Origin of the sequence: Sphingomonas oligophenolica (genome assembly GCF_039522915.1) — a bacterium.
Taxonomy (GTDB): domain Bacteria; phylum Pseudomonadota; class Alphaproteobacteria; order Sphingomonadales; family Sphingomonadaceae; genus Sphingomonas; species Sphingomonas oligophenolica.
The window spans coordinates 112687-468073 of record NZ_BAAAEH010000035.1 but is presented as its reverse complement, the minus strand read 5'-3'; the positions used below and the strand labels follow the sequence as shown (position 1 = coordinate 468073).

Here is a 355387-nt window from a genome sequence, read left to right as displayed (position 1 = left end):
TCTTGAATCAATACCCAGCGCCCTTGGCAACCCTTCGCGAGTCATCCCCTCAGGGACTTGGTATTAGACCTGCCGTTCGTTCATCTGCGGACGAAGCCCGCTAGCGCTTCGGTGCTGTCACCAATCTGAAATGATCAGGCCGTACGGGCACCAACAGGCACGGCGTTAGGCTTGCCGCCACCCCTCATAAGAAAGATGCCGCCGATCACGAGCATTGCCACAGAGAGCCGGATGCTCGCCTATTCGTCCGGCAATTTCGGCAAGGCCCTGGTGTTCGGCGGCGCGGATCTGACGATCCTGTTTTTGCTGACCGACGTGCTGGGGCTGAACGGCGCCCGGGCGGCGGGACTGATGCTGTTCGCGGTGCTGGGTGATCTGGTATTCGATCTGCTCGCGGCCCGGCTCGTCCTCCATTGGCGGGCGGCGGGGCGGGGCTATCGCTGGGCAATTGCCTTGGCCGCGTTGCCTTGTGGGGCGGCCTTCGGGTTGATCTACGCAATGCCGGCGCTGGGCCTGCATCGCGCCTGGATGCTTGCGGCGGCGATCCTCGTTTTCCGCGGCGCCTATGCAGTGGTCGACGTGCCGCACAATGCGCTGATGGCGCAGGTCAGCCGTGACAGCCGGGCGCGCGGGCGCGTTTCGGGCTACAGGCTGTTCTTCAGCACTGCGAGCGCGCTGGCCGTCGCCGCCGTGCTCACACCGCTGGTGCAGCAAGCGGGGCGGGCACGGCATTTCGGCGCGCTGGCCTTCACCGGGATCGGGGCGGGCCTGGTCTTCGCGCTGACCATGCTGCTGTGCGCCTGGGCTTCGGGCGCGCGCGGCGAAAGCGGTGCGGCATCCGCGCTGCGTGGCGATCGCATCGCCGTTCCGCTGCGCGACCCCATGGTGTTGGCAATGGGCGCGCTGGCCCTGCTCACCGGCTTCGCGATGCCGTGTTTCGGCCGGATGCTGATGTATCTGGGAACCTATGTCGTCGATCGGCCGCGTGCGGTCACCCTGCTGCTTGCCGCGCTGACGGCGGGACAATTCGGCGGCGTGCTCGCCTGGACCGCGCTCACTCACCGCTTCAGCAAGAGCCGCCTGCTCGGTGCGGGGCATGCGGTGAGCGCGCTTGGCCTCCTCTTCTTCGCCCTGTGCATCACATGGCCGGCGGGGCAGATGGCGGGCGCAGCGCTGATCGGCTTCGGCTTTGCGAGCGTTTTCATGCTGCCCTGGGGCCTGCTTGCCGACGCGGTCGATGTCGTCGAATGGCGGCACGGCCCGCGGTTCGAGACGGGGCTATTCGCCTTTTACCTGGTCCTGGTGAAGGCGAGCGGCGCCGGGTCGACCGCGATGATCGGCTGGGTGCTGAACGCGCTCGGTTATGTCCCCGGCGCAGTCCAGCCGACCGGGGTGCGTCTCGGCATGCTCGGCCTCGGCCTGGGCGTACCGTTTGCCGGCGCGCTGCTGGCGATGCTGCTGCTCAGGCGCTTCACGCTCGACCATGGCCGCCATGCGCGGCTGCTGCGCGTGCTGGAACGCCGTCAGGCGGGGGCGGAGCCGGTCTCCGGATTGAACCGGGGGTTGGAGAAATTGAGCGGTGAGGGCGTCACCTTGGCAGGCGGCACCGCGCTTTCCGCCCAGGCACGGCAAAGCATGTCGCGCAGCATCGCCGCGCCCGCAGCGGTGCGCTCGTAGACGAGGGCGCGGACGTCCTTGTCGGTCGTGTTGTTGAAGCCGTCGCGCTTCTCGAGCTTATAAACCGTCTCCATCTGATCGCCGGACTGATCGAGAAAGGCGAGCACCGCATCGAACATGTCGCCGTGGAGATGCGCCGGCGCGCCGATCCGGGGCATGATGTCCGCGGCAGTGAGCCCGATGCGGTCGACGACGCGGCTCTCGAACCGCCCATGGATGCTGCGGTCGCGGGTATAGCCGTTCGGGTTGGGCCCCAGCCAGCCGTCCGAGTTCACCGAGTTATGCAGCGGCTGCGAGCCGTCGCCGATATAATGGCCGAGCCGGATCGCCTGGAACGCGCAGTGCTGCTCGGGAACCGATGCGTCGCCGCCGCTCGCCTGCGTCGCGCGGATCGCGCGCATGCAGACGATTAGCCGCTCATAGGCTTCCATCGCAGCATAGGGCAGCGTGCCGGTCCAGCGGACGTTCGTACGTGCGGCGGTGGCCGGATCGCTCTGCTTGATCGTCTCGTAGTGCTTGTAGAGCGCGAGGATGAACTCGTAGCGCGAGCGGGGGATGGGCTTCAGGAAGGCGAACTGCTCGCGGAACCAGCCATGGTTCGGGTCTTCCTCGATCTTCGAGAAGCCTTCCGCGTCGCCGCGCCAGCTGTCCGGCAGTGCGGCCGAGGCGGAGATATAGTCGGCATAGCGGCGCAGGAAGACCGGGCCGCCATCGGGGATCGCCTGGATCGCGGCGCGGTCGATCACCGCATGCCCCGTCCCGCCCCAGGCATGGGCGACGGTGGGAGACAGCATGAGGGCAGCGGCCAGGGCGAAGCGGCGCATGACGGTTCCTTTCAGGGATCGAGGGGATCGCGCGGATCGACGCGCTCCGAGGCGCGCGATGGACGGAACACCAGTTCGGTGAGCGAGACCCGGCGGACGACCTTGCCGGGCTGGTAGCCGAGCTCGGCGGCATTGCGCTCGGTGAACTTCTCGCTTTCGATATAGGCGCTCTGCAGTGGATTGCAGACGATCACCGTTTCCGCCTCCGACGGCGCGCCTATCCGCGCGAGCAGCCGGCTGGCGTTGCGCAGGTTGGTGGTTGTGTGGCGGGCATATGGCTCGATGATGATCGCGTCGGGCGGCACGCCGTAGCGGTCGATCAGCGCCTTGCGCATCTCGTCGGCCTCGGTGAAAGGCGTGGCGCGCGGGTGCGCACGCCCACCCGTGACCAGGATGAAGGCGATGTCGCCCTGCACGAAACGGCGCGCGGCGAGACGCAGATGATATTTGCCGAACGGGCTGAGATGTTCGCCCTCGATCTCGGGCCCGACGCCCGTGACGATCATCGCACTATAGCGGTACCGGTGCCAGTCGAGCGCCTTCGCTCGCGCCATCGGCGCGGTGTTGGCGCCGCCGGTCAGCGATTCATGGCCGATCGCATCGGTGCGGTCGCTCACGTCGAGCAGCGCGAGCGCATAGTCGATGCTGGTATCGAGTCGCTGTGCCGATCCGGCGCGGGGCGTCTCGGCGAGCCAGTCGGCCGCCTGGAGGCGCGCCTGATGATCCTGAGGCGAGATCGTGCCGGGACCATCGATCGCGGTCGTGGGGATCGCCCCCAGCGCATATGTCCGCACGATTGTGTTGATGCCTGCGATCTCGCGATCCACCTGCGCGGCGGAGCCATCGTCTGCGGCGGGAAGGCCCGGCGCTTGAACAACGGCGCGACGCAACGCATCGGTTTCAGGATTGCTCCAAAGCAGCGCCTGCGCGCGGCAGACGAGATCGGTCCCGCACGCGGCGCGGCGCTCCCGCCGTACGCGCAGCACGCTCTCCATGCCGGGCGCCTTGGCGATCCGCTCGAGCGCCGCCGGATCGTGCCCGGCCGCATCGAGCAGCGGGAAGAGCCGAGCGGACAGCGTCGCCATCACCCCGTCGCCCACCGCCTCGGCCGAAGCCGGGGCGGCGAGCACCGTCACCGCGAGCGCGGCCACGGAGAGTATCGCGCGCATCACCAACTGCGGCTGACGATGAAGCGGAAGTTCCGGCCGAACAACGGGCGGCCGTAGATCGCCTGGCTGGTGCCTTGGCCGGCGAACTGGTCGGTACGCGTGTTGCCCTCGGTCAGGCCATGGGCGTTGAACAGATTGTCGCCGACTACCTGGAAGCGCCACGCCCCCCAATCGAGCGATGCGCCCGCGCCGGTCGTCTGGTAGCCCGGCATCGCAGTGCGGTTGAACAGATCGACATAGCGCCGGCCGACCCATTCGAAGCGCCCGAAGATCGAGAGCTTCTGCTCGCCTAGATCGAAGTTGAAGCTCGGCCGCAGATTGCCGAAGAACTTCGCCTCACGGATGATCTGCTTGCCGTTGACCGCGCTCGGATCGGCGCCCGAGGTGTTCTGGAGATTGGCATATTCCGGGTTCTGCCAGGTCACGGAGCCCTCCAGCGAGAACCAGCGGATCGGCGCGACGCGGCCATCCACTTCGACGCCCTTGACCGAGGCCTCGCCGATGAACGGAAGCGTCTGGTCGTTGCGGCCGGTCAGCGGGTTGAACGCAGCGAACGAGGCATTGAATGGGTTGAACTTGGTGTAGAAGCCGGTGGCATAGAGATAGTTGGGGCCGAAGTTGGCCTTGAGGCCGACTTCGTACTGACGCGCCTTGGTCTTGACGATGGTCGCGTTGATGCCGGACACCACGCCCAGCTGCGGTGGCACTTCCAGGTTCGAGATGCGGCCATAGACCCCGAAATGGCCGTTCAGGTCGTAGTTGACGCCGACCGTCCAGTTGGTCGCGTTGGGCTTCAGCCGCTGGTCGAGCACCTGGCCGGTGAAGGCGCGGGTGGTGTCGTCGGCGAGCGTCGTCGTATCGCCCAGATTGACCTGCGTGGTCGGCAGCGCGATGCCCTTGTAGCTGTAACGCTCAGTGCGGATGCCGGCGTCGACGCGCAGGCCGCGGGCGATGTCCCAGGTGTCGTTCGCGTAGAAGGCAATCATCTGCGCATCGCCTTCGCCCTGGTTGAGCGTGGTGGTGTAGCGCAGCACGCCGTTCTGGGTGATCGATCCCAGCACCTGGCCGGTCGCCGAATATGCGACCAGGTCCAGCGTGCGCGGTTGGCTGCGCACTTCGATCAGCATGTCCTGATAGGCCTGGAGCAGCGTGTTGCCGTAGAACGAGCCGTACAGGCCGACGCGCACGTCGTGGGTGCCGACGCCGGTCTCGAACTTGCGGGTGACGCTCAGGTCGCCCTGCACCGAGTAGAAGTCGGATTCCGAGGCGCGATATTGACCGGACATGACCAGGCCCGAGGCGGTCGAGGGATCATAGATCGACGCGCCGTTGGTGCCGGCGAATGCATAGCCGAGCCGGGCTACATTGGGGCCGAACGCGGTGCGCGCGGCGGTCAGGTAGCTGGCCGCGAAGCTGGTCGCGTCGGCCGGGTTGGTGGTCGAATAGAAGGCGTCGAAGCTCGACTTGCCCTTGGTCCCGCCGACCTTGGCGGAGACCTGCCAGCCGCTGAAGTCCGCCTCGTAGTCGACCGCCGCGTTGAAGAAACGCATGTAGCGGCCGTTGGAGAGGTCGCGCTGCATGCTCTGCAGCGTGCCGGCGCCGTCGCGATACTTGATGTTGACGTTGCGCAATGATGGCGAGTTCAACGTGCCGGTGAAATAGTCGATATAGGGGTTGAGCGAGACCGTTGGGTTGCGCGGGTCGTTGGTCGGGATCGGCAGATAGAAGACGTTGTGGTCGTTCACATATTCGGCCGAAACCTTGACGTACCCGTTGGACAGCTGGCGTTTGAGGTTGGCGCGGATCTGGCCACCCTTGTCGCTGGGGAATCCGGCATAGCGATAGCCATCATGCTGGCGCAGGAAGCCGCCGATCGCGAAGTAGGTGTTGTCGCTGATCGGGCCGGACTGCATCGCGTCGAGTCGATAGAGGCCAGTATCGCCCAGTGTGACCTGCGCCTTGCCGTGCGCCTGCGGGCCGCCCGACACGGTGATGTTGTTAGCGATCGCCGCCGCGCTGCTGGCATAGATCGGCGCCGGGCCGCCGCGCACGATCTCGACCCGCTCGGTCATCAAGTCGTAGCGGTTCATGCCTTCGCCGGAGTTGAAGAAGACGCCGTCGATTTCGTGGTAGAGCGGCAGCCCGTCCTGCTGGAAGATCAGGTAGCCGCGGTCGGTCGGGATGCCGCGCACGCGGGTGATGTTCTGCACCTCGCCGCCGGTCGCCTCGACCTGGATGCCGGGGACGGTGCCGAGCAGGTCGGCGAAGCTCTTCGGCGCGATCTTCTGGACGTCCGACTGGCTGAGCGAGTTGATCGCATAGGAGACGTCGAAGCGGCGCTGCGCACGCGCCGAGCCGGTGACGATGATGTCTGCGCCCGCATCGTCGGCGGTCTGCGCAGGGTCGGCGGCTGGCGTGTCGGCGGTCTGCGCGAAGGCCGGCGCGGACAACACGCCGAGCGCGAGCACCGCGCAGCCGGCGGCGAAATTATGCTTCTTCATCGGATCGTTCCCCCGAGATTTTTTTGAACTCGCGGTGCCGATGCGCGGGGCGGATGACAGATTTATTTATTTCTTGGAAATTAAATCGTAGGCTGTGAAGTGGGCTGCTATGAGCTCTGGATGATGAGGCATCCACAGGTCACGCTGCTTGAGGAGGAGAAGCGGCTGCTCTGGCAGCTGCGCACGCGCGGCCCGCAATCGCGATCTGCGCTGGCGGAGACGCTGCAGATCAGCAACGGCGCCATTTCTAAGCTGACCAGGACGCTGATCGGGCAGGCCCTGATCGAGGAATTGCCCGCCGAGGCGCTGTTGGGCCGGGGGCGCCCGACGGTGCCGCTGCGGATTTCACCCGCCGGGGGCTATGCCGTCGGGCTGGCGATCTATGCCGGCCTTCTGGAAATCGCGCTGGTCGATTATGCCGGGGGCGTGGTGTCGCTCACCTCCGAGAAGATTGAGCCCGTCGACCCGCATGGTTTCGCCCGCCATGTCGATCGCCGCATCCACGATCTTGCGATCGAGCACCGCCTGCTGGGGAGCCGTCTGTACGGCGTCGGCTTCAGCGTGCCCGGCCCGGCCCTATCGCGGGATGGCAACCGGTGGCATGTTGTTCGCAACTTGCCCGGCTGGAAGGACGCGCCGCTGCGCACGATCTTCGAGGAAACGCTGCGGCTGCCGATCTGGATCGAGAACGACGCGACGGCGGCGGCGCTCGCCGAATATTATCTGGGCGGGCTGATCCGGCGCTGTACCACGGCGGTGGTGATTCTGCTTGGGCACGGCGTGGGAGCGGGGGTCGTCTATGAAGGCCGGCTGATGCGCGGCGAAACGGGCGGCGCCGGCGAGATCGGCATGTTCTACCCAGGCAACCAGCCGCGCCCGACGACGCTCGATCTGATCGCAACGCTGCAGGCGGCCGGATGCAAGGTCGAATCGCTGGCGGATTTCGCCGACGCGATCCCGGGATATGAGGCGACCATCGATCATTGGCTGGAACGGGCCGCCGATCAGCTCCTCCAGACGATCAACTCGGCGCTTGCCTGGTTCGATCCGGGTGCGATCCGACTGATGAGCCCTCTGCCGTCCGGGATCATGCACGGACTTGCCGACCGGCTGAACCGCCGAGCGATCAAGTGGGGCGACCATATCGCGGAGAGCGAGAAGGAGCGGTACGACATCGAGATCTCCCAGCTCGGCGGCGCTGGTTCCGCGCTGGGTGCAGCGCTACTGCCGATTCATGCATCGATCGCGCAAGCATAACGATATGATTGCTCCATTGCCGCTGGACTGAGGCGACGAGCAATGGAGCTTTCGGCCTCTTGCGCCGCGCTTTGCTCGCCCATCACTCGCACGTCTCCGCCCGTTGGCGGAGGGTGCCCGCCCTTTCGCTTCACGGCGAAGGCGCGTTGCTGGAATTGCGGGATATGGTGTTCGTTCGGGCCGGACCTGCCGCTACCGATCATTCGCCGGCAATCGGGCAATTGGTCCCTTTATCCCTGGATCACCTGTCTCCTCCAGATAGGCGCAGAAAACGGGCGTATGTTGAACGTGCGAGACTCGCTGTCTCCCGAACCGGTCGTTAGTCTTGGCCGGCATGCGGGCACCAAGCGTGCGAATTTGACCATCAGGTGGGAAGAGGGACGGACCAGCGAGCAGGAACGGGTCGGTTCGATTCAATCCTTGGGGAGAGTGTGAAAAGAGCGCGAGCGGGCGGGATGCTGTCCCGGTTCCGCCCCGCTCTTTGACATGACTGGTTTTTTCCAGCCGGCGGCGCTGCCCCTCCGACAGATCCGCTGTTCCCCGCTGTTCCTCGCTGTTCCTCCCGCTGATATCGTCGCTGTTCCCCCGCTGTTATCCCGCTGTTCTTCGATAACAGCGGAATTTGCAGTAAGTTGTTGCTAATGAATGAAAAAATAGAGCACAAAATCCAACATAACAGCGGCGAAAAATAAAAAATCGCGATAACAGCGGAGAACAGCGGAGAACAGCGGGAAACCGGGGTCGCGGCCGCACGTAGCGGGTCCACTCAGGGCCGGGATTGTGGATCGCCTCGCCCGTCAGGCGGACAGCGGCGGCGCCTTGCAGTGGCGGTCGATAAAGGCGGCGTGATCAGGCATTCCCGCCGCGACATCGGCGATCACTTCCTCGATATCCGCCAGGAACGAGGTCCGGACATCGGCCGACACCATCGCCGCGTTGGGGTCGTGTCCCATCGCAAATCCCTGGCCCAGTAGCACCTGCACCCAGCTTTCCACGCGGAACAGCTCGGCCGCCGCGCGCTTGTAGAAGCGGCCCGATGACGCGAACAGGTCGAGCCGTTCCGCCAGGCTGTCCGGGATCGCCATGTGCTTCAGATACGCCCAATAGGGCGTGTCTTCGCGATCGGTCACTTTGTAATGGGCCACGATGAAATCGCGTACGTCGGTGAATTCGAAATCATGCTGGCGGTTATATTCGGCGACATCCGCGGCGGCGAAGCCCCGGTGCGGGAAGAGGCCGAGCAGCTTGATGATACCCGTCTGGATGAGATGGATGCTGGTCGATTCGAGCGGCTCGAGAAACCCCGACGACAGGCCGATCGCGACGACGTTCCTCTCCCACGCCTTGCGCCGCTTGCCCGGACGAAACCGCACCGGGCGCGGATCGGCCAGCGGCTTTCCGTCGAGATGGGCGAGCAGCACCGATGCCGCTTCGTCATCCGAGATATGGTCGCTCGAATAGACATGGCCGTTGCCGGTGCGGTGCTGGAGCGGGATCCGCCACTGCCAGCCATGATCGCGCGCCGTCACCCTTGTATAGGGCGTGAGCGGCGCGACGCGTTCGCACGGCACCGCGAGCGCGCGGTCATTGAGCAGCCAGTGGTTCCAGTCCTCATAGCCGATACCGAGCGCCTGACCGATCAGCAGGGCGCGCATCCCCGAGCAATCGACGAACAGGTCACCGTCGACCGTTCGCCCGTCCTCCATCACGACATGGTCGACATTGCCGGTCTCGCCGTCGAGCTTCACGTCGACGATCCTGCCTTCGATCCGGGTGACGCCATTGGCTTCCGATCGCCCGCGCAGATATTTGGCGAAGAGCGAGGCGTCGAATTGATAGGCATAATCCAGCCCGCCGAGCGGCGATGCCGGGTTCCTGGGATCGGGGTAGGAGAATTTGTTCTGCATGCCTGCCATGCAATTGAGCGCGTAGTGATCGAAGTGCTGCGCCTTCCCCTGCTGGCGCTCCATCAGCCATAGCTGATGGGGGTGCAGCCACATGAAATCCTGTCCGATCCGTCCGAAACCGTGGAAATAGCGATCGCTGCCGTTGCGCCAGTTGACGAAGTCGATGCCGAGCTTGAACGTCGCCTGGGTGGCGCGGATCATCTCGACCTGATCGATACCGGCCAGGTCATTATAGGTGCGGATCGACGGGATCGTCGCCTCGCCCACCCCGATGATCCCGATCTCCTCGGATTCGATCAGCCTGATCGTGTAGCTGCGGAACAGGTGCGACAACATCGCCGCCGTCATCCACCCCGCGGTGCCGCCGCCCACGATGGTCACCGTCCTCAGCGGTGCGTCGGGCTGGCCGTCTGCGTTCATGCGCCCCTCTCCCGGTCTTCTCGTGCGGTTCTAGGGCAGAGCGCAGCGATGGGCTATGCCCCGAGCCAGCCGCCGGTGAATCCGGCCCGCTGCAGACCCCGGCGGATCGGCGCCGAGCGGCGCATCGCGCGCCAGATGAAATCGTCCTTCATATTGGCGATCGCGCCGATGATCGGCCCCTGGTCGATGCCGAGATAGTTCTGCGACACCCAGCCCCGTGCCGGATCGACGGCACCGACCTGGATCGGCTGGGCGCTCCAGCGAAAGCTGGGATTGAAGGCGTCGTAAAAGCCGTATTTGCCGTAGAGCCAATCCCCGTAGCGACTGCGCAACGCCAGCGTCGCGGGCACGACGATCTCCGGTGCGAAGGCGAGCGAGCCGATCGCGGCGGTCGGTGCGATCGTGCCGTCGTCATATCCGTCGGGCTCGTCGATCGGGCCACGGGCTGAATAAGAGCGGAACTCGCGCTTGACGCCCTTGAAAGCTCGTTTCACATCGGCCGGGCCGATGCACGCGGTCAGGCCCCAGAGATCGCGCGAATAGCCTTGCCAGCCCATCGGATTGCGCATCGCATAAGCGCGCTGCGCCCATGTCTCGCGACGGCTGTTCTCGAAATAGTCGAGCCCGGCAGCACGCATCGCGCGATCGCGGATGCCGCGGAAATCGATCCACATCTGGCTGTATTGATGGCCGAACATCGGGCCGAAGGCGAGCCGGCGCGTGTCGCCGCGCCCGCGCCAGAAGCGCGGATAGGGCGCGCACCACGCATCCCAGATATCCGGGGCAACAGCGTGCGTCGGAGACCCGAGCGCAAGCAGATTGACCATCATGCCTTCGTTGTACCCGTCCCAGCTTCGCTCGAGGAAGCCCTGGCCCGGATGCCAGCCCATCGAGATCGCAGCCCCGCCGCGGCGGAACCAGTTCCAGTCGGCGCGGCCGTAGATCGCCCTGGCGAGTCGCCCGATCTCCTGCTCGTCGGGATGGTCCTGGTCATAATATTCTGCAGCGAACAGCATGCCGAGAAACAGCAGGCTGCTGTCGACCGACGAAAGCTCTGTACGACGGTACCGCAACCCGCTGTCCATGTGCAGGAAGTGGTAGAAGAAGCCGCGATGGCCTGAGACTCCCCCGGCCGCCTCGCCCTGCGGCGCGCGATCGAAGAAGCGCAATGTCGCGAGCGTCCGCTGGCGCGCTGCGGCGCGGGTGGTCCAGCCGCGCGCCACGCCGACCGGATAGGCCGTCAGCGCAAAGCCAACGGCGGCGATGCTGCAGAATTCGGGATCGGGCCAGCTGTCCGGCACCAGGCCATTGGTCGGGTTGCCGGTGTCCCAGAACCAGCGGAAAGTACGTTCCTCGATATCGTCGAACAGGGCCGGCAGCGTCGTGCTCTCATGCCGGTCGCCCGCCAGCGCCGGAGACGCAAAACCTGCCGCGACCCCGCCGGCGACCAGGAACGAGGCGCTGAAGGAACGGCGATCGATCAAATGGCTCTCCGACCCGTGCAGATTGGTGCATCGGGTGCGCCGCCCGTAACCGGTTACAGATGCTGGTCAAGTGAAATGAGGCTGGATCGAGAGAGCCGTGCTATCCCGGCCCGGATGGCCGATCCGATGCCCGCACCGCAACTTTCCTGGCCCGCGCGGCTGCGTTTTGCGTCGGGCGATTTCGCCTTCAATCTCTATTGGCAGAGCTCCAGCCTGTTCCTGTTCTTCTATTATACCGACGTGCTGCATCTCGCGCCGCAGATCGCGGGCATGATCTACATGATCGGTTCGGTCTGGGACGGAATCGCCGACCTGCTGACCGGAATCTGGGCCGAACGCGGGCGGCCCGCTTATGCGCGGGTGGTCGGCTATGGCGCGGTGCCGCTGGGGCTGGCTTTCCCGCTGCTCTATTTCGCGCCGCCCTTCCAGGGTGCGGCGTTCGTGGCGGTGCTGCTGATCGCGCAGTTCGCCTTTCGCTCGCTCTACGCGCTGGTCAACATCCCTTATGCCGCCTGGAGCGCGCGGATCAGCACCGACAGCCGCGACCGCGCGGCGATCGCGGGCCTGCGCATGTTGTTCGGCACGATCGCTGCGGTCGTCGTCTCGCTGGCGACTGAGCGCATCTCGCTCGCCGTCTCCGGCAGCCGCACCAGCATCACCGGGTTCCTGTGCGCCGCCGGTTTGTTCGCCCTGGTCGCGACGCCGCTGCTGATCCATGTCGCCGCGCGTTCACCCCAGGGCGCCGGGGGGCGATCGGTTGCCGCACCGGCGACACCCCTGCTCCGCGGTCTCGCGGCGCTCGCCACCAACCGTGCCTTCGTCACCCTTTGCACCGCGATGGCGTGCGTCGCCATCGCGGCAACGATGCTCTCGCGCTCGGTGCTCTATTACTTCACCTACATTGTCAGGGACGAGACTGCAGGGACCACCGCGCTGGCGCTGATGGGCTTGGCCGGCAGCCTGTTCGTGCCGCTCTGGATGCTCGCGCGGCACCGGATCGGCAGTCGCGCCCTGTGGCTTGGCGCGGTCGCGCTGATGATCGTGGGAAGCATAACCTTCGCGTTGACCGACACCGGTGCGGCATGGCGCGCCGACCTCTTCCTGGTGACGATGCAAGCCGCCCTCGCCGCGTTCAACTTCGTCTTCTGGGCGATGCTGCCCGACACGGTGGAATATGGCGAATATCATGGCGGCGTTCGGATCGAAGCCTTGTGCTTCGGCGTCGCCGAACTGCTGCAGAAGGTGTCGATCGGCGCCGCGACGGCCATCACCGGCTTTGCCTATTCAGCGATCGGCTACATGCCTGAAGTGGCGCAATCGACCCATGTGATCACCGGAATCCGCTGGATCATGGTCGCTGCGCCGATCATCGGCTGCCTGCTCTCGGCGCTGGCCATGGCCGCCAACCCGTTGCGCCGCGACACGCACCGGCGGATCGTCGCCGCGCTGGCGGGAAGCACTAGGCCGTCAGCGTGAAGCGGCCCGAGACGCCCTCGGCCTCAGCCGAGGGTGCGACCCAGACCAGGAAATCACCGGGCTCGACCACTGGCTTCATGCCCTCGCCAATGAAGGTCAGGTCCGACCGGCGCAGCGTGAAACTGACCTTCTCGGACTTGCCCGGCGCCAGCGACACGCGGCGATAGGATTTGAGCTGGCGCACCGGCCGCGTGATGCTCGCCGCGACATCGTGAACATAAAGCTGCACAACTTCATCCGCCGCCACCGTGCCGGTGTTGGTGATGGTCGCCGAAACGGTCAGCGCGCCGTCGGGCGCCAGCTTGCCGCTATTACTCACCTCGAGCCCGGCATAGTCGACCCTCCCATAGGTCAGGCCATGCCCGAACGGGAACAAGGCCGAATTGGGAATGCCGCGATAATGCGCCTTGAATGGTTTGAGCGGACCTTGAGGGTTTGGGCGGCCGGTCGACTTGTGCGCATAATAATAGGGCTCCTGCCCCGCCGCGCGCGGGAAGCTGACCGGCAAACGGCCCGAGGGGCTGGCGCGGCCGAACAGGATGTCGGCGATCGCCGGCCCGCCTTCCGAACCAAGGAACCAGGTGACCAGGATCGCGGGCGCCGCGAGCACCGCACCGTCGAGTGCCAGCGCGCGGCCGTTCTTGAGCAGCACCACGATCGGTTTGCCGGTCGCCGCGACTGCCTCGACCAGCGCCCGCTGCGGGGCGGGCACGACGACCTCGGTACGCGCCTGCGCTTCGCCTGACATATCCTGGCCCTCGCCGATCGCGAGCACCACGATGTCGGCCGCACGCGCGGCGGCTACCGCCGCCTCGATCCCGCCGGCCAGCGCCTCCTCGACGCCCGAACCGGCGGTTACGGTAATCTGCGCACGGGCCCCGGCCACGGCGCGCACGCCGGTCGCCAGGTCCACCGCCTCGCCATCGGAACCATAGACGTTCCACGGCCCGATCAGATCGTGCTGGCCTTCGGCGAACGGGCCGATCAGCGCGATCTTCCTGTCCTGCGGCAGCGGCAGCACGCCGCCCTCGTTCTTCAGCATGACGATCGAACGCCGTGCCGCCTCGCGCGCCACCGCGCGATTGGCGGCGGTGCCGACCCGAGCCGCCTCCCGCTTCGGATCGATTCGACGGAACGGATCGTCGAACAGCCCGAGCGCCGCCTTCACACGCAACACGCGGCGCACCGCCTGGTCCAGCCGCGCCACCGGCACCGTACCCGAGGCAACCAGATCGGGCAGGTATTTGATGTAAAGCGCGCTCTGCATGCTCATGTCGACACCAGCCATGAAAGCGAGCCGCGCCGCATCGCGCTCGTCGGCGGCGAGACCATGCGCAATCAGTTCCTCATCGCCGGTGTAATCGGAGACGGTCAGCCCGCCAAAGCCCCATTGATCGCGCAGCACGTAGGTCATCAGCCAATGGTTGGCGGTCGCCGGCACGCCCGAAATCTCGTTGAAGGCCGCCATCACTGACAGAGAGCCGGCGTCGAGCGCAGCCTGAAACGGCGGGAAGTAGACGTCGCGCAAGGTGCGCTCGGAAACGTCAACGCTGTTATAGTCGAGCCCGCCCTCGCCCGCACCATAGGCGGCGAAATGCTTGGCGCAGGCCATCACCGCGTCATTGGCGGTCAATGCGCTGCCCTGGAAACCACGCACCCGCGCACGCGCCATGTCGCAGCCGAGCAGCACGTCCTCGCCCGCCCCTTCCACGCCGCGCCCCCAGCGCGCGTCGCGCGCGATGTCGACCATCGGCGCGAAGGTCCAGTCGATCCCGGCGGCGGCGGCTTCGGTCGCCGCCACCCGCGCGCTGCGCTCGACCAGCGCCGGATCGAAGCTCGACGCCTCCCCCAACGGCACGGGGAATACGGTGCGGAAACCGTGGATCACGTCGGCGGCAAAGATCAGCGGAATCTTCAGCCGGCTGGCCATCGCAGCCTGCTGCATCTCGCGCGCCATCTTCGCGCCGTTACCGTTGAATACGCCGGTCAGCCGGCCCGCCTTCGCGTCTGCGAGCTGCACCTCATAGCCTCCGCTCGGCGCGATCGGATTGAGCTTGTTGGCCGCGCCCCCGGCCCAGGCAGCGGCCAACAACGTAAGCTGTCCAGCCTTCTCCTCGAGTGTCATCCTGCCGATCAGCGCTTCGACCGCTGGCGGCAGAGTGGCCTCACCCAACGCCGCGATCAGTGCATGCGCCGGACTGGCGCGCCACACCAGCGCCGCTGCGCCGCCCAGCATCAGGCTACGTCGCGAGACCTTCATCATGTTCACCCGATCCTCCCCTGCCAAGAGTCTCACTATCCCGATGTAACCGGTTACAGCAAGAGCCTTGATGAATTCCCCCTTTCGTGGTCAAGCGGTGTCGCAAGAACAGCCGGAGATTTCCCGCCCTTATGGCGCATGCCACTATCCGCGATGTCGCCCGGGCGGCGAAGGTTTCGATCGCAACCGTCTCGCGCGCGTTGAACGGCCACAGCAATGTCCGCGCCAATGTGCGCGAGCATGTTCAGGCGGTCGCCACAGCGCTCGGCTATGTGCCACATACCGGCGCGCGTAGCCTCAGTCTTGCGAAGACCAACGCGATCGGCGTGATGCTGCCCGACCTGCACGGCGAGTTCTATTCCGAGGCGCTACGGGGGATCGATGGCGAAGCCTCCGCGCGGGGACTGCAGTTGCTGCTCTCCAACATGCACGGCGACCAGCGTGGCGCCGAGAGTCTGCGTTTCATGCGCGGGCGCGTCGATGCGCTGATCATCATGGCACCGGACATCGATCCCGAGCGGCTGCTTGCCCATCTGCCGGCAAGCCTGCCGACCGTTTTGATCAGCTGTCCCGACATGGCTGCGGACCATCCACAGTTCCGCATCGACAACACCGCCGCGGCGGATGCGATGGTCGAGCACCTCATCGCCGCGGGACGGCGGCGCATCGTCCATCTCTCCGGCCCACGCGGCAATCGCGACGCGGAGGAGCGTATCGCAGGCTACTGCGCCGCGATGACGCGGCACGGTCTCAGCCCGCGTATCCTGACGGGCAATTTCGACGAGGAATCGGGCACCGCGACAGCGCATGCACTGATCGGAGAAGCCGAGCGTGCCGACGCCTTGTTCGCCGCGAACGACATGATGGCGATCGGCGCGCTCGTCGCCTTCCACCGCGCCGGGCTCGCCGTACCCGAAGACATCGCCGTGGCGGGCTTCGACGACATCCCGCTCGCCCGTCTCGTCACCCCGGCCCTCACCACGATGCGTGTCGGAATAGCCGAAATTGGCGCCGAGGCGGTTTCACGCGTTGCTGCGATCCTCGACGGGGGGGACGACACCGAAATCCGCTGGGTCGTCCCTCAGCTCGTTCCCCGGGCGAGCACTCTCGCGGACACGAGGGAGTTTCCGCCGGCCTAGTCCTCACCCTTCAGGCCGCGCGCAAACCCTACGAATTGCGCTACACGCCTGCCCGTCGATACGCCGCTGCGCGGCTACTCAATGGCACCTCAGGACGAACGGTTCGACGGTTCAGATTTCCCCCTCGCGCTTTCCGCCTTGCACACGGGTTGGTCGAACGCGCCAAACGGCTCGATGCCTTCATGCGATACGGTCATGCGCACTCGCCTGCCGACCCTTTTCAACGCTTTCCGACGAACGCAGAAAATAGCGGTCCTCACCTGCATTTCCGATCAGAGCGTTACAGCGCCGATCTGCTGCAGGACGCCCAAACGATCGACTTGCAACCACGCTCGAGTGAGCTTGCCTTCATGTGACTGGTATATGCCGATCCCGTGTTGAACCGCGGTCTTTCCGGTTGGGGCGATGCCGGACAGCGGACCAAAATGCGCCGCCTCGAAGCGCCAGCGCACGCATACCTTGTCGCCATCGGCAAGCAGATCCTCGATTTCGAATCGCAGGTCGGGAAAGGCCGTAAACATTCGTTCGACGGTTTGCCGGAAACCGGACGGTCCCTGTTCGCCATTGGAACCGACGAAGGTCTCCGAGAGGTAGTCCGGCAACCGGTCGAGCAGGCGCGGATTGAGACAATTCTCATAAAGAGCTCTGACGAGTTCAGACGGCGTCATGATAGGGCCTCATATTGACAATATGCTGTCAAAGTTGCATATTGACAGCATATTGTCAATTCCCTCCGACATTCGGGAGACAGCCGTGCCCCCCCACAAAAGTGAGGAGTTGAGCCATCTGGTTTGGGATATTCTGCAAACCGCCAACCGCCTGATCGACGTCGGCAACAGGCTGAGTGCTCCCTTTGGATTGACGGCTGCGCGGTGGCAGGTCATGGGGGTGATCGTTCTAGAACCCGCAACCGTAGCGGATATCGCCCGTCGTCTCTCTCAGACACGCCAGGGCGTTCAGCGTTTGGCCGATGTGATGGTTCGCGACGAACTCGCGACCTATGGCCCCAATCCGAGGCACGCCCGGGCAAAATTGCTCGCCGCCACCGCCCGGGGTGCGGCGTCCTATCGAAAGCTGATGATGGAACAGGCCAAGTGGATGGAATCTCTATCGGCCCAAATCCAGATTCACGACATTGCTGCCGCAAGATCTCTGTTGGCCGCGCTTAATTCGGCTTTGGGAAATAGCTTTCCTTAGATTGTGGCTACTTGTTGCAGAGCGTTCATTTGCCGTGTCGAGTATTTCTAGGTGGAGCGGACAAATTTTAGCAGTATCTGGCGGTGGCACTATGGCCTGGCCGCGACCATCCGGCAAACTCTGTTGTTCCTCTTCGGGTAGCGGAACTCCACTTTAATGAAGCGATAACGCCCTTGCGCTTCCCAAGCCGCGGACAGGCCGAAAACCCACTCGACTAACCGCGTATCCATATCGAATAGTTTATCCACGCCGCCTAGTTCGCAACGAGCGCGCACAGTTCGCGGACGCTGGTGATACCCAATCGCTGGTACCCCCGTTTGCGGTAGGTCATGACGCTCGTCTTCGCGATGTCGAGGTCGAGAGCGGTTGCCTCGACCGACATGCCGACAATCGCCCGCGCGCACACCCCTCCCTCGCGCGGCGTAAGGCAGGGATAGAGGGTGCGCAGGCGATGCTCGACTTCCGCCACGTTCGGCGTTCGCGCTTCCAACCGGCGGCGATTGAGCGGCAGCATCGGCAGAACAAGGCAGGCCAGACCGATCAGGGCATCGACTTCGCAGTCGCTGAATAGTCCGGTCGACCGGTGGCGCGCGACATTGATGACGCGCCACGCATTCGCGCCGCGCTGGATGATCGAGATCCGCTCGACGATCCCGGCTTGATCGTAGAAGTGGCGGCGGAAGCCTTCGGATTCGATGTCGGCGGGCCGGATTCGCTGGATGGCGATATCGCTCACGCAGGGCGCGGCACTATAGGCGTCGCACACCGGGTCGATATTGTGGTAACGCTGGCTGTAGGCGGGGAGCAGGTCGACCAGCCGGGGCTCGCAGAAGTAATATTGCAGGCTGCTGTCTTCGCGACCGGTCGCCTCGAACAGGTAGATGCGCCGCGCGCCGCCCGTAACCGACATGACTGCGTCGTGGAGCGTCGCCCCGAATTGCCCCGTACCGACTGTCTCGAGCAAGCGCTCGTAGATCAGCCCCATCGAGACCGGGGTACGCCAGTCCTCGATTTTGCGGATATAGGACATGTCAGCTCTCCTGCCGTCGCGCAGCGCCGACGGCCTTCGCTGAGTTGAACACGCCGAGTGCCGCCAGCGCAATCGCTGAAAGCAGGGCTGGCAGCGCAAAAGAGGACAGGATCGTCACTTCCGAGACACCCGCCTTCAATCCGATACCGATCAGGACAGGCGCGGCCACGGTGCCGACCCGGCCTACGCTCTTGGCCCAGCCGATCCCGGTCGAGCGCAACCGATAGGGGTAGAAGCCGGCAAGGACGACATTGACGCCGCCATAGGCACCGAGGGCGAAGAAGCCGCAGCCGGCGAGCAGGAGCTGGAGCAGGCGCGCAGAGGCTTCGTCGATCAACCAGCCGGTCACCAGGAAGAGGCTTGCGGCGACCAGCAGGAAGGTGACAAGCACCCGCGTCGGACCGAACCGGTCGATCAGCGCCCCCACGACGAGCGCGGCGGCGATCCCGCCGAAGGAGAAGATCGACAGGGCGACGGCCGCGAAGCTCTGGTCATGGCCGAGGCGGACCAGCAGCAGCGGCAACCAGGAGCTCAGGCAATAGCTGATCGTCAGCATCGTGATGAACAAGAGCCAGAGCAGGAGCGTGCCGAGGCGGTAGCGGGCTGACAGCAATTCGAGGGGATTCGCCGCCGGCTCGATCGCGGTGTCGACGGCATCGGGGTCCGACCCGTCGCGCAGGAACAGCCAGGCGAGGATCGCGCTCGCGAGACACACGGCCCCGACCGCGACCATCGCCGCCCGCCAGCCGCCCAGGTCGATGAACGCCGCGGCGACCATTCCCGCCATCGCTGCACCGAGCCCATAGCCGGTGAACAGCGAGGTGATGGCGAGGCCACGGCGGGCGGGCGGCGCGACCGCGGTCACCAGCGCAAGGCAACTCGGCAAGCAGCCGCCGAGGAAGATGCCAGTCACGAGCCTCCACCAGAACAGAGCGGTGCCGTCGCCGGCGAAGCCACTCGCGGCCTGGGCGGCGCCGAAGCCGGCCAGCGAGAGGGCGATGACCAGCCGATCCCCGTATCGCGCGGCGAGCGGCGGCAGCGCGACCAGCCCGATGCACTGGCCGATCAGATTGGCGGAAAAGATCGGGCCAATCGCGGCGGCATCGAGGTGGAGCGCGCGGCCGAAATCAGGCGCGAGCGGGCCGAGAATGGTGTGGACCAGCCCGTCGAGAAAATAGACCAGTGCGCAGACGCCGATCATCGCAAGCGTCGAGCGGCGATCCGGCGCCTGCGGCATCCTGTCGCCGGCCGGCTCAGCAGAGCGCGGCACGCACTGCTTTCCGACCGGCGACCCTGGGGCAAGGGTGCTTCGTCAAAACTTTCCCGACATGCGCACGCCGAAGGTGCGCGGCGCGCGCAGCGTGGCCGCGACCACGCCATTGGCCGAATAGGAAGGGTTCGGCGTCGCGTTGCTGAGCACGACCTTGTTCTCGATATTGTTGACGAAGGCGCTCACGCTCCACCGCCGCCCGTCGGGCTCGTAGGTGAGGACTGCGTCGCTTCGGGTCGAGCTGCCGGCATGGGTCTCCGGGATATAGGAGATGTCCAGTTCGCGAGAGCTTTCGTAGCGGCTGAACAGGCTGGCGACGATCCGCGCGCCGGAGGCGAGCGGAAAGCTTTGCTCGATATTGCCGGCAACCACCCATTCAGGCGAGCGCAGCGCGCGCAAGCCGCTGCAATCGACGTTCGTGCCGGTGATCCGGCACTGCGACGTCGCGGCCGGCGGCGCGATAGTGTTGTAGACCAGCTGCTTGTTCACCGCGTCGAGCCACTGGGCCTGCAGGCCCACGCGCGTGGTGGGTGTCACGACAAGCTGCGCCTCGACCTCGACGCCTTTGGTATGCACCTGTCCGATATTCTCGGTGACGAGCACCACCGCCGGCGGGACCAGCTTGACATAGCCGAGCTGCTGATCGCGGTAATCGAGGTAGAAGGCTTCGATGTTCAGCTGAAGGCGGTTGTCGAAGAAGCGGTTCTTGGTGCCGATCGTATAGGCAGTCACCTTTTCGGGCTTGTAGCTGTTGGCCCCTGGCGGGCCGAGGAAAAAGCCACCCGCCTTGAAGCCGGTTCCGACATTTGCGTAGATCAGGGAACGCGGGCCGGCATCGAATTCCACGCCGGTACGCCAGGTCACCGCGTTGAAGGTCAGCGCCTGGTTGACCACAAAGGCCGGGGCGCCGACGGGGACGACCGGGATCACCGGGTCAGGCCCTGGCACGTGGCGCACGGTATAGCGCTGGCTGTCGCTGGTCTTGCGCTCCCAGGTATAGCGCAGCCCGCCGGTCAGGCGCAGCGCGGGGGTGACGGCGAAGGTCAGCTGGCCGAAACCGGCGGCTGTCTCACCCCCGGTGTTGATCAGCTGGTCGCTATAAGTCTGGGCGGCGGCACTCTCGGTATTCGAGCGCGCATGGACATTGGTGTGCAGATAATAGCCGCCAAGCAACCATCCGAGCCGCTGCCCCGAAGGCGAGGCGAGCCGTGCCTCCATCGAGATCTGTTCGGGCTTCTGGTGCTCGAGGATCTGAAAGCCGGCCTGCGTGCTGTTATAGTTGATGTCCGACTTCCGATAGGCCGGAATGAGCGTCAGCGTGCCGATGGCGGTCTTGATCTCTGCATCGACCAATATCCCGTAATAATTGCTGTCGATGAACTGCGTGGTGCTCTGGCGCGCGAGCGGCAGATAGGCGGCTGGTTCGTCCGACAGGCTGGTCCAGGGATCTCCGACGAAACAGGCACTCGTTCCGCAGCGTTTGATCACCGTGGCGCCGCCGCCGCGCCCGCCCTGATGGGTGAAGTCGCCCACCACATCGACGGTCACATTGGCGGACGGCTCTATCCGGTAGGAGAGACGGGCTGCTTCGCCGGATTCGTCCTCAGTGCCGTCGGAGAAATAGCCGTTGCGATGGACGATCTGATAGGCGGCCCGTAGCGCGCTGTTGTCGCTGACCGGCAGATTGACCGAGCCCGAGGCGGCGATCCGCCCGTAATTGCCGGCCTCGAGGTTGAGCGTCATCGCGCGCTCGCCGATCCGGGCGCGCTGCGGCAGGATGTTGATGGCGCCGCCGGTGGCGTTGCGGCCGTAGAGCGTGCCTTGCGGCCCTTTCAGGACTTCGACCCGTTCGAGATCGTAGAACAGTCCCTGCACGGCGGTCGGCGACGCGAGATAGACGCCCGAGAAATTGACGGCGATGGCTGGATCGGAAAAGGCGTTGCCGCCGAAATTGCTGACGCTGCGGATCGTGAGCACCGTGTACGGGCCAGCCGCGGGCGAGACCTGCAGGGCGGGGGCGACCTGGGTGAGCTGCTGCGCTGTGGTCACGCCGCGCGTCGTCAGGTCGGCGCCGCTGATCGCAGTGACCGAGATCGCCGCCTTTTGCAGATTCTCCTCGCGGCGCTGCGCCGTGACGATGATGTCCTTCAGCTGCGCGTCGCCGGTGTCCGACGTGGTGGCTTCGGCCGGCGATGCCGTGCCGGTTTGCACGCCCGAAGTTTGCGCATGGGCGCAGAGCGGAAGTGCGCTCAAGGCTGTTCCCGCGAACAGCGTCACAAGACGTCCAGACATACACCCTCCCAATTTGGTTCTATTTTGTCCCGCCTACGGCCTTTGCCGGTGACGGTCTGTCCTTCGTGCGAAGGACAGGCACTCGATCAGGCCTTGAGCCCGAAACGCGCCCGCGCCTCCTCGACCGATGCCGGTTTGGCGCCGTAGAGCGCCGCGATCCCGACTGCCGCCCGCACCATGTCGGTATTGTCGCGCGCGACCGAACCGTCGGGCAGATAGATGCTGTCCTCAAGCCCGACGCGCACCAGATCGCAGCCCATCGCCAGCCCGAGCGTGACGAAGCGGAACATGTCCCGGCCCGTCGCGGTGATACCGACGATCGCCTTGGGGAAGAGGCGAAGCCCTTCATCGATCGAGAAGATGATGTTGCGGGCGATCGGCGGGGTCGCGCCGAAGCCGCCGCCATGCAGCAACCATATATTGTCGCGGTCGCGGTCGAAGATGCCCTCATTGGCATAGCGCAGCAGGCGATGCAGCGCGCTCGCCTCGACCACTTCATATTCGAGCGCCGAGCCGCGCGCATAGACGGCCTTGATCGTGCGCTTGAGCAGCTCTGGCGAATTCACATAGGGCGTCTCGCCGGGATAATTCCCGCCGGGATTGTAGAAATCGGCTGAGCCCGCAGCGATGCCGAACAGGTCCTGCGGCGGATCGATCGCAAGGATGCCCAGCCTTTCCTCGTCCGATGGCCAGTGCAGCTGACCCGTTGCCGGGTCTCGCCGCACGCCGATGCCGTTGGTGGTCTGGACAAGGATCGGCGAGCGTGCGCGGATTTCGCGGATCGCCTCGGCATAGATCGCTGTGTCGCCGCTGTTCAGCCCGTCGGGGCCGCGCGCGTGGAAGTGGACCATTGCCGCGCCCGCCTCGTAGCAGCGCGCCGCTGCCTCACCAATTTCGACCGGCTGCTTCGGGACGACCGCGCCGTCCCGATCCTGCTGCATGCCACCATTGATCGCAACCGTGACGATGACCTTGTTGTCGGCAAGCATGCCCTCTCCCTCCTGCATAATCGCAGGAGTGGCTAGGCTGCCCGACCGACATCGTCTGTCCCCCGAGCGAAGGACAGGCAGTGGATGGAGCCGGCAACAGACAAAGCGGCGCGAGGCTGATCGCCTTCAAACGGCGGCGGCTAACCCAGAAACGGTGATGCCCGAGCCGAAACCCGCCGCGCTCTCTGAACGGCCGGGAGCAGACTTCACGGCCCCCATCGATCCTATTCACCAAAAGCTGGACGACCCGTAATCATTCCCACTCGATCGTCCCCGGTGGCTTCGAGGTATAGTCGTAGGTCACCCGGTTGATGCCCTTTACCTCGTTGACGATCCGGGTCGCGACGCGCGGCAGGAAGTCGCCGGGGAACTGGAAAGCCGCGGCCGTCATGCCGTCGGTCGATGTCACCGCGCGCAGCGCCAGGACATTGTCATAGGTCCGGCCGTCGCCCATCACGCCCACGCTGCGCACCGGGAGCAGCACCGCGAAGGCCTGCCAGATCGCGTCGTAGAGCCCGGCGGCGCGGATCTCCTCGAGATAGATCGCGTCGGCCTTGCGCAGGATGTCGCAGCGCTCCTTGGTGACCTCGCCCGGAATGCGGATCGCGAGGCCGGGGCCGGGGAACGGATGCCGGCCGACGAAGATCTCGGGCAGGCCGAGCTCGCGGCCGAGCGCGCGGACTTCATCCTTGAACAGCTCGCGCAAGGGCTCGACCAGCTTCATGTTCATCCGCTCGGGCAGGCCGCCGACATTGTGGTGGCTCTTGATCGTGACCGAGGGGCCGCCGGTGAAGCTGACGCTCTCGATCACGTCCGGGTAGAGCGTGCCCTGGGCGAGGAAATCGGCGCCGCCGATCTTGCGTGCTTCCTCCTCGAACAGCTCGATGAACGCGCCGCCGATGAACTTGCGCTTCGCCTCGGGATCAGTGAGCCCGGCCAGGCCACCGAGAAAGGCGGCCTCCGCATTCACATGGACGAGCGGGATGTTGTAGCTGTTGCGGAACAGGCTGACGACCTGGTCCGCCTCGCCGCTGCGCATCAGGCCGTGATCGACGAACACGCAGGTGAGCTGCTCGCCGATCGCCTCATGGATCAGCACCGCCGCAACGGCTGAATCGACGCCGCCCGACAGGCCGCAGATCACCCTGCCCTTGCCGACCTGGGCGCGGATCTCGGCGATCTTGGCGGCGCGGAATTCGGCCATCGTCCAGTCGCCGGCGAGGCCGCAGACATGGCGGGCGAAATTGGCGATCAGCTTCGCGCCATCCGGGGTGTGGACGACCTCGGGGTGGAACTGCATCGCGTAATAATGGCGCGCGTCGTCGGCGATCACCGCGAAGGGCGCGCCCTTGCTCGCCGCGACCGGGCGGAAGCCGGGGGCGAGTTCGGTCACCTTGTCGCCATGGCTCATCCACACCTGGTGGTTCTCGCCCTCGCTCCACAGGCCGTCGAACAGGGCGCAGCTGTCAGTCACCTCGATCACAGCGCTGCCGAACTCGCCGCTGTCGCCGAGCGTCACCGTGCCGCCGAGCTGCGCCATCAGCACCTGCTGGCCGTAGCAGATGCCCATGATCGGCAGGCCGCTATCGAGGATCGCCTGCGGGATGCGCGGGCTGCCCTGTTCGAGCACCGAGGCCGGGCTGCCGGAGAGGATGATCCCCTTGGGCGCCATCCGGGCAAAGGCCTCGGCGGCGCTGTTGAACGGGGCGATCTCGCTATAGACCCCCGCTTCACGGACGCGGCGGGCGATGAGCTGAGTCACCTGGCTGCCGAAATCGACGATGAGGATCGAGTCGCTGGGCTGTGTCATGCGGCCAGATAGCAGATGCGCGGCTGGCGGGAAGCCCCGATGGACGCTGCGCGACCAAAGTACTGCCGTGGCACCACGAAGAAGTTCTCGAAGACATCGCCGATTTTTGCGACCCACTCACGGAGAGGCCGAATCTCGGTTGTTCTTGGCGCTTGCAAGCACTCACTCTACTCATACAATATTGTCATGAAATGATCTGAATCAAACTTGCGTATAACTCCCTTACCTATTGGACGCACGACATGTAAAAGTGCAAAAATTTTCACGACCCGTATCGATATTGCCTGGCGCTATACTGTGCAATTTTCCGAGAAACTTTATCAACGAAGCGTCCATGGCGACAACCCTTATCTCCGGATCGGCCGGCCGGCATGGGGGTGGCTGATCGCGGGGGAGCATAGACGGCTTGCGCGAAGGGATGAATCGGTGGCCCGCGATCCGCGGCGCGCTGTTTCGGCGATTTGCATCGCTGCCCTCGCGGCCTAGAAGCAGCCGATGCAAATGCCGATGCTGCGAGAGCCATGGCGGGCGACCAGTTGAAATCAGCGCCGCCGACGCTGACTCTTCCGAACGGAGCGGCGAGATCCGGCGGGCTGGACGGAATCGCGGTCAGGAACCTGCTTGGCGGCGCGGTGCTCAAGGGTCTCGACCCGCGGGAAATCCTGCGCGCCGCCGGCATCGATCCGCTCGTCTATGGCGACCAGCAGGCGACGATCGACGGCAGGGAGCTGTTCCGGCTGGTGCAGCATATCCAGGCGGCGCTCGACGATGCCTATATCGGGTTCCTCGCCGAACGGTGCCGGCTCGCGCTCGAGGTTGAGCGGACGCTCTCCTATCTGCACTGCGAGACGTTCGGCGAATCGCTGCGGGTCAGCATCCGCTTCACCCAGGCGCTGTCGATCGATATCGGCCCGCAGCTGGTCGAGGAAGGCCGGACCGGCCTGAAGCATGTCTGCGTCTATCACACGATCGAGGGCGTCGACCGCGACATCTTCGTCTGGCTGCGGTTCCTGTGGATCTATCACCTGTTCAGCTGGCTGATCGGGCGGCCGATCAAGTTGCGCAGTGTGTCCGTGCGCGGGGCCCGGCCGTTTCAGGCGAACGGGTTCGACCGCTTCGCCGTCTTCAACTGCCCGGTCGAGTTCGACGCGCCGATCGACGCGCTATGCTATGACCGCAGCGACCTGAATGCCCGGCTGGTGCACGGGACGCTCGCCGAATATCAGGCGCATGAAGCGAGCAATCCGGACTGGTTCGCGACGCCGGGCGGACAGCTGAACTGGCGCACGCAGACCGAGCATGTGCTGCTCGAGTTCCAGCGCGCCGAGCTCTGGTCGGCGACGATCGAGATGGTCGCCGAGCGGCTGCGCAGCAATCCGCGCCGGCTGCGGCGCGACCTCGCCCGCGAGGGGGAGAATTTCCAGCATATCAGGACCAGGCTGCGCGGCGAGCTGGCGGCGGCGTTTCTGCTGGTGACCGACATGCCGATCACCTCGGTCGGTTACCGGGTGGGGTTCAGCGAGCCCGGCAGCTTCACGCGCAATTTCGTCGAGTGGACCGGCATGACGCCGTCGCAATATCGCGGCCGATACCGATCCGACAGCACGCGGACGGCCGCGGCGACGATGTTGCTGAGCGAGCGGTATAATCCGTGAGTTGCCGGAGCTGACCTGGCGTCGCTCGTCAGCAAGGCCCGACCAGGTTGGGCGCCGGCAGACTAAGGCGCGGATGTTTGCTAGGGTGCGGTCGCCATGATCAGCTCTTCACGCCACACGCTCGCGATCGCCACCGGCCTGCTCGTTGTGGCGGTTGTCGCCGGCACGGGCGCGGGCGCCGAGACCGGGCCCGCCGCGACGCCGCAGCCAGTCCAATCCTATGACACCTACAAATCCTGGTTCGTGGCCTGCGACAATGAACTCGCCTGCGTTGCCAGGGGCGTGACCGAGGCCGGCGCCGACATCACGATCGAGCGACAGGGCGGCCCCACGGGCACGCTCGTCGCGTTTATCCGGGCAACCCATGCCTTCAGCCTTGCCGATATCAGGATAGACGGGCAGCCGGCGCGCCTTTCCGGGCCGGCATGGCAGATTTCCGTTTCGGACGATGAGACCGCGGCGACCAGCAGCGACCTGGTGGCGATCCGGGCGCTCGTGCAACGCCTGCGTAACGCATCGAAAGTCTCGCTTGGGGACGGCTCTCTTGGGGAAGAGGGGGAGGTGCCGCTCGACGGCTTTGCCGCGGCGATGCTGCGGCTGGACGAACGGCAAGGCCGGCTGGGCGGCGTGACGGCGCTTTTCCGGCCGGGGCCGGCGCCGGCGTCTCAGGTGCCGGCGCGTCCGCCGATCCCGAAGATCCCCAACCACCCGATCAGCGCCAGCCTGCAGAAAGGCGAGGAGGCGCGGCTGATTGCCGGGGTTCGCGCCGACCAGAGGGCGGTGTTCGAAAAGGAGGCGTGCGAAAAGGACCCGACCGCGATGGAGCCGGAGGCGCATGCGCTGGACGACGGGCAAGCGCTTGTGCTGATCCCGTGCATGATGGGCGCGTATCAGGGGACGTCGCTTGCCTTCATCGCGCCGCGCGGCGGCGGCCACGCCCGGCGGCTGATCGCGCCGACGCCGTATCTCGGCAGCGACCCCGACCACCCCGATGGCGGCTATTTCACGGAAGGCGCATTCGACCCCGGGACAGGAACCCTGAGCGTGCATGCCAAGGGGCGCGGCCTTGGCGATTGCGGCATGTCCGCGAGCTGGATCTGGGACGGCAAGGCGTTCCGCCTGGCGGAGATGTCGCTTCAGCAGGCCTGTGGCGGGGTCGCGCCGGGGGACTGGCCGACGTTGTTTCGGTCTTCGCGGTAGGTTTGCGGGAATATTGCGGGTTCTGGGCCGGGAGCGGAATGGCAGGTTTCGGGCGCGATGAAATGATAGCTGATATTTGTTCGCTGGCCGATGGAGTCGAGAAGACCCAATAGGCGACACTTAAGACGCGAGGTCCGCTCTCCGAAACCCGACGTTCGTTCATAACCCGATGTACGCCTTGGATTAGCCGCCGCGAGTCAGGCCGCAGTTGAAGGCCAAATTTGCGAAACGTGCCGCCGCCGCCTCATCCTCCGGGTGACGAGAGTTGCGCCAGCCGCTGCCGAACTGAATCGATTGTCTCGAGCAATTCTATGATGCTCGGCTTCGCTCTGGCGGGACCTCCCTCCGAAGCGAATGCGAGTGCCCCGGTAAAATGGACCGGCGCGACGAAGCGGTAGCCTCTGCCGACAACCGTCGCGATATATCTGGGCCTGGCAGGATCGTCCCCCAGTGCTCGACGCAGACCCGCCACATTCACCTTGAGATTGGTCTCTTCGACATAGGTCTCCGGCCAGACCCGGACCATGAGCGTGCGTTTGTCTACCAGCTCGCCGGGTCGTTCGACCAGCACAGTCAGGATGTCGAGCGCGCGGCCGCCGATCCTAACCGGCGTCTCCTGCCGCACCAGCGACTGCTGCTCCGGCCGGAGGAAGAACTCGCCGAACGCGAACACCCGCCCGGCTGAGCCGTGAAAGCTTGGGGAGGCGTGCTCCGACCCATGCGCTGGTGGAGGCACGGAATTTGAGGGGACGACGACGGGCATTGCGACACTCCTCCTCGCACAGCGCGTTGCCGCCGCGCCGGCATCGGTCGGATCGCCTCTCGGTGTGCGAACGCCAGGATTTGTCCGACCGACGCAGTTTAATGCGTGCAGCGGAGACCGGTCTATGGCCCCAATGCGGGGCAGGCAGAATACCCGGTTCAGTGACCCGGTTCAGTGATAGGGGCCGACCGCCGGCGTGTTATTTGTGGAGGTTCGACCGTCGCACCGATCGTCCGGCCGTTCAAAGTTCGATGATGCCGCGCTTCGCCGCGACGGTGACGGCATGCGTACGATCCGCGACGCCCAATTTGGCGAACGTTCGCTTGAGATGCGCTTTCACCGTATCTTCCGAGATCGCGAGCTTCCATGCGATTTGCTTGTTCGGATTTCCGGTCGCGACGAGCGACAATATCTCGATCTCGCGCTCGGTGAGCGGTTCGCCGATCGCATGCACTGCGATCTGCGTGGCGACTTCGGGCGGGATGTGGTGCCCGCCGCCGTGAACCGCGCGGATCGCGTCGATGAGATCGGTGCGCATCGCGCTTTTGAGCAGATAGCCGTTCGCCCCGGCCTTGAGCGCCCGTAAGGCTTTCGCGTCGCCCACATAGGTGGTCAGCACGAGGATTCGTATCTCCGGGTGCTGTTTACTGATCGTCTGGATTGCCTCGACACCGTCGATACCGGGCATCTGGAGATCCATCAGCACCACGTTCGGCCGTGCCGCCGCGATGGCGGCGATGGCGGCAGCGCCGTCGCCCGCCTCCGCCGCCACGACCATATCCGGCTGCCGCCTGATCGAACCGACGACTCCGTCGCGCAGCATCGGATGATCGTCTACGACCATCACACGGATGGGATTGGCGGTTATTGCGTCATCCATCGCTACGCTCCGTCGAAAACCGACGCCACCAGGCAAGCCATATCGGGCGTGGCCTGTCGCCATAGGCGATCTCGGCAGCGACGGTCACTTCGACTTGCGTGCCACCCACCGGGCCGGGGGTAATCGCCAGTTTTCCGTCAATCTTCTCCGCCCGTTCGCGCATGCCGACAAGGCCGAAATGACCTGCAACGCCACCCTGGGCCGCGGCGGTCGGCGCGATGCCGATGCCGATGCCGTCGTCGATAATCCGCAGCATCAGTGCCTTCGTACCGAACTCAATTGCGATGGTGACGTTGCGCGCTCCGGCATGGCGGGCAACGTTGAACAGCGCTTCATCGGTGATCCGCAGCAATTCGTCGGCGACCGCCGGATAGACTGTCCGCTCCGCACCCTCGACGATCACGCGTGTCTCGATCTCCTCGGGCTGCAGCAGCCGCTCGGCAGTCTGCCCGACGGCGTCGGACAGGCTCCGTGTTCCGCTCCATCGACGCAACGCCTGTACGCGGTCACGCCCTTCCACCACAACGGCGTCTGCGCTGTCCAGCGCGTCGAGCATGTCGTGGTGCGCGGGCGGTATGGTCGCGATGTCCTGGGCGATGTTGCTGAATCGCATGATCAGACCCTGCACGCTCTGCAGCAGGGTATCGTGCAGCTCGCGCGCGATGCGTTCGCGCTCGTCCAACCGCTCGTTCATCCGTGCGCGGATGCGCTCGGAGACCGCGCGCATTCGCAGCGAATAGCCGAGCCACAGAAGCGCCAGCGCCAGCACCGCGCAGAGCAGGTAGAACGGCCAGCTCTGGAAGAACGTCGGCCGGATCTCGAACTCCAGGGTCGCGCCCCGCCGGTTCCATACGCCGTCGTCGTTCGCCGCCATAAGGCGGAACCTGTAGCTCCCCGGTTTGAGCCCCGTGTAGAAGGCCTCGCGGCGGTTGCCCGGATCGACCCAATCATCGTCCACGCCTTCCAACTGGTAGCGGAACCGCACGCGGGACGGCACGGAAAGGCTCGGCGCGGTATAAGCGATCTGGAGATTGGAGGTGCCTTGCGGCAGCCGAATGGGCGCCGCGGCAGCATAGATTCGACCGCCGGAAACCAGAGACTTGATGATCACGGGCGGCGGGAGCGCATTGAACGAAAGCCGCTTGGGATCGATCCAGGCGAGGCCAAGCCGAGTCACGAACCAGAGACGCCCGTCGGAGGCCTCGATCGCCGTCTGCGACCAGGAGTCCTGCTGTGCCACGCCGGGCATCCCGTCGTCGCGGTCGAACACCCGTGCCTTCACCGGGCGTCCGCCATGGGCGAACGCCTCGTCCAGGTCGTCGCGCGCGATATGGACGACGCCCGCGACAGTGTTGAGCCAAAGGTCGCCTTCGGCCGTTTCGACGATCCCGGCCGTCCGGCTCAAAAACGGGTGCACGTCCGATCTGAGGGTGACGAAGCGACGGCCATCGAACCGCGCCAGGCCGAAATCGCCACCCGCGTAAACATGCCGCCCTCGAACGGCTATCACCACGACGGTTCCCAGTGCCAGATCGTTGCGTGCCGAGAACAGCCGGCGTGCGGATTCGTCGACCATCTCGATGCGGTTGCCTTCCGCGATCCATATGCGCCCGGCCGCATCGCGGAGCATCTGCATCGGCAGAATGCCCGGGGTCCCGAGGCGTGGTTCGGGCGTCCAACCACCCCCCTTCCGGCAAAAGGCTCCCTCCACGGACGAGACGCAGATTCGACCCGCAGTCTCCTCGAGAAGCGCAAAGGGCCTGCGATTCCCCCACGGCAGCGGAACGTCCCGAACGGTGACGCCGGACAGAATGCCCAGAGTTCGGTCCGTGCCGATCCAGGTCCGCGACAGGGCGTCGGTGTGGAGGATCAATGGCCGCCGCGGAAGTCGGATCAGCTTGCGGGCGATATGGTCCGGGCCCGCTGTGAAGAGGGCGTCGCTCGAAGTCACATACATGGAGCCCGAAGGGCCCCGCGCTATCCGGAATCCATTGCGCGAGTCCGTCGGCAGCCCGGTGGCCACCACCGCGCTGGTTTCCCGAAACTGGTCGAGACCAAGATTCGTCCCGACCCAGACGTTACCTTCGCGATCCTCCAGGATGGGGTTGGCGAGGTTGGAGGTAAGGCCGCTCTCCAGGCCGAACCTCGCTTTCGCGCCAGCGACGAGCGCGCTGCCTCCGAGGCCGACACCGTCCAGACGAAAGACGCCGCCGCTGCCATAGGTGCCCCAAAGATTGCCGTGTCGATCGAACAGGATGCTCTCCGCTCGCGGATTGACCGTCATCGGCGGCACAATCCATGTCGGCGTGGCTTGGGCAGGCGATGCTGCGACGCGCTGAAGGCCGGGGCGAGCGCCGGTGGTGAGCCAGATCGCACCATCCGGCGACTGCTTCAGCTTTGGTCTGTCCGAGGCCGATGCGGCGACGCGCAGGAAGCGATCGGCGCCTGGTCGCAGCACCTCGAGTTCGCCATCGGCCGCTACCCAGACCGATCCGTCGACCGCGCCGAGGACGCTGGTTGCAGCACCAGCGGCTACCCCGCGAGAACGACCAAAAATCTCCCATCGACCCTGACGAAAGCGCGCGACGCCGCCTCTGTCACCCTCGCCCAGGGCTGCCCAGATCCCGCCTGCGCGGTCCTCGGACAGCTCCAACACGGGGACCGGCGGGAGGCCCAGGTCGAATGTGGTCAGGTGACCCGCGCTGAGCCTCGCCAAGGCACCTGATGCAAAGCCAATCCAAAGGTCACCGGAGCGGGTGGCAAGCAGTGAATTGACGTTGAGCGAGGGAAGGCTCTCGCCTTTGACGGGTCGGAACTTCTCGAAACTCGTTCCGTCGAACCGGTAGAGTCCGCCTCCAGTGCCGAGCCAGAGATACCCGTCGCCCGACTGGGCGAGAGCCCAGACCTCTGGCGGAGCCCCATCTCTCGAAGTCCAGGCGGTGTGCCGCAGTTGCTGCAGGCTGCGGGGCGCATTCGCCGCGCACGCGTCGCCCAGGCTGGCGAGGAGCGCGGCGAGCATCCCCAGCAGAAGGAATTTCCCAACGGGCGACATGCCCCCTATTTTCACCCAAAGCGGACGCGGTGTCACGCCGGAGCATGGGGGGCATGAGTTTCACCGAATGCATGTTCCGCTTGCCACTCAGTTACGCATCGGCGGTCTGCCACATGTCACTGAGCTATTCGGTCCGACAGGAGCTTTCGTCGGCATCGCTCCGGGCGGCGTGGACAAATTCCGCGTGCCACGGTTGCCCCAGGCGCCCGCTGGGGCGGGCAGGGAGCAAGGCGCGAAGCCGACGGTGGAGTGGACCGCCGTCAAGACCTGATGAACGAGAGCAGGTGGGGATTGAGGACATCCGCATATGTGGTCAGCATGCCATGGGGATAGCCGGGATACGTCTTCAGCGACCCTTGCTTGAGCAGGTCGACCGCGCGCGGCACTGAACTTGCGAACGGGACGACTTGATCAGCCTCGCCATGCATCACCAGCACCGGAACGGTGATCTTCTTGAGGTCTTCGGTATAATCTTCGAGCCAGGAGTCGACAGTCGCGTAGTGAGCGAGGGCACCGCCGGCCATGCCCTGGCGCCACCAGTTCGCGATGATCGCCTCCGAGGGCCTGGCCCCATCGAGGTTGTAGCCGTAGAACGGATTTTCAGGGACGAAACGGTAGAACTCCGCTCGATTGCCCAGCACGCCTGCCCGGATCGTTTCGAACCACTCCGGCGGTTGACCGGCCGGGTTTTCCTCGCTCCGGTACATGTTCGGCGTCAGCGAAGCGACCAGCACCGCCTTCGCGACGCGCTCCTGGTGGCGCGCGACATAGCGAGCCACCTCACCGCCACCTGTCGAGTGACCGATATGGATCGCGTCGCGCAGGTCGAGATGTTCAGTCAGTGCCGCGAGGTCGGTAACCCACTGGTCCATATTGTTGCCGGTGCCGGGCTGGTCGGACCGGCCATGGCCGCGCCGGTCATGGGCGATCACGCGGTAGCCGTGGCGAAGGAAGAAGGTCATCTGGGCGTCCCAGTCGTCCGCCGACAGCGGCCAGCCATGGCTGAAAACGATCGGCTGGCCCGATCCCCAATCCTTGTAGAAGATGTTCACGCCGTCTGGAGTAGTGATCACAGGCATTGTTCAGTTCCTTTCGATAATCTTCCCGCCCCTCGTCTCGAATCTCCGTCTCTCCGCCTCAGGCAACCACGACCGCCCGGAGGCTCAAGGCCCGGCGGTCGGCCAGCGCGCCGACATTCGCGCGATAGTGCTGAAAATGCAGGGAGGCCCGATGCGCCGCGGCCGCATCCGCGTCGACATAGAGTTCGTCGAGCACGAAGACGCCGGGCTGGGACGGATCGGCCCAGAGGTCGTAGCGCAAATTGCCCGGTTCCGAGCGGCTGGAGCCGATCAGCCCTTCGAGCAGGCTGCGCAGTTCGGCTTCCTTGCCCGGATGGGCCGTCAAGATGCCCACGGTCTTCACATTGTCGGTCATCTCGGTTCTCCCGCTACAGCCGATCCACGTCGCGCAGCACCGTCTCGGTGGATTGCTGCCCTAGACCAGCGCGCTGCGTCGGCGGGGTTAAATGCGGTAAAACTCGGTCAGGCTCGACCGGCCTCGGCACTCATGATGTCGCCGGACACGATGAGCCTGAGCGCGAAGATGGTCCCGGTTTCGCGCCGCAGCATCAGGAAGTCGATGCCCGCGCCACGCTTCGCTTAACCCAAACTAACCGCAATTCACGACCGGGACCCGAGACGCGAGCGTATCAGACGTGCGGCTGCTGCTTCGGCAGATCACCGCAACGGAGGACGTCATGAGCAAAGGCAAGGTCGTCGTCCTGGGTTCGAATGCGACTCGCATCGAGACCAGGGGCGGATATTGGGGCGCTACCGGCCAATATCTCAACGAAACCGTCGTCCCGGCGATGGCGCTGATCGACGCCGGCTATGAAGTCGTGATGGCGACCCCCGACGGGACGCCGCCGACGATCGACAAGGCCTCGGACGCGCCCGCCCATTTCGGCGGCGATGTCGCGGCCTATCAGCGCGCCAAGGATTTCTACGCCAACGATCCCTCGATGAAGGGCCGAACGCTGGCTTCGATCCTGGAAGGCATCGCCGGCTATGACGGCGTGTTCATCCCGGGCGGCCAGGCGCCCATCGTCGACCTGATGCAGGATCAGCAGGTCGGCGAGATCCTACGCCACTTCCACGCGCACCAGAAGCCGACCGCGATGCTGTGCCACGGCCCGATCTCCGCGATTGCTGCCTTGCCCTATGCACGCGAGTTCCGCGCCGCGCTGATCGCCGGCGATCCCGACAAGGCGGAGGATTGGGCCAAGGGCTGGCAATATGCCGGCTACCGCATGACCGTCTTCGAAAAGGCCGAAGAGCAGGTCATCGAAGACACCATCCTCCATGCGAAGATCTACTTCGACATGCCGTTCGCGCTCGGTCTCGCCGGTGCCGTGGTCGATACCGGCCCCGACTTCGAGCCCTATGTGATCGAGGATCGCGAACTGATCACCGGGCAGAATCCGCGTTCGGACCATCCGATTGCGAAAGCCCTCGTCGCCGCCCTGGATCGCAAGGTTGGGCACGCGTGATCCGCTCGCCCCGCCCGATCCGTCACCTGCGACCGGCAAGGCGCGCCCAAGGGCGCGAGGGCATGCCGGTCAAAACTTCGGAGTGATTTCGATGAAACATTGGTTCCAAGGAGTGCTCATTGCCATGGCCACGATTTCTCCCGCAACGGCGCAGGCCCGCGCGCCCGACAAACCCGTCTCGATCGTCCTGGTGCACGGCGCCTTTGTCGACGCCTCGGGCTGGAAGTCAGTCTACGACATCCTTACGCATGACGGCTATGAGGTGCTGGTCGTCCAGAACCCTACCGTCACGCTCGACGGCGATGTCGAGGCGACCCGCCAGGTGATCGCCAGGGCGAGCAAGCCGGTGCTGCTGGTCGGCCACAGCTATGGCGGCGCGGTCATCACCGAAGCCGGCGCTGATCCCAAGGTGAAGAGCCTCGCCTATATCGCGGCGCTGGCGCCCGATGTCGGGGAATCGGTGTTCGAACTCGCCACCCGCCCGGTGCCGGGCGAGTCCGGTCCACCACTGCTGCCGCCCGCGGATGGATTTATCATTGTCGATCCCGTCAGGTTCCCGAGCGCCTTTGCCCAGGATGTCGATATCTCGGTCACCGGCTTCATGGCGGTGGCGCAGGTTCCATGGGGCCTCGGTGCGGTGCAGACCAAGCTCACCACGGCAGCGTGGAGGGACAAACCGGTCCGCTGGATGCTGACGACGCAGGACCACATGGTCTCGCCGACCACGCAGCGCTTCATGGCGACCCGCGCCAAGGCCAGGTTGACCGAGATCAGCAGCAGTCACGCCGTGATGCTTTCCCACCCCAAGGAAGTCGTCGCCTTCATCGAGGCTGCGGCCGCCGACGCGAAATAGCCGTAAGGTCCCGGGCGGCGACGCGCGCGCCGACCGCCTGGGAACGCCGGGGAATGATCGGATTATCGGTTGAAGGACGCTGTCTGATGGTTGATGCGCCACACACGCCGAACGCCTTGACCCGCCGCCAGGCAATGACCCTGGGCGGTGGTGCGCTGCTTGCCTCGGCCATACTCCCCGCGAGCGGGTCGGCCGGTGCCCCTGCTGAGCGTTCCGGACGAAGTGCGAGCCTGACCCAGGTGCGTAATGCGACCTTGCGCATCGACTATGGCGGAGTCCGCTTCCTTGTTGACCCGGTGCTGGCGGACAAGGACGCCTACCCAGGCTTCGAGGGAACGGCGAACAGCCAGCGCCGCAACCCGCTGGTGCCGCTGCCTCTGGCGCTCGCCTCGATCGTCGATGTGGATGCCGTCATCGTGACGCACCTGCATCCCGACCACTGGGACGAGGCGGCGAAGGCCAGGCTGAACAAGTCGCTGCCGATCTTCGCCCAGAATGCCGAGGACGCCGCCCAGCTCCGGTCGGCCGGCTTCTCGGACGTGCGGTTGCTGGCCGAAGATACCGCGTTTCGGGGCGTGCGTCTGAACCGTACGGGCGGGCAGCACGGCACCGACGCGGCGCTGAAGGCACTCCCACAGATCCTCGGGCCCGTCAGCGGCTTCGTCATGAGCCATCCCGCTCACAAGACGCTTTACGTCGCCGGCGACACAATCTGGCACGCGGAGGTCGAGCGCGCCATTGCCCGCCACTCCCCCGACGTGATCGTACTGAACGCAGGCATGGCGACCGTCATCGGATTCGACCCGATCATCATGGGTCCTGCCGACGTCCTCGCCGTGCATCGTGCCGCGCCGAACGCGATGCTGATCGCGAGCCACATGGAAGCCGTCAACCACTGCATCCTCAGCCGAGCCGATCTGCGTGCTTTCTCGAAACGCGATGGGTACGAGCAGCGCCTTGCCATACCCGCAGATGGTGAAACGCTGGCGCTCTGAAGGGGCCTTTGCCATCGTTTGCGCAAATCCGCGGGTTACGATCGCCATTGCGGTGCCACGTGCGATAACCCCAAAATAGGTTGCAGCCCCGCAATCCAGCCCCGCCGTTGCAACGCACCCAATTCCAGTCGTTCGCACTGGCGCGGATGTTTGCTAGGGCGCGGTCGCCATGCTCAGCTCTTCACGCCACAAGCTCGCGATCGCCATCGGCCTGCTTGTCGTGGCGGGTGCTGCCGGCTGCTTCTGGCTTCTGACCATATTGGGCTGGTTCGAGCCCGAAGCGACACAGTTCGGCTGGCCCGTGAGCATCACGACCGTGGCCGGCGATGGCGTCCACGGTCATGTCGACGGCGCGTCGGCAAAAGCGCGTTTCGGGGAGCCTTTCGCGGTCGCGCTCGGTGCCAAGGGCATACTCTATGTCGCCGATGCCGGTGATACCGGCCGCATCCGCAGGATTGACCGTGATGGAAACGTCACGACCTTGCCGGGATCGTTCGACACGCCCTCCGGCCTCGCCCTCGACAAGGCGGGCAATCTCTTCGTCGCCGAGACCGGCGCGAACAGGGTCCGCAAGATCAGCCCTGACGGCGCCGTGACGACGCTCGCCGGAGATGGCGTGGCGGGCTTTGGCGACGGTCCGGCGAAACGGGCGCGTTTCAACGGCCCGATCGGTGTCGCGGTGGACGACAAGGGTCAGGTCTATGTCGCCGACAGCTATAATGACCGCATCCGCGTGATTGCTGCCGACGGCCAGGTGCGGACCCTGGCGGGGCAGGATGCGCCGGGATTTGCCGATGGGCAGGGTTCGGGCGCTGCGTTCGATACGCCGACCGGGATCGCGATCGATCGGCACGGCGTGCTGGTGGTTGCGGATTCGGGCAATGACGCTGTCCGCAGGATCGATCGGGACGGCCGGGTTTCGACGCTCGCCCATAGCGACCCTAAGGATGGCGCCGGCCTCCTGCGGGGGATTGTCGGGCTGGTGCCGACCTGGGACGGGTTCGCCTATCTCGCTTCCTATGGCCGGGGGCGCATTGTCGAAATGTCTCCCTCGGGCGAATTGCGCGTGCTCGCCGGGCCCGGATCGACGATCCAGGGCAACGCGGCAATGCCGATGATTGGCCCGGCCGGACTGGCGATCGACCGGTCCGGCGCGCTGTATGTCGCGGATGCCTCGGCCTGTGCGATCCGCAAGCTCATGATGCGCAAAGCGGATGCCGCGCCGATTACCGCCGCCATTGCCGGGCCGCCGCTGCCGACGCTGGTGAGAGCGCCTCTCTTCCCATGGCCGGTTCGACCGCAGACCGGCTGGCACGAGGTGGTGGGAGACATGGGAGAAGTGCGCGGCAATTATGACGGGGAGAGCCGCGATCACCTCCATGCCGGGCTCGATATCAGCGCCCCGCCCGGCGAGACAGTGGTCGCCTCGGCTGACGAGCGGGTGCGGGATCCGCTGCCCAACTGGGGCGTCGAGGGCCTGAGCGAAGGCCTGCGCCTCGACCAGATGACCTATATCCATATGCGCGTCGGCCGCACCGCGATGGGCGAGCCGATCGACCCGGAACGCTTCCAGCTGATCCGCGACGCGCAAGGGCGGGTCACCAGGGTGCGGGTGAAGCGCGGTACCCGCTTTCGGGTGGGGGATGCGCTCGGCACGATCAACCGGATGGCGCATGTCCATCTGGAACTCGGGCCCCCGCGCGCCAAGATCAACGCGGCGTGGCTCAGTTTTCCGGGGTTTGGCGATCATGTCGCGCCGCGCATCGATGATGTCTATCTTCTGGATGCCGCCGGGCGGCGGGTTGCGGGCAAGGAGAATGGGCGGATTGTGCTGTCCAGGACTGGGGGTGCCGTCAGCATCGTCGCCGAGGCGTGGGATCAGGTCGACAATAATGAACCGCGCCGACGGCTTGGTTTGTACAAGGCGGGCTATCAGATCCTGAAAGCGGACGGCACGCCGGTGCCCGGGTTCGAACAGCCGCGTATTACCATCGAATTCGATCGCATGCCGACATCGGCCGATGCCGCGAAGATTGCCTATGCTCCGGATAGCGGCGACGCGGTGCATAGCGACCAGCGGACGCGGTTTCTCTATGTCGTCAGCAATATGGTGCGCGACGGCCGGGCGAGCGTGGGCGGCTGGAACCCGGGCACCCTCTCCCCCGGCAATTACACGATCCGCATTCATGCCGGGGACCGGGCGGGGAATGTTGCCCTGGCGGGGCGCGACCTGGCGGTTAGGGTGCGGTGAATCACCTCTTCTTCCCCTCTCCTTTCAGGAGAGGGGCAAGCTGCGCAGCAGCGCGGGGTGAGGTTGAGCACGGGACGTTCACATTGGTCACCCTCACCCTTCCCATCGCTACGCGATGGGCCCAGTGTTGGGTCGGCCATGCCCCCGGCATGGCCTGAACAGCGCGGGGCGCTGTTCACCCAACACTCCTCTCCCGCTGGGAGAGGGAGAAGGGAAGCACATCGCGATGTGTGAATAACTCGGGGCGACGAACCGCTTCTCTAGCCAGGCCAGCGTCAGGCCTGATAAGGGTGGCCCGCAGAATTTACGTCCAATCCGGAGCGCCGATGTCCAGTATTCTCGCTGACAAAGCCCATCGCCAGCGTCTCGTCCTGCTGATATGGATTGCGATCATATCCGTCATACTTTGGCAGACGAGGATCGGCAGCCTCCTGCTCTATCCCTTCACCATATTGGCGACCTGGTTTCACGAAATGGGCCATGGTCTCGCCGCCCTGCTGACCGGCGCGTCGTTCGAACGCCTTCTGATCTTTCCCGATGGCTCCGGAATTGCTCAGTCGATGGTGCCCTCCAATGCTTCCGGACTGACCCATGCGCTGATCGCGGCAAGCGGGCCATTGGGACCCGCGATCGCCGGATCGCTGCTGATCATCGCCTCGCGGACCGACAAGGCGACGCGTGTGGCGCTGGCGGTTGTGGGCCTGGCGTTGATCGTCTCGACGATCATCTGGGTGAGCACGCTTACCGGCTGGGTGGTTCTTCCGGCATTGGGACTCGCCATCCTCGTTCTCGCATGGCGCGGTACAGCGGATCATCGGCAATTCGGTATCCAGCTCCTTGGCGTTCAAGCCTGTATCAGCGTGTGGGAGCAATTCAGCTATCTGTTCAGCGCCGGAGGCAGCATCGGCGGGGAGCTGCATCGATCCGATACGAGCGCCATCGCCGATGCCCTGCTGTTTCCCTATTGGTTCTGGGGTGCGGCGATCAGCGCGGTGATCGTCCTTTTGTTGTGGTGGAGTTTTGCTGCCGCTTTTCGACGGTGATGCAGACACGCGATTGGGCACGCTCGAGCAGCCCCGGCGAAACCTGCCCTGCGTTCAGCGGCAGCGCAAGGCAGCGCAGCGAAGATAGGCTAGACCCGAATTACCCGAACTGACCTGGTCACTTCAGTTAAATCTGCCCGTCACACCCGCCATAGCATGGCGCCCGCCTCTCGGACATTCATCCCGCACGCCCCGGCACCGGAGAACCTCCGGCGCTCGAGGAGCACGAAAATCAGGGAGAGTGGGATGATCAAGGCTCGCAAATTCAGCAAGTGCTTAGCACTGTCCGGCACATCAATGGTCGCCGCCTCGCTGCTCGCAGCGGCGCCGGCGCTGGCGCAGGCCCAGGCCCAGGCCCAGGCTAGCGACCAGACCTTGCCAACGGACAAGCCGGCGGCGCAGGCCGAGGGCGCTCCAGCGACGACCGACGCGCAGAGCACTGACCCCGATATCGTCGTGACCGGATCGAGCATCCGCGGCGTGCCGCCGACGGGGGCGAATTTGATCAGCGTTTCGCGGGCCGATATCAGGACGATCGGCGCCAACACGACGGCCGATTTGCTGGCGACCGTGCCGCAGCTCAACAGCTTCAATACGGCGCCCAGGGCGGAAGTCGGCGGTGTCGGCGCATTTGCCCCGGGGCTGCGCAGCCTGCCGTCGAGCGCGACCCTGCCGCTGATGAACGGGCACCGGGTGGTCGCCGGCGGCACGAACGAGACGAGCCCCGACTATCCGTTCCTGCCCGAGCTCGCGATCGAGCGGGTCGAGGTCGTCGCCGACGGCGCCTCGGCGATCTACGGCTCGGACGCAGTCGCGGGCGTGGTGAACTTCATCACCCGCCAGCATTTTTCGGGCGTCGATACCTCGGTCCGCTACGGGATGGCTGACGATTATCATACGTTCAGCGCGAGCGGCCTTGTCGGCCATGACTGGGGTAGCGGGTCTTTCGTCCTCTCCTATCAATATGCCGAAAACGGCCATATCCTGGGGCGCGACCGCGATTATCGGATCGTCGACTTCAGGCCCTATGGCGGAGTCGACTCCCGCACGACCGTGTGCCCGACGCCCAACGTGCTGGTGAACACGACCGGCTATGCCGTATCCTATGCGGCCCCCAATTTCGCGCCGGGCACGGCGAATTCCTGCGACTCAGGCGCGGTGGCCGACCTCGTCCCGCAATCGCGGCTGCACAGCGCCTATCTGACGGCGCATCAGGACCTGGGCGACCGTTTCACCCTCTGGGGCGAGATCCTCTATTCGGACCGCAAGGACGTGATCAGTGCGCCGCCGCCGGCCGGGGCCGGCGCGTCGGGCGGGGTGATCCTCTACAATCTTCCCGGCTTCGCGAACCCGTTCTTCCGCGCGCCGCCGGGCACCGGTGCGACGATCGAGTTCGTCCAGTTCCGCACCGATAATCTCTACGGCTCGGACCATATCGACAATATCGTGCGGGTTAAGGCCGGGAATTCGTCGGCGGGGATCGATGCGAAGCTGGGGCATCAGCTCAAGCTGAGCGTGTACGGCACCTATGACTGGGCGACGAACAAGACCTATCTGCCGGCGATCAATCCGGCGGCGCTCGATGCGGCTGCATCGGGCACGACGGCGGCAACGGCACTCGACCCGTTCGGCAACGGCACGTCGCCGGCGGTGGCGGCCGCGATCACCAATTATGCGGGCGACCTGACCATCAACCAGCGGACCTATCTGGGCGCCGCCAAGCTCGACGGGCCGCTTGCCAACCTGCCCGGCGGGCAGCTGAAGATCGCGGTGGGCGCCGAATATCGGCGCGAGACCTTCGAGCAGCGGGGAATCTATGGCGGCGCCCAGGTGCCGGAGAATCTGAGCCGCGACATCAAATCGGTCTATGGCGAGCTGTTCGTGCCGATCTTCGGCGCGGACAATGAAACGCCGCTGCTGCGCAGCCTCGTCCTGTCGCTGTCGGGCCGCTTCGACCATTACAGCGATTTCGGATCGACGACCAATCCCAAGGTGGGCGTCACCTGGGTGCCGGTCCGCGGCCTTACGCTGCGCGGCACATACGGCACGTCGTTCCGGGCGCCGGGGCAGCGCGATGTCGGTGCGACCGTCGGCGCCTATTATTTCAACGCGGCGGCCGTCGCCGGCAGCATCTACCGCGACCCGTCGCGCGGCGCAGCCCAGGTCGACACGGTGATCTTGTATGGCGGCAATCGCGGCCTTCAGCCGGAAAAGGCGCGGACCTGGTCGGTCGGTGTCGACCTGCACCCGATCACCCTGCCCAATTTCCACGCAAGCCTGACCTATTACGACATCCACTATACCAATGTGATCGGCACGCCGGGTGGCAGCATCGCCTTTACCGACCCGACCTTCGCCTCGGTGATCTACCGCAACCCGACCGCGGCGCAGCTCTCCGCGCTGCTGGCGATCGCGGTACCGGTGAATTTCGCGGCCGGTTCCCTGCCCGCGATCGGCAATCTGCTCGACTTCAGGCAGGGCAATTTCGGGGTCCGCGACACCAACGGCGTGGATTTCGATATCGGCTATCGGCAGCCGATGAAGTTCGGCGCGATCTATGCGGGCGTGGCTGGCAATTATATCTTCAAGTTCAGCACGCAGCTTTCGCCGACCGCGCCGATTTCGGACAGTCTGCAGCTCGGCGTGCCGACCGTGACTTTGCGCGGGACGCTCGGCGTGCAGGCCGGCGTGGTGGGGGCGCTTGCCTTCGTCAATTATCGCGGCGGAGTCACCGGCCTGTATGCGACGCCGACCGGCACGGCCAGCTACAGCTCGGGCGCCTATACCACCGTCGATCTGCGCTTCTCGGTGAAGCTGCCGAATGTCGGGCTGGCCAAGGGCACCGAGCTTGGCGTGCAGATCAACGACCTGCTCGACCAGACTCCGCCCTTCTTCCCGGCGGGCAGCGGCATCGGCGGCACCTATAATCCGATCGGCCGCTATGTCGCCCTGAACCTGAGGAAGAGCTTCTAGGAAAACCCGTGATCCGGCGGGATGGCGCGGCTCTGTCGCTGAGCCCGCCGAACGCCGGCGGCCGCTCGCTTCCCCTCATATCCCTCCTGTCAGTGGCGAATTCTTCCCCCTCATGCAACACTATCCGCTCACCCTGGACAAGTTCATCGACCATGCCGCCAAATGGCATGGCGCCCGCACGATCGCGACCGCGGTCCGGGGCGGCCCGGCCGAGCTGACCAGCTATGCCGAGGTGCGACGGCGCAGCAATCTGCTGTCGGGCGCGCTGCTCGCGCTCGGCCTCGAGGCCGGGGACCGGGTGGGCACGCTGGCCTGGAACACCCGACATCATCTGGAGATGTACTATGCCACGATGAATGCGGGCCTGGTCTGCCACACGCTGAACCCGCGGCTGACCGCGGCGCATCTGTCGGCGATGATCAACGAGGCGGGGAACCGGCTGCTGGCGATCTCGGCGAACCTCACCCCGATGCTGGCCGAGCTGCTGCCCCTGTGCCCGACGATCGAGCGGATCGTCGTGCTCGACGAACCGGCCGACCCGGCGCTGGCGGGCACCGCGCCGGTGCCGGTCGACGGGCTCGAGGCGCTGGTGGCGGCGCACGGGACCGAGGCCCTATGGGGCGGCTTTGCCGAAGAGACGCCGGCGGGGCTGTGCTTCACCTCGGGCACGACCGGCGCGCCCAAGGGTGTCGTCTTCACCCACCGGTCCAATTACCTGCACACGTTGATGTCGATCCAGCCCGACGCCTATTGCCTGTCGGCGAAGGACACGATCCTCGTCGCGATCCCGATGTTCCACGCCAATGCGTGGGGGCTGCCCTTTTCCGGGCCGGCGGTCGGCGCGCGGCTCGTGCTGCCGGGGCGCGATCTCGACGGGGCGAGCCTCGCGTCGCTGATCAGGGCCGAGGCGGTGACCATCGCCTGCGGGGTGCAGACGGTGTGGATCGGCCTGCTCGATCATCTCGACGCCACCGGCGGGGATCTGCCGAGCCTCGAACGCGTGATCATCGGCGGGTCGAAATGCCCCGACGCGCTGTTGCAGCGGCTTGAATCGCGGCTTGGCGTGCGGGTGCAGACGAGCTGGGGGATGACCGAGATGTCGCCGATCGGCACGGTCGAATCCTCGCGGTTGCCGGCAGCCGAGAACCGTGCTTCGGGCCGCCCGCCGATCGGCGTCGACCTGAAGCTCACCGATGCTTCCGGCGCGACTCTGGCGGAGCAGCGCGGGACGGTTGGCCATCTCAAGGTCAGAGGGGCGGCGATCATCGACCGCTATCTCAACGCGCCGGCGAGCGCGCTCGACGAGGAGGGCTATTTCGACACGGGCGACCTTGCCAGCATCGACGACAGCGGCTCGCTCACCATCTGCGGCCGCTCGAAGGACCTGATCAAGTCGGGCGGGGAATGGATCAACCCGGCCGAGATCGAGGAGATTGTCGGCCGCGATCCGCGGGTCGGCCAAGTCGCGGTGATCGGCAAGGCGCATCCCAAATGGGGCGAGCGCCCGGTGCTGGTGGTCGAGCTGCGCGCGGGCGAGGAGTCGGACGGCCGCACGCTCGTCGACATGTTGCGGGGGCGCGTCGCCGACTGGTGGCTGCCCGACGAAATCGTGAAGCTGCCCCGCATGCCGCTGGCCGCGACCGGCAAGATCGACAAGGTGCGGCTGCGGGCAGGCTATGAGGCCGGGGAATATGCCGATTATGTATCCGCGCGGGCCTGACATGGCGAACCAGCCAATATCCAAACGTCCAGCGCGGGGCGGGCTCATTCTCGGCATGCTGTGCTTCGTCTACGTGCTGAACTTCCTCGACCGCCAGCTGATTTCGATCCTGGCCAAGCCGATCCAGGACGCGCTCCATATTTCGGACAGCCAGCTCGGGCGGATCACCGGCCTCTATTTCGCGCTGTTCTACTGCTTCATCGCCATTCCGGTCGGCTGGCTCGCCGACCGCACCAATCGGGTCAGGGTGCTGTCGGCCGCCTGCGCGCTGTGGAGCGCGGCGACTGCTGCGTGCGGCATGGTCGGCACATACGGGCAGCTGGTGGTCGCGCGCATGCTGGTCGGCGTCGGCGAAGCCGGCGGCGTGCCGCCCTCCTATGCGATCATCTCCGATTATTTCCCGCGCGAGAAGCGCGGTACGGCGATGGCGATCTTCAATCTCGGGCCGCCGCTCGGCTCGGCGCTCGGCGTTGCCCTGGGCGCGTCGCTCGCCGCGGCCTTCAACTGGCGCATTCCCTTCTATGTGATCGGCGCGATCGGCGTGGTCACCGCGATCGCTGTCTATTTCCTGATCGACGAGCCAGCGCGGGGCGGACATGATGCAGTGCCGGCCGGCGAGGAGCAGCTCGCGCCGAACGGCTTTATCGCCACGATCGTGCGGTTCTTTGCTGACCCGATCCTGCTGCTCGCCTCGCTTGCGAGCGGCGCTGCGAATTTCATCACCTATGGCATCAGCAATTTCGCGACCCTGTTCCTGATGCGCGAAAAGGGCATGCAGCTGAACGAGGTCGCGATCTGGTACGCGCTGGTCGTCGGGATCGGGATGAGCGGCGGCATCTATGTATCCGGCCGGCTGATCGACCGGTTCGGCGCGCGGACCAAGGCAGCGCATGCCTTCATTCCGGCGCTGTCGCTCTTTCTCGCCCTGCCCTTCTTCCTGGCGTTCGCCTGGGCGCCGGGCTGGAAGCTGGCGCTGATCTTCCTCACCATCCCGACGTTCCTCAATTCCTTTTTCCTGCCCGCCACGGTCACCTTCATCCAGGGCGAAGTGCGGCCCGACGAACGCGTGATCTCTGGCGCGCTGCTGTTGCTCGTCATGAACTTCATCGGGCTTGGCCTGGGGCCGACCTATGTCGGCATGGCAAGCGACTTCTTCCGCCCGGCGCACGGCGTGCACGCGCTGCAGACTGCCTTTTACGCGCTTGCCCCGATGTACCTGATCGCGGGCGTGCTGTTCCTCGGCCTTGCCCGAATGATCGCCCGATCCTCATCCTCCGCACAAGGAAGTTCGAAATGAGAGCCCTGCCCCGCTTCATCGCCGCCGCGCCCAGCGCCTGCGCCCTGCTTCTCGCGAGCTCGGCGGCCGGCGCGGCGGCCAGCGACACGGCGCCGGTCGTCAAGGCTCCGGCGGGCGCTTTGGCCGGCATCCGCGAAGGCGCTGCCGATGTGTTCCGTGCGATCCCCTATGCGTTGCCGCCGCTCGGCGCCCGGCGCTGGCAGCCGCCAGCGGCGATGCCGCACTGGACCGGGGTGCGTCCGGCGAAAACGGTCGGCTTGCCGTGCATGCAGCCGGCCATGGCGGCCGGACCCTATGATCGCGGCCCGCAGCCGATGAGCGAAGACTGCCTCACGCTCGACGTCACCGTGCCGGCCAATGCGCACAATGCGCCGGTCATGGTGTGGATCCATGGCGGGACCCTGATCTGGGGAACCGGGCATTCGAAGATGTATGATGGAAAGGGTTTCGCGAAGCGCGGCGTCGTGCTCGTCTCGATCAATTATCGGCTCGGCGTGCTCGGCTATCTGGCGCATCCCGAACTCAGCCGGGAATCGAAGGACGGCATATCCGGCAATTACGGGCTGCTCGACCAGATCGCTGCGCTTCGCTGGGTGCGCGAAAATATCGCCTCCTTTGGCGGCGACGCGAAGAATGTCACGATCTTCGGCGAATCCGCCGGCGCGCTGAGCGTTGAATATCTGCTTGCCTCTCCCGCCGCGCGCGGCCTGTTCGACAAGGCGATCGCCGAAAGCGCCTATGCCTTCACCACGCCTGAACTGCGCAGCGCCCGCTTCGAGGAACAGTCGGCCGAGGGGATCGGCGCCGCGCTGAGTGCCAAGCTCGGCGTGCCCGGTATCGCGGCGCTACGCGCGATGGATGCGCGCAAGCTGGTCGATGCGGCCGCCGCCGCAGGATACGCACCATACGGCACGATCGACGGCAAGATCCTGACTCGCCAGATCGTCGATACGTTCGACCGCGGCGAGCAGGCGCCGGTGCCGTTGATCGCCGGGTTCAACAGCGGCGAGATCCGCAGCCTGCGCTTCCTGCTGCCGCCCCTGCCCGCCGACGCGGCAAGCTATGAGCGCGACGTCAGGGCGCGCTATGGCGACCTCACCGATGCGTACCTGCGCCTCTATCCGGCGCGGGATCCGGAGCAGACCCGGTTGGCCAGCACGCGGGACGCCGTTTTCGGCTGGGCCGCCGAACGCCTGGTGCGCAAGCAGGCAGCCGTCGGGCAGCCTTCGTATCTCTATTATTTCGACCATGATTATCCCGCCGCGGCGGCGGCGAACATGACTGCGTTCCACGCCAGCGAAGTGCCCTTCGTCTTCGGCGCGTTCGGGGCTACGCCCCCCAACTGGCCCGCAATCCCGCAGACCGCCGGCGAGCGACGCTTCGCCGACTCAATGCTCGACTATTGGACCAGCTTCGCGCGCAGCGGGAAGCCGACCGCCGCCACCGGCCCGGCCTGGCAGGTCTTCACGCCCGGCGACACCGCGATGACCCTCGGCGCCTCGCCGCATCTGTCGCAGCACTTCATGCCCGGCATGTACGCGCTGCATGAGGAGATCATGTGCCGCCGCCGCCAGGACGGCACACAATCCTGGACGTGGCGGACGGGCAGCACAGCGCCGATCCTGCCAAAGCCGACCCCTTCATGCTCGGCTCGTCCATGAAGGCATGCCGTCGGGCCTGGGGCGCGGTCTGACGGCGAGAGCGGGCTCCCTCAGGAGCCAGCCGGCTCGCAGGCCGAGACGCCGGTGCGGTCGTTCGCCACCAGCGCCAATGCCGCGCCCGCCCTGCCCAAGACTCTCACGCCGGCCCCTTTCGATTCGAGTGCGTATCGATGGGCGCGCGCGACTTTCAGGGGAATGATCCACGGCGGCCTTGAACGCGGTCTCGGCCCTGTGCCACAGGACATGGCTGACGGTCGGAAGGGGCATGAATGGCGGGCGGCGACAAATTCCAGCAGATGGCGCGCGCCGCCTTCGAGCCGATGGTCGCGGCGGCGGCGGGCGACGCGCGCAAGCTGGCCGCGCTGGCGAACATGGCACAGCGCATCGGCCTGTCGTCGCGGATCTATCCGCTTGCCCGCGAGGCCCAGGCGCTGGCGCCCGACGATGCCGACATCCAGCTGCAGACTCGCGCGCTGATCGGCGCCTCGGTGCCCGCCTGGCATTTCTACATGGTCCGCGACGAGACCCGCAACGACGACTATCAGGCGGCGATCGAGCGCGCGGTCGGACCCGAGACCAGGGTGCTCGACATCGGATCGGGCACCGGCCTGCTGGCGATGATGGCGGCACGCGCTGGCGCGAAATCCGTAGTGAGCTGCGAAATGAACCCGGCGATCGCCGGCGCGGCGACCGATATCGTCGCGCTGAACGGCTATGCCGACCGGATCACGGTAGTGGCCAAGAAATCGACCGAGCTCGACCCCGAGGCCGATCTGGGCGGGCGGGTCGACCTGCTCGTCTCCGAGATCATCGCCGGCAATCTCCTGTCCGAGGGCGTGCTGCCGGTGATGGCCGACGCAGTCGAGCGGCTGCTCGCGCCGGGCGGGCGGATGATCCCCGAAGCGGGGCAGGTCGTGGTGTCGCTGGTCGACCTGGCGGACTGGGGCAAGCGCGGCATGGGCGAGGTTTCCGGCTTCGACATGCGGCCGTTCAACCGACTGCAGAACCCGGTGCGCAAGATCGGCACAGGCAACAAGGGCATCACGCTGCGCGGCGCGGCGGCTGACATGTTCAGCTTCGATTTCACCACCGGGGGGCCATGGCGCAGCCGGCAGAACAGCGTGGAGCTGATTGCCGATGGCGGGCCGGTGAATGGGGTGATCCAGTGGATCAGGCTCAAGCTCGATGCCGAGACCGTCCATGAGAACCGGCCGACGCCGGGGGGGATGTCGAGCTGGGCGGCGCTTGCGGTGCAGTTCGACCGCGCCGTGACGCCGCCAGCGGGGACCCGGATCACCGTGAACGGCACGCATGACGATCATAGCGTGCGGATCTGGGTGGATGAGGGGCAGTTCGAGGGGATGTAATTGCGGGTCGGCGCGTTCGGATCACTTTTTCTTCCTCCCCCGACGAAAGCCGGGGCCCAACCGGTAAATAGAAGGAAATGGCCGACTCGTGCGCTGATTGAGGGTCCCCAACTGGGCCCCGGCCTTCGCCGGGGAAGTATAAAGGGAGGTGCCTGGTCCGCGCGGATTATCCCGCCGGCTTCACCGTCATGCCTGTCCACGCCGCAGCGAACGCCCAATTATCCGCCGCCTCGGCAATGATCTTGTCAGTCGGTTTGCCCGAGCCGTGCCCGGCGCGAGTCTCGATGCGGATCAGATGGGGCTTAGGGCCGATATTTGCTGCCTGGAGCGCGGCGGCATATTTGAAGCTGTGGCCGGGCACGACGCGGTCGTCGGTATCGGCGGTGCCGATCATGATCGCCGGGTAATCCCGTCCGCCCCTGATATTGTGGTAGGGCGAATAGGCGTAAAGCACCCGGAAGTCGGCTTCCTTCGAGGGATGACCATAATCGTCCACCCAGTAGCGGCCGGCGGTGAAGCGATCGAAGCGGAGCATGTCCATCACCCCAACCTGGGGCAGTGCGGCGGCGAAGAGATCGGGCCGCTGGTTGACGACGGCGCCGACCAGCAGGCCGCCGTTCGAGCCGCCCTGGATGGCGAGCCTGTCCTTCGTCGTGACGCCCTCGGCGATCAGGTCCTCGGCGGCGGCGATGAAATCGTCGAAGCCGTTCTGCTTGTTGGCGAGCCGGCCGCCGTCATGCCATGCCTTGCCATATTCGCCGCCGCCGCGGATGTTCGCGATGGCGAGCACCCCGCCCTGCTCGAGCCAGGCGATCCGGGCTCCCGAATAAGCCGGCGTCACCGAGATGTTGAACCCGCCATAGGCATAGAGCAGGGTCGGCGCCGGGCCGGGCGGCAGATCCTTGCGGCGCACGATGAACATCGGGACGCGGGTGCCGTCCTTCGAGGCGTAGAAGCGCTGTGAGACCTCGTAGAGGCCAGGATCGAAGGCGACGTCGGGCGCGGCCCAGGCGGTCGCGGCACCGGTCGCCACGTCGTAACGGTAGACCGTGGTCGGGGTGGCGAAGCTGGTGAAGGCGTAGAACAGCTCCGGGTCCGCCGCCGTGCCGCTAACCCCGGCCACGCTGCCGATGCCGGGCAGCGCGACCAGCCCGTCTGGCGTGCCGTCGAGATCATAGCGCCTGAGCTCCGACTTCACATCGACCAGCCACGAGGCGATCAGCTTGCCGCCGAGGATCGCGGCGCCTTCGAGCACTGCCTCTCCCTGCGGGACCAGCTCGCTGATCGCCGGTTCTGCCTCGCGCACGTCCATCGAGACGATCCTCGAGCGCGGTGCATCCTTGTTGGTCGTCCAGTAGAAGAGCGGACCGACACTGCCGGCGAGCGACCATTCATTCTCGAGCCCCTTGACGATCGTGCGGGGCTCTGCGCCGGCCTGGGTCAGATCGAGGATGGTGATCTCGTAGCGGTTGTCGGTTCCTTCATGGGTGGTGATGACCAGCCATTGGCCGTCCTCCGTCACCTGCGCCGAGTGGCCGAGCCTCGGCCTGTCGGGGGTGGCGTAGACAAGGGTATCGGCCGATTGCGTCGTGCCGAGCCTGTGGAAAAAGACCTGCTGATTTTCGTTGAGCGCCTGGAACTCGGCGCCTTCCGCCGGCTGGGCGAAGCGCGAATAATAGAAGCCGGAGCTATCCTTCGCCCAGGCCAGGTTGGAGAATTTGACCCATGCGACATGATCGTCGGCAACGGTGCCGGTCGCCACATCCATGGTCTTCACCGTCCGCCAATCGGTCCCGCCGTCTTGCACCGTATAGAGGATCCGGTTGCCATCCTCGGACGGCACCCATTCGCCGAGCGCGGTCGCGCCGTCAGCCGACCAGCTGTTGGGATCGATCAGGACCCGGCCCGGCGCGTCGAGCGACTCGCGGACGAACAATAGCGCCTGGTTCTGGAGGCCGCTGTTGCGCAGATAGAAATAGCGCCCACCCTTCTTCACCGGCACGCCGAAGCGCTCGTAATCGAGCAGCTTAGTCAGGCGCGCAGCGAAGATGTCGCGGCCGGTGAGAGTCGCGAGATAGGCGTCGGTGACGGCGTTCTCGGCCGCGACCCATTGGGCGACCTCGGGATCGGCACGGACGTCATTCTCGAGCCAACGATACGGATCGGCGACGCGCTCGCCGAATTGCTCGTCAATCGAGTCGTCGCGCTTCGTGTCTGGATAGTTCATCCTGGCCGCATAGCAGGAGATGGGGCTGCGTGAATTGGGAAGTTTCCGCGTCGGCGCATCGCGCGTGGCGCGCGATATTTCGGTGCGGCAACCAAAGAAAAGGCCCCGCTTTCGCAGGGCCTTTCCGCATTTCTCCGCCTGGAACGACGATCAGGCTGCCTGATCGAAATCCTCGTCGTTCATCACCGGACCGGAATCCTGGCCCTTGGCCGAAACGTCGCGGTCGACGAATTCGATGATCGCCATCGGCGAGGCGTCCGAGGCGCGGATGCCGGCCTTGATGATGCGGGTATAGCCGCCGTTGCGATCGGCGTAGCGCGGGGCCAGCACGTCGAACAGCTTGACCAGCTGAGCGTCGTCGAGCAGCCGCGAATGGGCGAGGCGCCGGTTCGAAAGACCGCCCTTCTTGGCCAGCGTGATCAGCTTCTCGACATAGGGGCGAAGCTCCTTCGCCTTGGCGGTCGTGGTGGTGATCTGCTCGTGCTTGATGAGCGCTGCCGACATGTTGCGGAACAGGGCAATGCGGTGGGCCGAGGTCCGCTGAAGCTTACGGCCGCCTACGCGATGGCGCATGGTATTTTCCTTCGTTCGTTAAGGGGCCGTTTGACGGAACCCCAGACCAGGCGGTGTTGAGGGCCACCGCCCATTGCCCATCTCCTCAGCTCAGCGCCGCGGCAAAGCCGCGTCGTCGGGCGGAGCCTTTGAGCCCGCCGGCCGGGCCTCGCGATCATTCCGGGATCAGCATCGCTAATCCCGGACGCGAGGCTCAGCCCATGATTTCCTGCTCGAGCTTCTTGGCCATTTCCTCGATATTCTCAGGCGGCCAGCCCGGAATTTCCATGCCCAGGCGAAGACCCATCGACGACAGCACTTCCTTGATTTCGTTCAGCGACTTGCGGCCGAAATTCGGGGTGCGCAGCATCTCGGCTTCGGTCTTCTGGACCAGATCGCCGATATAGATGATGTTGTCGTTCTTGAGGCAGTTGGCAGAACGGACCGACAGTTCGAGCTCGTCGACCTTCTTGAGAAGGTAACGGTTGATCTGCTGGGTATCGCCCGAAACCTCGCCGCTCTGCGCGGGAGCCGCGTGGCCAATCGGAGCCGAACGGGCGACCGACGAATCGTCGAAGTGGACGAACAAGGCGAGCTGGTCCTGAAGGATGCGACCGGCATAGCCGACTGCGTCTTCCGGGGTGATCGTGCCGTCGGTCTCGATGGTGAGCGTCAGCTTGTCGTAATCGAGCTCCTGCCCGACGCGGGTGTTCTCGACCTTGTACGATACCTGACGCACCGGCGAATAGAGCGCGTCGATCGGAATCAGGCCGATCGGGGCATCCGCCGGGCGGTTGGCGACCGCTGCGACATAGCCCTTACCGACGTCAGCGGTCAGCTCCATGTTGAGCGTGGCGCCTTCGTCAAGGTGGCAGATCACGAGGTTCGGATTCATCACTTCGATGTCGCCCGAAACCGCGATGTCGCCGGCCTTGACTTCGCCGGGGCCGGTTGCGGAGAGCTGGAGGCGCTTCGGCCCCTCGCCCTGCATGCGCAGCGCGATCTGCTTCACGTTGAGGACGATATCAGTGACGTCCTCGCGAACACCCGCCAGCGACGAGAATTCATGGAGAACGTTCTCGATCTTGATCGAGGTGACGGCGGCACCCTGAAGCGATGACAGCAAGACGCGGCGCAGCGCGTTGCCGAGCGTCAGGCCAAAGCCACGCTCGAGCGGTTCGGCAACGAAGGTCGCCTTGCGCTTGGGATCGCCGCCCGGCTTCTTTTCGAGGCCATTGGGCTTCTTCAGTTCCTGCCAGTTCTTAGCATTGACGGACACGGGCTTCCCCTTGGTTTTGGGCCGGAGCGGGGGGGCTCCGACCATGAAGGAATCGATCGCGCAGCGTGATCAATCGCGCGCGATCGAGACGAAAATCAGACGCGGCGGCGCTTCGAAGGCCGGACGCCGTTGTGCGGGATCGAGGTCACGTCGCGGATCGAAGTGATCTGAAAACCGACCGCCTGCAGCGCACGAAGCGCCGACTCGCGGCCCGAACCGGGACCCTTCACTTCCACTTCGAGCGTGCGGACGCCGTGCTCGGCGGCCTTCTTGCCGGCATCCTCGGCCGCGACCTGGGCCGCGTACGGGGTCGACTTGCGTGAGCCCTTGAAGCCCATCATGCCGGCCGACGACCACGAGATCGCGTTGCCCTGGGCATCGGTGATCGTGATCATGGTATTGTTGAAACTGGCGTTCACATGCGCGACGCCAGAGGTGATGTTCTTCCGCTCGCGGCGCTTAATGCGCTGTGGTTCGCGTGCCATGTTCGTATCCTAACCCTGATAGCTGAGGGAGCGAGCCGCCCTTCGACGGCTCGAGCTCACTTCTTCTTGCCGGCGATCGGCTTGGCTTTGCCCTTGCGGGTGCGCGCATTGGTGTGCGTGCGCTGGCCGCGGACGGGGAGCCCCTTGCGATGGCGCAGGCCGCGATAGCAGGCCAGATCCATCAGGCGCTTGATGTTCATCGCGGTCTGGCGACGAAGATCACCCTCCACGGTGTAATCAGCGTCAATCGCTTCACGGATATGCAGCACTTCCTGATCAGTCAGGTCCTGCACGCGGGCCGTGTCGGGAATGCCGAGCTTGGCGGTGATTTCCTTGGCCTTGGTGTTGCCAATGCCGTGAATGTAGGTGAGCGCGATAACGACGCGCTTGTTGGTCGGGATGTTGACACCCGCTATACGAGCCATGAAAATTGGTCTCCTGCTCCACGGGGCGTGCATGGCTGCAGCCACCCCATCTCATCGCGTTGCACACCGAAACGCAAGATAACGGCGAGCGCAAACAAGCGCCGCCGGGACCCGGTGTTTCGGAATAGGTGCCAAATAGGAGTGCGAGTCGCGGCTGTCAAGCGCGATGGGGTGGGATTGGGGCTATCGGCGGTCGCTGTCGCCCCCCGAAGGACTGGCGGACGTTGCGCCTTTCCCTCCTCTCGTCATGCCGGCCTTCTTCCGCAAACGCGGCGACGTTTTGGTTTGCTGCGCGGTGGCCCCCTGGGAACGCCTCCAGGCACGACAGTGGCGTCGCGCTCACGCCAGGATATTCACCGCGCGCGCCGCCACCAGCGCGATCGTCAGCAGCGAGATGGCGGATTCGCTCATCATCAGCAGCTTGGCACGGCCCGACAGCGGCAGCGTGTCGGTCGGCGAGAAGGCGGTCGCGTTGGTGAAGGAGAGATAGAGATAGTCGATAAAGCCCGGCGACCAGGTGCAGGGCTCGCGCGGCTCACCGATCGTCATCTGGGGATAGAGGAAATCGCATTTCTCGGTTTCGACCAGCCCGCGCGTGGCCGGACCGCCATGGTCGATGCTCCAGAACCATAGAGCGAAGACGATGACGTTGGTCGCCCAGATATTGAGCGCATCGAGCAGCAGGGTCTGGCCGATCTTGGTGGCGCTGCCCGCGAGCAGATCATGGACCAGCGCGAGCAAGGCGAGGAAATTGATGACCGTGATCAGCGCGGTCAGGAACAATGCCAGGCGGCGGATCATTCGCCTTTCCCAGGCGATCCGATCCCAATGATGATCAGCGCTCGCTTCCCGCGCATTTGCCTGAGTCCATGCCGTTGCGGCCGACAGGGGCAGGAGCAGAGCGATCTCGACCCCCGGCGCAAGCCAGCGCGGCCCGACCGTCAGGTCATTGAACATCAGCAGCTGGAGACCGGCAATCAATGCCACCGATCCGCGGGCGAGCCAGAAATCCCACGCATGGGTGTGTATTGCCTTCAGCGTCCAGCTCATCGCCCTCCCCCTCCAATCCGATCCTGTTTCGCGCCATCGCGCATCCAGCCCGTTCTCACGCCGGCAGCACGATCGCCGCGACCAGGCCCGGCATGTTGTCGCCGAGTTCGAGCCGCCCGCCATGGAGTCGCGCGACCGCCTCGATCAGCGACAGGCCAAGGCCCGCACCAGGCGTGCTGCGCGCATTGTCGAGCCTGCCGAAGCGGCGGATTGCCTGCTCGCGATCCGCAGCGGCAATGCCGGCGCCACGATCCTCGACCTGGATCCGCACCTCACCCCCCTGCCTCACCAGGCGCAGCGTGACCTCGCCGCCCGACGGTGCGTGGCGCAGCGCATTGTCGACCAGGTTGACGATCGCCTGGGTCATCAGCTCACGGTGGAGGATGAGCCGCTGCGGCGGCGCCTCCACCACCACAGCGAAGTGCATCCCGGCGTCCTCGGCGACGGGCGCGTACAACTCGGCGATCTCCTCGACCAGGTCGGCCGGATCGACGCTGGCGAAGCGATCACGCGATACGGATTCCGATCGGCTGATCTCCATCAGCATCGACAGCATACGCATCACCAGATCAGTCTCGATCAGCAGGCCGCCGAGCGCTGCCTCGCGCTGTGCCGGATCAGCGACCAGGATCGCCGTCTCGGTCTTGGCCCTGAGCCGTGCGATCGGGGAACGCAGATCATGAGCGAGGCTGTCGGTTACGAGCCGGAGCTCGAGCATCAGCCGCTCGACCTTGTCGAGCATTGCGTTGAGGCGGGTCGCCAGCCGGTCGAATGCATCGCCGCCGCCCGGCGCACTGGCGACGCGCAGCGAAAGGTCGCCGCCCGCGACACCCTCGATCACATCCGCGACCCGATCGAGCCGGCGGCCGACATAGCGCGTGACGACCAATCCGCCGCCGATGCCGAGACCGAGCGACAGCAAGGTCGCGAGCAGCAGGGCGCGCTCGATCCCGCGCTGCTCCTGCTCCCAATCGTCGAGCAGGCGGCCGCTGACGAGGCGGTAGGCACCGATCCGCCGCACCGAGTAACCCGCCTCGCGCTCGGACCATGGTCGTGACCTGCCCAGCCGGCTGATCTTGAAGGCAATCGTGTCGGGCTGACCGATCGCCGCGACTTTCGGCCCGACGCCGGCGATGCGCCGGCCATCGGCATTGATGACCGCAATGATCAGCGACAGGTCGCCCGGTGCTCGCGCCTCCTCGATCGCGCGATCGAGCGCAGGGAGGCCGCCGGTGCGCCAGACCGCTACCAGCGCATCGGATTGCTCGATCGTGTCGCGGCGGAGCGCATCGATCGCGTCGTCATGGATCTGCCGCCAGACAAAGGCGACGAGGACGAGATTGGAAACCAGCGCCAGCGCGATCGCGAGCAGGGCGATCCGCGCCGTGACCGAGAGCCGCATCAGGCCTCCGCGCTGAGCCGGTATCCAGCACCGCGCACGGTATGCAGGATCGGTGAGCCGAAACCCTCCTCGATCTTGCGCCGCAGCCGGCCGATATGAACGTCGACCACGTTCGAGCCGGGATCGAAATGATAGTTCCAGATCTTCTCGAGCATCATCGTCCGGGTCACCACCTGGCCGGCATGGCGGGCGAGATATTCGAGCAGGTTGAATTCGCGCGCGCCGAGCGCGATGGCCCGGCCGTCGCGGGTTACGGTGCGGGCGAGCAGGTCGATCTCGAGATCACCGACACTGAGGCGCGTCGGCTGGGCATCGGCCGGGGCCCGATCGGTACGACGCAGCAGCGCCTCGATTCGGGCCGACAGCTCAGCGAAGGAAAAGGGCTTGACCAGATAATCGTCAGCGCCGGCGCGCAGGCCATCGATCCGGTCGTCGACCGTCGCCAGCGCGGACAGGATCAATGCGGGCGTGCGGATGCCGGCGGCACGGATCGCACCGATCATCGCAAGTCCGTTGAGCCCAGGCAGCATGCGGTCAGCGATGATGAGATCGAAAATGCCTTCGCTCGCGAGGAACAGCCCGTCACGGCCGTCGCCGCAGGTCTCGACCGCATATCCGGCCTCGCCAAGGCCTTTGGCCAGATATCCGGCGGTGGCGGCGTCGTCTTCGACGATCAGGATCTTGCGGGTCATGGGTGGCATTCCGGGCGGGTCCCTCCAGCCTAGAAGCAAAATCGGCCGACGGAAAGCGAACCTTCCGCCGGCCGCGGCGCCCCCGGGAGTGCGGACGCCGATCTCGAGAAGCATTCGAGCCCGCGTGCCGAGCTACTGATCGGCAGATAGCGGGCGGGACACGCCGCGCCGATGACGCGGAGGTGAAGAGTTTGTCATGGTGGGGCGGCATTGGTGCAAGGCGATGAGAATCACACCAATGGCTTCACCGGCGAGGCAGAAGAGACGGGCGCTTCGCCTATTTGTCCTTCTCGACCACGTCAGCCAGCGGCGGCACCTCAGCGGCTTTCTTCAGGCCCGCAAGTTGAATGCCCAGCACTTCATCGACCTTCGGCGCGATCTTGTCCGCGCCGATGCGGACATAGCCGCTCACGACATAATCGAGCGTGACCTTGGTGGCATTCGATCCTTCCGGATCCAGCTTGAAGGTCATCGTTCCGACCACTGCCTCGGCTTGGAGCGGCCCGAGCGCTCCGGTCAGGCGGATCATGCGCGGCGCCTCGATATAGATGATGCGGGCATGCTCGACGCTACCCTTGTGATCGGGAAGCCGCTCGCAGAAACAGCCGGTCGCTTGGCTATCGAGGTACAGATTGGCGGCATTGTCCGAATAAGTGTGCTCCTTGCTCCACCAGCGCTGCGGCGCGCGGAGCGTCTCCCACACCTGCTTGATCGGTGCGTCGATCGTCATCGAATCATGAATGTCGATCGTGGTCGGAGAGGACGAGACGACATCGGCATCAGCCGGCGCGGCCATGGCGAGCGCGAACAAGCCAGCCGGCAGAATGATCGATCTCATCGCGATGCTCCCGTTATGCCCGGGCCATCATATGCGCTGCGCCCCGGACGGCAAGCGCGCGGCTACGCTCGCGACTCGCCGTCGAGGATCGCCTCGATCGCGCGCGTCACCACATCGATATCAGCCATGCCGTCGACCCGCGCGACCAGGCCGCGGGCCTCGTAGATCGGCAGGATCGGCGCTGTCTTGGCGCGATATTCGGCCATGCGGTGACGCACCGTCGCTTCGTTATCGTCGTCGCGGCGATTGAAGTGAGTCGATCCGCATACATCGCAGACGCCCGCGACCTTGGGCAGCTTGTAGCGATCGTGATAGCCCTCGCCGCATTTGGCGCATGTGTAACGGCCAGTGATCCGGTCGATCAGCGCCTCTTCGTCAACCTCGAGCTCGATGACATGATCGAGCGTCCGGCCGCGCGCAGCGAGCAGTGTATCGAGCTGCTCGGCCTGACGCGCCGTGCGCGGATAGCCATCGAAGATCACGCCGTTCAGCGTGTCGGGCATGTCGAGCCGCTCGCCGATAATCGCCGAGACGATCTCGTCGGGGACGAGTCCGCCTGATTCCATGATCGGCTTGGCCTTGAGGCCAACGGGCGTGCCGGCATTCTTGGCCGCCCGCAACATGTCCCCGGTGGAGAGCTGCACCATCCCGCGGCCGGCCATCAGCCGACTCGCCTGGGTGCCCTTGCCCGCCCCCGGCGGACCCAGGAGGATGATGTTCAAACCCACTTTCCTCTCGATCCTGCGTCGCCCCTCTTACCGGAGACGGCCGCCCTTCAATTTCGCCTTCTTGATCAGATCGCCATATTGATGCGCGAGCAAGTGGCTTTGGATCTGAGTCACGGTATCCATGGTCACATTGACGACGATCAGCAAGCTGGTGCCGCCAAGCGTGAACGGAATCGCCAGCGCCGACGCGAGATATTCGGGCAGCAGGCAGATGATCGCCAGATAGCCGGCGCCGATCACCGTGATTCGCGTCAGCACATAATCGAAATAGGCCTCGGTATTCTTGCCCGGGCGGATGCCTGGGATGAACCCGCCATAGCGCTTCAGATTCTCCGCCGTCTCCTCCGGATTGAAGACAACCGCAGTGTAGAAGAAGGAGAAGAAGATGATGCCGAGGCCGTAGAGCGTCAGATAGATCGGGCTGCCGCGCGTCAGATACTGATTGAGCGAGATGACCACATCGCCCCAGCGGCTGTCCGCCGTCAGCTTCGAACCCGCCATCTGGATGATGGTCAGCGGCATCACCAGCAGCGATGAAGCGAAGATCGGCGGAATGACGCCCGCGGTGTTGAGCTTGAGCGGCAGATGGCTGCGATCGGCCTGCATGCCGCGCTGGGTTTGTCGCTTCGGATATTGGATCAGGATCCGTCGCTGCGCGCGCTCCATGAAGCAGATGAACAGCACGATCGCGACCACGGCGACGATGATGCCGAGGAAGCGACCCATGTCGAGCGACCCCGACCGGCTACCCTCGACGAGGTTGTAAAGCGTGGTCGGCAGGTTGGCGACGATGCCGGCCATGATGATCAGCGACATGCCGTTGCCGATGCCGCGGCTGGTGATCTGCTCGCCCAGCCACATCAGGAACATGGTGCCGCCGACGATGCTGATAACGGCGCCGATACGGAACAGCATGCCCGGATCGATCACCGCGCCACCAGCCTCGAAGCTGACCGCAGCGACATAGCCCTGAATCGCGGTCAGCCCTACGGTGCCGTAACGGGTATATTGGTTGAGTCGCTTGCGGCCGCTCTCGCCCTCTTTCTTGATTGCGGCGAGCGTCGGCGACAGCGAGGTCGCGAGCTGCACCACGATCGAGGCAGTGATGTAGGGCATCACGCCGAGCGTGATGAGACTGGCCCGCTTCAATGCGCCGCCGGAAAAGGTGTTGAAGAAGTCGAGCACGCCGCCGTTCGTCCGACTGGCGAGCGCGAGCAGCGCAGTCGGGTCGATGCCTGGCAGCGGCACATAGCTCAGCATCCGGAAAACGATCAGCGCGCCGATGGTGAACCACAGGCGCTTCTTGAGATCGGTAGCCTGCGAGAATTTCGACAGGCTGATGCCTGAGGCCATCGAGTCGGCTGCGGATGCCATATTGAGATCGTCCCAAAAAAACCTGGGGGGAAACAAAAGCGGCGGGAAACGTTTGACCGCCCCGCCGCTCATATAGGGGCCCGATCGGGCTTGACTAGCATGTTCCCCGCCACAGGCCGATCAAACCGTCGGTTTGATCGCCGTGAGGCTGGGAAGTCCGGCCATTCAGGCCTTGAAGCTGGCCTTGTGCGCGATCCGCTCGAGGCGCGCGACGCCCTTCTTGGCCTTGGCCTTTTCGGCTGCGGGCACGACGACGATCACGTCGACCTTGCCACCGGCCTTCTCGACCGCCTCGATCGCACCCTTGGACGCGCCGGCGACGGTGAAGGTGAGCGCAGTGGTGAGCTCGCCCTTGCCAAGCAGGCGGACGCCGTCCTTGCCACCACGGGCAAGGCCAGCTTCCTTCAGCGCCGCGTGATCGAGCGTCGCGCCGGCCTTGATCTTGCCGGCATCGACTGCCTTCTGGATCGCGCCGAGATTCACCTCGGCATGGTCCTTGGCGAAGATGTTGTTGAAGCCGCGCTTCGGCAACCGCATGTGGAGCGGCATCTGGCCGCCTTCGAAGCCGGCGATAGACACGCCCTCACGGCTCTTCTGGCCCTTGATGCCGCGGCCGCCGGTCTTGCCCTTGCCCGAGCCGATGCCGCGCCCAACGCGCATCTTGGATTTACGCGCGCCTTGATTGTCGCGGATTTCGTTCAGTTTCATATCGTGCACTCGCTTTCGCTTTTGTCGCGCCAAACCTCTCCCTTCGGGAAGAGGGACGACGAACCGTCAGGTTCGCCGGTTGCCGGCCGCGCCGGCTTCCTCTCCCCGAAGGGAGAGGAGATTCATCAACCCTCGACCGACACCATGTGCGCGACCTTGCGGATCATGCCCCGAACCTCGGGGCTGTCCTGCAGTTCGCGCGTCTTGTGCATCTTGTTGAGGCCGAGACCGATCAGCGTCGCGCGCTGATCCTTCTCGCGGCGGATCGGCGAACCGGTCTGGGTGACCTTGATCGTGCCGCCCGCGGCTTCCTTCTTCTTCGCCATCTGTCTTACTCCGCAATCGCTGCGGCGTCAGCCTCGGCGGCCTGCGAGCCACCACGGCCGAGCAGGTCGGCGATCTTCTTGCCGCGACGCTGCGCGACCGACTTCGGGCTGACCTGTGCGGTCAGCGCCTCGAAGGTCGCACGGATCATGTTGTAGGGGTTCGACGTGCCGACCGACTTGGTCACCACATCGGCGACGCCGAGGCTCTCGAACACGGCGCGCATCGGGCCGCCGGCGATGATGCCGGTACCCTGCGGCGCCGAGCGCACGGTCACGAGGCCGGCGCCGAAATGGCCCTTGCCGTCATGATGGAGCGTGCGACCCTCGCGGAGCGGAACGCGGACCATTGCCTTCTTGGCAGCTGCCGTCGCCTTGGAAATGGCCTCAGGCACTTCGCGCGCCTTGCCATGGCCGAAGCCGACCCGGCCCTTGCCGTCGCCGACGACGACGAGTGCCGCAAAGCCGAAGCGCTTGCCGCCCTTCACCGTCTTCGAGACGCGGTTGATGTGAACCAGCTTCTCGATCAGCTCTTCGCCGCCATCGTCGCTGCCGGGGCCGCCACGGCCGCGATTGTCGCGACCGCCACGATTGTCACGACCGCCACGATTCTGACCGCCGCCACCGGGGCCGCCACGGCCACGGCCGCCACGCGGGCCACGGCCCTGCGGTGCGTCCTGCGGCGCGCCTTCGGGTGCCGAGGCTTCCGTCGGGATGATATCGTCAGCCATTCTTAAAACTCCAAACCGGCTTCACGCGCGGCATCAGCCAGCGCCTTGACCCGACCGTGATAGAGGAAACCACCGCGATCGAAGACGACCTGGGTGACGCCCGCCTGCTTCGCTGCCTCGGCGACTCGCTTGCCGACCGCGACAGCCGCATCGATGTTCGCGCCGGACGTGCCGCGCACGTCCTTTTCCAGCGTGGAGGCGGAAGCGACCGTCCTGCCCTGCGCGTCGTCGATCACCTGGGCATAGATATGCTTGCCCGAACGATGGATCGACAGCCGCGGACGGCCGGCGGCGCGGCTGCGCAGCGTGGTGCGGACGCGAAGGCGACGCTTCGCGAAGAGAGAGAGACCCTTGGTGCTCATTACTTCTTTTTCCCTTCCTTGCGGAAGATGAACTCGCCGTCGTACTTGATGCCCTTGCCCTTGTACGGCTCGGGCTTGCGCCAGCGACGGATCTCCGCGGCCAACTGACCGACCTTCTGCTTGTCCGAACCCGAAATCTCGACCGTCGTGTTGTCGGGGGTCTTCACGTCGAGACCTTCCGGCACGTCGATATTGACGTCGTGGCTGTAGCCCAGCTTCAGGTTGAGCACGCGGCCCTTGGCATCGGCACGATAGCCGACGCCGTTGATCAGCAGCTTCTTGGTGAAGCCGTCCGACACGCCGGTGATCAGGTTCTGCACCATGGTCCGCTGCATGCCCCAAAAGGCGCGCGCCTGCTTGGTGCCGTTGGCGGGCTGCACCGAAATGCCGCCATCCTCGAGCGTGTAGCTGATCTCTTCGCGCAGCTTGAGAGTGAGAACGCCCTTGGGGCCCTTCACGCTCAGTTCGCCGCCGTCGATCGAAGCGGTGACACCGCTCGGGATCGCGACCGGCTTTTTACCGATGCGGCTCATCAGAATACCTCCGCCAGCACTTCGCCGCCGACATTCTGCTCGCGCGCTTCCGCGTCGGACAGAACGCCGCGAGGCGTCGAGACGATCGTGATACCCAGTCCGTTCATCACCCGGGGAAGCTCGGTGGCTCCCGAATAGACGCGGCGGCCAGGCTTCGAGACGCGCGCGACATGCTTGATCGCAGGCTGGCCCTCGAAATATTTCAGCTCGATGCGGATGCCCTTGGCAGGCCCCATCTCTTCTTCGCTGTAACCACGGATATAGCCCTCGCGCTGAAGCACGTCGAGCACGCGGGCCCGCAGCTTGGACGCGGGCGACAGGACTGAGTCCTTGCGCGCGCGCTGGCCGTTGCGGATGCGGGTGAGCATATCACCCAGGGGATCGGTCAATGCCATCTCGTGATCCTTACCAGCTCGACTTCGTAACGCCGGGGATCAGGCCCTTGTTGGCCAGATCGCGCAGCTGAATACGGCAGAGGCGGAACTTGCGATAATAAGCGCGCGGACGACCCGTCACTTCGCACCGGTTGCGGACGCGCGTCGGGTTCCCGTTGCGGGGAATCTGCGCCATCTTCAGGCGCGCGATCAGACGCTCGCCATCGTCGAGCGACGTGTCGGCGGCCATCGCCTTGAGCTTCGCGTAGTGCGGAGCATATTTCTTGACCAGCGCCTTGCGACGCTCGTTCTTGTTCACCGAACTCACTTTAGCCATCTTACGCTGCCTTCTTTTCGGCGCCGGTCTCTTCGGCTTCGATCGGGAACGGGAAACCGAACAGGCGAAGCAGCTCGCGCGCCTCGTCGTCGGTCTTCGCGGTCGTTGCGACGATCACGTCCATGCCGCGGATCTTGTCGACCCGGTCATAGCTGATTTCCGGGAAGATCAGCTGCTCCTTCAGGCCGCAGGCATAGTTGCCGCGTCCGTCGAAGCTCTTCGGGTTCAGACCACGGAAATCGCGAACACGGGGAAGCGCGATCGTGATGAAGCGATCGAGGAACTCGTACATGCGCTCGCGGCGAAGGGTGACCTTCACGCCGATCGGCATTCCCTCGCGCAGCTTGAACTGAGCGATCGACTTCTTGGCCTTGGTGACGACCGGCTTCTGACCTGCGATCAGCTCCATCTCGCCAGCGGCCTGCTCGACCTTCTTCTTGTCCTGGGTCGCTTCGCCGACGCCCATGTTGAGCACGATCTTGTCGAGGCGCGGAACCTCCATGACATTCTTGTACCCGAACTTCTCGGTCATCGCCTTGACGATGCGATCCTCGTAGATCGCCTTCATCCGCGGCTTGCTGGCGGCCGCCTGGTTGGTATCAGCCACTGATCGTCTCCCCGGACTTCACGGCCACGCGGACCTTCTTGCCGTCCCTGGTTTCAAAACGGACGCGCGTCGGCTTGCCGTCGGCGGTCACATGAGCGACCTTCGAGACATGCATCGGCGCTTCGGCGCGCTTCAGGCCACCCTGCGGGTCGCCCTGGCTCGGCTTGGTGTGGCGGATCGCGATGTTCACGCCCGACACGATGACCTTGCCGTCCTTCGGCATGGCCTTGGTGACTTCACCGGTCCGTCCCTTGTCCTTGCCGGACAGGACGATGACGCGGTCACCCTTCTTGATCTTCGCTGCAGCCATTACAGAACCTCCGGCGCCAGGCTGATGATCTTCATGTGCTTCTTGCCGCGGAGCTCACGCACCACCGGGCCAAAGATACGGGTGCCGATCGGCTCCTCGTTCTTGTTGACCAGCACGGCCGCGTTCGAATCGAAGCGGATCACGGTGCCGTCGGCGCGGCGAATGTCCTTCGCCGTACGCACGATGACGGCGCGGTGAACGTCGCCCTTCTTCACGCGAGCACGCGGTGCGGCTTCCTTGACGCTGACGACGATGATGTCGCCAACGCCTGCGGTGCGGCGCTTGGACCCGCCAAGCACCTTGATGCACTGCACCCGCTTCGCGCCGCTGTTGTCAGCGACCTCGAGATTGGACTGCATCTGGATCATCGATCCGGTTCCTTCTCATTTGGGGCCGATTCCGACCGGTCCCCGCCTCAATGCTACGGCCTCAGCCGTCGATGGTTGCCCGCTCGGGGGTCGCGTGGGTGTTGACCCGCTCGATCACCTTCCAGGTCTTCAGCTTGGAGATCGGCGCGGTCTCTTCGATCCGCACCGTTTCGCCCTGCTTGAACTCGTTGCCCTCGTCATGGGCATGGTACTTCTTCGTCCGGCGGATGATCTTGCCGTAGAGCGCGTGCTTCACCTTGCGCTCAACGTTCACCACCACCGTCTTGTCGGTCTTGTCCGAGACGATCACCCCGGTCAGCACGCGCTTCGGCATGTCTCTCTTCCTTACTTGGCGTCGGCCGAGCGCACGCGCTGGCCTTGCAGGGTCTTGATGCGAGCGATGTCGCGACGGACTTCACGAACCCGGCTCGGCTTTTCGAGCTGGTTGGTGGCGGCCTGGAAACGCAGGTTGAATGCCTCGCGCTTCAGATTGCCCAGCTCTTCATCGAGCTGGTCCTCGGTCTTCGTCCTGAGATCGGAGCGACGGGTGTCGACCTTGCTCATCTTATGCAACTCCCAGATGCGAGGTGTCGCCGAGACGGGCAACGACCTTCACCTTGATCGGCAGCTTCATCGCTGCGCGGCTGAACGCCATCGCGGCAACGTCGCCAGGTACACCGTCCAGCTCGAACAGGATGCGGCCGGGCTTGACCCGTGCCGCCCAATATTCGGGCGAACCCTTGCCCTTGCCCATGCGGACTTCGGCAGGCTTGGACGTGACCGGCACGTCCGGGAAGATGCGGATCCACAAACGCCCCTGGCGCTTGATGTGGCGCGTGATCGCGCGGCGAGCCGCCTCGATCTGCCGCGCGGTGATCCGCTCTGGCTCCATCGCCTTCAGCCCGTAGGAGCCGAAGTTGAGCGTCGTTCCACCCTTCGCGTCACCGGAAATCCGGCCCTTGAATTGCTTGCGGAACTTGGTCTTTTTGGGTTGCAGCATTGCTTTGGTTCCTTAGCGGGCCGGACGCACGCCGGAGGTTTGAGCCTCCATCATGATCCGGTCCTGCGCCATCGGGTCGTGACCCAGGATTTCGCCCTTGAAGATCCAGACCTTCACGCCGCACACGCCGTAAGCGGTGTGCGCAGTCGCTTCGGCATAATCGACGTTCGCGCGCAGCGTGTGCAGCGGAACCCGGCCCTCGCGGTACCATTCCGACCGGGCGATCTCGGCGCCACCAAGGCGGCCGCCGCAATTGATCCGGATGCCCTCTGCGCCAAGACGCATCGCCGACTGGACCGCACGCTTCATGGCGCGGCGGAAAGCGATACGACGCTCGAGCTGATCGGCGATGCCTTGCGCGACGAGCTTGGAATCGACCTCGGGCTTGCGGATCTCGACGATGTTCAGCGAGACGTCCGACGAGGTCATCTTGCCGAGCGTGCGCCGCAGCTTCTCGATGTCCGCGCCCTTCTTGCCGATGATCACGCCGGGGCGTGCAGCGAAGATGGAGACGCGGCACAATTTGGCCGGGCGCTCGATCACCACCTTGGAGATCGCCGCCTGGGGCAGCGTCTTCATGATGTAGCTGCGGATCTTGAGATCCTCGAGCAGGAGGCGGCCATAATCGGCACCTTCCGCATACCAGCGGCTATCCCAGGTACGGTTGATCTGAAGACGCAGACCGATCGGATTGCTCTTTTGACCCATTATGCTTCTTCCTGCTCGCGCACGACGATCCGCAGCCGTGAGAACGGCTTGAGAATGCGCGTGGACTTGCCGCGACCGCGGGTCGCAAAACGCTTCATGACGATCGACTTGCCGACCGAGGCCTCGGCGACGACGAGCGCGTCGACATCGAGATTATGGTTGTTCTCCGCATTGGCGATCGCCGAGGCGAGAACCTTGCGGGCTTCGACAGCCATGCCCTTGGTCGAGAACGCCAGGATGTTCATCGCATCGCCGGCCTTCTTGTTACGGATCAGCGCAGCGACGAGGCCGAGCTTCTGAGCCGAACCGCGAATCTGCGTCCCGACCGAGAGAGCTTCCTTCTCACCGACCTTGCGGGGGGATTTTGCCTTCGACATCAGCGCTTGCCCTTCTTGTCGGCGGCATGGCCAGGGAAGTAGCGCGTCGGCGCGAACTCGCCGAGCTTCATCCCGACCATGTCCTCATTGACGGACACGGGCACGAACTTGCGACCGTTATAAACGGTGAAGGTCAGGCCAACGAACTGCGGCAGGATCGTCGAACGGCGCGACCACGTCTTGATCGGCGCACGTGCGTTGGTTTCCTGGGCGGTCTCTGCCTTCTTGAGCAGATGGAGGTCCACAAAAGGACCTTTCCAGACTGAGCGAGCCATGGCGTTAGCCCTTCTTCTTGGCGTGACGCGACCGGATAATCATCTTGTCGGTCGACTTGTTGTGACGGGTGCGGGCACCCTTGGTCGGCTTGCCCCATGGGGTGACCGGATGGCGGCCGCCCGAGGTCCGGCCTTCACCACCGCCATGCGGATGGTCGACCGGGTTCTTGGCGACGCCGCGGGTCAGCGGGCGCTTGCCGAGCCAGCGATTGCGGCCTGCCTTGGCGAGGTTGGTGTTGCCATTGTCGGGGTTGGATACGGCACCGACGGTCGCCATGCAGTTCGCATGGATATAGCGCTGCTCGCCCGAGTTGAGGCGAACCATCACCATGCCCTTGTCGCGGCCGACGACCTGCACATAGGTGCCTGCCGAACGGGCGAGCTGGCCGCCCTTGCCCGGCTTCATCTCGACATTGTGGACGATCGTGCCGACCGGCATCTGGCCCAGTTCCATCGCGTTGCCCGGCTTCACGTCGGTCTTCTTCGCCGCGACCACCTTGTCGCCGACGGCGAGGCGCTGCGGCGCGATGATATAGGCGAGCTCTTCGTCCGGATATTTGATCAGGGCGATGAAGGCGGTGCGGTTGGGATCATATTCGATCCGTTCGACCGTGCCGTCCACGTCCCATTTGCGGCGCTTGAAGTCGATCAGGCGATAGCGCTGCTTGTGGCCGCCGGCGATGCCGCGCGAGGTGACATGGCCCTTGTTGTTGCGGCCACCGGTCTTGCGCTTGCCTTCGGTCAGCGCCTTGATCGGGCCGCCCTTGTGCAGGCCCGAACGGTCGACGAGGATGAGTCCGCGTCGTGCCGGGCTGGTCGGATTGTAATGTTTAAGTGCCATTACTGAATTCCACTCGTCACGTCGATCGACTGACCGTCAGCCAGCGTCACGATCGCCTTCTTCATGTCGGAGCGCGTGTAGGGTGTGCCCTTCCACTTCTTCGTCTTGCCCTTCTGGACGATCGTGTTGACCCCCAGGACCTTGACGTCGAACAGCGCCTCGACGGCCGCCTTGATTTCAGGCTTGGTCGCGTCGTTCGCGACCTTGAACACCACGGCATTCTGCTCGGAAAGCAGGGTCGCCTTTTCGGTGATGTGCGGTGCGACGATCACGTCATAATGACGGATGTCGATACCGGCTTTCTGCTTCTTAGCCATTGAAGCGCGCCTCCAGCTTTTCGACAGCAGCGCGGGTCAGCACCAGCGTGTCATGCTTCAGAATGTCGTAAACATTGGCGCCGGCGGCCGGCATCACGTTGATCTGGCGAAGGTTGCCCGCGGCGAGCGCGAAGCTCGTCTCGACCATGTCGCCGTCGATCACCAGAGCCGTCTTGCCGAAGCCGAGCTTCGCCCAGTCAGCGGTCAGCGTCTTGGTCTTGTTCTCGTTCACCGCGAGGCTGTCCATGATGACCAGCGAGCCAGCCTTGGCATGGCTCGAAAGCGCCATCTTCAGCCCGAGTGCGCGGATCTTCTTGTTGAGCGACGGATTGAAGTCACGGACGCGGGCGCCGTGAGCCTTACCACCGCCGACGAAGGTCGGGGCGCGGCGATCGCCGTGGCGAGCCGTACCGCCGCCCTTCTGGCGACCGAACTTCTTGCCGGTGCGGGCGACATCGGCGCGTTCGCGGGTACCGCGAGCGGTGGCACGACGCTTTTCGAGCTGCCAAGTGACGACGCGGTGCAGGATGTCGGCGCGCGGATCAAGGCCAAAAACCTCGTCGTTGAGCTCGAGCTCCCCGGCTTTCGCCTTTGCGTCGAAGGACTGAATTGTGACCTTCATGTTCAGCCCTCCTGGCCTTCGGTCGCGTCAACGGCCTGGACGTCCTCAGCGGGCGTCTCGGCAGGAGCAGCGGCGTTGCTGTTGGCGGCGGCCTTGAGGCCGGCCGGGTACGGCGCATCGGCGTGCCGTGCGACCTTGATCGAATCCTTGACGAGGAGCCAGCCGCCCTTCGAGCCGGGCACCGAGCCCTTGACGAAGATCAGGCCGCGCTCGGCATCGGTCGAGACGATCTCGAGATTTTGCTGGGTGCGGTTCTTGTCGCCCATGTGACCGGCCATCTTCTTGTTCTTGAAGACCTTGCCCGGATCCTGGCGCTGACCGGTCGAACCGAGCGAACGGTGCGAGACGGAGACGCCGTGGGTGGCGCGCAGACCGCCGAAGCCCCAGCGCTTCATGCCGCCCTGGAAGCCCTTGCCCTGGGTGACGCCCTGAATGTCGACGATCTGGCCGGCGACATAATGGTCAGCCGAAATCTCGGCGCCCACGTCGAGCACGGCATCGTCGGACACGCGGAACTCGGCCAGCTTCGCCTTGGGCTCGACTTCGGCCTTGCCGAAATGGCCGCGCTGCGGCTTGGCGACGTTCTTCGCCTTGGCGGTACCAGCACCAAGCTGGACGGCGGTATAACCATCACGGTCGGCCTCGCGAACGGCCACTACCTGCAGATTTTCCAGTTGCAGGACGGTGACGGGCACATGGCGCCCATCGTCCTGGAACAAGCGGGTCATCCCCATCTTTTTCGCGATCACGCCAGTGCGCATGACCAATGCTCCCATAACAGAGGCCCGCTTCGGACAATCCCGAAGCGGGCGTGCTCAGCCCATAAAATGTAACGTGCCCCGTCCCGGGCTGGTGTTCCCGCGAGCGCAGGAACGTGACGGGGGACGCAGACCCGGGCAAGCCCGGCGGTATCCCTATCTGATCCCGCTTATCGCGGAACCGAATCTCTTTGCGGAGCGCAGCCCTTAGGCCAGCTTGATCTCAACATCAACACCCGCGGCAAGATCGAGCTTCATCAGCGCGTCGACCGTCTGCGGGGTCGGCTGAACGATATCCAGCATCCGCTTGTAGGTGCGAACCTCGAACTGCTCACGCGACTTCTTGTCGATGTGCGGGCCGCGGTTCACCGTGAACTTCTCGATGCGCGTCGGGAGGGGGATAGGACCGCGAATAAGAGCGCCGGTGCGGCGCGCCGTGTCGGCGATATCGCCGGTTGCCTGATCGAGCACACGATGATCGAATGCCTTCAGACGAATCCGAATATTCTGCGTTTCCATAACCCTACCGATGCGAAAGAGCGGGTTGCCCGAGGACAACCGAACTATTGTTCATGTTCTTGTTGGGGATCGGCCTGCGGCCGACTTCCAGCAAATAGCAACCGCCCGACTCCCACAGGGAATCGGGCGGAGGCGCGTCTATATTACTTCGAGATGCCGCTGACAATACCCGAACCAACGGTACGGCCACCCTCACGGATGGTGAAGCGCTGGCCGACGTCCATGGCGATCGGCGCAATGAGCTTGACGCCCAGAGCGATGTTGTCGCCCGGCATGACCATCTCGGTGCCCTCGGGCAGCTCGACAGTGCCGGTCACGTCAGTCGTACGGAAGTAGAACTGCGGACGATAGTTGGCGAAAAACGGCGTGTGACGGCCACCCTCGTCCTTCGACAGCACATACACTTCCGACTGGAAGTCGGTGTGCGGCTTGATCGAGCCGGGCTTGCAGAGAACCTGACCACGCTCGACCTCTTCACGGCCGACGCCGCGGATCAGCGCACCGATATTGTCGCCGGCCTGGCCCTGGTCGAGCAGCTTGCGGAACATTTCGACGCCCGTGACGGTGGTCTTGCGAACCGCCGGGTGGATGCCGACGATCTCGACTTCCTCGCCGACCTTCACAACGCCGGTCTCGACGCGACCGGTGACGACCGTGCCGCGACCCGAGATCGAGAACACGTCCTCGATCGGCATCATGAACGGCTTGTCGAGCGGACGCTCGGGCTGCGGCAGATATTCGTCGACTGCCTGCATCAGCTTGAGAACGGCGTCATGGCCGATCTCGGGCTGCTTGTCGTCGAGCGCGCACACTGCCGAGCCACGGATGACCGGAATGTTGTCGCCGTCGAAATCATACTTCGAGAGCAACTCGCGGATCTCCATCTCGACCAGCTCGAGGATTTCCTCGTCGTCGACCAGATCGACCTTGTTCATGAACACGACCATCGTCGGCACGCCGACCTGACGGGCGAGCAGGATGTGCTCGCGGGTCTGCGGCATCGGGCCGTCGGTCGCCGACACGACCAGGATCGCGCCGTCCATCTGGGCGGCACCGGTGATCATGTTCTTCACATAGTCGGCGTGGCCGGGGCAATCGACGTGCGCATAGTGGCGCGCGGTCGTCTCATACTCGACGTGTGCGGTCGAGATGGTGATGCCGCGCTCGCGCTCTTCGGGCGCCTTGTCGATGTTCGCGTAGCTCGTGAAGGTGGCGCCGCCGGTCTCGGCGAGCACCTTGGTGATCGCGGCCGTCAGCGACGTCTTGCCATGGTCGACGTGACCGATGGTGCCGATGTTGAGATGCGGCTTCGTCCGCTCAAACTTTGCTTTTGCCATTTTCGCCTCTTCTTATTCAAATTCCGGGGTCGCTGCAGAGCCGCGCGGAAGCGGCCCCTTAGCGAGTGATTTCAGATTATGCCAGCTTTGCCTTCACTTCATCGGCAACGTTGGCGGGCACCTCGTCGTAATGCGAGAACTGCATCGAATATTGCGCACGGCCCTGGCTGAACGAGCGGAGCTGATTCACATAGCCGAACATGTTCGCCAGCGGCACGATCGCCTCGACGGCGGTCGCGTTGCCGCGGGTGTCGGTGCCCTGGATCTGGCCACGACGGCTGTTCAGATCGCCGATCACGTCGCCGAGATAATCCTCGGGCGTCACGACCTCGACCTTCATGATCGGCTCGAGCAGCTTGATGCCTGCCTTCTGGGCCGCTTCCCGCATCGCGCCCCGCGCGCAGATTTCGAAGGCAAGCGCTGACGAGTCGACGTCATGATACTTGCCGTCGAGCAGCTCGACCGAGAAATCGATGATCGGGAAGCCGATCAGCGATCCGGTCTCGGCCGTCTCGCGCATGCCCTTCTCGACCGACGGGATATATTCGCGCGGGACGTTGCCGCCCTTGATCGAGTCGACGAACACGAAGCCCGAGCCGCGCTCGCCGGGGACGAGCTTGACCTTCACTTCAGCGAACTGGCCCGAACCACCCGACTGCTTCTTGTGGGTGTAGACCAGCTCGACCGGCTTCGCGAGATACTCGCGATACGCCACCTGCGGCGCACCGACATTCGCCTCGACCTTGAACTCGCGCTTCATGCGATCGACCAGGATCTCGAGATGGAGCTCGCCCATGCCCTTGATGATGGTCTGGCCGCTCTCGACGTCCGAGGTCACGCGGAACGAAGGATCCTCGCGCGCCAGGCGATTGAGCGCGATGCCCATCTTCTCCTGGTCGGCCTTGGTCTTCGGCTCCACGGCGACCTCGATGACGGGATCCGGGAATTCCATCCGCTCGAGAATGATCGGGGCGTTCGCCGCACACAAAGTGTCGCCGGTCGTCGTATCCTTGAGGCCCGCAAGCGCGACGATGTCGCCGGCATAGGCAACCTGGATGTCCTCGCGGTCATTGGCATGCATCAGCAGCATGCGGCCGACCTTTTCCTTCTTGTCCTTGACCGAGTTGACCACCATCGACGCAGTCTCGAGCTTGCCCGAATAGATGCGCGCAAAGGTCAGCGTACCGACGAAGGGATCGTTCATGATCTTGAACGCAAGCGCCGAGAAGGGCGCGTCGTCGGCCGGCGGACGCGAATCCGGGGTCACGCCGTCGAGCTTCAGCCCTTCGACGTCCTTGATGTCCAGCGGCGACGGCAGATAGTCGACGACGGCGTCGAGCAGGGGCTGAACGCCCTTGTTCTTGAACGCCGAGCCGCACAGCACTGGCACGAACGAGAAGTTGAGCGTGCCCTTGCGGATCAGCTTCTTCAGCGTCGCGACATCGGGCTCATTGCCCTCGAGATACTGCTCCATGATGTCGTCGTCCTGCTCGACGGCCATCTCGATCAGCTCGGACCGCGCGGTCGCGGCCTCGTCGGCCATGTTCGCGGGGATATCCTGATATTCGAACTTCGCGCCCAGGCTCTCCTCGAGCCAGATGATCGCGCGGTTCTCGACCAGGTCGACCAGGCCCTTGAAATCGCTCTCGAGGCCGATCGGGAGATACAGCACGGCCGGACGCGCGCCGAGACGATCCTTGATCATCTGGACGCACATGTTGAAGTTCGCGCCGGTACGGTCGAGCTTGTTGACGAAGCACATGCGCGGCACGTGATATTTCTCGGCCTGGCGCCACACGGTCTCGGACTGCGGCTCGACGCCGGCAACGCCGTCAAAGCATGCGACGGCACCGTCGAGCACGCGCAGCGAACGCTCGACTTCAATCGTGAAGTCGACGTGGCCGGGGGTGTCGATGATGTTGATGCGGTGATCGTTCCAGAAGCACGTCGTCGCAGCCGATGTGATCGTGATCCCGCGCTCCTGCTCCTGTTCCATCCAGTCCATCGTCGCGGTGCCCTCATGGACCTCGCCGATCTTGTAGGACTTGCCGGTGTAATAGAGGATACGCTCGGTCGTCGTCGTCTTGCCGGCGTCGATGTGCGCCATGATGCCGATATTGCGGTACATGTCGAGCGGATGGCTGCGGGCCATGATCGTGTTTCCTTAGCGATGCAGGAGACCGGGGGTTGCCCGGCCTCCTACATATAGGTCGTGAGATTTACCAGTGCCAGAGCGCCGAACCGACGCTCGCGGCTTACCAGCGGTAGTGGCTGAAAGCGCGGTTCGCTTCGGCCATACGGTGCGTATCTTCGCGCTTCTTCACCGCGTTGCCGCGATTGTTGGCTGCGTCCATCAGCTCGCCCGAGAGGCGTGCCGACATAGTGTTCTCCGACCGCGCACGCGCGGCGGAGATCAGCCAGCGGATCGCCAGTGCCTGGGCGCGCTCGGGGCGCACTTCGACCGGGACCTGATAGGTCGCACCGCCGACGCGGCGTGAACGGACCTCGATGCCCGGCTTCACATTGGCGAGCGCCTCGTGAAACACGCCGATCGGATCCTTCTTGGCGCGCTGCTCGACGGTTGCGAGTGCACCATAGACGATCAGCTCGGCGACGGACTTCTTGCCGTCGAGCATGACGCTGTTCATGAACTTGGAGAGAACCTCATCCCCATATTGGGGATCAGGCAGGATGATCCGCTTTTCCGGACGACGACGACGTGCCATTTGATTTCTTCCTCTAAACTTCAGCCCTTGGTGATCGGACGAACCAGACGCCGACTTGCGTCGGCTGGCTTGCCGATCGGCTTACTTCGGACGCTTAGCGCCGTACTTGGAGCGCGACTGGCGGCGATCCTTCACACCCTGTGTGTCGAGCACGCCGCGGAGAACATGGTAGCGGACGCCGGGAAGATCGCGAACGCGACCGCCGCGGATCAGCACCACCGAGTGCTCCTGCAGGTTATGCCCTTCGCCCGGGATGTAGCTGATGACTTCGCGCTGGTTGGTCAGGCGGACCTTGGCAACCTTGCGCAGAGCCGAGTTCGGCTTTTTCGGGGTCGTCGTGTAGACGCGGGTGCAGACACCGCGCTTCTGCGGGTTCTGTTCCATCGCAGGGACCTTGGACTTGGCCTTCTGCGGATCGCGGCCCTTGCGGACCAGCTGGTTAATCGTCGGCATTGAAGCCTTCACCTTTCAAGTGGTTACTTTGCTGGAGCCATGACGCTCGGGAATACAAAAAGGACCGCTAGGGGCGAAAACGCCCCCCGGGCCCTGGAATGCATCCAGCAATGTTCAAGCATGCCCGAACAAGACGAAGGTCCGTCCGGGCAGCGGCGCCTATACAGGCCGACTCGGAGACGGTCAACAGCCGGCGACGGAAGTTCACGCGCCGCCGGTAGTTCCGCTCGACGTCATCGACGGCGAAGGCGATCTGCCGAGCAGGATGCGCGCATAACGGACCAGCGGTTTCTCCACCAGCAGGTGCACCGCCACGCCGAACCCGGTTGCGATCAGCACCACGATCGCGACGAGCGCGCCGCGCGGCATCCACGGCGTCAGCCGCGCAAGAATCCCCAGGCTCCCGGACACCGCATGCGGATGGAAGAGATAGATTGCGTAAGAGGCATTGCCGAGCGTCTCGCCGATCCTGCGCGGCCACCCATCGGGGCAGCGGACATGAACGGCGTAGAACAGCAGCGGCACGAACAGCAGCGAACAAAGGGCGACATGCCCCGGGACGGCCAGACGCCCACTTGTCCATGAAATCGCCGCCACCACAGCGACGAATCCGACGACAAGCAAAAACAGCGGGTCGATCGGCGCCACCAGGTCGCGGTGCGCGAACCGCTTCAGCCAGATGATGCCGATCAGCATTCCAGCCCCGAATTCGAGATTGTTCGGGGCCGCGATCATGGCAATCCCGCCCTGCACCATCCCCCGGTCATGCGGCAGCATCCCAAGGGCGATCAGGATGAAGGGCAGCGCGAGCCATAGCGCCACCACTAGCCGCGCCGGCCGCACCGTCAGCATCGCAATCGCAAAGACGAGATAGAAGACGAGCTCCTGGCGCAACGTCCAGATATGCGGCGGCAGGATAGCGCCCGGCAGCAGCAGCATCGCGTGGACATAGGGCAAGAGCGGCGGCACGCCGTGCCTGAAGGCAAGCTGGAGCAGCAGATAGGAGACGATCGCAAGCCACATCAGCGGCACGATCCGGGCGAAGCGCCGTGCGAAGAAATCGCCGAGCCTCATCGCCGGCGCGAGCTCGGCGCCCTGCAGCGCGACGATGGTGATGATGAAGCCGCTGATCATGAAGAACAGGTCGACTCCGCGCGCGCCATTGCTGGTGAAGGCCCATGCCGGGGAGTCGCCGAAATATTTCGAGAAGGCAGCGGTGCCCGAGGCGTGATCGACCACGACAGCCAGCGCCGCGATCCCGCGAAGATACTGGACGCCGACAATTTCAGCTCGACGCATCAGCGCTTCCTCACCGCATTCACGAAGGTCGCTACGCCGGACGAGGCCATGGCTCAATCCTTCACGACGAGTCGCCTACGCCCCGCGCCCGCGATATAGCGCGGGCAGTGACCCATGATCTCCTCATCATCGGCGGCGGCATCAATGGCTGCGCGATCGCGCGTGAAGCCTCACTGCACGGCCTCTCGGTCCTGCTGGTGGAGCGCGATGACCTTGCCGGCCATACCTCCTCGGCCTCGACCAAGCTGATCCATGGCGGCCTGCGCTATCTCGAATATTATGAGTTCAAGCTGGTCGCCGAGGCGCTGCGCGAGCGCGAGCGGCTGATCCACGCCGCCCCCCATATCATCCGCCCGTTGCGCTTCGTCCTGCCGCAGGAAAATGCGGTGCGGCCCTGGTGGATGATCAGGCTCGGGCTCGTCCTCTACGACATGCTCGGCGGCAGGATGACCCTGCCCCGCTCGCGCGGCCTGCGGAAGACCGATACCGCCTATAGCGCCCCGCTCAGGGGCGGCGACCGCGGCTTCGTCTATTCGGACGCCTCGGTCGACGATTCGCGCCTCACCGTGCTCAACGCGATCGATGCCGCCGGCAACGGCGCGGAAATCGCGGTCGGCGTCGCGCTCGAATCGGCACGGCGCGACGGCGAAATGTGGCGCGCGAAGCTTTCCGACGGCCGCGAGGTGACCGCCCGCGCGATCGTCAACGCAGCCGGCCCCTGGGTTCACCGCCTGCTCGACGATCTCGGCATCAGCGCGAAGAGCGGCGTCCGGCTGGTCAAGGGCAGCCATATCCTCGTGCCGAAAATCTACGAGGGCGACCATGCCTATATCCTGCAGCTGCCCGACCGCCGGATCATTTTCGCCATCCCCTATCAGGGCGCGTTCACCGAGATCGGCACCACTGATATTCCCGTCGACAATCCCGAGGATGCGACAATCAGCGACGACGAGATCGCCTATCTCTGCGACGCGGTGAACAGCCATTTCGTGCGCCAGGTCACCCCGGCGGACGTGACGTCGAGCTGGTCCGGCGTCCGTCCCCTCTATGATGACGGCGCCAGCGACGCGAAGGAAGTCACGCGCGATTATGTCCTCGAACTGGACCTGCAGGGCCCTGCCCTGCTGTCGGTGTTCGGCGGCAAGATCACCACCGCCCGTCATCTCGCCGAGGAAGCACTGGGCAAGCTGGCTGAGCCGATGGGTTTCCTGAAGCACAATGTGACCCGCGCGCGCGTCTTTCCGGGCGGCGCGATCCCCGATTTTGGCCACTTCCTCGCCGAGGTTCGCGCAACCTGGCCGTTCCTCGGCGATGCCCGTTCGGAACGGATGGCGCACGCCTATGGCTCGATGCTCGCCGAGATGCTGGCCGGCGTGAAGGACGAGGCGGGCATGGGCGCTGATCTCGGCGGCGGCCTCACCGAGATCGAAGCGCGCTGGATGCGGACCCGCGAATGGGCCCGCACTGCCGAGGACGCGCTGATGCGGCGGAGCAAGCTCGGCCTTCATCTGAACGATGACGAGCGGGCGACCTTCGCCGAGCGCTGGTCGACGCTCGACCCCTAACTCAGGAAATTCGCCAGCGCGTCGGGGTGGATCATCCAGCCGGCAAAGCCGGCAATCCCCATCACCAGCCCGAAGGCGCCGAAGCCCCAGGCGGTGAACAACAGCCACCGCGTCTCCGCCAACGCCGCGACGGCGGCAAGCGAGATCGCGATCGAAATCAGCGCATCCGACATGTCGAACTGGTCGTCATGCGTATTGAGCGCATCATATTGCGCATCGTCAGCCTGCGCCTTGGCCTTCAGCTCGGGCGCCTCGGCGGCATATTTCGCCGCCTCCTTGTCCATCGTCGCAAGCGCAACGACCGCGGCAGGAGACGGCTTCGGGCCAGCGATCAGCGCCATTTCGGTCCTTGCGGTGTCGACGATATGCGCCTTGGTCTTGGTCGCCTGATATTCGGACCAGGTATCGATCGCATTGCTCTTGGCGAGCTGCATCGCCTGGACGAGATTGTCGTCCTTGATGTTCGCCACCGCCATGAAGACCGACAGGATCACGACCGTCATCGCCACCAGCCGGTTCAACGTGCGATCCTTGCCTTCTTCGGGAAGATCCGCTTCGATCTCCATTCCTTGTCCTCATTGATGAAAGGGGCTCCCGGCCGCCAAGAATGGTGCGCCGGCGGTCGCCGCGCAATAGAGAGATTTTGACGAAAGGGCTGCGGCCATAGTAGCGCGCCGCATGGCCGACATGCCTCCCCCCATCCGCGTCACCGCATTGTACCGCTTCGCCCGTTTCGCTGACCCCGCCGCGCTGCGCGAGCCGCTCGCCCGGGCCTGTGAGGCGGACGGCATCAAGGGCACGCTGCTTCTCGCCCGCGAAGGCATCAACGGCACCATCGCCGGCGCGCCCGAGGCGATCGACCGGGTCCTCGCCCATATCCGCGCCCTGCCGGGCTGCGCCGGGCTCGAGGTCAAGGACTCGCGCGCAGCGACGATGCCCTTTCATCGCATGAAGGTGCGCCTGAAGCGCGAGATCGTCACGATGGGCCTGCCCGACATCGATCCGCTCCGGGGCGTCGGCCATTATGTCGCGCCGGCTGAATGGAATGCGCTGATCGAGGAACCGGGCACGATCCTGATCGACACGCGCAATGATTACGAGGTCGGGATCGGCAGCTTTGCCGGCGCGATCGATCCGAAGACGCACAGCTTCCGCGATTTCCCGGACTGGTTCCGCGCCAACCGCCAGGCGTTGCTGGCAGGCGCCGAGCAGCCGAAGATCGCGATGTTCTGCACCGGCGGCATCCGCTGCGAAAAGGCCACCGCCTTCCTGAAATCGGAAGGGCTGGACGAGGTCTATCACCTCGAAGGCGGCATCCTCAAATATCTCGAAGAAGTGCCCCCCGAACAAAGCCGGTGGGAAGGCGAATGCTTCGTCTTCGACGAGCGGGTTGCGGTGAAACAGGGGCTCGAGCCCGGCACCCATTCGCTATGCCGCGGCTGCCGCATGCCCCTCAACGCCGAGGATCGCGCTTCGCCGCTCTACGAGGAAGGCGTCAGTTGCCCGGCCTGCCATGCGCAACGCGACGAGACCCAACGTGCTGGCTATGCCGAGCGCCACCGCCAGGCATTGCTGGCGGAGGCACGGGGCGAAACACATATCGGGGCGAAGCTGGCGCAATAACCGGGCGTGAACTGCCGGGTAGCGCGACACTTCCGGCCACCTGATCAAGGCAGCACGGCATCGTCCGGGACCGACGAGCGTCGGTCGTCAGTAAGAGCGCCCAACCAGCACCCGCTCGACCGCCGGCGCGCCCGTGAACAGGCACGCGCCATCCACCGGCGCCGAGTCCATCGGCGCATTGCGGATCGTCAGCTTCAGCGCCTTCAACCGCTCGCCGACCGCCTCGAGCGCTGCGCCGGTCGGCTTCGACCATTGCACCTCGACCCAGCCGGGGTTCTTCACGCCCTCGGCGAAGGCGCGCTCGATCCCGGCAAAGTCGGTCACGTCACGGACGATATTGGCCTCGAGCCGGGCGCGTGCCTCGGCATGAAGGCTCGACTGGATGCTCGCCAGCATGGCGGCCGCCTGGCCGAGGAAATCGCCCCGCGGAACGATGGCGCTGTCGAGCTTGCCGTCCTCGCGGTAAAGCCGGTCGCGCCTGATGACCGAGACATTGCCGCCGGCGACATCGCGCCCGCCGACCTCGAGGATGATCGGCGCGCCCTTCTTCACCCAGCCCCAGCGCTTGGTCGCTGCCTTGGCCGGCTTGAGATCGAGCAGCGCCCGCACCGGCTCGCCGAGCGCTGACAGCGACGCCAGCTGCGCCTGCAACGCCTTGCAATAATCGATGATCGCCGCATCCTCGGGCGCGTCGCGCAACATCGGCACGATCACGATTTGCCATGGCGCGATCCGCGGCGGCACCCGCAGCCCGTCGTCGTCGCCATGCACCATGATGACCCCGCCGATCATCCGGGTGGAGACGCCCCAGCTCGTCGTATTGGCAAGCTCCAGCTCGCCCGCCGCATTCTGGAAGCGGATATTCTGCGCCTGCGCGAAATTGGTGCCGAGGAAATGCGAGGTGCCTGCCTGGAGCGCCTTGCCGTCCTGCATCATCGCTTCGATCGAATAGGTCGCGACCGCGCCGGGGAAGCGTTCATTCTCCGGCTTTTCGCCCGCCACCACCGGCAGCGCGAGGCAATCCTCGGCAAAGCTGCGATAGACTTCGAGCATCTTGAGCGTTTCTTCGCGCGCCTCCTCGGCGCTGGCATGGGCGGTGTGGCCCTCCTGCCAGAGAAACTCGCTGGTGCGCAGGAACATGCGCGTGCGCATCTCCCAGCGCACGACATTCGCCCATTGGTTGATCAACACGGGCAGGTCGCGCCACGACTGGATCCACCGCGCGAACGCGACGCCGATCACGGTCTCGCTGGTCGGGCGAACGACCAGAGGCTCTTCGAGCTTCGCGGTCGGATCGGGCATCAGGCCGCCCTTGCCGTTGCTCACCAGGCGGTGATGCGTAACGACCGCCATTTCCTTGGCGAAACCTTCGACATGCTCCGCTTCCTTCTCGAAATAGGAAAGCGGAATGAACAGCGGAAAATAGCAATTCTCATGGCCGGTCGCCTTGATCCGGTCATCGAGCAGGCGCTGGATACGCTCCCAGATACCATAGCCCCATGGCCGGATGACCATGCAGCCCCGTACGCCCGATTCCTCGGCGAGGTCGGCTTCCGAAATGACGGACTGGTACCAGGCCGAAAAATCGGCCTCACGAGTGACGGGGAGGGCGTGCTTGATCATGGCGGCGGCGGATAGCCGGAAAGGCGAGCGGATCAAAGGGGGCGTTTGATCACGCTTGCGGCGAAATCGACGATGTCCCTCCCCGAAGGACCGCGACGAACCTCCCCTTCAATCCGCCGGCGACGGCATCCCCAGATGTCAGGACCGATTGAACTTCCACACGCGCGCGCCTTCTGCGGGTGCGTATTTTCAGGAATTCCGGCCACGCCGACATGTCGGCCAGGGAAGATGTGGCGGTGAACGCCCCGGTGATCGGGCGATCATTGTCCATGTGATGGGACTGGATCACGATGTCGCAGGCAAGGCCCTCCAGAAGCCATGACCTCGAACCACCGGTCTACGGCAGGGAAAGTTCGGGACCCCTTGCGTTTCCTGCGCGAGCAGGTTAGACACTGAACCATATGGTTCAGTATGCAAGCCCTCCCCTCGACCTCTCCTTTGCGGCGCTGTCCGATGCGACCCGCCGCGGGATCATCGATCAGCTTGGCCGAGCGGACGCGTCGATCACCAGTCTCGCCGATACATTCCAGATGACGCTGACCGGCATGAAGAAGCACATCCAGGTTCTGGAGCGGGCTGGGCTCGTCGTCACGCAGAAGGTCGGGCGGGTGAGAACCTGCAGGCTCGGGAAACGCGGCCTCGAGGCGGAGGCGGCGTGGATCGAGGCGCACCGCAAGCTTTTCGAGGCCCGCTTCGAAGCATTGGACGACATCATCAGCGAAATGAAACAGGAGGAAAGCGATGGATCAGCAAGCTAGCGCGCAGACCCGCACGTCAGTCGAGCGCAGAGGGGATCGCGAACTCGTCGTCACGCGGACATTCAATGCGCCGCCGGGCATTGTCTACAAGGCGTGGAGCCGGCCCGAGCTGTTCCGGCGCTGGTGGATGCCAAAATCGGTATCCGGCGTTTCGCTCGTAGCATGCGATATGGACGTCCGTACCGGCGGCAAATATCGGCTTGAATTCAGCGCCGGCGGTTCGGACACCATGGCCTTCTACGGCAAGTATCTCGAGGTGGTGCCGAACGAGCGCATCGTCTGGACCAACGACGAGGGCGAAGAGGGCGCGATCACGACCGTGACCTTCGAGGACCAGGGCGGGAAGACGCTGCTGACCTTCCACGAAGTCTATCCGTCCAGCGAGGCGCTCGAGGAAGCACTACAGGGCTCGGCGGCCGGATTGCCGGAGCAGCTGGAGCAGCTCGACGAATTGCTTTCCAGCATGGGCGAGTAACGCCGGTTGGAAGGCGAATGGGCGGCATCGGTAAATGCCGGCCGCCCTTCCACTGAGTCAATCGATGGGCACGAGTTGGGCTGGATGCCGGCTGACCACTTTGAGTAAACCAACCGCCGAAAGCCGACGTCGATCGAAGGCAGGCTCGACGTCAAGTGAGCCTCCTTGGGACATGGTAGCCGCGGCGGATTCTTGGCCGTAGAGTTTGCGTAAAAACGGGGCGGAGTTGGATGCGATTCGTTCAAAACGGCCCGATTTTCCCAAACGAGCTGCTAAGCGCTCGGGACGAGGGACAAGTAATTTTCTTTTGCGGATCAGGTGTATCGCTCGCCCGGGCTCACCTGCCAGATTTCTACGGTCTGGCCGATGACGTGCTCGAACATCTGCATGCGGCCTCGAACAGTCGCGCGCGGGCTGTCATCGCAGCATCGCGCGCAGTAAGTGTTCGCGGCGTCGAAGGCCTCATTCCGGCAGATCGCGCATTTTCAATTCTCGAACAGGAGTTTGATGTCCCGCGCGTTAGGGCTGCGGTGGCTGCCAGCCTCAAGCCGAAGGTTGACGACCTTTCTGCTCACCAAGCGCTGATCGATCTTTCTCGTGGGACGGACGGTGAAGTTCGACTGGTTACCACGAACTTCGACCGACTGTTCGAGGCCTGTGATCCGAACATTGCGTGGCATACAGCCCCCGACCTGCCGAGCCCGAATCGATTGGCAGCGTTCAAGGGAATCATGCACCTTCACGGCGTACTCGACCTCGATGGGCGAGCGCCGCTCGAAGAAGAATTCGTCATCTCGAGCGCCGACTTCGGACGAGCATATCTCTCGGAAGGCTGGGCAACGCGGTTCATCCGGTCGCTAATGGAACGGTATCAGATCGTATTTGTCGGCTACACGGCCAACGACCCTCCGGTTCAGTATCTACTCGAAGCGCTCAATACGCGTTCAGCAACCTTCCAACCCATGTACGCGCTTCAGGCCGGGGATGATGAACTCGCAGAGGCGCTATGGCTTCACAAAGGCGTCACTCCAATCGCCTTCAACGCGGCGAACAATTACGCGGCGCTGTGGGACTCGCTCCTCGCCTGGGCAGAGCGGGCTCACGATCCGCGTGGGTGGGAGGCGGACGTCGGTGACAATCTCACCGCGCTGTTTCGAGATTGGGTCGCCGTGCTCGAGCGAATTCTTCCCGCTGATCCCGAGCTGGTCCGCGCGGCTTTGGCGCATTGGCTGCGCCGGTCGGACGCCGTTGCCAACCGTCTTACCATCTGGACCGTGACCGCAGCGGGGCTGCTATCCGATCATGACGCTGCCCGAAGGCTGATCGCTCTCAACGACGATGGATTTTGGGACCGAGATCATCAGCGAGATTTGCTCCACGCGATCGTAAACCGTTGGACCGGTTTTCAGCCATCCGACCTTAAGGACATCGAAGATCGGATCCTGCGAGGCCCCGACATCTACGACGGCGAGACCGCGGATATGCACAACAAGCGCGCCGCCTATTACGCGCTTGAGCGACTCCATTGGCTTCGTCTGAAAGGCTGCGCATTCACTTTCGATTTCGAAACGGAGGCGCAGCGATTGCGCGAACGCTGTCCGGAATGGAGCCCGCGGGTGGGTGAAGAGGCCGCGAATTCGATCGAGATCAAAGTCTATTCCGTCGGCGAGCGCACCGAATTTGACGCGCTGTTGGACATTCCCATCGCCGATGTCGCAGGGGCAGCGCTGGCGATGGACCATCAGCGTATCGACGTTCAAACCGTGCTGCGCCCGTTTCGCGGATTGTCCCGCAAGATGCCGGTTCGTTCACTTGCAGCGCTGCGGCACGCCGCATCGCCACCGTCGCTTCGGCTCTGGGAAGATTTTCTCCTTCCCGACGAAAGAAACGAGACGACGCCGCGCCTTCCGGTTGCCACGGCATGCGTCCTGTCGGCACTGGCGCCTGCCGACCTGGCGCACATCCTGCGCCCGGTCGCGCTTTGGGTGGAGAAGTGGGAGGCCAAGCTCAGGGCTGATGCTCCGGATATCGAAGCGTCTCTATGGTCCAATCTGCTCGGTGCGCTGGAGCAGCATACCGAGCGAGCGGGCTCCGCTGTCCTGACGACCGGCAGCAAGCATGACTGGCTGATGGAGGCGATAAATTCGCCCACCGGCATCCTCGCCGGGGTAGCGGTGCATCAATCCTCTACCGACGCGCCCGAGGGGCTGCTCCCGGCGTGTTGGATCGATCGGCTGCGGCGAATGGTTGAGCTCGATGGTGATCCCGGGCGTTATGCCGTGGTTACGGCCAATCAGAATTTGAGTTTTCTCAACGCCCGCGCCGGGACATTCGCTCGCGATCAACTGTTACGGTTCAAGGCGGGTGATCCCGATGATCAGGCTGCGTTTTGGACCGGCGTCTTCCGCGCGCAGGGTCTTTCGGCTGATCTTCATCGAATCCTCAATCAGGATATCGTCGAGGCGGCGCGAGCGGCTGGCACTGGCCGAAACGAGACGGCCCCCCTTTCAGCTCTCCTCTTGCGCTGCTGGGCGATCGACGAGCTGCGCGAGAGCGACGACGCCATTTCGGCCAATACGCTTCGAGAGGTTATCCTCGACACCAGCGACGAATTTCGACGGCAATTGCTGCAAATTATCAGGCGCTGGTGGCGCGAGCCAGCGTGGCAGGAGCGTGCACTGGAGCTTCTGCAAAGTGTCTGGCCAAGACAAAGGGTCGCCCGCTCTGCTGGCGTCACCGACGCAGTTGCGACATTGATTATCGATGGCGACGATCGCTTCCCCGAGTTGTTAGCGGCAGCTGGCGATCTCCTCGAACCCTTGCCAGGGATGGCGGCGACGTGGAGCTACGATGAGAAGCGCCTAAAATCGCTGGCGGCTCGCTTTCCTGCAGATATGCTGGATTTCCTGTATCGGGTTCTCGCCGAAGATGCGGCCAACTGGCCATTCCGTATCGAAGGGATCGTCGAAGATCTTGAGGCGAGCGTCGTGGCCAAGGATAGTCGCTTGCAGGAGCTCAGGCGACGCTGGGCAGCGCGCGGCCTTTGGAACTAGACACTTCTGCCTATTATGAAGGGCGCGTCAGCCGGTAAGGAGGCGGCGAGCGCGCAGGCCGGCGCTGCAGACGCCGGTCGGGCAAAGCCAAGGTGTCGTAGAACCGACTATTGATCTCTGCTAGGTTCTCCAGGGCGTCATAGGACTCAAAACACGTTTCGGCAGCGTCGTTGCGTAGCGTGACGGGCGGCGGCTTTTGCGAACGAACTGCGGGTCGTTGAACGACGCCAATCGGGCGCTTAGCAGTCGATCAAGAAACGCCGATTCAAAAGCCGTGCGGATTGTTGCAGCACCGCACCGGCGAGGATTCACGGCCGCCCCTCCCTTGAAAGCCCGGAGCTGACAGGGGATAGGCACGGCCGTGACCGCCCATGCGCCCGATCATATCCTCCCTGCCGTCGCGCTCCGCCTGCTGTCGGTGGTGTGCCTCGCGACGATGGCTGCGCTGATCAAGCTGGCGGAGATCGGCGGCGCGCACCTGTCGGAAATCCTGTTCTTTCGCCAGGCGATAGGCGTCCCGCTCGTCGCGGCGATCATCGCGGCGGGGCCCGGACTGGCAACGATTCGCACCGGACAATTATCGGCGCATATCATGCGCGCGGTGGTCGGCCTGACCAGCATGACCTGCCTGTTTACCGCGGTGACTCTGTTGCCGCTGGCCGAATCGACCACCCTCCAGTTCACCATCCCGATCTTCGCGACGATTCTCGGTGCCCTGGTGCTGAAGGAGCCGACCGGCTGGCATCGCTGGCTTGCGGTGATCACCGGCTTTGTCGGGGTGATCATCGTGGCGCGGCCCGGCACCGGGCATTTCGCCTCCTGGGGCACGATAGCCGGCATCATGGCCGGGTTCCTGACCGCGGTCGTCTCGATCCTGCTGCGACGGATCGGCCGGACCGAGAGCGCCTTCACCACCGTCTTCTGGTTCGCCAGCCTGTCGATGATACCGCTCTCCATCGTCTATGGCTTCGATCATCAGCCACACCCGCTGCATATCTGGCTGCTGCTGATCGGCATCGGTGTCGCGGGCAATCTCGGGCAGATCGCCCTCACCTCGGCCCTGAAGCTCGGCCCGGTCTCGATCGTCGTGCCGATGGATTATTCGACGCTGATCTGGGCGACGCTGTTCGGCTGGCTGCTGTTCGGCGCGCTGCCGGGCGTCACCACCTGGATCGGCGCGCCGGTGATCATCGGCAGCGGCCTCTACATCGTCTGGCGCGAGCATCTCCGGCGCCGGATCGAGACTGATCAGGCAATCGTCTGAGCCTTGATTCAAGCCTGGTGGCGCTTGTGGCAAGGCGCGAGCGGCGAAAGGCTGGACCGATTCCGCCCCCTGCTCTTTGACATGACCGTTTTTCGTTAGCCGACGGGCGCCGCTGTTATTCCGGCAGCCCCGCTGTTCCCGCCGCTGTTCCCCGCTGATATCGCGGCTGTTCTTTCCGCTGTTCCGCCGCTGTTATTCAATAACAGCGGGATCGCCGACAAGCTCTTGATAAAGCTTGGGGAAATTGACGACAAAATCCAAAATAACAGCGGCGAAAATTAAAAATGCCGATAACAGCGGGGAACAGCGGAAGAATGCGGCCCCTCGCGGCAATCAATGGCGCCTGAACACAAGGCTCAGATTGTTGGCGGGCATTTCGACGATCCGCTCGAGCGTGAGGTCTTTGGCCGCGTCGCAAACCGCCTCGACGCTGCGCAATCCCCAGCGCGAATCGCGCGCCCTGAGTGATTGATCGAACGCCGCGTTGCTCGGCGCAAGTGGCACATCCGCCCGCAAAAAGGGTCCGTACAGGATCAGCGGCGCTCCACCCGGCAACAAGCGTGCGGCCCCGGCGAGCAACCCGATCGTCGCTTCCCAGGGGCTGATATGGATCATGTTGATGCACAGGAGCGCGTCGGCCCGGGCGATCGGCCAGTCGGGGGATGCGGCATCCAGATCGAGCGGCGGCAGGACATTGGCCAGCCCCTCGCACCACGCAGCTATCGAAGCCCGGCCGCTCGCATCGGGATCGCTCGGCTGCCAGCCATGGCCCGGCAGCTCGCGGGCGAAATGCGCGACATGTTCCCCGCTGCCGCTCGCGATTTCGAGGACGAGGCCGCTGACCGGGAGCTCCTCGACCAGCACCGCGGCGATCGCCTCGCGGTTACGCAGCGTCGCCGGCGCATGCTTGCGGACATCGCCCCGATCTTCGGCGGCGATCCAGGGCGTGGGATCAGCCATCAGGCGCGCGCTGTCCGGGCCTCGTCGAGCAGCCGCTTCGCACGGAGATACATTTCGAGCCGCGTCGCCGCGAACAGGCCAAGCGCGAGCGCAATGAGGACATCAGTGACCATCATTGCGTTGAAGTGGACGCCATAGCTGCCGCCGGCCTGCATCATGCTTCTCGCGCCGAAGCGGAAAAGGATGAGAACGACGATGAAGGCGAACGCCGCGGGCGATGCTTTCTGGTTCAGCGTGTGCGTTTCCGGATCGACATGGATCTGCATCAGCTTGCCGCGCTGCCAACCGATCCCGGCTCCGACCACAAGCGCCGCCGCGCACATCAGCCAGGCAAGCCCGGTCGGCGGAAATTCGTAGAACATGATGCCGGCGAAGACGAGGTATATGGCGGGGAGTACCCACAAGGTCTCCAGCCGCAGCCGCCGCATCCGGCTCATGCCCCGCAAGCGGAGCGCCAGCACGACAAGCACGATCACCGCGGTGATCGCATATTGAATCATCTGACCCGATTGACCCGCGTGCCCCTGCATTGATTCCTCCCCGACAGACGTGCTGTCATAGCAGACCAATGCACTGAGGCTACAGCCTCATTCGGCAGCCTGGGCGAGTTCAGGATCCTTCCACACCAGCACCGGCTTGCGTGCGGCGAGCGTCTCGTCGAGCCGGCTGCGCGGGGCGAAATGCGGTGCGGATTTGAGCGCGGCATCCCCCGCCTTGGCCCGCTCCGCCACCGAGCGCAGCGCGCCGATGAACTGGTCGAGCGCTGCCTTGCTCTCGGTCTCGGTCGGTTCGACCAGCATCGCGCCGTGCACGACGAGCGGGAAGTACATCGTCATCGGGTGATAGCCCTCGTCGATCAGCCCCTTCGCGACATCGATCGTCGAGAAGCCTTCGGCCAGGTTCGAATCCGAGAACAACGCCTCGTGCATGCACGGCCCCGACGCCCCGAACGGCGCGTCGAGCGTGTCGTCGAGCGAGCGGAGGATGTAGTTGGCGTTGAGCACCGCGTCTTCGGCGACCTGGCGCAGGCCGTCGGCCCCGTGGCTCAGGATATAGGTCAGCGCCCGGGTGAACATGCCCATCTGGCCCTGGAAGGCGACCATGCGCCCGAAGCTGCCGGCATGATGCTCCTCGGCGGTTTCCTCCTCGACGAGGCGGAAGCCGTCGGCCGTCTTCTCGACGAAGGGCAGTGGCGCATAGGGCGCCAGCGCCTCCGAGAAAACCACCGGCCCCGAACCCGGGCCGCCGCCGCCATGCGGGGTGGAGAAGGTCTTGTGCAGGTTGATGTGCATCGCATCGATGCCGAGATCGCCCGGCCGAACCCGCCCGACGATCGCGTTGAAATTGGCACCGTCGCAATAGACGAGGCCACCCGCCGCATGCACTGCGTCCGAGATCGCGCGCATGTCGCGCTCGAACAGGCCGCAGGTATTGGGGTTGGTGATCATCACCCCGGCCACGTCAGGCCCGAGCCGCGCGGTCAGCGCCGCGAGATCGACCCTGCCCTCGCTGGTCGCAGGAATATCCTCGACCGAATAGCCGGCGAAAGCCGCCGTCGCCGGGTTGGTGCCATGAGCGCTCTCGGGCACCAGGATCACCTTGCGGCGCCCCTCCCCGCGCGCCTCCAGCGCGGCGCGGATCGCGAGGATGCCGCACAGCTCGCCATGCGCCCCGGCCTTGGGGCTCATCGCGACTGAATGCATGCCGGTGAGCGTGACCAGCCAGTGCGCGAGCTGATGGATCACCTCGAGCGCGCCCTGCACCGTGTCGACCGGCGCGAGCGGGTGAATGTCGGCGAAGCCGGGCAGCCGCGCCACCTTCTCGTTGAGCCGCGGGTTGTGCTTCATCGTGCACGAGCCGAGCGGGAACAGGCCGAGGTCGATCGCGTAATTCTGGCGCGAGAGACGCGTATAGTGACGGACGGCTTCGGGCTCGGACAGGCCGGGAAGTCCGATCGTCGCCCTGCGATCCAGGCCGGCGAGATAGGATCGCGCCGGCATCTCGCTCGCATGCTCGACCGGCGTACCGGTGAAATCGACGCCGGTCGTCTCGGTATCGCCGATCTCGAAAATCAGGGCCTCTTCGAGCATCAATGCCTTGTTGCCGGTGAAGGTCGGTGCGGTCGCCGCGCCCGTTTCGGGGCGTTCGGGGCGCCAGCCGCTTGCGTTGATCGTCATGCCAGTGCCTCCTCGAGCGCGTCGGCCAGGGCCGCGACATCCTGTGCGGTGGTGGTCTCGGTCACCGCGACCACCAACCCGTTCGCGAGCGACTCCTCGCCCGGATAGAGCCGTCCGAGCGACACGCCGGCAAGAATCCCGGCATCGGCCAGCGACCGGACGATCGGCCGCGCCTCCTCCGACAGGCGCAAGGTGAACTCGTTGAAGAAGCTGGTGTTGATCAGCTCGACGCCCGGCACCATCTCCAGCCGCTCGGCGGCGGCAGCGGCGGCGCCGTGATTGACCATCGCCAGCTCGCGCAGCCCCTTCTCGCCGAGCAGGGTCATATGGATCGAAAAGGCGAGCGCGCACAGGCCGCTATTGGTGCAGATGTTCGACGTGGCCTTCTCGCGGCGGATATGCTGCTCGCGGGTCGAAAGTGTCAGCACGAAACCGCGCCGGCCATCGGCATCGAGCGTTTCGCCGCACAGCCGCCCCGGCATCTGCCGCACATACTTCTCCTTGCAGCCGAACAGCCCGACATAGGGCCCGCCGAACTGCAGGCCGACGCCGATCGACTGGCCCTCGCCGACGACGATATCGGCGTCCATCTCGCCCGGCGACTTGAGCGCGCCCAGCGCGACCGGCTCGGTGACCACCGCGACCAGCAGCGCCTTCTTCGCGTGGCAGGCGGCGGCGAGCGGCGCGAGATCGGCAATGCGGCCGAGGATATCGGGATACTGGACGACGACGCAGGAGGTGTCGCTGTCGATCGCGGCGATCAGGTCATCGATATCGGTCTCGGCGGAGAGCGCCGGCGTACCCGTCACGAGCTGGTCGCCGGTGAACTTGGCCATCGTCTTCGCGACCGACACATAATGCGGATGCAGCCCCGAGGAGAGGATCGCCTTGCCGCGTTTGGTCACCCGCCGCGCCATGCCGATCGCCTCCCAGCAGGCAGTCGACCCGTCATACATTGACGCGTTCGCCACGTCAGTGCCGAGCAGTCGCGCGACCTGGGTCTGGAACTCGAACAGCATCTGCAACGTGCCCTGCGCGATCTCGGGCTGGTACGGCGTATAGGCGGTCAGGAACTCGCCGCGCTGGATGAGATGATCGACCGAGGCCGGCACATGATGCCGGTACGCGCCGCAGCCGAGAAAGAAGGGCCCGTCGCCCGCCGCGAGGTTCTTCCGTGCCAGCGCCGACATGTGGCGCTCGACGGCCAGTTCGCTGGCGTGAAGCGGCAGGCCCTGGATAGGACCATCGAGCCGGGCGATTTCGGGCACGTCGATGAACAGATCATCGATCGAGTCGGCGCCGATGACCGACAGCATCGCTGCGCGGTCGGATTGTGTGAGAGGAAGGTAGCGCATCAAGGCCTTCTCATTTGCTGTTGGCAGGCGCGCCTTCGGACTTTTGCCAGGCGCGGATATCGGTGGGGTTGATGCCATAGGAGCGGTCGGTGCCGCCCTGTCCGTCGCAGCTATCCTTTGCGATGGTCCCGGTGATAACGACATAGCTTTGCTGGAATGGCGCTGCCTTCCGGTCGAACGCCTGATTGCCCCCGACGCCTATGGGCCAGAGGGCCGTCGTACGAGACCAGGCTTCGGCCTGTTTCGCAGGGCTTTGGTGCGCGTGCGTGCTGTTGAATGCACTGACGAAGGCAGCCCAATGGGCCTTGTCGACAGCCAGATGGCACTCATAGCCCGCGCATTCGCCCAGATAGCCCGCCAACTGCACTGGCTTCCCCTTGAACGCGTCGCATTGGGCCAGCAACGTGTCGACGGTCACCAGTGGCACGGCGGCGCTGCATCCGACAGCAGGGAGCGCCAGCATTGCGCTGAGGGCAAGCCCCCGCCTCAAAGCTTCGCGACGAAGGCTGCGTAGGCGACTTCGTCCATCAGCCCCTTGACCTCGTCGGGATCGCTCAGCGTCAGCTTGAAGAACCAGCCATCGCCTTCGGGATCCTCATTGACGAGCCCCGGCGTGTCGGCGAGCTCGGCATTGCCCTCGAGCACCGTGCCCGAAACCGGCGAATAGACGTCCGACGCGGCCTTGACCGACTCGACCACCGCTGCCTCGTCGCCCTTGGTGAGCTCCTTGCCCTCCTCGGGCACGTCGACGAACACGATGTCGCCGAGCTGCTCCTGGGCATATTCGCTGATACCGACGGTGCCGATGTCGCCATCGATATCGACCCATTCATGATCTTCGGTGAAGTAACGGCTCATCTTACTTGCCTCCTGCTCGGACATAGCGGTGTGGAATGAAGGGCATTGCGGTGACGGTCGCGTGATGGACCTTCCCGCGTTGCGCGATCTGGATTTGGGTACCGGGCGCAGCCATCGCGGCGGGCACATAGGCCATGGCGATCGGCGCGCCGACGCTCGGGGCGAAGCCACCTGAGGTGACCTTGCCGACTTCAGAACCATCGGCGTCGAGCACCGCAGCGCCTTCGCGAACCGGCTGGCGGCCTTCGACCAACAGGCCGACCCGCTTGGTCACCGGCCCCTGCTCGCGCTCGATCAGGATGCGCTCGGCGCCGGGGAAATTGCCTTCTTCGCGCCGACGCTTCGACAGGGCGAAGCCGAGATCGGCCATCACCGGCGTCGTCTCGGGATCGAGGTCATGGCCGTAGAGCGGCAGCCCCGCCTCAAGCCGCAGCGAATCGCGCGCGCCAAGGCCGATCGGCTTCACTTCGGGTTCGGCGCACAGCAAATCGGCGATCCGCTCCGCCTCGCTCGCGTCGAACGACAGTTCGAACCCGTCTTCGCCGGTATAGCCCGAGCGGCTGATCCAGCATTCGGCGCCCGCCAGTTCGAACGGGCCGCCCGTCATGAAGGTCAGGGCATCAAGGCCCCATCTGCCGGTGGTGTGCCGCTTGAGCACCTCGAACGCCTTGGGTCCCTGCAGCGCAAGCAGCACGCGCTCGTCGAGCTGGTTGAGGGTGATCTCGTCGGGCAGTTCCATGCGCAGATGCGCGATATCGTCATATTTCACTGCACCGTTGACGACCATGTAGATGCTATGCGGCCAGCGGCTGAGCATGAGATCGTCGAGGATGCCGCCATTTTCGGCCAGCAGCAGCGAATAGCGCATCTTGCCGAGCGCGAGGCCTTTCACATCGGCCGGCAGCAACGCCTCGAGCGCGTCGTCCAGGCCTTCGCCGGAGAGGACGATCTGGCCCATGTGGCTGACATCGAACAGCCCGGCCGATTCGCGCACCCAGAGATGCTCGGCCATGATGCCTTCATACTGGACTGGCATGTGATAGCCGGCGAACTCGACCATGCGGCCGCCGCGCGCCCGATGCCACGCATCGAGCGGCAATGTCTGGATTTCGATTTCAGGGCCGTCCTGGTCGCTCAATGCCGGTCTCCGCCAAAGGTGTCACGGCGATCAGCAGCGCTGATTGCGCCGCCTGTCGCCGCCCCCTCTGTCACGGGAACCTGAGAGCTTTGACCGTCTCGCTGGCGCGAGGCGGCTTACCCCTTCGGTGGGCCGCACGAAACGCCGTGGGGCCGCTTTCCAGAGTGTCGATAGGCCCGCGCGGTCCGGTGTGCCTGAGAGATTCCGGGGCGGTTGCTCCTTCGGCGGCCCGGGTTGCCCCGAGCGCTCTCCCGCGCGTGCCCATGAAGGTTGCCCTCCATCGACACGCCCGGTGTGACGCGCTGCAACATGGGAGTCAATCGCCCGGCGTGCAGTAAATTTTGTAGCCGTATGCGTTACATACGGTTAGCGGGTAGCGTTGTATTTCAGCTGATCGTCAGTCAACTGGAAGCCGACCAGCGCCTCGAACGTCGCACGAAGCACTGCCTGGCGAACCTCGGGACGCGTCAGCGGATCGACGGCGGCATCCTGGCCGCCTGCCTTGCGTTTCTCGGTCAGCTTCCTGCGGACATCATCCGACAAGGTGGCTGCTGCGCGGCTGATCGTGCTGCTCGCCTGCCCGCTCGCACTCGCGCGATCCTGCCCGGCATTGAAATGCACCGTCACATGGCCGACCCGCTTGGCGACGACCGCCGTGCCGCCACGCACCACCGAGATGAAATAGGGGAAGTCGACGTCGCGCGGAGCAGCCGTGTTGGCGCGCCGCGCGCGAATCTCGAAGGTGATGGTGGTGACGATATCGTCAGTCACATCGCTGCAGCTGCCGCGGACATTGGTCATCTCCGCGGACACGTCGATCGCCGATGCGTCGCGGCTGGCCGGCGGATCGAACAGTGTGACGTCGCCGGTCGCGGCCGGGACGCCAACCGTTGGGCAGGCCGAGCGGATCGCGGTGATGCCGCCTGTTTCATCGAATTCGCCCGTGTGGGCGCACCCACCCGCTAGCAACATCAGGAAGGCGGGAACTGCAATTTTCCGGGCTGTCACGGGCACACGCACCTTATCACAAGGGAAGGGGCCGTCGTGCAACACGCACCGGCCCCGGAACGGCGGCCACCATAGGAACCGCCTTTCGCGGGCGCAAGCAATCGCGTAGAGGCTCGTGGCCATGACCGATCTTCGCAAGCCAGTACTCGACCTGTTGATCGCCGCGCCGCGCGGCTTCTGCGCCGGCGTCGATCGCGCGATCCAGATCGTCGAACTGGCGATCGAGAAATATGGTGCGCCGGTCTTCGTGCGGCATGAAATCGTCCACAACAAGTTCGTCGTCGATACGCTTAGGGCAAAAGGCGCCATCTTCGTCGAAGAGCTCGAAGAGGTGCCGGACGGCGTCCCGGTAGTCTTCTCCGCCCACGGCGTCCCGAAGGCGGTCCCCGCCGATGCCGCCGCGCGCGGGCTCGCCTATCTCGACGCCACCTGCCCGCTCGTCTCCAAGGTTCACCGCCAGGCCGAGCGGCTGGTCGCGGCCGGGCGGCACATCGTCTTTATCGGCCATGCCGGCCATCCCGAGGTGATCGGCACGTTCGGCCAGGTGCCCGAAGGATCGATGTCGCTGGTCGAGACGCTGGCCGATGCCGAGGCATTCGAGCCGGCCAACACGGACAACCTCGCCTTCCTGACCCAGACGACGCTGTCGGTCGACGACACCGCCGAGATCGTCGCGGCGCTGCGGCAGCGCTTTCCGGCGATCCAGGCGCCGCGCGGCGAGGACATCTGTTATGCAACCTCCAACCGGCAGGCAGCGGTCAAGGCGATTGCGCATGCATGCGACGCGATGCTGGTGATCGGCGCGACCAATTCGTCCAACTCGCTTCGTCTCGTCGAAGTCTCGAAGCGGGAGGGGACCCCGGCGCGGCTGATCCAGCGCGCCGCCGATCTCGATTTCGGCTTTCTCCAGGGCGTGCGCACCCTGGGGATCACGGCCGGCGCTTCGGCCCCCGAGATACTGGTGCGCGAGCTCGTCGACCGGCTCGCCGAGCGATTCGAAATCACTGAGCGCGAGGTCGAGACAACGCGCGAGGCGATCACCTTCAAGCTGCCCCGCGGCCTCGAAGTCGCCGCTTAACAATCATGGCGGTCTATACCCAGGTTTCGGCCGAAGCGCTGGCCCGCTTCCTGGCGGGCTTCGACCATGGCGAGCTGGTCTCGGCCAAGGGCATCGCCGAGGGCGTGGAGAACAGCAATTATCTCGTCGACACCACTGCCGGCCGCTTCATCCTGACGCTGTACGAAAAGCGGGTGAATGCGGGAGACCTGCCCTTCTTCCTGGCGATGCTCGATCACCTGGCCGCGCGCGGCAACGCGGTCCCGCGCGCCCTGCCCGATCGCAACGGCGTCGCGATCCACGAGCTCGAGGGCCGGCCGGCATGCCTGATCGAGTTTCTACCGGGGGTATCGGTATCCCACCCGACCGAGGCGCAGGCTTTTGCGGCCGGCGCGGCGATGGGCCGGATGCATGAGGCGCTGGCTGATTTCGCGCTCGTTCGTGAAAATTCGATGGGCATCGATACCTGGCGGCCGCTGTTCGAACGCTGTGGCCGCGATCTCGATGGCATCGCGCCGGGTCTCTATGACGGAGTCGGCTTCGCTCTTGACGATGTGCTGGCCGGCTGGCCAGGCCACCTCCCGACCGGCACCATTCATGCCGACCTGTTTCCCGACAATGTGCTGATGCGTGGCGACACCGTGACCGGGCTGATCGACTTCTATTTCGCCTGCACCGACATCCGCGCTTATGATCTGGCGATCATGCACGGCGCCTGGTCCTTCGATTCCACGGGGGCGCAGATCTATCCGGCGATTGGACAAGCGTTGATCGCTGGATATCAGCAGGCCTTTGGCCTTCTTGCCGAAGAGCGCGCTGGCCTTCTTTACCTCTCGAAGGGCGCCTGTGTTCGCTTCCTGCTCTCCAGGGCGTGGGATTGGCTCAACACACCCGCCGGGGCGATGGTGACGCGCAAGGATCCGCTCGCCTATCTGCGGCGATTCAAGGCCTATGATATTCAGGGAACGGCATTGTTCGGATGAGCGACCTGGCGGCGGAACTGACCAAGGTCGAGATCGCGACTGATGGTGCGTGCAAAGGCAATCCAGGGCCCGGCGGTTGGGGCGTCGTGATCCGGTCGGGCACGCGGGAACGCGACCTGTCGGGCGGCGAGAAGCTCACCACCAACAACCGGATGGAGCTGACCGCAGCGATCGAGGGCCTCAACGCGCTCAAGCGTCCGTGTAACGTCACGCTGTCGACTGACAGCCGCTATGTGATGGACGGCCTCACCAAATGGATCAAAGGCTGGCAGAAGAATGGCTGGAAGACGGCCGCCAGGCAGCCAGTGAAGAACGCCGACTTGTGGCAGGCTCTGCTCGAGGCGGCAAAGCCTCACCGGATCAAGTGGCAATGGGTCAAGGGCCATGCCGGTCATCCCGACAATGAGCGCGCCGACAAGCTCGCGAGCAACGCAGCAATGGCGGCAGGCCGGGCTACGTAGCGCCTATTCGGTCGGGGCGTCGGGGCCGTTCTTCTTGATCGAATCGATCGCGTTCTGGGCGCCGGCCTTGCTCGAATAGCCCTCTGTCCAGAAGATGATTTCGCTATTGTATTTGAACTTGGCGACATATTCGCCCGCCTTGTTCTGCTCGATCACGAACTTGTGTGCCATGGCTACTCTCCCGAATTTGTGCGATCTGGATAGTTGTTCCCGCTGCGTCACGCCATCCGAAAGCGATCGGGCGCATAGAGAGCAGGATCAATTGCGGCGACCATCCGCTCCGGGGCGGTGCCGAGCAGCAGAGCCGCAGCCAACGCAGCGCCGGCCGGCGCGGTCTGGATGCCGAAGCCGCCCTGCCCTGCGCACCAGAAAAAGCCGGGCATGGTCGCATCGAAGCCATAAACCGGCAGCCGATCGGGCGCGAAGCTCCTGAGGCCGGCCCAGCGCCGCTCGACAGCCGCGACCTTCCAGTCGACCACCCGTTCGAGCCGGTCGATGGCAATCGCAACATCCAGCTCTTCGGGCTGCGCATCGCCGGGCTCGGCCGGCGTCTCGTCGTGCGGGCTCAGCCATAGCCGTCCGCCCGCCTCCGGCTTGAAATAGAAGGTGCCGGTAATGTCGGAGACATGCGGTAAGGTAGCATCGGGTGCCGGCTCCGTGCGAAGCTGGACTATCGTCCGCCGATAGGGCTGAATGCCGATCGGTGCGACACCCGCTTTGGCGGCGACCATATCGGCCCAGGCGCCGGCCGCGTTGACGAGGACCGACGCCGCATAAAAGCCGACTCCGGTCTCGAGCTCCCAGTCGCCGCCCTTGCGCGTAGCGGCGACGAGGGGCGCGTCGAGGATCATCTCAGCGCCGGCACGCCGCGCCCGAGCCAGGCTGTCCGCGTGGAGCGCGGCCACGTCGATATAGGCGCAACTCGCCTCGAGCACGCCCAATGTCCAGTCATCGCGCAAGCCCGGCACAAGAGCGGCGGGGTCGACGCGGTCGAGCCCGATGCCGCTTGAATCGAACTCGGCGAGAAAGGCTTCGATCGCAGCTGCATCCGCCGCGCGGCCGATATGCAGCGCCCCAAGCGGCTCAAGGAAGCCGCCGGCCCGCAACGCAGTTCCCGAAGCGGTCGTCAGCGGCTGGACTCCGGGGCCGCCATAGGTCTCGGACCAGAAGGCGGCCGATCGGCCGGTCGCATGATAGCCCGGGACGTCCTCCGCCTCGATCAGCAGCACCGATGCGTGGGGCGCTATCGCGGCGGCAAGGCTCGCACCCGCCATTCCCGCCCCGACAATGGCGACATCATAATGTTTCAAAAAACGGCCTCCGTAGCCCTCACCGCAACCGCTACTGCGCGCGCGCGGCGAGGAAGATGTCGATCTCACCGATCGCGCGGTTGCGGACGCCATCCGCCTCGCGGAGCACTTCATGCGCCGATTCCGACCCGAATCGCACCACGCGCGCATCGGGAAGGCGGGACGCTATCTGCAGCGCCGCCTTCGGGTTCACGAGCTTGTCGGCTTCGGCGACGATCATCAGCACCGGCACGGTCATCGTTCTGAGCCGCGGGTCCTCGCGCAGGCGCCGGGTCGATTCGAACGCCTGAATCACCCAGCGCCAGCTCGGCGGCCCTAGGAGAAGCTCGGGCTTGGCCGTCTGCCAATATATCTCATCGTCGTATCGAGCGCGGTCATGGGTGAGCAGCGCCTGGCGCGTGGTGGTGGTCGCGGGCCGCTCATTGGTTTTCCAAGCAGGCCGTGCCGAATTGCCGACACCGCCGAGGAAACGGGCGAGCCGCTCGCCGCCCCGCGCTCCGAGCGGACTGTGGAGACCAAGCATCGGTGCGATCAGCACGGCGGCATCGGGCCGGGCGAGCCCTTCGGTCAGGGCGCGCAGGACCAGGTGCCCCCCCATCGAATGACCCATGATGACACGCGGCCCGGCCGCATCGCGCGACCAATCATTCCAGAAGGCGGCGAAATCGGAAATGAAAATATCGAAATTTTCGACGTGGCCGACATGGGGGTCGGGTGAGAGACGCCCAGATCCACCCTGGCCGCGCCAGTCGAACGCTGTGATCGACCAGCCCTGGCTGTGCCAGTGCGCGAAGGCCTCGAGATATTTCTCGAAAATGTCGCCGCGCCCGCCCTGGAACAGGATGCTGCCGCGTGGATGCCCCTCCGCCGGCCAGTCGAAACGTCGCAGCGGCCAGCCGTCGGGCGCGTTCCAGTGCGAGATGCGGGCGCTGGCCGGAATCGCGCGGCGATAGAGTTGTGGGGAAACCATTGGGTCTGGTTACTTTTTGGAAAGCCATTCCGTCTAGGGAAATTACCGATGGGTGGGGTTTTGAACGCTTTGTTGGTTGGCACCTTGGTGCTTCTTCTCGTTTCGGCGGGAATCCAAGATGCGCGCACGCGCGAGATCGCCAATTGGAAAAACGCCGCGATCGCCCTGCTCGCTCCCTTGTGGTGGTGGTCGCACGGCCTCGCACTCTGGCCCGACATGATACAGCTGTTCGGCATCGCGGCGGCGGTCTTCGCCCTTTTCTGCGTTGCGTTCCATTTCGGCTGGATGGGCGGCGGCGACGTCAAGATGATCGGCGCGCTGAGCTTGTGGTTCTTCTGGATCCAGTCGCTCGCAGAAATGCTGATCGTGATGTCATTGATCGGCGGCGCGATCACGCTGCTTCTGATGATCGAGCGCACGATCCGTAAAAACACAGCGCAAATCGAAATACCTTATGGCGTCGCAATCGCAATCGCTGCGCTCCTAGTAATTCGTGAACCGAATTTTAACCAGTTCCTGTGATTGATTAACGCGGGCTCAATTGATCCGCGCCCGAAAGGCCTGAAACGTCATGGATAGTCGCAAGATCATTCTCCTCGTAGGCGCTCTGATCGTCGCTGCGATCACGGCCTTCATGGCCCGCAGCCTGATCATGGGTGGGGGAAGCCCACAAGCCGGCGCGGCAACCGCGATCGCGGCGCCGATCGATGGCCCCGAAGTGCTGGTCGCGACACGGGCTTTGCCTGTCGGCACCATCCTGGACGCCACCGCGCTGAAGTTTCAGCCATGGCCAAAGGAACTCGTCGACAACGCCTATTTCATCAAGAAGGATACCGACCTGAAGTCGCTTCAGGGCACGGTCGTCCGCAATGCGATCACCGCCGGTCAGCCGGTTACCCAGGGCGCGCTCGTCAAGCCCGGCGATCGTGGCTTCCTCGCCGCGGCACTCGGCCCGGGCATGCGCGCCGTGACGGTGCCGGTTTCGGCCCAGACCGGCGTTGCCGGCTTTGTCTTTCCGGGCGACCGGATCGATCTGGTGCTGACCCAGACTGTGCCTGGCGGCGGCGATGGCCCGCCGCTCAAGGTCGCCGAGACGATCCTGCACAATCTCCGCGTGCTCGCAACCGACCAGCGCACCGACAACACGACCGGCGACGACGGCAAGACAGTGGTGCACACTTTCTCGAACGTCACCCTCGAGGCGACGCCGAAGATTGCCGAGCAGATCGCGGTCGCTCAGACGCTCGGGGCGATCTCGCTCTCGCTGCGCTCGATCGCCGACAATAACAGCGAACTCGAAGAAGCGATCGCCAATGGCGAGGTCAAGGTACCCGAGGGCAACGATCCCAAGGCCGAGAAGGCGATGATGCTGAAAGTTGCGAACCAGCCCAGCGCGGCCGGTTCGACTGTCGCCACCGGCGCCGACGTCTCGCGCTTCCAGCGCCGGACCGTCCCCGGCAAGCCGGTCGAGGCGCTGCCGGGCGGCATGCAGGGTGCCGGTACGACGAGTGCCTTTCCCGGTGGTGCCGTTGCCACTGGCCCCGTGGTGCACGTCGTACGCGGAAATGCAGTCACCGATGTTTCGGTCGGAGGGAAGAAGTAATGCATATCAGGGACTTCCTTCACCGCTCGGTTGCGGCAACGGTAGCGGTGGCACTGGTTGCCTCAACTGCCCTGACCGCCCTGTCCGCGGCTCCGAAAAAGGCGCGTCCGACAGGACATGTCGCCACGAAGGCCCGGGTCGGGACACTCCCTGCCGGCAGCCAGCGCCCGACCCACGAGGTTCTGCTCTCGATCGGCGAAGGTGAACTGATCACCCTGCCCGCCGACGTTACTGACGTGTGGACGTCAAGCCCGGACATCGCTGACGTCTATGTCAACAATCCGCGCCAGATTCACCTGTTCGGCAAGGCATTCGGCGAAGCGACTCTGTTCGCGACCACTGCCCATGGCACCGTGGTGTATTCGGCCAATATCCGTGTCAGCCAGAACCTGACGTCGATCGACCGCATGCTCAAGCTCGCCATGCCGGACGCCGACGTCAAAGTGGTCACCACCGGGCAGCTCGCCGTCCTGACCGGCACTGTCGCCACGCCCGACGACAGTGCCCAGGCGCAGCGGATCGTCACGGCGTTGCTCAACCCGGGGGTCAACGCTTCCGACGCGTCCGCCACGCTGAAGATCGCCGTGTTCAATCGTCTCAAGATGGCGACTCCGCTTCAGGTCAACCTGCAGGTTCGTTTTGCCGAGGTCAGCCGCAGCTTCGTCAAGAATATCGGGGTCAATCTCACCAATCGCCAAGTCGGCAATGGCGCGCTCTTCGGCATCAGCCAGGGACGGCAGGGCACCATCGCCACGGTTCCCGGTACGCCGGGAAGCACGACGGTCGACGCTAACGGGCTCACCCCGGGCGGTACGATATACACCTTTCCGGCGAACACCGGCATGGGCACCGTGCTCGGCCTGGCCGGCCACGCATTCGGCATGGACCTGCTCACGTCGCTCGATCTGGGCGAACGCGATGGTCAGGTCTCGACACTGGCCAACCCGAACCTGACCGCGCTCTCGGGCGAGACCGGCACCTTCCTTGCGGGCGGCGAGTTTCCGATCCCGATCTCCCAGGGGCTGGGGGCGGTCTCGGTCGAGTACAAGCAATATGGTGTCAGCCTGTCCTATACGCCGACAGTGCTCGCAGATGGCCGCATCTCATTGCGCGTCCGCCCCGAAGTGTCGCAGCTTTCCAGCGCCGGTTCCGTGACGCTCAACGGCGTCGTGATCCCCGCGCTCACCACGCGGCGCGCCGAGACGACGGTCGAGCTTGGCTCCGGGCAGAGCTTCATGATCGCGGGCCTGCTGCAGAATGATCACCAGAACTCGATCGACAAGGCGCCGGCGCTCGGCGACATGCCGATCCTTGGCGCGCTATTCCGCTCCAACAGCTTCCAGCGCAACGAAACCGAACTCGTAATCGTCATCACCCCGTATCTGGTGAAGCCGGTCAACGCGAACGACATTGTCCTGCCGACTGACGGCTACAAGGCACCGACCGATCTCGACCGCGTGTTCCTGGGCCAGATCGGCGGCGGCACTACCGGCGGCGACCGGCCCAAGCCGACCATGGCTCCGCCGGTCGGCGGCGCGCCGGCATTCGGCGCCGCCGCCCCGGTGCCGCCGGTGCCCGAGCCGGAGCGCCGTGAGCTTTCAGTGCAGAAGGCGCCGCCACCCGAGCCGAAATCAACCAAGGGCAAGGCCATGGCCGCCGCGCCCGGCTTCAGTTCCAATTGACCGCCGCCGTCGAGGGATATCCCATGTTCAAGCGCACCATCCTCCTCGCTTCCGCCCTCGCCCCGGCCCTGCTGCTGGGCGCCTGCGGAGGCACGCAGAATCGCGGCCTCGAATCGGTACACCAGCCGGTGGTGAGCCGGACTGACTATGCGTTCGACGTCAACACGAGCGGCAATGGCCTCGCGCCGGGCGAGGAACATCGCCTCGCCGGATGGATGGCGTCGCTGCGGCTCGGCTATGGCGACCGCGTTTCGATCGACGATCCCAACCCTTATGGCAGCGGCGTCCGCAACGATGTCGCGGCTGAAGTGGCGCGCTACGGCCTGCTCCTGTCGGAAGACAAACCGGTCACCGGCACCACCGTCGCTCCGGGTACAGTCCGCATCGTGATCACGCGGATGAAGGCAACCGTACCGGGTTGCCCCGATTTCAGCCGTCAGAGCCAGCCGGAATTCAACAGCAACACCTCGTCCAACCAAGGCTGCGCGATCAACGCGAACCTTGCGGCAATGGTCGCCAATCCAGCCGATCTGGTCCGCGGCCAGCCTGGTGCCGGTACAAGCGACGATGCCGCCTCGCTCAAGGCCATCGACACCTTCCGCAAGGCGACCCCCACGGGAGCCGGCCCCCTGAAATCCGACAGCGCGGGAAGCAAGTAAAATGAACGCACCCTTCACTCCGGGACGGGTTGGCCAACGCGAACCCTTCGTCGCCTTTGTCTGCGACGAGACCACTGCCGAGATCGTCCGCCCCGTCGCCGTCGAAATGGGCTGGGTACCCGAAAAGGTGAACAAGGGCGGCCTGCGCAATGCGGTCCAGTCGCTTTCAGTCTCGGCCAGCCCGCAGATCCTGTTCGTCGACCTCTCCGAATCGGGCGATCCGCTGAACGACATCAACGCGCTCGCCGAGGTCTGCGAGCCGGGTACGGTCGTGATCGCGGCCGGCCAGGTCAATGATGTACGGCTCTATCGCGATCTCGTGGTGAGCGGCATCCAGGATTATCTGCTCAAGCCGCTGACGCCCGACATGCTGCGCGAGGCATTCACCCACGCCCAGGCGATCCTCAACGCGCCGAAGAACGCTGAAGGCAGCGTCGAGCGGCCGCATTGCTCGACCGCGATCATCGGCGCCCGCGGCGGCGTCGGCGCATCGACGATCGCCACGTCGGTCGCCTGGATCCTCAGCGAGAAGGGCGGCCGCACGACCGCGTTGCTCGATCTCGACGTGCATTTCGGCACCGGCGCGCTCTCGCTCGATCTCGAGCCAGGCCGCGGCCTGACCGACGCAATCGAGAATCCAAGCCGCATCGACGGCCTGTTCATCGAGCGCGCGATGGTGAAGTCGAGCGAGATGCTCTCGGTGCTCTCGGCCGAAGCCCCGATCAACTCGCCGGTGCTCACCGACGGCAGCGCCTTCTACCAGTTGCAGGAGGAGATGCGCGCAGCATTCGAGTGCACGATCGTCGACCTGCCGCGCAACATGCTGGTGCTCCACCCGCATCTGATCACCGACGTGCAGATCGCTGTGGTGGTGACCGAGCTGACCCTGGCCGCGGCCCGCGATTCGATCCGCATCCTCTCCTGGCTCAAGTCGAACGCACCGCAGACCCAGGTCTTCGTTGTCGCCAACAAGGTTCATTCAAGCGGTCAACTCGAGATCAATCGCAAGGATTTCGAGGGCTCGATCGAGCGCAAGATCGATTATGTCGTCCCCTTCGACCAGAAGCTCGGCGCGCAGGCGGCGAAGCTCGGCAAGCCGCTTGCCGAGGCCGGCAAGGGATCGAAGACGACCCAGCCGATCGTCGAACTCGCCACCGCACTGATGGGAGTCGGCGACTCGGCCGATCCCGCGGCCGCCGGCAAGAAGAAAGCGGGCGACAAGGGCAGCTCGCTGATGGGCAAGTTTTCTGACCTCAAATCGATGATGCAGAAAAAGGCGCCCAAGAAATAATCCTCGAATCCGCAACAGGTCACCGGAAACCGACGGCACATAAACCGTCCGTCAACGAAACGGAGCGCTTGATACCGCAATGCCATTGATGCCGTTCATCGCGCTGGTCGCCGGGGCCCTAACCATCATGGTGATGATGACGTTCGCCTTTGCCGGGCCGTCGCCGGAGCGCGCCAGCGCGCGCCGGATGACGTCCCTGCGCGCCCGGCACAGCGAATCGGCCAATGCGGCGGTCGAGGCGCAGATGCGCCGCATCACCGCGAACCGCGCCACCAGGATGGATCTGGCGGCGATGCGCTTCCTGCCGCGCCCCGCCCTGCTGAAGAAGCGCCTGGCGATGACCGGCAAGACCTGGACGGTCGGCCAATATGGCCTGGCGACGCTGGGCATCATCGTGGTCGTCATGCTGCTGCTCGTGCTCAAGGGCCTGCCCATCCTTCTGTCACTGCTGGTCGGCATCGTGCTTGGCGCCGGCATCCCGCACATGACGGTCGGCTTCTTCATCAAGCGGCGGATCGCCAAGTTCAACGCGAAGTTCCCCGATGCGATCGAGCTCCTCGTGCGCGGCCTGCGCTCGGGCCTGCCGATCAGCGAGACGATTCAGGTCGTCGGCCAGGAGGTCGATGGTCCGGTCGGCGTCGAGTTCCGCTCGATCACCGACAAGATGAAGATCGGCCGGACGATGGACGCAGCGCTCCAGGAAACCGCCGACCGGCTGAACACGCCTGAATTCCAGTTCTTCGTCATCACGATCGCAATCCAGCGCGAGACCGGCGGCAACCTGGCCGAGACGCTCGCCAACCTCGCCAATGTGCTGCGCATGCGCGGCCAGATGAAGCTCAAGATCAAGGCGATGTCGTCCGAATCCAAGGCTTCCGCCTACATCATCGGCTCGCTGCCCTTCATCGTGTTCGGCATGATCTGGATGATCAACGGCAGCTATATGCAGACCTTCTTCATCGACCAGCGGCTGATGGTCGCCGGCGGCGGCGGGCTGATCTGGATGGCGATCGGCGGCTTCATCATGGCCAAGATGATCAACTTCGAAATCTAAGGGAGCGGCAGCGGTTTTCATGGGCGAAGGCGGACCAAAGATCCTCGGGGTCGACGTGATGTGGGTGGCGACGTTGCTTTCGGGCGTCGCCGCCTTCGCCGTGCTGCTCGCGATCTACGCCGCCACCACGGTGCGCGACCCGATGGTCAAGCGCGTCAAGGCGCTCAACGAACGCCGCGAGCAGCTCAAGGCCGGCATCACCGCCTCGACCAAGCGCCGCGCCAAGCTCGTCACCAAGAACGAGACGACCGACCGGATCCGCGCCATCCTCTCCTCGCTGAAGGTGCTGCAGGAGAGCCAGGTCAAGGCAGCGCAGATCAAGCTGATGCAGGCCGGCATCCGCTCCAAGGAATATGCCGTCGCGGTCATCTTCGGCCGGCTGGTGCTGCCGATCATCTTCGGCGGGCTGATCGTGTATCTCGTGTACGGCACCGACGCCTTCGCGACCTACAGCCCGCTGAAGCGTTACGGCATCGTCGCGGTCACCTTCATCCTGAGCTACAAGGCGCCCGACATCTTCCTCAAGAACAAGATCACCAAAAGGTCGAACCTGATCCGCAAGGGCTTGCCCGATGCGCTCGACCTGCTCGTGATCTGTGCCGAAGCGGGACTGACCGTCGATGCCGCCTTCCAGCGCGTCGCCCGCGAACTGGGCAAGGCCTATCCCGAACTCGGCGACGAATTCACCCTCACGGCAATCGAGCTCGGCTTCCTCTCCGAGCGCCGCCAGGCTTTCGAGAACCTCGCCTCGCGGGTGAAGCTGGATGCGCTGAAAGGCGTCGTCACGACGATGGTGCAGACCGAAAAATACGGAACGCCGCTGGCTTCGGCGCTTCGCGTGCTCTCAGCCGAGTTCCGCAACGAGCGCATGATGCGTGCCGAGGAAAAGGCAGCGCGACTGCCGGCGATCATGACCGTGCCGCTGATCCTGTTCATCCTGCCGGTGCTGTTCATCGTCATCCTCGGGCCGGCCGCCTGCTCGATTTCGGACGCTTTCAAGGGCGGCATTTAAGGCCATATCGGATGCTTGCTACGAAGCGTGGTTGACGGCAGTATCGTTAACGCTCCGTAACATCCGATAAGGGCGCGCCAATGCTGTTCAGCAATCCATCGCAGTTTGTCGTCCTTGGCCTCGTTTTCTTCATCGGCCTGATCTTTGCCTTCGTGATCCACCCCGGCGGCCGCAAATGGAAGAACCTCTACCAGGAGGAGGTCGAGGACAACGCGGCCTATCGCAACGACGCCGACCACGAGATCCGCGCCGCCAGAAAGCGCATCGCCGAGCTCGAGAAGGCGCTCGAGCAAAAGCTCTCCGAAGCCGCGCCCATCTCCCTTCCCGAAGCGCCCAGCGCGCCGCAGCCGGTATGGCGCATGGCCGAAACGGCGCCGGTCGACGCTGTTCCAGTCGATACCGCGCCGGTTGAAGCTGTCCCCGCCGAAGCGGCCGCGCCGGTCGTGATCGAGGCGGCACCGATCGCTGAAGCCGCGCCCGTGGCCGAGGTGATGCCGGCCCATGAGACAGTCGAGGCAGTGCCGCTTGCCGTCATCGTCGAGCCCAAGCAGCCCGACGACGCGAAAAAGGCGTGGCTCGGCGCCGCGGGCTATAATGACCTGACTCGGATCCGCGGCATCGACAGCGTCCTCAATAACCGGCTGTTCGGGCTTGGCGTGACCCGGTTCGCCGATATCGAGAAGCTGTCGGCCGAAGACGAGATCGCGCTCGAGCAGCGGCTGAACGTTCCCGCCGGGTTCATCGCGCGCGAGCAATGGCGCGACCAGGCGGCGTTGCTGCGGGCGGGCAACAATGCCGAGCATGAGGCGCGGTTCGGTTCGACGAACGTCACCGCCTAGGGCCATCTTCGACACGGCGCCGGCAGCGCCGCTGTTCCTCGCTGTTTTCCCGCTGTTTTCCGCTGTTATCTCGAATTACTTTTTTCGCCGCTGTTATGTTGGAGTTTGAAGGAGGTTTCTTCCCTCCATTTCAACACCATAGCCCCCTTCCCGCTGTTATCGAAGAACAGCGGGACAACAGCGACCGAACAGCGGATTTTTTCCGACAATGAGAAAGATCAAGCCGGGATCGAGAGCACGGATTGCCCCCGACCTACTGCATTGCGGCGAAGGTTGAATCCGCCATCGCCAGGGCGAGAGGCCGCTATCCGGCGCGGCAGGTGGTCGCGCGGCGTTCAGCGTCGGTCGCAGGAAAGCGCGCACGGACATCGATGAGGATACGGACAAGGGCGATGCCACGCGTCCCGTCGACATGGACGGCCTCATATCCTTTCGGCGCTGTCTGCCCCGGCGCCAGGACGGCGATATGGAAAGGCTGGCCGCGCGCTTTTTCCCCGTTGCGCACAAGGGCGGCATTGGTGTGCGAATCGAAGATCGACAGCGACCAGTAAGGCGCCGGCACCGGCACCGCATCGATCAGCAGCGGGCCGCCGGTGAGGTCGAACGGGCAGGAAGAATAAGCGAGATCAGGACTGGGGCGGACGATCGTGCGCGAAGCCGAGGTGGCGAGCGGGGCATGAGTGAACCGGTTCATCCCGCCCATTTTGGCCACCCGCTCGACGGCGAGCCGCATCAACGCATCGGGCGTGGCGGCCATGACAAGATGCCACGCAGCGACGCCGAGCACGACGCCGAGGAGGAGCGGCCCGATCCAGCGGCGGATCATGCGCAGACCTCGCGGGTGATCTTCGGGAGCTGGGCCCGGGTGAAATTGCCCTTGCCGCCGTCATCCGGGCGATAGGCGCGCAAGGTCAGCTCGAAACGGCCGGCCCTGCCCGTCGGAAGCCAGTTGCCCGGCTGGGGGTCGGGCGCAACGATGATGGTCCAGTGCGCCTGCTCCGACGAAGGCAGCGCGGCGCTCCCCACCGAATAGATGCCGGGCGTGTTGGCGACGAGGTACCCCTTGGGATCGTAGAGAGTCAGGCTCCACCATCTGGCGGGCAGGCCGACCCCGTCGAGACGGTAGCGGCATTTCCCGTCGAGCGGGCGGCCCGCATCGTCGACCGAAGCGTTGTAATAGCGCGCCTCGCTCGCGGGCAGCGCGAGCAGGCCGCGCAACGCGACCACCGCACGGGTATAGGCGCTTGCCTCGGCGGTGCCGAAATCCCTGCCGGTCGTCCAGGCGCCGATCGCGTCGGCCGAGCCGATGGCGCCGGCCCGCACGCTCCACGCCGCACCGCCGGCGCCGAGCAGGATGCCGGCGACTGCGCAGAGGAGGAAACGCATCCAGGGTTTCACGCCGCTCCCCCTTAGGTCCTGCCCGACTTGTTCCGGCGCTCGTGGTGCGCCGCATTCTCGGCGAAGGTTATGCGATCAATCTGCCGCTGCGCCAAGCCCCATGGAGGCCCGCGGAACAAGTCCCATAGACGCTAAGTTAAGCGGCTATATCGCTGTAATAGGTCTATTTTAGATACGAATCCTGTTTCCAAAATCGTCATGCCGGACTTGTTCCGGCATCCACTAAGCCGCGTTCCGAACAATCGGGACGTAGAAAACGCGGCCCGGTGGATCCCGGAACAAATCCGAGATCAGCCTTTCGCCGCCAGCGCCGCCTGCGCCGCGGCCAGCCGTGCGATCGGGACGCGGTAGGGGGAGGCCGAGACGTAATCGAGGCCGATCTTCTCGCAGAACGCGATCGACGCCGGATCGCCGCCATGCTCGCCGCAGATGCCGAGCTTGATGTCGGGGCGGGTCGCCCTGCCCCGCTCGGCGGCCATCTCGATGAGCTGGCCGACGCCCTCGATATCGAGGCTGACGAACGGATCCCGTGCGTAGATGCCGCGCTCGACATAGGTTGTCAGGAAGCGCGCGGCGTCGTCGCGGCTGACGCCCAGCGTCGTCTGGGTCAGGTCGTTGGTGCCGAAGGAGAAGAAGGCCCCGACCTCGGCGATCTCGCCGGCCATCAACGCTGCGCGCGGCAGCTCGATCATCGTGCCGACGAGATACTCGATCGTGGCGCCCTTGTCGGCGAACACCGCCTGGGCGGCCTTGTCGACCACCGCCTTCATCAGCTCGAGCTCGCGCCGTGTGGCGACGAGCGGGATCATCACCTCGGGGATCGGCGCCGAGCCCGATTTCTCGGCGACGGCGATCGCCGCCTCGAAGATGGCGCGGGCCTGCATTTCGTAGATTTCGGGATAAGTGACGCCAAGACGGCAGCCGCGATGGCCGAGCATCGGGTTGAACTCGTGAAGCTCGGCCGCGCGGCGCTTGAGCACGTCGATATCGACACCGGCGGCGCTCGCCACCTCAGCGAATTCGGCCTCCTCGTGCGGCAGGAATTCGTGCAGCGGCGGATCGAGCAGGCGGATCGTCACCGGCAGGCCGGCCATCACCTCAAAAAGCTGGATGAAATCGGCGCGCTGCTCGGGCAGCAGCTTTTCGAGCGCCACGCGCCTGCCCGCCTCGTCCTCGGCCAGGATCATCTGGCGGACGGCAGTGATGCGGGCCGCGTCGAAGAACATATGCTCGGTGCGGCAGAGACCAATGCCCTCGGCGCCGAATTCGCGCGCGACCTTGGCATCGAGCGGCGTCTCGGCATTGGCGCGGACCTTGAGGCGGCGGACCCCGTCTGCCCAGACCATCAGCGTGCCGAAATCGCCAGCCAGCTCGGGCTGGACGGTGGGGACTGCGCCCATCATCACTTCGCCGGTCGAGCCGTCGATCGTGACGATATCGCCCTCGCGCACCTCGCGGCCGGCGACGCGCATGATCCCCGCCTTGGCGTCGATCGAGATCGTGCCCGCACCCGAGACGCAGGGGCGGCCCATGCCGCGCGCGACCACGGCGGCGTGGCTGGTCATGCCGCCGCGCGCGGTGAGGATGCCCCTGGCGGCGTGCATGCCGTGAATGTCCTCAGGCGAGGTCTCGACGCGGATGAGGATGACGCTCTCGCCCGCGGCCGCGCGCTTCTCCGCGGTGTCGCTGTCGAATACCGCAGCGCCCGAGGCTGCGCCCGGGCTGGCGGGCAAGCCCTTGGTCAGCACGTCGCGCCTGGCCGCGGGGTCGAGCGTCGGGTGGAGCAGCTGGTCGAGCGCGGCTGGGTCGACCCGGGCGACTGCTTCCTCGCGGGTGATCAGGCCTTCCTCGGCCATGTCGACGGCGATCTTCAGCGCTGCCTTGGCGGTGCGCTTGCCCGAGCGGGTCTGGAGCATCCAGAGCTTGCCCTGCTGCACCGTGAACTCGATGTCCTGCATGTCGCGATAATGGTTTTCGAGCAGGTCGAACACCTTGGCGAGTTCAGTGAACACCACCGGCATCGCCTCTTCCATCGAGGCGGGCTTGGCGCCGGCTGCCTCGCGCGACGCCTTGGTCAGATATTGCGGGGTGCGGATGCCGGCGACGACATCCTCGCCCTGCGCGTTGATCAGGAACTCGCCATAATAGGCCCGGTCGCCCTTGGCGGGATCGCGGGTGAACGCGACGCCGGTGGCCGAGGTGTCGCCCATATTGCCGAACACCATTGCCTGGACATTGACCGCGGTGCCCCAGCTCGCGGGAATGTCGTTGAGGCGGCGATAGACCTTGGCCCGCTCGGACTGCCAGGAGCCGAACACGGCGCCGACCGCGCCCCAGAGCTGGTCGTGAACGTCCTGCGGAAAGGGCTTGCCCCATTGCGCCTCGACCAGGCCCTTATATTCGGCGACCAAAGCCTGGAGGTCCTCGGCGGTGAGATCGGTATCGAGGAAATAGCCGCGATCTTCCTTGGCGATGTCGAGCGCATCCTCGAAGCCGCGATGATCGAGCTCGAGCACGACATCCGAATACATCTGGATGAAGCGGCGATAGCTGTCCCAGGCGAAGCGGGCGTCTCCCGAGGTGGCGGCGAGGCCCTGCACCGTCTCGTCGTTGAGGCCGAGATTGAGGACTGTATCCATCATCCCGGGCATCGAGGCGCGGGCGCCCGAGCGGACCGAGACGAGGAGCGGATCGGCCGGATCGCCGAATGTCTTGCCGGTCACCCCTTCGATATGAGCGATGCCGGTCGCGACCTCGTCGCGCAACCCTTTCGGGAAAGCGCGGCCTTCGTCATAATAGACGGCGCAGAATTCAGTCGAGATGGTGAAGCCGGGGGGGACCGGCAGGCCGATCGAAGCCATTTCGGCAAGGTTCGCGCCCTTGCCGCCCAGCAGGTTGCGATCGCCCCTGCCGCCATCGGAAACACCCCCGCCGAAGCGGTAAACGTACTGCGTCATTCGTCAGTCCTCTGTGTGCCTGGTTTTCGCTGGGGAGGCGAGGCAATTGGCGGGGCGAACGTGCGTTGCGTCAGCCCTCGATTTTGGAAAAGTCCGCGACGGCGTGCACGGCATCGCGGACGCGGGCGAGCAGCGCGAGGCGCGCCTCGCGTTTCGCGGGGTCGGGGTCGTTGACGGTCACGTCGTCGAAGAAACGGTCGATCGGGGCGCGGAGGGTGGCGAGCGCCGCCATGGCGGCTTCGAAATCCTCGGCTTCCACGGCGGAGGCGGCGCGCGGCGCGGCGCTGTCGAGCGCGGCGATAAGCGCGGCTTCGGCTGGTTCGGGCGTGTAGCTCAACTTCCCCTCTCCCAGCGGGAGAGGGAGGGGCCCGCTCGGCGCAGTCGAGTGGGAGGGTGAGGGTGAGGGTGACGACGACGACTGCGCGTCACCCTCACCCCGCGGCGCATCCGCGCCTGGCCCCTCTCCCGCTGGGAGAGGGGCGAAACCCTCCTTCTTCAGGATATTCGCCGCGCGCTTGTATCCGGCAAGCAGGTTCGCGCCGTCCTCGGTGCGGACGAACGCCTGAAGCGCATGAACGCGGGCGAGCAGGCGGACGAGATCGTCTTCACCCCCGAGCGCGAACACCGCGTCGATCAGGTCGTGGCGAACACCGGCTTCGCGTTGCTGGACCTTGAGGCGGTCGATCAGGAATTGAAGGACGCCGTCCCGCGCGGACTTTGCGTGCACACCAAAAGCCAAGGCGTTAACGAAATCGGCGTTATCGAAATCGTCGCCACGTTCGAACTCGCGCAGCAGATCATCTTGATTGACGCTATATTTTTGTTGCCACGCTCCAACCGTTTGGCCTTTAAATTGGAGGGATTCGAGGTCGGTTAGATACTCAAACAACCAGCCAAACCGCACTCGCAACTTGTTGGCCAGCAACAACGCTACCGTACCCAGCGCCGCACGCCGAAGCGCGAAAGGGTCTTTCGAACCGGTGGGGCGTTCATTTATCAGGTAAAATTGAAACAGGCTGTCGAGCTTGTCGGCCAACGACACCGCCACCGTCACCGGCGCAGTCGGCACATCATCGCCCTGCCCGACCGGCTTGTAATGATCGCGCACCGCATCGGCGACCGCGTCGGGCTCGCCCTGCGCCCGCGCATAATAGCCGCCCATCAAGCCCTGAAGCTCGGGGAATTCGCCGACCATGCCGGTGACGAGATCGGCCTTGGCGAGGCGTGCGGCGCGTTCGGCCATGTCTGCCAAGAGCGCGACATCATCCCCCTCCCGCTTGCGGGAGGGGTTAGGGGAGGGCGTGTCCGAAGGAGCGGCGTCAGCAATGACAGGCCCTCCCCCAGCCCCTCCCGCACGCGGGAGGGGGGAAGAAGAAGTGACGATCCCTTCCTCGACCAGCCAGCGCGCGAGCTTGGCGACGCGGTCGACCTTGTCCGCCACCGTGCCGAGCTTCTCGTGAAACACGATCCGATCGAGCTTCCTGGCCTGCTCCTCGAGCGGAACCTTGAGATCCTGCTCCCAGAAGAATTTCGCGTCCGACAGCCGCGCCGCGAGCACCTTGCGGTTGCCCTCGACGATCTTCTCGCCGCCATCGACCGCGTCGATATTGGCGGTGCAGACGAAGGCGTTGGCGAGCTTGCCGTCGCGATCCTGGCAGACGAAATATTTCTGGTTCACCCGCGCCGTGAGCTGGATCACCTCGGGCGGCACGTCGAGGAACGCTTCGTCGAAGCGGCCGAGCAGCGGCATCGGCCATTCAGTAAGGCCGGCATTCTCGACCAGCAGACCTTCATCACGCACCAGGGTCAGGCCGACCTTGGACGCAGCCATGGTCGCGCCCAGCGCGATGATCGACTGGCGTTCGTCCTGGTCGACAATGACATGGCAGGCACGAAGCTTCTCGGCATAGTCCGAGGCGCTGCCGATCGTGATGACGCCGGGATGGTGGAAGCGATGGCCGACGGTCGCTGAGCCCGAATGGAGGCCGGCGATCTCGAAGGGCACGACGTCGCTGCCGAGCAACGCGACGATGCCCTGCAAGGGACGCACCCAGCGCAAGGACTCGGTCGAGGCCGAGGCCTCGCCCCAGCGCATCGATTTGGGCCAGGGGAAGGCGCGGATGATCGCGGGAATCGCCTCGGCGAGCACGTCGGCGGCGGCGCGGCCGGGCTTCCGGGTGACGGCGAACAGCACCTTGTTGCCCTTGCCGTCCTCGCGTTCCTCGAGCTGGTCGCGCGCGAGGCCGGTCGAGCGGAGGAAACCCTCGAGCGCCTGGGCCGGCGCATCGGCGCGGGGGCCCTTGCGTTCTTCGCTCGTCGCTTCGGTTTCGAGCGGGAGATCGCGGGCAATGAGCGCGAGGCGGCGCGGCGTGGCGAAGGTGACGATCGCGTCGGCGCGGAGGCCCGCCTTGTCGAGCTCGGCGGCGAACAGGCGGGCGAGATCGTCGCGCGCCTTGCCCTGCATGCGTGCAGGGATTTCCTCAGAGCGGAGTTCCAGGAGGAAGTCAGTCAAATTCCCTCTCCCAGCGGGAGAGGGAGGGAGCAGCGCAGCTGCGGAAGGGTGAGGGTGAGTGAAGGAGCGCAATGGTCGCGCTCACCCTTCCCATCGCTAAAGCGATGGGCCCCTTCCCTCTCCCGCCGGGAGAGGGAGATGAGCTCCCGCGCGCTCACGCCGACCACCCGTTCTTGTCCATCCAGGCCTGGCAGCTGCCTTTCGCCAGATCGCGCACACGGCCCATATAGGCCTGGCGCTCGGCGACCGAAATCACGCCCCGCGCCTGGAGCAGATTGAACACATGGCTCGCCTTGATCGCCTGCTCATAGGCTGGGATCGGCAGCTTCGCCTCCAGGCAATTCTCGCACTCTGCGGTCGCCTTGCGGAACAGGTCGAACAAGGCCTCGGTATTGGCGACCTCGAAATTCCAGGTCGACATCTCCCGCTCATTCTCGAGGAACACGTCGCCATAGGTCACGGCCGGGCGATTGCCCTGCGCATCGTTGAAGGCGAGATCGTAGATGCTGTCCTTGTTCTGCAGATACAGCGCCAGCCGCTCGAGCCCATAGGTCAGCTCGCCGGCGACCGGCTTGCAGTCGAAGCCGCCCATCTGCTGGAAATAGGTGAACTGGGTGACTTCCATGCCGTCGCACCAGACTTCCCAGCCGAGCCCCCAGGCGCCGAGCGTCGGCGATTCCCAGTCATCCTCGACGAAGCGGATATCGTGCCGGGTGAAATCGATGCCGATCGCCGCCAGCGACCCCAGATAGAGCTCCTGCAGATCGGGCGGGCTCGGCTTCAGGATGACCTGATACTGGTAATAATGCTGGAGCCGGTTCGGATTCTCGCCGTAGCGACCGTCGGTCGGGCGACGGCACGGCTGGACGAAGGCTGCGTTCCACGACTCGGGACCGAGCGCGCGCAGGGTCGTCGCGGTGTGGAAGGTGCCGGCGCCCATCTCCATGTCATAGGGCTGGAGGATCAGGCAGCCGCGCTCACTCCAGTAATCATGGAGCTTGAGGATCATGCGCTGGAAGCTCAGCGGCTCAGTCACGACGCGGTAAAACCCTTCGCAGATGCGGTAGAACAACGGGCGCCGCTTTGGCGCATGGCCCGAAAGGGGTCAACCGCGCGCGATTGACGGGAAGCAAGCTTTCGGGTGTGTTAACCATATGTCACGGACAGGAGCTGCATGGGCGCCGGCGCGCGGCCCTGGACCGTGGCGCTGCGGAGTCGGGCTGGCGGCCCTGCTGTGCATCGGTGCCGCGCCTGCCCCGCGGATCCGCTATGCAGTGGTTGTCGATGCCCCCATCGTCACGCTGGAGGGCCAGCGCGCCGGACCGCGCATCGCCTATCCCGGGCTGCCGGTTGACGACCGGATCGCCCCCGACGACTTCGCGCTCGATGGCGACGGGAGCGATATCCCGAGCCCCGAAGAGATCCAGGCAGCCCAGGGCCGGATAAAGCTTGCCCAGCTTTCGCAGAATTACCGGCCCCATCCGGCGATCTGGAAGATCGGCCGCGGCAAGGCGACCATCTATCTGTTCGGCACCATCCATATCCTGCCGCCGGGCTTCCAGTGGCGGAATGAAGCGATCGACGGGATCGTTGACCAGGCCGACATGCTGATCGTCGAATCGGTTGACGAGAAAGCCGGCCTCGATTCGCTGGTGAACGGCCCGGCGCCTGCCCTGCCGCCGCTCGCGACGCGGGTTTCGCCGGATCACCGTGCAGCGCTCAAGCGATTCACTGACGGGCTTTCGCCCGGGGCGGCGGCCGCGCTCGATGGCATGCAGACCTGGGTCGCCGCGATTGCGATCGGTTATGTCAATGATTTCCGCGCCGGCGAGATTCCCGGGCCCGGCGCCGACGACTGGCTCGAGGCGCAGTTTCGGGCGGCCGGCAAGCCGGTGGTGCCGATCGAGAATGGCGATGCAGTGATGGCGACGGTGAGCGCCATCCCGGAGGCGGAGCAGCGCCGGATGCTCGACCTCGCGCTCGATGCGCCGGAGCGGCCGCGCGCCGAGGTGCGGGCGCCGATGCATGCCTGGGCGAAGGGCGAGGTCGGCGCCGCGTCAGCGCTGACGATCGATATGGCCGGCTCGAGCGGAACCGAGGCGCTGTCGGCACCGCTGCTCACCAACCGCAACCGCGCCTGGGCCGACAGCCTCGCGCGCCGGCTGAAGACGCCGGGCACTGCCCTGTTCGCGGCGGGGATCGGGCATTTCGTCGGGCCGGCTTCCCTGCTCGATCTGCTCCGCCAGCGCGGAATCACGGTGAAGCGGGTGGAGTGAGGCGGGAATTGCCGATAAGCACGCCCGAACGCTTCCACAGGATATCCCGACAGATGAAGAAATTCGGCAAGCTGATCGCGCCGCTTGCGCTGCTGCTCACGTCCCCGGCCTGCGCCCAGAATGCCCCGGCGCCGGTGGTGCGCGATGCCGACCCGGCGCTGTGGGTGGTCAAGGACGCCGACACGACCATCTATCTGTTCGGCACCATCCATGTGCTTCAGCCGGGGATGAAATGGTTCGACGGCGGAGTGAAGAAGGCATTCGATTCGTCGGACCAGGTCGTGCTCGAGATCCTGACGCCGGATGCCGAGACGATGCAGGCGATCGTCAAGGAAAAGGGCTTCGCGCATGACGGCAAGGCGCTGACCGAACGCCTGCCCGCGGACAAGCGCGCCGCGTACGGCAAGGCGCTGGCGAGCCTCGGCCTGCCGGCGACCGCGTTCGACCCGCTCGAGCCATGGTTCGCGGCGACCAATCTCGAACTGATCCCGCTGCAGAAGCTCGGCTATGATCTGAGCAACGGGCCCGAGCAGATCATCACCAAGGCCTCGAACGCCGCGGGCAAGAAGCTGACCGCGCTCGAAACCGCGCAGCAGCAGCTCGGCTTTTTCGACGGGCTGTCGATGCCGGCGCAGATCGCTTTCCTCTCGAGCACGGTCGATGAAATGCCGACGCTCGAGCATTCAGTGACCGAGATGGTCGACGACTGGGCGAAGGGCGACCCCGATGCGCTCGGCAAGCTGCTGAACGACGACCTCACCTCGTCGCCCGAGATCGAGAAGGTGCTGCTGGTCGATCGCAACAAGAACTGGGCCGAGTGGATCGACCAGCGGATGAAGCAGCCCGGCGTGGTGTTCATGGCGGTGGGCGCCGGGCATCTGGCGGGGAAGAACAGCGTGCTGGTGCAGCTCAAGGCGCATCACCTGACGGCGCGGCGGGTGAAATACTAGGGGCGATCTGTTCCTTTTCGTCACCCCGGATTTGTTGCGGGGTCCATGGCCCCGCATCCATAACGCCTGAAGTTCTTGCGGAACGATGGACCCCGCAACAAGTCCGGGGTGACGGATAGCTTGGTGGAAAAGACGCAAGGTTGCGTTCCGCCCTCCCCTCCCCTATAGCGCGCCGCTTCCGGCCAGGGTCATCCCTGGAGGCCTGGCCGGGATTTTGAACCAAGCATATCGGAGACTGCAATGAGCGAACAGCTGACGCTCGCAGCCGAGACGCGTGGACAGGTTGGCAAGGGAGCCTCCCGTTCGCTTCGTCGTGAAGGCCGCGTACCCGCCGTAATCTACGGCAACAAGCAAGACCCCGCCTCGATCCATATCGAGGAAAAGGCGCTGATGCGCGCCCTGATGACGGGTCATTTCATGAATTCAGTGGTGATGATCGAAGTCGACGGCAAGGCCGTGCGCACCCTGCCCAAGGATGTTGCGTTCGACGCCGTGAGCGATCGCCCGGTCCATGCCGACTTCCTGCGCATTTCCGAGCACGCGACCGTGCATGTGAACGTGCCGGTCGTCTTCACCGACGAGGAGCTCTCCAAGGGCATCAAGCGCGGCGGCGTTCTCAACGTCGTGCGCCATGAGCTGGAGCTGATCTGCGACGCGGCCGAGATCCCCGACGAGATCACCATCTCGCTCAAGGGCACCGATGTCGGCGATTCGATCCACATCTCGCAGGTGAAGCTGCCCAAGGGCGCCAAGTCGGCGATCGACGACCGCGATTTCACCATCGCGACGCTGATCGCGCCGTCGGCGCTCAAGTCCGAGACGCTCGAGCAGGTGGCTGAAGAAGCCGCCGCCGCCGAGGCAGCGCATGAAGAGCATGTCGCCGAGGTCGAAGCCGAGGCTGCTGCCGAGGAAGCCGCCGAGGGCGAAGCCTCGGAAGGCTGAGCCTGACGAACCGCTCCCAGCGACAGAGAATGTCGGGGGGCGACGGATATGGGGCAGGAAAGCATCGCGCTTCCCTGCCCCTTTTCATTGGCGCGACGGTGGACCTCTTCGATCCTCCCCCGCCAGGGGGAGGTGGCAGGCGTAGCCTGACGGAGGGGGGAGGGAAGCGATCCGCTCAATTCGACAGGACGCCGCTTACCGCCCCTTCCGTCGCCTTCGGCGCCACCTTCCCCTGGCGGGGAAGGATTTTGTTTATACCCGACGGCGCCACATCGCTGCTATTCAGCGCGCGCTTGCGATCGACATAAGCGCCTTTTCTTTGGGTAAAGGCCCATTTCTTTCACTAAAGGGATGCCATGCAACTCTGGGTCGGCCTTGGTAATCCCGGCGCGCAGTACGCGCTGCAGCGGCACAATGTCGGCTTCATGGCGGTCGACACGATCGCCGAGGTGCACGGTTTCGGGCCGGTCAAGAAGGCGTTCCAGGGCTGGACCCAGGAAGGCCGGATCGGCGGCGAAAAGATCCTGCTGCTCAAGCCGGCAACCTTCATGAACGAGAGCGGCCGTTCGGTCGGCGAGGCGATGCGCTTCTACAAGCTCGATGTCGGCGACGTGACTGTCTTCCATGACGAGCTCGATCTCGCGCCCTTCAAGGTGAAGGTGAAGACCGGCGGCGGCACGGCGGGGCATAACGGCCTGCGCTCGACCGAGGCGCATATCGGCAATGAATTCCGCCGGGTGCGGATCGGGATCGGGCACCCCGGGCACAAGGACAAGGTCAGCCCCTATGTGCTCGGCAATTATGCCAAGGCGGAGATGGACCGCCTTGCCGACCTGCTCGGCGCGGTCGCTGCCGAGGCGCGCTGGCTGGCCGAGGGCAATGACGCGCGCTTCATGAGCGACGTGGCGCTGAGATTGGGCGAGACGAAATGACGACACGCAGCCTGTTCGCCACCCGCCTCTATGAGGGAACGCTCGACGATCCCGATTTCGTGGCCGAGCTCGATCATGGCTGCCGGTCGCTCGCCGAGGACGATCGCGCCGGGCGCGCCTGGTCGAAGGCGCACGGCTATCGCGGCTATACCTCCTACGCCTCGCTCGACGATCTGCCGCAGCGCGATCCGGTGATCGGCGAGCTGGTGCGGCGGCTCGGCAAGCATGTCGCCGCCTTCGCCGATGACTGCGCCTTCGATCTCGGCGGGCGGAAATTGAAGCTCGACAGCCTGTGGGTGAATATCCTGAAGCCGGGCGGCACCCATTCCGGGCATATCCATCCGCACAGCGTGGTGTCGGGCACCGTCTATGTCGCGGTGCCGCCAGGCTCGGGGGCGCTCAAGTTCGAGGATCCGCGCCTCGCCATGATGATGGCCGCCCCGACCCGGCGCGACGACGCCCCCGAGGATCTGCGCAGCTTCGTCTATGCGGAGCCGGTGGCGGGCAGCGTACTGCTCTGGGAGAGCTGGCTGCGCCACGAAGTCATGCCCAATGCAGCGAAGGAGGAGCGGATCAGCGTCAGCTTCAATTATCGCTGGTGATTTTGGGCCGGGCACGAGACTGACGATCGGGTCGATCGGAGACTCGCCGCGCTGGCAATCGGGCGCGTCGCGTTCTAACGGACGCGCGAGCGCCCTGCGGCGCAGCGTTTCGAAGGGAGTATGATGGGTTTTCGCTGTGGTATCGTGGGCTTGCCCAATGTCGGCAAGTCGACCTTGTTCAACGCGCTGACCGAGACCGCCGCCGCGCAGGCGGCGAACTATCCGTTCTGCACGATCGAGCCCAATGTCGGCAATGTCGCGGTACCCGACAAGCGGCTCGACCAGCTCGCCGCGATCGCCGGCTCGGGCAAGATCATCGAGACCCAGCTCGGCTTTGTCGACATCGCGGGCCTGGTGCGCGGCGCCTCCAAGGGCGAAGGTCTCGGCAACCAGTTCCTCGGCAACATCCGCGAGGTCGATGCGATCGTCCATGTCCTGCGCTGTTTCGAGAATGGCGATGTCACCCATGTCGAGGGCAAGGTCGATCCGATCGCCGACGCCGAGACGGTCGAGACCGAATTGATGCTCTCCGACCTGGAGAGCCTCGAGAAGCGCGTTCCCAATTACGCCAAGAAGGCGGCGCAGGGCGACAAGGAAGCGAAGCTCGCCGCCTCGGTGCTCGGCCAGGCGCTCGAGCTGCTCCGCGAGGGCAAGCCGGCGCGGCTGACCAAACCCAAGGACGAGGAGGAAGCGCGGGTCTTCGCCCAGGCGCAGCTGCTCACCTCGAAGCCCGTCCTCTATGTCTGCAATGTCGACGAGGGCGATGCAGCGCACGGCAATGCGCTGTCGGCGCGGGTGTTCGAAAAGGCGAAGGCCGAAGGCGCCGAGGCAGTGGTCGTGTCGGCCGCGATCGAGGCCGAGATCGCGACCATGGCACCCGAGGAACGTGGCGAGTTCCTCGCCGAGCTCGGGCTCGAGGAAACCGGCCTCGCCCGGGTGATCACCGCCGGCTACAAGCTGCTCCACCTCCTGACCTTCTTCACCGTCGGGCCAAAGGAGGCACGCGCCTGGACAGTCCATGTCGGCGCGAAGGCACCGCAGGCGGCAGGCGAGATCCACACCGATTTCGAACGCGGCTTCATCCGCGCCGAGACGATCGCCTTCGACGATTATGTCGCGCTGAAGGGCGAGGCGGGCGCTCGCGACGCAGGCAAGCTGCGATCGGAAGGCAAGGACTATGTCGTCCAGGACGGCGATGTGATGCTGTTCCGCTTCAACGTATAGGCGTGCGGCTCAGTTGATGTGATGCGCATCGGGGCAGTCCGCCTGGCAGTTATACGCTGTTCGCGAGGCTTTCGCTCGGGCATTAGCCGGTCGCGCGAATCCCTCGGGCAGGTGGCGCCGGGGCGGAGTGACACGATGAGCGAGCGAATGCGGTTGTCGGGCGTCAGGGGCTGGATCGCCCTTCTCGCCGCCTTTGCGCTCCCGGCCGGCACCGCCGCCCGGCAGGCCGCGCCCGCGACTCAGGCCGTGGCGGAGGCGCGGGCACCGGTCACGATCCTCGTTTCCATCGACGCCTTCCGGCCCGATTATCTCCACAAGGGCAACACGCCCAATCTCGACTCGCTCGCGGCCGGCGGCGTGCAGGGCATGATGCGCCCCAGCTTCCCCTCCCTCACCTTCCCCAATCACGAGGCGATGATCACCGGGCTCAGGCCCGATCGCAGCGGCATCGTCGCCGGCGTGATGTACGATCCGCGCCGGCCCGGTCTGAAATTCGGCAACACCGAGGCGACTCAATATGACAGCTTCTGGTGGGACGCGGCCGAGCCCTTGTGGATCACCGCCGAAAAGCAGCACATCCAGACCGGCGTGATGTTCTGGCCTGGCCTCGAAATCGAGCATGACGGAGTCCGGCCGACTGACTGGGCGCATTATGACGGCAATTATCCCGGCGAAAACCGGGTCCGCACAATAATCGACTGGATGCGGCGCCCGGCGGCGATCCGCCCGAAATTTGCCGTCCTCTATCTCGATATCGTCGACAAGACCGGTCACAAAAAGGGCATCGAAGGCCCCGAGATCGTCGACGCGATCCGGCGGACCGACGGGTGGATCGGCGACCTCGTCACCGGCCTGAAGGGTCTCGGCCAGCCGGCCAATCTCGTCATCGTCTCGGATCACGGCATGACCGAGATACGGCCCGAGCGCACCCTGCTGCTGCCCTCGATCCTGCCGGCCGACAGCTACCGCTTCGCCCAATGGGGCCCGTTCGCCGGCATCGATCCGACCCCGGGCCACGAAGCACAGGTCGAGGCCGCCCTGCTCGCCCCGCACCCCTTCGCGACCTGCTGGCGCAAGGCCGACGTGCCGGAGCGCTATCATTATGGGAAGAATGCACGCGTTTCCGCCCTTATCTGCGTCGCACAAGCGGGCGGCGAGATCATGCCCGTCCTGCCGACCAACAAGGGCGACCATGGCTATGATCCGGACGACCCCGACATGGCCGCGATGCTCCTGCTCAACGGCCCGGCCTTTCGTGCCGGCGCCGCGGCGCCGCCGAAGTTCGACAATGTCGACATCTACCCGCTGCTGCGCGACCTGATCGGCCTGCCGCCCGCCACTGATATCGACGGCACCGACGCGCCGTTCCACGACATTCTCGTTCGCCGTTAGGAGGTGCAGTGCGCTATTTCGAAGATATCGAGGTCGGTGCGAAGTCGAGCTTCGGCCATTATGAGGTCACCCGCGAGGAGGTGATCGCCTTCGCCTCGAAATACGACCCGCAGCCCTTCCACCTCTCGGACGAAGCGGCGGCGGCAACTCATTTCGGGCGGCTCTCGGCGAGCGGCTGGCATACCTGCGCGATGACGATGTCGATGGTCGTCGCCAACCTCGAAACCAGCCGCCAGGCCGGGCTCGGCTCGCCGGGCATCGACGAATTGCGCTGGCTGAAACCGGTCTATCCCGGCGATGTGCTGCGCTGCGAGACCGAGGTGATCGACAAGCGCCCCTCGCAGAGCCGGCCCGAAATGGGCAGCTTCCGCAGCCGGATGAAAGTGCTCAACCAGGACGATGTCGTGGTGATGACCTTCACCTCGATCGGCCTGATCGCGACCCGGCCGACGAGCTAGGGCAGCCGAAGCCGCCGGCCGCTACATCCAGCTGCCGCCGTTGACGTTGATCTCCTGCCCGGTGATGTAGCTCGCTCCGTCCGAGCACAGGAACGCACATGCCGCTGCGATGTCCGCGGGCGTGCCCGGCCGTGCGATCGGGATATGCTGCGCGATGACCTCGAGCGGCGGGACCTGCCCGGTCCGCTCGCCTTCGCGCGCCAGCGGCGTATCGACCAGCGAGGGCGGGATGGTGTTGACCGTGATCCCGTGGCGCGCGAGTTCCCGGGCGAGCGACCGCGTCAACCCGATCACCCCGCCCTTCGACGCCGCATAATGCGCACGGTCAGGCGCGCCCGATTGCGCCGCCTGCGACGAGATGGTGACGATCCGTCCCCATTTTTGTTCCACCATATCGGGAAGGGCCGCCTGGATGCTGTGGAAAGTGCCCGTCAGGTTGACGTCGATCATTCGCTGCCAGCTCTCGGGCGTCATTGTCAGGAAGTCATCGGTCGACGAGATACCGGCATTGGCGATGACACAGCCGATCGGGCCCAGCTCGCGGCGAACCGCAGCATAAGCGCTGTCGATCTCGTCGCGCTTCGCGATATCGACCCGCAGCGAAAGGACCGTCGCGCCGGTTGCCCGGAGCGCTTCCCCTTCACGCTCGATCGCTTCTTCCTGCAGATCGAGCATTGCGACCGGGTGACCATTGGCCGCGAAGAGCTTGCTGATGCCGAGCCCGATACCCGATGCACCGCCGGTCACGACGACGACAGGGGCGCCGCTCATTGCGGCGCCAGCCCGGCGAGCTCGACATCAGCCGCGTCGAGCGCCTCGGTCGTGAACATGTCGGGCGCGAATTTCTGCACAGTGCGAAACGTCATGCCCTTCCCCATGCCGATCCGGGGATCGGCGCTTACCCCGGGGAAATGCCTGTCGATCACTGCCTTGGCGGCAGGGTCGGCGAGCAGCACGCCGATCTTCGTTTCAAGCGTCGAATATTGGGTGGGGCTGGCCGGGCCAGCTTCGCGCTTCTTCAGGAAACCGAACAGCCCGCGCTTTTCCTTCGCGTCCGGCTTTGTCGCCGCGCCGACGAAGTCAGGCGCGGGCGTGAGCTTCAGATGCATGGCGGAGAGACCGCGAATGATGAAGCTCGCCTCGTAATCGAGGCTCCGGTCGTCGGGCGGACCATGCTTCTCCTCGACCAGATCGATCGACTCGGTATGTTCGAGGAATTTCTCGATGATGACGCGCACCTCGACCCGGGCGAGCGGCGCGCCGACACAGACATGGGCACCGCGGCCAAAGGCGAGATGCTCCTTGATCTTCGGGCGATCGAGCAGAAACGCCTCGGGGTCGCTCCACCGCCGCGGATCGCGGTTCGCCGCTGCCAGCGCCAGCATCACCCTGGTGCCGGCCGGGACTTCGAGATCGCCGATCCGCGTATCCTTGCGCGCGATGCGAGCAGTCATCTTGGTCGATCCCTCGAGCCGCAACACCTCCTCGAGCATCGCCGGGATCAGCACCGGGTCAGCGCGCAGCCGCTGCTGAAGGCCCGGCTGATCGACGATGAAGCGCATCGCATTGCCGAGCAGCTTGGCGCTCGTGTCCTGCCCGGCGCCGAACAGGAAGGTCGCAAGGCGGACGATCTCGAGCATCTCTGGCGTGGTGCCGTCCGAATAGGTCGCATTCGAGAGTTCGGAGAGAATATCGTCGCGCGGAGTCTCGCGGCGATCAGCGACATAGCCGGCGAAATAGGTGCCCATGATCACCAACGGCTGATTCTGCGCGATGAGATCATTGGCGTCGAGGCTCCCCGGCGGCGGGCCGGCATCGATCGCGTCCATGAACAATTGCCGGTCGTCAGCGGGAACGCCGAGCAGATCGGCGACCACCAGGGTCACGAACGGCGTCGCGATCTCCTTGATGAGCTCGGTACCGCCCTTCGCCACCGCATCCCTGACGAGCTGGTCGGCATAGTCAGTGATGAAGGCCTCGTTCGCCTTTAGCCGCGAAGGCGTGAAGAGGCGATTGAGCAACTGGCGCGACAGGCTGTGCGGCCGGTCGTCAAGCGACACCAACAGGTCGCCACCGATGAACTCGGTCCGGTGCGCCTCGATCTGGGGGGTGATGTCACTGCCTTCGGGCGTGAAGGGCAAAGGCGCGGCGGGGCCCTGCGGTGCAAGCACCGACGAAAAATCCCTTGTGTTGTTGATGACCTCGAGAATCTCCTCATAGCCGGTCACCACCACCAGCCCGCTGCCGGGAATCCGATAGATCGGCCCCTTCGCGCGGATCGCCTCGAAATAGGCATAGGGGTCCTTCAGGATCACATGGTCGCTGAAGTAATCGCGGTCCGCCAGGGCTTCCAACCGTCATCTCCTCAAGGTCGTGAATTGTATCTCGCGCCTTTATCCCGGTAGGAACGCATCATGAGCACTGACCGGGAATCCAGCGCGCCGCCACTAAGCGACACAGTATCGCATAGTGAGGCGCCGTCAAGCCAGCGCGATGCGCGGGCAGTCCGCTCGAGCCATGCGCTCGGAGCGGCCTTGCTCAAGCTGCTCGCGGAAAAGCCGCTCGATCAGATCACGATCCGGGAGATCGCCGCCGAGGCCGGGGTCCATTACGCGACCTTCTTTCGCCATCACCCGACCCGCGAGGCGCTGCTCGACCAGGTGGCGGCCGAGCAGATCGACCGGCTGGTGGCGCTGACCCTGCCCGTGCTCGACAGCGCCGACACGCTGGCGGCGGTAACCGCATTGTGCGTCTATGTTGAAGAGCATCGCCGCCTGTGGACGGCGTTGCTGACCGGCGGCGCCGCCGCGGCGATGCGCAACGAACTTCTGCGCATCTCCAGGGGCCTGGCGATCGACCGCGCACCCGCCGATGCCTGGCTCCCCATCGAGCTGGCGGTCAATTGCTCGGTGAGCCTCATCTTCGAGACGCTCGCCTGGTGGCTCGGGCAAACGACTGACCCGGCCCCGATCGGGGAGGTCGCGCGAATCCTCGATCGATTGCTGTCGTCGGTGCAACAGCCGGATTGAACCCAGGCGAAAGCACATCCGAAAACGGTCTCTTCGCCGCTCGTCGGGCGGCGGCGATTGATCGACCTGCCAGGTAAACCGGCATTGATCATTTCCATATTTCCGCTATTCCAGAATCGTTGGTCCAATTGTCGGACTGATGGTGGGGAGGAAAGAAGATGCGGAACTGGAATTTGATGCTTCTGGTAGCGGCGCTGACGGCCGGGCCGGCCTTGGCCAGCGACACCTCGGCTAACCCGAGCACCGTGTCCGCTACCGGTGAAGGGGGCTGGGAGATCATTTGCCACGTCAATACCGGCGGTGGAGACGATACGGTGCGGATCCTCAATAGCGGCAAGGGCAGCTTCTCGCTGGCAGCTGCGCGCGGCGCCTCCTGCAGCTTCACCAAGCCGGGCAAGACGGCACTGACGATTTTGATTCAATCGACCACGTTGCGCTGCCCCTTCAAATCGACCGAATCCGATGCCTGCAAGCAGACTTTCGAGAAGGGCGCCGCGGGATCGTTCGACCTCAAACCGAAGCCGGCTCATTAACCATCGGCGCGACCAGCGCGGCAGGGTTACGGCTCATTGCGGACTGCTTGTCGGCAACGTCATTTCCGCTAGAGGAGAAACATGGAAATGAAAACAGCCGTGACTGCCCTTTCCGCGCTGGCGCATCAGGGCCGGCTTTCGACCTTTCGAATGCTGGTCCAGGCTGGACATGAGGGAATAGCGGCGGGCGAGATCGCCCGCCGCCTCGATGTGCCCGCGAACACGCTATCGGCCAATCTCAACATTCTCGCCAATGCGGGCCTCATCGAGAACCGGCGCGAGGGCCGCTCGATCATCTACACGGCGCGCTATGGGCACATGACTGAACTGCTTGAATATCTCATGCAGGATTGTTGCGGCGGCTCGCCCGAAATCTGCGCCTCGCTTGCCGAGGTGGTTCTTCGCGGCCACTGTGACGTTACGGGCACGGCATGAGCGCTGAGAAAACCAATGTGCTGATCCTGTGCACCGGCAACAGCGCCCGTTCGATTCTCGGCGAGGCGATCGTCAATCGACTGGGCGGAGGCCGCTTTCGCGGCTTTTCGGCCGGCTCCTTCCCCAAGGGCCAGGTCCATCCCGGCGCACTTCGCTTGCTCGAGCGTCATGGCTATCCGATCGAGGGGTTGCGCTCGAAAAGCTGGGACGAATTCGCAGGCGCCAACGCGCCACGGATCGATGTCGTGATCACGGTGTGTGACAATGCGGCGGGCGAGACCTGCCCGGTCTGGCCGGGGCACCCGGTCAAGGCGCATTGGGGGCTTCCCGATCCGGCGGCGGTGACGGGTGGGGAGGCCGCCGAGGATGCCGCCTTCGAGGCCGCGCATGAGGCATTGTCGCGACGAATCGGCAAGCTCGTCGAGTTGCCGATCCTCGATCGCGACGTGCCCGCCCTGGCGATACGACAACGCCTCCAGGCCATCCATGACGATCTGGCAACGGCCGAAGCACAATCCTCCCAGGCGCAGCCGTGATCGCCATCATGTCGATCGCGCCGGATAGCCGAGACCGACACGCGCGCGAGGCGGCCGGATGAGCTATTTGCGCGCGCTGCCCGATCCCGACACCCTGCCTGCCCTTCAGCCCGAATATGCGCATCGCCGCCCGGCATTGGGCCTGGGTCCCGGCGATCCGCCCCCGCGTATCCTGCTGCTCTACGGGTCGCTCCGGGAACGCTCCTTTTCGCGCCTGTGCGTTGAAGAGGCAGCGCGGCTGCTCCGGTTCTTCGGCGCGGAGACTCGCATCTTCGATCCGTCCTCCCTGCCGCTGCCGGATCAGGTCGCGGGCGACGACCATCCGGCGGTCCATGCCCTGCGCGATCACTCGATGTGGTCGGAGGGGCATGTGTGGTGCAGTCCGGAACGTCACGGCCAGGTGACCGGAATCATGAAGACCCAGATCGATCACCTCCCGTTGAGCATGGGCGGCATGCGTCCGACTCAGGGTCGCACTCTCGCCGTGATGCAGGTGTCGGCCGGCTCGCAATCCTTCAACAGCGTGAACACGCTGCGCATCCTCGGCAGATGGATGCGGATGTTCACCATTCCCAATCAGTCGAGCGTCGCGAAGGCGTTTCAGGAATTCGATGAAGCGGGGCGCATGCAACCGTCCGCTTATTATGACCGGATCGTGGATGTGATGGAGGAGCTGGTCCGCTTCACCATCCTCCTCCGCCCGCACACAGCGCAGCTCGTCGATCGATATTCGGAGCGCAAGCAGGCAGGGCTGACGATCGATCCGAAGTCGGACTTGTCGAGCATTGCCACCACCTCCACTTAGGGGTCAAATTCACACGCTTGGTACCCGCCTGCATGCGCGCCTCCGATTCTCCGATTGAAAAATCACAAGCTTGAGCTGCCTCCTCGGCAAGCTGGTGCCGTTCGACCGGGCCGTCTTCCACGGCCGTAAAAATGATGGTGGTCATGATCATGTGTTTCTTGTGGCGTCGGGCATCCTAAAGCTTTTTGCCGCTGCCCTCCGGAATCACGCCGAGCAGCTGGATGGCCTTGCGCAGATCGTCGTCCGACACATGTTCCAGTACGCCGTGTCGTGTGCGATCGAGCACCGGCTTGACCTTGCGGATAATCTGCCTGCCCTCCGAAGTGAGCGAGATCAGCCGCGAGCGCCGGTCATCGGGGTTGTCGTCGCGCGTGATCAGCCCGTCGGCTTCCAGCTGGTTCAGCATGCGCACCAGACTCGGCCACTGCACGCCCAGCCGCTCCGACAACATCATGGTCGTCGTCGATTCCCCCGAAAAGGCAATCACGAACAGCGTCTGCCAACGCGCGCGTGACTGACCCGTCTCGCGCTTGATCGCTTCGTCGATCAGGGTTGTCCACCAGCGACTGACCAGGATCAGCCGCCGCGTGAGCCTGAATTCCAGATCCTCGCGCGTCTCTGCAGGATAGAAGTCGTGATAATGAGTCGCAAAGCGCTCGAAGCCGCTTTCGTCCCAGATTGAACGCTCAGGCTCGCTGTCTTTCATCGGCCCTCTCTCACCGGGTGCGCGGGCAAGTGCAACGCCGAACTTGACATAAATGTATCAAGGTACGTACTTGCCGCTCGAAGCCCGCGAAGACAGCGTGCGCATGGGAGAGTGAAATTGGAGCGTTCAAAGGGCCATATCCGCGGACGACTTTGTCGTCAGGCAAGCGTCTTGATGTTGACGATGTTGCTGGGCGCCACCGAGGCATTCGCCCAGACGGCTGATCCGGCAGCCCCCGCCGATCAGGCACCGGCCGATCAAGCCCAGGCCAGCGATCAGGCCGCCACCCCAGCAGCCGAGGCGCAGGAGTCGTCGGGCGAAATCGTCGTCACCGGCAGCCGGCTCACCGGCGGCTTCAAGGCTCCGACGCCCGTCACCGTGCTCTCCAACGATCGCGTCCAGTCGCTGTCGATCACCAATGTCGGCGACGCGCTCAATCAGCTGCCGAGCTTCCGGGCCACCACCGGACCGGCCACCCAGGCCAATCTCGGCGGCAATATCGGCGCCCGCCTGCTCGATCTGCGCGGCCTCAATCCACAGCGCACGCTCGTGCTGGTTGACGGCCGTCGCTTCGTGCCGAGCACCACGCAAGGCACTGTCGACGTCAACCTCATCCCGTCCGCGCTTGTCGAGCGTACTGAAGTGGTGACCGGCGGCGCATCGGCCGCCTATGGGTCGGACGCAGTGGCCGGCGTGGTCAACTTCATCCTCAACCGCAGCTTCAACGGAGTCCGCGCCGAGGCTGTTGCCGGCGTCTCGCAGCGCGGCGACGACCAGACGCAGTTCCTCAGCCTGGCCGCGGGAACCAGGATCGGCAGTCGCGGACATATCGTCATCGCCGGCGAATATGAGAAGAACGAAGGCCTTGGCACCTGCTACACGCGAAGCTGGTGCGCCTCGCAGACGCTCATTCTCGGCAATTCGCCCGCCGGCGCCGGTGGATTGCCGGCCAATCTGATCATCGGCGGCGTCAATACCTCGACGATCGCGCCCGGTGGCCTCATCAACCGGTCGTACAACGCAGCGGGTGTGGCGATCGGCTCCACCGCGACCGATCCGCTGCGCGGCACGACCTTCAATGCCAACGGCACGCCGCGCCCATTCCAATATGGCACGCTGGTCGGTCCGCTGTTCATGCTCGGCGGTGAGGGGCAGGGGCGCAATGCGTTCATCGCGCCGCTGCTGCTCAAGGTACCGACCGAACGCTATTCGGCCTACGCCGCCGGCACCTATGAACTGACCGATACGATAACCGCTGAAGCCGATCTGTCCTATGGCGAGGAGAAGGGCACGGTCGTTTCCAACGTGCTGCGCGATTACAACGGGTCACTGCTCGGCCGCATTCAAAGCGGCAATCCTTTCATTCCCTCAGCTGTCCAGGCGGCGATGACGGCCAATGGCGTATCGTCCATCCTGCTCGGCAAAGCCGATTTCGACCTTGGCCCGGCTTATGCCACGTCGCGGACGCGCACCTATCGTGCAGTCCTGGCGCTTAAGGGCAAGCTGGGCAGCGACTGGAGCTGGGACGTCGGCTACACCTATGGCAAGACCGAGTTCCTGCAGCGCACCTATAACGCGGTAAATCTTGCTCACCTGAAGAACGCCACCGATGCCGTGCGCAACGGCAGCGGTAATATCGTGTGCCGCATCAATGCCGATGCCAGTACCGCCAATGACGATCCCAGTTGCGCGGCGTACAACCCGTTTGGCGAGGGCCTGTTCTCGCCCGCGGCGGCTGCCTATCTCACGGGCAATGGCTTCCAGAAGACGAACAACGACCAGCATGTCGTCACGGCCAATATCCAGGGCAAGCTGTTCGAGCTGCCGGGCGGTCCGCTGACGGTCGCCGTGGGCGCGGAATATCGCCGCGACAAGATCGTCGGCACGACTGATCCCGTCTCGCTGACGAACGGCTTCTGGACGCTCAACGGCTCCGCGCTGAATGGCGCGGTGACCGTGAAGGAAGCCTATGGCGAAGTGGGCGTGCCGCTGCTGCGCGACCTGCCGTTCGTCCACGCGCTCGATCTCAACGGCGCGATCCGCCGGACTGATTACAGCACGAGCGGAGCCGTCACGACCTGGAAATATGGCGGCGTCTACGAGCCGTTCGAGGGCCTGCGTCTGCGCGCCACCCGGTCGCGCGACATTCGCGCGCCCAACCTCTCCGAACTGTACGGCGCGCGTACCAAGACGACGATCGGCCTGTCCGATCCGCGCAACAACGGCCTGCAAAGCAATCCGACCGTCATCACCGGCTCCAACCCCAACCTGACCGTCGAAAAAGCGGACAGCCTGACCGTCGGCGGCGTCATCACCCCGCCGCATGGCTTCCTCAACCGGTTCCGGCTGTCGGTCGATTATTACAACATCAAGGTGAAGAACGCGATCGGAACGCTTGGCGCGCAAACGCTCGTCAATCGCTGCGAACAGGGGGTACAGGAATTCTGTGCGCTGATCACACGCGACACGGGCAATTTGGTCACGCAGGTGCAGGACATCTTCCTCAATTCGGCCGAACTGCGCACCAGCGGGTTCGATGTCGAATTCCAGTATCGCCAGCCGCTCGGCAAACTGGGCGATCTGCGCGCGCAGGTGCTCGCGACGATCACGCAGGAACTGACGACCGTCGATTCGGCCGGCGCCACCGATCGGGCGGGGCAGAACGGCGTGCGGACCGGCACCATTCCTGGCGTACCGGACTATATCATCGACGGACTCTTGACCTGGTCGATCAATCCGCTGCGCCTGACCGCGCACGGCAAATATATTCCAGCGGGCATTTACTGGACGAATTTCGTCGGGCCGGACCAGCCGGGCTATTCAGTCACTTCATCGACCAGCGTCGACAATAATCGCGTGCCAAGTCGCTTCTACCTCGATCTGACGGCCAACTGGACGGTCAAGACATCGGCTGGTCGCGGATTCGAGTTCTTCGGCACGATCAACAATGTCTTCGACAAGGATCCGCCGCGGCTGCCCGGGGCCACCGGCGGCACCAACCAGATTCTGTTCGATCCGGTCGGTCGCGCCTTCCGCTTCGGTGCTCGTGTCCGGTTCGGGGGGTGAGCGAGGCTATCGCCTCGGATGCCCTTCCAACGGGAAAGCTGGTCGACGTCGCTGCCCTGATCGAAGGGCAGCGACCGAGCCGCTTCATCCTGTGGCTCATCCTGCTCTCCTGCGCGGTCACGCTGTTCGATGGCTTCGACATGCTCGTGATCTCGTTCGTCGCGCCCTATATCCGCGCCGAGTTCGGCGCTGATCCCGTTACGCTCGGGCAGCTGTTCGGCTGCGGCACGGCGGGCGCGATGGCGGGTGGCTTCGCCTTTGGCTGGCTTGGCGATCGGATCGGGCGGCGGCCCAGCATCATCATTTCGGTGGTGGCGTTCGGCATCACCAGCATGGCGCTGGCGCTTGCTCACACCCTCACCGCGTTGATGCTGCTCAGGGTGCTGAACGGCTTTGCACTTGGCGGGCTGATGCCGCTGGCCTGGGCGCTCAATATCGAATTCGTGCCGCGCCGCTTCCGCGCCACGGTCGTGACGTTGATCATGATGGGTTATACCCTCGGCGGCGCGCTCGCCGGTCCGGTGACAGTCTGGCTCGCTCCTTATTATGGCTGGCAGGGCGTCTTCCTGTCGAGCGGCGCAATCACGCTGCTGCTGGTGCCGCTGCTGATCGTGGCACTGCCCGAATCGCCGCGCTACCTGACTGCGCGGCGCGGCGAACCCGGCCGCGTCGCGGCCATCCTCAACCGCCTGCAACCCGGGCTCGGCCTCACTGCCGAGGATCGCTTCGTGCTGGGAGACGAGATCAACCAGCCCGATCATATCCGCTTCCGTCTGCCCGACCTCTTCAAAGACAGGCTCGCCAAGGTCACGCCGTTGCTGTGGCTTGCGTATATCGGCAGCTCGATGGCGATCTATTTCAAGACGAGCTGGGGACCGATCATCTTCGAGGATGTTGGCTTCACGCGTGCCGACGCCGCTTATATCTCGTCGCTCAGCGCGCTTGGCGGCGCCGTTGCAGGGTTGCTGCTGATGCGTTTTACCGATCGCTTCGGGCCGATCGCCATTGCCATCCTGCCCGTACTGACGGTGCCGATGCTGCTGGTCATGGGGAGCGCGAGCATGAGCCACACCCAGTTCGCGCTGGTGTCGTTCGCCAGCATGACTCTGATCGGCGGCGCGCATTTCGGCATGCACAGCATCGCCGGAATGTTCTACCCGAGCGCGATTCGCGCAAATGGCGGGGGCTGGGCGACTTCGATCGCCAAGATCGGATCGATCGGCGCGCCGCTGGTCGCGGGGTATCTGCTCGCGGCAGGGCTCCCGCCGCGCGAAAGCTTCATGCTGCTGGCCTTTGCGCCGGCGCTCACCGCAGTCACCCTGTTGCTGCTCGGCCGTATGTTCATCGGCCGCCGTGCCGCCGAACAGCCAAGCCTTTCGCCCGCTTGAATATCAGACATTGGAGTTCGCCATGAGCCTGACCATCAAACCCATCCTTCCCAAATTCGGTGCCGAGGTGTCCGGAATCGACATCGCCAAGCCGCTCGACGACGCGGCGCAGCGCGATGTCATCGGCGCGATGGATGACTGGGGCGTCTGCGTCTATCGCGGCACCGGCCTCGACAATGACAGCCACATCGCCTTCAGCCGCATCTTTGGCCATCTCGAGAGCGCGCCGATCATGAAGGGACGGCAGCGCCGTTTCGACAATCCCGAATTGTTCGATGCCGGCAACCTGACTCGCGAGGGCGCGATCCTCGCCGACGAGAGCATGATCCTGCACAAAAAGGGTGACCGGCTATGGCATACCGATTCGTCCTTCATGGACATGCGATCGTCCTATTCGCTGCTGCTGGCTTATGAAGTGCCGAAGGAGGGCGGCGAAACCTGGTTCGCCGATACCCGCTCCGCCTATGACGACCTGCCTGCGGCAACGAAGGCGCGGATCGACGGGCTCGAAGCGATGCATTCGCTGTGGTGGTCGCGCAAGCTTGCCGGCTTCCCGCTGACCGAAGAGGAAGTCGATGCGCGGCCCGCCGCGCGCCAGCCGCTGGTGATGGTCCATCCGCACAATGGCCGCAAATCGATCTATATCGGCGCGCATGCGCGCGACGTGGTCGGCATGGGGCAAGAAGAAGGCCGCGCGCTGATCCGCGAACTGATCGAATTCGCTACCCAGCCGCAATATGTGTTTTCCGTGAAGTGGAATCCCGGCGACCTGGTGATCTGGGACAATCTCGCCTCGATGCACCGTGGCGGCGATTTCGACGTAACGGGCGAGCGCCGCGACATGCGCCGGACGACGGTGCGCGAAGGTGCCGCGCCGGAGCAGCCCGACGACCCGTTCGGCGTCTATTTCCGGACGTCGCTCGGCCAGCCTGCCGAACTCGACGCCAAGAACTGATGTCCGGTGCGCGGCCGCGCGTCCTGATCACCCGTCGCTGGCCGGAAGCGGCCGAGCGGCGGATGATGGATCGCTTCGACGTCACCCTCAATGAGGGCGACCACCCGCTTGACGAAGCTGCGCTGATCGATGCGATGCGGACCTTCGATGCTGTCTGCCCGACCGTGTCCGATCGGGTCGGCGCCGCAGTCATCGAGGCGGCCGGCCGGCGCGCTGCGATCCTGGGCAATTTCGGCGTCGGCTATGACCATATCGACATTGCCGCCTGCCGGGAGTTCGGGGTTGCCGTCACCAATACGCCGGGCGTGCTCACCGATGCGACCGCCGATCTCACGCTGACCCTGATGCTGATGGCAGCACGGCGCGGGGGCGAGGGCGAGCGGCTGGTGCGCGCCGGCGGCTGGACCGGCTGGGGTCCTACCCAGTTGCTTGGCCGATCGCTTGCCGGGCGGACGCTTGGGCTGGTCGGTTTCGGCCGTATTGCCCGCGCGGTGGCACAGCGCGCACATCATGGCTTCGGCATGCGCATTCTCTATTTCGCGCGCCGCGAAGTTGATGGCGATGATGTCGCTGCGCTTGGCGCCGAATGGGTGCCCGACCTCCACACATTGCTTGGGCGTAGCGACATCGTCTCGCTTCACGTGCCGGGCGGGGTGGAAACGCGCCACCTGATCAACGCCGCAGCGTTCGAGGCGATGAAATCCGAAGCGCTGCTCATCAATACCGCACGCGGCGACGTGCTTGATCATGCGGCGCTGGTCGGTGCGTTGAAGGCGGGGCGCATCGCGGGCGCTGGGCTCGATGTCTATCCGCACGAACCGGATGTGCCCGCTGGCCTTGTCGAGCTGGAAAATGTCGTCCTTTTGCCGCATCTGGGCAGCGCGACCGTCGATACCCGGGTCGCCATGGGGCTGAAAGTGCTCGACAATCTCGATGCCTGGTTCGCAGGCAAAGGGCCGCCGGATCGCGTCGTGTGATGACGGGACTTCCCGGCGTCGCGCCTGCCGCGCTGATCGTCGATCATGACCTGCCGGAACAGTATCTCGACATTGTCGAGCATTACTGGCGACCGCTGGCCCATCGCATCGCCGAGGTGCGCGCGACTCTGTCCCGGCCGATCATCATTGGGGTCAATGGCGCGCAGGGCAGCGGCAAGAGCACATTGTGCGACTTCCTGGCCCGGTCGCTGCTCCCCGAGATCGGACTGAGCGCCGCCACATTGTCGCTCGACGACCTTTACCTGAGCCGAGCCGCGCGCGAGCGGCTGGCGCGAGACGTCCACCCGCTTTTCGCCACGCGCGGCGTTCCCGGCACGCACGACGTCGAGCTCGGGCGCGTCATTCTCGATCGCGTGATCTCAGGCCAGCCGGGCGAGATCAGGCTGCCGCGCTTCGACAAGCGCAATGACGATTGCGCCCCGATCAAAGCCTGGCCGAGACTGGCGTTGCCGATCGATGTCTTCCTGTTCGAGGGCTGGTGCATTGGCGCGCAGCCGCGAGGCGATGCCGCCCTTGTCGAGCCGATAAACGCGCTTGAGCGAGACGAAGACAGCGCCGGCATATGGCGCAGGCACGTCAATAGAGCGTTGGCAGGCGCGTATCAGGCGCTGTTCGAGCGGATCGACCTGCTGGTCATGCTGCAGCCGCCCTCGTTCGAGGCAGTGGCGGCCAACCGCGCACTTCAGGAGCGCAAACTGGCTGCGTCGGGCGCGAAGGGGCGAACGATGGATGCCGCCGCGCTGCACCGCTTCATGCTGCATTATGAACGGCTCACGCGCCATATGTTCGCCGAGATGCCGGCACGCGCCGACGTGCTTTTCCATCTGGATGACAACCAGCGGCCGATCGGGATGACGCAACGCGCGACGACCGCTGGCCACTGACGGACCTTTTCTGAAAGGGCGAACCCGCAGCGCGTTCAACGAGATTTGCCGGGAGCCTCAAGACGGTGCGGCATCCTCACCCTTCCCCCACATCCCGAACCACCACCGTCCCCGACCTGGAATCCACGATGATGTCGTCGTCATAGGAGGCGCACACCGTCATCCCTCCATTCCTCTCGTCCCAGTCATGCTCGAGGCCGTCTCGTTCCAGCACATTGTAGAGCGCGATCTGCTCGCGCTTCTGCTGCGCCTCGGCCGCCTGGACGAGCTTCGTCCAGCGATGCTGCGCTGTCTGGTTGCCACTCATCGCGGCGGCGGCCATCGATCGGAACACGGCGCGGTGCGCCGATAGCGTGATCTCCTCATCCCCCTCGCGCACCGTTACCGGGCGATAGGCTTCCTCCAGAATCATCGTCCGGGTCGGCTCATGGGCACCCGGCAAGCGGTCGCCCGGTGCGCCCGTCGCCCGCCGCGGCCGGCCCGCCGGATTGCCCGACTGGCCTTTTCGAAAGCGATGCTCGGCCGGCGGATTGCCATATCCCGCTGCCCTCTTCCCGACGGGCGGCGATGCGGACTCGGCGCGATCCTTCCCGTCACGGTTCGATTCAATCGCGCTGGTCGATTCAACACGATACTCGGTCATGTCATGGCTCCGATCATGATTGGTCTCGCCACCTTCAAAGCCGATTTCGCTGGCCTGTTGAATCGGCCTTCGGGCGTTCAGGACGCGCGAATTCCCTGTTTCCTGCCCGGAATTTCCCTGTTCGCATCAACCGGAGGAAAGCAGAACTACCTGATTTCACTGAAATATCGTGTCGATCACGCGCCGGAATCGATCCAAAAAAAAAGAAAATTCCCTGTTGCGGCGGCGGAACAGGGAAATTCAGCTGCCTCGCCGCAGCCCGCCAGCAAGGGTACGGGCACCCCGGCAGACGTCAGGCCCGGAGCGGAGGCCGACTCGTACCTGCCGATCCGCGCCGAGCAAGCCCGCAAGCTGTGCCGGCATGGCCTGACCGAAGCCGATATCGCCGATTTCTTCGATGTGGCGCCCGCCACGATCGATCGCTGGCGTCGCGCGCATCCGGACTTCGCCCGGGCCCTCGCCCGAGGCAAGGCCGATGCCGAGAACCAGGTCGAGCGCTCGCTCTATCAGCGCGCCATCGGCTATGATCGTCAGGTGGTGAAAATCTTCACCCCGGCCTGGGCCGAGGAACCGATCCGCGTGCCCGTTCGGGAGCAGATACCGGCCGATGCGCGCGCCGCGATCAGGTGGCTGCGCGCGCGCTGTCCCGAGAAATGGGGCGCTCCATGCCGGCAAGCCCGCGACAAACCCCGCGCCGCGCCCTCAATGCCCCTCGAACGCGACCAGCGAGGTAACCTCGAGCCCATCCTCGCGGAGTGCATCGGCGCCGCCGAGCTCGGGCAGGTCCACGACGAACTGAACCTGGCTCACGATTGCCCCGGCCTTGCGCAGCAGCCGCACCGCGGCCCGGGCCGTGCCGCCGGTGGCGATGAGATCGTCGACCAGCAGCACGCGCGCGCCCGGCGCACAGGCGTCGGCGTGCATCGCGATCCGGTCAGTGCCATATTCGAGCGCGTAATCCTCGGCGATCGTCGCGCCGGGCAGCTTGCCGTCCTTGCGGATGAGCAGCACGCCGGCGTTCAGCGGCGCCGCCAGCGCCGCCGCGAACAGGAAGCCGCGCGCCTCGATCCCCGCGACAAGGTCGATCGGGCCGTTCACCGCCGCCGCCATGCGCTCGATACAGGCCGCAAAGCCCTCGGCATCGAGCAGCAGGGTCGTGATGTCGCGGAACATGATCCCCGGCTTCGGAAAGTCGGGGATCGTCCTGATCAGCGCCTTGAGATCGTCATTGGCGGAAACCGCCGGCCTCTCAGTGCTTAACGTCGCGCCAGACATTCTGATACGCTCCCCATGCCAGGAAGCAGAAGATCAGCAGGAAGATGCCGGCGGCAAAGCCCGCATCATGCCGCGTCTCGAGATTGGGCTCGGCGGTCCACACCAGGAAGGCGGTGACGTCCTTCGCCATCTGGTCGACCGTCGACTTGGTGCCATCGAGATAGGTGACCTGGCCGTCCTGGGTCAGCGGCGGCGGCATCGCGATGTTGAGGTTCGCGAAATAGGGATTGTAGTACAGCCCGTCAGGCGTCTTCGAATCCGGATATTTGGCGAGCAGCGCGGCCGGCTCCTTGGTGTAGCCGGTCAGCAGCGAGTGGACATAGGCAGGCCCTTCTTCGCGCGCCTTGGTGATCAGCGAGAGATCGGGCGGCGAACCGGTGCCGGGATAATAGACCTTGGGAAAATGGTCCGACGGCACGTTCGGCCGCTCGCCGCGATCGCCCGATTTGTCGTCGAAGGTCTGCGCCTTGAGCTGCCAGTCGGCAGCGAATTTCTTCACCTGCGCGTCGTTATAGCCAAGCTCCTTCAGGTCGCGGAAGGCGACATGGCTGAGCGAATGGCAGGCCGAGCAGACTTCCTTGTAGACCTGGAGCCCGCGCTGGAGCTGGCGCTTGTCGAACGTGCCGAAATAGCCGTTCGACTTGAGCTCGACCTCCTTGGGCGCAAGGTGGAAGTCATCGACTGCCGTTGCTTTGACCGGATCGGTGATCTGGCCCTTGATGCTGCCGAACAGGGCGATCGCAAGGACGAAGACGAATGCCGCGCCGATGGCCGAGGAAATAATGCGAATCATTGCCGTAATTGCCCCTTATTCGGCCGCGAGCGCGGTCTGCGCGGGAGAAGTGCCGCCATGTTTCGCCAGCACCGCCTCGGTGATCGAGTTGGGCAGCGGGCGCGGCCGCTCGGCGCGCGAGATCATCGGGATGATGATCAGGAAATGCGCGAAATAATAGGCCGCGCAGATCTGGCTCAGGATGACATAGGTCGGCGTCGCCGGCGACCCGCCGCACCAGCCGAGGATCAGGATGTCGACGACCAGGATCCAGAAGAAAGTGCGGTAGACCGGCCGGTAATTGGCCGAGCGCACCGGCGAGCTGTCGAGCCAGGGAAGGAAGAACAGCAGCAGGATCGAGCCGAACATCGCCAGCACGCCCCACAGCTTCGCCGGCAGGATGAAATCCGAGGTGAAGGCGCGCAGGATCGCGTAGAAGGGCCAGAAATACCATTCGGGCACGATATGCGCCGGCGTCGAGAGCGAATTGGCCGGGATATAATTGTCCGGATGGCCAAGCGAGTTCGGCGCGAAGAACACCAGCAGCGCGAAGATCAGCAGGAACACGCCGAGGCCGAAACCGTCCTTCGCCGTGTAATAGGGATGGAAGGGCACCGTATCCTGCTCGCCCTTCACCTCGACGCCGGTCGGGTTGTTCGAGCCCGGGATGTGGAGCGCCCAGATGTGCAGGATGATCACGGCGGCGATCACGAACGGCAGCAGATAGTGGAGCGAGAAGAAGCGGTTGAGGGCTGCCTCGCCCGGCGCATAGCCACCGAGCAGCCACACCCGGATGGTGTCGCCGACCAACGGTATCGCCGAGAAGAAGCCGGTGATCACCTGCGCGCCCCAGAAGCTCATCTGGCCCCAGGGCAGCACATAGCCCATGAACGCGGTCGCCATCATGAGGAGGAAGATGACCACGCCGAGCAGCCACACCATCTCGCGCGGCGCCTTGTAGGAGCCGTAGAACAGCCCGCGGAAGATGTGGATATAGACGACGATGAAGAACATCGACGCGCCGTTCGCGTGCGCATAGCGCAGGAACCAGCCGGCATTGACGTCGCGCATGATGTGCTCGACCGAGTCGAACGCGCCCGCGCCGGTCGCACCATAATGCATCGCAAGGACGATGCCCGTGATGATCTGGATGCCGAGCGCAGCGCCGGCGAGGACGCCGAAGTTCCAGAAATAATTGAGGTTGCGCGGCACCGGATAGCCGGCGCCGACCGCATTATAGACAAGACGCGGAAGCGGCAGCCGTTCGTCCATCCACTTCATCAGCGGATTCTTCGGCGCGTAGTGCTTGGCCCAGGGGAAGCTCATTTTCTAGGTTCCTCAGCCGACGGTGACCGTCGTGTCCGACGTGAATTTGTAATCGGGAACCGCAAGGTTCTTCGGCGCCGGACCCTTGCGGATGCGCGCTGCGGTATCATAGGCCGAGCCGTGGCACGGGCAGAAATAGCCGCCATAAGGCCCGCGATTCTCGCCCTCTCCGGCGCCCAGCGGCACGCAGCCGAGATGGGTGCAGACGCCGAGCGTGATCAGCCAGTTGGTGTGGCCGGCCTTGGTACGCTGGGCGAGCGTCTGCGGATCGCGCAGTTCGCTCAACGCAACGGCTTCCGCTTCGGCGATTTCAGCCGGCGTCAGGTTGCGAACGAAGAGCGGCTGGCCGCGGAACTTGGTCTTGATCGCCTGGCCGGGCGTGATCTTCGACAGATCGACCTCGGTGGTCGATTCAGCCAGCACGTCGGCGGACGGGTTCATCTGGTTGATCAGCGGCAGGACAACGACGGCGGCGCCGACGCCGATCCACGACACGGCCGCGATATTGATGAAATCGCGGCGGCGCGGATCATACTCCTCCTCGTAAGGAGCCGGGTCCTCCCCTGGCGGTACGGCGGTATCAACAATTGCCATTCACTTGCCCTTGCACTTCGTATCTCGGCCCAAGCACTTCGTATCTCAGCGAAGCCGACCAGGTGTTTGCGAGATGAAGCGCACGCCCTGCCGATCCGCCGTCCCCACGGAGGTTGGCGGCCTGATAGACGCGGGGGACCGCCTTTGCCAACTGCATTTTAGCCCTGTTGTTACAGAGCCGCCCAAGGCCCTATGCGAAGGACATGCGGATCGCCCTGTACCAGCCCGATATCGCCGGGAATGTCGGCACCATCCTGCGCCTCGCAGCGTGCCTCGGCGTGGGCGTCGACCTGATCGAACCGATGGGATTCGCATGGGGCGACCGGGCCCTTGTGCGGGCCGGGATGGACTATGCCGGCGCAGTCGAGGTGACCCGCCATGCCGATTGGGCTGCCTTCGAATCCGCCGCGGCCGCGCGAATCATCCTGCTGACGACACGCGGCGGGACGAGGCTGGACGCGGCGACCTTTCGCCAGGACGATATCCTGCTGCTGGGAAGCGAAGGAAGCGGCGTGCCGCCCGATGTCCATGCCCGCGCCGACATGGCGGTGAGAATTCCGCTCAGGCCGGGCTTCCGCTCCTTGAATGTCGCGGTTGCGGCGGGCATCGCGCTCGCCGAAGCATTGCGGCAAACAGCAGGATGGCCCGAATGATCAGTGCGAACGACAAGGTGACGCCGGACCTCGATTCCGAACAATCGGCGGCCCGGACCTGGTTCGAGCAGCTTCGCGACCTGATCTGCGCCGAGTTCGAGGCGATCGAGCGCGAGGCCGGATCTGACGCGCGATTCGCCTACACCCCCTGGGACCGCACCGACGCTGACGGATTGCCGAGCGGCGGCGGCGGCGTGCGGGGCGTGATGAAGGGCCGGGTATTCGAGAAGGTCGGGGTCAACGTCTCGACCGTCGGCGGGGCGCTCGAGGGCGAGTTCGCCAAATCGATCCACGGCGCCGGCGAGGATCCGCGCTTCTTTGCAACCGGCATCAGTCTGGTCGCGCACATGGCGAACCCGCATGTGCCGGCCGTCCACATGAACACCCGCTTCCTGGTCACTACCAGGAGATGGTTCGGCGGCGGCGCCGATCTCAACCCGCCTTTGCCCGTGGCTGAGGATACCGACGATTTCCACGCTACGCTGAAGGCGGCGTGCGACGCGCATGATCCGGCGCATTACCCACGCTTCAAGCAATGGGCCGACGATTATTTCTACATCCCCCACCGCAAGGTCCATCGCGGCGTCGGCGGCATCTTCTATGATCATCTCGAGGGCGATTTCGCCACGAACTTCGCCTTCACGCAGGATGTCGGCCGCGCCTTTCTCGATGCGTATCCGCGGATCGTGCGGCGGCGAATGGCCGAGCCCTTCACCGATGCCGACGTCGCGATTCAACGCGCCTGGCGTGGGCGCTATGCCGAGTTCAACCTCGTCTACGATCGCGGCACGTTGTTCGGGCTCAAGACGGGCGGCAACATCGATGCGATCCTGATGAGCCTTCCGCCGGTGGCAACATGGGAATGATCCGGGGGAAAATGGGATGGCTGGATTGATTCCGGTCCCGGCGAACGAGCTGGCGACGATCGTCACCACGCTCGAGATGCGCAATCGCCCGCCATTGCGTCCGATCCCGGCCGCGCGCCTGCGTCTCGTGGCCTGGCATCAGCCGACCCCGGAGAAATACCGCGTGCTGTTCCGGCGAATCGGCGCCCCCTGGCTGTGGTTCTCGCGGCTGGTGATGGACGATGCCGTCCTGTCGGGGATCATCCATGATCCGGCGGTCTCGATCTTCGCGGCGGTCGATGCGGGCGGCATGGAGGTCGGCATGCTGGAGCTCGACTTTCGCCGCGCCGGGGAATGCGCCCTTTCCTATTTCGGGCTCATTCCAGAGCTCGCCGGCCAGCGACTCGGCCGCTGGCTGATGGCGGAAGCGATGGCCCGCGCCTGGGCGAAGGGCGTTGAGCGGGTCTGGGTGAACACCTGCACACTCGATCACCCCTCGGCGCTCGGTTTCTACCGCGCCTCGGGCTTCACCGCTGTGTCGCGCACGATCGAGACCTTTCCCGATCCTCGCGTGATCGGCATCCTGCCGCCGGAGGCAGCGCCTCAGATTCCCTTGCTGGCGACAAGCCGCCGGTAGAGCGCGATCTGGATGAGGATCGTCGCGAGCGTGGCCAGGGACGCGGTCGCCGCGGCCATTGCGTCGAGCAGGGCCGCCGAGACGGGATTCGCCGTCGGCGCACCGTCAAGGACCCGTCCAAGCGCGACGAACGGCTCCGGGAGGAGCCGGCTGCCCAACAGCAGGGCGATGGCGATCCCGGCAAAGGCGAGACCATGGCCTCTGCTGAGCTCGATGCTCCTTTTGACCGAAGCCACCGCCCCGAGCGGCTGTTCGGCGACCATCGCCGCGCCCGCCAGCATCATCCGCCCGATCGCGTAGATCCCGGGTATGATCAGCAGAAAACCCACTGCAGGCACGGCAATCAGGGCAATCGGCAAGGAGGCGAGCACTGAAACCAGCAAATAGCGCAGCAACAGCCGCGACGCGGCCTGCAAGGCGTTTTTCAGGTCCGGCCGTCCGCTGCGCAAATACAACACGAAGATCAGGAGCGCACCGAAGGCGGCCCAAAGGATGCTCCCGACCAGGGCAAGCCCATAATCGGAGAGCCACTGGGCCATGAGGGGTGCCCAGACGCGGATTGCCTCCTCGTTCGAAACCCCGGCGGCCGGCACGGGTGGATCGGGGAGCAGCACCAGCACGGCGAATTGCGGCAGGAACAGGAAGAAACCGGCGACCGCCAGCAGGAGATCACGGTCACGCTTCCACATCCGCCAGGCATCGGCGAGCACGCCCGCCACATCGAGGTTCATGCCGAGTCGACGATCGCCTCGCGCGCGTCGCGCACCGCCAGGTAGAGCTTGGCAGTGAACGCCGCCGCGAGCACCGCAAAGGCGGTCAGGACGACGCTCTCCAGGATCGAGGCCAGCACCGATCCGAGCGTCACCGGCCCGTCACCGCCCGCGATCATCCCGAAGACCGCGCCGAAGACGAACTTCGCGGCGAGAACCGATACCGACCAGATAATGAGATAGAGAAGGATCACCCCGATGATCTTCCACTGTACCGGGCGAGTGAGCTTGAACGATCGCCCGATCGCACCGAGCCCTCGGCGCTCCATGATGACCGTCGGCGTCACGAGCAGCAGCCGCGCCGCGAGCCATGCCAGCAGGCAGGCGAAAATCAGGAGATACAGGCCGAGGAACGCGTTGACGCCCGGCGGCAGTTCAGCCTTGCCGCCTGCCACCGCCGCCTGGAAGTCGAATCCGGAGAGCGCGAGCGCAATCCCGAATGGCAGCATGAGCACGAAGACGCCGATCAGCAGGACCAGCGAAATCCCGATCACCGGCAGCAACCGGCGATTGGCCGCTGCGGTGGCGCTTGCCCGACCGCCGGCCGCATCGAGTGCCAGCGCCATGATCGCCAGCTGCCCCCAGAGCGAGACGATCGAAAGGACGAACGACACGAGCTGGAAGCCCATCGCCGCCGATCCGCCCATTTTCGTCAAGGGGCCGAGGCTCTGCGAAATCGAGACCGGCACGAAGATGGCGAGGAGCGCCAGAGGCAGGATCGCGGAAAGATTGTCGCTCAGAAACTCGGTCGCGCGATCCCAAACCGTCCCCATGCTAACCATAGCCGTCCCCGCATTCGTCGGCGCCACCGGGCGTCACCTTACTGATAGCGCAGCTTTTTGGCCCACGCCAATGCTTGTGTCATTCGGGGCACTCACGCAATGGAGCTGCGATGTCCATTTCCACTGACGATATCGAATGGCGCGTCGAACCGACGCCGGTCGCCTATGACGAGGCGATTGCCGCCATGGAAGCCCGCGCGGCGGCAGTGACCGCGGGCGCGGCGCGCGAGCTGGTGTGGCTGCTCGAGCATCCACCCGTCTATACCGGCGGCACCAGTGCCGATCCGGCCGAGCTGCTCGATCCGCGCTTCCCGGTCTTCAAGGCCGGCCGCGGCGGGCGCTACACCTATCATGGCCCCGGCCAGCGCATCGTCTATCTCGTGCTCGACCTGAACAGGCGCGGACGCGACGTGCGGCATTTCGTCCATTCGCTCGAAGGCTGGGTGATCGCCGCCCTCGCCCAGATCGGGATCGAGGCCTTCCGCGCGCCGGGGCGGATCGGGATCTGGACGATGGCGCCGCGTGCCGATGGCGGCATGGAAGAGGCCAAGATCGGTGCGATCGGGGTGCGGGTGCGGCGCTGGGTGACGCTGCACGGCTTTTCGGTGAACCTCGCCCCGGACCTGACCCATTTCGGCGGAATCGTACCTTGCGGCCTCGCGGAATTCCCCGTCACCAGTGCTGCGGCACTCGGCAAGGCGTCGGATTTTGCAACTTTTGACGCCGCACTGGCGTTAGCGTTCCCTGCGTTCCTCGAAACTCTTTCTTGTCCCCGGCAAAACGAGGCTTGAGGGGCGTCCGATATCAGACTAATGTCCACTACGGTTTGGGTATTAAGGTCTCGAGACCATCCAGATCCACTATCTAGGGAGCTTTCCAATGCGTGCATTCATTTCCAAGGCTGTTGCGGGTTCGATGATCGCCGGCGCAGCGCTGATGATCTCGGCTTGCCAGCCGAAGACCGAGACGACCACCAACGACACGACCGTCACCGAGATGGGCAACGAAACCTCCGAGACGATGTCGGACAACATGACCTCGACCGACGCGGCGACGATGGACAATGGCGCGATGGCCAACGACACCATGACCGTCACCAACACCACGACGACCACCACCAACACGCACTGATCGCCCTTTCGGGTTTGATCGTGTGAAGGGCCGTCCGGCAAACCGGGCGGCCCTTTCGATTCAACCTGTCCCGTTTTCGATTCAACTCGCCGCGAAATACTGTACTGATAACGGGCACAGTATGGGGATGGCCTGGGAAAAGGGCTTGGGTTGAATGTCGAAAGGCCCTAACTCTCCTTGCGAGCATGAAGAAGGTAAAGACAGTGTTGCGTTTCATCATGGCGTTTGCCGCCGCTACGGTTGCGTTCTCCGCATCCCCTGCTTCCGCCCAGTTCTTCCTTGTCCAGCGCGACATGCGCGGCGAGACGGTCCGTGGCGGCGAGGCCGGTCTCGGCATGGAATTGCCCGGCGCGACCGAAGCCGAGCTGCGCGCGGCGCTGGTCTGGAACATGCGCGCCGCGCTCAACGTCGCCGCGCTGCAATGCCAGTTCGAAACGACATTGCTCACCCAGCCCAATTACAACGTCATCCTGCTCAATCACAAAGATGAGCTGCAAAAATCCTATGACGTGCTGACCAAATATTTTCTCCGGGTGAACAAGACCGCAAAGGCCGGCCAGAACGCGCTCGACCAGTTCGGCACGCGGACCTATTCGAGCTTCACGACCGTCTCGGCTCAATATGGCTTTTGCCAGACCGCGGCGCTGATCATGCACGACGCTATCTTCGCGCCGCGTGGATCCTTCTACAAGATCGCGGAAGACCGTACCCGCGAACTGCGCAACAGCCTTCAGCCGGCCGGCGAGCAGCGCCAGCCGCGCGGCATCCTGTACGCGCGACAAGCTGGCATGCTGCCGCGTTTCGACGATCTCTGCTGGAACAAGAAGGGCAGCTGGGTCACCAAGAAGTGCGGCCCCTTCCAGCTGGCGCCGCGCTCTTAACGCAAGCCGAGCGCCTTGTGGGCCTGGAGCGTCAGGCGCCATTTCGGGCGGAACATTACGAAGTCTATCGCCGCCGCCTGGTTCGCGACCGCTGAAGCATCGTCCATCGGCTGGACGAGGAAATGGGTGAAGTCCCAGCCCTCGATCGCCTCCAGGTCAGTGCCGGGCTGCGGCCAGACCAGCTTCAGCTCATCGCCCGATCGCTGCACGACAGCACTGCCCGCCTTGGGGCTGACGCACACCCAATCAATGCCGGGATGCACAGCCACGGTGCCGTTGGTCTCGATCGCGATCGTGAAATCCGCCGCGTGAAGCGCATCGACCAGCGCATCGTCGACCTGTAGCATCGGCTCGCCACCGGTCAGGACAGCGAAGCGCTCGTCACGCCCCCATCCCCAATGGTCGGCCGCAGCGGCGGCGAGCGCAGCGGCATCGGCGAACTTGCCTCCGCCGGCGCCGTCGGTGCCGACGAAATCGGTGTCGCAGAAACGGCAGACCGCCGTCGCGCGATCCTGTTCGCGGCCCGACCAGAGGTTGCAGCCGGTAAAACGCACGAACACGGCGCGGCGCCCGGCATTCACTCCTTCGCCCTGCAGCGTGAGGAACATCTCCTTGACGGCGTAGCTCATGGTCGGCGCCTCAGGCTGACAGCGCGTAATGCGTCGGATCGACCAGGCCGGCTTCCTCGAACCCCTTTATGCGCAGGCGGCAGCTGTCGCACAGGCCGCAATGCAGCCCGCCGGGGGCCGGATCATAGCAGGACCAGCTGATCGCGGCATCGAGGCCAAGCCGGTCAGCCTCCCGGACGATATCCGCCTTGGTCATGTTCTGGAGCGGCGCGTGAATGCGAAACGGCGCGCCCTCCACCCCCGCCTTGGTGGCCAGTTCGGCCAATCCCTCGAACGCGGCGATGAATTCAGGGCGGCAATCGGGATAGCCCGAATAGTCGAGCGCGTTGACGCCGATATAGAGGTCGCGTGCACCGGCCGCTTCGGCCCAGCCGAGCGCGAGGCTGAGGAAAATGGTGTTGCGGGCAGGAACATAGGTGACCGGGATGCCGTCGCTCGGCCCGTCTTTCGGCACCGCGATATCCGCGGTCAGCGCCGACCCGCCAAAGACCGAGAGATCGAGCGGCAGGACAATGTGCCGTTCGGCACCGAGCAGCTTGGCAATGCGCCGTGCTGCGGCAAGCTCGAGCCGATGGCGCTGGTTATAGTCGATCGAAAGCGCGAGCAGGCGGTGCCCGTCCTCGCGCGCGCGCGCTGCTGCCACCATTGAATCGAGGCCGCCCGACACAAGGGCGACCGCAAGGGTCGTTTCAACTGTCATGATCGAACCGACGTAGAAGCTGGGCGGTGGAATCGCAATGCCAGCGTCCCGACAAAAAAACGGGCCGCCCGAAGGCGACCCAGTGATGCTCCTCAGAGCGAATTAGGGAGAAAATATGCCCAAGAACGGCACCGCCTTCAGATACTATAGGCAAGGTAAATAGCACGTTAATGGGCGGCGACGGACTTCGCTCCGCAATCGCCGATGCGCCGCCCCTCATAATCCATGTCGAACGGCGCGCCGGACGCGATACCCTGAGTCTGAACGCGTAAAAGTCTCGGCGTCTCGATGGCGATCGTGGTTCGGCCATGGCCGGCACCCCGACAAGTGTAATGGACGGTCGCCCCCTCGGGCGAGTCGGCGATCACGAAACGGGAGCATTGCGCGCCGACATGGCCGAGCTGGAGCAGGATGGCGGGATCGGAGATGCAGAGCGACCGCGCCACCGCGCTCGCGCCCGGCTCCTTCAGCTGCCATTGGCCAGCTTCGACACGGGTCAGTGCCGCCAGCCCCGGCGCGCGCGCCGGTGCGGCAGCGGCAAGTCCTCCGGCCAGCAACAAGCCGAAGACCGCGATGCGCCCTGATCGTCGATGAAAAGTCATGTGAAACCCCGCTCGCAAACCAGCGCCCTATAGGCATCAAGCAAGCGACCCCTCGACCATGTGGGGCAGATGCCTCCATTTTTCAATATTGTTCAGGAGACGTAATGATCCGCCACGGGGACCGGAAACTTGCGCGCGCAAAAGGCACAGTCGACGACGATCATCCCGTCCTTGTCGGCCATCGCGCGCTGATCCTCGGGCGGAAACTTCGCCAGCACCGAGGCGATATAGTCGGGCGAGCAGCGGCAGCCGCGTGCCAGGAGAATTCCGGGGAGAAGCCTGACCTCGTCCTCCTCGTTGAACAGGCGCCAGATCAGCGATTCGAGCGGCAATGCCCTGTCTGCGAGCTCGTCCGCTCCCATCGTCGCGCCGAGCAACGCGACATGCTCCCATTCGGGGTGGTCGAGCCGGGTGTGGAGACGTTCCCGGCCGTCCTCACCCTCGGGCAGGTGCTGGAGAAACAGGCCGCCCGAGACATGCGTTCCATCCTCGCCCCGCGCGACACCGAGACGGACCAGGGTCGGGATTTGTTCGGACTGGACGAAATAGCTCTGCGCAGCGTCGGCGAGCGTGGTGCCGTCAAGCGGGACGATGCCCTGATACCGCTCCCCCGTCGCCGCCTGATCGAAGGTAATGGCGAGGTAACCGGTGCCGAACAGCGCGAACAGGGTCGGCGATGTCGGCGCGGCGGCGAGCGCCTCCTCGTCATACTGGATATAGCCGCGCAACTCGCCGCCGCGATAATCGCAGACGAGCAGTTTCACGACGCCGTTCTCCGTCTGGGTCTGCAGCGTGAGCTGGCCGCCCGCGTCCTTGAGGGTCGATCCGATCAGGGCGGTCAGCGTCAGCGCCTCCGCCAGCAATGCCTCGATCGGCGGCGGATAAGCATGAGCCGCGAGAATCTCGTCGAGCACCGGTCCGAGCCGCACCACCCGGCCGCGGGCATGGCGCGCGGGAATGGTGAAGCCGAGTGCACGGTCCAGGTCCAGTTCTTCAGTCACGAGATATCCTTTGCCGTTCCCGCGAGAGCGAGATTTCATCGCCCGCGCGCCGCCGCCTCCGCAACGGAGCGATCAGCCGCCGGTGACGAGATGGGTCCCGCTTTCGCGAGGACGACAATAGATAGGATGAGGCGGCTCAGCCGCAACTCAACCGATCTGCCCGAAGCACCAGCGCAGGATGGCTTTCTGCGCATGGAGCCGGTTCTCGGCCTCCTGCCAGATCAGCGATTGCGGGCCGTCGATCACCGCGGAGACCACTTCCTCCTCGCGGTGCGCGGGCAGGCAATGGAGGAATTTCGCATCGGGCTTCGCCGCCGCCATGAGCGCCTCGGTCACCTGATAGGGCATCATCGCGGCGAGCTTGGTCTCGGCATGGAGCTGGCCCATCGAGATCCAGGTGTCGGTAACGACAATATCCGCGCCCTCGACCGCCTCGCGCGGATCGCCGACGACACGCGCGCGCCCGCTGGCACGAACGATCGCCTCTTCCTCGGGCTGGAAGCCTTGCGGGCAGGCGGCGACGACGTCGAACTGCATCAGGCTCGCCGCTTCGACGATCGATGCGAGTACATTGTTGCCGTCTCCCAGCCACGCGACCTTTAGGCCCGGAAGACTCTTGCCGCTCTCGATGATCGTCAGCAGGTCCGCGACAATCTGGCAGGGATGCGACGCATCGGTGAGGCCATTGATGACCGGTACCGAGGCATAGGCCGCCATCTCCTCGACCTTGGCGTGATCGTCGGTCCGGATCATGATCGCGTCGCAATAGCCCGACAGCACGCGTGCGGTATCCGCCACGGTCTCGCCGCGGCCGAGCTGGGTAGTCCCGGCATCGAGAACGATCGAGCTGCCACCCAGCTGGCGGATTGCCATGTCGAACGACACCCGGGTTCGAGTCGAGTTCTTCTCGAACACCATCGCCAGCGCGTGACCCGCGAGCGGCGCGTCCGCATCTGGCTTGCCCTTGGGCCAGCCGGCGCGGGCCGCCTTGCGATCGAGCGCATCCGCCAGCATCGCGGCGATGCCGTCAGCGCCCGCATCGGACAGGTCAAGAAAGTGGCGCACGCCCATTTCAGTCATCGGAGGCGGGCACATAGACCCGCGCCGCCTCGCTCAGTTTCTCGATGCACTCAGCGATATGACTCTCGTCGATCACCAGCGGCGGCAATATGCGAACGACATTTTCGCCGGCCGCGACCGTCAACAAGCCATGATTGTCGCGGCAATGCGCAACGAAGCGCCGGCTATCGGACTTGAGCTTGATGCCGAGCATCAGCCCCTTGCCACGGACACTTTCGAAGAGATGATCGTGATTGGGAATCATCTGCTCGAGCCCCGACCGCAGCCGCTCGCCCATCGCGGTAACGTTTTCGAGAAAGCCCGGCTCGAGCAGCACATCGAGCACCGCCTCGCCAGCGGCCATGGCAAGCGGATTGCCGCCATAGGTGGAGCCGTGCGTGCCGATCACCATGCCCTTGGCCGCTTCTTCGGTCGCGAGACAGGCGCCGAGCGGGAAACCGCCGCCGATACCCTTGGCAAGGGCGGCGATATCGGGCGTCACGCCATAATGCTCATGCGCGAGCATCTTGCCGGTGCGGCCATAACCGGCCTGGACCTCGTCGAGCACCAGCAACAGGCCATGCTCGTCACAGGCCTTGCGCAGCCCCTTCATGAACGCGTCGCTCGCCGGTCTGATCCCGCCCTCGCCCTGGATCGGCTCGACCAGAAAACCGGCGGTGTTGTCGTCGATCAGCGCGAGCGCGCCTTCGAGATCGTTGAACTTCGCATAGGCGAAGCCCGGCAGCAGCGGCTCGAAGCCGTCACGCATCTTCGACTGGTTGGTGGCGCTGATCGTACCCAGCGTACGGCCATGAAAGGCGGTGTCGAAGGTAATCAGCGTGTGCCGCTGCGGATTGCCATTGGCATAATGATAGCGCCGCGCAGTCTTGATCGCGCATTCGACCGCCTCGGCACCGGAATTGGTGAAGAAGACGGTGTCGGCAAAGGTCGCATCGATGAGCCGCTGCGCGAAATGCTCGCCCTGCGGCGAGCCGTAGAGATTCGACACATGCATCAGCGTGGCGGCCTGGTCGGCGATCGCCTTGACCAGCTTCGGATGGCCATGGCCAAGTGCGTTGACTGCGATGCCGCTGGCGAAATCGAGATAGCGCTCGCCCTGTTCGCCGATCAGATAGCAGCCCTCGCCTCGCACAGGCCGAACCCCGCAACGGGGATAGACTGGCATGAGCGGGGTGATAGGCACAGGGCTGCTCCTCAAACAAAAAAGGCGGCCCGTGCAGGGCCGCCGGAGGGCGCATTTACTTGGGGTGATGGGGGAGCGTCAACACCGCGTGGATTCGGGGCGGATTCCGGATCGTTTCGCGCCGATCCGGGTTGAACGAACAGGGAGAGACGCGATGCCGGCGATACTCGAAAACTGGCAAGCTACTGCACTTGGGCTCCCAAAATCAGCCCACCGCCGGGCGCTCCCGACAAGAAGGTGGAGTGCGCGTGCCGGGTGCCGGGTGCCGCCGTCGTGGCTTCGCTACCGGGCTGACAAGTCGGTTCGGGGGCGTCACGGGACGAGGAATGCTGCTGGATGCCCTTTACGGAGACCCTATCAGACATTGAGGGAGGCGGAGGTAGCCTGAACTATGCCCCCGGTATCAGGGAATTTCTTTTTTTTCTCGATGCATTATCAGGTCTATTTATCTGCCTTTACAAGTACTTGAACGGCTTTCTGTTAGTTTTACCGACCCGGTATCAGGGAATAACAGGGAATTAACAGGGAAATACGGAGCGCAGGCCGTACTGGTAGCGCGCTGCGCAAAGCATTCAATTGCCGACAGTGAGAAGGAGCGGTTCGGGCTTCTGAGCGTCCCGTCGCACCATAGGCCACAATCCGCGAGGCGGTTGAATCGACTTCAGGGACGAGTTGCGGGCGCCTGCGCTTCAACGATCCTGCGGTTCCACGCCTCCGCGACGCCGCGCGTCCTGCCATAGTCCGAGAGGCAGGACATGTAATTTGGATGGAATTCGAGCGGCTTCTGGAGTTCGTCGATCGCGGTCCATTGGGCGCAGCTCTTGCCATTGAAGACATGCGCGTCGGGATCCTCGGATCCCGGCGGCAGGCCTTCATTGCTGATAAAGGCCATGCTGAGCCCGCCATGCTGAATGCCGTAATTCTCGGCGCTCGCCACGGAGAAGCGATAGACTTGGTTCTCGAGCAACGAGACGGCGCGCGCGCCCGCGGTGAGCGACGACCATTTGTCGACCGGCTTGCCGTCCTGCAGCCAGGGCCCGCTATAGAGCACGCCGTTGACGATCACCGTGACCTGCGCATCCTTTGCGGCGGCGCTGCCCAGCGCCCCTTCGATCTGCTGCAGAAAGACGCCGAAGCGGGCACCACCGTCCATATACATGTTGGTGCGGATCGCGCCTGCGTCGGCGATCGAGAGTGATACCGGATAGGCCGAGGGCGGCACCGACGAGGAAGCGACCAGCGCCTGGACATAGCAATCCTGGAGCGTGCCGGTCTTGCCGGACCAGGCCGGCGTGTCGATCCGCGAGGCAAGCTCGGTCATGTCGATTGCGTAACCCTGGCCGTCATCGAGATTGACGACGCCGACGAACAGCTTGCGATGCGCCGCATCTTCCTCCGCGATCTGGTGCAGGGTCTCGGGCGATAGCAGCGCCTTGAGGCGCGCCTCGAGCGGCCCGAAGGTCGCCAGCGCCCCCTTGCTGAGGCCGCCGATGATCCCGCCTGGGACGGGCGTGGCAACGTCGCCTTCCTTTGCGATCGAATAGGCAAGGGCGAGATCGCCGGTATTGGACACCCCCGGCTTGATCGTGCCGGCGAGCGGACCATCGACCCATTCATAGGTGCGATCCTTCGCCACCGGGCTGTTGGCGAGAAACAGGAAGGTGCTGATCAGCGATCCAGTGCTGATCCCGGTGACGACGTCGTAGCGCGGGACCTGCTTCATGCCGTAGAAGAACCCGGCACCGAAGGCGCCATGCTGGCTGCCGCCGCTCAGCACGAGGAGCTGCGGGGCTGGCGCCGGTGCCGGCGTTCGCTCCTCGGTCGTCGGGCCACCGCGCCGCGGCGGCGCGGCCCGGCTGAGAATATCCCTGGCCAGTTCAGCCGCGAAATCATTCGCGCCCGGCGCGATGTCGGCGCCGAGCATTACCTTGGGATGGCCCGAGTCGACCTTGAGCGGCAGCGCCCGATAGGCGCAGGCCGCGATCGATGACGGGCGGGGCTGCATGCAGCCGCCCAACGCCAGCCCGAGCAGCGCGACGCTGATAGCGGCACGAATTCGACCCATTTTTGCCTCCACCTAAAAAGGTGAGGCAGCAGGGTAAGCGCTCGCCAGCCGCCCGCAATCGGAGACGTAACCGAAATGCCGCCAAATCCGGGCGGCAGCAAGCACGACGCATCGGGTCGCCGATGGAATGGCTTTCGGGGTTATGCGATCGCCAGGCTCAGCTCTTGATCTTCCAGCCGCTGCGAAGAAGCGAATAGCAGAGCACGCCCAGCGCGATGTCGATGACGAGGATGATGATCCCACCCGGCAGCACCGGTGAATCGGCCGTACCGAGAAAGCCGTAACGAAATCCGGAGATCACGTAGAAGAACGGGTTCACATGGCTGAAGATGCGGAAAGCCGGCGCCAGCTTGTCGACTGAATAGAAGGTGCCCGAGAGCAGCGTTAGCGGTGCGATGAAGAAATTCTGTACCGCGGCGGCATGATCGAACTTCTCGGCCCAGACCGATGTCAGGATGCCGATCAGCGCAAGCATGATCGCCCCGAAAAAGCCGAACCAGAGGATCGCGATCGGGTGGATCGGCACGATATGCACGCCCGGCCAGAGCAGCATCGCCAGGAACACCGCGCTGCCGACGCAAAAGGCGCGCGTCACCGCACCGCCGATCATCGCCGCGAGCAATTCAGTCGTGGAGAGTGGTGGCATCAGATAATCGACGATCGTGCCCTGGATCTTGCCGACCAGCAGCGAAAAGCTCGCATTGGCGAAGCTGTTCTGCAGCATTCCCATCACGATCAGCCCCGGCGCGATGAAATCGGCGAAGGGCACGTCGACCCCGCCGACATGAACCGGGCGTTTTCCGCCGGTCGCGACAGTGAAAATCACCAGAAACAACAAGGTTGTGATCGATGGCGCCCATATCGTCTGCAGCTGCACCTTGAAGAACCGGCGCACCTCCTTGATATAGAGGGTTCGAAGACCGCCCCAATTGACGTTCCGAATCACTGGGACGCCGGGGGCGTTCACAACCGCCGACTGGATTTCGCCGATTGGGGGCTGGCTGCTCATCGCAGACGCGCTAATAGCTGCCGCCGCCGCCCGCAACCCGGCATGAGACGAATAGGGAAATTGAATGTCCTGGACCGACGAGCGTATCGATACGCTGAGAAAGATGTGGGAAGCTGGCCAGACGGCGAGCCAGATCGCCGAGGAACTGGGCGGCGTGAGTCGCAACGCAGTGATCGGCAAGGCGCATCGCCTCGGCCTGCAATCGCGCCCGTCACCGGTGAAGCCGAACGAGCCCGATGCCAAGGCCGCCGCACCCGAGCCGAAGCCGACACCCGCTCCGATCGCGAAGGCGCCCGAGCGCATCGTGCCGCCCGTGATCGTCGCATCGGTCACTGAGGTCGAAATCGAGATCGAAATCGTGGAAGAGGAGGTCGACGAGAGCGAGACTGAAGTCGTCGCCGCGCCCCCTCCCCCGCCGCAGCCGATCATGCGCTCGGTCGGCCCCGGCGGCTTCCTCCGCCAGGCCCCCGGCGAGCAGCAGGCGCCGATCACGCCGGCACCGCCGCGCCGTCTCGTTCCGGCCAAGCCCTCGCCTGAGATGGCCGGCAAGACGACCCTGCTCGATCTCAACGACAAGATCTGCAAATGGCCGCTCGGCCACCCCGGCGAGCCCGATTTTCACTTCTGCGGCGAGAAGGTTAACCCAGGCTTCCCGTACTGCGTCGCGCATTGCGGCCATGCCTATCAGGCACAGCTGCCGCGCCGCGACCGCCGCCCGCCGCCGCCGCTGCCATTCGGCGGGCCGCGGGTTCGGTGACCTGCTTTCCCTCTCCCAGCGGGAGAGGGAGGGGCCCATCGCGCAGCGATGGGAGGGTGAGGGCGACGGTTACGGCTTAATCACCCTCATCCGGTGCTTCGCGCCACCTTCTCCCGATGGGAGAAGGAATCAGCAGCGCTTGCCTCGCTGACTCCTCGGACCCTATAGCTTTCCCATGGCCGAAGACCTTTTCGCTAGCGCACCCAAGACCTCCACCGATTACGACGCCTCCTCGATCGAGGTGCTTGAGGGGCTCGAGCCCGTCCGACGGCGGCCCGGCATGTATGTCGGCGGCACCGACGAGCGCGCGCTGCACCACCTCGCCGCTGAAGTGCTCGACAACGCGATGGACGAGGCGGTTGCCGGCCACGCGACGCGGATCGAGGTGACGCTCGAGCCGGGCAACCGGCTGACGGTCGTCGACAATGGCCGCGGCATCCCGGTCGATCCGCATCCGAAGTTTCCGGGCAAGTCGGCGCTCGAAGTGATCATGTCGACGCTGCATTCGGGCGGCAAGTTCGAGGGCAAGGCCTATGCGACGGCGGGCGGCCTGCACGGCGTCGGCGTGAGCGTCGTGAATGCGCTATCCTCCGAGACGACGATCGAGGTCGCGCGCAACCGTGAGCTGTTCCGCCAGCGCTTCTCGCGCGGCGTCACGCTCGGCCCGCTCGAATCGCTGGGCGGCACGCCCAACCGGCGCGGCACCTCGGTCAGCTTCGTCCCCGACGACCAGATTTTCGGGCCCGAGCTACATTTCAAACCGGCCCGGCTCTACAAGCTCGCGCGCTCCAAGGCCTATCTGTTCGCTGGCGTCGAGATCCGCTGGAAATGCGCAGCCGAACTGATCAGCGACGATACGCCGCCCGAGGCGGTGTTCCAGTTCCCCGGCGGGCTTGCCGACCATCTGCGCGAGCAGGTCAACGGCCGCGAGTGCGCGACGGCGGATTTCTTCACCGGCAACCAGGACTTCGCCGACGGCAAGGGCCGGGTCGAATGGGCGGTCGCCTGGCCTTTATGGAGCGACGGCTCGTACAGCTGGTATTGCAACACCATCCCGACTCCCGATGGCGGCACCCATGAGGCCGGGCTCCGCGCCGCGCTGGTCAAGGGCATTCGCGGCTTCGGCGAGCTGGTCGGGCAGAAAAAGGCCAAGGAGATTGCGGCCGAAGATGTCATGACCGGCAGCGAGCTGATGCTCTCGGTCTTCATCCGCGACCCGCAATTCCAGAGCCAGACCAAGGACCGGCTGACCTCGCCAGAGGCGGCCGTGCTGGTCGAAAAGGCGATGCGCGACCATTTCGACCATTTCCTCAGCAACAATATGGAGCGCGGCAAGGCGCTGCTCGGCTATGTGCTCGAGCGGATGGACGAGCGCCTGCGCCGCAAGCAGGAGCGAGAGGTCAAGCGCAAGACGGCGACCTCAGCGCGGAAGCTGCGGCTGCCCGGCAAGCTCACCGACTGTTCGGCGGATGACCCGGCAGGCACCGAGATCTTCATCGTCGAAGGCGATTCGGCCGGCGGCTCGGCCAAGCAGGCACGCGACCGCAAGACCCAGGCGATCCTGCCGATCCGCGGCAAGATCCTCAACGTCGCCTCGGCAACCTCGGCCAAGATCCTGGCCAATCAGGAAATCGCCGACCTGATCCAGGCGCTCGGCTGCGGCACCCGCAAGGACTGTATTCCCGACAATCTGCGCTATGAGCGGATCGTCATCATGACTGACGCCGATGTCGACGGCGCGCATATCGCCACCTTGCTGATGACCTTCTTCTTCCAGGAAATGCCCGAGTTGGTCAGGCGGGGGCATCTCTATCTCGCCCAGCCGCCGCTCTATCGGCTGACGGCCGGCACCAAGAGCCTGTACGCGATGGACGACGCGCACCGCGCCGCGATCGAGGCCAACGAGTTCAAGGGCAAGAAGGTCGACGTCGCGCGGTTCAAGGGGCTCGGCGAGATGAACCCGATGCAGCTCCGCGAAACCACGATGGATCCGAAGACACGGGGCATGCTGCGCATCACCCTGCCGCAGGAATATGAGGAGCGTGCCGTGGTGAAGGACCTGGTCGACCGGCTGATGGGCAACAACCCGGCCCACCGTTTCGCCTTCATCCAGGAAAATGCGGCGCGGATGGACGAGGCGGCGATCGACGCCTGACCTCCCGTATCAACCGCGCATGCGGGCCTGGTGGTAGCGGGTGCGAAGGACGATGCCGGCGACCATGTTGAGCATGCCGAAACCGAGCGCGGCGATCGGAATGACGATGGGCAAATCGGGAAACCATTGCCGGCGGATCAACGCAAGCGCGACACCGAGCAGCGCGAAGCTGATCCCCGTGTAGCGGATCGGGCGAGCGACTCCCTGCAGTTCGCGGCGATAGGCGGCGCGCTGGGCAGGATCGTTGAGGTCGGGCGGCTGGATCATTGCGCCTTCCATTCGGAGGCGAGCACGCCCCAGATGAAGCTGTCGCGCACCCCCATATGCGTTTCCCATTCGGCGCGCAGCCGGCCTTCCAGCGTGAAGCCGAGGCTTTCGAGCAACCGGTTCGATGCCGCATTCTCGGGATCGGTATCGGCAAAGACGCGCCGCTTGCCGTGCGCGAAGAGATAGGTGACGAGCCCCGCCACTGCCTCGCGGGCAATGCCGCTGCCCCAGGCGGCGCGCTCGAGCAGATAGCCGATCTCGGTGACGCCGCCCTGGCGCTTCTCGCCCGCCGCGAGATAACCGATCGCGCGATCGTCGCCCTTGCGGGTGATCGCCCAGGCGCGCCAGCCGGCGGATTGGTCGCCGGGCATGAAATTCTCGCGGACCTCGTCGATCGAGGTGAAGGGCGCGCGCGACCACCAGGTCATGAGCTCGGGGTCGGACAGAGACGGGTAAAGCGACTCCGCGTCATCCAGGGTCCGCGGACGCAAGCGCAGCCGCTCGGTCTCGATGACCGGCGTGTCGGTCACGCCGTCAGCGCGTCGACCAGCGCGCGGACCTTCTTCTGCCGCCACTGCGGAAGCGGCGCGACGAGCCAGTAACCGAGCGCCGAGGGGCGCGCCTCGCCGACGCGGACGACTCGGCCAGACGCGATATCGGCGGCGGCGAGGAGTTCGGGGATGGTCGCGCGGCCAAGGCCTTCAGCGGCTGCATCGAGCGCGAGGCCGGCATCGCCGACGCGGACAAGCGACACCGAATCGTCATTGAGGCAGCCGGGCCAGGAGATTCGCGTGTCGATTCCACCGCCGGGCCGCTCGACCGTGACCATGCCCTCGGATTCGAGCGCCTCGCCCTCATGCTCGCCGGGGCCATTGCCCCAGCGGATCGCGAGGTCGAGATTGGCCTCGGTGAAATCGATATCCTCATCGGCAGAGACCAGAGCGAAGCGGAGCTCACCGTCGCTGCGCGCGATTTCGGCGAGGCGCGGCATCAGCCATTTCTCGGTAAGGTCGCGCGGCGCGGCAATGGTCAGCGATTTTGAGGTCTGGCCGGCCTGCATGGCGCGGACGGCTTCCTCGAACTGGAGGAAGCCCTGGCGGAGCGCGACAAGGCCCGCTTCGCCCTCGGGGGTGAGCTCAAGGCCCTTGGTGGTGCGGCGGAACAGGACGACGCCGAGCGTGTCCTCGAGCGCGCGGATCTGCTGGCCGACCGCGGCGGGGGTGACGGCGAGTTCGTCGGCGGCGCGGGTGAAGGACAGGTGCCGCGCGGCTGCATCGAGAACCCGCATGCCGTTGAGAGGAAGGTGGGTGCGTTTCATCTTACTCCCCTCCCGCAAGCGGGAGGGGGACCATGAGGGCGAACATCCTCATACCCCTACCGCCGGCGCCACGAGCGCGAATTTGGGGATCTCGACATCGAAGGCCGAGCCGTCCTCGCCGAGCATGTGATAGCTGCCCTGCATATGGCCGGTGGGCGTCGCGAGCGGGCAGCCCGAGACATAGTCGAAGCTCGCGCCTGGCTGGATCATCGGCTGCTCGCCGACAACGCCCTCGCCCTCGACCGAATGGCGCGCGCCACGGCCGTCAGTGATGATCCAGTGCCGGGTGAGGAGCTGGACCGACATCGGCCCCTCATTCTCGATCCGGATATGATAGGCCCAGAACCAGCGGCCGCGACGCGGCTCCGACTGTTCGGGGAGATAGGAGACCGACACCCGGACGATCACGCCGCGCGTCTCGGCCATGTTGGGGAACAGGCCCGCCATGCTGGGCGAGATCGCCTTCATAGTCCCACCGCCCGAAGCGCGCCATCGAGATCCTCGATGACGTCCTGCGGATCCTCGAGGCCGACATTGAGGCGGAGCATGCCCTCGTTGACCCCCATTTCGAGCCTCTTTTCCTCGGCGACGCCGGCATGGGTAGTGGAGGCGGGGTGAGTCATCAGCGAGCGCGAATCACCGATATTGTTCGAGATGTCCACCAGCTGAAGCGCGTCGAGCAGGCCATGCGCCTGTTTGCGGTCTTCAACCTCGAAGGCGAAGATCGGGCCGCACGCATCCATCTGCACCATGGCGAGATTGTGCTGCGGGTGGCTGGCAAGGCCGGGATGAAGGATGCGCGGCACACGCCCTTCGAGGAAGGTGCCGACCTTCAGGCTGTTTTCGCTCTGGCGGCGGATGCGCAGATCGAGCGTCTCCATGCCCTTGAGCACGACCCAGGCGTTGAACGCGCTCAGCGTCGGCCCGGTGTTGCGGGTGAAGGGCAGCAGCGTGTTGGTGATGAAATCCTCGGTGCCGCACACGGCGCCGGCGAGCACCCTGCCCTGCCCGTCCATCATCTTGGTCGCTGAATAGGCGGTGACGTCGGCGCCGAATTCCATCGGCCGCTGCAGCGCCGGCGTGGCGAAGGCGTTGTCGACCACGCTGGTGATACCGCGCGCGCGCGCGATGTCGCAAACCGCTTTCAGATCAACCACATCCATCGTCGGATTGGCAGGCGTTTCGAAGAAGAAGAGCTTGGTATCGGGGCGCGCGGCATCCTCGAATTGCTGCGGGTCGCGGGCATCGACGATGGTCACGCCGATGCCGAATTTCGGGAGCAGCGTATCAGTCAGCCAGCGGCACGAGCCGAAGGCGGCGCGGCCCGCGACGATATGGTCGCCGGTCTGGAGCTGGCAGAGCAGCACCGCGGTCATCGCCGCCATGCCGGTCGCCATGGTGCGGCAGGCCTCTGCGCCTTCGAGCAGGGCGATGCGCTCCTCGAGCATCTGGACGGTCGGGTTCTGGAGGCGCGAATAGGTCATGCCGACCTGCTCGCCGGCGAAGCGCGCGGCTGCGTCGCCGGCGCAATCATAGGCATAGCCCGAGGTGAGGAAGATCGCCTCCGACGTCTCGCCCCATTCGGAGCGCGCGGTGCCGCCGCGGACCGCCTGGGTCGCGGGGCGCCAGTGAGTGGTGATCGAGCGGTCCTGTCCGGTGCGGCGTTTCATGCGAAACGCTTTGCCGGGAGGGGTTGGGGTGCGTCAATGGTTTCCGGGACGACGGCCTTGAAAGCGCCGGGATGAAATGGGATTGCCGGGTCATGCCCGACACGGCCCCCCGCCCCATCCGCGCCGCCGTGCTCCTCGGACTCGCTGCGCAGGCGCTGTTCACGCTGCGCCTCGCAACGCCGCACAAATTGATGTTCGACGAGGTGCATTATGTGCCCGCCGCCCGCGTGCTGCTGAAGCTGAGCGGGCCGGTGAATATCGAGCACCCCTTGCTCGCCAAGGAGCTGATCGCGCTCGGCATCACGATCTTCGGTGACAACAGCTTCGGCTGGCGGATTCTCTCCACCTTCGCCGGCACTGCGACCGTGCTCGGGATCTTCGCGATCCTGTGGATGCTGTTCGGGCGAACCCGGACAGCAGTGATGGGCGCGCTGTTCGTGCTGCTCAACATCACCGTGTTCATCCAGGCGCGGATCGCGATGCTCGACGGCTTCATGGCCGCCTTTGTCGTGACCGGGATTGCGGCGCTGCTGTGGGCGATGCGGAGCACCCCCGGCAAGGCATGGCAGCGCTGGCTGCTCGGCAGCGTCCTGCTTGGGCTCGGCGTCGCCTGCAAATGGGTGGCGGCACCTTACATCGCTTATGCGGGCATCGCCTTTCTCGCGATTCGGTTGCGCGACGCGCGGGCCCGTAATCGATCGGTCTATGCGGCGCTCAATCCGGGCGACCAGATTTTCTGGCCCGGGATGCCGGCGATCCATGCGCTGCTTGCGCTCGGCGTGGTGAGTATCGCGGCCTATTGCCTGACCTTCCTCCCCGCGTTCTTCTACGCGGTGCAGCCGATGACGGTTCACGGCTTCGTCCGCTTCCAGAGGGAGATGTACGCGGCGCAGACCGAGATATTGCCCCCGCATACCTATCAATCGGGCTGGCGGACCTGGCCGCTGATGATCAGGCCGATCTGGTATCTCTATGAGCCGGTCGACGGCGCGGTCCGCGGGGTGCTGATGATCGGCAATCCGGCGATCCTGTGGGGCGGGCTGATCGCGGTGGCCGCCTGCCTCCTCGCCTGGGTGCGCGAGGGATCGATGAAACTGCTCGCGGTCGTGCTGCTCTGGGCCGGCTCCTGGGCGATGTGGGCGCTGATCCCTAAATCGATCGGCTTCTTCTATTATTACTATTTGCCGAGCATCTTCCTCGCGCTGCCGCTTGCCGCCGCGTTCGACCGGTTCGGAACGGGCAAATACCGGCATTGGGAGGAGGGATTCCTGATTCTGGCCTTCGGGCTGTTCGTTTATTTCTACCCGATCATTTCCGCGGTCGCGCTCAATGACCCGCAAGATTTCCGGTACTGGATGTGGTTCCCGACCTGGCCTTGAGGCTGCAGCGACAATGGTCGAACCGCGATAATGCGGAACGTCTTCGAATATTCTATGGCTTTTGCGACCCGGATCACGGCCTCGCCTCCCCGGCTGGTCTGCAATTATCGACTGGCTGGCTGTAGAACAGGCCGGCACGGGTTAGAATCGAGCGAGCGATCACCGGCCCGCCACCGTCAACCGAGGAAGATCGACCCCCATGACCCTGCGCAGCCTCTACCCGCCGATCGAACCCTATGAGACCGGCATGCTCGACGTCGGCGACGGGCACAGCATCTATTATGAGCGCAGCGGCAGGGCGGGCGCGAAGCCGGCCGTGTTCCTCCATGGCGGGCCCGGCGGCGGCATCGCGCCCGACCATCGGCGGCTGTTCGACCCCGAGCTTTATGACGTGCTGCTGTTCGACCAGCGCGGGTGCGGACGCTCCACACCGCATGCGGGGCTGGAGGCGAACACGACCTGGCATCTCGTCGCCGATATCGAGCGGCTTCGCGCGCTGGCCGGCGCCGATCGCTGGCTGGTGTTCGGCGGCTCCTGGGGATCGACGCTCGCGCTCGCTTATGCGGAGACCCATCCGGAACGCGTCAGCGAGCTCGTCCTGCGCGGCATCTACACCTGCACCCGTCCTGAACTCGACTGGTTCTACCAGTTCGGCGTGTCGGAGATGTTTCCCGACAAATGGGAGCGGTTCGTGGCGCCGATCCCCGAGGCCGAGCGGGGCGACATGCTGGCCGCCTATCACCGCCGCCTGACCGGTGCCGACCCGGACGTGCAGGTTGCCGCCGCTCGTGCGTGGAGCCTGTACGAAGGCGAGACCATCACGCTGCTGCCCAATCCCGACCTCTCGGCGCAGCATGACGACGGCCATTTCGCGCTCGCCTTCGCCAGGCTGGAGACTCATTATTTCGTCAATGCCTGCTGGCTCGAACCCGGCCAGCTGCTCCGCGATGCGGGCCGACTGCGATCGATTCCCGGGACGATCGTCCACGGGCGATACGATATGCCCTGCCCTGCGCGCTATGCCTATGCGCTGCACAAGGCCTGGCCAGAGGCGGATTTCCACCTGATCGAGGGCGCAGGGCATGCCTATTCGGAGCCGGGGATCCTCGATCGGCTGGTTCGTGCTACCGATCATTATGCGGGCAAGGGCTGAACCTGTTGGCAACGACGGCAGCCATGTGCCATCAACGCGTGGGCGCCTCTCCGCTCATTCGGAGCATGTATGAACAGATGCCCTGCCTCGCTCATAGCCGCCGCCATGATACTGGCCTCGATGTGGGGCGGATCGCTCTCGGCGGCTTCCCCACCAAGTGGCGGAACGATTTCGATCGAGCCAAGGGCCATCGACGGAAACACTGACTCCTCGATGCCCTCGTTCGTGATTGCCGCGGGCGAAGCGCTGGGGGCAAAGGGCTTCACGATCCTCGGTGGCTCTGGACACGCCGCCTATGTTGCGGAGCTGACTCTGACCCGAGTTGATGTCGGCACAGGCTCGGCGAAGGCTGCCGTCGGCAGCTCATCGGTCGCGCCCAGCACCTCGGGCAGCGTCGGCGGTGGCGTCACCATCCCCCTCTCGACGGGAAAATCCAGGCTTGTCCCGCTTCAGCGCATCAGGCTGGAAATGCGCATTCGCAGGCGGGGAGAGGAAGGCGCCGTCTGGGACGGCGTTGCCGTAACCGTCCGGGGAGCCGGCACGCGGAAGGGAGCGGATGACATGGTGGCTTCCGATCTCAGCCAGGCAGTTCTCCGCAATTATCCTGCCAATATCGAAGGCGTCGTCAGCGTCCCATAATGCCCCCAAACGATCGGTAACGGGTGGGTTCGATTCAATCGTCGGCGAGATTGCGGCATGGGCGCGAGCGGGCGGGACGCTGTCCCGGTTCCTGCTCTTTGACATGACCGTTTTTTCAAGACGGCGGCGTCGCCATTCGAACCGGCCCGCTGTTCCCCGCTGATCCCCGCTGTTCCGCCGCTGTTATCGTCGCTGTTCCCCCGCTGTTATTCCGCTGTTCTTCAATAACAGCGGAATTGCCGGTAAGCTGTTGATAACGATCGTGGAAATTGAGCGAAAAATCCAACATAACAGCGGCGAAAATAAAAAATCGCGGAGAACAGCGCGAGAACAGCGGGAAACGCTGAAAATGCCGGTCCTCGCGAAGAGGGACGGTAGCGGCTTTCGACGGCTCACGATGCGTCAGCAAAGGCCTGAAAGATAAGCAGCCCAATTCCAGACCGCCGTCCTGGAATCCGGTGATCGATGTTTCCCACGGCGCCTAATAGCGCCCCCAGGTAAACCGCGACGACAGCGCATAATTCCACACCGCCCCGAGCACGACACCGGCAAGCGCCGAGACCTCCCAGGGGTCAGCGCGCGTGTTGTAGAGAAAGGCGGCGACGCCGATGTTCGCGAGCGCGCTGGGCGAGCAGACGATGCAGAAGGAGACCCAGCCGTCGAACAACTGCCGCGCGCCCTTCAGCCTCGTATCGCGATAGGTCAGCGCGTTGTTGAGGAAGAAGTTGAAGGTCATCGCACCGACCGTGGCGGCGATGGTGGAGACGGTGAAGCCAAGGCCGAGGCCCTTGAACAGCGCGGCGAGCACCGTGAAATGGATGCCGGCGCCGAACGCGCCGATCACCGAGAACATCACGAAGCGCACCGGCACATAGTTGCCGAACATCCGGTCGTAGATCGCGATCAGATATTCCATCGCGACGACATGATCGAGCTTGCTCTCGCCCTCGGTCCGGACCCGGAAAGTATAGGGCATCTCGAGAAAATGGAGCGGCTTCGGGCTGGCGGTCATGATGTCGAGCAGGATCTTGAAGCCGATCGCCGCCAGATGCGAGGCCATGCCGCGCACGATGGCGGTGCGGATCATGAAGAAGCCGCTCATCGGATCGTTGAGATCGGCTTTCAGGATTCGCCGCGAAAGCCTTGTAGCAAAGGCAGATTTGGCGACACGATCATGGTCCCAGTCACCGGTGCCGCCGCCATCGACGAAGCGCGAGCCGATCACGACATCGAGCGCCTCGTCCTGATGCAGGGCATCGAGCATCTTCGGCAGGATCGTCTCGTCATGCTGAAGATCGCCATCGATCACCGCGACGATCGGCGCCGCGGTCGCGCACATGCCCTCGATACAGGCCGAGGAAAGGCCGCGACGGCCGATCCGCTGGATCACGCGCACCCGCGGATCGACCCGGGCGATTTCGCGCGCCGTATCGGCGGTGCCGTCCGGACTGTCGTCATCGACGAAGATCGCTTCCCAGTGGCGCCCCGCTAGTGCCTGATCGAGCCTGGCGATGATGACGGGAACGTTGCGGACTTCGTTGAAGGTCGGGATGACGACCGCAAGATCAAGCGGCGGACCGCTCATGCCAGGGCCGCCAGCACCGCGTCGCCCATTTCGCGTGTACTATGGGTGCCGCCGAGATCGGCCGTCCGCACGCCCTTGCCGATCGCCGCGCTGACGGCTGCCTCGATCCGGTCGGCGGGCGCGGGCATGTCGAGCGAATGGCGCAGCATCATCGCGACCGAGAGGATCATCGCGCAAGGGTTTGCCTTGCCCTGGCCGGCGATATCGGGGGCGCTGCCATGGATGGGTTCATACAGGCCGAGCGTGCTGCGCCAGTCGCTGAGCGAGGCCGAGGCGAGCATGCCGATCGAGCCGACGCACATGCTCGCCTGGTCGGAGAGAATGTCGCCAAACAGATTGCCGGTGACGATCACGTCGAACTGACCCGGATTGCGCACGAGCTGCATGGCGGCGTTATCGACATACATATGTGTCAGCGCGATGTCGGGATATTGCGCCGCTGTTTCGATGACGACGTCGCGCCACAATTGCGAGGTTTCGAGCACATTGGCCTTGTCGACCGAGCAGAGCTTGCCGCGCCGCCGCCGTGCCGCCTCGAAGCCGGCGATCGCGATACGGCGCACCTCGGCCTCGTTATAGCTCATGATGTCATAGCCTTCGCGCAGGCCGGAGGCGGTGGTGCGCATGCCTTTCTCGCCGAAATAGACGTCGCCGTTGAGCTCGCGCAGGATGAGCAAGTCGATCGCCGAGGCGACCTCGGGACGAAGCGCCGACGCGTCCTCGAGCCCGGGGAAGAGCTTTGCCGGGCGGAGATTGGCGAACAGCGACAGCTCCTTGCGCAGTCCGAGGATCGCCTGTTCGGGGCGCAGGCTGCGTTCGAGCGAATCGCAGGAGGGATCACCGACTGCGCCGAACAGGATGGCGTCAGCCCGCTTCGCAAGCGCGAGGGTTTCGGGGGGAAGCGGGTGGCCGGTCGCATGGTATGCGGCGCCGCCGACCAGGCCTTCCTCGAAATCGAAGCCGAGATCGAGCGCGTCGAGGACGCGGCGCGCTTCAGCGGTGACTTCGGGGCCGATGCCGTCTCCGGCGAGGATTGCGATCAGAGCCAAGAGGAGGTCCCTTGTAGAGGTTGGGCGGTGAATTGGGCTGGTGCGCCTTGCCTCAGCCGTGGCGTCTCACGCAACCGCCCTTTTCAACCGATCGACCAGCCGGGCCCGGGCAGCGAGGGTCTCGGCGCGGCGATCGGTGAGAATGTCGACTTCAAGCGCCTCGCCGGTGATGCGGAGCGCAGCGAGGATGTCAGCCCAGCCGGCCTCGCCGCCGACGCGCAGTATCTCGGGCAGGCGGTCGGGTTCGAGGCCGTAGCCGAGCTCGGCGAGGAGGAGCAGCTCGTAACGGGCCAGCGCGACCGCCCAGCCACGCGCGGCGGGGGCTGCCTCGATCGCGCCGATCACACCGTCGAGCGCGGCGTGGATATGCGGATAGGGTTGCCCCTCGGGCAAGGCGGTTGCGGCGAGCGCCGTGACCCATTCGAGCGCGGCGGCGGGGAGCGGTTCCGCAAACAGGGGCGCGCGGCTCTGGATCAGTTCGACGGTGAGACCGGCGAGTTGCTCGTCGGTGCGGGCGCGCCATTCGCCGAGCACGAGATTGGCCGGCTGGAGGATGGGACGGATCCGACGCGACCGGCCGCCGCGGACATAGCCTGCCTGCAGGCCATGGCCGGCGGTGAGGGCGCGAACGATCGCGCCATTCTCGCCATGCTGGCGGATCGAGAGGATCAGGGCTTCGGCGCGGAGGTGCATGAGCTGGGCTCTAGCCCTTCTCCCCTTGGGGGAGAAGGAACAGGCATAAATCCCGCTCCCGCTGGGAAAGGGAGATTAGCGCCGCACTTTCTTCGCCAGCTTCTCCAGCCCAAGCTTGGCCGTTGCCTTCTTCCCGAAGCCGGCCGCGCGATCGAAACCGCCCAGCGCCATCGTCGTCAGCCGGTTCGCGAGGCTCGCCCGCAACAGCAGCATGTCGATACAAGGCACGCCGTGGGTGGCGAACTGGCGCTTGTGCTGGCCATCCCCCTCGGTGAAATCGAAGCGCTTCAAGGCGGCGCCGAACAGGTCACGCAACGCCTCCATCTGCAGCACGCCGCCGGGCGAGAGATCGGAAAAGGCCGGATCATGGCCGACATGGTCGTAGCGGGCGGTGCCTGAGTCGATCGTGCAGTAGAGATAGGCGGCCGGTTCCCCTGCGATATAGAGCAGCCAGCCGCGCACTGAATCGGCCGCGGCGAGGCGATACATGGTACGCAGGAAATCCGGATCGTCAGGCAAGCCTTCGCCGAGCAACCGCTCCTGATAGGTGCGCAGCGAGATGCGCCGTGCAACGTCGTGAAAGGCCGTCATCTCGTCGGGAGTTCGGAAACGGCGGATATCGAGCTCACCGCCGGAGACCGCCGTGACCTTGCGCGCCTTGCGGCCGAGCCCGGAGCGCGTGTTCGAGGACAAAGCCTTGAGATATGCATCGTGCCCGATGGTGAGATCGACATAGTGTCGCGTGTAATGCTGACGGACAAAGGCGATCATCCCGCCGCCGGCAAGGGCCATTGCGTCGCGGCGATCCTCGGGCAGCGACGTGATCTGATAGCCGTGCGCGGCGCGGTCGAGCGGGGGCAGTTGCGGCAGCCTGCCCTCGATCGCCTCATCGAGCGAGAGCGGCACGCGCACGAGCTGGCGCTGGATCGACGCAAGCGTCCGCGCGCCGAGCTGGAAACGGAGCGGCAGCGGCACTGCGCTCAAGCGGCGCGCTCCTCGACCATGTTCGACCAGAGCTGCTCGGCCTGGCGCCAGCGGGTGCGCAGGGCGTTGGGTGCGAGCGGGGTGTCCGACTGGCCGAGCCGGAGCGTCGGACGATCAGCGAAATGAACGGTCGGGAGCGACCCGGCGCATTCCTCGAGCAGCGCGCATAACGTCTCGAAGCGGCGGACATGGACTGCGTTTGGCCGGGTGCCCGCCCGGTTGGCGAGCTCGAAGCCGTGGCTGACGATCGTCACCGCCGCGTGATTCTCGCCAAGCGCATGGCCGAACGCGGCGCGCATCTCGCCGGCCGAGAGCGCGCAGATCTGGAAGTTGCGATAGGCGCCCGGACGGTCCTCGATCAGAGTCACCGGCACCTCGATCAGCCCTTTATGCAGCACCGGTGCGATCTGGGTAGCGGGCAAGCTGATCGCGCTGTCGGGCTCGGCGCCGTTGTGGCTGCTGTCATAGGCAAAGCCAAGTTCGGCGAGTGCGCGCAGCGTATCGTCGTTCGCGCCGTAACTGCCCGCGCGGAACGCGATCGGGCGCGGCGCGCCGGCCGCCGCCAGCAGATCGACCGCGCCGCTGATCAGGTCGCGCTGCTCGTCGAGCGCGTAATCGACCAGCTCGAACCGGGCATGGCGTTCGCCATGATCGTCGGCCCTGGCACCCGCCCAATTGGGATGGAGATGAAGCTGGACCTCCTGACCTGCATTCAGGATCGCATCGACGACATGGCGGGTCGGCTCGAGGCCGAACGCGACCGCAGGCATCGGATCGACGAAGAAGCACGCCTTGAGGTGGTGCCGACGGAGCATTTCGAGCTGATAGGAGATGCCTACGCCTGCAGGCTCGAGCGAGCGTCCGTAGAGCGTCGCGCAATCGAGCCCGTCGATATGGTGGCGCCACATCAGCTCGGTATCGATCGTCAGGAAGACAGGGATGGTCATCCCGGCAGGAATATCCGCCGGGGGTGAAAATTTGGGAAATGCCCGCGATCGGCGTCGCCCAGCGCTGCAACCGGGCCTAACGGCTGTGGTAGAAATCATAAATCTGCTGCGCGACCGCGGCTGACACGCCGGGCGCCTTCTGCAGATCCTCCAGGCTGGCGTTGCGCACGGCGCGGCCGGTGCCGAAATGCATGAGCAACGCCTTTTTGCGCGCCGGCCCGATGCCGGGAACCTCGTCGAGCGGCGAGGCGCCGATCGCCTTGGCGCGCTTCGCCCGGTGCGCGCCGATCGCGAAACGGTGGACTTCGTCGCGCAGGCGCTGGAGGTAGAACAGCACCGGCGCGTTGGTCGGCAGTGTCAGTTCGCGGCCATCCATCAGGTGAAACACCTCGCGCCCCTCGCGCCCATGATCCGGCCCCTTGGCAACACCGACGAGGCAGACATCCTCGATCCCCATTTCCTCGAGCACGCCCTTGGCCGCGTTCAATTGCCCGCGCCCGCCATCGATCAGCACCAGATCGGGCCAGTCGCCCGCATCGCGATCGGGATCCTCGGCCAGGGCGCGGGCGAAGCGGCGGCTGAACACCTCGCGCATCATCGCGAAATCGTCGCCGGGCACTGTGTCGGCGTTCTTGATGTTGAACTTGCGATACTGACCCTTGCGAAAGCCCTCGGGCCCGGCGACGACCATCGCACCGAGCGCGTTGGTGCCCTGGATATGGCTGTTGTCGTAAATCTCGATCCGGTCGGGCGGCTCGGGCAGTTCGAACAGATCGGCGACCTCGCGCAGCAATTTCGCCTGGGTGGTGCTCTCGGCGAGGCGGCGGTCGAGCGCTTCCTCGGCGTTGCGCTTCGCCTGGTCGAGCAGGCGCCGGCGGGTGCCGCGCTGCGGGACCGAGAGCGAGACCTTGAAGCCGACCGCATTGCCGAGCGCCTCGCCGAGCAGCGCCGCCTCTTCGAGCTCGCGATCGACGAAGATCATGCGCGGCGGCGGCACCTCTTCGTAGAACTGGACGAGGAAGCTCGACAGCACCTCGCCCTCGGGCACGTCGTTGGTGTGCGCCGGGAAGAAGCTGCGATGCCCCCAATTCTGGCCGCCGCGAATGAAAAAGGCCTGGATGCCCATCACGCCATTCTTGTTGGCGAGCGCGAAGATATCGGCGTCCCCCACCCCTTCGGCGTTGATCGCCTGGCTGCCCTGGATGAAGGTGAGTGCCTTTAGCCGGTCGCGGATGATGGCGGCCAGCTCGAAATCCATATTTTCGGCAGCCGCCTGCATCTGGGCGCCGAGCTTGGTCTGCACCTCGGTCGACTTGCCGGCGAGGAACGCCTTCGCATCGGCGATCAGCTCGGCATAATCCGCCTGGGAGATACGCCCCACGCAGGGCGCCGAGCAGCGCTTGATCTGGTAAAGCAGGCAGGGCCGGTCGCGGGTCTTGAAGAAGGTGTCGGTGCAGGAGCGGAGCAGGAACAGCTTCTGCAGCGCATTGAGCGTGTTGTTGACTGAGCCGGCGCTGGCAAAGGGGCCGTAATAATTGCCCTTGGCGCGACGGGCACCGCGATGCTTCTGGATGCGCGGAAAGTCGTGATCGGCGCGCAGCAGGATGAAGGGGAAGCTTTTGTCGTCGCGCAGCAGGACGTTGTAGGCGGGGCGGTAGCGCTTGATCAGCTGCGCCTCGAGCAGCAGCGCCTCGGCCTCGTTGTTGGTGGTGACGATCGTCATCGAGCGGGTCTGCGCGACCATGCGCTGGAGCCGTTTGGGCAGGCGATCGACCTGGGTGTAGTTGTTGACCCGGCTCTTCAGCGCGCGCGCCTTGCCGACATAAAGCACGTCGCCGCGCGAATCCTGCATGCGATAGACGCCGGGCCGCGCCGGGAGCGTCTTCAGCACGTTCCGGATCGCCGCCACGCCAGCCTCGAGATCGGGCGCGTCGCTGCCGCGGACGGTGTAGGTGGCCTTTTCCTCGTTGAACCGATCGGGGGTGTTGGGGGACGACATAGTCTCGTCAGTTAGGACTCCGGCGCGCCCGCAACAACGGCTATGTGTCGCACGAAGAGGAGAAGGTCATGGAGATCAGGGGCAAGGCAGCACTCGTGACCGGGGGCACCGACGGCATCGGCATCGAGATCGCACGGCACCTCAAGGCCGGCGGCGCGAGCGTGATCGTGGCCGGGCGCGATCCGGTGCGGCTCGAAGCGGCACGCAGCGAAGGGTTCGAGGCGATCGCCGCCGATCTTTCGGACATCGCCGGGTGCGATGCGCTGGTCGCGGCGCTGGAGGGCCGGCCGCTCGACATCCTGGTCAACAATGCCGGCATGGGCGCCGATTACGACGTCAACGCGCCGATCGATCTCGGCGAGGTCGATCGCTGCATCTTCCTCAACCTCAACGCGCCGATCAGGCTGATCACCGGCCTGCTCGCCACCTTGCGGGCGCGACCCGAGGCAATGATCGTCAACGTGACGTCAGGCCTCGCGATCGCGCCGCGCGCGGCGAGCCCGGTCTATTGCGCGACCAAGGCTGGGCTCAGGAGCTTCACCATGGCGCTGCGGGCGCAGCTCGCGGGCACCGGGATCAATGTCATGGAGGCCCTGCCGCCGGTCGTCGAGACGCGGATGACGGCGGGCAATATGCACAAGAAGATGCCTGCCCCTGAATGCGGCCGGCAGATCGTCGCGGCGATCGCCGCGGGCCGTAACCAGGCGAATATCGGCCTGACCGGCGTGCTCAACGCGGTGTATAATGTGTCGCCCCCGCTCGCGCGGCGCATCATGCTGCGGTTTTGACGCTGCCAGCAGGCGCGGTCGCTTCACCATCCCGGCCCGGGCCGGGATGGCGAAGCGGACAGGCGCTTATTTCAGCGCGGTGAGGTCAGTCTTGGCCTTGGCCATCTGCTCGTCGGTGATCGCACCCTGCGACATCGGCTGGACAGCGGTCAGCGACATGCCCTTGAACTGATCATAGGCCGGGTGGGTGAGCATCCCGGGGAAATCGGCATCGAGCACAGCCTTGCCGGCAGGATCGGCGGCGATCGTCTCGATCGGCGTGTCGAGCGAGAATTTGGGGGTTGCCACAGCGCCGGCAGCGGGCGCAGCCATGGCCGGGGCCGGGGCTGACGCAGCAGTTTGCGCCAGGGCAGGCGCTGCCGTCATGGCAAGCAGAGCGGCGGAAAAAGCAACGAGCTTCATGGGGCGATTCTCTCCTGAATCAGGGCGACGCGAATCGCCGTCCTGACCGCGGTGTAGCCGGGATCTGGCTGATGCGAAACGCGTCGTACCGCCTCAGTTGAGGCGGCCGAGCCCCGCAATGGTGCGATCGACCAGGGGCTTGTCGGCCGCTGCATCATGCTTGTCGGCGATGATCGCTGCCGCGGCACGCGCCGCAGCGTCGGCCGCCCTGGCACGGACTTCGGCGATCGCCCCGCGCTCGGCGGCGGCGATCTTGTCCTCGGCCATTTTCTGGCGGCGCGAGACGAGATCAGCGGTGTCGCTCTCGGCCTTGGCGAGCATCAGCTTCGCCTCGGCTTCGGCATGGGCGATGATCGCGGCGGCATCGCCGGCGCTTGCCGCGTTGCGTGCCTTGGCCTGGGCGAGCTGGGCCTCGGCTTCGGCACGGAGACGCGACGCCTCGTCCAACTGAGCGCGAATCGTAGCGATCCGGGCATCGAGCATCCGGGCGATCATCGCCGGGACTTTCTTCCAGATGACGATCGCGATGACGACCAGCATCGACAGTGCGACGAAACCGGGCGCAGTGATGCCCAGTGCCGAAGGTTCGTGGTGGAGTTCGGTCGTGCCGGTTGCCGCCGTCAACGATTGGGGTTGCGCGTCAGCCATGCGCCAATTCCGCCTTCACTTGTTCTGCGATGCCCGCGCGATCCACCGCCACGCCCGAAAGCTTGGCCACGATATCCTGCACCGCATCCACCGTCGCCGTCTCGATCTCGAGAAGCGCCTGTTGCTTCGACGCCGCAATGCGGGTGGCGGCCTCAGCGAGCTGATCGGCCATTGCCGCGTCGCCCGCCTTGATCTTCGCCTCGGCACTCGCCGCTGCCTGAGCCTTGGCATCGCCAACTTCGCGCAGCGCCTGCGATCGGGCCGATTCAAGCCCGGCCTGATATTCGGCCTCAGACCGTTGCGCGCCAGCCTGTGCCGCTTCCGCCGCGGCGAGGTCCCCGCTGATCTTGCCGTTACGATCGTCGATCGTTCGCTCGATCTTGGGGACCATCGCCTTGCCGATCCCGAAATAGATGAGCGCGAACACGATCGCGAGCCAGAACAGCTGCGAGGCGTAGATCTCACCGATCTGGGAAAGTTGCGGCATTGCGGCTCGTCCTTACTTCTTGACGACGAAGAGGATGAGGATCGCGACGACGAACGCGATCAGACCGAGAAGCTCGGATGCCGCGAAGCCGATGAACAACCGGCCCTGCTGGCCGTCAGCCGCACCCGGATTGCGCAGCGCGCCTTCGAGGAACGAGCCGAAGACATTGCCCACGCCGAGCGCGGCCAGGCCGACGCCGATCGCCGCGAGGCCGGCACCGATATACATTGCACCAAGATCAGTCATGATAAGCTCCCTAGTAATTCAAATGGTCGGTAATTCGAATGACTTAGTGCAGGTGCACCGCGTCGTTGAGGTAAAGTGAGGTCAGCAGCGCGAAGACATAGGCCTGGATCGCGCACACCAGCAACTCAAGCGCGCTGACGCCGATGATCATCACGAAGCTGAGCAGACTGACAAGCCAGCCGAGCGGGCCGCCTGAATTGAGGCCCTGGACGACAAAGGTGCCGAATACCTCGAGCAGGATGTGCCCGGCGGTCATCGCGACGAACAGTCGCAGGCCGAGGCTGAAGGGCCGCACCATGAACGATACGAACTCGACCGGGATGATGACCGGCATCAGCCAGGCCGGCGCGCCGTGCGGCACGAACAGCGAGAAGAAGTGGAGACCGTGACGCCAGAAACCCACCGCGAGCACGATGCCGAACGACAGGAAGGCAAGCACGGCGGTGACCGTGATGTGGCTGGTCACGGCGAAGGTGTGGAGATGCGGCACGATCGCGATCGGCAGCACGCCGACCAGGTTCGCGAACAGGATGAACATGAAGATCGAGAAGATATAGGGCGCGAACTTCTTGCCCTCGGGGCCGATATTCACCCGCATCATATCGTCGATGAAACCGACCGCCGATTCAGCCGCGACCTGCCACCGGCCGGGGATCAGCTGGCGCTTCAGCCCGCCCGCCATGAACAGCGCGAGCAGCATGAACACGACGACCATGAACAGCGCCGAGTTCGTGAACGACACATCGTAGCCGCCCAGCACGATATGATGGCCGAACACGGGCTCGACCTGGAATTGCTCCATCGGGTTGATATCACCAGCCACTGGTCGTGCTACCCTTGTGCTTCACGGTTGGGAGGGCGCTCATTCAGCGCGCTCCTTCGAAATCTTGTAGATGTTGCGGCCTGCCGCGACGACGGCGAGCCCCAACAGGATCAACAGCAGCCACGGACTGGTGCCGAGCCAATAGTCGAGCGCCCAGCCGATCAACGCGCCACCGGCCGGCACACCGATCAGCTCGGCCAGAACGCGGGACCCCTGCCCATAGCCTTTTGCAGGCTTCTGGGCGGGGCCGCCTGTCCGCGCCTCTTCGGCCGCGCGCGCTTTGGCGATACGGCTCTCAAGGTCATCGTTCTGGCGGTCGTCGGCCAACGCGAAAGCTTCCTGATAAGAAAACGCCGCCGGGCTTGCGCACGGCGACGAGGAACATGGGGCCAAGCCCCCGTTGCGGCGCCCGTTTAGAAAAGGGGGGTCCCCGAGTCAACCTGCTGGACACCCTCGACCGGCACAGCGCTGCCGACGCCGCCGGAGCGATGCGGCGGATAGGCGACTACAGGTCGGCGGCGCTTGATCAGCCAGGCGATTCAGCGGAGCCGGACCACACACCTCGCCCTTGGTATTCGCGCCGCAAAGGCGTATTATTCCCATAGGGCCGTGTGGCCATATCGAGAGCCACCAAGCAAAGCTGAACGCGAAGACGGGCGGCGGCCCGCCCGGCCTCGCAAGGAGAGGCTCGTTATGGCTGCCATTGCACCCGCCACGCCCGCCGCGTCATCGTTTCATCCCCCAGTCGTTCGCGTGATCAGCCGGGCGGACCTGTCCTGGGCGTTACGTGAAGGCTGGGCCGATTTCCTGGAGAAGCGCGGCGATATCATCCTCGTCGCGATCCTCTATCCCCTGCTGATGCTGGCCATGGCCTGGGTGGCACTCGGCAATGGGCTCTTCCCCCTCCTGATGCCCCTGGCCGCCGGCCTGTCGCTGCTCGGCCCGATCGTCGCGGTGGGCTTCTACGAACTCGCCCGTCGCCGCGAGGAAGGCCGCGACGCGCGCTGGTCGCATTTCCTCGATCCGTTCAGGGGGCCGTCGGCGGCGCAGATCATCCCCCTCGGGATTTTTCTCGGCCTGCTCTTCCTTGCCTGGATCGGCGTCGCCTGGGCGATCTACCAGGCGACGCTTGGCGCATTGCAGCCGGCCGACCCCGCGACGTTCGCCCGGATGCTCTTCACGACGACCGAAGGGTGGCAGCTCATCCTGTTCGGCAATCTGGCCGGCTTCGTCTTCGCCGCGATCACGCTGGTGACCACCGTGGTCTCCTTCCCGCTGCTCGTCGACGAGCCGGTCGATCTCGTCCTCGCGGTCCAGACGTCGCTCCGCGCGGCACGGCTGAACCCGGTCGAGATCGCCATATGGGGATTGATTGTCGCGGCGCTGCTCGCGCTCGCCTGCATCCCGCTGTTCGTCGGTCTCGTGGTCGCCCTGCCGGTGCTCGGCTATGCGAGCTGGCACCTCTACACGCGGCTGGTCGATCGCGACGTTCGAGAGGCGTCGACAGACAGGCGATAGGGTGCGTGTGAGGCAGCCGCCCCCGATCGGCGGCTATACGCAGCGCGGATCGCGTTCCGGTGCGGCCGCGGTGCGCGTTTTCCATTCGCCGGCGGGGGTCTGGTATTTCTCGCCCGGCACCGTCTTCAGGATCAGGTTGCAGCCGCTGGTGAAGGCCATTTGCTCAACGGTCGCGCCGGCGGCGGCGCTCTGGGTGTATTTCGCCTTGCGCTGGATATTGATGTTGTTGACCAGCGCGCGGAGCTCGGCATTGCCGGTGCCGACCACACCGAGATAGCCGTCAGGCATTTCGCCGATCTGACCTGCCGAGCGAGCAGCCTGATAGGCCGGGTCGCGTTGCGCGAGCGCCGCGGTCGAGAGGCCGGCAAGAGCGATGCCCGAGGCGATCAGCATGACTTTGGCGCTCACAGTTTTAAGGGGGGTTTTCATCAGAAAATATCCGGGTTCTGCTGGATCAACGTCTTCGCCTCGCCATCGAGCCGATAGACGACCTCCTGCGTCACATTGATGTTGAGATTGATCACGATCGGCTTGTCGGGCGCCGTAACGTTCACGCAACCACCGGTTGCTGACGCGGCACCCAGGGCCATGATCGGAAACAGTCGCTTCATCGCGTAACTCGTCGGTCTCCACTTGCGCTTCGTCAATCCTTTTTCTGTCATGGCATTTTCCTGCTTTCGGGGGGCTGAATGGGTGCGGGTACCGGTTTGGGAGGCGTTGCCCGCTTCTTCTGTTCTTCGAGCAGGGCGGGGAGGTTGCGCGCGATCAGCCTTTTGGGGTCGTAGAAGGATTGCGCACTGTCGATCAGGCCGCGGAAAGGCGCCTTGATTCGGACGTTGAAGACGAGCGGCAGCTTCTGCAGCCGGTCCAGGATGAAGTTGCGCTTCGCCCCCTGCCCTTGCCCGACGCCGGCAAAGCGGACTTCAGTGATCATCTCGCCGGCGAGCGGCCCGTTCATGACGATGTCGAGATTCCTGTAGCGCAACGACTTCAGCGCCTGGAACGCGAAATTGCCCCAGAAGCCGACATCCTTCTGGCTGACCTCGCCGACATAGGCGATCGTCCCGCCACCGGGCCGGACGACGAGATGGCCATTCTCGATCCGCCCGCCTTTTTCGTCGAAGATCATCGGCAAGCTGCCGTCGAACACGCCGGTGGCATTCAGGTTCTTGAAGGCGAATTGCTGGAGGAACTGGCCGGCATCCATGCCGGTCACGTTGAAGGTCAAATGGCGCTCCCGGCTCTCGCCGAAATCGAGCAGGGTCGGCTCGAGCCGCAACGATCCGCCGGCAAAGGGCCAATTCCCCTCCTCGACCTGCACTCTGGCCCCGGCGAGCAGCTGGTAACGGATCGTGCCGTCATTGACCGCAATGCCGGGGTTCACTGTCTTGACGGTGGCGATCTGACCCGGCGCGGTTTCGAGGTTGAGCAAATCGGTGAAGCGAACCTCGCCGGCGATGCCGGTAACCGGGCCGAAGGCGGCGGCGAGATCGAGCCCGGCCGTGCGGAACGCACCGTCGCTGGTCACGCCGTCCGGGGTCCAGCGGATATGGCCGTCACCGGCGACGGTGCCCGCCACGTCAGCGATCACGCCGAAGGTCAGGCGGGTGAGTTCGTCGGGCTGGAAATGGTCATTGAAAATGAGGCCGGGGACGATCAGATCGGCGTGGCCGCCGCCTTGCTTGAGGTCATGGAAGATCGCCACATCGGCGACGTCCACACCCTTGGCGGGCTGGACGAGCTTCCCCGTCACCGCGATCTTGCTGTCGATAAGCGTCAGCGAGACCTCGCGCGCAGCGATTGGCTTGAGGCGGGGATTCGGGTCCGCGTCGGCGACCTGAAGCGCACCCTTCATCTCGAGCCTGCTATCATGCAGCGCCCAAGTCCCATCGGCAGCGGACAGAAGCAGCGGTACGTTGGCGATCTGGCCACCCCCGCTGCTGAAGCGCCCGTCGATGACGCCGCGGGCCATCCTGCCATCCAGCGCCGCGAAATCGAGACGCGTGAGCCGGTCCGGCGTGCCGATCCGGACACCCATCCCCGACAAAGCGAACCGTCTATCGGCGAGGCGCAGGTCCGCGCCGGCCCAGGCAAGCCCGATCGGCGTCGATCCCAGCGCGCCGCCCAGGCTGACCGCGCCAGTCCGCGCACCGCCGCCCATTCGGCCCCGCTCGATCCGCACAAGGGCACCTTCAACCGGGCAGAGCATCGTCCGCGCAGGTCGAAGCACGAGGCCCGACACTGCGAGCCGGTCGAAAGCGAGCGGCGCGCAGTCGCGATTGACCTGGAGCCGATCATGGCCATTCCACAATGCAGTCACCGGCAGGCTGAGATTGTCGACACGCCCATCACCGAGCGGACCCGAAAGGATGATGCGGGTCGACAGGCGGGTGAGGCCACCCGGCGTGGCCGTGAAGACAACCGGAGCGAGTGCGAGCCGCGCGCCATCAGCGGCATAGGGCTGGAAAACGGCAGTGCCGGTTATCGGCGCGCCCGGTGCCGCCTGTTTCAGGTCGATCCGCGCCTCGGGAAGTCCGCCGCCGCTGGTTGCCAGCTGGCCATCGACGCGCAACCCCGGGCCCGGCCAGCCATAGGAGACACCAGCCCCCCCGGACAAGGTCGCGCGCGCTCCCCCGGGTGTCTTCATGGCGGCATTGTCGATCGATACCATGCCACCCGCACTATCCATCCGCGCGACGATATGGGCGTCGGCCGTGAAGGATCGGCCGGCAGTCGTCAGCGTGCCGGCGATCTTGCGGGCGAGTGGCGCCATCGGTGTTCCGGCGGCGCTGCCCGCATAAGAGGAGATACGGGCGAGCAGCGCGCGATCGACGCGCGCGTCGCTCGCGCCTGCCGATCCTTCGAAGCCTCGGGCGGCCCCCGCGAGCCGGAAGGTGCCCGACAGTCTCGCGCTGGACGCCCGCAGCCCGGCGCTGCGCGCTTCTGCCGACTGGAGGGCGACGTCGCCCGAAATACCCTTCGCCGATCCGGCGAAATGCGCCGAACCCGTGACTGCCGATACACTGCCCTGGGGGTGTCGCACCTCGGCGATGCTGAGGCGAAGCTGCCCGCGCCACCGGTCGAGCGCTTCCGAAAGCGCGACCTTCATATCGGCGCCGGCGCCGCGCACCAGGGTATCGCCACAGGCAAAAGATGCGAGCTGAGCGGGCCCTTCGATCGTCGGTGCCGCATTGTCGATGCGGATCGCCATTTCTCCGCTCACGCGCCCGGTGATGCAGCCGCCCAGATCGAGCCGCTCGGATACCGCCGCCAACTGGCCGCGAAAGCCACCGTTCAAACGCCCCTTCCCGCTCAGCTTCAGGCCGATCACCCCTTGCGGAGCGACCAGGCGCATCCGGGCATCCTCGATATCAGCGACGAAGCCGGGCAATGTGAAGGGCTTGCCTGACGGTGCTGGCATGAGCTTGTCGAGCGCGCCGAGCGAGAGTTTGCCGTTCACCAGCCGTGCGCTGATGCGGACATGCCCGGCCCGAATCGCGGTGACGCCGAAGCCCGAAAGACCGACACCGGTCCGCAGCTCGACCCAATCAGCGACCAGATCGGGGTGCAGGGGATCGCCGATCACCACGCCGGTCAGCCGCTGGCGATTGAGGCCGAGGTCAGTGATCGTGTAGCGGGCCGGCACGCCGCGCTGGGCCAGCGCCTTGTCGATATAGTTGGAGGCAATCGGCTTGCGCTGACTCCACAAGGCAATCAGCGCGACCAGCAGGATCAGGGCGATGCCGAGAGCAATCGCGCGCGTACGTCGCCAGCCCCGCAGACGAGGCTGGTGTTCCGGCACTTCTCTTTCGTTCGCCGTCACGCCGTCAGCCACTCCCGATTGCAGCACCGGGGCGCGCCGGCCTCAGCATAGAACACTGTTTCGCGCACGCAATTGCGCACGCCTGCCCCAGGCTTTAATCCCTGAAGGGCGATGAGCGTTCCAGAACCCGACCATAGCGGCCACCGCGCGCGATTGCGCAAGCGCCTGGCCGAACAGGGTGGCGACGGGCTGCTTGACCATGAGCTGATCGAATATCTGCTCGCGCTCGCCATTCCAAGACGCGACACCAAGCCGCTGGCGAAGGCATTGCTGGCCGAGTTCGGCGGCATCGGCGGTTTGCTGAGCGCCGATGGCGAGGCGCTCGCACGGGTGAAGGGCATGGGCGAGACGTCGATCGCCGCGATCAAGATTGCGCATGCAGCTGCGATCCGCCTGCTCCGCGCCGAGGTCGCCGAGCGACCGGTGCTGTCGAACTGGCAGGCGTTGCTCGACTATCTGCGCGCCGACATGGCGCACCATGCCAATGAGCGGGTGCGGGTACTCCACCTCAACACCCGCAACATGCTGATCCGCGACGAGCTGATGAGCGAGGGATCGATCGACGAGGCGGCGCTCTATGTCCGCGAGGTGATCCGGCGGGCGATCGATCTCGGCTCGGCTGCGATCATCCTCGTCCACAACCATCCGAGCGGCGATCCGTCGCCGAGCCGCGCCGACATCGAGGTAACGCGCAACATGGCCGAGGCGGGCAAGCGCATGGGCATCGCCGTCCACGACCATATCATCATGGGAACGAGCGGCCATTCAAGCCTGAGGGCGATGGGGCTGTTGTAAACAGGCGAACAGCCGCCGGACCCGAAAGCCCGACGGCCGCCCCGGAGTAACCGTGGCTCGGTCAGGCCGCTTAAGCGCCCTGGCTCAGGAATCCGGTGAGCTCCGACTTGGTCAGCACCTTGTTCTTGTCCTTGTCTGCGCTGGCAAAGGCCTGATCGACCCACGCCTTGGTCGCGGGGCTATCCGGCTTGGTGGTGGGATCGCTCTTCTCCTTGAGGGCGACCATCCACGCGCCGAATTCGACTTCATTCAGCGTGCCGTTCTTGTCCTTGTCATAGGACGGGAATTCAGTGTTCACGACCTGGGCGATCTGCGCCGCGCCGCTGATCGGCTGGGCCGCTGCCTGCTGGGCAGGCTGTGCGATCGGATTGACCGGAGCCGGTTGTGCGACGGCTTGCGCATCCTGCGCGGCAGGGCTGGCCGTCGCCATCGGATCAGCCGGTGTCACGCTCTGCGGCTGGGCTGTATTGGCCGGAGTCGTGGAGGCAGGCGCCGTCTGCGGGGCAGTCTGTGCAGGCGCCACCTGAGTCGTCGGCGCAGTTGGAGTGTCAGCTGGCTTGCTCTGTGCCAAAGCAGGCATCGAAATTGTCACGGCGCTAGCTAGAATAACATATTTCAACATGATTTCTCTCCGTTGCTATGTACAAGGGTTACTGGAAGGCTATTCACCCCATCTTCAACACAATTCACTATTTCAAACCGTCATCGCTCTAGATAGTTCAAATCGACATGATTTGAAGGTTCGCCTCGTCCCTGCTAACGCGCGGCTCGTCGTGACTCCGTTCGCGATTCACGACGAACAGAACCCAAGAATTTCAGGAACCGTTGCAATGGTGCCACGCTACTCTCGCCCCGACATGGTCGCGCTTTGGACGCCGGAGGCGCGCTTTCGCATCTGGTTCGAGATCGAGGCGCATGCGACCGACGCCCTCGCCGAACTCGGCGTTGTGCCGAAGGAAGCCGCAAAGGCGATCTGGGAGAAAGGCGCGTTCGAGGTCGAGCGGATCGACGAGATCGAGCGCGAGACCAAGCATGACGTGATCGCCTTCCTCACCAATGTCGCCGAGCATGTCGGCCCCGAGGCGCGCTTCATGCACCAGGGAATGACGTCGTCGGACGTTCTCGACACCTGTCTCGCAGTGCAGCTTGCGCGGGCTTCCGACATATTGATCGCCGATATCGACGCCTTGCTGCTGGTGTTGAAGCGGCGCGCTTACGAGCACAAGCTGACCCCGACCATCGGCCGCAGCCATGGCATCCATGCCGAGCCGGTCACCTTCGGATTGAAGCTCGCCCAGGCCTATGCCGAGTTCGATCGCAACCGCGCGCGGCTGGTCGCGGCCCGTGCCGATATCGCGACCTGCGCCATCTCCGGCGCGGTCGGCACCTTCGCCAATATCGATCCCTTCGTCGAGGCGCATGTCGCCGAGAAGATGGGGCTGAGCGTTGAGCCCGTCTCGACTCAGGTCATCCCGCGCGACCGGCATGCGATGTTCTTCGCGACATTAGGCGTGATCGCCAGCTCGATCGAGCGCCTCGCAACGGAGATCCGCCACCTGCAACGCACCGAAGTGCTTGAGGCGGAGGAGTATTTCTCGCCGGGGCAGAAGGGCTCGTCGGCGATGCCGCACAAGCGCAACCCGGTGCTGACCGAGAACCTGACCGGGCTGGCGCGGATGGTGCGCGGCTATGTGACGCCGGCGCTCGAGAATGTCGCCCTGTGGCATGAGCGCGACATCAGCCACTCCTCGGTCGAGCGCTATATCGGCCCCGATGCAACGATCACGCTCGACTTCGCCCTCGCCCGGCTGACGGGCGTGATGGACAAGCTGGTCGTATATCCCGAGCGAATGGCGAAGAACCTCAACAAGATGGGCGGCCTCGTCCATTCGCAACGCGTGCTGCTCGCCCTGACCCAAGCCGGGGTAAGCCGTGAGGACGCGTATCGGCTTGTGCAGCGCAACGCGATGAAGGTCTGGGAATCGGACGGGGCGCTATCGCTCCAGGACCTGCTCAAGGCCGACCCAGAGGTGACCGCGGCGCTGTCGACGGCCGAGATCGATGACAAGTTCGACCTCGGCTACCACCTGAAGCATGTCGACACGATCTTCGCGCGGGTGTTCGAGGATGCGCCTTGCGCATGATCGATAGCGACCGGCATCGCACACTCGTCGCGCGCGCGACATTGGCGGTCGCGGGGCTGGTCTTTGTCTATGGGCTGATCCGATTGGGACTGCATGCCTCGGTCGCGCTCCGTTATCCCTATGATCTCGATTATGGCGAGGGTGTCGTCTGGGAGCAGATGCGCCTGATCATGAATGGATCGGGCTATGAAGCGCTGCGGCCGATGCCGGCCTTCGTGTTCGAATACCCGCCGCTCTATCATATCGTTACCGCCGCGACGGCCGGAGCGTTTGGGTTCGATCCGCTATTTGCCGGGCGACTGGTGTCGCTGGTGATGGCGCTGGCGGCGGCGGTGCTGATCGGGCTGCTGACCAACGAAGCGATCGGCGGGGGGCAGGATCGGCGGGTGCGGGTCATCGCGGGGTTGATCGCGGGACTGGTGTTCCTCACGCTGCCGGTCGTGCTCAGCTGGTCGACGCTGATGAGGGTCGACATGCTCGCCTATGCGCTGAGCCTGGCGGGATTGCTGGCCGCGGCGAGCTGTGTCGAGCGACCGGTGCTGGCGATCGTCGCCGGCACGCTGTTCACAATGGCGCTCTATTCTCGACAGACTTGCCTCCCCGCCCCCGCAGCGTCGTTCCTGATCCTGTTGATCGTGCGGCCGCGTGCCGCCTGGCTGATGCTGGCGGCCTCGCTCTTCACCGGCCTAACCGCGCTGGCGCTGCTGAGCATGGCGAGCGACGGCCAGTTCCTGGTCCAAATCCTCGCTTACAATATCAACAGGGTGACCTGGAACCATGCTATGATGCTGGTGCTGGTGCTGATGGCGAACATCGTCATCTTGGCACAGGGTGCGATCGGGGCGACCGCGGCGTGGCGCCTCATGCGCCCCGGCGAATGGCGGCAGCTTGCGGAGCGGTTACGCGGCGATACCAGCCTCACGACGACCGCCATCATCCTACTCACGCTAGTACTGAAAACGCTGATGCTGCCGGCAATCCTCAAGTCTGGAGCGAGCGACAATTATCTGATCGACTGGTTCGCGCTGATCGCGGTGCTGATTGGGATCGGCTGCGTACCGCTGGTCCGTGCCGCGCTTAACCAACCGGCGCGTCCAGGTCTTGCCCTTATCCTGCTCATCGGGATCGGCCTGCCCGTGCAGATGATGGATCCGCCGCTGTGGCCGGATTACGCCAAGGCCGAGCGCGATCGTGCGGCGCTGGCACCGGTAGTCGAGCGCATCAGAGCGAGTGCGAAGCCGGTGGTGACTGACGAGATGGTGCTTGTTCTCCGCGGCGGGCAACGCGTGATGTGGGAGCCGGCCATCGTCGCCGAGCTGGGCAGCGCGGGCATTTATGACGAGAGAGCGCTGGCGGAACGGGTGCGGCGGGGCGAGTTTGGTTTCTTCGTCACGCGCGGAGATCGCGGGTCATTGCTGTTCGACCAGCGGTTCAACCCGATCATCGCCGACGCGATGGACGCCGCCTATCCGCGGCGCGAGCGGGCGGGTGATCTGACATTGCATTTGCCACGCGAGTGAGCCGAGGCGTTGCGACTGGTCGATGGAACGAGTGCAAATGCTGCAACTGCGAAGGCGCGTAACAATATTGCGTACCTGCGCAACAATCACCACTTGGCCCGTGCCGGACTTTCCCGGCATCGGAGACCCAACCATGCGTTATCTTGAGACCGTGGTCAGCAGCATGCTGGCATTCGCGGCCTTGGCGCTGGTGGTCGAGGTCGTAAGCCTCTGATCCATCGGCCTGCCCGCCCCTTGCACAAGGGGCGGCCAAGGCCGGCGGAATCGAGCCATCTTCCCCGCCCCGCTTGCGGGAGGCGGATTTAGTTCAGCCCCAAGCCCCTTTGACCTTCTTGAAGAAGCCCGTCGTCTGCGGATTCTCCTCGCCGGTCTCGGTCGCGCGGAACTGCTCCAGCAATTCCTTCTGCTTGGCCGTGAGCCTGGTGGGCGTTTCCACCTCGATGCGGATCACCAGATCGCCGCGACCGCGGCCCTGGAGGACCGGCATGCCCGCGCCGCGCTGGCGCAATTCGCGGCCGCTCTGCACGCCCGCCGGTATCTTGATCGAATGATGTTCGCCGCCGGGGCCGGGGATCTGGATCTCGCCGCCGAGCGACGCCGTGGTGAAACTGATCGGCGCGCGGGCGAACAGAGTCGTGCCCTCGCGCTCGAACAGCGGGTGCCGCGTGATGTGCAGGAAGATGTAGAGATCGCCGGGAGGTGCGCCGCGCATCCCGGCCTCGCCTTCGCCGGTCAGGCGGACGCGGGTGCCTTCATCGACGCCGGGCGGGATATTGACGGTGAGCGTCTTGGTCTTCTCGACCCGGCCCTCGCCGCGGCAGGCGTTGCACGGATCGGCAATGACCTGGCCAACGCCGTGACAGGTCGGGCAGGTCCGCTCGACGACGAAGAAACCCTGCTGCGCGCGAACCTTGCCCTGCCCGGCACAGGTCGAGCAGGATTTGGCGCTGGTGCCGGGCGTGGCGCCGGTACCCGAGCAGGAATCGCAAGCGGCCGAGACATCGACCGTAACCTCGGTCGATTTGCCGCGAAAGGCGTCCTCGAGCGTGATCTCCATGTCGTAGCGCAGATCAGCGCCGCGACGGGGTCCGCGCGCGGCGCGCTGGCCGCCGCCCATGAACTCGCCGAAGATATTCTCGAAGATATCGCTAAAAGCGCCGAAATCCTGCGCGCCGCCGCCACCGTTGCCCGCGCCGTTGCGAAAGGCGGCGTGGCCGTAGCGATCATAGGCAGCGCGTTTCTGCGGGTCCTTCAGGCAATCATAGGCTTCGCTGATCGCCTTGAAGCGCGATTCGCTATCCTTGCACCCATCATTCTTGTCGGGGTGATACTTCATCGCGAGCTTGCGATAAGATGCCTTGATCACGGCATCATCGGCGCCGCGGTCACATTCCAGCAATTCGTAGAAATCAACTTCGGTGGTCATCTCGGGCCCCCGCCCTCCCCGCTATTCCCGCTTATGTCGCAGGAATAGCGGGGGGAACGCAACATGTTACGCCTTGGTATCGTCGACTTCCGAGAATTCGGCATCGACCACGTCTTCGGCCGGCGCCTCATGCGCCGGCGCGCCCGCAGGCGATGCCTCTGACTGGGCCTGCTTCTCGTAGATCGCCTGGCCGAGCTTCATCGCGACCTGGGCAAGGGCGTTGGCCTTTTCCTTCATGCCCTCGACGTCGTTCGCCTCGACCGCCGACTTGGTGGCCGCGACCGCTGCCTCGATCTCGCCCTTGAGGCTGGCATCGACCTTGTCGCCATGCTCGGCGAGCTGGCGCTCGGTGGTGTGGATCAGGCTTTCGGCGTTGTTCTTCGCCTCGGCCGCGGCACGCCGCTTCTTGTCCTCTTCAGCGAACTGCTCGGCATCGCGGACCATCTGGTCGATGTCGCGATCCGACAGGCCGCCCGAGGCCTGGATGCGGATCTGCTGCTCCTTGCCGGTGCCCTTGTCCTTGGCGGACACGTTGACGATGCCGTTGGCGTCGATGTCGAAGGTGACCTCGATCTGCGGCACGCCGCGCGGCGCGGGCGGGATACCGACCAGATCGAACTGGCCGAGCATCTTGTTGTCGGCCGCCATCTCGCGCTCGCCCTGGAAGACCCGGATCGTCACCGCCTGCTGATTGTCGTCAGCGGTCGAATAGACCTGGCTCTTCTTGGTCGGGATCGTCGTATTGCGATCGATCATGCGGGTGAACACGCCGCCCAGCGTCTCGATGCCGAGGCTCAGCGGGGTCACGTCGAGCAGCAGCACGTCCTTGACGTCGCCCTGCAGCACGCCGGCCTGGATCGCGGCGCCCATGGCGACGACCTCGTCCGGGTTGACGCCCGAATGCGGCTCCTTGCCGAAGAACTCCTTCACGACCTGGCGAACCTTGGGCATGCGCGTCATGCCGCCCACCAGGACGACCTCGGCGATGTCGGCCGCCTTGACGCCGGCATCGGCCAGCGCCTTGCGGCACGGCTCGAGCGTGCGCTGGATCAGATCGTCGACCAGCCGCTCCAGATCGGCGCGGGTGATCGTCTTCACCAGATGCTTCGGGCCATTCTGGTCGGCGGTGATGAAGGGCAGGTTGACCTCGGTGGTCGCAGCCGAGCTGAGCTCGATCTTCGCCTTTTCGGCACCTTCCTTGAGGCGCTGCAGGGCGAGCTTGTCCTTGGTCAGGTCAATGCCCTCTGCCTTGCGGAAATCCTCAGCGAGGAAGCGCAGCAGCTTGTCGTCGAAATCCTCGCCGCCGAGGAAGGTGTCGCCGTTGGTGGCCTTCACCTCGAACACGCCGTCACCGATCTCGAGGATCGAGATGTCGAAGGTGCCGCCGCCGAGATCGTACACGGCGATCGTCTTGCCGTCCTGCTTGTCGAGGCCGTACGCCAGCGCGGCCGCCGTCGGCTCGTTGATGATGCGCAGCACGTCCAGACCGGCGATCTGGCCGGCGTCCTTGGTCGCCTGGCGCTGGGCGTCGTTGAAATAGGCAGGAACGGTCACGACCGCCTGGGTCACCGTTTCGCCGAGATAGGCCTCGGCGGTTTCCTTCATCTTCTGGAGCGTGAAGGCGGAAATCTGCGAAGGGCTATATTCCTTGCCCCCCGCCTGCACCCATGCGTCGCCATTCGGGCCGCGCACGATGTGGTAAGGAACCAGCTCGGTGTCCTTCTTGGTGATCGGATCGTCGAACCGGCGCCCGATCAGGCGCTTCACCGCGAACACGGTGTTTTCAGGGTTCGTCACCGCCTGGCGCTTGGCCGGCTGCCCGACCAGTCGCTCGCCATCCTTGGCGAAGGCGACGATCGAAGGCGTGGTGCGCGCGCCTTCCGCATTTTCAATCACCTTGGGCTTGCCGCCTTCCATCACGGAAACGCAGCTGTTGGTCGTGCCCAGATCGATACCGATAACTTTAGCCATGGTCCTCTTCGGCCCCCGTCTTCAAAAAATTGCTTCCAGTCCGCGCCCCCGGATGGGCGACGCGGCACGTTACTCCCGGCGATATAGGGGGGCTTTTGCTTGCCGCAAGATTTTCGACTCCCTAGAGGGTGCACAAGATTTCCCGAAGCGGGAGAATATGATGCGTTTTCTGGCCCTTCTCATCACCATGCTCGCCCTTGCCGGCTGCCAGCCCAAGGAAATTTATGTGAGCGACGGCTATGTCCGGCTGGCGGCGGTGAAGGGTCATCCCGCCGCCGCCTATTTCACGCTCCATGGCGGCGAGACCGACGCGACACTGATCAGCGTGTCGAGCGACGTCGCGATTCGCACCGAACTGCACGAATCGATGCAGGCGGGCTCAATGTCGTCGATGAAGCCGCTCGATCATCTCGCGGTACCGGCGGGTTCGAAGATCGTCTTCAAGCCGGGCGGCAAGCATGTGATGCTGTTCGACGTAAACCCGATCATCGTGCCGGGCCGAACACTGCCGCTGCTCTTCACCTTTGCTGACGGCTTACGCATCGAATATGCTGCGACCGTGATCGCAGCGGGCGACCCGGCGCCATAACCGATAGTCGCCGGACCGCTGTGGATCGGCCCCTGACCCCTGGCGAGATCGCGCTTGCCCGATCGGTGTTCGGCGAAGCGATCGATTATGCGCAGGTTCGCATCGCCCTGCGCAAATGGGCTTTCTTCCAGCCGCGCGGCACGGTGATGGCGCCGACCGGATCAATCCATTTCCACCCCCAGGGCATGCGGTATCGCGCCGATTTCGCTGCCGGCAATCTCGACGACCAGGGGCTCTTCATCCACGAGATGGTGCATGTCTGGCAGCACCAGAAGGGCATCTTCCTGCCGATCGTGCGGCACCCCTTTTGCCGTTATGATTATGCGATCCGCCCCGGCCTGCCGCTTCACCGCTACGGAATCGAGCAGCAGGCCGAGATCGTGCGGCATGCCTTTCTGCTGCGGCGGGGGGCGACGGTGATCGGGGCGCCGGCGCTGGCGCGGTACGAGAGCATCCTGCCGTTCGGGACCGCGAGCTAGATCCGGTATCGACCAGCCATCAGTTGCCGGGACCGATACGCGTCCGGCGCGGTGGCTGATCCCCCGCTGTTATTCCCGCTGTCCTCGCTGTTCCTCGCTGTTATTCCGCTGTTTCCCGCTGTTTTTCCGATCATTTTTTCTCCCGCTGTTACCTCGCGTTTTCGGGGCCAGTTTCCTCTTTTCTTTCAAAGCGATGCGACTGGGCTCGCTGTTATCGAGAACAGCGGCATAACAGCGAGGAACAGCGGGCCGCCTTGCCCGAACAGCGCGGCAGGATCGTCCAACATCCACGAGGAGAAAGAGCGGGCGACGCCATCATGAGCGACGGCGATCGGGATACGACTATGCCCTTGCCGCCTCCTTTTGAATCCGGGCGACGCTGGCCAGTTCCGGGGTTTTCTGGCAGCCTGAGCGCGTGACGAAGACAGTCATTCTCTACGCGCTGGCACTGGCGCTCGCGGCGACCGCGCTCGAATGGCTGCAATATTCCTACGCGATCCGGGTCTTCTCGACCGACATCTATATCGCGCTGCTGGCGCTCGGCTTTATCAGCCTTGGCCTGTGGGCGGGCACCAAGCTGACACCGCGCCCGGCCGGCAGCACCTTCCAGCGCAATGAAGCGGCGATCCGGTCGCTCGGGCTCACCGCGCGCGAATGCGAGATCCTGGCGCTGCTCGCCTCGGGCCAATCGAACAAGGAGATGGCGCGGGCGCTGGGCATCTCGCCGAACACGGTGAAGACCCATGTCGCGCGGGTCTATGAGAAGCTGGAGGTGCAGCGTCGCATCCAGGCGATCGAAAAGGCGCGCTGGCTGGCGTTGATCGAATAGAGGGAGATCGAATAGAAATGCGGGTGATTTCTGCGAAATCACCCGTTCGGGCGATGGATCGAGGCGCCACGACGGCCTTATCCCTGGGCCGTCACACCAATGGGAGCCACCGACCATGAACCCGATCCTGCGATACACCGCCACTTACGGATTGCTGTCCGGACTGGCGACCTGCGCCGTCCTGATCGCGGGATTCACGCTTCAGGACCGGCTGAGCGCCGTCCACCAGCTCTGGTTCGGCTATCTCGTCATGCTCGTCATCCTGACCTTCATCTTTGTCGGGGTGAAGCGCTACCGCGATATCGAGCGGGGCGGCGTCATCAGGTTCCTGCCCGCCCTCGGGCTCGGCCTCGCCATCGCCACGGCCGCCGGGGTGGCTTATGCGCTCCTGTGGGAGGTCTATCTGGCGGCAACCCATTACAGCTTCATGGACAATTATATTGCCGGGATCATCCGCCACGCCAGGGCCGCGGGCCTGAGCGGCGACAAACTGGCCCGGAAGATGGCGGAACTCGAAACGATGCGGGCGCAATATGCCAATCCGCTGTTCCGGATCCCGATGACATTCATGGAGATTTTTCCCGTCGGTCTGGGGGTGGCGCTCCTGTCGGCGCTGTCGCTGCAGTTTCCGAAATTCCTGCCCGCCCGGCGCTGACCTCAGCTGCCACAGCCGCCGCACGCGCCGTCGCCACCGCCGATCGAGCGCGGCCAGAAACGGATTTTCCGAAGCGCGGTCCCTATCGGCGGCTTCCCGGCGCGGCACGGTAACCAAGAATAACCGAGGCGGTAACCAAGAATCAGCAGATATCGAGCGATTCCACGACGATGCGGCCCGACCTTTGGATTGACTTGCCGCAATAGAGAGAGATATTTCGCCGGTACTGGCTGAGGGCCAACAAGTGCGGCCTCACTCTCCTGGGCGGAAGGTTCTCCAGAGTTATGCGTGTGGCGTATTTGCTCCGGCCGTTCACCCGGATCGGCCTGGCCCTCCTGCCCCTGCTGGCGACCAGCGCCCGGGCCGAGCTTGGCGGCGCGATGGCGGGCGTGCAGACCGATCGCGCCCAGTTGAAGGCGCAGATCGTCTCGGTGCCGAAAAGCACGCACACGATCCATGAGATGACCCTTCCCAATGGCGGCGGGGTCAAGGAATTCACCAACACCAAGGGCCAGGTCTATGCGGTGACCTGGTCGGGGCCGGGCAAGCCCGATCTGCGCTCGCTGCTCGGCGGGTATTTCACCACCTTCCAGGCCGACAATGCGAAGCTCAACCCGCGCGCGCGCCGTCGGCCGGCCTCTGTTCACCGATCGGATCTGGTGATCCAGACCGGCGGCCATATGGGGTATTTCTGGGGCGTCGCCTATATTCCACCGCTCGCGCCGGCGGTTTTTTCCGTCGCCGATCTCCAATAGGGTTTGCGCTCTTGATCCGGACGATCCTGGCTCTCTGGGCCATCTGCCTGCTCGCCGCCTGCAGCGGTGGTGGCGGCACACCGACATCGACCCCCACGAGCACCCCGAGTTCGCCGCCAAGCAGCGGGGGAACGCCGGTCGTCAATTCGGCCACGGTGACGTTCGATGCCGGGCCGGCCGAACTGAATGTGGGGCCAGGCGCCTATACCGCCTTCAACGAGCCCTATGTCTCGATCAAGATCTGCGCGCCAGGCTCAACGACCAATTGCCAGACGATCGACCATATCATCCTCGATACCGGATCGGTCGGCCTGCGCATCCTCCAGCCCGTGATCAATCAGAGCCTGTTGAGTGCGCTGCCCGCCCAGACCGACCCGAGCGGGAACGCAGTCGGCGAATGCTATATGTACGTGAATTCCTATGTCTTCGGCTCAGTGCGGCAGGCGGATTTCTCGATCGCGGGGGAAAAGGTGGCGAACATGCCCTTCCACGCCATCGCCGATGCCGGCGTCTTCTCGAACGTGCCGGCATCCTGCTCGTCGGGCGGCGGCACCAACATCACCACAGTGAAGGCGTTCGGCGCGAACGGCATATTGGGCATCGGCACGACGCCGACCGATTGCGGGCCAATCTGCGCCGCCGGCAATACCACGGGCGCAGCTTATTATGACTGCCCCGCCTCGGGATGCTCGGCGATCATTGCCCGCGCTGTGTCGACGACGGCGCCGTTCCAGCAACTGCCCAATCCAGTCGCAGCCTTTGCGACCGACAATAACGGCACCGTGCTGGTGCTGCCGTCAGTCGCCCCCGCCGGCGCGGTCTCGATGACCGGCACGATCTATTTCGGCATCGGCACCCAGGCGAACAACGCGCTTGGTTCGCAGACCGTGTTGCCGGTGACAACCTCGACCAACCGGTTGGGAGCGGGGTTGCTGACCGCGATCTATAATGGAAAATCGCTGACCCAGAGCTTCCTCGACAGCGGCAGCAATGATTATTATTTCATCGACACCAGCCTGCCGGCCTGTTCCGATACGAACCTGTCCGCCTTTTACTGCCCGACCACGTCGATGCTGCTTTCGCCGACGCTGACCGCCACCAACGGGACAATGGTGAATGCTGCCTTCACGCTCTACAACCCGATGACGACCACAGCGGGCAGTTCCAATGTCGCGCCGGGCCTCGGCGTGAACCCGACTCTGGTCCAGCCACCGCTGCAATTTGCCAACAGCTTCGATTTCGGTGTGCCGTTCTTTTTCGGGCGCTCGGTCTATACCGCCATCGAAGGCCGGTCGGCAGGCGGCACGCAGGGGCCCTATATCGCCTTTTAGGGCTGATCCTGCTCGCATCGCGAGTTCGTGCTACTGGATCGCGATGAGCCGGCCGATCCTCTACAGTTTCCGCCGCTGCCCCTACGCGATGCGGGCGCGGATGGCGTTGCTGATCAGCGGCACTGCGTTCGAGCTTCGCGAAGTGGCGTTGCGGGCCAAGCCGCCGGAAATGCTCGCCGCCTCGCCCAAGGCGACGGTGCCCGTGCTCGTGCTGCCGGAGGGGCGGGTGATCGACGAGAGCCTGGACATCATGCGCCACGCGCTGGCCCAGCACGACCCCGAGCATTGGCTCGAGGGCGACGATGCGGGGCTCATCGCTGCCAATGACGGACCGTTCAAGCATCATCTCGACCGCTACAAATATGCCGATCGGCACGGCAGCGATCCGGCTGAGCATCGCGCGGCGGGGCTGGCGCTTCTGAAGCCGATCGAGCAGCGATTGACGCATAGCGCCAATCTATGCGGCGAAGGGCGCTCGCTGACCGATATCGCGCTGATCCCGTTCGTTCGCCAGTTCGCCGGAGTCGCCCCGGACTGGTTCGGGGCGCAGGCCTTGCCCGGGGTGCAGCGCTGGCTTGGCGACCATCTCGCATCCGCGCTGTTTGCGGCGGCGATGGAACGGCCGTCGTGAGCCACGACCGAAATACGTCAGGCGTGTAATCTCTCCTCTCCTTTGGGAGAGGATACGAAGCCTTATGAGCGAAGCGAATTAGGCGAAGTTGGTGAGGGGCTTCGGGAGCTATCGAGAGCTCCCGGAGCCCCTCACCAAGTTCCGCTAGGCAGCAAGCTGCCAAGCTACACTATCCTCTCCCAAAGGAGAGGAAGTGGAGTATCTCTCTAAGCTGCGAGATCCCGCCGTTCGGCCTCGGCGGTGGCGAGCGACAGGATCGCGACCGCGCCCATGCCGGGGCCTTCGCTCTCCAGCTTGAGCGAGCCCTGCATCGCGATCATCGAATTGGCGCACCAGTGGAGGCCAAGCCCGCCCGATTTGTCCTTGCGGGTCGAGAAGCCGCGCTGGAACAGGGTTGGGGTACGGTCAGCGGCGAAGCCTTCGCCATCGTCGCGAATCGCGATGCAGGTGCGGCCGTTCGTCTCCTCGATCACGACCGAGATGCAGCCGCCCCCGGTGCCGCACGCGGCGATCGCTTCGGCCGCGTTGGCGAAGAGATTGCCGATCACCTGGCTCAGGATCAGCCGGCTGGCGACCACCAGATGGGAGCGCGCGGGAAAGGTGAAGACGATCGACAGCTCGCCCGAATAACGGGCGATCGTCGCATTCCTGGCAATGATCTTGGTGACGTCGCACGGCTCGAGCTCGGGGCGGTCATGGGCTGCCTGTTGCTGCTCGCCGATGATCTCCAGCACATGGCTCATCGCCTCGCGGCCGATCTGGAGCTGGCGCCGGCGCTCGTCGCGATCCTTCGCCTCGGCCGCGATCGCCGCGGCGACGAAGGCGGCGAGCTTTTCGCGACGCGGCTGCGGCACGTCGTCCCCGGCGAGCTCAGCGAGCGCACGATCAAGCGTGGCGCGATCGACCGGCACCCGCTGGGCAATGCCCTGGCTGAGGATCGTGCTGATCGGGTTGAGGGCGTTGCGGACATTGTGCATCACCGCGACGGCGCTCTCGCTGCGCCCGAGCGCGAAGCTCTGTACCTCGAGCTGCTCGCGCAGATCCCTGAGCTGGCGGAGCATTGCGTTGAAGCTGCGCCCGAGCGAGCCGATCTCGTCCTGCCGTGCCTCGTCGGCCAGGATGCCGAGCGAGCCGGAATTGCGGACGACCTGCATATGGTTCTCAACCCGGCGCAACGGCTTCAGCACCAGCCGGCTGATCATCCTTCTCAGCATCAGGAGGACGACGAGGAGCAACAGGGTTGATCCGGCGACGGCGAGGATCAGCATGCGCTTGCCGAGCAGCGAGACCTCTCGCGGCACCGAGAAAGCGGCGCTGGCAACGGCATGGCCGCCGGGGCCGCGGATCGGCACGGCAATGCGCATCATGTCGTTGTCGGGGGTGATCCGACTGGTGTCGGAGACATTGGCCAGATCGAGCCCGGCGGTAAGCTGGAGCAGCGCCGACAATTGCGCCGACGTGATCTGGCGCGCCATCAGCACATAGCCGCGCGGGCTGCCGCTGCCGTCACTGCGGCGGACCTCGGCGACCCCGACCGCGGCGACGACCGGGCCGAGGCGAACGAAGAAGCTGCGCGAGTTGCGCTTGCCGAGCAGCTGCCTGAAATCGATCCGGTGAATCTGCGCGATCAGCGCGGCACGCATTGCCGGGCTGTCCCCCCGCCGCGCGTCGCGCCAGCGGGCGATGACGATCCTGCCGTCATTGGCGACATAGGCCATGCCGTTGACGCCGAGATTCTCCATCGCGAGGGTCGAGAAGGATTCGCGCTCGAAGGCTGCCGTCTGGTGCGCCATGTAATCATAGCTCGAATTCCAATCGCCATAGTCGCGGACCGCGCTTTCTACCTTGGAGGCATATTCACCGAGCGCGGCGCGGGTGCGCTCGACATGGGCGTCGACCGATTTCAGTTCGAGCTCATTGATGCTGGGGATGATGACGCTGGCGAGCAGCAAGGTGATCCCGATCGAGCCGAGCAGCCCGACCGCGGTCAGGATCAGGACGAGCTTCGCGCCGAGCGACGATGGATTGCGCAACGCCCTGAGCTGCCTTTTCGTGGCGCGGAGCAGGGCCGGAGCCCGCGAGCGCGCCATCAGCCGAGCGTCCCGTTACCCAGTTCCGGCTCGAGACAGACGTCTTCGCGCTGCGACGGGTCGACCAGATACCGGATCTCGGCCATTTCGCGGGCCTGTTCGGGGCCGATCGGGAGCGAGAAGTGAAAGCCCTGGAAATGCGATGCGCCCGCGAGGTTCAGCGCCTGGACCTGGGCCTCGCTCTCGACGCCCTCGGCGATGACGCCAAGCCCGAGCGCCCGACCGAGATGGACGATCGAATGGACGATCGCGGCGCTTTCGCGCTCGCGGCCCATGCCGTCGATGAAGCTGCGATCGATCTTCAGGCAATCAAGCGCGAACTTGCGGATGTTGTAGAGGCTCGAATAGCCGGTGCCGAAATCATCGAGCGCGATCCGGAAACCCATCTGGCGGAGCCGATACAGAGTCTCGGCAGCGCGGTCGGCATCGTCGAAAATCGCCGTTTCGGTGATCTCGATCTGGACGCGGCTCGGCTCGACCCCGTGCTTCTGGACGAATTCGAGGATGTGGCCGACGAAATTGTGGCGCCGGAACTGGCGCGGGGAGAAATTGACCGAGACATATTGGCCGGGCCAGTCCTTCAGCACCTGAAGCGACTCCCCGAGCACCCAATCGCCGAGCTCGTGAATCAGATTCGATTCCTCGGCGATCGGGATGAACATGTCGGGCAGGACCGGACCGAACTCGTCGGTGTTCCAGCGCAGCAGCGCCTCGAAGCCGACGACCTCGAACCCTTCACGCGCGACAATCGGCTGATAGGCAAGGCTCAGCTCGCCCTTCTTGATCGACTGGCTGAGCCCGCCCTCGATGCGGCGGCGGAAGCGGATCGATTCATCCATGCTGTCGTCGAACACACGGACGATGCCGCGGCCATTCTGCTTGGCATCGTTGAGCGCGAGATCGGCACGGCGCAGCACGTCGACGGGATCGCAATCGCCGCCGATCTCGAAGACCATGCCGGCCGAGGCACCGGCCTGGACCGAATGGCCGAAGATCTTGAAGCTGGCAGCGCATGCCTGGATGACCCGCTCACAGGCCATGACCGCTGCCTGTTCGCCGGGAGAATCGAACAACAGGCCGAATTCGTCGCCCGCCAGCCGCGCGACCAGGCCGCCTTCGGGGACATTGTCCTGGAGGATGCCGCAGATCTGGCGGATCAGGTCGTCGCCGGCGAGATGGCCGAGCGTATCGTTGACCAGCTTGAAACGATCGAGATCGACCATCGCGGTCGCGAAGCTCGTCGTGCCGCGTGCCTTTTCGGAAAGCGCGCGGAGGAAAGCGAGGCGGTTGGGCGCCTCGGTCAGGGAATCGTGGTTGGCGATATGGATCGCCTTGCTCTCGTTGGCGGCGAGTTCCCGCCCCTGCTCTTCGAGGATCACGATCTTCTCGGCGAGCGCGGCGCGGGTTGCGGCGAGTTCGCGATCGATCTGCCAGCGATGCGCGAGGGCGCTCGCCATCTGGGTAACCTCGGCTACCTCGAACGGCTTGGCGATGTAGAAGATCTTGTCGGCCGGCCCGGCTGCCTTGCTGATCTCGATCGGCGCGAAATCGGAATAGCCGGTGACGATCACCAGGTTGATCTCGGGATCGAGCGCGCGGATTCGGGTGGCGGTTTCCTTGCCGTCGATGCCGGGGGGCATGCGGACATCGATGAAGGCGACGGCGAACGGGTCGCCGGCCCTGATCGCCGCCTCGACCGCGGCGACGCCGTCAAGGCCCTGCATTGCATGGGTGACCGCGAAATCCATCGCCGTTTCGGCGTGTTGCGGCGGATCGCCGGCGCCGAAGAGCTCAGCCGCCATCATGTCGAGCGCGCCTGAATCGGCGGCGACTCCCGACGCGAAGCTGCGCCGATAGGAATCGTGCATGGCCGGTTCGTCGTCGACGATGAGAATCCGCATCGCAGCACTGCCTTTTGATTGCGCAAGCGGGCGCTTCGCGCCCTTGATACGACGTAACCAAATGCGGTTAACGCGGCGTAAATACCCTCAGGGGCGTGCAGCGAGGGCGCGGTTGCCGAGTTCGATCGCGCCGAGCGGCCCGGCATTGTTGCCGAGTGCAGCAGGGACGACATAGGAATCGAGCGGCTCGAGCCCGGGCGCAACGCCATAGCCGCCGAGGCTCGCGATCAATCTCGTCCGGATCCTGGGGAAGAGATGCGGGATTCCCGTCATCACCCCGCCGCCCATCACGATCCGGCGCGGAATGCCGGTCAGAACGAGCGTGTGCGCCAGTTGCGCCAGGGCATGGGCGACTCCCTCCCAGACCGGATCGTCAGCGGCGAGCTGCTCGGCCCCCTTGCCGGTGCGCGCCCTGATCGCCGTGCCGGCGGCGAGGCCTTCGAGGCAATCGCCATGGAAGGGGCAGGAGCCGGGCCAGGTGTCCCCGGCGAGACGGACCGGGCGGATATGGCCGAGCTCGGGATGGGTAAGGCCGTTGGTCGGCTCGCCGCCAAGCACCAGGCCGACGCCGATGCCGGTGCCGACGGTGACATAGGCGTGATCGGCAATGCCCCGCGCAGCGCCCCAGCGCCCTTCGCCCAATGCCGCGCCGGCGACATCGCTGTTGAAGCCGGTCGGCACGCCGGCGAAAGCCGCGAGCCGGCGCCCGACATCGGTATTCGACCAGCCCTGCTTGGTCGTGGCCGTGATGAAGCCGTAATCGGGCGCGGCTTGATCGAGCGATACCGGGCCGAAACTGGCGATGCCGAGCGCCGTATAGCCTGACCAGCGCCTAAGCACCGCCTCGATCGCCGCCAGCGTTTCCTCGGGGCTGGTGGTGGGAATGCGGACTTCGTCGCGGATATCGTCCGGGCCGGTGGCGAGGATGCAGTTGCATTTGGTGCCGCCGAGCTCGATGCCGGCGATCAGGGGGCTGTTCGTCATCGCCCGGCTATCCGATGCCGGGCGCGCCGCTGTCAATCGCGCCGCGCCACCGCACATCGGCACATTCTTGCGACAAATTGAGTTTAGGGGAGCGCTCGCAAGAATTCGGGCGGAGTCATCATGCGGCGTATCGGCATTTTCGTGTTTCTGTTGGCAAGCTCGGCACCAGTGGTGGCGCAGGACAAGCCGGTCCCCGCCCCAAAACCGCAACCGGCCCCGGCGGACCAGGGCAATTCAGACGAACCCGATGTGATCGTGACCGGCTCGCGCAACCTGCCCGGATCAGTGGTCGGCGACATCCCCCCCGAGCAGCAGCTCGGGCCGGCGGATATCCGTTCCTACGGAGTCAGCTCGGTTTCGGACCTGCTCAACGAGCTTGCGCCGCAGACGACGAGCGGGCGCGGCAGCGGCGGCGCGCCGGTGGTGCTGCTCAACGGCAAGCGGATCTCGGGTTTCGCCGAGATCCGCGACATTCCGACCGAGGCGATCGCCCGGGTCGAGATCCTGCCCGAGGAAGTCGCGCTCAAATATGGCTACCGGGCTGACCAGAAGGTCGTGAACATCGTGCTGCGGCGCCGCTTCCGCGCGACCACCGTCGAGCTTGCCGACAAGGCGGCGACCGCCGGCGGGCGCAACAACCCCGATGCCGAGCTCGACCTGCTCAAGATCCGCGGCGATGGGCGCTTCAACCTTCACACAAGCTATCAGTCGAATACCGCGCTGACCGAGGACGAGCGCGACATCGCCCCGCAGGCGAACGCCACGCCGGGCAGCGTCGACCAGCGACCCTATCGCACCCTCCTGCCGTCGAGCCGCGACTTCAGCGCGAACCTGGTTTATGCACGGCCGATCGGCAAGGCATCCGCGACGGTCAACGCACGGGTCGAGGCCACCGACAGCATCGGCCTGAACGGCCTGCCCGGCATTTCCCTGACCGTCCCTGCGGGCAACCCCTTCTCGACCTCCGCAACCGATGCCGTGGTCGATCGCACGCCCGACGGCTATCTGCCGCTGCACCAGCGCAATTCGGCGCTGACCTACCACCTCGGCAGCACGCTCAACGGCAATATGGGCAAATGGCGCTGGTCGGTGACCGGCAATTATGACCGGGTCGATTCCGAAACCTTCACTGATACCGGCCTCGACTTCTCCACCTTCCAGCAACGGATCAAGGCCGGCGACCCGACCGCCAATCCGTTCGGTCCGCTGACCAATGCGGGGATCACCACACTCCCCGGCTACCGCGCCTTTTCCACGTCGAACAATGCCGGCGCCGATGCGCTGGTCAACGGCCCGGTCCTGGAGCTTCCGGCGGGGCCGCTTTTTGCGAGCGTCCGCGTTGGCGGCGAGATCAGCGACCTCAGCAGCCGTTCCTACCGAGACGTGTTCACCCCGGCCGACATCAAGCGCAACACGGTGAACGGGCAGATCAATGTCGACGTGCCGATCACCAGCCGGACCAAGCATTTCCTGAGCGCGATCGGCTCGCTCTCGCTCAACTTCAACCTGGCCGAGGACCATCTCTCCGATTTCGGGACGATGGAGACGATCGGCTATGGCGCGAACTGGTCGCCGATCGAGGCGATCCGCATCATCGCCTCGGCGACCAACCAGGACGTTGCGCCGACCGCGGTGCAGCTCGGCAATCCCATCATCACGACGCCCAATGTCCGCGTGTTCGACTATGTTCGTGGTGAAACCGCGACAGTGACGACTGAGTCGGGCGGCAATCCGGACCTGATCGCCGAGAAGACCCATGTGCGGAAAATCGGGCTGACGGTGAAGCCATGGGCCGCGAAGGACATCAATTTCACCGCCAATTATGTTTCCAACCGAACCGACAATCCGATCGCTGCCTTCCCGACGCCGACCGCGGCGATCGAGGCTGCATTTCCGGGCCGCTTCGCCCGTGATTCGGACCACAGGCTCATCGGGCTCGACACCCGCCCGATCAATTTCGCCGGGAGCGAGAGTTCGCAATTGCGCTGGGGAATCAATTTCTCGGTGCCACTGAAATCGAAGATCCAGAAGGAATTCGAGGCCTTTCGCGCCGGCAAGGGACCGAACCCGCTGGCGGGAATCCCCCTGCCCCGCGGGTTCAGACGGCCTGATGGCGGGCAGCCCGGCGGCAACAATGGCGCGCCGCCTCCCGATGGCGGTGTGCCGGGCGGTGGCGGCGATCGCGATGGCGGCGGCGGACAAGGCCGTGGCGGCTTCGGCGGCGGCGGGTTTGGCGGCGGCGGACGCGGCGGATTTGGCGGACGGGGCGGCGGCGGCGGGCGGCTGCAATTCGCCGTCTATCACACCTGGTATTTCACTGACACGGTGCTCGTCCAGAATGGCGGGCCACGGCTCGACCTGCTGAACGGCGACGCGATCGGCGGCAGCGGCGGCCAGTCCCGGCATCAGGTCGAGGTGCAGGCGGGATACAGCAATAACGGCCTGGGCTTCCGGCTTTCCGGCAATTACCGGAGCGGCACACGGGTGAATGGCGGCACGCCGGGCAACCCTGAACCGCTCGATTTCTCGGGGCTGGGAACTGCCGATATCAGGCTGTTCGCCGATCTCACCCAGAAGCTCGACCTGCTCAGGAAACATCCCTGGGTGCGCGGGATGCGGATCACGCTGGCGGTGACCAATATCCTCGACAGCAAGCAGCGGGTGACCGACTCCAATGGCGGGACGCCGATCAGCTACCAGCCCGATTATCTCGATCCGATGGGGCGGGCGGTGCGGCTGAGCATCAGGAAACTGTTTTTCTGAGCGGAGCAACAACAGCGGGCGCCCGCGCGCCTGGCTAGTTTCAGCTTGCGGCGCCGGACGACATTCCCCGGCACGCAAGGATATCGGCGGCATTGGGTGACTGCATCGCGCCCTCGGGACAGGCCAGTCCTATTCAGCCCGGCGCGATCATTCTCCACCCGGCGCCGAACGTGCAGCAATCAAGCCGGCGATACGGTCGGCTGATTCGCGCGTCACGGGATTATAGACAAGCATCCCGAGATCGGGCCGGCCATCGACCGCAAAGGCGGAAAACTCCATCTCGACCAGGCCGACTTCGGGATGGTGGATGCGCTTCACGCCTTCCACATGCCCGGCGATGTCATTGTCGCGCCACAAGGCAGCGAACTCGGGGCTGGTTTGCGACAGTTCCTCGACGAGCTGGGTTATTTCGGCGCCGGCGCCGGCGCGCGCCGCATCAGCGCGGAATGCCCCCACCACATAACGGGCAACGCTCCGCCAATCCTCCTGCAGCGCCCTCACCCGTGAATGGGAGAACATGAGCCGCATGATGTTGCGTTGCGCGGGCGGCAGGAGCGCATAGTCAGTCAGCAGCGCCGCCGCAGCCTCGTTCCACGCCACCACGTCCCAGATCGCGGTGCGGATGATCGCGGGACTGGGGGACAGGGCATCGAGCACGCGCTGGAGACGCGGCGTCACGCCCTCGGGCGCGCGGTAGCGGGGTTCGGGCGGACGGCCGAGCCCGAGCATGAACAGATGCTCGCGCTCGGGCTCCGTCAGCATCAGTCCGGCGGCGATCCGGTCGAGTACATCGGCGGACGGCGCGCCGCCCCGGCCCTGTTCCAGCCAGGTGTACCATGTCGGGCTGATATTCGCGCGCTGCGCGACCTCCTCGCGGCGCAGCCCCGGCGTCCGCCGTCGTCCACCGCCGAACCCGAAGGTGGCCGGATCGAGACGCGCACGGCGATCGCGCAGAAAGGCGCCCAAGGTTGGGCTGGCATGCACCGGCATGGTCTGTCCTGTTGATGATTATACCGGGATAATATCACTACTTTTACAGGATCAGCTCTAGCCCGACATGGCGCGGGCAACAACATCGGAGAGTATCCATGCGCGTCTTCCTCACGGGGGCCACCGGCTTCATCGGCTCCCGCATCCTTCCCGAACTCCTCGCCGCAGGGCACCAGGTTGTCGGCCTCACTCGGTCCGACGCAGGCGCTGCGGCGCTGGCGGCGGCGGGAGCCGAGGTGCATCGTGGTACGCTGGAGGATCCGTCCAGCCTGCGCGCCGGTGCTGAGAAGGCCGACGCGGTGATCCACACGGCGTTCGATCATGATTTCTCGAACTTCGTCTCCAATTGCGAGAAGGACCGGCGCGTGATCGAGGCAATGGGTGACGCGCTCAAGGGCAGCGACCGGCCGTTGATCATCACCTCGGGTACCGGAATCGGCGCGCCCGCGCCGGGAGAACTCGCGGTCGAGGACATGTTCAACCCCTCTCACGCAAACCCTCGCATCGTCTCGGAAGTGACCGGCAATGCGCTACGCGACGCAGGGATCGATGTGCGCGTCATGCGTCTGCCGCAGGTCCATGACACCGAAAGGCAGGGGTTGATCAGCCCCTATGTCATGATCGCGCGCGAAAAGGGCGTCGTTGCCTATGTCGGCGACGGCGCCAACCGGTGGCCGGCGGCACATGTATCCGATGTCGCCAGGCTCTACGTGCTCGCGCTCGATCAGGGCAGGCCCGGCGCGCGCTACAACGCGGTCGCTGAAGAAGGCATTACCGCGCGCGCAATCGCCGAGGTGGTGGCTGCCGGCCTCGGCCTCCCCGCCGTGTCGCTCTCGCCCGGGGAAGCCGAGGCGCATTTCGGCTGGTTCGGCATGTTCGCTGCCATGGACATGCCTGCGTCGAGCGCGCTCACCCGCGAACGCCTGGGCTGGCAGCCAGTAGGGCCCGGCCTGATCGCCGACCTGGAGCAGATGGATTATGGCCTGGCCGCTGCGGTGAGCAGCTAGGCGAAGCCGCAGCGCGGTTGGCGAGCGCCTCGGGACGTTAGTCCTTCGCGCCATAGCCGCCGCCGCCCGGCGTCTCGATCACGAACACATCGCCCGGCGCCACGGCAGCGCTGCTCGACGATCCAAGGGTTTCAGTGGTGCCGTCGGCGCGCTCGACCAGGTTGCGCCCGCACATCCCGGGCGCGCCGCCGGCGAGCCCGAATGGCGGCACGCGGCGGCGGTTGGAAAGGATGGTCGCGGTCATTGCCTCGCGAAAGCCAATCCGGCGCACCACCCCATCGCCGCCCGGGTGCTCGCCAGCCCCGCCCGACCCGTGCCGGATCGCGAAGCGTTCGACCAACACCGGATAGCGTTGCTCGATCACCTCCGGGTCGGTCATGCGGCTGTTGGTCATGTGAGTCTGCACCGCCGCAGTGCCGGGGAAATCGGGCCCCGCGCCGGATCCGCCCGCGATCGTCTCGTAATATTGCCGCGTCGCGTCGCCGAAGGTGAAGTTGTTCATCGTCCCCTGCGCCGCCGCCATCGCGCCGAATGCGCCGAACAGCGCGTCAGTGACGACCTGGCTCGTCTCGACGTTGCCGGCGACGACAGCGGCAGGATGGACCGGCCGCAACATCGACCCTTCGGGCACGACGATCTCGAAGGGCGCGAGGCAGCCGTCGTTCATCGGGATCGGCTCGGCGACCAGCACACGCACGACGTACAGCAGCGCCGCCCGCACGATCGCGAAGGGCGCGTTGAAATTATCGCTTCGCTGTGCGCTCGTGCCGGTGAAATCCACCCTGGCCGAGCGGCGAACGCGGTCTACGTCGACGCGCACCCGCACCGCCGCGCCATTGTCCATCTCGTACCGGAAGCTGCCGCCATCGATCCGCGCGAGCAGGCGGCACACCATCTCTTCGGCATTGGTGCGGACGTGGCGCATATAGGCCTGGACTGTGGCGAGGCCGTGGTCTGCGCACGCAGCCAGCAGCGCTTCGGCCCCCCGCGCGCACGCGGCGATCTGAGCACGCAGGTCGCCGATATTCTGGTCAGGGCTGCGCGCGGGCCACCGCGCCGCGGCGAGCAACGCGCGAAGCTCCGCCTCGCGGAAGCGGCCCTGCTCGACGAGCAGGAAGTCGTCGATCAGCACGCCCTCGTCCTCGATGGTCCGGCTGTCGGGCGGCATCGAGCCGGGGGTGATACCGCCGATGTCCGCCTGATGCCCGCGCGCGGCGACGTAAAATACAGGCGCCTGGCCGCCTTTAGCGAACACCGGCATGATCACGGTCACGTCGGGCAAATGCGTGCCGCCATGATAGGGATCGTTGAGAGCATAGACCTCGCCGGGCTTCATCGCGCCGGCGCGGTTCGCCATGACGGTCCGGATGCTCTCGCCCATCGAGCCGAGATGGACCGGGATATGCGGCGCGTTGGCGATCAGATTGCCGTCAGCGTCGAACAGCGCGCAGCTGAAATCGAGCCGCTCCTTGATGTTGACGGAACGCGCCGTCTGCTGGAGGGCGAGCCCCATCTGCTCGGCGAGCGCCATGAACAGATTGGCGAACAGTTCGAGCCGGACCGGATCGAGATCAGTGCCGGCCGACACGCGTGCGCTGCGGGGCATCACGCGCTCGAGCATCAGGTTCGCACCCGCGTCCACCCGGGCGACCCAGCTCGGCGCGATGAAAGTCGTTCCGGATGAATCGACGACGATCGCCGGACCCGACACGCTCCAGCCGACCGGCAGGTCCGAGCGGTCGAACAGGGGCGCCTGCACGGTCTGGTCGTCGAGATGAAGGGGAACGTATTCCGGTACCGCTTCGCCGCCCCCGGCTGCGAAGCGCGCCTCGGCCGCGGCAGCCGCCCCCACCGCTTCAGCCTCGGCGGCCTCGACGATGAGCGCCGCACGCTCGTCCACGAATCCGAAGCGCGCACGGTGCGCCGTGGTGAACCGCGCTCCGATCGTGTCGAACGGCGCGGCGTCGAGGGGCAGCGTCGTATCGGCCCCGGCATAGCGCAGGTGCAGACGGCGCTCGATCGCCGCCAGGCCAACCCCCTGCGCGCGGAGCGCTGCCGCCGCCGCATCGGCCAGCGCGTCAAGCGCCGCCTCGATCTCACCCTCGCGCTCGATCGGCAGCGCGACCGTCGCCTCGCGGATGACGCGCTGGCTCGCCATGCCCATGCCGAACGCGGAGAGCACGCCGGCAAGCGGATGAACCATCACCTGGTCGATCCCGAGCGTATCGGCGATGGCGCAGGCATGTTGCCCACCCGCCCCGCCGAAGCTCGCCAGGGCATAGCGCGCCAGATCATGGCCGCGCGCGATCGAGATGGCACGGATCGCGTTCGCCATCGCCTCGTTGGCGATCGCGATAAAGCCCTCGGCGAGCTGCTCGGCCGTCTTCCGCACCCCGGTCGCCGCCGCGACGTCCTCGGCCAGCGCGTCGAAGCCGGCGCGCACCACCGAGGCGTCGATCGGCTGATCACCCTCCGGACCGAACAGCGCGGGGAAGTGCGACGCCTGGAGACGGCCCAGCAGCAAGTTGCAGTCAGTGATGGTGAGGGGACCGCCTCGCCGATAGCATGCCGGCCCCGGATCGGCCCCGGCCGATTCCGGGCCAACGCGCAGCCGCGTGCCGTCGAACCTGCAGATCGAGCCGCCGCCTGCCGCGACCGTATGGATCTGGAGCATCGGCGCGCGTACGCGCAAGCCACCAACCACCGCCTCGCCGGTACGCTCGAAAATACCGGCATGGTGCGACACGTCGGTCGAGGTGCCGCCCATGTCGAAGCCGATCACATGGCTGATCCCGGCCGCCCGCGCGGTCGCCGCCATGCCGACTATGCCACCCGCCGGCCCCGAGAGGATGGCGTCGCGTCCGCTGAACGCGTCGGCCTTGGCCAAGCCGCCGTTCGACTGCATGAACAGAAGCTCAGTGTCGCCGAGCGCTTCCGAAAGCCGGTCGACATAGCGGCGCAGCACCGGCGACAGATACGCGTCGATGACGGTCGTCTCGCCGCGCGGCACGAGCTTGATGAGCGGCGCGACTTCATGGCTGACCGAGACCTGGGTGAAGCCGATCTCGCGGGCGACCCGGGCCAGCGCAGCCTCGTGCGCGCTATGCCGGTATCCGTGCAGGAGCACGATCGCGATCGATCGCAGTCCGCGCGCGAACGCCGCCGCCAGATCGCGCCGTGCCGCCTCGATATCCAGTGGCCGCAGGACCTCGCCTTCCACCGTCACGCGTTCGTCGATCTCGACCACCGCGGCATAGGCCTGTTCGGGCAGCACGATATGCTTCGCGAAGATATCCGGGCGCGCCTGGTGGCCGATCCGCAGCGCGTCTCCATGTCCGCGCGTGATCGCGAGCAAGGTCGGCTCGCCTTTCCGCTCGAGCAGCGCGTTGGTGGCGACGGTCGTGCCCATCTTCACGGTCGTGACATCGGCAAGCGTTGCGCCGCCTTCTGCGAGCAACCGTGCGATGCCCGCGACCGCCGCATCCTCGTAGCGCGCCGGATCGTGCGACAGCAGCTTGGCGGTACGGATCGCTCCGTCGGGCAGACGCGCGACAAGATCAGTGAACGTACCGCCCCGATCGATCCAGAAGTGCCAGCCGTTCACCATTGCCGCGCCCACTTGGCGTTGTTCGCGCCAATATGCAAAGCTGTCGCGATGACCAAATGCCGACCCGCTCGCTAACGATGCTTGTCCTCGCCGGCATCGCCGTGATCGCGCTCGGCTTCCTGCTTCGCTTCAATCCGTTGCTGGTTGTCGCTGCCTCGGCGCTGGTAACCGGGCTGGCAGCCGGGCTCGATCCGTTGAAGATCCTCGCCTTGTTCGGCAAGGCGTTCAACCAGAACCGGTTCGTCAGCGTCGTCTATATCGTGCTGCCGGTGATCGGCCTGCTGGAACGCAATGGCTTGCAGGCGCGCGCGGCGGCGCTGGTCGGGCGGCTGCGCGGCGCCACCCCGGGCCGGCTGCTTGCCGCCTATCTCCTCTTTCGCCAGCTTACCGCCGCGCTCGGCCTCACCTCGGTGGCCGGGCACCCGCAAACGGTGCGCCCGCTGGTTGCCCCCATGGTGGAGGCAGCCGCCGAGGCCGAAGCGCCGGGCGCGCATGATCCGCAGAGACTGCGCGCGCTTGCGGCGGCGACCGACAATATCGGGCTGTTCTTCGGCGAGGATATCTTCATCGCGATCGGATCGATCCTGCTGATGAAAGGCGTGTTGCAAGGCTATGGCATCGCCGTCGCACCCTTCGACCTGTCGGTATGGGCGATCCCCACCGCAATCGCCGCCCTCCTGATTCACGGTGGGCGCCTGCTGCTGCTCGATCGGCGCGCGGGGAGTCGCGAATGATCGGGCTCAACATCGTTTATCCAGTCGCGGGCACGGTGTTTCTGCTGTTCGCGCTGCTCGGCGTACGGGCGCGGCGATGGGGTAACGCCGCCTTCCATGCCTTGCTCGCGCTCAGCCTTCTGGTCGGCGACCGTATCGGTGATCTCGGCAATGGCGCGCTCGTCCTGTCGTTGATCGCGGTCGCGACCTTCGGCCGGATGCGCGCGCGCCGCACCGACGACATCCTTGCCGTGGCGCCGCGCGGCAACGCGCTGTTCGTGCCCGCGCTGGTGATCCCGGCCGCCGCGCTCATCGGGACATTGCTGTTCAAGCAGATGCCCGCACTCATCGACGCAAAGCAGGGAACGCTCGTGGCGCTGACACTGGGCGTGCTGCTCGCGCTGGCGATCTGTTATTGCTGGATTCGGCCAGCCCTGTCAGCGCCGTTTCGCGAGGGATTGCGGCTGATGGACGATATCGGCTGGGCCGCGGTGCTGCCGCAGATGCTGGCGAGCCTCGGCGCGGTCTTCGCTGCCTCGGGCGTGGGCGAAGTCGTCGGCGGAATAGCCGGTCAGGCAATTCCCCAAGGCAGCCTGATCGGCGCGGTGATCGCCTACGGCCTCGGCATGGCGCTGTTCACGATGGTGATGGGCAACGCGTTTGCCGCCTTCCCGGTGATGGCGGCGGCGGTCGGCTTGCCGCTCCTCGTCCACGGCTACGGCGCCGATCCGGCGCCGGTCGCCGCGATCGGCATGCTCGCCGGATTTTGCGGCACGCTGATGACGCCGATGGCGGCGAACTTCAATCTCGTGCCCGCCGCGCTGCTCGAGCTGAAGGATCGCAGCGCCGTGATCAAGGCTCAGGTGCCAACCGCGCTGCCGCTGCTTGCTTTCAACATCCTGTTTCTGTGGCTGGTGATCCGATGACTATGCTCGATGAAACGCTCGCTACCCGGTTCGCGCGGCTGACGCTCGGGCATCTCGGACAGGAATATCCGCACAAGCTCGATCATGTGCTGAACGGTCCCGGCGATGCGCTGACGCCGCGCGTGCTTCATCCGATTTTCTTCGGCAGCTTCGACTGGCATAGCTGCGTGCACGGCTGGTGGCAGGTGCTGCGCCTCGCCCGGCTGTTTCCGGCGATGGCAGCGGCCACCGAAATCCGCGCGCGTGCCGACGAGATGCTGACCGCCCGTAACGTCGCGGTGGAATGCGCGTATCTGGACCGCCCGGGCAGCACCGGGTTCGAACGGCCCTATGGATGGGGCTGGGCGCTCGCGCTGCACGGCGAGGCGCTGATGCACGACGCGGCGTGGGGCGAAGCGATCGATCCGCTTGCACGCGCCTTTGCTGCGCGCTTCGCCGATTTCCTGCCCAGGCTGACCTACCCGATTCGCACCGGCACGCACGGCAATACCGCCTTTGCGCTGCTCCTCGCCGGCCGCTGGGCGCAGTCACGCGACCCGGCACTGGCGGCGCTGATCGCCGGCAAGGCGCTCGGCTGGTACGGCAATGATCGCGATTGCCAGGCGTGGGAACCGGGCGGCGACGAATTTCTCTCGCCGGCGCTGATCGTCGCTGCCCTGATGAGCGAAACGCTCGACACGGCCGCCTTCGCGCAGTGGTTCGACGCTTTCCTGCCGCGCGCCGGTACGCAGGCGCCCGCCACGCTGTTCACCCCTGCCCATGTCTCAGATCGCAGCGACGGCAAGATCGCGCATCTCGATGGACTGAACCTGAGCCGGGCCTGGTGCTGGCGAATGATTGCCGCCGCGCTGGGCCGCGATCATTCGGTTTCGGCGTTGGCGCGTGCCACGGCCGCTGAGCATATCGGCGCGAGCCTGCCGCATATCGCCGATGATTATATGGGCACGCACTGGCTGGCGAGCTTCGCCTTGCTCGCGCTCGAGGACGCGCCGGCTCAGCCCTTCGCCATGGCGATGTAGCGCGTCACCTTTCCACCCAGCACATCGAGCGGCACGTTGCCGCCGTCGACAACCGCCTGGTTGAAATCGCGCAGATCGAACCGTGCGCCAAGCGCTGCTTTCGCCCGGTCGCGCTGGGCGACGATCTCGGTCTGGCCGAGCTTGTAACCACAGGCCTGCCCCGGCCAGGCGCAGTAACGATCGACTTCGCTTTCCGCATTGCTGCGCGGCAGCCCGGTGGCGGCAGTGAACTCTACCAGCGCCTGCTCGCGCGACCAGCCCATCGCGTGAATGCCGGTATCGATCACCAGCCGCACCGCGCGCCACGAGAGCCCCATCAGATAGCCGAGCCGCCCGGCGGGGTCGTCGTCGTACAGGCCAAGCTCGTCGGCCAGTTGTTCGGCATAGAGCGCCCAGCCTTCAGAATAGGCGTTGAACGCAAGGATCGATCGGATCAGCGGCAGTTGCTGCGCATATTCGCCCTGCCAGACATGCCCCGGTATGCCTTCATGAAACACAAGGTCGGGAATGGTCACCTTGTTGTGGATCGAGGGGTCGCCAAGGTTGACCAGAATCCTGCCGGGGATCGACCCGTCGAGTGAGCCCGGCCCGCCATAGGCCGCTGGCGCGCCCGCCTCCTGGGCCAGCGGCATCCGCCGGATTTCGAGATTGCCTTTGACCAGCCGGCGGAAGGCGCGCGGCAGGCGGGGCCGGATGGCGTCGATCCTGCCCTGCATATAGGCGACGATCTGGCGGCGGCCTTCATCGTCGTTCGAAAAGGCGATCCCCGGCCGGTGCTGCAGCGCGGTGGCGCGTTCGGCTATGGTGCCGTCGGTCAGCCCGAAGCTCCTGAGGATCGAATCGGTTTGCTTCTGGAGGTCGGCCAGCTGCGCAATCCCGATCGCGTGGATCTCGGCCGGCGTGCGGCGCGTGGTCGTGCCGGCGCGCAGCCCCCAGGCATACCATTCGGAGCCGTGCGGGCGCGACAGCAGGCCGGCCGCATCAGTCGCCACCGCCCGTTGCGCCCTGAGTTCGGCGAGTTGCCGCTCGAGCGCCGGGAGGACCCTGCTTCGCACGATCCGCGCCGCACGATCGCTCCATGGCCCGGGAACGGTGCCGGCCTTGCGCACGAGCGGGCCGATCAGCGGGCCGCCAGGCAGCGGCGCCTCGGCCAGGGTCCCCGTCAGGCCGGCGATCGTCTTGTCGAGCAGAAAGGAAGGCGGCACCAGGCCCCGCTCCCGTGCCATGCGGCTGCGCACGGTCTCGCCGTCGAGCTGCGCGGCCATGGCGGAGATCCGCTCGAGATAGGCTTCGGCATCATCGGCATTGCGCACCGGCTGGTCGCCGTCGAGCAGCTCCGGCACATCGAGCCAGGCACCGACATTCTGGATCACGGCATAAGGCGTGTTACGCCAACTGCCGATGGTCGCAACGCCGTAGGGCAGCTTCATACCGTCGAGCGCAGTTCTGAACGCACTCTCGGTCACCGCGAGGCTGGTCAGCGTGGGATCATCCAGCCCGCCGCGCGGCACCCGCGCCAGATCGGCGAGCGCCTGCGACAGGAAGCCGCGCCGCGCCTCGACGCCGGCGGGCGAACGATCTTCCAGCCGGCCGCGGAGCGCGGCATGCGGGCCTGTATCGAGGCCGAGCCTGGTCGCCTCGGGCGGTTCCAGTTCCAGCAACTGCCATGCGAGCCGGTCGAGCAGCGACGCGGCTGGCGTGGGGGGCACGGCGACGGCGGCGGCGGGCAGCGCGGCAAGCGCCACGCTGGCAGCAAGACCCGCCAGCGCGTCGCGGCGGGAGAGTGAAGGCATATCCATCGCACGGAGATGAATGGTGAAACGACCGACGTCAAACAGGGGTGATATGCCACGCGGCATTTTCCGGTCTCTCGGCCGGCCTGGGCGGGCGTGCCGATTTCTGCGTTCTTGTGCTGAGGGGCGCAGCTTCTAGAGTGGCCCGATGAAAATCCTGACCGCCGGTATCATTGCCGCTCTCGTCGGCGCCGCTCAACCTGCACTTGCCGGGCAGGACATCGACCCCGGCCGCCTGACCGAGACGGTCAAGACCCTCGCATCGGACACGTTCGAAGGCCGCGCGCCCGGGACCGCGGGGGAAGACCGCACGATCGGCTACCTGATCGCACGCTTCCAGGCGCTCGGCCTCGAACCGGCGGGGCCGAACGGGCAATGGGTGCAGCCAGTGCCGTTGCTGCACACCCGAATGGGCACGCCGGCTGTTTTCCGGTTCAACGCGCCAACCGGCGCCATCCCGCTCGAACAGTCCCGCAATGCCTATGTGTCGACGATCCGCCCCGACGATATGGCACGCATCGCCGGGGCGCCCGTCGTCTTTGTCGGCTACGGCGTGCATGCGCCGGAGCGCGGCTGGGACGATTTCAAGGGTACCGACCTGAAGGGCAAGATCGTCATCTTCCTGGTCAACGATCCCGATTTCGCAGCGAAGCCAGGCGAGCCGGTATCAGGCAAGTTCGGCAACCGAAGCATGACCTATTATGGCCGCTGGACCTACAAGTTCGAAGAGGCGGCGCGTCGCGGGGCTGCCGGCGCCCTGATCGTGCACGAGACGGAAGGCGCGGGCTATGGCTGGAACGTCGTGATCAGCCCGGGCGGCGAAAATTACGATATCGCGCGCAGGCCGGCCGATCTCACCAGCCTCAAGCTGCAGGGCTGGCTGGCGGGCGATGCAGCCCGCGCGCTGTTCGCCTCGGCTGGTCTTGATCTTGCGGGCCTTGAAACCGCCGCGCGCTCTCCGAACTTCAGGCCGGTCCCGCTGAAGGGCGTGACGCTCGACGCAAGCATACCCGTCACGCATGAACTGATCGAGAGCCACAATATTCTCGCGCGCATCACCGGGACGACGCGACCCGACGAGGTCGTCATGTTCGGTGCGCATTGGGACGCTTACGGCAAGGGCAAGCCGGACGAACAGGGCCGGATCTATCGCGCCGGCGCCAATGACGATGCGCTGGGCATTGCAAGCCTGCTCGAGATTGCCCGGTCGATGAAGGCGGGCCCGGCGCCGCAACGCAGCGTCGTCTTCGCTGCATGGACGGCCGAGGAGCGAGGGCTGCTCGGCTCCGAATATTATGCCGCAAACCCGATATTCCGGCTCGACAGGACCGTCGCGAATCTCGCCATCGACATCCTGCAGACGGCAGGGGCGGGCAATGATGTCGTCCTTGTCGGCAAGGGGCAGGATAGCCTCGAGGACGATATGGCGCGCGTCGCCGCGACGCAGGGGCGCACCGTGACGCCCGAAGGCCTGCCTGAACGCGGGCTGTTCTACCGCGCCGACCATTTCTCCTTCGCGAAGCGCGGCGTACCGGTGCTGCTGTTGATGGGGATTGCCGGAGCGACCAACCTGAAGCAGGGCGGAACCACGGCCGGACAGGCATGGATCGATGCCTATACCGGGCATTGCTACCATCAGGCTTGCGATCAATGGGGCCCGGACTGGAATCTTGCCGGAGCGGTGCAGGACATCGCCCTGATCGGGCGAATCGGTGACGAACTCGCGCACTCGACGCGCTGGCCCGGCTGGAAGCAGGGATCCGAGTTCAAGGCGGAGCGCGACAGGACTGAATCAGCGCGCCGCTAGGGCTGACCATCGGTTGGCCCCCAAGCCCTTGCAAGGTCAGCCACTTCCTCCCGCCCGCGCCCCCTGCGCCGCGATCTTGCCGAACGCGATCCATTGATCGGCATAGTCGATCTGGACGCTGAGGTCAGTGTCGATCCAGGCATGAAGCGCACCCTCGACGGTGACATGGTCGCCGGCTCCCTCGGCATAAAGCCGCATCGCCTCGAGCCGGTTGCGTGCCGAAACCGGCGCGCGCCGCGCATCCCGGCCCGGCGGCTGAAACCGACATTGCCTTCTGCTTGCGTCGCCCACTCCGAACAGCAGTTGCGCAGGCGACTGCGGCTTGTCAGTCTGTTCGCTTTCCTATGGGGTTCATCCATGCGCCGATTCGTGCTTGCGTCGCTGCTCGCTGCCGTTGCTTCAATTGCCCCGGCGGCGCCCACCCCCAAAGAGCAATTGATGACGCCGCCCGCGGGCGCGCGCCACTACACGATCAGTTCGACTGCCGGAAAACATGGCGACATCTGGTCCTGGACCATGCCGGACGGGCGCGTCGCCTATCGGATGTCGATGTCCCTGCGCGGCTGGGTCACTGAGGACGACGAACTGATAACGCTCGATGCGCGCCAGCGCACCACCGCGATCGCCATCCGTGGGTTCACCGACTCGGGCGACGCAACCGAGGACTTTGCCGTCGATGCCAAGGGCGTCGCCCATTGGAAGACAGTGGTCGACTCGGGCTCCGCGCCATTCGGCGACAAGCGCTACAACAGCTATGGCGGGCCGTGGCTTGCCGCCGAAAGGGATGTCGAGGCCCTTGTCGCCGCCGGTGACAAGGGCATCGACCTGCTCCCGACGGGCCATGCGACCATCGCCCTTCGGCAGACAGTGCAGATCGACGGGCCGCAGGGGCCGAAGCCCGTCACGCTCGCCTATATCACCGGCCTGGGATTCGCCCCCTCCCCGGTGTGGCTCGACAGCGACAGGCACTTTTTCGGCAATGCCGGGATCATTTCCCTGCTGCCCGAGGGCTATGAAAAGAACGGTCCGAGGATGAAGGACATCCAGGACAAGGCCACCGCCGACATGGTGCGCGACATTGCCCACCAGTTTCTCAGCGCCGCCAACCGCACGCCGACGTTGATCGACAATGTGCTGATGTTCGATTCAGTCGCTGGACGGTACCTGCCCGGCCGCGCCGTGCTCATCGCCGATGGAAAGGTCGCGGCCGAAGGCCCGGCCGGATCAATTGCGGCGCCGGCCGGCGCGACCGTGATCGACGGCCGCGGCAAGACGCTGCTGCCCGGTCTGTGGGACTCGCATCAGCATGTCGGGGACGACTGGAACCTGTTGCAGAATGTCGCGACGGGCATGACGAACTACCGCAGCCCCGGTTCGATGATCGACGAGGCGCTGAGCATCTACAAGCGCCGCGCTGCCGGCGACCTGCTTGCGCCCGACGGCAAGATTTCAGTCATCATCGATCGCAAGGACCCGCTCGCCGCGCAGGGCGCGCTCACCGTGTCGTCTGCGGCGGAAGCGATCGCCGCGGTGGACAAGATAAAGGCGGCGGGCCTGTGGGGCGTCAAATTCTACACATCGATGAATCCGGCATGGATCGCCCCTGCCGCTGCCGAGGCGCACAGGCTGGGGCTGCACGTTCATGGCCACGTCCCCGCGGGCATGCGCCCGCTCGACGCAGTGCGGGCGGGTTATGATGAAGTCACCCACATCAATTTCATCATGATGCAGGCAATGCCGCAGGATGTCGTCGACAAGGCGAACACCGCCGCGCGGCTCGAGGGGCCGGCCAAATACGGCAAGGACGTCGATCTCGACTCGCCCGCCATGAAAGCCTTTTATGCGGAGCTCGCCACGCGGCACACCATCATCGACCCCACGCTCACCGTCTGGGAGCCGCTGATGACCTCCGATGGAAGCATCATCTCACCGGAATATGCGCCGTTCGCCGATATCGCCCCTCCTTCGGTCGCGCGCGGCTGGAAGATCGGCGGCTATCCGTTGTTCGGCGGCCTTACGCGAGCGGATTTCCGCAAGAGTTTCGACAAGATGGTCGGCCTGGTCGGCAGGCTGAACCAGGCAGGCGTTCCGATCGTCGCCGGCACCGACGGCTATGGGCTGGAGCTGGTGCGCGAACTGGAGCTTTATCAACAGGCTGGCCTCAGCAATGCAGCGGCACTGCAGACCGCGACGATCATCCCCGCCCGGATGACCGGCATGGCGGACCGCACCGGATCGATCGCGCCCGGCAAGACCGCCGACATCATCCTGGTCGACGGCGACGTCTCGAAGGACCTCGGCAACCTTCGCCATGTGAATATCGTCTTCCTCGACGGCTATCGCCTCAGCGGACAGGCCTTGCGCCAGGCCAGCGGGCTCTCGGGCATGCCGAAGTAACAGCCTCGCCACCGGCGTCGCGCGACCGGGCCCCGGTGGCGATGGGGGAAATCGCTATTCCACCGTCACCGATTTCGCGAGGTTGCGCGGCTGGTCGACATCAGTGCCCTTCGCCACCGCCACATGGTAGGCCAGAAGCTGCACCGGCACCGCATAGACGAGCGGCGCGATCAGCGGGTGGACCTTGGGCATCTCGATCGTTGCGATGGTGTTTTCGCCGGCCTGGGCGATGCCGTCCGCATCCGAGATCAGCACGACCTGGGCGCCGCGCGCCTGCGCTTCCTGCATGTTGCTGACCGTCTTGTCGAACAACGGGCCCGAGGGGGCGATGACGATCAGCGGCACCTGATCGTCGATCAGCGCGATGGGGCCGTGCTTCATCTCGCCCGAGGCATAGCCTTCGGCGTGGATATAGCTGATTTCCTTGAGCTTCAGCGCACCTTCCAGCGCCATCGGATAATCCGGGCCGCGGCCGAGATAGAGAACGTCGCGCGCCGCCGCGATCTTGGGCGCCATCGCCTGGATCTCCTCGTCGTGCGACAGGGCATGGTTCATCGCCTCGGGCACGGCGCGCAGATGCGTGACGATCTCGCGCTCGAGTTCATGGGTCAGCTTGCCCTTGGCACGGGCGAGGTTGATCGCGAGCGCGGCCATCACCGCGAGCTGGCAGGTGAATGCCTTGGTCGAGGCGACGCCGATCTCGGGGCCGGCATGGGTGGGGAGCAGCAGATCGACTTCGCGCGCCATCGAGCTGGTCGGCACGTTGATGATGCCGGCGGTGGTCAGCCCGGCCGCCTTCATGTGCCGGAGCGCGGCGAGCGTGTCCGCCGTTTCGCCCGACTGGGAGATGACGAGGCCGAGCATATTGGGGGTCAGGACGGGGTCGCGGTAGCGGAATTCCGAGGCGACATCGACCTCGACCTGGATGCGCGCGAACTGCTCGATCCAGTATTTTCCGATCATGCCGACATAGGAAGCGGTGCCGCAGGCAACGATCGCGACGCGCTCGACCGAGCCGAGATCGAATTCCATGTCGGGGAGCGCGACCATTTCCTCGAGCGGGCGGAGATAGGAGCGCAGTGTCTGGGCGACGACCACCGGCTGCTCGTAGATTTCCTTGAGCATGAAGTGGCGGTGATTGCCCTTGTCCATCAACTGGCCGGAGGCGCCCGAATTGACGATCGGGCGGGTAACCGCTTCATTGTCCTTGTCGTAGACCTGAACGCCTTCTCGGGTAATGACCGCCCAGTCGCCCTCTTCGAGATAGGCGATGCGCTGAGTCATCGGCGCGAGTGCGAGCGCGTCCGAGCCGAGATAATTCTCGCCATCGCCGTAACCGACGGTGAGCGGCGCGCCGAGCCGGGCGCCGATCAGCAGATCCGGCTCCGACTTGAACATCACGCCGAGCGCGAAGGCGCCGTGGAGGCGCGGCAGAACGTTGGCCACCGCCTCGCGCGGCGGGAAGCCGCGGCCGAGCTCGCGGTCGATCATATGGGCGACGACTTCGGTATCGGTCTGGCTCTTGAACTGGCGGCCCTGGGCGATCAGCTCGTCGCGCAAGGGTTTGAAATTCTCGATGATGCCATTGTGGACCAGCACCACGTCGCCGACGATGTGCGGATGGGCATTGTCCTCGGTCGGCGCGCCATGGGTCGCCCAGCGGGTATGGGCGATGCCGCTGTTGCCCGGGAGCGGATCCTCGCGGAGGCGTTCAGCGAGATTGATCAGCTTGCCCGGCGCGCGGCGGCGATCGAACGCGCCGTCATGCACGGTGCAGATCCCGGCTGAATCATAGCCGCGATATTCGAGGCGCTTCAGCCCATCGAGCAGCCGATCCGCGACGGGGCCCTTGCCGAGAATTCCAACGATACCGCACATGCATTCGTCTCCGTGGCCCTGTGGCCGCTATTTCTTCGCCGCAGCCTTTTTCGCCGCCATCACCTCGCGGAAACGCTTCGCCCGGCCGGGCCGCGCCTCCTGCTTGCCGCGAGCGATCGCCAGGGCGTCAGCCTCGACATCGGCCGTGATCACCGATCCGGCCGCGACCATCGCCCCGGCGCCGATCGTGACCGGCGCGACCAGCGCGCTGTTCGAACCGATGAACACGCCGTCGCCGATAATGGTCCGGTATTTGAAGTAGCCGTCGTAATTGCAGGTGATCGTGCCGGCGCCGATATTCGCGCCCGCGCCGACCTCGGCATCGCCTAAATAAGTGAGATGATTGGCTTTTGCACCAGCCCCCAGCACCGTTTTCTTCATCTCGACGAAATTGCCGACCTTCGACTTCTCGCCCATCACCGCGCCGGGGCGGAGCCGGGCGAACGGGCCGACTTCGGCCTTTGCGCCGATCGTGGCGCCCTCGATATGGCTGAAGCCATGGATCACCGCGCCGTCCGCGATGCTGACGCCGGGGCCGAAGAACACATTGGGCTCGATCATCACGTCCCGGCCGATCTGCGTATCGAAGGCGAACCACACCGTCTCGGGCGCGATCAGGGTCGCGCCCTCGGCCATGGCGCGGATGCGGCGGTGGTGCTGCCAGTCAGCCTCGACGGCGGCGAGCTCGCCGCGGCTGTTGACGCCGGCGACTTCCGCCGCGTCGGTTTCGATCACCGCCGACGAGCGGCCATCCTCGGCGGCAAGCATGACGATATCGGGCAGATAGAATTCGCCGGCTGCATTCTCGTTGCCGACCAGCGCCAGCAGCGCGAACAGATCCTCGCCGCGCACTGCCATCAGGCCCGAATTGCACAGGGTCTCGGCGCGCTCCTCGGGCGTGGCGTCCTTGTACTCGACCATCTTCACGATGCGATCGCCCTTGGCGATCACCCGGCCATAGGCGCCGGGATCGGCAGGGCGGAAGCCGAGCACGACGGTGGCGGGCTCGTCGGCGCCATGGAGCCGCTCGAGCATCCGCGCCATGGTCGCGGTGGTGACGAGCGGCACGTCGCCGTACAGGATCAGGATATCGCCGGCGAAGCCCCCTATCGCCTCTTCGGCCTGGTGGACCGCATGGCCGGTGCCGAGCTGCTCGGTCTGAACCACGGTCAGCACGCCGAGCGGCGAGACCGCCGCCTCGACCTGCTCGCGGCCGGCGCCGGTGACGACGATGGTCCGCTCGGGCTTCAGCGCGGCGACGCTGTCGATCAGGTGAAGCAGCATCGGGCGCCCCGCGATCGGGTGAAGCACCTTGTGCAGATCGGATTTCATGCGCGTACCCTTGCCGGCGGCAAGGATGATCGCAGCGACAGGACGGGTCATTGAGCCTCCACGCGAGCGGCCCTGCCATGATTGTCTTGCCAATTCCATAGCCGCGCTGGCAGGCGCGGTCAGATGACGACATTTTCATTCGATATCGTCGGTTTCGACCTCGACGGCACCCTGCTCGACACAAGCGGTGACCTCACCGCCGCGGTGAACCACGCGCTGGCCGATGCCGGGCGCGAGCCGCTGACGGTCGCCGAGGTGAAGCCGATGATCGGCGGCGGCGCCAAGCATATGCTGGCGCTGACCATGGCGGCGACCGGCGGCTGCAGCGACGAGGAATTCAGCCGGCTCTACCGACTGATGCTCAGCTATTACGAGGCGCATATCGCGATCGATACCAGGCCCTTCCCCGGCACGATCGAGGCGCTCGACGCGCTTGCCTCGAAGGGCGTGAAGCTCGCCATCGTCACCAACAAGTTCGAAAGCTTCGCCGAGAAACTGGTAAGCGCTCTCGGCCTGCGCGACCGGTTCGATGCGCTGATCGGCGGCGACACGATGGGCAAGGGCTTCGCCAAGCCGCACTGCGCGCCGATCGACGAGATGATCAGGCGCTGCGGCGGCGGTCGGGCGGCCTTCGTGGGCGATTCGATCTATGATATTCAGGCCGCCAAGAATGCCGGCATTCCTAACGTAGCGGTCAGTTTCGGCTTTCTGATGCAGCCGGTGGAGGAACTCGGCGCCGACGCGGTGATCGACGGCTATGGCGATTTGATTGCGGCGCTGGAGCGGCTCGACTCTAATTGACGATCAGCGCATCCGAATTGACGTTGTAGCCGGCCAGTTGCGCCTTCCCGTCAGTGATCTTGTATACGAACGTCTCGGCAGCCTCGCCCCGCGCATAGGTGGTCGTATAGTTCAGCGTGACGAAATGGCCGCCCGTATTGATCTGGTCGTTCCAGCCCGTCTGCTCTGCCTTGGTGACGGTGCCGAGCTTGCGGTGGACAGCCGCCAGCAGAGTAGTGAGCTTGGCTTCGCTCGCTGCGGTTTTCATCTCGGGCGCTGAATCGCCATAGATCTGGGCGTTCTGGCCGGCATCGAGCATCATATGGAACCGCGCGACCGCCTTGTTTGCGATGGGCACGTCCTCCCCGGCCGAGCACGCGGCCAGACCGCAGAGCATCGTCGCGACGACAAATTTCCTCATGCTGCCACCCCCCTTTTGCGGCGATGCTCGCGCATCGCGAGCGGCAAGACAATCAGCTTTCCGGGGGTGAGCGGGTAAACCAGATCCGGCGCTCGGGAATCAGCCGGGTCGATTCAATCATGGCGGGGATTGTGGGAGAGCGCGAGCGGGCGGCATGCCGCGTCGGCTCCGCCCGGCTCTTTGACATGACCGTTTTTGTTGGCCAGCCGGCGCCGTCGCAACGGCCCCCGCTGTTCCCCGCTATTCCCCCGCTGTTCGCCGCTGTTCCTCCCGCTGTTATCGCCGCTGTTATTTCGCTGTTATCCCGCTGTTCTTCAATAACAGCGGGATCACCGGCAACATGTTGATAATAGATCAAAAAATCGGCCGCAAATTCCAACATAACAGCGGCGAAAAATAAAAGTGCTGAATAACAGCAAGGAACAGCGGCGCCCGCCGCCGGCAATCGGCGCGGCAATCAGCTTTTCGCGGGCTTGCGCCATTTCGTCCAGAGATGCCGCGCCAGCATCGCGGGCGGCATGCGGAGCCAGTGCGAGCGGACATAAAAGCCCAGCCTCGTGACCGGGCGAGTCGCCCTGCCCCAGCCGTCGCGCGCGGTCAGGCGGCGGAGATAGGCGTGGTCGGCCGGCCGGAGCGTCGCGCCGTCGCCGTACAGCGCCGCAGCCAGCCGCAGCGCGCGCGCGGCTTCGCGGGCGAGGCCGTGATGCGCCGCGCGCTCGGCCAGGCCTTGCGTGCCGAACTCATCGACCAGGCAGTGCACATCCCACAGGTTGCGCATGCCGCCCGCCAGATCGCCGTCAGCGAAGAGATGCGCAGCCGCATGGACGAGCATGTCGTTCGGCGAGAGCGTGAACAGGCCGGGCGCGATCTCGACCTTGTCGGCGAGCAGCCCGACGGCATCGGGCGTGATCCGCGCGGTAAGCGGGAGGATGGTGTGGTGGACGTCGATCATCCGGTCACGCTCGCGGTGGATCAGCGGCGGGAGCTCGTGCATCCATTGCCGGTAATAGGCATCGTCATAGGGATCGGGCTTCACCCATTCCCAGCCCGCATCGAGCAATGCAGCTTCGACAGCATCAAGCGCCGCGCGCGGCACGAGGATGTCGAGATCGCCGATCGACCGCCCCTGCCCTGCCTTCAGGCCGGCAGCGACAAAGGCAGTGCCCTTGAGCAGCACCAGCGGCACGCCGGTCGGGGCAAGCGCTCGGCGGGCGGCTTCCGCCTCCCACAGCGCAGCGATCCGGCCCTGCTCGGCCGAGGCGCGCGCGTCGCCAAGGATGCGCGCGACCGTGGGCGGCACGGCCAGCCCCTCGAGCCGCCAGGCCAGCGTACCGATCATCTGCTCGGCGCGGGCAATCGCGATCAGCGCTGTCCAGCCGTCGCTGTCTAGCGCCTGGGTGTTGCCGGGCGTGCGCAGCGCGCGGGCGAGCAGCCAGCCGTCCTTCACAGCGTTGCCCATAGAGCCTCGACCTGGGCGATCACGCTGTCGGTATCCGGATAGTCGATCGCGCGCGCCGGCACCGTCTTCACGATCCGGGTCAGGGCGTCGAAGCCGCGCTCGCCGAGCGCCACATAATTGGTCGAGGCCTGGGTCAGCCGGACGAAGACTTCGCTCGGGAGCACCCCCCGCTCGGCAGGCTCGAAACCGAAGCGCGGGAACAGGATGAGCGCCGGCGCGGCGGGTATGTCCATCGCCGCCAGCGCTGCGCCGTCGGGAACGAGGTGGCGGATGTCGCCCTTTGGCGTACCCGCCAGCAGCGGGCCGAAACGCGCCTCGGGCACTGCCTTCTCAACCACGCCGATCGCTGCGTTCTTCAGGCTCACCAGCCGCGGAAAGGCGTGGATCAGCCCGGTTTCAGGGTCGACCAGCGCGAACTCGTCACCCATCAGCCGCCAGCCGCGCGCACCGAGCAAGGCGGCGAGAGTCGATTTGCCCGCGCCCGAGATGCCGGTCATCACCAGCGCCCGGCCGCCCCGCTCCACCACCGCTGCGTGGAGCAGCAGATAGCGGCGCTGGCCGAGCGCCATCTGGAGGTTCATTCCCATTTCCGCCGCAAGCAGTCCCTGGGCGAGCGGCAGCGGCGCCGCCTCGGGCAGGACGAAATCGCCGCCGATCATCACCGCCGGCCGGATGAAGCGTCGCCAGGGGCGCGCCGCGAACAGGCGGACGTTGAAATCCGGAACCCCGTCACGCGGCCCGGGATAATCGGCGTAGAGCGATTCGAGCTCGGCAATCGGCGCGCGCCAGTCCGAGCCGATACGGAAACCGACCGGCCCGATCCTGACCGGGAAGACGTGCCTCACGCGATCGAGACCAGGCCGGCCGCGACAAGCTCGTCGAGCCGGGCGGCAAGCGCGGCAGGATCGGTGTCGCCAAGCTCATAGTCGGCCGCGAGCCGCTCGGTCAGTGCCGCGACGGTCATGCCCGCCTCGCCCAGCACTGCCATGATCTCGGGCGCCGGCGCGGTGATCAGATGGGTGATGCCCGAGCTGCGGTGATAGACCGCCAGGAAGCTGTCGAGATGGGCGATGCGCAGGCTCTCCGGCCGCGCCATCCGATACAGGGTTTCAGGCAATGACTCAGCCGCGGGGCATCTGCAGCGACGCGAAGCAGGTGAAGCCGCTTGTCCCCGATTGCAGGCGGCGGATGTAATTGGTGTAGGCGCGGCTCTGTTCGTAGGTGGTGCCGGGCAGCTGCCCGCCGGCAAGCGCTGTCTTCACATCCGCTCCCTTGAACGGCGTGCCCGCGGGCGCGAAGGCGCCGGGCGTTCCGGCGGGGACGGTCGTGCCGTCAGCGGCGATATAGCTTCCCGCACGGCCGGGGTCGGGCACGGGAATCTCGCAGGTGACGACCGAGGCAGCCGTCTGAGCGAGCGCGGGGCGGATCGAGACGATCGCCGTCGCGCCAACCGCGCCAAGCATCAGCGCGCGGCGGCTGGTGACAGCCTGCGGTGACCTGTCCTGGATTTCGTCGCTCATTTTCACGCCCTTTACCCTGATGGTCCTTTCACATTCACAAATCACTGGCAAGCAAGGCTGGCGGGGTTAACGACGAATGGATAGGGCCCGATTTGATGGAAGACTCGCTCACCCTGGCGGACGGGACATCTGCTTCACTCGACGCCGAAGAGGTGATCGAGGGAATCGTCGAGCCCGTGCTGATCGTGGCCGAGGGCCGCGTGATCCATGCCAACGCCGTGGCGCGCAAGCTGCTCGGCAGCTATATCCTGGGCGAGGATATCAGGCTCGCGATCCGCCATCCCGCCGCGGTGGAAGTACTGACCAACGCCGATGCGCCTGACCGGGAGGGGCCGATCGACCTGGTCGGACTCGGCGGACTCGACCATCATTGGGAAATGCATGTCTGCCGCGCGCGTGGCGGGGCGCGGATCGTTCACCTGATCGATCGCACCGGCCAGGATGCCGCCGAGCGCATGCGGGTCGATTTCGTCGCCAACGCAAGTCATGAGCTGCGCACGCCGCTTGCCTCGATCCTCGGTTATATCGAAACGCTCGCCGACGAAGCGGGCGCGGATGAGCAGGTTCGCGGCCGTTTCCTCAAGATCATGCTCAACGAATCGCTCCGGATGCAGCGTCTTGTCGAGGATCTGATCTCGCTCAGCCGGATCGAGGCGGAGAAATTCCGGCCGCTCGACGGCGAGGTCGATCTCGGCGGCCTGATCGGGGAGGTCCGTTCGGAGCTTTCCCGCGAGACGATCAGGCTCGACATCGCGGCCGATGTGCCGCCCGTGTCAGGCGATCGCGCCCAGCTGAGTCAGCTGCTCCACAATCTGATCGGCAATGCGGTCAAATATGGCCGTGCAGGCGCCCCCGTCACGGTGCGGCTGTGGTGCGATCCGGCCGGCAATGTGCGCGTCAGCGTCACCGATGAGGGCGAAGGCATTCCGCCCGAGCATATCCCGCGACTCACTGAACGCTTCTACCGGGTCGATGACGGGCGAAGCAGGGCTGCGGGCGGCACCGGCCTTGGCCTCGCGATCGTCAAGCACATCGTCGAGCGGCATCGCGGCCGGCTCGAGATCGCCAGCATCGTCGGCACGGGCACCACGGTCACCGTGATATTGCCTGCGCAGGGAAGCACTGTCATCAAACGGTAACGCCAGTGCCACACAGGCCCGGGCATGCCCGGAATCGCCATCACGCCAGCGTTCGCCAGAAGCGACCCAAGCGCGGCACTATCGGCGGGCCCGGCATCAATACGGAACCAAGCAGTGAACGATTATCGACCCAATAGTTTCGACGCCGACATCGGCGAATTGCGCGGGCTGATCGCCCAGATGGGCGGTCTCGCCGAGCGGGCGATCGCCGGCGCGGTCGAGGCGCTGCAACGCCATGACCTGGTCGCCGCCGAACGAATCGTCGCCGAGGACAAGAAGATCGATGTTCTCGAAAAGCAGGTCGAGCATCTCGCCGTCCGGATCATCGCCCAGCGCGCGCCGGTCGACGGCGATTTGCGCGAGGTCGTGGCGGCGCTGAAGATCGCCGGCGTGGTCGAGCGGATCGGCGATTATGCCAAGAACATCGCCAAGCGGGTGCCCGCGATCGACGGCCACCGCGAAATCGAGCCGCTGTCGGTGCTGCCCGCCATGGCACGGCTCGCCGCCGAGATGGTGCATGACGTGCTCGATGCCTTTGCCGCGCGCGATGCCGAGGCGGCGATCGGCGTGTGCGAGCGCGACCGTGCGGTCGACGATTATTACAACAGCCTGTTCCGGGTTCTCGTCACGCACATGATGGAGAATCCACGGACGATCGGACAGGTCGCGCACCTACTGTTCGTCGCCAAGCATCTCGAGCGCGTCGGCGACCACGCCACCAACGTCGCGGAGATGGTCTATTACGCAGCGACCGGCACCCATATGGCCGAGCGCGACCGCGGTGCACTCGTAACCAACTGAGGGAATTGCCGTCATGGCCCGGGTCAAGATGTTGCTGGTGGAGGATGACGCGGCGCTCGCCGAGCTTCTCGTCTATCATTTCAAGCGCGAGGATTTCGAGGTCAAGCAGACCCCCGATGGCGAGGAAGCGTTGCTGCTCGCCAAGGAGCAGACCCCCGATATCGTCCTGCTCGACTGGATGGTCGAAGGCCTGTCGGGCATCGAGGTGTGCCGTCGCCTGCGCCGCATGCCCGAGACGCAGAACGTGCCGATCATCATGCTGACCGCGCGCGGCGAGGAGGAAGACCGCGTCCGCGGGCTCGAGACCGGCGCGGACGATTATGTGACCAAGCCCTTCTCGCCGCGCGAACTGGTCGCACGGGTCGGCGCGGTGTTGAGGCGGGTGCGGCCGGCGCTGGCGGGCGAGCAGCTCAGCTATGCCGATATCGAGATGGATACGGTCGGCCACAAGGTACGCCGCAGCGGCGAGGTCATCCCGCTCGGCCCGACCGAGTTCCGCCTGCTCAAGCATTTCCTAGAGCATCCCGGCTGGGTCTTCTCGCGCGAGCGGCTGCTCGATGCGGTATGGGGGCATGATTCGGACATCGAATCGCGCACCGTCGACGTCCATATCCGGCGGCTGCGCAAGGCGATCAACGGCACTGACCGGCCCGACATCATCCGCACCGTGCGCTCGGCCGGGTACGCGCTCGATACCGGAGCGTAAGGAAACTCGAATCGCCTGCGAAACGAGGGAGCCATGCTGGCCCCGGTGCGTTTGTCCTGCGCGCGGCGAGAGCCTGCGCATGAAAAGCAGGAGAAACCCATGAAGCTCATCCTCCTGGCCGCGCTTGCGGCCGCCACTCCGGTGATGGCGCAGGAGACTACGCCGCCGACGACTACTGCAGATCCCGTGGGCGGCTATCAGCCGTCCCATCCCGCGATCTCCGGGCCGGTGACGCCGGGCGTGAAGCCGATCTATGTCCAGGCGCCGTCGCCGGACCAAGCCTATCCCGCGCCACCGCCGCTTGACCATTATCCGATCTGCAAGCCCGGCCAGTTTGACAAGTGCCTCGAGCGCAACTCGCCCAAGTGACGTGACAGGCGGGCGCCGGCCTGGCGCCCACCTTTGCCTTGGCCGCGTGATCGCCTAGGAAACGCTCCATCATTTTTGTGGAGCGCCTGACATGACTATCAGTTTCAAGGACCGGGTCGCGATTGTTACCGGTGCGGGCGGCGGCCTGGGCCGCGCCTATGCGCTGGAGCTGGCGAAGCGTGGAGCGAAGGTCGTCGTCAACGATCTCGGCGGCGCGCGCGACGGGACCGGCCATTCCGACGCTGCGCTCAAAGTGGTCGAGGAGATCAAGGCGGCGGGCGGCGAGGCGATGTCCGATGGCGGCAGCGTGACCGAATATGACCATATGGTCGAGCTGGTCGCAAAGACGAGGGAGAAATGGGGCGGCGTCCACGTCCTGATCAACAATGCCGGCGTGCTGCGCGACAAGAGCTTCGCCAAGATGGACCCGGCGGATTTCAGGTTCGTCGTCGATGTCCATCTGATCGGATCGGCCAATGTCACCAAGGCAGTATGGGAGACGATGCGCGAGCAGAATTACGGCCGCATCCTGATGACCGCTTCCTCGACCGGGCTGTTCGGCAATTTCGGCCAGGCCAATTACGGCGCGGCCAAGCTCGGCCTCGCGGGGCTGACCAAGACACTCTATCTCGAAGGCGCAAAGAACAACATCAAGGTGAATACGATCGCGCCGGTCGCCGGTACGCGGATGACCGAGGACCTGTTTCCGCCCGAAGCGTTCCAGGCCTTCTCGCCTGACAAGGTGGTCCCGGCAGCGCTCTACCTGGTTTCCGAGGACGCGCCGAGCAATGCGATCGTCGGCGCAGGCGCCGGCGTGTTCCAGGCCGCCTATGTTACGCTGACCCAGGGCAAATTGCTGACCGGCGATGCGCTCAGCCCAGAAGGTGTCGCTGCGAGCTGGGCTGAGATCACCGACCGCACCGGTGAGATCACCCCGCAATCGGGCGCGGAGCAATCAATGGCGATCTTCAAGAAGCTGCAGGGCGGCTGAGTTTCCCCTGAGGAACTGAATATCCGTCCTGTGTTGGTGTATTGTAATAGCAATACACATATGGTATTTCTTCTGTCACAAACAGGAGGAATGCCATGTACAGCGAAAGCGACATTGATGGCGCGGTAGCGGCGGGGGCGATCACCGCCCAGGCAGCAGCGGCGCTCCGCAACCACATCGCGGTGAGCCAGTCGGCACCCGCTGTCGACGAGGAGCATTTCAGGCTCCTGACCGGCTTCAACGATATCTTCGTCTCGATCGCGGTCGGGCTGGTGCTGGTCGCGGTCGCGTGGATCGGGCAGTATGTCACGCCGCCGCTCGCAGGCGGCCTGGTCGCGGTCGTTTCCTGGGCACTGGCTGAATATTTCACCCGGCAGCGGCGCATGGCACTGCCAAGCATCATCCTGTTGCTTGCCTTTACCGGCGGCGTCGCGGCGACCCTGGTCGGCGTGATGGTCAAGCTCGATCCCGAATTCTCCGACCAGACCAACGCGATCATCGGGGCGGGCATCGGCCTCGTCACGGCCGGCGCGGCCTGGTTGCACTGGAAGCGCTTCATGGTGCCGATCACCGTCGCCGCCGGTGCAGTGGCGCTGGTCGGTGTCGCCATCGCCCTGGCACTGGCGGCCGCTCCGGCTGCGAAGGACCATATCTATCCGATCCTGCTCATCGGCGGTGTGCTCGTCTTCGCGCTGGCGATGTGGTGGGACATGTCGGACCGCGAGCGCCGCACGCGTCGTTCCGACGTCGCCTTCTGGCTGCATCTCGCGGCCGCGCCGCTGATCGCGCATCCCATCTTCAACATGCTGGGCATCTTCGGTCAGGACATCGGCGTCACGACTGCACTGATCGTTTTCGCGCTCTATCTGATGTTCGGCTTTGTGGCACTGGCGGTGGACCGCCGCGCGCTGCTCGTCTCGAGCCTCGTCTATGTGCTCTACGCGATGTACTCGCTGTTCCATTCGGCAGGCGCGGTCGAACTGGCATGGGCGTTCACTGCACTTGCGATCGGATCGGCGCTGCTCACTCTCTCCGCCTTCTGGCACCCGATGCGCCGGCTCGTGGTGAGCACGCTTGGCGGTCTCGGCAGTCGCCTGCCGCCGGTTGGTACGATGGTTCCCGCCTGACGCCCAACCCATGCAGGCGAACCTGCCCCGGCGGCCCTGGCCGCCGGGGTCTCTTTATTGATCGACGAGCTTCATCAGCCGCCGCTCGATCGGGGCCAGCACAGGCGCGAGTTCGTGACCGCGCTTCAGGACAATGCCCGCTTCATTCACCAGCGCCCACATGCCCTGACGATTGCGCAGCGCCGGGTTCTTCTCGATCCTGAATTCGGGTCGCTCGGCGGCGCGGCGAAAGGCGGCGAACACAGCCAGTTCGCGCGTGAACTCGATCGCATAGTCGCGCCAATGCCCGGCCGAGACCATCCGGCCATAAAGATCGAGGATGCGGGTGAGTTCGAGGCGCTCGAAGCCGACCTGGATCGGTCGGCCCCGAGCAAAAGGGAATGGCGTAACGGTGCCCATCAGGCCCCTGCCGCGAGGCCGTCACGCACGATCGCGCAGATCCCCGTGGTTTTCGGCGAGGAGCGCGTCGAGCCGCTTGCGCATTGTCTCCAACTCGCAGCGGAGGAGCTCGACCTTCTGGGTCTGCGGATCGAACATCTCGCTGCACGGCGTGCCGTAAGCGAGGAAGCCCTGCGGCTTCTGCCCGCCTTCGACCATCGTCGCCCGCGCCGGGATGCCGACCATCACCGCCCCTTCGGGCACATCGCGGGTGACGACCGCATTGGCGCCGATCCGCGCGCCCGCACCGACGGTGATCGGACCAAGCACCTGCGCGCCCGAACCGATGATCGCGCCGTCGCAGATTGTCGGATGCCGCTTGCCGGCGATCCCGTTATCCGGGCTGGTGCCACCCAGCGTGACGCACTGGTAGATCGTGACATTGTCGCCGATCTCCGCGGTTTCGCCGATCACGACAAAGCCGTGATCAATGAAGAAATTTCGGCCGATCGTGGCGCCGGGATGGATGTCGATCGCCGTCCAGGCGCGTGAAAAATGATTCACGAGGCGGGCGAGGAAAAACAGCTTCGCCTTGTACAACCGGTGCGCGACGCGGTGCCAGGCGAGCGCCCACACGCCTGGATAGGTCAGAATTTCAAGCCGAGATCGTGGCGCGGGATCGCGCACCTTGATCGAATCGAGATAAGCGATCAACCGCTCCATCATCTCGCGTCCCCTTTGCTGCGCCCGTATTTAGGCGCTCGATCCGACGAATTAAAGGACCGCCTTGACGCTAACTTCGCCAGCATAAACCCTATCTTCCTTGTAGGATTTAGCGGGACGCGCGATTCCGGTCGATAATCGGTCGCGGAGAATTGCTTGATGTTCGATATTTCTGTCGCGACCTTCGAGGGGATAGTGCCGTTCATCGTGGTCGGTTTCGCCGCGCAGATGGTCGACGGCGCGCTGGGCATGGCGTTCGGCATCATCAACAGCACGCTCCTTGTCGGCGTCCTCGGCCTGCCGCCGGCGCTCGCCTCGGCCAGCGTGCATGCAGTCGAAACCTTCACCACCGCTGCATCCGGACTAAGTCATATCTATCACCGCAACGTGAACTGGAAGCTGTTCCGCCGGCTGGTCATCCCCGGGATGATCGGCGGGGCGCTCGGCGCTTTTGTGCTGAGCAACATCAACGCTTCGGTCGCGAAGCCTTTCGTCATGGCCTATCTCGCCTCGATCGGTCTGTATCTTCTGTATCGCGCCTGGCGGGGCAAGGTCGAGCCGCGCGAGCCGAAGATCATCGAGCCGCTCGGGCTGGTCGGCGGTTTCCTCGACGCGGCGGGCGGTGGCGGCTGGGGGCCGGTGGTGACCTCGAACCTGCTGGTGCAGGGCGCGAGTCCGCGTACCACGATCGGCACCGTCAACACGTCCGAATTCTTCCTTACCGCGACGATCTCAGGGATGTTCATCTACACGATGGGCCTTGCCGCCTTCACGCTGCAGACGGCGGGACTGCTGATTGGCGGCCTGATTGCGGCGCCGTTCGGCGGGCTGTTCGCGAAACGCGTGCCCGCACGATTGCTGATGGCGATGGTGGGCGCGCTGCTGACGGTGACAAGTGCCTACACGATCTGGACGGCTGTTTCGAAATAAACCCCTCCCGTTTACGGGACGGTTTCGAGATCAGTTCACCGCCGCATGCACGGTAGCGAGCGCCTTCATCACCGCGCCGATGCGCACCGCGGTCTGGATTGCCTCCGCTGTGGCGCCGGCTTTCTTGAGCACCTGCTCATGGGCATCGATGCACATGCCGCAGCCGTTCATCGCGCTGACGGCGAGACTGAACAGCTCGAAATCGAGCTTGTCGATCCCCGGCGCGCCGATCACGTTCATGCGCAGCTTGGCCGGCATGGTGCGATATTCCTGATTCCCCGCGAGATGGGTGAAGCGGTAGTAAACATTGTTCATCGCCATCACCGCCGCCGCCGCGCGCGCCGCAGTGGCGGCCTCGGGTGAAAGCTTTTCGGCGACTTCAGCCTCGGTCACATCGACCAGGGGCTTGTAGCCGGTGGCGTGCGCGCAGGTGAGAAGCAGGCCGAACTTCTGCTGGTCGGGCAAGTGCTGCTCATTGAGAAGGGATCCGACATTCAGCCGGATATCCTTGGCGAAATCGGGCAGCGCGCCCGCGAACTCTTTCAGAGACATTTCGAATCCTTCTTCCTCCCCTCCTGCTTGCGGGAGGGGACCGAGGGGTGGGCTCGCGTTCACCGCGAGCGGAGCGTCAGTGGAGAGCGGGAGCCCACCCGGGTTCAACCACTCCCCTCCCGCAGGCGGGAGGGGGAGATTGGTCAGGCAGCGACCTTCAGGACCTCGTCGCCCTTGTTCCAGTTGCACGGGCAGAGCTCGTCGGTCTGCAGCGCGTCGAGGACGCGGAGCGTCTCGGCAGGGTTGCGGCCGACGTTCAGGCCGTTGACCTGCACCGCCTGGATCACATTGTCCGGATCGATGATGAACGTGGCGCGGTAAGCGACGTGCTCATTGGCATCGAGGATGCCGAGCTTCGACGCCAGCACTGCGCCGTTATCGGCGATCCAGGGGAAATCGGCGGCTGCGAGATCTGGATCCGACTTGCGCCAGGCGAGATGCACGTGGCTCGTGTCAGTCGACGCGCCGATCAGCACTGCGTCGCGATCGGCGAAATCGTCCTTGAGCGCGGCATAGCCGACAATCTCGGTCGGGCAGACGAAGGTGAAATCCTTCGGCCAGTAGAACAGGACCTTCCACTTGCCGGGGAACGCATCCTGGCTGAGCGTCTCGCCAGCCGGCAGCGCATCGACGCCCTGCTGAACGGGAACGGTGAAATCGGGCAGCTTGTCGCCGACGGTAAGCATATTTGGCCTCCTCAAGGAATTGGGTCGGCCGATCGGACATCCTCGCAACGCGGCGATTGATTCGCCGTCTGTGCTGGGCCCGCATATAGGGCTGGCTTTTAATCGATCCAACAGGTTATTTAAGCCGCGTTGATCGAGTGAGACGATTATGGCCACCTATCTACCGACGCTGAAGCAGCTCCAGTACCTGGTCGCGCTGAAGGACCATGGCCATTTCGGCCGGGCGGCGGATGCGTGCTTCGTCACGCAATCGACCCTGTCGGCGGGGATACGCGAACTCGAGACACTGATCGGGGTCACGCTGGTGGAACGGACCCGCCGCGTCGTCCGCTTCACGCCGCTTGGCGACCGCATCTCCGACAAGGCGCGGCGGGTGCTGCGCGAGGCTGAGGAGCTCGGCGACCTTGCCCGTGCCGCGGGGCGGCCGATGTCGGGCGAGATGCGGATGAGCGTCATCCCGACCATCGCGCCCTTCATGCTGCCGCGCATCCTGCCCCGGCTGCGGCGCGACTATCCCGACCTCAAGCTGTTCCTGCGGGAGGAGCCGAGCGCGGCTGCCTGCGAGGGGCTGCACAATGGCCGCACAGACTGCGTGCTGCTGGCTTTGCCCTATTCCTGCGGCGAGGTTTCCTCCCAGTTCCTCTTCGAGGACAGGCTGTTCGTCGCCGGCCCGGCTTCGGAGATCGGCGCGGAATCGCTGGCGATGAAGGCCGACGATATCGACGAGACCCGGCTGCTGCTGCTCGAGGATGGCCATTGCCTGAAGGATCATGCGCTTGCCGCCTGCAACCGGCCCGAGATGCGCGCCGAGGCGACGATGCTCGGCACGTCGCTTCATACGATCGTGCAAATGGTCGACAATGGCCTGGGCGTGACGATGCTGCCCGAAATGGCGCTGCGGGCGGGCATTCTCGACCATACGGGGTTGACCGCGCGGCCGCTCGATGCCGCAAATCCGGCACGGCGGATCGCACTGGTCTGGCGCCGCGCCAGCCCGCGCGAAAAGGATTTCCACCTGCTCGCCGAGGTTCTCGCCGAAGCGCAGTAGCGGCGGCTCGGAAACCATTGAGCTGCTGAGCCGTATCTGGAATCGTGCGCTCGCCACTGCGCATCCCGAATCAACCGGAGTGATCGATGAAACTAGCCCGAACGTTACCGCTGATGACCCTCGCCGGCATGCTGACAATCGCTGTGTCAGCGACCCAGGCCGGCCTCCCCCAGACAGCGCAGGCACCCGCAGCGGCAGCCGCAGCACCCAATCCGACGGTCGGCGGCGCGGCCATGGATGCGACCAAGCCGATTGCGGAGAACGCAGCCGCTGCCCCCAATCTGACAACCCTGGTATCCGCCGCGAAGAGCGCCGACCTGATCGCGACCCTGTCGGGGCCCGGCCCCTATACGGTGTTCGCGCCCGATAACGACGCGTTCGGCCGCCTTGCGCCCGGCACCGTGGACACGTTGCTCAAGCCCGCGAACAAGGCGTCGCTTGCCAAGGTGCTGACCTATCATATCGTACCCGGCATCATCACGCTCGACGACCTGACCCAGCGCATGAAGGCGGGCGGCGGCAGCACCACGCTGACCACGGTCGAGGGCGAGACGCTGACCGTGACCAACCCGGGCGGCGCGATCCTGTTGACCGATGTCAACGGCAACAAGAGTTATGTGGAAACACCCGACGTCCGCCAGTCGAACGGTGTCGTCCATGTCGTCAACGGCGTGCTGATTCCGAAGCTCGGCTAGGGTTCGTGCCGCCACCGCGCGGCGGCGAGCGAATCGCCGTCGCGCGGCTCGACCCAACGCGCTTCGTCGCCACGGGTTTCGCGCTTCCAGAAAGGCGCTTCGGTCTTGAGGCGATCGATCAGATAGGCGCAGGATTCGAGCGCGGAGGCGCGGTGCTCCGCCGCCGTACCCACGAAGACGACCGCGTCGCCGGGGTGCATGACGCCCACGCGATGAATGACGGTTGCCGCCGCGAGGCTCCAGCGTACGACCGCTTCATCGGCCAGCCGGCGAAGCGCAGCCTCGGTCGCGCCGGGATAATGTTCGAGCTCGAGGGTGCCAACGCCGTCATCGGCGCGGACGATGCCGGTGAAGGTCGCAATGCCGCCAACCCCGGCGCGGGCGAGCTCGGCGAGCGCTGCGGCCAGGTCGAGCGGCTCGGGCTGGACCGACACATGAATCATCCGCCCGTCACCGGCGGAAAGATCGCGACCTCACGCGGGCAGCCGAGCGGCGCGTCGAGCGGCACGAAGACCTGGTCGACTGCCGCGCGCAGCCGGGTTCGGTCGGCAAAGGCGCGGGCATGACCGTCGCTGCGCAGCGCAAGCCAGTCGATCAGATCGGAGACCCGGGCCAGGCCGTCGGGCAGATCGAGCGTTTCGCTGCCAGTGCCGATCGTTTCGCGCACCCACGAGAAATAGAGAAGATCGACCAGCACAGCGTCAGTCCATGTGCTTGAGGCCGGCGCGCAGATAGTCCCAGCCGGTAATGAGGGTCAGCACCGCCGCGCCCCAGAGCGCGGCAATGCTCGCGGTCTGCAGCCAGGGCCATCCGGGCAGGGCGCCCGCCAGGATGAGACCGCCCATCGACACGAGCTGAAGCGTCGTCTTCCATTTGGCGAGTTGCGACACGGGCACTGACACCTGGAGCTGCGCCATGAACTCGCGCAGGCCCGACACGGCGATCTCGCGCAGCAAAATGATCATCCCGGCGATGAGGCTCAGCCCCGAAATGTCGTGGGTGGCGACCAGCATCAGGATGACGGCGGCGACCATGATCTTGTCGGCGATGGGATCGAGGAAAATGCCGAGCTTCGACACCGCGCCCTGCGCCCGGGCGAGATAGCCATCGAAATAATCAGTGATCCCCATGAGGCAGTAGAGCGCGAACGCGATCGCATAGCCCGTCGTCCAATGCGGCCACCACAGCGACCAGACGAGGAGCGGCACCGCGACGATCCGCGACAGGGTGAGCAAATTGGGGAGCGTGAGCATGACGACATACCCCTAGACGGGTGTCGGCGGCGGCGAAAGCCCGCGCGGAACAAGCGCCTTGCTGGCGGGGGCGCGCCTCGTCTATGCGGGGCGCCTTCGCCGTTCGTTGCAACTGGGACCTTATCAAAATCATGCATGGTGCGCTCGGGCTATTGAAGGAGCGCCGATTCCTGCCGCTTTTCGCCACCCAGTTCCTCGGGGCGTTCAACGACAATCTCTTCAAGCAGATGATGGTGTTGTTCGTCACCTATCATGTGCTGCACGACAGGCAGGCCGAGCAGGGCTTCAGTTCGATCGCGACCGGTATAAGCCTCGTCCCCTTCTTCCTGCTCTCGGCGCTGGCGGGGCAACTCGCCGACAGCCATGACAAGACCAAGATCATCCGCATCGTGAAAACGGCGGAGATCGCGATCATGCTGTTCGGCGGGCTGGGCCTGATTCTCGCCCGGGCCGGGCACACCCATATCGGCATCGCCGTCATGCTCGGCGCGGTCTTGTTCCTCGGCATCCACTCGACCTTTTTCGGGCCGATCAAATACGCGATCCTGCCGCAACATCTTCAGCATGACGAGGTTCTCGGGGGTACCGGGCTGGTCGAGGCGTCGACCTATCTCGCCATCCTGCTCGGCACCATCGCCGCCGGCTGGCTATCGATCGACCAGGCGCTGATCCTCACTTTCGTCATTGCGATTATCGGCCGCCTCATCGCCAGCCGAGTCCCGCCGGCGCCGCGGCAGGGCGCGGAACTGCAGATCAACTATAACCCGATCACCGCATCCTGGCGGCTGGTGAGCGCCACGATGCACATTCCGCGCCTCTTCCTCGCCATCCTCGCGATCAGCTTCTTCTGGATGATCGGGACGGTGCTGATCGTCCTGTTCCCGCCCCTGATCAAGAACGCGCTGAGCGCCGACCCGCGTGTGTACAGCACGCTGACCGCCCTGTTCTCGATCGGCATCGCGATCGGCTCGGTCGTCATCAACACGTTGCTCAACGGGCGGACCTCGGCCAAATATGCACCCGTCTCCGTCATCGTGATGGGCGGGCTGATCGTCGCCTTCTCGCTCCTGGTGCGCACCTGGCCGGTGCTGCCGCACGGCGATCTTTACGGAATGGTCGAATTCTTCACCCTGCCCCGCGCCATTCCGCTCGTGCTGGTGCTGATGGGCATCGCGATCACCGGCGGCATCTTCGTGGTGCCGCTCTACGCGTTCCTGACCACGACCGTTACAAGGGACCAGACCGCCCGCACGGTCGCCGCCAACAATGTCGTCAACTCGGGCGCGATGGTGGTCGGCGCGCTTGCCGTCACCGCGGTGTCCGCGTTGGGAATGTCCCCGGAAAATGTGCTGTTCCTGGTCGCCGGGATGTGCGTTGCCTCGGCATGGCTTGCGCAGAAACTGCACCTCGCCTGCGATTAGAGCGGGCCGACCGCTTCGCTCAGCAAATGCCCAGCCTTCAGAAAATGCCCCATCCTTCAGAAAATGAAGGTGTAGATGCAGATGAAGAAGGCGGTGAAGCTCAGCGCAAACAGCCTTAGGTCGTGATCGTCCTTGTGCCGCTGGGCGTCCACGCGCGCCTGCACGAAATTGCGACGGAAGGGGTGGCGGGCGGCAGGAGCCGCGAGGGCGAGCTGGCGTTGCATGACAACAGTTAACGCCGCGTTTACGATTGGGGCAAATGGAGAGTGCGGTTAACGCGAGTCCAGATGCGGGACAGCCGCGATAGGCAAATCGAAGGGAACTTTTCTTGCCCTGCCATGAATTCTCGCATGCGATTCTGCGGCGGCCCGGCAGATCGGTGGTGGAAGGTCTGCGCGCTCATGACGGACCCGGCCCGGCCTATGAGCATGTCGCGGCCGAGCATGAGGCTTATGCCCGGGCACTCGAACAGGCGGGCGTATCGCTCGATATCCTCGAACCGCTCGAGGACTTCCCGGATTCGATCTTCGTCGAAGATCCCGCCCTGGTGTTCAGCGAAGGCGCGATCCTGCTCAACCCGGGCGCCGCGAGCCGCGTCGGCGAAGGTGAGCATCTGCTGCCGGTGGTGGAGAAGCATTTCGAGACGGTCATGCGGATCGACCACGGGCATGCCGATGGCGGCGACGTGATGGTCACGCCCGATCTGGTGATGATCGGGCTATCGGCACGGACCAGCGAAGCCGGTGCGCGCAGCCTCGCCAATTTGCTGGAGCAGCTCGGGCACACGGCGCAGATCGTCCAGCCGCCGCGGGGCGCGCTCCATCTGAAGACGGCCGCCACCCTGATCGACGAGGAGACGATCCTGACCACGGCCGAAGGCCGGTCGAGCGGCCTGTTCAGCCGGTTCAGGCAGATCGTCGTCGACCCGGGCGAAGAAGCTGCGGCGAACGCGCTCAGAATCAACGATAGCCTGTTGCTGTCGGCAAACGCCCCCCGAACCGCCGACCGGCTCGACAGCCTCGGCTATCGGCTCGCGTTGCTCGATACCACGCACATCAACCGGATCGATGCCGGTCTTTCCTGCATGTCGTTGCGCTGGAAGGCGGCCGTGCTGGGCTGACCGCCACACCCGCACGCCGCGGGTGATTGCGGCCCGGACAGCAAAACGCCCCGACCGTTTCCGACCGGGGCGCTTCGCCATCAACGATCGAAATCGATCAATGCTTGGCGATGACCGGGAGCGTGAAGGCGGTATCGGCGGTGTTGCCGTCGAGACGGTTGTCGCCATAGGTGAAGATCGACCCGCCGCTGCCGATCGTGAGGGCAGCGTTGTTGCCCGTGATCGTGCTGTTGCCGACACAAGCCACCGATGCCGCTCCCTTGGAAAAGATGCCGGTCGTCCCGTTGCCGGACACGACTGAATCGGTCAACATCAGCGTCGCCGGCGCACCAGCGATCGAGCGAACCGCAATGCCGGAGCCGTCATTCGAGAACTGGCTGTTCTTCACCGTAACGGCGGCCATGGTGCCGGCGCCCGCCTGAGTGTCGATACGCAGGCCGACATTGAGATTGTCGACGATCTTGACGTTGGTGAGGGTCGCCTGGACGGCGATCCCGGCCTGCGGGGTCACCTGAATGCCGCCGGTCGTGCCGTCGCTCGCGATGCCGCTTTCCGAAATGACGACATTGTCGACGACAAGTGCCGCATTGGCCGACGGCGTGAAGGTGATGCCATTGCCGTTGCGGAAGCCGCGGATCTTCGTGTTGCGGACCGTGAGCGACGCACCGTTGAGAAAGTAGATTCCGTTGACGCCGGCGACCCCGGTCTGCCCCAGACCCTCGATGTCCAGGCCGCTGATCTGGACGACGACGCCGGACCCGTTGATGATGATCGCGTTGGTGGCCGCGACGAGAATGCCTGCTTCGGTGTTGTCGCAGATGATCGAGATCGACTTGGTGATGGTGACGCCGCCGAAGCCGCCCGGATCGAGGCAATTGATCTCGCCGCCGCCGGCGGTCTTCGGAAGCGCGCCCTGAAAGGTTTTGCATGGCGCGGTGCGGCTGCATGGATTGGCATCGTCGCCGACGCCGGAAATCCAGGTCCGCGTCGCCTGCGCCGAGGCCTGCACACTGTAAAGCATAGTCGCCGTAAAGGTGGCGACAGCGATCAACACCGCACGTTTCATTACATGGATCATAAGAGCTCCCCCCGAGGTCGCCGGCCCGAGCCAGCAGCGGGAAGTACTTACTCTATTTCAGTATTTCGCCGCGAGCAGAATCTTCACCGGATCATGAGCGCGCTGTGCATCCTGCTGCGAGCCGACGGACGCGCCGCCAAGGGCAAAGCCGATAATGCGCGCGATGATCGCCGTGGAATCGTCATTCCTTTGGCCGTGCTGAATCCGCCCCGAAATCCGCGGTCCTCCGTCGCTCAGCGCGCCGGGGCCGGTTTTGGTTTCCCGTAGACGAGGCATTGCCCGTTTGCCCGTCCGACAATGCACCGACGGACGGGCGGCGGGGTCGTCGGGAATGTCGTGGCGGGTGGCGCCGCCTGCTCCGGGAACTGAGTCGATGCGCGCAAAGGGGTCGGCACTGGCGCCACCACCGTGTCCTGTTGGGAAATGATGCGCCAGCTTTCCCCGCGACGCTGGAGGAGCTGGGTTTCGATGCCGTGCTGCTGGCCGGCCGGCAATCCGGTATCGATCGTCCGCGCGCCGTCGATCGACCAGCTGAGGGTGACCAGCGCAAGGTCGGGGGTCAGGGTGCGAACCTGCACGTCCGATACGATCAGGTGCGCCCCGGCATAGACGACCCTGAAGCCGTCGCCGACATTCCGGGCGGCTTCCGCCTGACCGGTCCAATGCCAGCCGAGCGAGGTGATGATGTCGGCATGCTCGTCGAAGGCGGCGGCATAGGCGGCAGCGTCATGCGCGTTCCACGCCGCCTGCTGGGCGGCTTCGAACGCGTCGATCGTCTGATCCGACGCGCTGGCCGGCCCCGACGCCAGCACGAACGCCGCGGGGGCCGCAATCAGGATCCATGCCGCGCTGATGAGCTTGCGCAAGATGATCGTCCTCCAGGTTCGGGGTTCGAGTCCCGAGCGCCGGCTGGCCGGCGACCGGCAATTATCGCCTTGTGGTCGCTTCTTTTCGGACGACGGTCAATCGCGAACGGCGTTGGGGTCGTTCATCGCTCGCCGAACGGCTCGAGCAAGGGGGCGGGAGCCCGCTCGGCAAAGAGCGCGCGGATGTCGAGCCGTTTCGCCAGCAGGTCCTCGAGCGTGTAGCGATCGAGCACAGCCATGAACGCGGCCAGCGCCTCGTTGAGCGCACCGGTCAGCCCGCAGGCGGGCGCGATCAGGCAGGTGCCGCAATCGGCCAGATCGAAGCTGTCTTCAGTGTGGCGGATCACCGCGCCGACATTGATCTCCCCGGCCGGGCGGCCGAGACGGATGCCGCCAAAGCGGCCGCGGGCGCTCGCGACATAACCTTGGCGCACCAGATCGTTCGCGACCTTCATCAGGTGGTTCTGCGATATCCGATACGCCCCCGAGATCTCGGAAATCGAGCAAAGCTGCTCCGGCCGCGCGCCGAGGTACATCAGCACGCGCATCGCATAGTCAGTGTAGCGCGTCAGGCGCATTAATCCCCCACATGGTTCGTCGCTTATAATATGCATTCTTCTTGCATGTTTTAAAACCTGGCGATACATTCATTGCGATACATGATTGGAGTGAGACGTGGAACAGTCCGCGCAGATCGACGACACCGCGCTCGAGCGGCTGATCCCCCTTTTCTACAAGCGCGTGCGGGAAGATGCCGGGCTGGGGCCGGTCTTCAACGATGCGATTGCCGATTGGCCTGAACATCTCGACAAGCTGGTCGCCTTCTGGTCGTCGGTGATGCTCACCAGCGGACGCTACAAGGGCAATCCGGTGCTCGCGCATCTGAAGCACAGGGCGCGCATTACGCCGGAGCTGTTCGAGCGCTGGCTCGCGCTCTGGGCCGAGACCACCGACGAAGTGATGATGCCGCAGGCGGCGGCCGCCCTTCAGGCAAAGGCAGCGCGCATCGCGGAGAGCCTCCAGCTCGCGCTTTTCTTCAAGCTCGATCCGCAGGCCAGACCAGGCCGCGCCGCGGCCTGATCCATGAGAGATTTCCATGCGGCTGTTCGTCGACATCGGCGTGCGCCAAAAGCCGGTCGACCTGTCCGACCGCGCCGCGCTGGGCTTCACCAAACTACCACGCTTCTCCGCTGATACCTTCTTCGCCAAGCGCTACGGGCGCCGGCGATCATGATCGAGGCGGTGACGGCGGTGCCGCGCATGGTCGGCGCCGATGGCTCCTGTAACGACCGGGCGACCTACCCACCCTGCACAACCCGTCGAGGCAATCGACCTTGATCGACGAGCTCGTTGAGCGCAGCCCTCACGCGCCACCATCCCCCCAGGCCGGGTCGATCGCGGATTGGATGCAGCCATACCAGCCAAGGCCCTGATAGGTTTCGTAGCCGGGCGTCCTGGCAAAGGCGATGATGCGATTGCCTTCGCGGTACCAGCCGCGCTCCCGTGCGCCAGTGTCGAGCTGGAAACGTTCGTTCAGCAGCCCGCGGCCATCCGAGGCGGCGAGCACGCGGTGATCAGCGCCGAGCAGCATCACCCGGCACATCTCGCGCTCGTCCCCCGAAAGCCCGACGCCCTGGACGATCGCCGCGGCCTGGGGCGCCCAGTCGAAGAAGATACCCATCGCGCCGAGCCGCATGCCATCGTTCCGTCCGCCGGCACGGATTGCGGTCGAATAGCTGGCGACCGCCGCGCCGCCGAGGAACGGATTGGTGGTGATGTCACATACCGCGAAATCGTCGCCGCTATGCGCCGCCATGCCGCGGTTGAACCATTCCATCTGGGAGACATCGGTGCCGATCACCCCGCGATAGATATCGGGGCGGCCGTGCGCGATGACCTTGCCGTCGCTATCGGCGATCCACAGATCGAGATAGACGGTGTAGGAGCGCAGGATCGTCGCCAGCCGCTCCTGCGCGCGGGCGGCGGTTTCCGGCCCAGGCGCGGCGAGTGCCTCGAGCATTGCTGCATCGGTTGCCCACCACCGCACGTCGCAGGATCGCTCGTACAGGTTGCGATCGATGATCTCGACGGCGTTGCGCGCCAGATCGGCAAGCCGTTCGCCGCGGAACTCGAACTGCATTTCGGAGCCGGCGCGTTTCAGCATGTCGATATTGGTCGCCACCGCGTCGCGCAATTCTCTGGCGATGCTGCGGATATCGCCCGCGACAACGCTCATTTCCTGCGCGACCACCGAGAAGGCGGAGCCGGCGTCGCCGGCGCGTGCCGCTTCCAGCCGCGCGTTGAGCGCCAGGACTCCCGTCCGGCGCATCACGCCGTCGATCAGCCCCACTTTTTCTTCGGTTACGCGCGAAACCTCATAGGCAAGCTTCAAGACAGCATCCGCCACGATCGTCCCCCTGGATCGAAAGAATGTTCCTCTTCCGGGAGCCGGTTCGCTCGGTACCGTTACGTTAGCGTCACTATCCTGTGAAATTGCCTATAGAGCGTTAACGGCATCTTCGGCCCAGTTTTCAGGCCCTTGCCGGTCGCTGGGAGGTGGGGCGTTTGCAAGGGAGGAGAGACGTTCGGCCGATGCCGGAACGGCATGAGGGCTAAACCTGCTCGAATACAGCCTAAAGCCGCCGCAACAGGCGAGGCGCGGAGCCGGCCAATCGATCGATAGACCAAGCCGGGCAACGCGAAGCCGACCCATGCGTTATTGGCGCGGGCAGAATATGATCGTCGGCAGCGTGCGAATGACTATGCCCCGAACATCAATGCATCGGGCCATCCGCCCGCTCCGATCGACTGGAGGCTCTGCCCGGCCGCGGCATGACGCAGTCCGCGGCCTCACCTTTGCGCGAAAGGAGAAATGCAATGGCAAACCTATCCCTCACTCCTTATCGATCCGCCACACCCGATCTCTATCGGGGCCGCGATCCCTTCTGGTCGCTGCACCGCCAGATCAACCGGATGTTCGACGATGTCCTTGGCGACTTCGCCGACACCCGCGAGATGCTGCCCGGCGTGCTCGCGCCGCGCGTCGATGTCTCCGAGGACGACAAGGAAACCCGCATCACCGCAGAACTGCCCGGCGTGAGCGAGGAGGATATCAACCTCTCGGTCGATAGCGACGTGGTCACCATCCGCGCCGAGAAGCGCATCGAGCGCAGCCAGGACGGCAAGCGCCATGTGACCGAGCGCGCTTATGGCATGTTCGAGCGCGCGTTGCGGCTTGCCCACCCGGTCGACCCGGACCAGGTGCACGCGCATTTCGACCGGGGCGTGCTGACGGTCACCCTCCCCCACAGCGCCGAGGCGGAGCGCGGGCACCGTATCAGGATCGAGAGCGGACCGACACCGGCCGGGAAGCAGACCGACGCATCGGAATCGCGTCACTGAAGGCGATGCGGGATCAGGGCGATGCGGGCGGAATCGGGCGATTTGGGAACCTGGTTCCGGATTCGAGCGTTGATACCGCCGCTTGATCGAGAGATGAGTGAGATCGAGGGCTCCGGCTGGACGGAAAGCGTACCGGAGGAGCCTTCAGGGAGCCCCGCCGCCTCTGGCGACGGGGCTTACCCGTATCCATTTCATGGAAAATCTGCTGGCTTCGGAAGGAATGGTGGAGCCGAGGGGGATCGAACCCCTGACCTCTGCAATGCCATTGCAGCGCTCTCCCAGCTGAGCTACGGCCCCATCCCCGCGGGCCAATCCGGCCCGGGAAGGCGTCGCCCCTAGCGAGGCGATGCGCCCTTGGCAAGCGGCGCAAGCGCCACCAGCCATAAAACTTCCCGAGCGCACCGGCCGGGGCCGGCGCGCTCGGGCAATGCGATCACCGCCTCTCGATCAATGATCGTCGTCTTCGGTCGGCGCTTCGACGCCGAGATCGTCATCGCCGCCGAGATCGACCTCGTCGTCGGGCGAGGGCTCCTCGTCTTCACCGGTGTCGATATCCTCGTCGTCGTCGCCGACCAGATCGGCGTCCTTCTTGATGAGCTCGGGCTTGGGCGCATCGAAGGGCAAGGGCTGCTTCGACTTCAGGATCGGCTCGGGAGTCCAGGTCGACCCGCAGCTGATGCAGGTGACTGGATCATCCTTGCCGAGATCGTAGAAGCGCGTTGCGCATTTCGGACACGACCGTTTCGTGCCCCATTCCGGCTTGACCATGTGCCGATTCGACCTTTCGAAAAAATGGGAGTTTTGCGAGTGTGACCCGCAAAGTGGGGCGCGCCTTGCCATAGCGCAAGCGCACTGTCAAAAGCCCGCGCCAATGCCCCACCCCCTCCCCCGCTCACTTGAAATCAGTCCCTCGGGCCCGCTTACCGGGTCAGTGACCGTGCCCGGCGACAAGTCGATCAGCCACCGGTCGCTGATGCTGTCGGCACTTGCGGTGGGCGAAAGCCGAATCGAGGGGCTGCTCGAAGGCGAGGATGTCTTGGCCACCGCCGCCGCGATGCGGGCGATGGGCACCGACATCGAACGCGGCGCTGACGGGGTGTGGCTGGTCAACGGCGTTGGCGTCGGCGGTCTGCTTCAGCCAGGCGAAGCGCTCGACATGGGCAATTCCGGCACCTCGACCCGGCTGCTGATGGGGCTTGTGTCGAGCCATCCGATCACCGCGACCTTCATCGGCGACGCCTCGCTCTCGAAGCGCCCGATGGGGCGGGTGATCGAGCCGCTGTCGCGGATGGGCGCCGATATCACCGCGAGCCCGGGCGGGCGGTTGCCGCTGATGGTGCGCGGGCTCTGTCCTGCGGTGCCGATCGAATACACGCTTCCGGTCGCCTCGGCGCAGGTGAAGTCGGCGATCCTGCTAGCCGGCCTCAACACGCCGGGCATCACCCGGGTGATCGAGCCGGTCGCGACGCGCGACCATAGCGAGCGGATGCTCAGGGGCTTCGGTGCCGAGCTGAGCGTCGAAGTGACGAATCGGGGGCGAATCATCTCGCTCACCGGCGAGGCCGAGTTGAAACCGCAATCGATCGTCGTGCCGGGCGATCCCTCCTCCGCGGCGTTCCTGGTGGTGGCGGCATCGATCGTTCCCGGCTCGGACGTACTTGTCGCGAATGTCGGGCTGAACCCAACCCGCGCCGGGCTGTTCGAGGTACTGCGGATGATGGGCGCCGACATCACCGAGGAAAATCCGCGGATCGTCGGCGGCGAACCAGTCGCCGATCTGCGCGTCCGCCACGCGGCGCTCAGGGCGGTGGATGTCCCGCATCATCTCGCGCCGAGCATGATCGACGAATATCCCGTGCTGTTCGTCGCCGCCGCTTTCGCTGAAGGACGGACAGTCGCCCGCGGCGCGCATGAATTGCGGGTCAAGGAATCGGACCGAATCGTCGCCATGGCCGAGGCGCTCGGCGCCTGCGGCGTTCAGACCGAAGAGTTCGAGGACGGCCTCGCCATCCAGGGCTCCGGCGGCGAACCGATCGCCGGGGGCGCAACGATCGCCTCGAAACTCGATCACCGTATCGCGATGAGCATGGTGGTGGCGGGGCTCGCCGCGAAAACCGCGCTTGTCATCGACGATGTATCGCCAATCGCGACATCTTACCCCAATTTCCTCGAAACGCTTGACGCGCTCAGGAGATGAAGCGCTTGGTGCCAGCATGATCATTGCCGTCGACGGACCAGCAGCATCGGGCAAGGGCACGATCGCGCGCGCGCTCGCCAAACATTACCGCCTGCCGCATCTCGACACGGGGCTGCTGTATCGCGCCGTCGCCGCCAATGTGCAGCGGCTCGAGCTCGATCCCGGCATCGAGGCGGACTGCGTCGCTGCGTGCGATTTCGACGAAAGCCTGCTCGACGATCCGATCCTGCGCACCGACGAGATCGGCAAGCTCGCCTCGGTCGTCTCGGCGCATCCGCTGGTGCGGTCGGCCTTGCTCCATCGGCAGCGGCGGTTCGCGCATCAGCCGGGCGGCGCGGTGCTTGACGGGCGTGACATCGGCACGGTGATCGCACCCGATGCCGACGCCAAATTGTTCATCCGCGCGACCCCCACCATCCGCGCCAAACGCCGCCATGCCGAGCTGCGTGCGCACGGCTCGACCGTCAGCCTAGACCGGGTACTGCTCGATATCAGGGCGCGGGATCTGCGCGACAGCACGCGCGGCACCGCGCCGATGACACCGGCTGACGATGCCGCCTTGCTGGACACCAGCTTTCTCTCTATAGACGCCGCCATCCAGCGGGCGATCGCGCTCGTGGAGGCTCGGACAGCGGCGAAGGTGGCGACACCCTAGCCGGCGAGGCGCGAAGCGGAACGGCGGCCCTTTTTGCGAAGGGACCTTGGCCGGTCCTGCTTACGCGCCCTTTTCGCTTTGTCGGATGTCCACCCACGAGGGCAATCGGCGCTGGACGTCGCGACCGGCAATCGGCCGCCGCGGCAACATAGGCCAAGACCGCCGGATACAACCGGCTGGCCGGAAACATAGTACTGGGATTCAAGAATTTATGGCCACTTCGGCAAACCCAACACGCGACGATTTCGCAGCCCTCCTCAACGAAACCCTCGGCGATGCCGACAGCTTCGAAGGGCGCGTCGTCAAGGGCACCGTCACTGCGATCGAGAATGATCTCGCGGTGATCGATGTCGGCCTCAAGTCCGAAGGCCGCGTTCCGCTTCGCGAATTCGCGATGCCCGGCCAGAAGGCAGACCTCAAGGTCGGCGACGAAGTCGAAGTCTATGTCGACCGGGTCGAGAACGTACATGGCGAAGCGATGCTGTCGCGCGACCGCGCCCGCCGCGAAGCCGCCTGGGACAAGCTCGAGACTGAATTCTCCAAGACCGCCCGTGTCGAGGGCGTCATCTTTGGCCGCGTCAAGGGCGGCTTCACCGTCGACCTGAACGGCGCCGTCGCCTTCCTGCCCGGCTCGCAGGTCGATATCCGCCCGGTCCGCGACGTGACCCCGCTGATGGACATCCCGCAGCCCTTCCAGATCCTGAAGATGGACCGTAAGCGCGGCAACATCGTCGTCTCGCGCCGCGCAATCCTCGAAGAGACCCGCGCCGAGCAGCGTTCGGGCCTGATCCTGTCGCTGGCCGAGGGCCAGGTGATCGACGGCGTCGTCAAGAACATCACCGATTACGGTGCGTTCGTTGACCTGGGCGGCATCGACGGCCTGCTCCATGTCACCGATCTCAGCTACAAGCGCGTCGGCCATCCGAGCGAGGTTCTGAACATCGGCGACACCGTCCGCGTCCAGATCATCCGCATCAACAAGGACACGCAGCGCATCTCGCTCGGCATGAAGCAGCTCGAGAGTGATCCGTGGGAAGGCGCAGCCGTCAAATATCCGATCGGCGCCAAGCTGTCGGGCCGCGTGACCAACATCACTGAATATGGCGCGTTCGTCGAGCTCGAGCCGGGCATCGAGGGCCTTGTTCACGTCTCCGAGATGAGCTGGACTAAGAAGAACGTCCATCCGGGCAAGATCGTTTCGACCTCGCAGGAAGTCGATGTCGTCGTCCTCGAGGTCGATCCCGACAAGCGCCGCATCAGCCTTGGCCTCAAGCAGGCCCAGGCCAATCCGTGGGAAGCCTTTGCCGAGGCGCATCCGGTCGGCTCGACCGTCGAGGGTGAAGTCAAGAACGCAACCGAGTTCGGCCTGTTCATCGGCCTCGACAATGACGTCGATGGCATGGTCCACATGTCCGATATCGCGTGGGGCGTTTCGGGCGAGGACGCGCTCAACCTGCATCGCAAGGGCGAGATGGTCCAGGCCGTCGTGCTCGACATCGATGCCGAGAAGGAGCGCATCTCGCTCGGCATGAAGCAGCTCGAGCGCGGCGCCCCCGCGGTCGGCGGCGCGGCTGAAGGCGGCGCGGTTGCAGCTCGCAGCGGCGGCGGCAGCCTCAACAAGAATGCGATCGTCACCGTCACCGTTCTCGAAGTCCGGGATGCCGGCCTCGAGGTTCAGGTCGGCGACGACGGCGCGACTGGCTTCATCAAGCGGACCGATCTCGGCCGTGACCGTGACGAGCAGCGCCCCGAGCGCTTCCAGGTCGGCCAGAAGTTCGACGCGATGGTCACCGGTTTCGACCGCTCCAAGAAACCGACCTTCTCGATCAAGGCGATGCAGATCTCCGAAGAGAAGCAGGCGGTCGCTCAATATGGTTCGTCCGATTCGGGCGCATCGCTTGGCGACATTCTCGGCGAGGCGCTCAAGGCGCGCAGCGGCGACGCCAAGAAGTAAGCACACCCATTTCGGGCAGGTGAGGGCCAACCTCCCTGCCCGTATGGCGGTTTTTTACAATTTTGCGTCGTTTCAATCCTATCGCGCACTTTGTACTTGATGTAGATAAAGGTCCGAGGTGGTCGTTATTCTTGCTTGGCTGACGGTCACCGACGAAAGGGTCGAACGCTGAGCGCGGCCGATTGAAGGAGTCGATGACGCCATGATCCGTTCCGAACTCGTCGAGATGCTCGCCACCGACAATCCCGATCTCGCGATGCGGGACATCGAGGCGATTGTGACGACCTTCTTCGATGAGATTTCCAAGCGGCTTTCTTCCGGCGGCAGAGTCGAGCTGCGCGGCTTCGGCGCTTTCTCGACCCGGGCACGCGATGCCCGTACCGGTCGCAACCCACGCACCGGCGAAGTGGTCGAGGTCGAGGCCAAGCGAGTCCCTTATTTCAAGCCCGGCAAGGAAATGCGCCTCCGCCTGAACGTGTGACGGCTTGACGCCCGCCCATCCATGCGCTTCGTCGCGCACACGCGGACGTGGCGAAATTGGTAGACGCACGGGACTTAAAATCCCTCGCCCTCTGGGTGTGCGGGTTCGAGTCCCGCCGTCCGCACCACTGACTTGTTGAAGTCGCTCGATCAGCTTTTGGGCGTGGTGCGCTCTTAGCCAACAGGCGGGTGCCTTACGGAGCTGAAGACGAAATGCAGCTGCGCCTTCTCGAATATTTCGTCGCGCTCGCCCGCGAGGGCCATTTCGCGCGCGCTGCCGAAGCCTGCAACGTCACCCAGCCAACCCTGTCCGCGGGCATCGCCGCGCTCGAGCAGCAGCTCGGCAAGCGGCTGGTCGATCGCGATCGCCGCTATATCGGGCTGACCGAGGAAGGCATCGCTGCCCTGCCCTGGGCGCAGCAGGCCATCGCGATGATCGACGGCCTCAATCACGCCGCTGAAGCTGCGCGGGGGTCGCTGCGCGGCACCCTCCGGCTCGGCGCCATCCCCGCCGCGATGCCGATGGTCGGCCATTTCGCCTGCACGCTCCGGGAAGCCAATCCCGAGCTTGTCTTGTCTGTCCGGTCGCTCACCTCGCGCGAGATCGAGCAGGCACTGGGCGCCTTCGAGCTCGATGCCGGCCTCACCTATCTCGATCATGAGCCGCCGGCACAGGTCATCGCCGTCCCGCTTTATGCCGAGCGGGCAATGTTCGTCGCCCGGGCCGGGAGCGGCTTTGACGGGCACAAGTCTGCCGCCTGGCCCGAGGTCCTCGCCCAGCCCCTTTGCCTGCTTCATGAGGGAATGCAGAACCGCCGTATCTTCGATGCCAATCTAGCCGCGCACGGCTTTGCCGTTCATCCGAAGGCAACGGCCGATTCCTATGTCGCCTTGCTCGCGATGGTCGAGGCGGGCGGCTTCGCGACGATCGTTCCCGAAGGCTATGCGGCGCTGATTCCGGCGGGGAGCTGGGCGCGCATCCTGCCGTTCGATTCGCCCTTTCCCGCAAGTCGGGTCGGATTGGTCGTGCTCGATCGACGCCCCTCCAGCCAGCTCGCCCAGGCGGCGCTCGCCGCGGCGCACGGCATCAACCTGCCGCGTTCTTACCGAAGCGCGTGATAGATATCGTCTATCAAACATGACGACAGTCGATTTGACCTGAGGGCGGCAAGAGGGCCTATCATCGCCGTCGATGAGGACTGATACCGAGACAGAGAGATCGGGCGCGGACGAGGTTGTCGGCCCTTCCGCCTATACCGAGGCGGTAGCACGCTTCCTGCCCGGCGACGCCGATGCGCGCGGCGCGTTGTTGCCGCTGCTTCACGCGTTGCAGGACGCGTTCGGTTATATCGACGATGCGCTGGTGCCGCATGTCGCCGAGGCGCTGAATCTCAGCCGGGCCGATGTACACGGCGTCGTCACCTTCTATCACGACTTTCGCCGTCGGCCGGCCGGTCGCCACGTGGTGAAGCTCTGCCGCGCCGAGAGCTGCCAGGCGCGCGGCGGCCGGGCGATCGAGCAGGCAGCGGTCGAACGGCTGGGCGTCGCGATGGGCGCGACCAGCGCCGATGGCCGGGTGACGCTCGAGCCGGTCTACTGCCTGGGCCTGTGCGCGATCGGGCCCAACGCAATGGTCGATGGCGTGCCGGTCTCACGGATCGACGGCGCGAAGCTCGACCGCCTCGCTGCGCAGGTGGCGGCATGACCCGCGTGTTCATCAGCCGCGACATGGCCTCGGTCGCGCTCGGTGCTGACGATGTCGCCGCGGCGTTCGCGGCTGCTGGCAGCGAGGTCGTCCCCACCGGCAGCCACGGCCTGTTCCGGATCGAGCCCCTGGTCGAAGTCGAAACGCCGGAAGGACGAATCGCTTATGGCCCGGTTACAGCCGGCGATGTCGCCGCCGTGCTCGACGGCAGCCACCCGAACCGCCTCGGCAGGATCGCCGACCTGCCCTTCTTTGCCACGCAACGGCGCTTCACCTTTGCCCGCTGCGGCGTGATCGACCCGCTCGATCTCGCCGGCTATGCGGCGCATGGCGGCTGGGCCGGGCTCGACGCAGCCCTGGCGCTTTCGCCGGCGGCGGTCGTCGCGATCGTCAAGGATAGCGGCCTGCGCGGGCGGGGCGGCGCCGGCTTCCCTGCGGGCATCAAGTGGCAGACAGTGCTCGATGCGAAAGGCACCGAGAAGTTCATCGTCTGCAATGCCGACGAGGGCGATAGCGGCACCTTCGCTGACCGCATGCTGATGGAGGGCGATCCCTATTGCCTGATCGAAGGCATGGCGATCGCCGGACATGCGGTCGGCGCGGGGCATGGCTATGTCTATATCCGTTCGGAATATCCGTTCGCCGTCGCGACGATGCGCGAGGCGATTGCCCGCTCGGCGGCGCGCATTGCCCCCTTCACCCTGGAAGTGCGCGTCGGCGCCGGCGCGTATGTCTGCGGCGAGGAGACGGCTCTGCTCGAGTCGATCGAGGGCAAGCGCGGCCAGGTCCGCGCCAAGCCGCCGCTCCCTGCAATCGCGGGGCTGTTCGGCAAGCCGACCGTCATCAACAATGTGCTGAGCCTTGCCGCTGTGCCCTTTATCCTGGCGAACGGCGCGCAGGCCTATGCCGAGGTCGGTTTTGGCCGGTCGCGCGGGACGATGCCGGTGCAGCTTGCCGGCAATGTCCGCAATGGCGGCCTTTACGAGGTCGGTTTCGGCGTGACGCTCGGCGAACTGGTCAACGACATCGGCGGCGGCACCGAGAGCGGCCGGCCAGTGCGTGCGGTGCAGGTCGGCGGACCACTCGGCGCCTATTTCCCGCCGTCGATGTTTCACCTGCCCTTCGACTACGAAGCCTTCACCGCGGCGGGCGGGCTGATCGGCCATGCCGGTATCACCGTGTTCGACGACAGCGTCGACATGGCGAGGATGGCGCGTTTCGCGATGGAGTTCTGCGCGGTCGAGAGCTGCGGCAAATGCACGCCGTGCCGGATCGGATCGACCCGCGGGGTCGAGACGGTCGACCGGATCATCGCGGGCGAGCGGATCGACGACAATATCGAGATCCTGCGCGATCTCTGCGAGACGATGCGATTCGGATCGCTCTGCGCGCTGGGTGGTTTTACCCCTTACCCGGTGTTGAGCGCGCTCGATCATTTCCCTGAAGATTTCGGCGGCGCGCGGGCGCTCGCGGTCGCGGCGGAGTAAGCATCATGGCATGGCGCGGCGAAATCGATCTGGGCACCAGGCCCGCCCCCGTCACCGGCCCGATGGTGTCGCTCACCATCGACGGGCAGGCGATCGAGGTGCCCGAAGGCACGTCAGTAATGCGCGCCGCGTCGCTGATGGGAACCAGCATCCCGAAGCTCTGCGCGACCGACAGCCTCGAGGCGTTCGGCTCCTGCCGGCTGTGCCTCGTCGAGGTCGAAGGCCGCGCCGGCTATCCCGCTTCCTGCACCACGCCGGTAATGCCCGGCATGGTGGTGCGCACCCAGACCGAGAAGCTCAAGACACTCCGTCGCGGCGTGATGGAGCTTTATATCTCCGATCATCCGCTCGACTGCCTGACCTGTGCCGCCAATGGCGATTGCGAGCTGCAGGATCAGGCGGGCGCGGTTGGCCTGCGCGAGGTGCGATACGGCACGACCGGGGCCAATCATCTTGGCCAGGCCAAGGACAGCTCAAACCCTTATTTCGATTTCGACCCGTCGAAATGCATCGTCTGCTCGCGCTGCGTGCGCGCGTGCGACGAAGTGCAAGGCACCTTCGCGTTGACGATCGAGGGGATGGGCTTCGGCTCGAAGGTCTCGGCCAGCCAGGGCCAGGATTTCTTCTCCAGCGAATGCGTCTCGTGCGGCGCCTGCGTCCAGGCCTGCCCGACCGCGACTCTGATCGAGAAGAAGGTCGTCGAGATCGGCACGCCAGACACCGCGACCATCACCACCTGCGCCTATTGCGGCGTCGGCTGCACCTTCCGCGCCGAGATGCGCGGCGAGGAGCTCGTCCGCATGGTGCCGTGGAAGGAGGGCAAGGCCAATCGCGGGCATAGCTGCGTCAAGGGCCGGTTCGCCTGGGGCTATGCCAACCACAAGGAGCGCATCCTCAATCCGATGATCCGCGCCTCGATCGACGAGCCGTGGCGCGAAGTGAGCTGGGACGAGGCGATCGCGCATACCGCCGCCGAATTCCGGCGCATTCAGTCGACGTACGGCAAGCGCTCGGTCGGCGGCATCACGTCGAGCCGGTGCACCAATGAGGAGACGTTCCTCGTCCAGAAGCTGATCCGCGCCGGCTTCGGCAACAACAATGTCGATACCTGCGCGCGGGTCTGCCATTCGCCGACCGGCTATGGGCTGAAGACCGCCTTCGGCACCTCGGCCGGTACCCAGGATTTCGACAGCGTGATGGCGGCCGATGTCGTCGTCATCATCGGCGCCAACCCGACCGACGGCCATCCGGTCTTCGCCAGCCGGCTGAAGCGCCGTCTGCGCCAGGGCGCGCAGCTGATCGTGATCGACCCGCGCCGCACGGACATCGTCCGTTCACCCCATATCGAAGCGGCCGAGCATCTCGCGCTCCGCCCCGGCACCAATGTCGCCGTGCTGACCGCAATGGCGCATGTCATCGTCACCGAGGGGCTGGTCGACGAAGAGTTCGTGCGCACGCGCTGCGACTGGTCCGAGTTCGAGGACTGGGCCGAGTTCGTCGCCGAGCCGCGCCACAGCCCCGAGGCGACCGAGCTGATGACTCAGGTGCCCGCCGCTAATCTGCGCGCAGCGGCGCGGCTCTATGCGACGGGCGGCAATGGCGCGATCTATTACGGTCTTGGCGTGACTGAGCACAGCCAGGGATCGACCACCGTGCTCGCCATCGCCAACCTCGCCATGGCGACGGGCAATCTCGGCCGCGACGGCGTCGGCGTGAACCCCTTGCGCGGCCAGAACAACGTCCAGGGCTCATGCGACATGGGCAGCTTCCCCCATGAGCTATCGGGCTATCGCCACGTCTCGGACGACGCAGCGCGCGAGATGTTCAGGGATCTCTGGGGTGTCGAGATCGATCGCGAGCCCGGCTTGCGTATCCCCAACATGCTCGACGCGGCGGTCGATGGTACCTTCAAGGCGTTGTACATCCAGGGCGAGGACATCCTTCAGTCGGACCCCGACACGCATCATGTCTCGGCCGGGCTTGCCGCGATGGAATGCGTCGTGGTGCACGACCTGTTCCTCAACGAGACCGCCAATTACGCGCATGTCTTCCTGCCCGGATCGACCTTCCTCGAGAAGAACGGCACCTTCACCAATACCGAGCGCCGCATCCAGATGGTCCGCAAGGTGATGCAGCCCAGGAACGGGTATGAGGATTGGGAGGTCACCCAGCTGCTCGCCCGCGCGCTGGGCTGCGACATGAAGTATAGCCATGCCTCCGAGATCATGGACGAGATCGCCGCCGTGACGCCTACCTTCGCCGGCGTCTCCTTCGCCCGGCTCGAGGAGCTCGGCTCGATCCAATGGCCGTGCAACGAGAAGGCGCCCCAGGGCACGCCGGTGATGCATATCGGCGGTTTCGCGCGCGGGCTCGGCAAATTCGTCCGGACCGAATATGTCGCGACCGAGGAGCGCACCGGCCCGCGCTTCCCGCTTCTGCTAACGACGGGGCGGATCCTCAGCCAATATAATGTCGGCGCGCAGACCAGGCGTACCGAGAACAGCCGCTGGCACGAGGAGGACCGGCTCGAGATTCATCCGCACGACGCCGAACAGCGCGGCATCGTCGACGGGGACTGGGTGAAGGTCGTGAGCCGCGCGGGCGACACGTCGCTGCGCGCGCTGATCACTGACCGGGTGGCGCCGGGGGTAGTCTACACCACCTTCCATCACCCGAGCACCCAGGCGAACGTCGTCACCACCGACAATTCGGACTGGGCGACCAATTGTCCCGAATACAAGGTGACGGCGGTGCAGGTCGGCAGGTCGAACGGGCCGACCGACTGGCAGGAGCGCTATGAGGCGCGCTCGCGCCGCTCGCGCCGGATCGAGGCGGTCGCCGCCGAATGAGCGGGACGATCGACAAGCTGGTGCGGATGACGAACCAGATCGCGACCGAGTTCGGCAACCAGCGCGATGCCGATCCTGCGACGGCGACCTGGGATCATCTCTGGCATTTCTGGGATCCGCGGATGTGCGCCCAGATCATCGCCTATGTCGACCAGGGCGGTGCAGGCCTGAACGATATCGCCCGGCGTGCCGTCACCATGCTGCGCGACAAGGGCGAGGCACCGTCACAGACCCCAGCCACCGATTTCAAGGCCAACGCTGACGGCGCGCCCGCGTCGGACGCGGGATGAACGAGACCGGCAAGCCGGTCGACTTCGCCCGGATCGCGCCCGACGGAGAAAAGAGCGAGATATCGCGGTCAGTCGCGGTGGAAGCGCCCATCTCGATCGAGTTCAACGGGATCGGCTATGCAGTGATGATGGCCAGCCCCGCCGAGCTGGAGGATTTCGCGACCGGCTTCGCACTTTCCGAGAGGCTGGTCGGGGACGCGGGCGACATCCTGGCGATCGACCATCATGTTTCGGACACCGGACATATCCTCAGGGTCACCCTGGCCCAAACGCGCACCGAGGCGTTGCTCGGCCGCGTCCGCCACCGGGTATCGGATTCCTCATGCGGACTATGCGGGATCGAGAATCTGGAACAGGCGCTACGCCCGCTGCCCCGGATCAGCGCGACGAGCGACGCCGGGGACGCGGCGATCTTCACTGCCCTTGCCCGACTCGGCGACCTGCAGCCGCTCAATCGCGAGACGGGCTCGGTGCATGCTGCCGCCCTGTGCTCCGCCGACGGCGCCGTGCTTCTGGTGCGCGAGGATATCGGCCGCCACAACGCCTTCGACAAGCTGATCGGCGCGATGGCGCGCACCGGCCGGGGCTGGGCCGGCGGCTTCGCGCTCCTGTCGTCGCGATGCTCGTACGAGCTGGTCGAAAAAGCAGCGCTTGCCGGCTGTCCGCTCCTCGTGACGATTTCAGCACCGACCAGCTTGGCGATCGAGCGCGCGCGCGCGGCTGGTATCCGGCTGGTGGTCCTGGCCCGGCCCGACGCGATGCTGGCTGTCCCCGCGACAGACCTGGCCGGCTGATCGCCGCATCCAGCGAAGGCATATCGTCCGACCGCCCTATCCCGGCCCGCTATCGTGTTGAATCGAGGGTGGAAGCTGCAGCAGAAGGTCCTAGTCGTTCGCTGCCCGACCGTTGTGGCGGCGGGGCTCAGCGGCGTCGATGAGGCGCTCCGCCGCAGGACAGGCGGCGAGCGTGTCGAGGATCGCGACCGCTTCGCCGCGCAGCGCGCGCCAGTCCGCGCCAGCGGTCGCGCCTTCCGGGTAGCGCATGGCGGCCAGCGCCTGGGCTATCCGATCGACGATCATCATTCCGCCGCGATCGCCTGGCCGGCATCGCTGGCCCTGTCATGATGGTCGCCACTGACCGGCTCGAGCACGATATGGCCGACGGCGGTATTGCTGGCGGGGACGTGATAATGGCGGTGGAGCATCCGGGTCGCCTTGCCGAGCGCGCCGCGCATGACGAGCCACATCACCATCTCGATGCCCTCGCTGCCGGTTTCGCGCAGATATTCGATATGCGGGATATAGCGCAGCGCGTCGCTGTCGCCGACGAGGCCGTCGAGGAAGCGGTTGTCCCACTCGGCATTGATCAGCCCGGCGCGCGGGCCCTGGAGCTGGTGGCTCATGCCGCCCGTGCCCCACACCTGGACGTTCAGATCCTCCGGGAAGCTCTCCACCGCGCGGGCGATCGCCTCGCCGAGCGCCCAGCAGCGATTGCCCGAGGGCGGCGGATAGGTGACGACGTTGACCGCGAGCGGAATCACCTTGCACGGCCATTCCTCGGGCTGGCCGAACATCATCGACAAGGGCACGGTCAGGCCGTGATCGACATCCATCTCGTTGATGATCGTCATGTCGAATTCGTCGAGGATCAGGCTCTGCGCGATATGCCAGGCAAGATCGGGATGGCCCTTCACCACCGGCACCTTGCGCGGCCCCCACCCCTCGTCGGCCGGCTTGAATTCCTCGGCGCAGCCGATCGCGAAGGACGGGATGATCTTCATGTCGAACGCAGTCGCGTGATCGTTATAGACCAGGATCACGACATCGGGCTTTTCCCGCTTCTCCCACGCCCTGGTCCAGTCGAAGCCCGCAAAGGCAGGCGCCCAATAGGCCTCCCCGGTCTTGCCGAGATCGACCGCGACGCCCAGCGCGGGAATGTGGCTGCAGGCTACGCCGGCGGTGATCCGTGCCATCACCTCTTCTCCCGAATCGAACGAAGACCCTCGGGCGAGCGGCCGCCAGCAACCATCATCGCAGTATAATCCTCGAAGCTCATATCGGTCATGGTGCTGACTCCCTGGGCAACGCTCTTGCCGTCGGTGGAGATCAGCTTTGCCAGGAAATAGATGTTGCCGCCGAGCGACAGGCAGGTGTTGAAGTCGCGATCGAGCACTGCCTGTTTCTGCGCCTCGGTCATCGGCCACTCGTCCAGATAGGCACGTTCGTCGCTGCGGAACCGGTCGCGATTCTCGGCCTTCATCAGGGTCATCGCGAACTGGTTCAGGTGATAGCCCTGCCGCGCGCGGGTGGCGGTGAAGATGAGCGTTCCGGGAATATCGTCCAGCTCGGCCATGTGGGCGTGGATGTCGCCTGCGGTCATTGCCTCAATTCCTCACCGCCACCGCGGGGCGTCGCGTTTCCCGGCATTTTTTCTGTTCTCGGATATGAATATTTCACTATAGTGAATTTGTACGACCTTGACCGGATGGTGACAAGGGGCATGTTCGCGGTGATTGTCGGCCGAAACGAGCACCGGCAAGTCCGGCGCCGGAGAACGACGGGGGAAAGCGGATGACATCGGACGAACGCCGCGCCATCGAGTGGGACTGCACCCGGCTCATCAACCATTATGCGGTGCTCAACGACCAGGCGCGATGGGAAGAGGTCGTCGCGCTCTATACGGACGACGGGCTGATGACGCGGCCGACCGCGCCCGACGCGCCCATCATCGGGCGCGAGGCCCTGCTCGCCTCTTTCTTCTCACGCCCGCCGCGGGTGAGCAGGCACATCGTCGGCAATATCGTCGTGACCGTCGAGGACGCGATGTCCGCCAGCGCCTTCAGCATGATCCTGCTGTTCACCGGCGCCATCGTCGAAGACGGCCTGCCGGTGGCGGGGGCTCCGCTGGTCGGGGAGTATCGGGATCGCTTCGCCCTGACGCCGGAGGGCTGGAGATTCAGCGAACGCCGGGGGGCGCTGAGCTTCAGGCCATGATCTGACAAGATCGGGACGACTGCCGCTGGACACCTATCGTCGCCAGCCAATTCTCGCCGAGCGAGCATTTGGGACCGGTACCCTGCCCGTCGCGTATCGGCCGTAGCGAGGAGCCGTCCGGCAGGTTCCCGCTTGCGGCTCAGGCGCCGCTATTGTACGCCTATGATACAGAACAGGCGCTGCAGCCAGGGAGGGAGAAGGCATGAGTGAACTCGATGTTGTGAAATACCGGGTCGAGGATCGCATCGCCTGGGTGTATTTTTCTCGCCCGGAGAAGCGCAATGCGATGAGTCCCACGCTCAACCGGCGCATGGCCGAGGTACTCGACGAGCTCGAATTTCGGGACGATGTCGGCGTGCTCGTGCTCGGCGGTGAAGGCACGGCCTGGTCGGCGGGCATGGACCTCAAGGAATATTTCCGCGAGACCGAGGCGCAGGGACTGAAGGGCGTGCGCAAGTCGCAGCGCGAAAGCTATGGCTGGTTCCGCCGGCTGCGCTGGTTCCAGAAGCCGACGATCGCGATGGTCAATGGCTGGTGTTTCGGCGGCGGCTTCGGCCCGCTGTTCGCCTGCGACCTGGCGATCACCGCCGACGATGCGAAATTCGGGCTGAGCGAGATCAACTGGGGCATATTGCCGGGCGGCGGCGTGACGAAGGTCGTGGTCGACCTGCTCGCAATGCGCGATGCGATGTGGCTGACTCTGACCGGCGAACTGATCGACGGCAGGAAGGCGGCCGAGTGGCGGCTGGTCAATGAGAGCGTGCCGCTCGACCGGCTCGAGGCGCGCGTCCGCGAGGTCGCCCAGCTGCTGCTGACGAAGAACCCGGTTGCGCTCAAATTCGCCAAGGACGCCATCCGCCGCGTCGGCACGATGACCTATGACGAGGCGGAGGACTATCTCGTGCGCATGCAGGAGGCAGCCAACTTCCACGACAAGAGCGACGGCCGCAAGGAAGGCATCCGCCAGTTCATCGACGAAAAGAGCTACAAGCCGGGGCTTGGGGCTTATGACCTGTCGAAGGCGAGCGCCTGATACGGAGACCTATTCCCCTCCCGCTTGCGGGAGGGGAGTATAAGCATCAGGTCGAGATGAGCGCGTCTAGCGCCAGGGCGCCGCGCCCTTCGGGATAGACGATCACCGGATTGAGATCGATCTCGCGAATGAGGGGCGTGGCCGCGACGACGGCGCCGAGCGCCTGGACGATCGCGGCGACCGCGGCGACGTCCATGCGCTCAGCGCCGCGAAAGCCGTCGAGCAAGGGCGCCATGCGCAACCGGCGGATCTCGGCGATGATCTCGTCCGCCGACAGGCCCGCGGGGAGCAGCCGCACATCGTGGAGAAGCTCGGCGGCAACGCCGCCAAAGCCGACCAGGATCACCGGGCCCCAGGCCGGATCGTTGCGCGCGCCGACGATGAGTTCGATGCCGCGCTCGGCCATTGCCTCGACCAGCACGCCATCGAGCGCGAGCCCCGGCCGCGCGCTCGCGAGATTGGCGTGGAGCCGGGCCCAGCCCGCCGCCACCGCCGCCGCATCGGCGAGCCCGACGATCACGCCGCCCGCATCGCTCTTGTGCGGCAGGGCGGCGGCCTGCGCCTTGAGGACCACCGGATAGCCGAGCCGGTCGGCCGCCGCGGTCGCTTCCTCGACCGTCATGGCGAGCGCCCATTGCGGGAAGGCGATGCCGCGCGCGCCGAGCAATTGCTTGGAGCGATATTCCGGGATCGTCGCGCCGGCCGTCACCAGCCCCTCGAGCGCCGCCGCGTTGACCGCCGTCGCACCGACATCGCCATGCGATCGCCGGACGATCCGGGCGACGGCCCGCATCGCGCGGTCTGCGGTCGGCAGATAGGGGATGTTCAAGGCACGCAACCGGGCAATGTCCTCGTCGAGCACCCGCCCGCCCTCATCGACGCCGGCGACGATCACCGGCTTGGTCGTTCCGGCTTCGAGCGCGGTCGAGACGGCGTCGAACTTGATATGCGAGGTGCTGGTCTCGGTCTGGATGAGCGCAATCACGATCACCCCGATGCGCGCATCACCCATCAGCGCATCGACCGTCCGGCCATAGAGCCCGGGGTCGACCAGGCCCTGCGCGGTCACGTCGAGCGGGTTGGATACCGGCACGAAATCCGGGAGCGCAGCACGCAGCGCCGGGCTGTCGGCGTCGCCCAGTACGGGCAGCTCCAGGCCGATATCCTCGGCGAGATCGAGCATCATTGCCTTGAACGCACCCGATTCAGCGAGCACGCCGGTGCCGCCGGCGGGCATCTCGGTGCAGCGGGCGACGATTTCGACCACGTCGCCCAGCTCTTCGAGCGAATCGACGACGATCACGCCGGCATGTTCGGCCTGGACGCGCATCACCGCATAGTCGCCCGCCATCGCACCGGTATGAGTCGCGGCACTCGCCGCGCCCGCCGCGCTGCGCCCGGGATGGAGAAGGACGATCACCTTGCCCGCGGCGCGCGCTGCCCGCGCCGCGGCGAGGAAGCGCGCCGGCGCGCGGAAGTGCTCGACGATCATGCCGATCACGTGCGTGTCAGGGTCAGCGGCGAGGTGGCCCAGATAATCCTCGGCACCGCTCGCCGCCTCGTTGCCGGTCGAGATGTAGAAGCTGAGCGGCACCTCGCGGGCGATCATCGTCGTCGCCAGCACCGCCGCCATCGCGCCGGATTGCGAGACGATGCCGACGCGCCGGTCACCCTCAGCGCGCGGCTCGGGCATGGTGATGAAGGTCAGCGAGATGCGATCGACGAAATTGACGAAGCCGAGGCAGTTCGGGCCTTCGACGACCATCCCCGACTCGGCGGCGATGCGGCCGATCTCCTGCTGATCAGCGAGGCCCTGCGGCCCATCCTCGGCGAAGCCGGCCGAGAAGACGACCACCGCGCCGGCCTTGCGCCGGGCAAGGGCGCGAATCGCGTCGAGCACGCCGGCGCGCGGGATGGCGAGAATGGCGGCATCGACCCCCTCAGGCAGGTCGTCGACCGACGCGACGCAGGGCCGCCCGGCAATCTCGGCGCGCTTCGGATTGACGAGGTGGATCGGCCCGGCAAAGCCCTGGCGCACGAGATTGGCGAGCACCGACGCGCCGAGCGCGCCCGGCTTGTCCGAGGCGCCGATGATCGCGACCGAGCGGGGACGCAGCAACCTGTCGAGGGGAAGGACATCGGTCCCCTGCCCTGTTTTCTCCAGAATCAGATGATCGCTCATAAGCCCCCTGCACGTGACGTATCAGGAATGTGCGCTAAGGATACAGTTGGCGCAAGCCTGCAACGTCATCGGTGGCCAAATACACTCGCCGGTCTAGGCCGGGCTCTCCTGCCCCCGCTTGCCCCGCGCCGGGCCGAGCTTGCGCAGCAGGCCAGTCAGCGTCGCCCGTTCGCTGCTGTCCAGCCGCTCGGTCATGCGGCGATCCGAGCCGCGCAGTTCGGTGAGCATCGCCTTCAGGCATTCCTCGCCCTCGGGCACCAGGTGCAGGGCGTTGGTGCGCAGGTTGCGGCCGGCGCGGCGCTCGATCAGGCCGCGCGCGGTGAGGCCGTTGATCAGCTTCATCGCGCTCGACCGGTTGATGCTGAGCGCCCGGGCGAGCGCCGACTGGTCGCAGCCGGGATTGGCGCGGATCAGCATCAGCGCCGTCAGCTTTGCGGGGGTGAGGCCTTGCGGCTCGAGGACGCGGCGGGCGTCGGCGGTCATCAGCAGATAGGCGACCTGCACCTGATAGCCGATGATCGAATCGAGTTCGGGGTCGTGTTTCATGAAGGCCGATGCTGCCTTGCCAAGATTGTATCCTTAGCGCACGATGGCGCCGATTGCCGCTTGTTCCGCAATGCGGCGCTAAAGACCAGTGCGAATTTACGCGCGAATGAGGAGAGCGATGATGGACCGTGACTTCCGGATGCTGATTGACGGTGAATTGGTGGATGGCGCCACGACCTTCGATGTCATCGATCCAGCGACCGGCGCCGCCTTTGCGCGCTGCCCCAAGGCCGATGCGGCGCTGATCGATCGCGCGGTGGCCGCGGCGAAGCGCGCCTTCCCGGCATGGTCAGCGACGCCGATCGAGGAGCGTGCGGCGCTGGTGAGCAAGCTCGCCGATGCGCTGGAGACGCGCGCGGGAGAATTCGCCAACCTGCTGACCAGCGAACAGGGCAAGCCGCTCGACCAGGCGATGTATGAGGTGATGGGCAGCGTCTTCACGCTCCGCGCCTTCGCCGCGATGCGGATCGAGCCAAAGACGCTGCGCGAGGAAGGCGGCAACACGATCATCGAGCATCGCACCCCGCTCGGCGTGGTCGCCGCGATCACGCCGTGGAACTTCCCGATCATCCTGCTGATGAACAAGCTCGGGCCGGCGCTCGTCACCGGCAACTGCATGGTCGCCAAGCCGGCGCCGACCACGCCGCTGACATCCCTGCTGTTCGGCGAACTCTGCGGCGAGATCCTGCCCAGGGGCGTCGTCAACATCGTGTGCGACCAGAATGATCTCGGCGACCTGCTGACCAGCCATCCCGATGTCGACAAGGTCGCGTTTACCGGATCGACCGCGACCGGCAAGAAGGTGATGGCCTCGGCCGCCACCGGCGTGAAGCGCGTGACGCTGGAGCTTGGCGGCAATGACGCGGCGATCGTGCTCGACGATCTCGATGCGCGGCAGGTCGCGCGGAAGGTCTATGGCGGGGCGATGGCCAATGCCGGCCAGATCTGCGTGGCGATCAAGCGGGCCTATGTGCCCGCGCCGATGTACGACGATTTCTGCGACGAACTCGCGCTGCTCGCCAAGGAGGCAGTGGTCGATGACGGATCGAAGCAGGGCACGACGGTCGGGCCGATCCAGAACAAGATGCAGTTCGAGAAGGTGAAGGCGCTGCTCGACGACGCGCGGACGCGGGGCACGATCCTCGCCGGGGGCACGGCGCTCGACCGGCCGGGCTATTTCATCCCGCCGACGATCGTCCGCGACCTCGACGACGATGCGCCGCTGGTGCGCGAGGAGCAATTCGGGCCGGTGCTGCCGGTGCTCAAATATACCGATATCGATGACGTGATCCGCCGCGCCAATGATTCGGATTACGGGCTGGGCGGCACCGTGTGGGGCAAGGATGTCGCCCGCGCGACCGATGTCGCGATGCGGATCGACAGCGGCACGGTGTGGGTGAACCAGTATCTCGCGATCGACGCCAACATCCCCTTCCGCGGCGCCAAGCAATCGGGCCTGGGCGGGGAACTGGGCGAGGCGGGCCTGCACGAATATACCCAGGCGCACATCGTCAACGCTGTCGCCTTCGCTGACGCCTGAGGCGGACCCTTCTCCCCTCCCGCTTGGTCGGGGGAGGGCCTGTCTGAGGTGGGCGCTTGCGGACAGTCCCTCCCCTAACCCCTCCCACAAGTGGGAGGGGGACAAGGCCCGGCAAGCGTCGAGTATTCGCATATATGATCTATACACAATCGCGAAATATCGGCATGTTCGCGCCCGTACACGCCGAAGGGAATATGCATGACGATCGCCACGACCCATGTCGGCAGCCTGCCGCGCGGCCCCGAACTGACGCCCCTGCTGCTCGCCCGCGACCATGGCGAGCCCTATGACGAAATCGCCTTCGACGAGGTGGTGCAGGCCGCGGTCGATGCGGCGGTCGCGGCGCAGGTCGCGGCGGGGGTGACGATCGTCAGCGACGGCGAGCTCGGCAAGGTCGGCTATTCGACCTATATGATCGAGCGGCTCGAAGGGTTTGGCGGCCATACCGATCGCAAGCCGGCGCTCGATCTCGCGCCGCTGCCCGAATTGCGCGCGAAGCTGGCGCATATCATGGGCGCGCAGGAATTCACCCGCGCCTCGTGCATCGCGCCCGTGAAGCTGGTCAACCTCCAGCCGCTCCATGACGATATCAGGCGCTTCCGCACCGCGCTCGACCGGCATGGCGAGGGCACCCGCGCCTTCATGAACGCCGCCTCGCCGGGGCTGATCACCGCCTTCCAGGTCAACCGCTATTACCCCAGCCACGAGGCCTATCTCGCTGACCTGGTGACGGCGATGAGCCCCGAATATGAGGCGATCGTCGAGGCCGGTTTCGAGCTGCAGCTCGACTGCCCAGACCTCGCCATGGCGCGGCACACCGGCTATCAGGAAATGTCCGAGGCGGAGTTCCTCAAGGCGATCGAGGCGAATGTGGACGCGCTCAACGCGGCCACCGCCAATATCCCGCCCGAGAAGATGCGGATGCATGTCTGCTGGGGCAATTACGAGGGGCCGCACGACCATGACATTCCGCTCGAGCGGATCGTCCAGATCGTGCTCAAGGCGCGGCCGGCGACGATCCTGTTCGAGGCGGCCAATCCGCGCCACGAGCATGAATGGATCGTCTGGCGCGATGCCACGGTGCCCGAGGGGAAGATCCTCGCGCCCGGCCTGATCGACACCTGCTCCAACTATCTCGAGCATCCCGAGCTGATCGCGCAGCGGATCGAGCGGTTCGCGGGAATCGTCGGCGCGGACCGGGTGGTGGCGAGCACCGATTGCGGCTTCGGCACCTTTGCCGGCTATGGCAAGATCGATCCGGCGGTGACCTGGGCGAAGCTCAGGAACCTGCGCGAGGGCGCCGATATCGCGGCGGCACGGCTTTGACGAGACGGGGGCGGTGGCGGCGCGTGACGGGCGCGCTATAGCGTCATCATGTCCGACGCTGCCTCAACCCCCGTCAAATCCGCGCTGCGGACGCTCGACATCATCGAATATGTCGTCGCGCGGGACGGGCCGGTGGTCGCGCAGGAGATCGCCGCGGCGCTCGGCATCCCGGTCAGCAGCCTTTCCTATCTGCTGACCACGCTGGTCGATCGCGGCTATCTCGCGCGCGACGGGCGGCGCTACACGCCCGGGCCGGGGCTCGAACGGCTGAAGACGCGCGCGCACGGCTTCTCGCTCGAGGAGCGCGCCGCGCCGCTGGTGCGGGCGCTACGCGTCCAGCTCAACGAAACCGCGAGCTTCTTCGTGCGGCGCGACTGGGAGGTCGAGGCGCTCGTCACCGAGACCAGCGACCATGCGCTGCGCTACGCAGTGCAGATGGGGACGCGCACGCCGATGCACGGCTTCGCCGCGGGCAAGGCGATCCTCGCCGCGCTGCCCGACGCCGAGATCGACACTTATCTGCGCGACACCGATCGCGCCGCCTTCACCCCCACGACGATCACCGCCGCGGAAGATCTGCGCCGGGAGATCGCCACGATCCGCCGCACCGGCATCGCCCGCACGCGCGAGGAGCATACCCCGGGCATCCAGGGCATCGGCCGCGCGGTTGTCATCGAGGGCGAAACGCTCGGCGCGTTCAGCGTCGCGATCCCGACGGCGCGGTTCGATGCCGGGGTGGAGCGGCGGGCGTCGGAGTTGCTGACCAAGACGTGCGGGTTGCTGGTGGGGTGAGGTCGGACGCCGGGGTGCTGGGCGGCCAGTTTACGCTGTTATTGGGCGGTAACAGGGAAAGAACAGGGAAAGAATTTTTTTCCGGGCCTGTTTTGGCGGTTTTTGGGGGCTTTTTAGGTAAATTTATCTAACTTATTCAGTACTTTGTCGGCACTTTCCCTGTTATTCGATAACAGAGAAACGATCCCGCGCGGAACAGGGAAAGTCGCGCGCATAACAGCGTAACCTATCGCAGGAACAGGGAAGGTCGAAACGCCGGGATTCGACCGTCATGTGAAAGAGCGAGTCGGGGTTTTGCACCCCGTCCGGTTTGCACAGTGCTACGATTCGCGTTGCGGTTGAATCGACCCGGTTTCAGCCGCCGCTTCGAGAACATGGTCGGCGGTCTCACAGAGCAAGCGCGCCTTTTCTCTCGGGTGACATTGGCGCCTTGTCTTGAATTGAGGGGCCGTTGCGCGCGTCACCAATATCCTCTGCCCCCGCGACGAAGCTCCGCCAGGGCTCCCGTCAAAGTTTAGTATAGTGTCCCCTTATCTTCCAGTATAGTGTCCCCTTATCTTCCTTATCTCCTAGTGTCCCCTTATCTCCCCACAGGGAATCGAAGGCGAGCATCTTGAGCGTCCAGCCGCCAAGATTGCCCTGATCCTGCCACTGGTTGTTGCCCGCTTCCCCTCAGCGCAATTTTGTTGGACATGGCGTTGAATGGATTGCGCATCTACGCGATGACGAGCGATATCTCGGGGTTGGGGAGCCTGTTTCAATGGACGAAGTGCCACCTCTCCCAGGGGAGAATTGCGCAGACGACATTGTCACCATCGAGCACGCGACCAAGACCTTTGGTGACAAAATTGCGCTGGATGACGTCTCCTTCCGCATCCCCAGCGGCCAGATCTGCGGATTGCTGGGGCCGAACGGCGCGGGCAAGACGACGTTGTTCCGCCTGCTGATGGGTATCCTGAAGGCAAGTTCGGGGGTTCTCGAAATTGCCGGGTTGGACGCGTTCGAAGACCGGGTCGCGGTCAAGCGGCTGATCGGCTTCTTGCCTGACGAGCCTGTCTTCTATTCCTATCTCTCGGGGCGGGAACTGCTCGAATTGAGCGCCGGGATGCACGGGCTCAACACCTATGAGGCGATGGAGTGGATCGAACCGCTCGCCCAGCGGCTTCGGCTCGCCGAGGATCTCGACAATTATGCCGAGGATTTCTCGCGCGGCATGAAGAAGAAGCTCGGCCTGCTGCTCGCCATGCTGCACCGGCCGCGCCTGCTGGTGCTCGATGAGCCGACCAACGGGCTCGATGTCGAATCCACGCACCTCTTCTATGACCTGATCGGGGAGGCAGCTGCCGGCGGGACGACAGTGCTGTTTTCGACCCATTTGATGGATCATGTGACTCGCCTGTGCTCGCACGCGGTGATCATCAATGAGGGATCGGTGATCGCGCAGGGATCGCTGGCTGAGCTGAAAGAGCGTTATGGCGAAGAAAGCCTGGAATCGCTTTTCCTGAAGCTCACGGCGCGGCCACAACAGGCATGACGGAGGGGGCCGCGATCGGCTTCTGGAGGACGGTTGGCCTGTTGTTGATGGCGTCGCGACGGCGCTCTCAGGGGCGCCGGCGTCGCCAGCAGGAGCTGCTGAACAATCGCAGCGCGACGAACTGGGGATCGCTTGCCACCCTCTTTGGCATAGGGTTGATGGCGGTTCTGCACGGGGCCGCCGCTTTCGCGGTCATTTCCGGTGTCGATGCCGGCCAGCAGCTCGAGATCGAACGCCAGGGCATTTTCATTGTCCATGGCTGGTTTCGCGACGACGTGCTGATCCTGGAGGCGAGAGGGCCAGCAGATGAGGGCGTCAAGGAAGCCAAAGAGGGGCTAGAATCAGGCTATCATGATGAGGCCAGGGACATTGTCGAGCGCAGCGGCGGCCAGGAAGCGGAGGTCGAGCAGAGGCTGCGGGCAAGCGTCGCCGCATCAGGCAGCCGCTATCTGATCTCTCGTGACGATGCGGTGCCCGGATTGAGCGCGCTGGCGCGTTCCGGGCCGGCCGCGACGATGCTCGGCTCGGTGATGCTGCTGTGGTGGCTCGCGATGGTGATTTGCCAGGGCGAAGGGCTCGAGCTCGACCTGCAGCGCCGGCGACATCCGATGTGGGAGTGGCTGTTGAGCCACCCGGTGAACGCAGGCGCCGTCTTCCTTGCCGAAATGCTTGCGCCGTTATCCGCCAATCCTACCTACTGGACCGCACCCGTGTTCGTCGGCATTCTCTATGGCACGGCGCAAGGCCTGGGCGCGGGGTTCGCCGCCACGGCGCTGATCGGCATTCCGCTGACAATCGCTGCCGCCTGTATGGGCAAGGCACTCGAGATCGGCGCGATCCTGCGACTGCCGGCGCGAAGCCGCGGTGCCGTGATCGGGATATTGAGCTGGTTCGGCTTTGCCTCGATGCTCACCATGTTCTTCGCCGCGACGGTGATGCCGCGATTCGCGACGATATTCGCCGGCGCGATCGACACGGCCGCCAGACTATCCTGGCCCTGGCTGGGGCTGTTTCTGGGTCTTCGCGCTGACGGCCAGTTCTCGTTCCTGCGCGGCATGGCGTTCTGCTGGGGCGTCAGTGCGACGCTGGTGGCGTTTGCGGTGATCTTCAGCGCGCGATCGATCCGCAAGGGGCTGAGCGGCGCCTTCGCATCGGACACGCTGCCCGCTCGCCGCGGGAAAAAGACCAGCTTCGGCCGCGAACCGTTGTTTCGAAAGGAATTTCTATGGTTCGTCCGCGATCGGAGCGCGATCGTGCAGGTCATCCTGATCCCGCTGACGGTCGCCGGATTTCAGCTGTTCAACCTGCGCGCGATCGTGAGCCAGGCGGGGAATAGCTGGAATTATCTGAGCGGCGCGGCGATCTTTTTCGGCACCTATTTCCTGTGGATCCTGGGCCCGAAGTCGCTGACATCGGAAGGGTCGGCGCTGTGGATCGCCCTGACCTGGCCGCGCGGGCTGGAAAGCGTGCTGAAGGCGAAGGCCTGGCTCTGGTCGATGATCGCCTCGGGCCTTGTGCTCGCGGTCCTGCTGGCGGGATGCTGGCTCTTCCCGCAGGATGTCTGGAAGATAGCGCTGGTCGCGATCGGCTGGTATTTCTTTGCGCGAAGCATGGCCGAAAAGTCGGTGACCCTGGTCACGGTCGTTTCCGAATCCGGCGAAGCGCAGCAGGTTTCGTCCGGACGGCGCTGGGCGGCCCAGCTCGGCATGCTGAGCTTCGGGATCGGCGTCTGCACGCAGCAATGGAATCTCGCGGTCGTCGGCATCGTCTATTCCTGGATCACCGCCGCCGCGATGTGGGAGAATCTACGCGCGCGGCTACCCTATCTCTATGATCCCTGGTCCGAGACCCTGCCGCCGCCGCCGACGCTGATGCACGCGATGGTCTCGATCAGCATCCTGATCGAATGCATGTCGGTCATCACCGGGCTTGTCTTTGCGATCGCCGGCAAGGGCAGCCTCGGCGTGGCGCAGGGCATCGGCTACGGCGTTTGCGCGGTAGGCGTATCGATCGGCGTGTCGAAATTCCTGCACGACCGCGGCGTTTCACCCGCGCGAATCTGGTGCTGGCGCGATGAGCAGCCGGACCCCGCCGCGGCTCAATCCTGGCCGCGCCGCTACGTTGCGGCCGATCGCCGCGAGGCCCGCTGGCTTCTCTTCGGGGTCGGCGGGGGCGTGGTGCTGGCGCTGTTCGCGCATGTCTATCTGATCGCGATCGCGCTTGTGCCGTCGATCGCCGAGGCGATCCACGCCTCGCACGTCCAGATGCAGAGCATACCGGGCATGGCGATGGCCTATGCCGTGATTGCGATCGGCTTTGCCCCTTTTGCCGAAGAATATCTGTTTCGCGGGCTTGTTTACAGGACGCTCGACCGGGAATGGGGCGGGTGGAAGGCCGTGCTTGGCGCCGCAGCTTTCTTTGCGATTTACCACCCGCCGCTCGCCTGGGTTCCGGTTGCGCTGGTCGGCGCCACCAATTGCCTTCTCTTCAGGAAATCGAAGCGCCTGGCGCCGGCCATCCTGCTGCACATGGCCTACAATATAGTGGTCACCTTGTGGACATAGGGGTTCGCGTTCTGTGACGCCGCGTCACTCCGTAATCGGCGCGTAGTGGATCCAGGCCATGTCCCAGCCGCCCATGTACCGTCCGAGATCATACCATCCGGTGCCGTTCCACCCGCCGACATTGCCCTGGGTGCCGACGCACCAGGCGCGGCCGCTACTGTCAAAGGCAAGGCAGTCGACCGTCCAGCCGTCATAGCCGGAATCGACCCACTGGGTGTCGACCCAGCGGCCGATATTGCCTTCGGTGCCGACGCCGTATTTCCTGCCCAGGGAATCGAGGGCGAGCATCTTGAGCGTCCAGCCGCCGAGATTGCCCTGATCCTGCCACTGGTTGTTGCGCCAGATGCCGACATTGCCGTCCATGCCGACGCCGTACAGCGTGCCGTCGGGGCCCCAGGCCATCGACTTGAGCGCCCAGCCCTGCGGTGCGTCCCGCGTCTGCCAGCCGCCGGTTCCCCAGATACCGACATTGCCTGCGGTGCCGACGCCGTAGATCCAGCCATTGGGCGCCGAGGCAAGCGACCGGAGAGTCCAGCCGCCGAGATTGCCGAGATTGGCCCAGGTATCGAACATGGTCGCCGGGACGCCGACATTGCCGTCGCGGCCGACGCCGCACAGATTTGACGGGAATATGGTCATTGCGCTGCCTTCCGATCCGTTACGGTATCGGTATGAAATGGAGGCAGGACATATTCCAGGAATGTTATCCCAGCATCCGTTACAGTGCGTTCCTGTCTCTGCCGAACCTTCGACTGCGGAGCTTTCGCAAGCGCGCCGCGTTCGTTGCCGACGGCGGCGCTGTTGGATAGATCGCCGTGGGGATCAGGTGTCGAATGTATGAACTAGTCAATGCCTGGTTTCGGGCGACCGTCCGCCCGACACTGTTTCAGGTCGCGCTCCTTACCGGGGTGTTCGCGAGCGCCCATGCATTCGCCCAGGAATACCCGGCGCGGGATGTCGGTGGTTGGACGGTGGCGGCGAGCAAGGACAAAAGCGGCTGCTTCATGACCAGGACATATGAGGGAGCCGGGGCAACGAGTCTCTTTCTCGGCGTCGATGTCGATGGCGGCAACCGTCTCACGGTTCTCAACGAAAACTGGTCGATCCAGCCAAAGGACCAGTGGAAGCTGACCTTTCGGCTCTCCAGAGGCGGCTATTCCGACCACCCGGTCGTCGGAATCGCGTTGGACGGAAAGAGGGGGTTCGTCACGAATTTCGAAACGAAATTCCCCACCTATTTTGCCGCATCAAGGACGCTCTACATCTATCGCGGCGACGTGCCGGTCGAGCAGCTAAGCCTCGATGGGAGTGGCGCCGCGGTTGCCGAACTGCGACGGTGCGTCGACGTTTTCAGGGCGAATGCAGCGGCGGGACCTGAGGGGCGCTCCGACCAGATACCGAAGGATCCGTTTGCACCTGACGCCGGGCGCAAATCCAAGGACTAAGCGGGCGGCGATCGCTAAAATCGGGATCGCCACCCGGTTCGTCTGAGTGGGGACCGAGGTGCGGAGGCGTATCCGAGGGCCCGTATCGAAGGACAAGCCCCGCGCGACAACTGTCCTTCGATACGCCCTCTCGATACGCCGCTCGCGCGGCTACCCTTATCTGACGCTCGGCCGCTTTCCGCTAGTCACCCTCACCCTTCCCACCGCTTCGCGGCGGGCCCCTTCCCTCTCCCGCCGGGAGAGGGAAAAGCAGCGTTCGGGAGATATGAGGGACCGGAGGAGCGCGACCCGCGTCGCGCCCCTCCCCGCCCCGCCTCATACCGCCTGCTTCGTCCGCCAGCTCTCGGCATAGGCGTCGCGCGCCACTTCCGAATAGGGCACCGGCGCCACCACTGCCTTGATCTCGGTCTGGACGTGCCGTTCCACGGTGGGCTTGCTGGTGCCGCCATCGGGCTCGCCCCAGAGCAGGGTCACCTCGGTGCCGGGCTCGGCATAGTCGGCGTCCATCATCGCCAGGGTCAGCATCCGGCCCTCGTTCGCGCTGTAGCTGATCCAGGTCGACAGGCCGACCAGCTTGCCGTCCTTGAGCACCTGATCATAGGGGTGCATCGAATAGACCGCCGAGGGGAACTCCATGTACTTGGCGCGGTCCCCCTTGGTGAATTGCGAGCTGATGACGCGCATCAGATCCTCATTGTCGAGCGCGAGCGTCACCTTCTTGCGGTGCGGCTGGCCGGCCATCCGCTCAAGCGCCTCGCGGCCGATGAAATCATGGTCGAACTTCACGAAGGGGCCGTAACCGAGATCCCAGGGGGTCAGGTAATAGCCGTCGACCGACTCCGGCACATAGCTGCCGCCGATCGATGCCTTGCCCTCATAGCTGTTGGCGCTGAGCCATTCGCGATAGGCGCGCGTGCCCTCGCCGCTATAGGTCGCGGGGAGCGGCGACGGGATCCAGCCCGACTCGATCGTGTTGGACGAGTAAGTGCGGCCGCCGACCAGCGTCAGCCCGAAACCCTTGCCCGCCTCGATCAGCGCGTTGCGCACCACGTCATAGTCGGCCCAGGGGCCGAACAGCTCATAGCCCGGCTGGCCGGCCATGCCGTGGCGCAGCGCGCGGACTTCCTTGCCGGCGATCTGCAGCCTGGTCATGTGGAAGAATTTGAGATCGGGCGGGGTGGTGCCCATCGCCTTTTCCAGCGTCTTCATGGCGTTCGGGCCCTGGAGCTGGAAGCGGTAGGAGCGGCGGTTCTCGGGGTCGGGCCGCGCGGCGGTGCGCTCGTCGCGCGAGACGGTGACGTTCCAGTCGCCGGTCGCCGCGTGATATTCGATCCATTCGATCGTCGGCGCGCGGCCGACGAGATTGAACTTCTCCTCCTCGAGATAGAAGAGGATCACGTCGCCGATGACATAGCCGTCGGGCGTGACCGGCACGAACTGCTTGGCGCGATCGGGGACGAAGCCCTTGAAGCTGTTGATGCCGAGATGGTTGAGCATGGCGAAGGCGTCAGGCCCCTCGACCGCGAGATCGACCATGTGGAAGGACTGGTTGAACAGAACGCAGCTCTTGGCCCAGGCCTGCTGCTCGGTGCGCCAGTTGGAATATTCAGCCGGAACGCCGGGATAGACGTTCGGCCCTACCTGCTGGTTGCGCAGCAGCGTCACGATGTCGCCGCTCTCGTCGAGTAATTGCTGCAAAGTCTTGTCGGTCATTCAACCTCTCCTTGGGATGGATATGGGGTTTCGATCGGCCGGGCGAGCCAGGCGGCGATGGCATCATTCAAGGCGTCGGGCGCCTCGACGGGTAGCATATGTCCGGCGCCCTCGACCACGACGAGATGGGCATCGGGCAGCAGGGCGGCGATCGCTTCGTGCTGCGCGGGCGGGCTCCAGACATCCTCGCTGCCGGCGGCGACGAGCACCGGGCAGGCGATATGCGGCAACAGGCTCTCGACCTCGGGGCGCGACAGCAATGCCGCGATCTGTGCCTCGAACCGGGCAAGCCCGGCCTCGATGCACATCGCGCGAAGCGGCGCCATGAAATGCGGGTCGCGTGCCCGGTCCGGCGCGACCATCGGCGGCAGCCAGGCATCGACCAGCGCGGCCATGCCTTCCGACCGGCCGAGATCGCGCAGCGCGTAGCGTTTCGGCGCTTCGCCGGGGGTGGGCATATGGACGCCGGTGCTGAGCAGGGCGAGGCGCGTGACCCGATCCGGAACCCGGCGAATCACCTCGAGCGCGACGCGGCCGCCCATTGAATGGCCGAGCAGCGCGAAGCGGGCGGGTGCCGCATCGATCACCCGCCCGGCCATCGCGCCGAGATCGCGCTCGAGCGTATAATCGGCGGCGGCGCGAGCGTTCGGAAAGGCGGAAAGCTGCGCTGCGAAGACGCGGGAATCGCACATCAGCCCGGGCAGCAGCAGCACCGGCTCCGCTGTCGGGCCCTTGTGTAATTCGTTCGCGTCCATGAAGATTTCGTCTATACGAATTTAATTGCGGCCGCTAGAGAGAAACGCCGACGCGGATACGCGCAGCTTCGAGAGGAACCCCATGGTCATTCCCGTCATACACCCGGCCTGGCTTCGACCGCCTGTGGGCATGACGGACGGCTATTCGCTCGAGATGACCGCGAAGGACCGCCCCGCCCTTGCCGAGGCCGCGTCGCTGATCGCGCCCGAGACGCCGATCGCGATCACCTTTCTCCCCGGCGAATCGATGGATGCGCGAATCGCCGCGGCGGCCGATGTCCGCGCCTTCGGGTTCGAGCCGATGCCGCATCTTTCCGCGCGGCGGATCGGCTCGCACGAGGAGCTCGAACAGATCGTGCGGCGCACCGTCGCCGAGGCGGATGCGCACCGGATGTTCCTGGTCGCGGGCGATCCGCCCGTGCCCGTCGGCCCCTTCGCCGACACGATGGCGCTGCTCGAGACCGGCCTGTTCGAGCAGAGCGGCGTCACCGCGATCGGCATTGCCGGCCACCCCGAGGGCCATCCGGCGATGAGCGAGGCGCAGTGCTGGGACGCGCTCGACAGGAAGCATGCCGAGATCACGCGGCGCGGCATGGCCACGCTGATCGTCACCCAGTTCGGCTTCGATGCCGATCCCTTCATCGCCTGGCTCGAGACGCTGCGGGCGCGGGGCATCGACAGCCCGGTCAGGATCGGCGTGCCGGGGCCGGCCGGAATCAAGACGCTGATGCGCTTCGCCGCGCGGTGCGGGGTTGGCGCCTCGACCGCGGTGCTCGCGAAATACGGCATCTCGATCAGCAAATTGCTCGGCACGGCCGGCCCCGACGCGCTGGTTGACCGGCTGGCGGCGCGGCTTACCCCGGCGCACGGGCCAGTCAGGCTCCATTTCTACCCGTTCGGCGGGCTCACCCGCACCGTCGAGTGGATCAACGACTATGAGGCGCACCATCCATGACCGCGACCTATACCCTCCGGCTCTCCTGCCCCGACCGCCCGGGTCTCGTCGCCAAGGTGGCCGGCTTCCTCGCCGGCGCGGGCGGCAATATCGTCGATGCGCAGCAGTTCGACGACCGGCTGACCGGCAGCTTCTTCATGCGCGTCGTCTTCGAGATGCCCGGCCATGAGGATGCGGACGCGATCCGCGCCGCCTTCGCGACGATCGGCACCGAGATCGGCGCCGAGTGGCGGCTGCGCGGCGCGCATGAGCGGCAGAAGGTGCTGCTGATGGTCTCGAAGTTCGACCATTGCCTTGGCGACCTGCTCTATCGCTATCGCATCGGCGAGCTCGACATGGACGTGGTCGGGATCGTCTCGAACCATCCGCAGCGCTCGCTGCATGTCACGATGATCGGCGACATTCCGTTTCACTATCTGCCGGTGACCAAGGACACCAAGCCGGAGCAGGAAGCGGCGATCAAGCGGATCGTGACTGAGTCGGGCGCCGATCTCGTCGTGCTCGCGCGCTACATGCAGATCCTGTCGGACGATCTCGCCGGCTTCCTTTCGGGGCGCTGCATCAATATCCACCACAGCTTCCTGCCGGGCTTCAAGGGCGCCAAACCCTATCACCAGGCGCATGAGCGCGGGGTGAAGATGATCGGCGCGACCGGCCATTATGTCACCGCCGATCTCGACGAGGGCCCGATCATCGCCCAGGATGTCGAGCCGATCAGCCATGCCGACACGCCCGACGATCTCGTCCGCAAGGGGCGCGACATCGAGCGGCGGGTGCTCGCTGCGGCGGTCACCTATCATCTGCAGGACCGGGTCCTGCTCAACGGCTCGCGCACCGTCGTCTTCCGGTGATCCGATGACACCGATTGACGGGCGCGCGATGGCGCGCGCGCTGTGCGACCGCACCGCGGCCGACGTCGCGGCGCTGGCGGCGCGCGGCATCCGGGTTGGGCTGGCGGTCATCCTGGTCGGCGACCATCCGCCGAGCCAGGTCTATGTCAGGCGCAAGATCGCCGAAACGGCCAGGGCCGGCATCGCCTCGTTCGAGCATCGGCTGCCGGCGGATACCGGGGAAGCGACCCTGCTCGCGCTGATCGACGCGCTGAACCATGATCCCGCCGTCCATGGCATCCTGGTGCAGCTGCCGCTGCCCGAGGGAATCGATGCGGGCCGTGTGCTCGATGCGATCGCGCCGGGCAAGGATGTCGACGGCTTCCACCCGGTCAATGTCGGTCGGCTCTCGACCGGCACCGGCGGCCTGGTGCCGTGCACGCCGCTTGGCTGTATGATGCTGCTCGACAGCGTGATCGACGAGTATCGCGGGCTCGCCGCGGTGGTGATCGGGAAATCCAATATCGTCGGCAAGCCAGTCGCCATGCTGCTGCTCGAGCGCGAGTGCACGGTGACGGTGACTCATATCGCGACGCGCGGGCTGCCGGAGATCGTGCGCACCGCCGACATCGTCGTCGCCGCGGCGGGAGCGCCCGGGCTGGTGCGCGGCGACTGGGTCAAGCCGGGCGCAGTGGTGATCGACGTCGGCATTACCCGCGTGACCGACAATGAGGGGCGGACGCGACTGATGGGCGACGTTGCGTTCGACGAGCTCGGCCATGCCCGCGCGGCGACGCCGGTGCCGGGCGGGGTCGGGCCGATGACGATCGCCTGCCTGCTCGCCAACACCGTCCGCGCGGCGAGGAAGGCGCAGCATGGCTGAGGCCGGAACGATCATGGTGCGGGTCACCGACCTGCCGCTGATGGCCTGTATCGGCGTCAACCCCGACGAGATCGGGCGGCGCCAGCCGCTGATCGTCTCGGTCGCGCTCGCGATCGAAGCGGACGGGCGGATCGAGCGGCTCGCGCAGAGCGTCGATTATCGCCGCATCGCGGGCGAGGCCGAACTGCTCGCTGACCGCCACATCCCGATGATCGAGGCGTTCGCGCAGAGCCTTGCCGAACGCTGCCTCATGCTCGGGCCGGTGCTCCATGCGGATATTTCAGTCACCAAGCCCGAGGCATTGTCGCGCGGGCTGGCCTCGGTGTCGGTCTCGCTTGCGAGGCGCGGATGACGCCGGGCCGGCGCCGAGCGTCAGCCTTCGCCGCGCGCCGCCGCCCGCGCCGCCTTGTAGCCCTCGCGCCGGCCCTTTTCGAAGCCGATGCGCTGCGCGAAGCCGGCGTCTTCGGGATAGTCGCGGAACTCGGCGATGATCTCGTCGAACAGCTCGCGCATCTCGTCGCGGAATTCGGGGTGCGAGAAGATGTAGAAGCGGTTCGCCCGGATCGCCTCGATCACCCGCGCGGCGATGACGTCGGGCTCCATGCCGAATTGATGGACATGCTCGAGCCGGCCGACCATTTCGGTGTTGACCGGCTTCGCGCCTGCCTTGAGCCCGTCGGGACGGATTTCGTCGCTGGCGTAGATATGACTCTTCACCAGGCCGGGGCACAGCACCGACACGCCGATCCCGTGCGGCGCAAGGCTGTAGCGCAGCGATTCGCTCATGCCCCTGACCGCGAACTTCGTCGTGGTGTAGATACCGGGCTGCGGCCCGCACAGGAAGCTCGCCATCGAGGCGGTGTTGACGACATGGCCGCCCTGCCCCCGCGCCTTCATCCGCGGCACGAAGGTCATCACGCCGTTGATCACGCCGTGAAGGTTGACGCCCAGGAGCCAGTCCCAGTCGTCGAAGGACGAGTCGTCGATCGTCTGGAAGAGATTGACCCCGGCATTGTTGAACACGAGGCTGACCGGCCCGAGCGCCTCCTCAACCTCGTCGGCGGCGAGCGCGAACGCCTCACGCGACGCCACGTCGAGCGGAACGCCCATGACATGCTGGTTGTCGAGCGTCTTCAGCGCGGCGGCGATCGACTCCTCGCGGATATCGGCGATCGCGACCTTGCAGCCTTCAGCGAGCAAGGCGCGCGCGAGCCCGAGCCCGATGCCATTGGCGCCGCCGGTGATGAAGGCTGTCCGCCCCGCAAAATCCTTCATTCCGTCTCTCCCATGATGCCGTCGCGATGCCGCGACCGACAATTGTCATTGCGCCGCTTTGTATTCCACGCATACAGTTTGCCAAGAAAAAACGCTGCGCCAACGGGCGACAGGCGGCCTTAGGAGGAGAAGCTGATATGGCGATCGCGCCCGCTGCCGCAGCCGCCGAGATGATGGCCGGCGAGGAACTCGCCGGAGCGGACAGCGCGCCGCATCCCGCGCGCGAATGGCCCTCAGCGCCAGCCGCCTATTGGGCGCTGTTCGTGATCATCCTGGCGACCTTCCTCACCTTCTTCGACCAGGTCGTGTTCGGCATGCTCGCGCAGCGGATCAAGGTCGATTTCGGCCTGACCGATTCGCAGCTCGGCTTTCTGGCCGGGCCGGCGAGCATCATCTGCTACCTGTTCGTCGGCATCCCCCTCGCCCGGCTCGCCGACATCTTTCCGCGCAAGTTCGTGCTTGCCGGGGGCGTCGCGATCATCGGGGTGATCACTGCGTTCGGCGGGCTCGCGCAGACCTTCGCTCAGTTCGTCGGCAGCCGGGTGTTCCTCGCGGCGGGCGGTTCAGCGCACGCGCCGGCATCCTATTCGCTGCTCGCCGACGCCTTCCCGCCGCGCACGCTCACCCGTGCCTTCGCGCTGCTGCAGTTCGGGTTCATCGGCGGGGTAACCCTGGGGCCGATCGTCGGCGGCATGCTGATCGGCATGACGGCGAGCTGGGGCCCTTCCACCCTCTTCGGGCTGCACATCTTCGGCTGGCAATGGATCATGGTCTGGGTCGGGCTGCCGGGCGTGCTCGTCGCGCTGCTGTTCCTGACGGTGAAGGAGCCGCCGCGCCTCGCACCGCATGCCGATGCGCTGCAGCCGCCGGTGGACGCACCGCTCGGCCGCCGCATCCTGACCTTTACCGGGCTCGACGCGGTACGCGCGATCCGCGCCAAGCGCCGGGTCTATTATCCCTTGTTCGCCGGGCTCGCGCTCAGCGCGATCGAGACCTTCGGACTCCAGTTCTGGCGAGTCCCGTTCATGATCCGCAGCTTCGGCTGGCACGAGGCGCAGATCGGCGCGGTGATGGGCAGCATGCTTCTCGTCGCCTCGCTGCTCGGGCTGCTGCTCGGCGGCATCTTCGTCGAGTGGCTGGCGAAGAAGCACAAGGATGCCAATGTCCGCGCCGCCGCGATTCTGTTCGGGTGCGTTGCGGTCTGTTCGATCCTGTCGCCGCTGATGTCGAACGGCTATCTGTCGCTCGGGCTGATGAGCCTCGGCACGATGTTCGGCATCGCCGGCGCCGTGCCGCAAAATGCAGCGATCCAGCGCGTCGCCCCCAATGCGATGCGCGGCCAGGTGACCGCGATCTACCTGTTCATGTTCACCTTCTTCGGGGCGATGGGCAGCTTCACCGTCGGGGTGGTGCAGGACTATCTGATCGGGGTCGAAGCCGATCTGTGGAAGGCGCTGGTGATCACCGCCGGCGTCCTGCTGCCGATCGCCACTCTGTGCATGGTGAAGGCAATCCGCCCCTATCGCGAGGAGGTTGAGGCGCTCGAGGCCGAGGGCCGTTGACAGCCGCCGCCGCGCGACGCAAAGTTGTAAGCAAAGCATACAATCAGGAGAGTAAGCATGGCCGATGCCGACCGTATCGCGCACCTCGAACAGACCGTCGCCGACCTCTCGCGCCGCATCCAGCAGCGCGAGGATGAGCTCGACGTCCGCAAGCTCCAGCATCTCTACGGCTATCTCATCGACAAGTGCCTCTACAACGAGACGGTCGACCTGTTCACCGAGGATGGCGAGGTGCATTTCTTCGGCGGCATCTGGCGGCGGAGAGAGGGCATCCGGAGGCTCTATGTCGACCGGTTCCAGAAGCGTTTCACGCACGGCATCAACGGCCCGATCGACGGCTTCCTGCTCGATCATCCGCAGCTGCAGGACATCATCGACGTCGAGCCGAACGGCACGATCGCCCATGCCCGCGCCCGCTCGATGATGCAGGCCGGGCGGCACAAGGATTATACCGACCCATCCAACCCGATGCTCGGCATGCGCCAATGGTGGGAGGGCGGCATCTACGAGAACACCTATCAGAAGGTGGACGGCATCTGGCGGATCAAGATCCTGAACTACATGCCGCAATGGCACGCCGATTTCGAAACCGGCTGGGCGAACACCAAACCCGAATATGTCCCCTTCCCCAAGATCACCTATCCCGAGGATCCGACCGGCCCCGACGCGCTGATCGAAGGCGCCTGGCTGTGGCCGACCCACAAGGTGGTGCCGTTCCACATGAAGCACCCGGTGACCGGCAAGGAGATCGTGCCCGAGCGCTGGCAGGGCGACATTGACCGCGAGCTGGCGGCAAAGGCCGGCAAGGTCGCCCCAGCCGGGGCCTGAGCCCGTTTAATCCAAGGCCGTTCGTCCCGACCGTACCGAGGCCGGGACGAACGGGAATGCTCTTCGAAGGTGAATTGATGACCTATCCCGCTCTTCACATGATCATTGACGGGGCGCCCGTGTCGGGCGGCGGTCGGCGGACGCATCAGGTCGTCAACCCGGCGACCGGCGAGATGCTCGGCGCATTGCCGCTCGCCGACGCCGCCGATCTCGATCGCGCGCTCGAGACGGCGGCGCGCGGCTTCCGTCTCTGGCGCGATTCGACCCCGCACCAGCGCGCAGCCGTGCTTCAGGGCGCGGCGCGGCTGATGATGGAGCGGCAGGAAGAGCTCGCGCGCATCGCGACGCTGGAGCAAGGCAAGCCGCTCGCCGAGACGCGCGTCGAAGTGCTGATGAATGTCGGCCTGTTCAATTTCTATGCGGGCGAGACCTTCCGTCTCTATGGCCGCACGCTCGTCCGCCCGGCGGGCCAACGGTCGACGATCAGCAAGGAGCCGGTCGGTCCGGTGGCTGCCTTCGCGCCCTGGAACTTCCCGCTGGGCAATCCGGGGCGCAAGCTCGGCGCGCCGATCGCGGCGGGCTGCTCGGTGATCCTCAAGGCAGCCGAGGAAACCCCGGCCTCGGCGCTCGGCGTGCTGCAATGCCTGCTCGACGCCGGGCTGCCCAAGGAAGTCGCGCAGGCGGTGTTCGGCGTGCCTGACGAGGTGTCGCGCCACCTGCTCGGATCGCCCATCATCCGCAAGCTGAGCTTTACCGGTTCGACGGCGGTCGGGAAGCACCTCGCCAAGCTCGCCGCCGAGGACTGCAAGCGCACGACGATGGAAATGGGCGGCCACGGCCCGGTGCTCGTGTTCGACGATGTCGATGTCGATCGGGTGCTCGATACCATGGTGCCCGGCAAATATCGCAACGCCGGCCAGGTCTGCGTCTCCCCGACCCGGTTCATCGTCCAGGAGGATGTGTTCGAACGCTTCCGCGACGGGTTCGCCGAGCGCGCGGCGCGGATCGTCGTCGGCGACGGGCTCGATGCGGCGACGCAGATGGGCCCGATGGCGAACCCGCGGCGCCCCGATGCGATGGAGCGGCTGATCGGCGACGCCACCGCGAAGGGGGCGACGCTGCACACCGGCGGCGAGCGGGTCGGCAATCGCGGCTTCTTCTACAAGCCGAGCGTGCTGTCCGAGATCCCGCTCGATGCCGATATCATGAACGAGGAGCCGTTCGGCCCGGTCGCGCTGATCAACCCCTATGCCGGCGAGGAAGCGATGATCGCCGAGGCGAACCGCCTGCCTTACGGCCTCGCCGCCTATGCCTGGACTCCCGACGCGAAGCGCCAGCGCCGGCTCGCCCGGGAAATCGAGAGCGGCATGCTCGGCATCAACACGACGATGATCGGCGGCGCGGATTCGCCCTTCGGAGGCGTCAAATGGTCGGGCCACGGTTCCGAGGACGGACCCGAGGGTGTCGAGGCGTGCCTGGTCACCAAGGCAGTCCATGAGGGGTAGGCACGAAGGAGAGACGCGATGCCCGACGAGGTTGATGCCCGCTTGATCGCGCGACCGCCCGCCGCCGCGGCCGATGCCGCGCTGCGCGAGATGCAAGCGATCCTCGGCACCGATGGCGTTCTCGTCGACCCCGCGCAGGTCGCCGAGTTCCGCGATCCTTTCGCGCCACCGAGCGGGGACTGGTACGAACCCGGCGCGGTGCTGTTGCCCGAAACCGTCGAACAGGTGCAGGCCATCCTGCGCGTCGCCAACGCGCATGGCACCCCGGTGTGGACCAACGGGCAGGGCCGGAACAACGGCTATGGCGGCCCGGCACCCCGCGTCTCGGGCTCTTTCGTCCTGTCGCTGCGCCGGATGAATCGCGTGATCGAGGTCGACGAGGAATCGGGCTGGGCGCTCGTCGAGCCGGGGGTGCGGTTCTTCGATCTCTACGATCACCTTCGCGCCACGGGATCGAAACTATGGATGTCGGTCCCGGATCTCGGCTGGGGCAGCATCGTCGGCAATACGCTCGACCACGGCGTCGGGTACACGCCGATGGGCGACCACATGGCGAGCCAGTGCGGCATGGAAGTCGTGCTTGCTGATGGCGACGTGCTGCGCACCGGCATGGGCGGCATGGAGAATCCGCGCGGCTGGCATGTCTTCAAACATGGCTGCGGCCCGACGCCCGACGGGCTTTTCAGCCAGTCGAACTTCGGCGTGGTCACCAAGATGGGCGTGTGGCTGATGCCGCCGCCCGATTGCTACATGCCGGGCTGGCTGACGCTTCGGAACGACAGCGATCTCGAACTGCTGCTCGAACGGCTGCGGCCGCTGATGATCGACGGAACGATTCCGAACCAGCCGATGATCATCAACGCAGTCTGTGCCGCCTCCGCTTTCTGGGGGCGCGCCGACTGGTATGCCGGCGACGGCCCGATCCCCGAGGAGATCGTCGACAAGATTGCCGCAACGCCGGGCTTCGGGCGGTGGGTGATGCGGTTCGCGCTGTATGGTGACGAGAAGATCGTCGAACGGCAGCGCGAGATCGTCGAGGGCGCGCTGGGCACGATCCCCGGGGCGACGATCAGCTTCTCGAAATATGATGGCCGCAACCTGCCGGAACTCGAGAACCCGCACGAGCGCGTCCAGGCGGGCATCCCCAGCATGGCGCTGGACAGGATGACCCGCTGGTATGGCGGCGACAAGGGCGGCCATATCGGCTTCTCCTCGGCGATGCCGATCACCGGGCGCGATGGCGCAGCGATCCGCGATCTGGTGCGCCGCCATCTGAACGATGCGGGGCTCGATTACAGCGGTGTCATCATCGTCTCGAAGCGCAGCATGATCCATGTCGGGCTCGTCGTGTTCGACACCGAGAATGCGGCGCAGACGAGCGCCGCCTATGCGGCGTGCAAGGCGATGATCGAGCCGGCCGGCAAGCTCGGCTACGGCGAGTACCGCTCGCATCTCGACTTCATGGATCTCGTGGCCGAGCAATACAGCTTCAACAGCCATGCGCAGCGCCGCTTCGCCGAAAGGATCAAGGACAGCCTCGATCCCAACGGCATTCTTTCACCAGGCAAGCAGGGCATCTGGCCCAGGGCCTATCGCAACCAGGACAGCATGGCATGACACACGAACTCAAGACCGGCGGCGATCGCGGCTATCTCCGCATCGCGACCGAGGAAGCCTTCGCCACGCGCGAGCAGATCGACGCCTATCTGCGGATGGTGAAGGACGGCACCGCCGACAAGGGCATGACCTCGCTCTGGGGCTTCTATGCACAGTCGCCGTCGGAGCGCGCGACGCTCATCATCGACCGGCTGCTTGACCTCGGCGAGCGCCGCATCGCCGACATGGATTCGACCGGGATCGACATCGCCATCCTCTCGCTCACCGCGCCCGGCGTACAGCCGTTGTTCGACGCCGAGGAGGCGAAGGCGATGGTGACCCGCGCCAACAATTCCCTGGCCGACGCCTGTGCCAAATATCCAACGCGGTATGTCGGGATGACCTCGATCGCGCCACAGGCCCCCGAATGGTCGGCTGCGGAAATCCGGCGCGGCGCGAGCGAGCTCGGCTTCAAGGGCGTGATGGTCAACAGCCACACCCAGGGCCACTATCTCGACGAACCGCAGTTCGACCCGATCTTCCGCGCGCTCGCCGAGACCGGCCAGCCACTCTACATCCACCCCCAGACGCTTCCCGACAACATGATCGGTGGGTTGATCGATGCCGGGCTCGACGGCGCGATCTTCGGCTTCGGGGTGGAGACCGGCATGCATCTGCTGCGGCTGATGACCACCGGCATCTTCGATCGCTACCCCGATCTCCAGATCGCGGTCGGTCATGGCGGCGAGGCGATCCCTTATTGGCTCTATCGCATCGATTACATGCACAAGGCCGGCGTCGCGTCGCAGCGCTATCCGAGGCTCAAGCCGCTCAAGAAGGATATCGTGACATGCCTGCGCGAGAATGTTCTCGCGACGACCAGCGGCCTGCCCGCCCCAACGGCGATCAAGCTGATGCTCGAGGTGATGGGCGAGGATCGCGTGATGTACGCGATGGATTATCCCTATCAATATGTGGCCGACGAGGTGCGCACCCATGACCTGCTCGACATCAGCGACGCCACCAAGAAGAAGCTGATGCAGACCAACGCGGAGCGGGTATTCAAGCTGTGAGCGATCCGGGGCACGCCGTCTCGCCCCGCACGCCGCCGACATTGGTGCCGAAGGGAGCGCGCTACGCGTTGGCGCTGGTGGCGCTGACCAATGCGGTGAGCCTGCTCGATCGGCAGATTCTTGCCATCCTCGCCCCCGCGATCAAGGCCGATCTGCATGTCGGCGATGCCGAGATGGGCTTGTTGTTCGGCACCGTCTTCGCCTTGTTCTACGCCTTGTTCTCGCTGCCGCTCGGGCGGCTTGCCGATGGCTGGGTGCGCACGCGGCTGCTGGCGATCTCGCTGCTGTTCTGGTCGGCGGCGACCGCGCTCGGCGGGCTGGCGAACAGCTTCGGGGTGCTCGCCGCGTCGCGGCTCGGTGTCGGCATCGGCGAGGCGGCAAGCCAGCCCGCGGGGACCAGCCTGATCTACGATTACTGGCCGAAGCGTCGGCGTGGCTTCGTCATGGCGGTAATCGCCTCGGCGATCGCGCTCGGCATCGGCGGCTCGCTCGCGCTCGGCGGGATCGCGGCTGACTGGTGGGACGGGCTCGCCAGGGCCGGCCGTGCGCCGATTGCGCTGCACGGCTGGCAGTTCGCGCTGATCGTCGCGGCGCTGCCGGGATTCGCGCTCGCCCTGCTGATGTGGCGGCTGCGCGAGCCGATACGCGGAGAGATGGACGGCATCGACACCGCGCCCGATCCCCACCCGTTCCTCGCCAGCGGCGCGGTTCTCGCCGCGGTGCTGCCGGGGCTGCACTGGGTCGGCATGAGCAGGCGGAACGCGACCCGCGCGAGCTGGCTGTTCAATCTCGGCGCGCTGGCGGTGATCGTCGCGGCCATGGCCGGCCTCACCCATGTCGCGAACGGCCTGTCGCCGCGGCCGCCGCTGTCGATCCTCGGCATGACGATCAGTGCTCACGCGCTGCAATGGGGCGTGATCGGCTTCGGGCTGTTCGTGATCGTCAACTTGATGCAGTCGATGCGGCTCTCCGACCCCCAGGCGTTCAACGTCACGATGAGGTCGCCCACCCTGCTGATGGCGATGATGGTCGGGGCGCTACAATCCGTGCTCAATTACGGGATGATGGCGTTCAACCCGAGCTTCATCATCCGCTACTACCACCAATCGATGAAGGATACCGCGTGGCAGTTCGGTCTTGTCGCGGCGGTGATGGGGATCATCGGCCCGCTGGTCTGGGGGCCGCTTTCCGACCTGCTGCAACGCCGCTTTCCGGGCGCCGGCCGCGCCTGGGTCGCGCTGTTCGCGATGGCGGTATCGCCGCTCCTCTCCTTCTGGGTCTATCTCGCGCCGAGCTCAGGCGATTTCTATTTCCGCTTCATCTTCTACAGCCTGGTGCTCACCGGCTGGATGCCGCCGCTCTACGCGATCATCTACGATCAGGTGCTGCCGCGCATGCGCGGGATGACATCGAGCCTGTATCTGCTGGTGATGACGATCCTGGGGCTTGGGATCGGGCCTTATGTCGTGGGGCTGCTGTCGGATGCGACGGGCGATCTGCGCTGGTCGATGCTTGGGATCAACGCGGTGGGCATCCCGATCGTCATCCTTATGCTGCTGATCGCGCGGCGCGCGCAACGCGACGAGGATGCGCTGATTGAGCGGGCGGCTGGCGTTTAGGCCAACTCCTTAGCGCGTAAATGGGGAGGTCTCATTTCGATGGATTACGGGCGGTACGCTTATTTGAGTTGATTGGCATACAGATCGGCGAGTTCAATCGCTTTGAAAAAACGCAATGGGAATGCCCTCGTGATATGCCGTTGACGCTATATCGCGGCCTGGCCTTGATTGACGCATATCCAGCGGGATGAGATTTAGGTGGTGATCACCTATATCATCGACATAGCGAGGAGGGCAGTACGCGACACCGTTATCGGGGAAGTTAGGCCAACGGGCGCGTATTTCAGCGAGCAACGTTCCTGCACTACTATCGTGTTCAGCATCCAAAGGCTCGCCGTCAAAAAATATTAGCGCGGCAGTCGCGATTCCGCACTCGCGCTGAGACACGATCCAGCGCAAAGGTTGAACGCCAAAATCCCAATTCCAGCTTGCAGCCACGCCGTGCCATTCATCAGGATGTGCAGTTGGAAGCCAAGCGATAAACTGGCCGATCTGCTTAGCCGGGGCCAATCCGGTTTGCGTTTCGGCCCAGAGTTGGAGCTGCTGATCCGGGTCAACTGCTTTTTGAAGCTTTTGTTGGCCTTCCATCAGCACCCTCCGGCGCGCGAGATTTTTCTCTATCATGGCTATGCGGCCGATCCCGCAGAAGTCGATTGCAGCGACCTTCCCCTCAAAAATGACTATCGCCATCTCGTATCCGTCATTCGGCATCTGAACCCGAAATCGTTGATGCGGCTCGGCAAACCACGCGTCGTCAGAAACATGCTCTACTGAGGCGTAACTCGATTTGACGACATCCAATGGCATGCCGATGCCGATCCCGTAGATCTTTATTGCCGACGGGAAATCACTGCCAAAGCGGATGTTTACCACCCGACCCAAGTCGTACTGAACGGAGAATGGTTGGCTCAAGCCTCCCTTCTCTTCCAGCGTCATTTTACCGCTGGCAAGGACGCGTTCAGCTTCCGCTTTTGACATTCCGGGGCGAAGATGAACGACGCTTTCAAGGGAACTGCCGGGCAACATCCTGCATATCCTCGCGCGCTCGAGATTAAGTCTCTCTTGAACGTCCACGACCGCTATCTGGTCGCTTTCCGCCCGACGCCTTATGAGCCTTCGGTCTAGGCGAAGTCAAAACCGCACGGATCAAGCCGCCTCCTTCAGCCCAATCTCCGCGGCCGTCGCCCAATTCCCGTGCAGCCCGAACCGCAACCGGATCGGGATACGGATTTCAGCGATCGGCCCCTTCGCGATGTCCAGCGCGTCGAACAGCAGCAGATCGGAGCGATGCTCCTCGAGCCGGTTGCAGACCTGGACGATCCAGCCATCGCCTTCCGGCGCATCGGCGCTGCGCGGGATGAAGCACGGCTCCTGCAGTGAGGAGACCGGACCACACCACCATTTCTGTTCCCGCCCGGTTTCGTGATCGATCAGGCCGAGCGTGTTCATCAGCATGCCGGACGCACTGCCGCCCTTGATCTCGACCGGCTTGGCCGGATCGATCACCAGCATCCAGCCATAGCGATAGGGCAGCCCGGTGCGGCGATCGTCGATGCGCGGGAATTCGCCCATCATGCCCGTGAGCCGCTCGCTGCTTTCGAACGCGTCCGAATTGGACGCCATGTCGACCGTCCAGCGGGTCAGGAAACTCGCTGATTCAGCGCCATTGAACGGCGCACCGTGAATGTCCGGGAAGAAGGGGAACATGTTGTTCTTCGCCTCGGGCGTGTCGAAATGGATCTTCGTGCCTTCCTGGAAGGCATTCATCACATGGCTGGCGAAGCAATTGTCGCGCTTGAACCAGCGGATGTCCTCCGCCGTCGCGTCGGGCCGGCGCGGCAGGACGCCGAGATAGACCGGCAGCGTGGTGTCGAAGCCGAAATGCGGCAGGCCTTTCTCGAGCCTTTCCCAGTTCGACGTGCTCGGCACGACATGGAAGAGCGCGTAATCGGGCGTGATCGCGAAATCATGCATCATCGCGTAATAGGGCAGCTCGAACCACAATTCCTGCTTCAGCTCGCCCTCGGGCGACACGACATAATAGGTCATGTCGCGCGTCAGCACGCCCTTGGCCGCATAGCCGAAGGCGATCATGTCGCCGGTTTCGGGATCGATCTTGGGATGCGCGGTGAAGGTCTGGCCGGTCATCGCCCCGTTGAACCAGGTATAGCCCTCGGTCTCGAGCGTGACGGGGTCCATCACCAGCGCGGGGCTGTCCTCCTTCAGCGCATAAAGCTTGCCGCCATAGATGAAGGCATTGGTATTGGCGGTGCCGCGGATCTTGCCCTTTACGCTCTCGTCATCGGTCAGCGGATTGCGATAGGCACCGAACAGCGCCTTCCCCGCCTCATGCTCGAGCTTCCACTTGTCGGTGTGCGCCCAGCGCTGCTTGAAATCGACTCGCCCGTCCCTGAACCGGAACATGGTGATCATCCCGTCGCCATTGAACGCGATGTCGTCGCCGAGGCGCGGCGCATACTGCGGATCGGGCTGGACACGATAGAACGCGCCGTCGAGCTCCGGCGGGATCGCGCCCTTCACGTCGAGGTCGGCGATATCCGCCTCGATTCGCGACGGCGTGTTGAAGCCCGTGAACGACGGTGTGTCGGGAAAGTGAGTCACAGCCCAATCCTCTCGCTTTTTTGTCGGCGCATATTGTATGCAACGCAAACGTTTTTCAAGGCGTCAGCTACTCGACCCGGCGCTTTTCGTGCCGTCGAAGCGCAGCTTGACGCCGGACAGCGCGAGGGCCCCGACGAGCGAACCAAACCCCAGCGCGATCGAGACGCCGGCGAGCGGCAAACCGGCCTTGAACAGATAGCCGGCCAGGATCGGCGACAGGGCAGCGCCGCCGCGGCCGGCGCCGATCGCGAAGCCGGTTCCGGTCGCGCGGACGTGAGTGGGAAAGGCGCGCGCGAAGATCGTATAGAGGCCGACGATCGCGCTGTTGGTGAACAGCCCCGAGGCAAAGGCAAGCGCCGACAGGTCGCCGAGCGTATGCGCGCCGGCCGCGCCGAACAACGCGACCGTCACCGACGACATCACCAGCACGATGATCGTCATCGGCTTGAGCGCGAAGCGCTGCGCGAGAAGGCCGAAGATCGCCCCGCCGATCGCGCCGCCGAGATTGGCCCATACCAGCACGCGCGCCGCCTCGGCCGGCGCATGGCCGAGATCGACGACGATCTTCGGGGTCCATTTCAGGATGAAGTAGAAGCTGACGACATGCGCCGAGTAAGCGAGCGTCAGCAACAGGGTCATGCCGATCAGCCCGGGCCGCAGGATATCGGCGATCGACGCCTTTTCTTCTTCGGGCGCGGGCGGCGGCAGCGCGTCGACCGGAGCATGACCCATCCGTGCCAGGCTGTGGTTGACCTTGCCCAGCGCACCCGCGGGCCGCCGCGCCATGAGGAACTGGACCGGCTCGGGCACGAAGAACCAGACGAGCGGGATGAAGCACGCCGTGACGATCGCGCCGAATTCGAACACGGCGCGCCAGTCCCCGCCCTTGAGCAACAGCGCCGACACCAGGCCACCGGCGACCGCGCCGACCGGATAGCCGATCACCATGATCGCGAGGGCAAGATTGCGGCGCCTGACATTCGCGAACTCGGCCGCGGCTGCGTTGATCGCGGCAAGCATCCCGCCAATGCCCACGCCGGTCAGCACGCGCCAGATCGACAGCATGGCGACGCCGTGCACGGTCGTCACCATGATCATGCCGAACGCCATCACTGCCAGGCAGCCGAGGATCATCCGGCGCCGCCCGATCCGGTCGGTGACGCCGCCCAGGAACACAGACCCGAGCGCCATGCCGATCAGTTCCATCGACAGGACGACGCCAAGCGCAGCGCGATCGACGCCCCATTCAGTGGCGATTCCCGGCGAGGCGAAACTGATCGACAGGACGTCGAAGCCGTCAAGCGCGTTGAGCCCGACCGTGATCGCCACCGCGGCGATCTGTATCGGGCTCATCGGCGCTTCGTCGACGATCGCGCGTGGATCCTTGCTCATCCGTACGTCCCCCAGGCCAGGCTCATGCTGCGCAGCAATGACAGCAGAAAGACATCACGATGCGCCCTGCCCCGCCAACAGCTTGCCGATCGCGGGGTGCGCGAAATGCATCGGCACATCCTGGCGGTGCGGCCAGGTCTGGCGGATCTTGTCGGGCGGCAGGATCACGTCGGGGCCGACCGGGTTTGCGGGGTAGGTCTCGACCGCCGGCTGGAGGTGCGCGACGGTATGCGCCCAGCCGGTTTCGTAGTCGCCCTGCCATTGCATCATGTAATCGAGGCGCTTGATCTTCCACACGCCGTCCTCGCGGACATAATCATTCTCGTAGATCCCGGCTTCCCAGAATTGCTGCGGCATATGCTCGGGCTTCTGGTCGACCACGCTGTCATGCCAGCCGCCGAGCAGCATGCCGCGGAAACGGCCCTTGGCGGTCTGGCGATCGGGCGCGACGGTGATGATGTCCTGCATCTGGAAATGATCGAGCAGCAGCCCGTTGACCGGGCCGGGCCGGCCGCTGGTGAAGAGCTCCTGGATCCAGTCGCCATAGAGCCGCTTCACCCCGGCATGGCCGAGATACTCGCCCGACAGGAACACCACCGCGCAATCGCGCGCGAACAGCGCGACGACATCGTCGGGCCGGTTGAAATCGATGTAATAGCCATACGCCCAGTGCAGCCGCCTGATCGCGTTCAGGTCTTCCAGCTCGCCCACCCGTCCCTCGAGCGCGTCGAGCCGCGCCATCACATCAGCCATATCGACTCTCCCACTCACTTAATTTGTATGCCAGACTAACGATCTGAAACGCATAAGCGAGGGGAAAATCCGATGAGCGGCTGGCAAGGCAAGGTGGCGCTGGTGACGGGCGGCGTTTCTGGTATCGGCTTCGGCATCGCGCGCGCGTTCGCGGCAGAGGGGATGCGGCTGGCGCTCAGCTATCGCAATCACGCCTTTCGCGAGGACGCGGCGCGGTGGTTCGCCGACCATGGCCATGAAGCGCCGCTGTTCATCGCGCTCGACGTGACCGACCGCGACGGCTTCGCCGCAGCGGGCGAGGAGATCGATCGCCATTTCGGCCGACTCGACGTGCTTGCCAACAATGCCGGCGTCAGCGTGTTCGGGCCGACCGATGAGGCCTCCTATGCCGATTACGACTGGATCATGGGGGTCAATTTCGGCGGCGTGGTCAACGGCCTCGTGACGATGCTGCCCCGGATCAAGGCGGCCGGGCGCGGTGGCCATGTCGTCAACGTCGCGTCGATGGCCGCCTATCTGTCGGGGCCGCAGGCGGGCATCTACACCGCCAGCAAGTTCGCCGTGCGTGGGCTGACCGAATCGCTGCGCTACAATCTCGCGCCTTACGGTATCGGCTGCTCGCTTGTGTGCCCCGCGCTCACCCGCACCAACGCCTGGGATTCAGCGCTGAAGCGCCCCGACGCCTTTGCCGGGAGCGGCTTCGCGCCGGTCGACCGCGCCGAGCTCGAGCAATTCGGCACTGCCTTCGAGGCCGGGATGGACCCGCTCGAAGTCGGCGAGAAGATCGTGCGCGGGATGAACGAGAATCGCGCTGTCATCTTCACCCATCCCGAATTCGCCGAGGATTTTCGCGAGATCTACGAGGCGAGTGTGGCGGCCTTGCCGGACGAGCCGGTTCCTGCGGCGCGGCAGGAAATCGAGCGATTGCGCCGTGAGGCGGGCCGCGCCGCCGCCGCAGGCAAGTCGATCGGAATCGCCGACCTGACCTAGAACCAATAGGCGATCGCACGCATTTCGATCGAGGCGCGCGGCGGCACGTCGGGCGGGCAGTCGGGGTCGTCGAACGCCACATGCGGGACTGAATGCGCGCGGGTTGAATCGCTGTCGTTGGTCTTGAAAATGATCACTTCGTCGCGCCCGAGGTCGCGAAACCAGTGCCAGCGATGCGCCGGCGAATGCGCGACCACCAGGCCTTCGAACGACCAGGCATCGATCCCGTCGCGATCGAATATGGCGTCCGCCGGCAGCAGGTCACGGTCGGTGACGCTCCGGGCGTCGCACAACGCCAGCGGAACATCCTGCGGTGCGGGCGAGATCGCGCGCCAGACGTTGAAATGGGCGCTGCGCCGCGGCTCGGGCTTGCCCTCGGGCCGCGAGCGCGTCGCGAACTCGGCGGCGGTCTTGTCGGACACATCGACATGCGCGAAGCGCGCCGGGCGCGAATTGTCGAGGGCGCCGGACAGCGACGAGCGTTCGGCGTAGCGCAGCACGCCGGTTCCGGTCACGACGACGGCATCGGCGCCCGACACGTCGCGGATCAGCGCGGCAATCTCGTCGGGGTGGAGGCGCGCAACCTCGGCGGCGTCAGTGAAGTCAGTGACGGCGCTGCGATGCGACACAAGCGCAAATCCTTCGCGATCGAGCATCGTGCCTGACCCGCGCGACTCGGTGATCGCCATGACCTCGGGGGCGAGTACGACCGTGTCGCGACTCGAGTCGTTCGCGAAATAACGCATCCGGCCCTGCCCTCGCGCAACATAATTGATCATCGCCTGCATCACGCTTCCGCTCCCTTCGAACCGGCAATTGTATGCCTCTCGCACAGTGTTGCGCGGCATGGGAGCGGAGGGCAAGCCTCCTCAACGACCCGCTCTCCAAGGCTGGCAGTGGCGATGGTGGTAGTTTCCCTACTCCTTGTCAGGCGCGCGATCGTATGCCTTTCTCACAATGGACGCACGCAAAGCGCGTCTATTTGGAGGCCACGTTCATCAAGAACGGGCCAGATCCGACCAGGAGGGGAGATTCGATGCACGTTTTCGTCCATTCGCGCCTGACGGCGGGCCTGTTGGCCTCAGCCTCGGCTTCCGCATTGGTGTTCGCCACGCCAGCGTTGGCGCAAGCCGCACCAGCCAGCACCCAGACCGCGCCGGCGGCGACACCCGATGACCAATCCACGACTCAGGACATCGTGGTCACTGCCCAGTTCCGCCGCGAAAAGCTCCAGGACACGCCGATCGCGATCACCGCGGTGAACGCGGCGCAGATGGAGGCGAAGAACCAGACCGACCTCGCCCAGGTGGCCGATTCAGCGCCGAACGTCTCGCTGAAGCCGCAGGGCGCCTCGTTCGGCCCTTCGATCACCGCGTCGATCCGCGGCGTCGGCCAGAACGACTTCAACCCGGCCTATGAGCCCGGCGTCGGCATCTATATCGACGATGTCTATTATCCGCAGCTCACCGGCGCGGTGTTCGATCTGCTCGATCTCGATCGGGTCGAAATCCTGCGCGGGCCGCAGGGCACGCTCGCCGGCCGCAATTCCGAAGGCGGCTCGATCAAGATCTATTCGAAGATGCCGCACGGCGACAATGGCGGCTTCGTCGAGGCGACCTATGGCTCGCGCAACCGGATCGGCCTGCGTGCCGCTGCCGATTTCAAGCTGACCGACACGCTGTTCGCGCGGATTTCGGGCGTGTTCAAGCAGCAGGACGGCTTTGTCGACCGGATCGATTATGGCTGTGCCCACCCGGGGAGCGGCGTTGCGACGAGCCGGTCGGCGGGCGATTGCCGGATCAGCAAGCTCGGCGGCGTCGGTTATCAGGCGATCCGCGGCATCCTGCGCTGGGAGCCGACCGATGCGCTCAGCGTGACCGTCATCGGCGACTATACGCATGACGAGCACACCATCGCCGGCGAAGTGCTGCTGACGACATCGACGATCAATTCGCCGAACGTCAACGCGGCGCCGGGCGTGCCCTATGACAATCGCTTCGTCTGCGGCAAGTTCTGCAACTACATCACCACCGGCCAGCCGGCGGGCGTCTGGGTGCCTCCGATCCCGGTCGACCCCTATCACGCGGCGGGCACGCCGCTCGCGGCCACCTCGGGAACCGATCGCAGCCTGTATGACGGCTGGGGTTTCTCGGGCCAGATCAATTATCAGCTCAACGATGCGATCTCGCTCACCTCGATCAGCGGCTATCGTGCCTTCGACACGCGGTTCGATTCGGACGATGATCTCTCGCCCGCCAGCAACGGCTTCGGCTTGAATCATCTGACCAACTGGAGCTTCAGCCAGGAGGTCCGGGCCAATGTGGAGCTCGCCAGGACACTCAACTTCACCCTCGGCGGCTATTATTTCAAGCAGCACTCGCTCTACGATTCGACCCAGGACATTCGCTACGTCCCGGTCTATCCGCTGCAATTCCGCCAGCCCGACCCCACCGACGCCGAGGCCAAGGCGGTGTTCGCGCATCTCTCCTGGAAGCCGGTCGACAACCTCACGCTGAGCGGCGGCCTGCGCTATACCGACGAATCCAAGAGCCAGACCTATTACCGGTTCAACTATGACGGCACGATCAACCGGTTCGTCGATCCGATCGGGGCTGCCTATGGTGCCGGCTATGTCGGGCTAGACACGCTCAACGTGAAAGGCGACCCCACTGCAACTGTGAAGGCGCTGACCGGGCTGACTGCGAAATACAAGGCGAGCCGCGTCGATTACCGTCTTGCCGCCGATTATCGCTTCTCGCCGGCACTGCTGGTCTATGCGAGCTTCTCGACCGGCTTCAAGGGCGGTGGCAGCAACCCGCGGCCGTTCAACGCGAACCAGGTCATCGCCTTCGCGCCCGAGCAGCTCAACGCCTATGAAATCGGCCTCAAGAGCGATCTGTTCGATCGCAAGCTGCGCTTCAACCTCTCTGGGTTCATCAACAAGTACAAGGATATCCAGATCCCTGTCAGCACCTGCCCAGACGCGCCCTGCGCGGCGCGGCTGAACGCCGGCAAGGGCACGATCAAGGGCTTCGAGGCTGAACTCACCGCCTTCCCGGTGCCCGGCCTGTCGATCGACGCATCGCTCAGCTATCTCAGCTTCAACTATGATGCGGCGAGTCTGAACCCGGCCGCCAGCTATCCGACCAACCCGGGCGGCGTTACCGCCAACGATCCCACGACCGTGCCGCCATGGAAGGCGAGCGGCGGCATTCAGTACAAGATTCCCCTCGGCAGTGCTGGAAGCCTGACGCCGCGCTTCGACGTCAATTACCAGGGCAAGCAATATACCGGGCCGACCGTCATCAACAATGTGCGGTACCTGAACTTCATCCCCTCCTACACCCTCGCCAATGCCAGGCTCACCTGGACCAACGAGGGCGGCGATCTCGACGTCTCGGTGGAGGCGCAAAATCTCTTCGACAAATATTATCTGCTGACGATCTTCGATCTTCGCGGTGCCGGCGCCGGTTTCCGCAAGGGCCGGCCGGGGAGCCCGCAGGAGTTCGCCGTCACCGTCAAGAAGAAGTTCTGATCGCAATAGGGGGCGCGGCAGGAAATGGCTCGAAGGCCATTTCCTGCCAAGCGCCGCAAGGAATGACCATGACCGAAACCGGCCGTGTGACGCTCTATCATTGGGAGCCGAACGCGAATTCTGGCAAGCCGATGCTGACCTTGTTCGAAAAGGGCGTCGCGTTCGAGAGCCATTATCTCGATCTGCTCGCCTTCGACCAGCACAAGCCCGATTATCTCGCCATCAATCCGCTCGGTACCATCCCGGCAATGACTCATGGCGACCTGGTGCTCACTGAATCGACCGCGATCATGGAATATGTCGACGAGGCATTTCCGGGTCCGAAATTGATGCCGCCAGACCCGGTCGACGCCTGGCGTGCGCGCTGGTGGATGAAATTCATGGACCAGTGGCTCGGGCCGAGCTTCTCGATGATCGGCTGGAGCGTCTTTATCGGGCCGTCGGTGCGCAGCCGCGACCCTGCCGAACTCGATGCCGCGATCGAGCGCATTCCGCTGCCCGAACGCCGCGTCGCGTGGCGCAAGGCGATCAGCGGCGCCTTTTCGCCCGAGGAAATGGCTGAATCGCAGCGCCGCGTCGCGCTCGGCATCGGACTGCTCGAAGAGGCGCTGGGCAAGCGCGAATGGCTTGCCTCGGACAGCTACAGTCTTGCCGATATCAACGGCTTCAATCTCGCTTATGCGCTGCCCCTGTCGCAGCCGCATCTGTCGAACGACACGCTGACCCCGAACATCCTGCGCTGGCTGCGCGCGATCTACGCCCGGCCGGCAACCAAGGCCTGCTGGAAAATGGGCCGGACCGATATGGCGAAACGGGTGACGATCCTGGAAAGCGAACCGGCATGAGCGCCACCCTGTATCATGGCGAGCCCAACGGGCCGTCGCTCACCGCCCTGGCCGCAGCGCTCGAAAAGCAGGTCGAGGTCGCGCTTCATCGGATCGATCTCGCAGGCGGCGAGCGTCACAGCGGCCGCGTTCCCCGCGCCATGGAAACCGATCAGTCGATCGAGGGCGAAGGCCCGGTGCTGGTGGTCGACGGCACGCCGATGGCCGACAGCGTGTTCCTGGCCTGCTATTTCGACGATGTGGGGCCCGGTCCCGCGCTTCGCCCTGCCGATCCCTATGCGCGCTGGCAGGTCATGGCGTGGTGCCGCTATGTGATCGAGCGCATTGCTCCCGCGGCATCCTATCTCGGCCTGCAGGCGCGGCCGCCAAAGTCAGTGCCGGAAGGGATCGCAAGCGTTGATCTCGCCGAGCGCTGGCGGGCCGCGGCGGACGGCCGGTTCGACGAAGCGAAGCTGGCGGACAGTCGCTCCAAGATCGCCCAGGGCACTGACAAGATCGAGGCGCAACTCGCTGACGGGCGCGACTGGCTGATCGGCGATTTCGGCATCGCCGATCTCGAAACCTATGCCTGGTTCGCCGGCATGCCCGCGCTCGTGCCCGACGCCTTCGCGGGCAAGCCGCGCACCGCCGCCTGGCTGGCGCGGGTGAAGGCGCGTCCCTCGGTGGCGCGCGCCTTGTCGCTTTCGACCGATGGAGCGCCCGAAAAAATCTGGGCGCCGGGCCCCGAAATCAACCGCTGGGGCTGAGATGCGATCGATCGACTATTTCGATCGGGGGCATGATCTCGATCCCGGCCGAACCGCGCTGATCGATGCAGCGAGCGGGGCTGAACTCAGCTTCGCCGAGGTCAAGGCCCTCACCGAGCGGATCGCGGTGGCCATGTACGCGGCCGGCTTCGAGAACCAGCAGCCGGTCGCGCTCTATGGCCCGAACAGCGCGACGATCATGGTCGCGCTTCTCGCGATCTGGCGCGCGAACGGCAAATGGGTGCCGGTCAACACCCGCAACGCGATCGAGGCCAATGCGGCCTATCTGAACTATGTCCGCTGCGGCTGGCTCTTCTATCATTCGAGCTTTGCCGAAGACGTGGCGGCACTGCGCGCCAAGGTGCCGTTGCTGACCCGCTTCATCTGCCTGGATCGCGCCATGGGCGACGACCCCGCGCTCGACGATTTCATCGCGGGCGCGCCGGCGCAGCCGCTTCCGGACTTCTCCGACCCGTTCGGCAAGCCGGACGATGTCGTCGGCCTGTTCCCGACCGGGGGCACGACCGGCCCGTCAAAGGGCGTCGTCGTCACCAATCTCGGCTGGGGGACGATGCTCGAAACCCTCGGCGAGGCCGTCGGCGGCAGGACCGACGATCCGGTGTCGCTGGTCGTCGCGCCGCTGACTCACGCCGCCGGCCCGGTTGCGCTCGGCACGATGGCGCTGGGCGCGACCCAGGTCATCCTGCCCGGCTTCGACGCCGATGCCGTCCTGCGCACCATCCCGGCCTATCGGATCACGCACCTCTATCTGCCGCCGACGGCGCTTTACGGCCTGCTCGCGTCGCCCGAGCTCGGCAGGCAGGATGTCTCGTCGCTGCGCATTTTTATTTTGGTCGGCTCTCCCGTCTCGCCGGAGAAATTGCGCCAGGCAGTCCAGGCTTTCGGCCCCTGCCTGTGCCAGGCTTACGGCCAGGTCGAATCGCCGATGATCACGACCTGGCTATCGCCCGAAATAGTCGCGGCGGCGGCGGCGGGAGATCATCCTGAACGACTGGCGAGTTGCGGCCGCCCGACCCGCTCCGTTCAGGTCGGCATCATGGACGATGCCGGCAACCTGCTTCCTGCTGGCGAGCGCGGCGAGATCGTCGTGCGCGGCAGCCTTGTCTCCCGGGAATATTTCGAGCTCCCCGAAGCGACCGCCGAGGCGCGCCTCTTCGGCTGGCACCATACCGGCGACGTCGCGTACCGCGCGCCCGACGGTTATCTGTTCATCGTCGATCGCAAGAAGGACATGGTGGTGACGGGCGGCTTCAACGTCTTCACCGCCGAGGTCGAGGCAGCGGTGACCGAGCTCGCCGAGGTCCGCGAATGCGCGGTGATCGGCATCCCGCACGAGAAATGGGGCGAGGCGGTTCACGCAATCGTCGTCGCCGACGGGATTGGCGCCGACGCTATCGTCACCCATGCCAAGGCGAGGCTCGGCGGGGTCAAGGCGCCGAAGAGCGTCGCCTTTGTGGATGAAATCCCGCGGACCGCAGCGGGCAAGATGGACAAAAGGGCGCTCCGTGCCGACTATTGGCGCGGCGACCGGCTGGTGAACTGATCGGCGCCCGGGATGAGGATAAGGCGACAGATGACAAGAGCAATTCCACGCAGTGCGATAGTGGTGACGGGCGCGATGCTCGCGCTGGCTCTGGCCGGGTGCCGGAATGCGGAAGCGCCCGCGACCCCTCAGGCAACGCTCGCGACGAGCGGCGTGACCGACGCGAAGATCGCGGCCCCCGGCGACGACGAGTGGCTGAGCTATGGTCGCGATTATTCCGAGCAGCGCTTCTCCCCGCTGACCCAGATCAGCGACACGACGATCGGCAAGCTCGGCCTCGCCTGGTCAGCTGATCTCGAAACCGCGCGTGGCCAGGAGGCGACGCCGCTGATGCATGACGGCACGCTCTATGTCTCGACCGCCTGGAGCATGGTGAAGGCGTTCGACGCGACGAACGGCAAACTCAAATGGGCTTACGACCCGCATGTGCCACGCGACACGCTGGCGCGCGCCTGTTGCGACGCGGTCAATCGCGGCGTGGCGCTCTATGGCGGCAAGGTCTTTGTCGGCACGCTCGACGGGCGGCTCGTCGCGCTCGACCAGTCGACGGGCAAGCCGGTCTGGGAGAAGGTCGTCGTCCCCAACCAGAGCGATTACTCGATCACGGGCGCCCCGCGCATCGTCAAGGGACGCGTGCTGATCGGCAGCGGCGGCGCCGAGTACAAGGCGCGCGGCTATCTCGCCGCGTTCGACGCCGAGACCGGCGCCGAGGCCTGGCGCTTCCACACAGTGCCGGGCAACCCCGCCCTTGGCTTCGAAAACACCGCGATGGAACGCGCGGCGAAGACCTGGAGCGGCGAATGGTGGAAGCTCGGCGGCGGCGGCACCGTCTGGGATTCGATCACCTATGATCCGAAGCTCAACCTGGTCTTTTTCGGCACCGGCAATGCAGAGCCGTGGAATCCGGCGCCGATGGGTCGCTCGGGCGACAATCTCTACACCTCGTCGATCGTCGCGGTAAACGCCGACACGGGTGCCTATGCCTGGCATTTCCAGGAGACGCCCGAGGACCGCTGGGATTTCGACAGCGACGCGCAGATCACGGTCGCCGACCTGACCATCAACGGTCAGCAGCGCCACGTCCTGCTCCACGCCCCGAAGAACGGGGTGTTCTACGTTATCGACGCGAAGACCGGGCAGTTCATTTCGGCGAAACCCTTCGTCCCCGTCAATTGGGCGACGGGCTTCGATCCGGCGACCGGCCGCCCGGCGGTCAACCCGGCGGCACGCTATGAGAAGGGCGACAAGCCCTTTGTCGGCCTGCCCGGCGCAGGCGGCGCGCACAGCTGGCAGCCGATGAGCTTCAACCCGAAGACCGGGCTGATCTACCTGCCCGCCAATATCGCCGGCTTCCCCTATGCCGCGGCGAAGGGGTGGAAGCCGTCCGACATCGGCTTCCAGACTGCGCTCGACGGCGCCGCGACCGCGATGCCGGCCATAACGGCTGTGCGCGACGGCGCGATGAAGGCGACGACCGGCGCGCTGATCGCCTGGGATCCTGTCGCCGGCAAGGCCGTGTGGACGGTCGCTCAGGTCGGGCCGTGGAACGGCGGCACGCTCAGCACCGCTGGCAATCTCGTCCTGCAGGGGAACGCGCAGGGTGAATTCGTCGCCTATAGCGCCGACAAGGGACGCAAGCTCTGGTCCTTCCCGGCGCAGACCGGGATCATCGCGGCGCCCATGACCTATGCGATCGGTGGCCAGCAATATATCGCGGTGCTCGCCGGATGGGGTGGGGTTTGGGACATCGCGACGGGTGTCCTGGCGCACAAATCGGGCGCGACGCACAATATCAGCCGGCTGCTCGTCTTCAAGCTCGGCGCGAAGGGCACCCTGCCCCCGGCCCCACCGATGGCGAAGCTGGTCCTCGATCCGCCCGCGCTTACCGGCACGCCGCAGCAGGTCGCGCATGGCGGGCAGCTTTACGGCCGCTATTGCAATGTCTGCCATGGCGACGCGGCTGTGGCCGGGGGCCTCAACCCCGACCTTCGCCACTCCGGCGCGCTCAATGCGGCGGAGGCGATCCGCTCGGTGGTGATTGACGGCGCCCTGCACGAGAACGGCATGGTGTCGTTCAAATCGGCGCTGACCGCCGACGACGCCGAAGCGATCCGCCAATATCTCATCAGCCGCGCCAATGAGGACAAGGCGCTCGAAAAGGCCAGGCCCGGTGCCCGCTAGGGCGGAACCGCGATGAGCGATTTTGCGGGGCGCCATGTCGTCGTTACCGGCGCGTCCTCGGGGATCGGGCGGGCGACCGGCATCCTGCTGGCGAAGCGCGGCGCGAAGGTATCGCTGATCGCCCGGCGCGCCGAAGCGCTGGCGGCAGTACGCGATGCGGCGGGTGGCGAGACTTTCGCCATCGCCGCTGACGTCTCCGATCGCCCGGCCGTGCTCGCCGCCCTCGATCGGGCCGAGGCAGCGCTCGGCCCGATCGACGGATTGTTCGCGAATGCAGGCACGGGCGGCGCCTTCGCCCCATTCGTCGATTATTCGACCGAGGTGTTCGAAGCGGTGCTGCGCACCAACCTGCTCTCCCCTTTCTGGGCGATGCAGCGAGTCCTTCCCGGCATGATCGAACGTCGCCGCGGCGCGATCCTCGTCACCGGGAGCCTGGCGAGCGAGCGTGGCATGGCGCATAATCCCGGCTATGTCGCGTCGAAGCATGGCGTGCTCGGCCTCGCGCGTGCCGCCGCGGTCGAGGCGGCGCCGCACGGCGTCCGAGTCAACTGCATCGTGCCCGGCTTCATCGAGACCGAGATGCTCGCGAACCTCGGCGAGGAGGCGCTCGGCGCGATGCAGGCGCGCACCCCGCAGGGGCGCACCGGCACCGCCGAAGAAGTCGCTGAGGTCGCCGCCTTCCTGCTTTCCGATGCCGCCGCCCATGTCACCGGCCAGTCCTGGGCGGTCGATGGCGGCATCCTCACCACGCTCACCGTCTGAGGGGCCCATGACGCTAAAATATTATCACGCCGAGCCGCTCGCCAATTCGCTGAAATCGATGGCGCCCCTGTTCGAAAAGGGGCTCGCCTTCGAGAGCGTCTATGTGAACCTTCACCGCTTCGAGCAGCACGAGCCCTGGTTCGTCGCGATCAACCCCGAGGGGCAGGTGCCGGTGCTCGATCATGACGGGACGATCATCACCCACACGACCGTCATCAACGAATATCTCGAGGACGCCTTTCCCGATGCTCCGCCGCTGCGGCCCAATACGCCCGAGGGCAATGCGCGGATGCGGTACTGGAACAAGTTCGTCGACGAACATGTGATGAACCATGTCTCGATGCATGGCTGGCACCGGATGGTCGGCATCATCGCCCGCAAGATCGAGAGCGGGGATTTCGAGGAGATGATGGCGCGTATCCCGCTTCCCGACCAGCGCGCGAAATGGAAGGCGGCGCGCTCGGGCTTTTCCGAGGAGCAGCTCGCTTTGGCCAGCGAGAAGATCGACTATGCCGTGGCGAAGGTCGAGAAACAGCTTGGCGAAACACCGTGGCTGGCCGGCGACAGCTACACGCTCGCCGACATCAATTTCTATTCGCATTGCGGGATGATGGTTGAGCGGATGTTCCCCGAGAAGGAGATCGCCACGCGTGCTCCCCGGCTCGTCGAATGGCGCGATCGGGTGACGGCGCGGCCGGCGATGCAGCAAGCGCTTTCGATGCCCGACCATACCGAGCCAGGGTTGCGCACCTGGTCAGGCCATGCGCGCTAATCGCCGAAGAAATTGAGTTCGAGCAATAGCCCGTCGGGATCGGCCACGAAGAGCTGGCGCAGGCCGATCGCGGTCACCTCGTTGCGGCGGTGATCGAGCGCCATCGCCGAAATCCGCGCAAGCGTGTCGTCATACCCTGTGCACCGGAAGGCGACATGGTGAAGCGCGCCGGTCGGGCCGGGCGCCATGTCACGATCGAACAGCCGCGGCAGATCGAGGCTGTTCAGATGCAGCACGGCGCGACCCGATGTGTCGAACATCCAGCGGGCGGTGTCATGGGTGAGCGGTGGCGGCGCCGGGCGCGTCTCGAGCGCCAGCAGCGCGCGATAGAAGCTTTCGGCGCGATCGAGATCGCCCGTTACCACATTGACGTGATCGAGCGCTTCCACCGACATCGGACCCTCTCCTTTTTTGTACAGAATCGTTTGCGTTGCATACAGATTATTCTATGAGTCGGCCACACAGTTTCGCTCGCCACCGGGAAACGGATGAGCAGCACAGACAGGAGAGAATCGATGGCAGGCAATCTTGAAGACGTGTTGAATGCGGCGGGCAACCCAGTCGAGATGCTGCGCAATTCGCAGCTCGGCGCCTATGTCTATCCCGTGGTCGCCGCCGAATTCCACAACTGGCGGTCCGAGCAATGGGCCTGGCAGCACAGCGCCGTCCTGTTCGACCAGTCGCACCACATGGTCGACCTGTTCATCAGCGGCAAGGACGCCCTCAAGCTGCTGACCGACACGATGATCAACTCGCCCAAGGGCTGGAGCGTGAACAAGGCCAAGCAATATGTGCCGACCACGCCCTATGGCCATGTCATCGGCGACGGCATCATCTTCTGGCTGGCCGAAGAGGAGTTCGTCTATGTCGGTCGCGCGCCGGCGGCGAACTGGCTGATGTTCCAGGCCGAGACCGGCGGCTATGACGTCCAGATCCTCAAGGACGACCGCAGCCCGTCGCGCCCGATGGGCAAGCCGGTGAAGCGGGTCAACTGGCGCTTCCAGATCCAGGGCCCGAATGCCTGGGCGATCATCGAGAAGCTCCATGGCGGACCGCTCGAACAGCTCAAATTCTTCAACATGAGCGAGATGAACATTGCCGGCCGCAAGGTGCGGACGCTGCGCCACGGCATGTCGGGCGCGCCCGGGCTCGAAATCTGGGGCCCTTATGACGAGCAGGAGGAGATCCGCGGCGCGATCCTCGAGGCGGGCAAGGAATTCGGCATCGTGCCGTGCGGCAGCCGCGCTTATCCGTCGAACACGCTCGAATCGGGCTGGATCCCCTCCCCGCTCCCCGCGATCTACACCGGCGAGAAGTTGAAGGCGTATCGCGAATGGCTCGGCGCCGACAGCTATGAGGCGACCGGCTCGATCGGCGGCAGCTTCGTCTCGGACCGGATCGAGGATTATTATCTCAATCCCTGGGAACTCGGCTACGGCCCGTTCGTCAAGTTCGACCATGATTTCCACGGCCGCGAGGCGCTCGAGGCGATTGATCCGTCGACGCAGCGCAAGAAGGTGACGCTGGCCTGGAACCCCGAGGACATGGCGGCGATCTTCGCCTCGCTGTTCGACCCCGATGGCGAGCAGTACAAGTTCTTCGATCTGCCGCTGGCGAACTATGCCTCGTCGAACTACGACCTCGTGAAGGACGCCTCGGGGAAGGCGCTCGGTGTCTCGATGTTCACCGGCTACAGCTTCAACGAGAAGAGCGCGCTCAGCCTCGCCACCATCGACCCCTCGATCGAGGTAGGCAGCGAAGTGCGCGTCGTGTGGGGCGAACCCAATGGCGGCACCCGCAAGACGACGGTTGAGCCGCACAAGCAGATCGAAGTCCGCGCGATCGTCAGCTCGATCCCCTATTCGCGCGTCGCGCGCGAAACCTATCACCAGGGTTGGCGGACGACTCAGCCGGCATGACCGATTACGTCCTTGTCCACGGCGCCTGGGGCAGCGTCCGCGCCTATGATCGGCTCGCCGCCGAGCTCCGTGCCGCCGGTCACCGCGTCGTCGTCGCCGCGCTGACCGGGCTCGGCACGCGCGCGGCCGAGCTCTCCCCGGCGATCGACCTGTCGCGCCATGTCGCCGATGTCGTCGAGCAGATCGAGGAAGCCGGGTTCGACCGCTTCGTCCTGGTCGGGCACAGCTATGGCGGGATGGTCGTGACCGGGGTGGCGACCCGGCTCGGCGCGCGGATCGACACGCTTGTCTATATCGATGCCTTCCTGCCCGAAGACGGCCAGTCGCTCTGGGACATCACCGGCGAGTTCGAGCATCGCCATTATATCAATGCGCAGCGTGATACGCCCGGGCTTGTCGCGCCGTTGCCCGGCGTCACCGGGACAGGCGTCGGCCGGCATCCGCTGCTCACCCTGATCCAGCCGGTGCACTTCACCGGCGAGGAAGCGAAGGTCGGCCGCCGCATCTACGTCTTCGCGGAGAGCTGGCAGCCGACGCCCTTCGCCGGCTTCCACGCCAGGGTCGCCGCCGACCCCGCCTGGGAGGTCCACCGCGCCGACGCGACCCATAATGTCATGGGCGATCAGCCCGAGCAGCTCCTGGCCCTGATGCTCGCCCAGGCGGCGTAATACCGAGGTTCATGAAGCGCTGCCCATTCCCCCTCCCCGGAAGGGGAGGGGCTCATAGGCTTCGATCACCGTACCCTGGTATGAGGCGGCCCAGCGTTACGCCGGCTCCTTCTTCTGCCCGCCCGGCACGCCATGTGCGGCGCGGGCCTCATATTCGGGATCGTCCTCGGGGTTGGCCAGGGCGGCCATCACCCGCTCGTGGATTTCCTCCAGCGTGCCGCGGAATTCCGGATAGGGCAGGATGTAGAGCTGGTCTGCCTCGACACCGGAGAGAACATATTTCGCCAGCGTTTCGGGCTCCATCCCGACCTGGATCACACGCTTAAGATGCGCGAACACCTCGGGATCGGCGCCATAATAGCCGGTCTCCTGCAGATGCGCCGGCCGGGTCAGCACGGCTTCGTGGATGTTGGTGTTGACCGCACCCGGACACAGCATGGAGACGCCGATGCCGTGATCTGCCAGGTCGAGCGCCAGGCACTCGGAAAGCCCGCGGATCGCCATCTTGGACGTGCAGTAGATGCCCGTTCCCTTCAGCGCGACGAACGCCGACATCGATGCGGTGTTGACGATATGGCCGCCATTGCCCCGCTCGATCATCCGAGGCACGAAGGTCTGGATGCCGTTGATCACGCCGCCGAGATTGACCGAGAGCTGCCAGTCCCAATCGTCATAGGTCGCGTTCTGGAGCGGCCCGAAGATCGAGACGCCGGCCGTGTTGAACAGCAATTCGACCGGCCCGAGCTTCGCTTCGACTGCGTCGGCGGCCGCCCGATAGGCGGCGCGGTCGGTTATATCGAGCTTGACCGGCATCACCTCGAAATCAGTGCCGTCGAAATACGCCATCGCTTCGTCGAGATGGTCCTGGCGGATATCGGCGATCGCGACCTTGCAGCCCGCCTCGGCAAAGACTTTCGCCTGGCCGAGCGCGACTCCCGACCCGCCGCCGGTGATGAAGGCGGTGCGTCCCGCGACCTTCGTCATGCCACCTTCTCCTCGAAGGTCACCGGCGTGGCTGTCCGCCGCGCGAGCTGCTCGTCGAACACCTTGTTGCCGAGCAGGAAACCGATCGCCTCGGCGCGCTCCTGGTTGATCGGCTCGTCGGGCATCGAGGCGAGGATCGCGTCGAAGCGCGTGCGCATGCCCTTGGCGAACTCGGGATGCGTGAGGATGTAGAGGTCGTTCGCGCGAATGCCCGCCAGCACGCGCTCGCCCACTTCGTCCGGCGTCATCCAGAGCGGCGAGATCGGGCGCCTCTCGAGCTCCTCCTCGCGCTTCACATAGCCGCTATCGGCCTTGAATTCGTCCGGCCGCAGCTCGCCCGACATCGCGATATTGCTCTGCACCGGCCCCGGCATGAAGGCTGAAACGCCGATATTCTCGGCCGCCAGCTCGCCGCGGATCGCCTCCGACAGCCCCAGCACCGCCGCCTTGGCGGCCGTATAGGTCGCCGAGAAGGGGATCGGGATCAGCGCCGACTGCGACGAGGTGGTGACGATCTGCCCGCCCTCGCCATGCGCCCTGATGCGCGGCAAGATGGTGACGAGGCCGTTGATCACGCCCCCGAAATTCACGCCCATCGCCCAGTCCCAGTCATCGTAGCGCGCATCGACGATCGGGCCCATGATCCCGACGCCGGCATTGCCGATCAGCAAATGGATCTTGCCAAACCGCGCCTCGGCCTGGTCGGCCGCGCGCGCGAAGCCCGGACGGTCAGTCACGTCGAGCTGGACCGTCTCGACCCGGTCGTCGGCGCCGAGCGATGCCTTGGCCTCGGCAAGCGCGCTCTCGCGGATATCGGCGATCACGACCTTCGCCCCCGCCCCCACCAGCGCGCGCGCAATGCCGAGCCCGATACCGTTCGCGCCGCCGGTAATGAAGGCGGTCTTGCCGGCGACGTCAGCCATCGGCGCTATTGCAGCCTGTTCGGCCATGTTCTTCCTCTCCCTTGTGATGTTCTAGTGTTTCAGGCCGAGCATCGCCCGCGTCTCCTCGACGCTGGCGATGTCGCCGCCGAGTCGATCCACCAGGTCGACGCCCCAGCGGACGAGATCGGCATTGTCGGCAGCCTGTTGCCCGCGCCGCAGATAGACGGTGTCCTCGAAGCCGACGCGCATATTGCCGCCGAGCAGCACCGCCTGCGCCGCCATCGGGAAGGAATGCCGGCTGACCCCGAAGCCGGTCCATGGTGCACCACGCGGGATCTGGTTCTTCGAATAGATCATCGCCTCGGGCGTCGCCGGCAGGCCATATTTGGTGCCCAGCACGAACGAGAAGGGCGCGTTCTTCGGGATGGCGCCCTTCGCCATCAGATCGTCGGCGAACACGAAATCGCCCGCCTCGAAACATTCGATCTCGGGCAGCACGCCGGCATCCTGGATCATGTGCCCCATCCTGGTGATCATCGGATCGAGGTTGATCGCAACCCCGCCCCATAATTGCATCGTGCAGATATCGAGCGTGCACATGTCGGGCTTGAGATCGAGGATATGCTCGAGCCGCCGCTCGGCGGTGAACATCAGCGTGCCCGGGCCGCACACCGCCGGATCCTCGTCGCTCTGCATCCAGGTGCAGCCCGGGCCGGTCGTGACGTTGAGGATCACCGCATCGTTCTTCGCGCGGATCAGACCCACCACCTCGCGATAATCGTCGAGCGCCTGGGACGGCACGCCGGTTTCGCGATCGCGGACATGGAGATGAATGATCGCGGCGCCCGCCTCGGCCGCGGCCAGCGCTTCGGATGCGACGTGATCGGGCCTGAACGGAAAATTGGGATGGTTCGGAATCGGCGAGCTGCCGGTTACTGCACAGGTAATAAAGGTCTTGTCCGCCACGCTCACTCTCCTGCAGCGCAGCGATATATTGCGCGCCCTGTTGCGCGGAGTCGCAGAACGCGCAAAATCGGACTAGACGGTTTGGTGTGCCATCATTGGGAGTAACTGGATAAGATATGGCGCATCGCGAAGAACTCTCCCGTTTCCTGAAATCGGCGCGCGCGCGCCTGTCCCCGGCCGACGCCGGCTTGCCGCCCGGCGAGCGCCGCCGGACCAAGGGCCTGCGCCGCGAGGAGGTGGCGGCGCTCGCCGGAATGAGCGTCACCTGGTACACTTGGTTCGAGCAGGGCCGCGAAGTCCACCTCTCGGTACCGATGATCGAGCGGCTCGGCAGGACGCTGCGGCTCGACGCGACCGAGCGCGAATTCCTCTTCGCGCTGGCGCAGCATCGCCCGCCGCCGCTCGAAACCCAGATCGACGAGGAAATCCGCCCCGCCACGCAGCACATGATGGACAGCCTCTCGATCCCCGCGCTGGTGATCGTCGAGGACTGGACGGTGATCGGCTGGAACGCGCTCGTCGCCCGCACTTTTCGCGATTACGACCAATTGCCGCGCAGCAAGCGCAATCTCTTCAAGATCCTGATGCTCGAGGATCGCTACCGGGTCGATCCGGACAGTTTCCGCGCCATGGGCCAGCGCCTCGTCGCCCGCTTCAAATGGGATTACAGCCGGACGTCGAAGCCCGAGATTTTCGACGAGATCATCGCCGAGATGATGGAGCACTCCGAACTGTTCCGCGAGTGCTGGCAGGAGTCGGAGATCCTGCCCTATTTCGAGCACGTCAACATCGCGGTGATGCCCGATGTCGGCGACATCGGCTTCTGGCATTCGTCCTATGCGGTCGAGGGCGCGCCGGGGCAGCGGCTCATCCTGTTCGCGCCGATCGACAAGGCGAGCGCCGAGCGGCTCGCACGGCTGAACGATATGGCGCTGGATCGCTGACGCGGGCTATTGCGAGAAATAGGCGATCGCACGAAACTCGTAGCTTTCGCGGGTCTTCGCGTCGGGCCGGCCGATATCGTGAAACGCCGTATGCGGCGCGCGCCAGGCGCGGCTGTGATCGCTGTCGTGAAACTTGATGAAGATCACCTCATCCGCGGTCATGTCGGGGAAATACCACCAGCGATGCGCCGGATTGTAGTGGAAGATGGTGGCGGCGGCCATCTCGTCCTCCCCCTCGATCGGCGCGAACAGCGCGTCGCCCTCGGGAATCTCGTCGACATCGACCTTCACATTGGCGACCGCGTCCTCGTCCCCGACGCTGCCGAATTCGCACAGGGCGAGCGGCCAGTCCTGCGGCGGCTCGGAAAAGGTCCGCCACAGGCTGAAGGCAATGAAGCGGGTGAAACCCGGCCCGCCGGGCACCGCCTTGTTATAGAGCGCGGCGGCGATCCGGTGCGCTGTCGTCGTATTGAAATCGACATGCGCCTCGGCCGCGGGCGGCTGGATTCCGGCACCCGAAATCACCGGCGAGCGCAATTGCCCGCCCATCGGGACGACGAGATCGCAGCCGGTCAGCGCCTTTGCGACCTCGGCCACCTCGGCCGGATAGGCCTTCACTGCCTCGACATCTCGGAAATCGCCGACCCCGCTCCGGTGCCGCGACAGGCAGAAGCCATGTTCGTCGAGCGTGAAGGGCGTCGGCGCGAGGCGCGCGTTGCGGATCGTCACCGGATAGGGCTTGTATTCGCCCGTATTGAGCTCGCGCCCCGGCGCCCAGAAGCGCCGGTTGATGCGCGACGTCGGCAGCAGATAATCGATCGTCGTTTCGATCGCCGCGCCCGGGGCGCTCCTGGTGATGATCGTTGCCATTGCCCTCTCCCGTCGGCCGATCAGGCCAGGATGTTCTTGCCCTGCTGGATCGTCTTTTCAGCCATCTCCTCGGGTTTCGGCGGTGCGGGGACGAGCAGCCCGCGCTGCACCGCCGGCCGCGCGGCGATCCTGTCGAACCAGCGCTGCAGATTCTCCAGGCCGCCCATGTCGACCTGTGCCCAGTCATGCCCGCGAACCCAGGGGAAACAGGCGATATCGGCAATCGAATAGTCGCCGGCGAGATAGTCGTGCCCGGCGAGCGTTGTGTCCATCACCTCGAACAGCCGCCGGCTCTCGCGCACATAGCGATCGATCACCTTGGGCAATTTCTCCTCGAAATAGCGGTTGAAGACGGTCGCCTGTCCCATCATCGGGCCGAGCGCCGACATCTGCCACATCAGCCACTGGATCACGCGGCTGCGGCCCTTCGTGTCGGTCGGCAGGAAACGGGAGAATTTCTCCGCGAGATAGATCAGGATCGCGCCCGATTCGAAGATCGCGAAATCGCCCGCGTCATGATCGATGAGGGTCGGGATCCGCCCATTGGGATTAAGCGCGACATACCAATCCTCCTTCTGCACGCGGTCGGTAAGCGAGATCGGCGTTACCTTGTACGGCACGCCGAGCTCCTCCAGCATGATCGACACCTTCCAGCCGTTCGGCGTCTCCGACGTCAGCAACTCGATCATGCTCTCTCTCCATCCATCGCGCATCGCGCCTGCCCCCATCAAGCAAAGCGCTCGCACGCCCGCAAGGACAGCCGCTGCGCTATCATTGCCACTGACAGCCGCCCGCACAGTTAGTCCGGGTGATAGTATAGCCAGACGACTTGCGAGCCCGGGCCCGGCCCGCCACCAACATCGGCAACGGAGAGAAAAGCCTGATGTTGACATTGTACAGTTTCGGCCCCGCCGCGAACTCGCTCAAACCGCTGCTCGCGCTTTATGAAAAGGGCCTGGAATTCACCCCTCGCTTCGTCGACCCGACCCGCTTCGAACATCACGAGGAGTGGTTCAAGAAGATCAATCCGCGCGGACAGGTGCCGGCACTCGACCATGACGGCCATATCATCACTGAATCGACGGTGATCTGCGAATATCTCGAAGACGCCTTTCCCGACGCGATCAGGCTCAGGCCGACCGATCCGGTCGTGACCGCCGAGATGCGGGTCTGGACGAAATGGGTCGACGAATATTTCTGCTGGTGCGTCTCGACCATCGGCTGGGAGCGGATGATCGGCCCGATGGCGCGCAAGCTCTCCGATGCCGAGTTCGAGGAGAAGATGAAGCACATCCCGATCCCCGAGCAGCAGGCGAAATGGCGGAACGCCCGCGCCGGCTTCCCGCAGGCGGTCCTCGACGAGGAAATGCGCAAGGTACGGGTTTCGGTCGACCGGCTCGAAAAACGGCTTTCGGAATCGCCCTGGCTCGCCGGCGACGACTATACGCTTGCCGATATCTGCAATTTCGCCATCGCGAACGGCATGCAGTTCGGCTTTGCCGAGGTCGTGAACCGCGAAGCAACGCCCAACCTCGTCGCATGGATCGAGCGGATCAACGCTCGCCCGGCCGCACAGGCGATGTTCGCCAAGTCGAAAAGCGAAATGCCGGCACGCACGCCGGTGCCGGCAGCCTGAGGAGTATCGCATGGCGCAGGACAATCGCATCACCCTCTACGATCTCAACCTTGCCTCGGGCTGCACGATCAGCCCGTTCGTCTGGCGCACCCGCTATGCGCTTGCGCACAAGGGGTTCGAGGTCGATCTCGTGCCCGGCGGCTTCACCGGCATCCTCGAGCGCACCGGCGGGCGCACCGAGCGCCTTCCCGCGATCGTCGATGACGGCAAATGGGTGCTCGATAGCTGGCTGATCGCTGAATATCTCGACGAGACCTATCCCGACCGGCCGATGCTGTTCGAAGGGCCGAGCATGAAAGTGCTGACCAAGTTCATCGATGGCTGGCTGTGGCGCACCGCGATCGGGCCGTGGTTCCGCTGTTACATCCTCGACTATCACAATCTGTCCTATCCGCATGACCATCATTATGTCCGCACGACCCGCGAAACGATGTTCCTCGGCGGCCAGAAGCTGGAGGCTGTACAGGCCGGCCGCGAAGACCGATTGCCGCTGGTGCCGCCCACGCTCGAGCCGCTGCGCCAATTGCTGCGCGAGACGCCGTGGCTCGGCGGCGATACGCCCAACTTCGCCGACTATACCGCGCTCGCGGTGTTCCTGTGGACCGGATCAGTCGCCACCACGCCACCGCTCACCGCGGACGATCCGCTGCGCGACTGGCTCGATCGCGGCTTCGATCTCTATGGCGGGCTTGGACGCCATCCCGGAATGCATACATTGTTCGGGCTGCAACTGCGCGACGGCGACCCCGAGCCGTTCGCCAGGAACGGCGCGGGCGCGGCCCCCGCGCCGCTTAACCGCGGCGCTGGCACGACGCCGATGCCCGAGCCAGTCACGGCGGCCTGAGGGGAACGACCATGGGCTGGAGCGACGAACCGAGGGGCAATGCGCTTCGGATGTATCACATCCCCGGCTGCCCCTTCTCCGAGCGGGTCGAGCTGTTGCTCGACCTGAAGGGCCTCGACGGCATCATGGCCGATCACGAGATCGACATCTCCAGGCCGCGCCCGGACTGGCTGCTCGCCAAGACGCTCGGCACGACAGCGCTTCCAGCGCTCGAGCTCGAAAATGGCGCGACCCTCAAGGAAAGCATGGTCATCATGCGCTATGTCGAGGATCGCTTTCCCGCGCGCCCGGTGGCGCGGCGCGATCCGTACGAGCATGCGATCGAGGGAATGCTGTGCGCCACCGACGGCCAGTTCAGCGGCGCCGGCTATCGCATGATCCTCAACCGCGACCGGTCGAAGCGCGACGAGCATGTTGCCGAGGTCGACGCCCAATATGCGCGGCTCGACTCTTTCCTGCGCCATTATGCGCCGGATCGCGATTTCCTCTTCGATGCCTTTGGCTGGGCCGAGATCGCCTTCGCGCCGATGTTCAAGCGGCTCTGGTTTCTCGAATATTATGAGGATTATGAGGTTCCCGGCTCGCTCACCCGCGTGCTGCGCTGGCGCGATGCGACGCTCGGCCATCCGGTCGTCCAGCGCCATCACAGCCACCGCGAGCTGATGACGCTTTATTATGATTACACCCAGGGCGGCGGAAACGGGAAAATCCCGGAAGGGCGCACCATATCCAGCTTCACGCTCGATCCGGCGTGGGACACGAGACCGATGCCGCCACCCGACAAATGGGGCACCCCCGCCACCGATGCCGATCTGGGCCTGCTGCCCGCCTGACACCCCCGAGAAGGACCTACCATGAAAAGCTATCTGCAAAATTACATCGACGGCCGCTGGGTCGACAGCAAGGGCGGCCGCAAGCACCAGGTGATCAACCCGGCGACCGAGGGCGTTGCGTCCGAGATCGTGCTGGGCACCGCCGAGGATGTCGACGATGCGGTGAAGGCGGCGCGGCGCGCCTTCGAGAGTTTCTCGCAGACATCCAAGGCGGAACGCATCGCACTGCTCCAGCGGGTGATGGCTGAATATGGCAAGCGCGTGCCCGACATCGCCGAAGCCATCGCGACCGAGATGGGCTGCCCGATCTCGATCGCCAAGACCGCGCAGGCCGGCTCCGGCATGGGGCATCTCGCCAATGCGCTGAAGGCGCTCGAAGCCTATGATTTCAGCGAGAAGATCGGCGACAATACCGTCGTCCGCGAGCCGATCGGCGTGGTCGCACTGATCACGCCGTGGAACTGGCCGATGAACCAGATCGTCGCCAAGGTCGGCCCAGCACTCGCCGCTGGCTGCACGATGATCCTGAAGCCGTCCGAAGAAGCGCCGAGCTCGGCCGCGATCTTCGCTGAAGTGATGGATGCGGCGGGCGTGCCGGCCGGCGTCTTCAATCTCGTCCAGGGTGACGGCCCGGGCGTCGGCACTGCGCTCGCCAAGCATCCCGGCATCGACATGATCAGCTTCACCGGCTCGACCCGGGCCGGCATCATGGTCGCCAAGAACGCAGCCGATACCGTCAAGCGCGTGGCGCAGGAGCTTGGCGGCAAATCGCCCAACATCATCCTCGAGGGCGCCCCGCTCGACCAGGCATTGCCGGGCGGCGTCGGCGGTGTGCTGCTCAATTCCGGGCAAAGCTGCATCGCGCCCACCCGGATGCTGGTCCACACCTCCCAGCATGACGAGGCGGCGCAGAAGGTCGGCGCGATGTTCGCCGCCAAGCAGGTCGGCGATCCGCTGGCCGAGGGCGATCATATCGGCCCGGTCGTCAACGAGAGCCAGTGGAACAAGATCCAGGGGCTGATCCAGAAGGGCATCGACGAAGGCGCGACATTGGTCACCGGCGGCACCGGCCGGCCCGAGGGGCATGAGACGGGCTTCTATGTGAAGCCGACCGTCTTCTCGAACGTCACGCCCGACATGACGATCGCCAGGGAGGAGATCTTCGGCCCCGTGCTCGTCATCATGCCCTACAAGGACGATGACGATGCAGTGCGGATCGCCAACGACACGCCCTATGGCCTCGGCGCCTATATCGCCGGCGACCCCGCCAAAGCGAAGAAGATCGTCCCGAAGATCCGGGCCGGCGCTGTCTTCGTCAACGCCGGCGGGCTCGCCTTCGACATGCCGTTCGGCGGCTACAAGCAATCGGGCAATGGCCGCGAATTCGGCAAGTTCGGACTCGAGGAATTCCTCGAAGTGAAATCGGTGATCGGCAACCTGCCCGAAGACGCAATACCCGCCGAAGCGGCTGGGTGATTAGGGTTAGATTCCTCTCCTTTGGGAGTTTTGGCTTGAGGCAGGACAATCATGCCCCCACATGATTGAGAAATGCCCGGGGGGCATTTCGACCTGCCTCCAGCCAAAACTGATAGTGTAGCTTGGCAGCTTGCTGCCTAGCGAAACTTGGTGAAGGGCTCCAGGAGCTATCGAGAGCTCCCGGAGCCCCTCACCAACTCCGACTAGATCGCTGCGCTCTCAAGTCTCCGTATCCTCTCCCAAAGGAGAGGAAGAGGGCTCCGATCCGTCCTAATACCCCACCGTAAACCGCGCCCGCGAATGCCTGGGCTGCTCGATCTCGTCGAGCATCGCCACGGCATAATCCTCATAGCTGATATGGCTCTTGCCATCCGCCGCGGTGAGGAGCGCGTTGTCGCCGAGCCGGAATACGCCCGTGCGCTCGCCCGGGCCGAACATCATCGAGGGCGACAGGAAGGTCCAGTCGAGCTCGGTCTCCCCGCGCAGGCGATCGAGCGCGGCGCGCGCCGGCGTCGCCTCCGGCTTGATGAAATCGGGAAAGTCGGGCTGGTCGAGCAGCACCTTGCCCGGCGCGATCTCGAGCGAGGCAGCGCCGCCGACGACCAGCAGCCGCTTGACGCCCGAGCGCCTGACAGCCTCCAGCGCGCGATCGAAGTCGGTGTCGCCGAACCGCACCGACAGAACGACTGCGTCGCTCCCGGCAAGCGCCGCCGCCGTTGCGGCGGGATCGGCGAGATCGGCGATTTTCCACTCCACGCCTTTAACGGGATCGCCGGCCGGTCGCTTGCGGGCAATCGCCGTCACCTCGTGCCCGCGGCCCAGCGCCTCAGCCACGATGCGCTGCCCGACATTGCCGCTCGCCCCGATCACCGCGATTTTCATGCTCGTTTCTCCGTGCGATTATTGTTTGCTTCGCATACAGTAGCGCTTGATAATCCGGGCACAAGCCGGTGTTGCAGGAGAGAGAAATCATGACGGCATTTCCGCGGACGATTCACTTCACCGGCCTCAACACGCCGTCTCGAATCGAGAGCTCGATCCGCAATCTCGAGGTGATCGGCACGATCCCGGACGATATTCGCGGCGCCTTTTTCCGGGCGGTGCCCGACCCCGCGCATGTCCCGATGTACGAGGACGATGTCGTGCTCTCAGGCGACGGCATGGTCTCGCGCTTCCGGTTCGAGGGCGGGCAGGTCGATTACGACATCCGCTATGTCGAGACCGAGCGATTCAAGCTCGAGCGCGCCGCGCGGCGCGCCCTGTTCGGGCGCTATCGCAACCCGTACACCGACGATCCCTCGGTCGCCGGCCGCGACAGGACGGTCGCGAACACGACGCCGGTCTGGCACGCGGGCCGGCTCTTCATGACCAAGGAAGACGGCCTTGCTTATGAGATCGATCCCGAGACGCTCGAGACGATCGGGCGCTGGGATTATTATGGCGCGCTTCGATCCGAGACGTTCACCGCGCATCCGCGGATCGACCCGGTGACGGGCGAGATGTTCTTCTTCGGCTATGAGGCGGCCGGCCTGTGCAGCCGGGACATCGCCTATTGCATCGCTGATCGCGACGGAAAGCTGGTGTCGGAGCAATGGTTCGAGGCGCCCTATTGCGCGAGCGTCCATGATTTCGCGATCACCGAGCGCCATGCGATCTTTCCGATCTTCCCGACCACCGCCGATCTCGACCGGCTGAAGGCGGGCGGCCCGCATTGGGCGCATCAGCAGGCGCTTGAAAGCTGGGTCGGCATCATGCCGCGCCGCGGCGACGTCAGCGAGATGCGCTGGTTCAAGGGGCCAAAGGGCGTCTCCGCCTTCCATCTCATCAATGCCTTTGACGATGGCGAGCTCGTCCATCTCGACCTGTGCCTGACCGACACCAATGCTTTCGCCTTCATGCGCGAAGCCGGCGGCATCGAGCGCCAGCCATGGGAAATCAAGGGGGCGCTGACCCGCTGGACCTTCGATCTTTCGAAGCCAGGCGATAGTTTCGAGGAACGTCCGATCGGCCCGCCCGGCGACCTGCCCCGGTTGCGCGATGTCGATCAGGGCAGGCCGTATCGCTTCGCCTTTTATTGCAGCATGAACCCCGAAGGCGGCCCGCCGCTGCCCGGCGGGCCGGTCGGTGCTGCATTCAACGCCCTGCTCCGCATCGAGCCCGGCAATGGCCGGGTCGAGATGCTGGGGCTCGACCCCGAAATGGCGATCAGCGAACCCGTCCATATCCCCTCTTCGCGCGAAGGGCATGACGGCTGGCTGCTCGCGGTCGTGGATCGCCGCACCGGTGAGGCCCTGTTCGAGTCCGAGCTCTGGGTGATCGACGCCGCCAATATCGCGGCGGGCCCGGTCGCCCGCGTGCCGGTGCCGGTCAGGATGCGGCCCCAGGTTCACGGCGTGTGGGTGTCGGAGGCGCAGCTTGTCGGTCGGGCCGCGTCGCGCGAGACCAGCAGGACCTGACTCGTTCATGCCCCATCACTTCGTTACGCCGGACTTGTTCAGCATACATCCCGCTCAGATGCGTATTTTGCCCTTCCCCTTCCCCGGCGAAGACCGGGGAAGCAGGGAGGTCGCACGGACCGGTCCGATTCAACCCTTGCCGAGATCGTGAGACCGTATCCGCGGACGGAATGCTGCATTGATCCCGCCCTGCTCTTTGACATGACGAGATAGGACGACGGTTCGCCGCCGTCATGGCGAACCGCCCCGCTGTTATGCCGCTGTTCCTCGCTGTTCAGCCGCTGTTATCGCGCCCCGGCGCGCTGTTCCTTCCCGCTGTTCCCCGCTGTTAATCAATAACAGCGGGATCTTCCGTAAGCTTCTGACAACACGCAGAAAAAACCGGGTTCAAGATCCAACATAACAGCGGGGAAAATTAAAATTCGCGGAGAACAACGGGAACAGCGGAATCGCCCCGAACAACTGCCGGATGAGTTCAGGCGCCGACCTCAGTTCACGTTGCGCCCGGCGCCCGCCCAGAACTCGGCGCGCATCGCCTTCTTGTCGGGCTTGCCGACTGGCGTGCGCGGGATGCTGTCGCGGAAATGCACTGCCTTGGGCGCCTTCACGCTGCCGAGACGGGCCTTGCAATGCGCCTTGATCGCGTCGGCGGACAAGGTCGCGCCGGGCAGTAGCGCGACGAGGGCGGCCACCGCTTCGCCCCATTTCTCATCGGGCACGCCGATCACCGCCGCTTCAGCCACTTCGGGCAATTCCATGATCGCTGCCTCCACCTCGGCGGAGAACACATTGAAGCCGCCGGTGACGATCATGTCCTTCTTGCGGTCGACGATGTAGAAATAGCCGTCGTCGTCGCGCCGGCCGACATCGCCGGTATGGTGCCAGCCATGCGCCCATGTCTCGGCGGTCGCTTCCGGCAGCTCGAAATAGCCGCCGCCGACAATGCCGCCCCGCGCGACGATCTCGCCGACCTCGCCGGGCGGCAGGAGCTCGCCATCGTCGTCCATGATTTCGACGCGTACCGAGTAGGTCGCGCGACCGCAGCTCGCGAGCCGCTCGGGATGATCGCCCCGTGCCGCGGCCGCGACCGTCTCGGGCGGCAGCCAGGTCGCGACGAGGTGGCATTCGGTCTGGCCGTAGCTCTGGCACAGGCTGGGGCCGAACACATCCACCGCCTGGCGCAGCTTGTCGGGGGAGACAGCCGAGCCGGCGAGCAGGAAATAGCGCAGGCTCGAATAGTCGAACGCACGCACCTCGGGATGCGCCAGCATCGTGTACATTGCCGTTGGCGGCAGGAACATATGGGTTGCGCGGTGCTGTTGGATCGCGCGCATCACCTCCCCGGCATCGAAGGTCGGCAGGACGACCACTGTCGCGCCCATTGCGATCCCCGCCATGGTGAACGGCCCGGCGGCGTGGGTCAGCGGCGCGGTGGCGAGGAAGACGGGATGATCGGCCGGCATCAGCGCGCCGATCGTCTCGAGCATCGTGCCCCAGCTGCGGTTCATCACCCGCACCCCCTTGGCCCGGCCGGTGGTGCCGCCGGTAGCGATGATCGCGGTCACCTCGTCGAGATTGCCGGTCGGATCGCCGAGATCCGGCGCGGAGGGCGCGCCGGGCGGGAGCATGAACTGATCGAGCGAGGGGTTGCCGTTCTCAGCTGCGTCGAGGCAGATCAGCCGGCGGATCGAGGGGACGCGACGCTGGATCTCGCGCGCCTCTTCGGCGTGGCTCGAATGGTAGAAAAGCCACTGGGCGCGGACATAGGCGAGATAGTCGATATTGGCATCGAGCGCGTTGCGCGCATTGACCGGGATCCACACCGCGCCGGCGCGCCACAGCCCCAGCAGGGTCGTGACCACCGCGCCATGGTTCGGCGACAGGATCGCGACCGGGGCCTGATGCTCGAGGCCATCCGCACGCATCGCGCCCGCCAGGCGATGCGACAGCGCGCTCATTTCGGCATAATTGTAGCGCGTATCGCCCGCGATCAGGACGGTCCGGTCAGGCGTCAGCCCGGCCTGCTTGTCGAAATAGTCGATGCTGCGCATCAGCGTGACACTCCCGGGGAATCGAAGAGGAGAGAGGCGAGGTCGCCCACGCCACCGATCACGGCGTGCGGGCGCTGATGGGCCGGCACCGCCGCCCATTCGGCGGCGCTGGTTGTGCCGGTGGTGACGCCGATCCCGATCGCACCGCCCACGCGCGCCATGCCGGTCTCGACCTTGGGATCGTCGCCAACGACGGCGACGCGATCGACCGGCACGCCGAGCCGCTCGGCGACGAAGCGCAGCGCGTGCTGCGAGGGCTTGCCCGTCACTTCGGGTTCGACCCCGGTCACCCGCGCGATCGCGCCGCCGATCGCGCAGCTATACCCGAACGCCCGGCCCGATTTGCTGGCGAAGAAGGGAACGTCGGACGCGCTGAAGAGCGCGGCGCCATCGAGCACGGCGGCCGCGCCGGCGTGGATATGCTCCATCGTGCAGTCCGGATGCCAGGCGATATAGACCGCGTCCGCCCCATCATCGCCGGGCGCGCAGGTGGCGATGCCCTCGGCCTCGAGCGCCGCTCTCACGCCATCGGTGCCGAGCACCATGACCCGGCTCAGCCCGCGCTCCGCGAACAGCCGCGCCGCGACGCTGTTGGGGGTGAAGAGCCGGTCGTCGGCAATCGGCAGCCCAAGCGCGCGCAGCCGCGGCGCCTGCTGCGCGGCGGGATAGGCGCTGCCGTTGGTCAGCGCGAGGAACGGCATGTCGCGCCGCTGCAACTCGGTCAACAGCTCGACCGCGCCGGGCAGCAGCTGATAGCCGCCGAGCGACCGGTCACTGAGGATCAGCGTGCCATCGAGATCGAACATCACGCCGGCCGGTGGAAGGTGACCGTTCATCCGCCGCCTTCCAGCACGAGGCGGAAGCCGGCTTTCTCGACGGTGATCCGCGTCAGGTCGGTGCGCGCGAGCAGCTGTTCGACCAGCTTCATGATCGGGCGCGTCTTCGGATCATAGGTGCGCGGCGCCGGCCCGGCCGCCTGCATTGCATCGATCATCGCGCCGGGCATGGTCGCACGCAGCAGGAACTCTTCGTCCGAAAGGCCCATCCCGACGCGCTGTCGTAGCTCGGCAAGCGGCGCCATCTCCGGCTCCGCGGCAAGCTCGCGGGCTCGTGACGAGGACAGGATGCGGTCCATCACCTCGGGCGCGATCGGGCGGTTGGGCCGGCCGAAGCGGCCAAGCGCGAAGCGGACGATCTCGTCGGGGATGGTCGCATAGCGCTCGGTGCCGGTGACGTTCATCACTGCCTGGGTCTGAAGCATCTGCGCGAACGGCGTCATCACGATCGGCCAGCCAAGCTCCTCGCGGACGCGCGCCAGTTCCTCGACCACCGCACCTTCGAGATGCGGCACGCGGTGATCGGCGAGGTGGCGGCGCATCGTGCCCACCATCCCGCCGGGCAGCTGGTGGCGGACATAGCCCGCGTCGAACGCCATCGGCGCGCCGGTCGGCAGCCCTTCCGCCGCGGCGAGATCAGCGAAGTAGCGCCCGACGCTTGCCAGCGCTTCATCATCGACATCGACGCTATGGCCGAGTTCGCGCAGGTTCCGCACCATCCGCTCGATCGGCGGATTGGACGTGCCGTCGGCCGCGCCCCCGCTCGCGCATTGCAGCGCCGAGGCGCCGAGCGCCGCGCCTTCCAGATAGGTCAGATCGGCAAGCCCGATCGTGCAATGGGCATGGAGTTCGAGCGGCTTGTCGCCGATCTGGGCGAGGATCGCCGGGATCAGCGTCCGCGCGCGTTCGGGGCTGAGCAGCCCGCCCGGATCCTTGATGTAGAGGGCGTCGATATCGGGGCTCGCCGCCATCGTCCGCGCCGCGGCGGCATAATGGGCGTCGTCATGGATCGGGCTCAGCGTGAAGACCAGCGCACCGATCACCTGCTCCCCGCCCACCCGCTTCACGATCCGCGCTGCCTCGGCATTGGCGGAGGCGTCGTTCATCGGATCGGCGAGCGCGAAGCGGCGGATGCCGTTGCGGGCGAGCGTGGCGAAGGCGAGCGCCATGAACTCCGGGCTCGCCGTCTCCCAGGAGATGAAGCGGAAGCCCGTCGAGAGGAACTGCAGCGGCGTCGTCGGGCACGCAGCCGCCATCAGCCGGATGCGCTCCCACGGGTCCTGCTGCTTGAAGCGGACCGCGACGCCCATATGAGTCGAGGTGGTGAAGTCGATCGCATGGTAGCCGACACGCTCCATCACCGGCGCGATCGCCAGCGTCCGCGCGGTATCGACGCCGAGCGCACCCCACAGGCACTGGTTGCCGTCGCGCAGCGAGGTCTCGACAAGGCGGATGGCGGCCATCAGGCAGCGACCGTTTCGCGGTCGAGGAAGCGCGCAAGGAAGCCCGTATCGACCCCGCCCGTCGCAAACTCGGCATCGGCCAGCACACGCGCCTGGAAGGCGAGGTTGGTGGCCACCCCCTCGATCCGCGCCTCGCCAAGCGCCGCGCGCAACCGCGCCAGCGCCGCCGCCCGGTCGGGGCCGTGGGCGATGATCTTGGCGATCATCGAGTCGTAGAAGGGCGGGATCGGCGCGCCGTCGACGATATGGGTATCGACCCGGATGTCGTCGCCTTCCGGCCAGCGGGCCGTGGTCACTTTGCCGGGCGAGGGCGCGAAGTCGCGCGCCGGGTCCTCGGCGTTGATCCGGCACTCGATCGCGGCCCCGGAGAAGCCGATATCGGACTGGGCGAACCGAAGTCCGCTACCCTCGGCGATCGCGATCTGCTCGGCGACGAGATCCACGCCGGTCACTGCCTCGGTCACCGGATGCTCGACCTGGATACGCGCGTTCATCTCGAGGAAGTAGAAGGCGTCGCGCGGCACGTCGTAGAGGAACTCGACCGTGCCGGCGCCGCGATAGGACAGGCGCGCCGAGAAGCGGACCGCTGCCTCGTGCATCGCCGCGCGCGTCGCCGGCGGCAGATGCGGCGCCGGGCTTTCCTCGATCAGCTTCTGGTAGCGGCGCTGGACCGAACAGTCGCGCTCGCCGAGATGGACGACCTGCCCTGCCCCATCGCCCAGGACCTGCACCTCGATGTGGCGCCCCTGTGCCACATAGCGTTCGAGATAGACGCGCGCGTCGCCGAACGCCGCCTCGGCCTCGGCACTCGCCATCGCCATCGTCGCGGCGAGGTCGGCCTGATGCTCGACGAGCTTCATGCCGCGTCCGCCGCCACCGCCCGCTGCCTTGACGAGCAGCGGCACGCCGATCGTCTCGGCCAGCGCCCGCGCTTCCTCGTGCGACGCCGCTGAACCACCGGGAATGATGGGAACGCCGGCTGCCGCGGCTGCCGATCGCGCGCGCAGCTTGTCCCCCACCGCCTCGATCTGGTCCGCGGTCGGGCCGACGAAGATGATCCCTTCCCGTTCGCACAGCTGCGCAAGCTCGGCCCGCTCGGACAGGAAGCCATAGCCGGGATGGATCGCCTCGCACCCCGATGCGAGCGCCGCCTGCACCACGGTATCGACCTTCAGATAGCTGAGCGACGGCTGCGACGGCCCGAGGCACAGGACTCGATCGGCGAGCGTTGCGCCGAGCGAGCCGCGATCCGCCTCGGAGACGCCGAGCACTGTCTCGATACCGAGCGTATGGCAGGTACGGATGATGCGCACCGCGATCTCACCGCGATTGGCGATGAACAGGCGCCCGATCACCACGGCTCAGCGCTCGGGGCGGACGAGCATCAGCGCCTCGCCATGCTCGACGAGTTCGCCGTTCGCGCCGAGGATCTCGACGATCTCCCCCGCCACGCCCGCCCGCGCGGTGTTCATCAGCTTCATCACCTCGATGATGCCGATGATGCTGTCCTTCTCCACGCGGCTGCCGACCTCGACAAAGGGCGGCTCCCCGGGCTTCGGCGCGCGGTAGAAGATGCCGAGGAGCGGCGACCGGATCTCGATGAGCCCGGCCTCGCGACTGGCGGTGATGACGGGTTCGGGCGGTGGTGCGGCCGGTTGCGAAGGCGGCGGCGCCGGCCTTGGCGCAGGCGCGGCGCCGCTCCGCACCAGCTCGAGCTTCAGCCCATCCATCTCGAGGTTCAGCCGGTCGAAGCGCGACGCCTCGAGGAGCTGCATGATCCGATCGACATCGGCAGCATTGAGCGTCATCGCCGTCCCCCGAACACACCCATGACATGGGCCAGCGGATTGGCCAGCGGCGGCGCGACCGGCGCGGTCGCCTTGGTCGACCATACTGTCTCGGGCCGGCTCTGCAGCAACATGATCGCGCCGTCGCGATCGACCGCCCATTCGATATCCTGCGCCGCGCCATAGTGGCGCTCGACGCGCCGCCCCACCTCGCGCAGCTTCTGAAGCGTGTCATCGTCGAGGCACGGGATGCTGCGGCGGCCGTCGGGAACCGGCCGCTCCTCCGTCCCGCCGCTGGCGACGGGGACGTGCTCGACATGCTTGTCGGAAATGTCGCGAGCCGAGATCTCGCCGGTGATCTTGCCGATCACCCAGCGATCGGGCGTCACTTCGCCCGAGACGACTGACGAGCCAAGGCCCCAGGCGCCCTCGATTGTGATGACCGACTTGTCCCCGGTCGTCGGGCTGCGGGTGAACATCACGCCGGCGACCTGCGCATCGACCATGCGCTGCACGACGACCCCCATCGCGACGCCGGCTTCGGGCAACGCTTGCCGGCGGCGATAGGTGATGCTCTCGACTGAATAGAGGCTGCCCCAGCACTCGCGCACGCGTGCCACCAGATCGGCGGGGTCGATCACCCAGAGGAACGTGTCCTGGAGACCCGCAAAGCTCGCATCGGCCGCATCCTCCGTGGTCGCCGAAGAGCGCACCGCGACCGGCACCCCACCTTCGCCGCAGAGATCACGATGCGCGGCAAGCAGCGCCTGCTCGACCTCGTCGGGCAGCGGCTCAACGACAACGCGTTGGCGCAGCTCCTTTGCCAGCGCGGTGACTGAAGCGAGATCGTGCGCATCGCATGTCTCGATCCGCGCGCGGACCGGTGCCCGTGCTTCCAGGGCCTCAAGGAACAGCTCGAAGGCGCGGGTCGTCACGACGAAGCCGGGCGGCACGGCGATGCCAGCCCGGGTCAGTTCGCCAAGGCTCGCGCCTTTGCCCCCGACGCTGGGCCGATCGTCGATCCCGACATCCTGAAACCAGGCAATCGCCTCAGGCATCTTCCGGCACCCGTTCCGCGTCGAGGATCGTCACCACGCCGCGCCCACCGTCGACACGGATGCGCTGGCCGGTGCGGATGCGCTGCGTCGCCGAGCCGGTGCCGACCACGGCGGGCAGGCCATATTCCCGCGCGACGATCGCCATATGGCTCATCGATCCGCCGATATCGGAGACGGCGGCGGCGATCTTCTGGAAGATCGGCGCCCAGCTCGGATTGGTCACCTGGCAGACCAGGATCTCGCCCTGGCGCAGCGTGCCGATCTCGGCCGCCGACGTCACGACCCGGGCGAGCCCTTCGACCACCCCGGAGGAGGCAGCAAAACCCTTCAACTCGTTGCTGTCGCCTTCGTCGTCACCATTCAGCCAGGAATCGAGAGTCTCGCGCGTGATGCCCCACAGCATCACGATCGCTGGGTCGTCGATCACGTCAGGCACCGCGCCAAGCGCAGGCGGCACGCGGTTCTGCGCCCAGGCGGCGATCGCCTGCTTGCGTTCCGCGACGATCGCAGGCCAGCGCTTCGGCCCAAGCGGCTTCGACCCGCTCGACCAGGCAAGCGACAGATCGATGATCGCGCTCTCCAGCTCGTAATGGGTGAGGTAGAAGACATCGGCCTCTTCGGCAAAGAAGCCGTTCGCCGCGAGCAGCGCGCCAAACTCCCTGATCTTGTTGAAGAACAGGTTGGTGTACCAATGCTCGCAGTAGAATTTGTGCCCCTCGACATAGGGGAAGACGAGGTGCGCGAGCGTGATCAGCTGGTCATAGGTCGCGCGATCCTCGTCGCTGTCGAGCAGCTCGCGATAGTCTGCGACGAGCGTTTCCCGCTCGCGAATAAGCTGGTCGACCGGGCGGTCGATGGACTCTCCGGCGCGCACCTTGGCGATGTAACCGGGCAGCGCCGAGAGCGGCATCGACAGGTCGTCGTTCCACGAGCGATGATAATGGTAGAAGCCGTCGCCGACATTGACGTTGAACCACGGATTGCGGCTGGTCTCGAGCTCCTCCAGCCAGGCCTTGCCCTTGTTGCCCGCCCGATCGAGCGCGTCGAGCGCCTCGTCTACGCTCATCCCCTCCTGAAATACGCTGTCGACATCGAGCTCGACCGCGCAGCGCGCGAGTCGCCGCACTTCCTCGTCGGGGCGGAAGATCTCGGCTTCCATGCCGGCCACCATGCGGCTGACGGTCTGGTCGGAAATCTCCGGGAAGGCGCGCTTGCAGAAATCGAAGAAGGTCAGATAGGCGCCGTAGCCGAGCAGCAGGAACTCGAAATGGTGCTGCCACATCCGGAAATAGCCCTCGAGCTGCTTCCGATAGATGTCGATGAGCGCGTGATTGGCGGCGACTCCCTTGCCGCTATGCGTCGTCTCGATCGGCTCCCAGTCCGGCAGCTCGACCGCCGGCAGCGCCTGCGCCTCGGCGATCAGCACCTTCATCTTGACCTTCCACTGGTCGTAGAGGCGCTCCCAATGCTCGTAATAGTAAAAGGCGCGCTGCTGGAAAAGGATCTGGCGTTCGGCGATCTCCACCGGATCGGTTACCGCGACGCCGCCGATATAGACACGGCCATTGATGATGCGGTGGTCGATCCCCTTGGTGGTCGGCAGCACATGGACGCGGGTGTTGAAAGCCCCCAGCGCGCAATAGGCAGCCTCAGCCGTCACCATGTCAAAATGGTGCATCGGCTCGGGGAAATGCATCGAATTGTAGAACCAGAAGCGCTCGTCGTCCTCGGGCACGAACTGGGTGTAATAGGGATAGGCCGCCTGCGCCGCCTCGGTCCCCGGCACCACCGCGATCGAACTCGGCAGCGGGAAGCTTTTCTTGATGTCCGCCATGCACTCTCTCGCTCGCCGCACGCCGTGATCGCGTGCTTGAAGCGGAAGCTTTAGCGCATCGCAGCGGATGGGATCAGGATTTGCGCGCGGTATGAATGCGACAATCGCGCACTGCCACTAGCGTTGCGTGCGCCAGTCGCGGGGGGTAGCGCCGAAACGCCGCCGGAACTGCCGCGCGAAATAGCCGGGATCGAGGAAGCCGCAGCGAAACGCGATCTCGGCAACCGGCAGGCCTGACTCCGCGAGGAGATCACAGGCCCGTTCGAGCCGCACCCGACCGAGCTCCTGGACGAAGCTTGTGCCGCGGGCTGCGAGCAGCGCCTGCAGGTAGCGCTTCGAGATGCCGAGCGCGTCGGCGACCGGCTGGGGGGCGAGGTCGGGATCGGCAAAATCGCGTTCGATCCGGCGAAGGATGCGATCCGCGAGGCCGCCGCCAAGGCCGCTTGCCGCTCTGTCGCCGGTCTCGGCGGCAAGCGTCAGCAACGCGCCGACGCGTTCGGCGAGCAACGGGCGCATCAGTGGGCTGTCGTCGATATGGCGCGCCATCGCTTCAAGCAGGCTGCCGAGCGGCGCACCCCACCCCGTCCGGGTCGAGAGCGGGCGCCCGAGCAGCTGGTCAGGGTCGGGGAGCCAATGCTCGACCCAGATGCGCGGCATCATCAGGTCGATTGCCTCGTGCGCGCTGTCCATGTCCATCTGGTAGAAACGGGTGTTGTCGAGCAACACGAATTCGCCGGGGCCGATGGTGAAATTCCTGCGGCCGATCTGGGTGCGCAAGGCGCCGCGGCGCGCATAGACGAGCTGGATCGACGGCGCGGCCTGGCCCGAACTGCCGGTGCCGCGGTGAATAACGCGCTGTGCGGGAGCGAGAAGGTGCAGGAAGCGGAGATCGCCAAGCCCGTAGCTGCGCCAGCCAGCAACGAAGCGGTCGATATCGCGGACGCTGACGTCGATCGGCGCGATCGTGCGCGCTGCCCAGTCCTGCCACTGGCCGATCGCCTCGCGGCGGCCCATGCCCGATGAGGACCAGCGGGCGTCGTTCGATGGCGCAGGCGAGGCGGTTACGGTCTGCATTGTCGCTCCAAGCCGATCCGAGTAGCGGAAAATGCACGCGATGGCCAATGCTACGGCGCGATCAGCACCTTGCAGTCATGCGTCCGCTGGCGGAGCGCCTCGAACCGGTCGGGCGTGTCGGCCAGCGAGATCGTATCAGTGACGAGATGGCGCGGTTCGGCGGCGCCCGCGTCGAGCGCGTCGAGCGCTGCCTCATATTCCTGGCGCGTGAAAAAGGCCGAGGTGACGAGCCGCACTTCCTTCGACAGCATCGCGAAGCTGTTGAACGTGTCCGGCCTCGTGCACAGGCCCAGCAACAGGATGGTGCCGCGATTGCGCACCTGCTGCACTGCCTGCGCGATAAGGCCCGGCACGCCGACGCATTCGAAGACGATGTCGGCCTTGCCGCCAAGCGCGCGTTCGGCGGCGCCGACCGGATCAGCGGGATCGACCACGAATCCCGTCGCCCCCATCGCCAGCGCCCGCGTGCGTTGATGATCGGCGAGATCCTGCAGCACGATCCGCGACGCCCCCGCGCGCCGTGCCCAGAAGGCGACCGCGAGGCCGATCGGGCCCGCACCGAGGATCAGTATCCTGTCGCCGGTCTTGAGCCCGCTCATGTTGACGCCGTGAAGCGCCACGGCAAGCGGCTCGATGATCGCGCCGTCAGCCAGGCTCGCCGATTTCGGCAGGATCACGCACTGGTTGGGGCGGGTCACCGCATAATCGGCATAACCGCCGCCCTGCAGGCCGAAAGCGTCGCACCAGGCAGGCTCGCCGGCACGGCAGCTGGCGCACTGTCCGCAACTGGCAAGCGGGATCACCGAGACGAGATCGCCCAGCGCCACCCCCTCGGCACCGCGCCCGAGCGCCACCACCTCGCCGGCGAATTCATGGCCGAGGATATCGCCCGCCCCCTTCCCGTAAGCGGCGTCCTCAGTCATGTGCAGGTCAGACCCGCAAATGCCGCAACGGCCGACGCGGACGACGACCTCGCCGGCCCCTGGGGTCGGATCGGGCACGGTCTCAACCTTCAGCGGCCGGCCCAGTCCCTGCATGACCGCCGCGCGCATCGGCTAACCCAGCGGCTTCACGGGCCCGAGCTGCATGCCGCCGTCGATCATCACATGGCTGCCGGTCATATAGCTCGAGGCGTCGGAGGCGAGCAGCAGCGCGAGCGGCTTGATCTGATAGGTCTCGGCGACGCGGCCGACCGGAACCAGTTCGTCCCATGCCTGGCGGGCAGCGGGGTTCTTCTTGAGCCAGCCCCCGCCGATATTGGTGACGAACGGCCCCGGCGCGATCGCGTTGACTCGAATGCCATAGGCGGCGAGCTCGTAAGCGGCGTGCCGCATGAAATGCTTCACGCCTGCCTTGGCGGGCATATAGGGCACGCCGACGATCGCCTCATTGACTTCAGCCGCGTTCGACGAGGTGCAGATGATCGATCCGCCGCGCCGGCCGATGGCCTCCTCGTTGCGCTTCATCACCCGGGCGGCTTCGCGCACGGTGTGGAATACGCCCGTCAGATTGACCGCGATCGAGCGATACCAGCGCTGGGGATCGTAGACGTCGATCTGCCCTTCCGGATTCCGCTTGCCATCGGGCGTCCAGAAGCCGTTGCCGGCGTCCCAACCGGCATTGGCGAAAGCGATGTCGCAACCGCCATAGGCATCGACATGGCCGTCAAAGGCAGCGGCGACCTGGGCCAGATCAGCGACGTCGCACGCCGCGGTGCGCACGTCATATCCCTCGCTGCGCAGACGATCGGCTTCGCGTTCCGCCCCTTCGATGTCGATGTCGGCGAGGGTGACGCTGGCTCCCGCCTCGGCCATCGTCTCGACATAAGCGAGGCCGATCCCCGAAGCGCCGCCGGTGACGAGCGCCGAGCGCCCGGCGATATCGAACTGGTCGAGCGTCTTCATCGCCGCGTTCACCGGTAGAGTTGCGGATTGGGGGTGAGGCCGTGCTCCCGGCAATGACTCTCATAGTGATTCATGAACCACCAGACGTCCAGGGTTTCGACGAAATTGCCGTCCGCATCATAGAATTCGTTCGCGCCTTGCATCCAGAACAGCGCCTTCATGCCGTCCGGATCGTCAGTGACGAGGGTGTGCGCGGTGCCGGGCGTTTCAGTGATGAAATCGCCGGGACGGCACACCCAGTCATATTCGAGATAGCGGAACGAGCCTTCGAGCCCGACCGCCCAGACCGGCCCGCGATGCTTGTGGGTGCCGATCACGCCTGGCGCCTTGATCCACAGGATGTTGCAATAGATGTTCTGCCGCACGTCGAAGGCGAGATGCCGAATCGCTGCATTGTCACCGAACGGCACCCAGGGGCTTTCCTCTTCCGACCCGCTCACATAGCTTCCCTCCTCGCCGCGCGCGCGGATCAGGTCGAGATAGGGTTCGGCGATGTCTACGATCTTGTAGGCGCTCGAGGGCGGCGCGGTCATGACGGCCATGATGCGCTCCTCAGATATACAGCTTGGGATTGAACGGAATGCCGTTCTCCCGGCAATGGCTCTCATAATGGTTGATGAACCACCAGACGTCGGCGGTCTCGACCAGATTCGCGTTCTCGTCATAGAATTCGATCGGTCCCTGCATCCAGCCGAACAGTTTGACTCCATTGGGATGGTCAGTGACGAGAGTGTGGCTTTCCCCCGGCACCTCGAGGATCAGCCCGCCGGGCGACGCGACCCAATCATATTCCAGATATTTCACGCTGCCTTCGAGGCAGACCATCATGATCGTGCCGCGATGGAAATGCGTCCCGATGACGCCCGGTTCCTTGATCCACAGGATGTTCGAGAAAATGCCCTGCCGCACATCGAAGGCGAGATGCTTGATCGCCGCCTTGTCGCCAAACGGGACCCAGGGGCTGTCGACGTCGGTTTGCGCATCGATATAGCGTCCACCGGGGCTGAGCCTGGCTACGATCTCGCGATAGGCGAACGGCACATCGACGATTTCGGCCTTGGTCGATGGTGGGGCTTTCATCACAGTCGCCATGGGGAATTTCCTCTCAACGGATCAGAGTGTCGACATAATCGGCGCCGATGCCGACCGCGTCGTAATGGGCGCGGGCCGCGGCCATATAGTCGTAGACGTCGTAATGGCCGGTCGTGTTGCCATCCTCGTCGAGCCACATCAGCGGCCCGGAAACCACGAAGAACACCTTCATCGGATCGGCATGCTCGTAACACACCAACGTATGGCTCTCGCCGGGGGTTTCATAGACGAAGTCCCCCGCGGTCGCGGTCCAGTCATGCTCGAGATAGGCCCATTTGCCGCTGATCGTGTAGGCCCAGATCGGGTGCGGATGATAATGCCGGTTCACCAGCCCAGCCGATTTCGACATCAGCACATCGGCCCACATATTCTTCGCCGGGCTGATCCAGACGGGCTTGGAGGAGACCGTGTCGCTGATCGGCACCCAGTAGCGTTCGTCGCCCTCCGCAATCTTCGGCGCGTAGATTTCGGGCAGTCCGCCTTCGCGGAACACCTTGGCGACAGGTTTTATGTCCTTCCAGAATTCGGCATGCGCCTGTTCGGGCATCTTCACGCTCCTACTGCAATCGTTACGCGTCCGCCCCGCGCTACAATCGGGGCGCCGTTCCAGTCCGCGGATGATGGCCTGGGAGCGCCGGCCGCGGCGCCCCCAGATGCCTGATCAGAATTTGAGGCCGAGCCGCACATACCATTCGGCCGGGCGGTTATAGGTGGCGTAGATTTCGCCACCGGCAATCTGCGCCTGGCCCGTGATGATGTAGCGCTGGTTGGTCAGGTTGGTGCCACCGACGGTGAGATCCCAATGCCCGCCCTCCGGCTTGTACGAAATGCTGCCGTTGAGGATATCGGTCGCCTGACGGAGCAGGAGGAAGGTGCCCTCGGTGTCGGTCCGCATGCTCGTGGTGTGGGTGTAATCCCCAAGGAAGACCAGCTTGCCGCGGCCGAGATCGGTTTCGAAGCGCGGCGAGATGTTCATCTTCCAGTTCGGCGCCTTGGGCAGCGGTGCGCCGGCGAACACACCCGCCTGGAACGGGTTGGGTGCGACATAGGCCGAATTGCCGCCGCAGAACGCAGCCTGATTCCCGTTCTCGCCGCAAATATAGGTGTAATGGGCGTCGAGATAGCCAACTGAACCGGTCACCGTGAAGCCCGAGGTCGGCGCCGCGACGAGTTCGACTTCGAAGCCCTTCACCCGCGCATTGCCGAGATTGGCGACTGTCGGAGAGACACCGATCTGCTGGTTGAGCTGGATGCCCTTATAGTTGGTCAGGAAAGCGGCGATATTGAGCTGGAGCCTGCGGTCGAGGAATTGCGACTTCAGGCCGGCTTCGAACGATTCGGCCTTTTCCGGCCCGAACTCGGGCGCCGCCAGCAGCGGGTTCGACAAGCGCGTGGTCCAGCCACCCGAACGATAGCCGCGCGAATAGGAGCCATAGATCATGATCCTGTCCGTGGGGTGGATCTGGATCCCGGCCTTGGGCGAGAAATTGTTGAAATTCTGGCTGTTGGGCGTCGCCGGATAATAATCGAGCAAATTGGCCAGCGATCCCAGATTCGAGCCGTAGCTGAAGCCACCGCTGTTGTTGTTGCTGATCGGGAAACCGATCAGCGCGCCGCACGCTGCCGTCGGCAGCCCGCCCGCGGTCGGGCAATTGAACAGCTTGTAGTTGAAGCCGTTGTCGTCGGCCTGGCCGCCATAATAATTCTTGTGCTCGTGCGTGAAGCGGCCGCCCAGCGTGAAGCCGATGAAATCGCTGGGACGGAAATCGAGCTGGCCATAGCCCGCCAGGGCCACCGTGTTGATCCGGCCCGGGCCGTCAACCTGCAACAGACCCTCGGCGAAGGTCACATAATCGTGCAGGCCGCCCGCTTCATTGAAGGCATAGCCGCCGAAGGTGAACTTCAGCTTGTTGTCCAGAGCCGAGCCGTTGAACTGCACTTCCTGGCTCCACTGGTGCTGATTCACCGTGAAGCTGGTCTGGAGAAATTCGAGCGGAGAGCCGTCGAGATCGACGCCCGCGTCGAAATCCACCTGCCGGTAGGCTGAGATGGATTTGATCTGGAAATTCGGCCCGAAATCCTTTTCGAGCGTCAACGAAATTCCGTATTGCTTGACCTTCGAATAGTTGTTCCCGTTGGCATAGGTCGTATCGATATTGCCGGTGATGAAGCGGCTGTCATAGGGCAGGCGCGGCGTGGCGCTGCCCGGCAATCCGGTGCCCGCGAGCGCCGGCAGCGTGTTGAAGCCCTGGACGCTGGTACGCGGACCGCAAAGGTTGGTGGCGTTGCGCGCCGCGATCTGCGCCGTGGTCGAGCCGATGCAGAAATTATAAAGGCCCGCGAACAGGAAACCCGACGAGCCGGTGACGACGTCAAGCGCCGTCTGGTTCGGGTACCCCATGGCCGGGCCGAGATCATTGGCATTGGTGCCGCCGAACGGTCCGGGCGTGTGCTCGGTCGTGGCGAGCAGCGTGTTGGGCGTCGATTCCTGATCGACATTGGTATAGTCGAACGACAGCGTCGCCTTGAAGCTCGGGCCGTTATATTTGAGCTTGGTCCTGACGCTCCAGCTGTTGTCGCCACCCTGACGATTGCCGTTGCTGTTGTAGCCCGCGGCGACGAAGTTCTGGTATCCGTCGGTGACATAGGTCGACGAGGAAGGGTATGGAATGCGGTACTGGTAGCCGTCGCGCCGCATCAGGTTGAACGAGACCGACGAGCTGAGGTCGGTCGCGATCGGGATGTCCACCGTCCCCCGCGCCTGGAAGCGGCTATAGCTGCCCCCCGTCAGGTCGCCGACGAACCTGAATTGATCGCCGGGGTCATGCGTCACGATCGAGACCGCGCCGCCGATCGTGTTGCGTCCGAACAGCGTGCCTTGAGGTCCTTTCAGGACTTCGATCCGCTCGACGTCGAGCAGATCCTGATTGGCGCCGACGGAGCGGCCAAGATACACGCCGTCGAGATAGACACCCACCGCCTGATCGATGTTGAAGGCGAAATCCGCTGACCCGATGCCGCGGATCGACGCGCCCAGCACCGCGGTGGATCCCGAAAACGGGGTCGAGGAATCGAGCGTGACGTTGGGCGAGATCGAGGTCAGTGCTGACACATCGCTCACCGCGCGCTCTTTCAGCGCTTCGCTGGTGAAGGCACTGATCGCGATCGGTACGTTCTGGACATTCTCGGCGCGCTTCTGCGCCGTGACGACGACGTCGGGGATGCCGCCCGCCTGGTCGGCCGCGGGCGATTGCGTGGTCTGCTGCGCTGAAGCGGTCGCAGGCGCGATCAATGCTGCCGCCAGCGCGGCCATCGAAATGGAATAATGCCGATCAATCATGTCAGCCCCCTCTCCTCCCTTTGCCCCGCATTTGTTGCGACGGCATTTGAGAAGAGACTAAAGCAGATCGGCAAGCTCGTCTTGGACTGGTGCGAAGCGGACCGGACTAGTGCGAATCCCGGGAGTCAGCGATCAATATTGTTCGCGATAGGCGCTCGCGGTCGTTCCGAAACGCTGCCGAAAACAACGCGAGAAATAGGCGCTGTCGTTATAGCCAAGGTCGAATGCGATATCGGTGATGCTCATCACCCGGTCCGTCACCAGCATTTCGGCCGCGCGTTCCAGCCGCCGCTCCGCGACATATCCAACCGGCGTCGTTCCCATTGCGGCGAAGACATTCTGCACCGTGCGTGACGTGATCCCCAGTTCGCCGGCGATGGTGGCGGTGCGAAGGTCGGGGTCGCCGATCCGCGCCTCGACCAGGGTCAATACGCGTTCGCGCAGCGAGTGGCTGCTCCAGCGCTGCGGCGCACGGGGGGCTGCATTGATGGCGAGCGCGGTGAGGTCGGCAAACACCGTTGCCACGCCTGCCTGCCAATCGGGATCGGCCTGGCTCTGGTCGCCCTGGTGCCATAGCGACAACAGGAAGTCGTGAAACACCCGTCCCCCGGGGCAGGCACCGGAAATGAGCGTGCCCAGCCGATCGTCCAGGTTGCGGACCTTGCGCTCGATCAGCCGGCGCGGAAACTGAACGATCAGGATTTCATGCGCGGTGGGAAGATCGATGGCATAGGGCCGCGCTGTGGAGAGCATCACGAAGTCGCCGGGCGCGAGCGCGGCCTCGCGCCGGTCCTGGCGATAGCAGCTCTTGCCCCGGCGCTGCAGGTGCAGCACGACCTGTTCCTCGTCGGTCTCGCGCGCAGCCCGGCGGCCGACCTGCGACGGGTCCGAGCGCGGCCTGATCATATGGAGATCGCCGACCTTCCACTGCCACATCTCGGCGATGAAATCGGGCTTTGCGGCGTTGACCCAGGTTCCGGTGTAGAGTCGGTCGACCAGATCGTTCCAGAACGGCATCCGCTCGGCGGGCGCCAGGCCCGATGTGTCGAATTTTTGGACAACGCTCATGCCAAAGCCTCCCTGAGGGCAGCACTCCGCCGTGCGACGATGCGCGGTGCAGTCTCGCGCAACCCCATCGCGACGAACCCGGCCAGCAGGGTGAGCCCCAGCATGATCCAGAGCGGCGCGGCAAGGCTTGTCGCATCGGCCATCCGGCCGGAAATCCACGGCGCGAGCACGCCTCCCAGCACTTCGCCCGAGCCCATGCAGAAACCAAGCGCCGTCGCGGTTCGCCGGAGATCGACGCTTTCCGACGGTACTGTCGCCATGAACAGCGGGAAGATGCCGTTCAGCCCCCAGCCGATGAAGAAGATGCCGGCGAGCAGCCAGGGCGAGCCGGTGAAGAACATCGCGCCGAGCGGCAGGATCGCGCCGATGAAGGGCATTGCGATCATCACCGGGCGGCGGCCGATCCGGTCGGAGAGGCCCGAGATCGCAAAACTGCCGATCGTCGCCGATATGCCGAGCGTGCCCATCAGCCACTGCATCGTGCTCGGCGAATAACCGCGCACCTCAGTCAGATAAAGCGGCATGAACACCCAGCAGGTGACGAGGTACGACACCATGATGACTGACATCGCGCAGCACAGCAGGACGTTGCGTTCGCGCAGCACGGACCAGGGCGATTCCTTCGCGGCGGCAGGATCGGCGACAGGCGGCGGCGCGGCAGGCTCGCGGATCAGGAACCAGATCAGTCCGGCGCTGATCAGGCCCGGGATGCCCGCCAGGTAAAAGGCATTGCGCCAGCCATAAGCAGCGGCGAACGACACCAGCAGCACCGGCGCGACGAACGAGCCGAGCAGGTTCGAGCCGAAATTCTGGGCGATGCCCTGCGCCAGCCCGCGCCGTTCGGGGGAGACTTCGCTCGCGACCATGGCGTGGCTGATTGGCATCACACCACCCTCGGCCGCGCCCATCAGCAATCGCGCGCCCAGCAGGAGCGCGAAACCCTGGGCAATGCCGGTCAGGAAGGAGCAGACCGAAAAGATCAGCGTCGCAAGGACGAGCAGCAGCTTGCGATTGCCGGTCCGGTCGGACAGTCGCCCGATACCGAAGGCCGCCAGCGCCCAGGTGAGCGACAAGGCACTCTGGAATATCCCGACCTGTTCGTTGGTCAGCCCAAGCTCGGGCTTCACGAACGGCATCAGGAAGTTGAGCGAGTTCCGGTCGAAGAAGACAATGCCGAAATTGAGGCTGAGCAGCAGAACCAGAAGAATCTGGTACGATGCGGACCGATCGCTGGCTTTGGTCGCCATCCTGCCCATTCCCCTGTCCGGTTGTTTCTTCCGGGCAGGCGCCCGGCGATCACCTTACTTTTGTACGCGTGGGATACAATGCCGGAACCAGTCCGGCAAGCCCGTCGAATCAGACAAAGGGCCGGATCGGATCGTTGCCGTTCCAGTTGACCGATGCACGCCAAAAAGCGGTGAATGTTGCATCCATCCCCGATGTGGCCGGGATCAGCTCGATGAAATGGGGCTGCGCGGCCCCGCCGTCCAGATAGGCGACATGGCCGCCAGTCGGGACGTTGGCGGTGAAGGCAAGCGTGTAGCCGCGTGCCAGATAGGCCGTCGTTTCGGCATCGACATCGTCGCAGGCGATGCCGACATGGTGGAAACCATGGCCGCGCCGTTCGATCATCTCGCGATAGACTGAAGGATTCTCGTCCTTCGGCTGGATGAGCTCGATCTGCATGTGCCCGGCGAATGCCATCGCGATTCGCACATCGGCGCGCGACGGGGCACCGCGATAGACATGATCGGGGGCGAGGAACGACTCGAGCAGGAACCACGGCCCGGTCCGCATGTCGCGCACCCACCAGTCGATTGCCGCCTCCATATCCTCGACGACATAGGCCATTTGCGCGATGCCGCCGACGCGCTGACCAAAGCCGAGCAGCCTTCCGGTGGCCTGCGAATCAGTCGACACGGATCACCACCTTTCCGAACAAATCGGGCGATGCCTGATATTCATAGGCCTGCCGCGCCTGATCGAAGGCGAAGACTCGGTCGATCTGTGGCTTGATCCCGGTCGCGTCGATCGCCCGGTTGAGCGCGATCGCCATCGAGGCCGATCCGACGAAGATGCCGCGCAGGCTTGCGCCCTTCAACATCAGCGCGTGGGGGCCGGTCTCTCCCTCGCGGGTCAGCACGCCGATCAGCGCTACCTCGCCATTATAGCCGACCGCTGCCATGGATTGCTGCAGCGTGCCCGCGCCGCCGACCTCGACGACATGGTCGACCCCCCCACCGGCAAGCCTAGCCGCGGCTACGCCCCAGTCCGGCGTCGTGCGATAGTTGATCACTTCGTCAGCACAGAGCGCGCGGACGCGAGCCAGCTTCTCGTCCGATGAGGAGGTCGCGATGACGCGCGCGCCCGCGGCTTTGGCGATTGCCAGCGCGAGCAGGGACACCCCGCCCGTGCCGAGGATCAAGACGCTGCTCCCGGGCCCGACCGCGCGCGGCCCCTCCATCAGCGCATTCCAGGCGGTGACGCCCGCGCAGGGCAGTGTCGCCGCTTCCTCGAACGACAGGGTCTCGGCGAGGGGGACGATTCCCTGTTCGGGCAGGACGACATATTCGCTGAGCATGCCGTCCGCGGGCACCGCGCCGAGCGCGACGCCGGGGTTCGGGTTGGGCGGCCCGGCGCGCCAGTTCTGGAAGAAGGTTCCGGCGACGCGGTCGCCGGGCTTATATCCGGTGACGCCGTCCCCCACCGCCTCGACGATGCCCGCGCCGTCAGACAAGGGCGTGAGATCGCGGGAGATCGGCCCGCCGAAATACTGGCCCTTCACAATCGCCTGGTCGCGATAGTTGAGCGAGCAGGCATGGACCCGGATCAGGATCTCGCCGGGTCCCGGCGCAGGCTTTTCGGTCTCGACCATTCCAAGATCGTCAAGCGAGCTCGCCCCCGCCGTCAGTCGCCATGTCTTCATGACCCTCATTCTCCTCTCTTCGCGCGAAAGGTGTGGCCAGATTGTATGCTAGGCAAGCGTTTTTATGCGTCCATGGTCAATCCAGGTGAAGACGGGCTGGACGGGCGCAACGGCCCCGAAGGCAATCATGTTATCCCGCGGAACCCTGGGCACGGGCGATGTCGGCCTCGAGATAGCGACCGGCAATCAGGAGGCAAACCCCCGCCGCGAACGCGCTCGCGACAATGACCAGCAGCGAGAAGCGGATCGCATTATCGCCGAAGCTCGAGGCAAGCCCGTCGTTCAGCGCGCCGATAATGGCCGGACCCGACGCCTGCCCCAGCAAGGCGGAGAACAGCACCAGCACCGAAACCGCGACCGCCCGCATCCGCACGCGGACAACGCTCATCACCATGGCGAACAGCGGCCCCTGGTGCACGAGCACCAGAAACGACGAACTCGCGAACGCCGCGACCCACACCGAGCGCGAATTGGAAAGCAGGAAGGCAAGTTCCACCGGCACGACGAGGAAACAGGCGATCGCGGGCAGCGTCGTCCGCCAATGCGATTGGCGGCGGATAAGCCGATCGATCGCAAAGCCGCCCAGCAGCACGCCGGATAGGCCGAACACACCACGCAAGGGCCCGATCAGCGCAGCGGTCTCGGCGATCGTCATGCCATGGACACGCTGGAGGAAGGTCGGGATCCAGATTCCGGCGGCAAAGACATTCAACCCCATGAAGGTCGCGGTCGCGACCAGGGCGAGATAGGTCCGCGATCCGAACAGGAACCGGATCGTTGCGATCACGGGCTCGCGCGCGGCGCTGATGGTGCTCCGCTCGCTCTGGCCGCGGACCGGCTCGCGGACCACGAGAACGAAGGCAAGCGCAAGGACGATGCCCGGCAGGCCGGCCGCCATGAACATCCTGCGCCAGCCATAATGCTGGCCGATCCACCCCATCAGCGGGAAGAAGAGGATCGACGAGATCGAAACCGCCGCGCCGAAGATCGACATTGCCAGCGGGCGGCGCTTGTCGCGGAACAGGTCACCGAGCATCGAGTTCGACGGCGCGATCCCGCACGCTTCTCCCGCGCCCATCAGGAAGCGTGTGAGCGCGAGCTGCCAGACATTCGCGACCCAGCCCGTCGCCATCGTCATCAGGCTCCAGAAGGCCAGGCCGATCGCGATGATGTTGCGCCGGCTCCAGCGATCGGCCGCCCATGCGAGCGGAATGCCCAGCAGCGAATAGAACAGCAGGAACGCAATCCCCGAAACCAGCCCGAGCGCTGTATCCGACACATGCATCTCGGCCTTGATGGCGGGCAGCGCCAGCCCGAGCAGCGAGCGGTCGAGATAGTTGATCGATGAAATCAGCGTCAGGAAGCCAAGCCCTATGGTGGCCGAGTAGTTCCAGTCGCCCCGTTGCACCTCCGCGTTTCTCACGTCGCTCACCATCCTCCTCCAAGACCGGTCTATAGACGTGACGCCCGCGTCTCCTGCGCGGTGATGAATTCGATCAGCGCCGGCTGTCCGCGCAGGGTTGCCTCGATCCCGCGCCGGATCGCCGGCACAATGTCCGCAGGTGCCTCGACTCGTTCGCCATAGCCACCCATCGAGCGGGCGAAGGCGGCATAGTCGCCCGATATGTCGGTCGACCGATAGCGCTCCGTCGCGATCGGCATCACCGGCAGCTCGATCGCCATCGCGCTGTTGTTGAGCAGGATCGACAGGATCGGCAGCCGCTCGCGCACCGCCGTTTCGAAATCCATGCCGGTGAAGCCGATGGCGGCATCCCCCCACACATTGATGCACAATTTATCCGGACAGGCGAGCTTTGCCCCCATCGCCAGCCCGAGACCATAGCCAAGCTGAGTCGATTTTCCCCATCCCAGATAGCTGAGCGGCGCCGTGCACTTCCAGAACGGGGTGAGCTGGTCGCGCGGCGAGCCGGCGTCATGGGTGATGATCGTCTCGGCGACATCAACGGTGTTCTGCAGGTCCCAGAGCACGCGATAGGGGCTGAGCGGGGCCTCGTCGCTGGTGAGCAGCGGCAGCCAGGTCTTCATCCACGCGGCTTCGACGGCCGCGATCTCCGCCGCCACCGGCCCCGGATCGCGTGGCTCGGTGATCAAGGCCGAACATTCCTCGATCAGCATCGCCAGCGTGAGTTCGGCATCGCCGATGAGCGCCTGTGCGCAGACCACGCTCTTGTTCAGATCGGCCGGATCGAGCGTCGCGTGGATCACGTGCTTGTCCTCGGGCATCCGCACGCCGAACGCCGTTTCCGAAAAGCTGCAGCCGATGCCCAGGATCACGTCCGAGCGGTCGAGAAAATGGCGAAGCTGCCCCGGAATCGCCGCTCCACCCGAGCCGAGCGCCAGCGGGTGAGTCTCGTCGAAAGCGCTCTTGCCTTCGAGGCTGGTCGATACGGGCGCGGCGAGCAGTTCGGCAAGACCGCGAAGCCCGGCATAGGCTTCGGCCCAATGGACGCCCTGCCCGGCATGGATCACCGGCCGCTTCGCCGCCACGAGCACCCGGGCGGCCTCGCGCACCGCTTCGCGGTCCGGCGCGCTGCGCGTGCGGACCACCGGCGCATAGACCAGCGGCTCGGGCAGCTCGTCGGCCAGCACGTCCCACGGCATTTCGACCAGCACCGGGCGCAGGCGGCCGTTGCGCAGATGCGTGAAGGCGCGGCGCATGATGTTGGCGATCTCGCCCGCCGCCGTGATCGGCTCTGCGTGCTTGGTAATGCCGCGCATCGAGACGCACGCGTTGTAATTGTCCGGCACGAACGCAAGCCGCCGCGCATAACCCTGTGGAAGGACCAGTACCGGCACCGATTCCGAATAGGCCTGAGCCACGCCGCCATAGGCGTTTTCGGTACCCGGCCCGTGCTGCATGGCGAACACGCCCATCCGGCGGCCGCGCGTCAGGCGCGACAGTGCGTCCGCCATATGCACGCCGGTCCGCTCCTGGCGCACGATGACGGGGCGGATACCCGCGTCGGCTGCCGCTTCGAGCACGGCGTTGCGCGGGTAGCCGAAGATCACATCCACGCCTTCCCGGCGTAGAATCTCGACGATCGCCGAACTCACCTTCATGCTAAATCCTCGCCCCGGCCCGGCCGCGCTTCGACCGGCTCAACGCGCAACGTCGTTCGGGCCAAGCGGCCGTTCGCCCATCACGGTGGTGCGGATCAGGTGGCGCCGCTCATATTTGAAATCATGCACGCCGCGATGCAGCAGGAAACGATTGTCCCACACGAGCAGCGTATCCTTTCGCCACTTCACCCGGCAGTGATAATGGAGGTGCTGGGCGAGGCTCTGCAGATAGGTCAGGAGAGCGCGGCTTTCCTCCTCGCTCCAGCCGACGAAGCGCTTGAAATAGGCGGTCGTGGCGAACAGCGCCTTGCGGCCGGTGACCGGGTGAACCCTCACGGCTGGGTGGATATTTTCGAGGTCGCTGTCGGTGAAATCATGCGACTCGCGCAGACGCAGACGCTTTTCGGGCGCCAGCTTCTCGTTCTTCGACCAGATGTCCTTGCCCGAGTAAACGACCTGGAGACCATCGAGCAGCGCCTTCATGCCGTCCGACAGATTCTCGTAGACCAGATAGGCGTTCGAGAAGGCCGTATCGCCGCCATATTTCGGCACCTCGAGCGCGCGCATCACCACGCAGAGCGGCGGCTGCGGCAGGAACGGGCTGTCGGTGTGGAAATGCTCGAACGACGGGACGACGTTCTCGGGTTCGTCCGCCTCGCGCCGCACTTCCTGCATGTCGCGATGGCCGGCATAGGTCGGCGCCTGTGGCAGCTCGGTGATCGGACCGAAAAGGCGCGAGAATATTTTGTGCTGCTCGGGTGTCAGATCCTGATCTCGGAAGACGATGACGAGGAAATGCTCGAAAGCCTTCATGATCTCGGCGACCGTCTCGTCATCGAGTGGCCCGCGCAGATCGACACCGCCAATCTCGCAGCCGCATGCCCCGCTGATCGGCTCGACCGTGATGCGGTTGAAGACGGGCATCGGCAGCCCGGCAACGAGCGTTCCCTCCCGGCCTGCGACAATCGGATGCTGCACAGTCAACGTCGCCACTAGCCCTCTCCTGATTATCACTGCCGCGCCCCTCCCCGCCGACCGCCCGGAATGGACAACCGCCGCGGCGCGCGGGGCGCAGCAACTTGGTTGGCCGCCAACCTAAGACAGCCGCCGTCCGTGTCAATTACAATTCTGCTAAACGAAAGACGTATTCCGTATATCGGAATTTCAGGAGAGTCGGCGCTACCCCTTGCTCCCTCAGAATTGATGATCTATCAACAACTCGGTCGCACCAAGAGGCGACGGACGAGAGAGGACACTGGTGCCGAAGAGCCATTCATTCGCCCCGAAGATGGAACATGCGTTCACGATTTCCATCGATCTCACCCCCATCCGCTGGGTCACGCCGAGCACGATGGGGGCGTCCAGGGCCGCGATTTATGCCGCCAGCGGCACCGTTGCGGGCCCGCGCCTGAACGGCACGGTCGTGCCGATGTCCGGTGGCGATTTCCCGCTGCTCCGGCCCGACGGGGTGATCGATTTCGACGCGCGCTACCTGCTCGAGGCAGATGACGGTGCGATCATCTACATGCAGAATCGCGGCTATCGCTGGCCACGGTCGGCCGAAATCGGTGAGCGGATGTCCCGCAACGAGCCGGTCGGCCATGACGATTACTACATGCGGGTCAGCCCCAAATTCGATGCGCCGGCGGGTCCGCATGAATGGATGTCCAAGCATGTGTTCATTGGCGTCGCTGAAAAGATACCCCGCGCCAATCGCATCCATTATTTCGTGGTGCTCTGACATGACTGAACCAGGCGAATTCGCGCTGATCATGCGGCCGGGCGTTGATCCCCATACCGCGCCCAACAAGCCGCCGCTGCCGCCGGCCGACTATGCCGTTCGCACCGAATCCGGGCTGGTCATCGAGCGCAACCTGGCCATTCCGCTGAGCGACGGGGTCAGGATCTATTGCGACCTCTACCGCCCCGAAGGTCCGGCCGGCGAGGCTGACCTGCCCGTGCTTCTTTCCTGGGGACCCTATGGCAAGCACGGGCTTTCCAACCAGGTTTTCTGGCCGCGATCGGGGGTCAATCCCGAATGGCTTTCGCCCCTGACGCCGTTCGAAGGCGCTGATCCAGTCCGTTGGGGTGCGAAAGGCTATGCGGTCGCGGTCGTCGATCCGCGCGGCGCCTGGCTTTCCGAAGGCGACTTCCGACACAATGGCGTCGGCGAAGCGGAGGATTGCGTCGAGGCGATCCGCTGGCTCGCCGACCAACGCTGGTCGAACGGCAAGGTAGGCATGACCGGGGTTTCCTACCTCGCCTGCATCCAGTTCTGGGCCGCCGCGCTGCGTCCGCCCGAGCTTGCCGCAATCAACCCGTGGGAAGGCTTCACCGACTGGTATCGCGAATTCGCCTATCATGGCGGCATCCTCGAAACCGGCTTCGCACCGCGGGCATCGGACAATATCCGCTTCTCGCTCGGCCGCACCGAGGACACCTGGGAAAACATCCAGGCGCATCCGCTAATGGACGCGTTCTGGCATTCCAAGGAGATCGATTTCGAGGCGATCGAGGCACCCGCCTATATCGTCGCCAGCTGGGCTGATCAGGGACTGCACACCCGCGGCACGCTCGAAGCCTATAAGCGCATTTCAAGCCCGCAAAAATGGCTCGAAGTGCATGGCCAGAAGAAATGGGCGCATTATTATCACCCCGAGAATCAGGCGAAGCGCGAAACCTTTTTCGACCATTTCCTGAAAGACCGCCAGACCAGCGTGGCGGCCTGGCCGCCGGTGCGCATCGAAGTGCGCGACCGCGCCGGGGCGGCCGAGATCCATGTCGAACAGGAATGGCCTATCGCCCGCACCGTGGCGACGCCGCTCTGGCTCGATGCCGCCGATCAGCGGCTTGCCGCCACGCCCGCCGGCGCGGTCTCGACGATTGCCTATGACGCTCACTCTGGCCGAGCGGTGTTCGATCATCGCTTCGACGCCGATACAGAGATCAGCGGTCACGCGAGTCTCCGGCTCTGGGTCGAGGCGGAGGGATCGGACGACATGGACCTGTTCGTCGCGTTGCAGAAGCTCGATGCTGCGGGCGATCATGTCGGCATGACCTTCTATGCCTTTTTCGAGAATGGCCCGGTGGCGCTGGGCTGGCTGCGTGCCAGCCATCGCGAGACCGATCCCGCGCGCAGCTCGGCGCTGCAGCCCTTCCACCGTCACGAGCGCGAAGACATGCTCCAGCCCGGCGCGATCGTCCCGGTCGATATCGAGCTCTGGCCGTCATCGACTCGTTTCAAGGCGGGAGAGACGTTGAGGCTGGTCGTACAGGGCAGCGATATCTACGACGAGGGGGCGCCCAACCTGCCGTTTGCGCGGCACGAACGGACGCGCAATCGCGGCAAGCACCGCTTGTACAGCGGGCCCGGTCGCGAATCCTGCCTTCTGCTCCCGGTGATCCCGGCCCCGACAGGAGATTGATAGTGAGCGACCAAAGCGACCTGGCCCTCCGCTACGAGCATGCGTTCGACGTCAGGATCAACTTCGACAAGCGCTGGGTGATCGCGCCACTGCCCGGCGGCGGGTCGCAGGGCTATACCTCGGTCGGGGCCGACTGCCTCGTCTCGGGTCCGCGCCTGAATGGCCGGCTCGTCGATTTCAGCGGCGCCGACTGGCCATTGGTGCGCGCCGACGGAGTCGTCGAGCTCAACGCGCATTACATGATCGAAGCCGATGACGGCGCCCTGATCTATATCCGCAACCAGGGCTATGTGCACGGGCCGCTACGTGCGCCCGGCGATCCTGAAGACGCTCCCTCGATCCCGCGCTATTTCCGCTGCACACCCTATTTCCGGGCGCCGGTCGGCCCGCACGACTGGCTCAACCGCACGGTGATCGTCGGTGTCGGCGCGCGACGGCCGCATGTCGAGCCGGGGGATTCGCCCGACCATTCCCTGTTCCGCTATTATGCGATTACCTGAACGGCGCCCGGCAGTGCGGGCTATTTTGTTGCGGGCGGTGCCGGGGTTTCGATAGGACCCGACATCGCGAACCAACGAAAGTGCCCTGATGGCGTCAGATTCCGAGCGAGGTTCGGGCCCTAGGCTCATCGCCTTGCTGAAACTCATCGCCGAACGCGGCCAGGCATTCAGCCTGAAGGACCTTGCCGAACGCGCAGCCCTTCCCTCGAGCACGGTTCATCGCCTGCTGAAGACCCTCGTCGAAGCCGGGATGATCGAGCGGGGAGAGCGCCAGAGCTATCGGCCCGGCCGCGAGCTTTTCCGGATGGCGGCGCTGCTGCGCGCTCAATTCGATCTCATCGAAACGGCGCGCCCGTTCCTCGAGCGCCTCTGGTCCGAATGGGACGAGACCAGCGTCCTGTGCATCTACAATCCGTCGCGCCGTAACGCATCGGTGGTCGAAGTCATTCATACCACGCATCCGCTGCGCTACGCGATGGAGATCGGGGCCGACCTCGGGCTGGCCTGGGGCTCGCTCGGCAAGGCGATCCTGGCTGAGCTCGACGAAGACGTGGTCGAGGCCGTCCTGGCCGATCCGGGAATCGGTCCCCTGAGCGGTCGCGCCAATCCGCCGCTGGCCGAACTCCGCGATGAGCTCGACGGCATCAAGCGCACGGGTTGTGCCCTTTATGACGATTCTCGCTACGATATTTCGGGGGTCGCGGCCGCGATCTTCGGACGTAACCGCAGCGTGATCGGTTCGATCGGGCTCACCATGCCGTCCCGACGCTTCGCCTTGCGCGACCGCGACGGCATGATTTCCACGGTGCGACTCGCCGCCACCGAACTGAGCAGCCTGATCGCGCTGAAGATCTGAAATCCGGAATCGAGAAATCTGCACCCCATTTCGGAGCCGCGCGCAGCTCCGTGGCGATTTGCGTGCTTGTCCAATTCCATTATACGGAATATCGATCCCTTAATTTGGATTATTCTTGACCTGATTGCGATCGTGGGCAACCATCGCTGCCGCACCCGAAGAGGTGTTTCAGGGAGGGGAAGTCATGACGTATCCGGTACCGGCGCGCCTATCTGGCGCCATTTCGACGATCGCACTTGGGATCGGCCTTTGCTTCGGCGCGAGTCCGGCCATGGCCCAGTCCACCGCCACCGCCCAGAGCGGAGAAGCGACGGCACCCGCGTCGGACGATACTCAGACCGCCGACATCGTCGTCACCGCCCAGTTCCGCGAACAGAAGCTTCAGGATGCTCCGCTCGCGATCACCGCGGTGACGGGCGAAATGCTTGAAGCGCGCGGCCAGACCAACATCACCGACCTGGCGGCTCAGGCGCCCAACGTCACGCTCCGCCAGGCCGCAGCCACCTACGGTCCGGCGATCGTCGCCTATATCCGCGGCGTCGGCCAGCGCGACACCAGCTTCGCGCTCGAGCCCGGCGTCGGCCTCTATATCGACGACGTCTATCTGCCGACGATGCATGGTTCGCTGCTCGCCCTCACCGATCTCGACCGTGTCGAGATCCTGCGCGGGCCTCAGGGCACGCTCGCGGGGCAGAATTCGATCGGCGGCGCAATCAAGCTCTATTCCAAGAAGCCCGACGGCAATGGCGGCGGCTATGTCGAGGCGACCTATGGCAGCTACAACAGGGTAGAGCTGCGCGGCGCCGCCAATTTCACCATCGTCCCGGACAAGCTGTTCGCTCGCATTTCGGCCACGGGAGTCCACAAAGATGGCTATGTCACCCGTTACGACTATGCCTGCACCCACCCTGGCACCACGGTTCCCTCCTCGACGTCCGGCGGCAGGAATTGCAAGCTCGGCACCGAGGGCGGAAAGGACTATGTCGCCGGGCGGCTCGCCCTGCGCTACCAGCCGAGCAGCAGCGTCACCCTCGACGTCGTCGGTGACATAACCCGGGACAATAGCGAAGCGGCGCCAACCACGCTGCTCTATGTGGGCCAGTCGGCCAATCCAGGCGCGACCAATACCGGCTCGGCGACAACCGGCCCCTCGGCGCCCGCCTATACGATCGGTGGTATCCGCTACGGCACGGCGACCGGCTCGCCGTTCATCAGCTACTCGCCCTATGGCAATTACGCGCAGGATACGTTCAGCAGCAGCCCATATGTCAGCTATGAGAATTATAGCGAGTCGACGCCCCGCGACGGCTCCGCGAGCTGGTCGGCACCGGACAAATCGGCGATCAACAGCTGGGGCGTTTCGGGAAATCTCAGCGTCGAGCTGGCTCCCAGCCTGAACGTCACGTCCGTCACTGCCTATCGCGAGTTCGACGGCGTCTACTCATCCGGCGACGGCTCGCCCCTCTCGCCGACCCTGCAGGCAAGCTATATCTTCAACCACCAGTTCAGCCAGGAACTCAGGCTCAACGGATCGATCGGTTCCGCGCTCAACTTCACCGTCGGCGGCTATTATTTCCACAAGCGCAGCGAGAATCGCACACGAGTCACGCTGCCGACGCTCAACTTCATCGAAGACAATATGATCCCGTCGACCACCAAGGCAGTGTTCGCGAATGCCGATTGGGAACTGGTTCACAATCTGCATGCAATTGGCGGCATCCGCTACACCGACATCACCAAGACCTTCATCTTTGGCCGCAAGGGCATTCCGGGCTCCTCGACCGGTGGCGCCACGCCGGCATCGCTTGCATCGCTGGACGGGCTCAAGAGCACCTACGCCGGCAGCCGGGTGGATTGGCGCGGGGCGCTCCAGTATCGCTGGTCCCCGGAGATCATGACCTATGCTCAGGTCTCGACCGGCTTCAAGAGCGGCGGCGTCAATCCGCGCCCGTTCTTTCCGTCGCAGGCGCTGACCTTCGGTCCGGAGACGCTGGTCGCCTATGAGGCGGGCTTCAAGAGCGACCTGTTCCACCGGATGATGCGCCTGAACGTCAGCGCGTTCATGAACAAATATAGTGACATCCTCGTCACGGTCTCGAGCTGTCCGCAGACGGGCAACGCGGCGCCCTGCGCCCTGCCGATCAATGCCGGCAAGGCGACCGTCAAGGGTGGCGAGGCCGAACTGACGCTCCGCCCCGCGCACGGGCTCCAGATCGATGCCTCGCTCGCCTATCTGAACTTCAAATACACCTCCATCTCGGCATCAGCCGCGAGTTCGGGCATCGGGGTCGAGGACGACGGGCAATATATCTCGCCCTGGGAGTGGAGTGCGAGCGCACAGTATGAAATAGATCTCGGCAATCTCGGCTCGCTGACCCCACGTGTGGACATCAGTCACCAGGATGCGTTCAATCGCAACGCCAACAATGTCGACGCGACGACGGGCGGAAAGGACATCTTCGGCCGTGTCGCTGGTCGTACCCTGGTCAATGCGCGGGTGACATTCCGTGCCGCCGACCAGAAGTGGGAAGTGACGGCCGAGGCGCGCAACCTGACCAACAAGCTCTACTACACCGACGTCTTCGACAATCGCGGCTCGACCAACTCAGTCCAGGGTACACCCGGCGAGCCGCGGACCTTTGCCGTCACACTCAAGCGTAAGTTCTGAATCGCGTCCGTTCCGCCGCCTGATAGACGTACACTCGAAGAAACGGCGTCGGCCATCATGGCTGGCGCCGTTTGTCGCCGCCCGGCTGGAAGCGATAAGGCACCGTCGCCCCCGTCGGGGATTGTCCCCCGAGATCGAGGAGGCCAGTCGCGATCCCCGCCGGGGGTTCGCTGCTAGTCTGTCCGCCCTAAAATGATATATTGATAAATCATCATAATTGCTGCACGATCGGCTTTATCGAATGCGTGCCGCCGGTGGCGGGCGAGGACGCAATGGCCGAGCGGCGCGCGACCGGGACACCCGGAATTGCGCCGCATCAATGGCGAAATAGAGAGGATCAGGGCCCTTGCGCGACGAAGACGAACGCCTGCTGTCTGCCGGCTACAAGCGCCTGTTCATCGGCATGTCGTTTTCGGTGGCCGTCTTCAATTTCGCCGATCGATCGGTGCTTGCAGTGCTCGCCCAGCCGATCAAACGCGATCTGGAGCTGAGCGACTTCCAGCTCGGCATCCTGCAGGGCGTCGCCTTCGCATTCCTCTATGCGATCCTGGGCTTGCCGATCGGACGGCTTGCCGAACGGTTCTCGCGCGTCAAGATCGTCGCGGGCGCCATTCTCTTCTGGTCGATCATGACCGCAGCCTGCGGATTGATCGGCAGCTTCACTCAGTTGCTGCTGTGCCGGGTCGGCGTGGGCATGGGCGAAGCCGGCGCTCAACCGGCGACGTCGTCGCTCGTCAGCGACCATTTCCCGCGTGAGCGGCGCGCCTCGGCGATGTCGCTCATCTTCCTCGGCACGCCGGTCGGCACCTTCCTCGGCGCAGTGGTCGGCGGCTGGGTCGCGGCCCATTGGGGGTGGCGCGCTGCCTTTTTCGCGCTCGGTGTTCCGGGCGTGATCGTCGGCGTGACGATTTTGCTGGTGCTGCGCGAGCCCCGGCGCGGACTGGCTGACAATGCCCCGCGCGAGCCCGCGCCCCTGCCCGATTTCGGCGCCTTTCTCCGCGCCGTCGCACGGAAGCGCGGGCTGCTGTTCGTGATTCTGGGCGGCTCGCTCGCCGGCTTCGGCATGACCGCGATTTCGCAATTCCTGGCCGTGTACCTGGCGCGGATATATCAGCTGCCGGTCCAGCAGGCGGGCACGCTGTACGGAACCATCTCGGCGATTGCTCTCGCCGCGGGACTCATCATCGGTTCGTTCGGCACTGACTGGCTTTCGCGGCGCGGCGACCGGCGCTGGCCGGCCTGGGGGGCCGCCACCGGCCTGGCGATCGCCCCCCTTCTCTACTGGATCGCGTTCAACATCCATTCCGTGCTGTGGGGCTCGGTGATGCTCTGCATCGCGGGCGCGACGATGCTCCTTTACTATGGCCCGACGCTGGCGATGATCCAGAATTTGCTCGAGCCGCGGATGCGGGCGACTGGCGCGGCGCTGTTCGCGATCCTCTACACCATTTTCGGCTCGGGCTTCGGGCCGGCAACGGTCGGCTGGTTGAGCGATCATTTTGCCCAGTCGGCATTCGCCGGGGGCAATTATCTGGCTCAATGCCGTGGCGGCAAGGCGGCGCTTCTCGCCGCGAAGAGCCTGGGCGATCCGTGCGCGGTCGCAGCGACCTACGGCATCAGGTCAGCGCTGATGTCCGCCGTGTGCATCCTGTTCGCTGCCTCGATCTGCTTCCTGTTCGCGTCGCGGACGCTGCGGAAGGATTTCTACATCGTCGGGGAGGAAAGGGTGTGAGCGCGCGACCGAGGCTGCTTTCCTGGTTCGAAGCCTATCTCGCTGCTTTCAATCGTGCGGATTTCCCCGGGTTCGGCGCTTGCTACGCGGATAATGTGGTCTTCCACGGCCAGGCGGCGCAACTGGTGGGTCGCGATGCCGTGCTCGATTTCTACCGCAGCGTGCGGACCTATCTGGACGAACGCGTCGACCTGCTGACCTTCGTGGGGGCCGCCGACGGCAGCCGGATCGCCGCTGAACTGCGCACGACGCTCATCGCCCGCAAAGATTGGCCTGACATGCCCACCGGACCGATGCGCGCGGGAGACCAGCGGCAGAGCGTGAACTTCGCCTTTTACGAGATTGCGAATGGCGTGTTCACGCGAGTTCGCACCGCACGCTTCTCGCCCCAGCCGGGAAGCCGGGCGTGACGCCGGAGGCGCGCTTTCGCGCCTATCTGCGCGCCTTCAACCGGAGCGATTGGGATGCGCTGCGCACCTTCTACGCGCCGGATATCCGGCTCGTGATCGGGAACGGCACCGAACTCGTCGGGCGTGAAGCGATCGTCGATTTCTACGGCAAGGTGAAACGGCAGACCATGCGGACGATCGAACTCGTCCAGTGCTTCGCCGACGGCAATGTCCTGGCGGCCGAGATCGAATCGGAATTCCTCGCGCTCGAGGACGCGCCCGATTTCGCGGCGCGACCGATGGCGCGCGGCGACCGCTATTATCTCAACAGCTTCGTCTTCTACGAATTCGAGGCCGAGCAGTACACGCGCATCCGCGCCGCCGTGTTCCGCCGGGAGTTCAGGCCGCTCGCCCCGCGCTGAAGCGCCGGGTCAGCCGTGCGGTGCGAGGTTTGCCCGCTTTCTCGAGGCGGCATGCGACCCTGGCCAATCCACGCCGTCCTCGGGCTCGCCCTTCACCGCGACGGGAGAGAATGACGTGGCGGCATTCACGTCTCCGCCACGATACCGGGTTCGCGTCGGATAGGCATAGATCGGGCGGTGGCGGACCGTGCCGTCAGCCAGCGTCGCGCTTGCCTCGACCGTATCCGGCGCCTTCCCCTGCTCGACCCAGCTCACCACCGCGCCCAGGAAATCCTCGTCATAGGCAATATAGCCACCCGAACAGTGATAGCCCCCCGGTACCACGAACATCCGCGCGAAATCGCGTGTCGCGGCGATCCCGCCCATATGCTCGCGCACCGCCTGATAGTAATCGAGCATGCCATAGATGCCGGCGGCATTGTCGGCCGCGCCCTGCCACATCAACAGCTTGCCGCCCGCATCGCGGAACGCTGTCATGTCGGGATCAGTCGAATCATAGGGCGCGCCGGCACTGATCAGCCGGGCCAGGCTCTGCCGGGTGAAGCGCCAGTCGCGCCACCCGAAGGTGGCGGGAAGATCGCCTGGCAAGAGCAGATATTTCAGGAAGGCCTCAGCGGCGAATTTGCCTGACTGGGTCGGCGCGCCGCGCCCCACCCAGCCCAGCTCGCCGCCATAAGGCGCGCCGCCGGGGAAGAGTGCATTCCCGTCGGCATCGGCTGGCCCGCGGTAATAAGCGCGCGCCGCGTCGACCTGCTGGCGCGTGAGGCACTTCGTGGGATCGCCCGGCCCGGCCGGGCAAAGCAAGGCAGCCGGATCATAGCTGCACGCGCGGGGATCATCGATCTGCCCGTCGGCGATTCCATCGAGTCTGTCGCAGGCCTTGAGCACCGCCTTGTGCAGCAGTTGCACTGCCGCGTCGGTGAAGATCTCCCTGCCCTCCCCGTCGATGCCCTTCTGCGCTTCCCAAAGGAACAGCTGCATCGCGGCCGGCATCGCCACCGAGGAACCGGCGACGATCCCGTCAAAGTCGCCCGGATAGCGCTGCACCTCCATCAGTGCCTCGCGCCCGCCGCCCGAACAGCCGGCGAAATAGCTCTTCTCCGGCGCCTTCCCGTAGAAGCTCGCGATCAGTGCCTTGGACGCGACCGCGACGCCGTGCGCCGCTTTCTCCGCGAACTGGGCGCGGAGTTCGGGATCGCCGATCGCCCAGGTGCCGTCACCGATCCCGGCCGCATGATGCCCGCCATTGTTGAAGGCAACCGCAAAGGCACCGCCAAAGGCGTGCGCGTTGCTGCAGAGCGGCACGATCGAATTGAAGATCACGCCGCACATGCCGCCGCACCCGCCCTGCAGGAAGCGCCCGGTATAGCCCGACAGCGGCAGGCGCAGCTCGAATTCGGTCTGCGGCGTGACATAACCCTTCACCAGGCAGAAGGCGGGGCGCGACCCGGTCGCCGCCTCCTCCTCGGCCGAGCGCAGGCGGAAGGCAATTCCGCCCGCGTCGCGCGCCGGCTGGCGCAGCAAATCGGCACAGGCCATTGCCGGGGCGATGACCTGCCGTTCGGGCAGCGCAATCAGCCGCGCGGGCGAAGGCTGCGCCGGCTGGGCACTCGCGGTCGCGGCGAGAAACAGGCCGATCACGGCCGCGATCGCCATCATCACCGTGCGCATAGGCTCATCCATAAGCAGCGATCAGTGCCTGTTCGACGCCCAGCGGATCGTCGCTCAGCGCGCAGGGGGAGTCGAAGATCATCGTCGCGCGCCGCGGATCCGAATAGGCCGGCCATTCGGGCAGGCCGGCCACATTGGGATTTCCCGTCCGCGCGAAGGCGGCCCAGCGGCGGCTCATCACATTTGCGAGCGCCTGTGCCTCGGTCGCGCGCGGTGCCAGATTGGGGAAGTCGGCGACGGTATCGAACACCATGGGCAATTCGACTCCATGATGCGCGCGCAGCGTGCCCCCACTCACCGGCGATTGCCAAGCGACCAGGTACGCGTAGCACGGCGCCGTTCCCGCCACGGCGCGCTTCTCCTGGACGACCCGGGCATTGCGGCCCATCCCGGCCTCGGTGGTGATCGCGAAATACAGGTCGCTCGGCGTGGCGTCGGGGCGCAGGCGGCGGAAGCCGTTGATCAACGGCCCGGCCTCGCGCACCTTGCTCTCGAGCGCGGCGGCCAGCCCCCCCCAGTCGAGCGAGAAGGCGCCCTCTGGTGGAAAAAGGACGGTGGTCTCGGTCGCCGTGTGGCCGACCATCATCGCAATGCCGGGCGATACCGGCGGCGTGCCCGGTGCGAACGGAATCTGCGGGATCACGGCGCCGTCGGCGACAATCCCGGGCCCGAGCATCGGATTGCCTTTGGTCACCTTTTGAAGCCCGGCCAGCAGGCGATCCGCCGACACCGCGCGAAGGGCGTCCACGTCGCCGGGCGCGATACCGAGTGCCTCGAACAGCGCCGCCGCGATGCGCATGCTGTCCTCCGGCGTGGTTGCGTAGGTGCCGAAGCCGCTCTGCAGCGCCGCGCGGTGAAACAGCCCCTTCGCCGAGGGCATCGCCAGCAGCGACGCGACTTTCGACCCGCCGCCCGAATGGCCGAAGACCATCACGCAATCCGGGTCGCCACCGAATGCAGCGATGTTGTCGCGCACCCATTGCAACGCCAGGACCAGGTCGAGCTGGCCCGGATTGGCCGCCGCTTTGCTCGACGGTGCGAGGTCGCCGAAATAGAGATAGCCGAACGCATTGAGCCGGTGGTTGAGCGTCACCAGGACCACGTCTTCCCGCGCGCAGAGGCGCGCGCCGTCATTCACCGGATCCGATCCCGAGCCGACCGCGAAACCGCCGCCATGGACCCAGACCATCACCGGACGCTTCGCGCTCCTGTCCGCCCCCGGGGTCCAGACGTTCAGAACCAGGCAATCTTCCGCCTGGGGCGGCTCCGACGCGCGGCCGCCCGGGGTGGTCAGCTGCGGACAGGACGGGCCGAAGCCGGTTGCATCGCGCACCCCGCTCCAGCCTGTCGGCGGCTCGGGGGGGAGGAAGCGGCGTGCGCCCCCGGTCGGGGCGCCATAAGGAATCCCGCGGAACACCTGCGTTCCACGCTCGACCGCGCCGCGGACCTTGCCGTGGCGTGTCGTCACGACAGGGGAGGTGCGGGCAACGGCGCGGGATGCGGGCAGCATAGCGGCAGCGGCAGCCGCGCAGCCCCCCAGAAACAGGCGGCGGGACGGCGAGGCGCCCTCCCCTCGATCGGCCATTTGCCTTCTCCCATCCATCCCAAGCCGCGATCGCGACCATGGCTTGCCCGGCGCATCGCCGTGATGCGCCGGGCCCGTCATTCACCCGGCAGTTCAGAAGCCGAAGCGCAGGCCTACGCGATAGCGGCGGCCGACATTGTCGTAGTTCACCGAGTTGTTGTTGCCGTTCCAATAGGGCGGCGGGGTGGTGTCGAACAGGTTGACGACGTTCGCGTACAACTGGATCTTCTGGGTCCCGCGATCGATGAGTTTGAAGCTCACCCCCAGGTTGGTGTAAAAACGTGAGGGCACGCGGTTGGTGTTGATGCTGTTCGGCAGCGTCACGCTATAGCCCGGATCTTCGGGCCCCACATAGGTCGCGTCCACCTTGCCGGCCGAGATGAAGTGCTCCTGCGCAGTCAGTTCGAGCCGCCCGAGATTCAGGATCGCGAACCCGTCGACCACCCAGGACGGCAGGCCATTATACCCATTGTCGCCGGCGCGATTGATGCCGGGCAGCGAGCTGTTGGTATAATCCATCGTGTGGGTCGCCAGGGCACGCAGATCGAGAGTCGTTCCGCCGCCGAAATGCGCCCGATAGCTGCCCTCGATGTCGATGCCGCGCAGGTCAACGCGGTTGAGGTTCAGGAAAAGCACCTGGACGCTCTTGAGGATCCCGTTCGAATCGCGCGTCACCAGGCTGCAAATATCCGCGGCATTGGTGGAATTGCAGGTGTTGACGATCACCTGGGCGCCGAGTGTCGCGATCGCGCTGTCGATGCGAACCTTGTAATAATCGACTGACAGTCGCAGCCCGTTGAGAGCGCCCTGGGGCTGCAGCGTTACCCCGGTAGTGAAGGTTCGCCCCCGCTCCGGCTTCAGGTTGATATTGCCGCCGGTGAAGGTCTGGGCGAACACCTGGGTCGATGTCTTGCTGTCGGTGATCGCAAGCTGACCGCCGACTGGTGACGTGAACAATTCGGCCGTGTTGGGCGCCCGGAAATCGCGCGATTCGGTCGCGCGCAGCAGCAGCCAGTCGACTGGCTTGTACGTCACGCCGACCTTCCACGTCGTGGAGTTGAAGTCGTTGGAGGTGGTCGGGCTCTTCGACGTGTAATGGGTCTGGCGGATCGCACCGTTCAGCTCGAGGCTTTTGGCCACCGCGCTGTCCCTGAGCAAGGGCACGGCTACTTCGCCATAGCCTTCGATCACATCGACGCTGCCGTCGGAGGGCGTCGAATTATAGACGTAGAAGCCATTGGCGGCAGAGATCGGATCGACCCTGATCTTGAGCGTGTCCTTGCGGGTTTCGATGCCCGTCGCGACCGCAACCGGTCCCGCCCAGGTCTCGAACGGCGAACCCCTGAGATTGAGCGCACTCGCGAGCTCGGTATAGGTGGAATTCTGATAGGTCGTGCCGAAGGCATAAGCCTTGGCGGCGGCGCTGTACTGGCCCTGCCCCAGGATGTTGAGCGGAACGCAGGCCGGATCGTCATTGGTTGGATCCGCGTCCGCGTTTACGCGGCAGACGATCGATCCGCCGGGTGTGCGCACCGCGTCGATCGCCTTGGCGAAGCGCGCGGTGATGCGGTCGTTCTTGGTCGACTGGTGATAGTCGGTCAGCCCATATTCGAGATAGCCGTCCCATTTCCAGCCGCCGCCCAGGTCGCCACTGGCGCCGCCGACAAAGCGGAAGGAGTCGCGCTTCGTGACGCTGTCCATCGTTCCGAAATCTGTACCGAGCTTGCCGATGGTCACCGAGGCGATGTTGTTGGCGATCATCGTCTGCTGGATCGAAGCGGGCAGATAGGGATTGCTGACCTTGATCACGTCACCGGTCGCCGGAAAGCCGGTGTCGCGGATTTCCGGGCCCTGCGTGTAGCCCGCCACATGCCCATAGCTCGCTTCGAAAAACGGCTTGAAGGCTGACGAAACTTCAAATTCGCCGTGCATGTAGCCATTGTAGCGGGTGACGGGGATGGAGAGCTTGGGATCGCCGAAAAAGGCGTTGAGTCCAGCCCCGGACCCTCCTTGCTGGAACAGCGAATTGGCATATTGTCCGTAGTTGAAGGTCGTCGGCTGCCCCGCCGCGTCGAACTGAATCCCGCTCAGCACGCCGCCATTGGCGGCCGTGCGTACCCCGGCGGTACTGGTCGTCGCCGTGATGAGACCGCCCGGCGTCAGCGTCGAGGTATGGACGTTGGTCGTGATGTTGTGTGCCGGACGACCACCGGCACCCGGCGTGCCCGTCAGATCCGCAAGCTCGTTGCCGCAGAAATTGCGCGTGTAGCAGCCACCCGTGCCCTTATCCTTGTCATATTCGAGGCCGGCCACGAAATGGCCGCGGCCATCCGCAAAGCTCGACCCGCCCGCCAGTTGCACCGAATATTCCTTGCCGTCGCCGACATCGGTCACGCCATATCCAATCGTGCCCTTCACACCCTGGAGATGGGTGTCGAGCTGGATATTGATCACGCCCGAGACTGCGTCCGAACCATAGGCGGCCGATGCGCCGCCGGTGACGATGTCGGCGCGGCTCACCAGAAGCGTCGGAATGAGATTGAGATCGACCGTCCCGGTCGAGGTGCTGGGAGCGAAGCGGCGGCCGTCGACCAGGACCAGCGTACGCGAGGCCCCGAGCCCCCGCAGGTCGGCGATGCGCGCGCCGGCGTTCACCGGGCTGATATTCGAGCCCACGACCGAGTTGGCCGGAGACGTGGTCGAGCGGAATGCCGGCAGCTGCGCCAGCGCTTCGCCGACATTGGGCGACGCCATGCGCTGGATCTGGTCGCCGCCGATCGTCGAGACCGGCGTTGGAGCGGTAAACCCGGTCGAGCCGAGGCGGGTGCCCGTGACGACGATATCAGCCGTGTCGGCTGCCGGGGCCTTGGCGCTATCCGCCTGAGTCGACGTCTCACCTGTCGTGGCGGTGGAGTCCTGGGCCCCCGAGCCCTCAGCCGGCGCTGCTTCGATCGCGACCCGATCGGGATTCCGGGAGAGAGGCGCCGCGGCAAAGGCACTCGATCCGAGCGGGGCGGCAACGCTCAGCGCAGTCGACCCCAGGATCAGGCACCGCACCAACTTCAACCGTCCCATTTTCAGCTCGTGACCCATCATATCTTCTCCCATTCATCCGTTATGTGCTGGCAATCTGCGCTGCCTGTTTGCGAGATACTGGCGGCCCCGCGCGTCGAGGCCGTCCGACGAGACGGCGCTCCGGAGCGCCGTGGTTCAATTGGAGGGATTTTCCGTCCTGCCCGGAAATGACCGCGGACGGGGCCTGCCGCGCCCCGATCGGCCACGACGGGTCCCCGAAACGCAGCAGCCCGAGACATCATTTCTAATGTCGATCGCCACAGTCCTCTCCACCAGGGGTATTGTTGATTATTCAATGATGATAATTCAACAATCGCGCTTTGGCAAGCGACAAACACGGGATCGACGGATAAGGAATGGTGATGAAACAACACGAATCGAGTGCGGCACACCGCGCCGTTGAGGCGCTCGAGGAACGCTGGGCAAATGTCGCGCCGCAGAACCTGCCCTACCATATCCTGCTGCTCAGCAAGCTGCTCGACCGGGTCACGGCGCAGCATGTCAGGGAAACGGCTGACCTCTCGCTCGCTGAATGGCGGACGATCGCTCACCTCGATTATCTCGGCACGTGCAGCGCAAGTGAAATCGCCAACCTCGCTTTCGTCGATCGCGCCGAGGTGAGCCGGGCGCTGGGCAATCTGGAAAAGCGCGCGCTGGTTCGCCGCGAGCCCCATCCCAGGAAACGCAACAGCCGCCTTGTCTCGCTGACCGACGAGGGCAAGAAGGTCCATGCCGCCGTCCGCGGAGAGCGCGGCAAGTTCTTCAACGACTGGGTCGCCGACCTGACCGACGCGGAGCGCAAGCAGCTCGATTCGGGGCTGCGCCGCATCATCAAGCGCGTCGTCATGATCGCGCCCGACGTGATCGACTTCTAGATCAGCCCGGCGCGTCCATGGCCGCCGCAAGATGGTCGAGCACGAGCTGGGCCGGCTTGGCGAGAATGGCGCGGCGGCGGCGGTAGATCTGGAAGCTCCGCTCGATGACGAGCTCCGGGATTGAATGGACCTGGAGCAATCCCGCATCGACCTGCCCCGCGACGAGGGCCATCGGCAACCAGCCAAGCATGTCGCTGTTCGCCACCATCGCGATCTGGGCGCCGATCGAATTGGTCTCGACCGCGATCCTGGGCAATTTCCGACCCGAACGGCTCAACAGCTCCTCGAACATCAGCCGCGGCGTTCGGCCTCGCCCGAGCATCACCCAGGAACAGTCGAGCAGGGCATCGAGGTCGGTCGAGGCCGGATCGAGCCGCGGGTTGCCGACCCGGCTGCAGGGCACGAACCTGTCCTCGACCCGGCACGGCGCGATGGCGATCATCTCGTCATGTTCCAGCCCGTCGGTCGCGACGATCAGGTCGAGCCGCCGGCCGACCAGCGCGTCGACC

At 65.2% G+C, this 355387-nt stretch carries 341 protein-coding genes, 2 tRNA genes, 1 pseudogene and 2 riboswitches (1 of these 346 cut by a window edge); of the genes and pseudogenes, 154 read left to right on the top strand and 190 right to left on the bottom strand.

Translation table 11 applies throughout. From position 1 onward, the window contains the following. The first annotated feature begins 195 nt into the window (after window positions 1-195). Window positions 196-1677 (top strand): MFS transporter, encoded by a 1482-nt coding sequence (locus tag ABD050_RS18130; RefSeq protein ID WP_425542475.1) that lies wholly within the window; start codon window positions 196-198, stop codon window positions 1675-1677. Window positions 1678-2512: 835 nt separating this feature from the next. Here ABD050_RS18130 and ABD050_RS18120 read toward each other — a convergent pair. Both ABD050_RS18120 and ABD050_RS18115 read right to left on the bottom strand, forming a co-directional pair. Beyond that, window positions 2513-3670 carry a YdcF family protein gene (locus tag ABD050_RS18120; RefSeq protein ID WP_343890886.1) on the bottom strand — a complete coding sequence of 386 codons (1158 nt, stop codon included), beginning with the start codon at window positions 3668-3670 and terminating at the stop codon, window positions 2513-2515. Next, on the bottom strand, window positions 3670-6171 hold the full coding sequence (locus ABD050_RS18115; RefSeq protein ID WP_343890885.1) for a TonB-dependent receptor: 2502 nt from the start codon (window positions 6169-6171) through the stop codon (window positions 3670-3672). Before ABD050_RS18115 ends, ABD050_RS18120 begins: the two co-directional genes overlap by 1 nt. 123 nt (window positions 6172-6294) lie before the next feature. Here ABD050_RS18115 and ABD050_RS18110 point away from each other — a divergent pair, with 123 nt between their 5' ends. Continuing rightward, window positions 6295-7428 carry an ROK family transcriptional regulator gene (locus tag ABD050_RS18110; protein WP_343890884.1) on the top strand — a complete coding sequence of 378 codons (1134 nt, stop codon included), beginning with the start codon at window positions 6295-6297 and terminating at the stop codon, window positions 7426-7428. A 797-nt stretch (window positions 7429-8225) separates the two neighbouring features. Here ABD050_RS18110 and ABD050_RS18105 read toward each other — a convergent pair. Continuing rightward, on the bottom strand, window positions 8226-9755 hold the full coding sequence (locus ABD050_RS18105) for a tryptophan halogenase family protein (protein WP_343890883.1): 1530 nt from the start codon (window positions 9753-9755) through the stop codon (window positions 8226-8228). Between the two features lie 53 nt (window positions 9756-9808). Then, window positions 9809-11239, bottom strand: coding sequence for a glucoamylase family protein (locus ABD050_RS18100; RefSeq protein ID WP_343890882.1), 1431 nt, complete (start codon window positions 11237-11239; stop codon window positions 9809-9811). A 126-nt stretch (window positions 11240-11365) separates the two neighbouring features. Here ABD050_RS18100 and ABD050_RS18095 point away from each other — a divergent pair, with 126 nt between their 5' ends. Then, complete coding sequence (locus ABD050_RS18095; RefSeq protein WP_343890881.1) at window positions 11366-12715, top strand: MFS transporter; 1350 nt, start codon at window positions 11366-11368, stop codon at window positions 12713-12715. On the opposite strand, the gene ABD050_RS18090 is transcribed toward ABD050_RS18095, so the two are convergent. Beyond that, entirely contained in the window at window positions 12699-14978 is a 2280-nt protein-coding gene (locus ABD050_RS18090) for a glycoside hydrolase family 3 N-terminal domain-containing protein (protein ID WP_343890899.1), read from the bottom strand. The two genes, ABD050_RS18095 and ABD050_RS18090, sit on opposite strands and share 17 nt — an antisense overlap. 128 nt (window positions 14979-15106) lie before the next feature. Between ABD050_RS18090 and ABD050_RS18085 the strand changes: the two genes are divergently transcribed. Further along, window positions 15107-16114, top strand: coding sequence for a LacI family DNA-binding transcriptional regulator (locus tag ABD050_RS18085; RefSeq protein ID WP_343890880.1), 1008 nt, complete (start codon window positions 15107-15109; stop codon window positions 16112-16114). 272 nt (window positions 16115-16386) lie between these two features. On the opposite strand, the gene ABD050_RS18080 is transcribed toward ABD050_RS18085, so the two are convergent. Beyond that, the gene (locus ABD050_RS18080) at window positions 16387-16782 is read right to left on the bottom strand and encodes an ester cyclase (protein WP_343890879.1); all 396 of its coding nucleotides are present in this window, start codon (window positions 16780-16782) and stop codon (window positions 16387-16389) included. A gap of 109 nt (window positions 16783-16891) precedes the next feature. On the opposite strand from ABD050_RS18080, the gene ABD050_RS18075 reads away from it, so the two are divergent. Then, complete coding sequence (locus ABD050_RS18075) at window positions 16892-17311, top strand: MarR family winged helix-turn-helix transcriptional regulator (RefSeq protein WP_343890878.1); 420 nt, start codon at window positions 16892-16894, stop codon at window positions 17309-17311. Between the two features lie 253 nt (window positions 17312-17564). Here the strand turns inward: ABD050_RS18075 and ABD050_RS18070 are convergent, their stop codons facing one another. The 5 genes from ABD050_RS18070 to guaA all read right to left on the bottom strand — a co-directional run bounded on the left by ABD050_RS18070 (window position 17565) and on the right by guaA (window position 24702). Further along, on the bottom strand, window positions 17565-18341 hold the full coding sequence (locus ABD050_RS18070) for a helix-turn-helix transcriptional regulator (protein WP_343890877.1): 777 nt from the start codon (window positions 18339-18341) through the stop codon (window positions 17565-17567). Between the two features lies 1 nt (window position 18342). Further along, window positions 18343-19611, bottom strand: coding sequence for an MFS transporter (locus tag ABD050_RS18065; RefSeq protein WP_343890876.1), 1269 nt, complete (start codon window positions 19609-19611; stop codon window positions 18343-18345). Window positions 19612-19653: 42 nt separating this feature from the next. Beyond that, window positions 19654-21864 (bottom strand): TonB-dependent receptor, encoded by a 2211-nt coding sequence (locus ABD050_RS18060; protein ID WP_343890875.1) that lies wholly within the window; start codon window positions 21862-21864, stop codon window positions 19654-19656. A 125-nt stretch (window positions 21865-21989) separates the two neighbouring features. After that, a complete protein-coding gene (locus ABD050_RS18055; protein ID WP_343890874.1) occupies window positions 21990-22892 on the bottom strand; it encodes a beta-keto acid cleavage family enzyme in 903 nt (300 codons plus the stop codon). Between the two features lie 253 nt (window positions 22893-23145). Beyond that, window positions 23146-24702 (bottom strand): glutamine-hydrolyzing GMP synthase, encoded by a 1557-nt coding sequence (gene guaA / locus ABD050_RS18050; protein WP_343890873.1) that lies wholly within the window; start codon window positions 24700-24702, stop codon window positions 23146-23148. Between the two features lie 521 nt (window positions 24703-25223). Between guaA and ABD050_RS18045 the strand changes: the two genes are divergently transcribed. Next, entirely contained in the window at window positions 25224-26357 is a 1134-nt protein-coding gene (locus tag ABD050_RS18045; protein ID WP_343890872.1) for an AraC family transcriptional regulator, read from the top strand. 96 nt (window positions 26358-26453) lie between these two features. Next, window positions 26454-27557: a DUF1176 domain-containing protein gene (locus ABD050_RS18040; protein WP_343890871.1), complete on the top strand. Its 1104-nt coding sequence runs from the start codon at window positions 26454-26456 to the stop codon at window positions 27555-27557. A gap of 244 nt (window positions 27558-27801) precedes the next feature. On the opposite strand, the gene ABD050_RS18035 is transcribed toward ABD050_RS18040, so the two are convergent. From ABD050_RS18035 to ABD050_RS18015, 5 genes are all read right to left on the bottom strand, one after another. After that, the gene (locus tag ABD050_RS18035; protein ID WP_343890870.1) at window positions 27802-28320 is read right to left on the bottom strand and encodes a winged helix-turn-helix domain-containing protein; all 519 of its coding nucleotides are present in this window, start codon (window positions 28318-28320) and stop codon (window positions 27802-27804) included. A 241-nt stretch (window positions 28321-28561) separates the two neighbouring features. Beyond that, window positions 28562-29200, bottom strand: a complete 639-nt coding sequence (locus tag ABD050_RS18030; protein WP_343890869.1) for a response regulator — start codon at window positions 29198-29200, stop codon at window positions 28562-28564. Continuing rightward, window positions 29193-32252, bottom strand: a complete 3060-nt coding sequence (locus tag ABD050_RS18025; protein ID WP_343890868.1) for a sensor histidine kinase — start codon at window positions 32250-32252, stop codon at window positions 29193-29195. The genes ABD050_RS18030 and ABD050_RS18025 overlap by 8 nt, the downstream gene beginning before the upstream one ends. Before the next feature lie 260 nt (window positions 32253-32512). Then, a complete protein-coding gene (locus ABD050_RS18020) occupies window positions 32513-33331 on the bottom strand; it encodes an alpha/beta fold hydrolase (RefSeq protein ID WP_343890867.1) in 819 nt (272 codons plus the stop codon). A 58-nt stretch (window positions 33332-33389) separates the two neighbouring features. Further along, on the bottom strand, window positions 33390-33686 hold the full coding sequence (locus tag ABD050_RS18015; protein WP_343890866.1) for a putative quinol monooxygenase: 297 nt from the start codon (window positions 33684-33686) through the stop codon (window positions 33390-33392). Between the two features lie 322 nt (window positions 33687-34008). Here ABD050_RS18015 and ABD050_RS18010 point away from each other — a divergent pair, with 322 nt between their 5' ends. The 10 genes from ABD050_RS18010 (at window position 34009) to ABD050_RS17965 (ending at window position 48960) form a co-directional block, all read left to right on the top strand. Then, window positions 34009-34800, top strand: coding sequence for a type 1 glutamine amidotransferase domain-containing protein (locus ABD050_RS18010; RefSeq protein WP_343890865.1), 792 nt, complete (start codon window positions 34009-34011; stop codon window positions 34798-34800). Between the two features lie 124 nt (window positions 34801-34924). Continuing rightward, complete coding sequence (locus tag ABD050_RS18005; protein WP_343890864.1) at window positions 34925-35653, top strand: alpha/beta hydrolase; 729 nt, start codon at window positions 34925-34927, stop codon at window positions 35651-35653. 86 nt (window positions 35654-35739) lie between these two features. After that, window positions 35740-36648 carry an MBL fold metallo-hydrolase gene (locus ABD050_RS18000; protein ID WP_343890863.1) on the top strand — a complete coding sequence of 303 codons (909 nt, stop codon included), beginning with the start codon at window positions 35740-35742 and terminating at the stop codon, window positions 36646-36648. A 169-nt stretch (window positions 36649-36817) separates the two neighbouring features. Beyond that, window positions 36818-38899, top strand: coding sequence for a hypothetical protein (locus tag ABD050_RS17995; RefSeq protein ID WP_343890862.1), 2082 nt, complete (start codon window positions 36818-36820; stop codon window positions 38897-38899). 326 nt (window positions 38900-39225) lie between these two features. Beyond that, entirely contained in the window at window positions 39226-39942 is a 717-nt protein-coding gene (locus ABD050_RS17990; RefSeq protein WP_343890861.1) for a M50 family metallopeptidase, read from the top strand. Between the two features lie 246 nt (window positions 39943-40188). After that, window positions 40189-42915 carry a TonB-dependent receptor plug domain-containing protein gene (locus ABD050_RS17985; RefSeq protein WP_343890860.1) on the top strand — a complete coding sequence of 909 codons (2727 nt, stop codon included), beginning with the start codon at window positions 40189-40191 and terminating at the stop codon, window positions 42913-42915. 112 nt (window positions 42916-43027) lie between these two features. Next, entirely contained in the window at window positions 43028-44635 is a 1608-nt protein-coding gene (locus ABD050_RS17980) for an AMP-binding protein (protein ID WP_343890859.1), read from the top strand. Next, window positions 44607-45932, top strand: coding sequence for a spinster family MFS transporter (locus ABD050_RS17975; RefSeq protein WP_343890858.1), 1326 nt, complete (start codon window positions 44607-44609; stop codon window positions 45930-45932). Before ABD050_RS17980 ends, ABD050_RS17975 begins: the two co-directional genes overlap by 29 nt. Beyond that, window positions 45929-47593: a carboxylesterase/lipase family protein gene (locus ABD050_RS17970; RefSeq protein WP_343890857.1), complete on the top strand. Its 1665-nt coding sequence runs from the start codon at window positions 45929-45931 to the stop codon at window positions 47591-47593. Before ABD050_RS17975 ends, ABD050_RS17970 begins: the two co-directional genes overlap by 4 nt. 269 nt (window positions 47594-47862) lie before the next feature. Continuing rightward, complete coding sequence (locus ABD050_RS17965) at window positions 47863-48960, top strand: class I SAM-dependent methyltransferase (protein WP_343890856.1); 1098 nt, start codon at window positions 47863-47865, stop codon at window positions 48958-48960. Between the two features lie 166 nt (window positions 48961-49126). On the opposite strand, the gene ABD050_RS17960 is transcribed toward ABD050_RS17965, so the two are convergent. The 37 genes from ABD050_RS17960 to ABD050_RS17780 form a co-directional block, all read right to left on the bottom strand. Further along, entirely contained in the window at window positions 49127-51187 is a 2061-nt protein-coding gene (locus ABD050_RS17960; protein WP_343890855.1) for a prolyl oligopeptidase family serine peptidase, read from the bottom strand. 150 nt (window positions 51188-51337) lie between these two features. Then, the gene (rplQ, locus tag ABD050_RS17955) at window positions 51338-51760 is read right to left on the bottom strand and encodes a 50S ribosomal protein L17 (RefSeq protein WP_343890854.1); all 423 of its coding nucleotides are present in this window, start codon (window positions 51758-51760) and stop codon (window positions 51338-51340) included. Between the two features lie 193 nt (window positions 51761-51953). Further along, window positions 51954-53018 (bottom strand): DNA-directed RNA polymerase subunit alpha, encoded by a 1065-nt coding sequence (locus ABD050_RS17950; protein WP_343890853.1) that lies wholly within the window; start codon window positions 53016-53018, stop codon window positions 51954-51956. A gap of 95 nt (window positions 53019-53113) precedes the next feature. Beyond that, complete coding sequence (rpsK, locus tag ABD050_RS17945) at window positions 53114-53503, bottom strand: 30S ribosomal protein S11 (protein WP_034161671.1); 390 nt, start codon at window positions 53501-53503, stop codon at window positions 53114-53116. 56 nt (window positions 53504-53559) lie between these two features. Further along, window positions 53560-53928 (bottom strand): 30S ribosomal protein S13, encoded by a 369-nt coding sequence (gene rpsM / locus ABD050_RS17940; RefSeq protein ID WP_343890898.1) that lies wholly within the window; start codon window positions 53926-53928, stop codon window positions 53560-53562. A gap of 339 nt (window positions 53929-54267) precedes the next feature. Next, window positions 54268-54978 carry a hypothetical protein gene (locus ABD050_RS17935; protein ID WP_343890852.1) on the bottom strand — a complete coding sequence of 237 codons (711 nt, stop codon included), beginning with the start codon at window positions 54976-54978 and terminating at the stop codon, window positions 54268-54270. A 55-nt stretch (window positions 54979-55033) separates the two neighbouring features. Next, the gene (locus ABD050_RS17930; RefSeq protein ID WP_343890851.1) at window positions 55034-56380 is read right to left on the bottom strand and encodes a sensor histidine kinase; all 1347 of its coding nucleotides are present in this window, start codon (window positions 56378-56380) and stop codon (window positions 55034-55036) included. Beyond that, complete coding sequence (locus tag ABD050_RS17925; RefSeq protein ID WP_343890850.1) at window positions 56380-57072, bottom strand: response regulator transcription factor; 693 nt, start codon at window positions 57070-57072, stop codon at window positions 56380-56382. Before ABD050_RS17925 ends, ABD050_RS17930 begins: the two co-directional genes overlap by 1 nt. Before the next feature lie 277 nt (window positions 57073-57349). Next, window positions 57350-57910, bottom strand: a complete 561-nt coding sequence (locus tag ABD050_RS17920) for an SRPBCC family protein (protein ID WP_343890849.1) — start codon at window positions 57908-57910, stop codon at window positions 57350-57352. Window positions 57911-57972: 62 nt separating this feature from the next. Further along, a complete protein-coding gene (locus tag ABD050_RS17915; protein WP_343890848.1) occupies window positions 57973-58632 on the bottom strand; it encodes an adenylate kinase in 660 nt (219 codons plus the stop codon). Between the two features lie 33 nt (window positions 58633-58665). Beyond that, window positions 58666-60012 carry a preprotein translocase subunit SecY gene (gene secY / locus ABD050_RS17910; protein ID WP_343890847.1) on the bottom strand — a complete coding sequence of 449 codons (1347 nt, stop codon included), beginning with the start codon at window positions 60010-60012 and terminating at the stop codon, window positions 58666-58668. Window positions 60013-60177: 165 nt separating this feature from the next. Further along, window positions 60178-60720, bottom strand: coding sequence for a 50S ribosomal protein L15 (gene rplO / locus ABD050_RS17905; protein ID WP_343890846.1), 543 nt, complete (start codon window positions 60718-60720; stop codon window positions 60178-60180). A gap of 125 nt (window positions 60721-60845) precedes the next feature. After that, a complete protein-coding gene (gene rpmD / locus ABD050_RS17900) occupies window positions 60846-61046 on the bottom strand; it encodes a 50S ribosomal protein L30 (protein ID WP_272626183.1) in 201 nt (66 codons plus the stop codon). A 5-nt stretch (window positions 61047-61051) separates the two neighbouring features. Continuing rightward, on the bottom strand, window positions 61052-61774 hold the full coding sequence (gene rpsE / locus ABD050_RS17895; protein ID WP_343890845.1) for a 30S ribosomal protein S5: 723 nt from the start codon (window positions 61772-61774) through the stop codon (window positions 61052-61054). A 2-nt stretch (window positions 61775-61776) separates the two neighbouring features. Continuing rightward, a complete protein-coding gene (gene rplR / locus ABD050_RS17890) occupies window positions 61777-62136 on the bottom strand; it encodes a 50S ribosomal protein L18 (protein WP_343890844.1) in 360 nt (119 codons plus the stop codon). After that, on the bottom strand, window positions 62136-62669 hold the full coding sequence (gene rplF / locus ABD050_RS17885; protein WP_343890843.1) for a 50S ribosomal protein L6: 534 nt from the start codon (window positions 62667-62669) through the stop codon (window positions 62136-62138). The genes rplR and rplF overlap by 1 nt, the downstream gene beginning before the upstream one ends. Continuing rightward, window positions 62669-63064 carry a 30S ribosomal protein S8 gene (gene rpsH / locus ABD050_RS17880; protein WP_272626176.1) on the bottom strand — a complete coding sequence of 132 codons (396 nt, stop codon included), beginning with the start codon at window positions 63062-63064 and terminating at the stop codon, window positions 62669-62671. Before rpsH ends, rplF begins: the two co-directional genes overlap by 1 nt. A gap of 10 nt (window positions 63065-63074) precedes the next feature. Next, complete coding sequence (gene rpsN, locus ABD050_RS17875) at window positions 63075-63380, bottom strand: 30S ribosomal protein S14 (RefSeq protein WP_343890842.1); 306 nt, start codon at window positions 63378-63380, stop codon at window positions 63075-63077. 1 nt (window position 63381) lies between these two features. Continuing rightward, window positions 63382-63948 (bottom strand): 50S ribosomal protein L5, encoded by a 567-nt coding sequence (rplE, locus tag ABD050_RS17870; protein WP_343890897.1) that lies wholly within the window; start codon window positions 63946-63948, stop codon window positions 63382-63384. Between the two features lie 31 nt (window positions 63949-63979). Beyond that, on the bottom strand, window positions 63980-64297 hold the full coding sequence (rplX, locus tag ABD050_RS17865; protein ID WP_343890841.1) for a 50S ribosomal protein L24: 318 nt from the start codon (window positions 64295-64297) through the stop codon (window positions 63980-63982). Beyond that, window positions 64297-64665, bottom strand: a complete 369-nt coding sequence (rplN, locus tag ABD050_RS17860; RefSeq protein ID WP_343890840.1) for a 50S ribosomal protein L14 — start codon at window positions 64663-64665, stop codon at window positions 64297-64299. The genes rplX and rplN overlap by 1 nt, the downstream gene beginning before the upstream one ends. Window positions 64666-64726: 61 nt before the next feature. Continuing rightward, complete coding sequence (gene rpsQ / locus ABD050_RS17855) at window positions 64727-64999, bottom strand: 30S ribosomal protein S17 (protein ID WP_343890839.1); 273 nt, start codon at window positions 64997-64999, stop codon at window positions 64727-64729. Window positions 65000-65010: 11 nt separating this feature from the next. After that, window positions 65011-65229 (bottom strand): 50S ribosomal protein L29, encoded by a 219-nt coding sequence (rpmC, locus tag ABD050_RS17850; protein WP_343890838.1) that lies wholly within the window; start codon window positions 65227-65229, stop codon window positions 65011-65013. A gap of 1 nt (window position 65230) precedes the next feature. Continuing rightward, entirely contained in the window at window positions 65231-65665 is a 435-nt protein-coding gene (gene rplP, locus ABD050_RS17845) for a 50S ribosomal protein L16 (RefSeq protein ID WP_343890837.1), read from the bottom strand. A gap of 12 nt (window positions 65666-65677) precedes the next feature. Next, the gene (gene rpsC / locus ABD050_RS17840) at window positions 65678-66373 is read right to left on the bottom strand and encodes a 30S ribosomal protein S3 (RefSeq protein WP_343890836.1); all 696 of its coding nucleotides are present in this window, start codon (window positions 66371-66373) and stop codon (window positions 65678-65680) included. Continuing rightward, window positions 66373-66750: a 50S ribosomal protein L22 gene (rplV, locus tag ABD050_RS17835; protein WP_343890835.1), complete on the bottom strand. Its 378-nt coding sequence runs from the start codon at window positions 66748-66750 to the stop codon at window positions 66373-66375. Before rplV ends, rpsC begins: the two co-directional genes overlap by 1 nt. Further along, window positions 66750-67025, bottom strand: a complete 276-nt coding sequence (gene rpsS, locus ABD050_RS17830) for a 30S ribosomal protein S19 (protein WP_034161646.1) — start codon at window positions 67023-67025, stop codon at window positions 66750-66752. The genes rplV and rpsS overlap by 1 nt, the downstream gene beginning before the upstream one ends. Before the next feature lie 4 nt (window positions 67026-67029). Then, window positions 67030-67866 (bottom strand): 50S ribosomal protein L2, encoded by an 837-nt coding sequence (gene rplB, locus ABD050_RS17825; protein ID WP_343890834.1) that lies wholly within the window; start codon window positions 67864-67866, stop codon window positions 67030-67032. After that, the gene (locus ABD050_RS17820; protein ID WP_343890833.1) at window positions 67866-68183 is read right to left on the bottom strand and encodes a 50S ribosomal protein L23; all 318 of its coding nucleotides are present in this window, start codon (window positions 68181-68183) and stop codon (window positions 67866-67868) included. The genes rplB and ABD050_RS17820 overlap by 1 nt, the downstream gene beginning before the upstream one ends. Continuing rightward, window positions 68176-68805, bottom strand: a complete 630-nt coding sequence (rplD, locus tag ABD050_RS17815) for a 50S ribosomal protein L4 (RefSeq protein WP_343890832.1) — start codon at window positions 68803-68805, stop codon at window positions 68176-68178. Before rplD ends, ABD050_RS17820 begins: the two co-directional genes overlap by 8 nt. Window positions 68806-68807: 2 nt before the next feature. After that, window positions 68808-69566, bottom strand: a complete 759-nt coding sequence (gene rplC / locus ABD050_RS17810) for a 50S ribosomal protein L3 (RefSeq protein ID WP_343890831.1) — start codon at window positions 69564-69566, stop codon at window positions 68808-68810. 204 nt (window positions 69567-69770) lie between these two features. Further along, window positions 69771-70082: a 30S ribosomal protein S10 gene (gene rpsJ / locus ABD050_RS17805; RefSeq protein WP_034161642.1), complete on the bottom strand. Its 312-nt coding sequence runs from the start codon at window positions 70080-70082 to the stop codon at window positions 69771-69773. Between the two features lie 143 nt (window positions 70083-70225). Then, window positions 70226-71419: an elongation factor Tu gene (tuf, locus tag ABD050_RS17800; protein ID WP_343890830.1), complete on the bottom strand. Its 1194-nt coding sequence runs from the start codon at window positions 71417-71419 to the stop codon at window positions 70226-70228. 76 nt (window positions 71420-71495) lie between these two features. Next, the gene (gene fusA / locus ABD050_RS17795) at window positions 71496-73571 is read right to left on the bottom strand and encodes an elongation factor G (RefSeq protein WP_343890829.1); all 2076 of its coding nucleotides are present in this window, start codon (window positions 73569-73571) and stop codon (window positions 71496-71498) included. 103 nt (window positions 73572-73674) lie between these two features. Further along, window positions 73675-74145, bottom strand: a complete 471-nt coding sequence (gene rpsG, locus ABD050_RS17790) for a 30S ribosomal protein S7 (protein ID WP_343890828.1) — start codon at window positions 74143-74145, stop codon at window positions 73675-73677. 81 nt (window positions 74146-74226) lie between these two features. Further along, window positions 74227-74598 (bottom strand): 30S ribosomal protein S12, encoded by a 372-nt coding sequence (gene rpsL / locus ABD050_RS17785; RefSeq protein WP_019516007.1) that lies wholly within the window; start codon window positions 74596-74598, stop codon window positions 74227-74229. Between the two features lie 204 nt (window positions 74599-74802). Beyond that, window positions 74803-75897, bottom strand: coding sequence for an acyltransferase family protein (locus ABD050_RS17780; RefSeq protein ID WP_343890827.1), 1095 nt, complete (start codon window positions 75895-75897; stop codon window positions 74803-74805). Between the two features lie 107 nt (window positions 75898-76004). Between ABD050_RS17780 and glpD the strand changes: the two genes are divergently transcribed. Further along, complete coding sequence (glpD, locus tag ABD050_RS17775) at window positions 76005-77462, top strand: glycerol-3-phosphate dehydrogenase (RefSeq protein ID WP_343890826.1); 1458 nt, start codon at window positions 76005-76007, stop codon at window positions 77460-77462. On the opposite strand, the gene ABD050_RS17770 is transcribed toward glpD, so the two are convergent. Further along, window positions 77459-78028 (bottom strand): DUF4337 domain-containing protein, encoded by a 570-nt coding sequence (locus ABD050_RS17770; protein ID WP_343890825.1) that lies wholly within the window; start codon window positions 78026-78028, stop codon window positions 77459-77461. The two genes, glpD and ABD050_RS17770, sit on opposite strands and share 4 nt — an antisense overlap. Before the next feature lie 112 nt (window positions 78029-78140). Here ABD050_RS17770 and trhO point away from each other — a divergent pair, with 112 nt between their 5' ends. Next, a complete protein-coding gene (trhO, locus tag ABD050_RS17765; RefSeq protein WP_343890824.1) occupies window positions 78141-79085 on the top strand; it encodes an oxygen-dependent tRNA uridine(34) hydroxylase TrhO in 945 nt (314 codons plus the stop codon). 87 nt (window positions 79086-79172) lie between these two features. Here the strand turns inward: trhO and ABD050_RS17760 are convergent, their stop codons facing one another. After that, window positions 79173-80708, bottom strand: coding sequence for an aminoacyl--tRNA ligase-related protein (locus ABD050_RS17760; protein WP_343890823.1), 1536 nt, complete (start codon window positions 80706-80708; stop codon window positions 79173-79175). Between the two features lie 49 nt (window positions 80709-80757). Further along, window positions 80758-81021, bottom strand: coding sequence for a YiiD C-terminal domain-containing protein (locus tag ABD050_RS17755; protein ID WP_343890896.1), 264 nt, complete (start codon window positions 81019-81021; stop codon window positions 80758-80760). 88 nt (window positions 81022-81109) lie between these two features. Here ABD050_RS17755 and ABD050_RS17750 point away from each other — a divergent pair, with 88 nt between their 5' ends. From ABD050_RS17750 to ABD050_RS17735, 4 genes are all read left to right on the top strand, one after another. Then, window positions 81110-81466 (top strand): ArsR/SmtB family transcription factor, encoded by a 357-nt coding sequence (locus ABD050_RS17750; protein ID WP_343890822.1) that lies wholly within the window; start codon window positions 81110-81112, stop codon window positions 81464-81466. After that, window positions 81450-81941, top strand: a complete 492-nt coding sequence (locus ABD050_RS17745; RefSeq protein WP_343890821.1) for an SRPBCC family protein — start codon at window positions 81450-81452, stop codon at window positions 81939-81941. The genes ABD050_RS17750 and ABD050_RS17745 overlap by 17 nt, the downstream gene beginning before the upstream one ends. 230 nt (window positions 81942-82171) lie before the next feature. Beyond that, window positions 82172-84994, top strand: coding sequence for an SIR2 family protein (locus tag ABD050_RS17740; protein ID WP_343890820.1), 2823 nt, complete (start codon window positions 82172-82174; stop codon window positions 84992-84994). Window positions 84995-85355: 361 nt separating this feature from the next. Then, entirely contained in the window at window positions 85356-86258 is a 903-nt protein-coding gene (locus ABD050_RS17735) for a DMT family transporter (RefSeq protein WP_343890819.1), read from the top strand. A 333-nt stretch (window positions 86259-86591) separates the two neighbouring features. Here ABD050_RS17735 and ABD050_RS17730 read toward each other — a convergent pair whose 3' ends face one another. The 8 genes from ABD050_RS17730 to ABD050_RS17695 form a co-directional block, all read right to left on the bottom strand. Next, window positions 86592-87218, bottom strand: a complete 627-nt coding sequence (locus ABD050_RS17730; RefSeq protein ID WP_343890818.1) for a DUF938 domain-containing protein — start codon at window positions 87216-87218, stop codon at window positions 86592-86594. Continuing rightward, a complete protein-coding gene (locus ABD050_RS17725; RefSeq protein WP_343890817.1) occupies window positions 87218-87748 on the bottom strand; it encodes a CcdC protein domain-containing protein in 531 nt (176 codons plus the stop codon). Before ABD050_RS17725 ends, ABD050_RS17730 begins: the two co-directional genes overlap by 1 nt. 57 nt (window positions 87749-87805) lie before the next feature. Further along, window positions 87806-89395 (bottom strand): aminomethyl-transferring glycine dehydrogenase subunit GcvPB, encoded by a 1590-nt coding sequence (gene gcvPB, locus ABD050_RS17720; protein WP_343890816.1) that lies wholly within the window; start codon window positions 89393-89395, stop codon window positions 87806-87808. Further along, window positions 89392-90750 carry an aminomethyl-transferring glycine dehydrogenase subunit GcvPA gene (gcvPA, locus tag ABD050_RS17715; RefSeq protein WP_343890815.1) on the bottom strand — a complete coding sequence of 453 codons (1359 nt, stop codon included), beginning with the start codon at window positions 90748-90750 and terminating at the stop codon, window positions 89392-89394. The genes gcvPB and gcvPA overlap by 4 nt, the downstream gene beginning before the upstream one ends. 10 nt (window positions 90751-90760) lie before the next feature. Beyond that, window positions 90761-91213 (bottom strand): hypothetical protein, encoded by a 453-nt coding sequence (locus tag ABD050_RS17710; RefSeq protein ID WP_343890814.1) that lies wholly within the window; start codon window positions 91211-91213, stop codon window positions 90761-90763. 23 nt (window positions 91214-91236) lie between these two features. Continuing rightward, window positions 91237-91608 (bottom strand): glycine cleavage system protein GcvH, encoded by a 372-nt coding sequence (gene gcvH, locus ABD050_RS17705; RefSeq protein ID WP_343890813.1) that lies wholly within the window; start codon window positions 91606-91608, stop codon window positions 91237-91239. A 1-nt stretch (window position 91609) separates the two neighbouring features. After that, a complete protein-coding gene (gene gcvT, locus ABD050_RS17700; protein WP_343890812.1) occupies window positions 91610-92746 on the bottom strand; it encodes a glycine cleavage system aminomethyltransferase GcvT in 1137 nt (378 codons plus the stop codon). 57 nt (window positions 92747-92803) lie between these two features. After that, window positions 92804-92917, bottom strand: a riboswitch (glycine riboswitch). Continuing rightward, window positions 92918-93010, bottom strand: a riboswitch (glycine riboswitch). It lies immediately after the preceding riboswitch. Window positions 93011-93112: 102 nt separating this feature from the next. Then, window positions 93113-93718, bottom strand: a complete 606-nt coding sequence (locus tag ABD050_RS17695) for a hypothetical protein (RefSeq protein WP_343890811.1) — start codon at window positions 93716-93718, stop codon at window positions 93113-93115. Window positions 93719-93875: 157 nt separating this feature from the next. On the opposite strand from ABD050_RS17695, the gene ispH reads away from it, so the two are divergent. Genes ispH through rnhA form a run of 3 tightly spaced genes read left to right on the top strand, consistent with a single transcriptional unit; the run spans window position 93876 to window position 96255 of the window. Continuing rightward, entirely contained in the window at window positions 93876-94832 is a 957-nt protein-coding gene (gene ispH / locus ABD050_RS17690; RefSeq protein WP_343890810.1) for a 4-hydroxy-3-methylbut-2-enyl diphosphate reductase, read from the top strand. 5 nt (window positions 94833-94837) lie between these two features. Beyond that, a complete protein-coding gene (gene thrB, locus ABD050_RS17685) occupies window positions 94838-95794 on the top strand; it encodes a homoserine kinase (protein ID WP_343890809.1) in 957 nt (318 codons plus the stop codon). Next, a complete protein-coding gene (gene rnhA / locus ABD050_RS17680; RefSeq protein WP_343890808.1) occupies window positions 95791-96255 on the top strand; it encodes a ribonuclease HI in 465 nt (154 codons plus the stop codon). The genes thrB and rnhA overlap by 4 nt, the downstream gene beginning before the upstream one ends. 3 nt (window positions 96256-96258) lie before the next feature. Here the strand turns inward: rnhA and ABD050_RS17675 are convergent, their stop codons facing one another. The 3 genes from ABD050_RS17675 to ABD050_RS17665 are packed head-to-tail and all read right to left on the bottom strand — an operon-like array spanning window position 96259 to window position 98535. Continuing rightward, on the bottom strand, window positions 96259-96426 hold the full coding sequence (locus ABD050_RS17675; RefSeq protein ID WP_343890807.1) for a YegP family protein: 168 nt from the start codon (window positions 96424-96426) through the stop codon (window positions 96259-96261). A gap of 47 nt (window positions 96427-96473) precedes the next feature. Then, window positions 96474-97565, bottom strand: coding sequence for an NAD(P)/FAD-dependent oxidoreductase (locus tag ABD050_RS17670; RefSeq protein ID WP_343890806.1), 1092 nt, complete (start codon window positions 97563-97565; stop codon window positions 96474-96476). Between the two features lie 31 nt (window positions 97566-97596). Continuing rightward, complete coding sequence (locus ABD050_RS17665; RefSeq protein WP_343890805.1) at window positions 97597-98535, bottom strand: alpha/beta fold hydrolase; 939 nt, start codon at window positions 98533-98535, stop codon at window positions 97597-97599. A gap of 48 nt (window positions 98536-98583) precedes the next feature. Here ABD050_RS17665 and ABD050_RS17660 point away from each other — a divergent pair, with 48 nt between their 5' ends. From ABD050_RS17660 to ABD050_RS17625, 8 genes are all read left to right on the top strand, one after another. Beyond that, window positions 98584-99057, top strand: a complete 474-nt coding sequence (locus ABD050_RS17660; protein ID WP_343890804.1) for an A24 family peptidase — start codon at window positions 98584-98586, stop codon at window positions 99055-99057. Window positions 99058-99106: 49 nt separating this feature from the next. After that, the gene (gene cpaB / locus ABD050_RS17655; protein WP_343890803.1) at window positions 99107-100138 is read left to right on the top strand and encodes a Flp pilus assembly protein CpaB; all 1032 of its coding nucleotides are present in this window, start codon (window positions 99107-99109) and stop codon (window positions 100136-100138) included. Further along, window positions 100138-101820 (top strand): type II and III secretion system protein family protein, encoded by a 1683-nt coding sequence (locus tag ABD050_RS17650; RefSeq protein WP_343890802.1) that lies wholly within the window; start codon window positions 100138-100140, stop codon window positions 101818-101820. The genes cpaB and ABD050_RS17650 overlap by 1 nt, the downstream gene beginning before the upstream one ends. A 23-nt stretch (window positions 101821-101843) precedes the next feature. Then, window positions 101844-102479, top strand: coding sequence for a CpaD family pilus assembly protein (locus ABD050_RS17645; protein ID WP_343890801.1), 636 nt, complete (start codon window positions 101844-101846; stop codon window positions 102477-102479). A 1-nt stretch (window position 102480) separates the two neighbouring features. After that, on the top strand, window positions 102481-103770 hold the full coding sequence (locus tag ABD050_RS17640) for a pilus assembly protein CpaE (protein ID WP_343890800.1): 1290 nt from the start codon (window positions 102481-102483) through the stop codon (window positions 103768-103770). Window positions 103771-103849: 79 nt separating this feature from the next. Continuing rightward, window positions 103850-104824: a type II secretion system F family protein gene (locus ABD050_RS17635; protein WP_343890799.1), complete on the top strand. Its 975-nt coding sequence runs from the start codon at window positions 103850-103852 to the stop codon at window positions 104822-104824. Window positions 104825-104843: 19 nt separating this feature from the next. Beyond that, entirely contained in the window at window positions 104844-105836 is a 993-nt protein-coding gene (locus ABD050_RS17630; protein WP_343890798.1) for a type II secretion system F family protein, read from the top strand. 80 nt (window positions 105837-105916) lie between these two features. Next, entirely contained in the window at window positions 105917-106675 is a 759-nt protein-coding gene (locus ABD050_RS17625; RefSeq protein ID WP_343890797.1) for a hypothetical protein, read from the top strand. A 304-nt stretch (window positions 106676-106979) separates the two neighbouring features. On the opposite strand, the gene ABD050_RS17620 is transcribed toward ABD050_RS17625, so the two are convergent. The 5 genes from ABD050_RS17620 to ABD050_RS17600 form a co-directional block, all read right to left on the bottom strand. After that, window positions 106980-107501 carry a DUF1254 domain-containing protein gene (locus ABD050_RS17620; RefSeq protein WP_343890796.1) on the bottom strand — a complete coding sequence of 174 codons (522 nt, stop codon included), beginning with the start codon at window positions 107499-107501 and terminating at the stop codon, window positions 106980-106982. Continuing rightward, the gene (locus tag ABD050_RS17615) at window positions 107498-108073 is read right to left on the bottom strand and encodes a DUF1214 domain-containing protein (RefSeq protein WP_343890795.1); all 576 of its coding nucleotides are present in this window, start codon (window positions 108071-108073) and stop codon (window positions 107498-107500) included. The genes ABD050_RS17620 and ABD050_RS17615 overlap by 4 nt, the downstream gene beginning before the upstream one ends. A gap of 290 nt (window positions 108074-108363) precedes the next feature. Then, entirely contained in the window at window positions 108364-111030 is a 2667-nt protein-coding gene (gene ppdK / locus ABD050_RS17610) for a pyruvate, phosphate dikinase (protein ID WP_343890794.1), read from the bottom strand. Between the two features lie 70 nt (window positions 111031-111100). After that, entirely contained in the window at window positions 111101-113542 is a 2442-nt protein-coding gene (gene glyS, locus ABD050_RS17605; protein ID WP_343890793.1) for a glycine--tRNA ligase subunit beta, read from the bottom strand. Between the two features lie 154 nt (window positions 113543-113696). Further along, on the bottom strand, window positions 113697-114551 hold the full coding sequence (locus ABD050_RS17600; protein ID WP_343890895.1) for a glycine--tRNA ligase subunit alpha: 855 nt from the start codon (window positions 114549-114551) through the stop codon (window positions 113697-113699). A gap of 145 nt (window positions 114552-114696) precedes the next feature. Here ABD050_RS17600 and ABD050_RS17595 point away from each other — a divergent pair, with 145 nt between their 5' ends. The 8 genes from ABD050_RS17595 to ABD050_RS17560 all read left to right on the top strand — a co-directional run bounded on the left by ABD050_RS17595 (window position 114697) and on the right by ABD050_RS17560 (window position 122318). Next, the gene (locus ABD050_RS17595; protein ID WP_343890792.1) at window positions 114697-115818 is read left to right on the top strand and encodes a TraB/GumN family protein; all 1122 of its coding nucleotides are present in this window, start codon (window positions 114697-114699) and stop codon (window positions 115816-115818) included. A gap of 53 nt (window positions 115819-115871) precedes the next feature. Then, the gene (locus tag ABD050_RS17590) at window positions 115872-116768 is read left to right on the top strand and encodes a TraB/GumN family protein (protein WP_343890791.1); all 897 of its coding nucleotides are present in this window, start codon (window positions 115872-115874) and stop codon (window positions 116766-116768) included. Window positions 116769-117008: 240 nt separating this feature from the next. Further along, the gene (locus tag ABD050_RS17585; RefSeq protein ID WP_343890790.1) at window positions 117009-117710 is read left to right on the top strand and encodes a 50S ribosomal protein L25/general stress protein Ctc; all 702 of its coding nucleotides are present in this window, start codon (window positions 117009-117011) and stop codon (window positions 117708-117710) included. 356 nt (window positions 117711-118066) lie between these two features. After that, window positions 118067-118642, top strand: coding sequence for an aminoacyl-tRNA hydrolase (gene pth / locus ABD050_RS17580; RefSeq protein ID WP_343890789.1), 576 nt, complete (start codon window positions 118067-118069; stop codon window positions 118640-118642). Continuing rightward, window positions 118639-119244 (top strand): TIGR02466 family protein, encoded by a 606-nt coding sequence (locus ABD050_RS17575; RefSeq protein WP_343890788.1) that lies wholly within the window; start codon window positions 118639-118641, stop codon window positions 119242-119244. Before pth ends, ABD050_RS17575 begins: the two co-directional genes overlap by 4 nt. Before the next feature lie 123 nt (window positions 119245-119367). Further along, window positions 119368-120468 carry a redox-regulated ATPase YchF gene (gene ychF, locus ABD050_RS17570; protein WP_343890787.1) on the top strand — a complete coding sequence of 367 codons (1101 nt, stop codon included), beginning with the start codon at window positions 119368-119370 and terminating at the stop codon, window positions 120466-120468. Between the two features lie 135 nt (window positions 120469-120603). Further along, window positions 120604-121860 carry an alkaline phosphatase family protein gene (locus ABD050_RS17565; RefSeq protein WP_343890786.1) on the top strand — a complete coding sequence of 419 codons (1257 nt, stop codon included), beginning with the start codon at window positions 120604-120606 and terminating at the stop codon, window positions 121858-121860. A gap of 8 nt (window positions 121861-121868) precedes the next feature. Then, window positions 121869-122318 carry a MaoC family dehydratase gene (locus tag ABD050_RS17560; protein ID WP_343890785.1) on the top strand — a complete coding sequence of 150 codons (450 nt, stop codon included), beginning with the start codon at window positions 121869-121871 and terminating at the stop codon, window positions 122316-122318. A 21-nt stretch (window positions 122319-122339) separates the two neighbouring features. Here the strand turns inward: ABD050_RS17560 and ABD050_RS17555 are convergent, their stop codons facing one another. Together ABD050_RS17555 and ABD050_RS17550 are read right to left on the bottom strand one after the other, a co-directional pair. After that, entirely contained in the window at window positions 122340-123089 is a 750-nt protein-coding gene (locus ABD050_RS17555; protein ID WP_343890784.1) for an SDR family NAD(P)-dependent oxidoreductase, read from the bottom strand. Further along, window positions 123086-124672 carry a cytochrome P450 gene (locus tag ABD050_RS17550; RefSeq protein WP_343890783.1) on the bottom strand — a complete coding sequence of 529 codons (1587 nt, stop codon included), beginning with the start codon at window positions 124670-124672 and terminating at the stop codon, window positions 123086-123088. The genes ABD050_RS17555 and ABD050_RS17550 overlap by 4 nt, the downstream gene beginning before the upstream one ends. Window positions 124673-124732: 60 nt before the next feature. On the opposite strand from ABD050_RS17550, the gene ABD050_RS17545 reads away from it, so the two are divergent. The 5 genes from ABD050_RS17545 (at window position 124733) to arsH (ending at window position 127656) form a co-directional block, all read left to right on the top strand. Then, entirely contained in the window at window positions 124733-125347 is a 615-nt protein-coding gene (locus tag ABD050_RS17545) for a TetR/AcrR family transcriptional regulator (RefSeq protein WP_343890782.1), read from the top strand. Between the two features lie 158 nt (window positions 125348-125505). After that, window positions 125506-125880: a hypothetical protein gene (locus ABD050_RS17540; RefSeq protein WP_343890781.1), complete on the top strand. Its 375-nt coding sequence runs from the start codon at window positions 125506-125508 to the stop codon at window positions 125878-125880. Between the two features lie 81 nt (window positions 125881-125961). Beyond that, complete coding sequence (locus ABD050_RS17535) at window positions 125962-126315, top strand: ArsR/SmtB family transcription factor (RefSeq protein ID WP_343890780.1); 354 nt, start codon at window positions 125962-125964, stop codon at window positions 126313-126315. After that, on the top strand, window positions 126312-126851 hold the full coding sequence (locus tag ABD050_RS17530; protein ID WP_343890779.1) for an arsenate reductase ArsC: 540 nt from the start codon (window positions 126312-126314) through the stop codon (window positions 126849-126851). Before ABD050_RS17535 ends, ABD050_RS17530 begins: the two co-directional genes overlap by 4 nt. Before the next feature lie 58 nt (window positions 126852-126909). Continuing rightward, entirely contained in the window at window positions 126910-127656 is a 747-nt protein-coding gene (arsH, locus tag ABD050_RS17525; RefSeq protein ID WP_343890778.1) for an arsenical resistance protein ArsH, read from the top strand. A 175-nt stretch (window positions 127657-127831) separates the two neighbouring features. Here arsH and ABD050_RS17520 read toward each other — a convergent pair whose 3' ends face one another. Next, window positions 127832-128362 carry a MarR family winged helix-turn-helix transcriptional regulator gene (locus tag ABD050_RS17520; RefSeq protein ID WP_343890777.1) on the bottom strand — a complete coding sequence of 177 codons (531 nt, stop codon included), beginning with the start codon at window positions 128360-128362 and terminating at the stop codon, window positions 127832-127834. A 174-nt stretch (window positions 128363-128536) separates the two neighbouring features. Between ABD050_RS17520 and ABD050_RS17515 the strand changes: the two genes are divergently transcribed. The 5 genes from ABD050_RS17515 to ABD050_RS17495 are packed head-to-tail and all read left to right on the top strand — an operon-like array spanning window position 128537 to window position 135653. Then, entirely contained in the window at window positions 128537-131428 is a 2892-nt protein-coding gene (locus ABD050_RS17515) for a TonB-dependent receptor domain-containing protein (protein WP_343890776.1), read from the top strand. Then, window positions 131425-132816 (top strand): MFS transporter, encoded by a 1392-nt coding sequence (locus ABD050_RS17510; protein WP_343890775.1) that lies wholly within the window; start codon window positions 131425-131427, stop codon window positions 132814-132816. Before ABD050_RS17515 ends, ABD050_RS17510 begins: the two co-directional genes overlap by 4 nt. Window positions 132817-132838: 22 nt before the next feature. Further along, a complete protein-coding gene (locus ABD050_RS17505; protein WP_343890774.1) occupies window positions 132839-133771 on the top strand; it encodes a TauD/TfdA dioxygenase family protein in 933 nt (310 codons plus the stop codon). After that, on the top strand, window positions 133771-134748 hold the full coding sequence (locus tag ABD050_RS17500) for a 2-hydroxyacid dehydrogenase (RefSeq protein WP_343890773.1): 978 nt from the start codon (window positions 133771-133773) through the stop codon (window positions 134746-134748). The genes ABD050_RS17505 and ABD050_RS17500 overlap by 1 nt, the downstream gene beginning before the upstream one ends. Further along, window positions 134748-135653 carry a kinase gene (locus tag ABD050_RS17495; protein ID WP_343890772.1) on the top strand — a complete coding sequence of 302 codons (906 nt, stop codon included), beginning with the start codon at window positions 134748-134750 and terminating at the stop codon, window positions 135651-135653. The genes ABD050_RS17500 and ABD050_RS17495 overlap by 1 nt, the downstream gene beginning before the upstream one ends. Window positions 135654-135729: 76 nt before the next feature. Here ABD050_RS17495 and ABD050_RS17490 read toward each other — a convergent pair whose 3' ends face one another. The 6 genes from ABD050_RS17490 to petA all read right to left on the bottom strand — a co-directional run bounded on the left by ABD050_RS17490 (window position 135730) and on the right by petA (window position 140263). Beyond that, complete coding sequence (locus tag ABD050_RS17490) at window positions 135730-136296, bottom strand: DUF5681 domain-containing protein (RefSeq protein WP_343890771.1); 567 nt, start codon at window positions 136294-136296, stop codon at window positions 135730-135732. 240 nt (window positions 136297-136536) lie between these two features. Further along, window positions 136537-136971 (bottom strand): hypothetical protein, encoded by a 435-nt coding sequence (locus ABD050_RS17485; protein ID WP_343890770.1) that lies wholly within the window; start codon window positions 136969-136971, stop codon window positions 136537-136539. A gap of 27 nt (window positions 136972-136998) precedes the next feature. Then, window positions 136999-137571 carry an adenine phosphoribosyltransferase gene (locus ABD050_RS17480; RefSeq protein ID WP_343890769.1) on the bottom strand — a complete coding sequence of 191 codons (573 nt, stop codon included), beginning with the start codon at window positions 137569-137571 and terminating at the stop codon, window positions 136999-137001. Continuing rightward, window positions 137546-138364: a cytochrome c1 gene (locus ABD050_RS17475; RefSeq protein WP_343890768.1), complete on the bottom strand. Its 819-nt coding sequence runs from the start codon at window positions 138362-138364 to the stop codon at window positions 137546-137548. The genes ABD050_RS17480 and ABD050_RS17475 overlap by 26 nt, the downstream gene beginning before the upstream one ends. Before the next feature lie 15 nt (window positions 138365-138379). Further along, entirely contained in the window at window positions 138380-139669 is a 1290-nt protein-coding gene (locus ABD050_RS17470) for a cytochrome b (protein ID WP_343890767.1), read from the bottom strand. Between the two features lie 12 nt (window positions 139670-139681). Beyond that, window positions 139682-140263 carry a ubiquinol-cytochrome c reductase iron-sulfur subunit gene (gene petA, locus ABD050_RS17465; protein WP_343890766.1) on the bottom strand — a complete coding sequence of 194 codons (582 nt, stop codon included), beginning with the start codon at window positions 140261-140263 and terminating at the stop codon, window positions 139682-139684. Window positions 140264-140466: 203 nt separating this feature from the next. On the opposite strand from petA, the gene ABD050_RS17460 reads away from it, so the two are divergent. Genes ABD050_RS17460 through ABD050_RS17450 form a run of 3 tightly spaced genes read left to right on the top strand, consistent with a single transcriptional unit; the run spans window position 140467 to window position 142398 of the window. After that, complete coding sequence (locus ABD050_RS17460) at window positions 140467-140916, top strand: tRNA (cytidine(34)-2'-O)-methyltransferase (RefSeq protein WP_343890765.1); 450 nt, start codon at window positions 140467-140469, stop codon at window positions 140914-140916. Beyond that, window positions 140913-141782, top strand: a complete 870-nt coding sequence (gene hemF, locus ABD050_RS17455) for an oxygen-dependent coproporphyrinogen oxidase (protein WP_343890764.1) — start codon at window positions 140913-140915, stop codon at window positions 141780-141782. Before ABD050_RS17460 ends, hemF begins: the two co-directional genes overlap by 4 nt. 16 nt (window positions 141783-141798) lie before the next feature. Further along, entirely contained in the window at window positions 141799-142398 is a 600-nt protein-coding gene (locus ABD050_RS17450; protein ID WP_343890763.1) for a GNAT family N-acetyltransferase, read from the top strand. Here ABD050_RS17450 and ABD050_RS17445 read toward each other — a convergent pair. Together ABD050_RS17445 and ABD050_RS17440 are read right to left on the bottom strand one after the other, a co-directional pair. Next, a complete protein-coding gene (locus tag ABD050_RS17445; RefSeq protein ID WP_343890762.1) occupies window positions 142365-143129 on the bottom strand; it encodes a hypothetical protein in 765 nt (254 codons plus the stop codon). The two genes, ABD050_RS17450 and ABD050_RS17445, sit on opposite strands and share 34 nt — an antisense overlap. Further along, window positions 143126-143941, bottom strand: a complete 816-nt coding sequence (locus tag ABD050_RS17440) for a hypothetical protein (RefSeq protein ID WP_343890761.1) — start codon at window positions 143939-143941, stop codon at window positions 143126-143128. Before ABD050_RS17440 ends, ABD050_RS17445 begins: the two co-directional genes overlap by 4 nt. A gap of 119 nt (window positions 143942-144060) precedes the next feature. Between ABD050_RS17440 and lipB the strand changes: the two genes are divergently transcribed. The 3 genes from lipB (at window position 144061) to ABD050_RS17425 (ending at window position 145962) form a co-directional block, all read left to right on the top strand. After that, window positions 144061-144741, top strand: a complete 681-nt coding sequence (gene lipB, locus ABD050_RS17435) for a lipoyl(octanoyl) transferase LipB (protein ID WP_343890760.1) — start codon at window positions 144061-144063, stop codon at window positions 144739-144741. 88 nt (window positions 144742-144829) lie between these two features. Further along, on the top strand, window positions 144830-145081 hold the full coding sequence (locus tag ABD050_RS17430) for a hypothetical protein (protein WP_343890759.1): 252 nt from the start codon (window positions 144830-144832) through the stop codon (window positions 145079-145081). A gap of 185 nt (window positions 145082-145266) precedes the next feature. Next, a complete protein-coding gene (locus ABD050_RS17425) occupies window positions 145267-145962 on the top strand; it encodes a hypothetical protein (RefSeq protein ID WP_343890758.1) in 696 nt (231 codons plus the stop codon). Here the strand turns inward: ABD050_RS17425 and queE are convergent. The 8 genes from queE to ABD050_RS17385 form a co-directional block, all read right to left on the bottom strand. After that, a complete protein-coding gene (queE, locus tag ABD050_RS17420) occupies window positions 145959-146591 on the bottom strand; it encodes a 7-carboxy-7-deazaguanine synthase (protein WP_343890757.1) in 633 nt (210 codons plus the stop codon). The two genes, ABD050_RS17425 and queE, sit on opposite strands and share 4 nt — an antisense overlap. 10 nt (window positions 146592-146601) lie before the next feature. After that, complete coding sequence (queC, locus tag ABD050_RS17415; protein WP_343890756.1) at window positions 146602-147291, bottom strand: 7-cyano-7-deazaguanine synthase QueC; 690 nt, start codon at window positions 147289-147291, stop codon at window positions 146602-146604. A 167-nt stretch (window positions 147292-147458) separates the two neighbouring features. Further along, the gene (locus tag ABD050_RS17410; protein WP_343890755.1) at window positions 147459-147893 is read right to left on the bottom strand and encodes a DUF3617 domain-containing protein; all 435 of its coding nucleotides are present in this window, start codon (window positions 147891-147893) and stop codon (window positions 147459-147461) included. 92 nt (window positions 147894-147985) lie between these two features. Continuing rightward, a complete protein-coding gene (hslO, locus tag ABD050_RS17405) occupies window positions 147986-148933 on the bottom strand; it encodes an Hsp33 family molecular chaperone HslO (RefSeq protein ID WP_425542474.1) in 948 nt (315 codons plus the stop codon). A gap of 108 nt (window positions 148934-149041) precedes the next feature. Beyond that, entirely contained in the window at window positions 149042-149965 is a 924-nt protein-coding gene (argF, locus tag ABD050_RS17400) for an ornithine carbamoyltransferase (protein ID WP_343890894.1), read from the bottom strand. 1 nt (window position 149966) lies between these two features. Then, entirely contained in the window at window positions 149967-151139 is a 1173-nt protein-coding gene (locus ABD050_RS17395; RefSeq protein ID WP_425542480.1) for an aspartate aminotransferase family protein, read from the bottom strand. A 679-nt stretch (window positions 151140-151818) separates the two neighbouring features. After that, window positions 151819-153222, bottom strand: a complete 1404-nt coding sequence (locus ABD050_RS17390; RefSeq protein ID WP_343890752.1) for a patatin-like phospholipase family protein — start codon at window positions 153220-153222, stop codon at window positions 151819-151821. Window positions 153223-153379: 157 nt separating this feature from the next. Then, complete coding sequence (locus ABD050_RS17385; RefSeq protein WP_343890751.1) at window positions 153380-154231, bottom strand: ABC transporter permease; 852 nt, start codon at window positions 154229-154231, stop codon at window positions 153380-153382. Between the two features lie 64 nt (window positions 154232-154295). Between ABD050_RS17385 and ABD050_RS17380 the strand changes: the two genes are divergently transcribed. Next, the gene (locus ABD050_RS17380) at window positions 154296-154988 is read left to right on the top strand and encodes a GcrA family cell cycle regulator (RefSeq protein WP_343890750.1); all 693 of its coding nucleotides are present in this window, start codon (window positions 154296-154298) and stop codon (window positions 154986-154988) included. A 175-nt stretch (window positions 154989-155163) separates the two neighbouring features. Beyond that, the gene (parE, locus tag ABD050_RS17375) at window positions 155164-157143 is read left to right on the top strand and encodes a DNA topoisomerase IV subunit B (protein ID WP_343890749.1); all 1980 of its coding nucleotides are present in this window, start codon (window positions 155164-155166) and stop codon (window positions 157141-157143) included. Window positions 157144-157152: 9 nt separating this feature from the next. Here the strand turns inward: parE and ABD050_RS17370 are convergent, their stop codons facing one another. From ABD050_RS17370 to ABD050_RS17350, 5 genes are read right to left on the bottom strand one after another with little or no spacing between them, the layout of a single operon-like run. Beyond that, window positions 157153-157410 (bottom strand): hypothetical protein, encoded by a 258-nt coding sequence (locus tag ABD050_RS17370; RefSeq protein WP_343890748.1) that lies wholly within the window; start codon window positions 157408-157410, stop codon window positions 157153-157155. Continuing rightward, entirely contained in the window at window positions 157407-157940 is a 534-nt protein-coding gene (locus ABD050_RS17365) for a GNAT family N-acetyltransferase (RefSeq protein WP_343890747.1), read from the bottom strand. The genes ABD050_RS17370 and ABD050_RS17365 overlap by 4 nt, the downstream gene beginning before the upstream one ends. Next, the gene (locus ABD050_RS17360; protein WP_343890746.1) at window positions 157937-158728 is read right to left on the bottom strand and encodes a LysR family transcriptional regulator; all 792 of its coding nucleotides are present in this window, start codon (window positions 158726-158728) and stop codon (window positions 157937-157939) included. Before ABD050_RS17360 ends, ABD050_RS17365 begins: the two co-directional genes overlap by 4 nt. Window positions 158729-158776: 48 nt before the next feature. Continuing rightward, window positions 158777-159175, bottom strand: coding sequence for a Co2+/Mg2+ efflux protein ApaG (gene apaG / locus ABD050_RS17355; RefSeq protein WP_343890893.1), 399 nt, complete (start codon window positions 159173-159175; stop codon window positions 158777-158779). Between the two features lie 17 nt (window positions 159176-159192). Then, window positions 159193-160398, bottom strand: coding sequence for a trans-sulfuration enzyme family protein (locus ABD050_RS17350; protein WP_343890745.1), 1206 nt, complete (start codon window positions 160396-160398; stop codon window positions 159193-159195). 92 nt (window positions 160399-160490) lie between these two features. On the opposite strand from ABD050_RS17350, the gene ABD050_RS17345 reads away from it, so the two are divergent. The 3 genes from ABD050_RS17345 (at window position 160491) to ABD050_RS17335 (ending at window position 163569) form a co-directional block, all read left to right on the top strand. Further along, window positions 160491-161777, top strand: a complete 1287-nt coding sequence (locus ABD050_RS17345; protein WP_343890744.1) for a phospholipid carrier-dependent glycosyltransferase — start codon at window positions 160491-160493, stop codon at window positions 161775-161777. A 199-nt stretch (window positions 161778-161976) separates the two neighbouring features. After that, window positions 161977-162930 carry a prolyl aminopeptidase gene (gene pip, locus ABD050_RS17340; RefSeq protein WP_343890743.1) on the top strand — a complete coding sequence of 318 codons (954 nt, stop codon included), beginning with the start codon at window positions 161977-161979 and terminating at the stop codon, window positions 162928-162930. A 213-nt stretch (window positions 162931-163143) separates the two neighbouring features. After that, window positions 163144-163569 carry a hypothetical protein gene (locus ABD050_RS17335; RefSeq protein ID WP_343890742.1) on the top strand — a complete coding sequence of 142 codons (426 nt, stop codon included), beginning with the start codon at window positions 163144-163146 and terminating at the stop codon, window positions 163567-163569. A gap of 115 nt (window positions 163570-163684) precedes the next feature. Here ABD050_RS17335 and ABD050_RS17330 read toward each other — a convergent pair whose 3' ends face one another. The 7 genes from ABD050_RS17330 to uvrC all read right to left on the bottom strand — a co-directional run bounded on the left by ABD050_RS17330 (window position 163685) and on the right by uvrC (window position 170826). Further along, window positions 163685-163978, bottom strand: coding sequence for a hypothetical protein (locus tag ABD050_RS17330; protein WP_343890741.1), 294 nt, complete (start codon window positions 163976-163978; stop codon window positions 163685-163687). A gap of 72 nt (window positions 163979-164050) precedes the next feature. Further along, on the bottom strand, window positions 164051-165154 hold the full coding sequence (locus ABD050_RS17325; protein WP_343890740.1) for a glycosyltransferase family 2 protein: 1104 nt from the start codon (window positions 165152-165154) through the stop codon (window positions 164051-164053). Next, the gene (leuB, locus tag ABD050_RS17320) at window positions 165151-166203 is read right to left on the bottom strand and encodes a 3-isopropylmalate dehydrogenase (RefSeq protein ID WP_343890739.1); all 1053 of its coding nucleotides are present in this window, start codon (window positions 166201-166203) and stop codon (window positions 165151-165153) included. Before leuB ends, ABD050_RS17325 begins: the two co-directional genes overlap by 4 nt. A 66-nt stretch (window positions 166204-166269) precedes the next feature. Beyond that, window positions 166270-166896, bottom strand: a complete 627-nt coding sequence (recO, locus tag ABD050_RS17315; protein ID WP_343890738.1) for a DNA repair protein RecO — start codon at window positions 166894-166896, stop codon at window positions 166270-166272. 75 nt (window positions 166897-166971) lie between these two features. After that, window positions 166972-167871 (bottom strand): GNAT family N-acetyltransferase, encoded by a 900-nt coding sequence (locus tag ABD050_RS17310; RefSeq protein WP_343890892.1) that lies wholly within the window; start codon window positions 167869-167871, stop codon window positions 166972-166974. 5 nt (window positions 167872-167876) lie between these two features. Beyond that, window positions 167877-168827, bottom strand: coding sequence for a polysaccharide deacetylase family protein (locus tag ABD050_RS17305; protein WP_343890737.1), 951 nt, complete (start codon window positions 168825-168827; stop codon window positions 167877-167879). Between the two features lie 76 nt (window positions 168828-168903). Next, complete coding sequence (uvrC, locus tag ABD050_RS17300; protein WP_343890736.1) at window positions 168904-170826, bottom strand: excinuclease ABC subunit UvrC; 1923 nt, start codon at window positions 170824-170826, stop codon at window positions 168904-168906. Between the two features lie 68 nt (window positions 170827-170894). On the opposite strand from uvrC, the gene ABD050_RS17295 reads away from it, so the two are divergent. Further along, window positions 170895-171614, top strand: coding sequence for an SDR family oxidoreductase (locus ABD050_RS17295; protein WP_343890735.1), 720 nt, complete (start codon window positions 170895-170897; stop codon window positions 171612-171614). 66 nt (window positions 171615-171680) lie between these two features. Here ABD050_RS17295 and ABD050_RS17290 read toward each other — a convergent pair whose 3' ends face one another. The 6 genes from ABD050_RS17290 to ABD050_RS17265 all read right to left on the bottom strand — a co-directional run bounded on the left by ABD050_RS17290 (window position 171681) and on the right by ABD050_RS17265 (window position 174547). Next, on the bottom strand, window positions 171681-172016 hold the full coding sequence (locus ABD050_RS17290; RefSeq protein WP_343890734.1) for a hypothetical protein: 336 nt from the start codon (window positions 172014-172016) through the stop codon (window positions 171681-171683). A 93-nt stretch (window positions 172017-172109) separates the two neighbouring features. Beyond that, on the bottom strand, window positions 172110-172664 hold the full coding sequence (locus ABD050_RS17285) for a F0F1 ATP synthase subunit B family protein (protein ID WP_343890733.1): 555 nt from the start codon (window positions 172662-172664) through the stop codon (window positions 172110-172112). After that, window positions 172657-173151, bottom strand: a complete 495-nt coding sequence (locus ABD050_RS17280) for a F0F1 ATP synthase subunit B family protein (RefSeq protein ID WP_343890732.1) — start codon at window positions 173149-173151, stop codon at window positions 172657-172659. Before ABD050_RS17280 ends, ABD050_RS17285 begins: the two co-directional genes overlap by 8 nt. Before the next feature lie 12 nt (window positions 173152-173163). Continuing rightward, window positions 173164-173379 (bottom strand): F0F1 ATP synthase subunit C, encoded by a 216-nt coding sequence (locus ABD050_RS17275; protein ID WP_299913126.1) that lies wholly within the window; start codon window positions 173377-173379, stop codon window positions 173164-173166. Window positions 173380-173440: 61 nt separating this feature from the next. Then, a complete protein-coding gene (locus ABD050_RS17270) occupies window positions 173441-174199 on the bottom strand; it encodes a F0F1 ATP synthase subunit A (RefSeq protein ID WP_343890891.1) in 759 nt (252 codons plus the stop codon). 60 nt (window positions 174200-174259) lie between these two features. Continuing rightward, window positions 174260-174547, bottom strand: a complete 288-nt coding sequence (locus tag ABD050_RS17265) for an AtpZ/AtpI family protein (protein ID WP_343890731.1) — start codon at window positions 174545-174547, stop codon at window positions 174260-174262. Window positions 174548-174913: 366 nt separating this feature from the next. On the opposite strand from ABD050_RS17265, the gene ABD050_RS17260 reads away from it, so the two are divergent. Next, the gene (locus ABD050_RS17260) at window positions 174914-175738 is read left to right on the top strand and encodes a DUF2189 domain-containing protein (protein ID WP_343890730.1); all 825 of its coding nucleotides are present in this window, start codon (window positions 174914-174916) and stop codon (window positions 175736-175738) included. Between the two features lie 33 nt (window positions 175739-175771). Here the strand turns inward: ABD050_RS17260 and ABD050_RS17255 are convergent, their stop codons facing one another. From ABD050_RS17255 to ABD050_RS17245, 3 genes are read right to left on the bottom strand one after another with little or no spacing between them, the layout of a single operon-like run. After that, the gene (locus ABD050_RS17255) at window positions 175772-176131 is read right to left on the bottom strand and encodes a YdbL family probable chaperone protein (protein WP_343890890.1); all 360 of its coding nucleotides are present in this window, start codon (window positions 176129-176131) and stop codon (window positions 175772-175774) included. A 35-nt stretch (window positions 176132-176166) separates the two neighbouring features. Further along, window positions 176167-176349, bottom strand: a complete 183-nt coding sequence (locus ABD050_RS17250; protein ID WP_343890729.1) for a YnbE family lipoprotein — start codon at window positions 176347-176349, stop codon at window positions 176167-176169. Window positions 176350-176396: 47 nt separating this feature from the next. Next, window positions 176397-179588 carry an intermembrane phospholipid transport YdbH family protein gene (locus tag ABD050_RS17245; protein WP_343890728.1) on the bottom strand — a complete coding sequence of 1064 codons (3192 nt, stop codon included), beginning with the start codon at window positions 179586-179588 and terminating at the stop codon, window positions 176397-176399. A gap of 84 nt (window positions 179589-179672) precedes the next feature. On the opposite strand from ABD050_RS17245, the gene radC reads away from it, so the two are divergent. After that, window positions 179673-180356, top strand: a complete 684-nt coding sequence (gene radC, locus ABD050_RS17240) for a RadC family protein (protein ID WP_343890727.1) — start codon at window positions 179673-179675, stop codon at window positions 180354-180356. A 70-nt stretch (window positions 180357-180426) separates the two neighbouring features. Here the strand turns inward: radC and ABD050_RS17235 are convergent, their stop codons facing one another. Next, window positions 180427-180786: an EF-hand domain-containing protein gene (locus ABD050_RS17235; protein WP_343890726.1), complete on the bottom strand. Its 360-nt coding sequence runs from the start codon at window positions 180784-180786 to the stop codon at window positions 180427-180429. Window positions 180787-181186: 400 nt separating this feature from the next. On the opposite strand from ABD050_RS17235, the gene purB reads away from it, so the two are divergent. The 3 genes from purB to ABD050_RS17220 are packed head-to-tail and all read left to right on the top strand — an operon-like array spanning window position 181187 to window position 184234. Next, a complete protein-coding gene (purB, locus tag ABD050_RS17230; protein ID WP_343890725.1) occupies window positions 181187-182500 on the top strand; it encodes an adenylosuccinate lyase in 1314 nt (437 codons plus the stop codon). Continuing rightward, a complete protein-coding gene (locus tag ABD050_RS17225) occupies window positions 182497-184020 on the top strand; it encodes an ArnT family glycosyltransferase (RefSeq protein WP_343890724.1) in 1524 nt (507 codons plus the stop codon). The genes purB and ABD050_RS17225 overlap by 4 nt, the downstream gene beginning before the upstream one ends. Window positions 184021-184042: 22 nt before the next feature. After that, window positions 184043-184234: a hypothetical protein gene (locus ABD050_RS17220; RefSeq protein WP_343890723.1), complete on the top strand. Its 192-nt coding sequence runs from the start codon at window positions 184043-184045 to the stop codon at window positions 184232-184234. 93 nt (window positions 184235-184327) lie between these two features. Here ABD050_RS17220 and dnaJ read toward each other — a convergent pair whose 3' ends face one another. Continuing rightward, window positions 184328-185446 (bottom strand): molecular chaperone DnaJ, encoded by a 1119-nt coding sequence (dnaJ, locus tag ABD050_RS17215; protein WP_343890722.1) that lies wholly within the window; start codon window positions 185444-185446, stop codon window positions 184328-184330. Window positions 185447-185512: 66 nt separating this feature from the next. Beyond that, window positions 185513-187417 (bottom strand): molecular chaperone DnaK, encoded by a 1905-nt coding sequence (dnaK, locus tag ABD050_RS17210; protein WP_343890721.1) that lies wholly within the window; start codon window positions 187415-187417, stop codon window positions 185513-185515. 160 nt (window positions 187418-187577) lie between these two features. Here dnaK and ABD050_RS17205 point away from each other — a divergent pair, with 160 nt between their 5' ends. The 8 genes from ABD050_RS17205 to ABD050_RS17170 all read left to right on the top strand — a co-directional run bounded on the left by ABD050_RS17205 (window position 187578) and on the right by ABD050_RS17170 (window position 192686). After that, on the top strand, window positions 187578-188006 hold the full coding sequence (locus tag ABD050_RS17205; RefSeq protein ID WP_343890720.1) for a copper chaperone PCu(A)C: 429 nt from the start codon (window positions 187578-187580) through the stop codon (window positions 188004-188006). Window positions 188007-188026: 20 nt separating this feature from the next. Then, the gene (locus tag ABD050_RS17200; protein WP_343890719.1) at window positions 188027-188485 is read left to right on the top strand and encodes a vgr related protein; all 459 of its coding nucleotides are present in this window, start codon (window positions 188027-188029) and stop codon (window positions 188483-188485) included. A gap of 51 nt (window positions 188486-188536) precedes the next feature. Further along, window positions 188537-188806, top strand: a complete 270-nt coding sequence (locus ABD050_RS17195; protein WP_343890718.1) for a hypothetical protein — start codon at window positions 188537-188539, stop codon at window positions 188804-188806. A 94-nt stretch (window positions 188807-188900) separates the two neighbouring features. Further along, complete coding sequence (locus tag ABD050_RS17190) at window positions 188901-189314, top strand: response regulator transcription factor (RefSeq protein ID WP_343890717.1); 414 nt, start codon at window positions 188901-188903, stop codon at window positions 189312-189314. 115 nt (window positions 189315-189429) lie between these two features. Beyond that, window positions 189430-189969 carry a DUF4199 domain-containing protein gene (locus ABD050_RS17185; RefSeq protein WP_343890716.1) on the top strand — a complete coding sequence of 180 codons (540 nt, stop codon included), beginning with the start codon at window positions 189430-189432 and terminating at the stop codon, window positions 189967-189969. A gap of 290 nt (window positions 189970-190259) precedes the next feature. Beyond that, window positions 190260-190724, top strand: coding sequence for a DUF2844 domain-containing protein (locus ABD050_RS17180; protein ID WP_343890715.1), 465 nt, complete (start codon window positions 190260-190262; stop codon window positions 190722-190724). Between the two features lie 11 nt (window positions 190725-190735). Further along, the gene (locus tag ABD050_RS17175; RefSeq protein ID WP_343890714.1) at window positions 190736-192055 is read left to right on the top strand and encodes a DUF3443 family protein; all 1320 of its coding nucleotides are present in this window, start codon (window positions 190736-190738) and stop codon (window positions 192053-192055) included. A 43-nt stretch (window positions 192056-192098) separates the two neighbouring features. Then, window positions 192099-192686 carry a glutathione S-transferase gene (locus ABD050_RS17170; RefSeq protein WP_343890713.1) on the top strand — a complete coding sequence of 196 codons (588 nt, stop codon included), beginning with the start codon at window positions 192099-192101 and terminating at the stop codon, window positions 192684-192686. A gap of 206 nt (window positions 192687-192892) precedes the next feature. Here the strand turns inward: ABD050_RS17170 and ABD050_RS17165 are convergent, their stop codons facing one another. The 3 genes from ABD050_RS17165 to ABD050_RS17155 all read right to left on the bottom strand — a co-directional run bounded on the left by ABD050_RS17165 (window position 192893) and on the right by ABD050_RS17155 (window position 197661). After that, a complete protein-coding gene (locus tag ABD050_RS17165; protein WP_343890712.1) occupies window positions 192893-194776 on the bottom strand; it encodes a CHASE4 domain-containing protein in 1884 nt (627 codons plus the stop codon). Next, entirely contained in the window at window positions 194776-196677 is a 1902-nt protein-coding gene (locus ABD050_RS17160) for a putative bifunctional diguanylate cyclase/phosphodiesterase (RefSeq protein WP_343890711.1), read from the bottom strand. The genes ABD050_RS17165 and ABD050_RS17160 overlap by 1 nt, the downstream gene beginning before the upstream one ends. An 87-nt stretch (window positions 196678-196764) precedes the next feature. Then, complete coding sequence (locus ABD050_RS17155; RefSeq protein WP_343890710.1) at window positions 196765-197661, bottom strand: ROK family protein; 897 nt, start codon at window positions 197659-197661, stop codon at window positions 196765-196767. Window positions 197662-197781: 120 nt separating this feature from the next. Between ABD050_RS17155 and ABD050_RS17150 the strand changes: the two genes are divergently transcribed. Continuing rightward, window positions 197782-200424, top strand: coding sequence for a TonB-dependent receptor (locus ABD050_RS17150; protein WP_343890709.1), 2643 nt, complete (start codon window positions 197782-197784; stop codon window positions 200422-200424). A 147-nt stretch (window positions 200425-200571) separates the two neighbouring features. Here ABD050_RS17150 and ABD050_RS17145 read toward each other — a convergent pair whose 3' ends face one another. Further along, window positions 200572-201414: a helix-turn-helix transcriptional regulator gene (locus tag ABD050_RS17145; protein WP_343890708.1), complete on the bottom strand. Its 843-nt coding sequence runs from the start codon at window positions 201412-201414 to the stop codon at window positions 200572-200574. 98 nt (window positions 201415-201512) lie between these two features. On the opposite strand from ABD050_RS17145, the gene ABD050_RS17140 reads away from it, so the two are divergent. Beyond that, window positions 201513-202421, top strand: coding sequence for an SDR family oxidoreductase (locus ABD050_RS17140; protein ID WP_343890707.1), 909 nt, complete (start codon window positions 201513-201515; stop codon window positions 202419-202421). Window positions 202422-202458: 37 nt separating this feature from the next. On the opposite strand, the gene ABD050_RS17135 is transcribed toward ABD050_RS17140, so the two are convergent. After that, a complete protein-coding gene (locus ABD050_RS17135) occupies window positions 202459-206028 on the bottom strand; it encodes a hydantoinase B/oxoprolinase family protein (RefSeq protein WP_343890889.1) in 3570 nt (1189 codons plus the stop codon). Window positions 206029-206105: 77 nt separating this feature from the next. On the opposite strand from ABD050_RS17135, the gene ABD050_RS17130 reads away from it, so the two are divergent. Genes ABD050_RS17130 through ABD050_RS17120 form a run of 3 tightly spaced genes read left to right on the top strand, consistent with a single transcriptional unit; the run spans window position 206106 to window position 208686 of the window. After that, on the top strand, window positions 206106-206762 hold the full coding sequence (locus ABD050_RS17130) for a DUF969 domain-containing protein (RefSeq protein WP_343890706.1): 657 nt from the start codon (window positions 206106-206108) through the stop codon (window positions 206760-206762). Continuing rightward, window positions 206759-207667: a DUF979 domain-containing protein gene (locus ABD050_RS17125; RefSeq protein WP_343890705.1), complete on the top strand. Its 909-nt coding sequence runs from the start codon at window positions 206759-206761 to the stop codon at window positions 207665-207667. The genes ABD050_RS17130 and ABD050_RS17125 overlap by 4 nt, the downstream gene beginning before the upstream one ends. Further along, window positions 207664-208686 (top strand): DUF2891 domain-containing protein, encoded by a 1023-nt coding sequence (locus ABD050_RS17120; RefSeq protein WP_343890704.1) that lies wholly within the window; start codon window positions 207664-207666, stop codon window positions 208684-208686. The genes ABD050_RS17125 and ABD050_RS17120 overlap by 4 nt, the downstream gene beginning before the upstream one ends. On the opposite strand, the gene ABD050_RS17115 is transcribed toward ABD050_RS17120, so the two are convergent. After that, window positions 208662-210479 carry a DUF885 domain-containing protein gene (locus ABD050_RS17115; RefSeq protein WP_425542479.1) on the bottom strand — a complete coding sequence of 606 codons (1818 nt, stop codon included), beginning with the start codon at window positions 210477-210479 and terminating at the stop codon, window positions 208662-208664. The two genes, ABD050_RS17120 and ABD050_RS17115, sit on opposite strands and share 25 nt — an antisense overlap. Before the next feature lie 148 nt (window positions 210480-210627). On the opposite strand from ABD050_RS17115, the gene ABD050_RS17110 reads away from it, so the two are divergent. After that, a complete protein-coding gene (locus tag ABD050_RS17110) occupies window positions 210628-212286 on the top strand; it encodes a M20/M25/M40 family metallo-hydrolase (protein ID WP_343890702.1) in 1659 nt (552 codons plus the stop codon). 36 nt (window positions 212287-212322) lie between these two features. Here the strand turns inward: ABD050_RS17110 and ABD050_RS17105 are convergent, their stop codons facing one another. After that, window positions 212323-212577 (bottom strand): hypothetical protein, encoded by a 255-nt coding sequence (locus tag ABD050_RS17105; protein WP_343890701.1) that lies wholly within the window; start codon window positions 212575-212577, stop codon window positions 212323-212325. A 147-nt stretch (window positions 212578-212724) separates the two neighbouring features. Here ABD050_RS17105 and ABD050_RS17100 point away from each other — a divergent pair, with 147 nt between their 5' ends. After that, window positions 212725-214683 carry an amidohydrolase family protein gene (locus tag ABD050_RS17100; protein ID WP_343890700.1) on the top strand — a complete coding sequence of 653 codons (1959 nt, stop codon included), beginning with the start codon at window positions 212725-212727 and terminating at the stop codon, window positions 214681-214683. 54 nt (window positions 214684-214737) lie between these two features. Here the strand turns inward: ABD050_RS17100 and glmS are convergent, their stop codons facing one another. Then, window positions 214738-216561, bottom strand: a complete 1824-nt coding sequence (gene glmS, locus ABD050_RS17095) for a glutamine--fructose-6-phosphate transaminase (isomerizing) (protein ID WP_343890699.1) — start codon at window positions 216559-216561, stop codon at window positions 214738-214740. A gap of 27 nt (window positions 216562-216588) precedes the next feature. Beyond that, the gene (glmU, locus tag ABD050_RS17090; protein WP_343890698.1) at window positions 216589-217944 is read right to left on the bottom strand and encodes a bifunctional UDP-N-acetylglucosamine diphosphorylase/glucosamine-1-phosphate N-acetyltransferase GlmU; all 1356 of its coding nucleotides are present in this window, start codon (window positions 217942-217944) and stop codon (window positions 216589-216591) included. Between the two features lie 72 nt (window positions 217945-218016). On the opposite strand from glmU, the gene ABD050_RS17085 reads away from it, so the two are divergent. Beyond that, the gene (locus ABD050_RS17085; protein WP_343890697.1) at window positions 218017-218694 is read left to right on the top strand and encodes an HAD-IA family hydrolase; all 678 of its coding nucleotides are present in this window, start codon (window positions 218017-218019) and stop codon (window positions 218692-218694) included. Here the strand turns inward: ABD050_RS17085 and ABD050_RS17080 are convergent. From ABD050_RS17080 to ABD050_RS17055, 6 genes are all read right to left on the bottom strand, one after another. Then, window positions 218687-219094 (bottom strand): DUF4019 domain-containing protein, encoded by a 408-nt coding sequence (locus ABD050_RS17080; protein ID WP_343890696.1) that lies wholly within the window; start codon window positions 219092-219094, stop codon window positions 218687-218689. The two genes, ABD050_RS17085 and ABD050_RS17080, sit on opposite strands and share 8 nt — an antisense overlap. Window positions 219095-219146: 52 nt before the next feature. Beyond that, on the bottom strand, window positions 219147-219476 hold the full coding sequence (locus ABD050_RS17075; RefSeq protein ID WP_343890695.1) for a hypothetical protein: 330 nt from the start codon (window positions 219474-219476) through the stop codon (window positions 219147-219149). A gap of 75 nt (window positions 219477-219551) precedes the next feature. After that, complete coding sequence (locus ABD050_RS17070) at window positions 219552-220553, bottom strand: nucleotidyltransferase domain-containing protein (protein WP_343890694.1); 1002 nt, start codon at window positions 220551-220553, stop codon at window positions 219552-219554. Continuing rightward, window positions 220538-221398, bottom strand: coding sequence for an HprK-related kinase A (locus ABD050_RS17065; protein WP_343890693.1), 861 nt, complete (start codon window positions 221396-221398; stop codon window positions 220538-220540). The genes ABD050_RS17070 and ABD050_RS17065 overlap by 16 nt, the downstream gene beginning before the upstream one ends. After that, window positions 221395-221670 carry an HPr-rel-A system PqqD family peptide chaperone gene (locus ABD050_RS17060; protein ID WP_343890692.1) on the bottom strand — a complete coding sequence of 92 codons (276 nt, stop codon included), beginning with the start codon at window positions 221668-221670 and terminating at the stop codon, window positions 221395-221397. Before ABD050_RS17060 ends, ABD050_RS17065 begins: the two co-directional genes overlap by 4 nt. A 4-nt stretch (window positions 221671-221674) precedes the next feature. Further along, window positions 221675-222073, bottom strand: a complete 399-nt coding sequence (locus ABD050_RS17055) for a hypothetical protein (RefSeq protein ID WP_343890691.1) — start codon at window positions 222071-222073, stop codon at window positions 221675-221677. Between the two features lie 95 nt (window positions 222074-222168). Between ABD050_RS17055 and ABD050_RS17050 the strand changes: the two genes are divergently transcribed. The 6 genes from ABD050_RS17050 (at window position 222169) to ABD050_RS17025 (ending at window position 227206) form a co-directional block, all read left to right on the top strand. After that, entirely contained in the window at window positions 222169-223212 is a 1044-nt protein-coding gene (locus ABD050_RS17050) for an ATP-binding protein (protein WP_343890690.1), read from the top strand. A gap of 114 nt (window positions 223213-223326) precedes the next feature. Next, window positions 223327-224013, top strand: coding sequence for a phosphate signaling complex protein PhoU (gene phoU, locus ABD050_RS17045; RefSeq protein WP_343890689.1), 687 nt, complete (start codon window positions 223327-223329; stop codon window positions 224011-224013). A 13-nt stretch (window positions 224014-224026) separates the two neighbouring features. Beyond that, entirely contained in the window at window positions 224027-224719 is a 693-nt protein-coding gene (phoB, locus tag ABD050_RS17040; RefSeq protein ID WP_343890688.1) for a phosphate regulon transcriptional regulator PhoB, read from the top strand. A gap of 99 nt (window positions 224720-224818) precedes the next feature. Next, the gene (locus tag ABD050_RS17035; protein ID WP_343890687.1) at window positions 224819-225088 is read left to right on the top strand and encodes a hypothetical protein; all 270 of its coding nucleotides are present in this window, start codon (window positions 224819-224821) and stop codon (window positions 225086-225088) included. Window positions 225089-225179: 91 nt separating this feature from the next. Continuing rightward, window positions 225180-226079, top strand: a complete 900-nt coding sequence (locus tag ABD050_RS17030) for an SDR family NAD(P)-dependent oxidoreductase (protein ID WP_343890686.1) — start codon at window positions 225180-225182, stop codon at window positions 226077-226079. Window positions 226080-226174: 95 nt separating this feature from the next. Beyond that, window positions 226175-227206 (top strand): DUF2339 domain-containing protein, encoded by a 1032-nt coding sequence (locus ABD050_RS17025; protein ID WP_343890685.1) that lies wholly within the window; start codon window positions 226175-226177, stop codon window positions 227204-227206. A gap of 54 nt (window positions 227207-227260) precedes the next feature. Here the strand turns inward: ABD050_RS17025 and ABD050_RS17020 are convergent, their stop codons facing one another. Together ABD050_RS17020 and epsC are read right to left on the bottom strand one after the other, a co-directional pair. Then, a complete protein-coding gene (locus tag ABD050_RS17020; protein ID WP_343890684.1) occupies window positions 227261-227605 on the bottom strand; it encodes a DUF2794 domain-containing protein in 345 nt (114 codons plus the stop codon). A gap of 21 nt (window positions 227606-227626) precedes the next feature. Continuing rightward, window positions 227627-228310 (bottom strand): serine O-acetyltransferase EpsC, encoded by a 684-nt coding sequence (gene epsC / locus ABD050_RS17015; RefSeq protein ID WP_343890683.1) that lies wholly within the window; start codon window positions 228308-228310, stop codon window positions 227627-227629. Between the two features lie 156 nt (window positions 228311-228466). Here epsC and ABD050_RS17010 point away from each other — a divergent pair, with 156 nt between their 5' ends. Further along, entirely contained in the window at window positions 228467-229237 is a 771-nt protein-coding gene (locus ABD050_RS17010; protein WP_343890682.1) for a sulfite exporter TauE/SafE family protein, read from the top strand. A gap of 30 nt (window positions 229238-229267) precedes the next feature. Here ABD050_RS17010 and ahpD read toward each other — a convergent pair whose 3' ends face one another. Together ahpD and ABD050_RS17000 are read right to left on the bottom strand one after the other, a co-directional pair. Continuing rightward, a complete protein-coding gene (gene ahpD / locus ABD050_RS17005) occupies window positions 229268-229789 on the bottom strand; it encodes an alkylhydroperoxidase, AhpD family (protein ID WP_343890681.1) in 522 nt (173 codons plus the stop codon). 143 nt (window positions 229790-229932) lie between these two features. Then, window positions 229933-230475: a peroxiredoxin gene (locus tag ABD050_RS17000; protein WP_343890680.1), complete on the bottom strand. Its 543-nt coding sequence runs from the start codon at window positions 230473-230475 to the stop codon at window positions 229933-229935. A gap of 148 nt (window positions 230476-230623) precedes the next feature. Between ABD050_RS17000 and ABD050_RS16995 the strand changes: the two genes are divergently transcribed. Both ABD050_RS16995 and ABD050_RS16990 read left to right on the top strand, forming a co-directional pair. Next, window positions 230624-231523, top strand: coding sequence for a hydrogen peroxide-inducible genes activator (locus tag ABD050_RS16995; protein ID WP_343890679.1), 900 nt, complete (start codon window positions 230624-230626; stop codon window positions 231521-231523). 86 nt (window positions 231524-231609) lie between these two features. After that, window positions 231610-232218, top strand: coding sequence for a fasciclin domain-containing protein (locus tag ABD050_RS16990; RefSeq protein WP_343890678.1), 609 nt, complete (start codon window positions 231610-231612; stop codon window positions 232216-232218). On the opposite strand, the gene ABD050_RS16985 is transcribed toward ABD050_RS16990, so the two are convergent. From ABD050_RS16985 to pgsA, 3 genes are read right to left on the bottom strand one after another with little or no spacing between them, the layout of a single operon-like run. Then, complete coding sequence (locus ABD050_RS16985; protein WP_343890677.1) at window positions 232215-232661, bottom strand: molybdenum cofactor biosynthesis protein MoaE; 447 nt, start codon at window positions 232659-232661, stop codon at window positions 232215-232217. The two genes, ABD050_RS16990 and ABD050_RS16985, sit on opposite strands and share 4 nt — an antisense overlap. After that, window positions 232658-232915, bottom strand: coding sequence for a molybdopterin converting factor subunit 1 (gene moaD / locus ABD050_RS16980; RefSeq protein ID WP_343890676.1), 258 nt, complete (start codon window positions 232913-232915; stop codon window positions 232658-232660). Before moaD ends, ABD050_RS16985 begins: the two co-directional genes overlap by 4 nt. A gap of 4 nt (window positions 232916-232919) precedes the next feature. After that, a complete protein-coding gene (gene pgsA, locus ABD050_RS16975; RefSeq protein ID WP_343890675.1) occupies window positions 232920-233471 on the bottom strand; it encodes a CDP-diacylglycerol--glycerol-3-phosphate 3-phosphatidyltransferase in 552 nt (183 codons plus the stop codon). Window positions 233472-233602: 131 nt separating this feature from the next. Here pgsA and ABD050_RS16970 point away from each other — a divergent pair, with 131 nt between their 5' ends. After that, window positions 233603-234892: an MFS transporter gene (locus tag ABD050_RS16970; RefSeq protein WP_343890674.1), complete on the top strand. Its 1290-nt coding sequence runs from the start codon at window positions 233603-233605 to the stop codon at window positions 234890-234892. 56 nt (window positions 234893-234948) lie between these two features. On the opposite strand, the gene ABD050_RS16965 is transcribed toward ABD050_RS16970, so the two are convergent. Further along, entirely contained in the window at window positions 234949-235116 is a 168-nt protein-coding gene (locus ABD050_RS16965; RefSeq protein WP_343890673.1) for a hypothetical protein, read from the bottom strand. 155 nt (window positions 235117-235271) lie between these two features. Here ABD050_RS16965 and ABD050_RS16960 point away from each other — a divergent pair, with 155 nt between their 5' ends. Then, window positions 235272-236012 (top strand): dimethylarginine dimethylaminohydrolase family protein, encoded by a 741-nt coding sequence (locus tag ABD050_RS16960; RefSeq protein WP_343890672.1) that lies wholly within the window; start codon window positions 235272-235274, stop codon window positions 236010-236012. Between the two features lie 97 nt (window positions 236013-236109). Here the strand turns inward: ABD050_RS16960 and ABD050_RS16955 are convergent, their stop codons facing one another. The 3 genes from ABD050_RS16955 to ABD050_RS16945 all read right to left on the bottom strand — a co-directional run bounded on the left by ABD050_RS16955 (window position 236110) and on the right by ABD050_RS16945 (window position 238534). After that, window positions 236110-237090, bottom strand: a complete 981-nt coding sequence (locus ABD050_RS16955; protein ID WP_343890671.1) for a right-handed parallel beta-helix repeat-containing protein — start codon at window positions 237088-237090, stop codon at window positions 236110-236112. Between the two features lie 233 nt (window positions 237091-237323). After that, window positions 237324-237956, bottom strand: coding sequence for an SgcJ/EcaC family oxidoreductase (locus ABD050_RS16950; protein WP_343890670.1), 633 nt, complete (start codon window positions 237954-237956; stop codon window positions 237324-237326). A 122-nt stretch (window positions 237957-238078) separates the two neighbouring features. After that, entirely contained in the window at window positions 238079-238534 is a 456-nt protein-coding gene (locus ABD050_RS16945; protein WP_343890669.1) for an Rrf2 family transcriptional regulator, read from the bottom strand. Between the two features lie 97 nt (window positions 238535-238631). On the opposite strand from ABD050_RS16945, the gene ABD050_RS16940 reads away from it, so the two are divergent. Together ABD050_RS16940 and ABD050_RS16935 are read left to right on the top strand one after the other, a co-directional pair. Then, window positions 238632-239036: a group III truncated hemoglobin gene (locus tag ABD050_RS16940; protein ID WP_343890668.1), complete on the top strand. Its 405-nt coding sequence runs from the start codon at window positions 238632-238634 to the stop codon at window positions 239034-239036. A gap of 16 nt (window positions 239037-239052) precedes the next feature. Continuing rightward, window positions 239053-239190 carry a hypothetical protein gene (locus tag ABD050_RS16935; RefSeq protein WP_425542473.1) on the top strand — a complete coding sequence of 46 codons (138 nt, stop codon included), beginning with the start codon at window positions 239053-239055 and terminating at the stop codon, window positions 239188-239190. Window positions 239191-239319: 129 nt separating this feature from the next. On the opposite strand, the gene ABD050_RS16930 is transcribed toward ABD050_RS16935, so the two are convergent. Further along, the gene (locus ABD050_RS16930; RefSeq protein WP_343890667.1) at window positions 239320-240363 is read right to left on the bottom strand and encodes a methyl-accepting chemotaxis protein; all 1044 of its coding nucleotides are present in this window, start codon (window positions 240361-240363) and stop codon (window positions 239320-239322) included. Between the two features lie 470 nt (window positions 240364-240833). On the opposite strand from ABD050_RS16930, the gene ABD050_RS16925 reads away from it, so the two are divergent. Next, window positions 240834-241358: an Hsp20/alpha crystallin family protein gene (locus tag ABD050_RS16925; protein WP_343890666.1), complete on the top strand. Its 525-nt coding sequence runs from the start codon at window positions 240834-240836 to the stop codon at window positions 241356-241358. A 221-nt stretch (window positions 241359-241579) separates the two neighbouring features. On the opposite strand, the gene ABD050_RS16920 is transcribed toward ABD050_RS16925, so the two are convergent. Further along, a tRNA-Ala gene (locus ABD050_RS16920) sits at window positions 241580-241655 on the bottom strand. A 150-nt stretch (window positions 241656-241805) separates the two neighbouring features. Beyond that, a complete protein-coding gene (locus tag ABD050_RS16915) occupies window positions 241806-242126 on the bottom strand; it encodes an FYDLN acid domain-containing protein (protein WP_343890665.1) in 321 nt (106 codons plus the stop codon). A 103-nt stretch (window positions 242127-242229) separates the two neighbouring features. Between ABD050_RS16915 and aroA the strand changes: the two genes are divergently transcribed. The 11 genes from aroA (at window position 242230) to fdhD (ending at window position 253769) form a co-directional block, all read left to right on the top strand. Beyond that, window positions 242230-243555: a 3-phosphoshikimate 1-carboxyvinyltransferase gene (gene aroA, locus ABD050_RS16910; protein ID WP_343890664.1), complete on the top strand. Its 1326-nt coding sequence runs from the start codon at window positions 242230-242232 to the stop codon at window positions 243553-243555. A 16-nt stretch (window positions 243556-243571) separates the two neighbouring features. Beyond that, the gene (gene cmk / locus ABD050_RS16905; protein ID WP_343890663.1) at window positions 243572-244210 is read left to right on the top strand and encodes a (d)CMP kinase; all 639 of its coding nucleotides are present in this window, start codon (window positions 243572-243574) and stop codon (window positions 244208-244210) included. A 211-nt stretch (window positions 244211-244421) separates the two neighbouring features. Beyond that, window positions 244422-246164 carry a 30S ribosomal protein S1 gene (gene rpsA, locus ABD050_RS16900; protein ID WP_343890662.1) on the top strand — a complete coding sequence of 581 codons (1743 nt, stop codon included), beginning with the start codon at window positions 244422-244424 and terminating at the stop codon, window positions 246162-246164. A 202-nt stretch (window positions 246165-246366) separates the two neighbouring features. Then, window positions 246367-246645: an integration host factor subunit beta gene (locus tag ABD050_RS16895; RefSeq protein WP_343890661.1), complete on the top strand. Its 279-nt coding sequence runs from the start codon at window positions 246367-246369 to the stop codon at window positions 246643-246645. A 41-nt stretch (window positions 246646-246686) separates the two neighbouring features. Then, window positions 246687-246772 (top strand) — tRNA-Leu (locus ABD050_RS16890). A gap of 85 nt (window positions 246773-246857) precedes the next feature. After that, window positions 246858-247763: a LysR family transcriptional regulator gene (locus ABD050_RS16885; RefSeq protein ID WP_343890660.1), complete on the top strand. Its 906-nt coding sequence runs from the start codon at window positions 246858-246860 to the stop codon at window positions 247761-247763. A gap of 73 nt (window positions 247764-247836) precedes the next feature. Then, window positions 247837-248349 carry a formate dehydrogenase subunit gamma gene (locus ABD050_RS16880; RefSeq protein WP_343890659.1) on the top strand — a complete coding sequence of 171 codons (513 nt, stop codon included), beginning with the start codon at window positions 247837-247839 and terminating at the stop codon, window positions 248347-248349. Beyond that, a complete protein-coding gene (locus ABD050_RS16875; protein ID WP_343890658.1) occupies window positions 248346-249836 on the top strand; it encodes an NADH-ubiquinone oxidoreductase-F iron-sulfur binding region domain-containing protein in 1491 nt (496 codons plus the stop codon). The genes ABD050_RS16880 and ABD050_RS16875 overlap by 4 nt, the downstream gene beginning before the upstream one ends. Before the next feature lie 5 nt (window positions 249837-249841). Further along, window positions 249842-252685: a formate dehydrogenase subunit alpha gene (gene fdhF / locus ABD050_RS16870; RefSeq protein ID WP_343890657.1), complete on the top strand. Its 2844-nt coding sequence runs from the start codon at window positions 249842-249844 to the stop codon at window positions 252683-252685. Beyond that, on the top strand, window positions 252682-252975 hold the full coding sequence (locus ABD050_RS16865; protein ID WP_343890656.1) for a formate dehydrogenase subunit delta: 294 nt from the start codon (window positions 252682-252684) through the stop codon (window positions 252973-252975). Before fdhF ends, ABD050_RS16865 begins: the two co-directional genes overlap by 4 nt. After that, window positions 252972-253769, top strand: a complete 798-nt coding sequence (gene fdhD / locus ABD050_RS16860) for a formate dehydrogenase accessory sulfurtransferase FdhD (RefSeq protein ID WP_343890655.1) — start codon at window positions 252972-252974, stop codon at window positions 253767-253769. Before ABD050_RS16865 ends, fdhD begins: the two co-directional genes overlap by 4 nt. Before the next feature lie 90 nt (window positions 253770-253859). Here fdhD and ABD050_RS16855 read toward each other — a convergent pair whose 3' ends face one another. The 3 genes from ABD050_RS16855 to ligA are packed head-to-tail and all read right to left on the bottom strand — an operon-like array spanning window position 253860 to window position 255354. After that, the gene (locus ABD050_RS16855) at window positions 253860-254057 is read right to left on the bottom strand and encodes a hypothetical protein (RefSeq protein WP_343890654.1); all 198 of its coding nucleotides are present in this window, start codon (window positions 254055-254057) and stop codon (window positions 253860-253862) included. Continuing rightward, window positions 254054-254947: a class III extradiol dioxygenase subunit beta gene (locus ABD050_RS16850; protein WP_343890653.1), complete on the bottom strand. Its 894-nt coding sequence runs from the start codon at window positions 254945-254947 to the stop codon at window positions 254054-254056. The genes ABD050_RS16855 and ABD050_RS16850 overlap by 4 nt, the downstream gene beginning before the upstream one ends. Further along, entirely contained in the window at window positions 254947-255354 is a 408-nt protein-coding gene (ligA, locus tag ABD050_RS16845) for a protocatechuate 4,5-dioxygenase subunit alpha (protein WP_343890652.1), read from the bottom strand. The genes ABD050_RS16850 and ligA overlap by 1 nt, the downstream gene beginning before the upstream one ends. Before the next feature lie 191 nt (window positions 255355-255545). Between ligA and ABD050_RS16840 the strand changes: the two genes are divergently transcribed. After that, window positions 255546-255968 (top strand): nuclear transport factor 2 family protein, encoded by a 423-nt coding sequence (locus ABD050_RS16840; RefSeq protein ID WP_343890651.1) that lies wholly within the window; start codon window positions 255546-255548, stop codon window positions 255966-255968. 202 nt (window positions 255969-256170) lie between these two features. Beyond that, entirely contained in the window at window positions 256171-257001 is an 831-nt protein-coding gene (locus tag ABD050_RS16835) for a p-hydroxycinnamoyl CoA hydratase/lyase (RefSeq protein WP_343890650.1), read from the top strand. A gap of 46 nt (window positions 257002-257047) precedes the next feature. On the opposite strand, the gene ABD050_RS16830 is transcribed toward ABD050_RS16835, so the two are convergent. Both ABD050_RS16830 and ABD050_RS16825 read right to left on the bottom strand, forming a co-directional pair. Further along, complete coding sequence (locus ABD050_RS16830) at window positions 257048-259183, bottom strand: acetate--CoA ligase family protein (RefSeq protein ID WP_343890649.1); 2136 nt, start codon at window positions 259181-259183, stop codon at window positions 257048-257050. Between the two features lie 93 nt (window positions 259184-259276). After that, window positions 259277-259729, bottom strand: a complete 453-nt coding sequence (locus ABD050_RS16825) for a MarR family winged helix-turn-helix transcriptional regulator (protein ID WP_343890648.1) — start codon at window positions 259727-259729, stop codon at window positions 259277-259279. A gap of 121 nt (window positions 259730-259850) precedes the next feature. On the opposite strand from ABD050_RS16825, the gene ABD050_RS16820 reads away from it, so the two are divergent. The 5 genes from ABD050_RS16820 (at window position 259851) to ABD050_RS16800 (ending at window position 267485) form a co-directional block, all read left to right on the top strand. Continuing rightward, window positions 259851-261269 (top strand): aldehyde dehydrogenase family protein, encoded by a 1419-nt coding sequence (locus ABD050_RS16820; protein ID WP_343890647.1) that lies wholly within the window; start codon window positions 259851-259853, stop codon window positions 261267-261269. 198 nt (window positions 261270-261467) lie between these two features. Next, window positions 261468-262595, top strand: coding sequence for a cobalamin-independent methionine synthase II family protein (locus ABD050_RS16815; protein ID WP_343890646.1), 1128 nt, complete (start codon window positions 261468-261470; stop codon window positions 262593-262595). A gap of 48 nt (window positions 262596-262643) precedes the next feature. Continuing rightward, complete coding sequence (locus ABD050_RS16810) at window positions 262644-263387, top strand: IclR family transcriptional regulator (RefSeq protein ID WP_343890645.1); 744 nt, start codon at window positions 262644-262646, stop codon at window positions 263385-263387. A 760-nt stretch (window positions 263388-264147) separates the two neighbouring features. After that, window positions 264148-264921 (top strand): ABC transporter ATP-binding protein, encoded by a 774-nt coding sequence (locus ABD050_RS16805; RefSeq protein WP_343890644.1) that lies wholly within the window; start codon window positions 264148-264150, stop codon window positions 264919-264921. Continuing rightward, window positions 264918-267485 carry a CPBP family intramembrane glutamic endopeptidase gene (locus ABD050_RS16800; RefSeq protein ID WP_343890643.1) on the top strand — a complete coding sequence of 856 codons (2568 nt, stop codon included), beginning with the start codon at window positions 264918-264920 and terminating at the stop codon, window positions 267483-267485. The genes ABD050_RS16805 and ABD050_RS16800 overlap by 4 nt, the downstream gene beginning before the upstream one ends. A gap of 24 nt (window positions 267486-267509) precedes the next feature. Here the strand turns inward: ABD050_RS16800 and ABD050_RS16795 are convergent, their stop codons facing one another. After that, a complete protein-coding gene (locus tag ABD050_RS16795) occupies window positions 267510-268124 on the bottom strand; it encodes a hypothetical protein (protein WP_343890642.1) in 615 nt (204 codons plus the stop codon). A 194-nt stretch (window positions 268125-268318) separates the two neighbouring features. Between ABD050_RS16795 and ABD050_RS16790 the strand changes: the two genes are divergently transcribed. Further along, window positions 268319-268930, top strand: coding sequence for a hypothetical protein (locus tag ABD050_RS16790; protein ID WP_343890641.1), 612 nt, complete (start codon window positions 268319-268321; stop codon window positions 268928-268930). Window positions 268931-269245: 315 nt separating this feature from the next. Here ABD050_RS16790 and desA read toward each other — a convergent pair whose 3' ends face one another. Both desA and ABD050_RS16780 read right to left on the bottom strand, forming a co-directional pair. Continuing rightward, complete coding sequence (desA, locus tag ABD050_RS16785; RefSeq protein WP_343890640.1) at window positions 269246-270643, bottom strand: syringate O-demethylase; 1398 nt, start codon at window positions 270641-270643, stop codon at window positions 269246-269248. Then, on the bottom strand, window positions 270640-271398 hold the full coding sequence (locus ABD050_RS16780) for an alpha/beta fold hydrolase (protein WP_343890639.1): 759 nt from the start codon (window positions 271396-271398) through the stop codon (window positions 270640-270642). Before ABD050_RS16780 ends, desA begins: the two co-directional genes overlap by 4 nt. Before the next feature lie 130 nt (window positions 271399-271528). On the opposite strand from ABD050_RS16780, the gene ABD050_RS16775 reads away from it, so the two are divergent. From ABD050_RS16775 to ABD050_RS16760, 4 genes are read left to right on the top strand one after another with little or no spacing between them, the layout of a single operon-like run. Then, complete coding sequence (locus ABD050_RS16775) at window positions 271529-272353, top strand: methylenetetrahydrofolate reductase (protein ID WP_425542478.1); 825 nt, start codon at window positions 271529-271531, stop codon at window positions 272351-272353. Then, entirely contained in the window at window positions 272350-273204 is an 855-nt protein-coding gene (gene purU, locus ABD050_RS16770) for a formyltetrahydrofolate deformylase (RefSeq protein WP_343890637.1), read from the top strand. The genes ABD050_RS16775 and purU overlap by 4 nt, the downstream gene beginning before the upstream one ends. A gap of 4 nt (window positions 273205-273208) precedes the next feature. Continuing rightward, window positions 273209-274066 carry a bifunctional 5,10-methylenetetrahydrofolate dehydrogenase/5,10-methenyltetrahydrofolate cyclohydrolase gene (locus tag ABD050_RS16765; RefSeq protein ID WP_343890636.1) on the top strand — a complete coding sequence of 286 codons (858 nt, stop codon included), beginning with the start codon at window positions 273209-273211 and terminating at the stop codon, window positions 274064-274066. Next, the gene (locus ABD050_RS16760) at window positions 274059-274418 is read left to right on the top strand and encodes a dihydroneopterin aldolase (protein ID WP_343890635.1); all 360 of its coding nucleotides are present in this window, start codon (window positions 274059-274061) and stop codon (window positions 274416-274418) included. The genes ABD050_RS16765 and ABD050_RS16760 overlap by 8 nt, the downstream gene beginning before the upstream one ends. A 20-nt stretch (window positions 274419-274438) precedes the next feature. Here ABD050_RS16760 and ABD050_RS16755 read toward each other — a convergent pair whose 3' ends face one another. Continuing rightward, the gene (locus ABD050_RS16755; protein ID WP_343890634.1) at window positions 274439-275341 is read right to left on the bottom strand and encodes an SDR family NAD(P)-dependent oxidoreductase; all 903 of its coding nucleotides are present in this window, start codon (window positions 275339-275341) and stop codon (window positions 274439-274441) included. A gap of 137 nt (window positions 275342-275478) precedes the next feature. Here ABD050_RS16755 and ABD050_RS16750 point away from each other — a divergent pair, with 137 nt between their 5' ends. From ABD050_RS16750 to ABD050_RS16725, 6 genes are all read left to right on the top strand, one after another. Beyond that, the gene (locus ABD050_RS16750) at window positions 275479-276903 is read left to right on the top strand and encodes an MFS transporter (RefSeq protein ID WP_343890633.1); all 1425 of its coding nucleotides are present in this window, start codon (window positions 275479-275481) and stop codon (window positions 276901-276903) included. Between the two features lie 57 nt (window positions 276904-276960). Further along, complete coding sequence (locus ABD050_RS16745) at window positions 276961-277731, top strand: nuclear transport factor 2 family protein (RefSeq protein ID WP_343890632.1); 771 nt, start codon at window positions 276961-276963, stop codon at window positions 277729-277731. Window positions 277732-277808: 77 nt separating this feature from the next. Then, window positions 277809-279236 carry an NAD-dependent succinate-semialdehyde dehydrogenase gene (locus ABD050_RS16740; RefSeq protein ID WP_343890631.1) on the top strand — a complete coding sequence of 476 codons (1428 nt, stop codon included), beginning with the start codon at window positions 277809-277811 and terminating at the stop codon, window positions 279234-279236. An 18-nt stretch (window positions 279237-279254) separates the two neighbouring features. Continuing rightward, a complete protein-coding gene (locus ABD050_RS16735) occupies window positions 279255-280853 on the top strand; it encodes an FAD-binding oxidoreductase (RefSeq protein ID WP_343890630.1) in 1599 nt (532 codons plus the stop codon). After that, a complete protein-coding gene (locus ABD050_RS16730; RefSeq protein WP_343890629.1) occupies window positions 280850-281905 on the top strand; it encodes an amidohydrolase family protein in 1056 nt (351 codons plus the stop codon). Before ABD050_RS16735 ends, ABD050_RS16730 begins: the two co-directional genes overlap by 4 nt. Beyond that, on the top strand, window positions 281902-283524 hold the full coding sequence (locus ABD050_RS16725) for an MFS transporter (RefSeq protein WP_343890628.1): 1623 nt from the start codon (window positions 281902-281904) through the stop codon (window positions 283522-283524). Before ABD050_RS16730 ends, ABD050_RS16725 begins: the two co-directional genes overlap by 4 nt. Before the next feature lie 93 nt (window positions 283525-283617). On the opposite strand, the gene ABD050_RS16720 is transcribed toward ABD050_RS16725, so the two are convergent. The 4 genes from ABD050_RS16720 to ABD050_RS16705 all read right to left on the bottom strand — a co-directional run bounded on the left by ABD050_RS16720 (window position 283618) and on the right by ABD050_RS16705 (window position 288291). Then, window positions 283618-284550: a DUF4274 domain-containing protein gene (locus tag ABD050_RS16720; protein WP_343890627.1), complete on the bottom strand. Its 933-nt coding sequence runs from the start codon at window positions 284548-284550 to the stop codon at window positions 283618-283620. Between the two features lie 120 nt (window positions 284551-284670). Beyond that, window positions 284671-286146: a lignostilbene-alpha,beta-dioxygenase gene (locus ABD050_RS16715; protein ID WP_343890626.1), complete on the bottom strand. Its 1476-nt coding sequence runs from the start codon at window positions 286144-286146 to the stop codon at window positions 284671-284673. A gap of 63 nt (window positions 286147-286209) precedes the next feature. After that, window positions 286210-287538: an MFS transporter gene (locus tag ABD050_RS16710; protein WP_343890625.1), complete on the bottom strand. Its 1329-nt coding sequence runs from the start codon at window positions 287536-287538 to the stop codon at window positions 286210-286212. Between the two features lie 54 nt (window positions 287539-287592). After that, window positions 287593-288291, bottom strand: coding sequence for a nuclear transport factor 2 family protein (locus tag ABD050_RS16705; RefSeq protein WP_343890624.1), 699 nt, complete (start codon window positions 288289-288291; stop codon window positions 287593-287595). A gap of 72 nt (window positions 288292-288363) precedes the next feature. Here ABD050_RS16705 and ABD050_RS16700 point away from each other — a divergent pair, with 72 nt between their 5' ends. Beyond that, window positions 288364-289281, top strand: coding sequence for an SDR family NAD(P)-dependent oxidoreductase (locus ABD050_RS16700; protein WP_343890623.1), 918 nt, complete (start codon window positions 288364-288366; stop codon window positions 289279-289281). Here the strand turns inward: ABD050_RS16700 and ABD050_RS16695 are convergent. Then, on the bottom strand, window positions 289278-290069 hold the full coding sequence (locus ABD050_RS16695) for a CmcJ/NvfI family oxidoreductase (RefSeq protein ID WP_343890622.1): 792 nt from the start codon (window positions 290067-290069) through the stop codon (window positions 289278-289280). The genes ABD050_RS16700 and ABD050_RS16695 overlap by 4 nt on opposite strands. 248 nt (window positions 290070-290317) lie before the next feature. On the opposite strand from ABD050_RS16695, the gene ABD050_RS16690 reads away from it, so the two are divergent. The 7 genes from ABD050_RS16690 to ABD050_RS16660 all read left to right on the top strand — a co-directional run bounded on the left by ABD050_RS16690 (window position 290318) and on the right by ABD050_RS16660 (window position 299686). Next, the gene (locus tag ABD050_RS16690) at window positions 290318-292816 is read left to right on the top strand and encodes a TonB-dependent receptor (RefSeq protein ID WP_343890621.1); all 2499 of its coding nucleotides are present in this window, start codon (window positions 290318-290320) and stop codon (window positions 292814-292816) included. 68 nt (window positions 292817-292884) lie between these two features. Beyond that, window positions 292885-293661 (top strand): glutathione S-transferase family protein, encoded by a 777-nt coding sequence (locus ABD050_RS16685; RefSeq protein ID WP_343890620.1) that lies wholly within the window; start codon window positions 292885-292887, stop codon window positions 293659-293661. Then, window positions 293658-294407: a glutathione S-transferase family protein gene (locus tag ABD050_RS16680; RefSeq protein WP_343890619.1), complete on the top strand. Its 750-nt coding sequence runs from the start codon at window positions 293658-293660 to the stop codon at window positions 294405-294407. Before ABD050_RS16685 ends, ABD050_RS16680 begins: the two co-directional genes overlap by 4 nt. 1 nt (window position 294408) lies before the next feature. Continuing rightward, entirely contained in the window at window positions 294409-295971 is a 1563-nt protein-coding gene (locus ABD050_RS16675) for an AMP-binding protein (RefSeq protein ID WP_343890618.1), read from the top strand. Between the two features lie 30 nt (window positions 295972-296001). Further along, window positions 296002-298152, top strand: a complete 2151-nt coding sequence (locus tag ABD050_RS16670; protein WP_343890617.1) for a PQQ-dependent dehydrogenase, methanol/ethanol family — start codon at window positions 296002-296004, stop codon at window positions 298150-298152. A 12-nt stretch (window positions 298153-298164) separates the two neighbouring features. After that, window positions 298165-298914, top strand: coding sequence for an SDR family NAD(P)-dependent oxidoreductase (locus ABD050_RS16665; protein ID WP_343890616.1), 750 nt, complete (start codon window positions 298165-298167; stop codon window positions 298912-298914). Window positions 298915-298921: 7 nt separating this feature from the next. Further along, the gene (locus tag ABD050_RS16660) at window positions 298922-299686 is read left to right on the top strand and encodes a glutathione S-transferase family protein (RefSeq protein WP_343890615.1); all 765 of its coding nucleotides are present in this window, start codon (window positions 298922-298924) and stop codon (window positions 299684-299686) included. On the opposite strand, the gene ABD050_RS16655 is transcribed toward ABD050_RS16660, so the two are convergent. Continuing rightward, a complete protein-coding gene (locus tag ABD050_RS16655) occupies window positions 299683-300081 on the bottom strand; it encodes a VOC family protein (RefSeq protein WP_343890614.1) in 399 nt (132 codons plus the stop codon). The two genes, ABD050_RS16660 and ABD050_RS16655, sit on opposite strands and share 4 nt — an antisense overlap. 120 nt (window positions 300082-300201) lie before the next feature. Here ABD050_RS16655 and ligM point away from each other — a divergent pair, with 120 nt between their 5' ends. Continuing rightward, window positions 300202-301605 carry a vanillate/3-O-methylgallate O-demethylase gene (gene ligM, locus ABD050_RS16650; RefSeq protein ID WP_343890613.1) on the top strand — a complete coding sequence of 468 codons (1404 nt, stop codon included), beginning with the start codon at window positions 300202-300204 and terminating at the stop codon, window positions 301603-301605. Continuing rightward, complete coding sequence (locus ABD050_RS16645) at window positions 301602-302273, top strand: alpha/beta fold hydrolase (RefSeq protein ID WP_343890612.1); 672 nt, start codon at window positions 301602-301604, stop codon at window positions 302271-302273. The genes ligM and ABD050_RS16645 overlap by 4 nt, the downstream gene beginning before the upstream one ends. A 96-nt stretch (window positions 302274-302369) precedes the next feature. On the opposite strand, the gene ABD050_RS16640 is transcribed toward ABD050_RS16645, so the two are convergent. The 3 genes from ABD050_RS16640 to ABD050_RS16630 are packed head-to-tail and all read right to left on the bottom strand — an operon-like array spanning window position 302370 to window position 305107. Continuing rightward, on the bottom strand, window positions 302370-303257 hold the full coding sequence (locus ABD050_RS16640) for an SDR family NAD(P)-dependent oxidoreductase (protein WP_343890611.1): 888 nt from the start codon (window positions 303255-303257) through the stop codon (window positions 302370-302372). Then, window positions 303254-304207 carry an SDR family oxidoreductase gene (locus ABD050_RS16635; RefSeq protein WP_343890610.1) on the bottom strand — a complete coding sequence of 318 codons (954 nt, stop codon included), beginning with the start codon at window positions 304205-304207 and terminating at the stop codon, window positions 303254-303256. The genes ABD050_RS16640 and ABD050_RS16635 overlap by 4 nt, the downstream gene beginning before the upstream one ends. 24 nt (window positions 304208-304231) lie before the next feature. Continuing rightward, complete coding sequence (locus ABD050_RS16630; RefSeq protein ID WP_343890609.1) at window positions 304232-305107, bottom strand: beta-keto acid cleavage family enzyme; 876 nt, start codon at window positions 305105-305107, stop codon at window positions 304232-304234. A gap of 116 nt (window positions 305108-305223) precedes the next feature. Here ABD050_RS16630 and ABD050_RS16625 point away from each other — a divergent pair, with 116 nt between their 5' ends. Further along, on the top strand, window positions 305224-306051 hold the full coding sequence (locus tag ABD050_RS16625) for a helix-turn-helix transcriptional regulator (RefSeq protein ID WP_343890608.1): 828 nt from the start codon (window positions 305224-305226) through the stop codon (window positions 306049-306051). 6 nt (window positions 306052-306057) lie between these two features. Here ABD050_RS16625 and ABD050_RS16620 read toward each other — a convergent pair whose 3' ends face one another. Both ABD050_RS16620 and ABD050_RS16615 read right to left on the bottom strand, forming a co-directional pair. Then, window positions 306058-306921 (bottom strand): CmcJ/NvfI family oxidoreductase, encoded by an 864-nt coding sequence (locus ABD050_RS16620; protein ID WP_343890607.1) that lies wholly within the window; start codon window positions 306919-306921, stop codon window positions 306058-306060. A gap of 20 nt (window positions 306922-306941) precedes the next feature. After that, entirely contained in the window at window positions 306942-307610 is a 669-nt protein-coding gene (locus tag ABD050_RS16615) for a glutathione S-transferase family protein (protein ID WP_343890606.1), read from the bottom strand. A 194-nt stretch (window positions 307611-307804) separates the two neighbouring features. On the opposite strand from ABD050_RS16615, the gene ABD050_RS16610 reads away from it, so the two are divergent. From ABD050_RS16610 to ABD050_RS16595, 4 genes are read left to right on the top strand one after another with little or no spacing between them, the layout of a single operon-like run. Next, the gene (locus tag ABD050_RS16610; RefSeq protein ID WP_343890605.1) at window positions 307805-308557 is read left to right on the top strand and encodes a glutathione S-transferase family protein; all 753 of its coding nucleotides are present in this window, start codon (window positions 307805-307807) and stop codon (window positions 308555-308557) included. Between the two features lie 10 nt (window positions 308558-308567). Beyond that, complete coding sequence (locus ABD050_RS16605; protein ID WP_343890604.1) at window positions 308568-309401, top strand: beta-etherase; 834 nt, start codon at window positions 308568-308570, stop codon at window positions 309399-309401. 11 nt (window positions 309402-309412) lie between these two features. Further along, window positions 309413-310234 (top strand): glutathione S-transferase family protein, encoded by an 822-nt coding sequence (locus ABD050_RS16600; protein WP_343890603.1) that lies wholly within the window; start codon window positions 309413-309415, stop codon window positions 310232-310234. A 21-nt stretch (window positions 310235-310255) separates the two neighbouring features. Then, window positions 310256-311710 carry an aldehyde dehydrogenase family protein gene (locus tag ABD050_RS16595; RefSeq protein ID WP_343890602.1) on the top strand — a complete coding sequence of 485 codons (1455 nt, stop codon included), beginning with the start codon at window positions 310256-310258 and terminating at the stop codon, window positions 311708-311710. A gap of 270 nt (window positions 311711-311980) precedes the next feature. Here the strand turns inward: ABD050_RS16595 and ABD050_RS16590 are convergent, their stop codons facing one another. Continuing rightward, complete coding sequence (locus ABD050_RS16590) at window positions 311981-312592, bottom strand: NAD(P)-dependent oxidoreductase (RefSeq protein ID WP_343890601.1); 612 nt, start codon at window positions 312590-312592, stop codon at window positions 311981-311983. 89 nt (window positions 312593-312681) lie between these two features. Between ABD050_RS16590 and nov2 the strand changes: the two genes are divergently transcribed. Continuing rightward, entirely contained in the window at window positions 312682-314166 is a 1485-nt protein-coding gene (nov2, locus tag ABD050_RS16585) for a lignostilbene-alpha,beta-dioxygenase NOV2 (protein WP_343890600.1), read from the top strand. A gap of 488 nt (window positions 314167-314654) precedes the next feature. On the opposite strand, the gene ABD050_RS16580 is transcribed toward nov2, so the two are convergent. The 21 genes from ABD050_RS16580 to ABD050_RS16480 form a co-directional block, all read right to left on the bottom strand. Then, the gene (locus ABD050_RS16580) at window positions 314655-316217 is read right to left on the bottom strand and encodes a class I adenylate-forming enzyme family protein (protein ID WP_343890599.1); all 1563 of its coding nucleotides are present in this window, start codon (window positions 316215-316217) and stop codon (window positions 314655-314657) included. Next, window positions 316217-317053: an HAD-IIA family hydrolase gene (locus ABD050_RS16575; protein WP_343890598.1), complete on the bottom strand. Its 837-nt coding sequence runs from the start codon at window positions 317051-317053 to the stop codon at window positions 316217-316219. The genes ABD050_RS16580 and ABD050_RS16575 overlap by 1 nt, the downstream gene beginning before the upstream one ends. Beyond that, on the bottom strand, window positions 317050-318516 hold the full coding sequence (locus ABD050_RS16570; RefSeq protein ID WP_343890597.1) for a biotin carboxyl carrier protein: 1467 nt from the start codon (window positions 318514-318516) through the stop codon (window positions 317050-317052). The genes ABD050_RS16575 and ABD050_RS16570 overlap by 4 nt, the downstream gene beginning before the upstream one ends. Then, a complete protein-coding gene (locus ABD050_RS16565; protein ID WP_343890596.1) occupies window positions 318516-319874 on the bottom strand; it encodes an acetyl-CoA carboxylase biotin carboxylase subunit in 1359 nt (452 codons plus the stop codon). The genes ABD050_RS16570 and ABD050_RS16565 overlap by 1 nt, the downstream gene beginning before the upstream one ends. Window positions 319875-319877: 3 nt before the next feature. Continuing rightward, a complete protein-coding gene (locus ABD050_RS16560; protein ID WP_343890595.1) occupies window positions 319878-320324 on the bottom strand; it encodes an acetyl-CoA carboxylase biotin carboxyl carrier protein in 447 nt (148 codons plus the stop codon). Next, the gene (locus ABD050_RS16555) at window positions 320321-321361 is read right to left on the bottom strand and encodes a PEP/pyruvate-binding domain-containing protein (protein ID WP_343890594.1); all 1041 of its coding nucleotides are present in this window, start codon (window positions 321359-321361) and stop codon (window positions 320321-320323) included. Before ABD050_RS16555 ends, ABD050_RS16560 begins: the two co-directional genes overlap by 4 nt. Continuing rightward, window positions 321354-323195: a PEP-utilizing enzyme gene (locus ABD050_RS16550; RefSeq protein ID WP_343890593.1), complete on the bottom strand. Its 1842-nt coding sequence runs from the start codon at window positions 323193-323195 to the stop codon at window positions 321354-321356. Before ABD050_RS16550 ends, ABD050_RS16555 begins: the two co-directional genes overlap by 8 nt. Window positions 323196-323312: 117 nt before the next feature. Further along, entirely contained in the window at window positions 323313-324269 is a 957-nt protein-coding gene (locus tag ABD050_RS16545) for an AraC family transcriptional regulator (protein ID WP_343890592.1), read from the bottom strand. Between the two features lie 50 nt (window positions 324270-324319). Then, the gene (locus ABD050_RS16540) at window positions 324320-325321 is read right to left on the bottom strand and encodes an alcohol dehydrogenase catalytic domain-containing protein (RefSeq protein ID WP_343890591.1); all 1002 of its coding nucleotides are present in this window, start codon (window positions 325319-325321) and stop codon (window positions 324320-324322) included. 3 nt (window positions 325322-325324) lie between these two features. Further along, window positions 325325-326173 carry an SDR family NAD(P)-dependent oxidoreductase gene (locus tag ABD050_RS16535; protein WP_343890590.1) on the bottom strand — a complete coding sequence of 283 codons (849 nt, stop codon included), beginning with the start codon at window positions 326171-326173 and terminating at the stop codon, window positions 325325-325327. 8 nt (window positions 326174-326181) lie between these two features. Continuing rightward, window positions 326182-326715, bottom strand: a complete 534-nt coding sequence (locus tag ABD050_RS16530) for a 2,4'-dihydroxyacetophenone dioxygenase family protein (protein ID WP_343890589.1) — start codon at window positions 326713-326715, stop codon at window positions 326182-326184. A gap of 10 nt (window positions 326716-326725) precedes the next feature. Next, window positions 326726-327265: a 2,4'-dihydroxyacetophenone dioxygenase family protein gene (locus ABD050_RS16525; protein ID WP_343890588.1), complete on the bottom strand. Its 540-nt coding sequence runs from the start codon at window positions 327263-327265 to the stop codon at window positions 326726-326728. 13 nt (window positions 327266-327278) lie between these two features. Continuing rightward, window positions 327279-327812 (bottom strand): 2,4'-dihydroxyacetophenone dioxygenase family protein, encoded by a 534-nt coding sequence (locus ABD050_RS16520; protein ID WP_343890587.1) that lies wholly within the window; start codon window positions 327810-327812, stop codon window positions 327279-327281. A gap of 114 nt (window positions 327813-327926) precedes the next feature. Continuing rightward, window positions 327927-330605 (bottom strand): TonB-dependent receptor, encoded by a 2679-nt coding sequence (locus tag ABD050_RS16515; protein WP_343890586.1) that lies wholly within the window; start codon window positions 330603-330605, stop codon window positions 327927-327929. A gap of 132 nt (window positions 330606-330737) precedes the next feature. Next, window positions 330738-331673, bottom strand: coding sequence for a helix-turn-helix domain-containing protein (locus ABD050_RS16510; protein WP_343890585.1), 936 nt, complete (start codon window positions 331671-331673; stop codon window positions 330738-330740). Next, the gene (locus ABD050_RS16505; protein WP_343890584.1) at window positions 331670-332920 is read right to left on the bottom strand and encodes an MFS transporter; all 1251 of its coding nucleotides are present in this window, start codon (window positions 332918-332920) and stop codon (window positions 331670-331672) included. The genes ABD050_RS16510 and ABD050_RS16505 overlap by 4 nt, the downstream gene beginning before the upstream one ends. A 109-nt stretch (window positions 332921-333029) precedes the next feature. Next, complete coding sequence (locus ABD050_RS16500; protein ID WP_343890583.1) at window positions 333030-333593, bottom strand: VOC family protein; 564 nt, start codon at window positions 333591-333593, stop codon at window positions 333030-333032. Continuing rightward, entirely contained in the window at window positions 333583-334599 is a 1017-nt protein-coding gene (locus tag ABD050_RS16495; protein WP_343890582.1) for a zinc-dependent alcohol dehydrogenase family protein, read from the bottom strand. The genes ABD050_RS16500 and ABD050_RS16495 overlap by 11 nt, the downstream gene beginning before the upstream one ends. A 130-nt stretch (window positions 334600-334729) precedes the next feature. Continuing rightward, complete coding sequence (locus ABD050_RS16490; protein ID WP_343890581.1) at window positions 334730-336031, bottom strand: spinster family MFS transporter; 1302 nt, start codon at window positions 336029-336031, stop codon at window positions 334730-334732. A gap of 20 nt (window positions 336032-336051) precedes the next feature. After that, the gene (locus tag ABD050_RS16485) at window positions 336052-337680 is read right to left on the bottom strand and encodes a thiamine pyrophosphate-requiring protein (RefSeq protein WP_343890580.1); all 1629 of its coding nucleotides are present in this window, start codon (window positions 337678-337680) and stop codon (window positions 336052-336054) included. Window positions 337681-337719: 39 nt separating this feature from the next. Further along, on the bottom strand, window positions 337720-338673 hold the full coding sequence (locus ABD050_RS16480; protein ID WP_343890579.1) for a TauD/TfdA dioxygenase family protein: 954 nt from the start codon (window positions 338671-338673) through the stop codon (window positions 337720-337722). A 295-nt stretch (window positions 338674-338968) separates the two neighbouring features. Between ABD050_RS16480 and ABD050_RS16475 the strand changes: the two genes are divergently transcribed. The 9 genes and pseudogenes from ABD050_RS16475 (at window position 338969) to ABD050_RS16435 (ending at window position 347672) form a co-directional block, all read left to right on the top strand. Further along, window positions 338969-339421, top strand: coding sequence for a DUF3237 domain-containing protein (locus tag ABD050_RS16475; RefSeq protein ID WP_343890578.1), 453 nt, complete (start codon window positions 338969-338971; stop codon window positions 339419-339421). 1 nt (window position 339422) lies between these two features. Beyond that, on the top strand, window positions 339423-341105 hold the full coding sequence (locus ABD050_RS16470) for a CocE/NonD family hydrolase (protein WP_343890577.1): 1683 nt from the start codon (window positions 339423-339425) through the stop codon (window positions 341103-341105). Window positions 341106-341107: 2 nt separating this feature from the next. Continuing rightward, window positions 341108-341605 (top strand): DUF3237 domain-containing protein, encoded by a 498-nt coding sequence (locus tag ABD050_RS16465; RefSeq protein WP_343890576.1) that lies wholly within the window; start codon window positions 341108-341110, stop codon window positions 341603-341605. 88 nt (window positions 341606-341693) lie between these two features. Next, window positions 341694-341813 (top strand): annotated as a pseudogene (locus ABD050_RS29055) (hypothetical protein); the annotation flags it as partial. 96 nt (window positions 341814-341909) lie between these two features. After that, complete coding sequence (locus ABD050_RS16455; RefSeq protein ID WP_343890574.1) at window positions 341910-342461, top strand: IclR family transcriptional regulator; 552 nt, start codon at window positions 341910-341912, stop codon at window positions 342459-342461. A gap of 184 nt (window positions 342462-342645) precedes the next feature. Further along, a complete protein-coding gene (locus tag ABD050_RS16450; protein ID WP_343890573.1) occupies window positions 342646-345129 on the top strand; it encodes a TonB-dependent receptor in 2484 nt (827 codons plus the stop codon). A 346-nt stretch (window positions 345130-345475) separates the two neighbouring features. After that, entirely contained in the window at window positions 345476-346861 is a 1386-nt protein-coding gene (locus ABD050_RS16445; protein ID WP_343890572.1) for a spinster family MFS transporter, read from the top strand. Next, the gene (locus ABD050_RS16440; protein WP_343890571.1) at window positions 346858-347271 is read left to right on the top strand and encodes a nuclear transport factor 2 family protein; all 414 of its coding nucleotides are present in this window, start codon (window positions 346858-346860) and stop codon (window positions 347269-347271) included. Before ABD050_RS16445 ends, ABD050_RS16440 begins: the two co-directional genes overlap by 4 nt. Further along, complete coding sequence (locus ABD050_RS16435; RefSeq protein ID WP_343890570.1) at window positions 347268-347672, top strand: nuclear transport factor 2 family protein; 405 nt, start codon at window positions 347268-347270, stop codon at window positions 347670-347672. The genes ABD050_RS16440 and ABD050_RS16435 overlap by 4 nt, the downstream gene beginning before the upstream one ends. A 9-nt stretch (window positions 347673-347681) precedes the next feature. Here the strand turns inward: ABD050_RS16435 and ABD050_RS16430 are convergent, their stop codons facing one another. The 3 genes from ABD050_RS16430 to ABD050_RS16420 form a co-directional block, all read right to left on the bottom strand. After that, window positions 347682-349343 carry a tannase/feruloyl esterase family alpha/beta hydrolase gene (locus ABD050_RS16430; protein WP_343890569.1) on the bottom strand — a complete coding sequence of 554 codons (1662 nt, stop codon included), beginning with the start codon at window positions 349341-349343 and terminating at the stop codon, window positions 347682-347684. Window positions 349344-349347: 4 nt separating this feature from the next. After that, window positions 349348-350928, bottom strand: coding sequence for a carboxylesterase/lipase family protein (locus tag ABD050_RS16425; RefSeq protein WP_343890568.1), 1581 nt, complete (start codon window positions 350926-350928; stop codon window positions 349348-349350). 93 nt (window positions 350929-351021) lie between these two features. Next, entirely contained in the window at window positions 351022-354021 is a 3000-nt protein-coding gene (locus tag ABD050_RS16420; protein ID WP_343890567.1) for a TonB-dependent receptor domain-containing protein, read from the bottom strand. 344 nt (window positions 354022-354365) lie between these two features. Between ABD050_RS16420 and ABD050_RS16415 the strand changes: the two genes are divergently transcribed. Next, complete coding sequence (locus ABD050_RS16415; RefSeq protein ID WP_343890566.1) at window positions 354366-354878, top strand: MarR family winged helix-turn-helix transcriptional regulator; 513 nt, start codon at window positions 354366-354368, stop codon at window positions 354876-354878. Between the two features lies 1 nt (window position 354879). On the opposite strand, the gene ABD050_RS16410 is transcribed toward ABD050_RS16415, so the two are convergent. Then, window positions 354880-355387, bottom strand: the 3' portion of a protein-coding gene (locus tag ABD050_RS16410) for a LysR family transcriptional regulator (RefSeq protein ID WP_343890565.1). It continues 401 nt past the right edge of the window; only the last 508 of its 909 coding nucleotides appear in the window; the start codon falls outside the window, past its right edge; it ends in the stop codon at window positions 354880-354882.

Excerpts from the sequence above, each read along its gene's own strand:
- ABD050_RS16555 (WP_343890594.1), bottom strand. The coding sequence starts at position 321,361 with ATGCCTGAGGCGATTGCCTGGTTTCAGGATGTCGGGATCGACGATCGG.
- rplN (WP_343890840.1), bottom strand. The coding sequence starts at position 64,665 with ATGATCCAGATGCAGTCCAATCTCGAGGTCGCTGACAACAGCGGCGCG.
- ABD050_RS16540 (WP_343890591.1), bottom strand. The coding sequence starts at position 325,321 with ATGCGCGCGGCGGTCATGCAGGGACTGGGCCGGCCGCTGAAGGTTGAG.
- ABD050_RS16515 (WP_343890586.1), bottom strand. The coding sequence starts at position 330,605 with ATGATTGATCGGCATTATTCCATTTCGATGGCCGCGCTGGCGGCAGCA.
- ABD050_RS16635 (WP_343890610.1), bottom strand. The coding sequence starts at position 304,207 with ATGGCCGAACAGGCTGCAATAGCGCCGATGGCTGACGTCGCCGGCAAG.
- ABD050_RS16510 (WP_343890585.1), bottom strand. The coding sequence starts at position 331,673 with ATGAGCGTTGTCCAAAAATTCGACACATCGGGCCTGGCGCCCGCCGAG.
- ABD050_RS16705 (WP_343890624.1), bottom strand. The coding sequence starts at position 288,291 with ATGGCTGATGTGATGGCGCGGCTCGACGCGCTCGAGGGACGGGTGGGC.
- ABD050_RS18080 (WP_343890879.1), bottom strand. The coding sequence starts at position 16,782 with ATGACGCCGTCTGAACTCGTCAGAGCTCTTTATGAGAATTGTCTCAAT.
- ABD050_RS18025 (WP_343890868.1), bottom strand. The coding sequence starts at position 32,252 with ATGTCGCCCGTTGGGAAATTCCTTCTGCTGGGGATGCTCGCCGCGCTC.
- gcvH (WP_343890813.1), bottom strand. The coding sequence starts at position 91,608 with ATGAGCCGTTACTTCACCGAAGATCATGAATGGGTCGATATCGATGGC.
- ABD050_RS16695 (WP_343890622.1), bottom strand. The coding sequence starts at position 290,069 with ATGCAGGCGATGATCAATTATGTTGCGCGAGGGCAGGGCCGGATGCGT.
- parE (WP_343890749.1), top strand. The coding sequence starts at position 155,164 with ATGGCCGAAGACCTTTTCGCTAGCGCACCCAAGACCTCCACCGATTAC.
- radC (WP_343890727.1), top strand. The coding sequence starts at position 179,673 with ATGAGCGTTCCAGAACCCGACCATAGCGGCCACCGCGCGCGATTGCGC.
- ABD050_RS16645 (WP_343890612.1), top strand. The coding sequence starts at position 301,602 with ATGACCGATTACGTCCTTGTCCACGGCGCCTGGGGCAGCGTCCGCGCC.
- rpsH (WP_272626176.1), bottom strand. The coding sequence starts at position 63,064 with ATGGCATTGACCGATCCCCTGGGTGATATGCTCACCCGCATCCGCAAC.
- ABD050_RS17235 (WP_343890726.1), bottom strand. The coding sequence starts at position 180,786 with ATGGCGACGGCCAGCCCTGCCGCGCAGGATGCGCAAGCCGTCGCACAA.
- ABD050_RS17480 (WP_343890769.1), bottom strand. The coding sequence starts at position 137,571 with ATGTCTGGCGCGACGTTAAGCACTGAGAGGCCGGCGGTTTCCGCCAAT.
- ABD050_RS17285 (WP_343890733.1), bottom strand. The coding sequence starts at position 172,664 with ATGGCTGACGCGCAACCCCAATCGTTGACGGCGGCAACCGGCACGACC.
- ABD050_RS16485 (WP_343890580.1), bottom strand. The coding sequence starts at position 337,680 with ATGAAGGTGAGTTCGGCGATCGTCGAGATTCTACGCCGGGAAGGCGTG.
- ABD050_RS17160 (WP_343890711.1), bottom strand. The coding sequence starts at position 196,677 with ATGCGGATTCTCATCGTCGACGACGAACCGGCCATGCACGATTCCTAT.
- ABD050_RS16955 (WP_343890671.1), bottom strand. The coding sequence starts at position 237,090 with ATGATCCATGTAATGAAACGTGCGGTGTTGATCGCTGTCGCCACCTTT.
- ABD050_RS17780 (WP_343890827.1), bottom strand. The coding sequence starts at position 75,897 with ATGCGTCGAGCTGAAATTGTCGGCGTCCAGTATCTTCGCGGGATCGCG.
- ABD050_RS17730 (WP_343890818.1), bottom strand. The coding sequence starts at position 87,218 with ATGGCTGATCCCACGCCCTGGATCGCCGCCGAAGATCGGGGCGATGTC.
- ABD050_RS16970 (WP_343890674.1), top strand. The coding sequence starts at position 233,603 with ATGCATGGTGCGCTCGGGCTATTGAAGGAGCGCCGATTCCTGCCGCTT.
- ABD050_RS16735 (WP_343890630.1), top strand. The coding sequence starts at position 279,255 with ATGCCCGACGAGGTTGATGCCCGCTTGATCGCGCGACCGCCCGCCGCC.
- ABD050_RS17030 (WP_343890686.1), top strand. The coding sequence starts at position 225,180 with ATGACTATCAGTTTCAAGGACCGGGTCGCGATTGTTACCGGTGCGGGC.
- ABD050_RS16535 (WP_343890590.1), bottom strand. The coding sequence starts at position 326,173 with ATGAAGACGCTCGACCAGTTCGATATCGCCGGGCGCTCGGCGCTCGTC.
- ABD050_RS17565 (WP_343890786.1), top strand. The coding sequence starts at position 120,604 with ATGAGCGAGCGAATGCGGTTGTCGGGCGTCAGGGGCTGGATCGCCCTT.
- ABD050_RS16615 (WP_343890606.1), bottom strand. The coding sequence starts at position 307,610 with ATGATCGAGTTGCTGACGTCGGAGACGCCGAACGGCTGGAAGGTGTCG.
- ABD050_RS17075 (WP_343890695.1), bottom strand. The coding sequence starts at position 219,476 with ATGTTGGAATTTGCGGCCGATTTTTTGATCTATTATCAACATGTTGCC.
- ABD050_RS16740 (WP_343890631.1), top strand. The coding sequence starts at position 277,809 with ATGACCTATCCCGCTCTTCACATGATCATTGACGGGGCGCCCGTGTCG.
- arsH (WP_343890778.1), top strand. The coding sequence starts at position 126,910 with ATGAGCTATTTGCGCGCGCTGCCCGATCCCGACACCCTGCCTGCCCTT.
- ABD050_RS16550 (WP_343890593.1), bottom strand. The coding sequence starts at position 323,195 with ATGGCGGACATCAAGAAAAGCTTCCCGCTGCCGAGTTCGATCGCGGTG.
- ABD050_RS17125 (WP_343890705.1), top strand. The coding sequence starts at position 206,759 with ATGATCGGGCTCAACATCGTTTATCCAGTCGCGGGCACGGTGTTTCTG.
- ABD050_RS17770 (WP_343890825.1), bottom strand. The coding sequence starts at position 78,028 with ATGGAGATCGAAGCGGATCTTCCCGAAGAAGGCAAGGATCGCACGTTG.
- ABD050_RS16600 (WP_343890603.1), top strand. The coding sequence starts at position 309,413 with ATGGGCTGGAGCGACGAACCGAGGGGCAATGCGCTTCGGATGTATCAC.
- hslO (WP_425542474.1), bottom strand. The coding sequence starts at position 148,933 with ATGAAATCTCGCTCTCGCGGGAACGGCAAAGGATATCTCGTGACTGAA.
- ABD050_RS17965 (WP_343890856.1), top strand. The coding sequence starts at position 47,863 with ATGGCGGGCGGCGACAAATTCCAGCAGATGGCGCGCGCCGCCTTCGAG.
- ABD050_RS16895 (WP_343890661.1), top strand. The coding sequence starts at position 246,367 with ATGATCCGTTCCGAACTCGTCGAGATGCTCGCCACCGACAATCCCGAT.
- ABD050_RS17620 (WP_343890796.1), bottom strand. The coding sequence starts at position 107,501 with ATGATCCGCCGCTGGATCGGGCCGCTCCTCCTCGGCGTCGTGCTCGGC.
- ABD050_RS17660 (WP_343890804.1), top strand. The coding sequence starts at position 98,584 with ATGGGTGGGGTTTTGAACGCTTTGTTGGTTGGCACCTTGGTGCTTCTT.
- ABD050_RS17740 (WP_343890820.1), top strand. The coding sequence starts at position 82,172 with ATGCGATTCGTTCAAAACGGCCCGATTTTCCCAAACGAGCTGCTAAGC.
- ABD050_RS17450 (WP_343890763.1), top strand. The coding sequence starts at position 141,799 with ATGGCTGGATTGATTCCGGTCCCGGCGAACGAGCTGGCGACGATCGTC.
- ABD050_RS17145 (WP_343890708.1), bottom strand. The coding sequence starts at position 201,414 with ATGCCGGTGCATGCCAGCCCAACCTTGGGCGCCTTTCTGCGCGATCGC.
- ABD050_RS17440 (WP_343890761.1), bottom strand. The coding sequence starts at position 143,941 with ATGGGGACGGTTTGGGATCGCGCGACCGAGTTTCTGAGCGACAATCTT.
- ABD050_RS16590 (WP_343890601.1), bottom strand. The coding sequence starts at position 312,592 with ATGAAAATCGCGGTGATCGGGGCGAGCGGCAATGTCGGGCAGCGCATC.
- ABD050_RS16610 (WP_343890605.1), top strand. The coding sequence starts at position 307,805 with ATGTTGACATTGTACAGTTTCGGCCCCGCCGCGAACTCGCTCAAACCG.
- ABD050_RS17325 (WP_343890740.1), bottom strand. The coding sequence starts at position 165,154 with ATGAGCGGTCCGCCGCTTGATCTTGCGGTCGTCATCCCGACCTTCAAC.
- rpmC (WP_343890838.1), bottom strand. The coding sequence starts at position 65,229 with ATGAGCAAGGTCGACACCCGTCGCTCCGATCTCAGGACGAAGACCGAG.
- pgsA (WP_343890675.1), bottom strand. The coding sequence starts at position 233,471 with ATGCTCACGCTCCCCAATTTGCTCACCCTGTCGCGGATCGTCGCGGTG.
- rplV (WP_343890835.1), bottom strand. The coding sequence starts at position 66,750 with ATGTCGAAGGCAAAATCCCCCCGCAAGGTCGGTGAGAAGGAAGCTCTC.
- tuf (WP_343890830.1), bottom strand. The coding sequence starts at position 71,419 with ATGGCAAAAGCAAAGTTTGAGCGGACGAAGCCGCATCTCAACATCGGC.
- rpsM (WP_343890898.1), bottom strand. The coding sequence starts at position 53,928 with ATGGCTCGTATAGCGGGTGTCAACATCCCGACCAACAAGCGCGTCGTT.
- glmS (WP_343890699.1), bottom strand. The coding sequence starts at position 216,561 with ATGTGCGGTATCGTTGGAATTCTCGGCAAGGGCCCCGTCGCGGATCGG.
- ABD050_RS18055 (WP_343890874.1), bottom strand. The coding sequence starts at position 22,892 with ATGCTTGCCGACAACAAGGTCATCGTCACGGTTGCGATCAATGGTGGC.
- ABD050_RS17625 (WP_343890797.1), top strand. The coding sequence starts at position 105,917 with ATGCTGTTCAGCAATCCATCGCAGTTTGTCGTCCTTGGCCTCGTTTTC.
- ABD050_RS16995 (WP_343890679.1), top strand. The coding sequence starts at position 230,624 with ATGGCCACCTATCTACCGACGCTGAAGCAGCTCCAGTACCTGGTCGCG.
- ABD050_RS16530 (WP_343890589.1), bottom strand. The coding sequence starts at position 326,715 with ATGGCCGTCATGACCGCGCCGCCCTCGAGCGCCTACAAGATCGTAGAC.
- ABD050_RS16595 (WP_343890602.1), top strand. The coding sequence starts at position 310,256 with ATGAAAAGCTATCTGCAAAATTACATCGACGGCCGCTGGGTCGACAGC.
- ABD050_RS17505 (WP_343890774.1), top strand. The coding sequence starts at position 132,839 with ATGAGCCTGACCATCAAACCCATCCTTCCCAAATTCGGTGCCGAGGTG.
- ABD050_RS17080 (WP_343890696.1), bottom strand. The coding sequence starts at position 219,094 with ATGAGGAAATTTGTCGTCGCGACGATGCTCTGCGGTCTGGCCGCGTGC.
- ABD050_RS17930 (WP_343890851.1), bottom strand. The coding sequence starts at position 56,380 with ATGCGGCTCTCGGTCACGGCGCGGATCGCCCTGCTCGCGATCGCGCTG.
- rpsC (WP_343890836.1), bottom strand. The coding sequence starts at position 66,373 with ATGGGTCAAAAGAGCAATCCGATCGGTCTGCGTCTTCAGATCAACCGT.
- ABD050_RS16755 (WP_343890634.1), bottom strand. The coding sequence starts at position 275,341 with ATGAAGGATTTTGCGGGGCGGACAGCCTTCATCACCGGCGGCGCCAAT.
- ABD050_RS17975 (WP_343890858.1), top strand. The coding sequence starts at position 44,607 with ATGCCGATTATGTATCCGCGCGGGCCTGACATGGCGAACCAGCCAATA.
- ABD050_RS17515 (WP_343890776.1), top strand. The coding sequence starts at position 128,537 with ATGTTGACGATGTTGCTGGGCGCCACCGAGGCATTCGCCCAGACGGCT.
- ABD050_RS16745 (WP_343890632.1), top strand. The coding sequence starts at position 276,961 with ATGGCCGATGCCGACCGTATCGCGCACCTCGAACAGACCGTCGCCGAC.
- ABD050_RS16545 (WP_343890592.1), bottom strand. The coding sequence starts at position 324,269 with ATGCAGACCGTAACCGCCTCGCCTGCGCCATCGAACGACGCCCGCTGG.
- ABD050_RS17675 (WP_343890807.1), bottom strand. The coding sequence starts at position 96,426 with ATGGCACACAAGTTCGTGATCGAGCAGAACAAGGCGGGCGAATATGTC.
- ABD050_RS17345 (WP_343890744.1), top strand. The coding sequence starts at position 160,491 with ATGCCCGACACGGCCCCCCGCCCCATCCGCGCCGCCGTGCTCCTCGGA.
- purU (WP_343890637.1), top strand. The coding sequence starts at position 272,350 with ATGACCGCGACCTATACCCTCCGGCTCTCCTGCCCCGACCGCCCGGGT.
- ABD050_RS16430 (WP_343890569.1), bottom strand. The coding sequence starts at position 349,343 with ATGCGCACGGTGATGATGGCGATCGCGGCCGTGATCGGCCTGTTTCTC.
- ABD050_RS16775 (WP_425542478.1), top strand. The coding sequence starts at position 271,529 with ATGACGGACGGCTATTCGCTCGAGATGACCGCGAAGGACCGCCCCGCC.
- ABD050_RS16720 (WP_343890627.1), bottom strand. The coding sequence starts at position 284,550 with ATGTTGCCCGGCAGTTCCCTTGAAAGCGTCGTTCATCTTCGCCCCGGA.
- ABD050_RS18015 (WP_343890866.1), bottom strand. The coding sequence starts at position 33,686 with ATGACCGACAATGTGAAGACCGTGGGCATCTTGACGGCCCATCCGGGC.
- ABD050_RS17350 (WP_343890745.1), bottom strand. The coding sequence starts at position 160,398 with ATGAAACGCCGCACCGGACAGGACCGCTCGATCACCACTCACTGGCGC.
- ABD050_RS17260 (WP_343890730.1), top strand. The coding sequence starts at position 174,914 with ATGGCTGCCATTGCACCCGCCACGCCCGCCGCGTCATCGTTTCATCCC.
- ABD050_RS16850 (WP_343890653.1), bottom strand. The coding sequence starts at position 254,947 with ATGGCACGGATCACCGCCGGCGTAGCCTGCAGCCACATTCCCGCGCTG.
- rpmD (WP_272626183.1), bottom strand. The coding sequence starts at position 61,046 with ATGGCGAAGAAGAAGGAAGCCGCGGGCGGCACGATCAAGGTCACCCAG.
- ABD050_RS18120 (WP_343890886.1), bottom strand. The coding sequence starts at position 3,670 with ATGCGCGCGATACTCTCCGTGGCCGCGCTCGCGGTGACGGTGCTCGCC.
- ABD050_RS16675 (WP_343890618.1), top strand. The coding sequence starts at position 294,409 with ATGCGATCGATCGACTATTTCGATCGGGGGCATGATCTCGATCCCGGC.
- ABD050_RS17250 (WP_343890729.1), bottom strand. The coding sequence starts at position 176,349 with ATGAAGCGACTGTTTCCGATCATGGCCCTGGGTGCCGCGTCAGCAACC.
- ABD050_RS17545 (WP_343890782.1), top strand. The coding sequence starts at position 124,733 with ATGAGCACTGACCGGGAATCCAGCGCGCCGCCACTAAGCGACACAGTA.
- rpsK (WP_034161671.1), bottom strand. The coding sequence starts at position 53,503 with ATGGCACGCGAACCACAGCGCATTAAGCGCCGCGAGCGGAAGAACATC.
- ABD050_RS17595 (WP_343890792.1), top strand. The coding sequence starts at position 114,697 with ATGTCACGGACAGGAGCTGCATGGGCGCCGGCGCGCGGCCCTGGACCG.
- ABD050_RS17020 (WP_343890684.1), bottom strand. The coding sequence starts at position 227,605 with ATGGGCACCGTTACGCCATTCCCTTTTGCTCGGGGCCGACCGATCCAG.
- rplE (WP_343890897.1), bottom strand. The coding sequence starts at position 63,948 with ATGAAGGCGATCTACGAGGATCGCATCGTCAAGGCGATGACCGAGAAG.
- ABD050_RS17120 (WP_343890704.1), top strand. The coding sequence starts at position 207,664 with ATGACTATGCTCGATGAAACGCTCGCTACCCGGTTCGCGCGGCTGACG.
- ABD050_RS16820 (WP_343890647.1), top strand. The coding sequence starts at position 259,851 with ATGGACCGTGACTTCCGGATGCTGATTGACGGTGAATTGGTGGATGGC.
- ABD050_RS17115 (WP_425542479.1), bottom strand. The coding sequence starts at position 210,479 with ATGCCTTCACTCTCCCGCCGCGACGCGCTGGCGGGTCTTGCTGCCAGC.
- ABD050_RS17380 (WP_343890750.1), top strand. The coding sequence starts at position 154,296 with ATGTCCTGGACCGACGAGCGTATCGATACGCTGAGAAAGATGTGGGAA.
- gcvPA (WP_343890815.1), bottom strand. The coding sequence starts at position 90,750 with ATGCGCTACCTTCCTCTCACACAATCCGACCGCGCAGCGATGCTGTCG.
- ABD050_RS16885 (WP_343890660.1), top strand. The coding sequence starts at position 246,858 with ATGCAGCTGCGCCTTCTCGAATATTTCGTCGCGCTCGCCCGCGAGGGC.
- ABD050_RS17970 (WP_343890857.1), top strand. The coding sequence starts at position 45,929 with ATGAGAGCCCTGCCCCGCTTCATCGCCGCCGCGCCCAGCGCCTGCGCC.
- ABD050_RS17630 (WP_343890798.1), top strand. The coding sequence starts at position 104,844 with ATGGGCGAAGGCGGACCAAAGATCCTCGGGGTCGACGTGATGTGGGTG.
- ABD050_RS16580 (WP_343890599.1), bottom strand. The coding sequence starts at position 316,217 with ATGCGCAGCATCGACTATTTCGACAAGCAGGCCGGGCTGACGCCTGAC.
- ABD050_RS17035 (WP_343890687.1), top strand. The coding sequence starts at position 224,819 with ATGAAGCTCATCCTCCTGGCCGCGCTTGCGGCCGCCACTCCGGTGATG.
- ABD050_RS16840 (WP_343890651.1), top strand. The coding sequence starts at position 255,546 with ATGACATCGGACGAACGCCGCGCCATCGAGTGGGACTGCACCCGGCTC.
- ABD050_RS17985 (WP_343890860.1), top strand. The coding sequence starts at position 40,189 with ATGATCAAGGCTCGCAAATTCAGCAAGTGCTTAGCACTGTCCGGCACA.
- cmk (WP_343890663.1), top strand. The coding sequence starts at position 243,572 with ATGATCATTGCCGTCGACGGACCAGCAGCATCGGGCAAGGGCACGATC.
- rpsG (WP_343890828.1), bottom strand. The coding sequence starts at position 74,145 with ATGGCACGTCGTCGTCGTCCGGAAAAGCGGATCATCCTGCCTGATCCC.
- ABD050_RS16925 (WP_343890666.1), top strand. The coding sequence starts at position 240,834 with ATGGCAAACCTATCCCTCACTCCTTATCGATCCGCCACACCCGATCTC.
- rplP (WP_343890837.1), bottom strand. The coding sequence starts at position 65,665 with ATGCTGCAACCCAAAAAGACCAAGTTCCGCAAGCAATTCAAGGGCCGG.
- fusA (WP_343890829.1), bottom strand. The coding sequence starts at position 73,571 with ATGGCCCGCAGCCATCCGCTCGACATGTACCGCAATATCGGCATCATG.
- ABD050_RS16640 (WP_343890611.1), bottom strand. The coding sequence starts at position 303,257 with ATGACGAAGGTCGCGGGACGCACCGCCTTCATCACCGGCGGCGGGTCG.
- ABD050_RS16830 (WP_343890649.1), bottom strand. The coding sequence starts at position 259,183 with ATGAGCGATCATCTGATTCTGGAGAAAACAGGGCAGGGGACCGATGTC.
- rpsS (WP_034161646.1), bottom strand. The coding sequence starts at position 67,025 with ATGGCTCGCTCAGTCTGGAAAGGTCCTTTTGTGGACCTCCATCTGCTC.
- ABD050_RS17130 (WP_343890706.1), top strand. The coding sequence starts at position 206,106 with ATGCTTGTCCTCGCCGGCATCGCCGTGATCGCGCTCGGCTTCCTGCTT.
- rplO (WP_343890846.1), bottom strand. The coding sequence starts at position 60,720 with ATGAAACTGAACGAAATCCGCGACAATCAAGGCGCGCGTAAATCCAAG.
- ABD050_RS17085 (WP_343890697.1), top strand. The coding sequence starts at position 218,017 with ATGACGACATTTTCATTCGATATCGTCGGTTTCGACCTCGACGGCACC.
- ABD050_RS16625 (WP_343890608.1), top strand. The coding sequence starts at position 305,224 with ATGGCGCATCGCGAAGAACTCTCCCGTTTCCTGAAATCGGCGCGCGCG.
- ABD050_RS17495 (WP_343890772.1), top strand. The coding sequence starts at position 134,748 with ATGACGGGACTTCCCGGCGTCGCGCCTGCCGCGCTGATCGTCGATCAT.
- ABD050_RS18070 (WP_343890877.1), bottom strand. The coding sequence starts at position 18,341 with ATGTCCTATATCCGCAAAATCGAGGACTGGCGTACCCCGGTCTCGATG.
- ABD050_RS17025 (WP_343890685.1), top strand. The coding sequence starts at position 226,175 with ATGTACAGCGAAAGCGACATTGATGGCGCGGTAGCGGCGGGGGCGATC.
- pth (WP_343890789.1), top strand. The coding sequence starts at position 118,067 with ATGCAACTCTGGGTCGGCCTTGGTAATCCCGGCGCGCAGTACGCGCTG.
- ABD050_RS17050 (WP_343890690.1), top strand. The coding sequence starts at position 222,169 with ATGGAAGACTCGCTCACCCTGGCGGACGGGACATCTGCTTCACTCGAC.
- ABD050_RS17445 (WP_343890762.1), bottom strand. The coding sequence starts at position 143,129 with ATGAACCTCGATGTGGCGGGCGTGCTCGCCGATGCCTGGCGGATGTGG.
- ABD050_RS17980 (WP_343890859.1), top strand. The coding sequence starts at position 43,028 with ATGCAACACTATCCGCTCACCCTGGACAAGTTCATCGACCATGCCGCC.
- ABD050_RS16495 (WP_343890582.1), bottom strand. The coding sequence starts at position 334,599 with ATGAAGACATGGCGACTGACGGCGGGGGCGAGCTCGCTTGACGATCTT.
- ABD050_RS16475 (WP_343890578.1), top strand. The coding sequence starts at position 338,969 with ATGGAACATGCGTTCACGATTTCCATCGATCTCACCCCCATCCGCTGG.
- ABD050_RS17305 (WP_343890737.1), bottom strand. The coding sequence starts at position 168,827 with ATGACCATCCCTGTCTTCCTGACGATCGATACCGAGCTGATGTGGCGC.
- hemF (WP_343890764.1), top strand. The coding sequence starts at position 140,913 with ATGATCAGTGCGAACGACAAGGTGACGCCGGACCTCGATTCCGAACAA.
- rpsL (WP_019516007.1), bottom strand. The coding sequence starts at position 74,598 with ATGCCGACGATTAACCAGCTGGTCCGCAAGGGCCGCGATCCGCAGAAG.
- ABD050_RS16655 (WP_343890614.1), bottom strand. The coding sequence starts at position 300,081 with ATGTCGGTGGAAGCGCTCGATCACGTCAATGTGGTAACGGGCGATCTC.
- ABD050_RS17475 (WP_343890768.1), bottom strand. The coding sequence starts at position 138,364 with ATGATTCGCATTATTTCCTCGGCCATCGGCGCGGCATTCGTCTTCGTC.
- fdhF (WP_343890657.1), top strand. The coding sequence starts at position 249,842 with ATGGCATGGCGCGGCGAAATCGATCTGGGCACCAGGCCCGCCCCCGTC.
- ABD050_RS17600 (WP_343890895.1), bottom strand. The coding sequence starts at position 114,551 with ATGATCCTCAAGCTCCATGATTACTGGAGTGAGCGCGGCTGCCTGATC.
- rpsQ (WP_343890839.1), bottom strand. The coding sequence starts at position 64,999 with ATGCCGAAGCGCGTGCTGACCGGGGTGATCGTCTCGGACAAGACCGAC.
- ABD050_RS16825 (WP_343890648.1), bottom strand. The coding sequence starts at position 259,729 with ATGAAACACGACCCCGAACTCGATTCGATCATCGGCTATCAGGTGCAG.
- ABD050_RS17335 (WP_343890742.1), top strand. The coding sequence starts at position 163,144 with ATGCCCTCGTTCGTGATTGCCGCGGGCGAAGCGCTGGGGGCAAAGGGC.
- dnaK (WP_343890721.1), bottom strand. The coding sequence starts at position 187,417 with ATGGCTAAAGTTATCGGTATCGATCTGGGCACGACCAACAGCTGCGTT.
- ABD050_RS17760 (WP_343890823.1), bottom strand. The coding sequence starts at position 80,708 with ATGATCAAGCACGCCCTCCCCGTCACTCGTGAGGCCGATTTTTCGGCC.
- ABD050_RS17070 (WP_343890694.1), bottom strand. The coding sequence starts at position 220,553 with ATGGGCAACGCTGTGAAGGACGGCTGGCTGCTCGCCCGCGCGCTGCGC.
- ABD050_RS17540 (WP_343890781.1), top strand. The coding sequence starts at position 125,506 with ATGCGGAACTGGAATTTGATGCTTCTGGTAGCGGCGCTGACGGCCGGG.
- ABD050_RS17410 (WP_343890755.1), bottom strand. The coding sequence starts at position 147,893 with ATGACTTTTCATCGACGATCAGGGCGCATCGCGGTCTTCGGCTTGTTG.
- ABD050_RS17370 (WP_343890748.1), bottom strand. The coding sequence starts at position 157,410 with ATGATCCAGCCGCCCGACCTCAACGATCCTGCCCAGCGCGCCGCCTAT.
- ABD050_RS17110 (WP_343890702.1), top strand. The coding sequence starts at position 210,628 with ATGAAAATCCTGACCGCCGGTATCATTGCCGCTCTCGTCGGCGCCGCT.
- ABD050_RS17280 (WP_343890732.1), bottom strand. The coding sequence starts at position 173,151 with ATGCCGCAACTTTCCCAGATCGGTGAGATCTACGCCTCGCAGCTGTTC.
- ABD050_RS17725 (WP_343890817.1), bottom strand. The coding sequence starts at position 87,748 with ATGCAGGGGCACGCGGGTCAATCGGGTCAGATGATTCAATATGCGATC.
- ABD050_RS17590 (WP_343890791.1), top strand. The coding sequence starts at position 115,872 with ATGAAGAAATTCGGCAAGCTGATCGCGCCGCTTGCGCTGCTGCTCACG.
- ABD050_RS17925 (WP_343890850.1), bottom strand. The coding sequence starts at position 57,072 with ATGACCCGCAAGATCCTGATCGTCGAAGACGACGCCGCCACCGCCGGA.
- ABD050_RS17920 (WP_343890849.1), bottom strand. The coding sequence starts at position 57,910 with ATGAGATCGATCATTCTGCCGGCTGGCTTGTTCGCGCTCGCCATGGCC.
- ABD050_RS16990 (WP_343890678.1), top strand. The coding sequence starts at position 231,610 with ATGAAACTAGCCCGAACGTTACCGCTGATGACCCTCGCCGGCATGCTG.
- ABD050_RS18000 (WP_343890863.1), top strand. The coding sequence starts at position 35,740 with ATGGTTGATGCGCCACACACGCCGAACGCCTTGACCCGCCGCCAGGCA.
- ABD050_RS17650 (WP_343890802.1), top strand. The coding sequence starts at position 100,138 with ATGCATATCAGGGACTTCCTTCACCGCTCGGTTGCGGCAACGGTAGCG.
- rplC (WP_343890831.1), bottom strand. The coding sequence starts at position 69,566 with ATGCGCACTGGCGTGATCGCGAAAAAGATGGGGATGACCCGCTTGTTC.
- ABD050_RS16620 (WP_343890607.1), bottom strand. The coding sequence starts at position 306,921 with ATGGCAACGATCATCACCAGGAGCGCCCCGGGCGCGGCGATCGAAACG.
- ABD050_RS18040 (WP_343890871.1), top strand. The coding sequence starts at position 26,454 with ATGATCAGCTCTTCACGCCACACGCTCGCGATCGCCACCGGCCTGCTC.
- ABD050_RS17275 (WP_299913126.1), bottom strand. The coding sequence starts at position 173,379 with ATGTATATCGGTGCCGGCCTCGCGGCGATCGGCGTCGGCCTGGCCGCG.
- petA (WP_343890766.1), bottom strand. The coding sequence starts at position 140,263 with ATGGCAATTGTTGATACCGCCGTACCGCCAGGGGAGGACCCGGCTCCT.
- ABD050_RS16710 (WP_343890625.1), bottom strand. The coding sequence starts at position 287,538 with ATGAGCAAGGATCCACGCGCGATCGTCGACGAAGCGCCGATGAGCCCG.
- ABD050_RS17960 (WP_343890855.1), bottom strand. The coding sequence starts at position 51,187 with ATGAACTATCCAGACACGAAGCGCGACGACTCGATTGACGAGCAATTC.
- ABD050_RS16425 (WP_343890568.1), bottom strand. The coding sequence starts at position 350,928 with ATGGCCGATCGAGGGGAGGGCGCCTCGCCGTCCCGCCGCCTGTTTCTG.
- trhO (WP_343890824.1), top strand. The coding sequence starts at position 78,141 with ATGGCCGACATGCCTCCCCCCATCCGCGTCACCGCATTGTACCGCTTC.
- ligM (WP_343890613.1), top strand. The coding sequence starts at position 300,202 with ATGGCAGGCAATCTTGAAGACGTGTTGAATGCGGCGGGCAACCCAGTC.
- ABD050_RS17535 (WP_343890780.1), top strand. The coding sequence starts at position 125,962 with ATGGAAATGAAAACAGCCGTGACTGCCCTTTCCGCGCTGGCGCATCAG.
- ABD050_RS18010 (WP_343890865.1), top strand. The coding sequence starts at position 34,009 with ATGAGCAAAGGCAAGGTCGTCGTCCTGGGTTCGAATGCGACTCGCATC.
- ABD050_RS16815 (WP_343890646.1), top strand. The coding sequence starts at position 261,468 with ATGACGATCGCCACGACCCATGTCGGCAGCCTGCCGCGCGGCCCCGAA.
- ABD050_RS18085 (WP_343890880.1), top strand. The coding sequence starts at position 15,107 with ATGGCGCATGCCACTATCCGCGATGTCGCCCGGGCGGCGAAGGTTTCG.
- queE (WP_343890757.1), bottom strand. The coding sequence starts at position 146,591 with ATGAGCTACGCCGTCAAGGAGATGTTCCTCACGCTGCAGGGCGAAGGA.
- phoB (WP_343890688.1), top strand. The coding sequence starts at position 224,027 with ATGGCCCGGGTCAAGATGTTGCTGGTGGAGGATGACGCGGCGCTCGCC.
- ABD050_RS17385 (WP_343890751.1), bottom strand. The coding sequence starts at position 154,231 with ATGAGCAGCCAGCCCCCAATCGGCGAAATCCAGTCGGCGGTTGTGAAC.
- ABD050_RS17055 (WP_343890691.1), bottom strand. The coding sequence starts at position 222,073 with ATGAGCGACGAAATCCAGGACAGGTCACCGCAGGCTGTCACCAGCCGC.
- ABD050_RS16700 (WP_343890623.1), top strand. The coding sequence starts at position 288,364 with ATGAGCGGCTGGCAAGGCAAGGTGGCGCTGGTGACGGGCGGCGTTTCT.
- ABD050_RS18110 (WP_343890884.1), top strand. The coding sequence starts at position 6,295 with ATGAGGCATCCACAGGTCACGCTGCTTGAGGAGGAGAAGCGGCTGCTC.
- guaA (WP_343890873.1), bottom strand. The coding sequence starts at position 24,702 with ATGACACAGCCCAGCGACTCGATCCTCATCGTCGATTTCGGCAGCCAG.
- ABD050_RS17750 (WP_343890822.1), top strand. The coding sequence starts at position 81,110 with ATGGTTCAGTATGCAAGCCCTCCCCTCGACCTCTCCTTTGCGGCGCTG.
- ABD050_RS17140 (WP_343890707.1), top strand. The coding sequence starts at position 201,513 with ATGCGCGTCTTCCTCACGGGGGCCACCGGCTTCATCGGCTCCCGCATC.
- ABD050_RS16985 (WP_343890677.1), bottom strand. The coding sequence starts at position 232,661 with ATGATTCATGTGTCGGTCCAGCCCGAGCCGCTCGACCTGGCCGCAGCG.
- epsC (WP_343890683.1), bottom strand. The coding sequence starts at position 228,310 with ATGATGGAGCGGTTGATCGCTTATCTCGATTCGATCAAGGTGCGCGAT.
- ABD050_RS17205 (WP_343890720.1), top strand. The coding sequence starts at position 187,578 with ATGCGTTTTCTGGCCCTTCTCATCACCATGCTCGCCCTTGCCGGCTGC.
- ABD050_RS16855 (WP_343890654.1), bottom strand. The coding sequence starts at position 254,057 with ATGATGATCGTCGATCGGATAGCCCAGGCGCTGGCCGCCATGCGCTAC.
- ychF (WP_343890787.1), top strand. The coding sequence starts at position 119,368 with ATGGGTTTTCGCTGTGGTATCGTGGGCTTGCCCAATGTCGGCAAGTCG.
- glmU (WP_343890698.1), bottom strand. The coding sequence starts at position 217,944 with ATGACCCGTCCTGTCGCTGCGATCATCCTTGCCGCCGGCAAGGGTACG.
- ABD050_RS16575 (WP_343890598.1), bottom strand. The coding sequence starts at position 317,053 with ATGAACGGTCACCTTCCACCGGCCGGCGTGATGTTCGATCTCGATGGC.
- ABD050_RS17555 (WP_343890784.1), bottom strand. The coding sequence starts at position 123,089 with ATGAGCGGCGCCCCTGTCGTCGTCGTGACCGGCGGTGCATCGGGTATC.
- ABD050_RS17255 (WP_343890890.1), bottom strand. The coding sequence starts at position 176,131 with ATGCTGATCGCCTCGGGCATCGCTCTTGCCGGCCTCTCGACCGCGGCG.
- secY (WP_343890847.1), bottom strand. The coding sequence starts at position 60,012 with ATGGCATCCGCAGCCGACTCGATGGCCTCAGGCATCAGCCTGTCGAAA.
- ABD050_RS18130 (WP_425542475.1), top strand. The coding sequence starts at position 196 with ATGCCGCCGATCACGAGCATTGCCACAGAGAGCCGGATGCTCGCCTAT.
- ABD050_RS16525 (WP_343890588.1), bottom strand. The coding sequence starts at position 327,265 with ATGGCGACTGTGATGAAAGCCCCACCATCGACCAAGGCCGAAATCGTC.
- recO (WP_343890738.1), bottom strand. The coding sequence starts at position 166,896 with ATGCACCTCCGCGCCGAAGCCCTGATCCTCTCGATCCGCCAGCATGGC.
- rpsJ (WP_034161642.1), bottom strand. The coding sequence starts at position 70,082 with ATGGAAACGCAGAATATTCGGATTCGTCTGAAGGCATTCGATCATCGT.
- ABD050_RS16505 (WP_343890584.1), bottom strand. The coding sequence starts at position 332,920 with ATGGCGACCAAAGCCAGCGATCGGTCCGCATCGTACCAGATTCTTCTG.
- ABD050_RS17990 (WP_343890861.1), top strand. The coding sequence starts at position 39,226 with ATGTCCAGTATTCTCGCTGACAAAGCCCATCGCCAGCGTCTCGTCCTG.
- ABD050_RS17360 (WP_343890746.1), bottom strand. The coding sequence starts at position 158,728 with ATGAAACGCACCCACCTTCCTCTCAACGGCATGCGGGTTCTCGATGCA.
- rpsA (WP_343890662.1), top strand. The coding sequence starts at position 244,422 with ATGGCCACTTCGGCAAACCCAACACGCGACGATTTCGCAGCCCTCCTC.
- ABD050_RS17010 (WP_343890682.1), top strand. The coding sequence starts at position 228,467 with ATGTTCGATATTTCTGTCGCGACCTTCGAGGGGATAGTGCCGTTCATC.
- ABD050_RS18090 (WP_343890899.1), bottom strand. The coding sequence starts at position 14,978 with ATGATGAAGGTCTCGCGACGTAGCCTGATGCTGGGCGGCGCAGCGGCG.
- argF (WP_343890894.1), bottom strand. The coding sequence starts at position 149,965 with ATGGGCGTGCGCCACTTTCTTGACCTGTCCGATGCGGGCGCTGACGGC.
- ABD050_RS17820 (WP_343890833.1), bottom strand. The coding sequence starts at position 68,183 with ATGGCTAAGAAGCAGAAAGCCGGTATCGACATCCGTCATTATGACGTG.
- desA (WP_343890640.1), bottom strand. The coding sequence starts at position 270,643 with ATGACCGACAAGACTTTGCAGCAATTACTCGACGAGAGCGGCGACATC.
- ABD050_RS17425 (WP_343890758.1), top strand. The coding sequence starts at position 145,267 with ATGAAGAAGGTAAAGACAGTGTTGCGTTTCATCATGGCGTTTGCCGCC.
- ABD050_RS16455 (WP_343890574.1), top strand. The coding sequence starts at position 341,910 with ATGGCGGCGCTGCTGCGCGCTCAATTCGATCTCATCGAAACGGCGCGC.
- ABD050_RS16750 (WP_343890633.1), top strand. The coding sequence starts at position 275,479 with ATGGCGATCGCGCCCGCTGCCGCAGCCGCCGAGATGATGGCCGGCGAG.
- ABD050_RS17185 (WP_343890716.1), top strand. The coding sequence starts at position 189,430 with ATGAACCCGATCCTGCGATACACCGCCACTTACGGATTGCTGTCCGGA.
- ABD050_RS17500 (WP_343890773.1), top strand. The coding sequence starts at position 133,771 with ATGTCCGGTGCGCGGCCGCGCGTCCTGATCACCCGTCGCTGGCCGGAA.
- ABD050_RS16560 (WP_343890595.1), bottom strand. The coding sequence starts at position 320,324 with ATGACGCTCAATGCTGCCGATGTCGATCGGATCATGCAGCTCCTCGAG.
- ABD050_RS17170 (WP_343890713.1), top strand. The coding sequence starts at position 192,099 with ATGAGCCGGCCGATCCTCTACAGTTTCCGCCGCTGCCCCTACGCGATG.
- cpaB (WP_343890803.1), top strand. The coding sequence starts at position 99,107 with ATGGATAGTCGCAAGATCATTCTCCTCGTAGGCGCTCTGATCGTCGCT.
- ABD050_RS16730 (WP_343890629.1), top strand. The coding sequence starts at position 280,850 with ATGACACACGAACTCAAGACCGGCGGCGATCGCGGCTATCTCCGCATC.
- ABD050_RS17530 (WP_343890779.1), top strand. The coding sequence starts at position 126,312 with ATGAGCGCTGAGAAAACCAATGTGCTGATCCTGTGCACCGGCAACAGC.
- ppdK (WP_343890794.1), bottom strand. The coding sequence starts at position 111,030 with ATGACGCAGTACGTTTACCGCTTCGGCGGGGGTGTTTCCGATGGCGGC.
- ABD050_RS17640 (WP_343890800.1), top strand. The coding sequence starts at position 102,481 with ATGAACGCACCCTTCACTCCGGGACGGGTTGGCCAACGCGAACCCTTC.
- rplB (WP_343890834.1), bottom strand. The coding sequence starts at position 67,866 with ATGGCACTTAAACATTACAATCCGACCAGCCCGGCACGACGCGGACTC.
- ABD050_RS16935 (WP_425542473.1), top strand. The coding sequence starts at position 239,053 with ATGCGGCTGTTCGTCGACATCGGCGTGCGCCAAAAGCCGGTCGACCTG.
- ABD050_RS16805 (WP_343890644.1), top strand. The coding sequence starts at position 264,148 with ATGGACGAAGTGCCACCTCTCCCAGGGGAGAATTGCGCAGACGACATT.
- ABD050_RS17665 (WP_343890805.1), bottom strand. The coding sequence starts at position 98,535 with ATGGTTTCCCCACAACTCTATCGCCGCGCGATTCCGGCCAGCGCCCGC.
- ABD050_RS16570 (WP_343890597.1), bottom strand. The coding sequence starts at position 318,516 with ATGGCCGCCATCCGCCTTGTCGAGACCTCGCTGCGCGACGGCAACCAG.
- ABD050_RS16835 (WP_343890650.1), top strand. The coding sequence starts at position 256,171 with ATGAGTGAACTCGATGTTGTGAAATACCGGGTCGAGGATCGCATCGCC.
- ABD050_RS16520 (WP_343890587.1), bottom strand. The coding sequence starts at position 327,812 with ATGCCCGAACAGGCGCATGCCGAATTCTGGAAGGACATAAAACCTGTC.
- ABD050_RS17395 (WP_425542480.1), bottom strand. The coding sequence starts at position 151,139 with ATGCCAGTCTATCCCCGTTGCGGGGTTCGGCCTGTGCGAGGCGAGGGC.
- rplR (WP_343890844.1), bottom strand. The coding sequence starts at position 62,136 with ATGAGCACCAAGGGTCTCTCTCTCTTCGCGAAGCGTCGCCTTCGCGTC.
- ABD050_RS17000 (WP_343890680.1), bottom strand. The coding sequence starts at position 230,475 with ATGCTTACCGTCGGCGACAAGCTGCCCGATTTCACCGTTCCCGTTCAG.
- dnaJ (WP_343890722.1), bottom strand. The coding sequence starts at position 185,446 with ATGACCACCGAAGTTGATTTCTACGAATTGCTGGAATGTGACCGCGGC.
- ABD050_RS17295 (WP_343890735.1), top strand. The coding sequence starts at position 170,895 with ATGGAGATCAGGGGCAAGGCAGCACTCGTGACCGGGGGCACCGACGGC.
- rnhA (WP_343890808.1), top strand. The coding sequence starts at position 95,791 with ATGAGCGACCTGGCGGCGGAACTGACCAAGGTCGAGATCGCGACTGAT.
- ABD050_RS17490 (WP_343890771.1), bottom strand. The coding sequence starts at position 136,296 with ATGACCGAGTATCGTGTTGAATCGACCAGCGCGATTGAATCGAACCGT.
- ahpD (WP_343890681.1), bottom strand. The coding sequence starts at position 229,789 with ATGTCTCTGAAAGAGTTCGCGGGCGCGCTGCCCGATTTCGCCAAGGAT.
- ABD050_RS17635 (WP_343890799.1), top strand. The coding sequence starts at position 103,850 with ATGCCATTGATGCCGTTCATCGCGCTGGTCGCCGGGGCCCTAACCATC.
- ligA (WP_343890652.1), bottom strand. The coding sequence starts at position 255,354 with ATGACCGCAGGCGACATCCACGCCCACATGGCCGAGCTGGACGATATT.
- ABD050_RS17995 (WP_343890862.1), top strand. The coding sequence starts at position 36,818 with ATGCTCAGCTCTTCACGCCACAAGCTCGCGATCGCCATCGGCCTGCTT.
- ABD050_RS16945 (WP_343890669.1), bottom strand. The coding sequence starts at position 238,534 with ATGCGCCTGACGCGCTACACTGACTATGCGATGCGCGTGCTGATGTAC.
- ABD050_RS17220 (WP_343890723.1), top strand. The coding sequence starts at position 184,043 with ATGGAACGAGTGCAAATGCTGCAACTGCGAAGGCGCGTAACAATATTG.
- ABD050_RS17270 (WP_343890891.1), bottom strand. The coding sequence starts at position 174,199 with ATGGAGCAATTCCAGGTCGAGCCCGTGTTCGGCCATCATATCGTGCTG.
- aroA (WP_343890664.1), top strand. The coding sequence starts at position 242,230 with ATGCCCCACCCCCTCCCCCGCTCACTTGAAATCAGTCCCTCGGGCCCG.
- ABD050_RS17645 (WP_343890801.1), top strand. The coding sequence starts at position 101,844 with ATGTTCAAGCGCACCATCCTCCTCGCTTCCGCCCTCGCCCCGGCCCTG.
- ABD050_RS16760 (WP_343890635.1), top strand. The coding sequence starts at position 274,059 with ATGGCTGAGGCCGGAACGATCATGGTGCGGGTCACCGACCTGCCGCTG.
- ABD050_RS16660 (WP_343890615.1), top strand. The coding sequence starts at position 298,922 with ATGACGCTAAAATATTATCACGCCGAGCCGCTCGCCAATTCGCTGAAA.
- ABD050_RS16470 (WP_343890577.1), top strand. The coding sequence starts at position 339,423 with ATGACTGAACCAGGCGAATTCGCGCTGATCATGCGGCCGGGCGTTGAT.
- ABD050_RS16865 (WP_343890656.1), top strand. The coding sequence starts at position 252,682 with ATGAGCGGGACGATCGACAAGCTGGTGCGGATGACGAACCAGATCGCG.
- rplQ (WP_343890854.1), bottom strand. The coding sequence starts at position 51,760 with ATGCGCCATCGCGTAGGCGGCCGTAAGCTTCAGCGGACCTCGGCCCAC.
- purB (WP_343890725.1), top strand. The coding sequence starts at position 181,187 with ATGGTGCCACGCTACTCTCGCCCCGACATGGTCGCGCTTTGGACGCCG.
- ABD050_RS18045 (WP_343890872.1), top strand. The coding sequence starts at position 25,224 with ATGGCGGGCGACCAGTTGAAATCAGCGCCGCCGACGCTGACTCTTCCG.
- ABD050_RS16420 (WP_343890567.1), bottom strand. The coding sequence starts at position 354,021 with ATGGGTCACGAGCTGAAAATGGGACGGTTGAAGTTGGTGCGGTGCCTG.
- ABD050_RS17390 (WP_343890752.1), bottom strand. The coding sequence starts at position 153,222 with ATGGGTCGAATTCGTGCCGCTATCAGCGTCGCGCTGCTCGGGCTGGCG.
- fdhD (WP_343890655.1), top strand. The coding sequence starts at position 252,972 with ATGAACGAGACCGGCAAGCCGGTCGACTTCGCCCGGATCGCGCCCGAC.
- ABD050_RS16415 (WP_343890566.1), top strand. The coding sequence starts at position 354,366 with ATGAAACAACACGAATCGAGTGCGGCACACCGCGCCGTTGAGGCGCTC.
- ABD050_RS17520 (WP_343890777.1), bottom strand. The coding sequence starts at position 128,362 with ATGAAAGACAGCGAGCCTGAGCGTTCAATCTGGGACGAAAGCGGCTTC.
- ABD050_RS16915 (WP_343890665.1), bottom strand. The coding sequence starts at position 242,126 with ATGGTCAAGCCGGAATGGGGCACGAAACGGTCGTGTCCGAAATGCGCA.
- ABD050_RS18005 (WP_343890864.1), top strand. The coding sequence starts at position 34,925 with ATGGCCACGATTTCTCCCGCAACGGCGCAGGCCCGCGCGCCCGACAAA.
- ABD050_RS16450 (WP_343890573.1), top strand. The coding sequence starts at position 342,646 with ATGACGTATCCGGTACCGGCGCGCCTATCTGGCGCCATTTCGACGATC.
- gcvPB (WP_343890816.1), bottom strand. The coding sequence starts at position 89,395 with ATGACGATCAACGCAAGCGGCTGGCGCCCCGAACGCCCCGAAACGGGC.
- ABD050_RS16765 (WP_343890636.1), top strand. The coding sequence starts at position 273,209 with ATGACACCGATTGACGGGCGCGCGATGGCGCGCGCGCTGTGCGACCGC.
- ABD050_RS17430 (WP_343890759.1), top strand. The coding sequence starts at position 144,830 with ATGCGTGCATTCATTTCCAAGGCTGTTGCGGGTTCGATGATCGCCGGC.
- pip (WP_343890743.1), top strand. The coding sequence starts at position 161,977 with ATGACCCTGCGCAGCCTCTACCCGCCGATCGAACCCTATGAGACCGGC.
- nov2 (WP_343890600.1), top strand. The coding sequence starts at position 312,682 with ATGACGGCATTTCCGCGGACGATTCACTTCACCGGCCTCAACACGCCG.
- queC (WP_343890756.1), bottom strand. The coding sequence starts at position 147,291 with ATGACAGTTGAAACGACCCTTGCGGTCGCCCTTGTGTCGGGCGGCCTC.
- rplF (WP_343890843.1), bottom strand. The coding sequence starts at position 62,669 with ATGAGCCGCATCGGTAAAAAGCCGGTCGCGATCCCGAGCGGTGTCACC.
- ABD050_RS16795 (WP_343890642.1), bottom strand. The coding sequence starts at position 268,124 with ATGACCATATTCCCGTCAAATCTGTGCGGCGTCGGCCGCGACGGCAAT.
- apaG (WP_343890893.1), bottom strand. The coding sequence starts at position 159,175 with ATGGCGGGCCTGTTCCCCAACATGGCCGAGACGCGCGGCGTGATCGTC.
- ABD050_RS16790 (WP_343890641.1), top strand. The coding sequence starts at position 268,319 with ATGTATGAACTAGTCAATGCCTGGTTTCGGGCGACCGTCCGCCCGACA.
- ABD050_RS17150 (WP_343890709.1), top strand. The coding sequence starts at position 197,782 with ATGCGGCGTATCGGCATTTTCGTGTTTCTGTTGGCAAGCTCGGCACCA.
- uvrC (WP_343890736.1), bottom strand. The coding sequence starts at position 170,826 with ATGTCGTCCCCCAACACCCCCGATCGGTTCAACGAGGAAAAGGCCACC.
- ABD050_RS17460 (WP_343890765.1), top strand. The coding sequence starts at position 140,467 with ATGCGGATCGCCCTGTACCAGCCCGATATCGCCGGGAATGTCGGCACC.
- rplD (WP_343890832.1), bottom strand. The coding sequence starts at position 68,805 with ATGAAGGTCACAATTCAGTCCTTCGACGCAAAGGCGAAAGCCGGGGAG.
- ABD050_RS16810 (WP_343890645.1), top strand. The coding sequence starts at position 262,644 with ATGTCCGACGCTGCCTCAACCCCCGTCAAATCCGCGCTGCGGACGCTC.
- ABD050_RS17100 (WP_343890700.1), top strand. The coding sequence starts at position 212,725 with ATGACGCCGCCCGCGGGCGCGCGCCACTACACGATCAGTTCGACTGCC.
- ABD050_RS17585 (WP_343890790.1), top strand. The coding sequence starts at position 117,009 with ATGAGCGAACAGCTGACGCTCGCAGCCGAGACGCGTGGACAGGTTGGC.
- ispH (WP_343890810.1), top strand. The coding sequence starts at position 93,876 with ATGACCGATCTTCGCAAGCCAGTACTCGACCTGTTGATCGCCGCGCCG.
- ABD050_RS16665 (WP_343890616.1), top strand. The coding sequence starts at position 298,165 with ATGAGCGATTTTGCGGGGCGCCATGTCGTCGTTACCGGCGCGTCCTCG.
- ABD050_RS18030 (WP_343890869.1), bottom strand. The coding sequence starts at position 29,200 with ATGGATGACGCAATAACCGCCAATCCCATCCGTGTGATGGTCGTAGAC.
- ABD050_RS16605 (WP_343890604.1), top strand. The coding sequence starts at position 308,568 with ATGGCGCAGGACAATCGCATCACCCTCTACGATCTCAACCTTGCCTCG.
- ABD050_RS17745 (WP_343890821.1), top strand. The coding sequence starts at position 81,450 with ATGGATCAGCAAGCTAGCGCGCAGACCCGCACGTCAGTCGAGCGCAGA.
- ABD050_RS18095 (WP_343890881.1), top strand. The coding sequence starts at position 11,366 with ATGCCCGCACCGCAACTTTCCTGGCCCGCGCGGCTGCGTTTTGCGTCG.
- ABD050_RS17225 (WP_343890724.1), top strand. The coding sequence starts at position 182,497 with ATGATCGATAGCGACCGGCATCGCACACTCGTCGCGCGCGCGACATTG.
- ABD050_RS16670 (WP_343890617.1), top strand. The coding sequence starts at position 296,002 with ATGACAAGAGCAATTCCACGCAGTGCGATAGTGGTGACGGGCGCGATG.
- ABD050_RS16875 (WP_343890658.1), top strand. The coding sequence starts at position 248,346 with ATGACCCGCGTGTTCATCAGCCGCGACATGGCCTCGGTCGCGCTCGGT.
- ABD050_RS17710 (WP_343890814.1), bottom strand. The coding sequence starts at position 91,213 with ATGCTGGCGCTCCCTGCTGTCGGATGCAGCGCCGCCGTGCCACTGGTG.
- rplX (WP_343890841.1), bottom strand. The coding sequence starts at position 64,297 with ATGGCTGCAGCGAAGATCAAGAAGGGTGACCGCGTCATCGTCCTGTCC.
- ABD050_RS17470 (WP_343890767.1), bottom strand. The coding sequence starts at position 139,669 with ATGAGCTTCCCCTGGGCCAAGCACTACGCGCCGAAGAATCCGCTGATG.
- ABD050_RS18020 (WP_343890867.1), bottom strand. The coding sequence starts at position 33,331 with ATGCCTGTGATCACTACTCCAGACGGCGTGAACATCTTCTACAAGGAT.
- ABD050_RS18105 (WP_343890883.1), bottom strand. The coding sequence starts at position 9,755 with ATGAACGCAGACGGCCAGCCCGACGCACCGCTGAGGACGGTGACCATC.
- ABD050_RS17290 (WP_343890734.1), bottom strand. The coding sequence starts at position 172,016 with ATGAAGCTCGTTGCTTTTTCCGCCGCTCTGCTTGCCATGACGGCAGCG.
- lipB (WP_343890760.1), top strand. The coding sequence starts at position 144,061 with ATGTCCATTTCCACTGACGATATCGAATGGCGCGTCGAACCGACGCCG.
- ABD050_RS16965 (WP_343890673.1), bottom strand. The coding sequence starts at position 235,116 with ATGCAACGCCAGCTCGCCCTCGCGGCTCCTGCCGCCCGCCACCCCTTC.
- ABD050_RS17135 (WP_343890889.1), bottom strand. The coding sequence starts at position 206,028 with ATGGTGAACGGCTGGCACTTCTGGATCGATCGGGGCGGTACGTTCACT.
- ABD050_RS17155 (WP_343890710.1), bottom strand. The coding sequence starts at position 197,661 with ATGACGAACAGCCCCCTGATCGCCGGCATCGAGCTCGGCGGCACCAAA.
- rpsE (WP_343890845.1), bottom strand. The coding sequence starts at position 61,774 with ATGGCTGACGATATCATCCCGACGGAAGCCTCGGCACCCGAAGGCGCG.
- ABD050_RS16780 (WP_343890639.1), bottom strand. The coding sequence starts at position 271,398 with ATGGACGCGAACGAATTACACAAGGGCCCGACAGCGGAGCCGGTGCTG.
- ABD050_RS17935 (WP_343890852.1), bottom strand. The coding sequence starts at position 54,978 with ATGAGCTGGACGCTGAAGGCAATACACACCCATGCGTGGGATTTCTGG.
- ABD050_RS17695 (WP_343890811.1), bottom strand. The coding sequence starts at position 93,718 with ATGTTGCTAGCGGGTGGGTGCGCCCACACGGGCGAATTCGATGAAACA.
- ABD050_RS18035 (WP_343890870.1), bottom strand. The coding sequence starts at position 28,320 with ATGCCCGTCGTCGTCCCCTCAAATTCCGTGCCTCCACCAGCGCATGGG.
- ABD050_RS16685 (WP_343890620.1), top strand. The coding sequence starts at position 292,885 with ATGACCGAAACCGGCCGTGTGACGCTCTATCATTGGGAGCCGAACGCG.
- ABD050_RS17165 (WP_343890712.1), bottom strand. The coding sequence starts at position 194,776 with ATGGCGCGCTCGCGGGCTCCGGCCCTGCTCCGCGCCACGAAAAGGCAG.
- ABD050_RS16800 (WP_343890643.1), top strand. The coding sequence starts at position 264,918 with ATGACGGAGGGGGCCGCGATCGGCTTCTGGAGGACGGTTGGCCTGTTG.
- ABD050_RS16880 (WP_343890659.1), top strand. The coding sequence starts at position 247,837 with ATGAGGACTGATACCGAGACAGAGAGATCGGGCGCGGACGAGGTTGTC.
- rpsN (WP_343890842.1), bottom strand. The coding sequence starts at position 63,380 with ATGGCTAAAGTGAGTTCGGTGAACAAGAACGAGCGTCGCAAGGCGCTG.
- ABD050_RS16680 (WP_343890619.1), top strand. The coding sequence starts at position 293,658 with ATGAGCGCCACCCTGTATCATGGCGAGCCCAACGGGCCGTCGCTCACC.
- ABD050_RS16690 (WP_343890621.1), top strand. The coding sequence starts at position 290,318 with ATGCACGTTTTCGTCCATTCGCGCCTGACGGCGGGCCTGTTGGCCTCA.
- thrB (WP_343890809.1), top strand. The coding sequence starts at position 94,838 with ATGGCGGTCTATACCCAGGTTTCGGCCGAAGCGCTGGCCCGCTTCCTG.
- ABD050_RS18115 (WP_343890885.1), bottom strand. The coding sequence starts at position 6,171 with ATGAAGAAGCATAATTTCGCCGCCGGCTGCGCGGTGCTCGCGCTCGGC.
- ABD050_RS17575 (WP_343890788.1), top strand. The coding sequence starts at position 118,639 with ATGACGACACGCAGCCTGTTCGCCACCCGCCTCTATGAGGGAACGCTC.